A 453,079-nucleotide genomic window follows, 5' to 3' on the forward strand; every position below is an offset into this window, starting at 1 on the left:
CCCTCCGTCGTCCCCGCCTCCGGTGACCGCCGGCGGCACCCGGCGCCGGCGCACCTGGTGTTCTTCCACGGTCCGATGGACTGCGGGAAGTCCACGCTGGCCCTGCAGGTCGACCACAACCACACCCGGCAGGGCCGGCACGGGCTGCTGCTGACCCAGGGCGACCGGTCCGGCACCCCGCAGATCAGCTCCCGGGTGGGGCTGCGCCGGGAGGCGGTCGAGCTGGACGGCGACACCGACCTGCGGCTGCTGGTGCGTGACCGTTGGGCCGCCGGGCACCGCGTGGACTACCTGATCGTCGACGAGGCGCAGTTCCTCACCGGCGCCCAGGTGGAGCAGCTCGCCGAGCTGGTGGACACCTCGCACGTCGACGTCTACGCCTTCGGGCTCACCACCGACTTCCGCACCCGGCTCTTCCCCGGTACGCAGCGGCTGTTCGAGCTGGCCGACGACGTCCAGCGGGTCCAGGTCGAGGTGCTGTGCTGGTGCGGGCTGCCCGGCCTGCTCAACGCCCGGGTGGTGGACGGCGCGATGGTGCGGGAGGGCGCGACCGTGGTGGTCGCCGACACCGCGCCGGCGCCGCTGGCCGGTGCCGAGGCCGACCCCGGCGGGGCCGCCGTGCGCTACCAGGTGCTCTGCCGGGGCCACTACAGCCGCGGCCAGCTCGAGCCCACCCCGACCGGTCCCGGGCAGCTGTCGCTGCGCTGAGCTCCCTCGTCCGGGGTGGACGAGTGCTGGAACACCACCCCATGCGATGATCGACCACTGCCGACACGGAATCCTTTGCATTCTCCTGTCGTTCATCTCCCTAGACACCCGCACCGGACGCGTGAGCGTGCGGTGGTCCGGGCAGTCCTGTAACGACCTACATCAGCACGAGAGGACGGTGTGCCATGGGCGAGCGATCCCTGCGTGGAAGCCGACTGGGCAGCGTGAGCTACGAGACCGAGCGCAACACCGCGCCCATCGAGCGGCAGTACGCCGAGTACCGGTGCGCTCAGGGGCACCTCGTCACGGTGCCCTTCGCCGATGACGCCGAGCTCCCCGACACGTGGGAGTGCAAGTACGACGGTTCGGCCGCCAAGCTCGTCGGTGGCGCCGAGCCGGCCCCCAAGAAGGTCAAGCCCCCGCGCACGCACTGGGACATGCTCCTGGAGCGCCGCTCGGTCGACGACCTCGAGGAGGTCCTCGCCGAGCGCCTCGAGGTCCTCAAGGGGCGTCGGACCCGCGCCAGCTAGCAGAAGGACCCCGCTGCCCCCCACCACGAGCGAGCTCGCGGCGGGACCCTGCAGCGGGGCCGACAGAACGGCCCCGGTGGGACCTCCCACCGGGGCCGTTCTACGTCTGGGGGTGCTCCGTCAGGGAGCGACCTCGCCCTCGATGACCCGGGTGGCCGGGCCGGCGCGGAAGGGCTCGGCCGGGCCGGTGACCGTCTCGGTGCGCACCGAGCGCACGTGCACCGGGCCGCGCAGCCGGTCGGGCAGGTTGCGCAGCAGCACCCGGCCGAGGACGGCCCGGGGCAGGGCGCGGGTGAACGGCAGCAGGCACAGCAGCCCGAGCAGGTCCCCGACGAAGCCCGGCAGCACCATCAGCAGCCCACCGAGGGCGACCAGCCCGGCGTCCCCCAGCGCGCGGCCAGGTGCCCGGTGCTCCTGCGCGCGCAGCCGCAGCTCCCCCAGCGCCGCCCGCCCCTGCCGGGCCAGCAGCGCGGCGCCCAGGGCGCTGGTGGCCAGGGTGGCGAGCAGCGTCCAGCCCAGCCCGATCCACGAGGCGACCAGGACGTAGACGACGACCTCGGCCAGCGCGCCGAGACCGATCAGCGTCCGCAGCCGGGACGGCCGGCGTCGGACCGGGGTGTAGGTGGTGGCCATGCGTGTCCTCCTCCGCCCGCCGGGGAGCAGTGGACCTGCCTCCCGCACGGGATCGTCACCAGGTGCAACGAGCGGGACGGCGATCGTGCTCCCGCCGTCCGCTGCCGGCGTACCGGCGGGTCAGGCCACCGGCCGGCGACGCCGGAGGACCGTGGCGAGGACCGCACCCGAGGCCAGGGCGGTGAGCACCCACTCCGGGGTGGCACCAAGGCGCTCGGCGACCGTGCGCTGGTCGCGCTGGGCGATCGGCTCGACGAAGGTGTCGGCGGTGTAGAGCGCCGACTCGCGCACGACGGTGCCGTCCGGCGCCACGATCGCGCTGATCCCGCTGGTGGCCGCGACCACGACGGTGCGCCCGAACTCGACCGCGCGCAGTCGGCTCATCGCCAGTTGCTGGACGCTCTCGTCGGTGTACCCGAAGGTGGCGTTGTTGGTCTGCACGACGATCATCCCGGCGCCGGCGTCGACGACGTCGGACACCAGCCCGTCGTAGGCGACCTCGAAGCAGATGACGTCACCGACCCGAGCACCGCCGACGTCCAGCGTGCCGACCCCGGTGCCGTGGGCGAAGTCCCGGCGCACCAGGTCGACCTTCTCGCTGAAGAAGCGGAAGAAGGAGCGGTAGGGCACGTACTCGGCCAGCGGCACCGGGTGGCGCTTGACGTAGGTGTCACCCGGCCCGGTGACCGGGTCCCAGACGATGGCGGTGTTGGACACCTTCTCGCCCGGCCCCTCGACCACCGCGCCGACCAGGACCGGCACCCCGATGGCGCGGGCGGCGCCGCTGATGACCCCGGCGGCGTCGGCGTTGCGGTAGGGGTCGATGTCGGAGCTGTTCTCCGGCCAGATGACCAGGTCGGGCCGGGCCACCTCACCGCGGGCGACGGCCTCGGCCAGCGCGACGGTCCGGCCGGCGTGGTTGTCCAGCACGGCCCGGCGCTGGGCGTTGAAGTCCAGCCCCGCACGGGGCACGTTGCCCTGGACGACCGCCACGGTGCGGGTCGGGCCGCCCTCGGTGAGCGAGGAGCCGGCCAGCGGCAGCCCGGCGAGGGTGCCGACCAGCGGGACGGCGAGGACGCCGACCAGGGCCAGCACCGCCGCCCGTCGTCCCGGTCGGTGCCGGAGGACGGCGAGGACGGCAGCGGCCAGCAGGGTGCCGGTGAGGGCGACGGCGAGGCTGACCAGCGGGACGCCGCCGTACGCGGCGAGCGCGGTGAAGGGGCCCTCGGCCTGGCTGAAGCCCAGCCGCCCCCAGGGGAACCCGCCGAACGGCGCCCGGCCGCGCAGCGCCTCGTCGGCCACCCACAGCGCAGCGGCCCACAGCGGCCAGCCCGGCAGCCGGGACACCGCAGCCGCGGCTCCACCGAGCAGGGCGAAGTAGAGCGCCTCGAACACCGCCAGCGCCAGCCACGGGAAGACGCCGACGTAGATGCCGGTCCAGGACAGCAGCGGCAGCATGAACGCCAGGCCGAGGACCAGCCCCAGCCAGGCGCCGCCGCGCACCCGCTGCCCGCGGACGGCCAGGGCCAGCGCCGTCGGGCCCAGCACGGCCAGCAGGGACAGGTCGTGGCCGGGGAAGGCGAGGAACAGCGCCAGGCCACCGGCGGCGGCCAGGGCGGTGCGCCAGGGCCACCGCACCCGGGAGCGCCGCCGCTGCTCGGCCGGGACGCCGGGCGTGCCCGCGTCGACCGGGCCGGTCGAGACCGCTGACGCCACGCCCACCTCCTGCTCGTGTGGCCGGTCCGCGCTCGGACCGCCGCCGACCAGCATCCCACCCGCCGCGCCGTCCCCGGCCGACGTCCCGTCCCGGGTGCGGCGGCCGCCGGGCCTCAGGTGCCGGGCAGCAGCGGCTCGCCGGCCACCAGGAGCTGCCGGCAGGCCGGCCTGCCCCGCTCGGCCAGCACCGCGGACAGCGTCTGCCCCGTCGACCACAGGGCCAGGTCCGCGGGGGCGCCCACGGCCAGGGGGCCCTCCGGGTGCTCGGAGCGCGCGGCCGCCCACCCGCCGTGGGTGGCGGCGTCGAAGGCGTCGAAGGGCCGCATGCCCGAGCTGCGCGTGGTGTGGTCGACCGCGGCGTGCACCCCGCCCCAGGGGTCCAGCGGGGTCACCGGGGCGTCGCTGCCGAGCGCGACGGTCACGTCGGCGTCGACGAGGTCGGCCAGCGGGTTGACCCCGGCCACCCGGTCGGCGCCCAGCCGCTCGGCGTACATCCGGGACGGCCCGCCCCAGGTGGCGTCGAAGGCGGGCTGGACGCTGGCGACCATGCCGAAGCGGCGCATCCGGTCGATGGCGGCCTCACCGACCATCTCCACGTGCTCCAGCCGGTGCCGGCAGGCCCGGACGGCGTCGCGACCCAGCTCCTCGACCACGGCGGCCACGGCGTGCAGCACCTGGTCGACGGCGGCGTCGCCGATGCAGTGGAAGCCGGCCTGCAGCCCGGCCGCGGTGCACGCCCGGACGTGCTCGACCAGCGACCCCAGCTCGAAGCGCAGCGACCCGGAGGTGTCCGGGCGGTCGGTGTAGGGCTGGGACAGCGCCGCGGTGTGCGAGCCCAGCGCCCCGTCGCAGAACAGGTCGCCCCCGGCGCCGGTGAGCCCGAGCTCGCGGACGACGTCGAGCCCACCCCGCTCGGACAGCTCCCCCCAGTAGCCGACCACCCGCGGGCCCGGCGTCCCGGCGACCAGCTCGAGCAGCTCGGCGAGGTCGGTGGCGCTGGAGACCTCGGGGCCGGCCATCTCGTGCACCGTGCCGATGCCCAGGGCGGCCGCGGCGGCCAGGGTGGCGCGCTGGGCGGTGCGGCGCTGGTCGGCCGGCACCGAGCCGTAGGCGGCGTTGCGGGCCGCGGAGTGGGCGTCCAGCCGCAGCCGCCCGTCGGGGCTGTACCCGGGGAGGGCGGTGACGCCGGGGACCCGGTCCAGCAGGGCCGTGGAGACCGTGGCCGAGTGGACGTCGACCCGGGCCAGGTAGGCCGGCCGGTCCCCGACCACGGCGTCGAGGTCGGCGCGGGTCAGTCCGCGGCCCTCGGGCCAGTCGGTCTCGTCCCAGCCGGTGCCCAGCACGGTGCCGGTGGGTGCGGCCGCCGTCTGGGCGGCCAGCAGCGCGACGGCGTCCCGCAGGCTGGCCGCGGGGTGCAGGTCCAGGCCGGTCAGCGCCAGTCCGGTGGCCGTGGCGTGCACGTGGGCGTCGACGAACGCCGGGGTGAGCAGCGCGCCCGCGCCGTCGAGGAGCCGGTCGGCGGGCGGGGCGTCGGCGGCGGCACCCACCCAGCTGATCCGTCCCGCCTCGACGTGCACCGCCCGGCCGGGGCGGTCCCCGACGGTGACGTCGGTGACGAGCAGCCCGCTCACCGCGCCGTCCGCGCGTCGACCATCGCCTGCACGCCCGGCGTCCGCCGGTACAGGTCCAGGGCCAGGGCCGCGTGCCCCGGCGTGTAGCCGTTGCCAACCAGCATCGTCACGTCCGTCGCCATCCCCTCGGCTGCTCCGGCCGCCGCCTGACTGGCGGGAGCCGGGGAGAAGAAGACCACGGTGCCCCCGTCGGCCGTCGTGAGGACCGCGGCCTGCTCGGCGCCGGGGGCGTCGACGCAGACGACGGTGACGTCGACCGGCTCCCCGACGGCGGCGGCGACGGCCAGCGGGTCGGTGGTGTCGGCGACCACCACGGTGTCGGCGAGCCGGGCCGCGCGGAGCTCGGCGGCGTCGGCCTCGGTGGTCACCACGCCCACCAGCCGGCCGGCGCGGGCGTCCCGGGCGGCGGCCAGGCTCAGGCACCCGGCCCGGCCGGCAGCACCCAGGACGGCGACGGAGGGACGGTGCCCCGACCGGTGCACGACGCGCTCGGTGGCCGCCGGGGCGCCGCAGACCTCCAGCACCGCCAGGGCCGTCTCCTGGGGCAGGTCCTCGGGCAGGACGGCGGCGATCGAGCGGGCGAACAGCACCGCCGTCCCCGTCGTCGGCACGTGCCGGCTGACGCCGTCCCAGGAGGCCAGGCCGTCGGTGACCCGCAGCGGCACGCCTGTCAGCGGGACGAGCGTGGCCACCCGCTGCCCGGCCTGCAGGCCCAGCGGTGAGTCCAGGCCGGCCTCGTCCACGACGCCCACGACCATGCCGCGGGGGCCGAGGTCGAGCTTGCCGTCGCGTTCGATGCCGGCCAGGACGGCGGCCCGCACCGCGGCGCCGTCGGCACCGTGCTCGCGGGGGTCCCAGGTCGCGGCGTCGAGGTCGATGCGGTGCACGTCGACCCGCACCTCGTCCGGGGCGAGCCGGGGATCGGCGTCCAGCCGCCGGGCCGCTGCGGGGAGCACCCCGACCGGGTCGAGCGCCCGGTGCACGCCCAGGCTGCGGTGCAGCACGCTGTCGAGCACGTGGAGTCCCTCCGTCGTCCCGGGCCCGCGCCCGGGGTGCCCATCGTCCCCGAGCGCGCGTTTCCCCGCGGCCGGACGGCGGTAGCTCTCCCGGGTGGAGCTGCTGTGCACCGACCGGCTGCGACTGCGGGCCTGGACCACCGCGCCCGCCGACCTCGACCGGCTGGCCGACGTCTACGGCCGCGACGAGGTGACCCGCTGGCTCGGTGGTCCGCCCACCGTGCCGCCCGCGGAGCTGGTCGAGCGCTGGCGGCTCGTGCACGAGCTGAACCCGGTGCACGGCTGCTGGGCCCTCGACCGGCTCGACGGCGGGCCACCGGCGGGCACGGTGCTGCTCAAGCCGTTGCCCAACGGGGTCGGGGAGGTCGAGGTCGGCTGGCACCTGCACCCGGACAGCTGGGGCCACGGCTATGCCACCGAGGCCGCGCGGGCGGTCGTCGACCGGGCCTTCGACGAGGGGCTGCTGGAGGTCTACGCCGTGGTCCGGCCGGGCAACGAGCCCTCGCTGGCGGTGTGCCGGCGGCTGGGGATGCAGCCGCTGGGCCGCACCTCCCACTGGTACGGGACGGAGCTGGAGTCCTTCCGGCTCGAGGCGCCGACGGCCTGAGGAGGACGCCGTGGACTGGTTCTCCGACCCGGGCGCCTGGGCCGGCCGGCTGCTGTTCACCCGCGGCCTGGCGCTGGTCTACCTGCTGGCCTTCGTCGCCGCACTGCGGCAGGCTCCGGCGCTGATCGGCACCCACGGCCTGACGCCCGTGCCCCGGTTCCTGCGCGCCACGTCCTGGCGCACCGCGCCGAGCCTGTTCCGACTGCGGTTCTCCGACCGGCTGCTGAGCGCCGTCTGCTGGACCGGGATCGTCCTGTCGGCCGCGACGCTCGCCGGTTTCGCCGACCGGCTGCCCATCGCCGGGTGGATGGCGCTGTGGGCGGTGCTGTGGGCGCTCTACCTGTCGATCGTCAACGTCGGGCAGATCTGGTACGGCTTCGGCTGGGAGTCGCTGCTGCTCGAAGCCGGGTTCCTCGCCGTCTTCCTGGGGCCGGCGCACGTCGCGCCCCCCACGTTGGGCATCTGGCTGCTGCGCTGGCTGCTGTTCCGGCTCGAGTTCGGCGCCGGGCTGATCAAGATGCGCGGCGACCGGTGCTGGCGCGACCTGACCTGCCTGGCCTACCACCACGAGACCCAGCCGATGCCCAACCCGCTGAGCTGGTGGTTCCACCGGCTCAGCCCGCGGTTGCACAAGGTGGAGACGCTGGCGAACCACGGCACCCAGCTGGTGGTCGTGTGGGGCCTGCTGCTGCCCCAGCCGATCTGCGGGATCGCGGCCGCCGTCATGGTGGTCACCCAGGGCTACCTGTTGATCAGCGGCAACTTCGCCTGGCTCAACGCGCTCACCCTGGTCCTCGGCCTGTCGCTGCTCGACGGGCGGTGGCTGCCGTTCGACCGGCCCGCGGAGCTGTCGTCGCCCACCTGGTTCACCGTGGTCGGCATCGTCGTGGCCGCCGGGGTGGCGGTGTTGAGCATCGGCCCGGTGCGCAACCTGCTCTCGCCCCAGCAGCAGATGAACACCAGCTTCGACCCGTTCCGGCTGGTCAACAGCTACGGGGCGTTCGGGTCGGTCAGCAAGGTGCGCCGTGAGCTGGTCGTCGAGGCCACCGATTCCCTCGGACCGGACGCCGAGTGGCGGGAGTACGAGTTCCGCGGCAAGCCCGGCGACGTGCACCGCCGCCCGCCGCAGTGGGCGCCCTATCACCTGAGGCTGGACTGGCTGATGTGGTTCGTGGCGCTCTCACCGGCCTACGGCCGGACCTGGCTGGTGCCGTTCCTGGGCAGGCTGCTGGCCGCGGACCCGGCCACGCTGCGGCTGCTCCGGTCCGCGCCGTTCGGCAGCGACCGGCCGGCCGCCGTCCGGGTGCTGGTCTACCGCTACCGGTTCACCACCCGCGCCGAGCGGCGGGCGACCGGCGCGTTCTGGCACCGCACCCACGAACGGGAGCTGGTCGGCCCGCTCACCCCCGATGACGTCGGCCAGCGGGTGCGCTGAGCGCCCGTCAGCGGCGGGTCAGCCGGGTGCGGACCCGGGCCACCCGCCCCACCTTCGGGACGACGACCCGGTGGCCGGCGGCGTTCCGGTCGTCCAGCACCGCGGCCACCTCCGGGGTCGGGGCGGTGCCCCCCAGGTGCGCGGGCAGCCACCAGCGGTCGTCGGCGCCGGCGGGCTGGTCGGGGTAGGTGCGCTGTGCCTCCTCGACCAGGGTCTCGATCGCCGCCTTGGTGCGACGGAGCACGGCCTGCACCTTCTCCCCCGGCTCGGGCACGATCGGCTCGCCGATGATCACGGTGACCGGCACGTCCCGGCGGAACCGGACCTTCTGCCGCTTCGTGGCGATCCGCTGACCGCCCCAGACGGCTGCCGGCAGGATCGGCACGCCCGCGTCGACGGCCATCCGGGCTGCGCCGGCCTTGAGCTGCTTGACGACGAACGAGCTGCTGATGGTGGCCTCGGGGAAGACGCCGATGACGTGGCCGTCCTTCAGCGACGCCACGGCCGCCTCGAAGGCGGCGGTGCCGGCCGCGCGGTCGACCGGGATGTGCTGCATGGCGCGCATGAACGGGCCGGAGAACCAGTGGCCGAACACCGAGGCCTTGGCCATGAACCGGACCAGCCGGTGCTGGGGCAGCGCAGCCAGCCCGAGGAAGGTGAAGTCCAGGAAGCTGACGTGGTTGCTGCAGATGATCGCGCCCCCGCTGGTGGGCACGTGCTCCTGGCCGCGGACGTCGAACCGGAAGCGGAAGAGCCGGAAGACGATCAACGCGACCCGGATGACGAATCGGTACGGGCGGTCGCGCGGGTCCGGGTGCGCGCCGAACAGGTCGCGGCGGACGACGTCACCCCAGCTGGCCGTGTACATGACAGCGGACCCTAGCCAACGCCGCAGGTGGCCGTGCCGTGCGTCCTCCAGCTGACATTCGAGGCGGCGCCTGACCCGTCGCCTCGGTTGGTTGGAGCGGTCTTTGTCTTTCCTGTGCATTGACGATGTGGTTTGTTAGGGATAACGGTGCAAGTGTCCGGGGCGGCTGCGAAGAGGGGTTCGACGCAGTCGCCGACCAGGACATCGGCAGATCTGCTCACCATCCGACCCTCCCTCGGCCGACCGGTGAGCTGGGCACGAGGCGCTGCCGCCGCCCGGCTGGGCGACTCGACGGTGGCCGTGCGCAGGCGGTGTCCCCTGTGGTGGAGCAGCCGGCCTGGCCAGCCCACGCACGCCCCCGCCCTCGGCCGGCGTTCGGCCCCTGCCCTGCCGCCCACGCCCCGGGCGTCGTCCTGCGAGTCCGAGGGCCCGTCGACGCCTCAGAGCCCCCTGGCCTCAGAGCCCCTGACCTCAGAGCCCCTGACCTCAGAGCCCCTGACCTCAGAGCCCCTGACCTCAGAGCCCCTGACCTCAGAGCCCTTGGGGTCCAAGTCCCTGACAGCCGGTCCCCGCTCGTGGCGGCCGAACGATGGGAGGTGGCGGTTGCTGCGTCGGCGCCCGTAGGGCGCCGCTGTGCGACGCGACCACCGGTGTGATGGGTCCCTGTTGTTGTGCATAACGGCGCAGAAGGGCTTGTTCGTGGGCGTTCTCCCCGAGTCGACTCACTCATGCCGGCGGACCAGCCGGAACGGGTCGGGGTCCTCTCCTGCCTCATCGCGGCTGGTCCGCCTCTGTCGATGTGACGCTTCGCCGACGACTGCCCTGCGTTCGACCTCCCGGCAGCTGACTGACCGGCCCCGGGACCCTCACTCCCCCGCGCTCGTCTTGGGGTCCCGACCCGGCGGCGCCTTCCCCACTCGGCGGCGGACGACCCGGGAGCCGCTCCCCCGTCGTTGCTCGGTCTTCCCTACCGCGTTCGCGGCGGACAGTTGGGGATAACGGACAACCGAAGCGGCGAGGCGATCAGGTGCGCCGCGGATGTCGACCGGTCCGTGACCGCAGGAGCGGGTACGGCTGTCGTCGTCCCGTGTCGTACGGGCTCTGCGGCGGCTCGCTGATCGCGAGCGTGCCACCCCTCGGACCCGTGGAAGACCAGCGACCCCGGTGCGAGGTGCTCAGTGGTCGGTCCGCCACCCACTCCCCCGGCGAGCGGTCTGCGCCGGCGTGTATCGGGCCGGTAGTTGGGGATAACGGTATGATGGAGGCATGACCGAGGGCTTCCACCCTGCACTGCCGGACATGCCGTCGCCGCCGGCTGTCCGCGGCTGGAACCGGCTGCGTGCGCCGCTGGGCTACCAGGACCAGTGGCGGCGGCTGATGGAGGTCGCACTCGAGCTCGACCTCGGCCCCGACGACCTGGCGCACGCCGGTCTGGAGCCCCTGGCGGCGGCCCGTGACTGGAAACCGGCCACCGTGGCGCTCTACACGAAGGTGGCCCGCTACGGCGGTCTGCAGATGCCCCAGCCGCGCACCCCGGAGCCGGACCCGGTGACCCTGGACCTGCGCGAGCTGACCCGCGTCCGGGGTGAGGCGCCCGAGCACCTGCGCACCGTCGCCTGGTGCGCCATCGCACTCGGCTGGCCGGGCACGGTCGGGCAGTTCCGCTCGCTGCGCCGCGAGCAGGTGCAGGCGACCACCCGCCGGCTGCTGGTGTCCACCGACGACGGCGACTGGGCGGTGCCCGGTGCGCTCACCGCCTGGCACGCCTGGGAGGAGGTGCGCAACCGCTTCCCGGCGCTGGAGGCCAGTCCCTGGGTACTGCCGGCGCTGCGGCGCGGGCCGGGCCCCACGTCGCACGTGGGCGGGCAGTTGTCCACGCAGGCCCTCCAGGTCACCTTCACCAAGCACGCCGTCCGGACCGCGCTGCAGCTGCAGGCCTCGGCCGCCCCCTCGCAGACCGCGACGGCGGAGTCGCTGGCCACCCACTACGCGCGGCTGTCCTACGACTCCTACCGGCGGCTGGTGCTCAGCAGCGGCGTGGAGCCGGTGGCGCCCCGGGGGGCCGTGCGGGCCGAGCGCGCCGTGCGGCGGGCGGCCCGGGAAGCCCGGGAGTCCGACTGAGGCCTCAGCACAGCGACAGCTGCTCCGGCTCCTCGTGCACCACCGGCGTGACCGGTGCGCGATCGGGCAGGCTGCCGGCCGGGAAGGACGCCGCCGAGTCCCCCGGCAGGCCGAGCGTGCCGTCCGCGCCGATGCCGCGCGCCGCTCCCCCGCTCGCCCGGTCCAGGCCGTGGGCGGCGAGCAGCGGCGCGACCCGGGCGGCCAGCCACGAGCGGTACTCGGCGGGCACGTAGGCGCCCCGGCCGTAGAGCTGCTTGTAGCGACCGACCAGGCCGGGGTGCTCGCGGGCCAGCCAGCTGGTGAACCACTCGCGGGCGCCGGGGCGCAGGTGCAGCGGGACGACGGTCACCCCGGTGGCGCCGGCGGCGGCGATGGCCCCGATCGCGGCCGCCAGGTGCTCCCGTGAGTCGGTGAGCCCGGGCAGGACCGGGGCGAGGAAGACCCCGCACGGCAGCCCGGCGTCGGTGATAGCCCGCACGAGCTCCAGCCGGGCGCGGGGCGTGGGCACGCCGGGCTCCAGGGCGTGGTGCAGGTCGTCGTCCCAGATGGCCATCGACACCCCCATGCCGATGGGGACGTCGCGGGAGGCGGCGGCCAGCCGGGGCACGTCACGCCGGGCCAGCGTGCCCTTGGTGAGGACGGAGAACGGCGTGCCGGAGCGGGCCAGGGCATCGATGACGCCGGGCATCAGCTGGTACCGGCCCTCGGCGCGCTGGTAGGGGTCGGTGTTGGTGCCCAGCGCGACGTGCTCCCGCTTCCAGGACGGACGGGCCAGTTCCCGGCGCAGGACGTCGACGAGGTTGGTCTTGACCACGATCTGCTGGTCGAAGTCGGCGCCGCTGTCCAGCTCCAGCCACTCGTGCGTCCCCCGGGCAAAGCAGTTGTGGCTGACCACGCCGTTGGCGATGAAGTCTCCGGTGCCGGTGGTGATGTCGAACATCGGCATCTCCAGGCCCAGGTCCGCGATCGAGGTCACGCGGAGATCGGCGTCGCTCTTGATGGCAGTGCCCTGGACCTGACACTTCCGCCGGATCGCCGGGTCGACCAGATGGAGAAAGCGGAGGTGCTCGCGCAGCCCACCGCGCAGCCGGACGTCACACAGGCCGTTCGGCCGTCCGCGGTCCTCGAGGACGGTGCCGAACCCGAAGGTCGCGAAACACTGCCGGACGCGAGTGAGGATCTCGGGATCGGTGTTCGTGATGCGCAAGACGTGCCTGCTCCGGCTGCCCTCGGCATCGAAGACCCCCGCGAGGAAGCCGCGCTGCCAGGCGGCGCTCGGGCGCTCTGGCCACGCCACCAGGTCGACGATCGCGGCGACGGCAGCTGCCGACGACGTTCGGATGCCGCTCAGGGCGCGACGTCGCTCGGTCGCCGGGGAGAACTCGAACCAGTCGGTCTCGACGCCGGCTTGCGCCAGGTGGTCCTGCGATCGCCGCAGCCCTTCGACGTCCGTGAGCGCCAACCGGAACCGGTGTTGGTCCCCGTGGACCCGTCCGGCCCGCTGGTACCTGTAGACCTCCAGGTGGGCGTCACCCCGGACCATGCCCGACAGATAGCCCGTCCGGTAATCAGCACAGACGGGCGTCGTCGGAGCCGACTTCCCGAAGCCCAGCATCGTGTCGTTGGTGGTCAGGTGCGGCCGCTGGTCGGCGCCGGAGGTCGCACCTGTCACGTGTTTCCACCCGCGGCCGGTGAGGAAGCGGTGGTCACCGCTGGCGACGAGCGTCGTCCCGTCGGCCAGGGTGACCCGATGAGCCGGCTTGACCGTCGACCAGTGCGCCAGCACCTCGGTCTCGACGTAGAAGCGGTAGTTCCCTCGCTTCTCGGTGCCGATGATCCGGTCGCCCACCCGCAGATCGGCGATCCGCACCTGACGGCCGTCGGCCATGAGCACGTTCGTGTCGCCGCCCAGGCAGTAGACACACGCATGACTGCATCCCCGGTAGGGGTTGATCGTGTGACCGAACGGCATCGCCGAGTCCTTGGGGACGGCGTTGAGCGCGCTCTTGGCCCGCACCTCGTGGAACGTCAGGCCGGGGAACTCCGGCACCTGCACGCTGCGCAGCAACCCGCGGACGTCGGGCAGCCCGGGCAGCGTCGTGGGCTCGTCGAGGTCGAGCCGTTGGGCGTCCCAGCGCATGCACCCATCCGAACACATGTTCGAACCCCTGTCGAGCGCCAGCTCGACGGCCCCCTCGCGGGGGCCCGCCACGAGCCTGCGAGTGGTGCGGGGCGAGGGGGTCCTCTCAGACCGGCGGCCGGTTCTCGTAGGCGGTCGAGAGCACCACCGTCGTCCGGGTGCTGACGTTGGCCACGGCGCGGATCTCGTGCAGCAGCGCCTCGAGCGCGTCGGGGCCGGCCACCCGCACCTTGAGGATGTAGCTCTCCACCCCCGCGACCGCGTGGCAGGCCTCGACCGCCGGGAGGTGTGCGAGCAGGGCCGGGGCGTCGTCGGGGTGGCCCACGTCGATGGGCGTGATGGAGACGAACGCGGTCAGCGGCAGGCCCAGCGCCCGGGCGTCGACCTGGGCGGCGTAGCCGGTGATCAGCCCACGCTGCTCCAGCCGGCGCACCCGCTGGTGCACCGCGGAGACCGACAGCCCGACGAGCTCGGCCAGCTCGGTGTAGCTGGCCCGCCCGTCCCGGCTCAGCGCGGCCAGCAGCGCCCGGTCGACGTCGGGTGCCGCCGGCTGGCCGCCGGGCTCAGGCGCCGAGCTCGACGAGGCCACGGGGACGGTTGTTGAGGACGCGGACGCCGTCGTCGGTGCAGACCACGATGTCCTCGATCCGGGCGCCGTAGCGCCCTTCGAGGTAGATGCCGGGCTCGACGGAGAAGGCCATGCCCGGCTCCAGCGGCAGGTCGTTGCCGGCCACGACGTAGGGCGCCTCGTGGGTGTCCAGACCGATGCCGTGCCCGGTGCGGTGCACGAAGTGCTCGCCGTACCCGGCCTTGGTGATGACCTCGCGGGCCGCGGCGTCGACCTGGGCGCAGGTCACCCCCGGGCGGACGGCGGCGACCGCGGCCGCCTGGGCGCGCTCCAGGACGGCGAACCACTCCTTGAGCCCCCGGGCGGCCATCCCGCCGACGATGTAGGTGCGGGTGCAGTCGGAGCGGTAGCCGCTGGCGGTGCGCCCACCGATGTCGACCACCACCAGGTCGCCGGCCTCGATGACCCGGTCGGAGAGCTCGTGGTGCGGGCTGGCCCCGTTCGGTCCCGAGGCGATGATGGTGAAGTCCACGGCCACGTGGCCCTCGGCGAGGATCGCGGCGGCGACGTCGGCGCCCACCTCGGCCTCGGTGCGCCCGGGACGCAGCCACTCCTCCATCCGGGCGTGCACGCGGTCGATGGCCGCACCCGCGGCGGCCAGCTCGTCGACCTCGGCCGGGGTCTTGACCATCCGCAGCCGGTCGATGACCGGGCTCGCCAGCTCCAGCACCGAGCCGGGCAGCGCCTGCTGGACGCCCAGGGCGTGCTCGGCCCAGGTGCGCGAGCCCACGGCGACCCGGGTGGGGGCCGCACCCAGGCGGACGGTGACCGCGGCGGCCAGCACGGCGAAGGCGTCGTCCGTCTCGTCCCAGGCCAGCAGCTCCAGGCCCAGCGCGCCGGCGGGCGAGGCGCCCACCATCGGCGCCTCCAGCCGTGGCACCACCAGCAGGGGCTCGCCCCGGCGCGGCACGACCAGCGCGGTCAGCCGCTCCATGGCGTGGGCGTCGTAGCCGATGAGGTAGCGCAGGTCGGCGCCGGGGGTGACGATCAGGACGTCGATGCCGAGCTCGTCGGCCACGGCGCGGGCGGCGTGCACCCGGTCGACCGACACCAGGGGGGACGAGGGAGCGGGGGTGGCGGACACGTCGGCAGACTAGCCAGCCGATGTGACGACCACCGCCGCCCGTGTTCGTCCCGTTACCGTCCCCGCGTGACCACGATGCTGCTGGACGCGGCGAGCCTGTACTACCGCGCTTTTTACGGGGTGCCCACGACCGTCACCGGCCCGCACGGGCGCCCGGTGAACGCCGTCCGGGGCTTCCTGGACATGACCGCCCGGCTGGTCGTCGCCCACGCACCCGCCCGCCTGGTGGCCTGCTGGGACGACGACTGGCGGCCGGCGTTCCGGGTGGCGGCCCTGCCCACCTACAAGGCGCACCGGGTCGCCCCCGAGGGCGGGGAGGAGACCCCGGAGGAGCTCGCCCCCCAGGTGCCGGTGCTGGTCGACGTCCTGGCCGCGGCGGGGCTGGCCCGGGTCGGCGCGCCCGGGTACGAGGCCGACGACGTCATCGGCACGCTGGCCACCCGGGCCCGCGGCCCGGTCGACGTGGTGACCGGCGACCGGGACCTCTTCCAGCTGGTGGACGACGACCGCGGGGTGCGCATCCTGTACACCGCCCGCGGCATCAACGACCTGGACTTCGTCGACGAGGCCGCGGTGGCCGACCGCTACGGGATCCCCGGCCGCAGCTACGCCGACTTCGCCGTCCTGCGCGGTGACCCCAGCGACGGGCTGCCCGGGGTGTCCGGGGTGGGCGCGAAGACCGCGGCCGCGCTGATCAACGAGTTCGGCTCGCTGGCCGGCATCCGTGCCGCCGTCGCCCGCACCGTGGTGCCGAAGGCGCCGCTCACCGCCGCGGTGCTGAAGAAGCTGCAGGCGGCCGGGGACTACCTGGACGCCGCACCGGAGGTGGTCGCCGTCGTCACCGGCATCGACCTGCCCCCGGTGGACGGCGCCCTGCCGCGGCACCCCGCCGACCCCGACGCGCTCGCCGCGCTGGCCGCCGAGCACGGTCTGGAGTCCTCGGTGCGCCGGCTGGGCGCGGCGCTGGACTGGCCGCAGGACTGAGCGCGGCAGCAGGTCAGCGCGGCGCCCAGGTGTAGGCGCCCTCGTCGTCGGTGAGCGTGAGGGTCACGGTGACCCGCTCGTCCTCGGCGGTGCGGCCCTGGCACCGGTAGCTGCGGCCGACCTCGACGGTCATCTCCTCGTCGCAGCGCAGCTCCAGCGCCACGCCCTCCAGCTCCTCGAACTGCTCGGCGACGTCGCGCTGCACGGCATCGGGGTCCAGCCGGGTGCCGCCGAGGCCGGAGCCCTGGGCGACCCCGGCGACGACCAGGGCCACGAGGGCGAGGAGCCCGACCAGCAGCGCCAGCCGTCGCTGCGGGCGTCGGCCGGCGGGCTCGGGCGGCTGCCCCCAGCCGGCCGGCGGCTGGCCGGGGAACGGACCGTGGGCCTGCTGCCCGTACTGGCCGGGCTGCCCGTGCTGCGGCTGGCCGTACTGGCCGTACTGGCCGTACTGGCCGTACTGCGGCTGGCCGTACTGGGCGGGCGGGTACTGCTGCGGCTGCCCGTAGTGGGGCGGCTGGCCGTACGCGGGTGGGCCCTGCTGCTGCCCGTACCGAGGGGGCTGCCCGTACTGCGGCGGCGGGTACTGCGGGTGCTGCCCGTACTGCTGGGGCGGCAGGCCCTGCTGCTGCCCGTACGGCGAGGGCTGCCCGTACGGCTGCTGGCCGTACTGCGGTGAGGGCGGGCCCCAGCCCGGTGCCGCCGCCCGGTCGGTGGGACCGGCCGGCTCACCGTGGGCCTGCTGCCCGGGCTCGTCGGGTTCCCGGTCCCACGGCGTCCAGTCGGGCCGGTCCCGGTCCTGCGGCGGCTGGCTCATCGTCGCTCCTCGTCCTGGGCCCGGCCCCGCTGCGGGGCGCGCGCGGCGATCGTGCCCTACCCGGTGACCGAGGCCGACACGACCCCGCGCCGCACCCGGCCCACCGCCGACCGGGCGATGCCGGCCAGCGGCTCGTCGGCGATCTTGGCCAGCTGGTCGAGGAGGTCGATGAGCTGGCGGGCCCAGCGGACGAAGTCCCCACCGGACAGCTCGGTGCCGGCTGCCTCGGCGCCGGCGAGGACCCGGTCGAGGGTCTGCCCGTCGGCCCAGCGGTAGGCCGCCCACACGAAGCCGAGGTCCAGCTCGCGGGTGACCGGCACCCCGTGGTCCCGCTCGACGTCGGCGAGCCGCTCGTGCACCCGGCGCATCTCCGCCAGCGCCGCGGTGACCTTGCCGGCCGGCACCGACGGCTGGGCGACGGTGTCCCGGCGGGCCTCGAACACCAGCGCGGACACCACCCCGGCCAGCTCGGCGGGGGTGAGCCCGCGGAAGGCGCCGGCGCGCAGGCACTCGGCGGTGAGCAGGTCGGTCTCCGACCAGATCCGGCCCAGCCGCCGTCCGGCGTCGGTCACCAGCTCGGGGTGCTCGTCGGCGTCCGGGGAGGTGGCCGGGGGCTCGGGGGCGAGGTAGCCCAGCTCGGTGAGGACGTCGCAGGTGCGGTCGAACTGCGCGGTCAGCGAGCCGGTGCGCTCGGCGATCTGGCGGCGCAGCTGCTCGGCCTCGCGCAGCACCCGCAGCCAGCGGTCGGCGGCGCGCACCCGCTCCTCCCGGTCGGGCAGCCCGTGCACCGGGTGGGCGCGCAGCGCGTGCCGCAGGTCGGTCAGCACCGGGTCGTCGTCGGCGCCGGAGCGACCCCGGGTCCGGCGGGCGCCCAGGTCGTTCTCGGTGCGGGCGTTGCGCAGGGTGGAGGCCAGGTCGCGGCGGGCGTGCGGGCTGCGGTGGTTGAAGTTCTTGGGCACCCGCACCCGGGTCAGCGCGGTCACCGGGGTCGGGAAGTCGGTCGAGCCCAGCCGGCCGGCCCACTTGTCCTCGGTGAGCACCAGCGGGTGGGGGTCGGCCAGCTCGGTCAGGCCCGGGTCCAGCACGACGGCCAGGCCCTGCCGGCGTCCGCTGGGCACCCGGATGACGTCCCCGGCCCGCAGCGCCGCCAGGGACTCGGCGGCGTCGGCGCGGCGCTTGGCCTGGGAGTCCCGGGACAGCGCCTTCTCCCGCTGGGAGATCTCGCTGCGCAGCTTCGCGTAGCCGGCCACGTCGAACACGGCGTCGGTCAGGCCGCCGCGCACCTCGGCCTCCAGCTTGGCGGCGTCCTCCTCGTGCCGGGCCGCCGACCGGGCCAGTCCGACGACGGAGCGGTCGGCCTGGAACTGGGCGAAGGAGGAGGCGAGCAGCTCCCGGGCGTGCTCCCGGCCGAAGGCACCGACCAGGTTGACGGCCATGTTGTAGCTGGGCCGGAACGACGAGCGCAGCGGGTAGGTGCGGGTGCTGGCGAGCCCGGCGACGACGGCCGGGTCGACCCCGGGGCCCCAGACGACGACGGCGTGCCCCTCGACGTCGATGCCGCGGCGCCCGGCCCGGCCGGTGAGCTGGGTGTACTCCCCCGGCGTCACGTCGGCGTGGGCCTCGCCGTTCCACTTGACCAGCCGCTCGAGGACGACGGTGCGGGCGGGCATGTTGATGCCCAGGGCGAGGGTCTCGGTGGCGAACACCGCCTTGACCAGGCCGCGGACGAAGCACTCCTCGACGGTCTCCTTGAACGCGGGCACCAGGCCGGCGTGGTGGGCGGCGAACCCGGCGAGCAGCCCCTCGCGCCACTCCCAGAAGCCGAGCACGTGCAGGTCCTCGTCGGGCAGCGCCCCGGTGCGCCGGTCGATGATCTCGGCGATGGCGGCGCGCTCGCTCTCGTCGGTGAGCCGCAGCCCCGAGGCCAGGCACTGGTGCACCGCGGCGTCGCAGCCGTTGCGGCTGAACACGAAGGTGATCGCCGGCAGCAGCCCGGAGCGGTCCAGCCGCTCGATGACGTCGGGCCGGGAGGGCGGTGAGTAGCGCGGCTTGGACCCGAAGCCGTTGCGGCCGGTGCCCCCGCCCCCGTGCCAGGAGTCGAAGCGCCGCTCCTGCTCGTGGACGTAGCGCACCAGCTCCGGGTCGACCACGGCCCGGCCGCGCTCGCGGGTGGACAGCCCGCGCGGGGTCTGCTCCCACTCCCCGGCGTGCGCTGCCGGGCGCAGGGCGAACAGGTCGAACACCCGCCCGCCGACGAGCATGTGCTGCCACAGCGGGATCGGGCGCACCTCGCTGACCACCACGCGGGTGTCGCCGCGCACGGTGACCAGCCAGTCGGCGAACTCCTCGGCGTTGCTCACCGTCGCCGACAGCGACACCAGCCGGACGTGCTCGGGCAGGTGGATGATCACCTCCTCCCAGACCGCGCCGCGGAACCGGTCGGCGAGGTAGTGCACCTCGTCCATGACCACGTAGCCCAGGTCGGTCAGCGCCGGGGAGTCGACGTAGAGCATGTTGCGCAGCACCTCGGTGGTCATCACGACCACCGGCGCATCGCCGTTGATGGCGTTGTCACCGGTCAGCAGGCCCACCCGGTCGGCCCCGTAGCGCTCGCACAGGTCGCTGTACTTCTGGTTCGACAGCGCCTTGATCGGCGTCGTGTAGAAGGCCTTGCGGCCCTCCTGGAGGGCCTTGTGGACGGCGAACTCCCCGACCACGGTCTTCCCCGCACCCGTGGGGGCGCAGACGAGCACGCCGGAGCCCTCCTCCAGCGCCTCGCACGCCTCGACCTGGAAGGGGTCCAGGGAGAAGCCGAGCTCGGCGGTGAAGTCCGACAGGGTGGGGTGTGCGGAACGGCGGCGGGCAGCCGCGTACCGCTCGGCCGGGCTGGACATGCCCCCACGTTAGGCGCTCTCCGCTTTCGCCACCCGCTCACCTCGGAGCGTCGCCGGACGTCGTCCGGAGGCCGCCCACGGGGGTGTGCGACCGGCGGTCAGGGCTGGGGGTGACCCGGCTCGTCGGGGGGGCTGGGCCGGACGCTGCCCGGTGCCTCCAGCGGGCCCGGGGTGACCCGGTCGGGGGCGTCCAGCACGCTTGCAGTGACTGGGGCGGTCGCTTCCAGCCGACCGGCGTCCAGTGGGGTGGCCGCCGCGATCGCCGGGGACGCCTCGTCGTCGTCGAGCCCGGCCAGGCCCTCGGCGGCCGACCGCTTGGCCCGCCGCCTGTCCACGACGCGGGCGACCTGGATGGCCAGCTCGAACAGCAGGCACATCGGCGCGGCCATCAGCAGCATCGTGAACGGGTCCTGCGTGGGCGTGATGAACGCGGCGAAGACGATCGTGAGGAAGTACAGCCAGCGCCGGCTCTTGGCCAGCGCCCCGTAGGACAGGACGCCGATGAGGTTGAGCCCGACCGCGATGAGCGGCAGCTCGAAGCTCACGCCGAAGGCCAGCAGCAGCGAGATGACGAAGCCGATGTACTCCTGGGCGGTCAGCAGCGCGGTCACGCCGTCACCGGCCAGGCCGAGCAGCAGGTCCAGGCCCGCGGCCAGCGAGATGTAGGCCAGCGCCGCGCCGAGGGCGAACAGGCTGGAGGAGGCGATGACGAAGCCGACGCCGTAGCGCTTCTCGTTCTTCTTCAGCCCCGGGGTGAGGAAGGCCCACACCTGGTGCAGCCAGAACGGCGCGGACAGCACGATGCCGACGATGAAGGCGATCTTCAGGCGGATCAGGGCGCCACCGAGGACGTCGGTGATCACCAGGCTGCAGTCGCCGTCGCCCTCATTCGGCAGCCCGCGCAGCTCCGGGTCGAGCCCGCAGTAGGGCGCCCGGATGAACTCACCCAGGCCGTGGTCGTACCACCAGAACGCCACCGCGGTGCCGATGAACACGAACAGCAGCGCGATGCCGACGCGGTTGCGCAGCTCGCGGAGGTGGCCGATCAGGCTCATCGTCGCCGCGGCGTCCCTCTCGGGACGCCGCGGGCGGCGATCGCGGGTGCGCCCTGCCAGGGTCACGGGCGGCGGGTGGTGCTGCGGGTCAGCGGGCGCTGTCGGCGGAGGCCGCCGACGTGCGGGCGCGCTCCGCGGCGGCGCGGGCAGCAGCCGCACGGGCCTCGGCGGCAGCCGCCTCGGCCTCGAGGTCGACCGGGGCGGCGCCGGCCACGGACGAGGGGGCCACGATCTGCCCGGTCACCGGGGTGGTGCGGGCCTCGTCCTTGGCGCGGACGTCGTCGTCCTTCATGCCCTTCATCTCGCTCTTGAAGATGCGCATCGAACGCCCCATCGAACGGGAGGCGTCGGGCAGCTTCTTGTAGCCGAAGAGCAGCAGGACGGCCAGGATGATGAGGCCGATCTCCATCGGGCCGAGGTTCATCGGGTCCTCCGAGTCGTTGGGGCGAGCAGGGCCGACTCTACGCCCGGACCCTGTGGGGTCCATGGCTCGCCGGAGCTGTACGTGCGGCGTCCACCTGCGGTTCAGGACGGCGTCGCCGGGGGGTTCGGGTCCGACACGCCGGGCGGTTCAGTCCGCGGACCCCGGACGTCCGGCCCGCGCGGCGGCGGCCCGGGCCGCGGTGGCCTGTGCCTCGGCCAGCAGCGGGGCGGCGTCGCGCTCCAGGGCGCGCAGCTCGCGGCCCAGCCGCCCGGCCGCGCCCAGCACGTTGTAGGCCAGGGTGCCCAGCACCAGCAGCACGAGGACGGCGACGGCGATCCACACGATCAGCAGCACGGGCCGACCCTAGCCGCCGCCGGGCCCGGCGTCAGTCCGCGTACCGGGCCAGGGCGGCACGGGCCTCACCGGCGACCTGGGCGGCCAGCTCCGCCGGGGAGTCGACCAGCGCCGCCCCGCCGAGGGAGGAGACCAGCCGGCGGGCCCAGGACAGGTCCGACGTCCGGACCGCCACGGCCAGGCCACCGGCGGGGTCGTCGACCTCCTCGACGTCCTCGACCGGGTAGTAGTCGGCCACCCAGCGCGCGCTGCGGGCCAGCCGCAGGCGCACCAGCGGCGCCTCGGCCCCGGGCTGGTAGAGGCCGGAGTCCAGGTCGCGCTCGGTCGCCTCGTCCGGCGGTGCCCCCGCCTCGTCCAGCACGGTGACCTCGTCGATGCGGTCCAGCCGGAACAGCCGGGTGCCCTCGACGTTGCGGCACCACGCCTCCAGGTACCAGCGGCCGTCGACCAGCAGCAGCCGCATCGGGTCCACGGTGCGCTCGGTGCGCTCGTCCCGGCTGGGGACGTAGTAGTGCAGGTGCAGCGCCCGGCCGCGCTCGAGCCCGTCGCGGACCACGGCCAGGGACTGCTCGGCCGCGCCCACGCTGACCGCCACCGGCGCCTGCACCTCCCCCGGGTGCCCGGCGGCGGCCGAGACCTTGGCCAGGGCGCGGCTGACGGCCTCCCCCTCGGCGAGGCCGGGCATCTCCAGCAGGGTGCGCAGCGCGACGATCAGCGCCACGGCCTCGTCGGTGCTCAACCGCAGCGGCCGCACCATGCCCGCGGTGAAGGTGACCCGGACCCGGTCGCCCTCGAACGCCAGGTCGATGAGGTCACCGGGACCGTGCCCGGGCAGCCCGCACACCCACAGCAGGTCCAGGTCCCGGCGCAGTTGGGCCTCGGTGACGCCGAAGTCACCGGCCGCGTCGGCCAGCCGGACGCCGTCCGGGCGGGCCTGCAGGTACGGGACCAGGGTCAGCAGCCGGGTCATCCGCTCGGCGGTGCTCGGGGCGGTCATGCCGACTCCCCGAGGGCGGCCAGTCGGGTGAGCCGCTCGACGACGGCGGTGCGCACGCTCTGCGGGGCCTCGACGAGCACGTCGGCGCCGTAGGCGGCGAGGGTGTCGGCCAGGTGCTCGGGGTCGGTGGTGCGCAGCTGCAGCCGGTCGTCACCGTCCTCGGCCGCGCCCAGCGTCTCGGCGGTGCGGCGCAGCCCGATCGCCGTCCCGGGGCGGGCGCGCACGACCACCAGCTGCTCGGCGCGGGACTCCTGCCGCGCCACGACCGCGGCCAGGTCCAGGTCGGCCGGTGGGGAGAACGCACCGGCCGGGCCGCTGGCCCTCGGCGTCCCGGTGACCCGGGAGAGCCGGAAGACCCGGGGGGCCGCCCGGTCCAGGTCGTGACCGACCAGGTACCAGTGCCCGTGCCAGGCGACGACGCCCCAGGGCTGCACCCGGCGGCGGTGCGGGGCCGCCTCGTCGGGACGGCGGTAGTCGAAGGTGAGCACCCGGCGGTCGCGGGCGGCGGCGTAGCAGGGCTCGAAGGCGGGCTCGCCGGCGTCCAGCCGCGGCTGGATGGGCACCGTGCGCCCGGAGTCGACCTCGACGCCGGCGGCACGGAGCTTCACCAGCGCGCTCTGCGCGGCCCCGGCCAGCTGCGCCGACTGCCACAGCCGCAGCGCCAGGCCGACGGCCGCGGCCTCCTCACCGGTCAGGGTGATCTCGGGCAGCTCGTAGTCGGCGCGGGCGATCCGGTAGCCGTCCTCGGTGTCGAAGGCGCTGGTCCGGCCGGTCTCCAGCGGGACGCCGATCTCGCGCAGCTCGGCCTTGTCCCGTTCGAACATGCGCTTGAACGCCTCGTCGGCGCGCTCGGTGCCGTCGTCGGGCTCGTAGCCGGGGACGATGGTGCGGATCTTGGCCGCCGAGACGTACTGCCGGGTGCCGAGCAGGGCGATGACCAGGTTGACCAGTCGTTCCGCCCGCTTGGCTGCCACGCGCACAGGCTAGTGCCCCGCGCGTGTCGGGCTCCTCCTGAGGCGGGGTCCCAGCTCACCTACTCTGCTCCGGTGACCGACGCCCCCTCCCCCGCCCCAGGCTCGCGGATCCGCTGGCGCCGCGGCGAGGTGACCGAGCTCGGCCGGACGTGGCACGACGCCCGCGAGCTGACCGTGGCCGTGCCCGGTGACGGCGCGGTGCCGGCCCTGGCACACCCGTCGGTGGTCGGGGACCCCCAGGTCGGCGACACGGTACTGCTGAACACCACGGCGTGGGCGCAGCACCTGGGCACCGGCGGGTACGCCCTCGTCGTCGCCGTCCCCGACCGGCTGCCGCTGGACCCGGCCGGCCCCGGGCACCTGGTGAAGGGCCGGTACGGCCCCCTGCAGGTGACGGTGCCCGGCGTCGACGAGCAGGGCAGCGAGCACCACGCCACCATCGCCGAGGCCGAGGACCTCGACGGGATGCCGGTGGTGGTGGCCGACCTGCACTCCGCGCTGCCGGCGGTCGTGGCCGGGGCGCACGTCACCGACCCGGCACTGCGCATCGCCTACGTGATGACCGACGGCGGGGCGCTGCCGGCGTCCTTCAGCCGGACCCTCGACGCCCTGGCCGGGTCGCTGGTCGGGGTGGTGACCGTGGGGCAGGCCTTCGGCGGTGACCTGGAGGCGGTCACCGTGCACACCGGGCTGCTGGCGGCCCGGCACGTGCTGCGCGCCGACATCGCCGTCGTCACCCAGGGCCCGGGCAACCTGGGGACCGGGACGCCGTGGGGCTTCTCCGGGGTGGCGGCCGGCGACGCGTGCAACGCCGTCGCCGTGCTGGGCGGACGCACCATCGGTGCACTGCGGATCTCCGACGCCGACCCCCGGCCGCGACACCGCGGGGTCTCCCACCACTCGCTGACCGCCTTCGGCCGGGTGGCGCTGGCCGGGGTGACCCTGGTGGCGCCGCGCGGGCTGGGCTCGGAGCTGGGCAGCCAGATCGAGGAGGACCTGGCCGGGCAGCCCGAGCGCAACCCCGTCGAGTGGGTGGACAGCGCCGGGCTGGACGACGCGCTGGCCGCCTCCCCCGCGCAGCTGTCGACGATGGGCCGCGGGCTGGCCGAGGACCGCCCCTACTTCCTCTCCGCCGCCGCGGCCGGCCGCTACGCCGCGCAGCTCACCCTCTTCGGCCCGCCCCCGGCCTGAGCTCCGTCGTCCCGGGGTCTCGCCGTCCTGCGGCTCCGCCGTCCGATCGCTGTGCACGCGCTTCGTGCGCAGTGCCCGTGCTGCCGCGCGGGTGACGTGGACACAACGCGTGCAGCGCGGTCAGGCCCAGCGGCGGAAGCCGCCCTCGGCGTCGAGGGTCTGCCCGGTGACCGAGCGGGCGTCGGGGCCGGTCAGCCACGCCACGACGCCAGCCGCCTCGTCCGCGGTGTTCCACCGGCCACGCGGCATGGCCCGGGCGACCAGGTCGGCCTGGGCGGGGCCGGCCCACCCGGTGTCGGTCGGGCCGGGGTTGAGGCAGTTGCAGGTGATGCCGGCGTCGATGAGCGCCTCGGCCAGCGACAGGGTCATCTGCTGGACGGCGCCCTTGCTGATCGCGTAGGGCAGCTCGTCGGCCATCGGCCCGCGGTGCTGCCCGGAGGTGAACAGGACGACGGCGCCCGGTCCGGCCGCGGGCTCGTACTGGGCGGCGAGGGCCTGGGTGAGCAGCAGGCTGCCCCGGGCGTTCACGGCGAAGCACAGGTCGACCTCGGCGGCATCGACGTCGGCCAGCCCACCTCGGGCGCTGCGTGCGTGCGCGGCGACCAGGGTGGTGAGCGGGCCGACGGCATCCCGGGCGGCGGCGACCAACGCGGCCGGGGCAGCGGGGTCGGCCAGGTCGCAGCTGACGTGCGGCGGGTCGCCGAGGGCGGCGAGGACCGCGGCGAGGTCGTCACCGTCCCAGGGCTGCTCCGCGTCGTGCGGGGCCCAGGAGGAGACGACGACCCGGTCGCCGCGGTCGATCAGCCGCCGGGCGACGGCGAACCCGATGGAGGCCCGGCGGCTGACGCCGGTGACGAGGACGGTGCCCATGCCCGGAGTCTCCCGGGCGACGCCAGCGGTTTCCTCAGACCGGCGTCCAGTGCTCCCACTCGTCGTCCGAGCGCCGCCACCGGGTGGGCGCCCCCAGCTCGGGCAGGTCGGTCAGCCACCAGGTGACGTCGGGCTCGAAGCCGGCGAGCAGGGTGGAGGCCGGAGGGCCGGGGACGTCGACCGGGAGCGCCCGGCCGGCGGTGGACAGGTAGCCGTCGACGGTCAGGTGCACGCCGTCCCACTCTTCGGCCACCGCCGCCCAGTCCGGGATCAGCCACCTGCCGTCCCACCCCGTGAGCTGCCACCACGTGCCCCGGCGCAGCACGGTGACCTCCTGCGGGTGCAGCTGCACCAGGTCCGCCCAGTCGGCCGGACCGGTGACCTCGAACACCCGGGCAGCGTCGGGCACCTGGACCGGCCACGAGACCGCCGAGGACCACCCCAGGGTGTCCTCGACCAGCGGCAGCCGGGTCGGGACTGCCGGCGAGCCGGGCACCGCTCCCGTGGTGAGGCCGTACCAGTCGTGGGCAGGGGTCGACCACCACGCCTCGCCCCACTGGTCGCGCGGGTCGGCGGTCCGCTCCCCCGCCGCCCGCCGCTCGTCCTCGCGGACGGCGTCCCGCCAGCGCGCGAGCGCGGACCGTGCACCGGTGAACCGCGGTGCCGGGTGCTCGGGCTCCCAGCCGACGACGTGCTGGCCGGCGGCGTCGAGGGGACGGCTCCACCACCGGGACGCCGGGGACGCAACGACCAGCTCGGCCACCGGGCGCAGCAACGCCGCGGTCTCGTCATCGGCGAGGAGCTGGTCCTCGTCGTCCGCCGGCTGCCAGTACATCGCCCTCTCGACCGACCTGGCCAAGGCGGCGAGCAGCTCCGCCGGACCGACCCCGGAGAGGTCGGTCGCGGCGATCTCGGCGGCGAGCGACGACCGGAGGTCGCCGACCTCGAACCGGCCTACGGGGTACCCGGCCGACCCGTCCCGCCAGATGAGCTGCGGCCAGCCCCAGGACTCCCGCGACGCCTCCGCCAGCTCGAGGCACAGCCGACGGCCCCGGGGACCGGACAGGAGAGCGTCGGCGCGGCTGGTCACCACGGGAGTCTGACCCACCGGGCTACATGCTGGAGATCAGCTTCTCCACGCGCTCGTCGACGGACTTGAACGGGTCCTTGCACAGCACGGTGCGCTGGGCCTGGTCGTTGAGCTTGAGGTGCACCCAGTCGACGGTGAAGTCCCGCCGCTTCTCCTGCGCGCGCCGGATGAACTCACCGCGCAGCTTGGCCCGGGTGGTCTGCGGTGGCACGTTCTTGGCCTCGAAGATCGCCGGGTCGTGGGCGACCCGCTCGACCTGGCCGGCGTTCTGCAACAGGTAGTACAGGCCCCGGTCGCGGCGGATGTCGTGGTAGGCGAGGTCCAGCTGGGCGACCCGGGGGCTGGACAGTGGGAGGTCGCGCTTGGCCATGTAGCGGTGGATCAGCGAGTGCTTGATCGCCCAGTCGACCTCCCGGTCGATCAGCGACAGGTCGCCGGTGTCGACGGCCTTGAGGGTGCGGCCCCACAGCTCGAGCATCTGCCGGTGCACCGGGCCGTAGCCCTCGCGGTCGACGAACTCCGCCGCCCGGTCGTGGTACTCCTGCTGGATCTCCAGCGCCGACATCTCCCGGCCGTTGGCCAGGCGCACCCGGCGTCGTCCGGTGAGGTCGTGGCTCATCTCGCGGATGGCCCGGATCGGGTTCTCCAGCGCCATGTCCCGGATGGGGACGCCCTGCTCGATCATCCGCAGCACCAGGTCGGTGATGGTGACCTTGAGCAGGGTGGTCGTCTCGCTCATGTTCGAGTCGCCGACGATCACGTGCAGCCGGCGGTACTTCTCGGCGTCGGCGTGCGGCTCGTCGCGGGTGTTGATGATCGGCCGCGAGCGGGTGGTGGCGCTGGAGACGCCCTCCCAGATGTGCTCCGCGCGCTGGCTGACGCAGTAGACCGCCCCGCGCGGGGTCTGCAGCACCTTGCCCGCACCGACGACGATCTGCCGACTGACCAGGAACGGGATGAGGACGTCGGCCAGGCGGCTGAACTCGCCCTGCCGGCCCACCAGGTAGTTCTCGTGACAGCCGTAGCTGTTGCCGGCCGAGTCGGTGTTGTTCTTGAACAGGTAGATGTCGCCGAACACGCCCTCCTCGTTCAGGCGCTGCTCGGCGTCGATCATCAGGCCCTCGAGGATGCGCTCCCCGGCCTTGTCGTGGACGACCAGCTCGGTGACGTCGTCGCACTCGGCGGTGGCGTACTCGGGGTGGCTGCCGACGTCGAGGTAGAGCCGGGAGCCGTTGCGCAGGAAGACGTTGGAGCTGCGCCCCCAGGAGACGACCCGGCGGAAGAGGTAGCGGGCCACCTCGTCCGGCGAGAGCCGGCGCTGGCCCTGGAAGGTGCACGTGACGCCGTACTCGGTCTCGATGCCGAAGATCCGTCGCTCCACCCCACCCAGCCTAGGCGTCCGCGGCGCGCTCGGCTCCGGTGCCGGGCGCGCCGCGCCGCTCACTGCTGGGTGCCGTCGGGACCGTCCTGCTGCTCGGCGTCCGCGTGGCCCCCAGCGGTGTCGACCGCCGTCGGGTCGCCCAGACCGGGCGGGGTGCCCGGGGCGGGGGCGCTGGGGGCGTGGCCGGCGCCGGCCTCGGCCGGGGTGGCCTCGGAGGAGGGCACCGGCTGGTCGGTCAGCAGGGCGGTGAGGGCCGCGCCAACGACCCGGCGGAAGGTGCGCTTGGGACGGCGCCGGTCGAGGACGGCGACCTCGAGCTGCTCGGCGGGCAGCTGCTCGTGGCCACCGCCGTTGGCCGCGGTGACCGGGCTGACCGCTGACAGGGCCCGGACGCCGACCCGCAGCGCCTGGGCCAGGTCCATGCCGGGGGTGAAGTGCTGGCGCAGGTGGCCGGTCACGGTCTCGGCCTGCCCGCCCATGACCACGAACTCCGGCTCGTCGACGATCGAGCCGTCGAAGGTGAGCCGGTAGAGCTGGTCGGCCGCGGCGGTGTCGCCGACCTCGGCGACGCAGAGCTCGACCTCATAGGGCTTCATCTGCTCGGTGAAGACCGCGCCGAGGGTCTGGGCGTAGGCGTTGGCGATGACCCGGCCGGTGACGTCGCGCCGGTTGTAGGAGTAGCCGCGGACGTCGGCCAGCCGGATGCCGGCGACCCGCAGGCTCTCGAACTCCGAGTACCGGCCCACGGCGGCGAAGCCGATCCGGTCGTAGAGCTCGCTGACCTTGTGCAGCGTGGAACTAGGGTTCTCGGCGATGAACAGGACGCCGTCGGCGTAGGTGAGGACGGCGACGCTGCGGCCCCGGGAGATGCCCTTGCGGGCGTACTCGGAGCGGTCACGCATGACCTGCTCGGCGGAGGCGTAGTACGGCATGGTCATGGCTCAGCCCTCCTGGCTCTGGGCGGCGGACCGCTCGGCGATGACCGTGCCGGCGACCTCGGCGACCTCGTCGTCGGTCAGGCGCACCGCGCCCTCGGCGTCGACCCGGTAGACGATCGGGTAGAGCCGGCGCACCGGGTCGGGTCCGCCGGTGGCGGAGTCGTCGTCGGCGGCGTCGTAGAGGGACTCGACGACGGTGCGGGTGGCGGCGTCGGCGGACAGGCCCGGGCGCCAGGTCTTCTTCAGCGAGTTCTTGGCGAACAGCGAGCCAGAGCCGACCGAGGCGTAGCCGCGCTCCTCGTAGTTCCCGCCGGTGACGTCGTAACTGAAGATCCGACCCGGGCTGGTGCCCTCGGCGGCGTCGAGGTCGTATCCGGCGAACAGCGGGACGACGGCCAGGCCCTGCATGGCCGCGCCCAGGTTGCCCCGGATCATCGCGGCGAGGCGGTTGGCCTTGCCGTCGAGGGACATGGTCATCCCCTCGATCTTCTCGTAGTGCTCGAGCTCGACCTGGTAGAGCCGGACCATCTCGATCGCGATGCCCGCGGCCCCGGCGATGCCGATGACCGACCAGGAGTCGGCGGCGTAGACCTTCTCGATGTCCCGGCTGGAGATCAGGTTGCCCATGGTCGCCCGGCGGTCGCCGCCCATCAGCACGCCGCCGGCGTAGGTGGCCGCGACGATGGTGGTGGCGTGCGGGGACAGCTCCCCGACCGGCAGCGCGGGCAGCGTGCGACGGCCCGGGAGCAGGTCGGGGGCGCTGCTGCCCAGGAAGTCGGTGAACGAGGAGCCCACCCGGTCCAGGTACGCCGGCGTGAAGCCGCTCCGGCCCGTTGACGCGTCGGTCACCCATCCACCTCTCTCGCCGCCAGGGGTGCACGGCCTCGACTGCACGAGCACGGCCGGCGGGACACCGCCGGACCTCGGCTCGACCCTACCGGCGGGCCGGTCGGCCGGTCGGTCACCGCCGCTGACCCGGCACCGGCCCGGCGAGGTGGCCGGCCCGATGAGCCTCCACGTAGCGGGCCGCAGCCCGCAGCAGCGCCGGGTCGTCCTTGAACTGCCCTAGACCGCCGTTGCAGTTGAAGCAGAGCAGGTCACGGACCGCACCGGTGGCGTGGTCGTGGTCGACGTGGGCCGCCGGTGCCGCTCGACAGAGCGCACAGAGGCCACCCTGGTCAGCGAGCATCGCGTCGGCCTGGTCAGCGGTGATCCCGTAGCGACGTCTGAGGTGATAGGTCCGCTCGCCACCCACGGCTTCCTTCGACGTCCGCGTCCGGGCGTTGTGGCAGGGCTTGCAGTAGCTGTTGATCCCGCTGCTGCTGCCTGCGTTCCGACCAAAGGCAGAAATCTCCTGGACGACTCCGCAATCCGGACACCACTTGCTGCCCTCGGGAACCACCATGTCGCGAGGGAATCGCCTTCGCGGTCCACCCGTACGACTGTCTCTACTGGCCCGGTGGCGCCGGCGCGCGTGGTCCTTGCAGTAGAACGCATAGCCGTCGCGGCTGTTGCTGTTCCTCGTGAAGTCCGTCAACGGGCGCGCATGACCGCAGTCGCGACAGACCTTGCTCTCCATCAAGTCGTCGAGACTAAATGATCTTGTTCACTGACCCCCTTTCTGAACGTACGATTTCACGAACTCCTCGGCGTTCTCCTCCAGCACCCCGTCGATCTCGTCGAGAAGTGAGTCGACGTCGTCGGTCACCTCCTTCGTGCGCTCGGAGACCTCGGTGTCGACAGAGGCCTCCACCTCCTCGGTCTCCTCGCGCGAACGCGTCGACCGCTGCTGCCCGCCGGTGTCCCTCGTGGCCATCTCACCCTCCGGTGTCTGGTGTGGGTCCCTCTGCCGCGAACCTACTCGCGGGACGTGACAGTCCGCCGACGTTCTCGGGACCGGCACCCGACGACGCACCGGCGTCCACAGCCCGCGGGCCGGTGACGAGACCGGCGGGTCTCCTCGGCCAGGACAGGCCGGCTGCCCTGTCGGCGCTTGCCGGGCGTCACTCCTCCCCTTGCCGCCGCTTTTCTTTCCGATCCGGATCGGCGTAAAGTTGGGGATAACGGTCGATGTGCTGGACGTCGGGATCGTCCACCTGCGACGGTCTCCACACCGACGGCCGACGACGGGGACCGCAGATGACCGAGCACGACGTCCGGGCCTGGGTGGCGCAGACCTACGAGGGCCTCGCCGACCTGCTGCGCGACGACACCTGGGACGCCCCCTCGCTGTGCGCCGGCTGGCAGGTCCGGCATGTGGTGGCGCACGTGACCATGCCCGCCCGGCTCACCCCCGCACAGTTCGGCGCCGAGCTGGCCGCGGCCCACGGCGACTTCGGCGTCCTCTCCGACACCGTCGCCGCCCGGGACGCCGAGCTGCCCCGGGCCGAGCTGCTCGCCGCCCTGCGCTCTCCGCAGCTGCACGGCTGGCAGCCGCCGGGCGGTGGCGGAGCCGGAGCGCTGAACCACGCCGTCGTCCACTCCCTGGACGTGACCGTTGCCCTCGGCGCACCGCCGACCGCACCGGCCCCCGCGCTGACCGCCGTCCTGGACCAGCTGGCCGACGGCACCGTCTTCGGGCTCGACCTGACCGGCGTCCGGCTGCAGGCGACCGACGGCGACTGGGACGCCGGCGACGGCGACGTCGTCCGTGCCGACCGCGGCGGGCTCGTCGCCCTGCTGGCCGGCCGCACGCTGCCCGACGGCCGGGCCCTCCCCCGGGTCAGCGCGCGGTGATCGTGTCCACGAGCTCGGCGGCGGTCGACGTCGAGTCGAACAGCGCGCCCACGTGCTCCCGGGTGCCCCGCAGCGGCTCCATGGTCGGGATGCGCACCAGGTTCTCCCGGCCCACGTCGAACACCACCGAGTCCCAGGACGCCGCAGCGACCTGGGTCGGGTAGCGCCGCAGGCACTCACCGCGGAAGTAGGCCCGGGTGTCCGTCGGCGGGGTGGTCATCGCGGCGGTGACCTCCTCGTCGGTGAGCAGACGCTGCATCGACCCGCGCGCCACCAGCCGGTGGTAGAGCCCCTTCTCCGGACGCACGTCGGAGTACTGCAGGTCGACCAGCTTCAGCCGCGCATCGCCCCACGACAGCCCGTCCCGCTGCCGGTAGCCCTCGAGCAGCCGCAGCTTGGCCGGCCAGTCCAGCCGGTCGGCCAGCCGCATCGGGTCGATCGCGAGCTCGTCGAGCACCTCGCCCCACCGGGCCAGGACGTCGGCGGTCATCGGGTCGTCGTCACCGCGGGAGGCCACGAACGCCCGTGCCTGGGCCAGGTACTCCTGCTGCACCTCGAGCGCGGTGAGCCGGCGGCCGTCGCGCAGCCGCACCCGGTGGGTGAGCGTGGGGTCGTGGCTGATCGCCTGCAGCGCCCCGACCGGCTCCTCGATGGTGAGGTCCTGGGTCAGCGCGCGGTCCTCGATCATCGCCAGCACCAGCGCCGCCGTCCCGACCTTGAGGTAGGTGGACAGCTCGGAGAGGTTGGCGTCGCCGATGATCACGTGCAGCCGGCGGTACTCGTCGGGGTTGGCGTGCGGCTCGTCGCGGGTGTTGATGATCGGCCGCTTGAGCGTGGTCTCCAGGCCCACCTCGACCTCGAAGAAGTCCGCGCGCTGGGACAGCTGGAAGCCCTCGACCCGGCCCTCGACGCCGATGCCGACCCGGCCGGCCCCGGCGAACACCTGGCGGGTGACGAAGAACGGGATCAGCCCGCGGATGATGTCGAGGAACGGCGTCCGGCGGCTCATCAGGTAGTTCTCGTGCGCGCCGTAGGAGGCGCCCTTGCCGTCGGTGTTGTTCTTGTACAGCTGGATGGGTTGGGTGCCGGGCACCTGCGCCGCCCGGCGGGCCGCCTCGGCCATCACCAGCTCACCGGCCTTGTCCCACAGCACGATGTCGCGCGGGTTGGTGCACTCGGGCGTCGAGTACTCCGGGTGGGCGTGGTCGACGTAGAGCCGGGCGCCGTTGGTGAGGATGACGTTGGCCATCCCGGCGTCGTCCTCGGCGTCGTTGTGGTCCAGCGCCGTGGCCGGGGACAGGTCGAAGCCCCGGGCGTCGCGCAGCGGCGACTCCTCCTCGAAGTCCCACCGCGGCCGGCGCCGGCTCGGCGCCCCGGCCACCGCCCAGGCGTTCACCACCTGACTGGACAGGTTCGTCGGGTTCACCCCTGGCTGACCCGGCACGGAGATCCCGTACTCGAGCTCGGTGCCCATCACCCGTCGCACGCTCATGCGCCTCAGGTTAGGCGGGCCCGGTGACGGCCCGGTGGACGGACGACGGCCGGCGCCCTCCCGCACCGACGACTGTCCCCTGCACCGACGCCGGTACAGGAGGACGGACGGTGATCAGGTCACCTGATCACCGTCCGGGCCGGGACCGGGACGGCGGACGGCCCCTGCCGCGGGTGCAGCAGGGGCCGTCCGGGACGTCGTCCGGCGCCGTTACAGGTACTGGCCGGTGTTGGTCGCGGTGTCGATGGCGCGGCCGCTCTCGGCGCCCTTGCCGCTGATGAGCGTGCGGATGTAGACGATCCGCTCGCCCTTCTTGCCCGAGATCCGCGCCCAGTCGTCGGGGTTGGTCGTGTTGGGCAGGTCCTCGTTCTCCTTGAACTCGTCCACGCAGGCGGTCATCAGGTGCCCGACCCGCAGACCGCCGACGCCGGTCTCCAGGCGGTCCTTGATCGCCATCTTCTTCGCGCGGTCGACGATGTTCTGCAGCATGGCGCCGGAGTTGAAGTCCTTGAAGTACAGGACCTCCTTGTCACCGTTGGCGTAGGTCACCTCGAGGAAGCGGTTCTCCTCGGTCTCGGTGTACATCCGCTCGACGGTGCTCTGGATCATCCCGGCGATCGTCGCCTCGCGGCTGCCGCCGTGCTCGGCGAGGTCGTCGGCGTGGATCGGCAGCGTGGTGGTGAGGTACTTGGTGAAGATGTCGCGGGCGGCCTCGGCGTCCGGCCGCTCGATCTTGATCTTCACGTCGAGCCGGCCCGGGCGCAGGATCGCCGGGTCGATCATGTCCTCGCGGTTGGAGGCGCCGATGACGATGACGTTCTCCAGCCCCTCCACGCCGTCGATCTCGCTGAGCAGCTGCGGCACGATCGTGGACTCGACGTCGGAGGAGACGCCGGACCCGCGGGTGCGGAAGATCGAGTCCATCTCGTCGAAGAACACGATGACCGGGGTGCCCTCGCTGGCCTTCTCCCGGGCGCGCTGGAACACCAGGCGGATGTGCCGCTCGGTCTCCCCCACGTACTTGTTCAGCAGCTCGGGGCCCTTGATGTTGAGGAAGAAGGACTTCCCCTGGCTGCGGTCGGCGTCGCCGTTGAGCTCGGCGACCTTCTTGGCCAGCGAGTTGGCCACCGCCTTGGCGATGAGCGTCTTCCCGCAGCCGGGCGGGCCGTAGAGCAGGATCCCCTTCGGCGGGCGCAGCTCGTACTCGCGAAACAGGTCGGCGTGCAGGAACGGCAGCTCGACGGCGTCACGGATCTGCTCGATCTGCCGGGAGAGCCCGCCGATGTCGGAGTAGTCGATGTCGGGGACCTCCTCCAGCACGAGCTCCTCGACCTCGCTCTTGGGGATCCGCTCGAACACGTAGCCCGACCGGGGCTCCAGCAGCAGCGAGTCCCCGCTGCGCAGCGGCTGCCCCTCCAGGGAGTCGGCCAGCCAGACCACCCGCTCCTCATCGGTGTGCCCGACGACCAGCGCGCGGCGCGGCATGCCCGGCAGCGGCTCCAGCAGCTCCTTGAGCAGGACCACGTCGCCGGCCCGCTCGAACCCGCGGGCCTCCACGACGTTCATCGCCTCGTTGAGCACGACCTCCTGGCCGTGCTGCAGCTCGGCGACCGCGACCTCCGGGGAGACCGCGACCCGCATCTTGCGGCCGCCGGTGAACACGTCGACGGTGCCGTCGTCGAGGCGGTCGAGGAAGACGCCGTAGCCGTTGGGCGGCTGCGCCAGCCGCTCGACCTCCTCCTTCAGCGACACCAGCTGGTCGCGCGCCTCGCGCAGCGTGCCGGCCAGCTTGTCGTTGCGCTCGGAGAGGAAGGCCGCACGCGCCTCCGCCTCGGACAACCGGTTCTCCAGCGCGCGCACCTGGCGCGGGCTGTCGGACACCTTGCGTCGCAGCAGGCCGATCTCCTCCTCGAGGTAGGAGATCTGGCTGACCAGCGAGGCGACGTCACGCTCACGTCGCGCACGGAACTCGTCGGGACCCAGGGCCATCGCGCACCTCCACAACCATCGGGGGGAGAGCCAGGAGGCCAATCTATACACGCCGGGACCGACCGTGCCGCGCCTCGCAGGGCGGCTGGGCACGGTGGGTCCCGGCGTCACCGGGACGACACGTGCGGGCGTCCGCGCGCGGGTCAGACCAGCTTCTTGCGGCGCTGCCGCATCGGTGCCACGGCCCCCTCGGCGAGCCGGCGGGCGGTGACCAGGAAGGCGGTGTGGGCGACCATCCGGTGCTCCGGGCGCACCGAGAGGCCCTCGGCGTGCCAGGGGCGCAGCAGCGTCTCCCACGCGTAGGGCTCGGTCCACAGGCCCTGCGCGCGCAGCGCCTCCACGTACACCGACAGCTGGGTGGTGGTGGCGACGTAGCCGACCAGGACCCCGCCGGGCCGCAGCGCCGCGGCCACGGTGGGCAGCACCGCCCAGGGCTCGAGCATGTCCAGGACGACGCGGTCGACGACCTCGGTGGCCGGGTGCTGGTCCAGGTCGCCCAGCCGCAGCGACCAGTTGGCCGGGACCTCGCCGAAGAAGGCGCCGACGTTGCCGCGGGCGACGTCGGCGAAGTCCTCGCGCCGCTCGTAGCTGGTCAGCGTCCCGTGCTCACCGACCGCCCGCAGCAGGGAGCAGCTCAGCGCACCGGAGCCGGCACCGGCCTCCAGCACCCGCATGCCCGGGCCGATGTCGCCGAACCCGACGATCTGGGCGGCGTCCTTGGGGTAGATGACCTGCGCGCCGCGGGGCATGGACAGCACGAAGTCGGCCAGCAGCGGACGCAGCGCCAGGTAGCCGGTGTTGGCCGTCGAGTGCACGACCGACCCCTCGGGGGCGCCGATGAGGTCGTCGTGGGCGATGGCGCCGCGGTGGGTGTGGAACTCCTTGCCCGCCTCCAGGACGACGGTGTGGTGGCGGCCCTTGGGGTCGGTGAGCTGCACCCGGTCCCCGACGACGAAGGCGCCCTCCACCGCCTCGGCCGGCACGGCGGGTGCGGTGTCGCCCCCGACGACCACCGGCTCCAGCGGGACGTCGGCCAGCACCTCGCTCGCGGTGGGCGCCTGGTCGGGGGTGTCCTGCAGCTGCTCGGTCTCGTCGCTCACGTACCGGGAGGGTACGGACGGGGGAACGCCGCCCCGCCGGGGCGGATCCGCAGAACTGTCGGAGGGCCGACCTAACCTCGGAGCCATGACGGCCACGCTGGACACCTCCGAGTCCGTGGAGCCCCTCGCGACCGGGGCCACCGCGGCGAGCCTGGTGGCGCGCACCACGTCCGCCGACACCGCGCCCCGTCGGCCCTCGCTGTCCCCTTCCCGGGCCGCGGACTTCAAGTCCTGCCCGCTGCTGTACCGCTTCCGCACCATCGACCGGCTGCCGGAGAAGAAGTCCCGGGCGGCGGTGCGCGGCACGCTGGTGCACAGCGTCCTGGAGAAGCTCTACGACCTCCCGCCCGCCCAGCGCACCGTCGACGCCGCGCAGACCCTGGTCGAGCCCGCCTGGGCCGAGCTGCGCGAGGAGCCCGGGGTCGCCGAGATGTTCGAGCTCCCCGAGGGCGCCGAGCCACCGAAGGAGAAGGACAGTCTCCAGGCGTGGCTGGCCTCGGCCGGTGAGCTGGTGGAGACCTACTTCCGGCTCGAGGACCCGACGCAGATCCAGCCCGCGGGCCGCGAGGAGCTGGTCGAGGTCACCCTCCCCGACGGGCTGCTGCTGCGCGGGTTCGTCGACCGGCTGGACGTCGCCCCCACCGGGGCGCTGCGGGTGGTCGACTACAAGACCGGCGGGATGCCGCGCGAGGCGTTCGAGAGCAAGGCGCTGTTCCAGATGAAGTTCTACGCGCTGGTGCTGTGGCGCACCCGGGGCGTGGTCGCCGCCCAGCTCAAGCTGCTGTACCTCAAGGACGGCGACACGCTCACCTACTCCCCCGACGAGGCCGAGCTGCTGCGCTTCGAGCGCACGCTGCAGGCGATCTGGTCGGCGATCGAGCGCGCCGTGGCCACCGGGGACTTTCGGGCCAACAAGAGCAAGCTGTGCAGCTGGTGCGACCACCAGGCGCTGTGCCCGGCGTTCGGTGGCACCCCGCCGCCGTTCCCTGCCGAGGCCGCCGCGGCCGCCGGCTGGCGCACCACCCTGGCCGTCACCCCGGTCTGACCGCGGGACCGCCGCCGGACGTCACCAGCGCCGTCGACCGGGGCACCCGGTCGGCCGGTCGGTCCTGTGCCGGTCGATCAGCGGGATGCGTCGTCCGTGGTCAGGAAGCCGTCCAGGTCCTCGGCGGTGAGCCCCTCCAGCGACAGCCGGAGGGTCAGTCCCGGCTGTGGTTGCAGTCGCTGTACCAACGGGACACCGAGCACGGCCACCCCGGCGGCCAGCCCGGCCGCCGTCCCCACCTGAGAGTCCTCGATGACCAGGCTCGACTCCGGGTCGACACCCAGGTCGGCCATGGCCTTGCGGTAGGGCGCCGGGTCGGGCTTGAGCGCGCCGGCCTCCTCGCCGCACACGGTGACGTCGAAGGGGTCCTCGCCCAGCTCGGCGGTGATCCGGTCGAGCACCAGGGTGGCGACCCGACGGGGCGTGGTGGTGACCAGCGCGGTGCGCAGCCCGGCGGCACGGACGGTGTCGAGCAGTTCCCGGGCGCCGGGGCGCCAGGGCATGCCGCGGCTGGTCATCAGCGCCGCGGTCTCGTCCTCCACCCAGCGGGCGTCGGCCTCGAGGTCCTGTGCGGCCGGGTCCAGGCCCAGGTCGGCGTAGATGATCTCCATGGAGGAGAGCATCGACGTCCCCGCCGTCTGCTCCCGCGCTTCGGCGGACAGGGTGCCGCCCAGCTGGGCGGCGAGGGCGTACAGCGCCTCGCCCCACAGCTCCTCAGTCTCGACCAGCGTGCCGTCCATGTCGAACAAGACTGCATGCAGTCGCTGTAACGAGGTGGACGGACCAGCAGCGGGGCTCGACGACACGCTGGGCAGTCTAGGGACCGGCTTTCCCGCAGTACCCCGGTCGGCTCAGGCGGCGCGGGTGCCGGTCATGGTCGCGAACACGATGACGTTGTCCTCGTAGCTGCGGGCCGCGGAGTCGAACGCGCCCCCGCAGGTGATCAGCCGCAGCTGGGCGTCGGGGGTGTTGCCGTAGACCTCGATGGTCGGGAAGTCGTCCTTGGGGTGGACCTCCACCCGGTCGACGGCGAAGACCGCGACAGTCTCGTCGGCGCGGGTCACCTCAACCTCGTCGCCGGGCTGCACCGCGCCGAGTTCGAAGAAGATGCCCGGCCCGGCGGCGGCCGAGTCGACATGGCCGAGGAGCAGGGCCGGGCCGACGGCGCCAGGTGCCGGGCCGCGCTCGTACCAGCCGGCCTGGTCGTCCGGCCCCAGCGGCGGCACCTCGACGGTGCCGTCGTCGTTCAGGCCGAGCCGCATCAGGTCACTGGTCACCCCGATGGCCGGGACGGCCAAGGAGACCGGGGCGGCGACCGGCTCGGCCGGGGCCGTGCTCGTGGCGGCCGGCGGGGCCGCGGGCGCCGCCGAGGACGGCGCCGCGGGCGCCGCTGAGGACGGTGCCGCCGATGACGTGCCGAGGTCGCCGGCCGCAGCCGGCTGTGGTGCGCGCCGCTGTCCGGTGACCGCCACGACGACGGCGACGAGGGCCACGACGGCCAGCGCCACCGCCAGCAACGTCCAGGTGCGGGATCTCGGCCGACGGCCGGTGGGCTCGCTCATGACGGTCCTTCCAGGACGGGACAGGCGGTGCACAGGAGGCAGGTCGGGGCGCGACGCACGGGGACGGGCCGCCCGGGGTGGTCACCCCGGGCGGCCCGAGCCGGATCAGGCCTGGTCGGCCTGACGACGGCGGTAGGCGACGGCGCCAGCGGCGACGGCACCCGCAGCGGCCAGGGCACCGACGCCCATGGCCGCGGTGTTCTCGGTACCGGCGGTGCTGCCGGCACCGGTCTCGGCGCCACCGGCCGGCGCGGCACCCATCTGGGCGACCTCGAAGCCGCCACAGGCGGCGGGGGCGGTGGCCTCCATGGGCAGCGACGGGTCGAGGTCGCTCTTGACGTCACCGTCGTAGGCACCGGACCCGTCCTTGTCCACCCCGTGCAGGACCAACACGGCCGTGCCCGCCTCGAACGCCGCGTGGACGTCGTCGGTGACCTCGAAGGTGCGCTCGTAGCTGATCGAGCCGCTCTCGGCCGCCGGGAAGCGGTCGATGGCCAGGCCGCTCTCCGGGCTGGTGTCACCGCTGGTGGTCAGCGACGTGCCGATGGCGCCGTAGTACTTGGCCGCCTCGGTCACGCTGACGAAGCCGTCCTTGTCGGCGTCGTCGGCGAGGTCGTTGGTCGGGCAGGTGCCCAGGGCGTCGATGTGGAAGTGCTGGGCGTGGGGGGCGCCGGCGAGCAGCCCGGACGCCTCGATCATCACGGTCGCGGTGTTGCCGTCCAGCGTGACCATGCCGGTGCCGGTAACGCCGGAGGCGTTCACCGAGCCCAGGCTGGCCTGGTAGCTGTGCGCACCCTCGTGCGCCGAGGCGGCGGTCATGGTCAGCAGCGGGAACGCCGCGGCGATGGCCACGGCCGGGAGTGCATATGCCTTGCGCATGGTGTGCTCCTGTGTCTCGGAGTGCTGCCACGACCCGTCGGGCGGTGACAGCGGGCGGCAGTGGTCGCCGCTCGCCCTCGTCGTCGGCGGACGCGTCGGTGTGCCCGCCGTGGAACAGGCCCGGATCACCCGGACCGCCGGCAGGTCCCCCAGCGGGATCTCCCGCTGCCGCGCCGACTGCAGGGTCTTCGACACGAGGACACGGATCGGTTCGGTCCCCCGGTCGGGACCGGCTGAGGACCGGCTGTGCAGGTGTCCTGACCACCCGGTCCGCGGGTCCCGGCGAACCGGTGACCCCGTCGCCGACGAACACCGGGCATGACTGCCCCGCGAGCGCTGCCGCCCAGCCGTCGGTCCGCCACCGGCCCGCGCCGGTGGCAGGTGCTGGTGGTCGGTGCGCTGCTCGCCGTGTTCCTCGGTACGGGGACGTCACCGGCCCAGGCGCACGACGGTCTGGTCGGCACCGTCCCGCTGGACACCGAGGTCCTGACCACCTCCCCGGCGGCGGTGGAGCTCACCTTCACCGCGGAGCCGCTGCCGCTGGGCACCGAGGTGTTGGTGCTGGCCGCGGACGGCACTACGGTGTCCACCGGCGCGGCCGAGATCCGCGGCACCAGCGTCGTCCAGGCGGTGGGCGGGTCGCTGCCCTCGGGCGACTACACGGTCGAGTGGCGGAGCACCTCCTCCGACGGGCACCCCCTCACCGGCAGCTTCGGCTTCACCGTGGCGGCCGGCAGCAGCCCCGCCACACCCGCTCCGGCAGCCGCCGGTCCCGCGACCGGGACGACGGGTACGACGGGTACGACGGGTACGACGGGTACGACGGACACCGTCACCGCCTCGGCCGACCGGCCCGCGGACGGCGGCCTGCCCACGGGCTGGCTGGTCGCCGGGGTGCTGGCCCTCGGCGTCGTCGGCGCGCTGGTCGCCCTGCGCAGGCGGGCATGAGCAGCACCGCGCCGGCGCGCCCGGCGCAGCCGCCGGCCGTGACGCCGCCCCCGGTCGGCCGTCCCCGCGGGCGGACAGCGGCCTGGCTCACCGCCGCGGCAGCCCTGGTCCTGGTGCTGTTCGGCGGGCTGGCGGTCGGCGGGAGCGGTGCGGCGGCGGTGCCCGACGGGCTGAGCGACGCCGGTCCGCTGGTCGAGCTGGGCGCCCCCGTGGTCACGCTGGTCGGCCGGGTCGCCGCCGTGGCCACCCTCGGTGCCCTGCTGTGCGCCGCCGTCCTGCTGCCCGGCCACGCCGGCGTGCTCACCCCCGCGTCCCGGCGCGCGGTGCGCGGGGCCTCGGCCTGGGCGTCGGTCTGGGCAGCCGCGACCGTGCTGGGCGCGGTGCTGACCGTGAGCCGGCTGGTGGGCCGCCCGCCGACGGCGCTGCCCGCGTCCGCGGTGCGGGTCTTCCTGGCCGACACCGGGGCGGGGCAGGCCGTCCTGCTGGTGCTGGGGCTGACCGTGCTCGTCGCCGCCGCGGGGGCGCGCCGCTGCTCCGGGGTGCCCGGCGCCCGGGTGCTGCTGGCCGGCGCGCTGGCCGCGCTGGTGGTGCCGGCCGTGCTCACCGGGCACTCCTCCGCCGCCGAGGACCACCTGTTCGCGGTGACGACGCTGGCCGTGCACGTCGTGGCGGCCAGCGTGTGGGTCGGCGGCCTGGGCGCCCTGCTCGTGTACGGCCGCCGGGACGAAAGTCTGCCCGCTGCTGTAGGCCGGTTCAGCGCCCTCGCGCTGCTGTGCGTGGCAGCGACCGGGGTGACCGGGCTGGTGGCCGCGTCGGTGGTGCTGGGCGGCCCCGGGGCCGTGCTGGCCGCCGTGGGCACCGGCTACGGCTGGTTGCTGCTGGGCAAGACGCTGGGGCTGGTGGCCCTGACCGCGCTCGGCTGGCAGCACCGCCGGCGCACGGTGCCGCAGCTGCGGGCCGGCCGGGCCGGTGCGTTCCGCCGCTTCGCGGTCGTGGAGCTGTTCGTCATGCTGGCCACGGTGGCGCTCGCGGTCGCGCTGGCCGCCTCCCCTCCCCCGGCCGCCGCGGCCGACGGTCCCGCATCGACCGTCGCCACGCCGACCGCCGGGGCACCCGCGGCACCGCCCGCGGACCCGATGGCCGGCCACGACCACGGCCCGCTCACCGTCGGCGTGCTCGTCGACGACACCCGCTTCCACGTCGCCCACCCGGTCGCGCCGGGGTCGCGGGTGACCGTGTTCAACGGCAGCGACCAGGAGGAGACCCTCACCGCCGGCGACGGCTCGTTCGACCTCACCGTCCCGGCCGGCTCCCTGACGACCTTCCCGGCCCCCGACCAGCCCGGCCGGTACGCCTTCACCAGCCGCCACTCACCGGCCTACGCCGACGTCCTCACCGTCGAGTAGCCCCCAGTCCACGGTGCCCTCCGGCCCCCGTGCAGGGCCCCGCACCGCGCGGAGCGTGGTGCGGGGGGCACGGGGGTCCTTCACTCGTCCTCGGTGCGGTAGCCCAGGTTGGGCGAGAGCCACCGCTCGGCCTCGGCGACCGTCCAGCCCTTGCGCCGGGCGTAGTCCTCGACCTGGTCGCGGGCGATGCGGCCGAGCACGAAGTACTGCGACTGCGGGTGGGAGAAGTACAGCCCGCTGACCGCGGCACCGGGCCACATCGCCATGCTCTCGGTGAGCTCGATGCCGGTGGCGGTCTGGACGTCGAGCAGGTCCCAGATCGTCTGCTTCTCGGTGTGCTCCGGGCACGCGGGGTAGCCCGGCGCGGGGCGGATGCCGGCGTACTTCTCCGCGATCAGCCCGTCGGGGTCCAGCGCCTCGTCGGGGGCGTAGCCCCAGAACTCGGTGCGCACCCGCTCGTGCATCCGCTCGGCGAAGGCCTCGGCCAGCCGGTCGGCCAGCGACTCGAGCAGGATCGCGTTGTAGTCGTCGTGGTCGGCCTTGAACTGCGCCACCCGCTCCGCAGAGCCCAGTCCCGCGGTGACGGCGAACGCACCGACGTGGTCGGGCAGCCCGGTCTCCTTGGGGGCGATGAAGTCGGCCAGCGACTTGCGCGGGGAGCCGTCGCGTCCCTCGGTCTGCTGGCGCAGCTGGTGCAGCGTGGTGCGGACGGCGGTGCGCGTCTCGTCGGTGTAGACCTCGATGTCCTCACCGTTCACCTGGTTCGCCGGGAACAGCCCGAACACCCCGGCCGCGCGCAGCCAGCGCTCACCGACGACCCGGTCGAGCATCTCCTGGGCGTCGGCGTAAAGCCGGCGGGCGGCCTCGCCGGTGGTCGGGTTGTGCAGGATGTCGGGGAACCGGCCGCGCATCTCCCAGGCGTTGAAGAACGGCTGCCAGTCGATGTAGTCGCGCAGCTCGGCCAGCGGGTAGTCGTCGAAGGTCTTGACGAACTGGGTGGCGTGCCCCTGCGGGTGGTCGCAGACCGGGCCGGCGCACACGTCGCGGGTCTGCTGGAGCAGCATCCGCGGCCGCGGCGGGCGGTAGTCGGTCCAGTCCAGCGGGGTGGCGGCGGCGCGGGCCTCGGCCAGCGGCAGCAGCCGGCGGGTGTCGGTGCGGGCCACGTGCCGCTCGCGCAGCGTCGCGTACTCGGCGTCCGTGGCGGCCAGCAGGGCCGGGCGCTGCTCGTCGGACAGCAGCGCGGCCACGACCGGAACGGACCGGGAGGCGTCCTTGACCCAGATGACCGGGCCGGAGTACTTCTGCGCCACCTTGACCGCGGTGTGCGCCCGGGAGGTGGTGGCCCCACCGATCAGCAGCGGGATGGTGAAGCCCTGCCGCTCCATCTCGCTGGCGAGGTTGACCATCTCGTCCAGCGACGGGGTGATCAGCCCGGACAGGCCGATCACGTCGGCGCCCTCGGCCTTGGCGGTGTCCAGGATCTTCTGCGCCGGGACCATGACGCCCAGGTCGACGACGTCGTAGTTGTTGCACTGCAGGACGACGCCGACGATGTTCTTGCCGATGTCGTGGACGTCGCCCTTCACGGTGGCCATGACGACCTTGCCGTTGCTGCGCTCGACGTCCCCGGGCTGCTTCTCCGCCTCGATGTAGGGGATGAGGTGGGCCACGGCCTTCTTCATCACCCGGGCGCTCTTGACCACCTGCGGCAGGAACATCTTCCCGGCGCCGAACAGGTCACCGACCACGTTCATCCCGTCCATCAGCGGGCCCTCGATGACCTCGATCGGCCGGCCCCCGCGGGCGCTGATGTCCTGGCGCAGCTCCTCGGTGTCGTCTTCGACGTTGGCGTCGATGCCCTTGACCAGGGCGTGGGTGATCCGCTCCCCCACCGGCAGGGACCGCCACTCCTCGGTGGCGACCTCCTTGGCCGACCCGTCACCGGCGAAGTCCGCGGCGATCTCCAGCAGCCGCTCGGTGGAGTCCGGGCGCCGGTTGAGGACGACGTCCTCGATCCGCTCCCGCAGCAGCTCGGGGACCTCGTCGTAGACCTCGAGGGCTCCGGCGTTGACGATCCCCATGTCCATCCCGGCCCGGATGGCGTGGAACAGGAAGACGGCGTGGATGGCCTCGCGGACCTTGTTGTTGCCGCGGAAGGAGAAGGACACGTTGGAGACGCCGCCGGAGACCAGCGCGCCGGGCAGGTTGGCCTTGATCCAGCGGGTGGCCTCGATGAAGTCCAGCCCGTACCGGGCGTGCTCCTCGATGCCGGTGGCCACGGCGAAGACGTTGGGGTCGAAGATCACGTCCTCGGCGGGGAAGCCGACCTGCTGGGTGAGGATGTCGTAGGCCCGCCGGCAGATCTCCGTGCGGCGCTGCAGCGAGTCGGCCTGGCCGTCCTCGTCGAAGGCCATGACCACGACCGCGGCGCCGTACTTGCGGCACAGCCGGGCGTGGGCGACGAACTCCTCCTCGCCGTTCTTCAGCGAGATCGAGTTGACGATCGCCTTGCCCTGGACGCACTTGAGGCCGGCCTCGATGACCTCCCACTTGGAGGAGTCGATCATCGTGGGCACCCGGCAGATGTCGGGCTCGGTGGCGATGAGCTTGGTGAAGCGGTCCATCGCCGCGACGCCGTCGATCATCCCCTCGTCCATGTTGACGTCGATGACCTGCGCCCCGGCCTCGACCTGCTGGCGGGCCACGGCCAGGGCCGCCGGGTAGTCACCGGCCTTGATCAGGTTGCGGAAGCGCGCCGAGCCGGTGATGTTCGTGCGCTCGCCGACGTTGACGAACAGCGAGTCGCCGGTGACCGTCAGCGGCTCCAGGCCCGACAGCCGCAGCGCCGGGGCGACCTCGACCGGCGTCCGCGGTGCCGTGCCGGCCACCGTCGCCGCGATCGCCGCGATGTGCGCCGGGGTGGTTCCGCAGCAGCCACCGACGAGGTTGAGGAAGCCGGACTCGGCGAACTCCCCGACGATCGCGGCGGTCTCCTCCGGCGACTCGTCGTACTCACCGAAGGCGTTGGGCAGCCCGGCGTTGGGGTAGCAGGACACGAACGTGTCGGCGATCCGGGAGATCTCGGCGATGTAGGGCCGCATCTCCTTGGCACCCAGCGCGCAGTTCAGCCCCACCAGCAGCGGGTGGACGTGCCGCACCGAGTACCAGAACGCCTCGGTGACCTGCCCGGACAGCGTGCGGCCCGACGCGTCGGTGATCGTGCCGGAGATCATCACCGGCCAGCGGCGGCCGCGCTCCTCGAACAGCGTCTCCAGCGCGAAGATCGCGGCCTTGGCGTTGAGCGTGTCGAAGATCGTCTCGATCAGCAGGACGTCGGACCCACCGTCGACCAGGCCGTTGGCCTGCTCCAGGTAGGCCTCCACCAGCTCGTCGTAGGTGACGTTGCGCGCGCCGGGGTCGTTCACGTCGGGCGAGATGGACGCCGTCCGGCTGGTCGGGCCGATCGCGCCGACGACGTACCGCGGCTTGTCCGGGGTGCTCACCGCGTCGCAGGCGGCGCGGGCGAGGCGGGCCGAGGCCAGGTTGAGCTCGTAGGCCAGCTCCTCCATCCCGTAGTCGGCCAGCGAGATGCGGGTGGCGTTGAAGGTGTTGGTCTCCAGCAGGTCCGCGCCGGCGTCGAGGTACTCGCGGTGGATGCCGGCGATCACGTCGGGGGCGGTGATGCTGAGCAGGTCGTTGTTGCCCTGGACGTCGCTGGGCCAGTCGGCGAACCGCTCCCCGCGGTAGCCGGCCTCGTCGGGCCGGTCGCGCTGGATCGCCGTGCCCATGGCGCCGTCGAGGACCAGGATGCGCTCGCGCATGGCGGCGGTGAGCGCCTCGGTGGCGTCGGGGCGGAGCTCGGCGGGAGTGGGCGCGGAGAACTGGGGCACAGGTGCGTCCTCGGGTCGTCGATCGGGCACGGGATCACGGGCGTCCGGCGCCAGGGCCCTGGCAACGCCGACGGGCAGCAGCGCCTCGTCGTCCTCGAACAACGCCTCCCATCGTCCCACTCCCGTCCACCCCGGTGCCGGAGGCCGCTCCCGCCGTCCACGGGTCCCGCCGCGCCCGGACCCGCGCGCGAGATCGACGTAGGCTCGACCGGTGATCGATCCGAAGTCCGACGCAGACGACCTGCCCGAGCTGGACGACCCCGTGGTCGTGGTGGCGTTCGAGGGGTGGAACGACGCCGGGGACGCCGCCACGGGTGCCGTCGAGCACCTGGAGCTCAGCTGGGACGCCACCCCGCTCGCCGCGCTGGACCCCGAGGACTACTACGACTTCCAGGTCAACCGCCCCACCGTCTCCCTCATCGACGGCGTCACCCGCCGCCTGGAGTGGCCGACCACCCGCATCTCGGTGGCCAGGCCCCCGGGCAGCGACCGGCACGTCGTGCTCATCCGCGGCATCGAGCCCAACATGCGCTGGCGCAGCTTCTGCGACGAGCTGATCGAGCTGTGCCAGGAGCTGGGCGTCACCACCGTGGTCGCGCTCGGTGCGCTGCTGGCCGACACGCCGCACACCCGCCCGACGCCGGTCACCGGCTCGGCCTACGACGCGGAGTCCGCCCGCCAGTGGGGCGTGGAGACCTCCCGCTACGAGGGGCCGACCGGCATCCTCGGGGTCTTCGCCGACGCCTGCGTGCAGTCGGGCATCCCCTCGGTGAGCTTCTGGGCCGCGGTGCCGCACTACGTCTCCCAGCCGCCCTCGCCGCGGGCCACCATCGCGCTGCTGCAGCGGGTGGAGGAGGTCCTGGAGCTCACCGTGCCGCTGGGCACGCTGCCGCAGCAGGCCGACGAGTGGGTCACCACGGTCGACGAGATGGCCCAGGAGGACGAGGAGGTCGTGGAGTACGTGCGCTCGCTGGAGGAGCGCGCCACCGCCAGCGACCTGTCCCAGGCCAACGGCGACCAGATCGCCCGCGAGTTCGAGCGGTACCTCAAGCGCCGGGGCACGGGCGGCGCCAGCTAGTCCGCGCAGCTCCCCGCTCACCACCCCGGGCTGGTGGTGGTCGTCCGCTCCGGACGACCACCACCAGCCCGTCCTCGTCGCGGGGTGGCCCGTACCGGCGTCCACGGTGTCCGCCGCCGGCGAGGTCTGCGTTCTCGGGGCCTCCCGGGCCCTGAGACCACCAGGACGCAGATCTCGCGGCCGTGGGACGGCGGGTCCGCGGCCGGGCAGGGTGTTCAGCGCCCAGGAGCGACGGGCCACGAGGTCGGCACAGCGCGCAGGCGCTGCAGCTGCCGGCGTCGCTGGCGACCGCTCCCCCGGGACACCCCTCGGAGGCAGGCCACCCCTGGTGAGCCGGGGGCCGTCACCCCGGTCCGGCGACCGCGAGCACGGCGGCGACCACGGCCGGCAGCGGACGGCGGGTGTCGACGACCGCGGTGGCGTCCCGCCGCAGCAGGGGCTCGACCGCCATGGCGTCCCGCACGACGGCCGCCCGCCCGGCCGCGTCCTTGCCGAAGTCGTTCGTGGTCCGGGTGGCGACCCGGTCGAGCAGCACCTCCAGCGGGGCGGTGAGCAGCACGACGGCGTCGAAGCGCGGGTACCAGGCGCCCTGGCCGGCGACGGTGCCGGCCAGGAACAGGTGGCCGTCGGTGTGGGCGTCCAGCAGGCCGGTCAGCCGGCCCGCGTGCCAGTGCCGTTCGGGGCCCTCGGCGACCCAGCCGCCCACGTCGGTGTCGACGACGGCGTGACCCCGCCGGCCCAGCTCGGAAAGCACCGTGGACTTGCCCGCGCCGGACATCCCGGTGAGCAGGACGACGGCCACGCCGGGCCTAGGGGGTGACCAGCAGCGGGCGCATCCGCACCGAGGCGGTGTCGTCGAAGAGCCGGTCGTGGGTGGCCAGGGCGAACCGGTCGGTCATGCCGGTGACGTGGTCGACGACCTGGGTGAGCAGGTCGGCCTCGGTGTCGCGGTAGGTGGCCGGGATGAGCTCGGGGTGGGCCAGGTGGTGGTCGACGAGCCGGCGGATGACGTCGATCGCGATGTGCTTCTGCCCGGCCGCGGTGTCGGACTCGTACACCCGGGCGAACATGAAGGCCCGCAGCTCGGCCATCGCCTCCAGCGCCTCGGGGGCCATGACCACCGCGCCGGTGGCGTTGCCCGGCGACAGACTGCCCTCGACGACGGCGGTGATCATCGCCCCGACCATCGCGCTCCCCGGGGCGCCGAACACCCGGCGGGTGCTCGCCGGCAGGTCACCGACCGACAGCACCCCGGCGCGGACGGCGTCCAGTGCGTCGTGGGAGAGGTAGCCGATCCGGTCGGCGTAGCGCACGCACTCGGCCTCCCGGGTGGCCGGCGGCGGGGTGATCTTCCAGCTGTGGGCGCGGATCCCGTCCCGGACCTCCCAGGTGAGGTTGAGGTCCTCGAGCACCTCCACGATCCGCACGCCCTGCGCGGCGTGGTGCCAGCCGCCGGCGACGTAGGGCTCCAGCGCGGACTCCCCGATGTGCCCGAACGGCGAGTGACCCAGGTCGTGGCCCAGCGCGATGGCCTCGGCGAGGGTCTCGTTGAGCGACAGCGCCGCGGCCAGCGACCGGGCGACCTGGGTGACCTGCAGGGTGTGGGTCAGCCGGGTGACGAAGTGGTCGCCGTCGGGGTTGAGGAAGACCTGCGTCTTGTGCTTGAGCCGGCGGAATGCCTTGGCGTGCAGGATCCGGTCGCGGTCCCGCTCGTAGGCCGTCCGCAGCGCGTCCTCCGGCTCCGGCCGGGCCCGCCCGCGGGTGCGCACCGAGCGCGCCGCGGCGGGGGCGAGCAGCTCCTCGGCGGCCTCACGGGCGCGGCGGTCGGCGAGCCGGAACGGGGAGGCGGGCGCGCTCATGCCCGGCACGGTCTCATGCCGTGAGCGCGATGCCGAGCAACGCGTCGACCAGGTCACCCACCACGGTGGGCGACTGCTCGTCCCAGTCGTCGGGCACGTCGGTCGTGTCGGCACCGGCCAGGGTTGCCGCGGCCCAGGCGTCGACCGCGGCGAGGGCACCCGGGGTGTCCAGGTCCTCGGCGAGCCGCTCGCGCACGGTGATCAGCACCGGGCCGGCCGGGGCGCCCAGCGGTGAGGCCACCGCGCGCCGCCAGGTGGCCAGCCGCTCCTCGGCGGCGGTGAGCAGGTCGGCGGTCCAGGCACGGTCGGTGCGGTAGTGCCCGGACAGCAGCGCGAGCCGCACGGCCATCGGGTCGACGCCCTCGCCGCGCAGCCGGGACACGAACACCAGGTTGCCGCGGCTCTTGCTCATCTTCTCGCCGTCCAGGCCGATCATCGCCGCGTGCACGTAGGCCCGGGCGAAGGGCTTGGTGGCCGTCAGCGCCTCGGCGTGGACGGCGGAGTACTCGTGGTGCGGGAAGACCAGGTCGCTGCCACCGCCCTGCACGTCGAAGCCCATGCCGATGGTGTCCAGGGCGATGGCGGCGCACTCGATGTGCCAGCCGGGGCGCCCCGGCACCCCGCGGGGGCCGGGCCAGGACGGCTCGCCCTCCCGGGCGCCGCGCCACAGCAGCGGGTCGAGCTGGTTGCGCTTGCCCGGCCGGTCGGGGTCACCGCCCCGCTCGGCGGACAGCCGCAGCATGGTCGGCTCGTCGTAGCCGGACTCGTTGCCGAAGCCCGGCGCCTGGGAGACGTCGTGGTAGACGTCACCGGTGCCGTCGTCCAGGGAGTAGGCCAGGCCCGCGTCCCACAGCGCCTCGACCTTGCCCACGATCTGCGGGATGGCCTCCACGGCGCCGACGTAGTCGTCCGGGGGCAGCACGCGCAGCGCGGTCATGTCCTCGCGGAACAGCGCGGTCTCCCGCATGCCCAGCACGATCCAGTCCTCGCCGTCCCGGTCGGCGCGCTCGAACAGCGGGTCGTCGACGTCGGTGACGTTCTGCACGTAGTGCACCGCGTGCCGGGCGTCGCGCCAGATCCGGTTGACCAGGTCGAAGGCCAGGTAGGTGGCGGCGTGACCGAGGTGGGTGGCGTCATAGGGGGTGATCCCGCAGACGTACATCCGCGCGGTGCGGCCGGGGGTGACCTCGACGACCTCCTCGCGGGCGGTGTCGTACAGCCGCAGGGCCGGGCCGGAACCGGGCAGCATCGGGATCAGTGGGGCGGGCCAGGAGTGCACGCAGCGAGCCTAGAACCGCTCCCCGACACCTCCGCACGGCACCCGGTCGCACCCGCCCGGGTGCGGCGTGCTCAGGGCCAGCGGGTGGCGTACCGCTCGAACTGCTCACCGGTCTGCACGCCGACCACGCAGAACAGCAGGCCGGAGGGGTCCTTCATCTGCCAGAAGCCGCCCATGTCGGCCATCCGCAGCGCACCGAGGGCCTCCAGCCGCGCCACCTCGGCGTGCACGTCGTCGGTCTCGATGTCGACGTGCCAGCGCGGCGCGGTGCCCGGGCCGGTGCGCTGGACCTCCAGGTGGAAGCCGTCGGCGAAGGAGCCCAGCGAGGACCACACGTCGTCGCCGGGCTCGCGCTCGACCGGGTGGCCGGTGGCCGCGGACCAGAAGTGCTGGCCGCGGTCGTGCAGCTCCGGCGGGAGGTCGATGAGCAGGACGGCGAGACGGCTGCGGTGCGGCACCGCGTCAGCCAACCAGGGCACGCCCCGCCGGGGCAACGGCCTCAGGCCGGGGTGTACGTCTCCCCGCCGGAGGACAGCAGCAGCGCCACCGCGATCAGCACGACCGGCAGGAGGAGACCGAGGACGACGGCCGGGGGTCGGCGCACCGGCACACAGTGGCAGCCCGCGGGCCTGCCGACGACGTCCGGGCTGATCGCGGCGCAGCTAGAAGGGCGGCCAGGGCAGGGCGGGCCAGTCCCCGGACGGCTGCGGGTGCAGCTGGGTGCGGAGCAGGTCCTCGACCCGCTGCTGGGTGCGACGCACCTCGCGGCGGGTGAGGTGGGCGTGCAGCTGCTCCCCCAGCTCGCCGCGCAGCTGCCCGGCCAGCCGCTCGAGCACGGCCAGGTGCTCCAGCAGCAGCGGCTTGCCGGCCCAGCGCCACAGCAGGGTGCGCAGCTTGGGGTCGGGTGAGAAGCAGATGCCGTGGTCGACGCCGTACACGTGACCGTCGCGCATCGGGATGATGTGGCCGCCCTTGCGGTCGGCGTTGTTCACGACCGCGTCGAACACCGCCATGCGGCGCAGGCCCGGGTCGTCGGCGCGCACGAACTCGGCGAGGTCGACGGCCGGGTCGGCGTCCATCCACAGCTGCACCATCCCGGAGCCGTAGGGCCCCTCGCGCAGCACCGTGGGCGGGACGACGCCCCAGCCGGTCGCCTCCGACACCAGGTGCGCGCTGATCTCCCGGCCGGCCAGGGTGCCGTCGGGGAAGTCCCACAGCGGCCGCTCACCGGCCACCGGCTTGTAGACGCACGTGGCGCCCAGGGTGTCGGTGCGGATCGCGGCGATCAGGGTGACGTTGCTGGCGTCCAGCAGCCGGCCCTCGAGGTCCAGCTCGCCCTCGCGCAGCAGGGTGGCCACCTCGTCGGGCCCCTCGGGTGCGCGGCGGTCGCCGTGGTCGAAGGTGGTCAGGTCCAGCTCGACGACGTCGCCGTCGTCCTCGTGGTCGTCCTCGTCGTACTCGTCGACGTCCTGCTCGACGACGGGCTCGTCCTGGGCCACGGGGTCCTCCAGCCGTTCGTCGCGGGGGCCGGAGCCCGGGTGGGGCGCGCCCGTCACCGGGTGCCCTCGTAGCGGCCGCGGCTCAGCGGCGGTAGCCGTTCTGCCGCGGGCACACGTGCCCGGAGGGGTCCAGCGGCAGCGAGCACAGCGGGCACGAGGGGCGGCCGGCGGAGATGACCCGCCGGGCACGGGCGACGAAGGCGCGGGCGGCGGCGGGGGTGATGGTGACCCGCAGCGCGTCGGGGCCCTCGTCGCTGTCGGAGAGGATCACGTCCTCCTCGATCGGCTCCTCGCCGGCGGCGACGGCCTCGACGACGACGGCCGCGGCCTCGCCGTCCCAGGCCAGGCCCATCGCGGCGACGCGGAACTCCTCGTCGACGGGGGCGGTGAGCGGGGCGAGGTCGTCGACGTCGGCGTCGGGCGGGACGACGACGGAGGCGCGGGTGGCGACCTCGTCGAGCAGCTCGCTCATGCGGTCGGCCAGCACCTGGACCTGCGACTTCTCCAGCGCGACGCTGACGGTGCGACCGGCGGCGTCGGAGGCCTGCAGGTAGAAGGTGCGGTCACCGGGCTGACCCACCGTGCCGGCGACGAACCGGGAGGGACGGTCGAAGGTGAAGACCTGACGAGGCACGCCGATCAGGTTACGCGGCGCCGGAGCCCGCGCCGCCCCCGACGACCGCGTCGGAGCTGGCCGCGCGCCGTCCGCGCTTCTTCTTCGTCGGCGGGATCAGCGCGGCGACGTCGCCGCCGGTGTCGTTGACCCGGACGACGAAGGGGCGGGTGTCGGTGTAGGTGACCACCGAGATCGAGGCGGGGTCGACGACGATCCGCTGGAAGGAGTCCAGGTGCATGCCGAAGGCGTCGGCCAGCACCGCCTTGATCACGTCACCGTGGCTGCAGGCCACCCAGACGGCGTCGGGCCCCAGGGTGGCGTTCCACTCCCGGACGGCGGCCACGGCGCGGGCCTGGGTCTGTGCCAGGCCCTCCCCCTCGTCGCCGGGGAAGACCGCGGCGGAGGGGTGCTGCTGCACGACCTTCCACAGCGGCTCCTTGGCCAGCTCCTTGATCGGGCGGCCGGTCCAGTCGCCGTAGCGGGCCTCGCCCAGCCGGTCGTCGGTGCGCAGCTCCAGCTCCCGGCCGGCGGCGCGCTGCGCCTCGACCACGACCCCGGCGGTCTGCTGGCAGCGCTCCAGCGGGCTGCTCACGACGGCCGCCAGCGGCACCGCCGACAGCCGCTGGGCGACCGCGGCCACCTGCCCCTGGCCGGTCTCGTCGAGCTGGACGCCGGGGGTCCAGCCGGCGAGCACGCCGGCGGTGTTGGCCGTCGTCCGGCCGTGCCTGAGCAGGATGACGGTGGTCACGGGCCGAGGGTATGCGCGGCCCCGTCCCGAGGCTCACCCCGAGCCTGCGAGGGGGACGGGGTCCGTCGTCAGGCCCCGGAGTTGGGGTCCAGGACGCCGGTGCTGACCAGCACCAGGATCAGCAGGCCCAGCGCGACGCGGTAGACGACGAAGGGGGTGAAGCTGCCCTTGTTCAAGTAGCGCAGCAGCCAGGCGATGACGACGTAGCCCACGGCGAAGGAGATGACGGTGGCCAGCAGCGTCGGGCCCCACTCGATGCCGCCGTCCAGGGACTGCTGCACCTGGTACAGCCCCGACCCGAGGACGGCGGGGATGGCCAGCAGGAAGGAGTAGCGCGCCGCCGCGGCCCGGGAGTAGCCCAGGAACCGGCCGGCGGTGATGGTGCCGCCGGAGCGGGAGACGCCGGGGATCAGCGCGAGCGCCTGGGCGAACCCGTAGGCCAGGCCGTGCCGGGGCGTGAGGTCGCTGAGCTCGAGCCGGCCGCTGCTCATCCGGTCCGCGGCGTAGAGGATCAAGGAGAACAGCACCAGGGCGATCGCGACGATGCGCAGGTCGCGGAAGGTGGTCTCGATCTGGTCCTGCAGCAGCAGCCCCAGCACGATGATCGGGATGCTGCCGATGATGATCAGCCAGCCCATCCGGGCGTCGGCGTCGCGCGGCCGGTCACGGTGCACCAGCGAGCCCACCCAGGACCTGATGATCCGGGCGATGTCCTTGCGGAAGTAGATGAGCACCGCGAGCTCGGTGCCGATCTGGATGATCGCGGTGAACGCCGCACCCGGGTCGTCCCAGCCGAACAGGTCACCGACGATGCGCAGGTGGGCGCTGGAGCTGACCGGGATGAACTCGGTGAGCCCCTGCACCAGCCCCAGGAACGCAGCCTCGAACCAGCCCACGGGTCAGCCCCGCCGGGGAGGGTGGGCGGCGGACGGGACGGCGGCGTGAGGGCAGGGCACGGCAGGCACCCTAGGGGCCGGGCCTGGCAGACCCGTGCGCGACGCCCCGCACGGCCGCCTCGCGGGCGGTCGGCGTCGGTGGGCACCGGTAGGTTGACCGGTCGTGGAACAGCGGGCGCTCGGGCGCAGCGGGCTCGTGGTCTCCCGGCTGGCGCTGGGCACGATGACGTGGGGCCGCGACACCGACGAGGACGAGGCCGCGCAGCAGCTCACCGCCTTCGTCGACGCCGGCGGCACGCTGGTCGACACCGCCGACGTCCACGCCGACGGGGAGAGCGAGCGCACCCTCGGCCGGCTGCTGGCCGACGTCGTCCCGCGCACGGACGTGCTGGTGGCCACCAAGGCCGCCGGGCGCACCGGCCCGGGCCCGATGGGCCGCGGGGCCTCCCGCGGTCACCTGCTCGCGGCACTGGACGCCTCGCTGGAGCGCCTCGGCCTGGACCACGTCGACCTGTGGCAGCTGCACGCCTGGGACGAGGCCACCCCGCTGGAGGAGACGCTGGCCGCCTGCGACCTCGCGGTGTCCTCGGGCCGGGCCCGCTACATCGGGGTGAGCAACTTCTCCGGCTGGCAGACCGCGCAGGCCGCCACCTGGCAGCGCGCCTGGCCCGGCCGCACGCCGATCGTGAGCACCCAGGTCGAGTACTCGCTGCTGCAGCGCGGCATCGAGCGCGAGGTGGCCCCGGCCGCCGAGGCGCTCGGGCTGGGCATCCTGCCCTGGTCGCCGCTGGGGCGCGGGCTGCTGACCGGCAAGTACCGGCACGGCACGCCGGAGGACTCCCGCGCGGCGTCCCCGCAGTGGCTGGGCTTCCTGTCCCGGCTGCACTCCCCCTCCGCCGACCGGGTGGTCGAGGCGGTGGTCACCGCCGCCGAGGGGCTGGGCACCAGCCCGCTGGGCGTGGCGCTGGCCTGGCTGCGCGACCGGCCCGGCGTCGTCGCCCCGGTCGTGGGCGCGCGCACCGCCGCCCAGCTGCAGGAGACACTGGACGCCGACGGCGTGCGCCTGCCCCCGGCGATCGTCACCGCGCTGGACGACGTCTCGGCGCCGCACTTCTCCTATCCCGACCAGCGGCCGGATCCCTCATGAGCACCCCCTCCCCGACCGGTGACCCGGTCTTCGCCGCCTTCTGCGCCGCCGGCCTGTGGCCCGGCCTGGGCAAGCGGGCCGCGGCCGAGCTGCCCGCAGCCGGCATCACCAGCCCCGACGAGGTCTCCGCCGACCGGCTGCTCACGCTGCCCCGGGTGGGCAGGCAGCGGGCCGAGCGGCTGTTCAGCTCCTTCCTGGCCGCCGGCCCCACCTACGAGGTGGTGGAGCTGCTGGTCGGCGCCGGCCTCAACGCCCGGCTCGCGGTCAGCTCCGCCGACACCCTGGGCCCCGACGCCGCCCGCCGGCTGCGCGACGACCCGTGGGCGCTGCTGAGCCTCACCGGCGTCACCCTCGCCGACGCCGACCGGCTGGCGATCACCGTGCTGTCCGGTGCCGACCGGCAGGACTCCCGGCGCGGGCGGGCGATCGTCTCCCTGACGCTGCGCACCGCCACCCGCGACGGGCACACCGTGCTCCCGGCCGACCTGGTGGTGGCCGCCCTGCAGGCCGAGGGCGTCGCCGACCCGGCCGCGGCCGTGCTGGCCGCGGTGGAGTCCGGCGACGTGCTCGACCACGAGCCGCCCTTCGTCGACCCCGACGAGGACGACGACGAGTTCCCCGAGCCCGACCCGTCGCTGCGGATGCTCTCGCTGGCCCGGTACGGCATGGCCGAGGAGGCCGTGGCCGAGAACGTGCAGCGGCTGGCCGCGACCAGCCAGCGGATCGCCGACCCCGCCTCGGTGCGCTCGGTGGCGAAGGGGCTGGACCCGGCGCAGCAGGCCGCGGTCGCCCAGGTGCTGGGGGCGGGCATCTCGCTGCTGACCGGCGGCCCGGGCACCGGCAAGAGCCGCACGGTCGCCTCGCTGGTCAAGCTTCTGGAGGCCAAGGGCACCGAGGTGGCGCTGGCGGCCCCGACCGGCCGCGCGGCCAAGCGCCTGGAGGAGCTCACCGACCACCCGGCGGTCACGGTGCACCGGCTGCTGGGCGCACAGGGCATGACCGGTGGGTTCGCCCGCAACGAGGAGTGGCCGCTGGACGCCGACGTCGTGGTGGTCGACGAGGCCTCGATGCTCGACGTCGAGCTGACCGCGGCCCTGCTGGAGGCCTGCCCCGACGGCACGCACCTGCTGCTGGTCGGCGACCCCGCGCAGCTGCCCTCGATCGGGCCCGGGCACGTGCTCGGCGACCTGATCGACTCCGGCGCCGTGCCGGTCACCGAGCTGACCACGCTGCACCGGCAGGCCGCCGGTGGTGCGATCGCGCGGCTGGCCACCGGCGTGCGCGGCGGCGAGCTGGTGCACGTCGAGTCACCCGACCGCGAGGTGGTGATCGTGCCGGCCACCGGCAGCGCCGAGGCGGCCCGCCGGGTGGTCCAGCTGGTCACCGACTCCATCCCGCGCGCGCTGGGCATCGACCCGGCCACGGTGCAGGTGGTCACCCCGGTGCACCGCGGGCCGGCCGGCACGATCGAGCTGAACAAGGCGCTCAAGGCCGCACTGAACCCCGGCGACGGCACGGTGTTCGGCTTCGACGTCGGCGACCGGGTCGTGGCCACGGCCAACCACCTGGACCTGGAGCCCATCGGGTTCGCCAACGGCGAGGTGGGCGTGGTGACCGGCACCGGTGAGGGCTCGCTGAACGTCGACTTCAGCTCCGGCCCGGTCACGGTGAACGGCTCGGCGCTGTCGGACCTGCGGCACGGCTGGGCCATCACCGTCCACCGGGCGCAGGGCTCGGAGTGGCCCGGCGTGGTCGTCGTGCTGCCCCCGGAGGCCGGCGGGATGCTGTCCCGGCCGCTGGTCTACACCGCGCTGACCCGTGCGCAGAAGCACCTGTCGATCGTGCACGCCAGCGGTGCCGCGCTGGCCCGGGCGGTGCGCGAGGTCGACGTCCGGCCCCGGCGCACGCGGCTGGCCACGCTGCTGGCCGAGGTGGCGGAGTGAGTCACCCCATCGGGTGACCTGCGTTTGACCGGTTGATCTTGAGGGAACCGATGCGTCCATGGGCATCATCGGTTTCCTCGTCTTCGGTCTCGTCGTCGGCGCGCTCGCGCGGCTGATCAAGCCCGGCAAGCAGAACCTCAGCATCCTGGCCACCCTGGCGCTGGGTGTCGTCGGTTCGCTGATCGGTGGCTTCGTCGCCAAGTTCTTCGGCACGGGTGGCTACTTCGAGCTCAACATCCTCGGCGCCATCGTGGCGATCGTCGCCGCCGTCCTGCTGATCGGCGTCGCCGAGGGCATGAGCAACGGCCGCCGCTCGGTGCGCTGACGCACCCCTCTCCCCGCACCACCCCTGCCCGGGGCGCCGACCTGCTGGTCAGCGCCCCGGGCAGCTGCGTTCCGCGGCGCACAGCAGCCGCTGCACGGCCGCGCCCAGCTCCTCGGGGCCCGACACCGGCACCGGGAAGGGCACCCGCACGTCCCGGTGCCCGCCCGGCTGCTCCACCCGCAGCCGGAACCCGAACCGGTCCAGGCCCAGCGGCCGGACGACGCCGCCGGCCACCCACTCCCGCGGCACCCGGGAGGCCAGCAGGGCCAGCTGCTCGGGGTGGGACTCGTCCAGGTGCTGCAGCATGGTCGCCTCCACCTCCGCCAGCGGGTCGGGGGCGGCGGCCAGGTAGTCCTCGGGGTCGAGCTCGGTGACGGCACCGCACTCCCCCAGCACCACCTCGGCCAGGTCGAGGGACAGCAGCGTGGCTGTGGCGCCGACGTCGAGCAGCGCGCCCACCGGGGCGGCGTCGGCGAAGGCCAGCAGCGCCTCGCACCGGTCGGCCGGGTCGACCGGGGTCAGCCAGCCCGAGAGCCACACCTGCGCCCGGACGGCGTCGTGCAGCGGCACCGGCGCGTGGTCGGTGACCAGCAGCAGCGCGGCCAGGTCACCGTCGGCCGAGCCGCGGACCGCGGTGCACACCTCACCGTCGGTCGGGACGACCAGCAGCACCTGACCGGCGGCGGTGGTGGTGTGCGCGAGCACCCGGCTGCCGTCGATGCCGGCGGCGCAGATGGCCGCGGCCGGGCGGCTGGCGACGGTGCGGGCCCGCTCGGGAGCACTGGGCCGCAGGGCGGCGGGGCCGGCGGGGCGGATCGATCGTGTCATGCGGCACTCCCAGCTCAGGCCGACTCGTCATCGGGGTAAGGTGAGCCTAACCGAACCCGGAGGTCCTGTGAACAGCTCCCGCCCCAAGGTCCGCCGCAGCCGCGCGCTGGGCATCCCGCTCACCCCGAAGGACGTGCGCTACTTCGAGCGCCGCCCCTACCCCCCGGGTGAGCACGGCCGCAAGCGCCGCGTCGCCAGCGACTACTCCACCCGGCTGAAGGAGAAGCAGCGGCTGCGCGCGCAGTACGACATCAGCGAGACCCAGCTGCGCTCGGCCTTCGACCGCGCGAAGCGCAGCGGTGGCAAGACCGGTGAGGAGCTGATCACCCACCAGCTGGAGGCCCGGCTCGACGCCACCGTGCTGCGCGCCGGCTTCGCCCGCACCATCTACCAGGCGCGGCAGGTGGTCAGCCACCAGCACGTGCTGGTCAACGGGGTGCGCGTGGACCGGCCGAGCTACCAGGTGCAGCCCTACGACGTCGTCGAGATCGCCGAGAAGAGCAAGGCCAAGCCGCCCTTCCAGGTCGCGGCCTCCGGCGCGCACGCCGCGGCCCCGGCCTACCTGGAGGTGCAGCTGTCGCAGCTGCGCTGCACGGTGGCCCGCCGGCCCCGCCGCGACGAGGTGCCGGTGATCTGCGACGAGCAGCTGGTCGTGGAGTACTACTCCCGCTGACCCCTGGCCGGCCCGTGCGCCCGCAGGCGCACGGGCCGGTTCAGGACGCCGCGGCGCCGGTGGGCGTGAGCTGCCCGGTCCACCTGCAGCCGCGGCGCCGGTCCCAGCCCGGCGCGTCAGTCGCGGACGTCGTCCTCGTCCACGGGCACGGCGGCCTGCTGCTCCAGCACGTCGTACTCGTCGGCCTCCCCGACGGTGTCCTGCGTGCCGCCGGTGCTGCCGCGGACGGCGGCCAGCTGCTGCTCGATGCCGTCGGCCTCCGGGACGTCGTCGGCGATCGCGCTGACCTCGCCGGCGAGCTCGGGATCCACCGGCCCGGTCAGCCGGTGCTGCTCCTGGCGGTCGGCGTCGGTGGCCTCGGGCTCGGTCACGGTGGTCTCCTGGGTGCTCGGCGGGCCCGGCCCGCTGCCGGCGCCCTCGTCTGCACCCCTGCCCGGGTCGACCTCGCACGACACCCCCGACGGTGGCCGGGTGGTGAGCACCACGTGACCGGACGGCGTCCGGCGGGCACAATCGAGGTCGTGTCAGCGCCCGGCGAGTACGAGTACGCCCCCCTGCGTCTGCCCGCCGGCATCTCCCGGTCGGCCGCCGCGCAGCTGATGAGCATGCAGGCCGACACAGGCGGCTGGGAGCTCGCCCGCCTCCAGGCGTTCGCCGACGGCACGCGGAAGGTGATCATGCGGCGGCGGATGCGGCTGTCGTACCTGCCGCGCCCCATGATCTGACCCGCCCACACCCCGCGGACGGCCGTCCCGGGCCGGACGGCGGCGATAGGCTGCCGGTTCCCCGTCGGTGCCCTCCGGCCCCGGCGGTCGGCGGCGAGGGCGTGAGGGGCGATGTGGTCCGGCCGGTGAGCAGGCGGCACCTCCTGCCCCTCGGCGTCCTCGCCCTCTGCACCGCCGTCGACCTCGCCGCCGGCCCCGGCCAGGTGCTCATCGGCCTGCTCGCGATGGCCCCGCTGGTCGCGGCCGTGGTGCTGGGCCGCGGAGCCACGATCGGCTACGGCCTGGCGGCGTTCGCCCTGGCGGTCCTGCTGGGGTTCTACGACCGCCAGTACACCGACGCAGCCGTGCTGGGACAGTCGTTCCGGTTGCTGGGCATGGTGGTCAGCGGCGTGATCGCGGTGCTGGCGTGCACGCTGCGGTTGCGCCGGGAGGCCGTGATCGCCCGACTGAGCACCGAGGCAGCCACCTCCCGGGCCGCCGTGCAGCTCGCGGCGAGCCTGCAGCGCAGCCTGCTCACCGAGCCCCCGGTGGTGCCCGGCCTGGAGATGGCCGTGCGCTACCTGCCGGCCATGCAGCACGCCCAGGTGGGCGGTGACTGGTACGACGCGTTCCCGCTGGCCGACGGGACGACGATGCTGGTGATCGGTGACGTCGCCGGCCACGACGTCGCCGCGGCCGCCACGATGGCCCAGGCCCGCGGGGTGCTGCGCGGCATCGCCTCGACCATGACCGGCTCCCCCGCCGCGGTCCTGTCGGCGCTGGACCGCGCGCTGCTGCAGCTGCGGGTGGAGACCCTGATGACCGTCGCCGCCGCGACGGTGCGCCCCGGTGCGGACGGCGGGACGACCTTCACCTGGTCCAACGCCGGGCACCCACCGCCGGTGCTGGTGCGCGCCGACGGCAGTGTGTCGGTGCTGCGCACGCCCACCGACCTGCTGCTCGGGATCACCGGCACCGCTCGCCGGGCCGACCACAGCACCCACCTGTCCCCCGGGGACACGGTGCTGCTCTACACCGACGGGCTGGTGGAGCGCCGCGGCAGCACGCTGGACGAGGGCACCGACTGGCTGGTCGAGGCGCTCACACCGTTGGCCGGGCGCCCGCTGGAGGAGCTGTGCGACGTCCTGCTGGAGGGCATGGCCGGAGCGGTGCCCGACGACGTCGCCGTCCTGGCCGTGCGGGTGCGGGCCTGAGCCCGCACCCGTCGTCCCTCAGACCTGGCGCAGGAACCGGTCGAGCACCCGGATGCCGAAGTGCAGCGAGTCGACCGAGATGCGTTCGTCGATACCGTGGAACAGCGAGGCGAAGTCCAGCTCGGCGGGCAGCTTGAGCGGGGAGAAGCCGAAGCAGCGCATCCCCAGGGTCTCGAAGCTCTTGGCGTCGGTGCCGCCGCTCATGGTGAAGGGCACTGCGCGGGCACCGGGGTCCTCGGCCTTGAGCGCTGCGACCATCAGGTCGACGGTGGGGCCGTCGAAGGTGGTCTCCACGGCCTGGTCGTGCACCAGCCACTCGCGGGTGACGCCCTCGCCGATCAGCTCGTCGAGCTGCTTCTCGAACGCCTCCTCCTGCCCGTAGAGGAAGCGGCCGTCGATGGTGGCGCTGGCGGTGCCGGGGATGACGTTGGCCTTGTAGCCGGCGTCGAGCATCGTGGGGTTGGCGGTGTTGCGCAGCGCCGCGCCGATCATCCGGCTGATGCTGCCCAGCCGGGACAGCGCCTCCTCCGGGGAGTCGGGGTCGATCTCGATGCCGTAGGCGTCGCTGACCGCGTCGAGGAACTCCCGCATCGGCGGGGTGAGCACCGTGGGCAGCCGGGTCGAGCCGATCCGGGCCACGGCCTCGGCCAGCCGGGTGACGGCGTTGTCGTCGTGGACGAAGGAGCCGTGCCCTGGCCTGCCGCCGGCCGTGAGCTTCATCCAGGCCAGCCCCTTCTCCGCGGTCTGCACCAGGTACAGGCGCAGGTCGTCGCGGACGGTGATGCTGAAGCCGCCGACCTCGCTGATCGCCTCGGTGCAGCCCTCGAACAGGTCGGGGTGCTCATCGACGAGGAAGTGCGCGCCCTTGCGGCCACCGGCCTCCTCGTCGGCCACGTAGGCCAGCACGATGTCGCGGTCGGGCTTGACGCCGGTACGGGCCCAGTCGCGCACCAGCGCGAGGGTCATGGCGTCCATGTCCTTCATGTCCACCGCGCCGCGGCCCCAGATGTAGCCGTCGCGCTCCTCACCGCCGAAGGGGTGCACGCTCCACTCGCTCGCGTCGGCCGGGACGACGTCGAGGTGGCCGTGCACCAGCAGGGCCGGGCGGTCGCGGTTCGTCCCCTCGATCCGGGCGACCAGGCTGGCCCGGCCCGGCTCGGACTCGTGGATGACCGAGCTGATGCCGACCTCGTCGAGCTTGGCGGCGACCCACTCGGCGGCCTTGCGCTCGCCCGCGCTGGTGGCGGAGTCCCCGGTGTTGGTGGTGTCGATCCGGATCAGGTCCGACAGCAGTTCCGCGACCTCGGACTGGGCTCCGGCGAGTGGGGTGGGACTGGTCTCCGACATGCCGCCGATCCTGCCACCGGCCCCTGCGCGGAGCCCGGCGTGCCCTCGGTTATGCTCTTCCACGGCGCTCTTCGGTGCGCCTCACCTGTCCGGGTGGCGGAATGGCAGACGCGCTAGCTTGAGGTGCTAGTGCCCTTTATCGGGCGTGGGGGTTCAAGTCCCCCCTCGGACACAGCAGTACGACAGGGCGTCCACCACGTGGGCGTCCTGTCGTCGTCTCTGGGTCGGCTGCCGACCCCCCGCTGCTGCCGGACGTGCACCGCTCGGGGAACGGTCTGTCCTCTCCGCCGCACTCGCCCGTGGCCCCTCGGTCCGTCCATGTCCCAGTCGCCCGGCCTGCTCGACACAGCGGGTGCCCGGCACCGGGTCGGCTCGAGCAGTCCGCCGTCTCCTCGCAGACCCTCCTGTCCCCCTTCCCTGGGTACCCTCCGGCCGCGGTCGGTGCCCGCTGAGGCCGCTCGGCCTCGACGAGGTGGCAGGTCCGCTGTGCGACCCGGGGGCGGGGCCGGTGTACGACGAGAGGGGACCATCGTGCTGAGGACCGCGAGGGCCGGGGTGGCCGTGCTGCTGACGGCGTCCGGGGGGCTGCTGTTCGCCGCGTCGTGGCAGCGGTGGGCCGGCGCCTGCCCGTGGCGCGGGGACCGCGAGACGCCCGAGTGCACGACCCGGATGGACCACCTCTACGACTTCCTCCCACCCGCGGAGCCGTGGGTGCCCGCGGGGACGGCCGCACAGCTGGCGGGTGCGTCGTTGCTGGTCCTGGCTGCGGCCCTGCTCGCGCTGCCCTGGGCGCTGACCGGACGGGGACCAGGGCCCGGCACCGTCACGGCTCTCGTCGCCGTCGTCCTCGTCATGACCGACGTCGGGCTGGCGACCCTGCGTTCGGGGCTGGACGGCGCCGTCGTCAGCCCCCTCCTACCGGACGTCGTCTCCTGGTCCTGGGTCTTCGTGCTGCCGGTCCTGGTCGGGTGCCTCGGGGTGCTGTCCCGTGGCTGGGCGGCCGGCGCGGCGGCGGTGCTGCTGGTCCTGGCCTCACCACTCGTCGCCTACCTCAGCTACGCGATCGGTCCGTTCGACGCCCAGCCGTGGTGGGAGGCCATCTCGGGCCTGCTGACCTGCGGAGCCGGGGCGTGCGTGCTCGTGCTGGCGACCCGTCGGCCGGCCCGGGGTCGTGAGGCCGTCCTCGAGCCGGCAGTCCCCACCTGACCGGGTCCCGCGGCGAGGATCCGAGCGGGCAGGCCGACGGGATCCCCGGCCGCTAGGACGCCTCCTCGACCCAGCTCCGGGCGCGCTCGACGGCGGTCCGCGCGTCCTCGACCACCGGGTCGACGTTGATCGCGGTGGCGGCGGCCATCCCCTGCGCCGCCGAGGCCATGACCTGCGCCGTCACGTCGGCGAGGTTCCCGGCCACCCACACGCCGGGCGCCGCCAGGCCGGTCGGGTCGGTGGCCACGCGGGTGCCCCGGACGGCGCCGTGCACCACCTGGTCGACCGGCTCGATGCCCAGGCCGGCGAGCACCCCGGCGTTGGCGGTGAACCGCGGCGCCACCACCAGCGCCTCGCGGGCGACCACCTCCCCCGAGGCCAGCCGGACCCCGGCGAGCGTCCCGGCGGCGACGTCCAGGGAGGCGACCACCCCCTCGACCACCCGCACCCCGCGGGCGGCGAGCTGCTCGCGCTGCTCCGGCGGAGGCCCACCGCCGGTGTGCGGGAAGAGGACGACGTCCGCGCTCCACTGCCGCCAGAGCAGGGCCAGGACGGCGCTCTGCGGTCCGGACCCCAGCACGCCGATCGCCCGGTCCCGCACCTCCCAGCCGTGGCAGTAGGGGCAGTGCAGGACGCTCCTCCCCCACAGCTCGGCCACGCCGGGGACGTCGGGCAGCTCGTCGGTCAGCCCGGTCGCCACCAGCAGCCGGCGCGCCCGCACCGACCGCCCGTCGGCCAGGTCCACCCGCACCCCGTCGTCCTCCCGGGTCAGTGCGGCGACCCGGCCGCGCGCCACGGTGCCGCCGTACCCCGCGACCTCGCGGCGACCGGTCGCCAGCAGCTCCGCCGGCGGCGTCCCCTCGCGGCCGAGCACGTTGTGCACGTGCTCGGCCGGCGCGTTGCGCGGGTCGCCGACGTCCACCACCAGCACGCTGCGCCGCGCCCGCGCGAGAGCGAGCGCCCCGCTCAGGCCGGCGGCGCCCCCGCCGACCACCACCACGTCGTACCGCTGCTCCAGTGCCATGTCTCTCCTCGTCTCGTCCGTCATGGGGGTGTCGGCCCGTCCACCGGGGAGGGGCCGACCGGGGACCGCCGCCGGAGCGCCCGCGGACCGCGCCAGTGCCGCAGCACGGCGAGCAGTCGGACGACGCAGATGGCGGCGGCGGTGCCGGCGGCCAGCGCCGGGCTGTCGAGGTCGAGGGCCGCGGCGGTGGCGTACGCGAGGCACCCGACCAGCGCCGGCAGCGCGTAGAGCTCGGAGCCCACGCGGAACAGCGCCGGGGTCTCGCGGGCGAGGACGTCGCGCAGCACGCCGCCGCCCACGGCGGTCGTGACCCCGAGCAGGGCGGCCGCCACCGGCGCGAGGCCGTGGTCGAGCGCCTTCTGGGTCCCCGCGACGCCGAAGAACCCCAGGCCGGCCGCGTCGAAGACCAGCAGCGGCCTGCCGAGCAGCCCGAGCCAGGGGTGGGCGACCGACGTGACCGCGGCCGCCGCCAGGGCCACGACCAGGTACTGCCACGTGGTGAACGCCGGCGGCGGGGTGTCGCCGAGCACCAGGTCGCGGATGATCCCGCCGCCCAGTGCGGTCATGACCGCCAGCACGACGATCCCCACCACGTCGTGGTCGCGGTCGATCGCCACCAGTGCCCCGGCCACCGCGTAGGCGGCGATGCCGATCAGGTCCAGCACGTACACGTGGTCACCGACCTCCGGGCGACGGTGCGGGCGCCGTGCCGACCGCCCCGGCCCGCCCCGTCGGGCGGAGCGGGTGGGGCGGTCGCGCCGCGGCGGCTCAGCCGGCCGTCGCCCGGGCGGCCGCGACGATCAGGTCGGCGACCGCGCCGGGCTGGGACACGGCCACGGCGTGCGAGGCGTCGACCTCGACCACCGTCGACCGGGCGCGCTCGGCCATGAACCGCTGCGCCTCGGCCGGGACCGCGAGGTCCTGGCGGGTGACCAGGGTCCAGGACGGGATGGTCCGCCAGGCCGCCCCGGTCGCCTTCTCCTCCAGCGCCTCCTGGGTGATGGGGCGCTGGGTCGCGAGCATCAGCTCGGCGGTCTCCGCGGGGACGTCGGCGGCGAACACGGCGGCGAACCTGGCCGGCTGGATGTAGAGGTCGGTCACCGTGCCGCCCTTGCCGTCGGGGACGGGGACGGCGTCCAGCGAGGACCCCAGCTCGTTGCCGGGGAACCGGCCGGCCAGCTCACCGGTGCTCTCGCCCTCCTCCAGCAGGAAGCTGCCCACGTAGACCAGCGCTCGGACGCCGGGGTGGCCCTCGGCCGCGAGGCTCATCACCGAGCCGCCGTAGGAGTGGCCGGCCAGCACCACGGGGCCGTGCACCTGGTCCAGGACGCTGCGCAGTTGGTCGGCGTCCTCAGCCAGGCCCCGCAGCGGGTTGGCTGCGGCGATGACCGGGTGGCCCTGGGACTGCAGCCGCGCGATCACCCCGTTCCAGCTCGCGGACTCGGCGAAGGCGCCGTGCACGAGGACGACGGTGGGCAGGGCCTGGGCCGGCGCACCCGTGTCGGTGTGGATGGTCATGGTCGTTCCTCTCGATCCGCAGCGACCGGGACGACCGGTGTGGCCGTCGGCGCTGGTGGACCGACCGTAGGAAGAGGCGCTGCCTCCTCGCGTACGTCAGATGACGGTCCCGCCGACGGCTCAGGGAGCCGACCCGGCACCGATCGCGGCACCCAGGGCCACCCGGGAGGTGATCCCGAGCTTGGGGAAGATGCGGTGCAGGTGCGTGCCGACGGTCCGGTGCGAGAGGTACAGCCGGGCGCCGATCTCACGGTTGGTCAGGCCCTGCGCGGCGAGCCCCGCGATCAGCTGTTCCTGCGGGCTCAGCTGTTCCCGGGCCTCCGGGGTGCGCGGCCTGCTCTGCTCGCCGGAGGCGCGCAGCTCCTGGCGTGCCCGGTCGCCCCAGGCGACGGCCCCGAGGGCGTCGAAGGCGTCCCGGGCGGCCCGCAGCGGGGCGCGGGACTCCGCCGGCCGCCGGTTCCGCCGCAACCACGACCCCTGGGCCAGCTGCAGGCGGGCCCGGGCGAACGGCCAGGCCGCGAGGTCGGCGCCCAGCGCGTCCGCCAGGACCTCCTCGGCCTGCTCGTCCGGGGCCAGCAGCGCCCGGGCGTACCGCAGGCCGACGTGCAGCGCCGGTGAGCGCGTCCGCGCCGCGATCTCCTCGAGATCGGCCACGAGCGGCTCGACCTCCACCCGGTGCCCACTGTGGACGGCCGCCTCCACCAGGTCACCGACGGCGTAGCTGTGGACGACGGGGTGGTGGGCGGGTCCGGAGGGGTCGGCGAGCCGGGCCAGCTCCTCCCATGCCTCCTGGTGCAGCCCACGGTTGAGCGCGATGACGCCCCGGGCGAACTGCACCACCGCCAGGACGGCGTTCGAGTCGACCTGCAGCCCGAGCCGCGCCGCCTCGGCGAGCCGCTCCTCGACGTCGTCGGCCCCGTGGACGACGGTGACCACCGACGAGACCACCAGGGCCACGGCTCGCATCAGGGGTTGTTCGGAGTCGGCCGCGAGCCGGACGGCCTCCTCGGCAGCCGTGGCCGCCAGGTCGAAACGCCCGACGTGCAGCGCGCTCCAGGCCTGCACCGTCAGGGCCCTGCCCACGAGCCCGAGCCGGCCGTCGGCGCGCAGGCCCGGCAGCGCCGACGTCAGCAGCTCCACGGCGAGCGGCAGGTCGCCCACGACGCTGGCCGCGAAGCCCGCGGCCCGCGCCCGCGCCGGGTCGAGCGGACCGGAGGACAGGGCGTGCAGCCGCTCCAGGAGCACCGCGCCGCGGTCGAAGGGCGCCACGTAGCCCAGCACCTCCAGCGCGAGGACGTCCTGGTCGAGCGCCTGCTCGACGACCTCGAGGAGGCGGGCCCTCGCCGGTGCGCCGGGATCGGCCCACCAGCACCGCAGCGACGCGGCCTGGAGGAAACGCAACGCCTGGTCGGTCCGGCCGTCGGCGGCAGCCGCGGCGGCGACCTCGGTCAACCTGCGGGTGCCCGCGCGGACGTCGTGGATGCCCTCCTCGAAGTTCTCCCGGATCACCGTCAGGCGGGCCCGCTCCCGGACGGGGACGTCGAGGGTGGCGGTCTCGGCCAGGAGGCGGTCGACGACGTCGGGGCGCCCCCACTCGAAGGCGAGCTCCGCCGCCCGCAGGTAGCGCCGCATCCGCTGCTCGGGATCCGCGCTGAGCCGCGCGGCGCGTTCGACCGCCGCCTGCGCGGCCGCCACGCCCCCGCGGCGCTGGGCGCGGGCACCGGCCTCCTCCAGCTCCGTGGCCAGGGCGTCGTCCGGCGCACCGGCAGCAGCAGCCCGGTGCCAGACGCGCCGGTCCGGCTCGGGCAGCGTCCGCGCCCACGCGAGGTGAACGCGCTGCCGCTCGGCCACGGTGGCCTGCTGGCGGATCGCGTGCCGGACGAGCGGATGACGGAAGTGCAGCTCACTGCCGTCGGTGACGACCAGGCCGACCTCGACGGCCGGGACCAGCGCCTCGGCGGTCACCTCCTCCCCGCGGAGGGCGCCCGCCGCAGCCAGGGACTCCCCCAGGGCGCCCTCGTCCTCGAGCGCGGCGACCAGCAGCAGGTCCCGGGTCACGCCGGGCAGCCCCGGGAGCCGGTCGGCGAAGGCGTGCTCCAGCCGCGCGGTCAGCGTCAGGGGGGCGCAGTCGTCCCGCGCGTTCTGCAGCGGCAGCTCCACCAGCGCGAGCGGGTTGCCCGCGGCCACGGCCAGCAGGCGTCCCCGGTCGACCGTGTCGAGCTGCGGCGCCCGTCGCGCGAGCACCTCCGCCGCAGGACCGGCGTCCAGGCGCTGCAGGTGGTGCTCCTCCAGCGCCGGGCCGGAGAGGACAGGTGGGAAGCCGTCGCGCTGGGCCGCCACGACGACCACCGCCTCGGACTCCAGCCGCCGGGCCACGAAGCCCAGGACGGCGGCGCTGGGGTCGTCCAGCCAGTGCGCGTCGTCGACCACCAGCAGGAGCGGCTGGTCGGCGGCGCTGTCGCTGAGCAAGTTCAGGGCCGCCAGGCCGATGAGGAAGGGTTCCGGTGCCGCGGCCTCGCTCATGCCGAACGCCGCCTCCAGCGCGCCCCGCTGGGGGCCCGGCAGGGAGGGCAGGCGGTCCAGCAGCGACCGGACCAGCTGGTGGAGTGCGGCGAACGGGAGGGCCGCCTCGGACTCGACACCGGTGGTGCGCAGCACCCGCAGACCCTGCGCGGTGGCCGCCTCCCCGATGTGGCGCAGGAGGGCGGACTTGCCGATCCCGGCCTCGCCGCGGACCACGACGGCGGCGCCGCGGTGCCGCACGTCGCGCAGCAGCCGGTCGAGCGCCTCGACCTCCGCGTCCCGGCCCACCAGGCAGACCGGTGTCCCGTCCACAGCCACCCGCGCCACTCCCCGTCCTGCTGCTGCGCCGACCCGGTCCAGCGGTCGGTGGTCACCCGACCTCGGCAACCTAGTGCGCGCGGGGCACGCGGTGGGGATCAGGACGCGGCACCCGGGTGCGACGCGGCCGCCGTCGGCACGGTCACATGACGGACGCGGAGCCGGCCTCCCGTCGGGGAGCGTCGACGTCCTCACCCGTCCAGCACGACCCGGGAGGCGCCGTGGCCGACATCCGGACACCCGACCGGAGGCTCCGCGTCTTCGTCAGCTCGACCCTCGGCGAGCTGGCGGCCGAACGCCAGGCCGTCGCCCGCGCGGTCGCGGCGCTCCGGCTCACCTCGGTGATGTTCGAGACGGGCGCGCGCCCGGACCCGCCCGGCGAGGTGTACCGCGCCTACCTGGCGCAGAGCGACGTCTTCCTCGGCGTCTACTGGCAGTCCTACGGCCAGCTCGTCCCCGGCCTGGACGTCTCCGGGCTCGAGGAGGAGTTCGAGCTCTCCCGGGGCCTGCCCCGGCTGCTCTACCTCAAGACCCCGGCCCCCGACCGCGACCCGCGCCTGGCCGAGCTGGTCCGCCGGATCGGACAGGAGTCGGCCTACCGCTCGTTCCGGACCCCGGCCGAGCTGGGCAGGCTGGTCCGCGACGACCTGGCCCAGCTGCTGAGCGAGCGGTTCTCCGCCGCGACCGCGGGGACGGCCGGCGCGCTCCCGCGACGCCCCACCCCCGGGCGGGTCCTGTCGCCGGCACCGCTGCCGGTGAGCACGACGTCACTGGTCGGCCGGGAGCAGGCCGTCGACGACGTGGCGGACCTCCTCGCACGGCGGGGCCGGCGCTGGGTGACCCTCACCGGTCCCGGTGGGGTCGGCAAGACCCGGCTGTCGCTGGCCGCGGCCGAGCGGCTGCGCGACCGGTTCCCCGCCGGCACCGTCTTCGTCCCGCTCGCGGAGCTGACCGACCCCGACGCCGTCGTGCCGCGCATCGGCTGGGCGCTGGGCGCCGACCTCACCGGGGCGGCGTCGCCGGTGACCGCCCTGGCCGACCTCCTCGACCGGGACCGGTGGCTGCTCGTCCTGGACAACCTCGAGCGCCTGGTCGCGGCCGGGCCGCAGCTGGCCGAGCTGCTGACCCGCTGCCCGGGCGTGGCGGCCCTGGTGACCAGCCGGACGGTCCTGGGGCTGCAGGCCGAGCAGACCTACCCGGTCCCCCCGCTGACCGTCCCGGCGACGGCGGACGAGCCGGACCCGGCGGCCAGCCCCGCGGTCCGGCTGTTCCTGGAGCGTGCCCGGGCGGTCCGCCCGGACCTGGAGCTGACGGCCGAGGGCGTCGCCGCCGTCGCGGAGATCTGCCGCCGCCTGGAGGGCCTGCCGCTGGCCATCGAGCTCGCCGCTGCGCGCATGCAGCTGCTCGACCCCGGCGACGTGCTGGACCGGCTCACCCGGTCCCTGGACACGCTGGGCGCGGCCAAGGCCGACGTCCCCGACCGGCAGCGCACCGTCCGTGCCGCGGTGGAGTGGAGCATCGGCATGCTCGACGACGCCGAACGGTCGCTGCTGGAGGTGCTGGCGGTGTTCGCCGACGGCTGGACCGTCCCGGCCGCCGCCCGCGTGGCCGGCCTCGACGAGGACCGCACACTGGAGCTCACCGAGAGCCTGGCCCGGCACAGCCTGGTGCACGTCGTCTCCCGGCCCACGGGGCCCCGCCCCCGGTTGCTGCACCCGGTGCGCGTCCTCGTCGGCGAACGGCTGGCGGCACGGCCCGACGCCGACGAGGTCCGCCGCCGCCACGCCGAGCACTTCCGGGAACTCGCGGAGGCCTCCGACCACCCGCTGCGGGGCTTCCGGCAGCGCGAGTGCGCGGAGCAGCTCGTCCGGGAGAGCGACGACCTCCTGGCCGCGGTGGGCTGGCACCTCGCCCACGACCGGGCACCGCTCCCCCACCTGTTCCGCGTGCTGACCCCCTTCCGCGTCCTCTGGCCCTTCCTGGGCGCCGGGGACATGCTCATCGGGGAGGCGCGCTCCTGGGTCGCCCAGCTGCTGCCCGGCCAGGACACGCTGCCCGCCGCCTCCCGGATGGAGCTGCTCGGCACGGCGCTGGTCTCGGCCCTGGAGGTCAGCGACGCGGTGGCCGCCCGGGCGGCCGGCGACCGGCTGATGGCGCTGCTCGACGACGTCACGGACCCCTACCTGGACGCCGTCTCCCGGCTGCTCCTGGCCTGGGCCGCCGGGCTCGACCACGACCTGGACGGCGCGTGGTGGGGCACCCGGACCGCCCTGGACCGGCTGCGCGGTCTGGACGAGCCGATGTGGACGGGGCTGGCGCTGGTGACCGCGGCGTCGGTGACGGCCGCCCGGGGAGACGCCGGGGCCGCCGCGCGCCACGTCGCCGAGGCGCGCGACCTGGCGGGGCACTTCGACACCCCCTGGCTGGCGGCCGTCTCGCGGGTGGTCGGAGCCGGTCTCGCGACCGGCCGCCAGGAGCTCGCCGAGGCCCGCGTGCTCCTGGGCGAGGCGCTGGACCTCAGCGTGTCCGGACGGAACACGCACTGCCTCTGCCTCGTGCTGGCCGGCACCTCGGCGCTGGCCCTGGCCGCCGGCGACGCCGCGCGCGCCGGGCTGCTCGCCGGCGCGACCGAGGTCCTGCGACGCCGCGCGGGGCTGCGGGTGTACGCCTCGATGCGCCGGGACGAGGAGCTGGCGGCCGCTGTCCGGGCGGCTGCCGGCCCGTCGCGGGCCGAGGAGCTCCTCGCCTCGGGCGGCCGACTGGCCATGGCCGAGGTCCTCGACCTCGCCCGCACCACCCTGCGACCACCCGTCGACGCGCCCACGGGGGCGACCGACGTGCCCGCCGCCCCCGTGACCGGGGCCGTCGCCTCACGTCGTGCGAGCGGCCGGTGACGGGCTGACCGCACGCGCGGAGCGGCGTGAGAGCGCTCTTTCGGGCGAGGAAAAGCCGGTGACGAGACCGGGCGGTCTCGATAGCGTGCCGGTCGCACCCGTTACCGCCGGGTCCGCCGCCCGGCACGTCCCTGAGGGGCCCCCATGGGCAGGTCGTTCGCGTCCCGCGTCAGCCACCCCCGCCTCAAGTGGGTGGTGCTGGTCCTCTGGCTGGTGGTGGCCGCCGTCTCGGCGCCGCTGGCCGGTGCGCTCACCGACGAGCAGGAGAACGACGTCGCGGCCTGGCTGCCGTCGGAGGCTGAGTCGACCCGGGCGCTGCAGCTGCAGACCGAGCTGGGCTCCGACCCCGACCTGATCCCCGCGGTCGTCGTCTACGAGCGGGCCTCCGGGCTCACGCCTGAGGACACCGCGGCGGTCGAGTCCGACGTCGCGGCGTTCGGCCGGCTGGAGGCGCTGGACGGCACCGTGGTCGGGCCGCTGCCCGCCGAGGACGGCCAGGCCCTCCAGCTGGTGGTGCCGCTCAACGTGGGCGCCGACGGCTGGGAGCAGATCGCCCCGGTCGTGGACGGCATCCGTGCCGAGGCGTCGGAGGGACCGGACGGCCTGAGCGCCTACGTGACCGGGCCAGCCGGCAGCGCCGCCGACCAGACGGAGGCCTTCGCGGGCATCGACGGCACCCTGCTGTTCGCCGCCCTCGGCGTCGTCGTCCTGATCCTGCTGGTCACCTACCGCAGCCCGGTGCTGTGGGTCCTGCCGATCTTCTCCGCCGTCATCGCGCTGTTCGTGTCACAGGCGGTCATCACCCTGCTGGCCCGGCACGCCGACCTCACCGTCAACGCCCAGAGCGCCAGCATCCTCACCGTCCTGGTCGTCGGCGCCGGCACCGACTACGCGCTGCTGCTGGTCGCGCGCTACCGGGAGGAGCTGCGGCTGCACACCGACCGGCACGAGGCCATGACCGAGGCGGTGCACCGGGCCGGACCGGCCGTGCTGGCCAGCGGCGGCACCGTCGTGCTCGGCATGCTGTGCCTGGTCGTGGCGGACATGAACTCGACCGCGGGGCTGGGCCCGGTCGCCGCGATCGGCGTCGCCGTGACCCTGTGCGTGCTGATGACGCTGCTGCCCGCGCTGCTGGTCATCTGCGGGCGCTGGGTGTTCTGGCCGGTGCGCCCGACCTTCGGCAGCGCCGAGCCGAGCGCCACCGGACTGTGGGCCCGGGTGGGGGCGCGCATCGCCCCCCGGCCGCGCGCCACCTGGGTGGTCACCGCCGCGCTGCTGCTGGCAGCCTGCGCAGGGACGCTGCTGCTGCAGCCCAGCGGCCTCACCCAGGCGGAGAGCTTCCGGGGCACCCCCGAGTCGATCGAGGGCGACGCGGTGGCCGCCCGGCACTTCCCGGCCTCGGCGGGCAACCCGGTGTACGTGCTGACCACGGCCGGCTCCGCCGAGGAGGTCGCGGCGACCACCGGGGCGACCGAGGGCATCGCCGCCACCCGGCCGCCCCAGGTGGTCGGCGACCGCGCACTGGTCGAGGCCTCGCTGACCGACCGCTTCGACAGCGAGGCGGCCTACGCCACCGTCGAGCGGCTGCGCACCGCGCTGGACGACGCCGGCGACGGCGCGGCCCTGGTCGGCGGGAACACCGCCCTCAACCTCGACGTCCAGGACGCCTCCCAGCGGGACAACGTCGTCATCATCCCGTTGATCATGCTGGTCGTGCTGGTGGTCCTGGGCCTGCTGCTGCGGGCGCTGGTGGCGCCGGTGCTGCTGATCGCCACCGTGGTGCTGTCCTACGGCGCCGCACTCGGGCTCAGCGCCCTGGTCTTCGACTGGACGCTCGGGGTGACCGCGACCGACAGCTCGTTCCCGCTGTTCGTCTTCGTCTTCCTCGTCGCGCTGGGCATCGACTACAACATCTTCCTGATGACCCGGGTGCGGGAGGAGGCCGTCGACCACGGGACCCGCCGGGCCGCCCTCATCGGGCTCGCGGCCACCGGCGGGGTGATCACCTCGGCCGGCCTGGTGCTGGCCGCGACGTTCGCGGTGCTGGGCACGCTGCCGCTGACCTTCCTGACCCAGCTGGGCATCGCGGTGGCCCTGGGCGTGCTGCTCGACACGATCGTCGTCCGCTCGGTGCTGGTCACCGCGCTGACCCTGGACCTCGGCCGGCGCATGTGGTGGCCGAGCCGGCTGGCCCGTCGCCCGCAGGAGGACGACGCCCCGGTCCGGGAGGACACCCGCGTGCGTGCCTCCGCCCGCCGCTGACCCGCCCCCCGGGGGGCGGGCGCGGTCAGGGGCGGGCGCCGGTGACGGGCCGGCCGGCGAGGGCGGTGACCACCTCGACGGCGGCCGGCCAGTACCGCGCGTAGTGCTGCGGGTCGGCGTTGCGCTGGGTGCGGTGCGCGGCGATCGTCGGCGGCAGCCCCGGCCAGTCCTCGACGTCCTGCAGGGCGCGGAAGAAGTTGGTCGCGCTGGTCGTGGGGTCCATCCGGTCGGCGTAGGAGCCCCACGCTCCGTTGTCCCGCTGCTGGAACAGCCCGCGCGAGTCCGGTCCCACCGCGTCGCCGCGGTCCAGCACCCGCAGCGAGGACTCCCCCATCGCGGTCATCACGCCGATCGTCTGGGCGCAGGTGTCCAGCCCCTCCGCCGCCCCGGCGTTGACGATCGCGGCCGCGTTCCGCAGCTGCTCCCCGCCGTAGCCGGCGACCGGGCCGGGCGGGACGGCGGCCGGGTCGACCACCACCCCTGTCTCGGGCACGGCGCACTCGGCCGACCGCGTCGTCCCCCCACCGCTCCGGCCGACCACCACCACCAGCGCGACCACCAGGAGGCAGGCGAGGGCCGCGACGGGCAGCCACCGGTGCGGCGCGGACCACCACCCACCTGGACCCGGCAGGGCCGCCATCGTGCTCCGTCCGTCGCTTGCGCTGTCACCCTCCCGACGAACGGGACGCCGGCTCCGTGCCCGGCCGGTGGTCCCCCGCGCAGCCGGGCGCCGCGGGGTCACCGCGGACGCCGGTCGGCCACCGCCGTCCGGGCCGCCGCAGCGAGGACGTGCGGGCGCAGCAGCGCGGTGGGCCGGTCGAGCATGCCGTAGACCCGGACGTCGACGTCGGCCACCGCCGGGTCCCGGGTGGCGGCGGCCAGCACGCTGTCGAGGAAGCCGTACCGCAGCCGGGCCACGACACCGGGCCGTGCACCCCCGGCGAGGGGGAAGCGCGTGTCCTGGTTCGTCGACACCGTCCACGGCAGCACGTTGCGCCACGCGAGGCGTCGCTGGAACCGTGCGGCGAGGCCGTCGAGCCGCCCGTCGGGCAGCCGGCGCCGCTGGTCACGCAGGCACTCCGCCAGCGTCTCCGCGCCCAGGGCCGCGGTCGTGATGCCCTGCCCGTACACGGGGTTGAAGGCGCAGACCGCGTCGCCGAGGACCACGAACCGCTCCGGCCAGCGCCGCATGCGGTGGAACTCCCACCGCCGGTTCGTCGTCCCCCGGTGTGCGACGGCCGGGCCCAGCGGTTCGGCCGCGGCGATCGCCTCGGCGATGACCGGGTGGGGCAGCCGGCGGGCGAAGGCGGTGAACCCCGCGTCGTCGGTGGGCGGCTGGTCGCACCCGGTGCCCATCAGCGCCAGCATCCACCGGCCGCCCTCGACCGGGTAGAGGTAGCCGCCGATGCGGGTCGAGGGTGGCTGGGCCATCACCATCGCCGCCTGCCAGTCAGCGGTGCGTCCCTCGGGGACCCGGTAGGACCGGGTGGCGTAGCCGAGCTGGGGGTCGATCAGGGTCGACCGGGGGGTCCCGTAGCCGAGCTCGGTCAACCACGCCGCGGCCCGCGAGCCCCGCCCGGACGCGTCGACGACCAGGTCCGCGTCGACCTCGGTCTCGGTGCCGTCGCGGTCCCGGGTCACCACGCCGACGACCCCGCCGTCCCCGGCCCGCAACGCGGTCACCTGGGTACCGTCGACGAGCGTGACGCCGGGCAGGGCGCACAGCCGCCGGCGCACGGTGGCCTCGATCAGCGGCCGGCTCGCCGACAGCGCCTCGAAGCCGGCCGCGCGCCGGTCGATCGACCCGACGGGCGTCACCATCTGCACGTCGCCGGGGACCTGCAGCCGGACCGCCCCGGCCGCCAGCAGGTCCTCGTCCCAGCCGGGGAACAGCGCCCCGATGCTCTGCCGGCCACGCGCGAGGAGCACGTGCAGCTGACGCCCGTGCGGCACCCCCCGCCGGGCGTCCGCGCCGTCCGGGAGCTCGTCCCGCTCCACCACCGTGACCTGGGCGACGTGGTCGGCCAGCACCCGCGCGGCGAGCAGGCCCGCCATGCTCCCGCCGATCACGACGGCGTGGGCGGGAGGCTCCCCCGGGGCACCGGGCCGAGGGCGCGCAGCGCGGCCGCCGCGGGGTGGGACGGCAGGTGACCGCGCCACGGGAGCTCCCTCCGCCGGGGACGGTCGGGGCACCGCCCGGGCAGGACAACGGTCCCAGCAGCGGGGCCCGCTGGGAAGCCCGACCGGGCCGGTCGTGCGACGCGGCCGGGCTCAGTCGCGGGGTGCCGCGCCGGTCGGGCCCCCGGCGACGGGCCGGCACACCAGCACCGGGCAGGGCGCGGAGTGCTGCACCCGCGCGGCGGTGGTGCCCAGCAGGATGGTCGCGGTCAGCCCGCGGCCGCCCGAGGCCAGCGAGATGAGGCCGGCGCCGACCTCCTCGGCGGCCCGGATGATCTCCGCGGCGGGTGAGCCGCTGCGCACCTGCCGGTGCACGGTGGGGCCCCAGCCGTCGAACACCGCGGCCACGACGTCGACCGCGGCCGCGGCGTCGGCCTGGAAGCTGATGTCGGTCGGCTCGGCGTTGCGGCGCCCGGGGAGCTCGTTGGCGAAGGGGACCGCCGCGTACGGGCTCACGACGGCGACCACGGTGACCTCGGTGATCTCCCGGCCGTCGGCGATCTGCTGGAACTGCCCGGCGGCGGCCAGCGAGGCCGCTGACCCGTCGGTGGCGACGACGACGTGCACGCTCACGCCCTCCCATCGGTCTCGGTGGTGGCGGCGGCCGGTGGCCGGCGCCCCTTGCTCACGCGCTCGGCCAGGTACAGGACCACCCCGAGGGCGAGCAGCCCGGCCACCCACAGCAGCGACCCGGGGTCGTCGTAGACGGTGTAGACCAGCACGACCAGGTTGCCGACGATGCCCAGGTAGAGCAGCGGGGTGTTCGCCCGGTAGGTGTCCGGGGTTTCGTCGCTGCCCCGCAGCGTCAGGCAGGCGACGATGACCAGCGCGTAGATGAAGAGCAGGAACACCACGGTGATGGTGGCCAGCCGGTCCACGACGTCCAGCTCGGAGCCGGTCAGCTGGGTGACCGCACCGATCACCAGCAGCGAGCCGACGACGCAGACCCCGAACAGCAGCGCCACGTAGGGGCTGCGGCGGGTGGGGTGCACCTTCGCGAACACCCCGGGGACGACGTCCTCGCGGGCCATCCCGTAGAGGATCCGGGACTGGGCGACGACGGTGACGAGCGCGGTGTTGCTGATCGCGACCATGGCGATGAGGCCGAAGACGACCAGCATGACGTCCACCGGGATGGGCAGCAGGTCGGCGCGGATGACCTCCAGCAGCGTGTTGTCCGCCAGCGTCTCCATCGGCACGGCCAGCGCCGCGGCGATCGAGACCAGGACGTAGACCGCACCCGCGGTCACCATGCCGCCGATCAGGGCCCGCGGGAAGGCCCGGGACGGGTCGATGGTCTCCTCGGCCACGTTGGCCGCGTTCTCGAACCCGGTCATCGCGAAGAAGGCCAGCGAGACGCCGGAGACCACCGCGATCGCCTTGCTGCCCTCGCCGCTGAACTCCAGCAGCACCCCGGGGTCGGAGACCTCCTGGAACAGCGCGATCACCCCGATCACCATGATCAGCAGCAGGCCGCTGAGCTCGATGAACGTCAGGACGACGTTGAGCCCGACCGACTCGCTGATCCCGATCAGGTTGATCACCGTGATGACCGCGATGAAGGCCAGCGCGATCAGCAGGGTCGGCACGACGGCGTCCTCGCTCATCCCGACGACGCCGGCGAAGTAGCGGACGAAGCCCGAGGCCAGCGAGCCGACGGCGGCCATGTTGGCCGAGAGCATGCAGATGGTGATGAAGAAGGTGAGGACCGGCCGCCGGAACGCCTTGTTGACGTACAGCGAGGCGCCGGCGGCCTGCGGGTACTTGGTCACCAGCTCGGCGTAGGCCAGGCCGGTGACGGCGGCGACCGCGACCCCGGCCAGGAACGCCATCCAGAACGCCCCGCCCACGGCCGCGGCCACCAGGCCGATCAGGACGTAGATCCCCGACCCCAGGACGTCGCCGACCACGTAGAAGTACAGCTGCCGACCCGTGATCGAGCGCTTCAACTCGCTGCGCTCGGCGCTCCCCGCTGCGGCGGACGTCGTCATGCGGCTCGACGCTACGGCCAGGTGATGACGGACGGGTGTCGATCGTGCACGCGGGATGTGACCCGCGCGTCCGTCAGCGGGCCAGCAGCTCCCGGACGGTGGCGACGACGAGGTCGGGGTCCTGCTCGGCCATGAAGTGACCGGCCGACGCCGTCCGGTGCACCAGGTCCGGCGCCCACGCCCTCCACAGCGCGGCGGCGTCGAAGCCCAGGGCGCTCCCCCAGTCCTGCTGCAGCACCGAGACCGGCATGGTCAGCCGCACGCCGGCGTCCCGGTCGGCGCGGTCGTGGTCGACGTCGACGCCGGCGCTGGCCCGGTAGTCGGCCACGATCGAGGGCACCCGCGCGGCGCTGGCCCGCAGGTACTCCGCGCGCACGTCGTCGGGGAAGAGCCCGGCGCTGCCCCAGGCGTCGAGGAACGAGCCGAAGAACGCGTCGGCGGTGGCGGTGATCATCGCCTCGGGCAGGCCGGGCGGCTGCGCCATCAGGTACAGGTGCCAGGCGACCGCGGCCTGCACGCCGTGCAGGATGTCCCACGAGTCCAGGGTGGGCAGCACGTCCAGGGAGCCGAGGTGGGTGACGACGTCGGGGTGGTCCAGGCCCGCGCGGACGGCGACCAGCGCCCCGCGGTCGTGACCGACCAGGGCGAACCGGTCGTGACCGAGCTCGCGGGCCAGCGCGACGACGTCGGCGGCCATGGTGCGGGCGCTGTAGGTGTCCGGGCCGTCCTCGGCGGGGGCGTCGCTGGCGCCGTAGCCGCGCAGGTCGGGGCAGAGGACGGTGCGGTCGGCGGCCAGCGCCGGGGCGACGTGGCGCCACATGAGGTGCGTCTGCGGGAACCCGTGCAGCAGGACGAGGGCCGGCCCGCTGCCGAGCACCGCCGCGGAGAGGTCTACGCCGTCGGCGACGCGGACGCGGTGGGTGGTGGAACCGGGGATCTGCGGTGTCATGCCCCCACCGTGCGGCGCCCCGATGAGCGTTCGATGAGCACGCCGTGACCCTCACCGTGGGCGTGCTCGGCCCGGTCACCGCCTGGTCCGGCGGGGACCCGCTGCCCCTGGGCGGGCCGCGGCACCGGGAGCTGCTGGCCCGGCTGGTCGTGGCGCGCGGCCGCGTCGTCGACGTCGACCTGCTCGTCGACGCCCTCTGGGAGACACCCCCGGACGGCGCGGTGGCCGCGGTCCGCACCTTCGTGGCGGCGCTGCGCCGCGCGCTGGAACCGGACCGCCCGCCGCGCACCCCGCCGCGGGTGCTGGTGACCGAGGGCCGGGGGTACGCGCTGCGCGCGGCGACCGACGCCGAGGCGTTCACCGCCGCCGTCGAGCGGGCCGCCGGGCTGCCCCCCGCCGAGGCGCTGACCGAGCTGACCGGCGCCCTGGGCGCCTGGCGCGGCCCGGCCTACGCCGACGTCGGCGACCGGCCGTGGGCGCTGCCCGAGCGCACCCGGCTGACCGAGCTGCACAGCACCGCCGTCGAGCGCACCGGCGCCGCGCGGCTGGAGCTGGGCCGAGCCGCCGACGCCGTCCCGGACCTGGACGCCCACGTCACCGCGCACCCGTGGCGCGAGGAGGGCTGGCGGTTGCTGGCGCTGGCCCTCTACCGGTCCGGACGCCGGCCCGACGCGCTGGCCGTGCTGCGCCGGGCCCGCACCCGGCTGGTCGACGAGCTCGGCCTGGACCCCGGCGCACAGCTGGCCGCCCTGGAGCACGACGTGCTCACCCAGGCGCCCGCCCTGGAGCTCGGCCCCGACCCGTGGGCCCGGGCGACCGCGTCCTGGCAGCGCGCGGCCGGCCCGCGGGCCCGGCTGGAGGCCACCGTCGGCCTGCTGCGCAGCCTGTCCCGCACCGGCGCCGAGGGGCTGACCGCGGCCCGGGAGCAGCGGCTGGCAACCATCGCGGCCGCCGAGGAGCTCGGTGACCCGCTGCTCACGGCCCGGGTGGTCGGGGAGCTCGACGTGCCCGGCGTCTGGACCACCTCCGACGACCCGCAGCAGGCCGCCGCGGTGGTCGCGGCCGCCGAGCGGGCGCTGCCGGCCGCCGGCGCGGACGCCGTCCGGGTCCGGCTGCTGACCACCGTGGCCGTGGAGTCCCGCGGGCTGCCCGGCCCGCGCGGGGCCGCCGCCGCCCGGGAGGCCGAGGAGCTGGCCCGGGCGCTGGGCGACCCGGCGCTGCTGGCCGCCGCGCTGGGCGGCCGCACGCTGCAGGTGTTCGACCGTTGCGGCCGGGCGGCCGACCGGGACGCCCTGGGCGCGGAACTGGTGGAGCTGGCCGGGCGGCACGGCCTGACCGACTCCCTCGTGCTCGGCCACCTGGTGCGGATGCAGGCCCGCAGCGCGCTGGGCGACCTGGCCGGCGCCGGGGAGCACGCCGCGGCGCTCGACGGCCTGGCCGCCGCACACGACCGGCCGCTGGTCGGCGTCTTCACCGGCGGCTGGCGGGCGCTGCGCGCCGCCGTGGAGGGTGCCCCCGACGCCGAGGAGCGGTTCCGGGCGGCGGCCCGGCTGCGGGTGGGCTCGGGGATGCCGGGCGTGGAGGACGGGCTGCTGGCGCTCACGCTGGCCTGCCTGCGGGTCTCGCGCGGGGAGCCGGTGCCGCCCGCGGGGCCGGGTGGGCCGTACGCGCCCTGGCTGGAGCCGCACCACCGGCTGGCCGCCGGGGAGCCCGCGTCGGTGGCCGCGCTGCCGGACCCGCCGCCGGGCCTGCTCATGGAGGCGCTGTGGGTGCTGGCCGGCAGCGCGGCCCTGGCGGTGGGCGACCTCGCGGTGCTCGCCCGGGCGCAGGAGGCGCTGGCCGCCGCAGCCGGTGAGCTCGCCGGCGCGGGCAGCGGGATGCTCACCGCCGGCCCGGTCGACGACCACCTCGCCGCGTGGGCACAGGCCGCCGGGCGGTGAGGAGGAGCTCCGGCGTCCTGGTGCACTCCGCGGTCGCGGCCAGCCCGCCGTCGACACGGCCCTCGTGGCGGCGCTGCTCGAGGACCTCGGTGCACGCCGCGCGCGGGCGGGGTGGCGCATCCGCCCGCTGGGCCTGATGATCCCTGCACAGGTCCAGGGCTCGACGACGAGCGCACGGTTCTCGCCCGCGAGGTCTCGGTCCCCGCGCGAGCCACTCCGTGGAGGTCCTGATGGGTGCCATCCAGACGAACCTGATCGACCCGGTGTCGAACGTCCTCTGGTCCTACGTGCTGATCTACGTGCTCCTGGGGGTGGGTCTCTACCTCGGGGTGCGCACGCGCTTCGTCCAGGTCCGCATGTTCGGGCGCATGATCCGCCAGATCGCCTCCTCGCGGAACGACGCCGGAGCCGGGATCTCGTCCTTCCAGGCATTCTGCGTGGGCCTCGCGTCCCGCGTGGGGACCGGCAACATCGCCGGCGTCGCCATCGCGCTGACCCTCGGCGGCCCCGGGGCCATCTTCTGGATGTGGGTGGTCGCCCTCATCGGCATGGCGACCGCCCTGGTCGAGGCGACGCTGGCCCAGGTCTTCAAGGTCCCGGCCGGTGACGGCAGCTTCCGCGGCGGCCCGGCCTTCTACATCGAACGGGGTCTGGGGTCGCGCCGGGGCGGGATCGTCTTCGCCGTCCTGCTGATCTTCACGTTCGGCGTCGCGTTCAACATGGTCCAGGCCAACACCATCAGCGAGGTCCTGGCCAGCGGCCACGGGGTCGGCGAGGGGTGGTCCGCGGCCGGACTCATGGTCCTCACGGCGGTGGTCGTCTTCGGTGGGGTCCGCCGCATCGCCCGCGTCGCCGAGTTCATGCTGCCGGCGATGGCGCTGGCCTACGTGCTGCTCGCCGCGGTGATCATCGCCCTCAACGTGACCCAGGTCGGCGCCGTGCTCGGCACGATCGTCACCGCGGCGTTCGGGGTGGGCGAGGCGGCTGCCGGCATCACCGGTGGGCTCGCCGCGGCCCTGCTCAACGGCGCCAAGCGTGGGCTGTTCTCCAACGAGGCCGGCATGGGCAGCGCGCCCAACGCCGCCGCCACCGCGACCACCAGCCACCCGGTGAAGCAGGGGCTGGTGCAGTCCCTCGGGGTGTTCGTCGACACGATCATCGTGTGCTCCGCGACCGCGTTCATCATCCTGTTCGCCGGCCCGGACGTGTACCGGCCGGGTGAGACCACCGAGGGCGCCTCGCTGACCCAGGCAGCCGTGGCCCACGAGCTGGGCAGCGGCCTCACCTGGGTCATGAGCGTCCTGATCTTCGTCTTCGCCTTCTCCTCCGTGCTGGGCAACTACTCCTACGCGGAGGTCAACCTGACCTTCCTGCGTGCCCGCCCCGCCGCGCTGACGGTGTTCCGCGTGGTCGTGATCGGCGTCGTCGGGGCCGGTGCCCTGCTGGAGCTGGCGACGGTGTGGGCGCTGGCCGACGTCGCCATGGGCTTCATGGCGCTGGTCAACCTGGTCGCACTGGTGCTGCTGGGCCGCTGGGCGCTGGGTGCCCTGCGCGACTTCGAGCGGCAGACGAAGGCAGGTCAGGACCCGGTGTTCCGCACCACCGGCAACCCGGACCTGCCCCGCGACCTCCCCGACAGCGTCTGGACCGACGAGCACGCCGGCGCGAAGAACACCACCGCCTGAGCACTCGGCGGGGGGCGGTCCGGCCCGTCACCTGCCGCGCTCAGGTCCGCGGCGCGCGACCGGCCGGCTGGGTCGGCTCGGCCAGCAGCGGCTCGGGGTCCTGCAGCGGCACCCGGAGCGGGTCGCCGGCGGTCACCGTCCGCGCCTCGCCGTCCACGACGAGCGGGAGCGGGCCGTCCCCGCGCACCAGCGTGACCGTGCTGCCCTCGCGCGTGGTCTCGACGCGCAGCAGCGCGCCGCGCCAGGTGACCGACCAGGCGGTGCGGGACAGCGCGGCCGGCAGCAGCGGCGCGATCTCCAGGGTCTCGTGGTCCTCCCGCAGCCCGCCGAGGCCGGCGACGAAGGCCAGCCAGGCGCCGGCCACCGAGGCCAGGTGCAGGCCCTCGGCGGTGTCCCCCCGGACGTCGCGCAGGTCGACGAGCGCGCACTCGCGCAGGTAGCGGTGGGCCAGGTCGGGGTGCTGGGCCTGGGCGCACACCACCGCCTGCACGGCGGCCGACAGCGAGGAGTCCCGGACGGTGCGCGCCTCGTAGTACTCGAGGTCGCGCGCCACCTCCTCGGCGGTGAACTCGTCCCGGCACCACCACAGCGCCTGCACGAGGTCGGCCTGCTTGAGCACCTGCCGCCGGTAGAACCGGGCGTAGTGGTGGTGGGCCTGGATCGGGTAGTCGTCGCCCTCGTCCTCGAACGGCCAGTCGGCGTAGGCGGTGAAGTTGTCGTTCATCGGGTGCACGCGCAGGCCCTCGTCCCACGGGACGCACACCGCGTCGGCCGCGGCCTCCCAGGCAGCCGTCTCGGCCGCCTCCACCCCCAGGTCCCGCGCCTCGGGCTCCAGCCGCCGGCAGGCGTCCGCCGCGCGCCGGAGGTTCGCGCGCGCCATCAGGTTGGTGAAGACGTTGTCGTCGACGACGCCGGTGTACTCGTCCGGGCCGGTCACGCCGAACAGGTGCCAGTTCCCGGCCGCGTCGTAGTGGCCCAGCGAGGTCCACGCCCGCGCGGTCTCCACGAGCACCTCCAGGCCCCCGACCGACGCCGGGTCCGCGCCGGTGGCGTTCTCGTACAGCCAGTAGGCGCGGGCGATGTCGGCGTTGACGTGCAGGGCGGCCGTGCTCGCCGGCCAGTACGCGGAGACCTCGGGCCCGCTGATGGTCCGCCAGGCGAACACCGCACCGGCCACGCCGAGGGTCCCGGCGCGGTCCCGGGCCGAGGGCAGGGTCCCCGCCCGCCACCGCAGGAGCCGTGCCGCCGCGTCCGGGTACAGCAGCGTGAGGGCGGGGAGGACGAACCCCTCGACGTCCCAGAAGGTGTGGCCGCTGTAGCCCACGCCGGTCAGCCCCTTGGCGCCGACGGGGGCACCGGAGATGCAGACGGCCGAGCAGAACAGCTGGAAGACGTCGTAGCGGAGCGCCTGCTGCAGCTCGGGGTCGCCGTCGACCTCGACGTCCGCCGTGGCCCACAGCTCGTCGAGCACCCGGCGCTGGGCGGCGAGCAGGCCGTCCCAGCCCAGATCGGTCCCCGAGGCCACGGCCGCCGCGGCCTCCCCCGCGACGGAGTCGGGACCGGCGTCGGCAGACCAGCTGTAGCCGAGGGTCTTGACGACGACGAGGTCCTCCCCCGCACCCAGGTCGGCGGCCACCGAGGTGACGACGCGGTGCTCGTCGGCGTGCACGCTCACCCGCCCGCCGGAGACCTCGTGGTCCACGGCCGCGGCGACCGTGAGGCCCGAGCGGCGCGTCCGGGAGGCCAGGGTGCCCCCGGTCGCCGTCCGGGTGGACACCAGCGGCTCGAACGCCCGGTCCAGCGCCTCGGCGACGCGGGGGTCGTCGTTCTCCACCCCCGTCGGCGTGATCTCCCCACCGGCCAGCTCCGACCGCACGACGACGTGCGCCCGCCCGTCGACGGCGCGGACCTCGTACCGCACGGCGCAGACCGAGCGCTCCGCCAGGGAGACGAGGCGCCGCGAGGTGACCTCCATCGTCGTGCCCGACGGCGTGGTCCAGCGCACCCGGCGGTCCAGCGTCCCGGCGCGCAGGTCCAGCGTGCGCTCGTGGACCTCCGGGGCGACCTCGCGGACGTCGAGCGGGACCCCGTCGACCAGCAGGCGCAGCGGGGTCCCGTCGAGGACGGTGACCAGGGCCTGCCCCTCCTCGGGGTGCCCGAACCCGCCCTCGGGGTAGGACAGCGGGTGGGTCTCGTACACCCCGGACAGGTAGGTGCCCCGCATGCCGAAGGGCTCCACCTCGTCCAGCGTCCCGCGGACGCCGAGGTAGCCGTTGGACAGGCTGAAGACGGACTCGGTGACGGCGAGCGCCCCCAGGTCGACGTGCGGCTCACGGACCAGCCACGGGTCGGTGTCCAGGGTCGGGGTGCTCACGCCGGTCCTCCGCGGGCTCGGGTCGGGGGCGCGGCTGCGGCCTCCGCCCCTGTCCTACCCGTCGCCGCGCCGCGGCGCGATCGGGACGTCGGCCCGGGCGCCGGGTCGGGCCCCTGCCGACGGTGGCGTGCCGGGCGTCAGGCCGTCGCGTCGGTGAGCGTGGTGCGCGAGCGGTACTCCAGGTCCTGGCTGTCGGGGTGCCGTGCCATCCAGCCGGCCACGAAGGGGCACAGCGGCAGCACCTTCAGGTGCTGGGCCCGCACGTCGTCCAGGGCGTGGCGGACCAGCTGGGAGGCCACGCCGCGGCCCTCGTGCCCGGCCAGCACCTCGGTGTGGGTGAACACCACCAGCTCCGGGGTCCTGATGTACTCCGCAATCGCGGCCAGTGCGCCGTCGACGCGCCCCTCGTAGCGGTGCTGCTCGGCAGCGTCGGTCACCGTCACCTGCATGGTCGCTCCTCCTTGCCGGGCGCGTCCCGCCCCGGTCGTCGTCAGGTGGGCAGCATGCCGCACCCGACGGCCCGGCCGGGACCGCGACGGACCCGCGCCTCACGCCGGCCCGTGCTCCTCCAACCAGTCGAGCACCGCCAGCCGGGTCGCACCCGAGAGCCGGTGCCAGTCGGCCAGCGGCACCCGCGGCACCCCCGCGGCGCGGCAGGCGGCGGCCAGCGCCCCGGCCGGCGTCTCGGGGTCCCAGGCCGGGTCGAGCACGACCGCCGGGCGGCCGGCCACCGCGGCGAGCAGGTCGGCCACGGTGTAGCCGGGGCGGGCCCGCAGCAGCGGCTCGCCGCAACTGGGCGCGACCAGCGCCGCACCGGCCACCGGCACCTCGCGCGGCCCGGTGCCCAGGGCCAGCAGGTGCAGCGCCACCAGTGCGCCGGTGCCGTAGGCCGCGACCCACACCCGGTCGTGCCCGGTGTCGGCCGCCGCGACGGCGGCCACGGCGCCGGCGTCGGCGGTCATCCGGCCCAGCGGTGAGGACCCCCGCCCGGGCTGCTCCCCGTACCGCGCGCCGCTGCCCACCGGGTCGGCGCAGGCCACCGCCCAGCCCGCACCCGCCAGCTGCGCGGGCAGCGGCTCGGCCTGCTCGTAGCCCGCCTGCCAGCCGGTCGCCGCGCAGGGCGGGCCCAGCCACAGCACCAGCCCCCGCCCGTTCCCCCCGCCGGGTGGGCGCAGCACGGTGACCGGCACGCCGTCCGCCGTCCGCAGGCCCGGCTCGGCTGCGCGGGGCAGCGGCACGGCGGGGCGCCCGCTCCGGCCGAGGGCCAGGCGGACGGCGGCGCGCAGCTCCTCGCCGCGGACCGGCCGCGGACCGGGCCGCACCCGGTCGACCGGCCAGGGCACGGGCGCCGTCGCCCGGGGCGGGGACGGGACGCGACGGGGTGGACCGCCGAGCACCGACTGCGCCCAGTCCAGCTGGGCGGCCACCGCCGACTCCTCGGCCCGGTGCCCACCGGGCCGCAGCGCCAGCTCCAGCGCACCACCCCGGCCGAGCAGCGTGAACGCCTCCCGGGCCGCCTCGACCGCGGCGCGGGCGGCCGGGACGCGCTCGACCGGGTCGGCCACGGCCACCGACACGAACACCGGCCGGGGCGCGGCCAGCGCGAGCAGCTCGTGGCTGTCGGTGGGCAGCCGGTGCTCGCGTCCGGCGAACCAGCGCAGCCCCGGGTGGTACCAGCCCGGGTAGTACCGGGTGAGCAGCTCGACGCCCTCACCGAAGTGCCGGTCGGTGCACAGCCGGGCCGGGACGGCGCCGAGCACGCCGCTGGAGCTGGAGACCACGCCGGCGAACCGGTCGTCGGTGGCGGCGGCCAGCAGTGCGGTCTTGCCGTTGCGGCTGTGCCCGCCGACCAGCACCCGGCGGGCGTCCACGCCGGGCTGGTCGTGCAGCGCGTCCAGCACCCGGGACAGCGCCCACGCCCGCCAGGCCAGCCGGCCGGCGACCAGCGCGGGGAACGCCTGCTCCACGGCCTCGGTGTCGTCGTCGCCGTCCGCGGCCGACACCAGGCAGGCACCCCACCCGCGGGCCAGCGCGGCCTCGGCCCAGGACCCGTGGCTGGACTGCAGCAGGTACACCGGCACGTCCCGGCGCACCCCGGCCGCGGGCACCGGCAGCAGCAGCCGCGCCCGCACCGACCAGCCGTCGCCGACGACGAGCTCGCGCACCTCCACGCCCGCGGCGGTGGACGTCGCGGTGACCCGGACCGGCGTGCGGCGCGGGGCCGGCGGCGTCGTCCCCGTCAGCCACCGGCGCCAGCGGGCACGCAGCACCGCGCGCCGGGCCGGCCACGCCGCGGCACCGGCGGCCCCGGTGGGCAGGCCCTCGGTCGGCGACCACAGGCCGGTGCGCGCCGGCAGCCGGGCGAAGTCCGGTGCCAGGTCACCGCCGGCGGCCCGCCACGCCTCGAACGGCCCGCTGGGCGGCAGCGCCCCGGCGAGCTCGGCGGTGTACCGCAGCCTCCGGGCCACCGCGGAGCGCCCGTCGAGCCCGTCGGCGGGGCGGCCGGACAGCGTCTGCGTCATGCACCCGCACGCTAGGACCGCTCTGTGTCCGCTGGGGTGTCACCCGTGTTGCGTCCGTGCTGCACGGGACCGGGCGGGCAGGCACAGTGACCTGGTGCGCGTGCTGCTGGTGATGACCGACGTCGACTGGTACGAGGACGCCGGCTACGCCGACGCGTGGGTGCGGGCGCTGGAGGCCGAGGGCGCGGAGGTGGAGCGGCTGGCCCGCATCCCCGCCGACTGGCCGGTCAGCGGTCCTCCCCCGGGCCGCTACGACCTGGCGATCGCCCACGTGCTGGTCGAGGAGGTGGTGGCCTACGCGCCGACCTTCGCCCTGGCCACCCTGCTCGAGGCCGCCGGCGTCCCGCTGCTCAACCCCGTCGCGTCCCTGGTCGCCTCGGCCGACAAGCTCGTCACCCACGCCGTGTGGGCCGCCGCCGGCCTGCCGCAGCCGGCCGCGTGGGACCTGGCGCAGGTCCGGGACTGGCCGATGCCCGGCCGGCAGATGGTGCTCAAGCCCTCCCTCGGCGACGGGGCGCGCTACATCGAGCTGGTCGGCGACCTCGACGCCGCGCACCGGGTCGAGGAGGGCTGGCGGGCCGACGAGGCCGCCGGCGGCCACCGCCGCGGCACCTCGCTGCTGCAGGAGTGGATCGCCGAGCCGGCGTGCGCGCGGGTCTTCGCCACCCCGACCACGACCTCGCTGGTGTACGAGAAGTCCCGGGACGACGGCGCGCTGGTCACCCACGGCACCACCTACCCGCGCGTCCACGAGGCCTCCCCCGAGCTCGAGCAGCTGGCCCAGCGCATGGTCGCCGCCCTCGGTGGTGGCCTGATGGGCGTCGACGTGCTGATCGAGCCCGGTGGCCGCCTGGTCGCCCTGGAGGCCAACGCGCCCTTCGGCTTCGACGTCACCGACCCCGGGCAGGGCCGCTGGGTCGCCCGCGCCGCCCTGGCCGTGGCCGAGCGCGCCGCGGCGGTGGCCGCGTGAGCACCGCGAGCCTGGACGAGGCGCTGCTGCCCGACGGCGGCGACCGGCCGCACGCGGCCGCGGCGCTGCAGGCGGTGCGTGCCCACGGCCCGGCCGCGCTGGCCGCCGAGGTCGCCCGGGCCGCGGCCGACCTGGGCCTGGAGCACGGCCCGGCCGGCGAGGCGCACGCCTTCACCGTCGACCCGGTGCCGCGGGTGCTCGAGCGCCGCGAGTGGGCGGCGATCGCCGCCGGCGTCGACCAGCGGCTGCGGGCGCTGGAGGCCTTCGTCGCCGACGCGCACGGCCCACGCGAGTCCGTCCGCGCCGGCGTCGTCCCGGCCGCGGTGCTCGACACCAACCGCTACGTCCAGCCCGGTCTGCCCACCCCGCGGCGCTGGATCGGGATGGCGGGCCCGGACCTGGTCCGCGGCGCCGACGGGGAGTTCGTCGTCCTGGAGGACAACGTGCGGACGCCGTCACTGCTGGCCTACGCGCTGGCCGCCCGCGACCTGGTGGCGCCGCGGCTGGGCGTGCAGCCCGGCCCCGAGCCGGTGCGCGAGGCCGCCGCCGCGGCGATGCGCGCGATGCTCGCCGACGCCACCGACGTGCCCGACCCGGTGGTGGCCGTGCTCGGCGACGGGCCGCGCAGTGCGGTGTCCTGGGAGATCGACCGGTTCGGGGAGATGGTCGGGGCGCCGGTGGTGCTGCCCGGGCAGCTCACCGCCCGCGGCGACCACCTCGAGCTGCCCGACGGGCGCCGGGTCGACCTGCTGTGGCGGCGCACCAGCGAGGAGCGGCTGACCGACGACGACGGCCGGCCCAACGACCTCGGCGACCTGCTCCTGCCCGCCCTGCGCGCCGGCACCGTCACCGTGGTCAACGCCTTCGGCACCGGCGTCGCCGACGACAAGCGCACCTTCCCCTACGTCGAGGACCTGGTGCGCCACCTCCTCGGCGAGGAGCCGCTGCTGCGGTCCCAGCCGGCCTACGACCTCGGCGACCCGGACACCCTCCCCGGCGTGCTCGACCGGCTCCCCGAGCTGGTGCTCAAGCCCCGGTCGGGGTCCGGCGGCTGGGGCATCCTGATCGGCCCGCGCGCCACCGCCGAGCAGCTGGAGCAGGCCCGCGCCGCCGTCCTGGCCGCGCCCGGGGAGTGGATCGCGCAGGAGCCGGTCGCGCTGTCGACCCACCCCACCGTCGTCGGCGGGCAGCTCGCGCCGCGGCACGTGGACTACCGGCCCTACGCCTTCTGCACCGACGGCGGCACGGTCGTGCTGCCGGGTGGCCTGACCCGCTTCTCCCTGGCCGCCGGTGACCTGGTGGTCAACGCCTCGCAGGGCGGCGGCGCGAAGGACACCTGGGTCCCGGCCTGAGGACGACGCCGACGCCGCGGGAGGCGGAGGATGGGGCGTGCTCTCCATCGCCACCGCCCGCGCCCTGCACGAGGCGGGGCTGCCGTGGACCCCGGCCCGCGGTGACAGCTTCGTGGTCGCCGGCCGGGACATGGACGACGAGGTGTTCGTGCTGTCGGACATGACCGTCGAGGTGCACGAGTTCCCCGGCGGCCCGGTCATCGGCTTCAACGGCACCACCGAGTGGGCGCTGGACTCGGTGGAGAAGTCCGAGACGCTGTGGGTCCCCGCCGAGCACCAGCTGCGCGAGCTGCTCGGGGAGGCCTTCGCCGGGCTGGCCCCCACCGGTGACGGCTACCGGGTCACGCTGCGGGTCGCGGGCGTGACCACCGGCTTCAACGGCCCGGAGCCGGCCGAGGCCTACGCCGCAGCGCTGCTGCACCTGCTCCGCAGCTGACCGACCCGAACGGACAGGCGGTCCGCCGCGAGCAGCCTTACGGTGACCACGGCCATACCGCCACCACCACCACGGGGAGCTTCCGATCGCCGCGTCCGAGGGCCGAGCGCCCACTCCGTCCCGCACCTCCCCCACCGACGCGGGGCGTGACGACGGCGGTGGGCTGACCGGCTCCGTCGTCATCGTCGCCCTGGTGTCGGCCATCTCCGGGCTGCTCTACGGCTACGACACCGGCATCATCTCCGGCGCGCTGCTGCAGATCAGCGAGGAGTTCGAGATCGGCAGCGGCTGGGAGCAGGTCATCGCGGCCTCGATCCTGGCCGGTGCGGTGATCGGCGCCCTGGTCTGCAGCCGGCTCAGCCAACGGCTCGGCCGGAAGAGGACGCTGCTCATCGTCGCCGTCGTCTTCGTCGTCGGCTCGCTCGCGGCCTCGCTGTCCCCGAACCCGGAGCTGTTGTCGCTGTCGCGGATCGTGCTCGGCTTCGCCGTCGGTGGCGCCACCCAGACCGCCCCGACCTACGTGGCGGAGCTGGCGCCCAGCAGGTACCGCGGCCGGCTGGTGCTGTTCTTCCAGATCGCCATCGGTGTGGGCATCCTCCTCGCCACGATCATCGGCGCGACCGAGGCCGTCGACTGGCGGGTGTCCATCGGTGCGGCCGTCGTGCCCAGCGCCCTGATGGGCCTGCTGATGCTGCGCCTCCCCGACAGCCCGCGCTGGCTGGTCAAGGCCGGCCGCGAGGACGACGCCCGGCAGTCGCTGGAGCGGGTCCGCCCGGAGGGCCATGACGTGTCCGGCGAGCTGCACGACATCCAGGAGCTGGTCGAGGCGGAGTCCAGCGCGCGCACCAGCGGCTGGCGGGGCCTGCGCGAGGCCTGGGTGCGGCCGGCGCTGGTCGTCGGGTGCGGCCTGGCGGTGTTCACCCAGCTGTCCGGGATCGAGATGATCGTCTACTACTCCCCGACGATCCTGACCGACAACGGCTTCTCCGAGACCGCCGCGCTGCGGGTGTCGGTCGCCCTGGGCGCCACGTACCTGGTCACCCAGCTGATCGGCCTGGCGATCATCGACCGGGTCGGCCGGCGGCGGCTGACCCTGCTCACCCTGCCGGGAGCCGCCCTGGCGCTGATCGTGCTGGGCACTTTCTTCGTGACCGGCAACAGCGGTGAGGCGCAGGTGCCCTACATCATCGCCACGCTGATCGCGTTCATGGCGTTCACCGCCGGCGGCATCCAGCTCATGGGGTGGCTCACCGGCTCGGAGATCTACCCGCTGGCCACCCGCGAGGCCGGCGCCGCCGCCCAGTCGGCGTCCCTGTGGGGCACCAACCTGCTGATAACGCTGACCCTGCTGAGCATCATCGACACGATCGGGACCGGTCAGACCTTCTGGCTCTACGCCGCGTTCAACATCGCCGGCTTCGTCTTCCTCTACCGCAAGATGCCCGAGCTCACCGGCCGCAGCCTGGAGCAGATCGAGCAGAAGCTGTCCGACGGGCAGTTCACGCCGGCCGACTTCGCCAGGTCGCGCTAGCCCTGCGTACGGCAGCGCCCCCGCTCCGGGATCGTCCGGGACGGGGGCGCTGCCGTACGTCGGTGCCTGCTCAACGGCCGGGGACGACCGTGGTCACCCGGCCGGCAGGAACGACACGTGCGGGTGGTCCATGTGGTTCGCGGTCGGCGACCCCCGGTCGGCCATGGCCCGCCACGTGCCGGAGGAGGGCAGGTAGATGCGCTGCTGCCAGATCACGTAGTCGACCCGGAACCGGGCCGCGTTGTCGATGACGTACTGGGCGACGGCGTCGCCCTTCGCCGCGTCGCGGTGGACCATGAAGTCCGCGGCGAGCTCCTGGCTGGGGCTGTGGCCGGGCCGCGTCAGCACCGTGCCGACGCCGAACCGGCCGGCGACCTCGGCGACCACGGGGCGGACGTGCGGAGCCCAGCTGGCGTAGGACGTCGAGCTGGGCGTCGGTGCACCGGTCAGCAACGCCACCGGGGCTGCGACGACCCGGTCGGCCCCCCGGCTGGCCTGCCCGGACGCACTGGGCGCCGCCGGCGCGGCACCGCCGCCGATGGTGAGCACCTGGCCGATGCGCAGCCGGTTCGGGTCATCGCCGATGACGGCGCGGTTCTCGGCGTAGACGCTCTGCCACGACGTGCCGTGGGCGGCCGCGAGCTGGCCGAGGGTGTCCCCGGCCTGGACGGTGTGCTGCCCGGTGTGGGCGAGGGCCGGGGAGGCGACCCCGAGGGAGACCGCCCCTGCCGCCGTGATCGCGAGGGCGCACCGGGTCACGGTGCGGACGGGCAGCTTCCTGGTGGGACGGCGGTGCCGTCCCTGGTGGCGCAGTGCCATGAGTGGTGTGCCTCTCGCCGCCTGCGGGGTGAGCTGTCGGGTTCGGGCGAGGCTTGCCCGGCCGCTGCGGCGCGGCTTCACCCCAAGGCCTGCGGGCCTGGTGGTACGTGTGGGTCCCCCACGCCTGCCCGTCGTGTCGCGGGTCCGGGGGACGGCGGGCAGGTCAGGCGGTCCGTCACCGGGCCCACCGCACGGTGGGCGCCCCATGGTGTCCAGACCGCGAGCCCGGACGGCAAGTCGGGACCGACCGGTTCGACGCCCCTCCGGCGCGTCGTCCCCGGCGTGGGGGGACCGCCGCCCGGCGGTGGCCGGTGGTCCGCCCGCGGTCCCGCGTGCGTCGGCACGCGTCTGGCCAGCGCACCCGGCCTGCGGCGGCCCACGCGCAGCCGCCGGGCAGGGCGCCGACTCACCGCGTGGTCCGCCTGCACCTGCTGTAGCCCCTCGAACACGGAGGTGGCGGGGTGGGGACACCCGGCGTCGGGGACGGTGACGCGGCACCGCCCCCGACCGCGTCGAGGCCCGGCGCCGGGACGGCGCGGGCCGCGTCAGGCCACGTGCTCGGCCAGCACCCCGGTCCGGTGGCGCGCCCGGAGCAGGTAGTAGGCCAGGCCCACCCCGGCGATGGCGCCGATGAAGACGAAGGCGGCCCACTGCAGGTACCAGTGGTGCGGCTCGGTGGCGTTGTAGACCTCGCGCCGCGGCCAGGCCAGGTTCAGCGCCATGCCACCGCCCCACAGCACGGCCAGCACGTTGACCGGCAGGCCCCAGCGGCCCAGCGAGAAGTGCCGGGCACCGTCGTCGTCGGCCGGCAGCGGCCACCGGCCCCGCAGGCGGCTGACGAGCATCGGCACCGTGACCAGCAGGTAGGCCACGTAGATCATCACCACGGCGATGCTGGTGACGGCGGTGAACACCTGCGGCTGCCGGATGTTGACCACCAGGACGGCGATCGACAGCACGCCGATCAGGACGGCCGGCAGGACCGGCGTCTTGCGCCGGGGGTCGACCCGGGCCAGCCGCGCCGCGAAGGGCAGGTTGTTGTCCCGGGCCATCGCGAACATCATCCGGATCGTCGCGGTGTGCACCGCCAGGCAGCAGACCGTGATGGCCACGGCGATGGAGGCCAGGAAGACCTTGCCCAGGCCGCCCCCGGCCGCCGACAACAGCACGTACTGCAGCCCACCGGTGGACGACGACAGCTGCGGGTCGGCGAGGTCCTGCACCGACATGAGCCCGAACAGCAGGATCAGCCCGCCCAGCAGGAACGACGCCGTGATGGCCCGGATGATCGCCCGGGGCGCCGTGCGGCGCGCGTCGATCGTCTCCTCACCCATGGAGCTCGCGGTGTCGAAGCCGTACATGACGTAGCCCGACGCCAGCGCGGCGACCAGGAAGGCCCCCACGTAGCCCAGTGACTGCCCCTCGCCCCGGCCGCCGGTCTCCGTCAGGACCTCGACGGGCCCGCGGACGGCGGAGAAGGCCAGGATGACGATGATCAGCACGGCCGCGATGAGCTCGATGAACACCCCGACGCTGTTGATCCGGGCCATCAGCTTCACCCCGAAGGCGTTGACCAGTGTGGTGAAGAGGATGAGCCCGCTGCCCAGCACGATCGCGTTGACCGCGACGTCGTAGGTGCCGGTGCCGTCGCCCACCACCTGGAAGCCGGACCACAGCTGCGGCAGCGTGATCTGGTAGGCCAGCACGGTCGCCGACAGGGTCACGATGGACGCCGTCAGCATCATCCAGCCGGCCATCCAGGCCGTCGTCCGGCTGCCCAGCCGCTTGGTCCAGTTGTAGAGCGACCCGGCGATCGGGTAGCGCGCGGCCAGCTCGGCGAAGCACAGCGCGACCATCAGCTGGCCGAGGAACACGATCGGCCAGGACCAGACGTAGGCCGGGCCGCCGGCGCCGAAGCCGAAGTAGAAGAGCTGGAACGTGCCGGTCAGGATGGAGATGTAGCTGACCCCGGCCGCGAAGCTGGAGAACCGGCCGATCCGGCGGTCCAGCTGCTGGTTGTACCCGAAGTCGGTGAGGGAACGGTCGCCCTGCTGGGTGGGGGTGTCCACGCGGCTCTCCAGGTGCGGTCGACGGAGTCGGGTCACTGTGCCCTGTGCGCGGTCGAGCTGCCACCCGCCCGGCGCCGGCACCGTCGGCGCGCCACGCGGGGGACGTCGCCCGGCCGGGTGGCGGCGGACGTGGAAAGGTCATGGGGTGACGGCGCCCGCTGGGCTGCCGCCCTCCCACTCCCCGATCACAGAGGTGTTCTCCTTGGGCCGACGCCTGGCAGGCTGGGCGGTGCACGTCTACACCGCGAGCGGGTCCGTGCTCGCGCTGCTCATCGTCCTCGCCGCCATCGACGGCGAGGTGGTCACCGCCCTGTGGATCGGCCTGGTCGCCCTGGTCATCGACGGCACCGACGGGATGCTCGCCCGCGCCGCGCGGGTGAAGGAGACGATCACCTGGTTCGACGGTGCCCGCCTCGACGACATCGTCGACTACCTGACCTACGTCTTCGCCCCCGTCGTCCTGCTCTGGACGTCGGGGGCGCTGCCCGACGGCCTGCCGGGGTACGCGCTGGCGGCCCTGCCGTTGCTGGCGTCGTGCTACCAGTTCTGCCGGGCCGACGCCAAGACCGAGGACCACGCCTTCCTCGGCTTCCCCAGCTACTGGAACGTGGTCGCCTTCTACGTCGTCGTGCTCGACCTCGGCCGCGGCACCGTCGCCGCCGTCCTGGTGGTCTGCTCGGTGCTGGTGTTCGTCCCGGTGCACTACCTGTACCCGTCGCGGAGCAAGACGCTGCGGACCCTGAGCCTGGCCCTGACGGCGGTGTGGATCGGCACGTACGCCCTCCTGCTCGTCCAGTACCCGGACGTGGACGGGCTGGTGGTGGCCGTGTCGCTGGGCTACGTCGGCTACTACGTGGCGGTCAGCGGGTACCTCACCCTCCTCGCGCGGCGACGCCGCGGCGCGGCCGGGACGCCGGTCCCGGTGGACGCCGCGTCCTGACCCGCGGCCCGGGGCACCCCCGGTCGACCGGGGGTGCCCCGGGCCGCGCACAGGAGCAGGTGCCTCCGCCGCCGGTCCCGGGCCGGGTCCGCGCCCGTGCCGGCGGCGGGAGTCCCCAGGGCCTGACCGGCCCGGACACGGCGACCCCGCGCCGGTGCGGGAACCCGGACGCGAGGGCGGCACGTTGTCCCGGCGAGCCAGCCGGAGGTCGACGTGTCCCGCTCCCCCAGCGAGCCGCAGCACCGCACCACCTCCTGGCCCGGCCGCGCGCTCGTGTGGCCCCTGGCCATGGCCCTGCTGGCCCTGCAGGCGCTGGGGCGCGCCGGCCTGTGGCTGCTCGCCACCGTCGACGCGGCGACGTCGGCCGTGGCCCGCGGGGTCGGGCACGCCCTGCGGGCGGTGGTCCGGGCGCTGGGACCGCTGGGCCGGGGGCTGCTGCGGGTGCTGACCCCGCTGCTGCGCGGGCTGCGCCGGGCGTGGGGGTGGCTCAACCGGCGGGTGTTCGCGGTCATGGGGCGCGGGCTGGGCCGGGCCGGGCGCTGGCTGGTGCGGCGCACCCGGCCGCTGGTGCGGACGGTCCGACGGCGGGCCCGGCGGCTGGTGGTCCGGCTCGGGCCGGCGGTGCGTCGGCTCGAGGCGGCGACCGCGGTGGTCGAGCGGGCGGCCACGCGGCTGGGCCGGGCACTGGCCCGCGCGGTGGCCCCGCTGCGCCGCCTGGTGCGGACCGTCAGCGACTCGGTCGCCGCCCGGGTGCGTGCCCTCGGGGTGACCGGGGACCGACCGGCGCCGCCGGCTCCCGCCGTCCCGGAGCCGTCCGCTCCCCGGGCCGATGCCCGGCGGTGACCTCCCCGGCCCGGTGGACGCCGCGCCGCCGGCCGGTGGTGACCGCCGGGGTCACAGCCCCAGCCGCGCGGACGCCGGGGCGGCCCAGCGGCTGCTGGCGTCGTAGCCGCGCAGCGTGGTCACCGACGCCCACCGGCCGGTGCGGGCCAGTTCGCGCTCGCTGACCCCCGCCTTGTAGCCCTCGGTGGCGAAGGACCGGCGCAGGCTGTGCGGGCTCAGCCCCTCCAGCGGGACGCCGGCGTGCTCGGCCGCCCGCAGCAGCACCAGCCGCACCGAGGACCGCGCCATCCGGGTGCTGCCGATCCGCGGGGTCGCGCCCCGGCCGACGCTGCGGAACAGCGGCCCGCACTCCAGCCCGGCGGCGTCGACCCAGGCCTGCAGGGCGCGCACCGGGCAGGTCTGCACGCGCACCCCCGGCGCCAGGGCGAGCACCTCGCCGGCGCCCTCCTGGTCGGTCTTGGAGAACCGGACGGTGACGTCGAGGCCGCCGTGCCCGGCCGGGGCCAGGTCGGTCACGTCGAGCCCGCAGGCGTCCGAGGCCCGTAGGCCCAGCGCGAACGAGGTCAGGATGAGCGCCCGGTCGCGCAGGCCGGCCACCCCGTCGGGCAGGTCCTCGACCAGCGCCCGGATCGTCTGGGTGTCCAGCGCCCGGGCCTTCTTCGGTCGGCGCCCGGTGCGGGCCGCGGCCCGCCGGATGCCGCGCAGCACCTCCCGGGTGCCCGGGTGCTCCGAGGGGCTGGGGTGCCCGGCCTCCCGGTGGGCGTGCCCGATGCCCGACAGCCGCCGGGCGATGGTGCGCGGGCTGGCGCCGGCGTCGCCGAGCACAGCCAGGTAGGCCGCCACCGCCGCGTCGGCCGCGGGCAGCGGGGTGAAACCGCGCTGGGCGCACCAGTCCGCCCACGCGCGGAAGTCCGCCTCGTAGGCCCGCCGCGTCGAGTCGGCCTTGGCCGCGTCCAGGTACCGGCCCACGGACTCGACGTCCCCGGGCAGCACCAGTCCCCCGTCGGCGGGGTGCGCGTCCGACTCCCCTCCACCGGGCGCCTCCGGACTGCGGACGACCACCCCTCGGGCCGCCTTTCCCTCGGTCGGTGACCCGCTCGGGATGGACTCCATAACAGTTGATTATGGAGTGCTTCCGCCCGTCCAGCCACCATACTGTCCGTCTCCATCGGACGTTCGTTCGTTGGCCAGATCGATGACGGCAGACGAACGGTGGCAAGCTGCAGACATGACGGCCGCCGAGGCGATCTGCGCCTTTCCCGACTGCTCCCTCCCGGTGGCGCCACCGCCGGCGACCGGGGGCCGCTCGTCCTACTGCACGCGGCCGGACCACAACCGGACGACCGCCTTCACCGCCCGCCGCGCCGCGGCCGCCGCCCGGTCGACGGCGGCACCGGGCGAGCCGGCGAGCTCCGTACCAGCCGGCCGAGCGGTCGACACGCTCACCGAGGTCGCCGACCGGCTGCGCGACACGCTGGCGGGGATCGGCGAGCAGGTCGACCGTGCCCACGGCGTCCTGACACGGGCTGCGGACGCCGAGCTGCTGGAGGCCGAACGGGCAGCCGTGCGCTCGGACGCCCGCCGCGAGATCGCTGAGGCCGAGCAGCGTGCCTCGCTCGCCGACCGGGTCCGCGTCGTCGCCGAGCGGGCGACCCGGGACGCCCTCGAGGCCGCCGCCCGAGCCGACGCCGAGGCGGCCACCGCCCGAGCGGAGGCAGCCACCGCCCGCGACGACGCCGCCGCGACCCGCGCCGAGGCCACTGCGGCCCGCGAGGCCACCACCGCCGCCGAGACGGTGGCCGCACAGGCGGAGACCGAGGCCGAAGCCGCTCGGGCCGCCGCGGCGGAGGCCGTCGCCGGACGACGGGACGCCGAACGCGCCCGGGACGCAGCCCAGGCCGACGCCGACGCCGCCCGGGTGGAGACGGCCCGCGCGGCCGAGGCGCGGGACCGGGCGCTCGCCGACGCGGCAGCGGCGCAGGACCGGGCGACGGCGGCGGAGGCCGAGCGGGACCGCGCCCAGCAGGCCGAGCGCGCCGCCCGCGCCGAGGCCGGGACCGCCCGGGCCGAGGCCGACGCCGCCCGGGCGGAGGCCGCACAGGCAGCGGGCCGTGCGGAGCTCGCGGAGACGAGCGCTCGACTGCAGGTCACCGCTGCCGAGGGCCGCGTCGAGGCCGCGCAGTCCCGGGCCGACGCCGCGGTGGAACGGGCCGCCGCGGCGGTCGCGTCGGCGCAGGCGCAGGAGGTGCGCGCCGACCGCGCCGAGCGCAACGCCGAGGACAGCCGCCGGGACCGGTTGCGCGCGGAGGAGGCGCGCGACCGTGCGCTCGCCGACGCGGAGGCGGCCCGCGCCGCCCTGGCCGACGCGACCCGCCCACCGCGCGCAGACGCGTCGGACCCGACCCAGGACGAGGCGGAGCCCACCTCCCCACCCGGCCGCACTCCCGGCTGAACGGACCGCAGCGGAGGCGACGGCCCGGGAGCCGGGGGCCTTCCGCCGTCCGCACCGCCGCGTCATGCTCGGCGGGGACCGGGACGTGACCAGGCGGGAGACGGCGATGGACGGGACGACTGCGACCACGACCGGCACGGCGGCGGGGCTGGCCGAGGTGCAGGAGGAGCTGGCCCGCCTCGAGGACGCGGACATCCGGCGGGTGAACGCCGCCCACGGTGACGAGCACGGCGTGAACCTCGGGGCCCTGCGCGCGCTGGCCAAGCGGCTGCGGACCCAGCACGAGCTCGCCCGCGAGCTGTGGGTGACCGGGGACGCGGCGGCGCGGCTGCTGGCCGTGCTGGTCTGCCGGCCGAAGGCCTTCCCCCGCGACGAGCTGGACGCCATGCTGCGCGGAGCACGCACCCCCAAGGTGCAGGACTGGCTGGTCGGCTACGTCGTCGTGAAGAGCCCGCACGCCGAGGAGCTGCGTGTCTCCTGGCTCACCGACGCCGACCCCGTGGTCGCGAGCGCCGGCTGGGCGCTGACCACCGACCGCGTGGCGAAGCGACCCGACGGCCTGGACCTGCCCGGCCTGCTGGACGTGATCGAGGCCCGGATGCGCGAGGCCCCCGACCGGCTGCAGTGGGCGATGAACCACTGCCTGGCCCAGATCGGCATCGAGCACGCCGAGCACCGGGCCCGGGCCATCGCCATCGGTGAGCGCCTGCGCGTCCTCGAGGACCACCCGACCCCCAGGAACTGCACGTCCCCGTACGCGCCGGTGTGGATCGCCGAGATGGTGCGCCGCCGGCAGGGGTGACGCCGGGCGCGGTCAGCCCGGCCGCCGCTCCCCCACCTCGACCACCTCGTAGGTGTGTCCGGCGGCCCGCAGCCGCTCGACCAGGACGCCGCCCAGCGCCGTGGCCGGGGTGAGCGAGCCAGCGCGGTCGGGCAGCCGGTCGCCGTCCAGGGCGAGCGCAAGGGCGCTCTGCCCGAGCATCACGGCGGTGGCCGCGTACCCCGGATCGCCGCGGCCGGCGGCGGTGGCCCGGTAGCTGCGGCCCTCCTCGGTGCCGGCGTCCACGGTCATCCGGAACCACCCCTTCTCCCGCGTCGCCGCGCTCGGGCCGGTGCCCGGTGCCGGCAGCAGGCGGTCGAGCACCCCGCGCGCCGGCGGGAAGGACAGCGCGCCGAAGGCCCCGGCCAGCGCGGCGGTCGTGCCGAGCGCGACCGCAGCACCCGCCGGCCCGCGGCCGGTGCCCATCACCTCGCCGTAGCTCATCGCCCGGCCGTACCGCCAGTCCTGCAGCGCGTTGCTGCGCCGGACGATGCGGCTGTTGAACGACGCCATCACGAACGGTGCGGTCCACCGTCCGTCGGCGGTGCGGGCCGGCGGCGCGGCGTCCCGGGGCTGCGGGGTGTCCGGCTCGGCGGCCCGGTCGGGGCTGAGCGCGAACGGGTCGCCGACCACCCGGCGCAGCGAACGGTCCTGCCCCACGGCCTCGATCTGGGCGCGGGCGGAGTCGATGGTGCCGCCGCTGAAGCCGCCGCGGGCGGTCGCCACCAGCCGGACGTCGCGCAGCGGGCCGGCGCCGTCGGCGGCGGCCCGCTCGGCGAGCAGCAGGGTGCTCAGGTCGGAGGGGATCGAGTCGTACCCGCAGGCGTGCACGATCCGCGCCCCGGTGTCCTGTGCGACCGCGTCGACGCGGTCGATGGCCCGCCGGACGAACAGCACCTCCCCGGTGAGGTCGGCGTAGTGCGTGCCGGCCCGCGCGCAGGCCTCGACCAGCGGCAGGCCGTGGCGCAGGTAGGGGCCGACCGTGCTGACCAGCACCCGCGTCTGCCCGGCGAGCGCGGCCAGCGAGGCCGGGTCGCCGGAGTCGGCGGTCAGCACCGGCCAGTCCCGCGCGGCGCCGGGCAGCTCGCGGCGGACCGCCTCGCACCGTTCCCGGGACCGGCCGGCCAGCGCGATCCGCGTGCCCGGCGGCGCCTGCTCGGCGAGGTGGGCGGCCAGCAGCCGGCCCACGAAGCCGGACGCGCCGTAGAGGACCAGGTCGTACGGGCGGGCATCGGTCATCGGTCCATCCTGCCGCCGCGACCGCCGCACCGCGGCCCGAGCGGCGTCGTCCTTGCTGTTGCAGCAACGATGCTTGCAGTCTCACGGGTGACCGGGTCAGGGTTGCCACACCAGCGGAGACGGGAGCAGCCATGACGCACGGGTTCGACAAGGACTACTGGGAGCAGCACTGGCAGGACCGGCCCAGCGGCCCCGGGTCGATGGCCGGCGACCCGCCCCACCCGTACCTGGCCCGCGAGCTCACCGGCCTGGTGCCGGGCACCGCCCTGGACGCCGGCTGCGGCGCGGGCGCCGAGGCGCTGTGGCTGGCCGCGCAGGGGTGGCAGGTGACGGCCGCCGACATCTCGGCCCAGGCGCTGGCCCGGGCCGCCGAGCGCGCCGCCGCGAGCGGGGCCGGCGACCGGGTCCGGTGGGTCGAGGCCGACCTCGGTGCCTGGACGCCGGACACGGAGTTCGACCTGGTGACGACCCACTACGCCCACCCGGCCGGGCCGCAGCTGGACTTCTACGACCGCATCGCCTCCTGGGTGGCCCCCGGCGGGACCCTCCTCCTCGTCGGCCACCTGCACACCCACGGCCACAACGGACACGGGCACGGGGGCGGCCCGCCCGCCGAGGCGTCGGTCACCGCCGCCGCCGTCACCGCCCGGCTGGACGGCGCCGGGTGGACGGTGGAGACCGCCGAGGAGCTGCGGCGCACCCTCCCCGGCCCGCACGGTTCCACCCGCACCCTGGACGACGTCGTCGTCCGCGCCACCCGCCGCAGCTGACCAGGGCCGGGCTCAGAGCCGGGGGCGCAGCTCCTCGGTCCACACGTCCCAGCCCAGCCGGGCGATCAGCACGGTCACCACGACCAGGAAGACCACCCGGATGAACCGGCTCCCGCGCGTGGTCGCCGTCCGGGCACCCAGGTAGCCGCCGACCATGTTGGCCACGCCGAGCATCAGCCCCAGGCCCCAGAACACGGAGCCGTGCGGGACGAAGAACAGCAGCGCACCGAGGTTGGTCGCGACGTTGACGATCTTGGCCTTGGCACTGGCGGCGAGGAAGTCGTAGCCCAGCAGCGAGACCATCGCGAAGACCAGGAACGAGCCGGTGCCGGGGCCGAGCACCCCGTCGTAGAAGCCGATGACCAGGCCGACGCCGGCGGCCACCCCGTGGTGCCGGCGGCCGACGTGCCGCAACGCGGTGACCTCCCCCAGCGCGGGCCGCAGGAGCGTGAACGCCCCGATCCCGACCAGGGCGACCACGATGACCGGCTTGAAGACGGCGGTGGGCAGCAGCGCCGCGATCGAGGCGCCCCCGAAGCTGGCGGCCAGCGCGATCCCGGCCATCGGCAGGGCCGTGCGCAGGTCGGGGCGCACCCGCCGGTAGAAGGTCACCGCGCTGGTCGTCGTCCCGAGGACGGCGCCGAGCTTGTTGGTGGCCAGCGCCTGCACCGTGCTCAGGCCCGGCACCAGCAGCATCACCGGCAGCTGGATCAGCCCGCCCCCACCGACCACGGCGTCGACGAACCCGGCGGTCAGGCCGGCCAGGAGCACCAGGAGCAGGACCGGGAGGGTCAGCCCGTCGGGCAGCAGGTCGACCGCGAGGACGTCGGTCACCCGGGGAGGTTAACGGGCAGGTGCAGGCGCTCTCAGCGGTAGTTGACGTGCACGTGGTCGAAGTGGTTCTCGGTCACGCCGCCCCGGTCCTCCATCTGCTTCCACGACCCGCCGGGCGAGCTGAGCATCCGCTGCTCCCAGATGACGTAGGCGACGCCGAGCTCGGACCAGTGCTCGATGTGGTACCGGGTGATCGCGTCGCCCAGCGCGGCGTTGGTGAGCACCATGTAGTCCAGCGCCAGACCCGACGGGTGGCCGCCGGGGTCGGTGGCGCTGGCCCGGGTGCCCCCCAGGGTGATGCTGCCGGCACCGGGCACCGCGGACACGACCTGGTCGGCCGCGGCCTGCACCTGCGGCTTGACGGCGCCGGTGCGGTTGGTGATCCGCGCGACCGCGGCGACGGCGGCGCTGGAGGCCGCTGCGGCCGTCGTCCGGCGGGCCGGGGCGGGGGCGGCAGCCGGCGCCGCAGCCGCCGTCTCCTCCACCGCCTCCTCGGCCTCGGCCTTGGCGGCAGCCGCCTCCTCGGCGGCCTCCTCCGCGGCGGCCGCAGCCGCCTTCTCAGCCGCGGCGGCCGCCGCCTCGGCCTCGGCCTGCGCCTTGGCGGCGGCCTCGGCCTCGGCGGCGAGCCGGGCGGCGGTCTCGGCCTCGACTCGCCGGCGCTCGAGCTCGGCGGTGTCGGCGGCGGCCTGCGCCTGCTGGGCGGCGGTCTGGGCCGCCTCCCGGCTGCTGCGGCTGGCGGCCAGCTGCTCCAGCGGCGCCAGGTCGCGGGCCGGGTCCGCCGGCGCGGCCTGTCCGGCCAGGCCGAGCTGCTCGGCCACGCTGACCGGCGCGGTGTCCGGGGCGGCCGTCGCGGCGACCCCGCTGCCGGCGATGCCGGTGACGCCCAGGACGGCGACGAGCACCGCACCGACGACGGCGGTGCCGAGCAGGGCGCCGGCGGGGGCGCGGCGGGACGAGCGGGTGTCACGGGGGTGCATGGGTGGTGGTGCTCCGAGGGGTGCGAGCGCAACCGGGCCGACCCGGCGGGTGGCGGCTGCGGCGGGTGTGCGGGCTCCCCTGCGGGGACGTGCCGACCGGCCGGACCGGCTGACGATAACCACCGTTGCCGTTCTGTGACAATCCCCGGCGGCGAGTCGCGCCCGCGACCCGCCGCCGGCTCAGACCCGGGCGGCCAGGGCGTCGGTCAGCAGCGCGACGAGCGCCTCGTGCTGCACGTCGGCGGAGGACCCGACCTCCTCGTCGGAGCCGTCCAGCGCCCGGGCGGCCAGCCCGGCCTTGCTGTCGATCAGCTCGGCGATCCGTGCGTCGATGGTCTGCGCGGCGATGATCCGCCACGCGGTGACCGGCTCGGTCTGCCCGATCCGGTGCGCCCGGTCGATGGCCTGGGTCTGCTCGGCGTCGGTCCAGGACAGCTCGGCGAGCACCAGGTTGGAGGCGACCTGCAGGTTCAGCCCCACCCCGGCCGAGGTCAGCGAGCACACGGCGATGGCGACGTCGGGGTCGTTGACGAAGGCGTCGATGTTGCGCTGGCGGGCGCCCGGCGTCTGGTCCCCGCGGATGGAGGAGAACCGCACGCCCTGCTTGGTGAAGGTCTCCTCGGCGGTGTCCATGACGTCGATGTGCTTGGCGAAGAACACCACCTTGCCGGCGCTGCGGGCCAGCTGCGCGGCGTAGTCGGCGGCCAGGCCCGCCTTGGCCTCACCGATGCGCCGCATCATGGAGAACACGTTCTCCCCGGCCTTGGCCGAGGTCGCGTCCTTCTGCTCCCAGCGGGCCACCTGGCGCACCAGGGACTCGTCGATGCCCTCGACGTCGGTGGCCGACTCGCGCGCGGCCAGCGCGGACTCGTAGCGCTTGACCAGCCGGCGGGCCAGCTCGCGCTCGGCGGCGCGGATCGACCGGCCGGCGGCCCCATCGAGCTCGACGGGCAGGTCGGCGATCCGGCGGGCCGGGATGTCGGCCGCCACGTCGACCTTGCGCCGCCGGACGATGCCCTGCCCGATCACGCAGCGGCGGGCGGCCGGGTAGAAGCCGTGGTCGGCCGGGGTCAGCGCGGTCTCCTCCAGCGCGTCCATCAGCCCGTCCAGCGGCTTGCCGTCGTCGATCCAGCCGAGGAACTGCCAGATGGCCCGGAAGTCGTCGATGTCGTTGATCAGCGGCGTGCCGGTCAGCGCCATCAGCAGCGGCTTCGGGCTGCGGGTGCGGATCCGCTCGGAGAGCTCCAGCACGTGCTGCGAGCGCTGCGACGTGCGGTTCTTGATGAAGTGCGCCTCGTCGACGACCATGCCGCGGAAGCCGAAGTCGCCCAGCCAGCCCACGTGCCGGTCGAGCACCTCGTAGTTGACGACCACGATGTCGGCGAACCCGTCGAGTGTGTCGCCGTTGCCGTTGATGACGGTGGCCCGGCGGTGCGGGGTCCAGCGGCCGGCCTCGCGCGCCCAGTTGGTCTTGACCACGTTCGGCACGACGACCAGCAGCGGGTAGGCGCCGGCCGCCTCGGCGGCCAGCAGCGCCTGGGCGGTCTTGCCCAGACCGGGCTCGTCGGCGAGCAGGAAGGTGCGGTGCCCGGCGGCGGCCGCGGCGACCAGCTGCCCCTGGTGGGCCATCAGCTCCAGGCCCATCGGGGTGAACCGCGAGGTGGGGAAGGGCAGCGGCATGCACGCCGGGTCGCCGGCGCCGGCCCGCTCGAAAGAGCTCAGCAGCGGGCCGAGCAGCTCCCAGCCGGCCAGCCGGCGCGGCCGGGCCGGGGCCTGCGGGACGGCGGAGAAGTCCGGCGCGAGGAAGGGGTTGGCCAGCTGCCGGGAGATGACCGACTGCGGCACGACCCGCTCGGGGGCGGCGGTGGGCGTCGCGGCGGCGGCCGGCTCGGCCGGGGCCTCGGGCTCGTCGGCGACCTCGATGCCGGCGTCGCGCAGCATCTCGCGCTTGAGCCGGTGCGTGGACTCGGGGACGACGGCGTCCTCGGACAGCAGGGCGTAGAGCGCGGAGTCGCGCACCGCGGTGCGGGCCAGGATGGTGGCGATGCCGTCCAGCCGCTTGAGCTGCTCGGCGCGGCGGGCCTCGCCCAGGTCGGCGGCGGCCTTGACCCGGGCGTGCTCCTCGCGCACCAGCAGCGCCACGACCTGGAACTTCGCGCGCGCACCGGGGGTCACCGGGCCGCGCTGGGCGGCGGCCTCGACCTCGCGCACGGCGCGGGCGAGCACGGCCATGACGTCGGCGGGCTCGCGGCTGCGCCGCTTCTCGCGCGCCGGCCCCCGGCGGTTGCCGGTCTGACGCTGGCCTGTTCGAGCCACGGACTCCTCCTCTGTCGTGCCCGGCACGGCCCCCGGAACGGGGCGCCGCGCCCTCCGCCGGGGCCGGCCGGCACGTCGTCCGGGCACGACCGCGGTGGCCGCTCCGGGGAGCGACCGGCGACCGGACCCGTGACGGCCGGGACCCGGCGGTCCGCCGACGACGGCAGACCGGAGCCGCCGGTCGGTGACGGGGCAGCGACCACGCCGGGGTGTCCGTCATCAGGCGGCTGCCGCGTGGTCTGCGCTGGGCACGATGCTAGCGCGCACCACCCGGCGCGGGTCGGGCGACGCCGGGCGGGCCGACCCGCACGGGTGGTGGGCGGCGGGCTCAGGCCGGCCCGAGGTCGTCGATCATCGGCTGCAGCAGGGCCGCCATCGTGGCTGCGGCCCGGTCGGGGTCCCGGTCGGTGACGGCGGCGACGAGCTGGTCGTGCAGCTCGGCGAGGTCGTCGGTGGCGCCCTGCACGTCGTCGTCGAGCACCACCTCGAACACCGTGAGCAGCCCCTCGTAGACCTCGGTGAGCAGCGCGTTGCCGGTGGCCGCGACGACGGCCCGGTGCAGGGCGGTGTCGGCGCGGGCGCGGTCGGCCGGGCCGCCCTGCGCCCAGGCGTCCCGGCGGGCGGCCAGCAGCTCCTGCAGCCGGCGCGCGTCGTCGTCGGTGCGCCGGACGGCGGCGATCCGGGCCGCGGCGGCGTCCAGGGCCAGCCGCAGCTCCAGGCTGTCCCGCCGGGAGGTCGCCGCGACCCGCCGGCCCAGCGAGGCGCGGACGTCGGAGGTGGCGAGCACGAAGGTGCCGCGGCCCTGCTCCCGGCGGAGGAGGCCGGCCTCGACCAGGGAGCCGATCGCCTCGCGCACGGTGTTGCGGCCGGCGCCGCTCCACCCGACCAGCTCGGACTCGGTGGGGATCTGCCCGCCGACCGGCCACCGCCCGCTGCTCACCTCGTCGCGGAACAGCTGCGCGACCTGCGTCCCCAGTGCAGCGCGGCGCAGCGTCCGGTCCCCGGTCACCGGTCAGCCCCGCCCGGAGGTGCCGGCCGGCACGGCGGCCCGCGCGGCGGACTGCGGCCGGCACGCCCACCAGCCGGCGGTCAGGGTGACCAGCAGCGTGGCGGCCAGCACCAGGTACGTCGCCCGCCAGCTGCCGGTCGCCTGGTCCAGGGCGCCGAGGGCCAGCGGGCCGATGCAGCCGATCCCGTAGCCGATGCCCTGCACCAGCCCGGACAGCGCCGACGCCGCGGGGGCGTCGGCGGTGCGCAGGCCGATCAGGGTCAGGGTCAGCGGGAAGGTGCTCACGCCCAGGCCGAAGGCGGTGGCCCAGCCGAACGCGCCGCCCGCGGGGGCGGTGAGCATGCCCAGGTAGCCCACGGCCATCAGCGCAGCGCAGACCACGACCACCGGGTAGGGGTTGGCCAGCCGCCCGGCCAGCGGGGGGACGACGAAGGCCGCCAGCAGCCCGAGGCCGGCGAACCAGGACAGCAAGAACGCACTCGAGGTCTCCCCCACCCCGGCGTCGGTGTACATCGTGGGCAGCCAGGTGATCAGCGTGTAGACGTGCAGCGACGTCATGGCCATCAGCCCGATCAGCCCCAGCGCCAGCGGCGTGCGCCAGTGCACGCCGGGACCGGCCGGGCGGGCCGTACCCGGTCCGGCGGGCGCGCGGTCGCGGGCGGCCTGCACCCACAGGACCGCGGCGACGGCGGTGAACACCGCCCACACCCCCGACGCCGTCCGCCAGCCGGCGACGGTGGCCAGGGCCAGGGTGACCAGCGGGGCGACGAGCTGCCCGACCTGCAGCAGCACCATGTAGACGGTGCTGAGGGTGCGCACCCGGGTCGGGAAGTGGGTCTTGACGATCGGGATGAGCACGACGTTGGAGGCCCCGACGCCGGCGAACAGCAGCACCGAGGCGCCCAGCAGGGCCGCCGGCGACCAGGCCAGCGCGCGCAGGACGATCCCGGCGGTGGTGGCGATCAGCGCGAGGGCGGCGGTGCGCTCCAGGCCCAGGCGGCGCACCAGGGCCGGCGCGGTGAAGGCGGACACCGCGAAGCAGGCGGTGACGATGGTGCCGATCGCCCCGGCCACCAGCTGACCGAAGCGCAGCGCGTCCCCCGCCGTGCCGAGCAGGACGCTGAACCCGGTCACCGCGGTGCGCAGGTTCAGCGCGGTGAGGACGACGGCGGCGAGCACCCCGCGCTGCTCGCGGACGTCGGTGGTGGCGGTGGTCACCGCAGCAGTGGACCACACGGAGATGGGATCATGGGATGAATCCGCTCGCCCCGCCGCGCAGGGCCGACGGGCCGGGTCCCGCGCGGGGCAGCCGTGCCGCGGCAGGGACGGCCGGCCGGGACACCGGCGCGACCGTCCTGCCGCGTCGCTCAGGCGTCGAAGTCGGTGCTGGTGGTCAGGTCCGCCCAGGCGTCGGCCTCGGCCAGCTGCGCCCGCAGGACCTCGCGGTAGCTCGTGAGGGCGTCGGTGCCCAGCAGCAGCATCGCCGGGGGCTCCGGGGACCCGACCGCGGTGAGGATGGCCGTGGCCGCCCTGGCCGGGTCGCCGGGCTGGGTGCCGTGGGCGGTGTCGACCTCCTTGCGGCGCCTGCCGGCGGTCTCGGCGTAGTCGGCGATCGGCGTCCTCGCCTGGGTCAGCGAGCGGCCGGCGAAGTCGGTGCGGAACCCGCCGGGCTCCACCGCGGTCACCGCGATGCCCAGCGGCGCCAGCTCGCCACGCAGCGACCCCGTCATGCCCTCCAGCGCGAGCTTGGCCGCCGCGTAGTACCCGGACCCGACCGGCGTGACCTGCGCGCCGATCGAGGAGATGTTCACGATCGCGCCGGAGCGGCGGGCCCGCATGCCCGGCAGCACCGCCTTGACCATCGCCACCGCACCGAAGAAGTTGGTGTCGAACAGCGCCCGGACGTCGGCGTCGTCGCCCTCCTCCACCGCGGCGCGGTACCCGTAGCCGGCGTTGTTGACCAGGACGTCGATGCCGCCGAACCGCTCCTCCGCGCGCCGGACGACGTCGGTGACCTGCTCGGGGACGGTGACGTCGAGCGCCGCGGTGAGCGCGTGCTCGCCCGCCAGGTCGGCGACCGCGGCCTGGTCGCGCGCGGTGACGACGGCGTCGTGGCCGGCGGCCAGCACCGCCTCGGCGAGCGCGCGGCCGAGGCCGGTGGAGCAGCCGGTGATGAGCCAGGTGGACATGGGCTTCCTCTCGCAGGGGTGCACGGGCTCTCGATGGCGCCGACCTCCCGGCCGGCACCGCACGCTCTCCCCTGCCCGCCCCGGCGCCGGCGAACCTCCGCGGAGCTGAGGGAGACCGGCCGGACGACCCCACCCGTGTGAGCGAACCCACCGACCGATCTGGTCGGTCAACCGACCGAAGTGGTCGGTAGGCGGCTACGGTCGTACCCGTGACCCGAGCGTTCCGGCAGCAGGCCGACGACCAGATCCTCGACCGGGCTGCGGCGCTGTTCGCCCAGCACGGGTTCGCGCACACCTCGGTGCAGGCCGTCGCCGACGCCGTCGGGCTGTCCAAGGCCGGGCTGCTGCACCACTTCCCCAGCAAGGACGCCCTGCACGCCGCCGTGCTGGCCCAGTCCACCGCGCTCGGGCAGCAGGTCGTCGACCTGGTGGAGCACCTGCCGCTCGGGCCCGAGCGTGACCGCCGAGCCGTGGAGGCGCTGACCGACGTCGCGCTGGCCCACCCCGGCCTGATCGCCCTGATGCTCGACCCGGTCACCCGGGGTGGGGACGACGGCTCCGACGAGGGCCCGACCGGCGCCGGCGAGGCCGCGCTGCGCGCCTTCGGCGTCGACCCCGCGACCGCCGACACCGAACGGGTGGTCCGGGTCGTCGGGGCGCTGGCCGCCATGGCCGTCCTGTCCCTCGCCGCCGCCCGGCACTCCCAGACCACCCAGTGGCGGCCCTTCGTGGTCGCCGCCTGCACCGACGCGCTCGGCCACCGCCGCCCGAGCACCGACACGTCCAGCCCCGACCAGGTGGAGGCCTGACCCATGGCTCTGTTGTTGTCCCGACTCGGTGCGCTCTCGCACCGGCACCGGCTGGCCGTCGTGCTGGTCTGGCTCGTGGTCCTCGTCGGCGGCGGGGTGGGTGCGGCCACGCTGGCCGGCACCACCTCGAACACCTTCTCCATCCCCGGCCAGGAGTCGACGACCGCGCTGTCGCTGATCGAGCGCGACTTCGGCGCCGGCGGCACCGGGGCCACCGCCCGGGTGGTCGTGCAGTCCCCCGACGGCTCCCCGCTGACCGCGGGCCCGAACGCCGCGGCCCTGACCGACCTGGTCGCCGACCTCGCCCAGCTGCCCGGCGTGGTGTCCGCGAGCAACCCGCTGGACCCGGCCGCGCCCGCGGTCAACGCCGACCAGACCGTCGCCTACAGCACCGTCGCCTACACCGAGCCCGTCGGCGGGGTCACCGTCGAGGAGCAGGACGCCCTCGTGGCCGCCGTGGACTCCGCGCGCGCCACCCGCCTCACCGTCGAGATCGGCGGCGAGGCGCTCACCGAGGCCGTGGGCGTCGGCGGTGCCGGCGAGGCCGTCGGCGTCGTGGTCGCCCTGGTCATCCTGGCCATCACCTACGGCACGCTGGTGACCGCCGGGATGAACCTGCTGACCGCGGTCATCGGGGTCGGCGTCGGCATCATGGGCATCACCATCGCCACCGGCTTCCTGGACCTGAACTCGACCACCTCGGCGCTGGCCGGCATGCTCGGCCTGGCCGTCGGCATCGACTACGCGCTGTTCATCATCAGCCGCTACCGGCAGGAGCTGCGCCGCGGCGCCGACGTCGGCACCGCGGTCGCCACCGCCGTGGGCACCGCCGGCTCGGCCGTGGTCACCGCCGGGCTCACCGTGGTCATCGCGCTCGTCGGGCTGGCCGTGGTGGGGATCCCGTTCCTCACCCAGATGGGCATCGCCGCGGCCGGCACGATCGTCGTCGCCGTCCTCGTCGCGCTCACCCTGGTGCCCGCGGTCCTGGCCTTCCTGGGCCGCCGCGCCCTGCCGAGGAAGCTGCGCCACGCCCCGGCGGAGACCGGCGACGCCCCGGCCCGCGGCCGCGGCTTCCTCGCCGGCTGGGTCACCGCCGTCACCCGGCACCGGGTGGTCGCCCTGCTGACCGCGGTGGTCGCCCTCGGCCTGGTCGCCGTCCCGTTCTTCTCGATGCGGACGACGCTGGTGCAGGCCCTGCCCGAGGACAGCACCCAGGGCCGCGCCGAGCAGTTGCTGGCCGAGGGCTTCGGCGAGGGCTTCAACGGCCCGCTGACCGTGCTCTTCCAGGGCGCCGGCGCGGCCGAGGCCGCCGCGGGCGCCAGCGGGGCGATCGCCGGCCTGACCGACGTGGTCGTGGTGACCCCGCCGGTGCCGAACGCCGACGGCACCGCGGCGCTGCTCACCGTGGTCCCGGAGTCCGGGCCCTCGACCGAGGCCACCGAGACGCTGGTCGCCGACCTGCGCGCCCAGCTCGCCGGGGTCGAGGGCGTGGACGCCTACGTCACCGGGTCCACCGCGGTCAGCGTCGACGTCTCGGAGTCCCTGGACGCCGCCCTGCCGGTCTACCTGGTGCTCGTCGTCGGCCTGGCGCTGGTCCTGCTGGTGCTGGTGTTCCGCTCGCTGCTGGTGCCGCTGATCGGCGTGCTGGGCTTCCTGCTCACCATCGGCGCCTCGCTCGGCGCGACCACCGCGGTCTTCCAGTGGGGCTGGCTGGCCGACGCGATCGGCGTGCCGAGCACCGGGCCGCTGCTGAGCCTGGCCCCGATCCTGGTCATCGGGATCCTGTTCGGGCTGGCGATGGACTACCAGATCTTCCTGGTGTCCCGGATGCACGAGGCGCACAGCCACGGCACCCCGGCGCTGGAGGCCGTGCGCACCGGCTTCCGCCAGGCGGCCCCGGTCGTGGTCGCCGCCGCGCTGATCATGTTCTCGGTGTTCGCCGGGTTCTTCACCGGCGACGAGGCCACGATCAAGACCATCGCCTTCGCGCTGGCCACCGGGATCCTGGTCGACGCCTTCGTCGTCCGGATGGTCGTCGTGCCCGCCGCGCTGGCGCTGCTGGGCGAGCGGGCGTGGTGGCTGCCGCGCTGGCTGCGCTGGCTCCCCCGGCTCGACGTCGAGGGCTCCGCGCTGGAGCACCGCACCGCCGCGACCGCCGAGCCGGTGGGCGCCGGCGCCCGCTGAGGGGCGTACCGCGGCCGGGGTGTCACATCCCCGGCCGCGGCGGTGCTCTGTGGGCATGGACCTCGTCGGGCAGGGGCGACCGGGCGTCGTGGTGGACCTCGCGGTCCGCGCGCGGCGCCCGGCGCGAGAAGGTGGTGCGGTGACGGACGCGGCGGTGCGGGGTGACCTGGCCGAGGTGTTCCGCCGCGACTACCAGCGGGTCGTCGGCGTCGCCGCCCGCGTCCTCGGCTCGCGCGACGAGGCCGAGGACGTCGCCCAGGAGGTCTTCCTCGCCTTCAACCGGACGTCGGTGCCCGCCGGCGAGGCCACCGGCTGGCTCGCGGTGGCCGCCGCCCACACCGCGCTGAACACCATCCGCTCGGGCCGCCGCCGCACCTCCCGGGAGGTGGCGGTGGCCGCGACCGCCGACACCGTCGCCCCCGACGTGGCCGAGGCGGTGCTCACCGCCGAGGACCGCGCCCGGGTGCGCGCCGGTCTCGCCCGGCTGCCGCAGAAGCAGGCCGTGGCCCTGGTGCTGCGGCACAGCGGCCTGTCCTACGCCGAGGTGGCCGCGGCCCTCGACATGTCCCCCGGCAGCGTCGGCACCACCGTCCGCCGCGCCGAGTCCGCCCTGCGCAAGGAGATGGTCCGTCATGCGTCATCCGACTGAGGGCGTGCTGCGCCGGCTCGTCGACGAGCCCGCCGGCGTCTCCGACGCCGACCGCAGCCACGTCGCCGACTGCGCCACCTGCCTGGCCGGCCTGGCCACCGCCCGCGAGGACGCCGCCACCGTGCACGCCGCGCTGGACACCGGGGGCCCGGACGCCGAGCTGCCGGCCGCCTGGCAACGGCTGACCACCGGCCTGGCCGCCGACGCCCCGCGCCCGGCCCGGGCCCGCACCCGGCGCTCCCGGGAGCTCTTCCGCCGCCCGGTCGTGGCCACCGTCGCCGTCGGCGTCGTGCTGGCCGGTGCGGGCACCGCGGCCGCCAACGACTGGCTGCCGGTGTTCCGCACCGAGGCCGTCCAGCCGGTCGCCTTCGACACCGCCGACCTCGTCGCGCTGCCGGACCTCACCGGTTACGGCGACCTGGTGGTCAGCGGTGAGCCCGACGTGCACGCCGTGACCGACGCCGCCACCGCTGCGGCCGAGAGCGGCCTGTCCGTCCCGGAGGTGGCCGAGCTGCCCGACGGGATCACCGGCTCCCCCACCTACCAGGTGGGTGACCAGGTGACCGCCACGTTCACGTACTCCGCCGACCGGGCCGCCGCGTCGGCCGCGGCCGCCGGCGAGCCGCTGCCGCCGACCCCGGCCGGGCTGGACGGCAGCGCCGTCCAGCTGGTCGCCGGTCCCGGCGTGGCCCAGGTCTTCGAGTCCCGCACCGGCGTGCCCGGCCTGGTGGTCGGCCGCGCCGTCGCCCCGACCGCGTCCTCCTCCGGCGTCCCGTTCGACACGCTGCGGGACCACCTGCTCTCGCTGCCCGGCCTGCCCGACGACGTGGCGGCGCAGCTGGCCACCTTCACCGCCGACGGCGGCACCCTGCCCCTGCCGGTGCCCGCCGACCGGGTGACCACCTCGGCCACCGACGTGGACGGCGTGCCGGCCACGGTGCTGGAGACCCGCGACGGGCTGCTGTCGGCCGTGGTGTGGGTGTCCGAGGGCACGGTGACCGTCGTGGCCGGGTCGCTGGACCCCGACGAGGTGCTCGAGGTCGCCCGGGAGCTGCGGTGACGGCAGCAGGACCGGCCGGCGCCACCGCGCTGCTGGCCGACCTGCCGCCCGGGCCGGCCGTCTGGTGCTCGGGGCTGCGCAAGCGGTACGGCAGGCAGCAGGCGGTCAGCGACGTGTCGCTGGAGGTCGGCCGCGGCGAGGTGGTCGGGCTGCTCGGCCCCAACGGCGCGGGCAAGACCTCGGTGATCAAGATGCTGCTCGGCCTGGTGCGGCCCGACGCCGGTGAGGTGCTGCTGCTGGGGCAGGACGCCCGCCGCCCGTCGTCCCGGGCCCGGGTGGGGTACCTGCCCGAGCTGTTCCGCTACCAGCCCTGGCTGACCCCGGCCGAGGTGCTGGCGCTGCACGTGCGGCTGTCCGGCGTGGCCGTCGGCACGGCGCGGCAGCGCGAGTGCCTGGCGCTGGTGGGGCTGGCCGACCGGGCCGGCGACCGGCTGGGCGGGTTCTCCAAGGGCATGCAGCAGCGCCTGGGGCTGGCCGTCGCCCTGGTCGCCGAGCCCGAGCTGGTGGTGCTCGACGAGCCGACCAGCGCGCTGGACCCCCTCGGCCGGGTCGACGTCCGCGACATCGTGCTGGCGCTGCGCGAGCGCGGCGTCGCGGTGCTGCTCAACTCGCACCTGATCGGCGAGGTCGAGCGGGTCTGCGACCGGGTCGTCATCCTCGACCGCGGCCGGGTCGCCGCCGCCGGGACGCTGGCCGAGCTGCTCGGCCAGCGGGAGGTCAAGCTGCACCTGACCGACCTGCCCGCCGGGGCGGCCGAGCGGCTGGCCGCAGCCGGCCCGGTCGAGCGCGAGGGCGAGTGGTTCACCGTCGCGCTGCCTGCCGAGGACACCGGGACGGCGGTGCCCGACCTGGTCGGGGACCTGGTCGCCCTCGGGGTGCGGGTGCACGCGGTCGAGCCGGTGCGGATCAGCCTCGAGGAGCGCCTGCTCGGCATCCTCCGCGAGGGCGCCCGGTGAGCGCGGCGGGCACCGTCGTCACCGTCGCGGCGCTCACCCTGCGCGAGGCGACCCGGCGGCGGGTGCTGCTGGCGCTGGCCGTGCTCACCGTGCTGCTGCTGGCGCTGAGCGCCTGGGGCTTCTCCCGGCTGGCCGCCGAGGGGCTCACCAGCGGCGAGGCCCGGCTGACCGCCTCGGTGGTGCTGAACCTGGTGATGTTCGGCTTCAGCCTCATCGCCGCGCTGGGCACCGCGTTCCTGGCCGGCCCGACGCTGGCCGGGGAGACCGAGTCCGGAATCGCGCTGGCCGTGCTGGCCCGGCCGGTGCAGCGCTGGGCGTTCCTGCTGGGGAAGCTCACCGGGCTGGTCGCCTTCGGCGCCGGCTTCGTCGTGGTCGCCGGCCTCGCCGAACTGCTCGTCGTGCAGGCCACCGTCGGCTACTGGCCCCCCGACCCGGCTGTCGCGCTCGGCCTGCTCGCCGCGCAGACCGTCGTCCTGCTCACCCTCACCGTGCTGCTGTCCACGGCGATCTCCCCGATGGCCTCGGGCGTGGTCGCCGTCGGGCTGTTCTGCACGACCTGGGTGGCCGGGGTGGTCGGCGGCATCGGCGCCGGCCTGGGCAACGACTCCGTGGAGCGGGTCGGCACCGTGTCCCGGGTGCTGCTGCCCACCGACGGGCTGTGGCGCGGGGCGATGCACGCCTTCCAGGACCCCTCGGCGCTGGTGCAGTTCGGTGGCGGCGCGGAGGCCGGGGCCTTCCCCTTCCTGAGCCAGACCGCGCTCAGCCCGGCCTACCTGGGCTGGGCCGCGGTCTGGGTGCTCATGGTGGGCGGGCTGGCCGCGCTGGCGTTCAGCCGCCGCGACCTCTGAGCGAGCCCCCGCGTGCCCGGCCGGGCACGCGGGGGCAGGAGCTCAGTCGTCGAACTCGAACACCGTGGTGGAGTCGTACACCTCGCCCGGGCGCAGCTCCGTGGACGGGAACTCCGGCTGGTTCGGGGAGTCCGGGAAGTGCTGGGTCTCCAGCGCCAGCCCGTCGCCCTGCCGGTAGGCGCCCCCGCCGGTGCCCACGAGCGTCCCGTCGAGGAAGTTGCCGGAGTAGAACTGCAGGCCCGGCTCGGTGGTGGAGACGGTCATCGTGCGGCCGCTGTCCGGGTCGTGCAGCACCGCCGCCTTCTCCAGCCCGTCCTCGGCGTCCGAGCCCTCCCGGTCCCCGTCGTCCTCCCGGTCGAGGGCCCAGTTGTGGTCGTAGCCCTGGCCGTACAGCAGCTGCTGGTCGGCCTGCCGGATCCGCTCACCGATCGCCACCGGCGTGCGGAAGTCGAACGGGGTGCCCTCGACCGGGGCGACCTCACCGGTGGGGATGAGCGTCTCGTCGACCGGGGTGTAGCCGCTGGCGGCGATCTGCAGCTCGTGGTCGTAGATCGTCCCCGAGCCCTCCCCGGCCAGGTTGAAGTACGAGTGCTGGGTCAGGTTGACCACCGTCGGGGCGTCGGTGGTCGCGCGGTAGTGCACGGTGAGCGCGCCCTCGGCGTCCAGCCGGTAGGTCACGGTGGTGGTGAGCGTGCCCGGGAAGCCCTGGTCGCCGGCCGGGCTGACCAGGTCCAGCTGCAGGGCCGCCTCGCCCTCGCCGCCGACCGGCTTCGCCGCCCACACCCGGTCGTCGAACCCCTCGGGTCCGCCGTGCAGCGTGTTGGGGCCGTCGTTGAGCGGCAGCTGGTAGCTCGCGCCGTCCAGCTCGAACGCGCCGGCGGCGATCCGGTTGCCGTACCGGCCGATGATCGAGCCGAAGTAGGGGTCGGTGTCGGCGGCGTAGCCGGCCACGTCGGGGAAGCCGAGGACGACGTTCTCCGCCTGCCCCCAGCGGTCGGGCACCTCGAGGGTCTGGATGATGCCGCCGTAGGTCAGCACGCGCATCGTCACGCCGCCGTTGGTGAGCGTCCAGCGCTCGACGGGGGTGCCGTCGGGGGCGGTGCCGAAGGGCTCGACGGTGGCGGTCGCAGGACCCCCGGGGTGACCGGGGTGGCCCGGGTCGGTGCCGCCACCGGTGGCGCCGGCCGGGGAGACCAGGGTGCCGGCGAGCAGGCCGACGCCGGCCAGGGCCACGGCGGGCCCGGCGAGGAAGGGCCAGCGCCGCCTCCGGACCGGGGTCCCGGTGGGCTCTACCGGGGGGACGTGCGAGGTGGGGTGCTCGGGCATGGGGACTCCGTCGTCCTCGTACATGGGTCCACCGGCGTTCTCGCGCGGCGGCCGGGCACGACGGTCCCCGTACCAGGAGCTGTGCAGGGGGTCGTGCCCACGTGCAGTCCTCGAACGCCCCGACCGTAGGGAGACCGGCGGAACACTGTCAACCGGTGACGACGGCCCCGGAGCGGCCACGCTCGTACCCTGGGAGGGGTGACCGTCGCACCGCACGAGACCGTCGTCCTCGGCGACTCCTTCGCCCGCGCGCTGCCGGAGATGGCCGTCCCCTGGCAGGCCGCGGAGACCCCCGACCCGACGTTGCTGGTGCTCAACGAGCCGCTGGCCGCCGAGCTCGGCCTCGACCCCGCGCAACTGCGCGGCCCGGACGGCGTCGCGCTGCTGACCGGCACCGCCGTGCCCGCCGGGGCCACCCCGGTCGCGATGGCCTACGCCGGGCACCAGTTCGGCGGGTTCAACCCGCGGCTGGGCGACGGCCGGGCGCTGCTGCTCGGTGAGCTCACCGACCCGGCCGGGCGGGTGCGCGACCTGCACCTGAAGGGCTCCGGGCGCACCCCGTTCGCCCGCGGCGGCGACGGGCTGGCCGCGGTCGGCCCGATGCTGCGCGAGTACGTGGTGAGCGAGGCGATGGCCGCCCTGGGCATCCCCACCACCCGCTCGCTGGCGGTGGTGGCCACCGGGCGCACGGTGCAGCGCGAGACCCCGCTGCCCGGCGCCGTGCTGGCCCGGGTGGCGGGCAGCCACCTGCGGGTGGGCAGCTTCCAGTACGCGGCGGCGGGCGGCGACGTCGACCTGCTGCGCCGGCTGGCCGACGTGGCCATCGCCCGGCACCACCCGGCCGCCGCGGACGCCGAGCAGCCGTACCTGGCGCTGTACGAGTCCGTCGTCTCGGCGCAGGCGCAGCTGGTGGCGCAGTGGATGCTCGTCGGCTTCGTGCACGGGGTGCTCAACACCGACAACGTGACGATCTCCGGGGAGACCATCGACTACGGGCCGTGCGCCTTCCTCGACGCCTACGACCCGGCGACGGTCTACAGCTCGATCGACACCGGTGGCCGGTACGCCTACGGCAACCAGCCGGTGGTCACCGAGTGGAACCTGGCCCGGCTGGCCGAGGCGCTGCTGCCGCTGCTGGCCGAGGACCAGGAGGCCGCGGTCGCGCTCGCGGTGCCGGCGCTGGAGCGGTTCCGCCCGCAGTACGTCGCGGCCCTCACCGCCGGCTGGGCGGCCAAGCTCGGCCTGCCCGACGGGCTGGACGACGACGTGACCATCGCCCTGGTCCAGCAGCTGCTGACCCTGCTGCACGCCGACCACGTCGACCTCACCTCGTTCTGCCGCGCCCTGGCCGGTGCGGCCCGCGGGGACGTCGCGCCGGCCCGGGACCTGTTCCTCGACCTGGCCGGGTTCGACGCGTGGCTGGCCACCTGGCGCGCGGCGGGCCCGGACGCCGACGCGATGGACCGGGTGAACCCCGTGTACGTCCCGCGCAACCACCTGGTCGAGGAGGCGCTGACCGCCGCGACCGCCGGCGACCTCGCCCCGCTGCACGACCTGCTGGCCGCGGTGACCGACCCGTTCACCGCCCGCCCCGGGCGGGAGCGGTACGCGGCCCCCGCGCCGGTCGACTTCGGTGCCTACCGGACGTTCTGCGGCACCTGAGCCCGCGTGACCGGCGCCGGCCCGGGGTACCGGCACGCCCATGAGCGGGAAGAGCGCGGACGACTACGCGGCCGACTACACCGAGCCCGAACTGCGCGCCCGGCTCAAGGAGGAGCTCAAGGCCGGTGACAAGGGCGGCCGGCCGGGCCAGTGGAGCGCGCGCAAGAGCCAGCTGCTGGCCACCGAGTACGAGGCCCAGGGCGGCGGCTACGTGCACGACGGCGAGCGCACCGAGGCCCAGCAGCACCTGTCGGAGTGGACGGCGCAGGACTGGCACACCGCCGACGGCGACACCGCCGAGCGCGGCGAGCACGAGACCGCCCGCTACCTGCCCGACGCGGCCTGGGCGCTGCTCAGCCCTGAGGAGCAGCAGGCCACCGACGCCGCCAAGCGGCACGGCGAGGGCCAGCACGTGCCCAACACCGACGCGGCGAAGGAGGCCCGCAAGGCCGCCGAGCTGGTCGACGCACCGGCTCCGGAGGCGCGGGAGAAGGTGCGGGAGATGCACGGGGACTCCCAGCTCGACCGCGCCGAGAAGGCCGAGAGGCTGGGGCGGCACCGGAAGACGGTGCTCGCCGAGATCGACCACCAGCGCGCGGCCGACCAGACCGACACGTCGGGCGGCTGACCGCCCGCCCCGCCCGGCGCCTCAGCGCTGTGCGGTGGGGGCGCTCAGCACACCGACCAGCGCCGAGCCGACCGAGGTGGTGCCGCTGACCCAGATCGGGCGGGCGTGGCCGGGCCAGCGCCCGCGGGCCAGCACCATGCTCGAGGCGTGCAGCAGGTCGATGCCGGCACCGGCCAGGACGACGGTCCGGGTCGGGTGCACCAGGGTGACCACGTGCTGGACCACCAGCCGGGCGCCGAGCAGCCGGACGATCCAGGAGTCCGGCGCCGGCCCACCGCCGCAGACCAGCCGGGTGACCTCACCGGGCCGCAGCAGCATCGCCGCCCCCCACAGCGCCCCGGGGACGGCGACCAGCCGGGTGACCCGGTGGCCGGTGCTGGTGCGGCGTGCCCTCATGCGCTGTCCCTGCTCTCGGGTGGGCCGCGCTCCCAGCCGCGCCCCGCCGGAGCAGGGTCGGCGGACGGCGGCTCCCTCCCGCTACCCGCACGACCCCCGCCGACACCCGCGGCGGCCAGGACCGGTCAGCCCTCGTCCTCGTCCTGCTCGTCCTCGTCCTCGTTGCCGCCCTGGCCGTCGTCCTCGTCGCCGTCTTGGCTGTCGTCCTGCCCGTCGTCGCCCTGCTGGGTCGAGGCCGGTGCGTCGTCGGCAGGCTGCTCGCCGTCGCCCCCGCATGCGGTCAGGAGGGTGGACGCGGCCAGGGCGACGCCCACCAGGGCGGCGCGCCAGCGGGCGGGTCGGGTGGAGAGGGACACGGGTGCTCCTGCTGTACGGCGGGTGGTCGGACTCAAGGCCCATGCCCGGTCGCGGCGGCCCGCACGCACGCAGCTCAGGGGTGGGCGGCGTGGCTGCCGTGGAACTCGACGTGCGCACGGCCGGAGCCGGCGTCCTCTGGTGCCCGCTGCGCCTGCCGCGCGTCGTCCCGGCGGTCGTGCCGCCAGTCCAGGACGCCGATCGCGAGCGCGGCCAGCGCTCCCAGCACGGCCACGCCCAGGGCGGCTGCGGCGGCCCACGAGTAGCGCTGGTCGGTGTGGGCGAGCACCAGGTAGAACAGGCCCGGCAGTGCCGCGGTGCCGATGGCGCCACCGAACCGCTGGAGGGTCTGCAGCGCACCGCCCGCCGAGCCGGCCATCTCCACCGGGACGTCGCGCAGGGTGAGGGTCACGTTGGGCGAGATGACGAACCCGCCGCCGACACCGGCCAGCAGCAGGGTCGGGACGATCGCCCAGCCGATCGACCCCGGCGGCACGGTGGCCACGACGACGGCCGTCGCGGTCAGCCCGACCGAGACGCCGGCCAGGCCCAGCACCGTCAGCGCCCGGCCGTACCGCTCGACCAGCCGGCCGGCGACCACCGCGGCCGACGCCGAGCCCACCGCGAACGGCGTCACGGCGAGCCCGGACTGCAGCGGCGTCCAGCCCAGCCCGGTCTGGAAGTACAGCGCGAAGGTCAGCCAGATGCCGCTGAAGCCGATGAAGTAGACGGTGCCCAGCGCCAGGCCGGGTGCGTAACCGCGGGTGCGGGTGACCAGCCGCGGGTCGAAGACCGGGTCCTTGCCGGCCCGCACCACCCGCTGCTCCCACCGGAGGAAGGCCACCAGCAGCACGACGCCCAGCGGGAAGCACCACCAGAACCGGACGAGGCCGCCGGACTCGGCCTGCACCAGCGGGAACAGCAGCGCCAGCGCGCCGGTGCCCAGCAGCAGCACACCGGGGACGTCGATCCGCCCGTGCCCGCTGCTCTCCCGCGCGGGGATGAGGCGGAGGGCGAGCACGAAGGCCACCACGCCGATCGGCACGTTGACGTAGAAGATCCACCGCCAGCCGTCCGGACCGGAGGCCAGCGCCAGCAGCGTGCCGCCGACCACCGGCCCGACGGCGGTGGAGATGCCGACCGTCGCGCCGAAGAAGCCGAACGCACGCCCACGCTCGGGCCCGCGGAACAGCTGCTGGATCAGCGCCGAGTTCTGCGGGGCCAGGACGCCGGCTGCGACGCCCTGGAGGAGCCGGGCAGCGATCAGCCACCCGACGGACGGCGCCGCACCGGCGGCAGCGCTGCAGACGACGAAGGCGACCAGGCCGATGAGGAACAGCCGGCGGCGGCCGAAGGCGTCCCCGAGCCGGCCGGCCGGGACCAGGGCGATGCCGAAGGCCAGCGCGTAGCCCGACACCACCCACTGCACCGTCGCCGGCGACGCGCCCAGGCTCTGCTGCAGGGAGGGCAGCGCGACCGACACGATGCTGACGTCGAGCAGGGACATGAAGCCGACGACGAGGGTCACCCACAGCGCCTGCCAGCGCTTGGGGTCCGCGCCCGCGGGCGCGTCCTGCTGGTCGTGCGTAGTGCTGGTCACCGGTGTCCCTCTCGGGTCGTGCCCGGGAGGGCCGTTCGTGGTCGGGAGCTCGCCGGCCCCTGCGTGCTGCAGGGGCCGGCGAGGGGTCACACCGCTGCGGCGGCGGGACGGTCGAACGCCGCCCGGAAGTGCGCGGCGGCGTCCTGCTGGGCCTGCTCGGCCTCCGCCAGCACGGCCGAGGCGCCGAAGAACTCGTGCATCACGCCCGGGAAGTAGCGGTGGGTGGTCTCCACGCCGGCCGCCTCCAGGTCGGTGGCGAACTGCTGGCCCTGGCTGCGCAGCACGTCGCGCTCGTCGGTGATGACGAGCGTGGGCGGCATGACCGCGCGCTGCTCGGCCGTCCAGTCCAGCAGCGCGATGCGCGGGTCGGTGGCCGCATCCGGCTTGCCCATGAAGGCGTGCATCGCCATCCAGGACAGCAGCGGACGGTTCAGCGGGCGCCCGTCGGCGGCGTCCTCCATCGACTCCCCGAACTGCTCACCGGTGGTCAGCGGGTAGACGAGCACCTGCGCGCGCGGCATCGGCTCGTCGGCCTGCGCCAGCTGCAGGCTGGTCGCGGCGGCCATGTTGCCGCCGACGGACTCACCACCGATCGCCATCCGCGCCGGGTCCCCGCCCATCTCGGCGGCGTTGAGCACCAGCCAGCGCCAGGCGGTGACCACGTCGTCGTGCGAGGCCGGGAACACGGCCTCGGGGGCGCGCCGGTAGTCGGGCGAGACGATGATCGCGCCGGTCTTGTTCGACAGCGCCCGGCACGAGGCGTCGTAGGTGTCGATGTCGAACAGCACCCACCCGCCGCCGTGGATCCACATGATGACCGGCAGCCGGCCGACTGCCGGGTTGGCCGGGGTGTAGACGCGCAGCGTCTGGGTGCCGCCCGCGCCGTCGGGGATCGACAGGTCCTGCACGGAGCCGACGGGCTCGGGGCCCTCCAGGCCGCGGTCGGCCATGACCTTCTTGACCGCGTCGTCCGGGCCGGGCTGCTTGCGGGCCTCCTTGGGCGTCAGCGTCTCGAAGGGCAGCGGGCGCAGCGAGGCGTGCGCGTCGACGATCGCCTGCGCCTCGGCGTTGAGCAGCCCACTGGCGTCGGTGGCCGCCTCGGCGTCGGCGCCGGAGAGGCGGTCCCGGATCAGGTCGACCGGCGCAGCCAGGGCGCCGGCGATCTTCTCCTTGATGCCGCCGTTGGGGGCGGCCGGGTGCGGGTTCGTGGGGCCGCGGCGCTTGGCGGTGAGGAAGTCCTCGCCGAGGGAGGCCATCCGCTCGGCACCGACCTTGGACCGGAACTCGGGGAGCTCCTGGCCCTCCTCGTCGGCCACGTGGTGCCGGACGACGGCCATCAGCTCGGTGAGCGCGCCCTCGAACGCCGGCTCGCCGGGCTGGGTGTCGCCCAGGGTGACGAGCAGGTCCTTGATCTGCTGGTGCTCACCGGTCGCGTCGTGGTTCTCCTCCTCCATCCCGATCTCCTTCCAGATCGGGTAGAGGACGGTCTCCTCGGCGAAGGCGTGCATCGACAGTTCGGTGGTGATCTGGTCGACCAGCACGCGGCGGTTGCCGCGCCCGGCCTCCAGGTGCTGGAACTGCCGCTCGACGACGGCGTGGTCGTCGGCGATCAGGTGGTCGATGTCGCCGGGCAGGGTGGGGTAGCTCAGGGCCACGGGGCGCTCCTCGGGTGCTCAGGCGTCCGGCGCGCGCGGGGGCGCGACGCCGGTCGGACTCCCTCGCGCCCTACCCGGTGGCGCACGACCACACACCGGACGGGGCTCACTCCAGCCCGGCCAGCACCTTGTCCAGCGTCACCGGCAGGCCGCGCACCCGGACGCCGGTGGCATGCCGGACGGCGTTGACCACCGACGCCGCCGTCCCGGTGATGCCGATCTCGCCGATGCCCTTGGCGCCCATGGCGTTGACGTGCGGGTCGTGCTCGTCGAGCCAGTGCGCCTCGATCTGCTGCACGTCGGCGTTGACGGTGATGTGGTACTCGGCCAGGTCGTGGTTGGCGACCTGGCCGACGCGGGTGTCGAAGACGCTGTTCTCGTGCAGCGCCATCGACAGGCCCATGGTCATGCCGCCGATGAGCTGTGAGCGGGCGGTGCGCGGGTTGATGATCCGGCCCGCGGCGAAGACGCCGATCAGCCGCGGCACCCGGATCTCCCCGGTGTCGGCGTTCACCCGCACCTCGGTGAACTGGGCGCCGAAGGCGTAGGCGGCGTGCGCGTCGTCCATCGTGGCCTGGTCGACGTCGCCGGAGGCCTCGTCGCCGTCACGGGGGTCGGTGCCGTACTTCCCGCGGAACTCCCGGGCGGCCTGCACGATCGCCGATCCCCAGGTGTTGGTGCCCGACGAGCCGCCGGCCACCGAGGCGATCGGGTACCGGGTGTCGCCGATCGCGACGTCGACGTCGGCGACGTCCACCCCGAGGGCGTCGGCGGCGATCTGCGGCAGCACGGTCCACGCGCCGGTGCCCAGGTCGGCGGCGCCGATCTCCACGACGTACCGCCCACCCCTGTACCGGATGGCCGCGGTCGACGTGGCCTGCCGCATGGTCGGGTAGACCGAGGAGGCGACCCCGTGGCCGACCAGCCAGTCGCCCTCGCGGCGGCGACCGGGCCCTCGGGTGTCCCAGCCGAAGCGCTCGGCGCCCTCACGCAGGCACTCGACCAGGTGCCGGCTCGACCACGGCTTCTTGGTGTCCGGGTCGACCTCCGGCTCGTTGAGGATGCGCAGCCGGACCGGGTCCATGCCCAGGGCCTCGGCCAGCTCGTCCATCGCCACCTCGGGGCCGAACATGCCCGGGCACTCCCCCGGGGCCCGCATCCACGACGGGATCGGCACGTCCAGCGGCGCGAGCCGGTGGGTGGAGCGGCGGTTGGGCGAGGCGTACATCATCCGGGCCGGGACCCCGGTCTGCTCCGCGAACTCCTTGACCTTCGACGTCTGCTCGACGACGTCGATCGCGATCGCCGACAGCCGGCCGCGGGAGTCCGCGCCCAGCTGCATCCGCTGGATCGTGGGCGTGCGGTAGCCGGTGAGGAAGAACATCTGCTGCCGGGTCAGGGCCAGCTTCACCGGCCGGCCGGGCAGCGCCCGGGCGGCCATGGTGGCCAGCATGACGTTGGCGTGCGGGTTGCCCTTGGAGCCGAAGCCGCCGCCGACGTAGGGGCAGACCACCCGCACCTGCTCCTCCTCCAGGCCGAACACCTGGCTGACCGCGGCCCGGTCGGGGTGCACGCCCTGGGTGGAGTCCCACAGGGTCAGCGGCACCTCGGCACCCGGGTCCCACAGCGCCGTGGTGGCGTGCGGCTCGATCGGGTTGTTGTGCAGCATCTGCGTCTCGTAGGTGTGGTCGATGCGCACCTCGGCCGCGGCCAGCGCAGCATCGACGTCGCCCTCGGCGGTGTCGGTCGGGTGCCCGGCGTTCACCTGCTCGGGTGCGTACAGGCCCGGGTGGTCGGTGCGCAGCACGCTGTCGTGCTGCTGCTCGGCGTAGGTCACCGTGATCCCGTCGGCCACCTCCCGGGCCAGCTCGGAGGTCTCGGCGACGACCACCCCGATCAACTGCCCGCGGAAGGCCACCTCGGTCGACTGCAGGACGGCGTACTCGACGTCCTCGGTCGAGGCCAGCCGCTCGGCGTTGAACGGGGTGAGCACCGCCAGCACGCCGTCGAGGGCCTCGGCCGCGGCGGTGTCCATCGCCGTCACCCGGCCCAGCGCGATCGTCGCCTGCACCGGGTGGCAGAACACCGGGTGCTCGACGTCGGTCTCGTAGGCGTAGGTGGCCGTGCCGCGCACCTTGTCCACGCCGTCGCGGCGGACGAGTGACTGCCCCATCGCGCGGGGTTCGAGGAGCTCGGTCATGCGGAGGCCTCCGGGGTGAGCTCGCGCAGGGTGGCGACCACCGTGCGGTTGACCAGCGGGATCTTGAAGCCGTTGCCGCCGCCTTCGCCGGGCTGCGGCTGGGCGGCGGCCAGCTCGGCGTCCATCGCGGTGCGGACGGCGTGCCCGGTGAGCTCGGCCCCGCGCAGCAGCTCCTCGGCGCGGGTGGCCCGCCACGGCTTGTGCGCGACGCCGCCGAGGGCGATCCGCACGTCGGTGCCGCTGACGACCGCCGCCACCGAGACCAGCGCGAAGGCGTAGGAGGCCCGGTCGCGGACCTTGCGGTAGGCCGACCGGGTGCCCGCCAGCAGGGGTGGGAGGTCGATCGCGGTGATCAGCTCGCCGTGGTCGAGGGTCGTGTCCTTGGACGGGTCGTCGCCGGGCAGCCGGTGCAGCTCGGTGAACGGGATCGTCCGCTCGCCCGTCGGACCGAGCACCTGCACCTGCGCGTCGAGGGCCGCCAGCGCCACCGCCATGTCCGAGGGGTGGGTGGCGATGCAGGTCTCCGCCGCCGTGGGGTCCGGCAGCGCGGCCGTCGTGCCGAGGACGGCGTGGTAGCGGGTGTAGCCGCCGACGGCGCTGCAGCCACTGCCCGGCTCGCGCTTGTTGCACGGCGTGGTGACGTCGCCGAAGTACACGCAGCGGGTGCGCTGCAGCGGGTTGCCGCCGGTGGTGGCGGTGTTGCGCAGCTGCCCGGTCGCGCCGGCCAGCAGCGCCTGGGCGAGCACCGGGTAGCGCTCCAGCACGCGGCGGTCGGCGGCGACCTCGCTGTTGGTCGACGCCGCGCCCAGCCGCAGGCCGCCGTCGGGGAGGTCCGTGACCTCGCGGGAGGTGAGCGTGCGGACGTCGACGACCAGGTCGGGCCGGGCCACGCCCAGCTTGAGGTGGTCGACGAGGTTGGTGCCGCCGGCCAGGAAGACCGCGGTGGGCTCGGCGGCGACGTCCCGCACGGCCTCGGCGACGTCGGCCGGGCGGGCGTAGGCGAACGGCTTCACCGCGCGCCCCCGGCCTGCTGCACCGCGGGGACGATGTTCACGTAGGCGGCGCACCGGCAGAGGTTGCCGCTCATCCGCTCGGCGACCTCGTCGTGGCTCAGCTCGACCTCACCGGTGAGGTCGGCGGTGGCGTGGCTGGGCCAGCCGCGGGACACCTCGTCGATCACCCCGACCGCCGAGCAGATCTGCCCCGGCGTGCAGTAGCCGCACTGGAAGGCGTCGTTGTCCAGGAAGGCCTGCTGCACCGGGTGCAGCTCGCCGGCCGGGGCCAGCCCGTCGGCGGTGGTGATCTCCGCGCCGTCGTGGGCGACGGCCAGGGCCAGGCAGGGCAGCTGCCGCTGGCCGTCCAGCAGCACCGTGCATGCGCCGCACTGGCCGTGGTCGCAGCCCTTCTTCGGGCTCGTGACCCCCAGCCGCTCGCGCATCAGGTCCAGCAGCGTGGTGCGGGTGTCGACGGGCAGCTGATGCCGCGTCCCGTCGACGGTCAGGGTCACCTCGGCGTCCATGGACCGCGCGGTGCCCGCGCGGAGGGTCAGCCCAAACGCAGGCGTGCCCGTCGGCGAGCCGGGTAGCCCCGCGGCATGGCAGCGCAGCGGCTGGTGGCCGACCTCGTCGTGGAACGACTGCGCGCCTGGGGCGTGCCCCGGGTGTTCGGGTACTCCGGGGACGGCGTCAACGCCCTGCTCGGTGCGCTGCGCCGGGCCGGTGACCCGCAGTTCGTGCAGGCCCGGCACGAGGAGGCCGCCGCCTTCATGGCCGTCGCCCACGCCAAGTACACCGGCGGGGTCGGGGTGGTGCTGTCCACCCAGGGCCCCGGTGCGGTGCACCTGCTCAACGGGCTGTACGACGCCAAGCTCGACTCGGTGCCGGTGGTGGCGATCATGGGCCAGCAGGAGCGGTCGGTGCTGGGGTCCGCCTACCAGCAGGAGATCGACCTGTTGTCCCTGGTGAAGGACGTCGCCGCACAGTTCGCCCAGACCGTCACCTCGCCCGAGCAGCTGCCGATGGTGCTCGACCGGGCGGTGCGCACCGCGCTGGCGACCCGCTCGCCCTGCGTCGTCGTCCTCCCGCACGACGTCCAGCAGCTGCCGGCGCCGGAGCCCGAGCAGTCGCACGGCGTGGTGGTCACCGCCCCGGTGTGGCGGCCGGCCCGCGTGCTCCCGACGGACGACGACCTGCGCGCCGCGGCGGAGGTGCTGAACGCCGGCCGCAAGGTCGCGATCATGGTCGGGCAGGGCGCGCGCGCAGCGCAGGAAGAGGTCGTCGCGGTCGCCGAACGGCTCGGGGCCGGGATCACCACGAGCCTGCTGGGCAAGCCGTACGTCGACGACGACCTGCCGAACGCCGCAGGGGTGATGGGCCACCTGGGCACCACCGCCAGCGGTCACCTGCTCGGCGGCTGCGACACCCTGCTGCTGGTCGGTACGAACGACCCGTGGACAGAGTTCTACCCGGCGCCCGACCAGGCCCGCGCCGTCCAGGTCGACCTCGACGGCCGCAACCTCGGCAACCGGTACCCCATCGAGGTGGGGCTCCACGGTGACGCCGCCGGCACGCTGCGCGCCCTGCTCCCGCTGCTGACCGAGCGCGCCGACACGAGCTGGCGGGACGAGGTCACCGGCGCCGTCCGCGACTGGCACGAGCTGTCCGCCGAGCGGGCCGCGACCCCGGCGTCGCCGGTCAACCCCGAGCGGGTGGTAGCCGAGCTGTCGCCCCGGCTGCCGGCCGATGCGCAGGTCGCCGTGGACGTCGGCTCGTCGGTCTACTGGTACGCCCGGCAGCTGCGGCTGCCCCGCGGTGTACCGGCCCACCTGTCGTCCACGCTGGCGTCGATGGGCTGCTCGGTGCCCTACGGGATCGCCGCGAAGCTCGCCGCCCCGGAGCGGCCGGTGGTGGTGCTCAGCGGTGACGGCGCGATGCAGATGCTGGGCAACGCCGAGCTGGTCACGGTCGCGCACCGCTGGCGGCAGTGGGCCGACCCGCGCTTCGTCGTCTGCGTGCTGCACAACCGCGACCTGGCCGAGGTGACGTGGGAGCAGCGGGAGATGGAGGGCGACCCGCGCTTCGACGACAGCCAGACGCTGCCCGACTTCCCCTATGCCGCCTACGCCGACCTGCTGGGCCTCACCGGCATCCGGGTCACCGATGCCGAGGAGCTCGGCGCCGCCTGGGACCGCGCCCTGTCCGCCGACCGGCCCGTCGTCCTGGAGGTGCTCACCGACCCCGACGTCCCGCTGCTGCCGCCCTTCCCCGCCGGGGAGTCGAAGCTGGACTCCTTCCGGGCCGGCATCGACCAGGAGGGCGCGGCGGGCGCCGGCGCACGCGAGCTGCTGGGCACCTACGCGGAGCAGGAGGCCCGCCGGCAGCCCTGAGCCCCCTACGGTGCCGGCATGACCGAGCTGCCTCCCTGGGAACCACCGTTCGCCGGCACCGACGTCGAGCACGTGCTCGGCATGCTCGGCCGGTTGCGCACCACCTTCCGCTGGAAGACCGCCGACCTGGACGCCGCCGGGCTGCAGACCCGCATCGGCGCCTCCGCGCTCACCCTCGGCGGCCTGCTCAAGCACCTGGCGAGCACCGAGGACAACGTCTTCACCCGGCGGCTGAGCGGGGCGCCGATCGGCGAGCCGTGGGAGTCGGTGTGGGCCGGCGGCGAGGACTGGGCGTTCACCTCCGCCGCCGGCGACTCCCCCGAGCAGCTCTACGCGTACTGGGACGACGCCGTCGCCCGTTCCCGCGCCCGGCTGGACGCCGCCCTCGCCGGCGGCGGGCTCGACCAGCCCGTCGACCTGACCGGCCCGGACGGCGACCACGCCAGCCTGCGCCGGCTGCTGTGCGACCTGATCGAGGAGTACGGCCGGCACACCGGGCACGCCGACCTGCTCCGCGAGGCCGTCGACGGCCTGGTCGGTGAGGACCCGCCGTCCGGCTGGCGTCCGCGGGTCGGCCGGCTGTCGGTGGGCTGAGGATCACCCACCCGCCAGCTCGACCACCGCGGCCACCAGTTCGGGACCGTCGAGCAGCACGGCGTCGTTGTGGCCGGCGCCGGCCACCTCGACCAGCCGGTGCAGCCGGGCGGCGGCCTCGGCGACCTGCCGGCTCTGCGCCGGGGGCACGATCGTGTCGGCGCTGCCGAGGACGACCGTGGTCGGCGCCTGCACCCGGCCGATCAGCTCGACCACCGGGTAGCGGTCGCGCAGCAACGCGCGGACCGGCAGGAACGGGTAGTGCTCCCTGCCGACCGCGGCCAGGTCGGTGAACGGCGAGCGCAGCACCAGCCCGGCCGGTGGGTGCTCCACGGCCAGCGCGGTGACCACCGCGCTGCCCAGGCTCTCCCCGTAGTACAGCAGCCGTTCCTCGGCCACCCCGCCCTGCTCGAGCAGCCAGCTGCGCGCCGCGCGCACGTCCCGGGCCAGCCCCTCCTCGCTCGGGCTGCCCGGGTTCCCGCCGTAGCCGCGGTAGTCGAACAGCAGCACGCCGAGGCCGGCCGCCGACAGCGCCCGGGCCAGCGGCGCCCGCACACCCCGGTGACCGCCGTTGCCGGCCGCGACGAGCACGGTGGAGGCCCCGGCCGTGGCCGCCGGCACGAACCAGGCACCGAGGGTCAGCCCGTCGGACGTGGTCAGCCGGACGTCGCGGGCACCGGGGACGCCGTCGGCCGCGGCCGGCACGGGCCCACCGCCCGGCAGGTACACCAGCCGCCGCTGGAACGCCCAGAGCAGACCCACCAGCACAGCCAACAGGACGACGACCACGACCGCCGTCCGGAGCACACGCTGCACGCCCCCATGGTCGGCGGCGCCCGTCCCCCGAGCACCCGGGGGCGATCGCGCGGGAGCGGTACGTGCGACTGGCGTGCGCCGACGGCGGCGAGGTGCTGCGCGGCCTGCCCGACGGCGGTCAGGACGTCGTCCTCCTCGGCTCCGACCGCTCCCGCCACCTCGACTGGTGGCCGCGACGTCGGGTCAGGCCCGGGCGACCAGCCGCAGCACGGCCTCGGCCACGACGTCGGGCCGATCGGCCGGTACGAGGTGGCTGGCGTCGTCCACCCAGGTCAGCCGGGCGCCGGGCAGGTCGTCGGCCAGCCGCTGCCCGTAGCGGGGCTTCATCTGGTGGTCCTGCCGGCCCCACACGACCTCCACGGGCAGCTGGAGCCGTGGCAGGAACGGGGCGACCGTCTGGGTGTAGACGGAGTCCAGCGAGCGCAGGTGCCGGGCCAGCTGTCGAGGACCGCCCGGCCGCAGCCACGGGCCGACGACGTCCTCGACGAACGTGCCGGCGCGCTCCTGGTGGGCGAACAGCGTGCGCAGCGCAGGTCGCAGCAGCGCGCCCAGCGCCGGCGGCGGGAGCTGGGCGACCAGCGGCCAGGCCGCCTTCATCGCCCGGACCAGCGGTACCGGCCACCCGTCGTAGCAGACCCCGTCGACCACTCCCAGGCCGGCGACGCGGCCGCCGTTGGTGACGGCCATGATCTGGGCGACCCCCCCGCCGAGGTCGTGGCCCACCACCACCGCCCGGTCCAGCCCGAGGGCGTCCATCAGCCCCACCAGCAGTGCGGCCTGCGAGGCCAGGTCGACCGGGTGGCCGGCGGGAGCGGGTGAGTCGCCGTAGCCGAGCATGTCGACGGCGAACACCCGGGCGTGCCCGGCCACCGCCGGGACGACGTCCCGCCAGAGCCGGTGGTTGGTCGGGATGCCGTGCACGAGCAGCACCGCCGGGCCGCTGTCACCGGCCTCCCACACGTTGAGTCGGCAGCCGCCGACGTCGACGTGGACCAGCCGAGTGGACCCGATCGGGAGCGTCATGCCCCCTGGGGTGCCCCGTTCTCCGGCGCCGACGCGCGAACCGGCCGGACCGGACACGACGGGTCGACGACGTGGCACTGACCCCGGCCCACCCGGGGTAGTGGCCGGGCACCGGTGGACGGGGGCGGCTCCCGGCCTCCCCCCGCCGGCCCAAGAACGGAGCCCCTCATGACCGTGGCAGCCGACATGCTCAGCACGTACCCGAAGGACCTCGGCGGCGTCGACCGCGACGCGCTGATCGCCTGCATCGACGCCTGCCTGGAGTGCGCGCAGGCCTGCACCGCGTGCGCCGACGCGTGCCTGGGCGAGGACATGGTGGCCGAACTGACCACCTGCATCCGCACGAACCTCGACTGCGCCGACGTGTGCGCGACCACCGGACGCGTGCTCTCCCGGCACACCGGCCATGACGCGAACCTCACCCGTGCGGTGCTCGAGGCCTGTGCCGCGGCGTGCAAGGCGTGTGGTGACGAGTGCGAGAGCCACGCCGGGATGCACGAACACTGCCGGGTCTGCGCGGAGGCCTGCCGCCGCTGCGAGCAGGCCTGCCGCACCCTGCTCGCCTCCCTCGGCTGAGCAGCCCGCGGGGGTGGCCGCGGGGCCTCAGCGCTCCGCGGCCGGGACCCCGGCGATGCCCTCAAGCGCCGACCAGTCCCAGATCTGGCTGCGCGGGATCATGCTCAGCGTCCCGTCGCTCTCCAGCACCACCGCGGCGACCTGCGACATGTCCCCCGACCCGCTGGCCCGCGCCGCCTGCCGCACCTCGTCCAGCGCCACCCGCTGGCTGGTCAGCGCCGCCTCCACCGGGCTGCCGTCGCACCACAGCAGCGTGGGCCGGGAGGTGACCAGCGACCGCGCCCGCGGGACGCGCACCGTCGTCCAGGCCACCAGCGCCTGCAGGCCGGCGAGCAGCACGAGCGCCACGACGCCCTCGACCCAGGACACGTCCGAGCTCAGCAGGATCGTCGCGAGCGTCGAGCCCAGCGCGACGGTCACGACCAGGTCGAAGGCGTTGAGCTTGGCCAGCGTCCGCTTCCCGGACAACCGGAGGACGACGACCAGGCTCACGTAGGCCGCCGCCCCCACCGCCGCCACGCGCCCCACGTCGGACCACGAGTCCCACCACATGCCGTCCTCCTCGCCTCGGTGGTCCCAGCCTCGCGCACTGAGGACGGCGACGCTGCCCGCGCTCATGACGAGGCCGTGACGATCGGTCCGGGAGCTGGCCGGGGACCTGCCGGGGCTGTCAGGCTCGGTGACGACGGCGAGCACAGCCTGCCGGTGACGGGCCTCCCTGCGCCCGGCACCCCCGACGGCCCGACCGACACCCGGAGGACGACATGACCGCCCACCGCTCCCCTTGCACCGACCCCGCCCGGCGCAAGGCCGGTCCAGCGCTGACCGAGGTGGTCGACGGGCGCGCCGGCCGGGTCCGGGCCAGTGGTCACCTCACGCCGCAGGGCGCCGACCTGCTCCGGGGGACCGTGGAGGGCCTGCGCCGGCAGGGCCACTCGACGGTCGTCCTCGACCTGGCCGACGTGCAGGCCGCCGACGACGTCGGTCTGCACGTCCTCTCCACCCTGCGCACCACGATGGCCGCCGACGGCGACCTGCTGCTGGTCCGCAACGCCCCGGTGGAGCTGCTCTCCCTCGCCTGATCCGACGGCGGGTCAGGACGGCCCGGGCGGCCACTCCCCGGCCAGCGCCTGGTCCACCGCCAGCCGCCACGACCGGGCCTCGTCCTCGGACACGCCGGTGGTGCGCACCGCGGTCGCGGCGACAGTGGCCACGTGACCGCGGAACAGCTCGTCGATCCCCCGGCCACGGGCACGCCATGCCACCTCGCGGAGCAACCCGGCCAGCCGCCGCAGGACCGCCGGCTGCCCCTCGGCGAACTGCAGCGGCTCCTCGACCGCGAGCTGCACCAGCGCAGGGAGCTCCCACGGCGGCAGCACCACCCGGACCGCGCCCTCGTCGTCGGTGAGGCGCTGCACCCCGACCCGCCGCTGCGCGAGCTCGCCGAGCAGGGCGGAGGCGTGCGACAGCGCGTGCACCGCGGTCGTCGGGTCGTTGACCCCCGGGGACAGCGCCCGGACGGCGATGTCGGTGATCTTGCGCAGGCTGTAGGCGACGTCGCCGCTGGCCGTGCGCTCGAAGCGCAACCGCACCGCGGTGTCCAGCTGCTCCGCCAGGGTCTCGACGTCGACAGGGCCGGGCGCCCCGAGCCGCCAGACGTGGCCCAGCGGCGTCCCGGCCACCACGGCGTCCCCGACCCGCGCCCGGAGCCGCACCACCGCACCGGCCCGCCGGGCGGCCTCGACCGCGGCCCGCTCGTCCACCCCCACCAGGAACCCGCTGGACCGGGCGATGAGCACCTGGACCGGACCGGCCGTCGACGGCTCCGGGAACGGGTGCTCCTGCTCCCGGTCCAGGGTGCGCGTCGCCTCGTCGTGGACGTCGCGCAGCATCGTCTCCACCCGCAGCGCCCGGGCCAGGTGCCCGAGGAAGAACACCAGGGCCAGCACGCTGCCCAGGGTCAGCAGGTAGGCGAACGTGATGGACAGCCGGGGCACGAAGGCGCTGTCGTCCTCGGTCGCGCTCTCGGTCCGGACGGTGCGCAGCACGGTGAGGGCGTAGACGAACGTGAGCACCAGCTGGGCCAGCGTCAGCTGCACCACCCGGTCGGTGACGAAGGTCTGCAGCAACCGCGGTGAGTACTGGCTGCTGCTGAGCTGCAGCGCGATGACGGTGAGCGAGAACGTCAGCCCGGTCACCGAGATCAACGAGCCGGCGATCGCCGCGAGCAGGTCGCGGGCGGCGGCCGCACCGCCGCCGAAGACGAAGGTCAGCGGGTCGCCGCCGGCCTCGGCCAGCCACCCGTCCACCGCCGGCAGCAGCACGCCCAGACCGACGGCCACCAGCACGCCCAGGAACGGGACCGGCCACAGCGCCCCGCGGAGCAGCTCGGCCAGCGCGTGGGCGGGCCCGGTCCGGTTCCTGCCGCGGGTGGTCACACCGGAGTCTCCCCCGGCGCGGTCACATGTTCGTGCCGACCAGGATCAGGAACCCGAAGACGATGACGATCATCAGCACGAAGGTGGCGATGATCAGCACCCGTGCCCGGTTCTTCGGGATGCGGCCCGGTCCGTCGTTCTCGTCGTGGCTGCTGTTGGCCATGGTGGTCCTCCGGTGGTGCGGGGTGGTCGGTGCGAGGTGGTCGGTACGGGGTCGGTCAGCGGCGGAGCCAGCGCAGCGCGCCGGCGGCCGAGGTGGACAGGACGGCGAGCGAGAGCCCGGCGCTGCGGCGGGCCACGTCACCGCCGCTCCGGGCCGTCAGCACCGCGGCGGCGTCCAGCGCGGTGAGCAGCAGCGTCACCTCGGTGGTGCGCCGGGCCTGCGGCGCCGGCGTGACCAGCAGCGCGGCGCCCATCGCGATGTTGCGGGCCGCGATCAGCCGCACCAGCAGCGGCAGGGCGACGTCGGTGCGCGTCGCCTCCTCGTCCAGACCGAGCAACCTGGGGAGCGCGCGCGGCACGAACAGCGCCGCCGTCCCCAGCCAGATCGACACGGTCCCGACTGTCTTGCGGGTGATGTCCCATTCCTCGGCCATGCGTGATCACTGCCCGGCCGCGGGAGCGGCCAACCGGTCACGTCCGGCGACGAGCACCACGACCAGGGCGAGGAAGGGCAGCGTGACGGCGGTGGCCACCACGTCGCTGAACGTGGCCACTGCGAACGCCCCGACGGCCGGGGAGTCCAGCGGGCCGAGCACCCGGTCGAACCCGAGCGCGGCGACCGACGCCGGGATGGTCAGCAGCGCGGACACCGCGCCGCCGAGCACCACCCCGGCCAGCACGGTGCCCGGCGCCCGCCGGACCGCGCGCAGGGCCAGTCCGGTGCCACGGCCCAGGGCGCCGGACCGCACCGGCCGGTCCCCCGCCGGCAGGCCGGCCAGCGCGCCGGTCACCCACAGCTGGGCCAGCAGCCCGGTGCCGAAGCCGACGGCGTCGACGGCCAGCGCCGATCCCAGCCGCGGGTCGTCCCAGACCAGCACCTGGCGTGCCACGTCGGGAACCAGGTTGACCAGCGTGGCGGTCAGCGAGACCAGGTAGGCCACCTGCCAGTGCCGGCGGAGCAGAGACAGCGCCTCGGCGACCGTGCTCACGACTTGCGGGCGACCAGGCCGGTCCAGCAGCCCAGGAACCGGTTCTCCTGCCCCACGACGGTCAGCCCCGCGGCCCGGCACGCCGAGCCGATCGTGGCCGGCGTGGGCCGGTCACCGTCAGCGGGGTGGAAGGCGACGGCCCGCAGCGGCCGGCTGTCGACGAAGCGGGCGGTCATCTCGCAGGAGTAGAACCGCCCACCCGGGCGCAGCACCCGGGCGGCCTCGGCGACGACCTCGCGCCAGGCGACCGCGTGGTGCAGCACGTGGTAGGCGAAGACCGCGTCGTAGGTGCCGTCGGCGGCGGTGAGCGCGGTGGCGTCACCGGCCTGCACGTCGACCCGCTCGCCGAGGTCGCGCACCGCCTCCCGGGTGGCCCGCACGCTCGGGCCGTAGAGCTCGACCCCGTCGGCGTGCGCGGCGCCGAAGAACTCGACCGCCAGCCGCAGGCCGGTGCCGCGGCGTCCGGTGCCGACCTCGAGCACGCGGCCACCGGACACGTCCCCGCCCAGCCGGCGCAGGACCGGCGCCTCCCCCTCGCGCTGGACGCGGGCGCGCAGCCGGGAGTCCACCCACACGCGGGTGCCGTCGACGTAGGTGGGCGGGACGCCGGAGCCCGGCGCAGGTCGGTTGTCCACGAGACACCGGTGCCCCGCCGGGGCCGGGCGGAACCGTCGGACCTCGTCGGGCAGGCTGGCGCCGATGACCGAAGCCGCGGGAGGTGCCCGCTTCGACGACCTGACGACCGGTACGGCGCTGCGCTGCCCGCCGCCGCGCCGGGTCGTCGCCGCGTACCGCCCCGAGGACGTCGTACCGGTGCTGGCCGAGGTCGAGCGGGCCACCGCGGCCGGTGAGTGGGCGTTCGGGTTCCTCGCCTACGAGGCCGCCGGCGGACTGGACCCCGGCCTGGTCACCGCCGAGCCGGACGGCAGCCCGCTGGTGTGGTTCGGGATCGGCGGACCGCCCGAGCCCACTGCCCCGCTGACCCCCTCCGGGCGCACCCCGGGGCCGGGGTGGACGCCGGACTGGACCGACGCCGAGCACGCCGCCGCGGTCGACGTCGTCCGGGCGCACATCGCCGCCGGCGAGACCTACCAGTGCAACCTCACCGACCGGCTGCGGACGACCGGGGTGACCGACCCCGAGGCGCTGTACGCCGACCTGGCGCTCGCCCAGCGCGGCGCGCACAACGCCCTCCTCGACCTGGGCCCGACGGTGGTCGCCAGCGCCAGCCCGGAGCTGTTCTTCGAGTGGACCGGCGACGTCGTCCGCACCCGGCCGATGAAGGGCACCGCCCCGCGCGGGGCCACCACCGCCGAGGACGCCGACCGGGCCGCCGCGCTGCGGGCCTCGGCCAAGGAGCAGGCCGAGAACCTCATGATCGTCGACCTGCTGCGCAACGACCTGGGCCGGATCGCCCACCCCGGCAGCGTCGAGGTGCCCGAGCTGTTCAGCCTCGAGCGCTACCCGACCGTGTGGCAGCTGACCTCGGAGGTCACCGCGCGGCTGCGCGAGGACGTCGGGCTGGTCGACCTGCTGCGGGCGCTGTTCCCCTGCGGCTCGGTGACCGGAGCTCCCAAGGCGCGCACCATGCGGCTGATCCGCGACCTGGAACCCACGCCGCGCGGGGTCTACTGCGGCGCGATCGGGCTGGTCGCCCCGCCGGGATCGGCGTTCCGGGCGCGGTTCAGCGTGGCGATCCGCACCGCGGTGGTCGACCGGGCGACGGGTCGGGGCGTCTACGGCGCCGGCGGTGGCATCACCTGGGACTCGCGCCCGGACGCCGAACGCGCCGAGCTGCTCACCAAGGCCGCCGTGCTGCGCGCCGGGTCGGACGACCACGAGCTGCTGGAGACGCTGTACTGGTCACCGGCGGAGGGGCCGCGCGACCTGGACCGGCACCTGGCCCGGCTGACCGACTCCGCGGCCTACTTCGGCTTCGCCCTCGACCCCGGGGCCGTGCGGGCTGCGGTGGCGGCTGCCGTCGCCGGGCACGGGACCCCGACCCGCGTGCGGGTGACCGTCGACCGGTCCGGGGAGGTGCGGACGACGGTGGCCGACGCACCGGCAGCCCCTGACGGCCCGGTGCGGCTGGCGGTCGACACCGTGCCGGTATCCCCCGGCGAGGTGTGGCTGCACCACAAGACGACCCGCCGGGAGGTCTACGAGCAGGCGGCGGCGCGGCACCCGGACGCCGACGACGTGGTGCTGGTCAACGACCGCGGCGAGGTCACCGAGACGACGATCGCCTCCCTCGCCGTCCGGCTGGCCGGACGCTGGTGGACCCCATCGACGTCCTCGGGCTGCCTGCCCGGCGTCGCGCGCGGCCGACTGCTCGAGGAGGGCGTGCTCACCGAGCGCGTCCTCACCGTCGCCGACCTGCACGCCGCCGAGGCCATCGCCCTCGTCAGCTCCCTCCGCGGCTGGCGATCCGCCGTCCTCGCCTGAACCGGCCCCCTCGCAGGGTCCCGCCGCGTGCGGAGCGCGTGGTGGGGTGCGAGGGTCAGGCCCCGTCCGGAGGCTCGCCGCGAGCTCGCTCGTGGTGAGGAGGACGGGGTCCTTCCTCAGTCGAGGTAGTCGCGCAGGACCTGCGAGCGGCTGGGGTGCCGGAGCTTGGACATCGTCTTGGACTCGATCTGCCGGATGCGCTCACGCGTCACGCCGTAGACCTGGCCGATCTCGTCCAGCGTGCGCGGCTGGCCGTCGGTGAGGCCGAAGCGCAGCCGGACGACGCCGGCCTCCCGCTCGCTGAGGGTCTCCAGCACGCTCTTGAGCTGGTCCTGCAGGAAGGCGAAGCTGACCGCGTCGACGGCCACGACGGCCTCGGAGTCCTCGATGAAGTCACCGAGCTGGCTGTCGCCCTCGTCGCCGATGGTCTGGTCCAGGCTGATCGGCTCCCGGGCGTAGCGCTGGATCTCCAGCACCTTCTCCGGGGTCAGGTCCATCTCCTTGGCCAGCTCCTCCGGCGTGGGCTCGCGGCCCAGCTCCTGGAGCATCTCGCGCTGGATGCGGCCGAGCTTGTTGATGACCTCGACCATGTGCACCGGGATGCGGATGGTGCGGGCCTGGTCGGCCATGGCGCGGGTGATGGCCTGCCGGATCCACCACGTCGCGTAGGTCGAGAACTTGAAGCCCTTGGTGTAGTCGAACTTCTCGACCGACCGGATCAGGCCCAGGTTGCCCTCCTGGATCAGGTCCAGGAACGACATGCCGCGGCCGGTGTAGCGCTTGGCCAGCGAGACCACGAGGCGGAGGTTGGCCTCCAGCAGGTGGTTCTTGGCGCGCTCGCCGTCCCGCAGGATCCAGGTGAGGTCGCGGCGCAGCTGCACCGGCATCTTCTCGCCGTTCTCGGCGGCGGACTCGAGCTTCGAGCCGGCGTAGAGGCCGGCCTCGATCCGCTTGGCGAGGTCGACCTCCTCCTCGGCCGTGAGCAGCTTCACGCGGCCGATGAGCTTGAGGTAGGCGCGGACGGAGTCGGTGGAGGCGGTGAGCTCGGCCTCCTTGCGGGCCTGGCGCAGCGCGACCGCGTCGGCGGCGTCGTCCCACTCGTGGTCGACCTCGTCGGCGGTGGCGGTGCCCTCGGCGGCCGGGGTGGCGTCCTCGGCGACGGGTGCGGTGGTGTTCGGCTCGGGGAGCTCGTCACCGGTGCTGGTGGGGACCTCGAGGTCGGTGGCGCTCATGCGGGGCGGGTCTCTCCTCCGATGCCGGGCGGCGTCGCCGCACCGTGAGGTGCTGGCGGAGAGGCCGGGAGTGGACGTGCACGGCGGGTGCCGGCACGGGGAGCGGCAGCGGGGTCTGCAGCTGCCGCGGTCGACCTGCAACGTTAACCCTGCTCGCCGCAAGATCAAGCTGGCCGGTGGTTGACCTTCCCCCGAAGGTGTGCCCACGCCCGCGGGCCGGCGTCGGCGGAGGTCACGGCCCGGGCTCGTCGGGGACCGAGGGCGGCAGCCGCCGGGGGCCCGCCTCGGCCGGTCGCGGCCGGTCCTGGCGGTGCAGCCGGACGGCCACCAGCGCGACGTCGTCGTCCGGCCGGCCGTCGACCAGCCGCTCGACGACCAGGTCGCACATCTCCTGCAGCGGCCGGGAGCCGACCTCGGCGAGCACCGCCTGCAGCCGTGCGATGCCCTCGTCGAGGTCGGAGTCGCGGCGCTCGACGAGCCCGTCGGTGAACAGCAGCACGGTGGCCCCGCGGTCGAGGGTGACCACCGTCTCGGTGCGCGCGGTGTGGGGATCGACACCCAGCAGCAGGTCGGCGTGTCCCCACTGGCCGAGGACGGTGACCGTGCCGTCGGGGTCGATGGTCACCGGCGGCAGGTGGCCGGCGCTGGACCAGCGCATCCGGGTGACCGCGCGCTCGCGCTGGTCCGCGTCCTGCTCGAACCGGGCGATCCCCGCGGTGGCCAGGGTGTCCAGCTGGAGCAGCTCCATCGAGGCGTCCAGGCGGCGGAGCACGTCGGCGGGGCCGGCCTCGTCGTGGGAGGTGGCGATCCCGCGCAGCAGGCTGCGCAGCTGCCCCATGGACGCCGCCGCGGCGATGTCGTGCCCGGCCACGTCGCCGATGACCAGCACGGTGGCGCCGTCGGGCTGGAGGAACGCGTCGTACCAGTCGCCGCCGATGGCCGCGGCCTCGGTCGCCGGCAGGTAGCGCACCACGATCTCGGCGTGGTCGGGCTCGGGCGGCGCGGTGAGGAAGCTGCGCTGCAGCTGCTCGGCCAGCGCGACCTGCTGGCCGTAGAGCCGGGCGTTGTCCAGCGCGAGGCCGGCCCGGGAGGCCACCTCGCCGGCCGTGGCCAGGTCCTCGGCGGTGATGCTGCCGCGCTCGGGTGCGTTGAACAGGGTGAGCAGGCCGACGGTGCGCCCGCGACCGCGCAGCGGCAGCACGACGATCGACTCCGGGTCCAGTCGGCCGATCAGCTCGTGCGCCTCACCGGGCAGGAGCACCTCCTGGACGGCGGCGGCGGCGCCGTGCTCGATGACGACCGCCCGGCCGCTGGCCAGGGCGCGGTGGACGAACGCGGAGTCGCGGAGGGAGGCCAGCCGGAGCCGGGCGTAGTCCCCGACCACCGGCCGCCAGGTCTCGTCCCGGTGCCACCAGCCGACGTCCCGGAGCGCGCGCCGGCCGTCCTGGTCGACGAGGGTGACGATGCACCAGTCGGCCAGCGTGGGCACCACCAGCTGGGCCAGCAGCCCGACCGCCTGCTCGGTCTCCATGGTGCCGGTCAGCTGCTCGGTGACCTCAGCCAGCAGCTCCAGGCGGGCGGCGGCGCGCTCGGCCTGCTGCTGCTCCCGGTGCCGGGCGGTCACGTCGAGGAAGTAGACCGACAGCCCCTCGCTGCTGGGCCAGGCGCGGAGCTCGTACCAGCCGTCCAGCGGCGGCGGGTAGTACGCCGGGAACATCACCGTCTCGCCGGTCTCGACCGCGCGCCGGTAGCTCTCCTCGAACGCCGAGCCGACGGCGGCCGGGAACTCGTCCCAGATGACCCGTCCGAGCAGCTCGTCGCGGCCGCGCAGCAGCAGCTGCTCGGCGGCGGCGTTGACGTGGGTGAAGCGCCACTCCCGGTCCAGGGAGTAGAAGCCGGCCGGCATCGCCTCCAGGACCCGGGTCACCCGCAGCTCGGCGTCCCGCTGGTCGGTCACGTCGTAGGCGACGCCGACCAGGCGCACCGCCTGCCCGTCGGGGCCGGGCAGCGTGCGGCCCCGGGCGGACACCCAGCGGGTGTCGCCGCCGGGCAGCAGGACCCGGTAGAGCGCGGCAAAGTCACCACCGCTGTCGATCGCCGTCCGCAGCGCCGCGGTGACCCGGTCGAGGTCGTCGGGGTGCAGCCGGTCGTTGAAGCCGACGATGGTGTGGTCGAAGGTCTCGACCGAGTACCCGAACAGCTCGACCAGCCGGTCGTCCCAGTCCAGCCGGCCGGTGACCAGGTCCCAGTCGAAGGTGCCGATGCCGGCGGCGTCCATGGCCAGCTCGGCGCGCAGCTGGTCGGCGTCGCGGTCGTGTGCCGAGCGGGGTGTCGCGAGGTCGTCCACGTCCGCCTCTCCCACCGGGTCGCCCGGCAGCGTCGAGCAGCCGTGCACCTCGGTTCGGGGTCGGCAGCCGGGCCATCCTCCCTGCCCGGAGGGCCGGGCACAACGGCGCCCGGCCGCGAGGACGGCTACGTGACCTGGACCACTGACCGGCTCAGAGTCCGTGGGCGGCCGCCACCAGCGGCAGCGCCGAGGCCGGTAACCCCCGGCCGTCGGGCCGTGGCCAGTGCACGCTGACCTCGTCCACCCCGGCCTCGGCCAGCCGGCCGAGGGTGTCGGCGTAGCGCTCGGCGCTCTCGAACGGCCAGTACGTCTCCAGACCGAACAGCACCGTGCGGCGCACCTCGCCGGGTGCGCGGCCCTCCTCGGCCAGCGCCTCGGTCAGCCGGGCGGACTGGTCGGCCACCGCGGTGAACCACTCCTCGGGCTCGACGGCGGCACCGAAGGGGCCGTAGGTCACCCACGCCTGGCCGTGCCGGGCGGCCAGCCGCAGCGCCTTCGGCCCGGTCGCGGCGACGGTGAACGGCAGTCGCGGCTGCTGCACGCAGCCGGGCAGCTGGTGGGCGTCGACGGCGTCGTAGAAGTCCCCGTGCGCGGTGACCACGGGCTCGCGCAGCAGCTGGTCGAGCAGGCCCAGCCACTCGCCGAACCGGTCGGCCCGCTCGCGGCGGCTGCGCGGGGCCTCGCCGAGGACCAGGGCGTCCGGGCCCTCGGTGCCCACGCCGACGCCGAGCTCCAGGCGGCCGCCGCTGAGCTGGTCGAGGGTCATCAGCTCCTTGGCGAAGGGCACCGGGTGGCGGAAGTTCGGCGAGGCGACCTGGGTGCCCAGCCGGACCCGGTCGGTGACCACCGCGGCGGCGGCCAGCAGCGGGACGGCGCCGTACCAGGGACCGTCGGCCAGCAGCGGCCAGGTGAGGTGGTCGTAGGTCCACACGGCGCGGACGCCGGCCCGCTCGGCCTCCTGCACCTCGGCGAGGAAGGTCGACACGGGGTGGCGGTCGGGCAGCACCAGCGCCGACAGGTCCAGGGTCATCGGCCGGCCTGCGCAGCGGCGCGGTCGCGGGCGGGGCTGGTGAGGCGGGCGCGGGCGGGGCGGCGGGCGTCGGGGCGGTCCACGGCCACAGTCTCGCCCACCCCGCCGCGGCCCTCGCCCCGGTGCCGGGTGGGTTCTGCGGCGCGGGCCCGGGTAGGCCAGGCGGATGCCCGAGATGGACCCCAAGGACCCCAGCACCCTGTACGCCGCCGGCCCGGTCGCGACCGAGCCCCCTGCCGACGACGTCCCCGAGGACGAGGCGCCCGCGGCGTCCCCGCTGGTCGACAAGGGCGGGACCGGCCCGGGCCCCGACGACCTCGACCGGCTGCTGTGACCGGACTCCAGGAGTAGGACGCCCGCCTGCCGGGAACCCATGGACCACCCGGTGAGCAGAACCGGGTGCTGGACCGTCACCGCCCCTGGAGCGCACGCATGGCCACTGCACACGACCACCTCCCCGGCCGGCGCGAGACACCGACCGCCGACCGGTCCCCCGCCGTGCGCGACCGGCAGGGCGAGGACGCGCCTCCCGGGATGCGCCAGCGGATCGCCGACGGCGGCTGGCAGCTCTACGCGCTGGAGGTGCTGGTCCTGCTCGTCGTCTTCGGGTGGCTGGCCATCACCAACATGGCCGCCGGGGGCCACGGCCCGTTCTGAGCCCGGCCGACCGGGCCGTCGGCGCCACGACGGCCCGGTCGCCGCGGGCTGGGAGCATGACCGGATGCTGCTCGCCGAGGTCGTCGCCGCGTCGGCCGCCGTCGCCGCCACCCGCTCCCGGACGGCGAAGGCCGGCCTGATCGGTGAGCTGCTGCGCCGCGCGGAGCCCGGCGAGGTCGGCGCGGTCACCGCCTGGCTGGCCGGCGAGCCGCAGCAAGGGCGGCTCGGCGTCGGCTGGCGGAGCCTGACGGCGACCGCGCACCCCCCGGCTCCGACGCCCGGGCTGACCGCGGCCGCGGTGGACGCCGCGCTGACCGAGCTGGCCGGCACGTCCGGGTCGGGGTCGGCGGCCCGGCGGGAGGCGACGGTCGGGGCGCTGATGTCGGCGGCCACGGCCGACGAGCAGCGCTTCCTCGTGCGGCTGCTCACCGGAGAGCTGCGCCAGGGTGCGCTGGAGGGCGTGGTGCTCGACGCGGTCGCGGCGGCCGCGGAGGTGCCAGCGGCGGCGGTGCGCCGGGCGTTCATGCTGTCGGGCCGGCTGCCGGAGACCGCGGTGACCGCGCTCGAGGGCGGGGTGGCGGCGCTGGAGGCGGTGCGCCTGGAGGTCGGCCGGCCTGTGCGGCCGATGCTGGCGAGCCCCGGGTCGTCGCTGGACGCCGCACTCGCAGACCTGGGCGGTGAGGTGACCATCGAGTTCAAGCTCGACGGTGCGCGCATCCAGGTGCACAAGGACGGCGACGTCGTCCGGGTGTGGACGCGCACGCTGCGCGAGGTGACCGACGGCGTGCCGGAGCTGGCCGAGCGGGTGCGGGCGCTGCCGTGCGCGACCGCGGTGCTCGACGGGGAGACCCTCGCCCTGGACGACGACGGCCGCCCGCGGGCGTTCCAGGACACGATGAGCCGTTTCGGCAGCGACGCCGCGGACGCCGGGGTGCTGCTGAGCCCGTTCTTCTTCGACCTGCTGCACCTCGACGGCCGCGACCTGCTCGACGAGCCGCTGGAGACGCGGCTGGACGCGCTGGCCGGGTTGCTGGCGGGCGAGGAGCAGGCGCCGTTGCGGATGCCCGGCGTGCGGTCGCCGAGCGCCGAGCAGGCCGCGCAGGTGCTGGACGACGCGCTGTCCGGCGGCCACGAGGGCGTGGTGGTCAAGGCGCTGGACGCGCCGTACGCCGCGGGCCGGCGCGGGAAGGCGTGGCAGAAGGTCAAGCCGGTGCACACCCTCGACCTGGTCGTGCTCGGCGCGGAGTGGGGGTACGGGCGGCGGTCGGGGAAGCTGTCGAACATCCACCTGGGCGCGCGGGACCCCGAGGGCGGCGAGCCGGTGATGGTCGGCAAGACGTTCAAGGGGATGACCGACGAGCTGCTGGAGTGGCAGACGGCGACGTTCCCCGGACTGACGCGGGAGAGCCACGAGTGGGGCGTGCTGCTGCGGCCGGAACTGGTCGTGGAGATCGCCCTGGACGGCGCCCAGCGCAGCAGCCGCTACCCGGGCGGGGTGGCGCTGCGGTTCGCCCGGGTGCTGCGGTACCGGCCGGACAAGGACGCCGCGGACGTCGACGACATCGAGGCCGTGCGGGCGCTGCTCGCCGGCGGCTGACCGCGACGCAACCGTGGTCGGCCAACCCTTGACTGACCCGCTGCCGGCCTTCTCGACGCCTGGGACGGCAGAGCACGAAGCGACCGGTGGCCAGCTGCCCCGCTCTGATGCGCTGCCGGCCTCTGGCCTTCCCGACGCCGCGAGTCGGCATGTCGACTCGTCTCCTCGACGACACGTCGCCTTGAGTCCTCGTCGCCACGGAGACAGACCGACTGGTCGCCACCCCGCATGCCGACATGTCGCCATGGCGACTCCAGCGCGTGATTCCGCCACTGGTCGACGTGTCGACCTGTGTGCCCGTGTCTCAGAAGGGTGGCGGGTCGTCGTCCGGTGGGGCGCTGCTGGTGACCCGCCGTGGGTCGGTCAGCCACTGCTGTCCGGTGAGCAGGCGCAGGCCCGGTGGGTGGGTGGTGCGGGTGACCCCGCTGGGCGTGGTCACGGACAGCGTGCCGTCGGCGGTCATGGTGAACCGCCAGCCGGGGGCGTGGGTCTTGAGCCGGTGGTGCCGTCGGCACAGGCAGCACAGGTTGCTGCAGTCGGTGACCCCGCCGTCGGCGTGGGCGTGCGCGTGGTCCAGGTCGGTGCGCGCGGCGGGGCGGCGGCAGCCGGGATGGCGGCACGTGCGGTCACGGGCGTGGACGAAGCGGCGTTGAGCCGGGGTGGGTGTGTAGCGGTCGGCCCGCGGTGGGCGATCGAGCACCGGGCAACCGCACGCGCCCGGCGGTGACTCGTCCCGCACCCGCGGACCGGACCCGCCCGTTGGCGGCTGGTCGAAGGCGGCACGACCGTCGCCCCGCTGACGTCGCTGCCCGACGCCGCGCGGGCCGGGTGGGTGCTGCGGGCAGCCGCGGCGGACCAGGCGCTGCAGCTCGGGCCGGCTGACCGTGGCGCGCAGTCCGCCGGTGACCGGGTCGACGAGGGAGATGTCCAGGTTGCCGCCGGCCGGGGCCTGCAGGCCTCCCGGGCACAGCGCGTCCAGCTGTCCGAGCAGGTCCTGCAACTGCTTGTGGGTGATCGGTGAGCCGTCCACCGAGGCGGCGTCCTCGTCGCTCGGCGCCCACGTCGGCGCTGTCGGGGTCTCGCCCTCAACGATCGATGCACCTGGCGACGTGGCCTGCTCAGCTCCGCCGGCGCAACGCCCACCCAGGGCCGGCAGCGGCGCGATGACCTGCAGGTGCGCCGTCACCGACGGCCGGCTGGTGTCCCACGGCCGCAGGATCAGGTCCGACAGCACGAGTGCCCGTAGCTGCCCGATCGACCGCTCGTCGCCGTCGTCCTTGGCCATGCGGGCGTAGGTGTCCACCGTCTCCCGGCAGGCTGCAGCCACCGGGGTGGGCAGGTCGGCGATCACCTCCGACATGCCGTCACCAACCGGCCGCGTCCGCACATCAGCCGCCCGTTCAGCCCTCTTGCGTCGCCGGTCGGCCGCTGCGGAGTCCAGCGCGATCAGCGCCGCGGCCGTGCGCTCCCGCAACCGGACCGGGGTCTCCCCCGCCCGCGCCCACCCGAGTGCCTGCGCCTCCACCTCGGCCACGACAGCCGGCTCCACCGGGCCAACAGCGGCCTGAGACTGGCCGCCCAGGGCCCGCACGATCGCGTTCGCCCGCGGCTCGTCGACCAATCCATCGGCCAACTCGGCCCAGGTCGCGGGCAGCTCGTGCACCAGGGCCAGCGAACGCTCCACCAAGCCCGCCGCCAACGAGATGCCCCGCAGCATCGCCAGCTCGTCGACCAGGAACTCACTCACCCCGACCGGCACCCGGGCAGGCGACCAGCCCTCCACCCCGTGGCCGGGCTCGTCCTCGGTCAGGTCGGTCTGCGCCGGCCGCCGGGCCGCCAGCTGGGCGATCAGCACCGCGTCGTAGGCGGCCAACTGCGCGCGGCCGTCAGCGACCGCGCCCATCTCCCGCACCAGCTCGCTCTCGGAGAACGACGCCGGTGTCAGCAGCTCCGCGAGCCGCGACCGACGCCGCGTCACCCCCACCGGAGGAGGCGGCAGAGCAGGCAGGAGCTCGGCACGGTCGACGACCGTCACACCCACCCCGTAGCCGCTGAGCACACCTTGAATTTAGGCCAGGGGTACGACAGTTCTGAGGGTTCCGCGGACACCTGACCAGCCACTTCATCCATCGTCTGGCGTCGTCGGCGCACCGCCGTCCCGCGGAGCCGACCCAGGCGCGAGGCCCTGCGCGGAGGTCAGGACGAGGTGGCGCCCAGGCTCCGCCAGCCGCTCACACCGCACCGCCCGTCCCGCACGACCGGCCGAGACACACGACAGGCACGGGCACACACCCGCCTCCCTGCTCCGCCGGCCGACCACACCGTCGTCCCGCACGACCGGCCGAGGCGCACGACCCGTCGGGCACACACCCCCCTGCTCCGCCGGCCGACCACACCGACGCCACCGCCCCCGACGACCGGCCGGGCCGCCCGCACCGCCGTCACCGCCCCGGACGACCGGACGAGGCGCACGACCCGCGCGAGCGTCGGAGGAGGCGGCAGGATGCGGTCATGCCCCGGCTCCGCTGGCCGTCAGCACCGCTCCCGCGCGACGAGCTGGGCGTCGTCGTCCACGGGCCCGTCGTCCTGGCCCGCTCCCCGGGGATCACCGCGGCGCTGCGGTACGTCCTCGCCCACCCCGACGGGCTTCACCTGCCGGTGGTGCTGCGGGCGGAGGGCGTGCAGGCCGAAGCCGCCGGCCGCGAGCTGCACCGCCACCGCGTCACCGCGCCGGCGCAGGGTCCGGCGGTGGCCGCCGACCCGTGGACCGGCCTGCTGGTGACGGTGGACGCGGACGGCGAGCAGCGGACGGCCGACCCCGGCAGGTCGCACAGCTCGGCCCGGTCCGACCCGCGGTCGGACTCGTTCGAGTCCGAGGCCGGCTACTGGATCGGCCGGCTGCCCACCGACGGCCGGCTCCGGCTCACCGTCTCCGGGCCGCAGGCCGGCCTGGCCGAGGCGACCACCGTCCTCGAGCTCGACGACCTGCACGACCTCGCCGACCGCGTCGTCCGGCTGCCCTGACCGTTCAGCGGCCGTGCACCGCACGCGTCGTCCGGCTGCGCTGACCGCTCAGCGGCCGAGCACCGACCGCGTCGTCCGGCTGCCCCAGTCGTTCAGCGGCCGAGCACCGACCGCAGCGCGTCCCGCAGCCACGCGTGGGCCTGCTCCGCCGACGCCGGGGCGCCCGCGTGCCGGGCGGCGACGTGGCAGTCGGGCCGCACGAGCAGCACCCCCGCGTCGCCGATCTCGCGCAGCTCGGCCCACGTGCCGTACGGGTCGTCGTAGGGCAGCCCCGGCCCGATCGGCACCTCGGTGAGCGTCAGCCCCAGCTCCTCCCCCGCCGCCCGGGCCGCGGCCAGCCAGTCCTCGCCGCCCACGCCGGTCACCACGCTGAACGCGCCGTGCCCGACCAGGTCCAGCGTCGACACCCGGTGCCCGGCGCGGGTCACCCAGGTGTGCGGCAGCTTCGCCCCGGGCCAGGTGGTCGGCTGGGCGTACAGCTCCGGGTCCCGGCGGTAGGCCGGCATCGGCGTCCCGTCGGGGACCACGGCACCCGAGACGTAGCGCTGGTTGTGCTCGACGCCGTGCGCGTCGAACTCGTGGGCCTTGTAGGCGATCGCCTCGCGCAGCGCGGCCCGCACCTTCTCCCCCTCGGGCCCGGGCGCCTTGCGCAGCGCGAGCTGGCGGTCCAGTGCGGCGACGTCCGTGGTGTCGGTGAGGTCGAGCGCGGTGAGGATCCGTCCGGTGTCGGCGATGCTCTGGTTGGCCCGCTCGACCACCTGCCGGGCGATCGGTGCCCGCTCGGCGTCGTAGCTGTCCAGCAGCGCGGGACCGGCCGTCCCGGCGACGACCGCGGCGATCTTCCAGGCCAGGTTGTAGGCGTCCTGGATCGAGGTGTTCGACCCCAGCCCGTTCGTCGGCGGGTGCCGGTGCACCGCGTCGCCGACGCAGAACACCCGGCCGCGGGCGATCGTCGTGGCGAAGTGGTGGTTGACCGTCCACGGGGACGCCGACTTCACCGTCATCTCGAAGTCCTCGGTGCCCACCAGCGCCACGGCCAGCTCGCGCACCGCGGCGTCGGTGAACTCCGGCGGGCCGGCGGCGACCTCGTAGCCCCACATGAGCATCCACTCGGTCCAGGGCCTGATCATCCGCAGCACGCCCAGCCCGACGCCCTCCTTCTCCGCGCCCGGCTGGAGCATCCAGTAGAGGACCGAGGGCCGGTGCGCCACCAGGTGCGTGAGGTCGGCCTCGAACACGATGCTCATCGCACCGGCCACCGCGCCCGGCCCCTCGAAGGGCAGCTCCAGGTCGGCGGCCACCCGGCTGCGTGCGCCGTCCGCGCCGATCAGGTACCGCGACCGGACGGCGTACTCGACCCCGGTCAGCCGGTCGCGCAGCGTGGTGGTGACGCCGTCGTCGTCCTGGACGTGCCGCAGGTACTCGGTGTCGAAGCGCACCTTCGCGCCGCGGTCCTGCGCGGCCTTCACCAGCACCGGCTCGGTGATCGTCTGCGGCGCGTCGAGCATCGTGCAGGGGCTGGCCAGCTCGTAGTCGGCGTGCCGCACGGTGTCGGTGCCCCAGGAGGGGATCCGGCCCAGCTCCTCACCGACCAGGCTGGTGCAGAACGTCGTGTTGCCCATCAGCTCCCACGGCGTGGCCAGCGCCAGCAGCGTCTCCTCCACGCCCGCGTCGCGCAGCGTCTCCATCGTGCGCTGGTTGGTGATGTGCGCCCGTGGGGTGTCCGACAGCCGGCCGTACCGGGTGACCACCAGGACGCCGGTCCCGTACGTGGCCAGGAACAGTGCGGACGCCGCCCCGGCCGGCCCCGAGCCGACGACGAGGACGTCGACCTCCACGGTGGGCTGTGGCTGGGCACCTGCTGCGGACATCTGCTCCCCGATCACGTGGCGGTGTCGGGGCGAGGCTCGCGGCCACCCGCTCCTGTGTCAAGGGACACAGTCGGCCGGTGGTCAGGCGAAGAGCACGGGCTCCGCGCGCCGGTCCTGCTTGGACGCGTACATCGCCTGGTCCGCCCGCCGGGTCAGCTCCACGGCGTCCATGCCCGGCTCGGAGCAGGCGACGCCGAGGCTGGCGCTGAGCTCCGCGGCGCCGTCGGTGAGCTGGACCGGGCCCACCAGGGCGTCGCGCACCCGGGTGGCCAGGGCCAGCGCGGCCGCCTGCGAGCCGACGTCCCGGCTCACCACGAGGAACTCGTCCCCGCCCAGCCGGCCGAGGACGTCGTCGTGCCGCAGCGCGCTGCGGATCCGGTCGGCGGCCGCGATCAGCAGCTCGTCGCCGGCGCGGTGGCCGAGCAGGTCGTTGACGGTCTTCAGGTGGTCCAGGTCGAGGAAGACCGCGGCGGCCGGGCGGCCCTGCTCCTCGCGCAGGGTCCGGGCCAGCACCACCATGGTCGAGGCCCGGTTGTGGGCCCCGGTGAGGTCGTCGAAGGTCGCCTGCGCGGTCAGCTCCTCGCGCATCCGCACGCTCTCGGTCACGTCGTTCACGCAGATCAGCACCCCGGGCGCACCCTCCCGGTCGCTGAGCCCGGTGAACGTGACCGAGCAGACCCGGGTCGCGCCCGTGCCGGCGTGCCGCACGGTCAGCTCCATCTCCGTGCCGGCGGCTTCGTCGTCCGCGGTCGCCAGCACGCTGCCCAGGACGGCGGCCACCGCGTCCCGGTCGGCGGGCTGGAGGGCGGCGGCCAGCTCGGCGTGGCCGGTGACCGCCGACAGCCCGAGGATCGCGCCCAGGCGGGCGTTGGCGTAGACCACCCCCAGGTCGGTGTCCAGCTGCAGGATGCCGACCGGCAGCGCCTCGGCGACCCGGTGCAGCAGCTGGGCCTGCCGGCGGGCCTGCTCCTGGGCGGCCATCTCGTCGGAGATGTCGGTCATCTGGGTGGTCACGACCACCTCGGCCGGGTCGTCGGCGGGCTGGTAGACGTTCTCCAGTTCCAGCCACAGCCAGGAGCCGTCGGGCCGGCGGTGCCGCAGCCGCACCCGCTCGCTGTCCCGGCGGGAGAGCAGCTCCAACCAGGCGGACACCGCGCGCTGCTGGTCGTCGGGGTGGACCAGGTCCAGCGACCGGGTGCCGACGAGCTCCTCCGGCGTCCACCCCAGCATCCGGGTCGTCCGCTCGTCGATCGCGGTGAAGTTGGCGAAGGCGTCCTTGCGGACGGTCGCCGTGCGCGGGCGGCGGCCGGCGGACAGCGCGACGTCCGGGGGCACGGTGGCGGCCAGCGGGCCGCCGGCGGACAGGTCGAAGCCGGTCAGCAGCACGCCGTGCAGCTGGCGGGCGTCCAGGAGGACGTGCGGCCGGACGACGTCGGGGTCCCTGCGCAGCCGCGACGCCCCCGTGGCGTACCCCGTGGCGAGCGCCCGCTCGAAGTCCGCGATCGCGGCCGGGGCGTCCGCGGGCACGATCAGGTCCAGCATGGTGCGCATGTCCGGCGGGGCCAGCAGCATGCGCTCGGCGGGCAGCCGCAGGGCCAGCGGCACCGGGACGAGCGTCCCGTCGGCGGTCATGGCGCCGATGAGCAGGTGCTGCTGCGCCACCATCGCGGCGAGCGTGTGCGCGCAGCTCCAGTCGGACGCAGCCTGATCGGTCATGCCCCTCCATCGGCGGGTCGGGTGGTGGACTGCAGGGTGACACGGACGACCCCACTCCCCAGGGTGGGGCCCCACCCCGGGGACGGACGCCGGTCAGGCGCCGGCGACCCGGGGTGCGACCTCGGTGCCCAGCAGCTCGATGCCGCGGAGCAGGTCGGCGTGCGCCAGCCGCGGGTTGGTCATCTGCAGCGAGATGCGGTCGACGCCGCCGAGCTGGCCGGAGATGCGCACCAGCTTCTCAGCCACCGACTCCGGGTCGCCCATGAAGAAGGCGCCGTTCGGCCCGCTGGTGGCGTCGAACTGGGCCCGCGACGGGGCGGCGAACCCGCGCTCGCGGGAGACCTTGGTGAACATCTCGTGCCAGCCCGGGTAGATGGTGTCCGCGGCGGCCTGGCTGCTGTCGGCGACGTAGCCGAACACGTGCAGGCCCACCTGCAGTGCCTCGGGCGCGTGCCCGGCCTGCGCGCCGGCCCGGCGGTAGAGGTCGATCAGCGGGGCGAACTGGCGGGGCTCGCCGCCGATGATCGCGACCATGAGCGGCAGGCCGAGCAGGCCCGCGCGGGCGAAGGACTCCGGGCTGCCGCCGACGCCGACCCAGATCGGCAGCGGGTCCTGCAGCGGCCGCGGGTAGACGCCCTGGCCGGTCAGCGTCGGGCGGTGCCGGCCCGACCAGGTGACCCGCTCGGAGTCGCGCAGCTTCAGCAGCAGGTCCAGCTTCTCGGTGAACAGGGTGTCGTAGTCGCCCAGGGAGAGCCCGAACAGCGGGAACGCCTCGGTGAACGAGCCGCGCCCGACGACCAGGTCGATGCGGCCCTTGCTGATCAGGTCCAACGTGGCGAACTCCTGGAACACCCGCACCGGGTCCGCGGCGCTGAGCACGGTGACCGCGCTGCCCAGCCGGATCCGGGACGTGCGGGCCGCGGCGGCGGCGAGGAGCACCGCGGGCGCGGAGTCGTAGTACTCGGGCCGGTGGTGCTCACCGATGCCGAAGGAGTACAGGCCCACCTGGTCGGCGAGGGCGATCTCCTCCAGCAGGTGCTCGATCCGCTCCTCGGGCCCGATGAGCCGCTCGGTGGTCGGATCGGTCACGGCCGAGACGAAGCTGTCGACGCCGATGTGCACGGGGTGCCTCCCAGGTGACGGACGCCGACGGAAGGTCGTTCGACGTTCAACCACCAGTGAACCAGGTCGACAGGCCCTCTGCGGCGTGCAGCCCCGTGGGCGGGGACACTCGGGGCGTGACCGAACTGGCAGTGCACTGGGCAGGCATCAACTGGGCGGGCAACTACCGCTACGGCGCGACGGAGCTGCACCGGCCGGGTTCCCTGGCCCAGCTGCAGGAGCTCGTGGCCCGTACCCCGCACGTGCACGTGCTGGGCTCGCGACACTCCTTCAACGGCGTCTCCGACTCCCCCGAGCTCATCTCGCTCGAGGACATGACCGACCCGGGCACGGTCGTCGTCTCCCCCGACCGGCGCACCGTGACCCTGGACGCCGGCATGCGCTACGGCGAGCTGACCGAGGTGCTGCACCGGGAGGGCCTGGCCCTGCACAACCTGGCCTCGCTGCCGCACATCTCGGTGGCCGGCGCGGTCGCCACCGCCACGCACGGCTCCGGGGTGGGCAACCGCAACCTGGCCGCCGCCGTGGCCGGGGTCGAGATCGTCACCTCCGACGGCGAGCTGGTGCGTGCCGCCCGCGGGGACGCCGACTTCGCCGGCATGGTCGTCGGCATGGGCGCCCTGGGCGTGCTGACCCGGGTCACCCTCGACGTCGAGCCGGAGTTCTCCGTCGCGCAGCGGGTGTTCGACCACCTGCCCTGGGACGCGTTGTTCGAGAACTTCGAGGAGATCGTCTCCGCCGGGTACAGCGTCAGCCTCTTCACCCTCTTCGGCGGCGACGTCGACATGGTCTGGGTGAAGTCGCGCACCGACGGCCCGGCCGCCCCCGAGGAGATGTTCGGCGCCCGCGCCGCGGACGGCGAGCGGCACCCCATCCCCGGCATCGACCCGACGCCGGCCACCCCTCAGCTGGACGACGCCGGCCTGTGGTCCGACCGCCTGCCGCACTTCCGGATGGGCTTCACCCCCAGCAACGGCGACGAGATCCAGACCGAGTACCTGCTCCCCCGCAGCCAGGCCGTCGCCGGGCTGCAGGCGCTGTTGCGGCTCGGGACGGCGATCCGGCCGCTGCTGCAGACGTGCGAGATCCGGACCATCGCCGCCGACGACCTCTGGATGAGCACCGCCCACGGCGTGGACTCGGTGGCCTTCCACTTCACCTGGGTGCAGGACCAGCCCGCCGTCGAGCACCTGCTGGTCGACCTCGAGGCCGCGCTGCTGCCGCTGGGTGCCCGCCCGCACTGGGGCAAGGTCTTCCTCGCCGACGCCGCGACCCTGGCCCCGCGCTACCCCCACCACGGCGACTTCGTGTCCCTGGTCGAGCGGATGGACCCCCGCGGCGCCTTCCGCAACACCTGGCTGGAGCGCAACGTCCTGGGCTGAGCGCCGGGAGGGGACGGCGGTAACACGGTCATGACGCCGCCGTCCCCCCACCGAGACGTGCCGCGGGCACGCTGCCGGCATGAGCGTCACGGACCTGACCCCGCCCGCCGTCTTCTCCGGGATCGTCGGCGCCGAGCGGGTGATCCCCGGCGGGCCGGCCGCCAGCGCCTGGCTGCGCGACTTCTCCTGGTACTCCCCCGTGCTGGAGAACGCCCTCGCCGACACCACCGTCGACGCGGTGCTGCGCCCGGAGACCGTCGACCAGCTCCGGGAGTGCGTCGCGGCCGCGGCCGGGCTGCGGATCCCGGTCACCCTGCGCGGGGCCGGCACCGGCAACTACGGGCAGTCGCTGCCGCTGCAGTCCGGCGTCGTCATCGACGTCCGGGACGTCGCCGGTGTGCTGGCCGTCACCGAGGGGCGGATCGCCGTCCTGCCCGGCACGGTGATGAAGGACGCCGAGGCCGCCGCGCGGGCCACCGGCCAGGAGCTCGCGGTCATGCCCAGCACCTACCGGATCTCCACCGCCTCGGGGTTCGTCTCCGGCGGCTCGGGCGGCATCGGCGGCGCCGCGCACGGCGACCTGTGGGACGACAACGTGCTGGCCGTCGAGCTGCTCACCGTCGAGGAGACCCCGCGCACGGTCCGGCTCGAGGGCGACGACGTCCGCCCGGTGCTGCACACCTACGGCACCATCGGCGTCCTCACCCGGATCGAGTTCCGGCTGGTGCCCGCGCACGACTACACCCCGGTGGTCGTCGCCTTCCCCGACCTGCCCGCCCTGGCCGGCTTCGCCCACGACCTGGTGTCCGGTGACCTGCACGTGCGGCTGTGCTCGGTGCACGAGGCGGCCGGCGCGGCGATGCTCACCCCGATCACCGCCCTCTACGAGCCCGGGGAGGACGTCGCCCTGCTGTGGGCCGACACGGCCCAGCTGCCCGAGCTCGAGGCGGCGGCCACCGCCGCCGGCGGACGCATGATCGAGTGGACGGTCAAGCCGCACATCAGCCAGTTCCCGTTCAGCCACTCGATCCTGTGGTCGCGGAAGGCGGCACCGTCGTCGTCCTGGCTGCAGTGCGAGTACGCCAGCGACCGGGCGGAGTTCCTCGGCCAGGTCGCCGCGCTGCGGGATGCCTACCCCGGGGTGTTCCTGCAGCACATCGAGGTCATCACCTCGGCCGGCCGCACCCGGCCGATGGGCATCACGCCGCTGGTCGGGCTGCCCGACCACGAGCAGGCGCTGGAGGAGCTCATCACCTTCTGCCGGGCGCTGGGCATGACGGTGCTCAACCCGCACAGCTACGTCGTCGAGGAGGGCGGCTTCGTCGGCGACACCGCGCAGGTGGTGGCGCTGAAGACCACCAGCGACCCCTACGGCTTGCTCAACCCGGGCAAGCTGGGCGACAGCTTCTTCACCTCCCGCGGCCTCACCCCGCCCAGCGCCCGGGCCGCGTCCCGCTGAGCCGATCCACCGTCGTCCTGGTCCGTCCTCCGGCCGCGGCGCAGGCGGGTCAACCCGGCTGAGACAGGGTCGAGCCGCGTGCGCACGCGGCTCGACCCCCGCTGGTCCGGGTCGACCCGCGGGGGCTGACGTCGAGCCGTGCCGTGGCGCGGCTCGACGTCCGGTGGCGCGGGTCGACTCGCGCGAGCGTCAGGCTGTGGGCGGGCGCGGGTCGAACCTCGCCACCTCGGCCAGCGCCTCGCCGAGGTAGGTGACCATGCCGGCGGCGCGCTGCTCGCCGTACTCGGCGGTCGCGCCGCTGGCGTCGCCGATCACGCCGGCGGGGCCGAAGTCGTCCGAGGACCAGCCGAAGCTCACCGAGCCGCCGAACCGCACGTGCCGGTAGGCGTCCAGGTGCTCGGGCACCCAGCGGGCGGCCTGGCTCATGTCGACCAGCTCCGGGCGCAGGTGCAGCATCAGCGACGTCTCGTCCATCCCGCCGTGCACGCCCATGCCCAGCTCGCCCGCGGGGCTCTGGCCGCCCTGGTCGGCCGGGGGCCGCGGGTGCACGGTGAAGGTGCGCAGCCCGGTCTCCAGCCGGATGTCGCGGGCGGCGACCTGCAGCAGCGCGGAGTTGCCGCCGTGGCCGTTGAGGAACACCAGCCGCCGGGCCGGGGTGCGGGCGAGGCTGCGGCCCAGGTCGTGCAGCACCGCGGTCAGCGTCGCCGCCGACAGCCAGAAGGTGCCCGCCGACCAGGCGTGCTCGTTGGACTTCGTGTACGCCAGCGGCGGGAGCAGCCACAGGTCCAGCTCCTCGCCGAACTGCGCGACGGCACGCTCGGCGATCGAGGCCGCGGTGATCAGGTCGGTGGCCACCGGCAGGTGCGGGCCGTGCTGCTCGATCGCGCCGACCGGCAGCACCACCACGCTGTCCGGGCCGAGGGCCTCGACCAGGGCCGGTGCGGACAGGTCGGTGAGGAGTCGCGTGGTCACGGTGCCGGACGCTAGGCAGCCGGCGTTGCGGCCAGGTGACGACGGCGTGCCGTGGCGACACCTGGGTGGAACACGGCCCTGCCAGGGTCGTGGGGTGCTGATCGTGCGCGGGGCCCGGGTGGTGGTGACCGGCGAGACCGAGCTGACCGGCGCCGACGTCGTCTGCTCCGACGACGGGCTCGTGACAGCCGCCGCGGAGCCCGGCGCGGAGGTGCTGGACGCGACCGGCTGCGTGGTCACCCCGGGCCTGGTCAACGCCCATCACCACCTGCTGCAGACCGCGTTCCGCACCCTGCCGGGCACCCGCGGCGTGCCGATGGCGCAGTGGCTGCCGACGATGGCCACCGCGTACGCCGCGGTCGGCGTGGACGACGAGCTGGCGCACGCTGCGGCGTCGGCAGGGCTGGCCGAGGCGCTGCTGTGCGGGGTGACCACGGTCGCCGACCACCACCTCACCTGGCCCGCCGACCTGCCGGACGACGGCGTCGGGATCGCCACCGCCGCCGCCACCGCGGCCCGCGAGCTGGGTGCCCGGCTGGTGTTCGTCCGCGGGTCCGCGCGCGACGACCCGCAGGACGCCGCCGCCTCCGCCGAGGCGGTCGCGACCGCGCTGGTGCCGCCCGGCGGGGTGACCGAGGACGGCGCGCTGCAGGTCGCGGTCGGCCCGGCCGGGGTGCACAGCGACGCCCCGGAGACGTTCACGCTGCTGGCCGAGGTGGCCGCCCGGCACGGGCTGCGCCGGCGCACCCAGGCCAACGAGCAGGTCGACGTGGTGGTCGCGGCCGAGCGATACGGACGCCGTCCGCTGGAGCTGCTCGACGAGTGGGGCTGGCTGGCCCCCGACGTCACCCTCGCCCACTTGTGCGCGGTCACCGCCGCCGAGGTCGCCCGGCTGGCCACCACGGGCGTCACCGCGACCCACGCCCCGGGCTGCGACCTGCCGATGGGGTGGGGCGTGGCGCCGATGGCCGCGCTGGCCGACGCCGGCGTCCCGGTCGGGCTGGGCACCAGCGGGGGCGGATCGAACGACGCCGGGCACCTGCTGGCCGACGCGCGGCTGGCCCTGCAGGTCGCCCCGCTCGCCGGGCGGCCGGTCAGCGCCCGCGAGGTGCTGGGCTGGGCCACCCGTGGCTCGGCCGACGGGCTGGGCCGCGCCGACCTCGGCCGGCTGACCGTCGGGGCGCGGGCCGACCTGGTCTGCTGGGACGTCACCGGCGTCGCCGACACCGGCGTGGCCGACCCGGTCGCCGGGCTGCTCTGGGCCTCACCGGGCCGGCGCCCCCGGCACGTGGTCGTCGGCGGGCGGGTGGTGGTCCGCGACGGCGTCCTGCAGACCCGGCCCGAGGCCGACGTCGTCGCCGGGCTCACCGGTCTGCTGGGGCGGCGGCGGTGAGCGGCCCGCTGACCGGGGCGGTGCTGGACCACGTCGGCACCGAGGAGGCCGACGTCGACGCCCGGGTCGCCTTCCTCGTCGACACCCTCGGCTTCCGGGTGCTGCGCTGGGGCACCCACGTGGTCACCGGCCGGCGCATCGTGATGCTCGCCGACCCCGCCGGCACGAAGCTCGAGCTCATGGAGGTCGCCGAGCGCACCGGGGAGCTGGACCACGTCGGCTACCGGGTGGCCGACGTCGACGCCGCGCACGCCGCGCTGCTGGCGGCAGGCTGCACCGAGGTGCGGGCACCGTTCGAGATCGCCGCCGCGCACGCCCGCTCGTCACTGGTCCGGGAGGCGGCCGGGCACCAGCTGCAGCTCATCCGCTACGCGCCCGGCTCGCCGGACATGCCGGGAACCTGAGCGCAACGGAGCGGCAACGTCGTCCCGGCACCGTCGGGCCGTGACCCGCCTCCTCGTGCAGAACGCCGTCCTGCTGACCTGCGACCCCGCCCGGCCCGACCCGTTCCGCGGCTGGTTCACCGTGGACGACGACGGCCGGCTCGCCGCGGTCGAGCCCGGCGACCCGCCGGCCGGGACGACGGCCGGCGAGGTGCTCGACGTCGACGGCGCGCTGGTCGGGCCGGGGTTCGTCTCCGCGCACAGCCACCTGTTCACCTCCGGCTTCCGCGGCATCGCGAAGGACGAGTCGCTGTACGGCTGGCTGGAGGTGATGCTCGGCTACACCGCCGCCGCCGACGCCGAGGACGTCTACTGGATGACCCGGCACGGGGCGCAGGACTTCCTCCGCAACGGCGTCACCACCGCCTACGACTTCACCGACACCGGCCTGACGTTCGAGAAGGAGTCCGCCGGCGTCTCCCGCTACGCGGCGACGCTGCCCGAGACCGCGTACCAGCACGCGCAGCTGCGGGCCAAGGTCGACGCCGGCCTGCGGCACGTGCACAGCGTGATGCTCGCCCAGGGCGACGTCCCGGCCCGCGAGACGTTGGCCCAGCTGGACGAGGTGGTCGCCGCCGCTGCCGGTGCCGACCCGGCGCTGCACCTCGGGCTGGCGCTCAGCGGCACCGTGCAGTGGGCCGACAGCCGGGACGCCGCCGCCCTGGAGGTGACCGCGATGCGCCGGCACGGGCTGCTCAACCAGCCGCACTTCCTGGAGACCCCGCACGAGGTGGAGCTGCAGCGGTCGAAGTTCGACTGGTACGCCGACGCCGGTGCGCTCGGCCCGGACCTGGTGTTCGGCCACTTCATCCAGACCACCGACGAGATCATCGCCCGCGCCGCCGCGGCCGGCTGCGGGATGAGCTGGCAGCCGATGAGCAACGGCCGGCTGGCCTCGGGCGTGGCCGCCGTCCCGCAGATGCGCGAGCTGGGCATGCGGGTCGGGATGGGCCTGGACGACCAGTCCTGCACCGACGTCAGCGACCCGTTCAGCAACATGCGCACCGGCCTGGCGCTGCAGCGGGCCACCCACCGCGACCCCCGGGCGCTGCCGGTGCGCGACGTGCTGGAGCTGCACACCCGCGGCTCGGCCGAGGTGCTCGGCATCGACGACCGGGTCGGCAGCCTGCGGGTCGGGCGGTACGCGGACTTCCTGGTGGTCGACCCGCGCGACCCGGACACCGGGCCGGTCTGGGACGCGGTCGGCACCTACGTGCTGGCCTGCTCGCTGCGCAACCTGCAGCAGGTGCGGGTCGGCGGCCGGCTCGTGGCGGCGGGCTCCCGCCTGACCGACCCCTCGGCCGGCGAGGTGTCCGGCCAGCTGCACGAGCGGATGGCCCGCATCCGCCGCGACGTCGACGGCGCCTGACCGGCGCGGGCGGTGACGGCACTGCGCCGGCGACCCCTGTGGGTCGCCGGCGCAGGGTCGGTCAGGCCCCCGTGCAGGGCCCCGCCACGAGCGTGCACGTGGTGGGGGGCACGGGGGTCCTTCCTCAGCCCAGGGCGATGGACGGGTCGAGGAACTCGTTGGTGGCGATGTCCTCGGGCGTCAGGCCCGCCTTGGGCGCGGTGCCCTGCTCGGTGAAGATCGGCGTCGTCTGCTCGATGAGCGTCTGCAGCCGGGCGGTGTCGAAGGAGCCGTGCGTGCCGTCGGTGCCGTTGCCGACGATCTCCAGCTCGGACATGGTCTGCGCCGAGTACTCGGCGACGGCCTCGGAGTACTGCCAGCCGGTGTCGTACTCGGTGACCAGCTCGACGATCAGCGCGTTGGTGTCACCGGGGTCGGCCACGTAGTCCAGGTCCGCCTGCTGCATGACCGGGATCAGCGCCTCGAGGCAGCCCGAGAGCTCCTCGACCTTGTCACCGCGCACCGACAGCGAGGAGGCGTAGACCTGGAACCCGGCGTCGTGGATGAGCTGGTACTCCACCGGCTTGCCCCAGGCGTCGACCTCGTTCTCGTAGATGAACGGCTCGGCGCTGGCGTAGCCCTGCTGGGCGTCCGCACCGCCGGAGGCGACGAACGCCGCCGGGGTGCCGTCGTAGCCGCCGTCGAGCTGGCTCTCCTTGAGCACCCCGGAGCCGACCAGGTAGTCCATGTAGGCCGAGCCCTCGAAGTACCGGACGATCGTGTCGGTCTTGCCGAGGTCGGCGATCGTCGTGACGTCGGGGTGGGTCGCCGGGTCCCACATGATCATCTGCGGCGACTTGTCGAGCTGGGCCAGCACGCCGACGGTGGGCTGGGTGTCCGAGAGCTGGATGGCCTCGTCGGTGTCGACGTAGCCCAGGGTGATCGCGTCGTCGGTGTACATCTGCGCGGTGACCGCCTGGAAGCCGATGGCCGGCCCGCCCGAGCGGATCTCCACCTGGACGCCGGTGCTCGCACCCTCGCCGTCGACCAGGTTGCCGCGCACCGACTTCGACCCGGCGTCGATCGTCGGGTCGGGGCCGAGCAGCTGGTAGATGCCGCCGTGCTCGGCCTCGGGGTTCCAGTCGGTCTGGATGACCACGGTCGCGGGACAGCCGGCCGCGGCGAGGTCGGTGCCACCGGCCTCGGCGCTGGGGGCAGCGGCCGCGGCCGGGGCCTCCTCGCCGCCGCAGGCGGCCAGGCTGAGGACGGACATGCTCACGGCCGCGAGGCCGATCGTGGTGCGGATCCTGCGCACTCGGTCTCCTTGGGTGGGGCGGTGGGTGGAACGGGGGCGTGCGGCACCGACCGGGCTGCCTCGGGCAGCCGGCTGGTGCGGTTCGGGGGTGTGGTGGCGCGGGGTCCGGCGCGGGGCGCCGGGAGGTCCTCCCGCTACGAGGCGTCGACGCTCTGGTCGTACCAGCGGCCGACGGCGAGCCTGCCCAGCCAGCCGAAGAGGGCGAAGACGGCGAACCCGAGGGCAGCGGCGACGAGGATGGTGGCGAACAGCTCCGCGCCCTGGATGCGGTTGCGGAAGTTGTCCAGCACGATCCCGAGCCCGGCCTGGCCCTGCTTGAAGAAGACGTCGCCGACGATCGCGCCGACCACCGACAGCCCGGCGGAGATGCGGAACCCGGCGAAGATGGCCGGCATCGCCGCGGGCAGCTGCAGCTTCAGCAGCCGCGTCGTCCGGCTGGCGCCGTGCAGGTCGAACAGCTCGTGCATCCCGCGGTCGACCGACTGCAGCCCGAACAGCGTGTTCGACACGATCGGGAACAGCGAGATGAGCACGCAGACGATGACCCGGGCCGGGAAGCCGTAGCCGAACCAGAAGGCGATCAGCGGCACCAGCGCCAGGATCGGGATGCACTGCAGCGCCACCGCGTAGGGGAACAGCGAGCGCTCGGCCACCTTGGCCTGGCTCATCAGCACGGCCCACGCCATGCCGATGACGATCGCGATGGCCAGCCCGGTGAAGGTGACCTTCACCGTCTGCGCCAGGGCCTCGCCGATGCGCTCCATGGTGGGCCCGTCGCCGAAGGCGGCGAGGACGTCCTGCGGCGGCGGCATGAGGAAGCGCTTGCTCGGCTCGAGCACCAGGTAGGTGATGGCGTACCAGAGGCCGATGAGCGCGGCGAAGACCGCCAGCGGCGCGGCCCACCGGGTGACCCCGGCGCCGCGGCGGCGGACCAGCGGCGCGGTGCCACCGGTGCCCAGTGCCGGGACGGCGGCGGGCGCCTCGGGCACGGTGGTGGTCACGGTGGTGGTCACGGCGGTCTCCTCGGGGGAACGGGTGCGGGCCGGGGCGCTCACGAGTGACCTGCCCGCAGCGCGTGGGAGACCTGCCCGGACAGCGCGGCGAACTCCGGGGTGAACCTCAGCTCCGGCGTCCGGTCGGCACCGAAGGGCACCTCGAAGGTGTCCACGACGTGGCCGGGCCGCCCGCTCATCACCAGCACCTTCGTGGACAGGTAGACGGCCTCGCTCACCGAGTGGGTGATGAACAGCGCGCCGAAGCCCTTGGCCTGGAAGAGCCGGATGAGCTCGTCGTTGAGGCGCTCGCGGGTGATCTCGTCGAGCGCCCCGAAGGGCTCGTCGAAGAGGAAGAGGTCGGGGTCCAGGGTGAGCGAGCGGGCCAGCGAGGCGCGCATCCGCATGCCGCCGGACAGCGCCCGCGGCAGCTTCTTCTCGTGCCCCTTCAGGCCGACCAGCTCCAGGGCGTCGCGGGCGGCCTGGTCGGTGGCGGTCTTGCTCATCCCGTGCAGCTCGGCGAGCAGCTGCACGTTCTTGAGCACCGAGCGCCAGGGCAGCAGCGTGGCGTCCTGGAAGACGTAGCCGATCCGTGCGGCGTCCATCTCGGCGGTGCCGGAGGTGGCCGGCGAGAGCCCGGAGGCGATCCGCAGCAGGGTGCTCTTGCCGCAGCCCGACGGGCCGACCACGGTGACGAACTCCCCGCGGTGGACGTCGAGGTCGACGCCCTCGAGGGCGACGGTGCCGTCGGGGAAGGCCTTGGCGACGTCCCGGAAGTGCAGGACGCGGGCGCCGGTGCCGGCCGCGGGGACGCTGGGCGCTGGTGCGCTCACGGGCAGCTCCGAGGGTGGGATCGGTTGCGGACGAGTGCCACCCTGGGTGTCCGTTGTTTCCGTTGCGTGTGCCGTCGGTGAACGCCGCGCACCGGGCATCACGAGTTCGTCACGCCCCCGCCACGACCGTCCGCGTGACCGAGCTGCGGGCGACGACGCGCCCCCGGGAGACGACGACGCGGGCGGTGGCGGCCCCCGCGACGGCGGCGTCCAGGCTCTCCGCCTCCAGCGCCAGGAACTCCGCGACCGAGCCCACGGTGAGCGCGGGCACCGGCAGCCCCATGCACCCCCGCGCGCCAGCGCTGACCGCGTGCCAGGCCTCCCGGGTCGACAGGTGCCCGGCGCTGACCAGCAGCGAGGCGGCCTCGCAGGCGTCGGCCCGGCCCATCGGGTTGAACGGGTCGCGCAGGTTGTCCCCGCCGCCGGCGACGGTGGCCCCGGCGTCGAGCAGGGTGCGCACCGCGGTCAGCCCGCGCGGCGGGGCGACGCCTGCGTCCCGGCCCTGCAGGAAGAGGTTGGTCTGCGGCAGCGCGACCACCCCGACACCGGCCCGGGCGACCTCGGCCGCGGTCGAGCGGGCCACCTCCAGCGGGTGCACGCCCAGGCTGACGCAGTGCCCGGCGGTCACGCCGTGGTCGAACCCGGTGGCGGTGACCCGGCGGGCCAGGTCGCGCAGCCCGGTCGCGGTGGGGTCCAGCGTCTCGTCGGTGTGCAGGTCCAGCGGCAGGCCGGCCCGGACGGCGGCGTCGAAGGAGGTGTCCAGCCCGGCCGTCCGGTCGCCCCACAGGTGCGGCACCCCGCCCACGACGTCGGCGCCGGCGTCGATCGCCTCGGCGAGCAGCCGCGGGGTGGCCGCGGCCTCCAGCTCCGTCCACGGTGCCGAGAGCAGCGCCACGACCTGGACGTCGACCAGCCCGGCGAGCGCGTCGCGCACCTGCACCAGCGCGCGCAGGTGCCGGGTGCCGGCGTGCGCGCCGACGTCGGCGTGGGTGCGGATCGCCGTCGTGCCGTTGGCCAGGTACTCGTGAGCGGCGCGGGTGGCCCGCTCGACCAGGTCCTCGTGGGTGAAGTCGGCGGCGATCGCCCGGATCGCGGTGATCGCCCCGGCCAGGTCGCCGGTCGGGTTGGGCACCCGGTGGCTGGTGAGCGCCTTGTCCAGGTGCGCGTGCGGCTCGGCCGGGGCCGGCAGCAGCCAGTGCCCGGCGAGGTCGACCACCTCCTCCCCCGGCTGCGGCACCAGCGACGGGGCCACCTCGGTGACCCGGCCGGCGGCGGTGCGGACGTCGGCCCGGGCGCCGTCGAGGTCGGTCGCCCCCTGCAGCAGCAGGCTCACAGGTCGAGCACCAGGCGCGGCCCGGCGGCGCGGGACACGCACACCATCATCACCACGTCCTCGGCCTGCTCGGCGGGGGTGAGCACCGAGTCGCGGTGCTCGACCGCGCCCTCCAGCACCGGGGTCTCGCAGGTGCCGCAGGTGCCGACCCGGCAGGAGGAGAGCACGACGACGCCCTCGGCGGCCACCGCGTCCAGCACCGACTGCCCCGGCTCGACCGTCACCGTCGTCCCGGACAGCGCCAGCTCCACCTCGAACGGGTCGGGCCACACGGGCTCACCGAACTCCCGCGCCTCGAACCGCTCGGCGTGCAGCGCCGCGGGCGGCCAGTCGGCGAGGGTCTCCTCGACGGCGTCGATGAGCCGGGTCGGGCCGCAGACGTAGACCGCGGTGTCGGTGCGCGGCTGCGCCAGCAGCGCCCGGACGTCGAGCCGGGCGCCCTCGTCGGCGGCGTGCACGGTGACCCGGTCCGGGTGGGCGGCGGTCAGCTCGGCGACGAAGGCCATGGTGGCGCGCGAGCGGCCGGCGTAGTCCAGCGTCCAGTCCGCGCCCGCGGCCTCGGCGGTGGCGACCATCGCCTGCAGCGCGGTGATGCCGATGCCGCCGGCGACGAAGCGGTACCGGGTGCCCGGGGTGACCTCGAAGGCGAAGTGGTTGCGCGGGCCGCGCACCCGCAGCCGCTGGCCCGCCACCACCTCCTCGTGCAGCCGCACCGAGCCGCCGCGGCCGGCGTCCTCGCGGAGGACGGCGATCCGCCAGCGGGAGCGGTCGTGCAGGTCCCCGCACAGCGAGTACTGCCGCTCGACGCCGGGGGCCAGCAGCACGTCGACGTGCGAGCCGGGGGTCCAGGCGGGCAGGTCGCGGCCGTTGTGGGAGACCAGGTCCAGGGCGAGGACGCCGTCGGCCAGCGGGGTCCGGGCGGCGACGACGAGGTCGCGTTCGACGTCGGAGAAGAAGCTCACCCGGCCGATCCTGTACTCCCGATCGGCGCTGCGAACGAGTGACGCGGAGAGGTCACACGGACGTAACCGGCCGCGGTTACCAACGCACCGTGACCCTCTCCGTCTCCCCGCCGAGTGCCGCCGCCGTCGCCGACCTGGCCGCCGAGCTCGCCGTCCTGCTGGGCGACCGCAACGTCTCCACCGAGCTCCGGGCCCGCGAACGAGCCTCGGTCGACGGGGCGTGGATGAGCCCGATCATCAGCGAGCAACTGCCGCTGGGGCTGGCCGACCTGGTCGCGTACCCGACCACTGCCGAGCAGATCGGCGAGGCCGTCGCGGCCGCCGTCCGGCGCGGGGTGCCGGTCACCCCGCGCGGCAAGGGCACCGGCAACTACGGCCAGGCCATCCCGATGTCTGGCGGGCTGGTGCTGGACACGTCCCGCGCGCGGGCGGTGGTCGAGGTCGGCGACGGGTGGGTCACCGCCGAGGCCGGGGCGCCGATGGTCGCCCTGGAGCGCGCCGCCGGGGCGACGGGTCAGCAGCTGTGGATGTACCCCTCGACCGCGCAGTCCTCGATCGGCGGCTTCCTGTCCGGCGGGTCCGGGGGCACCGGCACGATCGCGCACGGCAGCAACGACGCCGGCTTCGTCCTCGCCCTGGACGTCGTGCACGCCACCGGGTCACCGGACCTGGTGCACGTCGAGGGCGAGGAGGCGATGCGGTTCGTGCACAACTACGGCACCGCCGGGGTCATCGCCCGGGCGACCGTGCGGCTGGAGCCGCTGCAGGACTGGCGCGGGGTCTGGGCCAGCTTCCCCGACTTCGGCGGCCCGCTGTCGGTGCTCCGTGAGATCGGCCGGCTGCAGCCGCTCCCCCGGCTGGTCTCCGCCGACACCCCCGAGGTCACCGCCACGCTGCCCGAGGACCCGGCGCTGCCCGACGGCCGGGCCAGCCTGCGGGTGATCGCCGACGCGGCCACCGTCGACGCCGTCCGGGCGCTGGTCGAGGGCGCCGGCGGCCGGGTCGAGGACGTCCGGGAGGGCGCGCAGGTGCCGCTCGCGCTGAGCGTGCTCAGCTACAACCACCCCATCGAGTGGCTGCAGAAGAGCGCGCCGGGCGTGTACTTCCACGTCGAGGTCGGCGGGGACGCACTCGTCGAGCGGATCGAGGAGGTGCACGCGGTCTACGAGGGCGGGCTGCTGCACATCGAGGCCGGCCACACCGTGCCGATCGGGATGCTCGCCGGGGTCTACCGCAGCCCCGAGCAGGTCTACGCCGGCATCGAGGCGCTCAACGCCCTCGGCGTCAGCGTGCACGACCCGCACCAGTGGAACGTCGACTTCCAGCTGGGCCGCACCCTGGAGACCGCGCGGGTCACCGACCCGCAGGGGCTGCTCAACCCCGGCAAGCTCAACGCCGACTACGCCGGTCCCACCAAGGGCGCCATCCGGTGACCGCCCCCGGTTGGGCCGTGCACGACGACGGCGGCCCGCCCGCGGACCCGTTCGCGCTGGCCCGCGCCTGGCTGCCCGAGGACGCCGACCCCGACCGGCCGCGGGTGACGCTGTCGACGGTGGGCACCGACGGCTACCCCGACGCCCGCACCGTGCTGCTGTCGGCGTTCGACGACACCGGGTTCGCCTTCCACACCTCGGCGGCCAGCCGCAAGGTCGCCGAGCTCACCGCCGTGCCGCGGGCGACGCTGACGGTGCTGTGGCCGGACTGGACCCGCCAGCTGGTGGTCCGCGGCGACGTCGTCGCCGACTCCCCCGAGCGGTCGGCAGCGGCCTGGGGCGCCCGCTCGGAGCACCTGCGCCGGCTCGCCTGGGCCAACACCGACGAGCTGGCCGACCTCGACCTGGCCCGGCGGCTGGAGGCGTGGGCCGCGCAGCAGGTGCCGGGGCAGGCCGACTCGTGGGTCGGCTACCGGGTGCAGCCGCACGAGATGACCTTCTGGGCGGCGCACCCCGAGGCCCCCAGCCGCCGGGTGCAGTACACCCGCACCCCCGACGGCTGGACCGGGCGGTACCGCGCCGGCTGATCCGCCGTCCTCCGGGGCCGTGTTCGCGAACACGGCCCGGGAGGACGGGCGGGTCAGACGCCGGTGCCGAGGTCGGCGGGGTCGGCGTTGGCGCCGCAGACCACCACCCCGACTCGCTCCCCCGCCGCCGGCACGTAGGCACCGGACAGCAGCGCCGCCAGCGCGGTCGCGCCACCGGGCTCGGCGGCGACGTGCAGGTCCTGCCAGAGCAGGTGCCGGGCGGCCCGGACGGCGTCGGTGTCGACCAGCACCGCCTGCACCCCGGTGGCCCGCGCCGTGGCGAACCCGTGACCGCCGATCCGCCGGGCGCCGAGGGCGTCCGAGGCCAGCCCGCCGACCTCGACGTCCACCGGGCGACCGGCGGCGAGCGCCGCGGACATCGTCGCCGTCCCGTGGGTCTCGACGGAGACGACCCGGACGGCGCCCGCGTAGTGGGCGGCGATCCCGCCGATCAGCCCGCCGCCGCCGGTGGCCACCAGCACGGTGTCCAGCTCCGGTGCCTGCTCGGCCAGCTCGCGGGCCACGGTGCCCTGCCCGGCGACGACGTCCCGGTCGTCGTAGGCGTGCACGTACAGCGCACCGGGCTCCGCCGCCCGGGCGCTGCTGGCCGCGGCGGCCTCGGCGTAGGAGGAGCCGGCCAGCACGACCGCCGCACCCCGCTGGCGGATGCCGGCGATCTTCACCGGCGGGGCCGTCGTCGGCACGTAGACCTCGGCCGGGACGCCGAGCTCGCGGGCGGCGTGGGCGACCGCCAGGCCGTGGTTGCCGCCCGAGGCGGTGACCACCAGCCCGGGCAGCTCGGGGGCGGCGAGCAGCCGGTTGAGCGCGCCGCGGGCCTTGAAGGACCCGGTGTGCTGCAGCTGCTCCAGCTTGAGCACCACGGGGAACCGTCCGCCGTCCAGCGGGACCTCCCAGGCGACCGTGGGGGTGCGCCGCACCCGCCCACCGAGCCGGCGCCCCGCCGCCTCGACCTCTGCCCGGGTCACCGGTGCGGGCAGGGTCGGGTCCTCGGCTGTCACGCCGGGGAGGCTAGTTCCCCGGCGAGGCCGGGTGCGTGGACGGCGGCCGATGTGGGCACCGCGCCCACCATGGACGACGCCAAGAACCCCGCTGACGGACCCTACGAGGACGACCCCGAGCTCGGCGGCTCGCCGTACAGCCTCCGTGACCCCGACGCCATGGACGACCCCGAGGCCGACGCCGAGGCCGACCTGGCGGCCGACATGGAGGACGGTCACGCCACCTGAGTCCCGCACCACCGGGAGACCACCGGGAAGATCCTGACCTCCCGCGGTGCTGACCGGGCCGGACGGGCGACCTGACCGGCGCCCGTCCCGGCACGGTCGTGCCAAAGACCGCGGAGGGACCGAGATGGGCTGGCTGCTCGACGCACACGTGCACGTCCTGGGTGCCGACATCCTGTGGCGGGAGATCATCGGCAACGGGATCGGGCTGGCCAGCGCGGTGCTGGGGATGAACCGGCGGACGGCGGCCTGGCCGGTCGGCATGATCGCCAACGCGCTGCTGTTCACCGTCTTCCTCGGCGGGGTGTTCGCCACCCCGCAGGACACCGACCTCTACGGGCAGGCCGGCCGCCAGGTGCTGTTCTTCACCGTGAGCGCCTACGGCTGGTGGCGCTGGCACGCCAACGGCGCCGCCGGCTCCGGCGCACCCGCGGTCGAGCCGCGCTGGGCCACCGGCCGGGAGCGGCTGACCCTGCTCGCCGCCACCGCTGTCGGGCTCGCGGTGGCCTGGTGGGCGCTGACCCGGCTGGGCAGCTTCGGCCCGCTCGCCGACGCGTGGATCTTCGTCGGCAGCATGCTCGCCACCTACGGCATGGCCCGCGGCTACGTGGAGTTCTGGCTGGTGTGGGTGGCCGTCGACGTCGTCGGCGTCCCGCTGCTGCTGCGCGCCGGCTACTACCCCTCGGCGCTGCTCTACGTCGTCTACGGCGTCTTCTGCGTGGTGGGCTTCCGGGCCTGGCTGCGCCTGCGGCGCGCCCCGCAGCCGGCCACCGACCCGCAGCTGGAGGCGATCGGCTGACCGCCGGGCCGGGCAGGTGGTCCCTGCCCGGCCCGGTGCTCAGTTGCCGCTGGCGAAGGCGGAGTCGAAGGACGCCGCCGGCGGGTCGAAGGCCAGCCGGCGCACGAACTCCAGCGCCTCCGGGGCACCCACGAGCCGGTCCATCCCGGCGTCCTCCCACTCCACGGAGATGGGCCCGGCGTAGCCGATCGTGTTCAGCATCCGGAAGCAGGCCTCCCACGGGACGTCGCCGTGCCCGGTGGAGACGAAGTCCCAGCCGCGGCGCGGGTCGGCCCAGGGCAGGTGCGACCCCATCCGGCCGTTGCGGCCGTTGCCGACCTGCTTCTTCGCGTCCTTGCAGTCGACGTGGTAGATCCGGTCCTTGAAGTCCCAGAGGAACCCGACCGGGTCCAGGTCCTGCCAGACGAAGTGGGACGGGTCCCAGTTCAGCCCGAACGCCTCCCGGTGCCCGATCGCCTCCAGGGTGCGGACCGTCGTCCAGTAGTCGTAGGCGATCTCGCTCGGGTGCACCTCGTGGGCGAACTTCACGCCCACCTCGTCGAAGACGTCGAGCACCGGGTTCCACCGGTCGGCGAAGTCGGCGTAGCCGGCCTCGACCATCGAGTCCGGGACCGGCGGGAACATCGCCACCGTCTTCCAGATGCTCGACCCGGTGAACCCGACGACGACGTCGACGCCCAGTGCCCGGGCGGCGCGCGCGGTCGCCTTCATCTCCTCCGCGGCCCGCTGCCGGACGCCCTCGGGGTCACCGTCCCCCCAGACCCGCGGGTGCACCATGCCGCGGTGCCGCTCGTCGATCGGGTCGTCGCAGACGGCCTGGCCGTTGAGGTGGTTGGAGATGGCGAACACCTGCAGGCCGTGCTGCTCGAGCAGGTCGAGCCGGCCCTTGGCGTAGGCGTCGTCCTCCGCGGCCCGGACGACGTCGAGGTGGTCGCCCCAGCAGGCGATCTCCAGGCCGTCGTAGCCCCAGCCCGACGCCAGCCGGCACACCTCCTCGAACGGCAGGTCGGCCCACTGGCCGGTGAACAGGGTGACGGGGCGGGGCATCAGTTCTCCCTCGTGATCGGTGTCCAGGTGGAGCGGTCGGCGGCGCTGCGCTCGACGGCGTCCAGCACGCGCTGCACCGCCAGCCCGTCGGCGAAGGAGGGCGTCGGCTGCTCACCGGCCGCCAGCGCGGTCACCAGGTCCACGACCTGGTGGGTGAAGCCGTGCTCGTAGCCCAGCCCGTGCCCGGCCGGCCACCAGGCGCCGATGTAGGGGTGCTCGGGCTCGGTGACCACGATCCGCCGGAAGCCCGCGGTCTCCGCCGACTCGCTGCCGTCGTAGAAGTGCAGGACGTTCATGTCCTCGAAGTCGAAGGCCAGGCTGCCGGCCGACCCGTTGACCTCGATGCGGATGGCGTTCTTGCGGCCCAGGGCGAACCGGGTCGCCTCGAACGTGGCCAGCGCGCCGCCGGAGAACCGGCCGAGGAAGACCGCGGCGTCGTCGACGGTGACCTCGCCCATCCCCTCCCCGCCGACCCCGCCGAGGGCCCCGGTGCTGGCCGGCAGCGGGCGCTTGCGGACGAAGGTCTCCAGCACCGCGCTGACGCCGGTGAGCGTCTCGCCGGTCATGAACTGGGTGAGGTCGACGATGTGCGCGCCGATGTCGCCCAGCGCGCCGGAGCCCGCCTTGTCCTTCTCCAGCCGCCACGACATCGGGGCGGCCGGGTCGGCGATCCAGTCCTGCAGGTACTGCGCGCGGACGTGCCGCACCTGCCCGATCCGGCCCTCGGCGACCAGCCGGGCGGCCAGCGCGACCGCCGGCACCCGCCGGTAGGTGAAGCCGACCATCGCCCGCACCCCGGAGGCAGCGGCCTCGGCGGCGGCGGCGGTCATCGCCTCGGCCTCGGCCACGGAGTTGGCCAGCGGCTTCTCGCACAGCACGTGCTTGCCGGCCCGCAGTGCGGCGATGGCGATCTCGGCGTGGCTGTCGCCGGGGGTGCAGATGTCGACCAGGTCGACGTCGTCCCGCTCGACGAGCCGACGCCAGTCGGTCTCGGTGTCCGTCCAGCCCAGCCGGTCGGCCGCCGCGGCGACGCCGGCGGCGTCCCGGCCGCCGAGCACGGTGAGCTCGGGTCGGAGGGGGAGGTCGAAGAAGCGGGGCGCGGTGCGCCACGCCTGGGAGTGCGCCACGCCCATGAAGGCGTAGCCGATCATGCCGACGCGCAGCGGCGGCCGGGAAGCTGAGGTCATCTCGAGGAGCTCCAGGGGAGAGTGGCCGGGTACCGCGGATGCCCCCGCGGTACCCGGCCGGCCGGTCAGGACTCGAACGCGCTGTCGAGGTACTGGTCGACGTTGTCCTTGGTGACGACCGGGGCGTTGAGCACGATCTGGCGCGGGATCTCCACCTGCACCAGGTCCGACAGGCGCTTGCCCTGCGCGATCAGCCGGGCCAGCCGGACGCCGTCGGCGGCCTGGGTGGAGGGGTAGATGACCGTGGCCTTCAGCACCGAGTCGTCGGCCTGGATGCTGCGCATGGCGTTGGCCGAGCCGGCGCCGCCCACCATGAAGAACTCGCTGCGGCCGGCGTTGTTGATCGCGGCCAGGACGCCGACGCCCTGGTCGTCGTCGTGGTTCCAGATGGCGTCGATCTGCGGGGCGGCCTGCAGCAGGTTCGCCGCGACCTCCTCGCCGGACTCCACGGTGAACTCCGCGGCGACCCGGTTGTCGACGTCCAGCCCGCAGTCGGCGAGGGCGTCGGCGAAGCCCTTGCTGCGGTCCTGGGTCAGGGGCAGGGAGTCGATGCCGGCGATCTCGGCGACGATGGCGTCGGGCTTGTCGGCGAGCTGCGAGCAGACGTAGGTGCCGGCCGAGACGCCCATGCCGTAGTTGTCGCCGAGCACGGTGGCGCGGGCGGCGAACGGGCTGGAGAACTCACGGTCGACGTTGATCACCGGGATGCCGGCCTCCATCGCCTTCAGCGCCACCGGGGTCATCGCCGCGCCGTCGAAGGGCAGCAGCACGATCGCGTCGACGCCGTCGTTGATGAACGTCTCGACCTGGCTGATCTGGGCGCCGACGTCGTTGGTGCCCTCGGCGACCACCAGCTCGACGTCCTCGTAGCGCTCGTCCTCGGCGCGGGCGGCCTCGGTGATGCCGGCCATCCAGCCGTGGTCGGCCGCCGGGGCGGAGAACCCGATCCGGACGGTCTCACCGGGGTCGTCGTTGGCGGTGGCGGCCTGGCCGCCGCCGCTGGCGGCGGCCGCGACGGGCTCGGGGGTGTTGCCGGTGCACCCGCTGACCAGGGCCGTGGCCCCGACCGCACAGACGGCGGTGGTCATCGAACGGCGGAACCGGCGCTGCTTCGTTGCAGACATGGTCTCTCCTCGGGAGTTCACCCTGGCGCCGAACGGCCAGGTGGTCGGTGGGTGGTGGGTGGGTCAGGCGGTGGGGCCGGCGGCCGCACCGGGGGTGGGCGCACCGGAGGGGCTGCCCGGGATCGAGGTGCCGGTCGAGGCCGGCGTGCCGCCACCGCGCAACCCGCGCTGGCGGGAGGTGCCGGCGGCGACCCGCTGCTGCAGCAGGACGGCGACGACGATGATCACGCCCTTGGCCACCGCCTGCGCAGAGCTGGACAGGTCGTTGAGGGTGAAGACGTTGCTCAGCGTGGTGAAGATCAGCACGCCGATCACCGTGCCGACGATCGTGCCGCGGCCACCGATGAGCAGCGTGCCGCCGATGACGACCGCCGCGATGGCGTCCAGCTCCAGCAGCGTGCCGTGGGTGGAGCTGCCGGTCGTCGTCCGGGCCATGAGCATGACCGCGGCGATGCCGCAGGTGACGCCGGAGAGGACGTAGAGCATCACGGTGTGCCGCTGCACGCGGATGCCGGCCAGCCGGGCGGCCTCGGCGTTGCCGCCGACGGCGAAGGTGCGCCGGCCGAACGTCGTGCGGTTGAGCAGCACCCAGCCGGCGACCGCGACGAGGGCGAACAGGATCACCAGCGTCGGGACGCCGAGCACGTCGCCGCCGAAGAAGGAGATGAAGCTGGTGTCCTGGACGATCTGGGTGCGCCGGTTGGCGATGATCTCGGCCAGACCGCGGGCGGCGGCCAGCATGGCCAGGGTGGCGATGAAGGCGACGAGCTTGCCGTAGGCGATGACCACGCCGTTGACCAGCCCGCACACCGCCCCGACCAGCAGCGCGGTGCCCACCATGAGGACCCAGTGCACGTCCTCGGCCAGCGCCTGGGTGGCCAGGGTCGTGGCCCACACCGAGCTCAGCGCCACGATCGCGCCGACCGACAGGTCGATGCCGCCGCCGATGATCACGAAGGTCATGCCCACGCTGACCACGCCGGTGACCGCGGCCGCCCGCAGGATGGTCACCACGTTGTCGACGTCGGCGAAGCGGTCGCCGGCGCTGACCACGCCGGCGACGCAGAGCAGGACGAACCCGACGACCAGGCCGAGGTTGCGGCCCAGCGGGCCGGCGAGCAGGCCCGGCCCGCCACCGCGGTCGGGGCGGACGGTGGCCGCCCCTCCGGTCGCGCCGCCGGGGGCCTTGGTGGTGGTGGTCTGGCTCATGCCGCGTCTCCTCCTCGTGCGACGCCCGCCATGGGTGCCGCTCCCTGCGTGACAGCTCCCTGCATGACCAGGTCGAGCACCCGGTGCTCGTCGAGTGCCTCGGCCGGGCTGCTGGCGACGATCGCGCCGTCGGCCACGACCAGGACGTGGTCGGCCAGGCCCAGGACCTCGGGGATCTCACTGGAGACCACGACCACGGCCACCCCGCGGTCGGCCAGGGCGCGGATCAGCGCGTAGATCTCCGAGCGGGCGCCGACGTCGACCCCGCGGGTCGGCTCGTCCAACAGCAGCACCTTGCAGTCGCGCAGCAACCAGCGGGCCAGCACCACCTTCTGCTGGTTGCCGCCGGACAGCGTGCGCACCTCCCGGGCCACGTCGACCGGGCGCAGGTCCAGCGCCTCGGCCTGGTCCCGGGCCGCCTGCTTCTCCGCGCCCCCGGACAGGAAGCCGCCGCGGGCGAACCGGCCGAGGGAGGAGATGGTGATGTTGCGGTAGATCGGCTCGCCGAGCAGCAGGCCCTGGCTCTTGCGCTCCTCGGGGGCCAGCCCGACCCCGGCGCCGACCGCACCGGCCACGTCACCGGCGCGCAGCCGGCGGCCGGCCACCCGCACCGTGCCGGCGGTGGCCCGACGCGCCCCGTAGACGGTCTCCAGGATCTCCGACCGGCCCGAGCCGACGAGCCCGGCCAGGCCGAGCACCTCCCCGGGCCGGACGGTGAACGACACCCCGGAGAAGCTGCCGGCCAGGGCCAGGCCCTCGACCTCCAGCAGCGGGGCGACGCCTCCGTCGGGCAGCTCCCGGCGCGGCGGGAAGACGTACTCGATGGTGCGACCGGTCATCAGCGTGATGACGTCGCGGGTGGAGGTGCTGGCCACCGGCAGCCCGGTGGCCACGGTCCGGCCGTCCTTGAGGACGGTGATCCGGTCACCGACCTCGCGGATCTCCTCCAGCCGGTGGGAGATGTAGACGACGGCGACGCCGGAGGCGGTGAGGTCGCGGATGACCTGGAAGAGGTGGTCGACCTCCTCGCTGTCCAGCACGGCCGAGGGCTCGTCCATGACGATCAGCCGGGCGTCCTGGGACAGCGCCCGGGCCATGCTGACCATCTGCTGCTGCGCGGCCGACAGCGAGCCGACCTCGGCGGTGGCCCGGATCTCCGGGTGCCCCAGGCGGGCGAGCAGTGCCGCGGCGGCGCGGTTGGCCTCGGCCGGGCGGGTGAGCCCCAGCCGGGACCGCTCGCGGCCGAGGAACACGTTGTCGGCGACGGTGAGGCCGGCGACCAGGTCCAGCTCCTGGTAGATCGTCGCGATGCCCAGGGACATGGCCGCCTGCGGGTCGCCCAGGGAGACCGGGGCGCCGTCCCAGGTGATCTGGCCCTCGTCGGGCTGGTGGGCTCCGGCGAGCACCTTGATCAGCGTCGACTTGCCCGCACCGTTCTGGCCGAGCAGGCAGTGCACCTCGCCGGGCCGGACGTCGAGGTCGACACCGTCGAGCGCACGGACGCCGGGGAACTGCTTCACGATGCCCTGCATCGTCAGCAGGGGCGTCTCCACCGGGGGTGGGGCGGACTGCACGGGACCAGCTCCTGACTTTTGCTCAGCGTTGAACAGAAGTGCGTCAGGCCGGACCATATGTCCCAGCTCACAGCCGGGTCAAGGAGGTCCTGCGGCGTTGCTCAATCGTGATCCGGGCGCGGGACGACGCCGCTTCCTTCGGAGCGGTGCGGGTCGAGCGGAGGTGGAGCTCAGCGACCGGCGGCGGCCGGTCCGTGGGCGCGGGCTGCGGGGGTGACGGCGTCCTCGTCGAGGTAGCCCTCGATCGCCATCAGCGCGGCGCCCAGCCGGCCGGAGAGGGCCGGGGCGTCGCTGACGGTGATCTCCAGGGCGCGGGCCGCCAGCGGCAGCGACCGGCCGTAGACCGCCTCGCGGATGCCGGCCAGCAGCGGCGCACCGGCCTGGGCGACACCGCCGGTCATCACGATCCGGTGCGGGTTGAAGAAGTTGACCAGGGCGGCCAGCACGGTGCCGATGATGCGGCCCGCGTCGCGCACCAGCTCCAGCGTCGGGCCGTCGCCGTGCCGGGCCAGCTCCAGCAGCTCGCGGGTCGAGGTCACCGGCAGGCCGGCGGCGACGGCGGCGCGCAGCAGCGCCCCTCCCCCGGCGATGGCCTCCAGGCAGTTCTCGTTGCCACAGCGGCAGACGACCGGCTGGCCGTGCGGCGGCGGGACGGAGATGTGCCCGATGTCCCCGGCGCTGCCCTGGGCGCCCCGGTAGACGCGGCCGTCGACGATGATGCCGCAGCCGATGCCGGTGCCGACCTTGACCACCAGCACGTCCTCGTCGGACCCGGCGATGCCCATCTCGCCCAGGGCCATGACGTTGACGTCGTTGTCGGCGTAGACCGGGCAGTCGTAGCGGGCGAAGGCGCTCGGGATCGGGAAGTCGTGCCAGCCGGGCATGATCGGCGGGTGCACCGGGCGGCCGGTGGAGAACTCCACCGGGCCGGGCACCCCGATGCCCACCGCGCACACGTCCTCAGGCGTGAGCCCGGCCTCGGTGAGCACCTGCTGGGCCAGCCGGTCGACCTCGGCCAGCACCGCGGCGGGCCCCTCGGCGATGTCGATCGGGTGGCCGACGGTGGCCAGCACCTGCGCCGACAGGTCGGTGACCGCGACGTCGACGCTGGTGACCCCCAGGTCGACGGCGAGCACGCAGCCGGCGCGGCCGTTGAACTCCAGCAGCGTGGGCGGTCGGCCGCCGGTGCTGCCGCCGCGCCCGCCCTCGGCGAGCAGGTTCGCCGCGATCAGCTGGTCGACCCGGGCGGTGACGGTGTTGCGCGAGGCGCCGGTGAGCGCGACCAGCTCGGCCCGGCTGCGCGCGCGGCCGGTGCGCACGTGACGCAGCAGCGCGCTCGCGGAAGCAGAGGGGTGCGCCACGCCGCCATGGTCGCACGCATCGGCGGCGCGGCGCCGCCGTCGCACGCGCTCCCCGGAGCCGGCGGAGGCGCCCGGGACGTCGTCCGGTCGGTCGCCGCGGACCATGGCCGACGGTGGGGCGACCCGGGTCGGGCAGGCTGCTGGGCATGACCTCCCCCGAGTCGCTGGACGTCGCGATCGACCCGGCGAGCACCACCCCGCCGTACGAGCAGATCCGGGCTCAGGTGGCGGCCCTGGTGCACCGCGGGACGCTGGCCCACGGGGACCGGCTGCCGAGCGTGCGGGCACTGGCCACCGAGCTCGGGGTGGCCGCCGGCACCGTCGCCCGCGCCTACACCGAGCTGGAGACCGACGGGCTGGTGGCGGGCCGCGGCCGGCTCGGCACCCTCGTCACCGGTGTCCCCGGCGACGCCGCGACGCTGCAGCTGCAGGCAGCGGCCAACCGGCTCGTCACCGCTGCCCGCGCCGACGGCCTCGACGACGCGGCGGTGCGGGCCGCCGTCGAGGCCGCTCTCGGCGGCGCCCCGCCGGCCTGACCCTCGGGATCCGACGGGCGTCGGGTCCCCGGCTCCTACGGCGCGTCGCCTCCGGTCCTGCGGTCAGAGCCAGCCGTGCCGGCGGGCGGTCTCGACGGCCGCGTGCCGGTTGGGCGCCCCCAGCTTGGTCGCCGCCGCGGACAGGTAGTTGCGCACGGTGCCCGGCGACAGGTGGGCCCGGGCGGCGATCTCCTCGACCGGGGCCCCGCCGGCGGCCAGCTCCAGGACGTCGGCCTCCCGCGGGGTGAGCGGGCTGTCCCCGGCGCTGATCGCCTCCGCGGCGAGCTCGGGGTCGACGTAGCGTCCGCCGCGGTGCACGGTGCGCACCACGTCGGCGAGCACCGCCGCGTTGACCGTCTTGGGCAGGAAGCCGCGGACCCCGGCCTCCAGTGCCCGCTTCAGGTGCCCGGGACGGCCGTGCCCGGTGACGATCACCAGGCCGCATCGCGGCAGCAGGGTGGTCAGCTCCCGGGCCACGCTGATCCCGTCCCGGTCCGGCATCTGCAGGTCCAGGACCGCGACGTCCGGCTCGTGCGCGCAGGCCATGGCCAGCGCCTCGGCACCCGAGGACGCCTGGGCGACCACCTCGAGGTCGTCCTCCAGCCCCAGCAGGGCGGCGAACGCCGAGCGGACCAGGTTCTCGTCGTCGGCCAGCAGCAGGCGGATCACGCGGTCCCCCCGGTCGGCAGCGTGGCGGTGACGGTGAAGCGGTCGCCGTCCCGCACGGTCTCCAAGGTCCCGCCGGCGCCGGTCAGGCGTTCCCGCAGCCCGGTCAGGCCGCTGCCCCGGCCGGTCGGGCCGGCGACACCGTCGTTGCGCACGGTCAACCGCGCCTCCCCTCCTGCGGTGGACAGCTCGATGGTGCAGTCGCCGGCCTCGCTGTGCCGCAGCACGTTGGTGACGGCCTCGCGGACCACCCAGCCCAGCGCCGCCTGCACCGCCTCGGGCAGCGCGCCCGCGTCGTCCTCGCCCTGCACGGTGCACCGGATCCCCGCCGCCCGCAGCACCGAGCGCGCCCCGGCCAGCTCGCTGGTCAGGTCGGTGCTGCGGTAGCCGCGCACGACCTCGCGCATCTCCCGGAGCGAGTCCTCGGCGATCCGGTGGACGTCGGCCACCTCCTCGGCCGCGCCCGGCCGCGAGCGCCGCACCAGCTCCCCGGCGAGCTGGCTCTTCACCGCGATCGCGGAGAGGTTGCGGCCCATCACGTCGTGCAGGTCGCGGGCGAACCGCAACCGCTCCTCGGCCACCGCGAGCTGCAGCTGCACGCCGCGGGTGCGCTCCATCTCCAGGACCACGTCGAGCACCCAGACCGAGAACCGGAACGCCAGGACGACGGCGTAGACGGTCACGCCGACGAGGACGGCGTTCACCGCCGCCGCCGGGGCCGGGGCCCCGTCGGCCGCGAGGGCGACCCCACCCAGTGCGCCGACGAGCAGCGCCGGCGCGAGCAGCTGCCGGCTCGTCCAGGTCGTCGAGGCCGCGGTGAGCACCATCCCCAGCGGCAGCCCGACGGACCACGCCACCGGCGGGGCGACCTCGCCGGTCCCGCTGAACGTCCAGACGCCGGCCGCACCGGTCAGCCCGCCGGCACCGAGGGCGAGGACCGGGACCGTCCAGGCGATCCGCCGGCCGGTGCGGTGCGCGGCCAGGCCCCGGGCGGCCAGCACGACGGCGGCGGCGGCGGTGACCACCGAGCCGAGGAGGAACAGCCGGACCGCCGGCGCCGGCGCGACGTCCACGGCCGAGCCGACGATCGCCAGGGCGAGCAGCGGCAGCCCCGCACCGAGGTAGGCGTAGAAGGACCACCGCGTGTAGAGGTCGATCCGCTGCGGCGCGCTGCGGCTGCTCCACCAGCGCGAGACGGTCGGCACGGCGGTCATGCTGCCGTACCGACCCGCACCCCGCGGCGGCGTCCGCACCGCCGGCGCGCTCACCGACGCGGCGCCCACCGGAACCCCCGTGCGGCGACCAGGCCCACCACCAGCCAGCCGGCCAGCACGGCGAGCGGGAGCCCGGCTGCCGACCAGGCCCCGCCGGCGTCGACGACGTCGCCGTCCCACGTGCGGCCGGCCAGGCCCAGCTGGAGCAGCTCGATCACCGGGGTGACCGGCAGCAGCCGGGCGACCGTGGCCAGCGTGTCGGGGAAGCCGCTGATCGGGTACAGCAGACCCGACAGCGATGTGCTCGCGAGCATCAGCGGCAGCGTGGTGATCTGCGCGCTCTCCGGCGTCCGGGTGAACAGGGTGCTGGCGACCGCGAGCACGGACACCACGGCCATCCCGCCGAGCAGCGCGACCAGGGGCAGGACAGGGTCGACCGGTGCGCTCCACTCCCCCAGCGCGGTCACGCCGACCGCGACCAGGGCGACCTGCCCCAGGGTGACCAGCAGGCTCGGGGCTGCCGTGCCCAGCAGCACCTCGGGTCCGGTCAGCTCGCCGGTGCGCATCCGCTGCAGCACCAGGTCCTCGCGCCGGGAGACGAAGGTCGCGACGAGGTTGTAGTAGGTCAGGAAGACCAGCGTCACGCCCACGGCGCTGGTCAGCAGCTGCGGGCCCAGCGGCAGGTCACCGCCCAGGTCCAGCGCCGGCACGGCGCCCACCAGCAGGAGGGGCAGCACCACCGAGTTGACGACGGCGGTGCGGTTGCGCAGGAAGAGCCGGAGCTCGCCGCGGGCCAGGGCGCCGACGCGGCGGACGCGGCTCGGTCCCGCGGTGGTGCTCGGAGGGGTCAGGGTGCTGGTCATCGGGTGTCCTCTCGGGGGTCGGTCGGGTCAGGCGGCGGGGGCGGTCACGGCGCGGGTGCTGTCGGCGCGGGCGCTCCCGGCGGGGGTGCTCTCGGTGCCGGCAGCCACGGCCAGGAACGCCTGCTCCAGCGAGGCGGCCCGGGCCTCCAGCTCGCGCAGCACGACGCGGTGCTCGGCGGCCCAGGCCAGCAGCTCGGCCAGCACGGGCTGGAGCGCGCGGGTGTGCCACTCGGTGCGCCGCCCCCTGTCGACCACCTGGGCGGCGGCCGGCAGCGGCGGCTGGGGCGCGTCGTCGTCCAGGGTGAAGCGGATGGTGGCCGGCTGCGTCTCGGCGATCTCGGCCTGGGTGCCGGCCAGCACGATCTGTCCGGCGCGCAGCACCGCCACCCGGTCGGCGAGCTCCTCGGCCTCCTCCAGGTGGTGGGTGGTGAGCACCACGGCCGCGCCGTCGGCGACGAGGTCGTGCACCAGCCGCCAGACCTGCCGCCGGCTCTCCGGGTCCAGGCCGGTGGTCGGCTCGTCGAGCACGACCACCGTCGGCCGGCCGAGCAGGGCCAGCGCCAGGTCCAGCCGCCGCCGCTCACCGCCGGAGAGGCTGCGCACCCGGACGTCGGCCCGGCCGGTCAGCTGCACCTGCTCCAGCGCCTCCTCCACCGGCCGGGGGTCGCTGAGCGTCCCGGCCCAGGTCCGCAGCGTCTCGGTGACCGTGAGGTCGCCGGGCAGGCCGCTGGACTGCAGGAGCACCCCCAGGTGCGGGCGGACCCGGGACCGCTCGCGCACCGGGTCGGCGCCGAGCACCCGCACGGTCCCCCCGCCGGCCGGGGCGAGCCCCTCGAGGACCTCCAGGGCCGAGGTCTTGCCGGCGCCGTTGACCCCGAGCAGGGCGAACACCTCCCCGGGCCGCACCTCGAAGGAGATGCCGCGGACCGCTTCGAAGTCGCCGTAGCTGCGGCGCAGGTCGTGCACCTCGACGGCGGGGGCGGGCGCCGTCGGGGCGGCTGGGGACGGACGGGGGGCGGTGGGGTGCACGGTCGACCTCCTCGGTGCGCCGCCGGACGGTCCGCCGTGCGCACCTCCGACGGTGCCGCGGCCGGCGGGCCGGCACAGGTGCGCCCGCTCACCTGTTCCGCCGCCGGGTGCACGGGTCGGCGATGACATCCGTCATGCCGAGGCCGGCCCGCCGGCCGGCCGCGCCTCAGCCGAGCGGGCGCTCCGCGGCGGCCGGGCGCGGGCTGACGACCAGGCACAGCGCACCGATCGCGGCCGGCAGCCAGAGGCTGACCAGCCGGTAGACGACCACGGACGGCACCGCCTGGCTGGCCGGCATGCCGGCGGCCACGAGCGCCGAGGCCAGCGTCGCCTCGACCACGCCGATGCCGCCGGGGGTCAGCCGCACCGAGGTGGCCAGTGCGCCCGCCGCCCAGGCCAGCAGCAGCCCCTGCCACGGCACCGGCGCGCCGACGGCGACCACGGCCAGGGCCAGGCTGCCGGCGTCGAGGACCCAGTTGCCCAGGGAGAACAGCCCGGCGCCCACGCTGCGGGCGGCGCTGAGCCGGTAGGAGCCCAGCGAGGCCAGCAGGTCCACGATCCGGGAGGCCACGTTCGTCCCGCGCAGCGCCGGCACCCAGCGGCCCAGCACCCGGGCGCCCCGGCCCAGCACGCGGCCGACCAGCTCGCGGGTCGGCTCGTGCCGGACGGCGAGGACGGCGGCCAGGACCGGTACGGCGCCGGCCGCGGTGGCCGCGAACGCACCCAGCGCGCCGATCGTCGAGCCGGTGACCGCCAGGCCCACCGCGATGACCAGGGCCAGCGTCACCGTCGAGGAGATGCCGGTCATCGCCAGCGCCCACCCGACCAGCGCGGTGCTGTTGCCCAGGTCGTGCCAGCGGCGGTACGTGTAGGCGGCGCTGGCCGCGGCACCCGCGACCGGCAGCCCGAGGGAGATGGCGTTGCCGGCGTAGTTGGTGCCGCTCACCGCCCGCAGGTCGCCGTTGCCGCCGCCGGCGCGCAGCAGCAGCCGCTGCAGGTGGGCCACGCACTGGAACGACACGAGCTGGACGACGGCGGCAGCCAGCACCCACTGCCACTGGACCCCGCCGAGCTCGGACACCCAGCCGGCGACCCGCTCGTGGTTCACCAGCCCGGCGATGACCAGCGCGGCCAGCACCGCGACGGTGAGGACCGGCCGCAGCCACCGTCGCCGGCCACGGGACCGCCCGGCGGGCTCGACCGCGCCGGTGGTCGTCGCCGGCACGGGTGCATCCACCGGCCCATCCTCCCCGACGCCGACACCGCCGACGGTCGCGCGGACGGGTGAACAGTTGTCGAACCCGTCACCCACGGTCAGGCCGCAGCTCCCCGTAGAGCCGGGCCAGGTCGGGCAGCTGGTGGTGGGCGTTGAGTCCGCTGGGGTTGGGCGCCACCCAGGTGTCGACCCCGCCGATCCGCTCCGGCTGCAGCCCGAGCACCGCCCTGGGCCGCTCGAACGCCCAGCGCCAGGCCGTCACCCCGAGGACGGCCAGCACCCGCGGCCGGTGCTGCGCGACCAGCGCGGCCAGCACCTCACCGCCGGCGCGGAGCTCCTCGCGGGACAGCTCGGCCGCGGTGCGGGTGGGCCGGGCGACCAGGTTGGTCACGCCCAGGCCGTACCGCAGCAGCTCGGCGTCCTCGTCGGGGGCGAGCCGGCGCGGGGTGAGCCCGGCCAGGTGCAGCGCCGGCCAGAAGCGGTTGCCCGGCCGGGCGAAGTGGTGGCCGGTCTCCGCCGAGCGCAGCGAGGGGTTGATCCCGCAGAACAGCACGTCGAGGCCGGGGCCGACCACGTCGGGCACGGGCTGGGCACCGGTCACGGCCACCAGTGTGCTGCGCAGCCCGGGCGGCCCCGGTAGACACGTGCCATGACGGACACCCGGATCCCGGCCCCCGCGGACGCGCACTTCCTCGACCAGCTCCGCGCGGCCACCGACCGGGCCGCCGCGACCGCCGAGCCGCTGTCCTCGGCCCACGCCGGGGCGCCCGAGGAGCTGCTGGCCCGCGCCGAGGCCGCGATCGAGGCCGCCCGCGGCGAGCTGCTGGAGCTCAGCCACGACCTGCACGCGCACCCCGAGGAGGGCTACGCCGAGCACCGCTCGGTGCGTGCGGTCGCCGACCTGCTGGCCCGGCACGGCATCGAGGCGCAGGTCGGCGTGCACGGCCTGGACACCGCGCTGCGGGCCACGGTCGGCTCCGGCGAGGGCCCGACGGTCGCGGTCCTCGCCGAGTACGACGCGCTGCCGGGCATCGGGCACGGTTGCGGGCACAACATCATCTGCTCCTCCGCGGTGGGTGCCTTCCTCGGCCTGGCCGCGGCGCTGGCCACCGGGGAGGTCGCCGGGACGGCGGTGCTGCTGGGCACCCCGGCCGAGGAGGGCGGCGGCGGCAAGGAGCTGATGGCCCGCGACGGCGCCTTCGACGGCGTCGACGCGGTGGTGATGCTGCACCCGTTCTCCTACGACTCGGCCGTGCAGCCGTTCCTGGGCCGCCGCCAGCTGCGGGCCACCTACACCGGCATCGCCGCGCACGCCTCGGCCCAGCCGTTCATGGGCCGCAACGCCCTGGACGCCGTGGTCGCCGGCTACAACGGCATCGCCATGCTGCGCCAGCACATCCCCGACACCGACCGGGTGCACGGGGTGATCACCGACGGCGGGGCCCGTCCCAACGTCGTCCCGGAGACCGCCGAGGCGCTGTACTACGTGCGCTCGGCGACCCCGGAGACGCTGGCCGACATCTGCCGCCGGGTGGAGGCGATCGCGGTGGCCGCCGCGGCGATGACCGGCTGCGGGTACGAGCTGCAGTGGGACCAGCTGCCGGCCTACCTGCCGATCCGGGCCAACCTCGAGCTCGCCGCCCGGTGGACCGCACACCAGGCCCGCCGCGGGCGCCGCGCGCTGCCCCCGGGCGTCACCCCGGCGTCGCTGGCCGGGTCCACCGACCTGGGCAACGTGAGCGTGCGGGTGCCCTCGATCCACCCGATGATCGCCATCGCCGGGCCGGAGACGTCGATGCACACCACCGACTTCGCCGCCGCTGCGGCCTCCCCCGCCGGGGACGCCGCGGTGCTGGACGGCGCGGTGGGCCTGGCGCTCACCGCGCTGGACGCCCTCGCCGACCCGGCCGTGCTGGCCGCGGTCCGCGAGGAGTTCGAGGCGGCCGGCGGCGTGCTGGACGTGGCGGCCTTCCTGGGCTGAGTGCCCGCACCCCTGGCGTGCGCCGGACGGTGACCGCGTCGTCACCGCCCGGCGCGCGACGCCCGGCCCGTCGACGTCGCCGGACCGACACACCCGTGAGCACGCCGGTCCCGGTCGTACCGTCCGGCCACAGCCCCGCTCGTCATCGGGAGATAGCCATGCCGGTCTTCATGGTCGAACGGCAGTACGCCGACGCCCTGGACGTCGACGCCGCAGGGATCGCCGACATCACCCGGGTCAACGACGAGGAGGACGTCCGCTGGCTCTACTCGTTCCTCTCGGCGGACCACCGCAAGACGTTCTGCCTCTACGAGGCCGACTCGGCGGAGTCGATCCGGCGGGCCGCCGCGCGCGCCGGGCTGCCGGCCGACGCGATCGTCGAGGTGGTGGGCCGGGTCCAGCCGGACGGCGAGGTCCAGCCGGTGTGACGTCCCGGGCGGTCGGCGGCGGGGTCACGGCCGGGGACCGTCCGACAGCAGACCGTGTTCGGCTGCGTACCGGGCGGCCTGCGTCCGGTTGGCCGACCCGGTCTTGACCATGATGTGCCGCACGTGGTTGGCGGCGGTCGACTCGCTGATGACCAGCCGCCGGGCGACCTGGCGGTTGCTCAGCCCCTCGGCGAGCAGCCGCAGCACCTCCACCTCGCGTGCCGTGAGCCCGTCGGGCGGGGCGGACCTCGCCGGCTCGGGGTCCCCGACCAGGCGGAGGACCCGCCGCATGCCCAGCGGCCCGGCCAGGTCGTGCACCTGCCGGACCAGGTCCGCCGTCCGGGCCGGTGGCGCGCCGGACCGGCGCAGGTGCTGCGTCCGGGCGGCCAGGGTCTGCGCCACGTGGACCGGTGCCCGCATCCGGGCGTCCATCGCCAGCGCCGAGTCGAACCAGTCCACGGCGCCCCGTCGGCGGAGCAGGGAGTCCACGCTCCCCAGCAGACGGTCCGCGCTGCCGAACAGGGCGACGAACGACCCGGCGCCGAGGTTCAGTCCGGCGTACTCGAGCAGCCAGGGCCGGAGCCGGAGCGCGGTCGTCTCGTCCTCCAGCCACACCGCGGCCTCCACCATGAAGGCGAGCGTCGCCGGCCAGACGGCCGAGGCCCGCTGCCGACCGGGGCCCTCCTCGAGGAGCCAGCCGAGCACCCGCCGGGCCGGTCCCCGGCGTCCGAGCTCGGTGTACAGCGCCAGCAGGCCCGGGGCCCAGCGGTCCCCGGGGGTCTCCTCGCCGGTGATCAGCCCGGCGAGGCCGTCCAGCCGGCCGGTCTCGCGGCGCACCATGTAGGTCTGGACGGCGTAGAGGCCCTCGGCGTTCTCTGCGGCGCCCATCGCGGTCCCCAGCGCCAGCTGCGACCGGGCGGCGGTCTCGGCGGAGGCGAAGTCCCCGGCCAGGAACGAGCGCGCGTAGTCGAAGCCCCGGGCCTGGTACTCCCAGAACGGCTGACCGGTCGCCCGGGCAGCACGGAGCACGTCGGCCTGGGCGTCGTCGAGCTCGCCCCGCTCCCCGTGCAGGTACCCGATGACCCCACGGTGGTAGCCCGCCGCGGACAGCTGCCCGAGGTCGCCGGTGCGTTCGGCGATCGCGGTGAGCTCCCGCGCCCGGGCGAGCCGCAGGTCGACGGTGTCCGGGGCGGCCCCGACGTGCAGGCCCGCCTGCAGGGTCCGCCCGAGCAGGTCCTCGCGCCCCGTCCTGCGCGCGTGGCCGATGGCGCGTTCGCTGAGTTCGACCGCCTCGCTCACGGCCCCGGTGAAGGCCCGGGCCCGGCCGAGGCAGGACAGGCCTCGCACGTACACCGCGTCCGCCGGGTCGCACCCGACATCGGCCAGGGCGGCGGTGAGGAGCGCAGCCGCGCGGTGGCCCGGCCCGCCGAGGTGCCAGGACGAGGTCTCGTAGCCGATCGCGGCACGCAGCCGCTCCCGCGGGCCCGCGCTGTCCAGGACGCGCTCGTCGAGGGCGAGGGCGCGCTGGAAGTCCCCCGCGAGGAAGCGGCTGCGGGCAGCGGCCAGCAGCAGCTCGTCGCAGTCCCGGCCGACGACGGTCAGTTCGGCGGCCCGCTCGAGGAGGTCGGCGGCCTCCTGGTGCGCCAGCGCCCGGTCGGCGATCCTGGCCGACTCGACGAGGTACCGGACCGCGAGGGGACCGTGGCCCAGCACCCGGGCGCCGGCGTGGTGCTGGGCGAGCCGCTGGACCCGCTGCGGAGCGCCGGGCTGTCGCTCCAGCGCCTCGGCGGCTCGGGCGTGGCAGCGGGCCAGCCGGGACGGCGGCACGAGGTCCAGCACGGCCTGCCGAGCCAGGGCGTGCGGGAACCGGTAGTGGGTCCCGTCGGCGCCCTGGGGCGTGAGCAGGCCCGCCGCGACCGCGCCGTCCAGGGCCGCCAGCAGCACGTCCTCGCCTGCCGGGGAGCCCACGTCCACCAGCAGGTCGGGATCGACCTCCTCCCCGAGGACGGCGGCCAGCTCCAGCAGCGCCCGCGCCGTGCCCGCCAGGACCTGCAGCCGCGCGTCGTAGGTGTCGCGGACCGACTCCGGTGAGCGGGACAGCCCAGGGAGCCCGTCGCGGGACGCCGGCCGTCCACCGCGGGCCGCCAGGTCGCGCCACACCTCCTGGAGCAGGAAGGGGTTCCCGCCGGTGTACCGGTGCAGCGCCGGAGCCGCTGTCCGGGCCTCGCGTGCCTGCGCGCCGCACTCCTCCACGAGGAACTGCTCGACGTCCGCAGGTCCCAGCGGGACCAGGTCCAGGCGCCGCACCCCGGGCAGCCGGTAGAGGCCGGCCAGCGCGGAGACGAGCACCGGTGTCCGGTCGGGCGCCGTGGTGCGGTGGGTCGCCAGGACCAGCAGCGGGACGTCGGCGGTGTGCTGCACCAGGTGGGTCAGCAGCTGGAGACCGTCGGCGCCGGCCCAGTGCAGGTCCTCGAGCACCAGGACGAGCGGTCGCTGGGCAGCCGCGAGCCGGACCACGGCGTCGACCGACCCGTACACCGCCGGCCGGTACGCCCGCCGGTCCACCGTCTCGTCGCCGCCGGCCAGGGCACCACCGAGCTGCGCCAGCCGGTCGAGCAGGTCCGCGGCGGGCGGGCCGTCGTCGCCGGGCACCAGCGCGCCCGCGGCCAGCGCGGCGGCGAGGACCTGCAGCGGCCCACCGAAGGGCTGGTGGGGCGTCCCGAGGTCGGCCAGGCACTCGCCGGTCAGGACGGCCGCCCCCGCTCCGGCCAGCCGACGGGCCGTGTCGGTCACCAGCCGGGTCTTCCCGGCCCCGGCCTCACCACCGACCAGCACCACCTGGCGGCTGCCGGCCGCTGCCTCGCGCCACGCCGCGAGCAGCTGCTGGGTCTCGAGCTGCCGGCCGATCAGCGGCGCGGGCCGGGACGCCGTCCAGTGCGCGGGCAGAGCCGGGCCGGACCAGCTGGGGGTCACCCCGACGAGCGTAAGCAGACCCCCACCGTGCGTCCATGGGCAGGAGTGCCTCCTCCTCCTGGGACGAGAGGGGCACTTCCGGTCATGACCGGCGGACCAGCCGCCGTCCAGGCTCGTCCCCATCGGGTTCCCCCGTACCGAGGGCGCCGAGACCGAAGAGGAGACGTCATGGTCACCGCCGCGCACGCACCGGCTGCCGTCTGGGCCGCCGCCCATCGCCTGGTCCTCGTGGCCCTCCTGTTCGCCGTCGTCCTCACGGCCGCCGTCGCGCTGACGTGGAGCATCGCGGACCGGGAGACCGTCAGCACCGTCGACGTGCCCAGGCTGTCGATCGTCGACGACCGCTGCGCCGAGGTCGGCCCGGAGCTGCCCTGCTGACCGCCGGGACGGCGCGGGTGGCCGGCCGTCGACCCCGGAGCTCAGCGGCTACTTCATGGTGGCGAGCTGGACCAGGTTGCCGCAGGTGTCGTCGAGCACCGCGGTGACCACCGGGCCGAAGTCCGTCGCGTCCTGGGTGAACTGCACGCCCAACGCCGTGAGCCGGTCGACCTCGGCGTACACGTCGTCGACGGCGAACTGGGTGAACGGGATGCCGTCGGCGACCAGGGCGTCCCTGAACCGTCGCGCCGCCGGGTGGCCGGCCGGCTCCAGCAACAGCTCGACACCGTCAGGGGCGGCCGGGGAGACCACCGTGAGCCAGCGGTGCTCCCCGGTGGGCACGTCGGTCTTCAGGACGAAGCCGAGCGTGTCGGTGTAGAAGGCGAGCGCCTGCGCCTGGTCGTCGACGTACACGCTGGTGATGTTGATCCGGATCACGGGTCAGGGTCCTCTCGGTGGATGGGCCACCGCTCGACGATCGAGCGCAGCGGGCTCGTGTCGACGTGGTGGAACTTGTACCGGCCCTGCCGGCGGGTGTGCACCAGCCCGGCCTGCTCGAGCACCGCGAGGTGCTGCGAGACGGCCTGCCGCGACGAGGCCAGTCCGTGCTTCATGGTCAGCCGGCCGCAGATCTCGAACAGCGTCTGACCGTCCCGGTCGATCAGCTCGTCCAGGATCGTGCGTCGCGTCGCGTCGCCCAGTGCCCTGAACAGGTCGGGGTCGGCGTCCACGGCCCCAGGTATAGGCAAGTGCGCACTTGCCTGTCAAGGGGTCGTCGCACCGGTCCTCGGACGGGGCGACACCCGACCGTTCCGGGGCTGCCCGCACACAGCGGGAAAGGCGGGTCAGCCCTGTGGACCGCTGCCGGTCATCCGGCTACCTCACGCTCGGCTCCGCCCATTCCGCGTGGTCGCGGGCATCGACCAGCATCAGTCGGCAGTCGGTGCACAGTCCCGAGGACCGGTCCCACGTCCGCCGGTTGCACATGCGGCACGGACAGGAGCCGTCGTCCGTCACAGGGTCGGTACCAGCGGCCGGCTTCGGAGACACCCGAACATGTGGCACGGCCACTGATCTGCGCTGATCACGAAGAGTCATGAACCGAACGTAGGAAATCCGGAGTCCGCGTCGCGAGCGTCGGATGACGGTGCCGCCACTGCCCACCTCGTCGGCGAGGGACCGGGAATGGCGAGAGATCGGTGTTCGTACGGATGGCTCCGGCTCCCGATCGCCATAACTTCGATGCGTGGAGTTCCCGTCCACACCAATCGAAGAGATGAGATCCCATGTCCAGGCCCCGCCATTCCACGACCATGCACGGATTCGACTTCGAGCAGGCCGAGGAGGCCTACGACTACATCGTCGTGGGAGCCGGGACGGCAGGCAGCGTCATCGCGGCGCGGCTGACCGAGGACGGCCGCACCCGGGTGCTCCTGCTCGAGGCCGGCTCGGCCACCGCCCTGCCCGAGATGGCGACGCCGGGGATCTGGCCCCTGCTGCTCGGCACCACCGCGGACTGGGGTGACTCGACGGTCGAGCAGACCTTCCTCGGGGCGCCCCTGTACGCGCCGCGGGGCAAAGCGCTCGGCGGGTCCTCGAGCATCAACGGCCTCAACTTCCTCCGCGGGCACCGGTCCAGCTACGACGCCTGGGTGGCGCAGGGCGCCACCGGCTGGGGCTTCGACGACCTGCTCCCGGACTTCCGGCGCAGCGAGACCACGGTGGGACGCGACGAGACGCTGCGGGGCACCGACGGCCCGCTGCTCATCGGCGTGACCCCCGAGCCGAGCCCGGTCGTCATGGCGGCCCTGGACGCAGCCACCGAGGTCGGCTACCGCACCGCCGAGGACATCTCCTCCGGCGCAGAGACCGGCTTCGGGCTGTCCGACGCCAACGTGCACGACGGCCGGCGGATGAGCGCAGCCGATGCGTACCTGCGCCCGGTCGCGGGCCGCGCCAACCTCACGATCGTCACCGACGTCACGGTGCGGCGACTGACCATCAACGACGGCATGTGCACCGGGGTCGAGTACGGCACACCCACGTCGTCGACGGCCGCCACCGCGCTCCGGGAGGTCGTCCTGACCGCCGGCGCGATCGGTTCGGCGCAGCTGCTCATGCTGTCCGGTGTCGGACCCGCCGAGCACCTGACCGAGCTGGGGATCGAGGTGGAGCTCGACCTGCCTGGCGTCGGGGCGAACCTGCACGACCACCCGCTGGCGACCATCGTCTTCGAGCACGCCTCCCCGGTGCCGGGGAACCCGGAGAACATCTACGGCCAGGGCGTCGGGCTCGTGCACACCCGCGCGGGGCTCGACGGACCGGACCTGCAGATCCTCCTGATCAGCCAGCCCTACCGCTCGCCGAGCCTGCCGGGCCCGGGCCCCGACGGCGGGTACGCCATCGCCTTCTCCGCGATGCTCCCGCACAGCCGCGGCACGGTCCGCCTGGCCAGCCGCAACCACCTGGTCGCCCCGCTGATCGACCCGAACTACCTCGGCGAGGTCGGCGACCAGCAGGTGATGCTGGCCGGCCTGCGGATCGCCCGCGAGATCGGTGCCGCCGACGCCCTCACGCCCTGGCGGGGGGCCGAAGCCCAGCCCGGCCGACCGCTGGACAGCGAGGACGCCGAGCTCGACTACCTCCGCGAGAGCCTTGTCGTCTACTTCCACTACGCCGGCACCTGCCGCATGGGGTCCGACGACCTCGCCGTCGTCGACCCGGAGCTGCGCGTCCGGGGCATCTCGCGCCTGCGCGTCGCCGACGCCTCCGTCATGCCCTCGCCGGTCTCGGGGAACACCAACGCCACGGTGTTCGCCATCGCCGAGCGGGCGGCACGGCTGATCACGGCCTAGTCGTGCAGACCACTGTGCAAGACGTCGACTGCCTCGTCATCGGCGCCGGACCGGCCGGCCTCGCCGCGGCCCACGAGCTCATGCGCGTGGGCCGGCGGGTGCTGGTGCTCGAGCAGGGCGCTGGTGTCGCGATGAGCTGGCGGGCGCACCGGGTCGGCCTGCGGCTGCACACGGTGCGCCGGCTCTCCGCGCTCCCCGGGATGCCCATCCCCCGCAGCTACGGCCGCTACGTCACCAGCGCGGACCTCGTGCGCTACCTCGAGCACTACGCGGCCAGCTCCGACATCGACATCCGCTTCGGGACCACGGTCACGCACATCGAGCCAGCCGGCGGCATCGCCGGCCGGCCCTGGGTGGTCAGCACGGCCGCCGGCACGACGTACGAGGCCACCACCGTCGTCATGGCGACCGGCTACAACCGGCGCCCGTTCATCCCCGACCTCCCGGGGCTGGACGGCTACGACCGTCCGTACGTGCACGCGGCGGACTACCGCGGAGGCGACCAGTACGCGGGCCTCGACGTGCTCGTGGTCGGTGCGGGCAACGCAGCCGCCGAGGCGGCGACCGACCTGGTCGCCGCCGGGGCCGGCCGGGTCAGCCTGGCGGTGCGGACGACGCCGCACATCGTGCGGCGCCGCGTCTGGGGCATCTCCATGCAGGCCATCGCCATCCTGATGAGCCCGCTCCCGGTGAGCGTGGCCGACCGGCTGGCGTCGGTGCTGTCCCGGCTGACCATCCCGGACCTGTCCGCGAGGAAGGTGGCCCGACCGCAGCCTGACCTCTACACGCGGGTGCGGCGGGACCGGTCGGTGCCCGTCCACGACACGGGCATCGTGCGGCTCATCGAGTCGGGCGCCGTCGTCACGCTGCCCGCGGTGACCGGGTTCGGGGCCGACACGGTGCACCTCGCCGACGGGTCCACGACGCGTCCCGACGTGGTCGTGTTCGCGACCGGCTACCGGCGCGGCCTGGAGACCCTGCTGGACGGGCTCGGCCTCCTCGACGAGCAGGGCACTCCGACGAGCTCGGGCACCGAGGCCGCGCCCGGCCTGTACTTCGTGGGCTTCACGGTGTCGGCCACCGGTGCACTGCGGGAACTCGCCGGCGATGCCCAGCGCGTCGCCGATCACGAGCGCCGGCGTCCCCACCGGGATCTCGCCCTGGCCGGTCAGTGACGGCTGATCAGCTTGGCGCGGCTCGTCGCCCCGGTCTTCCTCAGCACCGCGGCGACGTGTGACTCCACCGTCCGCACACTGATGAAGAGCGCTGCGGCGATCTCCCGGTTGCTCTGACCCTCGTGCAGGCACGCCAGCACCCTCGACTCGGCCGCGGTCAGTTCGGTCGCCGAGCGCGTTCTGCGGCTCGGGGACCGGGCGGCGTCGACCTCCTCCTGCACGGACACGACCCCGGCCTCGTCCGCGGCCTCACCGGCGGCCTGGAGGTCTGACCGGGCGAGCGCGACCTTGCGCAGCCGGTGCAGCACACGAGCGCGCTGGACGAGCGCCCGTGCGCGATCGGCTGGTCGCTGCGCCGCGGTGGAGAGCTCGACAGCGGTGGTGGCCTGGGCCAGCGAGCCGCGGAGGTCCCCCTCGGCGGCCAGCTGGAGGGAGGTGAGCCGGTGGAGGTCGAGCTGCGAGATCGGCCGGTCCCGTCCGACGAGGAAGGAGCGCACCCGGTCCAGTCGTCGGGCGGCCTCGTCGTTCTCGCCGGCTCGCAGCAGCGCCTCGGCGAGCGGTAGGTCCACCCGGAGACGGCTGCCCAGCTCGACGAGCTCGAGGGAGTCGGCGACCTCGGCTGCCGCACGCAGGTGCCCGACCGCGTGCTGCCACCGGCCCTGCGCGAGAGCCGAGGCCCCCACGAGCGCGGAGGAGGTCAGCTCATCGGGGTCTTCCCCGGCCTGGTGCCGCCACTCGTCCACCCTCCGGGCGAGGACCTCGTGCCGGCCCTCGGCGATGAGCAGGAGGCCGGCGGTGAGCTGCACGGCGGGGGGCAACACCGGGGAGGTGGGGTCGTGGCCGGCCAGCTCCAGGAAGGCCCGTGCCGCGGGCACGTCACCACCGACGACCTCCACGAGGGCGGCGTGGGCGAGGAAGGTCCGTTCCACGCCCTCCTTGCCCTCGCGCTGCGCCCAGTCGACGAGGCCGACCAGTGCCCGCCGGGACGCGTCGACGTCGTCCACCTGGTGCGCGAGGTGCGCGGTGGTCGCGAGTCCGGTGTCGTCCAGGCTCACCACGATCTGGATCCCCTGGAGCCGGTCCATCTCGGCGACGACGGCGAGGTCGAGGCCGGAGCCCGTCTCCAGGCGGGTGCGAGCGCGTGCCCGCAGGGCGCGGTGGACGGCGTTGGGCGCGTCCACCGCGGCGAGCCCGGTCAGGGCGGCAGCGGCCGACCGAGCACGTTCGGACACCGACATGGTGGCGAAGGCGACGGTGTTCGCGCTCAGGACGGCTCGTCGTGCGGGGTCGGCGGCGGCTGCCGGAGCGTGCGTGGTGAGCCACGCCCGGGCGGCGGCCGGCTCGATGGAGCTCGTCGACAACGCCAGGTGGGCGTCGTACTGGCGTGCGTCGAGACGGTCCGCGGACACGCGGGCCAGCACGGAGGTGCACGCCTCGTCGTCCCCGGCCGAGAAAAGCTGCTGCGCCTGGTTGAGCAGCCGCTCCTGCCGGTGCGGTGCTCCCGGGGCGGTGCGCTCGACGGCCTGCGCGTCGAAGTGGGCGGAGCGCAGGCGTGCCCCGCGCTGGCGCACGACCACGGCGGCCAGCGTGAGCGCCTCGGCGATCGACTCGTCGGGCCCGGGCGGCGCGGACTGCTGCAGGTGCTGCGCTCGGAGGACCGGGTCGCCGACGGCCCGGGCGATGAAGGCGTGCAGTTCCCGGCGGCGGGCGGGAGCCAGCCGGGCTGCGGCGGCAGAGGCGTGCAGGGGGTGGCGGGTGCGCACGTCCTCCGTGGTCACGACCAGGAACCCGGCTTCCTCGGCCTGGTCGATCGCAGCGTGCGGGACGGCGCCGAAGCGCAGCACCTCCCCCAGCAGGGAGAGGTCCGGCCGACCGAGCAGGGCGACGATCGACACGACGTCGGCAGCTGATGGGGCCAGCCCCCGCAACCGCTCGGCCACGGCGACCGCGAGCGGCGGCGGGGCGGCATGGGTGCCCACGGAGAGCGCCCCGAGGTCGTCGAGGACTGCCCGGCCGATGAGCTCGCGGGCCCACATCGGGTTGCCGCCGGTGTGCTCGTGCAGCGCCACGACCTGGGCCCTGGTCAAGGTGGAGGGCCACAGCGGACGGGTCAGCCGCTCGAGCTCCTCCACCGTCAGCCCTTCGAGGACGTGCACGTCCGAGGGCTCGAAGGTGAAGTCCGGGGCGTCGTGCGAACGGGTGCCGTACTCACGACTCGTCGCGACCAGACCCACCCGGGGCGAGGCGACCCGCCGGAGGGCCCGCTCGATGCCCGCTGACGACTCCGGGTCCGACCACTGCAGGTCGTCGATCACCAGGACCACCGGCGCCCGGGCCGCCAGCGCACCGAGGACGGCCTCCAGCGCGATGGCGGTGCCGAGCGGTGGGACGTCCTCGGCGGCCTGGTGCCGCCCCGTGGCGGTGTGCAGGATCGTGCGGTCCTCGGCGGAGAGCTCCGTGAGCGCGTCCCAGTCCAGCTCGCTCAACAGGTCCCGCAGCACGCTGTGCGCGGTGTGCCGCTCGGCGAACGACGGGCTCGCCCACAGGACCGTCGTCCCGGCGGCCCGGAACCAGGCCCTGGCCGCGTCCAGGGCCGTGGACTTGCCGATGCCGGGTTCACCGGTCAGCAGGATGCGCCGGCTGTCCCGCTCCAGGACGTGCCGGACGAGTCCGCTCGTCCGGAGCGGGGGGACGTCCGCGAGCCGGTTCCGCAGCTGGCTCGTCATGGGGTGCCTCCGGTGACGTCGTACGCGGCATCACTGCTCGCGCTGGTCGTGGGGTCGGGGATCGGCGCACGAGCGGCTCGGGCACGCCGACGAGGCCGGCTGGTCGGCCGGCCCCGTCTCAGCGCGTCGACGCTCAGTTCTTCGCGGCGGCCTCCGCGATGACCTGGGCCACGACCTCGGGCTCCGCGGTCATCGACAGGTGTCCGGTCGCCACCTGGGTGAGGACGGACCCGGCGCGCTGGGCCATCCACAGCTGCGTCTCGAAGGCGATGCTGTGGTCGTCGCTGCCCGCGACGTACCACGAGGGGAGCGTCTGCCAGGCCTGGTCCGCGCGGGCCGGCTCGGTCAGCGCCGCGTAGGCGATCGGTCGCTGCTTGGCGAAGAAGGTCGCCGCCAGCTCGGCGGGCAGCCCGTTGACGAACCCGGCCGCGAAGGCGTCGGGCTTCAGGTACAGGTCGACGTTGTGGTCCCCGGGGAACGGCGCCATGTCGAACAGCGCCCCGGCGTCCACCGGGCCGGCGTGGCCGGCCAGGTCGAGGATCGTCTCCCCCTCGGCGGGCACGAAGGCGTTGAGGTAGACGAGCGCTCCCACCTCGGGATGGGACAGCGCGGCGCCGCCGATGACCGCCCCGCCGTACGAGTGACCGACGAGCACGACCGGGCCGGTCGTCCGTGCCTTCAGGAAGGCGACGAGCTGGTCGGTGTCATCGCCCAGTGCGCGGAGCGGGTTGGCGAAGTGGGTGACGGTGTAGCCGTCTGCGGCCAACAGCCTGTCGACGGCGTCGAAGGGGCTCGCGTCGCTCCAGGCGCCGTGGACGATGACGATGGTCGGCTTCTGGGTGGTGGTCGTGGGCGTGGTCATGGGTGCGTCCATCTCTGGTCGGTGCAGCGTGGAGTGGGGTGCTCGTCCGCCGGGTCCGCCGCTGACGGCAGCGGCGGCCACGGCGGGTGGTCGATGGCGAGCCGGACCGTGTCCGGCGTCCTCAGCCCCGGGTGGCGGCGACGATCAGCTGCGTGACCTCACCGGAGTGACCGACCATCGGCAGGTGCGAGCTGCGGATCTCCACCGTGGTGGAGCCGGCGCGGGCGGCCATCGCCCGCTCGGCCGTGGGGGGTATCGCACGGTCCTGGCCGGCGACCAGGTACCAGGACGGGATGGTCGCCCACGCGGGCACACCGGAGGGCTCACCGAAGGCGGCCAGGGACACCGGACGCTGTCCGGCCGCCAGCACCGCGACAGTGGGGGCCGACACGTCCGCCGCCATGACCGTGCGGAAGTGGGCCGGGTCGACGTAGGCGTCGGTGCCGCCCGGGAAGTCACGGGTCACCAGGTTGGCCAGGAGCAGGGACTCCTCCGGGTGCCCGCCCAGGTCGTTCAACGCACCGACGACCTCGCCCTCGGCCGGGGCGTAGCCGGCCACGTAGACCAGGCCCCGGACGTCCGGGTTCCCGGTGGCCGCGTTGGTGATGACCGCTCCGCCGTAGGAGTGTCCGACCAGCACGACCGGTCCGCTCAGGGTGGCGAGGAAGGACCGGAGGTACTCGGAGTCAGCGGTCAGGCCGCGCAGCGGGACCGCCGGCGCGTAGACGGTGAGGCCGCGGTTCTGCAGCTTCTTCGTGACCTCCTCCCAGCTGGAGGCGTCCGCGAACGCGCCGTGCACCAGGACGATGGTGGGGCGGTCTGTTCCCTGGCCCGGGGTGGCACCGGCGCTGGCACCGGGGAGCACCGCGGCGGCGAGCGCCAGCAGTGCGACCAGCAGGAACGTGCGAAGCCGCCGCAGCGGGCTGTTCGGTCGGGGGGGCATGTCGTCTCCAGGTAGGGGTCGGGCTGAGCACTGCCGGATGACAGGTGCTGGCTGTGTGTCCTGCGCCGCCGGGGGCAGGGGCGGACGGGGACCGCGTGCGCCGGCTCAGGGGTGAGCGGCCTGCTGTGCGGCCCGCGGGGTCAGGGCAGCCGCGCGGACGACGGAGGCGACGGCGGCCGGCTGCGACAGCGCTACCGCGTGCGAGGCGTCGAGCTCGAGGACCGTGGCGCCGGCGCGTGCCGCCATGAACCGCTGCGCCTCGGGCTGGATCGCCCGGTCGGCCGTCGGCAGCACGAACCAGGTCGGCAGCGTGCGCCAGGCGACGACCGGGGACGACTCCTCGAAGGCCGCCGCGGCAACAGGGCGTTGCGAGGCGGCCATCACCGTGGTCAGGCCCGTGGGCAGGTCGGCGGCGAACACCTCGGCGAAGCGGTCGGGCCGGAGGTCGAGCTCCACGCCCGGCCGACCGTCACCGGTGGTGAACGGGGCGGGCCGCAGCGCGGGACCGAGCAGGCTGTCGGGGAAGCGGTCCGTCACGTCGGAGACGCGCTCCCCCTCCGCGAGGACGAAGGCGGCCACGTACACGAGGCCGACGACGTTGGGGGCCAGCACCGCGGCCCGGTCGACGACCATGCCGCCGTAGGAGTGCCCCACCAGGAGCACCGGGCCGTCGATCGCCGCAGCGATGCCGGCGACGTGCGCTGCTTCCGCCGCGGTACCCCGGAGCGGGTTGGCCAGCGCCTGCACGTCCACGCCGTCGGCCTGCAGCGCGGCGACGACCCCTGACCAGCTGGAGCCGTCGGTGAAGGCGCCGTGCACCAGCAGAACGGTCGGCGTACTGCCGTTCTGGAACGATCCCCGTGGAGCCATGTGCTGACCGTAGGAAGCGCGCAGGTGGCGTCGCGAGCGTCAGATGACGGTGCACTCACCCGTTGGTGGCCGAGGCCCCGGGCCGCCGCGGGGGCTCAGTCGCGGTGGAGGGCGGCACGGAGCGCGCCCCGTGAGGTGATCCCCAGCTTCGGGAAGATCCGGTGCAGGTGCGAGCTCACCGTCCGGTGCGACAGGTTGAGCTGCCCGCCTATCTCGCGGTTGCTCAGTCCTGCGGCTGCCAGCCCGGCGATCTGCAGCTCGTGGGGGGTCAGCAGCTGGTGTCCACCGAAGGTCGTGCGCCGGTTCCGTTCCCCGGAGGCCCGGAGCTCCTGGCGCGCCCGGTCGGCCCACGGCGTGACGCCGAGGGCGTCGAACGTCGCCGCGGCCGCGCGCAGCGGACTCCGGGAGTCCGCAGCGCGCCGGTGCCGGCGGAGCCACGCCCCGTGGGCCAGCTGCACCCGCGCCTGCACGTAGGGCCACCGGGTCAGGTCACCGTCCAGGGCCTCGACGAAGAGCCGTTCGGCGTCCTCGTCGGAGGCGAGCAGCGCACGCGCGTGCCCGAGGCCGAGGTGCAGCACGGGGGACGGCGTCTGCTCAGCCAGTCGCTCCATCTCGGTCACGACCGCCCGCGCCTCGACCTGGTGACCACTGTGGACGGCGGCCTCGGCCAGGTCGCCGAGGGCGAACGTGCGCAGCACCTGGTGGTACGCCGGGTCGTCGGCGTCGTGGACCCGCCGCAGGTGCTCCCAGGCCGCGGCATGGTCCCCGTCGACCAGCGCAGCCGCTCCTCGTGCGTTCTGGACGAACGCGAGCATGAGGTGTGCCCGCACTGGTATCGCCACTCGTTCCGCTGCCAGCGCCCAGCTCTCGGCGTCCCCGCCCTGCAGTGCCGAGACGAGCGCCTGGCTGGCGCACGCCGTCGCGTAGGCGAGTGGCTGGGCGGTCTCACGTGCGAGACGGATCGCCTCCTCTGCCACCGGTGCAGCCAGCGAGAGGTCGGCCCGCTGCGCGGCGACCATCGACTGCACGGTCAGCGCTCTGGCCAGGAGTCCGAGGCGGCCCTGGACGCGGAGGTCCGCCAGCGAGGCGCCGAGGAGGTCGGCGGCGAGGTCGAGGGCCCCGATCGACGATGCTGCGTTGCCGAGCGTCCGCGCGTCCATCGCGCTCGGCACGCCGGTCCCCGCCAGGGCCGTCAAGCGGCCGTGCACGAGCGCTCCTCTGGTCAGGGGCGCGGCCAGGGCGAGCACGCCGAGCAGACCGGGGTCGTCCGCGTCCACGCCCAGGCCCTCGGCGACGCTGACGACGCGGTCCCGGACGTCCGACGTGGGGCTGCCCCAGAAGCACCGGAGTGCCGCGCTCTCCAGCAGCTTGAGCGCGAGGACGGTGTCCCCGTCCGCCGCCACCCGGGCGGCGGAGTCCGCCACCTCCCCGATCCCCCCGGTGGCGCTGCGGAGACCGTCGTCGAGACCGTCCCGGACCCACGTCATCGCCGTGCGTTGCCGTGCCGTCGCGCCCGTGGCGGCTTCGTGGAGCAGCCGGTCGACCGCGTCGTGGCGCCCCATCTGGACGGCGAGCTCAGCAGCGCGCACGAAGCGTCGGCTGCGCTGGACGGCCTCCGGACTCAGGCCCGCCGCGCGCTCCCACGCGGTCACCGCGGTCTCCACCGCACCCCGTCGCTGGGCGTCGACCGCCACCTGCTCCAGCTCTGCCGCGACGTCGTCGTCGGGCCCCGCACAGGCGGCGGCACGGTGCCAGACCCGCCGGGCGGGATCCTCGGCCAGGGCGTCCGCGATCGCGGCGTGCACCGCCTGACGCTGGGCCAGGCTCGACCGCTGCCGGATGGCCGTGCGCATCAGCGGGTGCTTGAACGACACCGCCTGCAGATCGCCCTCCAGCAGGCCTGCCGTCATCGCCGGCGTCAGGTCCTCCAGGGTGACCGGTCCACCCGTGAGGGCCGTGGTGGCGGCCAGCGCGCTGGCCAGCTCCTCCTCGTCGTTGAGGGCCGCCACGAGCAGCAGGGTCCGGGTGACGCTGGGGAGTGCCGCGACCCGCGCGGCGAAGGCGTGTTCCAGGCGCGTGGTGAGCGGCAGCCAGACCGGCGCCCTGGCGACGGCGTCGTCCTCCACCGTGTGCGGCAGCTCGACGAGGGCGAGCGGGTTCCCGGCGGCCTCGTCCAGCAACCGGCGTCTGGTCTCCGGCGTCGCCTGCGGGGCATGGCGGTCCAGCATCGAGACCGATGCCGCGTCGTCGAGTCGGTGGAGCGGCAGTGCCGCAGCGCCCACGTCGTCGAGGACGCTGGCGAAACCGTCCCGCAGCGCGGTCACCATCACGACGGGCTCGGCGTCCAGCCGGCGTCCGATGAAGGCGAGGATCTCCGCACTCGGGGCGTCGATCCACTGCGCGTCGTCGACGAGCACCAGGACCGGGACCTCCCGCGCGGACTCGCTGACCAGGTCCAGCGCCGCCAGCCCGATGAAGAAGGGATCGGGAGACGTGCCGGCCGTCATCCCGAACGCGATCAGCAGGGCGTCCTTCCGGGGCGTGGGCAACCGGTCGACCAGCCCGAGCACCGGCTGCAGCAACCGCTGGAGACCGGCGAACGGCAGGTGCGCCTCGGACTCGACGCCCGTCATGCCGAGCACGCGCATGCCCCGCGCGGAGGCGACGCCCCGTGCGTGGCGCAGCAGCGCCGACTTCCCGATCCCCGGCTCGCCCGTGACGACGACGGCCGCACCGCGTGCACCGACGTCGTCGAGCAGTTCGCCGAGTCGCCGGGACTCCACCTCGCGGCCGATCAGGGGGAGGTCGGGTGGACTCCCGGGCATCGCGACCTGCACCGTCCGTCCCGCCCGACGACGGGCCCTCTGCACGCTCGACACGCCGCGTGAGCAGGACCGGGACGTCACCGGTGCTCCTCCGGACACTACGGGGGCGAGCGGCCGCGTGGGCGTCGTCCGGACCGCGGCAGGCTGAACAGTGCCGCGGATCTCCTGCTGCCAGGAAGTCGGTCGACGCGCTGCGGCCCGGCCCCTACCGTCCGCTGTCGTGGACCGCTCCGAGATCTTCGACCTCGCCCACCGGCGTCATCCGATCGCGGCGCCGGTGGCCCCCGAGCGGCTGCGTGACCTGCTCAGCTGGCTGAGCCCACCCGCCGGTGGTCGCGCCGTCGACCTCGGCTGCGGCGAGGGAGAGTGGCTGCAGGAGCTGCTGCTCGCCCAGCCCGGGCTCACCGGCGTCGGCATCGACCACCTGCTGCCGGCCGTCAACGCTCACCGCACGTCCCAGCGGGGGCTGGCCGACCGCGTGCAGTGGATCGAGGCCGATGCCGCGACCTGGAGCGACGGGCTCTTCGACGTCGTGCTGTGCGTCGGCGCCAGCCACGCCTTCGGCGGACTCGGGGACATGCTGACCGCCGTCCGGCGGCACCTGCGCCCCGGTGGCCAGGCGCTGATCGGCGACACCATCTGGGAGGACACCCCGTCCGCGGCCGCGCTGGCCGCGCTCGAGGCGTCCCCCGACGACTTCCCCGACCTCGCCGGCCTGGTCCGGGCCAGCCGGGAGCACGGCTTCGAACCCTCCTACGGCCACACCAGCACTCTGGCCGAGTGGGACGACTACGAGTTCAGCTGGACCGGCTCGCTCGTCGACTGGGCCCTGCGGGAGGCGTCGTCGACCGCGGACCGCGACCAGGCGCTGACCGTGGCACGCGAACACCGCGACGCCTGGCTGGGCGGGTGGCGCCGCCAGCTCGGGTTCGCCACCCTCGTCCTGCACGACCTCTCCGCCACCTCGGCCGAGTAGGCGTCCTCGGAGCGGACCCGGGGGAGGTCGTGGACCCCGCCGAACCGGGGGTCGCGCGCCGGTTTAGTCGGCGGTGACCCGGCCGGGCACCCGTAGCCCGTACTGGGCGATCTTCCGGTAGAGCGTGGCCCGGGACAGGCCCAGCTCGGCGGCCGCCTGGACGGCGGTGGCGCCCGGCCGGGTCAGGCAGCGCAGCACCTCGTCGCGCTCCAGCTGCTCCAGCCGGGTCAGCGACCGCGAGCCGCTGCTGAGCACGTCCGGGCGCAGGTGGTGGACGTCGACCAGGTCGGTGCGGGCGGCGGCCTCGCGGACGACGGCGCGCAGCTCCCGCACGTTCGCCGGCCACGAGTGGGCGGCGAGCGCCCGCAGCGCCCGCGGGGTGAACCCGACGTCGCGGTGCCGGTGCTCGCGGGCGAAGGAGCGGGCCAGCGGCTCGACGTCCTCCCCGCGGTGCCGCAGCGGGGGGACCTCGACCACGGCGCCGACCAGGCCGGCGAGCGAGGCGGGCACGGCGTCGATCGACGGGGCGGTGAGCACCATCGGCGAGCGCGGGCCCGACGCGGCCGTGCCCAGCACCGCCGCCAGCTCGTCGGCGGCCCAGGCGGGCAGGGCATCGGCGCCGGAGACCACCACGCAGGTGTCGGGGGCGGTGAGCTCGGGCGCCCACAGCGCCAGCCACCCCTCGACGTCGGCGGCCTGGGGCGGGCGGGCGACCAGCACCCGCTCGCGCCGCCGGCCGCCGTGCCGGGCGAGGGTGGCGACCGCGGACTTCCCCGCGCCGGGCTCCCCCACCACGGCCAGCAGCCGCCCGGCGGCCACCGCCTCGCGGGCCGCGGCCACGGCGTCCCGCCAGGCGCGGGAGGGGCACGGGTCCGGACCGGCGGCGGCGAGCCGGTCGGCGAAGACGTGGAACACCTCCCCGCGCGGTGCCGGCCGTTCGGGGTGCCCGCCGGCACGGACGTGCATGAGCGCGCTGGTGTTGCCGGCCGCGGACTGGGCCAGGGCGAGCAGCAGGTCGGAGGAGGCGTCGGACCAGGTGGTCAGGTTGATGCTGCCGACCAGGTCGCCCGAGCGCGGGTCGAGCACCGGCACGGCCGCGCAGGTGTAGCGGCGCAGCGGGGCGACGAAGTGCTCGTCGGCGCGCACCAGCGCCGGCACCCGGTCGGCCAGCGCCAGGCCCAGGCCGTTGGTGCCGGCGGTGCGCTCGCCGAAGTAGAAGCCGGGCGCCAGGTGCACCCGGTCCAGCGAGCGGTTGATGTCGGCGTCGTCGGACCAGCGGGCGAGCACCAGCCCCTCGGCGTCGGTGATCATCAGCCCCAGCGGCTCGTTCGCCAGCGTGCCGTGCAGCCGGCCGAGCACCTCCGCGCCGCACTCGTAGAACAGCGAGTCGGTGCTCAGCCCGTCGGCGAAGACCGGCTCGACCTCCTCCGGGGAGACGCCGTAACGCTGGCTGCGCGCCCAGGAGGCGCGCACACGGGGCCGGGCGTCGGTGCGCACGGGCTCACCCGACACGGGGCGGACCAGCGGCAGATCGGTCATGGGCGGAGCACCTCCTGACGCGCCGTTGCGTCGCGGCGGGCCGGGCCCGCCGTCGATGTCCATCATCGCCGCGTCCCGGTCGCGGTCGTCGGTCGGCGGTGTCTCAAAGTGAGACACCGCGGCCCCTGGCAGACCGTGCCCGCCGCCCTAACGTCCGGTGTGACCCAGCTCGCACCTGACGAGCTCCGCACGTGTCGAGGAGGACCCGTGTACAGCAAGGACGGCGAGGACTACTTCATCGTGGACGCCCACATCGCCCTGTGGGACGCGCGGCCGGAGAACCAGCTCAACGTGCACGGCAAGCAGTTCATCGACTGCTTCTACGACTACCACCGCAACCTCAGCCCCGAGTCCGAGGTCTGGCCCTACGAGGAGTACCTCTACCAGGGCGGCGAGCGGCTGATGCGCGACGTCTTCGGCAACGGCATCGTCGACCACGCCATCTTCCAGCCCGCCCGGCTGGGCGAGTTCTACGCCCGGGGCTTCGGTCAGACCGAGGAGGCGTTCGCGCTCACCCAGGCCAACCCGGACAAGCTCACCTACAACCACTATTTCGATCCCCGGGACGGCGAGCGGGGGCTGGACCAGCTGCGCGCGGACGCCGAGCGGTTCGACCTCAAGGGCGTGAAGCTCTACACCGCCGACTGGCACGGCGACTCCCGCGGCTGGAAGTTGAACGACCCGATGGCCTACCGGTACTTCGAGCTGTGCCGCGAGCTCGGCATCACCAACATCCACGTGCACAAGGGCCCGACGATCCGGCCGCTGGACCGCGACGCCTTCGACGTCGCCGACGTCGACCACGTGGCCACCGACTTCACCGACCTGCAGTTCATCGTCGAGCACTGCGGGCTGCCCCGGCTCGAGGACTTCTGCTGGATCGCCACCCAGGAGCCCAACGTGCACGCCGGGCTCGCCGTGGCCATCCCGTTCATCCACACCCGGCCGCGCTACTTCGCCCAGATCATGGGCGAGCTCGTCTACTGGCTCGGCGAGGACCGCATCCTCTTCTCCAGCGACTACGCGCTGTGGACGCCGACCTGGCTGGTCGAGCGGTTCGTGGACTTCCAGATCCCCGAGGACATGACCGAGTACGGCCCGCTGACCACGGCGGTGAAGAAGAAGGTGCTCGGCCTCAACGCCGCGAAGCTCTACGGCATCCCGGTGCCGCCGGAGCTGCAGCTGCCCGACGCCGCCGAGACCGCGACCGGGCCGCGCCAGCCCGAGAGCGCCGACCTGGCGATGGCCTGATGACCGCGACCCTGACGCTGACCGAGGCCGACGTCCGGGCCGCGCTGTCGACCGTCGTCGACCCCGAGCTGGACGAGCCGATCACCGACGTCGGCTTCGTCCGCTCGGTCACGGTGTCCGGCGACGCGGTCGAGGTGCACCTGCGGCTGCCGACGTCGTTCTGCGCGCCGAACTTCGCCTGGCTGATGGTCTCCGACGCCCAGGACGCCCTCCGCGCGCTGCCCGCCGCCGGCCGGGTCGTGGTGGAGCTCGACGACCACCACGACTCCGACCTGATCAACGCCGGGCTGGCCGCCGACGCCGGCTACCGCGGCACCTTCGGCCACGAGGCGGAGGACTCCCTCGACGAGCTGCGGGCGACGTTCCAGCGCAAGGCGCACACCGCCGCGATGGAGCGGGCGCTCACCGCGTGGCTGCGGGCCGACCCGGCCCGCCCGGAGACCGCGGTCGGCGACCTGTGCCTCGGCGACCTGCCCGTGGGCCCCACGACGGACGCGCTGCTGAGCCGGCGGGCCGCCCTCGGTCTGCCGGTCGACCCGGGCTCGCCGGTGCTGCTGGCCCCGGACGGCTCCCGCCCACCGGCGGACGCGGTGACCGCGACGCTGCGCCGTGCCCGCTCGGTGCGCATCTCTGTCGACGGCAACGCGCACTTCTGCCGCGGCCTGCTCACCACCCGCTACCCCGGCGCGGAGGCCGACCAGACCGCACGCCCCTCGATCGACTCCCGCCCGCTCCTTCCCCTGGAGGTCCTGTCATGAGAGCCGTCCGCGTCACCGGGTACCACCAGCCCCTGCGGATGGACGACGTCCCGAAGCCCGAGCCCACCGGCCCGCACGACGTCGTCGTGAAGATCGGCGGGGCCGGGGTCTGCCGCACCGACCTGCACGTGCTCGAGGGGCAGTGGGCGGAGAAGTCGCAGGTCGCGCTGCCGTACACGATCGGCCACGAGAACGCCGGCTGGGTCGACGCGATCGGCTCGGCGGTGACCAACGTGGCGGTCGGGGACAAGGTGATCCTGCACCCGCTGGTCACCTGCGGGCTGTGCCGCGCCTGCCGGGCCGGGGACGACGTGCACTGCGAGGCCTCGCAGTTCCCCGGCATCGACACCCACGGCGGGTACGCCGAGTACCTGCTCACCTCCGCGCGGAGCTGCGTCAGGATCGACGACTCGCTGGAGCCGGCGGACGTCGCCGCGCTCGCCGACGCGGGGCTCACGGCCTACCACGCAGCGGCCAAGGCAGCCCGGCGGTTGCGCGCCGGTGACCGGTGCGTGGTGATCGGCGCCGGCGGGCTCGGGCACATCGGCATCCAGGTCATGCACGCCATCTCCCCCGCCGAGCTGATCGTCCTCGACCGCAACCCCGACGCGGTGAAGCTGGCCCTGGAGATCGGCGCCGACCACGCGGTCGTCGCCGACGGCAGCCAGGCCGAGCAGGTGCGGGAGCTGACCGGCGGGCACGGCGCGGAGGTGGTCATCGACTTCGTGGGCGAGGGCGGGTCGACGAAGGAGGGGCTGGCGATGACGCGGCGGGCCGGGGACTACCTGGTGGTCGGCTACGGCGAGAACGTCGACGTGCCGACCATCGACCTGATCTCGGCGGAGATCAACATCATCGGCAACCTGGTCGGCAGCTACAACGACCTGGTCGAGCTGATGGCCCTGGCCGCGCAGCAGAAGGTGCGGCTGCACACCGCGCGGTACGCCCTGGACGACTTCCAGTCCGCGATCGACGACCTGGGCGCCGGCCGGGTGCGCGGCCGGGCGATCCTCGTCCCGTGACCTGACCGGGGCCCCGTCCGACCGGCGGGGCCCCGGGTGCAGGGCCGGACCGGCGTGACGGGCACGCCGATCCGTTGCAGGATGCTCCTCACCGCGCCCGCCCGGCCGACGTCGAGGAGCTGCTGCCATGAGCACACCGGCTGCACCGACCACCCGCACCGACCGCCTGCTCGGGGGCATCGAACGGGCCGGCAACAAGATCCCCGAGCCGTTCGTCCTCTTCGTCGGGCTGTTCACGATCCTGGCGGTGGTCTCCACCGGGCTGGCGCTGGGCGGGGTGCAGGCCCAGGTCGAGAGTGCGGACTCCCCGACCGTCGTCCGCGGGTTCTTCAGCGTCGAGGGGATCCGCTGGTTCACCACCACGCTGGTCGACAACTTCGTCGGCTTCCCGCCGCTGGGCACCGTGGTGGTGATCCTGCTGGCCGTCGGCATCGCCCAGCGCAGCGGGCTGCTCTCGTCGGTGATCAAGCGGAGCTTCTCCGGGTGGCCGTCCTGGGCGCTGCCCTACGCGGTCGCGCTCGTGGGCACCGTCGGCAGCGTCATGGCCGACTCGGTGATGATCGTGCTGCCGCCGCTGGCCGCCATGGTGTTCGCCACCGCCGGCCGGCACCCGGTGGCCGGGCTGCTCGGTGCCTTCGCCGCCGCCGGGGCCGGCTACTCGACGTCCCTGCTGGTCACCAGCCTGGACGCCCTCTTCGCCGGGATCACCTCCGCGGTCACCGGGTCGCTGCCCGACCCCGGCACCCCGGTCACCCCGGTGTCGAACTGGTTCTTCAACATCGTCAGCTCGCTGGTGCTCACCGTGGTCTGCGGCCTGCTGATCACCAAGGTGCTCGAGCCCCGGCTGGAGCGGCTGCGGGTGCCGCGGAAGCAGGTCGAGAGCGAGGACGGCGACTCGCTCGGAGCGGTCGAGGACGTCGCCGACCTGACCCTCGACGACCGGGCCCGCCGCGGGATGCGGCTGGCCGGGCTGGCCTTCCTGGTGACGGCCGTGGCGATCGTGCTGCTGACCGTGCTGCCCGGCGCCCCGCTGCGCAACGAGACCGGCGGCTACCTGCCGGAGTCCCCGCTGCTGGACTCGGTGGTCTTCATCGTCTCCGCGCTGCTCGCCGTCCCCGGGATCGCCTACGGCTACGCCACCGGGGCGTTCCGGAAGGCCGCCGACGTGCCGGTGGCGATGGCCGAGGCGGTCAAGGACATGGCCTCGTTCATCGTGCTGGCCTTCGTCCTGGGCCAGTTCATCGCGCTGTTCAACTGGTCCGGCGTCGGCACCGTGCTGGCCGTCACCGGGGCCGACGCGCTGGCCTCGCTGGGCTTCACCGGGTTCGGCGCCGTCCTGGCGTTCGTGCTGCTGTGCTCACTGCTGAACCTGTTCATCGTCTCGGGGTCGTCGATGTGGACGATCATGGGCGCGGTCTTCGTCCCGCTGTTCGCGCTGCTGGGCTACGAGCCCGGCTTCACCCAGGCGGCGTTCCGGATCGGTGACTCGGCCACCCAGATCCTCACCCCGCTGAACCCCTACCTGGTGATCATCCTGGCGATGCTGCGGCGGTACGAGCCGCAGGCCGGCTTCGGGACGCTGATCTCCCGCTTCCTGCCCTTCACGGTCTTCTTCTGGCTCGCCTGGGCGGCCGTGCTGGCGGTCTTCTTCTTCCTCGACCTGCCCTTCGGCCCGGGGCAGTACGCCCGGCTGCCCTGACGCCGTCGCCCGGAGTCGGTGACCGGCGTGTGTGCGCGCGACGTGCGTCGGGAAGAGTGGCCCGGGCACCACCGACGCGAGGAGAGCACCAGATGGCACGGGTAGCAGTGACCGGCAGCAGCGGCAAGCTCGGCCGGGCGGTGGTCACCCACCTGCTCGACTCCGGCTGGGACGTCCTCGCCCTGGACCGGGTGCCGAGCGCGCGCACCGACGTCGAGTCCGCGGTCGTCGACCTCACCGACGCCGGCCAGGCGTTCGAGGCACTCGCCGGCTTCGACGAGCACGCCCCGGTGGACGCGCTGGTGCACCTGGCCGCCGTCCCCGCACCCGGCCTGATGCCGAACTCGGCGATCTTCGCCAACAACGCCACCAGCTCGTACAACGTCTACGCCGCCGCGCTGCGGGCCGGGATCCGCAACGTCGTCTGGGCCTCCAGCGAGACGGTGCTGGGCCTGCCCTTCGACGAGGACCCGCCCTACGTCCCGGTCGACGAGGAGTACACCCCGCGGCCGACGACCACCTACTCGCTGGTCAAGACGCTGGAAGAGGAGATGGCCCGGCAGCTGTGCCGGTGGCACCCCGACCTGTCGATGACCGGGCTGCGCTTCAGCAACGTCATGTACCCCGAGGACTACGCGGCCTTCCCCGGCTACGACGAGTCGACCGCGGCCCGCCGCTGGAACCTGTGGGGCTACATCGACGCCCGGGACGGCGCGCAGGCCGTGCGCCGCGGGCTGGAGCACACCGCGCCCGGCGCCGACGTCTTCATCGTCGCCAACGCCGACACCGTGAGCGCCCGCCCGAACGCCGAGCTGCTGGCCGCGGAGTTCCCGGGTGTCGAGGTGCGCCGTGAGCTGGGCGAGCACGAGTCCCTGCTGTCGATCGAGAAGGCCCGGCGCGTGCTGGGCTTCGAGCCCGAGCACTCCTGGCGGGACGAGCGCGCGTGATCACCCGCTTCCTGCTGCTCGGTGCCACCGGCGACATGGCCGGTCGGCACCTGCTGCCCGCGCTGGCCGAGTCCGCCGCGGCCGGCACCCTGCCCGACGGCCTGCAGGTCGTCGGTGCCGCCCCCCAGGACTGGGACGACGACGCCTTCCGGCAGCACGTGGCCACCCGCCTCACCGAGCACGCCGCCGACGTCCCGGCCGAGGTCCGCGACGCGCTGGTCGCCGGGCTGCGCTACCGGCAGGTCGACTTCACGGCCCCGGCCACGGTGGCCGCCGCGGTGGCCGCCTTCGACGGCGCGGGCCCGGTGGCCGCCTACCTGGCGCTGCCCCCGACCGCCTTCCCGCCCGCGCTCACCGCCCTGGGCGAGGCGGGGCTGCCCGCCGGCAGCCGGATCGCGGTGGAGAAGCCCTTCGGCGCCGACCTGGCCAGCGCCGCCGAGCTGGACGCCCTGCTGACGAAGGTCACCGGCGGCGTGGAGGAGGCGGCCTACCGGGTCGACCACTTCCTCGGCATGCCCGGCGTGCAGGCCCTGCTGGCGCTGCACGCCCCGGGCAGCCCGCTGGTGCCCGGCTGGGGCAGCGAGACGGTCTCCTCGGTCGAGGTGCTGTGGCAGGAGAGCCTGGGGCTGGCCGGCCGGTCGGGCTTCTACGACCGCAACGGCGCCATCCGCGACGTGCTGCAGAACCACCTGCTGCAGTCGTTGACGCTGCTGGTCATGGAGCAGCCGGCCAGCGACTCCGAGGCCGACCTGCACGCGGCCAAGCTCGCGGCGCTGCGGGCGGTGCGCGTGGTCGGCCCCGCCACCACCCGCCGGGCCCGGTACTCGGCCGGCACGCTGGCCGACGGCACGCAGGTGCCCGACTACGCCGCCGACCCCGAGGTCGACCCGGCCCGCGGCACCGAGACGTTCGTCGAGCTGGAGCTGGTCGTCGACACCCCACGCTGGGCCGGCACCCGCTTCCTGGTGCGCACGGGCAAGGCGCTGGCCCGCGACCACAAGGGCGTCGTCCTCACCTTCCGCGGCACCGCCCCGCAGGTCGACCCGGCGCTGGCCGAGCGGCCCGCCGACGACCGGCTGTGGGTCACCCTCGACGGCGCGGTGGACGCCGGCGCCGACGTGTCGGTGCACGCCCCCGGTGAGCGGACCGCCTACCGCCAGGTGCTCGCCGACGTGCTGTCCGGCGGCTCCCGCACCTCGGTCAGCAGCGCGGAGACCGAACAGGCCTGGCGGGTCGTCGACCCGGTGCTCACCGCCTGGGCAGCCGGCGAGGTGCCGCTGCAGGAGTACCCCGCCGGCTCGGAGGGTCCGGCATGAACCTGGAGAAGGTGGTCTTCGGCTTCTTCGTCGTGCTCGCCGCGACGCTGAACTTCGGCTTCTTCATCGGTGACATCAGCCGGCCCGAGCTGCACAACCAGTACGAGCTCTACGCCGCGGTGGTGGTGAACCTGATCGCCACCGTGCTCAAGTTCGGCGACCGCACCCAGATCGGCGCCGTCCACCTGGCCACCAGCCTGGTCGCCGACCTGCAGCTGATCGGTGCGGCGTCCATGTGGGTCTACGCCGAGCACATCTCCTCCGCCGGGCTGACCGCGGGCTGGACGGCGAGCATCGTGTCGCTGGCCGGCGGCGCGCTCGTGGCCAACATGGTCTCGGTGGTCCTGCTGGTCGTGGAGACCACGTCGTCACACCGCGGCTGAGGCGCCCGTGACCACCCGCCTGCGCGCGCTCTGGCACGACCTGGTCCCCCGCGACGAGCGGCGGGGCCGCCGGGCCGCGCTGCGGCTGTCGGCGTCCTCGACCGCGCGGTCGGCGGAGGCGATCTTCCTGGTGCTGCGCCGGATGCGCACCCCGCTGATCGCGCTCATCGTCGTCTTCGCCGTCAGCACGCTGGGGCTGACGCTGATCCCCGGCCAGGACGCCGACGGCAACCCGGCCCGGATGTCGTTCTTCGACGCCTTCTACGTCATCAGCTACACCGCGACCACGATCGGCTTCGGGGAGATCCCCAACCCCTTCACCTACGGCCAGCGCCTGTGGGTGACCTTCTCGATCTACCTGAGCGTGATCGGCTGGGCGTACGCGATCGGCTCCCTGCTGGCGCTGCTGCGTGACCGGGCGTTCCGCGCGGCACTGGCCCGGCAGCACTTCACCCGCAAGGTGGCCCGGCTGCGGGAGCCGTTCGTGCTCATCGCCGGCTACGGCCGCACCGGGGAGCTGCTGGGCCGCTCGATCGACCGGCTGGGCCGCCGGTTCGTCGTGGTCGACCTCGCGTCCGAGCGGATCGAGGACCTGGAGCTGGACTCCTACACCGCCGACGTCCCGGGGCTCACCGGTGATGCCCGCGACCCCGGCAACCTGGCCGTCGCGGGTCTGGACCACCCCTCGTGCGCGGCCGTGGTGGCCCTCACCGACGACGAGGAGGCCAACCTGGCCGTGGTGATGGCCGCGGCCCTGCTGCGCCCGGACCTGCCGGTGATCGCCCGGGTCACCTCCCCGGTCATCGCCGAGCGGATGCGGGCCTTCGGCGACCCCAGCACGGTCAACCCGCTGGACCGCTTCGGGGACCACCTGCGCCTGGCGCTGCGGGCGCCGGCGGCCTACCAGCTGCTGACCTGGCTGGAGGCCGGGCCCGGGGCCGACCTGCCCGACCGCGGCTCCCCGCCGCGCAACGGTCACTGGGTGGTGGTCGGCTACGGGCGGCTGGGCCGGGAGCTGACCCGGGACCTGCGCGCCGAGGGCCTGGCGGTGACGGTGATCGACCCCGGAGCCGACGACCCGGACGCCGCCGCCGACAGCGACCTGGTGGTCGGGGACGGCTCGGACCCCGCGGTGCTCGGTGACGTCGACCTCGAGCACGCCGTCGGGTTCCTGGCCAGCACCGACAACGACACGACCAACCTGTCGCTGGTGGCCGCGGCCCGGCGGATCAACCCCGAGCTGTTCGTCGGCGCGCGGCAGAACTCCGCGGCCAACGCGCCGCTGTTCACCGCCATGGAGCTCGACGCGCTGCTCGTGCCGGCGGAGGTGATCGCCCACGAGGTGTACGCGCAGCTGTCCACGCCGCTGCTGTGGCGCTTCCTGCGGCACCTGCCGTCGGAGGACGACGGCTGGGCCGCGGAGGTGCTGGGCCGGCTGGTCGGGCTGTGCGGCACCCGGCTGCAGACGTTGTGGAAGGTGCGGCTGACCCCGCAGGAGGCGCCGGCGGTGCAGGGCTGGCTGGCGACCGGCGGGGCGCGGCTGGGCGACCTGCTGCGCAACCCGGAGGACCGGGACGTCGCACTGCACGCCGTCCCGCTGCTGGTGCTGCGCGGGGACGAGGCGACCGCGGCCCCGGGCGAGGACTTCGTGCTGGCCCCGGGCGATGAACTGCTGCTGGCCGGCTGGTCGGCCGCCGAGCGGGCACTGACCACCATGCTGGAGGTCGAGGCCGTGCACGAGTACGTGCTCACCGGGCGGCGGGTGCCGGCCAGCTGGATCTGGCGGAAGCTCACCCCGGCCGACCGGGGCTGAGCCGGGTCAGGCGCGGTCGGCCCGGCGCTGCTCGATCATCCGGCCCACCAGTACCCGGCGGCGGGCGCGCACGGCCACACCGGGCCGGCGGAGCGACCGCGGGTACCGGCCGGCCTCGGCGGACAGCTGCTGCGCGGCGAGCAGCGTCGCCGACGGCCGGGCGGGGACCGCGGGCTGGGTGACGACCACCAGCCGGTCGCCCCCGCCCCCGTCGGTGACGGGTTCGGGCACGACCGGCGAGGGGGGTCCGAGGACGTCCGGGAGGGCGACCTCGGCGCCGCCGTGGGGCAGCACCACCGGGACGGTCAGCACGAGGGCCGACCGGGGCGGGTCACGACTCGGGCACCGGGCTCTCGGCCGGGGCGGCGTCGGAGTCGGGCCGCTCGGCGCCGACGGGACGGGCCACGAGGACCGACTTCCGCGGCATGAGGCGGGGGTCGGGCCGGCGGGGGCTGTCGGGGGCCTGGGACGTTCCTTCGGTGCTCACGAGCGACCTCCCTGCATCTGGACTCCCGGCCGGGGCCGGGTCGCCGGCTGGCGGCCCGCGGACGACGAGCCGGCCCCGGCGGGAGCCGAGGAGGTGCCGGTGTGCCGTCGTGCGGAGGTGGACCCCATCGGGACCGCCGATCTCCCCTCCGTGACGGAGGGGCCTGAACGCCGGACGACGTCGAGCTGAACGCTACCCGCCCGCCGCCACGGCCCCGACCGCCTCGCCGGGAGGACGGGCCGATCAGCCGCGCAGCGCGCGCACCAGCCGCCGGGTGCCGAGGACGGCCGCACCGGCCCCGGCCACCCACGGTCCGGCCACCAGCAGCGGGTCCAGCAGCTGGTGCCGGGCGTCGCTGCGGCCCCTGCGGGAGGAGACGCCGCCGTGCGTGACCTCGGTGCGCACCCCGGTCTCGGTGACCGGGTTGTCCGGGTGCGCCGAGGCGAGGGAGCGCAGGTGCGCGCCCCACGCGTCGACCCGGTCGCCGGCGATGAGCAGCAGCCAGTGCCCGTTGCGGCCCTCGCTGTAGCGCTCGTAGGCGAACCGGCGGATCGCGCCGGACAGCCCGTGCAGCGGCTGGGCAGTGCCGAACACCGGGGTGACGAACGCGTGCTCGACCGAGCGCTCACGCCCCTGCGCGCCGGGCTGGCGTTCGGGGAAGTCCCAGCGGGCGCCGGTCTGCGCCGGGTACTGCTGCTTGGGGTAGGAGGGCCGGTCGGCGGGGTCGAGGTCGACACCCCAGCCGGGGATGCGTGCCCGCAGCTCCTCCCGGCTCGGCGGTGGCGTGCGCTTGTCGCGGACGTAGGCGCTGGGGATCTCGGGGTCGGTCATGGCTGTCTCCCTCAGGACGCGCTGGGCACGATCAGCGGCTTGATGCAGCCGTCGAGCTTGGCGGAGAACACGTGGTAGGCCTCGGAGATCTCCTCGAGCGGGAAGCGGTGGGTGACCATCTCCCGCGGGGTGAGGTGGCCGTTGCGGACGTGCTCGAACATCCGCGGCCACTGCCGCTTCACCGGCGTCTGGTTCATCCGCAGCGTGAGGCCCTTGTTCAGCGCGTCACCGAACTTCACCGCGTTCGGGATCGGCCCGTAGGCACCCACCACCCCGACGTTGCCGCCCTTGCGCACGGCGTCGATCGCCCAGTTCAGCGCGATCGGCGAGCCGCCCTGCAGCTTGAGCTTGGTGCCGGTGACGTGCTGCAGGAAGCTGCCGTCGGCCTCCGCGCCCACCGCCTCGATCACCACGTCGGCGCCGATGAAGTCGGTCTGCTTCTTCAGCTCCACCACGATGTCGTCGTGCTCGTCGTAGTTCAGCGTCTCGGCGTGGGCCATCGTCGCGGCCTTCTCCAGCCGATCGGTCAGGTGGTCGACGACGATCACCCGCCCGGCGCCCATCAGCCACGAGGACTGCGCGGCGATCAGCCCGACCGGGCCCGCGCCCAGGACGACGACCGTGTCGCCCTCGGCGATCTCACCGAGCTGGGCGCCGAAGTAGCCGGTCGCGGCGGCGTCGGTGAGCAGGACGGCGTCCTCGTCGTGCATCCAGTCCGGGATCTTCACCGGGCCGACGTCGGCGAAGGGCACCCGCACGTACTCGGCCTGGCCGCCGTCGTAACCGCCGGTGGTGTGCGAGTAGCCGTAGATGCCGCCCACCGCGGTGGCGTTGGGGTTCACGTTGTGGCAGTTGGAGAACAGGCCGCGGGCGCAGAAGAAGCACGACCCGCAGTAGATGTTGAACGGCACCATCACCCGGTCACCGACCGCCAGGTTCTCCACCGACGGTCCGACCTCCTCGACCACGCCGATGAACTCGTGGCCGAAGGTGTGCCCGATCCGGGTGTCCGGCATCAGGCCGTGGTAGAGGTGCAGGTCGGAGCCGCAGATCGCCGCCAGCGTCACGCGCACGACCGCGTCGTTGGGGTGCTCGATCCGAGGCCGGTCCTTCTCCTCGACCCGCAGCTTGTACGGGCCGCGGTACGTCATCGCGCGCATGGTGCCTCCTGGGGAACGGCCGTCCGCCCGGCAGTGCCCCGTCCTCGCCCGGTGCACACACCCGCCGCGTTCACGGGGTGCTCACAGCGCGGTCACGGGGTGGCCGGGTGGCGTCTGCCTCGCCGCGACACGGTCAGCGACGTCCGCACCACCGTCCGTCCCAGGAGTGCCTCCGTGCGCCGTCCGTCCCGCCGTACCGCTCTCACCCTCACCACCGCCGGGGTGCTGACCGCCGTCGCGGTCCCCGCCCTCGCCGTCGGCCTGAGCGCTGTCCCGCAGGGCAACGGCACCCAGCAGGCCGAGCTCGTCGGCCGCTCGGTCCTGCCCTCGGCCACCTTCGGCGAGGAGGTCCCCTCCGGCGCGCTGGCCAGCCCCGCCAACGGTGTCACCACGCCCTTCGCCGCCCAGCCCGTCCAAGGCTTCTCCGGCCTGCTGGCGGACGGCGACGACTGGCTGGTGCTGGAGGACAACGGCTACGGCACCAAGGCCAACAGCGCCGACTTCCTGCTGCGCGCCGTCCGCCTGCACATCGACACGACCACGCAGGTGACGACCGTGCTCGAGGGCGGCTTCAGCCTCTCCGACCCCGACCGCAGGCTGCCCTTCACCCCCGTCCGGGCCGACCGCCGGCTCACCGGTGCCGACCTGGACCCGGAGTCCTTCCAGCGGATGCCCGACGGCACCTTCTGGATCGGCGAGGAGTTCGGCCCGAGCCTGGTGCACGTCGACGCGACCGGGAAGGTGCTCGCCGCCCCCGCGCAGCCCGAGGGCGTCCGCTCCCCCGACGCGTGGGACCTGAACGGCGCGACCCCGACGCTGGGCAGCAGCAAGGGCTTCGAGGGCATGGCCCTCTCCCCCGACGGCCGCACGCTCTTCCCGATGCTGGAGGGCGCGGTGACCGGGGACGACCCGGCCACCCGCCGCATCTACTCCTTCGACACCCGCCGCGGGCAGTACACCGGCCTGAAGGCGAAGGTCCGGTTCGAGGTGGCCGGGAACGCGCTCGGCGACATGGTGGCCCTGGACCGGGACCGCTTCCTGATCCTGGAGCGGGACAACGCCCAGGGCCCGGCCGCGCAGCTCAAGGCCGTGTACCTGATCGACACCCGTGACCGCGACCGCGACGGGTACGCCGACAAGCGACTGCTGGTGAACCTGATGGCGATGCCCGACCCGCAGGGCGTGGCCGGCACCAAGGGCGCCTTCGCCACCTTCCCGTTCGTCACGATCGAGCAGATCGCCGTCCTCGACGACCACCACGTGATCGTCGGCAACGACAACAACTACCCGGGCTCGAACGGCCGCACGGCCGGCGTCCCCGACGACAACGAGCACGTCGTGGTGCAGGTGGACGAGGACCTGGACGTCGACCGCAGGCTCACCGCGCGCCGCCCGCGCTGACCCCGCGCCGTCCGGCCCCGCACCCCGGGCCGGACGGCCCTCCGCACGGCCGACGGTGCAGGTGCCCGCTCAGGGCACCTGCACCGTCGTCGTCACCCGGACGACCGAGGGGTCCGGCGGCACCGACCCGAAGCCGAAGGTCACCGGCGGCTGCACCGGCGCGACGGCGCCCAGCGGCTCGCCCTGCCAGCTGGCGGTGACCGACGCCAGCGCGTGCAGGTCCTGCACGCCGTACCACTCGGTGCGCCCGTTGCCGGCCGAGCCCTTGGTGCGCAGGCCGGTGAGCAGCCGGGCCGGGGCGTCGATCAGCCCCACCCACGCCGGGCGCCGGGCCAGCGGTGCCGGCACCAGCCGCAGCAGCCAGCCCAGCGCGGGGCGGCGTCCGACCGTGGCGCGGAGCTGCAGCGGCCCGGCGGTGAGCGTCCAGGTGCGCGGGTCGGACCGGTCGACCGCCACCTCGACCAGCCGCACCTCGTCGAAGGAGTAGGTGGCGCCGACGAACCCGGCGACCTCCTGGCTGGGTGCCAGCAGCACCCGGTGCCCGTCGGGGCGCTGCACCATCACGTCGGAGAACGACCCCAGCGGCGAGCGCGGCCAGTGGCCGAGCACCACCCGGGTGCCCGACGTCGTCCCGGTGCCGAGGATCCAGCCGTCGAAGTGCAGCCGTGTGGTCACCGGGTCCCGGTGTCCCGGACGGCGCCCGCCCAACCGCGCGGGCACCGTCCGGCCCGCCTCAGACGGGAGCCGGCTGCGGGAACAGGCGGCCCAGCACGTCGGAGAGGGTGACGACCCCCAGGACGGCGCCGTCGGAGGTGACCAGCGCCAGGTGGTTGCGGGTCTCCCGCATCGCCTTGAGCGCCGCGTGCACCGTCGTCCCGGCGTCGAGGGTGAAGACCGGGCGGGCGAACGGTGCCGCGGCCCCCTCGTCGGGCTCGGTGAGGGTGTCCCGCACGTGCACCACCCCGGTGACCTGCTCACCGTCGACGGCGCCGAGCAGGATGCGCAGGTGCCCGGAGCGGCGGGTGGCCTCGCGCACCTCGCCGACCGTCGCCGCCGTCCGGACGCCGGTGGGCGGCGAGCCGGTGCCCAGCAGCTCGCGGACGGTCAGCCGCTCGAGCTCCAGCGCCCCGGAGATCTGCTCGGAGAACCCGGCGTCCAGGGCGCCGACGTTCGCCGAGTGCTCGACCAGGTGCCGCAGCGCGGCGGGGCTGTGCCCGACCGCGACCTCGTCGACCGGCGTGACGCCCACCCGGCGCAGCAGCGCGTTGGCGGTGACGTTGAGCAGCCGCAGCACCGGCCGGAAGACGGCCATGAAGGCCCGCATCGGGGCGGCCAGCAGCGTGGCCGACCGCTCCGGGTGGGCGATGGCCCACGACTTGGGCGCCATCTCCCCGACGACCAGGTGGACGAAGGTGACGATGAGGAGCGCGAGGACGAACCCGGCCACGTCGGCGGCGACCAGCGGGAGCCCCCAGGTCTCGAACACGGGCGTGAGCCAGTGGTGCACGGCCGGCTTGCTGATCGCGCCCAGGGCCAGCGTGGCCGCGGTGATGCCCAGCTGGGAGCCGGCCAGCAGGACGGTCAGCTCGGCGGAGTTGCGCAGCGCGGCCCGGGCGGAGCGGCTGGTGGGCGCGGCCTCCTCCAGCCGGTGGCGCTTGGCGGCCAGGGCGGCGAACTCCACCGCCACGAAGAAGGCGCTCAGCGCCACGATGACGACGGTGAGCGCGACGACCACGTACGGGTTCCCGGTCATGCGGTGTTCACCTCGGCGGTCTCGACGGCGCCCGCGGCGCCGTGGTCGGGGAGCTCGAGCCGGACCCGGGAGGGCACGTGCCGTTCGACGGCCAGCACCTCCACCCGGAGCACCCGCACGACCGGGACGTCGGCGGTCACCAGGTCGCCGGGGTCCAGCGGCAGCGGCACGTCCAGCACGGTGCCGGCCTCGGGGAGACCGCCGTACGCGGCGATGACCAGCCCGGCGATCGTCTCGTAGGGGCCGCGCGGCAGGTCCACGACCAGGGCGCGCTCGACCTCGTCGACGTGCACGTCCCCGGCCATCTCCCAGACGCCGTCGCCCTCGACCGGCACGTAGCCGGGGTCGGTGGCCTCGTCGTGCTCGTCGGTGATCTCCCCGACCAGCTCCTCGGCGAGGTCCTCCAGCGTCAGGACACCGGCGAAACCGCCGTACTCGTCGACCGCGCAGGCCAGCTGGTCACCGGCGTCGGTGAGCTGGCGCAGGGCCTCGGGCAGCGAGGCCAGGGTGGAGACCACCAGGCACGGCCGGGCGATCGCGGTCACCGGCGCGGTGTCGGGCAGGGTGGTGGCCAGCACGTCGGCCAGGTGCACGACGCCGACGACGTCGCCGGAGGCGGTGTCCAGCACCGGGTAGCGGGAGTGCCCGGTGGCCATGAGCTCCCGCAGCTCCCCCAGGGTGTCGGTGTCGGCGACCGTGCCCACCCGGGGCCGCGGGATCATCGCGTGCTCGACGTCGCGGTTCGGGAAGTCCAGGATCCGGTCCAGCATCATCGACAGCTCCGCCGGCAGGTCACCGGCCTCCCGGGCGTCCTCGACGATGTGCTCGAGGTCGCGGGCGGTGGCGGCGTGCTCGACGTCGTGCACCGGCTCGATCCGCAGCGCCTTGAGCAGCAGGTTCGACGCCTGGTCGAACACCCAGATCAGCCAGCCGAACAGCTTCAGGTAGAGCACCGTGGAGGCGGCCAGCCAGCGGGCGACCGGCTCGGGGCGGGCGATGGCCAGGTTCTTGGGGAACAGCTCGCCGAAGAGCATCTGCACGAGCGTGGAGAACAGCAGCGCCAGCACCGTGCCGACGGCGATGCCGACCCCGGTCGGGACGCCGACCCCGCCGAGCATCGCGCCGAGGGACTCCCCGATCAGCGGCTCGGCCACGTAGCCGACCAGCAGCCCGGTGACGGTGATGCCCAGCTGGGCGCCCGACAGCATGAACGAGGTGCGGCGGGTGACGTCCAGCGCGCGCTCGGCGGCCGCGTCACCGGCGCCGGCGTGCGCGGCCAGGGTGGACCGGTCGACCGCCATGTAGGCGAACTCCTGGGCCACGAAGTACCCGGTGACGACGGTGATGGCCAGGACGACGACCACCCCGAGGAGCAGGGACAGCACCTCGGTCATCGGCCACACACCTCCTCGTCCCGCCGGTGGGGTGTGGCCTCGGGTCTGTGCTCGGGGCTGCTCATGTCTCTCTCTGCTCGGGTGTGCGCCGCGTGACGCCGGGCCGGGACGGCCTGCCCGTCGAGTCTGCCCCGGTCCCGGGCCCGGACCCCCGTGCGACCGCTTTGCGATCTCGTGACGATCGCGGGCGCCGACCCCGCCCACGTGCAGCCGTGGCATCGTCGGGACGGTGTCCGCCCGTCTGCTGCTGGTCGAGGACGACGACGGCATCCGCACCGCGCTGCGCTGGGCCCTGGAGGACGAGGGCTACGAGGTCACCGAGGCGGCCAGCGGCGAGGAGGCGCTGGTGCAGGTGGCGGCGGCCGCGCCGGAGCTGATGGTCCTGGACCTGATGCTCGGGGCGATGGACGGCTTCACCGTGATCCGCGAGGTGCGCCGGGCCCACGACCTGCCGATCGTCGTGGTCAGCGCCCGGGCAGACACCCAGGACGTCGTGGCGGCGCTGGAGGCCGGCGCCGACGACTACGTGACCAAGCCGTTCCAGGTCCGGGAGCTCACCGCCCGGCTGCGCGCGCTCCGCCGGCGCCTCGCGGCGTCCGGGCCGCAGCCGGTGGTCGACGTGGTGCTCGACCCGGACCCCGCCGCACCGCTCGTGCTGCGCCGCGCGGCCGGGTCGGTGCACCGCGGTACCGAGCAGCTGCCGCTCACCGTGACGGAGTTCCGGCTGCTGTCGGAGCTGGCCGCCGTGCCCGGCCGGGTGCTGAGCCGGCCCGAGCTGCTGGAGCGGGTCTGGGAGCACGGGTTCTTCGGCGACGAGCGCCTGGTGGACGTGCACGTCCGCCGGCTGCGCACGAAGGTCGAGCTCGACCCGGGGTCACCGCGCCTGGTCGTCACGGTGCGGGGGCTGGGGTACCGGCTGGACCTGGGATGAGGGCAGGACCGGTGTCGCGGGCGGGGCTGGTGCCCCGGCGGCTGCGGGCACGCATCGTCACCGGCTTCGCCGCCGGGGCCCTGCTGGTCTCCGCCGTCCTCGTCGCCACGACCTTCGCCCTGGCCCGCAGCTACCTGGTCGACCAGCGGGAGCAGTCGCTGGTGCGTGAGGCCTACGCCGACGCCAACCTGCTCCGCAGCCGGCTGTCCGGCGCCGGGGCCGACGTCTCCGCCCAGCTCGGCGACCTGGTCCCCTCGGTCGCCGGGGACGTCGTCGTCCGCCGCGGGGACGCCTGGTACTCCTCCGGCCTGGACGCCGACGCCCGGGACGTGCCGCCCGCGCTGGCGCAGCTGGTCGCCGACGGCTCGGCCGGCAGCGTGCGGGTGGCCGGCCCGTCGGGACCGCGGCTGGTGGTCGGCCTGCCCATCGCAGAGGCCGGCGTCGACTTCTTCGAGGTCTCCGAGCTCAGCGAGCTCGAGCAGGTGCTGCGCACCCTGACCACGGTGCTCGCCGCCGGGGCCGCGGCCGCCACCACCGCGGGCGCGCTGTTCGGCTGGTGGGCCAGCCGGCGCGTCGTGCAGCCGCTGGACGAGGTGGGCGCGGTGGCCACCCGCATCTCCGGCGGGGAGCTGACCAGCCGGCTGCCGGCCACCACCGACCCGGACCTGGTGGGCATCGTGGGCAGCTTCAACAGCATGGTCGACACCCTGGCCGAGCGGCTGGAGCGCGACGCCCGCTTCGTCGGCGACGTCAGCCACGAGCTGCGCAGCCCGCTGACGAGCCTGGTCACCAGCGTGGAGGTGATGGCCACCCGCCGCGGGGACATGCCGGCACGCAGCCAGCAGGCGCTCGCGCTCGTGGAGGGCGAGCTGGACCGCTTCCGGCACATGCTCGACGACCTGCTCGAGCTGGCCCGGCCCGACCAGCCCCCCGGTGCCGCGGCCGGCAGCCGGTTCTCCCTGGGCGCGCTGGTGCGCGAGGTGCTGCTCCGCGCCGGCCGGCCGGCCGGGCTGCTGCACACCGGCCCGGACGCGCAGACCGTGGTCGTCGGCGACAAGCTGCGGCTGGAGCGCGCGGTGACCAACCTGCTGCAGAACGCCGACCGGCACGCCGGGGGCCCGACCCGGGTCGACGTCTCCCGCACCGGCGGCACGGTCGTCGTGACCGTCGAGGACGCCGGACCCGGCGTGCCGGCGGCCGACCGGGTGCGGGTGTTCGAGCGGTTCGCCCGCGGCCCGGCGGCCACCCGCGGCTCGCTGCCCGGCGCGGGCCTGGGGCTGGCCATCACCGCCGACATCGCCGCGCAGCACGGCGGCACCGCCTGGTGCTCCGACGGCCCGGCAGGTGCCCGGTTCAGCATCTCGGTCCCGTGCGCGGACCCGTGACGGCCCGGCCGGCGACCGCGGGTCTGCTCGCCGTCCTGTGCGCCGTCCTGCTCGCCGTGACCGGCTGCGGGGTGCCCACCGGCGGGCCGCCCACGGCGGTCCCCGACGCCGAGGTCCCGTTCGGGCTGCTGTCGCCGAGCCCACAGCAGCCGGCGCCGGTGTCGGCCGCCCCGGGCCGGGGCGAGCCCCGGGTCCACCTGCTGGAGGGCGCCGACCGCGTCGTGGCCCGGGTCCGGCCGCTGTCCGCCGGCCCGGTGGACCAGCAGCTGCAGCTGCTGCTCGACGACCTGGCCGCCGGCCCCGCCGACGAGGAGCTCGACGAGGGGCTGGGCACCGCCCTGGCACCCGACATCGACCTGGACCTGTCCTCCCTCACGGACGGGACGGCGACCGTGGACGTCGGCGGCGCGGCCGAGGTGCCCATCGGCCGGGAGACCCGGCTGGCCGTGGCCCAGATCGTGCTGACCGCGACCAGCCTGGACGGCGTGACCGCGGTGCGGCTGCTGGTCGACGGGGCCCCGGTGGCGGCCCCGCTGCCCTCGGGTCGGCTGACCGACGAGCCGCTGACCGCCGGGGACTACCTGGGCACGGTGGCCGGCCCGACCTCGTGAGCCGGGGCGGTCAGCGGATCGCCGTGCGCTTCACGTAGCCGTAGGCGGCGGTGGCCAGGAACAGGACGGCGCCGACGACGACCAGCCAGAACAGGCCCTTGACGACGGCACCGATGACGATGACGGCGACCCAGACGACGAGCAGGAACGCGATGAGACCGAGCACGGGGACTCCTTCAGGTGGGGGGGTGTCACGAGTTCCTGCCCCGGCCGTCAGCCCCGAGGACCGGAGCACCCCGGTCCGGGAGAACTGCACGTCCCCAGCATCGGTGCGGTCGAACGGCCCGTGCCACCGCACAGGCCCCTGCCGGGCCGATCGTCGCGAGATCGCAAAGTCCGGGGGCCGTGACCGGTGGCGCGGGACACACCTGCGTGGCCGCACCCGACCCGCTCGGGCGAGGATCGGTCCGGCGCACCGCAGCGCCTCCCCCCACCCGAGGAGCACCATGCCCGACGAGACCGCGCAGGGCCTCGACGTCCCGGCGCTGCTGACCCAGCTGACGCCGGAGGAGAAGGCGGAGCTGCTCGACGGCTCGGACTTCTGGCACACCACGCCGGTCCCCCGCCTCGGCGTCCCCGCGCTGCTGCTGGCCGACGGGCCGCACGGGCTGCGCCGGCAGGCGGAGGGCGGTGACCACCTCGGGCTCACCGGCAGCGTGCCGGCCACCTGCTTCCCCCCGGCCGCGGGCCTGGCCTCCAGCTGGGACGTCGACCTGCTCGCCCGGGTCGGCGAGGCGCTGGGGCGGGAGTGCCGCGACCAGGGCGTGTCGGTGCTGCTGGGCCCCGGGGTCAACATGAAGCGGTCGCCGCTGTGCGGGCGGAACTTCGAGTACTTCTCGGAGGACCCGCTGCTGGCCGGGGAGCTCGCCGCCGCCCTGGTCGCCGGCGTACAGGGGCAGGGCGTGGGCACCTCGCTGAAGCACTTCGCGGCCAACAACCAGGAGACCGACCGGATGACGGTCTCCGCCGACGTCGACGAGCGCACGCTGCGCGAGGTCTACCTGCCCGCGTTCGAGACGGTGGTGACCCGCGCCCAGCCGTGGACGGTGATGTGCAGCTACAACCGCATCAACGGCGTCTACGCCTCCGAGGACCCGTGGCTGCTCACCGACGTGCTGCGCGGCGACTGGGGGTACACCGGGCTGGTCGTCTCCGACTGGGGCGCGGTCGACCGGCGCGACGTCGGGCTGGCCGCGGGCCTGGACCTGGAGATGCCGTCGTCCTCCGGTGGCGGCACGGCCACCGTGCTCGAGGGCCTGCGCGCAGGCCGCATCACCGAGGACGACGTCGACCGCGGCGCCGCCCGGGTGCTCACCCTGGTCGACCGGGCGCTGCGCGGGCAGGCCGTCGCCGTCGCCCCGGTGGACGCCGACGCGCACCACGCGCTGGCCCGGGAGGCGGCCGCTGCCAGCGCGGTGCTGCTGACCAACGACGGCGTCCTGCCGCTGGCCGCCGACGGCGGGCCGGTGGCGGTGGTCGGCGAGTTCGCCCGGACGCCGCGCTTCCAGGGCGCCGGCTCCTCGCAGGTGGAGCCGACCCGGCTGGACACCGCCCTGGACGCGCTGCGCGAGGGGCTGGCCGGGCGGCGCGAGGTGCTCTTCGCCCCCGGCTACGAGGTCGAGGGCGACGACGGCGACCCGGAGCTGGTCGCCGAGGCCGTGCGTGCCGCCGGTGTCGCCGAGGTCGTCGTCCTGTTCCTGGGGCTGCCGCCGTCGTGGGAGTCCGAGGGCTACGACCGCGACACCATCGACCTGCCCGCCGCCCAGGTCGCGCTGCTGCACGCCGTCGCCGACGCCAACCCGCGGGTGGTCGTGGTGCTGAGCAACGGGTCGGTCGTGGACGTCAGCCCCTGGCAGGACCAGGCCGCCGCCGTGCTGGAGGGCTGGCTGCTCGGCCAGGCCGGCGGCGCGGCCACCGCCGACCTGCTGCTCGGCGTCGTGAGCCCCTCGGGCCGGCTGGCCGAGACGGTCCCGGCCCGGTTCGCCGACAACCCGACCGTCGGGGCGTTCCCCGGGGAGCACGGGCACGTCCGCTACGGCGAGGGCCTGCTCATCGGCTACCGCTGGTACGACGCGCACCAGCTGCCGGTGGCGCACCCCTTCGGGCACGGGCTGAGCTACACGACCTTCGACTGGTCCGACCTGGAGGTGGCGGTGCGGCCCGGCGACGAGCTGCACGTCGACGTCCGGCTCACCGTCACCAACACCGGCGACCGGGCCGCCACCGAGACGGTGCAGCTCTACGTCACCGACCCCGAGGCGAGCGTGTACCGGCCCGAGCAGGAGCTGCGGGCCTTCGCCCGGGTGCACCTGCAGCCCGGCGAGAGCGCACCGGTGGAGCTGACCCTGGACCGCCGCGCGTTCGCGTACTGGCACGTCGGGCTGGGCCGCTGGGTCGTCGAGGGCGGCACCTCCGGCCTGCGGCTGGGCGCCTCCTCCCGCGACCTGCGGCTGGCCGCCGACGTCGAGCTGCCCGGCGACGACCTCACCCCGCCGCTGGCCGCCGACTCCACCGCCGAGGCATGGCTCGCCCACCCCGACGCCGGACCGTGGCTGCGCGAGCAGCTCGCCGAGGCGGAGTTCGGCCGGCTGCTGGCCGACCCGCGCAACGGGCAGATGCTGCGCGCGGTCCCGCTGCTGCGGCTGTCCCGGATGCCCGGTTTCCCGCTGCGCGAGCAGGAGGTCACCGCGGCGGTCGCCCGCTTCACCGCCGGCTGACACCGGCCGGGGGCGTCAGCCGGCGTCGGTCGCGGCCTGGACGACGGTCACGTCCAGGCGCCGCAGCCGCACCATGACCTCGTCGTCCGGGGGCGCGTCGGTCACGACCCCGGCGACGGCGGACAGCGGCAGGACGGTGAAGGGCGACGCGGCGCCGATCTTCTCGACGCTGGCGAGGACGTAGGTGTCGGCCGCCCGGCGGGCCAGCGCCCGCTTCATGGCCGCCTCGTCCGCGTCACCGGTGGTCAGCCCGCTCTCGGGGTGCACCCCGGTGACGCCGAGGAGGAACAGGTCGGCGTTGACCGCCCCCGCCGCCTCCACCGCGGCGGCGCCACTGGTCACCGCGGAGTGCTTGAACAGCCGGCCGCCGAGCACGTAGACCTCGACGCCGGGGTGCTCCACCAGGGCGGCGGCGACGGTGGGGCTGTGCGTGACGACGGTGGCGACCAGGTCGGGAGGCAGTGCCCGCGCGACGGCCAGCGCCGTCGTCCCGCCGTCGAGGATCACGGTGCTGCCCGGTTCGACCAGCTGCACGGCGGCGGCGGCGACCCGCGCCTTGCTGTCCACGGCCACGCCGGCCCGCGTCGCGTAGTCGGCCACGGCCGGCGACGCGGGCACCGCCCCGCCGTACACGCGCTGGCACAGGCCGGCGGCGGCCAGTTCCCGCAGGTCACGCCGCACGCTGTCCTCGCTCAGCCCCAGCTCGGCGGCGAGGTCCTTGGCGATGACCCGCCCGTCCCGGTGCAGGCGGGCGAGCAGGAGGTCGCGCCGTTCGGGGACGAGCATGGTCCACCCTTTCTGCCGGGTACTTCCGATTACTGCACGTTTCATCGTAGTCTGTCGACATGACGACCCTGACCCCGTCGCTCCTCATCCTGATCGCCGGGCCCTACCGGTCCGGCACGGGGGACGACCCCGCGCTCACGTCCGCCAACCTCGCCCGGCTGGAGGAGGCCGCCTGGCCGCTGTTCCGGGCCGGGCACGTGCCGATGATCGGTGAGTGGGTTGCCCTGCCCGTGCTGCGCAGCGCCGGCGCGGGCATCGGCGACCCGCTGGCCGAGCAGGTCCTCTACCCGACCGCGGAGCGTCTGCTCGCCCGCTGCGACGCCGTGCTGCGGCTGCCCGGCGCCTCCGTCGGCGCCGACCAGGACGTGGCGATCGCCCGGGACCGCGGGCTGCCGGTGTACTGGCGCGTCGAGGACGTCCCCGGGGTCGGCACCCCGGCCGCAGCGTGACCGCCGTGCCGGCGCCCGCCGTCCGCCCCGTGCCCGGGGTGGACGTCCCGGACGCCCGCGGCCGCACCGGTCTGGACCGGGTCGGTGCGGACCTGGACCGGAACCCGGACGTGCGGGTGCTGGACGTCGAGCTGCTGGCTGCCGCGTGGCACGTGCTGCGCCGCACCACCCTGGAGGTGCGCGGCCGCGACGGCACGTGGCAGCGCCAGCAGCGGGAGACCTACGACCGGGGCAACGGCGCCACCGTGCTGCTCTACGACGCCGACCGGCGCACGGTGCTGCTCGCCCGGCAGTTCCGCTGGCCCGTGTACGTCAACGGCCATCCCGACGGGATGCTGCTGGAGACCGCGGCCGGGCTGCTGGACGACGACGACGCGGCCACCGCCGTCCGCCGCGAGGCGGCCGAGGAGCTCGGCGTGGTCATCGGCGCGATGGAGCCGGTGTTCGAGGTCTACATGAGCCCGGGCTCGGTCACCGAGCGCCTGCACTTCTTCGCCGCGCCGTACTCACCGCTCAGCCGGGCCGGGTCCGGCGGCGGCCTGGCCGACGAGGGCGAGGACATCGAGGTGTGCGAGCTGACCGTCGACGAGGCGCTCGCCCAGGTCGCCGACGGCCGGATCTGCGACGCGAAGACCGTGATGCTGCTGCAGTGGTCGGTGCTCTCCGGCCCCTTCGCACCCCCGCGGTCGTGAACGAGCCGGCCGTCCCGCGAGGATGGCGTTGCTGGCCGGTCAGCTGCCGGCGCCCCGCCAGCGGAGCACGTCCAGCGCCGCCGCCACGGCGACCGCGTCCTCGGCCAGCGGGCGCGGCAGCAGCTCCTCGGCGCGCGCCAGCCGCCGCAGCACGGTGTTGCGGTGGGTGAAGAGCCGGGCCGCCGTCCGGGCGACGTTGCCCAGCTCGGCCACGAAGGCCAGCACCGTGTCCCGGACGGCCGCGTCGGCGTGCAGGAGGTCGCCGAGGGTGGCGGTGAGGTACTCCTCGACCCGGGTGGGGTCGGCGGTGAGCAGCGCGACCAGCTGGACGTCGGCGAAGCGGGCGACCTGCTGCGGGGAGGTGAGCCGGGCGAGCATCTGCTGGGTGGTGGCGGCGTCGAGGTGGCTGCGCCGGAAGCCGTCCACGTCGGTGCCCGGCCGGCCGATCGCCACCCGGACGTCGGGGGCGCCGGCCAGGCCGGCGGCCACCGCGGCCACCTCCGGCGCCCGGTCGACCGGCAGCCACACCCACAGCGCGGCGGCGCCGGCGACGACGGTCAGCCGCCGCCCCGCACCGGCCGCCCGCATGGTGGCCTCGGCCGCGGCCTCCAGCTGGTCCGAGCCGGTGTCCCCCGACCCGCTCCACACGACGGCGGCGGTGTGCGGGCCGGTGAGCCCGTAGCCCAGCTGCACCTCGGCGCGGGCGCGGGGCAGCGGGGCGCCCTCCAGCAGCAGGGACACCGTGGCCCGCCGCTCGGCGTGCGCGCCGCGGGTGAGCTCGCTGCGCTCGGCCGCCATCTGCTGGGCCACCGCGGCCACGGTGTCGTCGATGAACGTGGTGATCGAACGGGCCGAGACGTCGAGCAGGTCGCGCAGCTCCCCGGTGTCGGAGGTGAGCGTGAAGCAGATCCCCATCCAGTGCCGCCAGGCCACGGCCTGCGCGGTGCGGTAGGCGTCCAGGCCGATGTGGTCCAGCCCCCGCCGGACGAGGTCGCGCGCCCCCTCGAGCACCTCGGGCCCGACGTAGACCGGCACCCGCTCCCCCGGGCGCTGCACGTTGGCGGTGGCCCAGTGCAGCAGGTTGGCCAGGTTGGCCCGGCGGGTGCCCGCGGCCAGCACCGGGTCCTCGGCGACCGGGCGCATGCCGGCCCCGCTCAGCGCCGCGGTGTGCAGGTCGGCCACCCAGTCCGCCCGGGGGTCCAGCGCGATCTCCGCACCACGCCGGAACAGCTCGCGCACGGTCGGTGCGGGCAGCGGCCAGTCCGGCGTCATGTGGTGCATCGTGCACCACGACGGGACGACGACGGTGCGCGAGGCGGTGGCGCGACGTGGCCCGGGTCACGCATCGTCGGTACCGACGTCCCCCGACCTGGAGCGACCATGACCACGACCCCGGTGGAGCACCTCGACGTGCTGATCATCGGCGCCGGCCTGTCCGGCATCGGCGCCGCGTACCACCTGCGCCGGGACCACCCGCAGCGCAGCATCGCGCTGCTGGAGGCCCGCGGCGCCACCGGCGGCACCTGGGACCTGTTCCGCTACCCCGGCATCCGCTCGGACTCCGACCTGCACACCTTCGGCTACTCGTTCAAGCCCTGGCGCGACGAGCAGTCGATCGCGGGTGCGGACCGGATCCTGGCCTACCTGCGGGAGACGGCCGCGGAGAACGGCATCGACCGACTGGTCCGGTTCCACTCGAAGGTCGTCAGCGCCTCGTGGTCCTCGGCGCAGGCGCGCTGGACCGTCGAGGTCGAGCGCACCGACACCGGCGAGCGGACGACGCTCACCTGCGGGTGGCTGTTCTGCGCCGGCGGCTACTACCGCTACGACGAGGGCTTCACCCCCGTCTTCCCCGGCCGCGAGCGGTTCACCGGCACGGTGGTGCACCCGCAGCACTGGCCCGAGGACCTCGACACCGCGGGCCAGCGGGTGCTGGTCATCGGCAGCGGGGCCACCGCGGTCACCCTGGTGCCGGCACTGACCAGGACGGGCGCGCAGGTGACGATGCTGCAGCGCACGCCCAGCTACGTGCTCCCCGTCCCGGCCGAGGACGCGCTGGCCAACCGGCTGCGCCGGCTGCTCGGCGAGGAGCGCGCGCACCCGCTGATCCGGCGCAAGAACATCGCCAAGAGCCAGTTCATCTGGCGGTTCTGCCAGCGGCACCCCGAGCGGGCCCGGGCGCTGATCCGCTGGGTCAACACCAAGCAGCTGCCCGAGGGCTATCCGGTCGACGAGCACTTCAACCCGCCGTACGGGCCGTGGGACCAGCGGCTGTGCGCCGTCCCGAACGGCGACCTGTTCCGCTCCATCCGGGAGGGGACGGCGGAGGTGGTCACCGACCGGATCGCCACGTTCACCGAGACCGGGGTGCTGCTGGAGTCCGGCCGCGAGCTCACCGCCGACGTCATCGTGACCGCCACCGGGCTGAACGTGCAGGCCTTCGGCGGCATCGCACTCACCGTCGACGGGGCCGAGGTGCGGCTGCCGGAGACGGTCGCGTTCAAGGGGATGATGCTGTCCGGCGTCCCGAACTTCGCCTACGCGATCGGGTACACCAACAGCTCCTGGACGCTGAAGATCGGGCTGCTGTGCGAGCACTTCACCCGGCTGCTCAGCCACATGGACGCGCACGGGTACGACAGCGCCCGGCCCGTCCCGCGCGACCCGGACATGCCCACCCGGCCCTTCCTGGACTTCGGCGCGGGCTACCTGAAGCGGTCGATGGACTCCCTCCCACGGCAGGGTGACCACATGCCGTGGCTCACCTCGACCGACTACCGCTCCGACGTCAAGCTGCTGCGGGCCGACAGCGTCGCCGACCCCGAGCTGCAGTTCTCCGCCCGGGTCCCGGTGCCGGCATGAGCACCACCGACCTGGGCGCCACCACCGCCGACCGGTTCGTCGACCTGCCCGCAGGCCCGCGGATCTGCTACCGGGTCGAGGGCCCGGACGACGGCGTCCCGCTGCTGCTGATCGCCGGCCTCGGCATCGACCTCACGTCGTGGCCGCAGCGGATGGTCGACGGCTTCACCGCCCGCGGGTTCCGCGTCGTCCGGTTCGACAACCGCGACATCGGCCGCTCCAGCCAGATCGACGCGCCCCGCCCCGGGCGGCTGCGCCAGCTGCTGGCCCGGCCCCGCGCCGACGCCTACGACCTGGCCGACATGGCCGCCGACGCGTACGCACTGCTGGAGCACCTGGGCGTCGAGCGGGTGCACCTGGTGGGCATGTCGATGGGCGGCATGATCGCCCAGACGCTCGCCGCCCGGCACCCCGACCGGGTCGCCAGCCTGACGTCGATCTTCTCCACCACCGGTGACCGCTCCGTCGGCCAGCCGGCCCGCTCCACGCTGCTGCGACTGGCGAAGGGCCCCTCGCCCACGGTCGAGGACTCCGTCGCACGGCACCTGGGCATGCTGGCGCACATCGGCTCCCCGACCCTGCTGCCCGACGAGGACCTCGAGCGCGCCTGGGCGACCGGGTTCTGGGAGCGCGGCGGCGGCGTCCGGGCCCGGGCCGGGGTGCCCCGCCAGATCGGGGCGATCCAGGCCTCCGGCGATCGGACCGCCGAGGTCGCCTCGATCACCGCGCCGACGCTGGTCGTGCACGGCTCCACCGACCGCATGGTGCACCCCACCGGTGGCCGGGCCACCGCGACCGCCGTCCCCGGTGCCCGGTTCGTCGAGATCACCGGCATGGGCCACCACCTGGCCCCGGGCGTCGTCGACCGGCTGGTCGACCTCACCACCGCCCTCGCCCGGGGCACCGGCGCCCCGCTGACCACCCCAGGAGACCCCCGATGAGCAGGACCCCCAGGAACAGCGTCCGCGGCAAGGTCGCCGTCGTCACCGGTGCCGGGTCCGGCATCGGGCGCGAGCTGGCCCTGCAGCTGGCCCGCCGCGGGGCCCGGCTGGCGCTGTCCGACATCGGCGCGGCCGGGCTCGCGGCGACCGCCGACCGGGCCCGGGCACTGGGCGCGGAGGTGCACACCGCCGTCCTCGACGTCACCGACCGGGCCGCGGTGCTGGCCTACGCGGACACGGTGGCCGGGCACTTCGGCGTCGTCCACCAGGTCTACAACAACGCCGGGGTCGCCGGCGGCACGACCGTGCTGGACAGCGATTGGGCCGACTACGACCGCATCTGGGGCGTGAACCTCTTCGGCGTGCTGCACGGCACCAAGGCGTTCCTCCCGCACCTGGTCGCCTCCGGCGACGGGCACGTGGTCAACGTGTCCAGCCTGAACGGGTTCATGGCGCAGGCCTCGATCAACGCCTACAGCGCGAGCAAGTTCGCCGTCCGCGGGTTCACCGAGGCGCTGCGCCAGGAGATGCTGCTGGCCGGGCACCCGGTGCAGGTGACCGTCGTCCACCCCGGCGGGGTGCGCACCAACATCGCCACCGCCGCGCTCGAGGTCTCCCGGGCGCGGGGCGACGAGGTCACCGCCGAGGACGAGGCCCGCACCCGCTTCTACAACGAGAAGCTGCTGCGGATGCCGGCCGAGCAGGCCGCCCGGATCGTGGTGGACGGCGTGGAGGCCGGGCGTCCGCGGGTGCTGGTCGGCAACGACGCGAAGGCCGTGGACCTGTTGGTGCGGCTGTTCCCGGCGTCCTACCCTCGGATCGCCGCCCGGCTGCAGCAGCACCGGCAGCGCCCCTGAGCTCAGGCGCACCGCAGGCGATGCTGGCCGCAGAACACAGGACCCCTGCTCGGTTCAGCCGGGCAGGGGGTACTGCGCGCTCTACCGGATTGAGCTACGGCCCCGAGCAGTGGAGCCGACGGGACTTGGACCCGCAACCTCGCAAGGCAGCCGCAGGCACGCCTGCCTCTGCAGCCAGCCTGCCCGAGTGGGCGACTGAACGCCACCAGCTGTTCGATGCGGGGAGGCGTTCAAGGCGTCTGCCGGGCCAGGTCGTGACATGTCCACCGCCCTGACCGAAACCGCCCGTTAACCGACGGCCCGATACCCATCCCTTTTCGGTCCGTCAAAGGCCGCGGTATCGGTGCGTCCCGCGGTCCGCATTACCCGTGGACTCGTGGACTCGTGGTACGACGCCAGCTGGCCTTCAGTCCACCTCGAACTGGACGATGACGATCTCGTCGTCGGGCTGTAGATCGGGGTAGTAGTCACGAAGCAGGGGCAGCACGTGGGCGCTGGAGAGGAAGCCGTCGGCGCGGGCTTCCTGTTCGGTCACCGCCGTGACCTTCTTCGCCACGGTGGAGGTGATCCGGCCAGGTAGCTGCACCTCCTCGTCTAACTCGAAGACGAGCAGGGCTGGACCGACGTGCACCGGATCGTGGAAGCGCATCGTGATGCGCTTGCTGCCGTCGCGGACTGCGTCTAGGTGGCCGGCCCGGAACCGCAGTCGTTGCACCGGCCCCGCCGGCACTCGGTAGGCATGCGGCAGCAGGTCCACGGCTCGCACTACGACGGGGCCGTGCTCGGTGGGGACGATCACCCGCAGGTCCGGGTGCTGGTCGGCGAACACCTGGCGGTCGCGCCCGCAGGGCGACAGCACCCCGCGGCCGGCATCGCCCACGGCCACGATGGTCCGCGGCTCCCGCGCGCCTGCCGCGCGGGCAGCACCCAGCACGACCAGCTCAGCGCACGGGCCGCCGGTGAAGTGAAAGAGGTTCACGCCCACGTGGATGACGCCGCGCTCGTCGCGGAGGGCGGCGCCGACGGTGTGCATCTGGCCATCGCCGTTTCGGTCGATGACCTGGGTGGCTGCGGCGATCAGCTCCTCGTCGGCGACGCTGACCTCGTCGGGCTCACGGCTCACCCGCGGAGTCTAGGAGCACAGCCGTGCCACGGGGCAGCGCTCGCCTGACCCTGACAGCCGGCCTCAGCTGGTGACAGCGTCGGCGACGTGCGCGGCGACCTGAGCAGGCGTCAGCCTCGTGGGGTCGATGACCTCGGCCTCCGCGTGCAGCCAGCGACTGGCCGCCTCGGCATAGGCGTCGCGGTACTGGAGCCGGAACCAGCACGGGCCGGTACTAGATCGCTCTCGATGCGCGAGCGGGGGACGTCATAGTCGTCGATGTCGCGGTACGAGAACCATCCTTCGGGCAAGGTCCTGTCATGGACGGCGATCACTCGGCAGAGGTCCTCCGTTACAACTCCAGCAACCAGTCGACTGTGGTTGTCGAGCGCGTGCGGACGCCAGGCGGAAGTCGGGTGCGCAAGGAGCTACGCCGGCCGGGCCCGGTGACCAAGGGCGCTGCGGTGCATTGGGCGACGTCAGCCGACCCGGCGCACTGGAACTACTGGCACCGCGAGGCCGAGGTCTACCAAGACGACAGGCTCCGAGCATCTCTGACCGGGACAGGCCTCGAGCTCGCCGGCGCCAAGGTCGTCGACCATGAGAGCGGCACGACTCTATGGCTGGAGGACGTCACCGGGACCGCCGGGCCGAACTTCAACCTGACCGACCACGTCGCCGCTGCCACCGCCCTCGGCCGCTGGCAGGGCCGCCCGCCGCTGACCCGGCCGTGGTCCTCCCAGCGATTCTTGCGCCAGTACTCCACCAGCCGCCCAGGAGACGTGTCTGTAGTCCAGGACGATGACGCCTGGGCGCAACCGCTGATCCGCGCGACCTGGCCTGCCGGGCTGCGAGAGGGCTGGGGCCGGCTGCTCACCCACCGCGATGCTCTGCTCGACCTCATGGAACAGCTACCGCGCGTCTCATCCCACCTCGACGCGTGGGTGAGCAACGCCGTGCGCCGCGGCGACGGCACGGTCGTCCTACTCGACTGGGCCTTCGCCGGCGACGGCGCGGTCGGAGAGGACCTCGGCAACTGGCTACCGGACGCTGTCTTCGACCTGTTCTGGCCCGCCGAGCAGCTCCCGGAACTCGAGGCGGCCTGCTACCCGGCCTACCTGGCTGGACTGCGCGAGAGCGGCTGGACGGGTACCGACTCCGACGCTCGACTCGGCGTCGTCGCCTCGTGCGTGAAGTACGCCTGGCTCCTGCCGCTGTTGCTCTCCCAGGCCGGAGACACCGGTCATCAGGCGTACCACGAAGATGCCGACCCGGAACGGCTCTACCGCCAGCGTGGGATGGCATTGGCGCACCTAGTCGGATGGGCCGACGAAGCACTGGACGCCGTGAGCTGACCAGTAACACCCGTTAACGGACGGCCCGATACCCGACCGTTAATGGGCCGACGACAGTGTGTCGTGACGCAAGATCCATGCGCACCGCCCGAGTCAAGGGGTGGACGGTCCGGTCGCCGTCGTCTCCTCGAGAGCGCTAGCCACTGTTTCGATACTGGCGACGCTTTCGCGTAATGCGCCTCAAAGCGCCGGCGATGGCCCACGCGATGCTTGTGGCAGCGACTAGCAAGGCCCAGAGGAGGATCAGGTCCCCGAGAGGCGCCGGCGCCGCAAAGGCCACGACCGTGATGCCAGCCGTGACCATGAGTGCGATGAAGCCGGCCAGCAGCGCGCCAGCAGTCGAGGCTTCCTCCCGCCCGGGGCGCGTCACCACGAGGGAATCAACCGTTCGACACTCAGATGCACTGGTCCTCCCACCAAAGCGTTCCCCATCGAGGCCCAGTATCGGCGTCCACATCCGAGAGTTGACCCGATGATCAGCCAGAGGACCGCCTGGAAAAGCCCCGTTAACGGGCGGCCCGAAACCCAACCGTTTTCGGGCCGACAAGCCTCGCGATACGGGTGGGTGCTCAAGAGCGCGATCACGCCTCGTCGGGCTAGCCAAATAGGCTGCGATCAGCAGCGCCCGATGCATCGGATCAGGGCTTTCCGCCGATGCGGCGCTGGAGTCCCTTGGTTGTACCAGGGTTCACTCCTTGAGAGCGCTTTGCAGCCACACCTGCCACGGAGTCGGCGCAGAGGCCATCCTGTGTCGGTGAACGAGCGAACCGCCTGGATAGTTGTCACCGCAGCCCTGGGCCTCTGTTGGGCCGTTGCTGTCGCACTACTCGTTGTCGTGCTCACGGACTGGTCCACCGTCACGCAGGCCCTCGTCGGCGGCGCCGCGTCAGGCTTCGGCGTGGCTGTGATCCTGGCGCTCCGAATGAAGCGGTTGCCCAGCCCGCCTACGCGCTGACCAAAACGGCCCGTTAACGGACGGCCCACTACCCGACCGTTAACGGGCCGACGAGCCTCAGCGGTGCGCTCACGCGGATCCCAGTTGCCGAGACTAGGACTGGCGTACCCGATCTTTCACCGCGCCTGGCAACGTTGGTTGCTTCAATTGCCTCGCTCAGCGCCATCGTTGCGCTTGGCGGCGGCCAGCTCTTCGAGCGCGGCTGCGATGCGCTCGACCTTGCCGAGCAAGCTAATGACCACGGCGATAACTCCGATGAGCAGTGCCAGGTTGACGAACCCCGTGACGTCGGTCATCCAGCCAGGCTAGCGATAACAGGACGCCGCGACTGGCACGCAAGCGGGAATCGGGCGCGTTGCTCCGCGTGACCAGAAAGGGGTTCCGAAACAGCGGCCCACAACCACCCGTTTCTGGGCCTCTCCGTGCACCCCTTGACCCGTCGGGTGTTTCCGCAGGTCGACCGACGGGTCAACCGGCCCACAACCCGTGCCCGCAATCAACGGCCCGAATCCCACGCCCCCTGACGTTTGTGGGCCGCTCCCGCTAACCTGCGCGCGTGAACATGGTCGGCTACGCGCGGGTATCCACCCTCGAGGAGGACCCCGCCCTGCAGCACGACGCGCTCACCGCCGCCGGCGCGGTGCGGGTGTTCACCGACTACGCCTCCGGCGCCACCGCCGCCCGCCCGCAGCTCATCGCCTGCCTGGACTTCCTCCGCCCCGGAGACACCCTCGCGGTCTGGCGGATCGACCGGCTCGGCCGATCCGTCGCCGACCTCACCACCATCGTCAACGACCTCGGCGCCCGCGGCATCCAGTTCCAGTCGCTGACCGAGGCCATCGACACCACCACCGTCGGCGGGGAGCTGGTCTTCCACATCTTCGCCGCCGTCGCCCAGATGGAACGACGCCTCATCAGCGAACGCACCCGCGCCGGCCTGGCCGCCGCCCGGGCCCGCGGCCGCGCCGGCGGGCGCCCCACCGTGATGACCCCGGAGCGGCTCACCGCCGCTCACGCCATGCGTGCCCAGGGCATGACCCTGATCCAGATCGCGGCCACGCTCGGCGTTGGCCGCAGCTCGCTGGTGCGTGCCCTGGCGCAGACGCCGGATCCTTCTGCAGACCTGGGTAGTGCTGACGTGGCTGCTCAGCGGACCGTCATACAGCTACCGGAGCAGGAGGTGCCCTCATCACCGGCGGGTGCCGCACCCGCCCTGGAGGTCCAGCTGCTGGGACGGGAGGCTCGCCGCCGCGGTGAGGAGTTGGAAGCGCTCGGCTGGCCGGCTGGCTATTCACCTGCCTGCCCGTCGTGCTCGCAACCGACCACCGGTATCGAAGAGCAGTACGCCCGCGCACCTGGGCAGCGTGAGCCGGTCGTCGTCGCCCTCGCTCAGCCCTGTGGCTGCCTCATCGACGAGCATGTGGCGGCCCTGCTCGACGGCGCTCCGTTGCTGCAGACCGGCTGAGCCTCGAAAGGCGCAGCGTTCGAGGTCACCTGACTCAGAGCTGAGCCAAGAGGCGCTGCCGTCGTCGGCGAAGTTGGACCATCAGCCCCAGCAGTGGCGCGAGCAGGAGAAGCGCGATGACGGCCATCGCCCACAGAACCGGGTCGTCATCGTTGCGGAGGTGGGCAGCCAACGCCGTGGCCACCGCTGTGACCAGGCACAGGATGCTTGAGAGGACTCCGAGCTTCGTGGCCGTCCGGCCCGCACGCTGCACCCTGCCGCGCCAAATGTCCTGGTCAGCACCAGACGGCAGGACCCCGGTGCGCATAGCTTGAGCGGTCTCGTCCTCGGCCGACTTAGGTCGCGTGTCCAGGGGGTCACGATCGGCCAGTACCTGCACGCCGCCTGATACGACGGCCACCGTGCCCACCACGACCGACCACAACCAGAACCGACCCCAGTCCCACGGGTCACCGGCGATCAGAGCAGTCACTGCCGTATAGAGCGTGGCCACCAAAAAGACATATGAACCGTTGGCGACCACCAGCCGGGTACGCCGGCGCGTGCGCTCAGTCTCCGCCACGACATGATCATCGCCGCGTCCTCAACGCGTGGGCAAGCTGGCAAGCGCCACCGTCACCCTGCGGCGCTGCCAGTCCGGTGCTGTGACGGTCGACAAGAGCGACAACCGGCGAAGGTCTGCTGCATCCCTCGCCGCAGTCAGCATCATCTTCTTCGTCCTCGGGATCAGGACGACCTGATCCGCAGACCTCCTGTGGCTAGGCGCTCTGGTGTGCACCCTGGGAGTCCTCTTACTCGCCTACGCCGTATGGCTGCGGCAAACACCGTCAGGCCCTGATGACTCGGTTCCGTCGACGACCGACCGACCGTGAGATAAAGGACGTTATCTAACGGTCATCTCTAGTCGCTAAGGCACCGCACATCAGCGACGTCAGTCGTCTCACCTCGGCTAACCTCCGTTCGACAATCCAGCCGAGGACTCCGCGCGATCAACAGAACTAGACAGCCCCGGTCGGTACCGATCGACAACGGCAAACCCAATATGCTCCATAAGTACAGCGATATGACGGTAGGGCGGTTTAAGCTGGCGGGCGTGAACCTTCGTGGACTACCTCCGCACCTTCGGCGCGGAGCGCTCGCTGCCGCAATCGCAGCCCCGATGATTGCACTGAGTTCCTTATTCTTATTCACAGCGAACGGCCTACTGGACAGCTCGGCAAGGGATATCGGATTAGGCTTTCTAGAGAGCGGCTCCACCCTCATAGGCATAGCTAGCGCAATCTCCCGCACAGGGGAAGTCCTGAACTATGTTGGAATTGCGGCCTTGCTTGTGTCTATCATCTTACTGGTGGCCGACCGGCGAAAGTCCGGCCCGAGCGCAGCCGACCGGGCACGCGCCGCGCTAGATCAAGCGCTTGAAGCGCTTGCATCGCTTGATGCCGAAGTAGCCGACCGGGATAGCCAGTTGGCCAGCGCTCGGAGCGGCCTAAGCAATCTCCGCCAGCAGATCGACTCATCCATCGCCGGGATCGGTGGCTCGACTGGTCGCAAGAGCGTCGATCGGAATACCGTCTATTTTATACTCGGGATAGTCGCGACGATCGTGGTCGCCACCCTTCAGTCCCTGCTTACGTGAGTCGCGCGCTGACGCCTAAACGGACTGACAGTGCTCCCGAGCCGGCGCCACAGGCCCCCGGGCGGCGTCGTTCGCCCCGAACAGCGCACCGCTGATAGAGGAGGTTACTTGCGGGTCGACATTGAGCGCCGCCGTCGGAGCGAAAAAGCTGCTTTAACGACGAGAGCGATACCGACGCCCGTCGCCATGCCCAGAAAGCCCGAGGCAGCGTCCCGGCCCTTCATCGACCAGGCCAGGGTTGCACCCACCAGGGCAACGACGAGCATGCTCGTCACGAAGATCCACCTCGACCGGGGCCAGCCCGGCCCTCGCTGAGCATCCACCCTGTCAGGGTGACAGCAAGACCGTCATGACGCCTGGCAGCGTTCCACTGAGACCATCCGACCACTGACACCATGGTCTGACGGCCTATACAACATAAAGGAGGTTATGTTGTGTCCGTTTCGCGCCCGCTCGAGTGCCAGCGGGATGTCCGTCTTCGACATGAGCGGCGGCCGCGACGTCTATCCGCCGTCACGGACAGAGATCTCGCGTGCACCACCACAACGACGACGGGCGAACGGCCAAACGACGACGGGCGAACGGCCAAACGACGACGGGCGAACGGCCACCGAAGCGGAGGATCAGGCCTCCCGGCGGGCGCGCACGGCCCCGGCCAGCTCGGCCAGCAGCCGCTCGGTCGTCGGGAGGTCGACGCAGGCGTCGGTGACGCTCTTGCCGTACTCCAGCGACCCGGGGTGCGCGCGGTCCAGGTCCTGCCGGCCCTCGACGAGGTTGCTCTCGATCATCACCCCGCGCAGTGCCCGCTCCCCGCCGGCGATCTGGCCGGCCAGGTCGGCGACGACGGCGGCCTGGCGGCGGTGGTCCTTCTGGCTGTTGCCGTGCGAGGCGTCGACCACGACGACCTCGGGCAGGCCGCGGGCGCCCAGCGCCTGCTTCGTGGCCGCGACGTGGGCGGCGGAGTGGTTGGGGCCGTCCTTGTCCCCGCGCAGGATCACGTGGGCGGTGTCGTTGCCGGTGGTCGACAGCTGCGCGGTCACCCCGTGGCCGTCGACGCCGAGGAACTCGTGCGGGGCCCGCGCGGTCAGCACGGCGGAGATGGCCGCACCGATGCTGCCCTCGGGTGAGTTCTTGAAGCCGATGACCGAGGAGAAGCCCGAGGCGCGCTCGCGGGCGGTCTGGTCGGTGACGTTGCGGGCGCCGACGCCGTTGTAGGTGACCAGCCCGTTGACGTACTGCGGGGTCAGCGCGTTCAGCGGCTCGGCCGCGACCGGCACGCCCAGCGCCGTGATCGCGCGCATGAGCATCCGCGTGGCGACCAGGCCGACGCTGATCCGGCTGGAGCCGTCGAGGAACGGGTCGTAGGCGAAGCCCTTCCAGTCGACCTCGGTGCGCGGCTTCTCGGTGTAGGTGCGCATCAGGACCTCGAGGTCGGCCCCGTGCCGCTCCCGCATCGCCGCGATGAACCCGGCGTACTCGACGGCGGCGGCCGGGTCGTGGATGGAGCACGGCCCGGCGATCACGGTCAGCCGGTCGTCGGCACCGCGGACGATGTCGCCCACCGCCCGGCGGGCGGCGCGGGTGGTGGCCGTCGAGGCGGCCGGCAGCGGGACGACGGTGGCGACCGCGGCCGGGGTGACCACGACGCTCAGGCCGGTGATCCGGGCGTTGACCAGGTCGGCGTCGTCGACCTCGGCCACCCCGCCGGTGCCCAGCGCCGCCACGACGCCGGGCAGCAGCTCGGCCAGTGTCGCGTCGATCTGCTGGTTCACCCGGGTCTGCAGGTCCAGGAGGTGGTCGGCGATCCGGGTGGCCTCGGTGAGGATCTGGTCAGCGGGGGTCGGCGCCTGGTCCATGGGGCGAGTCTCCCGGTTCGCCCCGCGGGCCCGCGACCGGGTCCGCGGGGCGCACCCCGGTCACCCGCCCGCGGCGGTGCGGGCCAGGTGCAGCCAGGTGTCGACGACGGTGTCCGGGTTCAGCGACATCGACCCGATCCCCCGGGCCACGAGCCACTCGGCCAGGTCGGGGTGGTCGCTGGGCCCCTGGCCGCAGATGCCCACGTACTTCCCCCGCGCCAGGCAGGCGCTGATCGCCATCTCCAGGACGGCGAGGACCGCGGGGTCCCGCTCGTCGAAGCTGCCGGCGACCAGGCTGGAGTCGCGGTCCAGGCCGAGCACCAGCTGGGTCATGTCGTTGGAGCCGATGGAGAACCCGTCGACGTGGTCGAGGAAGGCGTCGGCCAGCAGCGCGTTGGAGGGCAGCTCGCACATCATCACGACCTTCAGGCCGTTCTCCCCGCGCCGCAGCCCGTGCTCGCCCAGCAGCCGGACCACGCCCTCGATCTCGGCGACGGTGCGCACGAACGGGATCATGATCTGGACGTTGGTCAGCCCCATCTCGTCGCGCACGTACCGCAGCGCCTCGCACTCCATCGCGAAGCACTCGGCGAAGTCGGCCGACAGGTACCGGGAGGCCCCCCGGTAGCCCAGCATCGGGTTCTCCTCGTGCGGCTCGTAGTGCTCCCCGCCGAGCAGGTTGGCGTACTCGTTGGACTTGAAGTCGCTCATCCGCACGATGACCGGCTCGGGCGCGAACGCCGCGGCGATCATCGACACCCCCTCGGCGACCCGGGACACGAAGAAGTCCCGGGCCGAGGGGTAGGCCACGATCCGCTCCTCGACCTGGCGCTTGAGCGGCGCGTCGAGGGTGTCCAGCTCCAGCAGGGCGCGGGGGTGGATGCCGATCTGCCGGTTGATGACGAACTCCAGCCGGGCCAGCCCCACCCCGGCGTTCGGCAGCCGGGAGAACGCGAAGGCCTGCTCCGGCGTCCCCACGTTCATCATGATCTTGGTGGGGATCTCCGGCATCGCCTCCAGCGAGGTCTCGCTGACCTCGAAGTCCACCGCGCCGGCGTAGACCAGGCCGGTGTCGCCCTCGGCGCAGGAGACGGTGACCGGGTCGCCGTCGCGCAGCGAGCGGGTCGCCGTCCCGGTGCCGACGACGGCGGGGATGCCCAGCTCGCGGGCGATGATCGCCGCGTGGCAGGTGCGCCCGCCGCGGTTCGTGACGATCGCCGAGGCCCGCTTCATGATCGGCTCCCAGTCGGGGTCGGTCATGTCCGCGACCAGCACGTCGCCGGGGGTGAAGGAGTCCATCTGGTCGATGTCGCTGAGCACCCGCACCGCGCCCGCGCCGATCTTCTGCCCGATCGCCCGCCCCTCGACCAGCACCTCCCCGCTGCCGGTGAGCCGGTACCGCTCGGTGACGTTCCCGGCCCGCGACTGCACCGTCTCCGGGCGCGCCTGCAGCACGAACAGCTCGCCGGTGAGCCCGTCCTTGCCCCACTCGATGTCCATCGGCCGGCCGTAGTGCTCCTCGATCCGCACCGCCTGGCGGGCCAGCTCGGTGACCTCGGCGTCGGTGAGCGACAGCAGCCGGCGCTGCGCGGGGTCGACGTCGACGAACTCCGTCGTCCGGCCGACCTCGGCGTGGTCGGTGTAGACCATCTTGGTGGCCTTCTCCCCCACCCCGCGCTTGAGCACCGCCGGCCGGCCCGCGGCCAGCGCGGGCTTGTAGATGTAGAACTCGTCGGGGTTCACCGCGCCCTGCACGACGCCCTCCCCCAGCCCGTAGGCCGAGGTCACGAACACGGCGTCGCGGAAGCCGGACTCGGTGTCCATGGTGAACAGCACGCCGGAGGCGCCGAGGTCCGAGCGCACCATCCGCTGGACGCCGGCCGACAGCGACACCGCCTCGTGGTCGAAGCCGTGGTGCACCCGGTAGGCGATGGCCCGGTCGTTGTAGAGCGAGGCGTAGACCTCCCGCACCGCCTGGAGCACCGCGTCGATGCCGCGCACGTTGAGGAAGGTCTCCTGCTGCCCGGCGAAGGAGGCGTCCGGGAGGTCCTCGGCGGTGGCGCTGGACCGGACGGCGAAGGAGACCGCGGCGTCGTCCCCGGCCAGCCGCGCGTAAGCGGCCCGGACGTCGGCCTCCAGCGCCGGCGGGAACGGCTGGTCGACCACGAGCTGCCGGATCTCGGCACCGGCGGCCGACAGCGCCCGGACGTCGTCGGTGTCCAGGGTGCGCAGCCGGTCGGCGATCCGGGCGGCCAGGCCGGTGTCGCCGAGGAAGCGCTGGTAGGCCGAGGCGGTGGTGGCGAAGCCGTCGGGGACGCGCACCCCGGCGTCGGCCAGCTGGGAGATCATCTCCCCGAGCGAGGAGTTCTTGCCGCCCACCACCTCCAGGTCGGCCAGCCCCAGCTCGGCGAACCACCGGACGTTGTCCTCGGGGGCAGTGCCCTCGGCTGCGGTCGCGGGTGCGGTGTCGGTGCTCATCGTCGGTCTCCTCATCGGGCGGGGCGGGAGGGCGTGGGCGCACCCGGGCGGCGGCGCCGCCGGGCCAGGGTCTGGACGACCATCGCGGCGATCTCCTCGACGGAGGCCGCCGAGGTGTCGATGGTGGGCAGGTCGTGGGTGTCGTACATCGCCGTGGCCCGGCGCAGCTCGGCGCGGCACTGCTCCTCCGAGGAGTAGCGGGAGTCGGGTCGGCGCTCCTGGCGCACCCGGCTGAGCCGGGACACCGTGGTGGTGAGCCCGAAGCACCGGTCGGCCAGCTCACGGACCGGGCGGGGCAGGTCGGTGGTGACCAGGTCCTCCTCGACCAGCGGGTAGTTGGCGACGAACAGGCCGTGCTGCAGCGCGAGGTACATCGCCGTCGGGGTCTTGCCGCACCGCGACGGGGCGAGCAGGACGACGTCGGCGCGGTCCAGGCCGCGGGGGCTCAGCCCGTCGTCGTGCTCGATCGCGAACTCGATGGCCGCCATCCGGTCGTTGTAGCGCCGGACGTCGCCCACCCCGTGCAGCCGGCGGGCCTCCCGCAGCCCGGGGGCGCCGAGCTGGGCCTCGACCCGGGCCATGTGCAGGCCGAAGAAGTCGATGACCGGGGCGCGCGTGCGCAGCAGCTCGGCCCGCACCTCCTCGACGGCGGCGGTGAGGAAGACCAGCGGCGGCACCGGGCCGTCCATCGCCTCGTCGACCTGGGCGACCACCTCGCGGGCCTGCTCGACCGTGGCGATGAAGGGCACGAGCGTCCGGTCGAAGTGCAGGTCGGGGAACTGGATGAGCAGCGCGTTGCCCATCGTCTCGGCGCTGATCCCGGTGCTGTCGGACAGGAAGAACACCGGGACGACGTCGGCCGGGCCCACCGCCGGCGGGCCGGTCACCGGGCAGCCCGGGGAGGTCGTCGGGCGGGTCGGGTCAGGGGCACCCTGCACCTCTGTCTACGCGTCGGAACACGGACCGGTCGCCGGCTGCCGCCCGACCCGCCGCACGGCCGGTCCGGCAGACGCCAGCCTCAGCCTAGTAGGACGTGCTAGACGTCATGCCCTACGCGCTCGCGACCGCGGCCCGCGCGCGGGCTCGGTACACCGCCGGTCGCAGGTCCTCCCGCCAGGAGGCCGCAGACCCGGTCGCGTGTCGTCACACCGACCCCACCCGGCACCGGACTTCCAGCGTGTCACCTGCACGTTCACTCCGGTCACACCCAGCGCACGGACAACTTGTGCCGAAGCGGACCAGTCCGTCTCGTCCACGTCCACAGAGACGGGGCCCACGATCGACGTTTACTCTCAGTTCCAGCACAGCAGCGCAGGGTCGTCAGTCCACTGGCCCCGCGTCCCGCGACCCGCCATCGAGAGGCACGACGATGACCCTGGCCCAGCGCTCCCCCGCTACCGCCCTCCCCCGTCAGGCCACCTACGGCCGCGTCCCGGCCCCGCGCCCCGCCGTCCCCGGCGCCCGCGTCCAGCCCGGCTTCGCCCCCGTCGGCCAGCGCCCCGCGCCGATGCAGCCCGTGCGCCCGATGACCGAGCGCCCCGCCCCGCGCCCGGCGGTGCAGTTCATGACCGTGGCCGAGGTCGCGGCGATCATGCGCGTGTCGAAGATGACCGTCTACCGCCTCGTGCACAACGGCGAGATGGCCGCCGTCCGCGTCGGCCGCTCCTTCCGGGTCCCCGCGCCGGCCGTGCGCGAGTACCTCGACGGCGCCCGCACCGACGCCGCCTGACCCAGCCCGACCTGCCGTCCCGCTCGGGACGGCGTGCCGATCGGCTCCCGGGACCCGGGGCCGTGGTGCAGGGTGCCCGGGTGACCGCGCACCCGACCGGACCCACCGCTGCGATCGCTGCGACCCTCCGGCGCTACGCCGGGGCGGCCGGCACGTCACCGCTGGACCGCCGCACCGCGCTCGCCCTCGGCGGGTCGCCCGCGGCGCTGCACGCCCTCGCCGCGCTGCCTGCGCGCCGGCGCTCCCCGGCGCTGGTCCTGGCGGCGCTGCACGACCTGGCCCTCGCCGGCCGCGCGCCGGCACTGGCCGCCGCGCATGCCGTGGCCGACGGTGCCGCCACCGCGGACGCGGCGGTCGCCACACTGCTGGACCTGACCGGCGCGGTCGCCGCCACCGTCGCGCACCGCAGTCCGGCCACCATGGCCCTCGCGCGCTGCGCGGTCCTCGCCCCGGCCGTCGCCGAGGCCGCCTCCCGGGTCGGTGCACCGCCCGTCGGGTTGGTCGGCCTGGGCAGCCCCACCGGCCTGGACCTGCACCTGGACCGGATGGGCCTCCGCTACGAGCCCGGGCCGTCGCTGGGCGACCCCGCCTCCCCCGTCCAGCTGTCCACGCCGGTCGTCGGCCCGGGACGGGTCCCGGCGCGGGAGCTGCCCGAGGTCGTCGCCCGGATCGGCGTCGACCGCGCCCCGCTGGACCCCACCGACCCCGACGACGTCCGCTGGCTGCGCGCCTGTGTGGCGCCGGACCGCCCGCACGGGGCCGCACCGCTCGCGTCCGCGCTCACCGTCGCGGCGGCCGCTCCCCCGCTGCTGCTCCGCGGGGACCCGCTCGCACTGCTGCCCGAGGCCCTCGCCCGGGTGCCCGCCGGCGCGCTGCCCGTCGTCCTCACCGCGTGGGCGCTCTCCCGGCTCACCCCCGCCCGTCGCCTCGAGCTGCAGCGGCGACTGGCGGAGGCCGCGGCCGGACGGACGATCGCGTGGGTCTCCGTCGAGGGGGTCGGGGTCGCACCCGGCGTCCCGACGCTCGGCGACCGCCCGGCGTCAGGACACAGCACCCTCGGCCTGACGGTGTCGACCGGGACCGGGCTGCACGCCACGGCGCTGGGCCGCTGCTGGTCGCGGGGCCGCCTGCTGTCCTGGCTGGCCGACGCGTAGCCGCGGGTGCCGGTCAGCCGCCCGGCGGGGGGAACGGCACCCGGACGACCAGCCCGCCCGCCGGCGGAGCGGACAGCTGCAGGTCGGCGCCGTGCACGGCGGCCACCCGGGCCACGAGAGCCAGCCCGAGCCCGCTGCCGGTCGGGGCGGACGAGCCGGCCGACGTGCGCCCGACGCCCCGGACGAAGGGCTCGGTGAGCGTGGCCAGCAGGCGCGGTGGCACCACCGGTCCGCTGTTGACCACCCGCAGCTCGGCGCGGCCGTCGACGGTCGTGCCGGTGGTGACCTGCACGTGCCCGCCCGGGCCGGTGTTGTGCCGCACCGCGTTGAGCACCAGGTTGGACACCAGCTGCCGCACCAGGGGCTCGACGCCGTCGAGGTCGCCCTCCCCCAGCTCGGCGTCCACCACCAGCCCGGCCTGGTCGGCCAGCGGGGTCAGGTCCGCGACCACCCCGGCGGTGAGCTCGGCGAGGTCCACCGGCACCAGCGGCGGGGTGCGGCCCTGGTCGAGCGCGGCCAGGGCCAGCAACGCCTCCACCGTCTCGGTGCCCCGGCGGTTGGTCTCGTCGAGCCGGCGCAGCAGCTGGCCGACGTCCACCCCGGCCGGGTCGGCGAGGGCGACGTCGAGCATCGCCCGCTCGACCGCGTAGGGGGTGCGCAGCTCGTGGGAGGCGTTGGCGGCGTACCGGCGCTGCTCGTCGAAGGCCGCCTGCATCCGGTCGAGCATCGTGTCGAAGGTGTCGGCGAGCTCGCGGAACTCGTCGCGGGTGCCCTGCAGCCGCACCCGGTACTCCAGGGAGCCGGCCGCCACCTGCTGGGCGACCGCGTGCACCCGGTGCAGCGGGCGGAGCATCCGCCCGGCCAGCAGCCAGCCGCCCACCAGGCCGAGCACCCCCAGCACCGCGAGCACGGCCACCAGCTTGGGCAGCAGGGCGTCCAGGAGGTCGCCGCGGTCGGGCACCGGCACGCCGCCCTCGCCGCGCAGGTTGCCCTCGGGCACGAAGTGCAGCACGTAGGCCAGCAGCGCGACGGTGCCGACGCCGGCGACGGCCAGGAAGCCGGCGTAGCTGAGCGCCAGCCGCAGCCGGGCGCTCACGCCGGGCCGGACGCCGGCTCGCCCACCCGGTAGCCGGCGCCGGGCACGGTGTGGATCAGCCACGGGTCGCCCAGCCGTTTGCGCAGCGAGGAGATGGTGATCCGGACGGCGTTGGTGAACGGGTCGGCGTTCTCGTCCCACGCCCGCTCCAGCAGCTGCTCGGCGCTGACCACCCCACCGCGGGCGGCCATCAGCACCTCCAGCACCGCGAACTGCTTGCGGGTCAGCCCCACGTACCGGCCGGCGCGGTGCACCTCCCGGCGGAACGGGTCCAGCGTCAGCCCGGCGAACTCGACCACCGGCGGCGTCCCGTCGACCGGGCGGCGGCCCAGCGCGCGCAGCCGCACCACCAGCTCCCGCATCGCGAAGGGCTTGGTGAGGTAGTCGTCGGCGCCGAGCTCGAAGCCGGCGACCTTCTCCTCGAGCCGGTCGGCCGCGGTGAGCATGAGGATCCGGCACGGCATGCCCGCCGCGACCACCTGCCGGGCCACCTCGTCCCCGGAGGTGCCGGGCAGGTCGCGGTCGAGCACGAGGACGTCGTAGGAGGTGACGGCCAGGTGCTCCAGCGCACTGTCGCCGTCGTGGACCACGTCGGAGGCGATGGCCTCCAGCCGCAGCCCGTCCCGGACGGCGTCGGCCAGGTAGGGCTCGTCCTCGGCGATCAGCACCCGCATGGGGCGAGGGTAGGGAGCCGGGGATGTCGTGGGCGTATGGACGCGCACCCCACGCCGCTCCCGGGCCTCGCGGGCCAGCTGCCGCGCCGCGACGACGCTGGCCGGCTCGTGGGTGGCCGTCATCCGGCGCTGGGGTCGGCGACCGGCGCCGGGCACTCTCCGCCGCGCTCGACGGTGAGCTCGTAGTGCCACAGCTCGTTGCCGTAGGTCTGGCAGAGGCCGAACTGCGCCCCGTGCCGGGACAGCCAGTACATCGCGTCGGTCGGGCCGATGTCGACGGCGTCCCCGGTGACGTGGGCGGACTCGTCGGCCGGCAGCACGTGCACCCGGGCCGCCGCAGGGCTGCCGTGCTCGCGCACCGCGGCGTCGAACAGCGACTGCTGGTAGGCCGCACTGCGCCAGCCCGTGGTCACGTGGAAGCGCACCCCGTCGTCCGTCGCGGCCCGGTACGCGTCCTGGACGGCGGTGCGCAGCGCGGCGTCCAGCCGGGTGAGGGCCGGGACGTCGTCGAAGGGCGACAGCACCTCGCCGTCGGGCAGCCAGCCGTCCTCGGCGGTCAGCTCCCGGCGCTCCGGCGTGCCGGCCGACGGCGTGCCGGCCGACGGCGCCGTGGCGAGCGGCGCCCCCTCGGCGCCGGCGGGGACGACGTCCGCGCACCCGGCCAGGGCCGCCAGCAGGAGCGGGACGGCGACCAGCCCGGCCCGGCGACCCCGCCGCGCGCGGCGGAGCGCGGACCGGCACCCGGCGGCCAGCGCGACGCCGACCACCGTGCCGGCGGTGTTCGCGGCCACGTCGGCGAGGTCGGGCACCCGGCCCGGCAGCGTGGTCTGCACCAGCTCGACCAGCACCGACAGACCGGCGCCCAGCGCGACGGGGAGGACCGGGCTGCGGCGGCGGACCAGCACGGCGGCCAGGGCGCCCACCGGCACGAACAGCAGCACGTTGGCCGCCGCCTCGACCTGCGCGCGCTGCACCGCGCCCGGCCACGGCGCGGTGAGCGCCTCGGCCAGGGCGGTCACCGTGCGCCGGGCCTCGGCGACCGCACCGGGTGGGCCGAGGGTGACGCAGGCGACCGCGAGCAGGACGGCGACGGCGGCCGGCAGGAGCGCACCCGGCCGTCGGCGGACCGGCGGGAGCGTGGTGGAGGTGGGTGACACGGGACGGGTCGGGGCGGGACTGGTCGGCACGGGGGCTCCTCACCACCGGGCGGGCCGGTGGGACGTCGATGACCGGGGGACGTCGCCCAGTCCAGTCGCGCGCCCGTTGCCACGGCGTCTGCGGATCCGCATACGCCCACGACACGTCCACCCGGGCCCTACCTGACCGGCCCGACCCGACCCGGTCAGGCCGCGGGCACCGCCTCGCGGCGGCTGCGCAGGGCGAGGACGGTCGTCGGGACCAGCGTGAGCGCGGCGACGCAGGTGCCCACCACGGCCGGGCCGACCGTGCCGAGGCCGGACTCCAGCGCCCGGCCGGCGGCCAGCGAGCCGACCGCTGTCCCGAGGTTGTAGGCCGACACCGACAGCGCGACGCCCAGCGTGGCCGCCACCCCGGAGGAGCGGACCGCCAGCGCGGACAGCACCGGGTTGGCGCTGAGCCCGAGCAGGCCCAGCAGGACCAGCAGCACCACCGTCGGCACGGCGGAGGTGGACAGCAGGCAGGTCGCCAGCAGGACGACGGTGGTGGCCGCCGCGACGCCGATCGTGGTCGCGTGCGGGTGGTCGTCGCCGAGCCGGCCGCCGACGACCGTGCCGACCAGCGACCCGACACCGAAGCCGACGAGCACCAGCGGCACCCAGCTCGCCGCCACGCCCGCCCGGTCGGTGAGCAGCGGGGACACGTAGGAGTAGACCGACAGCACGCCGCCGGTGGTGGTCGCGCACGCCGCCAGCACCAGCCACAGCCGGCCCGACCGCAGCGCCCCCAGCTCCGACCGCAGGGTCACCGGCTGCTTGTCGGCGTCCTCGGGCGGGACGCTGCGGGCGATGAGCGGGACGGCGGCCAGGGCGAGGACCGCGAGCGCCCAGAACGGCCCGCGCCAGCCCGACAGCTGACCGGCGAACGCACCCAGCGGCACACCGGCGACGTTGGCGAGCATGCCGCCGGCGCCGACCAGGCCCAGCGCCCGGGCGCCGGCTCCCGGGCCGGCCGCCCGGGTGGCGACCACCGAGGCGACCGACCAGAAGGCGCCGGTGGCCCAGGCGGTGACGAACCGGGCGGCCAGCAGCACCGGGAAGCTGTCGCCCACGGCGACCACCACGTGCCCGGCCGCGAACACCCCCAGGGCCAGCACCAGCGTCACCCGCGCCGGCATCCGCCGGGTGAGCAGCGTCATCGCCGGCGAGCCGACGATCATGCCGGCCGCGAACACCGTGATCAGCAGCCCGGCCTGCGCCACGCTCACCTGCAGGTCACCGGCGATCTCCGGCAGCAGGCCGGCGACCACGAACTCGGTGGTGAGCATCAGGAACGTGCCGACGGCCAGCACGTACACGACGACCGGCATGCGCCCGGGCCGGGCCGCCGTCGCCGTGCCGGTGATCGGAGCGGCCGTCACCGCAGGCTGGCCACGTCGATGACGAAGCGGTAGCGGACGTCGGAGGCCAGCACCCGCGCGTAGGCCTCGTTGACCTGGTCGGCCTCGATGACCTCGACCTCGGCGCCGATGCCGTGCGCGGCGCAGAAGTCGAGCATCTCCTGGGTCTCGGCGAGGCCGCCGATCATCGACCCGGCGAAGGTGCGGCGGCCGCCGATCAGCGACATGACGTTCACGCCCAGCGGCTCGGCGGGCGCGCCGACGTTGACCAGCGCGCCGCCCACGGCCAGCAGCGACAGGTGGGCGTCGACGTCGATCGGCGCGCTGACGGTGTTGACGATCAGGTCGAAGCGGCCGGCCAGGGTGGCGAAGGTGTCCGGGTCGCTGGTGGCGGAGTAGGCGTCGGCGCCCAGCCGCAGCCCGTCCTCCTGCTTCTTCAGCGACTGGGACAGCACGGTCACCTCGGCACCCATGGCGTGCGCCAGCTTCACCGCCATGTGCCCGAGCCCGCCCAGGCCGACGACGGCGACCCGCGTGCCGGGGCCCGCACCCCAGTGGCGCAGCGGGGAGAAGGTGGTGATGCCGGCGCACAGCAGCGGCGCGGCTGCCGCGGAGTCGATGCCCGCGGGCACCCGCAGGGCGAAGTCGGCGTCCACCACGACGTGGGTGGAGTAGCCGCCCTGGGTGGTGGTGCCGTCGCGGTCGGTGGCGGCGTAGGTGCCGACCATGCCCTTCAGGCAGTACTGCTCGTCGCCGGCCAGGCAGTTGGTGCACTCCCGGCAGCTGTTCACCATGCAGCCGACGCCGACCCGGTCGCCGACCCGGTGGGTGGTGACGTCGGTGCCGACCTCGGTCACCAGTCCGACGATCTCGTGGCCGGGCACCACCGGGAAGGGCTGCGGGCCCCAGTCGCCGTTGACGGTGTGGATGTCGGAGTGGCAGATGCCGGCGTGCGTGATCTCGATCAGCACGTCACGCGGGCCGACGTCCCGGCGCTCGACGGTGGTGGGGGCCAGGGGCCGGCCGGCGGCAGGTGCTGCGTAGGCGTTGACGCGCATGGGGGTCTCCAGGTGCTCAGTGGGTGGGGGCGTACTCGGCGTCGGTCACCGGGGTCAGCCAGTGCACGACGGCGTGGTCGTCGTCGCCCTCGTTGATGGCCAGGTGGACCATGAGCCGGTCCGGGGCGGCGCCGTGCCAGTGCTCCTCGTCGGCCTCGAACAGCACGCGGTCGCCGGGGCGGATCACCTCGACCGGCCCACCGCGGCGCTGGCAGAGGCCGACGCCCTCGGTGACGAAGACGGTCTGGCCCAGCGGGTGGCGGTGCCAGTGGGTGCGTGCCCCGGGCATGAAGTGCACGAGGGCGGCGGTGACCCGCGAGGGCGCGGGGGCGGCGGCGACCGCGTCGATGAACACGTCGCCGGTGAACCAGTCGGCCGGTCCCCGCACGGTGGCGGTGGAGCTGCGGGTGATCTGCACGGTGGTCCTCCGGCGTCGGTGGTCGGTCGGTCTCCACAGAACGCCTCCGGACGCGCCCGTGGGAGGGCGGGTCTGTGGGGGGTAGGAACTCGACCCCCCACCGTGGCCCTGCTGCGCGCCGAGGCCGGCCGCCGTCCGCACGACACGGCGCTGCGCGAGCTCGTGGGTGGGCTGTCCACGGTCAGCGGGGAGTTCCGCACCCGCTGGGCCGCGACCCGAGCGGCCACCGGCGCCGGGCAGCCCACCCCGGCGGACCGGCTCTCCCGACCGGCTCTCCCGACCGGCCCGCCGGGTCAGCCCGCGGACGGCGCCAGGGCGTCGTCCAGCGGGATCCCGGCCACCGGGACCGCAGCCGGGGTGCCCGGGTGGGCCGGGCGGCCGAAGAACCAGCCCTGGCCGAGGTCGACCTGCAGCCCGCGCAGCGTCGCGGCCTCGGCCGGCGTCTCCACGCCCTCGGCGACCACCGCGGCGCCGCACCCGTGGCCGAACTCGACCAGCGAGGCGACCAGCTTGGCCAGCACCGGGTCGGCGTCGACGCCGGAGACGACGCTGCGGTCCATCTTGATCACGTCGGGGGTGGTGAGGACGATGTGCCGCAGCGAGGAGTACCCGGCGCCGACGTCGTCGATGGCCAGCCGCATGCCGTCGGCGCGCAGCGGGGCGAGGACGGCGGCGAGCTCGGCGTAGTCGGCCACCTGGTCGTGCTCGGAGAGCTCCAGCAGCACCCGCTCCAGCGGCAGCTCACGCAGGAGCGCGGTGAACTCCGGCAGCAGCAGCGTCGCCGGGGAGATGTTCATCGCGACGTACCCCTCGACCACGGCCAGGTGGTCGGCCGCCCGGCGCAGCGCGAGCAGCTCCAGCTGGTGCCCCAGTCCGATGCTGTGCGCCTCCTCGAACACGACGTCGGGCGCCTTGCCCCACTCCGCCGGGAAGCGGCTCAGCGCCTCGGACCCCACCTGGTGCCCGGTGCCGAGGTCGACGATGGGCTGCAGGACCACGACCGGCCCACCGTCGGCGACGACCAGCTCGAGCCGGCCGAGCAGCTCGCGGCGGCGCGCCTCCTCCCGCACGCCCGGCTCGATGACGACGGCCGCGGCCGAGGCGAGCACGGTCATCAGCGACCGGTCCCGCTGGGTCAGGCCCTTGTCGGTGGTCAACCCGGCGGCGCAGAAGGTGCCGTAGAGCTCGCCGTCGCTGAGCACGACCGGCACCGAGACGTAGCTGCGGATCCGCGGCAGCCGGGCCGCCGGCAGCCTCATCGCCTCCGGGTGCTGGCGCACGTCGGACATGACCGCGGGCAGCTTCCCGTCCAGGACGGCCTGGCAGAAGCTGGTCTCCTGCCGCTGCTGGTTGCCCTCCTGGAACAGGAAGGGCACCGAGGACTCCACGACCTCCAGGTGCTGGGTGGTGCCGTCCAGCCGGCTGAGGAAGGCCACCGACAGCTGCAGCGACTCCTTCGCCGTGCGCAGCAGCTCCGCGACCTGCTGCTCGGCGTCCGAACGCCTCGTCCTCACATCACCCTCCCGGTGGCCGTCCCCAGGGACATCGGCCACCGGGCCGTCCGACCGGAGGACCCGAACGGGTGGTCTTCAGCCCTCGCGCGGGACCCCGCGGTCGGGGGCGCTCATGTCGCCGGTGGCCGGGATGCCGCCGGTGAGCGCGTAGCGGAGGTGGACGGTGCCCCGGGGCGAGGCCACCGGCGGGCCGAGCAGCTCCAGCCCCGCCGGGACGACGCCGCGGTCGAACACCTTCTTGCCCACCCCCAGCAGGACCGGGTGCACCCAGAGGTCGAGCCGGTCGACGAGCCGCTCGCGCAGCATCGTCTGCAGCAGGTCCAGGCTGCCGACCACCGCGACGTGCTCGTGCCGGTCGCGGACGCCCCGCACCGCCTCCGCGAGGTCCGGGCCGAGCTGGCTGGACCCCGCCCAGGACAGGTCGGGCCGGCCGCGGGAGGCCACGTACTTGGGCACCCCGTTGAACAGCTGCGCGATCTCGCCGTCCTCGCCGCCGTGCTGGTGCGGCCAGTACGCGGCGAAGACGTCGTAGGTGCGCCGGCCGAGCAGCAGCGCGTCCACCCCCTGGTAGGCCGCGCCCACCTGCCCGCCGGAGACCTCGTCGAGCAGCGGCGCCTGCCAGCCGCCGAACGGGAAGCCCTCCGGGTCCTCGTCCGGCCCGCCGGGTGCCTGCCCCACCAGGTCGAGAGTCGCGAACAGCTTGGCCTGCACCAGTCCCATGGCGTGCTCCTGTCGGTCGGTCGTAGTCGTCAGAGAGGAGGACCGGCCGCGACCGGCGGACTCATCGCCCGCGCGGCCACCTGGTTCGCGCCGTCGCCCGCCAGTGCTGCGTCCTCGTGGCACCCGGGCCCGGGTGCCACGAGAGCGCGCATCTCGGTGGCGGCGGGACAACGGCTCACCAGGCGAGCACCCCGGCCTCGTCCTGCAACGTGCCGGACGGGCCGTCGGGGCCCTGGGTCGCCAGCCGGACGACGACCCGCGCGCTGTCCGCGACCGGCCGGCCGATGCCGAACGCGGCGGTCATGTCGGTCGCGGTGGCGCCCGGCTCGACGGCGGTGAACCGGATGCCGGGGTGGGCCTTGGCGTACTGCACGGTGAGCATCGTGGCCGCCGCCTTGGACGCGGCGTAGAGCGCCAGCGGGAACTGGGACTCCGGCCGCTCCGGGTTCGTCACCGCCCAGAAGGACCCCATGCTGCTGGACACGGTGACGACCGCGGGGTCGGCGGACCGGCGCAGCAGCGGCAGCGCCGCCTCCGTGACCCGGACGATCCCGATGGCGTTGACGTCGAAGGACCGCACCGCCGCGGCGGCGTCGAGCCCGGTCTCCAGCACGCCGGCGTTGTGCACCAGCAGGTCCAGGCGCCCCTCGGCCGCGTCGACCTCGGCCAGCGCGCGGGCCACCGAGGCGTCGTCGGTGACGTCCAGCTGGACGAACCGTGCACCGAGCTCGGCGGCCGCCTTCGCACCGCGCTCGGCGTCCCGGGCGCCGACGTACACGGTGTGCCCGAGCTCCAGGAGCTGGCGGGCGGTCTCGTACCCGATGCCCTTGTTGGCGCCGGTGATCAGTGTGACGGTCATGTCTCCCCCTCGATGTGGCCGACCCGATCGGGCCGCGCTCCCCATGCTCGGGCGCCCAGGAGAGGAGACCCAGAGCCCTGCTCAGCCTGGGGGGTGACAGGACCCCCGCTGCGTCCCCTCCGGCGTCCTACGCTCGGCACGTGAGCGAGTCGACCAACCCCCTGGGCACCTTCCTGCGGGCCCGGCGCGAGCTGGTGACCCCGGAGCAGGCCGGCATCCCCCAGCTGGGCGTGCGCCGCGTACCGGGGCTGCGCCGGGAGGAGGTCGCGATGCTCGCCGGCATCAGCGCCGACTACTACCTGCGCCTGGAGCGCGGCCGCGACCGGCACCCCTCGGTGCAGGTGCTGGAGTCCATCGCCCGCGTGCTCCGGCTGGACGACGACCACTTCGCCCACCTGCTGACCCTGGTCGCCGAGGTCCCCCGGCACCGCCGTCCCCGCCCCCGTCGGCAGGCTCCGCCGCCCGGCATCCTCAAACTGCTGGAGTCCCTGCCCCAGCCCGCCGTCATCGAGGACCGCTACTTCGACGTCCTGGCGGTCAACCGGACGGCCACCGCGCTCTCCCCCGCCCTCGCCGTCGGCCGGAACCAGCTGCTCGACCTGTTCCTGGACCCGACGGTGCAGGGCATGCACCTGGACTGGGAGCAGGTCACCGAGTGCTTCGTGGCCAACCTGCGGCAGGCCGTGGGCACCGACGTCGACGACCCGCGGTTCATCGAGCTCACCGGCGAGCTGTGCCTGGCCAGCCCGCGGTTCCGCCAGCTGTGGGCCCGGCACGAGGTGCGCGGCCAGCGCGGGACGCCGATCCTGTTCGACCACCCTCGGGTCGGGCAGCTGACGCTCAACCGCGAGCGGCTGAGCATCGACGGGGCCGAGGGCCTGCACCTGGTCGTCTACCACCCCGACGCCGGCTCCGGCGACGCCGGGAAGCTGGCCCAGCTGGCGGCCGCCGCGGTCCCCACCTCCGGGACGACGGCGCCGCGGCCGGTCTAGAGCGGGTCGAGCAGGCGCTGCAGGAACTGGCGGGTGCGGGCCTCGCGCGGCTCGACGAGCACCTCCGAGGGCGGGCCCTGCTCCACGACCACCCCGCCGTCGAGGAACAGCACCTGGTCGGCGACCTGCCGGGCGAAGCGCATCTCGTGGGTGACCACGACCATCGTCCAGCCCTCGGCGGCCAGGGACTGCATGACCTGCAGCACCTCGCCGACGAGCTCGGGGTCCAGCGCGCTGGTGGGCTCGTCGAAGAGCACCACCTCCGGCCGGGTGGCCAGCGCGCGGGCGATGCCGACGCGCTGCTGCTGCCCACCGGACAGCTGCACCGGGAAGGAGTCGGCCTTGTCGGCCAGCCCGACCCGCTCGAGCAGCGCCCGGGCCTCCTCCTGCGCCTCGGCCTTCGGCCGCCCCTGGGCGAACACCGGCCCGGAGGTCACGTTGTCCAGCACGCTCAGGTGCGGGAAGAGGTTGTGCGCCTGGAAGACCATCCCGCTCTGGCCGCGCAGGCGGGCGACGGCGCGGGCGTCGGGCCGGGTCGACCAGTCCAGCTCGACGTCGCCGACCCGCACCGTGCCGGTCTCGGGGGTCTCCAGCCCGTTGAGGCTGCGCAGCACCGTCGTCTTGCCCGAGCCCGAGGGCCCGATCAGGCAGGTGACCGACCCGGCCGGCACCGCCACGTCGATGCCGCGCAGCACGCGGTTGTCCCCGAAGGACTTGACCAGGCCGCGGGCCTCCAGCAGCGGGGCGCTCATACGGCCACGTGCCGGGACAGCTTGGTCTCCAGCCGGGTCTGACCGAAGGACAGCACGAGGCACACCACCCAGTAGTAGACGGCGGCGACGCCGTACAGCGTGAAGAACGCGAAGCTCGGGGCCGCGATCTCCTGCGCCCGGCGCAGCAGCTCGGTCACCAGGATCGTCGAGACCAGCGAGGTGTCCTTGACCAGTGAGATGAGCGTGTTGCTGAGCGGCGGCACGGCGATGCGGGCGGCCTGCGGCAGCACCACCCGCCGCAGCGTCGTGACCCGGCCCATCCCGACGGTCATCGCCGCCTCCCACTGCCCGCGCGGGACGGCGAGGATCGCGCCGCGGACCGCCTCGGAGGCGTAGGCCCCGACGTTGAGCGACAGCGCGATGATCGCGCTGGGCCACGGGTCCAGCGTCAGCCCGAGCGCGGGCAGCCCGAAGAAGACGATGAACAGCTGCAACAGCAGCGGGGTGCCGCGGATGACCGAGACGTAGAACCGCGCCGGCGCGGAGACCAGCCAGTTGCCCGACAGCCGCATCAGCGCGACCAGCAGGGCGAGGGCGAGCCCCAGGGCGAAGGTCACCGCGGTGAGCGGCAGCGTGCCGCGCACCAGACCCTCGAACAGGGGCCCGAGGCTGCTGCGGACGAGGTCCCAGTCGATCGCGTTCACTCCGCGCTGACGTCCTCGCCGAAGTACTTCTCCGAGATCTGGGCCAGCGTGCCGTCGGTGCGCAGCTCCTCGAGGGCGCCGTCCACCTCGGTCTGCAGCTCGGTGCTGTCCTGGGCGAAGGCGAACGCCGACTCGCTCTGGTCGTCGATCTCGACAGCGACCTTCACGTCCTGGTCACCGGTGGTCTTCTGGTACTCCAGGAAGGCCAGGCTGTCGTTGATCGTGACGTCGACGCGGGACTGCTTGAGCAGCGTGATGGCCTGGGTGAAGCCCTCGACCGCCTCGATCTGCGCACCGGCACCGGTGGCCACCTCGGCGAAGTTGCTGGTGGTCGACTGCGCGCTGCGCTTGCCCGCGACGTCGGCCAGCGTGGTGACGCTGGTGTCGTCGGCCCGGGTGATGACCACGCCGTTGGAGTAGGTGTACGGCGTGGAGAACAGGTACTTGGCCTGCCGCTCGGGGTTGACGCCGATCTGGTTGGCGATGAAGTCGATCCGGCCCGCCTCGAGGCCGGCGAAGATCGCGTCGAACTGCGTCTCGCTGAACTCGACCTCGCGGCCGAGCTTCTCGCCCACGGCCCGGGCGACCTCGACGTCGTAGCCGGTGAGCTCGTTGCCGTTGGCCGGGTCGTGGAAGGAGAAGGGCGCGTAGGTGCCCTCGGTGGCCACGCGCAGCGCCTCGCCCGAGCCGCCGCCGCTGGCACCGGCGCCGGCGGCGTCGTCCGAGCCCCCACCGCAGGAGGTCAGCAGCAGGGCGGTGGCGAGGGTGGCGGTCAGGGTCAGGCGGGTGCGCACGGGGGTCTCCGGGTTCATGGGGTCAGGGCGTTCGTCGTCGGGCAGGGGCTGTCGTCCTGCCGTCAGGGGGAACCGCTGCCGCGCCGGAGCACATTCCGCCGCGTGGCCGGTCCCACAACCTGATCGATCTGGTGCAGTATGCCGCCGCCCCCGCTGGGGAGCTCGCCGGCCGGTCCGGCGTCGGGCGGGGCACCATCGTGGTCGGGGGGCGACACCGCGCCGGGACCGCGCCGTGCGCGGGCCCGGCGACCGGCGGTGTGCCCGGACGGCGAGGGAGGGGTGCGTGACCGATCGGGCCTGCGTGAAACGGCGCTACCGCGACGAGGCGACGGCGGAGCTGGCGTTGACGCGCATCCGGGAGGCCGGCGACGCGCGGGAGAAGACGCCGCAGCGCACGTACCGGTGCCCCCGGTGCCGGGGCTGGCACCTCACGTCCTGGCCGGAGTGACCCCGGCTGTCCCTGACGGGTGGGGCACCGATCGCCGGCACCCGGCTGTGCCGCGCTCCCGCGCCCGGGCCGGGATCACCGGCGACCGCAGGGCGGACACGGTGCGTGTCGTGGACCGTGCTCACGCACCGCTCCTGTCCCGGGCGGCGACCCAGCGGTCGAGCGCCTGCACCGTGAGCACGTGCGGGAAGGTGAGCGCCACCAGCACCCCGAGCGCCGCGCTCACCGCGACGGCCGACCCGTCTCCCCCGCCCAGGACGACGACGGCGACCGCGGTGACCGCCGTCGGCAGGGCCGCATGGGCGCCGAACTGACGGACCGCAGCTCCGCGCCCGGAGCCTGGCGACACCGCGTCAAGCAGTGCGACCAACCGGCCGGTGTGCCGGAGGGCGTGCCAGCCGGCGAACCAGACCCCGAAGGCGACCAGCGGGGTGACCACGGCGAACAGCGCGGCCACCCCGGCCAGCTCGGCGGCGTCCCGTCGTCGGCCGTCGGCCAGCTGGGCCCGCAGGGCCAGCCCGAGGACGACGGCGACGGCGGCACCGAGGACCACCCGGACGGCGGGCGGCAGGGGCTCACGCCAGCCCGGGGCCAGCCGGCCGAGCACGTCGGCGGAAGGGCCCGGCCAGAGCACCAGCGGGAGCGCGACCACCGCGAGACCGTGCGCCGCGGTCACCAGCCACTCCTGGGCCGGGCCGGGCACGCGCCGTCCGGCGTGCTCGGCGGACACCACCGCCTCGGCCCGGCCGAAGTGCACGGCCGAGGCGAGGAGGAACACCGCGACCGTGGCCGTCGGCGCGAGGAGCAGTGCCCCGGCGGCGACGGCGGCGACCGCGACGTAGCCGGCCAGCACCCGGCCGAGCGCCGACGGTCGGGGGCGCCGGCCACTGGTCCAGAAAGGCACCATGTGGTCGACCGCGCCGTGCGGGACGCCCAGCAGGATGCCGGCGAGGGCGACGGTGGGCGCGACCCGGTCCACCAGCCCGGGCACCAGCAGCCCGCCGGCGAGCGCCGCCCCGGCGAGGACCGGGCCGACCGCCATCAGCAGCCGGTGCCGGTCCCGGGGTGGTGCGCCGGCTGGGACCACGGGCCGACGCACCACCGGGGGGCCGCCCATCAGCTGGTCCGGCTGGCCTTCGGGGCGTGCCCGTTGACGACCGGGGTGCTGCCGGCCACCGCGGTACGGGCCGGGAGCCCGTCGGCGCCGGCGGCCACGGGCTCCACCGCGTGGTCGTCGTCGTAGGCCGGGTCGGCCAGCCGGCTGCGCACCCGGGCCACCTTGTAGATGGCCAGGCCGTAGGCGGCCTTGGCGAGGATGTCGGCGAGGGAGTAGCCGACCTGCTTGAGCACGAAGCCGCCCTCACCGCCGAAGAAGTCCCCACCCAGCACCGGGAACAGGTAGGCGATCGGGTAGACCCCCCACAGGCCGACCAGCGCCAGCCGCAGCATCTTGATGGTGTGCACGACCTCCGGGGGCTGGCGGTCCAGCGACCGGGACAGCTCCACGAAGAGCACGTACAGCAGGTAGAGGAACGGGATCGTCGACAGGGTGCCCCACAGCAGCCGCGGCCCGAGCTCGTTGGACAGCTCGCCGGGGTAGCCGAGGGCGATCATCAGGGCCGAGGCCGGGATGAGCTTGACCAGCAGCTTCTTCGACGCCGCCCGGCCCAGGGCCATCACCGCGACCGTCTCCAGCAGCAGCAGCGGGACGGTCAGCAGCCAGTCGACGTAGCGATAGCCCTCGTTGAACTCGATGTTCGACAAGGTGTGCGGCGCGTCGATGGTGGCGCCCGCCGGGTAGCTCTCCTGGAAGTTGTTGAAGATCCGGAAGTAGTGGTAGGCCGCGATGCCGCAGACGGTCGCGGAGACGACGACCGCGGTCCGGTACTCCCGGACCACCTGCCGCTGGGACACCACCAGGTACAGCGAGGTGAACAGCAGACAGGCGATGGCCAGGGAGAAGAGGTTGTAGACCGTGGCGAAGTTGGTCGCGGAGAGGGACGGGATGTTGACGGCAGCTGCCTGGACCATCGGAGGGCCCTTCGGGGAGGACGGCGCCCCGTCGAGCGGCGGGCCGCGACCGTTTCCGGATGGCGCCGGTCTACGCCGCCCCGCCAGGATGAGTCCAGTTGCACAGGTTTCAGCGGGGAGCCGCGGCGAGCAGGTCGACTGCGTCGGCCAGGCTGGCCGACACCGCCACCCGGTCGTCGAGCACGCTGTCGGCCCACCCGGGGCCACCGGCGACCAGTGCGCGGGCGGTGCGGGACGTCGGCAGCGCGTCGACCGGGAACCGCGGCGGCGCGTCGTCGGGTGCCACCGGGCGCCGCTGGCTCCAGATGAAGACCCCGGACGCACCCGTGCGGCGCACCGCCGACACCAGCGCCGACACCGGGAGCTGGCCGAGCACCTGCGCGGGCACGCGCCGCTCGGCCAGCGCGGCGGCGAGCACGTGCAGGGGCAGCACGTGCCAGTCCCCCGGCGGGGAGGTCAGCAGCACGCCCCGGCCCGGTTCGGGCTTGGACTGGCAGGCCCGGTGCGCCCGCAGGGTCTCCGTCACCGCCTCGCTGAGCAGGTGCTCCACGTCGATGCCCGCGCCGGTCTGCTCCCAGCGCACTCCCGCCGCGACCAGGACCGGCCGCAGCACGGTGTCCCAGGTGGCGATCGTGCCGCGGGCGACCAGCAGGTCACCGAGGATCGCGTGCACGGCGCCGGCGTCCAGCCGGGCCGCAGCCCGGGCCAGCCCGCGGGCCTCCGGCGGAGCGCCGGGCATGGCCAGCACAGTCCCGCCCGCCCCGGCGCGCGGCGGTCGCGCGGCGGTGCCGCCGGGCTCGGACCCCGCCGCCGTGTCCTCGGCCCCGGCCAGGACCCGGCGGGCGGCCTCGGCCGGTGACGCCCCCGCGGCGACGAGGCGCTGCATGCACACCAGCCGGGCCAGGTCCTCGGCGTCGTAGCGCCGGTGGCCGCCGTCGGTGCGCCCGCTGGGCACCAGCCCGTAGCGGCGACCCCAGCTGCGCAGCGTCTCGGGGGCGACCCCGAGACGAGCCGCGGCGGCACCGACGCCCAGCTGTGCCGACGGGTCGTCCGGTCGACCGTCGGTCACGACCCCATGATGGGCCTCCGCACGCCGGCCGTGCGCCGTTCCTGCCCGACCGGCTGCTCGGCAGGTCCGGACGCCACCCGACCGACCGGCTCAGACGCCGGCCGGTGCCCGCTCCGGCTGCGGGGCGGTCGGTCCCTGGGCCAGCGCGCTGGGCCACCAGATGCGGTCGCCGAGCAGGTGCACGGCGGCCGGCACGAGCAGCGAGCGGACGACGAAGGTGTCGATCAGCACGCCGACGCCGACCAGGAAGCCGAGCTGGACGAGCAGGACCAGCGGCAGCACGGTGAGCGCGCCGAACGTGGCGGCCAGGACCAGCCCGGCGCTGGTGATCACCCCGCCGGTCACGGTCAGCGCCCGGGTGATGCCCGCGCGGGTGCCGTGCCGCACCGACTCCTCGCGGGCCCGGGTCATCAGGAAGATGTTGTAGTCGATCCCCAGCGCCACCAGGAAGACGAAGCCGATCAGCAGGACCTGCGGGTCGCTGCCCGGGAAGTCGAAGAGGTGCTCGAAGGCCAGCGCGCCCAGGCCGACGGTCGCGGCGGTGCTCAGCGCGACCGTGGCGACCAGCAGCAGCGGCACCACGACGGCCCGCAGCAGCAGCGCCAGGACGACGGTGATCACCAGCAGCACCAGGGGCACGATCACCACCAGGTCGCGAGCCGCGGTCTCCTGGGTGTCCAGGTCCTGCGCCGTCGTCCCGCCGACGAGGGTGCCGGGGTCGACCGCGCGCAGCGACGTCCGCAGCTCGGCGACGGCGGCCTGCGCGGCGGCGCTGTCGGGGGCGTCGGCGAGGGTGGCGTCCAGCCGTACCAGCCCACCGGACTCGACGGGCTCCCCGCCGCCGGCCCCGGGCGGCCCGGCCTGCCCGGTGAAGGGGACGACGTCGACCACGCCGGCGACGGCACCCGCGGCCGCGGCGACGTCCGGCCAGCCGTCGACCGGGGTGAGGATGCTGGCCGGGGTGGCGGAGCCGGCGTCGTAGTGGCGGGCGAGGGCCTCCTGGCCGGCCGCGGACGGTGAGCCACCGCGGACCGCCTCCGACAGCGGGATGCCGCTGTCGTCGAAGGTGGGCAGGAACGCGGCGAGGGCGAACAGCCCGACCAGGGTCCAGGCCAGCACGCGGGCCGGGCGGCGGCCGACCGAGGTGGCGACCCGCTCCCAGCCGCGGCCGTGCTGCTGCTGCTCGCCGAACCGCGGCCGGAACGGCCAGAACGCCGCGCGCCCGAACAGCACGAGCACCGCCGGCAGAAAGGTCAGCGCGGCCAGCATCGCGAAGGCGATGCTCACCGCGGAGATCGGGCCGAGCCCGCGGTTGGAGCCCAGGTCGGAGAACAGCAGGCACAGGACACCGAGGATCACCGTGCCCCCGCTGGCGACGATCGGCTCCCACGACTGGCGCAGCGCCACCCGCATCGCGACGAACCGGGACTCCTCCAGCCGCAGCTCCTCCCGGTACCGGGCCACCAGCAGCAGCCCGTAGTCGGTGGCCGCACCGACGACGAGGATCGAGGCGATGCCCTGGCTCTGCCCGTTGACGGTGATCCACCCCCGGTCGGCGAGCAGGTAGGCGACCGCGAGGGAGACCACCAGCGCCATGCCCGCGGTGCCGATGACCAGCAGCGGCAGCAACGGGCTCCGGTAGACCACCAGCAGGATCAGCAGGACGACGCCGAACGCGGCCAGCAGCAGCAGCCCGTCGATGCCGGCGAAGCCCGCGGCGAAGTCGGAGAAGGCCGCTCCCGGGCCGGTGACGTACGCCGTGGTGCCCTCGACGCCGGGCACGGCGCGCAGCTCGGCCACCACCTCGACCAGCGCGTCACCCAGGTCGGGGCGCAACGGCAGCACTGCCTGCACCGCGAGCCCGTCGGCGGACGGGATCGGCGGGGACGCCTCACCGTCCAGGGCACCGGCCTCCTCGGCGACCGCGACCGCGTCCCCGAGGCGCCGGCCCACCTCGGCGAGCGCCCCCTCGTCGAGCGGGCCGTCCGCGCTCTCCCAGAGCAGGACGACCGGGAGGGTGCGCTCGGTGCGGAAACCGGCCTGCAGCTCGGTGACGCGGGTGGACTCCGCGCTGTCGGGCAGGAAGACGGCCGAGTCGTTCTCCGACACCTCGGCCAGCTTGCCGCTGAACGAGCCCAGCGGGCCGGCGAGGCCCAGCCACAGCAGGGCGACGACCGCGGGGAGCAGCCAGCGGAGTACAGATGTGCGACGGGGCATCATGGTCCTCGGGGAAGAAGTCTCGATCGTCGAGAGACCTCACGGTACGACGGACGACGACGGACGGCGAACGGAGGTGCCCGGTGGCGGGTGACGGAGGCGACGAGCGGGCCCACGAGCGGGCCGTGGCCCAACGGGAGATCGCGCTGCTGCTCCGGCGGCTGAACGTCGAGCTGGACGCGGTCGGTGCCCGGTTCGCCACCGCACACGGGCTGAACCGGACCGACGTCCGCGCGCTGGTCGCGGTCATGGACGCCGCGCGCAGCGGGGAGCCGATCACCGCCGGCCGGCTGGGCGAGGCCGTGGAGCTCGCCTCGGCCTCCACCACCGCGCTGCTGGACCGGCTGGAGCGGGTGGGCCACCTGCGCCGCGTGCGCGACCCCCAGGACGGCCGCCGGGTCGTGCTGGAGATGTCGGAGTCGGCGATGGCCGCCGGCGCCGAGCACTTCGGCGGGCTGCAGCGGGCCCTGGGCGCGGCGATGGCGGGCTACACCGAGCAGGAGCTGGCGCTCGTGGCGCGCGTCCTCACCGACGTCACCGACGCCGCCGGCCGCTACGCGCGCAGCTACGGCGACGCGGACGCACAGCGCGGCTGACGGCCGGCCTCAGCCCTGCCCGGCCGCCACGAGCCGGGCGCCGGTCCGGTCCCCGGTGAGGGCACGCAGGGCCTCCCCCAGCGCGGCGACGTCGGCCAGCGGGGTGGCCGAGCTGCAGCTCACCCGCACCGCGCCGGGCAGCCGGTCGGTGCGGCCTCCCCGGGCGTCGTCGTGGAACTGCTGCACCTCACCGGGACCCAGCCCGAACAGCCGGCTGAGGTAGGGGTGGGCGCAGAAGCAGCCGTTGCGGACGCCGATGCCGTGCTCCCGCGCCAACCGCTGCGCGACCTCCCCGTGGGTCATGCCGTCGAGGACGAAGCTGACCACCGGGAGCCGGTCGCCGGTGGTGGGCCCGAGCCGGTGCAGCCCGGGGACGGTGGCGAGCTCGGCGTCCAGCGCGTCGACGAGCGAGTCCTCGTGCCGCCGGTTGCGCGGTCCGGCGGCCATCAGCTCCTCCGCCGCGGCGGCCAGGGCGACCGCGCCGAGGACGTTGGGCGTGCCGGCGTCGTCCCGGTCGGGGGTGTCGGCCCAGACGACCTCGGTGTCCGAGACCGCCTTCACCGCCCCTCCCCCGACGAGGAAGGGCTCACCGCCGGCGAGCAGCCGCCGGTCGACGACCATGCCGCTGGCGCCGAAGGGGGCGAACATCTTGTGCCCGGACCACACGAGCACGTCGATCCCGAGCGCGGCCATGTCGACCGGGCGGTGCGGCACCAGCTGTGCGCCGTCGACGACCACCAGTACCCCGCGGGCCCGGGCCGCCGCGGCGAGGCCGGCCAGGTCGGGCATCCAGCCGGTGACGTTGGACGCCCCGGACACCGCCAGCACGCGGGGCGCGGGCCGCTCGTCGAGCGCGGCGACCACGGCGTCGACGGTGAAGGTCCCGGACCGGTCGACGTCGACGACCCGCACCTGCGCGTGCCGCCGCCAGGGCAGCAGGTTGGCGTGGTGCTCGACCGCGGTGGTGACGACGACGTCGTCCCGGGTCAGGCCCAGCCGGAAGGCGATCTGGTTGAGGCCCTCGGTGGTGTTCTGCGGGAACAGGCCCACGTGCGTCGCCGGGTCGGCGCCGACGAAGCGGACGATCGTCTCCCGGGCCTGCTCGTACCGGGCGCTGCTGACCTGCGACTTCGCCCCGGCCCCGCGGTGCACGCTGGAGTACCAGGGCAGGAACTCCTGCACGGCCCGGACGACGCCCGCCGAGGCCGAGGTGGTCGCCGCGGCGTCCAGGTCGACGTAGCGACGCAGCTCCCCGCCGACGGGGACGTGCAGGTCAGCACCAACGGGTGCGACCTGCAGGGAGAGGTCCCCCGTTCCGAACAAGGACGTCACGGCCACCGAGCTCCTCATCGTTCCCGGCCACCACCCCGGCGGCCGCACGGGAGCTTCTCACCGCCCGCCCCCCGGAGACGCTGCCTACGCTGACGGCGTGTTCTTCTTCTTCGGCTTCGGCACCAAGCAGCGCGACCTCGGTCCCGGGTCGGTCCGCACCTGCCCGAACTGCGGCAACACCTCGACGTGGGCGCGGGTGGAGGAGTCCAAGCGGCTCACGGTGTTCTTCGTCCCGGTCGCCCGGTGGGGGCGCACCCAGCTCGAGGTCTGCACGATCTGCGGAGTCGCCACGCAGGTGTGAGCCATGCCGGAGTGCACGGTGCCGTCCCGGGGGGTCACGCCGGGCGGGTTCCCGCGGTCCGGCGGCCGCCGCTGCCGGGCCGGCTGACGAGCAGGCCGGGCACCAGCGCCAGGGCCACCAGGCCGCCGGCCAGCCCGAGTGCGGCGAAGCTGGTGGCGGCCACGACCAGGCCGCTGCCCAGCCCGCCGACGGCACCGGCCAGCGCCACCCCGACGTCGACGTTGCCCTGCGTTCGGGCCCGGCGCTCCAGCGGCACCGCGTCGGTCAGCAGCGCGGTGCCGGCCAGCAGACCGAGGTTCCAGCCCAGGCCGAGCAGGACCAGCGCGACCGCCAGCAGCGCCACCGAGTCCGCCGGCGCGGCGGCGGCCAGCAGGCCCGCGGCCAGCAGGGTGACCCCGGCGGCGGCGATCACCGGCCGCCGGCCGTGGCGGTCGACGAGCCGGCCGGTGAGCGGTGAGGGCAGGAACATCGCCGCGATGTGCAGCGAGATGACCAGCCCGGCGGCGCCCAGGCCGTGGCCGTGCTCGCGCATGTGCACCGGCGTCATGGTCATCAGCGCCACCATGACCAGCTGCGTGAGGACCATGGCCGTGGCGCCGAGCCGCAGCAGCACCGTGTCCGTGGCCCCCGGCGCGGTGCCGCCGGCGCTCCGGGCGGCGTCCTCGGCGACCGTCCGCGCCGTGAGCAGCGGGTCCGGCCGCAGCCAGGTGCTGACGACGACGGCGGCCAGCGCGTAGGCCACGGTGGCCAGCAGGAAGGGACCGGCCAGCTCCGGGATGCCCAGCGCCGCGGCCAGCGAGCCCATCGGCGCCACCAGGTTGGGAGCGGCGACCGCCCCCACGGTGGTCGCCACCAGCACGGTGCTCACCGCCCGCCCCCGGCGCTCGGGGACGGCCAGGTCGCCGCCGGCGTAGCGCGCCTGCAGGTTGGTGGCCGAGCCCGAGCCGTACAGCAGCAGGGCGACCAGCAGCAGCGGGGCGCTGTCGAGCACGGCGGCCAGCACCACCCCGGCGCCCCCGACCGCGCCGACGGTGTACCCGGCGGCCAGCCCCGGCCGGCGCCCCGACCGCTGCGACAGCCGCCCGACACCGACCGCGGCGGCCGCGGACCCGAGCGTGAGCAGCGCCGCGGGCAGCCCGGCCAGACCGGTGGACCCGAGCACGTCCTCGGCCAGCAGCGCGCCGACGGTGACGCCGGCGGCCAGCCCGGCGCCGGCGAGGACCTGGGAGGCCAGCAGCACCCGCAGCGTGCGCCGCTGCAGACCCTCGACGTCGAGGGACACCCGTGAGCCGGTGGTCATGCGGTCCTCCTCGGCGCCGAGCACCCCGGCGGACCGACCCGGGACCGCGCTCGGACGGGGTGCTCGTGCAGCAGGAGTGTGGCCCGGTCGGGATCCGTGCGGCGTGCGGCCCACGCCGCCTCGCCGTCCGTCGACCGGGCCGGCGGACGTCAGGCGCCGTGCGGGTCGAGGTGGTTGATGGTCGCGACGACGTGGTCGTAGTCGCCGCGCGCCTCGCCGTACCGGAGGAACCTGACGTTCTCCACCTGGATCTCCGTGGCGTCGGGCCGGGTGCGGATCAGCTCGGTGACCTCGTCGACGAAGTCGGCCAGCGGCATGGCGAACTCGCTGTCCTCCTGGCCGGGCAGCAGCGCGGTGCGCACCGACGGCGGCTCCAGCTCCACCACCGACACGGTCGTCCCGGCCAGCTGGAGCCGCAGGGACTCGCTGAGCATGTGGACGGCGGCCTTGGTCGCGTTGTAGCTGGGCGTGACCCGCAGCGGGGCGAACGCCAGCCCGGAGGAGACCGTCATGATCGTCGCGTCGGGCCGGGTGAGGAGGTGCTCGACGAAGGCGGCGATGAGCCGGATCGGGCCGAGCAGGTTGGTGGTGACCGTCTCCTCGGCCGAGGCCAGGAAGCCCTCGGGGGTGGTCCAGTCCTCCACCCGCATGATCCCGGCCATCGTGATGAGCACGTCCAACTCCGGGTGCTCGGCGAGGACCTGGGCGGCGGCGCGCTGGATGCTGGCCGGGTCGGTGGTGTCGATCTCGACGGCGTGCAGCCCGGGGTGCTCGGCGGTGAGCTGGTCCAGCAGCGCGGTGCGCCGCCCGCCGATGACGACGGTGTTGCCCTCCTGCTGCAGTCGCAGCGCCAGGGCCAGGCCGATGCCGCTGGTGGCGCCGGGGACGAAGACGGTGTTGCCGGTGATGTCCATGTCCCGAGCCTCGGCCGGCCCGGGGGCCCGTGGCAGAGCGCGGTGATCGGGGGACCGCGGGTCCCTGGTTGCGCGGGCGGCCTGTGCCCACACTGGTCCGGTGAACAGGGACGACCTCGCCGACTTCCTCGTCCGGCGCCGCACCGGCCTCCGGCCCGCGGACGTCGGTCTCCCCGCGGGGCAGCGCCGGCGCACCGCGGGGCTGCGGCGGGAGGAGGTCGCGCAGCTGGCCGCGATGTCCACCGACTACTACACGCGGCTGGAGCAGCGGCGCGGGCCGCAGCCGAGCACGCAGATGCTCGCCTCGCTCGCCCGGGCGTTGCGGCTGACCGCGGACGAGTGCGCCTACCTGTACCGGCTCGCCGGGCACGACGCCCCCGACCGGGTGGGCGGCGGCGACCACGTCGCACCGGCGCTGCTGCGCGTCCTGGACCGGCTGACCGACACCCCGGCCCTCATCCTGTCCGCGCTGGGCGAGACGCTGGTGCAGAACGACCCGGCCCGCGCCCTCTTCGGCGACGTCAGCCACCTGTCCGGGTGGGAGCGCAGCGGCATCTACCGCTGGTTCACCCACCCGGAGCAGGAGCGGGCGCACTACCCCGCCGGCGACCACGACCGGCAGAGCCGTGCGCAGGTGGCCTCGCTGCGTGCCGCGTACGGGTCGATGGGCCCGGCGTCGCGGGCCGGCGAGCTGGCCCGGGTGCTGACCCGCACCAGCCCGGAGTTCGCGGAGCTGTGGGCCGCCCACGAGGTGGGTCACCGGTTCTCCGACCACAAGGTCCTGCTGCACCCCGCGATCGGCCCGATCGAGGTCGACTGCCAGGCGCTGTTCACCGAGGACGAGTCGCAGGTGCTGCTCGTGCTCACCGCTCCCCCGGGCACCGACGCCGCCAGCCGGCTCGCCCTGCTCGCCGTCCTGGGCACCCAGGCCTTCGCCCCGGAGCCCTGACCGGGCGGAACACCGGCAGGCGTCCGGGAGTTCACCCGTCGTGCTGGACACAGAAGGAGGCACACGTGACCACTGAGACCGCGATCCTCGCCGGCGGCTGCTTCTGGGGCGCCCAGGAGCTGCTGCGCAAGCGCCCGGGGGTGCTCACCACCCGGGTCGGCTACTCCGGCGGCGACACCCCGAACGCGACCTACCGCAACCACGGCGACCACGCCGAGGCGGTCGAGATCGTCTTCGACCCGCAGGTGATCTCCTACCGCGAGGTCCTGGAGTTCTTCTTCCAGATCCACGACCCGTCGACCCGCGACCGCCAGGGCAACGACATCGGTCGCAGCTACCGCTCGGCGATCTACTTCACCAGCGAGGAGCAGCAGCGGGTCGCCCTCGACACCATCGCCGACGTCGACGCCTCGGGCATCTGGCCCGGCCCGGTCGTGACCGAGGTCGAGCCGGCCGGCGCGTTCTGGGAGGCCGAGGAGGAGCACCAGGACTACCTGCAGAAGATCCCCTTCGGCTACACGTGCCACTACGTGCGGCCGGACTGGGTGCTCCCGCGTCGCGAGGCGCAGACCGCCTGACGGACCGCGGCCCCGACCGGGCCGTGACAGCAACACGAGGGGGACGTCCCAGCCGGGGCGTCCCCCTTCGTCGTCCCGTGACCCGTGGGACACCTGCGGCCCATGGGGCGTGGCGCCGCCGCCGTCGCCCGCGCCGTGCGCACGATGGGGCGTGCCCACCCGCCCGGACGCCGTCGCCGCACTGCCGCTCGCCCCGGGCGTCTACCGCTTCCGGGACGACGGCGGTCGGGTGCTGTACGTCGGTCGGGCCGAGCAGCTGCGCCGCCGGGTCAGCTCCTACTGGGGCGACCTGCGCGACCGGCGCCACCTCCGGAAGATGATGACCCGGGTCGCCGGGATCGAGGCACTGGTCTGCGACTCCGCACACGAGGCGGCCTGGGCCGAGCGCAACCTGCTCGAGCGGTCGAAGCCGCCGTGGAACCGCATCATCGGGGGCCTGGAGGTGCCGGTCAGCATCCACCTGGACGTCTCGCCGACGGCACCGCGGCTGGGCCTCGCCACGGCACAGCTCCCCGGGCCGGGAGTCCGCTGCTTCGGCCCCTACCTGGGCGCCGGGAAGGCGAAGCTGGCGCTGTCGGGGCTGGAGCGGCTGTACCCGATCGGGCACGCCGGCCCGTCCCGCAGCTCCGGCGCACAGGAGCTGGCCCGGCTGCGTGGCGGACAGGACGTGCCGGTCGCGCAGCTCGCCCGAGCCGTGGGGTCCGTGCTGGACCGCGAGCCGACGGCGGTCGCCGCCGCACTGGCGGCCCTGACCGCCCGGCGCGACGCGGCGGCCGCGGCGCAGGCCTACGAGGCCGCCGCCCGGCTCCAGCAGGAGATCGAGGCGCTGCAGTGGGTGGTCGCGCCGCAGCGGGTCACCGCGGCCGGCGAGCAGGGCCGCCACGACGTCACCGCCTGGGGAGGCGACGTCCTGGTCCGGTTGCGGATCTCCAACGGGCGGCTGCGCTCCTGGGAGCAGGAGACGTGCGACCGCCCGGAGCCGGGAGCGCGGGCGCCCGAGGACTGGGTGCCCTTCCTGCGCCGCAACGCAGAGCTGGCCGCCTGGCTGGCGGCCCTGCCCGTCACCTGATCCGGTCCACCGCGGGTCACCGTGCGGGCCCCGCGCCGGGACGTCGACGTGCTCACGCCACCCCGCAGGTGCGGACGGCGAGCAGCGCCAGGCTGCGGGCGGACAGCAGCACGTCTTCGACCGGCACCCGCTCACCCACACCGTGCGCGAGCCGCAGGTCACCCGGACCGTGGTGCAGCGCCGGGATGCCCGCTGCCGCGTAGAACCGGAGGTCCGTGCCGGCGGTGAGCGCCCGCTCGGCCGGCTGGGCGCCGCCGGCGTCGACGACGGCCTGCCGGACCGCCGGGAGCAGCGACGAGCCGGCCGGCAGCTGGCTGCTGGCGTAGACACCACCGGTCCACGCGACCTGCGCCGGGTGGTCGGCCAGCCACGGGTGGGCCGCGCACGCCGCGGCCACGCAGTCCTCGAAGACCGCCCGGGCGACCTCCACCGGCTCGCCCAGTCGCACGCCGAACCGCCCCTCGGCCACCAGCCGGTCGGGCACGGTGCTCGCCCAGTCGCCGGCCTGCAGCCGGCCGATCGAGATCCCGTAGGGGAACGGGTGGTCGTCGAACCAGGACCGGTCGGCGGGCTGTCGGCCGGACTCCAGTGCCCGGAGCGCTGCGTGCACGTGCTCGAACAGCTCGACGGCGCTGACCCCGAGGTGCCGGTTGGCGGCGTGCGCGGCCAGACCGGTGAGGGTGAGCCGGAAGGTCAGCGCGCCGGCGTGCGCGGTCATCACGGCCCCCGCGGTCGGCTCGGGGATGACGCAGGCGTCGCCGCGGTGGCCCCGCCGCAGGGTGGCCCACGCACCCAGCCCGCCGTCCTCCTCGCCCATGACGCTGTGCACCGCCAGCGGCCGGGCCAGCCGCACCCCCGCCGTCCGCAGGGCCCGCACCGCGACCAGCGCGGCGACCAGGCCGCCCTTCATGTCGCAGGTGCCGCGGCCGTGCACGGCACCGCCGTCGACCCGGGGGGTGAACGGGTCGCCGGGCCACAGCGCCGGGTTCCCGGCCGGGACGACGTCGCTGTGTCCGCAGAGCACCAGCGCCGGCTGTCCGCCGTCCCCGCCGGGCAGCGTGCCCACGACGCCCCACGCCTCGCTGCGGTCGACCTCCTGGCCGGGCGCGTCCGGCGCGGTGGCGGCCTCGGTGAGGTCGATGGCCCAGCGGTCGACGTCGGTGCCGAGCTCGTCCAGCCAGCCGGCCACCAGGTGCTGCGCCTCCGACTCGGCGGCCGTACCACCGAGCGACGGGACGGCGACCAGCTCGACCAGCCGGTCGACGGCCCACCGCGCGTCGACGGCGTCGAGCACCGCGGCCTCGTGGGTGGAGAGGTCGGTGCGCCGGAGGTCGGTGGCGGGGCACGCCGAGGTGGCGCTCGTGGTCCGGCCCGCCCAGCCGCTGGCATCGGCCCCCGACTCGGGCTCGGGACGGGCCGACTGCGGTGTGCCGTGAGAGGTGGAGGTCATGACCGCACCGTGGGGCGAGGACGGTCATCGGCGCAACTGCGTGGAGCACCCGGGCCTTGAGGCACAATGCCGTTGTGTCGAACTCCGATCTGGATGCCCTCGATTGCGCGATCGTCGACGCACTGCAGCAGCGAGGTGACATCCCGAACGTCGAACTGGCCCGCGCCGTGGGCCTGTCGCCGGCCGCGACGTTGCGACGGGTGGCGCGGCTGCGCGCCGACGGGGTGGTCGTCGGGGTGCATGCACGGGTCGACCCCGAGCGGGTGGGAGCTGGCCTGCAGGCGTTCGTGCTGGTGGTGCTCGACGAGCACGACGAGGACAGCGCGGAGCGGTTCGCCCGGGCCGTGGCGCAGATGCCGCAGGTGCTGCGTGCCGACGCGGTCAGCGGCGCCGACGACGTGCTCCTGCACGTGGCTGCAGCCGGGACCGCCGATTTGCAGGACGTCCTGCGGGCCCTCCCCCGCATCGGCGCCCGCCGGGCCACGACCATGCTGCGGTTGGGCCCGGTGAAGGAGCAGAGCCCCACCCCGCTCACGCCCTCGCCCACCCTCGGCGCGACGCGGCGCTGATGCCCGCTCGTGGTCGAGCGACGTGCGGGGCGCCCTCGATCTCCACGTGCTCCGCGGTCGGCAACGCCGTCGCGGATCGAGCACCCGTGACACCGGAGCGCCGCGACCCACACCCGCACAGGCGGCTCCGGGAGGAGCACGCGCCCAGCGCGGTGGTCGACCGGCTCCCGGTGCGGACGGACCGCTCAGTTCTCGGCGCCGGAGGGGTCTGTACGTCGGACACCGACCCAGGAGAGGCGACCCCGTGCGCAGACTGACCTACGCGATGAACGTGAGCCTGGACGGCCACACCGCCGCGCCCGGCGACGACCTCGGCTGGAGCACGCCGAGCGACGAGCTGTTCCAGTACTGGTCCGACCGGGTGGCCGCGACCGGCACGGCCCTGTACGGCCGCCGGCTGTGGGAGGGGATGGACGCCCACTGGCCGACCGCCGACCAGCAGCCCGGCGTCACACCCGCCCACGCCGAGTACGCCCGCCGCTGGCAGGCCATGCCCAAGGTCGTCTTCTCGTCCACGGAGCGACCGGTCGACGGGGACACCCGGCTGGTCACCGGTGACGCGATCGCCGAGATCACCCGGCTCAAGAGCGAGGACGGCGGCCCGATGGACGTCGCCGGCGCCACCCTGGCCGCGGCGGTGGTGCGGGCCGGGCTGGTCGACGAGTACGTGCTCGCCACCCACCCCGTCCTGGTCGGCGGCGGCACACCGTTCTTCCCGGCCCTGGACCACTGGGTCGACCTGACCCTGGTGGAGACCCGCACCTTCCCCGACGGCGTGCTGCTGACGAGGTATGAGACCAGGCGGTGACCCGCAGGTCACCACCTGCGGCCTCAGAGGTCGATGGTCCGGCCGAACGTGCGGGTGACCGGCGGACCGGCGAGGACCGCGCCGAGCGCCGCCGCGCCGTCCGGCGTCTGGCGCCAGGCGACGTAGGCGTCGTGGTGGCCGGCGGTGGCCCACCTCTCGGCGACGATCACCCGGGTCGGGTCGGCGTCGTCGACGAGGACCTCGAGCCCCTCGTTGCCGTCGAACGCCGCGGTCTGCGCGAGCGTCTCGCGGATGGCGGCCTCCGCCTCGGCGCCGACGGCGTCGGGGCGGAGCTGGACCTCGAGGAAGACGGTGATCGACATGGCCTCAGGGTCGCAGCACGGCCCGGCCGGACGCACCGCGACCCCGCCGGGCAGGTGCCCGGCGGGGTCGCGGTCGTGCAGGTGGGGAGGTCAGGCGGCGTTCTGCAGCTGACGGCGCACCTTCGCGCCACCCGTCGTCATCTTGTAGAGCTTGGCGACCTGGGCCGGGGCGTTGGACCGGTTGGTCTGGGCCAGCCAGCCGTTGGGCAGCGACAGCCGGATGACCTTGTGCCACGCCGAGCCGACCTGACGCGGCAGCGACGCGGAGTGGTACCGCAGGCCGTAGCGACGGAACAGGTCCTCGATCTTCGGGGCGATCTCGGCGTACCGGTTGCTCGGCAGGTCCGGGAACAGGTGGTGCTCGACCTGGTGGGACAGGTTGCCGGTCATGATGTGCATGGCCTTGCTGCCGGAGATGTTGGCCGAGCCGAGCATCTGGCGCAGGTACCACTCACCGCGGGTCTCCCCGTCGATCGACTTCTTCTCGAAGGTCTCGACACCCTCCGGGAAGTGCCCGCACATGATCACCGAGTGCGACCACAGGTTGCGCACCACGTTGGCGGTGAAGTTCGCGGCCAGGGTCGGCAGGAACGACGGGCCGGACAGCAGCGGGTGCACCAGGTAGTCCTTGGTGGCCTGCTTGCGGATCTTCTTCAGCACCTGCTTGCCGCGGGCCCGGAAGCCGGGGTCGGCGCGCCGCTCCGCGGTGGCCAGGTTCTTGCCCAGCTCCAGGTCGTAGGCGGCGATGCCGTACTCGAAGAAGATCGCGTTGACGAAGTTCCACACCGGCTGCAGCAGGTACAGCGGCACCCACTTCTGGTCCTCGTCGACGCGCATGATGCCGTAGCCGAGGTCGTTGTCCTTGCCGATCACGTTCGTGTACGTGTGGTGCAGCTCGTTGTGCGAGTGCTTCCACTGCTCGGCGGGGCTGGCCATGTCCCACTCCCAGGTCGTGGAGTGGATCTTCGGGTCGCGCATCCAGTCCCACTGCCCGTGCAGGATGTTGTGCCCGATCTCCATGTTCTCCAGGATCTTGGCGACCGAGAGCCCGGCGGTGCCCAGCAGCCAGGCCGGCGGGAACTTGGAGAACAGCAGGACGGCGCGGCTGCCCAGCTCGAGCTTGCGCTGCACGTCGATGACCTTGCGGATGTAGGCCGCGTCGGACTCGCCACGGCTGTCCACGACGCTCTGCCGGATGGCGTCGAGCTCGAAGCCGATGGCCTCGATGTCCTCGGGGCTCAGGTGGGCGATCGGGTTGTCGGACTTCTTCTGCAGGACGGTCATGTGCAGCTCCTCAGCTCAGGGGTGCGGGTGCGGGGTCGCGGAGTGGATCTGTCGCGGTCACCGCGACGGATCGACTCCGCTGGAGGTCAGTGGTCGATCTCGCAGGCGCCGGCGGGGGCGCTGATGCAGGTCTGGACGAGGACGCCGTCGCCGGGGGCGGCGGTGGTCACCTCGCCGGTGCGCAGGTCACGGACGGCGCCCTCACGCAAGGGCAGCACGCAGCCGTAGCAGATGCCCATCCGGCAGCCGCTGGGCATGAGCAGCCCGGCGTTCTCCGCGGCGTCCAGGATCGGGGTGGCGCCGTCGACCTCGAGGGTCGTGCCGGAGGCGGTGAAGTCCACCGTGCCGCCGGCGTCGCCGGTGACGAGCACCCGCGGGCGGAACCGCTCGGTGTAGAGCTGGTCGGCGATGCCGGCGTCGGCCCAGTACTGCTCCAGCGTCTCCAGCATGCCGACCGGCCCGCACGCCCACGTCGAGCGCTCGGCCAGGTCGGGGACCATGCCGGCGAGCACGGCGGCATCGAGCAGGCCGTCGGTCGCGGTGTGCCGCTCGACGAGCCGGATCGCACCGGTGCGGGCCAGCTCGCGCAGCTCGGTGCCAAAGATGACGTCCTCGGCCGTCGGCGCGGAGTGCACCAGGACGACGTCCTCGTGCTCGTGCACGTGGTTGCGCAGGATGCCCATCACCGGGGTGATCCCGGAGCCGGCGGTGACGAACAGCGCCTTGGCCGGGCGCTGCTCGGGGAGCACGAAGTCACCGGTGGCCTGGTCCAGCTGCACGATCGTGCCCGGCTGCACTCGGTGCACCAGGTGGTTGCTCACCTTGCCGTCGGGGATCGCCTTGACCGTGATGGTGAAGCGGCCGTCGGCCCGGCCGAGCACCGAGGTGAGCGAGTACGCGCGCCACAGCCGCACGCCGTCGACGTCGATGCCGATGCGCACGTACTGGCCGGGGGTGTGCGGCAGCCAGTCGCGGCCGGGCCGGATGACGATCGTGGCAGCGTCGCGGGTCTCGTGCCGGACCTCCTCGATCCGCCCACGCAGCGCGGCACCGGAGCGCAGCGGGTCGACCAGGTCGAGGTAGTCGACCGGCAGCAGCGGCGTGGTGACCAGCTCGGCGGCCTTGAGCACCCGGTCGCGCAGCGCCCGGAGCGCGGGGCGGCCCGGACGGGGGACGGTGGCGGTCATGACATGAGTGTTCCCCGCGAGCGGGATGAACACTCGCCCGCTGGGCGTGAATCGACCGGTAGGTTCTGTTCCCTGCGAACAAAGGAGGTGGGGACGACGACCGAGCCAGTGACCTTCCCGGCCCCGGTGGTCGCCGCGATGCGGGCCGAGCTGCCCGCCGTCGCCGCGCAGACCGTGGCCAGCATCGTGGTCGAGGTGCCCAGCTACACCGACGCCTTCGCCGGGGAGATGGGCCGGGCGATCAGCCGGGCCGTCCAGCTCGCCCTCGGGGGCTTCCTGGAGCTGGCCACCACCACCGGCGGCGCCGACCCCAGCCGCCCGATCGGCCCGGCCCTGGAGGGGGCCTACGCGCTGGGCCGGGGCGAGGCGCGCGGCGGCCGGCCGATGGACGCGCTGCTGGCCGCCTACCGGGTCGGCGCCCGGGTGGCCTGGCGGCACATGAGCGACACGGCCGTGGCCGCCGGGATGACCGCGGGGTCGCTGGCCCGCTTCGCCGAGCTCGTCTTCGCCTACATCGACCAGCTGTCGGCCTCCAGCGTCGCCGGGCACACCGACGAGCTGGACAGCACCGGCCGCGTTCGGCGGCACCACCTGGAGCGGCTCGGTGCGCTGCTGCTCACCGGGCGGCCGCCGCACGACCTGGTCCCGGCGGCCGAGCGGGCCGGCTGGCCGCCGCCCAGGACGCTCACCGCCGTCCTGCTGCCCGAGGGGCGGGCCCGCGGCGTGCTCGCCCTGCTCGACGACCGCACCCTGCAGGTGTCCGACGACCAGCCGGGCCTGGACCCCGCCGCCGAGCTCACCGTGCTGCTGGTGCCCGACGCCGGGTGCGGGGCGCGGACCGGCCTGCTGCGCACCCTCGAGGGCACCTCGGCGGTCGTCGGGCCGGCCCGGGAGTGGACGGCGGTGTCGGCGTCCTACGCCCGGGCCCTGCGTGCGCTGCGGCTGGGCCTGACCGCCGACGGGACGGCGGCGCTGGACACCGAGAGCCGGCTCACCGACCTGGTGCTGCGGGCCGACGACTCCGCGCTGGGCGACCTGCGGGCCGCCGTCCTGGCCCCGCTGGACGGGCTGAGCCCCGCCGTCCGGGAGAAGCTCACCGTCACGCTGCGGTCCTGGCTGCTGCACCACGGCCGGCGCGAGCAGGTGGCCGCCGCGCTGTTCGTGCACCCGCAGACGGTGCGGTACCGGCTCGGTCAGCTGCGCGAGCTCTACGGCGACCGGCTCGAGGACCCGCAGACCGTGCTGGAGCTGACGGTCGCCCTGGGCGCCCAGCTGCCGGCCCCGACCGAGGAGGACGCGTCGTGAAGGTGGCCGTGGCCGGTGGCACCGGCCTGCTGGGGCGGCTGGTGGTCGCCGAGCTGGAACGCCGGGGCGACGTCCCGGTGGTGCTGGCCCGGTCCCGGGGCGTCGACCTCACCACCGGCATCGGCCTGGTGCGGGCGCTGCGAGGCGTGACCACGGTCGTCGACGTCAGCAACGTGACCACGACCAGCCGCCGGCGGGCGGTGGCCTTCTTCACCGCCGCCACCCAGCAGCTGCTCGCCGCCGCCGACCGGGCCGGGGTGCGGCACGTGGTCACCCTCTCGATCGTCGGTGCGGACACGATCGACTTCGGCTACTACCTGGGCAAGCGCCGGCAGGAGGAGCTGCTCGCGGCCGGCCCGGCGCCCTGGACGCTGCTGCGGGCCACCCAGTTCCACGAGTTCGCCGGTCAGCTGGTCGACCGCTCCCCCGGGCCCGTGGTCGTCGTCCCGCGGATGCGCAGCCGCCCGGTGGCCGCCCGCGAGGTGGCCGCGCACCTGGTCGAGCTGGCCCACGGCGCGCCCCGCGGGGTCGTCGAGCCCATCGCCGGCCCCGAGGAGCTGGACATGGCCGACCTGGTGCGGCGCCGGCTCCGTGCGACCGGACGCCGCCGGTTGGTGCTGTCGCTGCGGCTGCCCGGGCCGGCCGGGCGCGCCTTCGCCGACGGTGGGCTGGTGCCCGCCCCGCCGTTCGTCACGGGCAGCGAGACCGCCGAGGAGCACCTGGCCCGACTGGCGGCCGCCGCCGGTCAGCCCGGGGGCGCCGGGACCAGGAGCACCTGACCGGCCTCGACCCGGTTGCTGCTCAGCCCGGGGCCCGCTGGGAGACGGGGCGACCGCAGGGGCGGGTGGGGCGCCGGCCGCGTGCCATCCTTGATCACCGACGCCGTCCTGGAGTACGAAGACGTCGAGCACCCGACGACGTCGTCCCGCCCAGCCCAGGAGAGGTCACGGACACCGAACCCCGCACCGGATCCCCGTCCCGCTGTCCCGTCCCCACCGGCCACACCCGGGTCACCGGACGACGGGCCGCGCGAGCGGTCCGGGCGCGGGCCCGGGCCTGGGGCGGGCGGCTGCTGGCGCGGCGGATCGCGAAGAAGGGCATCGACCTCGCGAGCCTGACCTTCATCCCGGAGCCGACGAAGGTGCCGCTGCAGCGCACCGGCCTGGACCCGGTCCCGCGGCTGGCCGAGCTGCGCGCGACCGACCCGGTGCACCGGCTGGACCTGCCGTTCGACTTCTCCGTGTACCTGGTCACCGACACCGAGCACGTGCGCGCGGTGCTGGCCAACCGGGACGACTCCTTCAGCAACGACATCCGGCACCTGCTGCCCGGCACCGGGGGCACCACCTCCGGCGCCGACATCGGTGGCCTGGGCTTCACCGACGCCCCGCTGCACACCCGGCTCCGGAAGATCGTCACGCCCGAGTTCACGATGCGGCGGCTGGCCCGGCTCGAGCCGATGATCGAGGCGTTCGTGGAGGCCCAGCTCGACGAGCTGGCCACCGCCGGCGCCGACGGGACCCCGGTGGACCTGGCGAAGGTCCTGTCCTTCCCGGTGCCGTTCCAGACCATCTGCGCACTGCTGGGGCTGGAGCTGTCCGACCGGGACGCCTTCGCCCGCCTGGGCGTGCAGCGCTTCGACATCACCTCCGGCGCCGCCGCGGCCTTCGGTGCGGTCTCCGCCCAGCGCGAGTTCCTCTTCGACGCCGTCGCCCGGCAGCGCGTCGAGCCCGGTCCCGGGCTGATCGGGCAGATCATCCGCGACGAGGGCGACCGGATCTCCGACGCCGACCTGGCCGGCCTGGCCGACGGCGTCTTCACCGGCGGGTACGAGACCACCGCCGGGATGATCTCCCTCAGCACCCTGGTGCTGCTGCGCGACCCCGCCCACGCCGAGCTGGTGCGCACCGGCAGCCGCAAGGACGTCGACCGGGTGGTGGAGGAGCTGCTCCGGTACCTCTCCGTCGTGCAGATGGCCTTCCCGCGCTTCGCCCGCCGCGACATGGACCTGCTGGGCACCCCGCTCAAGGCCGGCGACGTGGTGCTGGCCTCGCTGAGCGCCTCCAACCGGGACCCGCTGACCGCCGGGGACTCCCCGGAGGTCTTCGACCCGGCGCGGGTGCCCACCAGCGGGCACCTGGCGTTCGGGCACGGCGCGCACCGCTGCATCGGCGCCGAGCTCGCCCGGATGGAGCTGCGGATCCTGCTGCCGGCACTGCTGCGCCGGTTCCCGGACCTGGCGGTCGCCGTCCCGCAGTCGGAGCTGAAGTTCCGCGAGCTGTCCTTCGTCTACGGCCTCGACCACCTGCCCGTCACCGTCTGACCGCCCCGGCCGGGGCGGACGTCAGCGCGGCGGCGGGCCGGGGTGCTGCAGGTCCGGCGGGAGCGGCTGACCCGGGTCGTAGACCAGCGGGGCGTCACCGTCGGCGAGCGCGGCGCGGGCGTCGGACAGGCCGAACCGGCTGCGGACCCGGTCGAGGAAGTGCGGCTGGTCCAGCCGCACCAGCTCCGACCGCTGGGCGGCGCCGTAGACGGTGACCCAGTCACCGGGGTCGAGCACGCCGCGCAGCTGGCCGTCCACGCTCACCGCCACCTGCCCGGAGCGCCCCAGCACCCGGACGCCGATCCGGTGCCTGGCCGACAGCACCAGGCTCCGGTCGAACACCATGTGCGGTGCCACCGGCGTGAACACCAGCGCCTCCAGGTCCGGGGACAGCACCGGCCCGCCCGCGGCGAAGCTGTAGGCCGTCGACCCGGTGGCGGTGGAGACCACCAGCGCGTCGGCGGAGTAGGAGGCGAACAGCCGACTGTCGACGTAGAGGGCGAGGCTGGCCTGCCGGTCCCGGGCGAGCTTCTCGAACACCACGTCGTTGAGCGCCAGCACCTCCAGCGGGACGCCCCAGCCGACCTCCTCCGCGCTCCCCGGCCGCACCGCCGGGGAGGGCAGCGCCGGGCCACGGCCGTAGCGCAGCAGCGCGTCCATGCCGCCGGGGATCTCCAGCGGCCGGGAGGCACGCATGGTCAGCATCATCCGGGCGTCCAGGACGACCTCGCCGTCGGCGACCGCCTGCAGCGCCTCCTCGAGCCGGTCGACCTCGACGTCGGTCAGGAACCCGACCCGGCCGACGTCCACGCCCAGCACCAGGGCACCGGCCGCGGCCGCGACCCGGGCACCACGCAGGAACGTGCCGTCCCCGCCGACGGTGACCACCAGGTCGGGGTTGCCGGCCAGCGCGGCCTCCTCGTGGGCGGGACGCCGGGCGTCGGACTCGCTCCACACGTCGATGTCGGTGCAGGGCAGGTCGCGGGCCCCGGCCCAGTCCCGCACCCGCTGCGCCGCCGCGACGGCCACCGGCTTGCCCTCGTGCACCACCAGGCCGATCCGACGCAGCGGACGCCGGTCACCTGCAGGGGTCCGCACGCCGTCCTCGGGGGCTGTCACCTGGGCATCCTCCCCTCCCGCCGTCCGGACACGCACCCCCGGGAGGACGACTCCCCCGATGTGATGCCCGCCGCGGGTGAACGGCTCACGGCATACCGGTGACCGCCTCGGGTAGAACCGAACGGAACAGGGGGCCGCACGTGGCCGAGAGCACGTGGAAGAGTCGGACCTCCTCGACGACTGGACCCGCCCATGAGTGGCAACGCCACGCACCGTTTCCGCAACACCAGCATCCTGACCGTGCAGACGGCCGACGCCTCCCAGGTGGTCACCTCCGACGCGCTCGACGAGCAGCTGGCCGAGACCTACGCACGGGTGGGTCTGCGCCCGGGGATGCTCGAACGGCTGGCCGGCATCCGCGAGCGGCGCTGGTGGGCCGACGGCGTCACCTTCGTCGACGGCGCGGCCATGGCCGGCGCCAAGGCGATCAGCGAGAGCGGCGTCGACCCGGCCTCCATCGGGCTGATGGTCAACACCTCGGTGAGCCGCAAGCACCTGGAGCCCTCCACCGCGGTCGCGGTGCACTCGGCCCTCGGCCTGCCCCGCTCGGCGCAGAACTTCGACGTGACCAACGCCTGCCTGGGCTTCGTCAACGGCATGGAGCTGGCCGCGGCGATGATCGACTCGGGCATGATCGACCACGCGCTGATCGTCAACGGCGAGGACTCCCGGAAGGTGCAGGAGCGCACCATCGAGCGGCTGCAGGGCCCCGGTGTCACCTCCCGCGACGTCATCGCCCAGTTCGCCACGCTGACGCTGGGCTCCGGCGCGGCCGCGATGGTGCTGGGCCGCAGCGACCAGCACCCCGAGGGCCACCGGCTGGTCGGCTCGGTCAGCCGGGCCGGCACCGAGCACCACGAGCTGTGCATCGGCGACAACGACGAGATGCGCACCGACCTCAAGGGCCTGCTGGACGCCGGCATCGCGCTGTCGCTGGACATGTGGGACGAGGCCGCCGCCGAGTTCGACTGGAAGAGCGGCATGGACCGCTACGTCATCCACCAGGTCTCCAAGGTGCACACCGCGACGATGGTCGCGAAGTTCGGCATCGACGAGACCAAGGTGCCGCTGACCTTCCCCACCCGCGGGAACCTCGGCCCGGCCGCGGTGCCCTTCACGCTGGCCGGCCAGCAGGACTCCCTGGTCGACGGTGACCGGGTGCTGCTGATGGGCATCGGCTCGGGCCTGAACGCCTCCTGCCTCGAGATCGCCTGGTGACCGCACCCTCCCCCGCGCCCGACCTGGCACGCCTGCCCGGCGTCGACCCCGCGTGGTCCCGGCGCGTCACGGTGGCCGACTCCACGGGCACCAAGCACGAGTGGCACCTGCTCGACAACGGGGTGACCGACCCGGTCGGCACGCTGCTGTGCGTCCACGGCAACCCCACCTGGTCCTACCTGTGGCGCCGGCTGGTCGCCGCGGCCCCGCCCGGCTGGCGGGTCATCGCCCCCGACCAGCTCGGCATGGGCTTCTCCGAGCGGCTCACCGAGCTGCGCCCGCTGGCCCAGCGCGTCGCCGACCTCGGCGACCTGACCGCCGCCCTGGGCGTCACCGGTCCGGTCATCACCGTGGGCCACGACTGGGGCGGGGTCATCTCGCTCGGGTGGGCGCTGCAGCACCGCGAGCAGCTGCGCGGCGTCGTCCTCGGCAACACCGCCGTGGCCATGCCGCCGGGCGACCTGGGCCCGGCGCTGATCCGGCTGGCGCACGCCCCCGGGGTGCGCCCTGCCGCCACCGTCGGCACCCCGCTGTTCGTGCGCGCCACCACCGCGCTGTCCCGCCCCGCCCTGCCGGCCGCCGTGCGCGACGCCTTCGCCGCGCCGTACGCCACCGCCGAGCGCCGCCGATCCGTCGGGGACTTCGTCGCCGACATCCCCTTCGCCCCCGGGCACCCCTCCCGCGCCACCCAGGAGGCGATCGCCGAGGGCATCCGCGACCTGGACGTGCCGGCGCTGCTGCTGTGGGGCCCGCGCGACCCGGTGTTCGGCGAGCGCTACCTGGCCGACCTCCGCGGGCGGCTGCCGCACGCGCAGCTGCACCGCTACGAGGGCGCCTCGCACCTGGTGACCGAGGACGCCCCGCAGTACGCCAAGGCGATCGCCCAGTGGGTCGCCGACCTGACCGAGGGCCGCCCCGCCGCGCCGTCGCGCCCGGCCGCCGAGGCCACCGACCGGCACCCCTGGTCGGCGCTGACCGACCGCGCCACCGACGACTCCCCCGCCGTGGTCGAGGTCGCCGGCGGCACCGGGGACGGCGCCTGGACCACCGGCGGCATGGTGACCTGGGCCGGGCTGTCCCGCCGGGTCGAGGACCTCGCCGCCGGCCTGGTCGCGGCCGGTGTCGGCCCGGGCACCCGGGTGGGCATGCTGGTCGAGCCCTCGGCCGACCTGACCGCCGCCGTCTACGCCGTCTGGCGCGCCGGTGCGGTGATCGTGGTGGCCGACAAGGGCCTGGGGCTGCGCGGCATGCGCCGGGCGCTGCGCGGCGCCGGCGTCGGCGCGGTCATCGGCAGCGCGCAGGGCCTCGCTGCTGCCCGGGTGATGGGCCTGCCCGGGCTCCGGATCGCAGCCGGGGGCGTCTCCCCCGCCGCGGCCCGCGCCCTGGGTGCCACGACCACCCTGGCCGAGCTCGAGCAGCGCGGCACCACCGCAGCCTCGCCCGCCGTCGCCGCACCGGACGCCGACTGCGCGGTCCTGTTCACCTCCGGGGCCACCGGCCCGGCCAAGGGCGTGGTCTACACCCAGCGCCAGGCCGTCGCCCAGCTCGACCTGGTCCGGTCCACCTACGGCCTCACCCCGGCCGACCGGCTGGTCGCCGCCTTCGCGCCGTTCGCCATCCTCGGCCCGGCGCTGGGCATCGGCTCCGTGGTGCCCGACATCGACGTCACCGCACCCGGTTCGCTCACCGCCGCCAAGCTCGCCGACGCCACCGCCGCGGCCGGCGGCACCGTGGTGTTCGCCTCCCCGGCCGCGCTGCGCCGGGTGGTCGCCACCGCCGGCGAGCTGACCGACGCCCAGCGCAGCGCGCTGGGCGGGGTCCGGCTGCTGATGTCCGCAGGCGCCCCCGTGCCGTTGTCGCTGCTGCAGCAGCTGCGCGCGGTGCTGCCGGCCGCCGAGGCGCACACGCCCTACGGGATGACCGAGGCGCTGCCGGTCACCGACGTCTCGGCCGCCGAGATCGAGGCCGCCGACGCCGGGGACGGCGTCTGCGTCGGCCTCCCGCTGGCCGGGGTGGAGGTGCGGGTCAGTGCGCTGACGCCCACCGGCCGGTCCGAGGGCGACCTCACCGAGGTCCCGGGGGTCACCGGCGAGGTCTGCGTGCGGGCCGCGCACGTCAAGGACCGCTACGACGCCCTCTGGGCCACCGAGCGGATCTCCTCGCGCAACCCGGGCTGGCACCGCACCGGCGACGTCGGGCACCTCGACGCCGAGGGCCGGCTCTGGATCGAGGGGCGGCTGCCGCACGTGGTCACCACCGCCGGCGGCGTCGTCACCCCGGTCGGGATCGAGCAGCGCGTCGAGGCGCTGCCGGGCGTCTCGGCGGCCGCGGTCGTCGGGGTCGGACCGGCCGGTGCGCAGGTCGTCGCGGTGGTCGTCGTCCCGGCCGGGACACGTCCCTCCCGGCTCCCCGGCGCCGCCGCCCGGCTGGCCCCGGCCGACTCCGACCTGGCCGCGGCCGTGCGCGCCGCGGCCGGCACCGAGGTCGCGGCGGTGCTGACCACCGGCCGACTGCCGGTCGACATCCGGCACGAGTCCAAGGTCGACCGCACCGCGGTCGCCCGCGCGGCCGGTGCGCTGCTGGCCGGCACGGGCGGGTCCCGGCGCCGGTCGTGAGGGTGCTCGTCACCGGCGCCAGCGGCATGCTGGGCCGGGCCACGGCGGAGCGGCTGCTGGCGCGCGGGGACGAGGTCACCGTGCTCCAGCGCCACCCGGCGGAGCTGGACTGCCCCCAGGTGCTCGGGGACGTCGCCGACCCCGGCGTCGTCGCCCGGGCGGTGGCCGGTCAGGACGCCGTCGTGCACCTGGCCGCGAAGGTCGACGTGACCGGGCCGTGGGCGGAGTACGAGCGGGCCAACGTCACCGGCACCCGCACCGTGCTGGCCGCCTGCGCCGCCGCGGGCGTGCAGCGGCTGGTGCACGTCTCCTCCCCCTCGGTGGCGCACGGCGGGTCGGCGCTGGTCGGGGTGGGCGCGGAGCCCGCCGACCCGGCGGGCGCCCGTGGGCACTACGCGCGGTCCAAGGCCCTCGCCGAGCGCGAGGCGCTGGCCGCCGACTCCCCCGCCCTGGCCGTCCTGGCGGTGCGCCCGCACCTGGTCTGGGGGCCCGGTGACACCCAGCTCGTCGGCCGCATCGTCGAGCGGGCCCGCTCCGGGCGGCTGCCGCTGATCGGGTCGGGGGCGGCGCTGATCGACACCACCTACGTCGACAACGCCGCCGCGGCCCTGGTGGCCGCGGTCGACGCGTGCGGGCCGGTGCACGGTGAGGCGCTGGTCGTCTCCAACGGCGAACCGCGCCCGGTCGCCGAGGTCCTCGCCGGGCTGTGCCGGGCCGCCGGCGTCCCCGAGCCACGGGCCCGGGTGCCGTTCGGCGTGGCCTGGGCCGCCGGCGCGGTGGTCGAGGGCGTCTGGGCGCTCACCGGTGCACGGCGGACCCCGCCGCTGACCCGGTTCCTGGCCGAGCAGCTGGCCACCGCGCACTGGTTCGACCAGCGCCGCACCCGCGAGGCGCTGGGCTGGACGCCCGAGGTGTCGCTGGACGAGGGCTTCGCCCGGCTGGCCGCCGCGTACCGCTGAACCCCGCCGGGCCCGGCGGACGAACACCCGGCAGTCGAGGACCGCGGTATCGGGAGGAGGTCGGGGTGGAGACGTCGTTCGAGGAGTTCGTCGCCGCCCGGCGTCCGGAGCTGCTGCGCACCGCCCTGCTGCTCACCGGCGACCGGGCCGGCGCGGAGGAGCTGGTGCAGCGCGCGCTGGCCCGCACCCGCCGGCGTTGGGCGCGCACCCGCGACCCGCTGGCGACCGCCCGTGCGGCCCTGGTCACCGGCAGCGGCCGGCGCACGGTCGGCGGCGAGCAGGTGATCGAGTCGATGCCCGAGCCCTCCGCCGCCGGTCCCGAACCGCTGGCCCGGGCACTGCGCGACCTGCCGCCGCGCACCCGGGCGGCGACCGTGCTGACCGCCCTGGACGGGCTCACCCCGGCGCAGCTCGCCCCGCTGCTGGGTCGTGCGGCCGACACCGCGGCCCAGGAGGCCGCCCGCGGCGCCGCCGCGCTGCGGCCCGCCCTGGCCCCCGACCTGTACGCCCGCCCCCGGCCCGGCGACGACGACCCGGACCGGCGGCTGCACGACGAGCTCGCCCGGCTGGCCGGCACCCCCGGCACCTGGCGGCTGGACGCCGGCGCGGCCGTCGCCGACGTGCGGCACCGGCAGCACCGCGCCCGGTGGCAGGTCGCGGCGGCCGCGGCGCTGACCGTGGTGTGCGTGGGCGGCGCCGGCCTCCAGCTCACCCGTCCCGCCGAGCCGACCCCGGCACCGGCCGCCCCGGCGTCCACGTCGTCCGCCGGCCCGGCACCGGCCGCGCCGCTGGGCGGCAACCCGGCGATCCCGGTGCTGCTGGGCCCGGCCCGTGGCTCCCTCGCCGGGGACGCCGCGTTCCTCGACGCCGTCCGGCAGGTGGGCTGGGGCGGTCAGGAGCCGCCGCCGGTCGCCGACCGGGAGGTCGTGTTCGCCGGGGACACCCCGCACGGCCGCGCGGTGCTGGTGGTCGGCGAGACCGCCGGCGACTTCCGCGGCACCTGGCTGGTCGGGCCGGTGGGCGCGCCGGCAGCGGAGCTGACGCCCCGGTACTCCCGCACCCTGGGCCGCAGCCGGCCGGCCACCCTCGTGCTCGGCGGTCCCGGCGACGCGACGCTGGTCGTGGTCGCCGGCCGCGGGGACACCGTGGCGGTCTCCGACCGGCTGATGGTCGGGCCGCGGGGCACCGTGGGCCGCGACTACCTGCCGGTGGCGGCCGTCGACGGTGCCGCGGTCGTGCCGGCCCGGACGACGCAGGCCGGGTCCGGGCTCAGCGTGCGGGTGACCCGCGACGGCCAGGTCGTGCACCGCAGCGGGGTGGATGTGCCGGGGACGCGGGCGGGGCAGCTGCCGACGCTGGAGCCGCTGCGGCCCACCGCGGAGCCGCCGGACCAGGTGGTGGTGGGCACCGCGTTCGCGCAGCTCGCCGGCCCGCTGGGCGTCGAGCCCGCGGAGCTGGAGCCGGAGCTGCTGTGGTCCGGGCCGCTGCCGCTGAGCCGGCGCAGCGGCAGCGTGGCCGTCGTCGTGGCGCACAGCCCGGGCGGCGCGCTCGTCGTGGGCACGGTGGCCGGCCGTCCGGGGACGGTGTTCTCCTGCGGCGCCTCGACCCCGCCGGGCTCGACCGAGGTCGCGACGCTCACGGTGGTGCGCACCTGCGACGTCGCGATGCCGGGCCTGAGCTCCGAGGAGGACGGCCGCTGGCTGGTGGTGTCCGCGCCGGCTGACGCCGCCTCCGCCGAGCTCCTGGACGAGCGGGACCGGGTGCTGGCCCCGCTGGCGCTCACCGGCGGCGGGGCGGTCGTGCCGATGCCGGCCGGGGTGGTCGGCGTGCGCACCCTGGACGCCGCCGGGCGCGAGCTGCGGGAGACCGCCGTCGCGCCGGTGCCCACCGAGCCCTTCGGCGACTACGGCTCCGGCGTCCCCGGCTGAGCCGACCCGGCGAGCAGCTGCTCGCGGACCTGCCGGCGGAGCACCTTGCCGATCTGCGAGCGTGGCAGGTCCTCGACGACGACGAGCCGGCGCGGCACCTTGTAGGCCGCCAGCGACGCCCGGGTCGCCTCCCGCACCGCGTCCAGGTCCAGCGGCCGGGAGACCACGACCGCGGCGACGACCTCCTCGCTGCCCGACGCCCCGGGCAGCCCCACGACCGCCGCGTCGGTGACCCCATCGACGGCCTTCAGCGCGTCCTCCACCTCGGAGGGGTGCACGTTGAAGCCGCCGGTGATCACCAGCTCCTTGATCCGGTCGACGACGGTGACGAAGCCGTCGGCGTCGGCCACCACGACGTCGCCGGTGCGCAGCCACCCGCCCTCCAGCAGCACCGCGGCGGTCTCCTCGGGCCGCTCCCAGTAGCCGGAGAACACCTGCGGCCCGCGCACCAGCAGCTCGCCGCGCTCGCCGGGTGCCCGGTCGACCGTGGGGTCGTCGGGGTCGACCACCCGCATCTGCGTCGAGGGGTAGGGCAGCCCGACGGTGCCCGGCCGGCGGGTGGGGCCCATCGGGTTGCCCAGCGCGATCGGTGAGGCCTCGGTCATCCCGTAGCCCTCCACCACCAGCCCGCCGGTGAGCTCCTCCCAGCGGGCCGCGGTCGCCACCGGCAGCGGCATCGCCCCGGAGATGGCGAACCGGACGGTGGACAGGTCGACACCGCGCTCAGCGGCGGCGGTGGCCAGCCGCTCGTAGACCGGCGGCACCCCGGGGAGGAACGTCGGCGGTCGGCGCTTCGCGGCGGTGAGCACCTGGTCGACGTCGAAGCGCGGGAAGAGGACCAGTGCCGCGCCGATCCGCAGGGCGGTGACCAGGCACAGCATCAGCCCGTAGGCGTGGAAGAACGGCAGGACGCCGTAGAACACCTCCGCCCCCGGCCGCAGGCCCGGCACCCAGGCCAGGGACTGGGTGACGTTGGCGACCAGGTTGCGGTGGGTGAGGACGGCGGCCTTGGGGCTGCCGGTGGTGCCGCCGGTGTACTGCAGCAGCGCCACGTCGGTGTGCACCGGTCCCGGGTGCGCGGCCGGCAGCGGGGTGGCCCCGGCGACCGCGGCGTCCCAGGGCGTCGCCCCCGGCGCCGGGGCGGTCATCGCCGCCCGGGTGGCCCGGGCCCGCGCCAGCGGCAGCCGCAGCGCCAGCCGCTTGGTCAGCGGCAGCGCCCGGCTGAGGTCGACGGCGAGCACGGTGCGCAGCGCCGGGGCGCCCAGGCCCTGCACAACCGGGGCGACGACGTCCCAGACGACGGCGACCGTGGCGCCGTGGTCGCGGAACTGCGCGCCGAGCTCCTCGGCGGTGTACAGCGGGTTGTGCTCCACGACGACCGCCCCCAGCCGCAGCGCGGCGTGGAAGGCGACGACGTGCTGCGGGCAGTTGGGCAGCACCAGAGCCACCCGGTCACCCGGCCGCACGCCCAGCTCCTGCAGCAGCCCGGCGGCGCGGGCCACGGCCGTGCCGAGCTCGGCGTAGCTCGTGGTGGCGCCGAGGAAGTCCAACGCCGGCCGGTCCGGGAACCGCGCGACGGCGGCGGCCAGCAGGTCGGGCACGGCGTCCGCCGGCACCGCGACCTCGGCCGGCACGCCGGGGGCGTAGCTGCGGGTCCAGTGCGGCGCGGGCGTGCCCGTCACCGGCCGGTCCCGCGGCGGGGTCGTCCAGCGGCGTCCATCTGCTCCCTCGTCCTGGCTGTGCGGCCGACGCCGGCCCGCCGGCCGTCCGGGTGTCGGACGGCCGGCGGGCGGTGGGTCAGAGCGGGTCGACCGAGTCGGCCTGCACGCCGCGGTCGCCCTGGCTGGCGGTGTACTCGACCCGCTGGCCCTCGTCGAGGCTGCGGTAGCCGCCCCGGTCGGCGATCGCGGAGAAGTGCACGAACACGTCGTCGCCGCCGTCGTCGGGCTCGATGAAGCCGAAGCCCTTGTCGGCGTTGAAGAAGCGCACGGTGCCCTGGCCACCGGTGCCGCCGCCGCCACCGGCGCGCGGTGCGCGCGGTGCCCGGTCGTCGCGGCGGGGCCGCTCGTCCCGGCGCGGGCGCTCGTCCCGACGGTCGTTGCGGGCCGGGGGCCGGCCGCCGCCGTCGACGGGCGCGACGTGGTCGGCCTGCATGCCGCGCTGGCCGGGGCTGGCGGAGTACTCGACCCGCTGGCCCTCGTCCAGGCTGCGGTAGCCGCCGTCGTCGGCGATCGCGGAGAAGTGCACGAACACGTCGTCGCCGCCCTCGTCGGGCTCGATGAACCCGAAGCCCTTCTCGGCGTTGAAGAACCGCACCGTGCCCTGCGAGCCGCCGCCACCGCGCGGTGCGCGGGGAGCCCGGTCGTCACGCCGGTCGTTGCGGGCCCTGTCGTCACGTGCCGGGGCCCGGCCGCCGCCCAGCGCCTCGACCGAGTCCGCCTGCAGGCCCTTCTGGCCCGGGCTGGCGGTGTAGGAGACCCGCTGGCCCTCCTCCAGGCTGCGGTAGCCACCGTGGTCGACGATCGCGGAGAAGTGCACGAACACGTCGTCGCCGCCCTCGTCGGGCTCGATGAACCCGAAGCCCTTCTCGGCGTTGAAGAACCGCACCGTGCCCTCGGACCCACCGCCACCGCTGCCGCCGCCACGGGGGGCGCGCACCTCGCGGTAGTCGTCACGGTGACCGCGCTCGGCCCGGGCCGGCGCGCGACCGGCGCCGCCGCCCAGCGGGCGGATGGTGTCCGCCTGCAGACCGCGGTCGCCCGGGCTGGCCTCGAACTCGACCCGCTGCCCCTCGTCCAGACTGCGGAAGCCGCCGTCGTCGGCGATCGCGGAGAAGTGCGCGAACACGTCCTGCCCGCCGTCGTCGGGCTCGATGAAACCGAACCCCTTCTCCGCGTTGAACCACTTGACCGTGCCCTGGGGCATCCTGCGACTCCTGCACATCTCGACTCAGCTGGTACCTACCGGTACCAATGTCCCCCAGTGTGCCGCCCCGCGGCCAGCCGCCGGTGGGTGAGGTCAGCCGCGGCGGTCGGCGAGGCCCCTTCGATCCTGCAAGAAGGGGTAGCGGTCCCGGGTGGCGGCCACCTCGGCGGCGTCGACGTCGGCGAGCACGATCGTCTCCACCCCCGAGGCGGTGGCCAGCAGCTCGCCGGTGGGGCTCACGACCCGGCTGTCGCCGGCGTGGTGGGTGCCGTCGGCGGCGTCCCCGACCCGGTTGCAGCCGACCACGTAGGCCTGGTTCTCGATCGCCCGGGCCGACAGCAGCGTCGTCCAGTGCTCCCTCCGGGCGCGCGGCCAGTTCGCCGGCACGAGGAAGACGTCGGTCGTCGGGCCGGCCGCCCAGAAGACGTCGGCGAAGCGCAGGTCGTAGCAGATGAACGGGGTGATCCGCAGGCCGCCGACCTCGACGGTCACCGGCCCGGTGCCGGACCGGAAGCGGGTGCGCTCGGCGGCGAAGGGGTGCAGCTTGCGGTAGCGGTGGGTGCTGCCGTCGGGGCCGGCGAGCACGAAGGTGTTGTGCGGCAGCTCCTCGCCGTCCCCGATCTCCGGGCAGGTGCCGGCCACCCACACGCCGTGCTCGGCGGCCTGCGCGGCGAGGAACTGCGCGGACGGTCCGCCCTCGGGCTCGCCGATGCCCGGCGTCATGGAGAACCCGGTGGAGAAGGTCTCGGTGAGCAGCACCAGATCCGCACCGGCGCCCACCGCCCTGGCGACCTGCGGGGCGAGCCGGGCGAAGTTCGCGTCCCGGTCCTCCCAGACGATGTCGTGCTGGACAGCGGCGATCCTCACTGCATCTCCCCCAGTCGCCGGGCGGCTTCCCCGAGCACCTCGTCGCGCTTGCAGAAGGCGAAGCGCACCAGGTGCCGGCCCAGGTGCGCGTCCGCCGCACCGTAGAAGACCACGGACGGGACGGCGACCACCCCGGCGCGGGCGGGCAGCGCGCGGCAGAACGCCACGCCGTCCCCGTCGGGCTGCCGCGGCCGGACGTCGACGGTGGCGAAGTACGTCGCCTGCGGGCTGACCACCGGCAGGCCCGCGGCGGCCAGCCCGGCGGTGAGCAGGTCGCGGCGGCGCTGCAGGTCGGCGGCGACGCCGGCGAAGAAGGCGTCGGGCAGCCGCAGCCCGGCGGCGACCGCCGGCTGGAACGGCCCGCCGTTGACGAAGGTCAGGTACTGCTTGGCGGTGCGCACCGCGGCCACCAGCGGCGCCGGCCCGCAGACCCAGCCGATCTTCCAGCCGGTGGTGGAGAAGGTCTTCCCGCCGCTGCTGACCACGAGCGTGCGGTCGGCCATCCCGGGCAGCGTCGCGATCGAGGTGTGCGCGGCGCCGTCGAACACCAGGTGCTCGTAGACCTCGTCGGTGAGCACCAGCAGGTCCGCGGCGCTGGCGACCTCGGCCAGCACCGCCAGCTCGGCGGCGGTGAACACCTTGCCGGTGGGGTTGTGCGGGGTGTTGAGCAGCAACATCCGGGTGCGCGGGGTGACCGCGGCGCGCAGCTCCGCCTCCTCGAAGGTCCACGCCCCGGTGCCCACCTCGCCGACCGCGACCGCCGGCGGGTGCAGCGGCACCGGGCGCAGCACACCGCCGGCCATGGCGACCGCGGCGGCGTAGCTGTCGTACATCGGCTCGAACAGCACGACCTCGTCGCCGGGCTCGAGCAGCGCCAGCAGTGCCGCGGTGAGCGCCTCGGTGGCGCCGGCGGTGACCAGCACCTCGCCGTCCGGGTCGTACGCCAGCCCGCGGAAGCGCAGCTGGTGCGCAGCGATCGCCGTCCGCAGCTCGGGCAGGCCGGGGCCGGGCGGGTACTGGTCGTGGGCGGTGCCGATGGCGGCCCGGGCGACGTCGAGCACCGCGGCCGGGCCGGGTGAGTCGGGGAACCCCTGGCCCAGGTTGATCGAGCCGGTGGCCACCGCGAGCGCGCTCATCTCGGCGAAGACCGTCGTCCCGAAGCCCTGCAGCCGGGAGGACAGGTACGGCGTGGGGGTCACCCGGTCATCCTGCCGTCCCGGGGGACCTGTGTCGTGGTGGTCAGCCCTCGGCGAGGGTGGCCGCCACCAGGGCGTTGGCGTGCCCGTGCCCCAGCCCGTGTTCTGTCTTGAGCCAGGTCACCAGCTCCATGTGCTTCGTCAGCGGCGAGGCGCGGATCAGGTCCTGCCACTCGGCGACGGGCCGCCCGTACCTCGCCTCGATCGCCGGGAAGTAGCTGGCCGGGCCCTTGGGTGCATCGGACATGGGCCGGGATGCTGCCAGCTCCCGGCGGCTCGTGGACAGGTCAGTGCAGCGCGGCGTCGGCCGGTCCGGTGGCCCAGTGCCGGAAGCGGACGACGAGCCCGGCGCGGGTGGGCGCGCAGCAGTACGGGCCGGCCTGCAGCGGCGTCCCGGCCGGGAAGGGGGCGACCCGCACGAGCTGGAACGGCTCGTCGTCGACCCGGGCGCGGACCGTCACCGCGTCCCCGGAGCGGCTGGCGCGCACGGTGACCCGGCGGCCGGCCCAGGAGGGCACCGGCGCGACCGACCAGTCCGAGCGGCCCAGGGTCACCACCGCACCCACGCTGGGCGCACCGTCGGCGAACTCCACGCCGGCCTTGACCCAGGTCTCGGCATCGGCCCGCAACACCAGACCGGCCTGGTCGAACTGCTGGTCGTAGTCGAGGTCGAAGGTCACCTCGACCGCGCCGGGGTCGGCCAGCGGGGCCAGCAGCGCGTGCGCGGAGTCGTGCACGAACCCGTAGCTGGTGTGCCGCCAGGCGTCGCTGCCCTCGACGGCGGTGACGAGCAGGTCGCCGCCGTCCTCGCGTACCTCGGCCGGGGCCGCCGTCCACGTCCCGGCGCCCCACGGCTGGACGGCGTCGTCGCTGGTGCCCGCACGGTCGCTCATGCCCGCACGCTAGAGGACGCCGGCGTGCCCCTAGCGTGAGGTCATGACCTCCCCGTACATCGCCCGTCCGGAGCTGCTCGACGCCGACCCGCTGGCCGCGACCGGCCGCCCTGTGGGCTGGGGCGTCGTGTCCACCGGCTCCATCGCCGCCGTGGTCACCGCCGACATCGCCCTGCTGCCCGACGCGACGCTGGCCGCGGTGAGCTCCCGGCACGCCGACAAGGCCGCCGCCTTCGCCGAGCGGTTCGGCTTCGCCGCCTCCTACGGCGACGACGACACCCGCTCCGGCCTGGACGCGCTGCTCGCCGACCCAGCCGTCGAGGTCGTCTACGTCGCCACGCCGCACGCCCAGCACGCCGCCGTGGTGCGCGCGGCGCTGACCGCCGGCAAGTCGGTGCTGGTGGAGAAGCCCATCACCATCAACGCCCGCGAGGCCACCGAGCTGGCCGAGCTGGCGCAGCTGCGCGGCGTCTTCCTGATGGAGGCGGTCTGGACCCGGTTCCAGCCGGCCTACCAGCGGGCGCTGCAGATCGCCGCCTCTGGCGAGCTGGGCCAGGTGCACTGGGTCAACGCCGAGGTGTCCTTCCCCGCCCCGGCCGACCCGGGCGCGCGCATCTGGGCCCGCGCCGACGGCGGCGGTGCCCTGCTCGACCTCGCCGTCTACCCGCTGCTGTGGGCCTGGGGCACGATCGGCCTGCCGGACGCGGTGACCGCCGTCGGCACGCTGAACTCCGAGGGCGTCGACGCGCAGAACGCCCTGTCGCTGACCTACGACTCCGGCGCGCAGGCGCAGCTGACCACCTCCCTGCTGGCCCGCTCCCCGCACACCGCGCTGGTCTGTGGCACCGAGGGCTGGCTGCGCGCCGAGGGCGCGGACTCGGTCTACCGGCCCGAGCGGCTCGAGGTGCAGGTCGGCGACGCCCCGGTGCGGGTGGAGGAGTTCGAGCGGATCGGGTCCGGCTACGTGCACGAGCTGCGCGAGGTCACCCGCTGCCTCCAGCAGGGGCTGACCGAGAGCCCGGTCATGCCGGTCGAGGACTCGCTGGCCCTGATGCGCTTCCTCGACGGCGTCCGCGCCCAGCTCGGCGTCGTCTACCCGAACGACTGACGTCGATGGAGTCCCAGCGCTGCGGAAACCGTGGCGCTGGGACTCCATCGACCCCCGGGACGATGGAGCCGGGACCGACTGTGCGGTCAGCGGGGTCCGGCGGCCGGGAGAGGCCCGGTGAGCGCACTGTCGGCGTCCGGGTCGCGACCCGCCCCGGCGGCGCTACCGTGTGCCAGTGATCACCGTCTGCGGCGAGCTCGTGATCGACCTGATCCCCGCCGGGGAGACCCGGCCAGGGCAGGCCCCGCAGTACACCGCCTTCCCCGGCGGCAACGCGCTCAACGTGGCCGTCGCCGCGGCGCGGCTGGGCGCGGTCAGCCACCTGATGGCCCGGGTCGGTCCCGGCCCGTTCGGCGCGCTGCTGCGCGGGCACGCCGCGGCCAACGGGGTCGGCACCGACGCGATGCTGGACGCAGCCGAGCCGGTGAGCCTGGCCGTGGTGGAGCTGGCCGCGGACGGCTCGGCCGGCTACTCGTTCCACACCGTCGGCGCCGCCGACTGGCAGTGGACCGCCGAGGAGCTGGCGCGGGCCTGGCCGGCCGACACCCGGATCGTGCACGTCGGGTCGATCTCCAGCTGGACGCCGCCGGGCTCGGCCGCCATCGCCGACCTGGTCGCCCGGGTCCGCGCCGACGGGACGGCGCTGGTGAGCTTCGACCCCAACGTCCGCCCCGGGCTGATCGCCGACGCCGACGCCGTACGGGCCCAGGTCGAGCTGCTGCGGCGCACCGCCGACGTGGTCAAGGTCAGCGCCGAGGACCTGCAGTGGCTCGACCCCGGCGCCGACCTGGACGCCACCGCCCTCGCCTGGGCCGCCGAAGGGCCCTCACTGGTGGTCGTGACCGACGGCGGGGAGCCGCTGCGCGCGGCCCGGCCCGACGGCACCCTGCTGCGCCGCCGCCCGCCGGTGGTGGACGTGGTCGACACCGTGGGCGCCGGGGACAGCCTGGCCGCCGGGCTCTTCGCCGGCCTGGCCCGCACCGGGGTGCTCACCTCCGCCGCGCTGCGCGAGCTCCCCGAGGCCGACCTCGCCGCGCTGCTGGACGACGCCGCGCTGGTGGCCGCGCTCGCCTGCACCAAGGCCGGGGCCAACCCGCCCACGCTGGCCGAGCTGGAGGCCGCCCGCGCCCGCTGAAGGACGCCCTTGCCCCCCGCCCCACGCTCCGCGCGAGCCGGGACCCTGCACGGGGGCCAGACCGCTCCCCGGTCCGCGACCCGCCGTCCGGGAGACTGCTGCGGTGAGCGCCGAGACCATGTTGCTGCTGGTGCTGGGTGCGGTGGCGGTGATCGTCGCCGTCCGGGCGATCGCCGACCGGACCGGGCTGCCGGCCGCCGCCCTGCTGACCCTCGTCGGGATCGCGTACGCGCTGCTGCCCGGCCCGAACGTGGCGCTGGACCCGCACCTGGTGCTCACCCTCGTGCTGCCGCCGCTGCTCTACAGCGCGGCGCTGGACTCCTCGCTGACCGCGATCCGCCGGAACCTGCGCACGGTGGTCAGCCTGTCGGTGCTGCTGGTGCTGGTGACCGCGCTGGTCATCGGCGCCGGGTTCGCGCTGTTCGTCACCGGGGCGACGCTGGCCGCCGGCATTGCACTGGGCGCCGCGGTCGCCCCGCCGGACCCGGTCGCCGCGCTGTCGGTGGGCCGCAAGGTGGGCCTCCCGCCGCGGCTGATCACCCTCATCCAGGGCGAGGGTCTGCTCAACGACGCCACCGCGCTGACCATCCTCACCGTCGCGGTCACCGCCGCCCAGGGCGACGGCTTCTCCACCCCGGCGGCGGTCGGTGAGTTCACCATCGCCGCGGCCGGTGGCGTCGCCGCCGGGCTGGTGGTGGCCTACGGCGTCCGGCCGCTGCGCCGACTGCGCCGCGACCCGCTGACCTCCAACGCGATCTCGCTGGCCACCCCGTTCGTGGCCTACCTGCTGGGCGAGGCGGTGCACGTCTCCGGAGTGCTGGCCGTCGTCGTCGCCGGGCTGGTCATCGGGCACAACGCGCCGTACTGGACGTCGGGGGCGAGCCGGCTGCAGACCGACGCGGTGTGGCGGCTGGTCGACTTCCTGCTCGAGGGCATCGTGTTCCTGCTCATCGGCCAGCAGCTGCCCGAGGTCATCCGCGGGCTGGGCCAGTACGACACTTCCACCGTGGTGATCGCCGCGTCGATCACCGTCGGGTCCGTGCTGCTGATCCGGCCGCTGTGGCTGCTGCTGACGGAGTCGCTGCCCGCCTCGATGCACATCCGCCTGGGCGGGGACACCGAGAGCAGCGCCAAGTTCGCCGGGCGGCTGTCGGGCCGGGAGATCGTCGTCCTGAGCTGGGCGGGCACCCGCGGCGTCATCAGCCTGGCCGCGATCTTCACCCTGCCGCTGGTCACCGACTCCGGGGCGCCGTTCCCCGACCGGGACCTGCTGCTGTTCTGCGCGTTCCTGGCGGTGCTGGTGACCCTGGTCGGCCAGGGCATCACCTTCGCCCCGCTCGTGCGGGCGCTGGGCTGCCGCGCCGACCAGGCCGACGAGGCCCGGCTGCGCAACGAGGCCCGGATCGCGGCGGTGGAGGCGGGGCTCGCCCGGCTGGACACGCTGCAGTCGGAGGAGCACGACGCGGTCGACGACCGGGCGATCGAGGCGATGCGCGGCCAGCTCACCACCCGGCTGGACCGCTACCGCAAGCGGCTGGACCTGCTGAACTCCGCCGAGGGCGGGGAGATCCCGCTGTCCCCGGGCTACGAGGCCGCGCTGCGGCTGCGGCGCGCCGTCATCGCCGCCGAGCGCGAGGAGCTGCTGCGCTGGCGGGACGGCGCCCGGCTGCCCGACGAGGGCCTGCGCATCCTGGAGCGCGAGCTGGACCACGAGGAGGGCCTGCTGCCCAAGCGGTGAGGTGTCGACACCGGGTGCCGGTCACGACAGGCTGTCGGGACCAGGACACCGGCGAGAGGGGCACGGCGATGGCAGCGCGCTACGAGTACGTGGTCGACGAGGTCCGCGAGGGCATGATCGGCGGCAAGATGTCCGGCGACAAGCTGGCGAAGGTGCTCAACCAGCGGGCCCGCGACGGCTGGCAGCTCAAGGCGATCACCTCCGTCGAGGTCAAGGGCCGCGTGGGGCCGGGCGGCGTCGACGGCATCCTGGTGACCTTCGAGCGGCCCGTCGGCTGAGCGGACCGCCGGCCCTCAGACGGGCAGGCCGGCGAGCCCGGCGGCCAGCCCGAGGACGGCGCAGACGCCCAGCGTGCGCAGCACCGACCAGCGCAGCCGGAACAGCAGCACCGCCGCGACGCACGCGATCGCCAGGGCCACCCAGCGCGGCGTGCCGAGGTCGGGCAGCTCGAGGCTCAGCCCCCACCGGTCGACCGCGACCACGCCGGTGAACAGCGTGTGTACCGCGAAGTACAGCCCCAGGTTGGCGATCACCCCGACCACGGCGGCGGTGATGCCGGTCAGCGCCGCCGACAGCGACCGGTTGCCGCGCAGCCGCTCCATGTAGGGCGCGCCCAGCAGCACGAACAGGAAGCTGGGCACGAAGGTCACCCACGTGACCAGCAGCGAGGCGAGCACCGCCGCCGCCCACGGGTCGAGGCTGCCGGGGTCGCGGTAGGCGCCCAGGAAAGCCACGAACTGCACCACCATGATCAGCGGCCCGGGCGTGGTCTCGGCCAGCGCGAGGCCGCGCACCATCTCCCCCGGCGCGAGCCAGCCGTAGACGCCGACCGCCTGCTGGGCGACGTAGGCCAGCACCGCGTAGGCCCCGCCGAAGGTGACCACCGCGGCGCCGGAGAAGAACAGCCCCTGCTCGGTGAAGACGCTGGCCGCGCCGGTCAGCAGCGCCACCGCGGCGAGCGGCACGCCCCAGGCGACCAGGCCCACGACCAGCACCCGCAGCGTGCGGCGGGCCGAGGGGGCCTCGGTGTGCAGTTCGTCGTCGGAGATCAGCGGCGCCGGCCCGTCGTCGACGTCCTTCGCCTTCTCCGGCACGGCCGCGGGGCGCCACCGGTGCAGCGCCCAGCCGGCGACCCCGGCCAGCGCGACCACCACCGGGAACGGGACGCCGAACAGCGCGAGCGCGACGAAGGCGGCGACCGCGATGCCCAGCAGCACCCGGCTGGTCAGCGCCCGCTTCCCGACCCGGGTCACCGCCTGCACCACGATCGCGACCACCGCCGGCGCGAGCCCGGCGAAGACGGCGGTGACCGCGGTGGTCTCGCCCCAGGCCACGTAGACCGCCGACAGCACCAGCAGCGCGACCACGCCGGGCAGCACGAACAGCCCGCCGGCGACCAGCCCGCCGCGGGTGCCGTGCATCAGCCAGCCGACGTAGGTGGCCAGCTGCTGCGCCTCGGGCCCGGGCAGCAGCATCGAGTAGTTCATCGCGTGCAGGAAGCGGCGCTGCCCGATCCAGCGCTTCTCCTCCACCAGCGTCCGCTGCATGACCGCGATCTGCCCGGCCGGCCCGCCGAAGGTCTGCAGCGAGATGAGGAACCAGGCGCGCACCGCGGTGCCGAAGGGCACCACGGGCGTGGTCCCGGCGGACGGGTCGGGGGCTGGGCGCACCAGACCAGGATGGCTGCCGCAGGTGAACGGTCGGGGATCCGGCTCCTAGGCTGACGGGATGATCCTCATCGTCGTGAAGTGGCCGGTCCGTCCCGAGTTCGACGAGCAGTGGCCGGAACTGGTGCGGGAGTTCACCGACGCCGTGCGGGCCGAACCGGGCAACGTGTTCTTCGAGTGGTCGCGCAGCGTCGACGAGGCGCACACCTGGGTGCTGGTCGAGGGCTTCCGGGACGCCGAGGCCGGCGGCGTGCACACCGCGTCCGAGCACTTCCAGAAGGCGATCGCCGAGATGCCGGACTGGGTGTCGGCGACGCCGTCGATCATGTACGTCGACTCCCCCGACCTGGCCGGCTGGGGCCCGATGGGCGAGGTCCAGCCCCGCGGCTGACCCAGGCGGCGGGGCCGGCGGCACCGTCAGGCGGCCGGCTTCTGCTCCCCTGCCTCGACCGCGACCGGCAGCCGGTTCTCCGGCGGTGGGAGCGGGCAGGTGGCGAAGGCGGTGTAGGCGCACGGCAGGTTGGTGGCCCGGTTGAAGTCGACGGTCACGGTCCCGTCCGCAGCGGGCCCGGTCACCTTCAGCTGGCGGTTGGCCGCGTACGTGGTGACCCCGGACGTCGCGTCGGTGAACAGCACCAGGAGGCGGTCCGGGGACCCGTCGTCGAACGCGGTGAGCGCCAGCGGCTGCCCGTCGACGGTGAACTCGATCCGGCCCCGCGCCTCGTGCACGAGCTCGAGCCCCTCCACGACCGAGCCCACGGTGGTCGGCCGGGGCCGGTCGAAGGGCACGAACCGGCCGGTCAACCGCCACCGCGGGTCCGGCGCGTAGGCCGGCGTCCCGGCGTAGGCCGCCCGCACGGGGGCGGCCGGGTCGCGCGGCCGGACGACGTCCGACCCGCCGCGCCGGGCGACCTCGACGACGATGTCGCCGGTCAGGGCCTCGACGCCCTCGCCTTCCGGGACCACCCCGAACTCGTGGACGCCGCTGAGCACGACCCCGTCCACGGTGAGCTGCTCGCCCGCGGCGAGCCGGACGACGGGGCCGGCCGGCCCGCTCCACCACTCCCCGGGGATGCCGGTGATCCGCTGCGGCTCCCCCGTCAGCCAGTACATGCCGGTGATGGAGAGGAAGCCGTGCTCATCCGCGCGGACGGCTTCGTGACCGGCGTGCCAGCTGCGCCACTCCTCGGCGAAGGCGGCATCGGCGGACGGGGGGACCTCGGTGTGGCTCATCGCTGCTCCTGGACGTGGTGGACGGCCCGGGCGTCGTCCAGCGGCTGCCAACGCACGGGGACCCGGCCGTAGTCCGGGACGGCACGAGGCCCCCGCTCACCGGTGTGAGCGAGGGCCTCGGCCTGTCGGGGTGCCGTCCGGGGCGCGGTCAGCGCCCCGGACGAGCGGTCACTTCCGGACGTCGATGGTGACCGTGTTCGTGCTGGTCACCTCCGCCCCGAAGGCGTCGGTCATCGTCAGCGTGCAGTCGAAGGTCGCCGTCCCGACCTGCGTGGGCGTGCCGCGCAGCTGGAAGTTGGCGTTCTGCCCGGCCGGGTAGTCGCGGTTGGTGACCTGCTGGGCGGACCCGGGGGCCAGCTCGAGCGTCATCGCCGGACCGGACGTCTGGGTGCAGCTGTAGGCGAACGTGCTGCCCACGAGCTTCCCCGTGCCCTTGTTGCCGAACTGCACGACCACCTGCACGTTCTGCTTGACGTTCGCCCGGACGACCGACCCGTTGTTGATCTGGGAGTACAGGGCCGTCGTCGTGGGCGGCGGGGTGACGACCACGTCGAAGGTCACCGGGTTGGCCTTGTTGCCGGCCTCGTCGGTGGCGGTGCAGGTGACCTTCGTCGTGCCGATCGGGAACAGCGAGCCCGACGGCGGGGTGCAGACCGGGGTGATCGCCCCGTCGCGGGTGTCGCCGGCCTCGGGCAGCGTGTAGGTCACCCTGGCACCGTCGACGCCGGTGGAGGTGGCCCGCACGGTGTCGTGCCCGGCGATGCGGGGCGCGAGCTGGTCACTCGGGCGCGGGGCGAGCTTCGTCGGGTCGACGATGCCCCAGTAGGCGGGCTTGGCCTCCAGCTGGTCACCGAAGGGCAGCGGCGCCTCCCACGGGCGGGCCGCAGGCCACGTCCGCAGCCAGCTGCGGGCGTTGCTGATCCCCCAGAAGGTGACCGACTCGACCGACTCCTCGTGCGTCCGCAGCATGGCGAACAGGTCGCGGTAGTAGTACCCGTTCTCCAGCTCGGCCTCGGTCTGGTCGGCCATCCCCGGACGGTGCTGGGGCACGGTCCCGGCACTGACGTCGGCGCCGTTGTTCTCCGCCGAGGTGCTCACGTCGAGCTCGGTGATCGCCTGCAGCAGCGTCGGGTCGAGCGCCTCGACGGCGTCCATGGACGCGTCCAGCCACTCGATCGGCCGACTGAAGTCGACGTGCGCCTGGTGGCCCACGCCGTCGATCGGCACCCCGCGCTGCTTCAGCGCGGCGATCAGCTCGAGGTAGTCGACCCGCTTGGTCGGCATCTCGGTGTTGTAGTCGTTGATGAAGAGCTTCGCGTCCGGGAAGTACTCGTTCGCGAACCCGAACGCGTCGTCGACGAACGTCTCGCCGAGCACCTGGAACCAGCGGCTGTTGCGCATGTCGTGCACGTTGGCGTTGTCGGCGTCGTCGATGACCTCGTTGACGACGTCCCACGCCCAGATCGGGCTGTCGCCGTCCGGGTACCGGGCGTTGACGTGGTCGGCGATGGCCTTGATGTGGGCCTCCATCCGGGACCGCAGCAGCGCCTGGTCGGCGGCGCTGTTGGTCAGGTCCCGGCTGCCGTCCTTGAAGAACCAGTCCGGGGTCTGCGAGTGCCAGGCCAGCACGTGGCCGTAGACCTGCACGTCGTTGGCGTCGGCGAAGTCCAGCAGCGCGTCCAGGTCACCGAAGGTGAAGACCCCCTCGGTCGGCTGGATCTCGGCCGGCTTGCCGTCGTTCTCCGGGGTGAAGGTGTTGAAGTGCTTGGTCAGCAGCTTCGCCGGGCGCCCGACGGTCTCACGGGAGTCGATCGCGGTGCTCACGTGCTCGAAGCCCTGGGCGCCGAGCACGTCCTTCAGCGCCGGGACGTCCTGGATGGGCTCCTCGACGACGGGCGTCATCCGGAGGTCGTCGATGGCGAAGGAGGCGTTCGCGGTGCCCTCGACGTACAGCTGCGCCTTGTCGATCGGCGCACCGAGGACGTAGGTGCCCTTCAGCTCGGTCCAGGCGTCGGCCGTGACGACGGCGGCGGCGCCACCGACACCCTCGTAGTTGGTGACCGTGCCCTTGTCGCGCTGCACGGAGAGCTGCAGGGACGCCGGCGCCTGGCCGGGGGCCAGCTTGGCCCACACCGAGACGGCCACGGCCTGGCCGATGGCGACGTTCTTCGTGACGTCGATCGCCGGGCCCTGCCAGTTCTGCAGCCGGTTGGTGACCGTCAGGCCGGCGGTGCCGTTGCGGCCGGCGCCCGGCGTGACGGCGACCTGGGCGGCACCGCGGGCGGCCCAGCCCTGCAGGCCGGACTCGAAGTCGGTGGACAGCGGCGCGGCGGTGCCCGGTGCGACGGGTGCGGCGGCCTCGCCGACGATGCGCACGTCGTCGACGTAGAACTGCTGGGTCACGTCGGGGCTCTCCAGGTACAGCTCGAGCCCGCTGTTGGCGGTGCCGAACGTGTACTGGCCGCCGACCTTGGTCCAGGTGCTGTCGGAGACGGGGATCTGGTAGCCGCCGACGGTGTCATAGGTCGTCGTCCCGCCGGTGGTCGTGCGGACCGAGCTGACGGTGATCTGGTCGGTGGTGGCGGCCGGGTCGGACCCGGTGCCGGCCTTGAGCCGGACCCAGGCCTCGACCTCGTAGGTGCCGGCGGGCATGAACGCGGCGGCGTTCAGCGCGGGGCCGTGCCAGGCGGCGGTGCGGCCGGTGGCGAGCAGGCTCTGCGCGCCGGTGCGCGCCTGCTCGGTGGTGACGGCGACCTTGGCGTCACCGCGGCCGACCCAGCTCGCGGTGCCGGACTCGAAGCCGGTCTCGTAGACGGTGGCGGGGGCGGCGGAGGCGGCGGGCGCGGCCAGCAGGCCCACCCCTCCGGCCATGGCGAGGCAGAGGGCCCCTGCGCTCAGACGACGATGTCCCATGTGTGGCGTTCTCCTCGGGCGGCGGTGCTCGGGTGGGAAGTCACGGAAAGTGTCGGAAGTCTCTCGGCACTGCGAAGAAGTGAAACACCACGGAAACCGGGGGTCAATGATCCCGACACCGTTCGTTCGCCCGGCCGTGGACTGGTTCCCACGCCGACCCGTGACCGGCCGTGACCGACTTGTGATCGAAAGCTTCCGGAAACGATCGCGGGCGGCGCGTCGCTGGCGCGTCCGTCACCCTGAGTCCGCGCTGAGCGCTGCGGGTGAACTGCGTCACACCGTCGGCGCCTGCCCACGCCGGGAGGCCGCGACCCGCTCCGGCCGGTGTGTCATCGTCGGCGGCATGGTGAACGTCCTGTCCGTCCAGTCGCACGTGGCCTACGGCCACGCCGGCAACGCCTCGGCGGTGTTCCCGCTGCAGCGGCTGGGCATCGAGGTCTGGCCCGTGCACACCGTGCAGTTCTCCAACCACACCGGCTACGGCGCCTGGACCGGCCGGGTGTTCGACGGTCAGGCCGTCGAGGAGGTCGTGCAGGGCATCGAGGACCGCGGCGTGCTCGGCGGCTGCGACGCCGTCCTGTCCGGGTACCTGGGCTCGGCCGACATCGGCCACGCGGTGCTCGGGGCCGTGGCGAAGGTGCGGGCCGCCAACCCGGACGCCGTCTGGTGCTGCGACCCGGTGATCGGCGACGTCGGGCGCGGCGTGTTCGTCCGGCCCGGCATCCCCGAGTTCATGCGCGAGGTCGCCGTCCCGGCCGCCGACATCGTCACCCCCAACCACTTCGAGCTGGACCTGCTCGCGGAGCGGGAGACGCACACGCTGGCCGAGGTGACCGAGGCCGCGGCCGCCGTGCAGGCGATGGGGCCGCGCGTGGTGCTCACCACCTCCCTGGTCACCGAGGACACCCCCGACGACGCCGTCGACCTGCTGGCGTCGGAGGGCGGGCGGCACTTCCGGGTGCGGACGCCGCGGTTGGACCTGGCGGTCAACGGCGCAGGCGACGCGATCGCCGCGCTGTTCCTGGCCCACTGGCTGGCCACCCGGTCCGCCGAGCAGGCGCTGGGCGCGGCCGCGGCCTCGGTGTTCGGGCTGCTGCGGATGACGGCCGAGGCCGGCTCCCGCGAGATCCTGCTGGTCGCCGCCCAGGACGAGTACGTCTCCCCCACCCGCACCTTCGACGTGACCGAGGTCCGACCATGACCGACTTCCCCACCCTGTCCGAGCTGGCCGCGCAGGAGACCGAGCTCCAGCTCCCCGGCTTCACCAACGACGACGCCTGGGCCCTCGGCTCGGCACTGGTCGCCCGCGCGCAGGCCGAGCAGCTGCCGGTGGCCATCGAGATCTCCCGGCACTCCCACCAGCTCTTCCACGCCGCCCTGCCCGGCGCGACCCCGGACAACGACACCTGGATCGCCCGCAAGGCCGCCACGGTGCACCGGTTCGGGCACAGCTCCCTCTACGTCGGGCAGCGCTCACGGGAGGCCGGGACGACGTTCGAGGCGGAGTTCGGCCTGGACCCCCAGCAGTACATCGCGCACGGCGGCGGCTTCCCGCTGCTCGTGCGTGACGTCGGCCCGGTCGGCGTCGTGGTGGTCTCCGGGCTCCCGCAGGTCGAGGACCACGCGATGGTCGTGGCCGCGCTCCGCGCCCACCTGACCGCCCGGGGCTGACCGCACCGACGGCGTAGCGTCGGGTCACGGTCACCCGCGCGAGCCCCTGACGACCGTCGGGCGCCGCGCCCTCCCCCGCCGAGCCGTCGGCGGAGTCAGGCCGCTGCCATGACCGCCTCCCCGTTCGCCACCGACGCACCTGCCGCCGCCGAGACCGCGCCGGTGCTGCACGCCGGCGTCCCCGAGGCACCCGGGTGCCCGGCGTGCGCGCACCCGATGAGCGCCCACGACCGCATCGGCGCCCGGTTCTGCCTGGCCACCACCGCCGGCGGGACCGACCGCGGCTGCGTCTGCAGCGCGGCCTGACCTCGGAACCCGGACGACGAGCCACGAGGCCGGCGCGCGTCGTCGCCCACGCAGCCGCGCGGGTGGGCGCAGTACCGGCACGACCGGACGGGCCCCCTACAGTCGGGCGGTGACCGCGCCGCGCCCCGCCGACCCGGCGGACCTGGCCACCCTGCGGGCGGACCTGGCCGCCGACTGCAGCCGCTGCGTCGGGCTGTGCTGCGTGGCCCCGGCGTTCGCCGCCTCGGCCGACTTCGCCCTCGACAAGCCGGCCGGCCGCCCCTGCCCGAACCTGCAGGCCGACTCCCGCTGCGGCGTCCACGCCCGGCTGCGCGACATCGGCTTTCCCGGCTGCACCGTCTTCGACTGCCTCGGCGCCGGCCAGCGGGTCACCCAGCACACGATGGGCGGCCGCGACTGGCGGGAGGGCCCGGAGGTCGCGGCGACGATGTTCGCCGTCTTCCCGGTCATGCGGCAGCTGACCGAGCTGCTGTGGCACCTCACCGAGGCCGGCACGCTGCTCACCGACGGGCCGCTGGCCACCGCGGTGGAGGCGGCGCGCGTCCGCACCGAGGCCCACACCCTCGCCCCCGCACCCGACCTGCTCGCCCTGGACGCCGGCGGCTGGCGCCGCGAGGTCGGCGAGCTGCTCGGGCAGGTCAGCGACGCCGTGCGGGCCGAGGTGCCCGGCCGCGCCCGGGACCGCCGCGGCGCGGACCTGATGGGTGCGGCGCTGCGGGGCGCGGACCTGCACGGGGCGAGCCTGCGCGGCGCGTACCTGATCGGGGCCGACCTGCGCGGCGCGGACCTCCGCCGCACCGACCTGCTCGGGGCCGACCTGCGGGCCGCGGACCTGCGCGGGGCCGACCTGACCGGCGCGCTCTTCGTGGTCCAGCCCCAGCTCACCGCCGCCATCGGCGACGCGGGCACCCGCCTGCCCACGGGGCTGGCCCGACCCGGGCACTGGTCCACCGGCACGACGGACGTCGACCGCTCGCGCACCCGTCGTCCTCCCCGGCGGCGCTGAGCCACCTCGAGGGGCGGCCGCGCGCGGGCCGACCTAGCGTGTGCCGGTGCAGCTGTTCCGGACGAAGTCGATCGAGACCATCTCCGCCGATGCCGGGGACGGGGACGGGGACGCCGGGCCGGACGCCGGCGGGGGTGTCGGCCGGCTGCGCAAGACCCTCAGCGCCCGGCACCTGGTCGGGTTCGGCATCGGCGTGGTCATCGGCACCGGCATCTTCACCCTGACCGGCGTCCAGGCCCGGGACACCGCCGGCCCGGCCGTCGTGCTGTCCTTCGCCCTCGCCGGCGTGGTCGCCCTGCTCGCCGCGCTCTGCTACTCCGAGCTGGCCAGCAGCGTGCCGACCGCCGGCAGTGCCTACACCTACGCCTACGCCACCGCCGGTGAGCTGCTGGCCTGGGTCATCGGCTGGGACCTGTTCCTCGAGTTCGCGCTCGGCGCCGCCGTCGTGGCCCGCGGCTGGTCGGCGTACCTGGGCAACCTGCTGGACCTGCCGCCCTCGCTGTTCGGCGAGGGGGCCGCGGTGGACGTCGGCGCCCTCGCCGTCGTGCTCGCGCTCACGGCGGTGGCGGTGCTGGGGGTCCAGGAGTCGGCCCGGGTCACCACCGTGCTCGTCGTGGTCAAGGTCGCGGTCTGCGTGTTCGTCATCGTGGCCGGCGTCTGGTTCGTCCAGGGCGCGAACCTGACACCGTTCGTGCCGGCGGGCCGACCTTCCGAGGGCGGGCAGGGGCTGGAGCAGCCACTGCTCCAGTGGCTGGCCGGGCTGGAGCCGGCGACCTTCGGCGTCGGCGGGGTGCTGACCGCCGCGGCGGTCGTCTTCTTCGCCTACACCGGCTTCGAGGCGGTGGCGAACCTGTCGGAGGAGACGAAGAAGCCCTCCCGGGACGTCCCGCTGGGCCTGCTCGGCACGTTGGGCCTGGCGACCGCGCTCTACATCGGCGTCGCCTTCGTCGTGGTGGGGATGGTCACCTACACCGACATCGACGCCGGCGCCCCGATCGCCGACGCCTTCGACCAGGTGGGCCTGGGCTGGGCCTCGGCGCTGATCTCGATCGCCGCGGTCGCCGGGCTCACCTCGGTCATCCTGGTCGACCTGATCACGGTCAGCCGGATCGGCTTCGCCATGGGCCGCGACGGCCTCCTGCCCCCGGTCGTGGCGAAGCTGAGCCCGCGCACCGGCACCCCGGTGCGGATGACGCTGCTGTTCGCCGGGCTGGTGCTGGTGATGGTCCTGCTCTTCCCCCTGGCCGAACTGGCCAACCTGGTCAGCATCGGCACGCTGTTCGCGTTCGTCCTGGTGTCCGCCGCCGTCCCGGTGCTGCGCCGGACCCGACCCGACCTGCCCCGGCCGTTCCGGGTGCCCTTCTCCCCCGTCCTCCCGGTGCTGTCGGTGCTGGCCTGCCTGTACCTCATGGCCAACCTGAGCCTGGAGACCTGGCTGCGGTTCCTGGCCTGGCTGGCGCTCGGCCTGGTCGTGTACGTCGCCTACGGGTACCGGCACTCCCGGCTGGGACTGGCCGAGCGGTCCGGGCGACCGAGGGGCTGACGCACGTGCGCGACCAGGGACGACGGCTGCGGGCGGCGGTGGTGCTCACCTTCCCGCTGGCCTTCGCGCTGCACGACCTGGAGGAGGTGCTCGCCGCCGGCGCCTGGGGGCGGCGGGCACCGGCCCTCGTCCGGCAGCGGTTCCCCGGCGTCCCGGACCGGGTCGCCGACGCGACGGCGGTGACGACCGGGCAGATGGCGGTCGCCGTCGGCCTGGTCGGCGCGGGGGTGGCGGTGGTGACCCGGTCGGGCTGGCGGCACCGGGACGGCGACCTCGGTCTGCTGCCGGCCGCGCTGGCCGCCTTCGCCGCGCACGGGGTGACCCACCTGCTCGGCTCGGCTGCCCTGCGCGCCTACACCCCCGGGGTGCTCACGGTCCCGCTGGTCGTCGCCCCGTGGTCGGCGTGGGCCGGCTGGACGCTGCGCCGCAGCGGGACCCGGGTGCCGGCCCCCGGGGAGCTGCTCGGTGCGGCGGCGGCCACGGCGGCGCTGGTCGTGGGCGGACAGGCCGTGGGTGCGGCGGTGGTCCGCCACCGGGCCGACCGTCCGGAGCGCTGAGCACCGCCGTCCCGGGCAGCGGCGCCCGGGCGGCTCAGCTGTCGGCAGCCGCCGGCTCGGCCTCGCTGGCGACGCGGTGGCAGGCGGCGCAGGTGCCGAAGATCTCCAGGGTGTGCTTCACGTCGACGAAGCCGTGCTCGCCGGCGACCCGGTCGGCCCAGCGCTCGACCGTGGGCCCCTCGACCTCGACGGTGCGCCCACAGCTGCGGCAGACCAGGTGGTGGTGGTGGGTGGTGCTGCACCGGCGGTAGATGGCCTCGCCGTTGTCGGTGCGGATCGAGTCCAGCTCGCCGTCGTCGACGAGGGCCTGCACGGCCCGGTAGACGGTGGACAGCCCGATGCTGTCGCCGGCGGCGCGCATCCGGGCGTGCACCTCCTGGGCGCTGTGGAAGCCGTCGAGCTGGTCGAAGACGGCGACCACGGCCGAGCGCTGGCGGGTGTTGCGGATCATCGCGGCATCGTCTCATCCGCGGTGGCACACGTCTCACCGGCCGGCGCGGCGGCGCCGTGCGACACGTGGGCCAGGGCGTCGCGGACGATGTGGGCCACGTGCGGGTCGACGAGCTCGTAGTGCACCTCGCGGTGCCGCCGCTCTCCGACCACCAGGCTCGCGCCGCGCAGCACGCGCAGGTGCTGGGACACCAGCGGCTGGGGTGCGCCGAGGGCGTCGACCAGCTGGTGCACGCACCGGCTGCCGTGCTGGTCGAGCAGGGCGATGATCGCCAGCCGCATCGGGGCGGCCAGCGCGGTCAGGAGCGCACTGGCGGCCTGGACGGTCTCCGGGTCGGCGGCCGGTGCGGCGACCCGCTCCCTGCTCGGCGCTGCGGTCATGGCATCACGGTAACGCCATGTGAGAACTGTTGTCGACTGTGGACTGCTCGGCGGGCTCGTCGTCGTCCCGGCTCCCCCACCCGCGGCGCATCCGCCGGCGCGAGCTGACCCGGCACACCAGGTAGATCAGGAAGCTGATCGTGGTGACGAAGGGGCTGATCGGCACGCTGGTGCCCAGCGCCACCAGGATGCCGCCGACGGCGGAGGTGACGGCGAAGACCACGCTCAGCACCGGCGCCAGCAGCGGGGAGGCGGTCACCCGGAAGGCCGCCGCCGCGGGGGTCACCAGCAGCGAGAGGACCAGCAGCGCCCCCACCACCTGCACGGCGAGGGAGACGGCCAGCGCCAGCAGCACGGTGAACACGATCGACAGCAGCCCGGCCGGCAGCCCGCGGGCCACCGCCACCTCGGGGTCGGCGCTGAGGAAGGTCAGCGGGCGCCAGATCACGGCCAGGCCGACCACCACGACGATCGACAGGCTGATCAGCCACCCCAGCTGCTGGCCGGCCACGGAGACGACCTGACCGGTGAGCAGCCCGAACTTGTTGGCCGCCCGGCCCTCGTACAGCGACAGGAAGAGCACCCCCAGCCCCAGGCCGAAGGGCATGAGGACGCCGATGACGGAGTTGCGGTCCCGGGCCCGGATGCCCAGCGCCCCGATCAGGGCACCGGCGAGCAGCGAGCCGAGCACCGAGCCCAGCGCCACGTTGACGCCCAGCAGCAGCGCGGCCGCCGCACCGGCGAAGGACAGCTCGGCGATGCCGTGCACCGCGAACTGCATGTCCCGCATCTGCACGAAGACCCCGACCAGCCCGCCGATCACGCCCAGCAGGGCCGCGGCGATGAGCGAGTTGTGCACCAGGCCGAGCAGCCGGCCGTAGTCCTCGAAGGTGAAGAAGTCGCTCATCGGTGCTCCACCGTGACGTCGGGGTGGTGGGAGTGGTCGTGCCCGCGGCCGGCCTCGACGGGGTGGTCGGGCGTGCCGACGACGACGATCCGGCCGCGCACGGTGAACACGTCGACCGGCGTCCGGTACAGGTCGGTGAGCGACTCGGAGGTGAGCACCTCGGCCGGGGTGCCCAGCCGGTGCCGTCCGCCGGCGACGTAGAGGACCCGGTCGACCATGTCGAGCACCGGGTTGATCTCGTGGGTCACGAAGACGACCGCCGTGTCGTGCTCGCGGCGACGCCGGTCGATCATCGAGCTGACCGCCCGCTGGTGCCGCAGGTCCAGCGACAGCAGCGGCTCGTCGCACAGCAGCAGCGACGGGTCGCCCACCAGCGCCTGGGCGATCCGCACGCGCTGCTGCTCACCGCCGGAGAGCAGCCCGATCGGGGCGTCGGCGTAGGCGGTCGCCCCCACCGCCGACAGCGCCTCGTCGACGCGGGCACGGTCGGCGCGGCTGCGGGGCCGGAGCCAGTACCGGTCGCCGTCGATGCCCAGGGCGACCAGGTCGCGGGCGCGCAGCGGCGTGGCGGCGTTGAGGGTCTTCTGCTGCGGCACGTAGCCGATGGCCCGGTTGCCCCGGCCCGGCGACCGGCCGGCCACCGACATCGTGCCGGCGGACAGCGGCTGCTCCCCGAGGACGGCCCGCAGGAACGTCGACTTGCCGGCGCCGTTCGGGCCGAGGACGGCGAGGAACTCCCCCGGCACCAGGTCCAGGTCCAGGCCGCTCCACAGCGTGCGGGCACCGAACGACACCGCCGCTCCCCGGGTGGAGAGCGGCGGTGCGGTGCCGGCGTCCGGACGTGCGCCGGCGGTGGTGCTCATCGGGAGGTCAGGCCGACAGCGCGGCGGCGACGGCGTCGATGTTGCTCTGCATCCAGGAAACGTAGTCCTCGCCCTCGGGCAGGGTCTCGGTGACCGGGACGACCGCCACGCCGGCGGACTCGGCGGCGGTGAGCACCTGCTCGGTCTCCGGGCCGGTGGTCTGCTCGTTGTAGACCAGAGCCCTGACCTGACCGCCGGTGAAGAGGTCGAGGGTCTCCTGGAGCACGGCCGGGGCGACGTCGCCACCCTCCTCGATCGCCTCGGAGAACTCCTCGGGCGTGCGGTTCTCCGCACCCAGGGCGTCCAGCAGGTAGCCGGGCACCGGCTCGGTGATCGCGACACCGGCGCCGGAGGTGCTCGGCTGCTGCTCGGCCTCGCTGTCGATCAGGCCCTGGACGGCCTGGCTGAACTCGGCGCCGTTGGCCTCGTAGTCGGCGGCGTTGTCCGGGTCGATCTCGCTGAGCGAGGAGACGATCTCGTCCGACAGCTTCAGGACGGTCTCGAAGTCGTACCAGACGTGCTCGTTGAGCTCCTCGCCCGCGGCCTCGGCCTCGGCCTCGCGGCCGGAGAGCTCGACCACGTCGATCACCGTCGCCTGCGAGTCGCTGGAGGACAGCAGCGTGTCCATGAAGTCGTCGTAGCCACCGCCGTTGGCGATCACCAGGCTGGCGTCGGAGACGGCCAGCTGGGTGCGGGTGTCAGCCTCGTAGGAGTGCGGGTCCGCCGACGGGTCCTCGATGACCGAGGTGACCTCGACGCCGTCCCCGGCGATCGCGGAGACGATGTCGCCGTAGACGTTGGTCGAGGCGACGACGGAGATGCCCCCACCCGACGACGCGGGGGCCGACGAGCCGGAGGTGCCGGCAGCGGCTGCGTCGTCCGACCCGCCGCACGCGGTCAGGAGCAGCAGCGACGAGGCGGCGACTGCCGAGACCGACGGGGGGATGCGCATGTGTCTCTCACTTCCAGGAACGACAACGGTTACCGCTAGCGTAAGCCGGTGCCCGCCGTCCCGGCCGCACCGGGTCGCGCGGACGTCCCCGCCCCCGTGGGCCCGGTCACTCGTAGGTCTCCGCCGGCGCCTCGACGACCTGCACCGTCACCGCGTCCACGGCCGGCTCCGGGTACCCGACGGCCGGGTCGGTCAGCGGCGGGACGGCGACCCCGACGACCTCCACCCACGTGTCGGGCGCGACGTCGGCCGCGCCGTCGGGCACCGCCACCCGCACGGCCGTGGCGTCGGCGGCGCAGCAGTTGACGACGAACCGGGTGACGTACCAGCCGCCGGCGGCCCGGGGTGACACGAACCCGACCAGCCGCACCCGGCGGCCCTCGAGCCCGGCGGACTGCGAGGCGACCAGGTAGTCGAACAGCCGCACGGTGCGGTGGTCCTCGCCCGGGTCGTCGGGCCCGAGGGCGGTGACCCCGCCCGGCGGGACGGCGACCGGGGCGACCTGCCGGCTCGCCGTGTAGGAGCCCAGCGCCGGTGGCGCGACGACCAGGACGACGGCGACCGGCGCCACCAGCAGCCAGCCCACCGCCGGCCCGGGGTGTCCGTCCCCACGTGACCGGCCGCGCAGCAGCCCGGCGACCGCGAGCACCACTGCCACCACCCCGGCGGCGAGCAGGAACGGCCGGAAGCCGGCCCGCACGTAGTCCAGGTACCGGTCGCTGCCGGCCACGACCAGCACGACCACACCGAGCAGCAGCAGGAGCACGTGCTGGGTCGGGCGGTCCGGGCCGCGGGTCACAGCAGCACCCCGCCGACGGCGGACGCGACGGCCACCGCCACGAGGAAGGTGAGCGGCGCGAACCGCACCGCGAAGCGGCGGCCGAAGGTGCCGGCCTGCAGCGCGATCAGCTTGACGTCGACCGCCGGCCCGACGACGAGGAAGACCAGCCGGGCGGTGAGGGAGAAGGACGTCAGGCCGGCCGCGACGAAGGCGTCGGCCTCCGAGCAGACCGCCAGGACGACGGCCAGCAGCGCGAGCACCAGCACGGCCAGCACCGGGGAGCCGGCGACCTCCTCCAGCCACCGCCGGGGCACCAGGACCCCGAGCGTGGCCGCGGTCGCGCCCCCGACGACGAGGAACCCGCCGGCGTGCACCAGGTCGTGCCGCATGGCCTCGCCGAAGGCGCCCGCCCGGGTCGCCGCCGGGTCCTGGTGCGCCGGCGCGGGCAGCCGGAGCCAGTCCGAGCGGCCCAGCAGCGTCCACAGCCAGCCCATCAGCACCGCCACCAGCAGGGAGGCGACGAAGCGGGCGGCGACCATCGCCGGCTGCCCGGGGAAGGCCACGGCGGTGGCGACCAGGACGACGGGGTTGACCGCCGGCGCGGCCAGCAGGAAGGCCAGCGCGGCGGCCGGGGCGACACCGCGCCGCACCAGGCTGCCGGCCACCGGCACCGACGCGCACTCGCAGCCCGGCAGGACGACGCCGGCCAGCCCTGCCACCGGCACCGCCACCGCGGGGCGCCGGGGCAGCACCCGGGCGAAGAAGGACGGCGGCATCAGGGTGCTGATCGCTGCCGACAGGGCCACCCCCAGCACGAGGAACGGGAACGCCTGGAGGCAGACGGCGATGAACACGGTGCTCCACGCGAGCACGACCGGCGCGTCGAGGAACCCGGGGGCCAGGAAGTGCAACGCCACGGCCAGCGCGACCACCCCGGCCAGCACGTCGGTGCTGCGGACGCCACCGCGTGGGCGGGTGACCTCCGGCTCGAGCAGCTGCCCGGCGATGTGGCCCTCCCCCGGATCGGTGATCACGGTTCCCGTTACCGTGGTGTCGACGCACGATCCCACGCGCCACACCCCAGCAGAAGCGAGGAGCTCGTCCATGGCCGAGTCGAAGACCAACCGCACCGCCACCGCCGGCCGACTGCTGCGCAAGGCCGCCGGGACGGTGGCCACCGGTGTCGTCGGCGTCGCCGTCGTCCGGGCCGCCGAGCGCGGCGAGGGCGGCAGCCTGCCCCGCCGGATCGCCGTCACCGCGACCCGGCTGGGCATCCTGGGCACTCGCCGCGCCGAGACCGCCGTGGAGCGCGCCCGGCTGGCCGCCGGCGACGTCCGGGCGCAGGCCTACGCCGACCTGGGCGAGCAGGCTCCCCCGCCGGCCGACCGGTCCACCGGCGGCCACGACCACAGCCACTGATGACCACCGCGACCAGCACGCCGCCCACGGTCGTCGCCGACGCCGGCGGCCGGGTGCGGATCGCCGTCCCCGCGCTGACCGGCTCGCCGGCGCGCGCGGTGCAGGTCGAGGACGCCCTGGACGGCGTCCCGGGCGTGCTGGCCGCGCAGGCCTTCCCGGGCACCGGGCAGGTCGTGGTGTGGCTGACCCCGGACGCCGACCGGGCCGACGTGCTCGCCGTCGTGGCGGGCGCCGGTGACCTGTCCGCCGACGCGGTGGTCGCCCGCCGGCCCCGGTCGGCCGACGTCGCCAACACCGAGCTGCTGCGGATCGGGATCGGTGGGGCCGCGCTGGCCCTGCTCGGCATCCGGCGCTACGGCTTCGGCCGTCCGCCGGTGCTGTCGGGCCGCAGCCGGCTGGTGGCCAGCGCGCTGACGCTGTTCACCGGCTACCCCTTCGTCAAGGGCGCCTTCGGTGCGCTCGCCGGCAAGCGCACCGCAGGCACTGACGCACTGGTCACCGCCGCGACCTTCGCCTCCCTGCTCCTGCGGGAGAACGTCGTCGCCCTCACCGTGTTGTGGCTGCTCAACATCGGCGAGTGGCTGCAGACGCTGACGCTGCGCCGCACCCGCCGGGCGATCTCGGCCCTGCTGGCCGGCACCGAGACGACCGCCTGGGTGCTCGTGCCCGGCGAGGGTGGTCAGCCCGACGTCGAGCGCCAGGTCGACCTGGCCCAGCTGCGGGTCGGTGACCTCGTGGTCGTGCACGACCAGGCGACCATCGCCGTCGACGGCGTGGTCGTCGACGGCACCGGCGTCGTCGACCAGGCGGCGATCACCGGGGAGCCGCTGCCGGCGTCGGTGGCCGCCGGCGACGAGGTGCACGCCGGTTCGGTGAACCTGCGCGGCCGGCTGGTGGTGCGCGCCTCGGCCACCGGCTCGGACACCGCGATCGGCCGGATCATCGCCCGGGTCGAGCAGGCTCAGGACGACCGGGCGCCGATCCAGACCGTCGGGGAGAACTTCTCCGCCCGCTTCGTGCCGGCCTCCTTCGCCCTGGCCACGCTGACCTGGCTGGTCACCCGGGACGTCCGCCGCGCGATGACGATGCTGCTGGTGGCCTGCCCGTGCGCGGTCGGGCTGTCCACGCCGACCGCGGTGAGCGCGGCCATCGGCAACGGCGCCTCCCGTGGCGTGCTGATCAAGGGCGGCGCGCACCTGGAGGCGGCCGGGCGGATCGACGCCGTGGTGTTCGACAAGACCGGCACGCTCACCCTCGGCCGGCCCGTGGTCACCAACATCGTCTCCTTCTCGCAACGCTGGACGCCGGAGGAGGTGCTCGGCTACGCGGCGAGCTCGGAGGTGCACTCCCGGCACCCGCTGGCCCAGGCGGTGATCCGCTCGACCGAGGAGCGGCACGTCTTCATCCCGCCGCACGAGGAGTGCGAGGTGCTGCTGGGTCTGGGCATGCGGACCCAGGCCGACGGCCGGGTGCTGCTGCTGGGCAGCGAGGCGCTGATGGCCGGCGAGGGCGTCGAGGTCGGCCCCGAGGCGGCGAACTGGCTGACCACGCTGCGGGCGGCCACCGAGACGCCGCTGCTGCTGGCCGTCGACGGTGAGCTCGTCGGGCTGGTCAGCCTGCGCGACGAGATCCGCCCGGAGTCCCGCGAGGTGCTCGACGCGCTGCGGGCCACCGGCGTGCAGCGCATCGTGATGCTGACCGGTGACCACGCGGTCACCGCCGCGGCGGTGGCCGCCGAGCTCGGCATCACCGAGTGGCAGGCCGAGGTGCTGCCCGAGCACAAGCAGGACGCCGTCACCGCCCTGCAGGCGCAGGGGCACACCGTGGCGATGGTCGGCGACGGCACGAACGACGCCCCCGCCCTGGCCGCCGCCGACATCGGCATCGCGATGGGGGTCTCCGGCACCGACGTGGCCGTGGAGACCGCGGACGTGGCACTGGTCGGTGACGACCTGCGGCACCTGCTGGACCTGCGTGAGCTGGGTGGCCGGACGCTGCAGATCGTCCGGCAGAACTACGGCATGTCGATCGCGGTCAACGGCATCGGGCTGCTGGTGGCCGGTGGCGGGGCGCTGTCGCCGGTGCTGGCGGCGGTGCTGCACAACGCCTCCTCGGTGGCGGTGGCCGGCAACTCCGCCCGGCTCGTGCGCTACCGCGGGGTGCGCCGGGACGACCACGCGATCGAGCCCGACGGCCTGATCCCGACGCCCACCGGCCCGGACACGGTCGCCGCCGGGCAGTCCTGACCTGAGGGTGGTCCGGCCCGTGGCACGCGCCGCGGGCCGGACCACCCTCAGCTGGTCCGCTCCTGCAGGTGGACGGCGACCTGCTCACCTGCGGCGGACTTGCCGATGGCCGTGCACAGCGCGGCCCGCAGCGGCAACCAGTGCGGGCCGCTGCCCGAGGGCATCAGCGTGGCCTGGAAGGGGTGCCCGTCCAGGGTCCCGGACACCTTGACCGCGCGACGGGTGCCGAGCAGCTCCGCGGAACCGTCGAGCTCCAGGTAGGTGGGGAAGGCGCCGTCCTTGCGGATCGGGGCGGTGTTGGTGGCGTCCAGCGGTCGTGCGGGCGTCGTCAACGGTCTCTCCTGCGGGTCCGGCGGACGGGCGGTCCCGGTGAGGACCCTGCGGCCGCCGGGAACTCATCGGTCCCCCGGCACCGCGGCCCGGGTCAGCCGGCGGGGACCTCGGCGGCGGACGCGGGGTGGCCGGCGTGCGACAGCGCCTGGCGCAGCAGGGCGCCGACGTGCGGGTCGGCCAGCTGGTAGTAGACGAACGTGCCCTCGCGCCGGTTGGTGACCAGGCCGGCCAGCCGCAGCTTGGACAGGTGCTGGCTGACCGCGGTCGGTGAGGTGCCGGCCAGGTCGGCGAGGCAGGCCACCGACGTCTCGCCCTGCATCAGGGCCCACAGCACGTTGATCCGGGTGGGGTCGGCCAGCATGCGCAGCGCCTCGGCGGCGTGCCGCACGGTGTCACCGGCCGGCATCTCGAAACCGTCGATGCCGGAGTGGACCATGCCGCCAGCGTAGGACACCCGTCGAGTTGCACACCTGCGCATCTGCGCAGGTACGTTCACCCGGTGACCGCCCTCGACACCCGTCCGGCCGCTGCGGAGACCCCCGCGCGGCGCTCGCTGCCCGGCTGGACCGCCGTGCCGGAGGTGCGCTGGGCGGCCGCCGCCCTCGCGTTCTTCCTCGCCGGCGGGCTGGTCCAGCTGCTGGGCGGCCCGACGCCGCTGGCCTGGGCGCTGTACCTGGGCTGCTACGCCGCCGGCGGGTGGGAGCCGGCCTGGGCCGGCCTCACCGCGCTGCGCGCCCGCACGCTGGACGTCGACGTGCTGATGGTGCTGGCCGCGCTCGGCGCGCTGGCGCTCGGGCAGGTGTTCGACGGCGCCCTGCTGATCGTCATCTTCGCCACCTCCGGCGCCCTGGAGACCGTCGCCACCCGACGCACCGCCGCGGCGGTCTCCGGGCTCACCGACCTGGCCCCCGAGCGGGCCACGGTGCTGCGCGGGGACACCGAGCAGCGCGTGCCGGTGGCCGAGCTGGCCGTGGGCGACCTGGTGCTCGTGCGGCCCGGCGAGCAGGTGCCGGCCGACGGCGAGGTGGTCGAGGGCCGCTCCGACGTCGGCCAGGCCTCCATCACCGGCGAGCCGCTGCCGGTGGACAAGGCGCCCGGCGACCCGGTCTGGGCCGGCACGGCCAACGGCACGGGCGTGCTCACCGTCCGGGTCGACCGCCCGGCGCAGGACACCGTGCTCGCCCGGATCGCCGCGCTGGTCGCCGACGCGACCGCGACCAAGGCCCGCACCCAGCTGTTCATCGAGAAGATCGAGCAGCGGTACTCGGTGGGGGTCGTCATCGCGACGATCGCGGTCTTCGTCGTGCCGCTGCTGGCCGGGGCGACCACGGAGAGCGCGCTGCTGCGGGCGATGACGTTCATGATCGTCGCCTCGCCGTGCGCGGTGGTGCTGTCCACCATGCCGCCGATGCTGTCGGCGATCGCCACGGCCGGCCGCAACGGCGTGCTGGTCCGCTCCGCGGTCGTGCTCGAGCAGCTGGGCGGGGTCACGGCCGTCGCGCTGGACAAGACCGGCACGCTCACCGACGGCCGCCCCGCCGTGGTCGCCGTCCGGCCGCTGCCCGGGGTGGACGGCGACGAGCTGCTCGCGCTGGCCGCGGCGGCGGAGGTCCCCAGCGAGCACCCGGTGGGCCGCGCGATCGTGGCCGCCGCCCGGGCGCCGCTGGCCCCGGCCGAGGACTTCCGGGCGGCGGTCGGGTCCGGGGTGACCGCCACCGTCGCCGGCCGCACGGTGACCGTCGCCGCCCCCGGCCCCCAGGACGGCGCGGTCGCCGACCTCGTCGAGGCCGAGCAGGCCGCCGGGCGCACGGCCGTGGTCGTCACCGTCGACGGCCGACCGGCCGGGGTGCTCGCACTGGCCGACCGGGTGCGCCCCGAGGCCGCCGCCGCGGTCGCGTCCCTGCGCGGGCTCACCACCACCGAGCCGCTGCTGCTCACCGGCGACAACCCCGGCGCGGCCCGGGCGCTGGCCACCGAGGCGGGGATGCGGGAGGTGCGGGCGGGCCTGCTGCCGCAGGACAAGGTCGACGCGGTGCGGGAGCTGCAGCGGGCCGGCCACCGGGTCGCTGTCGTGGGCGACGGGGTGAACGACGCCCCGGCGCTGGCCACCGCCGACGTCGGGGTGGCCATGGGCGGCATCGGCTCGGACCTGGCGCTGCGCAGCGCCGACGTGGTCGTCGTCCGCGACGACCTGGCCGCGCTGCCGGCCGTGGTCGCGCTGGCCCGGCGGGCGCACCGACTGGTGGTGCAGAACCTGGTGATCGCCGGGACGGTGATCACCGCGCTGGTGCTCTGGGACCTGCTGGGCACCCTGCCGCTGCCGCTGGGGGTGGCCGGTCACGAGGGGTCGACCATCGTCGTCGCCCTCAACGGCCTGCGGCTGCTGCGCCGGTCGGCCTGGCCGGCGCCCACCGGTCGGGCCTGACCCTCTGCCGTTTTGACAATGATTGTCGTTTCACCGACGATGTCGCCATGCACCCGTCCCGCCCCTCCCGGACCCGCACCGGCGTCCCCACCCTCCTCGCCCTGACCTGCGCCGGGACCGTCCTCCTCGCCGGGTGCTCGGCCGCCGACGGCGCCGAGCCGGCCGCGGCGGGCGGGGACGGCCTCGCCGTGGTGACGTCCTTCTACCCCCTGGAGTGGCTCACCGGGCAGGTGGCCGGCGACCTCGCCACCGTCTCCTCGCTCACCCCGCCCGGCGCCGAACCGCACGACCACGAGCTCACCCCGGCCGACGTCGCCGCGGTCTCCGAGGCCGACCTCGTCGTGTACCTCGACGCACTGCAGCCCGCGGTCGACGCCGCGGTGGAGCAGCAGGGCGGTGACCGCGTGTTCGACGCCGCCGACTCCGCCGACCTCGACCTGGTCTTCGCAGCCGGCGAGGACCACGAGCACGCCGAGGACGAGGAGCACGTCGAGGACGAACACGCCGAGGAGGGCGCGGTCACCGACCCGCACTTCTGGCACGACCCGATGCGGATGGCCGCCGTCGGCGACGCCCTGGCGCAGCGGCTGGGCCGCGCCGACGAGGCGCACGCCGCCACCTACACCGCCAACGCCGCCGCGCTCCGCACGCAGCTGGAGGCGCTGGACGCCGAGTTCCGCACCGGCCTGGCCAGCTGCGCCAGCCGCGACCTGGTCACCAGCCACAGCGCCTTCGGCTACCTGGCCGAGGCCTTCGACCTGCACCAGGTCGGCATCAGCGGACTGGCGCCGGACGAGGAGCCCGCGCCGAGTGCGCTCACCGACGCCACCGCCTTCGTCCGCGAGCACGACGTGTCCACGATCTACTTCGAGACGCTGGTCAGCCCCGCCGTCGCCGAGACCGTCGCCCGGGAGACCGGCGCGCGGACCCGGCAGCTCGACCCGATCGAGGGCCTGACCGACGCCTCGGCCGGCGCGGACTACCTGGCGCTCATGCGCGCCAACCTGGCGAGCCTGCAGGAGGGGCAGCAGTGCTCCTGACCTCCCGGCCCGCCCGCGCCGCCGCTCCCCCGGTCAGCCGGCCCGGGAGCGTGCTCGAGCTGACCGGCGCCGCCTTCGGGTACGGCCGCCGACCGGTGCTCCACGGGGTCGACCTGGTCGTGCACCCCGGCGAGGTGCTCGCGGTGCGCGGCCCCAACGGCGCCGGCAAGTCGACGCTGGTGCGCGGCCTGCTCGGCCTGGCCGAGGTGCTGGCCGGGGAGGTGTGCCTGTTCGGCGAGCCCCGCGGCCGGTTCCGCGACTGGCACCGGGTGGGCTACGTGCCGCAGCGCACCCCGGTGGTCGGCAGCGTCCCGGTGACCGTGCGCGAGCTGGTCTCCACCGGCCGGCTGAGCCGGGTCGGGCCGTGGCGGCGCTTCGGCGAGGCCGACCGGTGCGCCGTCGACTGCGCCCTGGAGGGCGCCGGGCTGGCCGGGTTCGACCGGCGCCCGGTCGCCGAGCTGTCGGGCGGTCAGCAGCGCCGCGCCCTGGTCGCCCGGGCGCTGGCCGGCGACCCGGAGCTGCTCGTGCTCGACGAGCCGACGGCCGGCGTGGACGCCGACAACCAGCGGGTGCTCGCCGCGACCCTGGCCGGGCTGGCGGCGACCGGCACCGCGGTCGTGGTCGTCGTCCACGAGACCGGCCCGCTGACCCCGGTCCTCACCCGCACGGTCACCGTCGGCGGCACCCCGGACGACGACGGGTGCTGAGCTACGGGTTCATGCAGCTGGCGCTGGTTGCTGCCGTGCTGGTCGGGCTGACCGCGCCCACCGTCGGCGTGCACCTCGTGCAGCGCCGCCTGTCGCTGATCGGTGACGGGCTCGGGCACGTGGCGCTGCTGGGCGTGGCCGTCGGCCTGGCGACCAGGACCGCCCCGGTGCTCACCGCGCTGCTGGCCACGGTGGGCGGCGCCGTGGTGCTCGAGCTGCTGCGCAGCCGCCGCTCGGCCGGCACCGACGTCGCCCTGGCGGTCATGTCCTACGGCGGCATCGCCGGCGGGGTCGTGGTCGTCAGCCGGGCCCCGGCGGGCACCCCGGCCAACCTGGACAGCTACCTGTTCGGGGCGCTGACCACCACCACGCGCGGGGACCTGGTCGTGTTCGCCGGCATGGCCGTCGTCGTGCTCGCGGTCACGATCGGGCTGAGCCGGCACCTGTTCGCCGTCGCGCTCGACGAGGAGCACGCCGCGGCCAGCGGGCTGCCGGTGCTGCGGCTGAACCTGCTGCTGGCCGTGGTCACCGCGGGCACGGTGACGCTGTCGATGCGGGTGCTGGGCCTGCTGCTGATCAGCGGCCTGATGGTGCTGCCCGCCGGCTGTGCCCAGCTCGTGGCGTGGAGCTCCCGCTCCAGCCTGGCCGTCGCCGTGCTCGTCGGGGTCGGCGCCTCGGTCGGCGGGACGGTGCTCTCCTTCCACGCCGACACCCCCTCCGGCGCGACGATCGTGCTGGTGACGGTCGGCGTCTTCGTGCTGCTGGCCGCCGGGCGGGCCACGTCCCGCGGGCCGTCCCGGTGGCGCAGGCCCGACGCGGCCGTGGTGCCGGGACCGGCCGGTGCGGAGCCGGTGCGGGCAGGGCTCGGCGTCCCGCGCTGACCGGTGCGACCGCGCCGGTCAGCGGCCGGTGCGCACCAGGCCGGCCGCGACCCCCAGCAGCACCAGCCCGGCCGCCGGCACGCCGACCAGCCAGGGCGCGCGCTCCAGGTAGCCCACCCCGTCGGCGAGGCTGCGGCCCCACTCCGGGGACTCCGGTCCGGCACCGAGCCCGAGGAAGGACAACCCGGCCAGCGCGAGCGCGCTGTGCGGCACCCGGAGCAGCGCGTGCCGGGTCACCGGCGGCAGCACGGCCGGCAGCACGTGCGCGCGCACCAGCCGCCGGCCCGAGGCTCCGTAGGTGCGGGCGGCCAGGTGGAACCCCGAGGCCCGCACCTCCGCGGCCAGGGCGCGGGTGTGCACGGCCAGCGGGATCCAGGCCACCGCGCTCACCGCCAGCACCGCCGCGGACAGGCTCGGGCCGACGACGGCGGTCACCGCGATGGCGACCAGCACCGCCGGCAGCGCGTTGAGCACGTCGGCCAGCCCGGCGCGGCCCCGGCCCAGCAGCCCCACGGCCACGCCGACCACCAGCGCGACGGCGCTGACGCCCAGCGCCAGCCCCACCGACAGCAGCGCCCCGGCGCCGAACCGGGCGAGCACGTCCCGGCCCAGGGCGTCGGCGCCCAGCGGGTGCGCCCGGCCCGGCGCGGCCAGCCGCCCGCCCAGCTCCTGCGCGGCCGGGTCGCGCAGGAGGCCCACCAGGACGACGGCCAGCAGCAGCCCGGCCAGCCCCGCGGCCCAGCGGCCGGTGCGCCGTCCCGGCGGCGGCAGCTCCGGGCTCAGCCCACCCGCCGACGCGGCCGGGCCCAGCAGCCACCGGGAGGCCAGCACGCCGGCACCCCCGACGGCGAGACCGAGGACCACCAGGAGCGCCACCCCGGCCTGCACCACCGGGAGGTCCTGGGCCAGCGCCGCGTCCAGCGCCGTGCCGCCCAGCCCGGGGAGGTCGAAGACGGCCTCGACGACGGCGCCGGCCCCCAGCGTGCCGACCAGCAGCAGGAGCACCTGCGGCACGACCGCGGTCAGTGCCCGCCGGCCCAGCGCGGTCATCACCGTCCGCCGCGGCACCCCGGCGGCCCGCCAGGTGCGCACCCACGCCTCCCCGGCTGCGTCGGCCACCGCCCCGCCCAGCACCCGGGCGAGCAGCCCGCCCGCGGGCAGGGCCAGCGCGAGCACCGGCAGCACCAGGTGCTCGGGGCCGGTGAACCCCGAGGTGGGCAGCAGCCCCCAGCCGACCGCGACGACGGCGACCCCGACGACGGCGACCACGAACTCCGGCAGCGCGGCGAGCGCCGCGGCGACCACCCCGGCGGCCCCGGCTCCCGGCCGGCCCCCGGTGGCGGCGCGGGCGAGCGCGGGCAGGCAGAGGGCGACGGCCAGCAGCAGCGCCACCACCGCGGCTGTGGTGGCCAGCGTGAGCGACACCCCGAGCGCGGGCGGGACGACCTCGGCCACCGGCTGCCCGCTCACCCACGAGGTGCCCAGGTCGCCCCGGACCACGCGGCCCAGCCAGCCGAGGGTGCCCTGCACCGGGTCGGCCGGCAGGTCCAGCCGCTCGCGCACCGCGGCCAGCGTTGCCGGGTCGACGTCCCGCTCGGCCTCGCGCGCCCGCAGGACGGTGCGCGCCGGATCGGCGCCGGACAGCCAGGGCAGCGCCCCGACCAGCAGCGCGGTGCCGGCGACCGCGGCGACGGCGGTGACCAACGGCCGCACGGCCGGCCCCAGCGCGGCAGCTCCGGTCCTCAGCGCCGCCGCCGGGCGGGTCACCCGCCGACCGCGGTCTCGGCGGTGACCAGCCGGCGCTCGAACGGGTCGGTGGCCAGGCCGGTCACCGACGGCGCGTGCCCGGTCCGGCTGCGCTCGTGCAGCACCGGCACGAACGCGGCGGTGCCCAGCACGGTGGCCTCGACGGCCGCGGCCCGCTCCCGGCGCTGGGCCGGGTCGGTCAGCGCGCCGGCGGCGGCGACCGCGTCGTCGACGGCGGGGTCGCAGAGCCGGGCCAGGTTGTAGGTGCCGGCGCAGGTGAGGTCGGTGGCCAGGTAGCCGACCGGGTCGCCGGTGTCGCCCAGGTACAGCCGGCTGCCGAGCACGGCGTCGTAGCTGCCGTCGAGCAGGCCGGGCTCCAGCGCGGCGTACTCCGCGACCACCACCTCGACGGTGAACCCGGCCGCGCGCAGCTGCCCGGCCAGCACCGCGGCGGCCTCGGGCAGCTCCGGACGGTCGGAGTAGGTGGCCAGCCGGACGACCGCCCCCGCCGGGTCGGCCGGGGCCGGCAGCCGCGGCGCGGGCCGGGCCGCCCCGGCCAGGGTGGCGTCGTCGAAGAAGCCCGCGGCCCGGCTCGCCTCGCCCTCGTAGACGCCGTCGACGACCGGCCCGGGGTCGACCGCCCGGGCCGCCGCGGCGCGCACACCGGGGTCGGCGAACGGGCCGTCCGCGGTGTCCAGGAACAGCCCGACCAGCCGCGGCAGCGGGGTGGACAGCACCTCGAGGCCGGTCAGCGAGGGCAGCTGGGCGATGGGCAGGTTGACCGCCACGTCGAGCTCGCCGGCGCGCAGGCCCGCGGTGCGCGCCCCGGGGTCGGCGGTGAACCGGACGTCGACGCCGTCCAGTGCCGGCAGCCCGCCCCAGTACCGGTCGTTGGCCTGCAGGGTGGCCGCGCTGTCCCCCTGCAGCCCGGTGATCGTGAAGGGCCCGGTCGCGGTGCCCACCGGGTCGGGCGCGGCCGGGTCGGCGTAGGCCGCCGGGGACAGCACCACCAGGCCCGGCGAGGCCAGCCGCTGCACCAGCAGCGGGTCGGCCGCAGCGGTCCGCACCTCCACGGTGTCGGCGTCCACGGCCCGGGCGGTGAGCCCCACGCCGCTGATCGCCCGCGGGGCGGGGCTGGCCGCGGCGGCCGCCTCCAGCACGCCCACCACCGCGGCGGCGTCCAGCGGGGCGCCGTCCTGGAACACGACGCCCGGCCGCAGCTCGAGCAGGGCGGTGCGGTCGTCGGGACGGCTCCAGGACCCCGCCAGCTGCGGCACCGGGGCACCGGCGTCGTCCAGGCCCACGAGGGTCTCGGTCACCCCCATCCGGGAGGTGAGCACCGCGTCGTCGGAGAACGGCGACAGGGCGGCCGCGGGCGGGAAGGCCAGCGCCAGCCGCAGCCGCGCGCCGCCGTCCTCCGCTGCCTCGGGCGAGGCGGTGAAGCAGCCGGCGAGCAGCGCGGGCAGCACGAGCACCGCGCCGAGGACGCGGGCAGGAGGGCGGGTCATCGTTCCTCTTCTCGGAGCGGGACGGGGTCTGCGCTGCCGCGGGTCACCGGCGGACCGGGTCCTCGGCGGGCACGGCCGGCGCGGCCGGCGCCGGGGCGGGGCGGCGGTCGATCCGGCGGGTGAGCACCCACAGGCCGACCGCCGACAGCGCCGGCAGCAGCGCCAACACCAGCCAGGGCAGCGCGGCGTCCGGTCGTGGCTCGGTGGCGCGGTCCAGCAGCACGCCGACGCCGGTGCTGCCGACCAGCACCGCCAGCCCGCCGGCGGAGGCCAGGAAGCCGAAGTGCGCGCCCAGCCGGCGCTCCCCGGCCAGCCGCGGCACCAGGTCCTGAGCGAGCGGGACGGCGACCATCTGGCCGGTGTAGAGCAGCAGCACCATGCCGACCGCCGGCGCCAGCGCCCACGGTCCGGGCAGCGGCGGCAGCGGCGCGCAGACGGCCACCAGCGCGAACGAGGCGGCCATCAGCGCGAAACCGAACGGCAGCGCCCGGCGCGGACCGGCCCGCCGGGCCAGCGTGGTGACCCGCAGCTGGAACAGCAGCACCGAGACGGCGGCCAGCACGAACAGCCAGCCCAGCGCCCCCTGTCCCCCGGTGGCCCGGGTGAGTTCGACAGGCAGGGCGAGGTAGAGCTGGTTGTAGCTGAGCAGGTAGGTGCAGTAGCAGGCGGTGAAGGCCAGGAAGGTGCGGTTGCGCAGCACGTGCCCCCAGCCGGCCAGCACGCTCTCGCCCGGGCCGTCGCCGTCCTCGGTGCGCAGGTCGCGCGGGAGCCAGCGCAGGTGGGCCAGCAGGACGGCGCCGAAGACGGCGGCCGACACCCAGCAGGTCACCGCGAAGGGCACCCCGAGCAGCACCGCGCCCAGCACCGGCCCGGTGACCGAGCCCAGCTTGCTGGCGATCGCGTCGAGCCCGAAGACCTCCGCCCGGGTCACCACCCCGGCCGCCTCCAGCTGCCGCCCCTGCGCGGCCAGCGCGGACTCCACGGCCGGGGAGAACAGCGCCGCGGCGAAGCCCACGAGCACGGTGCCGGCGAGCACGCCGGGCAGCGAGGTGGTCAGCGCCAGGACGGCGAACCCGGCGATCCGCACGGTCACGCCCACCAGCACCACCGGCCGGACGCCGAACCGGTCGGCCAGCCCGCCGCCGAGGAAGAACAGCCCCTGCTGGCTGAACGTGCGCACGCCGAGCACGAGCCCGACGACGCCGCCGGCCAGCGCGAGGTCCTCGGTCAGGTGCACGGCCAGGAAGGGCACCACGAGGTAGAAGCCGATGTTGAACGCCAGCTGGGAGGCCAGCAGCAGCCGCGGCACCGGCGGCAGCCGCCGGAACAGCACGGCCGGCTGCCAGCCCCGGACCCCGCTCACGACGCCACCAGCCGGGGTGCGGCCTCGACCAGCGCCCGCGCCGGTGCGCTCCGCGGCGCACCGAGCACCTGCCCGACCGGCCCGGACTCCACCACCCGGCCCGCGGCCAGCACCAGCACGTCGGTGCACAGCGCCGCGACCACGCCCAGGTCGTGCGAGACGACCAGCAGCGCTACCCCCTGGGCCTCCCCGACCTCCTGCAGCAGCTGCACGACCTGCAGCCGGACGGCGGCGTCCAGCGCGCTCACCGGCTCGTCGGCGACCAGCACCTCGGGCCGGGGGGCCAGGGCCCGGGCCAGCGCGATCCGCTGCCGCTGCCCACCGGAGAACTCGTGCGGCAACCGGCCCGCGGCGTCGGCGTCCAGCCCGACGGCGGCCAGCAGCTCGGCGACCCGGGCCGCGTGGTCGCCGGGGACGCGCAGGCAGTGCAGCGGCTCGGCGATCGCGCGGCCGACCCGCATCCGCGGGTCCAGCGACCGGCCGGGGTCCTGCGGCACCAGCTGGACGGCCCGGCGGAACTCCCGCAGCGACCGGGGCCGGCCGGGCACGACCGGGCGCCCGCGGTGGGTGACCCGGCCGGCGTCCGGGCGCTCCAGCCCGAGCAGCAGACGGGTCAGCGTGGACTTGCCCGCGCCGGACTCCCCCACGACCGCGAGCCGCCGGCCCGCGCGCAGCTCCAGGCCGACGCCGTCCAGGGCCGGGGACGCGGTGCGCGGGTACCGGCGGGTGAGCCCGTGCGCGGCCAGCAGCACCTCGCTCACCGGGCACCTCCCGGCAGCGGAGGGCTCAGTGCGACGGTGGCCTCGACCAGCGCGCGGACCACCGGCTGCGGGTCGGCGAGCACCTGCGGCAGCGGCCCGTCGGCGAGCAGCCGCCCCGCACCGAGCACCAGCAGCCGGTCGCAGGTGGTGGCCGCGGCGGCCAGGTCGTGGGTGACGAGCAGCAGCGCCGTGCCGCGGTCCCGGGTGGCCGCGCCCAGGGTGCCGAGCACGCCGGCCTGGACGGTGCCGTCGAGGGCGGACGTCGGCTCGTCGGCCAGCAGCAGCGCCGGGTCGCAGGCCAGCGCCATCGCCAGCGCGGCCCGCTGCCGCTGCCCGCCGGAGAGCTGGACGGGGAACCGGCGGGCCGTGCCGGCCGGCAGCCGCAGCTCGGTCAGCAGCGTCTCGACCCTGGCCGCCGCCGCACGCCGGCCGAGCCCGGCCCGGCGCAGCGGCGCCGCCACCTGCCGGCCCACCCGCACCTGCGGGTTGAGCGAGGTGCCCGGGTCCTGCGGCACCAGCGCGGACACCCGGCCGCGCAGCCCTGCGAGCACCCGCTCGGAGGCACCGACCAGCTCGGTGCCGCCCACCCGCACGCTGCCGGTCACGACGGCGCCGGGCGGCAGCAGCCCGAGCAGGGCCAGCCCGGTCAGGGTCTTCCCGGCCCCGGAGGCACCCACCAGCGCCACCCGCTCCCCGGCCGCCAGCGTGAAGCCGACCCCGCTCACCAGGGCCCGCCCGCCGACGGAGACGGTCAGGTCGCGGACCTCGACCAGGGGTGCGGGGCCCACCGGTGGTGCCGGGTCCGCCAGGGTTGCCGGGCTCACCAGGCGTCGGCGGTGAGCACGGTCAGCACGTCCATGTCGCGCCGTCCGGTGAAGCCGTCCCGGCCGTGCAGCAGCCGGTGGTTGTCCACGACGAGCACCTCGCCGGCGTCCAGCCGGAAGCGGGGGGTCACCTCGGTGACGGTGGCCAGCACGTCGGCCCACAGGTCCAGGCACGCGTCGTGCCCGGCCGCGCCGGGGTCGCGGGGCGCGGGCACCGCGGTCTCGCTGTGCCGGACGACCCGGCGGCCGGAGCGGGTGTGCTCGACGAGCCGGCGCACCAGCGGGGTGCGCGGCACCTCGCGCGGCGGGTCGACCCAGCCGCCGAAGTAGTCGACCTCGACGCCGGTGAGGAAGGCGTGCAGCTCCGGCAGGCCGTCGGCCAGCGCGTCGAGGAGCGCGTAGCCGTCGACGAGGAAGGAGTCCCCGCCCACGGCTGCGGGGTGCACGCAGCGCTGCAGCAGCCCGTCCTCGTGCAGCGAGCGCAGGTCGACCCGGGTGCCGTGGTCGTCGACGACGACGTACGCGCCGTCGCTGTGCAGGGCGAGCAGCTCACCGGCGGTCTGCCGCAGCGGGCGGACGGTGAACAGCTGGCGGAGCCGGTCGCCCCAGACCTGGGCGGCGACGACCGGGAGCGCCTCGGGACCGGGTCCGGGCTCGGCGAGGACCACCGCGCCGTCCCGCGCCAGCAGCGCACCGGCCTCGGCCGCCGACGCCCGCTCGGGCACCACGCCGGTGCCACGGACGAGGTCGGTCAGCTCGGCGCGGACGGCGCCGATGCGCCGGCCGGACGGGGAGCGGTGGGCCACGGGTACCTCCGGGATCAGGTGCCGCGCCGGTCGGCGCGGCGGCGGGGCGGACCCGCGCCGCAGGGCACGCTATTGCAACTGGTTTGCAGCAGAGCGACCGGGTGGTGGCCGGCCGGTGACGGTCCGGGCGGGTCGGGCACCCCCGACCCGGCCGCGGCGGCCGATCGACGGTCGCCTACGGTCATGACAATGATTACCGCTACACCGGACGGTGCGGAGGCCCTGTCCCTCGTCGGGCTCTCCGTGCGACTGGGCGGCGTCCCGGTCCTGCGCGACGTGCACCTCACCGTCGGCGCCACCGAGCGGGTCGCGCTGATCGGTGCCTCGGGGTCGGGGAAGTCGCTCACCGCCGGCGCGGTGCTCGGCGTCCTGCCGGCCGGCGCGGAGCTCTCCGGGCGGGTGCTGGTGGGCGGGGTGGACGTGACCGGCGTGCACCCGGTGCGCCGTCCTGCGGCCGGCCGGGTGGCCACGGTCGGCCAGGATCCCGCCGCGGCGCTCAACCCGCTCGTCCCCGTGGGCGCCCAGCTCGCCCTGCCGCTGCGGCACCGCGGGCTGCGGGGCCGGGAGCTGGACCGGGAGCGCGCCGGGCTGCTCGCCTCGGTCGGCCTCACCGACGCCCGGGTGCTGCACAGCGCCCCCGGCGAGCTGTCCGGCGGTCAGCGGCAGCGGGTGTGCATCGCGATGGCGCTGGCCTCGCGGGCCGGGCTGCTGGTCGCCGACGAGCCCACGACCGCTCTCGACCTGGTCACCCAGGCGCAGGTCGTCACCGTCCTGCGGGAGGGCACCCGGGGCAGCGGGCTGCTGTTCATCACCCACGACCTGTCGGTGGCCGCCGCGCTCTGCGACCGCGCGGTGGTGCTGCACCACGGCGCCGTCGTCGAGGACGCCCCGGTCGCCCGGCTGCTGTCCGCACCGCAGCACGAGCAGACCGCCGCACTGGTCGCCGCCGCCCGCGCCGGCACGCTCCCGGTCGGGGCGCCCGCGTGAGCGCGCCGGTGACGCTGGTCGCGACCGGCCTGGAGCGCCGGTACCCGCTCCCCCGGCACCGGCCGTGGCAGCAGCGGGAGGCCGTCCCGGCGCTGCGCGGGGTCGACCTGCACGTCGCCCCCGGCGAGCGGGTGGGCCTGGTCGGCACCTCGGGGTCGGGCAAGTCCACGCTGCTGCGCTGCCTGCTCGGGCTCGAGTCCCCCGACGCCGGCACCGTGACCGTCGCCGGCCGACCGGTCCGGCCGGGCACCACCGCCTCGCTGCGCTGGTACCGCCGGCTGGTCCAGTACGTCCCGCAGGACCCGGCGGGGTCGCTGGACCCGCGGGCCACCGTCCGCGAGCTGGTCACCGTCCCGCTGCGCGCCCTGCAGGTGCCCGGCGACCACGAGGCGGCGGTGTCCACCGCGCTGGCGCGGGTCGGTCTCGACCCGGAACTGGCCGGCCGCCGTCCCGGCGAGCTGTCCGGCGGGCAGGCCCAGCGGGTCGCCCTGGCCCGCGCCCTGGCCCCAGGGCCGGCGCTGCTGCTGGCCGACGAGCCGGTCAGCGGGCTGGACCTGCCGGTGCGCGACCAGGTGGTCGCCGTGCTCACCGAGCTGTCCACCACCCAGGGCCTGGGCCTGCTGCTGGTCTCCCACGACCTGGCCGTCGTGGCCCGGCTCTGCGACCGCACCGTCGTCCTCGGCGACGGGCTGGTCGTGGAGGACCGGCCCACGACCGAGCTGCTCACCCGGCCCCGGCACCCGCTGACGCGGGAGCTGGTCGCCGCCGTCCCCACGCTCCCCGCCTGACCGACCGCACGTCCCCCACGGAGAACAGGACCATGTCCCCCACCCGCACCACCCGCGCCCTCGTGGCCGGCACCGCCGTCGTCCTGCTCACCTCCGGCTGCTTCGGCGGCTCGACGAACAGCACCGCCACCGGCAGCACCGCTGCCGGGGACGGCAGCCGGGTCTCGCTGGCCATGCTGCAGCCGCCCCGCTCCGGGCTGAACCCGCTGACCGACGACGCCTTCAAGCTCTCCCGCTGGAGCACCGCCGAGACCCTGGTCGTGCTGGACGCCGACGGCATCGCCCAGCCGGCGCTGGCCACCGCGTGGACCCAGACCGACGACCTCACCTGGCGCTTCACCGTCCGCGAGGGCGTGCAGTTCCACGACGGGACCGCGCTGACCGCCGAGCAGGCCGCGGCCGCGCTGACGGCCGCGACCCAGGCGTCGCCGAAGCCGCGCATCCTGGACGGGGTCGAGCTGACCGCGGTCGCCGAGGGCACCGACGTCGTCGTCACCACCGCGGTGCCCGACCCGCTGGTGCCGCAGCGGCTGTCCAGCCCGCAGCTGGCGGTGCTCGCCGCGGCCGCCTACGGCGCCGACGGCCGGGTCGACCCGGTCGGCCACGGCACCGGCCCGTTCGAGCTGGTCGCCGTCGACGGCACCTCCGGCGCCACCCTGGACCGCTTCGACGGGTACTGGGGCGACCGCGCGGCCGCCGCCGGCATCGACGTGGCCTTCGTGCCCGACGGCACCGCGCGGGCTGCGGCGCTGCGCACCGGCACCGCCGACGTCGTCGAGGCGGTGCCGGTCTCCCAGGCCGGGCTGATCGAGCCGGAGCTGGTGCACGAGGTCCCCATGCCGCGCACCAACACCCTGTACCTGAACACGGGGTCCGGCCCGTTCGCCGACCCGGCGGTGCGGGCCGCCGCCGCGGCCGCGGTGCAGCGGGCGACCATCGTGGAGACCGTCTACGAGGGCCGCGCCGACATCGCCGAGGGTCTGCTGGGCCCCGCGCTCCCCTGGGCCGCCGGTCTGCGCGACGCCGCGCCGGCACCGGCGGCGTCCCCGGTGCCGGCCGGCACGACGATCACGCTGGGCACCTTCACCGACCGGGCCGAGCTGCCCGAGGTCGCCGTCCTGCTCGAGCAGCAGCTCGAGGCGGCCGGCTTCACCGTCGAGCAGGACGTGCGGGAGTACGCCTTCATCGAGGCCGACGCCCTGGCCGGTGCCTTCGACGCCTTCATCCTGTCCCGCGCCACGGTGCTGGACTCCGGTGACCCGGTGGCCTACCTGTTCAGCGACTTCGCCTGCGAGGGGTCGTTCAACATCGCCCAGCTCTGCGACCCGGCCGTGGACGCCGCGCTGGAGAAGGCCGCCGCGGCGACGCCCGGACCGGAGCGCCAGCAGGCGGTCATCGCCGCGGAGCGCGCTGTCCTGGACTCCGGCGCCGCGGTGCCGATGCTGCACGAGCGCGTCATCCAGGGTGAGGCGGCCGGGGTCTCCGGCGCCGTCCGCGACCCGCGGGAGCGGGCGCTGATCACCACCGGCACCACCGTCGACGAGGGCTGACCCGGTGCGGCGTCGAGGACGGGTGACCGCGCTGTCCCGGCTGGCCACCGTCCTCGGCGTCGTGGCGCTGATCGGGGTGCTGCCGTGGCTGTCCGGGCGCAGCCCCGAGCTGTCGGTGCTGCGGGCGCGCTCGGCCGAGCAGGAGGCCACCCCGGAGGCGCTCGCGGCCGTCCGCGCCGAGCTGGGCCTGGACGCCGGCCCGCTCGGGCTGCTCGGGCACTGGGTGTCCGGGCTGTTCCGGGGCGACCTGGGCACCTCGTGGATCTCCGGCGGACCGGTCGGCCCCGGGCTGGTCGAGGCGCTCGGGGTGTCGGTGACCCTGATGACGTGCGCCCTGGTCGTCGCGCTGGTCACCGCGACGCTGCTGTGTCTGCCGGTGCTGCGCCGGGTGGGCCGCGGCCGGCCCGGGCGCACCGGCGGGGTGGCCGGTGCGGCGCTGACCGCGCTGCCGGAGTTCCTGCTGGCCTCGGTGCTGCTGCTGGTCGGCGCGGTCTGGCTGGGCTGGTTCGCCCCCTACGGGTGGACCGGCCCGGCCTCGGCGGTGCTGCCGGCGCTGGCGATGGGCCTGCCGGCGGGCGGGCTGATCGGCCGGCTGGTCGCCGACGGGCTCGCCGTCACCGCCACCGAGCGGTGGGTGACCACCTGGCAGGTGGCGGGCGCCTCCACCGGGCAGGTCGCCCGCGCCCTGGTCCGCCGCACGCTGCCGGCGCTGACCACCCAGGTGGCGCTGGTGCTCGTCGGCCTGACCGGTGGCGCCGTCGCCGTCGAGCAGGTGTTCGCGATCCCGGGTCTGGGCCGGGCGGTGCTGGGTGCGGCGGAGTCGCAGGACCTGCCCACCCTGCAGGCCGGGATGCTGCTCCTGCTGGGGGTGTCCGCGGTCTTCGGCGGGCTCGCGGCGCTGACCCGGGCGCTGCTGCTGGGCCGGGCGCTGCGCACCGGCAGCGTGCCGGTGCCCGCCCCGGTGTCCACCACCCGCCGGCGCGACTGGCTGCTGCCGGGTGCCATGGCGGCGCTGCTGCTGGCCGTCGTGGCCGCCGGGCTCGGCCGCGACCCGCTCACCTCCGCGCACCCCCGGCTGGCCACCCCCAGCCTCGCGCTGCCCTTCGGCGCCGACGCCAGCGGACGCGACCTGCTGGCCCGGGTGGCGCACGGCGCGGTGCAGACGGTCGGGACGGCGGCGCTCGTCGTGGTGGCGACCCTGGTCGTCGGCGTCCTCGTCGGGCTGCTGTCGCGCGCGTCGGTCGGGCCGGTGGAGGTCGCCAACGCCGCACCCCCGGTGATCGTCGGCGTGCTGGTGGCCGCGGCGCTGGGCACCTCGCAGGCCGGTGCCGCGCTGGCCGTGGCGCTGGTGTCCTGGGCGCCCATCGCGGCGTACGTGGCCGCCGCGTCGGAGGAGGTCCGTCGCCAGCGCCACGTCACCGTACTGCCGGTGCTCGGCTTGGGTCCGGCCGCGGTCACCTGGCGGTACGTCGTCCCGGCCGTGCTGCCCGCCGCCGCCCGCAACGCGGTGCTGCGGCTGCCGGGCATCGCCCTGGCCCTGGCGGCGCTGGGCTTCCTGGGCCTGGGGCCGACCCCGCCGCAGCCGGAGTGGGGTCTGCTGCTGGCCGAGGGCATGCCCTACGTCGAGCGGGCGCCGTGGGCGGTGCTGGCCCCGACCGGCGCGCTGGTGTTGACCGCAGTGCTGGCGGTGTCACTGTCCGGCTTGAGCTGGCGCCGCGCTCCACGGCCGGCACCGGTCACCGAGCACCCGCTCCCCGTCGGCTGAGCCCGACGGCCGCCCCCGAGGGCGGAAGTGGCCACTTTCGCCCTCGGGGACCGCACCGGGGTGGCGGCAGCCGCGCGGACGTCGTCCCGCAGCCGCTCAGCGCTTGGCGGCCCGGGCGTCGCGGCGGCGCTCGGCACGGTTGCGCCGGTCGGGCTGACCGGGGACCGCCGGGGTGGCCGGCGTGGTCGCGGGGGCGGCACTGCAGCCGCGCGGGGAACAGCAGTCGGACACGGGTCTCTCCTCGGGTACGGGGCTCCGGGGTGGGCGGGCCCACCCCGGAGCGGGCTCAGCGGCCCTTCGACGGGTACGGGAGCAGGGCCATCTCGCGGGCGTTCTTGATCGCGGTGGTCACCTGCCGGTGCTGCTGCGGGGTCAGCCCGGTCACGCGGCGGGCGCGGATCTTGCCGCGGTCGGAGAGGAACGTGCGCAGCTGCGTCACGTCCTTCCAGTCGACCGGACCCTCGAGCTTGCGCTTCCTGCGGGGGCGCGGCGGGCGCGGTGCGGGGGTCACCAGCTGGACTTCCGGATGCCCGGCAGCTCACCGGCATGGGCCATCTCCCGGAAGCGCACCCGGGACAGCCCGAACTTGCGCAGGTGCCCGCGGGGCCGGCCGTCGGAGACGTCCCGGTTGCGCAGCCTGGTCGGACTGGAGTCGCGCGGCAGCCGCTGCAGCGCGGTCTGCGCCGCGGCACGGTCCTCGGGGCTCGCGGCGGTGCGGACGGTCTCCTTGAGCTGCGCCCGCCGCTCGGCGTGCCGGGCGACGACCTCCCGGCGCTGCAGGTCCTTGGCGATCATGGACTTCTTCGCCATCTCAGCGCTCCTCGCGGAAGTCGACGTGGGCGCGGATGCGCGGGTCGTACTTCGTGAGCACGAGCCGGTCGGGGTCGTTGCGGCGGTTCTTCCGGGTGACGTACGTGTAGCCGGTGCCGGCGGTCGACGTGAGCTCGATGACCGGGCGGATGTCCGTGCCGCGGGCCATCAGGCGTTCCCCCGCCCGGCGCCGAGCCGGCGGCGCGCGTCGGGGTCGGTGGCGCGGATGCGGGCGACGACGGCCTCGATGCCCTGGACGTCGACGGTCTTGATGCCCTTGGCCGAGACGGTGAGTCGGATCCACCGGTTCTCGCTGGCCAGGAAGAAGCGCTTGGACTGCAGGTTGGGGTCGAACCGGCGGTTGGTGCGCCGGTGGGAGTGGCTGACGGCCTTGCCGAAGCCCGGCTTGCGGCCGGTGACCTCGCAGTAGGTGGCCATGGGTGCGCCTCCAGGGGTCGGGAGCGGGGAGCACGCCGAACAGTAGATGACGATGATTGTCAGTTGCAGTTAGGGTGTCGGCATGACCTCCCGCCGCACCCCCCTGGTGCTCGTCGCCGGCCTGGACCGGGACCTCACCGCGCAGGCCGCCACCCCGCTGCTCGACCAGCCTGGCACCGTCGTCGTCCACCACGACGTCCGCGGCCTGGGCGAGGGCGTCGTGGTGCGCACGACCCGCGAGCAGCAGGCCGCCGGCGTCGTCACCTCCACCGCCGCGATCGAGCTCGCCCACGGCTGCCTGTCCTGCACGCTCCGGCTGGACCTGCTCCCGCTGCTGCGCACCCTGGCCCGCCGGGACGACGTCAGCCGGATCGTGCTCCAGCTGGACCCCGTCCTGGAGCCCGAGCACCTGTGCTGGGCCTTCGAGGAGGTCGGCCTGGACGACGACGCCGAGGAGCCGGAGACCGCCGGTGACTGGGTGGAGGTGGCCGGCGTGCTCGCCGTCCTCGACGCGGCCAGCTGGCTCGACGCCGCGACCGGCGAGTAGACGATGGCCGACCACGGCCTGGCCGCGACCGCCGGTGACGAGCGGACGCTGGCCCAGGTCGCCGTGGGCCAGCTCACCGCCGCCGACGCGGTCCTGCTCGCCGGGGAGCCCGACGACACCTGGGCCGCCGTCCGGCTGACCGCCGTCCTCGACCGGCTGGCGCCCGGCGCACCGCGGGCCCGGCTGGACGCCACGCACCCCGACGAGCTGCTCACCGCCCTGCCGGCCACCGCCAGGCGTGGCCGGATGCCCACCCCGCACGACGCGCTGCTGGCCGGTCAGCCGCCGCTGGACGCCGTGGCCGACGTCCAGCTGGTGCGCTTCTCCGCGACCAGGCCGTTCTCCCCCGAACGGTTGCACGAGGCTGTCGACGTCCTGCTCAGCGGCGTGGTCACCAGCCGCGGCCGGTTGTGGCTGGCCAGCCAGCCCGACCGGGCCATCTGGCTGGAGTCCGCCGGTGGTGGCCTGCGGATCGGGGACGCGGGCCCGTGGCTGGCCACCCTGGGCGACGACGCGGAGCTGTGGAGCCAGGTCGACCCCGAGCGCGCCGCCGCCGCCGCGTTGCGCTGGGACCCGGTGCACGGCGACCGGGACGTCGAGCTGGTCGTGCTCACCCACCGCCAGCCGGCCGGGCTGATCACCGCCGCGCTCACCGACGCCCTGCTCACCGACGACGAGCTGGCCGCCGGCGAGGACGCCTGGCGCGCGCTGCCCGACCCGTTCGGCGCCTGGCACGAGGACCCCTGCGAGGCGAGCAGCCCCGCGGACGAGTTCGACCTGCACACCAGCACCACCGACCGAGAGGACCGATCCCGATGAGAGCCGGCATCCACCCCGAGTACCGCACCGTGGTGTTCCGCGACACCTCCAGCGGTGCCACCTACCGCACCCGCTCCACCATCCGCACCGAGCAGACCATCGAGCTGGACGGCGAGACGCTGCCGGTGGTCAACGTGGAGATCAGCGCGGCGTCGCACCCGTTCTGGACCGGCAACCAGCGCGTGCTGGACACCGCCGGCCGGGTCGAGCGCTTCAACCAGCGCTACGGCGCCCGGACGCGGGGCTGACGACATGGCAGTCCCGAAGCGGAAGACGTCGCGGTCCAACACCCGCTCCCGCCGTTCGCAGTGGAAGGCGACGCCGACGCCACTGGTGCCGGTGACCGTCGACGGCGTCGTGCGGATGGTGCCGCAGAAGCTGCGCAAGGCAGCCGAGCGGGGCCTGCTGCCGTGACCGCGGCCGGCGCCGACCCGGGCGGGCCGCTGGTGGCGCTGTGCACCGGCCACCGCTGCGCCGCACTGCACCGGCTGGCCGGCACCGATGCCCTCGGCGACCTGGCGGCCGCGGTGCGGGGCACCCGCGGGGCGGTGCTGGTGACCACCGACTGCGTCGACGCCTGCGATCGGGGCTCGGTGGCCGGCCTGGCCCGGCGCACCCCGGTCACCGGCGAGGCCGGCCCGGCCGTGTGGCTGGCGGAGGTGCAGACGCCGGAGCGCACCCGTGCCCTCGTGGACTGGGTGACCGCCGGCGGCCCGCTGCCGGACTGCCTGCGCACGGCACTCACCGCCCTCGCCGCACCCCATCGCTGACCCTGGGGAGGGGCGAAAGTGGCCACTTTCGCCCCTCCCCAGGGACGCCGCGGACCGGAGGGCCGGACGGCGGCCCTCCGGTGGGTCACTCGCCGGCCTGGCCGGCGGTGCTGCCGTTGTCCTGCTCGCTGCTGGGGGCGCCCACCCACACGGTCTTGGCGTTCATGAACTCCCGCATGCCCAGCTCGGTCAGCTCACGGCCGTAGCCGCTCTGCTTGACCCCGCCGAAGGGCAGGTCGGGGTAGCTGGAGGTCATGCCGTTGATGAACGCCATGCCGGACTCGATGTCCCGGACGAACTGCGCGCGCTCGCCCTCGTCCTCGCTCCACAGATTGCTGCCCAGGCCGTAGGGGTGGCTGTTGGCGATCTCGATCGCCTCGTCCAGGCTGTCGACGGTCCACAGCGCGGCGACCGGGCCGAAGACCTCCTCGGCATAGAGCTTCATCTCCGGGGTGATGCCGGTGAGCAGGGTCGGCTCGTAGAACCAGCCCGGCCCGTCGACCTTCTTGCCGCCGACGACGACGGTCGCGCCCTTGCTGACCGCGTCCTGCACGTAGTCGTCCACGTCGTCCACGCCGGACTCGGTGGCCAGCGGGCCGATCTCGGTGGCGGGGTCCATCGGGTCGCCGACGGTCAGCGCGCCGATCTTCTCCGCGAACAGCCGGGTGAACTCCTCGGCCACGTCGCGGTGCACGAAGAACCGCTTGGCCGCGATGCAGCTCTGCCCGTTGTTCTGGTTGCGGGCGGTGGTGGCCACCTCGGCGGCGGTGTCCAGGTGCGCCGACGGCATCACGATGAACGGGTCGGAGCCACCCAGCTCCAGCACGGTGGGCTTGAGCGCGTCCCCGGCGATCGCGGCCACCGACTGCCCGGCCGGCGCGCTGCCGGTGAGGGTCGCAGCGACCACGCGGTCGTCGCGCAGCACCCGCTCGATGGTCTTCGAGCCGATGAGCAGGGTCTGGAAGACGTCGGCGGGGAAGCCCGCCTTGCGGAACAGCTCCTCCATGTAGAGCGCGGTCTGCGGCACGTTGCTGGCGTGCTTGAGCAGCCCGACGTTGCCGGCCATCAGCGCCGGGGCGGCGAAGCGCATCGCCTGCCAGAGCGGGAAGTTCCACGGCATGATCGCCAGCACCACACCGAGGGGTTGGTAGCTGACGTAGGCCTGCTGGGCGTTCACCGCGCCGGCGTCCAGCTGCTGCGGCTCGAGCATGGCCGGGCCGTGGTCGGCGTAGTACCGCAGCGCCTTGGCGCACTTGGCCACCTCGGCCTTCGCGCTGGCGAGCGTCTTGCCCATCTCGGTGGTCATGAGCGCCGCGACGGAGTCGGTGTCGGCGTCCAGCACGTCGGCGGCGGCGCGCAGCCAGCCGACCCGGTCCTCGACGCTGGTGCGCCGGTAGCTCGCGAAGGCGGCCGACGCGCGGGCGATCCTGTCCTCGAGGACGTCGTCGGTCAGCGGCTCGAAGGTCTTCAGCGTCTCGCCGGTGGCGGGGTTGATCGTGGCGATGGCCATGGGCTCCTCCTGGTGGTGGACACGGCCGGCGTCCGGTGTCCTCCGGGCGGCCGTGTCCCCTGCACCTGCCCGCGGCAGGGGACACGAAACAGCAGTGCCCGACACGCCGACCCGCGCGCCGACCGGCCAGCCGCACGCCCCCGACCGTTCACCCGGGGACCGCACCCCGGTCGTCCGGCCCCGCAACAGTCCCGCGCATGGCCCTCGATGCCCCCCTGTCCCGCCGCACGCTCCTGAAGGGCGGGGCCGTCACGGCCGCCGCCCTCACCTTCGGCGGTCTGTCCGCCGAGGCCGCCCGCGCCGCCGTCGCCGAGACCGCCCACTCCGGCGTCTTCGGCTTCGGTGTCGCCAGTGGCGACCCGACCGCCACCGAGCTGCTGCTCTGGACCCGGGTCACGCCCGTGCCCGGCGCCCTGCCCGGGAGCGGACAGGGGCCCCGGACCCGGGTCCGGTGGGAGGTCGCCCGGGACGAGGCGTTCCGTCGGGTCGTCCGACGCGGCACCGTCACGACCGACGCGTCCTGCGACCACACGGTCAAGGTGGTCGTGGACGACCTCGAGCCCTACACCCGCTACTGGTACCGCTTCACCGCCAAGGGCGCGACCTCCCCGGTCGGCCGCACCCAGACCGCACCCGACGAGGCCGGTCAGCTGCACGCCCTGCGCATGGCGTTCGTGTCCTGCAGCAACTGGACCGGCGGCTTCTTCACCGCCTACCGCGGCATCGCCGCCCGCGACGACCTGGACTTCGTCCTGCACCTGGGCGACTACCTCTACGAGTACGGCAACGACCCGCGCATCGCCGGGGTGGCCGGCTCCGGCGACCGCTACGGCCCGAACGCGCTGATCGGCGTCCGCGACCACGAGCCGGCCACCGAGATCGTGTCGCTGGCCGACTACCGCCTCCGCCACGCCCTCTACAAGACCGACCCCGACCTGCAGGCCACCCACCAGCGGCACCCGTGGATCGTGGTCTTCGACGACCACGAGATCACCAACGACGCGTACGACACCGGCGCGGAGAACCACGAGCGGGACGACGACCCCGACACCGCCTACACCGAGCCGGGCAAGCCCGCGGGCATCCGCCCGGAGGGTGACTTCCTGGCCCGCCGGGAGCGGGCGTTCCGCGCCTACCTGGAGTGGATGCCGATCCGCGAGCCCGCCCAGTGGCAGCCCCGGCCCAGCACGGGCCGGCAGTTCTTCCGCCGCTTCACCTTCGGCGACCTGGCCGAGCTCTCGGTCGTCGAGACCCGGCAGAACCGCGCCGAGCAGGTCCCGGCCACCGTCGGCGGCGCGCTCAACCCGGCGCTGACCGACCCGCGCCGGCACCTGCCGGAGCCCCAGCAGATGAGCTGGCTGACCCGGGGCATCACGGCGCAGAGGACGGCGTGGCACCTGGTGGGCAACCAGACGGTGTTCGCCCGCGTGTACGCCGTCCCGCGCGCCGGGGTGCTCGGCGGGCAGGTGTTCAACACCGACCAGTGGGACGGCTACCAGGCCGACCAGCGCACCCTGCTCGACGCGATGGCGGCCTCCGGGCACACCGACCCGGTCGTGCTCACCGGCGACATCCACTCCTCCTGGGCCAACGACCTGCCCACCGACTGGGCGCGGTACCCGGTCGACGGCAACTCGGCCGGCGTGGAGTTCGTCTGCCCCTCGATCACCAGCAACGGGTTCAAGGAGTCCCTCGGCAACTCCGCGGCCGCCGCCACCGCGACGACCGCGGCGTTCCAGGCCGCCAACCCCTGGGTCCGCTACCTCGAGGGCATCGGCCACGGCTTCACCGTCCTGGACGTGACGCCGGAGCGGGTGCAGGCCGACTTCTGGTTCATCCGCAGCAATGGCGACAAGGGCCTGGCCGTCGACCCGCGGCTGGACCCGCAGGCCACCGTCGGCTACGAGACCTCCTGGGTCTCGGTGAAGGGCAGCCGCAAGGTCAGCGGCCCGGTCGCCCAGCTCGGCGCCCGCAGCGACCAGCCCCGCACCGCCCGGTGACCCCCGGTCCCGCTCGCCCGCGCCCCGGGCGAGCGGGACCCCCGGCGGCCACCTAGCGTCGGCCGGAGACCTCCGGCGCCGTCCCGGGTGGCCGACGACGAGGAGGACCGATGCCCGGCTCCAGCCGCATCCAGCACCCCGACTTCGCCCGCAAGGTGGTGCCGGCCGAGGAGGCCGCTGCCGTGATCGCCCCCGGGGACACGGTCGGGATGAGCGGGTTCACCGGCGCCGGGCACCCCAAGGCGCTGCCGCAGGCGCTGGCCCGCCGGATCAGCGAGGTGCACGCCGCCGGGCACCCCTTCCAGGTCGACCTGTGGACCGGGGCGTCCACCGCGCCGGAGCTGGACGGGGCGCTGGCCGCCGTCGACGGCATCGCCCGGCGGCTGCCGTACCAGTCCGACCCGGTCACCCGCGAGAAGATCAACACCGGCGGCATCGACTACCTCGACGTGCACCTCTCGCACGTGGCGCAGCTGGCCTGGGAGGGCTTCCTCGGCCCGCTGGACGTCGCCGTCGTCGAGGTCAGCGCGATCACCGCCGAGGGCGGGCTGGTCCCGTCGTCCTCGGTCGGGAACAACAAGACCTGGCTGGACCTGGCCGACCGGGTGGTGCTGGAGGTGAACTCGTGGCAGCCGGAGGGCCTGGACGGCATGCACGACGTCTACTACGGGACGGCGCTGCCGCCGCACCGCCGGCCCGTGCAGCTGACCCACCCCAGCGACCGGATCGGGGTGCCGCACCTGCGGGTCGACCCGGCGAAGGTGGTGGCCGTGGTGGAGACCCACGCCCCCGACCGGAACACCCCGTTCAGCCCGCCCGACGACACCGCCCGCGCCATCGCCGGGCACCTCATCGAGTACCTGGAGCACCAGGTCTCGCGCGGCCGGCTGCCCGCCGAGCTGCTGCCGCTGCAGTCCGGCGTCGGCAACGTGGCCAACGCCGTCCTGTCCGGGCTGCAGGAGTCGCGCTTCGAGGACCTGACCGCCTACACCGAGGTGGTGCAGGACGGCATGCTCGACCTGCTGCGGTCGGGCACCCTCACCTTCGCCTCGGCGACGGCGTTCTCCCTCAGCCCCACGGCGATCGCCGAGTTCACCGCCCACGTCGGGGAGTTCCGCGACCGGATCGTGCTGCGCCCGCAGGAGATCAGCAACCACCCCGAGCTGGTGCGGCGGCTGGGCGTCATCGCCATGAACGGGATGATCGAGGCCGACGTCTACGGCAACGTCAACTCCACGCACCTGATGGGCAGCCGGATGCAGAACGGCATCGGCGGCTCCGGCGACTTCGCCCGCAACGCCTTCCTGTCGGCCTTCGTCAGCCCGTCGACGGCCAAGGGCGGGGCCATCTCGGCGATCGTGCCGATGGTGTCCCACGTCGACCACACCGAGCACGACGTCGCGGTGATCGTCACCGAGCAGGGGCTGGCCGACCTGCGCGGCCTGTCCCCGCGCAAACGCGCCCAGCAGGTCATCGCGCGCTGCGCCCACCCGGACTACCGGGCGATGCTCACCGACTACACCGAGCGTGCGCTGCACGGGGCGCACGGCCGGCACACCCCGCACCTGCTGGACGAGGCGCTGAGCTGGCACTCCCGCTTCCTGCGGACCGGCAGCATGCGCACCGACTGAGCCGCCGGTCAGCCGGGGAAGACCTCCTGCTGGGAGAACAGCAGGTCGCCGTCCTCGGCGTCCGGCTCCGCACCGGGGGCGACCTGCTGGCCGACCACCAGCACCGAGCGGGCGGCCGAGCGCAGCCCCGGCACCTCACCGAGGGAGTCCCAGCCGGCGGTGCGGGCTAGCGCGGCGAGCGCCTGGCCCAGCTCGGACTCCCCCGCGGCCACCAGCACGGAGGCCTCGTCGGTGACCCGCAGGTCGTGCCGCTGCAGCACCGACACGTCGGTGGTGCCCGAGGTGTCCGGCACCACCGCGGCCACGGGGACGTCGGGCAGGACGTCGGCGTCCTCCGCCTCGTCCTCGGCGTAGGTGTGCAGGACGCCGAACGGGAAGTCGTTGCCGGTCAGGTCGAACTGGGCGTCGGCGTAGGCCAGCACCGCCGGCAGCAGCCGGTCGTTGGCGGCGAGCACCTCGGGCACGCCGTCCTCGCCGGTCACCGCCGACACCGTGGCGGCGTGCGCGGTCACCGCCGCGGCCAGGTCGGCCGCGGCGGCGCGCAGCCGCTCGGCGTCGGCGGGGGTCCACTGGGTGAAGTCGTCAGCCACGCCGCGACCGTACGACGTGCCCCGCGGCGTCAGTCCTGCGGCATGGTGATCACCGGCTTGACGACCTCGCCGCTGTACGAGGCCTCCATCGCCTCGCCGATCCGGTCCAGCGGGAACCGCTCCACCAGTCGGTCGATCGGGAACCGGCCGGTGGCGTAGAGGGCCATCAGCGCCCCGATCAGCGGCCCGCTGCGGCCACTGCCGCCCAGGGTGCCCACGATCGACTTGCCCCACAGCGTGCTCATGTGGTCGGCGGTGAACTCCGCGCCGGCCGGCGCACCGCCGATCAGGATGGCCTTGCCGCGCATCCCGACCGAGTCGATGGCCTGGCGGACCACCGGCAGGATGCCGGTGCACTCCAGCGCGAAGTCGGCCGGTCCGCCGCAGATGTCGGCGACCGCCTGCACCGGGTCGGTGTCGCCGGCGTTCACCACCTCGGTGGCGCCCAGCTCCCGGGCCAGCTGCAGCCGGGACTCGTGCCGGTCGACGGCGATGATGGTGGTGGCCGCGGAGTTGCGGGCGGCCATGACCGCGGCCAGCCCCACGGTGCCGGCCCCGTAGACCACCAGCGAGGCGCCGGGCAGCGGGCGCGCGGTGTTGAGGACCGCACCGGCGCCGGTGGCCAGGCCACAGGCCAGCGGGCCCATCAGGTCGACCGGCAGCCCCTCGGGGACCGGCACCAGCGAGGTCGCCGTGACCAGCGAGTGGGTGGCGAAGGAGGACTGCCCGAAGAACGCCCCGGCCAGCGGGTCGCCACCCGTCGTGCGCACGCCGGAGGTGCCGATCGGCCGGGAGCCGCTGAAGGCCAGCCGCCCCAGGTCCAGGCAGTACCGCGGCTCGCCGTCCAGGCAGTTGCGGCAGCGCCCGCACCAGGGCCAGCCCATGACGACGGCCTGCCCCTCGCGGACCTCCGTGACCCCGTCGCCGACGGCGACGACCGTCCCGGCACCCTCGTGGCCGAGCACGCCGGGCAGCGGGAACGGCATGTTGCCCTCCCGGGCCAGCCCGTCGGTGTGGCAGAACCCGGTGGCGGTGACCTGCACCAGCACCTCGCCCGGGGCGGGGTCGTCGACCTCGACGTCCCGGAGGACGAACGGTGCGTCCGGCTGCTCGACGACGGCGGCGGTTGCTCTCATCTGCGCTCCCCACGCCGGGCCGGCCGACGACGGCCGCGCCGGCGCCCCCGCGGACCGTCACGCCGCGGGCGACAGTGCCCGCGGCGTGCCCGCAGTGTGCCCGCGACCGCAGTGCACAGCACGGGCGCGACATGTGTCGCGGCTCAGCGCAGCGGCGGGATGACCTTCCGGTCGGCCAGCCGGCCGAAGAGCTCGACGAACCGGTCCTCGGTGTCCAGGCAGTCGGCGAACCCGGCCTGGCGCAGCTTGATCGTGGAGCTGACGTTGTCGAAGCCGGAGGTGAAGATGAACTCACCGAACTCCCAGCCGACCAGGTCCTGGAACGGGGTGGGCACCAGGTCGTGCCGGGTGGCCAGCCGCTCCCACACGTCGCGGCGCCCGGCCATCGCCTCGGGCAGCGGCACCGGCTGGGGCTCGGCGTGCTCCATGCCGAACGCCCGGGCGAACGCCGGGAACAGGTGCCGCCAGCGCACCTGGTCGCCGTTGGTCACGTTGTAGACCTCGCCGTCGGCGGCGGGCGTCGCACCGGCCCACACGGTCGCCCGGGCCAGCAGCTCGGCGTCGGTCACCTGGTAGAGCGCGTCGTAGGCGGCCAGGCTGCCGGGGAAGCGCAGCGGCTGGCCCAGCTCGCGGCTGATCGCGGCGTAGACGGCGAGGACCATGAGCAGGTTCATCGGGTTGCCGACCGCGTAGCCGATGACCCCCTCTGGCCGCAGCACCGTGAGCCGGAACCCGCGCTCGGCGGCGACCTCGCGGAGCAGGTCCTCCTGGTCGTAGTAGAAGTTCGGCTGGACGATCCGCGGGTCGCTCTCCTTGGCCGGGGTGTTGAAGAAGCCCATGTGCGCGCCGTAGGCCTTGCCGCCCTGGTACAGGGTCACGTGCTCCAGCGGCGCCCCGGCCGCGGCCAGCCCGTCGAGGGTGTGCCGCAGCATCCCGACGTTGACCTCCGACAGCTCCGCCGCGGTGGGCCGCTCGGCGTAGGCGCCGAACACCAGGTGCGTGGTGTCCCGCGCCCCGGCCAGACCCTCCCGCGTGGCGTCGGCGTCCCGGAGGTCGACCGCCAGGTGCTCCCAACCGGCCTCCCGCGGCGCCCGCCGGCTGACCCCGCGCACCCGCCGTCCGGCGGTGACGTACTCGGTGGCCGCGGCGGAGCCGATGACCCCGCCCGCGCCGGTGACCAGCACGCTGCCCTGCTCGCTCATCCCGCTGTGCTCCCTCGTGTCGACTGCTCCCCCGACCAGTGCCCGGGAGCGCGGGGTCGAACCGGAAGGCGACGTCGAACCGGAGGGGTCGTGCCAGGCTGGCGGCGTGGGCATCGAACGCACGGTCCGGCTCTCCTTCTCCGCCGACGCCCGCGCCGCGGGGACGCACACCAACCTCTCCGCCGTCCGCAGCGACGGCCCGGTGCTCTGGGTCGCCGGTGACGAGACGGCCACGGTCGAGCGGCTGGTCGCCGACGACGCCGGCGACTACGCCGGGCAGACCACCTTCCGGCTCGCCGACCTTGTCGACCTGCCCGGCGAGGACGACGACGAGGAGGCCGACGTCGAGGGCCTGGCCCGGCACGGGGACTTCCTGTGGGCGGTCGGCTCGCACAGCCTGCGGCGCAAGCGGATCAAGGACGCCCACGAGGGCGACAAGGCGCTCCGCCGGCTCGCGAAGGTCTCCGGCCAGGCCAACCGCCAGGTGCTGGTGCGCCTCCCGGTGGCCACCGTCGACGGACTGCCCACGCCGGTGCGGGAGCTGACCGTCGACGGCGTGGCGCACCGGGCGGCGGTGTTCGGTGCGCACGGCGACGACCTGCGCGACCTGCTCGCCGACGACGAGCACCTGGCGCCGTTCCTGCCGATCCCCGGCAAGGACAACGGCCTGGACGTCGAGGGCATCGCGGTGGCCGGCGACCGGGTGTTCCTCGGGCTGCGCGGTCCGGTGCTGCGCGGCTGGGCCGTCGTGCTCGAGCTGCGCCCGGAGGTCCACCCCGACCACCCCGGCCGGCTCCGGCTGCAGCCGTTCCCCGACGGCCGCGGGTACCGGAAGCACGTGCTGCGGATGGCCGGGCTGGGCGTGCGCGACCTGTGCCCGCACGGGGACGACCTGCTGGTGCTGGCCGGCCCGACCATGGACCTCGACGGCCCGGTGCGGGTGTACCGCTGGCACGACGCGCTCACCGTGGAGGTCCCGCAGGTCGTGCGCGGCGAGGCGCTCACCCGTGAGCTGGAGCTGCCGTTCGGCGACGGCGACGACCACGCCGAGGGCATCGGCCTGGTCGGCGAGGACCGGCTCCTGGTCGTCTACGACAGCCCGGCACCGGCCCGGCTGCACGAGCACGGGGTGGACGCCGACGTCGTCCGGCTGCCCGCGCGCTGAGCCCGGCTCAGCCGCCCAGCGCCGCGAGCGTGGCCCGCACCTCCGCAGCGGTGACCGGCTCGACCGGCAGCTGGGACAGCAGCGCCGGCACCTCCTCCGGGAGCAGCCCCTCGGCCAGCAGCACGTCGAGCAGCCGGTCGGCCTGGGCGAGCGGCACCGGCAGGGTGAGCCCGGAGCCCCGCACGGCGGCCTCGGCCAGGAACAGCGCGCCGGCAAGCTCGTCGGCCGCCGCACCGGTGGGCGCCGGCACCGGGGCCGCGGCCCGGGTGACCGCCTCGGCCGCGCGCACCAGCGACAGCGGCAGCCCCTCGGCCTCCACCTCCACCAGCGGCACCGCACCGATCGCGGCCAGCACGAGGTGCTCGGCGTCGATCCGCAGCGGCGCCTCCCACTCCCCCACCCGCACGACCTCGACCAGGTCCGCACCGTCCTCGCCCAGCTCGTCCAGCAGCTCGGCCCACTCGGCGGTCCGGGTGGCGCGGGACCGTTCGGCGGCCTGCACGCAGGTGTCGAGCACGAACGGCTCGACCAGCTCCCGGTCGAACCGCTCGGCGTGCAGGACGCCGTCGGCGCCGAGGGCGTTGAGCGCGTCCTGGAAGCTGCCGGGGCGGGCGTCGCCGAGCTCGAGCCGGCCGTCCTCCTCACCGCCGAGCGGCTGGCCGTTGGCCGCCCGGGCACCCAGGGTCGAGCCGCTGGGCACCACCCGGCCGCGCACCCGCTGGAAGTGCGGGTGGTCCGAGAGCCCCACCGCCCAGGCGCACGCCTCGGCGATCAGGGCCGGGGTGCGTTCGCGGAGCACCTCCCGGCACAGCAGCGCCATGGGGTCCGGGCCGAAGTCGCTGTCGATCACCCCTCCACCATGCCCCGCCGGGGCGGCGTCCCACCAGCAGGACCCGGCTGTGCCCCGGCTGAGGGGCGGATGTGCGCGCGCGGGCCTAGCGTGAGCCGGGACAGCCGGACCCGCAGCGAGCCCTGGAGCAGTCCATGCGCGTCGACCAGCACCGTCGTCCCCGCCCCCTGCGCCGTCCGCTGGCGGTCGCCGCCGCCGCGGCAGCCGCGGCGCTGCTGCTGCCGGCCAGCGCGGTCTCCGCGACGCCGCCGCACCGCCCTCCGGTCGCCGTCCCCGACCTCGTCGCCTCCCCCTCGGTGCCCGTCCGCGGCCTGGACCTCGACGCGCTGACCATCCCGGAGCTGCAGCAGCGGATGGACGCCGGGCAGCTCAGCGCCGTCGACCTGACCCGGGCCTACCTGGCCCGCATCGACACGCTCAACCCCGACCTGGGCGCGGTGCTCAGCGTCAACCCGCACGCCCTGGACGACGCCGCGGCCAGCGACGCGGCACGGCAGCGGCAGCAGACGCGGGGCCCGCTCGAGGGCATCCCGGTGCTGCTCAAGGACAACGTGGACACCGAGGCGATGCCCACCACCGCCGGCTCGCGGGCGCTGCTGGGCAGCGAGCCCGACGACGCGACGATCACCCGGCGGCTCCGGGAGGCCGGGGCGGTCGTGCTCGGCAAGGCCAACCTGTCCGAGTGGGCGAATTTCCGCGGTGCCGCCTCCACCAGCGGCTGGAGCGGCGTGGGCGAACAGACGGCCAACCCCTACGTGCTCGACCGCAACCCGTGCGGCTCTTCCTCCGGCTCGGCGGCCGGGGTGGCGGCCTCGCTGGCCCAGGTCGCGATCGGCACCGAGACCGACGGCTCGATCGTCTGCCCCGCCGGCGCCAACGGCGTCGTCGGGCTCAAGCCCACGCTGGGCCTGGTCAGCCGCACCGGCATCGTGCCGATCTCCGCCGAGCAGGACACCGCAGGGCCCATGGCCCGGCACGCCGTGGACGCCGCGCTCGTGCTGGAGGTGCTGGCCGGCACCGACGACGCCGACGCCGCCACCGCCGAGATCCCCGCCGACCTGGGCACCGACTTCGCCGACCTGGACCTCGACGCGCTGCAGGGCGCCCGGATCGGCGTCTGGACGCTCACCCCGGAGCAGTCCGCGGCCGTCGACGACCAGACCGAGGCCGTCTTCGCCGCCGCCGTGAAGGCGGTGGAGGCCGCGGGCGCGACCGCGGTGCCGGTGCAGCTGGCGTACCAGGACGAGATCGGCGCCGGTGAGACCCCGGCCCTGCTCGCGGAGTTCAAGCGCGACCTGAACGCCTACCTCGCCGCCACCCCCGGCGACCACCCCGCCGACCTGGCCGGGCTGATCGAGTTCAACGCCCAGGACCCGGTGGAGCTGGCCTACTTCGGCCAGGAGCTCCTCGAGCAGGCCCAGGCGGCCACCGTGCCCGCCGACGACCCGGCGGTGCGCGAGACCCGCGACCGGATCCGGCAGCTGGCCCGCGCCTCCATCGACGAGGTGCTCGCCCAGGGCGCCGGCCCCGAGGACGACCTGGCCGCGATCGTCGGGCTGACCAACACCCCGGCCTGGCAGACCCGCTACGAGTACCTGGACGGGCAGGCCGACGCCTTCGTCTACAGCACCTCCGGCCCGGCCGCGGTGGCCGGCTACCCGAACGTGTCGGTGCCCGCCGGGTTCTCCGGCCCGCGGGAGACGCTGCCGGTCGGCGTCTCGTTCTTCGGCGGCCGCTGGACCGACGCGGCCCTGCTCGACATCGCCGCGGACTTCGAGGAGCAGGCGGCGGCCCGCGAGGCACCGGGCTTCCTCCCCACGGTGGGCGCCGACCCGCAGCCGGACAACCCCGAGCCGGGCACCTGAGCAGGACCGCTGCCCCACCAGGCGTCTTCGCCGGGTGGGGCAGCGGCGTCAGACCAGCGTCCCCCGGACCACGGCCTGCACGGTGGCCCTGGCCCCCTGGTCGGTGAGCGAGACCAGCGCCCGCCGGTAGGGGCCGGTGAAGCGCTCGTCGTCCACCAGGTCGCCGAACAACTCACGCAGGCGGAGGAAGGCCAGCGGGTCGCCGTCCTGCGAGCGTGCCGCGGCCCGGAGCGCGTCGGCGCGCGGATCGGTCATCTCCAGCTCCCGTCCGGAGTCGTCGGTGCCGGCGGCCCAGCGCGCCCAGGCCGCGACGACGACCGCGGCGTGGGTGACGTCACGGCCGGCGGCCAGGGCGTCCCGGACGACCGGCAGCAGGAACCGGGGGATGCGCTCGGAGCTGTCGACGCACAACCGCGCCAGCGTGTCCCGCACGTAGGGGTTGGAGAACCGGCCGAGCAGGTCGGCGCGGTACTGCGCGAGGTCGATGCCCGGCACCGGCGGCAGGGAGGGCGTGGCCTCGTCCGTCATGTACCCGACCAGGAAGGCCCGCAGGAACGGGTCCTGACAGGCGTCGTGCATGAACGTGTACCCGGCCAGGAGCCCCAGGTAGCCCAGGCACTGGTGGCTGGCGTTGAGCAGCCGCAGCTTCATCAGCTCGTAGGGCTCGACGTCGGCGACGACCTGCACACCAGCATCCTCCAACGGCGGGCGGCCGAGGCTGAAGTCGTCCTGTAGCACCCACTGCGTGTACGTCTCGGCGATCACCGGCCAGCCGTCCTCGACGGCGAACCGGCGGCTGACCTCCTCGCGCTGGACATCGGTGGTGCCCGGGGTGATCCGGTCGACCATCGAGTTCGGGAACCGGACGGTGGCCTGCACCCAGTCGCCCAGCTCCGGGTCGCGCAGCCGCGCGAAGGCGGTGAAGCTGTCGGCGGCGACGTCGCCGTTACCGGGCATGTTGTCGCAGGACACGACGGTGAACGGCGGGACGCCGCGCTGCCGGCGGCGGGCCAGCGCCTCGACCACCAGCCCGAACACCGTGCGCGGGACGGCGCCGGGGCCGGCGTCGGCGACCACACCGGGCTCGGTGGTGTCGAAGGCGCCGATCCCGGTGGTGTTGTAGCCGCCCTCGGTGACGGTCAGGGAGACGATCCGCACCTGGGGGTCGGCCATCTTCTCCAGCACGGCCTCCGGGTCGTCCGGCGCCAGCAGGTACTCGACCATCGAGCCGATCACCCGGGCCTCCAGGAAGCCGTCCGGATGGGCGAGCACCAGCGTGTAGAGGCCGTCCTGGGCGGTGAGGACGTCGCGCATCCGTGCGTCCGAGGGCAGCACGCCGACGCCGCAGATGCCCCACTCGAGCGCCTGCCCCTGGTTCATCAGCCGGTCCAGGTACATCGCCTGGTGCGAGCGGTGGAACCCGCCGACGCCCAGGTGCACGATGCCGGTGCGCACCGCGCTGCGGTCGTAGCCGGGGGTGGAGACCTCCGGCCCGAGGTCGTGCAGGGTCGTCGCGTCCAGCTGCATCCCGACCCCGTCCCCGCGGCCACCGGGGCGCAAACCCGTACCCGTCAGGCCAGGAGGGCCTGGCGGAGCTCGGCGGCGTCGGTGCGCACCTGGGACAACACCGGTGCGACGTCGCGCTCGCGCAGCTGGCCCGCTCGATCGGCAGCTCCTCGTGGCCGGGGTCAACGACCCGGGCGGCGACCTCGAAGGCCGAGCGCAGCAGCGCCACGCCCAGCTTCGCCAGCGGGCCCAGGCACAGTGCGTCCTGCGGGCGCTCGGCGAGGTGACCGCCGACGAGCTGGCCCTGGACCCCGACACCACCCGCTGACCGCGCGGGTGCACCGGCGTCCGGCGACCGGCCGTCAGCTCCGGCTCAGGCCGACCAGGCGGGGTCCGTGCGCACCCGGTGCAGGACGTCCCCGCTGCTGCCGACCCCGGAGGTCCGGCTGCCCTGGTGGGCCCGGCGCAGCGCGTCCCGGGAGCTGACCAGCCCACCGACGGGGTCGGGCACGATGCCGCGGATGCGGTCGTCCCGGGAGTCCATGCTGTTGGGCAGGCTCATCACCAGGTCGGCGGTGAGCTCGCGCGGCAGCGGGGTCAGCCACGACGCGATCGTGGCGACCAGCCGGGGCGGCACGGGCGGGAAGGGCAGCCACAGGCGGCGGAGCCCGGCCTCGGCGGCGTAGGCCCGGATCAGCTCCGCGTAGGTGGGCCGCTCGCCGTTGGACACGTCGTAGGCACCGGCGGGCAGGCGGTCGCGGTCGGCCGCGGCGACCAGGTAGTGCAGGACGTCGGTCACGGCGATGGGCGACACCGGGTGCTGCATCCAGGTCGGCAGCGGGACCACCGGCACCCGGTCGGCGATGTGGCGCACCAGCTCGTAGGACGTGGACCCGCCGCCCAGGACGATCGCCGCGCGCAGCCACACGAGCTCGACGCCGGCCTCCCCGAGGGCGTCCCCGACGTCGGCGCGGCTCTCCAGGTGCGCGGAGAGCTGCTCCTCCTGGGGCACGAAGCCGCCCAGGTAGACGATCCGGGACACCCCGGCCTCCCGGGCGGCCGCAGCGAACGCCCGCGCGCTGTCGAGGTCCTGGGTGGCGAAGTCGCCCTCGCCGATGGAGTGCACGAGGAAGTAGGCGACCTCCACGGCGCCGGCCGCGGCGAACGCCCGGCGGCAGGAGTCGGCGTCGGAGACGTCCAGCGACACCTCGGTCACCGTGTCGGGCCAGTCGAAGTCGGCCAGCTTGGCCACCTCGCGCGCGGTCGCGACCACCTGGTGACCGGCGCGCTCGAGCTGCACGACCAGCCGGGACCCGATGTAGCCGGAGGAACCTGTCACCAGACAACGAGTCACCGGTGAGGGGTGCCTCCGCGCTGTCCCGCACAAACCGGAGGAGACCGGTCACTCACCCCGGCGGACGACGAGGCCCGCCGCACGGTGGGCGCGGCGCCGACGGTCAGGCCAGCAGCGCCTGCCGCAGCTCCGCGGCGTCGGTGCGCACCTGGGACAGCACCGGTGCGACGTCGCGCTCGCGCAGCTGGCCACAGCTGACCCGCTCGATCGGCAGCTCCTCGTGGCCGGCGTCCACGATCCGGGCGGCGACCTCGAAGGCCGAGCGCAGCAGCGCCCCGGAGAACGAGCCCAGGTCCCCGACCTGCTCCAGCGGCACGAGCATCCCGGCCGGGAAGCCCCACTGCTCCAGCGCGACCGAGGTCAGCCGCAGCGCCGAGATGCCGTAGCGCTGCACCTCCGCCGCCCGCCGTGCGTCGAAGGACCGGGCGCCGGCCGTCAGCTCGGCGTGGCCGACGGGGTCGTGGTGGTGCAGCAGCGCGACGCCCAGCTGGGCCAGCAGGCCCAGGCACAGCGCGTCCTGCGGACGCTCGGCGAACCGGGGCGCCAGGGTCGAGGCGGCCAGCGCCAGGCTGGTCGAGGTCTCCCAGAAGTCCTCGGGCAGCCGCGACTCGTCGTCGAGGTCGGTCAGCGCCACGGTGGCCATGGTGCGCACCGTGGCGAAGCCGATGACGGTGACGGCGAACTGCAGCGACGTCACCCGGCCGCGCATGCCGTAGAAGGCGGAGTTGGCCAGCTTCATCACCCGGCCGGCGAGGGCGACGTCGCCGGCCAGGATGCGGGCGAGCCCCTCGGCGCTGGCGTCGTCGCCGCTGGCGGTGGCGACGACCTGGGCGGCGACCGGGCGCTGGGCGGCCATCGTGTCGATGCTGGCCAGCACGCCCTCGAGGTCGCACAGCGGCGCGAGGGCCAGGGCGGGTGCAGAGATGGCGAGGGAGGTCACGAGGGCTCCAGGTCGGTGGGGCGCGGTCGGTGGGGCCCGGTCGGGCGTGCGGGAGGAGCGGCACAGCTGGCGCCCGGCAGGTGGCGCCCAGACGGGTGAGCTCCTCGGCCTGCTCGACGCTCTCGGCGACCGTGCAGAGCCCCACCTCGGGGCGGTCCGGCGGCAGGTGGCGTCCGCGCTGCCACGTGGTGCCTCCCCTCGCTGGTCGGGACGCAGCCGTGCGTCCTGAACATGACCTCGGCTCGTGGCCGGGTGCTCTCCAGCACCCCGGGCCGAACTCCCCCCAAGGTGGCGGTCCCCCGCTGCACCGGTCCCGGTGCGCGGGTCCGGCGTCCCGGTCGCCCCGCCGCGGGAGGACCGGGACGCCGGGTCAGCAGCCCCCGCCGCCGCCGCCGTCCCCACCGCCGCACCCGCCGCCGTCCCCGCCCCAACCGCCACCACCCCAGCCGCCACCACCCCAGCCGGCAGCGGTGCCGTCTCCCCCGCCCCAGCCGGCGATGCTGCCCGGTGACCCCGTCGACCACACGGCGCCGGAGCGCCGCGGGCGCCCTCCGGTGGACGGGGCGGGGTGGGCACCGAAGACCCGCCGGCGGAGGTCCTGGTCGGCCATGGCGACCACGCCGTCGAGGGCGACGAGGCGCTCCTGGCCGGCCCCGCCCTCCTGCCGCGCCTCGACCAGCACCCGGCGGCCCTCCCGGGTGGGCACCAGGGCCGGCCCCGACAGCCGGGCCCACCGCCCCGGTCGCAGCAGGCCCTCGGCCTGCAGCCGGTCGGCGACGGCGAGGACCCGCGGGTCGTCCTGGACCCAGGCGCGCAGGGTGTGCGCCGAGCGCTGCGGGCGGGGGTCGACCAGGCCGAACACGGCCGCCTCCACCGGGTGCACCGGGGCGGTGCCCACCGCGCGGAGCATGCCCCCGCCGTCGGCGCGCAGCCGACCGCGGACGAGGAGGGTGACCACCGCGGTGTCGGCCACCCGGGCGGAGCCGCCGGCCAGCTGGGCGAGGTCGTAGGTGTCGGTGCGGGTGCGGGTTCCGGTCATCGCTGTCCGTCCTGGGGTCGGTGCGGGTGGGGGGCGGCCGCTGCCGGAAAGGTCCCACCGCCGCCTCCTCCGACGGAAGGCCACTTGCAAGATTGCACGCACACGGTCAGGCTGCGACTCATGTCGGTCCACGAGACGCCCTCGGTGCGCGAGCGCCGGCTGGCCGCCGAGCTCCGGGTGCTGCGCACCGCGGCCCAGCTGCACGGCAAGGACGTCGCCGCCGCGCTGGGCTGGTCGCCGTCCAAGGTGTCCCGGATCGAGACCGGGCGCAGCGGCGTCTCCGGCGCGGACCTCGAGCGCCTCGTGCAGCTGTACGGGGTGCCCGAGCAGCAGGCCGGCCTGCTGCGCCGACTGGCCCCCTCGGCCCGCCCGCGCGGCTGGTGGGACGCCTACGCCGAGACCCTGTCGCCGGGCTACGCCAACCTCATCCGGATGGAGTCCGGGTCGCGGGCGCTGCGCTGCTACGGCGCACTGGTCCCGCACGCGCTGCTCCAGACCCCGGACTTCGCCCGCGAGGTCATCCTCTCGACCTGGGCGCGCCCCTCCCCGACCGAGGTCGAGCGCCGCGTGCAGGTGTGCCGGCGTCGGCAGGACGTGCTCGACGGCGACCGCCCCGGGGGCGCGCTGCAGCTGTCCGCCGTGCTGGACGAGTCGGTGCTGCGCCGCTGCGTCGTGCCCGGCGACCCGGCCCGCGACACCGCCGTCCGGCGCGGGCAGCTGCAGCGGCTGGCCGAGGTCGCCGCCCGGCCGGGCGTCCGGGTGCAGGTGCTGCCGTTCTCCGCCGGGCTGCCCCCGGTGACCGCCGGGTCGTTCTCGGTCCTGGACTCACTGGCCACCGCCACCGCCGACGTCGTCTACCTGGAGAACAAGACGCGGATCTTCTTCCTCGACGCCGAGGCCGAGGTGCACCGCTACACCCAGGCGTTCGACCTGATCAGCGAGATGGCACTGGACCCGGCACAGTCGCTGGCGCTGATCCGGCGCGAGCTGGCGGCCCTGCCCGGCTGAGCCGGGAATGCCCGGCGGTGTGGCAGGGTTCCACCGGCCAGTAGTTGCACTCTCAACCACCAGCACGAGGAGCACGCCATGCAGTTCGGGGTCTTCACCGTCGGCGACGTCACGCCCGACCCGACCACCGGCCGGGCACCCACCGAGGCCGAGCGGATCAAGGCGATGATCGCCATCGCGCTCAAGGCCGAGGAGGTCGGGCTCGACGTGTTCGCCATGGGCGAGCACCACAACCCGCCCTTCGTGCCCTCCTCCCCCACCACCGCGCTGGGCTACATCGCCGCCCGCACCTCGACGCTGCAGCTGTCGACGGCGGTCACGCTGATCACCACCAACGACCCGGTGAAGATCGCCGAGGACTACGCGATGCTGCAGCACGTCTCCGACGGCCGCGTCGACCTGACCATGGGCCGGGGCAACACCGGCCCGGTCTACCCGTGGTTCGGCAAGGACATCCGGGACGGCATCCCGCTCGCCGTGGAGAACTACCAGCTGCTGCGTCGGCTGTGGCGCGAGGACGTCGTCGACTGGTCGGGCCAGTTCCGCACCCCGCTGCAGGGCTTCACCTCCACCCCGCGCCCGCTCGACGGCGTCCCGCCGTTCGTCTGGCACGGCTCCATCCGCAGCCCGCAGATCGCCGAGCAGGCCGCCTTCTACGGCGACGGCTTCTTCCACAACCACATCTTCTGGCCCAAGGAGCACACCCAGCGGATGGTCGAGTACTACCGCCGCCGGTACGCCCACTACGGCCACGGCGACCCCGACCAGGCGATCGTCGGCCTGGGCGGTCAGGTGTTCATCCGGAAGAACAGCCAGGACGCCGTCCGGGAGTTCCGCCCCTACTTCGACAACGCACCCGTCTACGGCCACGGCCCGTCGCTGGAGGACTTCTCCTCCCAGACGCCGCTGACCGTCGGCTCCCCCGAGCAGGTCATCGAGCGGACGCTGGGCTTCCGCGACTACGTCGGTGACTACCAGCGCCAGCTGTTCCTCATCGACCACGCCGGGCTGCCGCTGAAGACGGTGCTCGAGCAGCTGGACCTCCTCGGCGAGGAGGTCGTGCCGGTGCTGCGGCGGGAGTTCGCCGCGCTCAAGCCCGCGCACGTGCCCGAGGCGCCGACCCACGCCAGCCTGGTCGCCGCGGCCGCCGGCGTGCCCGCGGTGACAGGGGCGCAGGCATGACCACCCGCACCCTGGCCGTGCTCAGCGCCGGCCTGAGCGTCCCGTCGTCCACCCGGTTGCTGGCCGACCGGCTGACCACCGCGACCGTGGCCGCCCTGCAGGCCCGCGGCGAGGACGCGACGGTCGAGGTCGTGGAGCTGCGCGCGCACGCCCACGACCTCGCCGACGCCCTGGTCACCGGCTTCCCCAACGCCGCGCTGCGGACGGCGATCGACACGGTGGTCGGCGCCGACGGGCTGATCGCGGTCACGCCGGTGTTCTCCGCCAGCTACAGCGGGTTGTTCAAGACGTTCTTCGACGTCCTGGAGGTCGGCGCGCTGACCGGCAAGCCGGCACTGCTCGGGGCGACCGCCGGCTCGCCGCGGCACTCGCTGGTGCTGGAGCACGCGGTCCGCCCGCTGTTCTCCTACCTGCGCGCGCTCAGCGTGCCGACCGCGGTGTTCGCCGCCAGCGACGACTGGGCCGGCGGCGGGGTCGACCAGTCCCTGTCCGAGCGGATCGACCGGGCCGCCGGCGAGCTGGCCGGGCTGGTCGCCGGACAGCCGGTGACCAGCCGGCCCGCCGACCCGTTCGCCGACCCGACGACGTCCTTCGAGGACCTGCTCAGGGGGCAGTGACCCCCGCGGGGGCGGTGGCCGTGCCCGCGGCTGCCGCCTCCAGCTCGGCGACGACGATCCGGCGCATGCCGAGCATCGCCTGCATCGCGCGCTGTGCGCGCTCGGGGTCGGGGTCTCCCAGGAGCTCGGGCAGCCGCACCGGGACGACCTGCCACCACAGACCGAACCGGTCCTTGAGCCAGCCGCACTGGGACTCCTCGCCGCCGTCGCTCAGCGCGTACCAGTAGTGGTCCACCTCGGCCTGGTCGGCGCAGGAGATCGAGAAGCTGACCGCCCAGCTGAAGCCGGCGTGCTCGGGGCCGCCGTTGAGACCCTGGTAGCCCTGGCCGTCGAGCGTCCACTCGACCACGAGGGCCGAGCCGTCGGGGTTGCGGTTCACCGAGGTGACCGCGGAGTTCGGGAAGACCGACGTGTAGAAGGTGGCTGCCTGCTCGGCCTGGCCGTCGAACCACAGGCAGGGTGTCTGGACGGGCATGGTGGGTCCTCTCCTCGGGGTGTGCAGAGGAGACCACCTGCGGCCGCCGAAGTCATCGGCGTCCGCGCCCGTCGTCAGCCGACCTTGATCGCCGAGACGTCGAACTCGATCTGCACGCGGTCGCTGACCAGCACGCCGCCGGTCTCGAGCACCGCGTTCCAGGTCAGCTGCCAGTCGCTGCGCTTGATCGCCAGCGCACCCTCGAAGCCCACCCGGGTGTTGCCGAAGGGGTCCTGCGCCGAGCCGGTGAGGGTGAAGTCGATCGACACCGGACGGGTGACGTCCTTGATCGTGAGGTCGCCGGTGACCCGGTAGACCTCGTCGTCGACCTGCTCTACGTCGGTGGAGGCGAAGCGCATCTCCGGGTAGCGCTCGACGTCGAGGAAGTCCGGGGAGCGCAGGTGCGCGTCGCGGTCGGGGGTGCCGGTGTCGATGCTGGCGGTGGCGATGCGCAGGTCGACGCTGCTGGCCACCGGGTGCGTCGTGTCCAGGTGGGCGGTGCCGGAGAACTCGGTGAACGCGCCGCGCACGGTGGTCACCATCGCGTGCCGGGCGCGGACGCCGATCCGGGTGTGTGCGACGTCGACCGTGTAGTCACCGGTGACGTCGGAGAGGGCGCTGGTGGCGGCGTCGAAGTCCGTCACCGCACCCTCGTCTGCACGGTGCTTGCCCACGTTGCGCGCTCCTGGTGTCGGAAGGGTCGAACGTGTCGATCGTGCACGACGGACCCCGCCTCAGGAAGAGGGGGTCTCCTCCCGGGCTGCGCTCAGTACCAGCCGGTGGCCTTCGAGTGCGACCAGGCGCCGCACGGCGAGCCGTAGCGGGCGTCGATGTAGATCAGCCCGGCGTCGATCTGGCGGTAGCCGTCGGAGGTCTTGGCGATCCCGGTGCTCTTCCAGGTCGAGTCCAGGAACTGCGGGATGCCGTAGGCGGTGCTGCGCGGGTTCTGCGCGTTCGGGTTCCAGCCGCTCTCCTTGCCCCACAGGCTCTCGAGGCAGGTGAACTCGCGGCTGTCGCCACCGAGCTTCCCCAGTGCGTAGTCCTGGAAGGAGCCCGACCCGCCCGACGACGCGGCGACCGGGGCCTCGGCGGCGGCCTTGGGGGCAGCCGCCTTCGGTGCCGGCGCGGCAGCCGGCGTGCTCTTCTTGGTGGCCTTCGCAGCGGCAGCCGCTGCCTCGGCAGCCTTGGCCTCGGCGGCCTTCGCGGCGGCGGCCTCGGCCTCCGCGGCGGCCTTCGCCTCGGCGGCCAGCCGGGCCTCCTCCGCCAGGCGGGCCTCTTCGGCGAGCCGGGCCTCCTCCGCCAGCCGGGCCTCCTCGGCGGCCTTGGCCGCGAGCACGGCCTGGTCCGCGGCGGCCTGCGCCTGGGCGGCGGCGGCCTGCTCGGCCTCGCGCTGGCTGCGGTTGCCGGCGAGCGCACCGAGGCGCTCGCCCACCTGGCCCGGCGTCACGGTCAGCTCGGCCTGCTGGGAGCTGAGCCCGAGCTGCGCGGCGATGCTGACCGGCTCGGTGGTCGCGTCGGCGAGGGCGTCCTCCTGGCCGAGGGTGAGGACGTTGACCATGATCGCCCCGGCGGCGGCGACGGCCACGAAGAGCGCGGGACGGCGGAGCCCCCCGGGGGTCAGCCGGCGGCCGGTGCGCGGCGTGGCGACCGGCCCGGCGAGGACCGCGGTGGCGGGGGCGTCCGTGGCGGGGACGTCGAGGACGTCGGTGGCCGGGGACTGGTCGTGCGAGGCGCGCGCCGAGGTGCGACGGGACATCGAGGGGGTGGACTCCGTTGGTCTTCCGCGGCCGCCTACCGGGTTAGCTGACGGATTCGGGCGGGAAGGCGCCCTACGCGCGCCGGGCGGTGGCCCGGAGCGAGATTCACCCCAGTGCTGCGGTGGGTCCCCGGATCGCTGTGGGCAGCGACTCGGCGGCATCCGGTACGGGCTCCCCGGGTGGGGACCTGACGTCCGACCGGACTCGGCCACGGTAGAGGCCGTGACCCGGTCGTGACAATCCCCGCCCGCCGATTTGTGAGCATCTGCCACGTTTGGCCTGCTCGCGGACGAGCCAGGGGCGCGCGTGTGACCGACGGCTCAGGGCAGTCGCCACACCGTCGTCCGCCGCACCTGCCCCCCGTCGGCGTCCGGCACGTCGTACTCGGCCTGCGCGACGAGGCCCTCCTTGGGCACGTAGGCCCGGCCGGGGTCACCGAGGAACACGGTGGCCCCGCGCAGCCACGCGGTGCCCAGGAAGGGCAGCACCCGGGCGGTCATGTCCCGGTCGTAGCAGACGTCCCCGGCCAGGACGACGTCCACGTCCGGCGGGTCCTCGCCCAGCACGTCACCGACGACCTGGACGCCGGCGACCCCGTTGAGCTCGCTGTTCAGCGCGATCGCGGTGTGCGAGTAGGGGTCGACGTCGCTGGCCACGACCTCGCTCGCCCCGGCCAGCAGCGCCGCCACGGCGACCAGGCCGCTGCCGGCGCCCAGGTCGAGCACCCGCCGGCCGGCGACCAGCTCGGGGTGGTCGAGCACGTGCCGGGCCAGCGCCTGCCCGCCGGGCCAGGCGGCGGCCCAGAACGGCGGGTCCTGCCCGGCGCCGCCGCCCTCGGTCTCCATCGCCTCCCACAGCGCGACGACGTCGTCGGCGACGTGCAGCTGCACCTCGGGCACCAGCGTGGGCCGGGCCGGCGTGGTGTGTGCCCGCAGGAACTCCGGGGAGACCGCGCGCGGCTCGGCCACCGGGCTCAGCCCTCGCCGCCGTCGCGGACCACGGTCACCGCGCACGGGGCGTGCCGGGTGACCTGGTCGCTGACCGAGCCCAGCAGCAGCCCGGCGAAGCCGCCGCGCCCGCGTGCGCCCACGACCAGCAGGTCCGCACCCTCCGCCGCCTCGACCAGGGCCTGCGCCGGGGCGGTGTGCACCACGTGGCAGGTGACGCCCGCGGCCCGCTCGGCGCCGAGCACGGCGGCGACGTCGGCCTCCAGGTCGGCCTGCACGGCGGCCTCGAAGTCGGTGAGGGGCGGCACGTAGCCGGACTCCCAGCTGGCCGGCTGCGGCGCGGTGGCGATCCGCCAGGCGCGCACGACGTGCAGCGGCCAGGAGGCCCGCTCGGCCAGCGTGGCCGCCCACACCAGGGCGTCGCGGGCGTGGTCGGAGCCGTCGTGGCCGACGACGATGCCGCCGTCGACGACCGCCCGGGTGCTGACGTCGCCGGTGTCGGCGCCGGCCTGCTGGACGACCGCCTCGTCCAGCTCGGCCTCGGGTGATGCATCGAACCGGTCGTTGCCTGCCTGGTCGCTCACGACGTCCTCCTGTGCCGGTGCACCTGCCCGGCCGCGGCCGGGCGCCAGGGTCGCCTGGCCTGCACAGCCTGTCGTACCGCACCGGCGCCGGTCCCCGCAGGTGGTCGGTCACGCCCGCAGCAGCCCGGCGAGCAGGTCCCGGTACGCCGCGTGGGCCAGCCGGAGCCCGGGCAGGTCGGCCGCGGTGCACCAGCGCAGCTCGTCGTGCTCGTCGGGTGCGGTGTCGGCCGGTTCGCCGTCCCAGCGGTCGACCCGCAGGACCGTCAGCCGCAGGTCGGCCTCCTCCAGGACGCCCGCGACGGCGCACCGGACGGCGGTGACGCCGAGCTCCTCGGTGAGCTCGCGCACCAGCGCCTGCCGGGGGGTCTCGCCGGGCTCGCGGTGGCCGCCGGGCAGGTCCCAGACGTCGGGGTACCAGCGGCGTGCCGGGCTGCGGTGGGCCAGCAGCACGGCGCCGTCCCGCACCAGCGCACCGGCGACGACGTCGTGCCGGGGTGCGGGGTCGGGTGCGGTCACCGTCGCCAGTGTGGGCGGCCGCGTCGAAGATCACCTCGGATCGCGCACCGGGCCGCGGTGCTCTTGACTGGACCACGACCGGCGGCAGCCCCTGCCGCCCGCATCGAAGAGGAGGACGAGGTCCATGGAGCACTTCACCATCGCCACCGTCGCCGAGCAGAGCGCCGACTTCCGGCGGGTCCTCTGGACCGGCGAGCACACCCAACTCGTGATCATGACCATCCCGGTCGGCGGCGAGATCGGCGAGGAGATCCACGACGTGGACCAGATCCTCACGTTCGTCAGCGGGACCGGCCAGGCGCAGGTCGGCGGGCAGAAGAAGAACGTGGCGCAGGGCGACCTCGTCGTCGTCCCGGCGGGCAAGAAGCACAACTTCCTCAACACCGGCGTGAACCCGCTGGTGCTCTACACGGTCTACGGCCCGGCCGAGCACGCCGACAAGGCCGTGCACAAGACCAAGGAGGAGGCCGACGCCCTCGAGGAGGCCGGCAAGGACGAGCCGCCGACCGAGGGCTGACCGCGCGGGGGGCGCCGGGAGCGGACAGGGCAGGCTGGTCGGGTGACGACGCAGCCCGGCATCTTCGCTCTCGGCACCCCCGAGCACTGCTATCTCGAGCTCGACCTGGACCCCGACCGGACCGGTGAGGACCTCGTGCGCGCCGTCGCCGGGCTCACCGGTCCGTTGTCGTCGGTGGGCGGGGTGAACGTCGTGGTGGGCTTCCGCCCGGAGCTGTGGGCCGGGGTCTCCCCCGCCGACGCCCCGGCCGACGCGGCGAGCTGGACCGAGGACCTGGTCGGTGCCGGTGGCTACCGGATGCCGGCCACCCAGCACGACGCGTGGGTCTGGGTCGCCGGCGGCAACCGGACGGCGGTGTTCGACAACGCCCGCGAGGTGCTCGCGGCACTGTCCGGGGTGGCCGCGGTCGGCCGTGAGGTCACCGGCTGGCTGTACCGGCACGACCGCGACCTGACCGGGTTCGTCGACGGGACCGAGAACCCCTCGCTGCTGACCGCCGCCGAGGTGGCCGCGGTGCCGGCGGGCGAGCCGGGTGCCGGGGCCAGCATCGTGCTGTTCCAGACGTGGCGGCACGACACCGGGTCGTGGGAGTCGCTGGGCGAGTACGGCCAGGAACGGATGATGGGCCGCACCAAGCCCGACAGCGTCGAGCTCCCCGACGACGAGCAGCTGCCCAGCGCGCACGTCGTCCGCACCACCGTCGAGGTGGACGGCGAGGAGAAGCAGATCTTCCGCCGCAACGTCGCCTACGGCGGGGTCACCGACCACGGGACGGCGTTCGTCGGGTTCGCCCGCGACCAGTGGCGGATGACGGAGATGCTGCGCCGCATGGCCGGGGCGGTCGACGGCGTCCGGGACGGGATCACCGGCTTCCTCACCCCGCTGACCGGGGCGTACTACACGTGCCCGTCGCTCGAGGCGCTGGCGCGGTTCGTCCCTGCGGACGAGGACTGACCGGTGGACGCGCCCGGCCCGGGCGCAGGGCCGGAGGGCGGTGCCCAGCCGGACATCGACCCGAAAGGTGGCGGGCCGGACGCGCACGACCCCGGCGCCGAGCCGGAGGGCACCGAGCCGGAGGGCGGGGACCCGGCCTGCTGGCTGGACCAGGTGTGCCCCGCGTGCGGCCGGCTCAGCGAGCGGACGGCGGCCGGCCGGTGCGCGTCGTGCGGGCAGGCCTGGGACGTCGACTGACTGCTCGACGTCCGGCGGCGGCCGAGGTACAGCCATCGGCCGGCCGGGGCCACGATCGACATCGGGACCGCGACCGTCAGGTGGCGGTCGGGGCTGGCTGGTCCGCGCGTGGTAGGCGGGCCCCACAGGTCCGCGTCACCGCAGCCGTCAGGCGGCGGAGCTGGTGCGTTGGGAGCCGTACCAGCCGATGAGCAGCTGGCTGCGGACCGCGGCGGGCAGTCCACCCCAGCGCAGCAGCGCGGCCCGGGCGGGCAGCGTGCTGGAGGCGGCGAGCTGACCGAGTTCACGGACCCGCTCGGGGCGGGGCGTGAACGGGCTGCGGTCGTGCAGCCCGCTGGCCAGGTGCGTGTCGAAGGCAGCCAGGATGTCGGCCTGGTGGGCCGCGTCGAACCACTGAGGGCTCCGCAGCGAGCTCTCCACGGCGTGGGAACGGATCACGAGGGACTCATCGGCAGATGCCGGTCCCGGCGTGACGTTCCCGCGTGACCACCTGCGGGGACGCGCGCGGCCACCGACCGTCCCCTGCGCTGCTGGGCCGTCCTCGGCGGGCGTGGCGGGAGCTGGTCCCGTGGGACTGGTCAGAACGGTGGCGGGTCGTCTGGACCGGCTCCCCGGTCCGGTGACCAGGAACCGCCGGTGAGCAGGAGCTCGGCCGCGGCCCCGCCCCCGACTCGACCCCGCACCCCGGTCAGCCGCAGGCCCGGTGGGTGGGTGGTGCGGGTGACCCCGCTGGGCGTGGTCACGGACAGGGTGCCGTCGGCGGTCATGGTGAACCGCCAGCCGGGGGCGTGGGTCTTGAGCCGGTGGTGCCGTCGGCACAGGCAGCACAGGTTGCTGCAGTCGGTGACCCCGCCGTCGGCGTGGGCGTGCACGTGGTCCAGGTCCGTCCGCGCCGCAGGACGACGGCAGCCGGGATGGCGGCACGTGCGGTCACGGGCCTGAACGAAGCGGCGTTGAGCCGGGGTGGATGTGTAGCGGTCGACCCGCGGTGGGCGTTCGAGCACAGGGCAGTCGCAGGCACCTGGCGGTGGGTGGTCCGACGCCCGGCGGAGGGGCCGGCCCGGTGCGGACGGGCCAGAGCCTGCGCACCCGTCGCGCCCTCGGCTCCGGGACGGGACGCGGGGCGGGCCCGGCAGGTGCTCCTGGCAGCCGCGACGGACCAGTCGTTGCAGCTCGCGACGGCTGACCGTCGCCCTCAGCGCCCCGGTGTCCGGGTCGACGAGCGCGATGTCCAGCGACCCGTCGACCGGTGCCTGCAGCCCTCCCGGGCAGAGCCCGTCCAGTTGCTCGAGCAGCTCTCGCAGCTGCTGGTGGGTGATCGGGGAGCCGTCCACCGAGGCGGCGTCCTCGTCGCTCGGCATCCAGGCCGACGGCGTCCGCCTCTCGTCTCCGCGCATCGGCGCCCGTGCCGGCGCAGCCTCGCTGGCATCGCGCCCGCCCAGAGCTGGCAGTGGCGCGATGACCTGCAGGTGTGCCGTCACCGACGGCCGGCTGGTGTCCCACGGCCGCAGGATCAGGTCCGAGAGCACGAGTGCGCGCAGCTGCCCGATCGGCCGCTCGTCGCCGTCGTCCTTGGCCATGCGGGCGTAGGTGTCCACGGTCTCCCGGCAGGCCGCAGCGACCGGGGTGGGCAGGTCGGCGATCAGCTCGGACATGCCGTCCCCGACCGGCCGCGTCCGCACATCAGCCGCCCGCTCGGCCTTCTTGCGTCGCCGGTCAGCGGCCGCGGCGTCCAGCGCGATCAGGGCAGCCGCCGTGCGCTCCCGTAAGCGCACCGGGGTCTCCCCCGCCACCGCCCACTCCAGTGCCTGCATCTCCACCTCGGCCACGACCGCTGCATCGACCGGGCCACCAGCGGCCTGCGACTGCCCCGCCAGCGCACGCACGATCGCGTTCGCCCGCGGCTCGTCCACCAGACCGTCAGCCAGCGCACCCCAGGTGGCCGGCAGCTCGTGCACCAAGGCCAGTGACCGCTCCACCAGCCCTGTTGCCGCAGCGAGCGAGATGCCCCGCATGAGCGCCAGCTCGTCGACCACGAACTCACTCACCCCAGGCACCCGAGCTGGTGACCAGCCCTCGACTGCGTGGCCGGGCTCGTCCTCGGTCAGGTCGGTCTGCGCCGGACGACGAGCAGCCAGCTGGGCGATCAGCACCGCGTCATAGGCCGCCAACTGACCCCGCCCGTCAGCGACCGCGCCCATCTCCCGCGCCAACTCGGTCTCCGAGAAGGACGCCGGCGCCAGCAGCTCCGCCAACCGTGACCGCCGCCGCGTCACCCCCACCGGAGGAGGCGGCAGAGCAGGCAGGGACTCGGCGCGGTCGACGACCGTCACACCCACCCCGTAGCCGCTGAACACACCCTGAACCTAGGCGAGGGGTACGACAGTTCTGGGGCATCGAGGAGCGCGCGGAGGACTCCCGAAACGGTCGTCCGGCCAGGCGGTGTGTCCTGATCCCGGGGCTCCGAACGGATCACTGAGCTGCCGCATGACACCGTCCGCGTCGGCCCGCGCCACGTCCAGCCGATCGACCCGGTGGACGACCAGCGCGACGTCCGGACATCTTCCGCCCGCCTCCCGGACGCGACCCGGGCCACGCGCACCCGGCCCGGGGCTCCGAACGGAAGCGGCGCTGCCGCCTGACCGTCTGCGCCAGCCCGCGCCACGGCCAATCGACCGACCCTGCCGTTCACCAGCGCGACGTCCGGACGTGGTCAGCCCGCCTCCCGGACGCGACCCGGGCCACCCGTACCCGAGCCAGGCGCAGCCCCAAAGCTGCGGCCCCTTGCGGCGGTTCGCGAGGAGCCCCGGGGCGAGGACCGGCCCACGCGCGCCAGTCGGTGGGCGCCCGACCGACCTACAGCCCGCCGGCCACCCGCAGCACCGCCCCGGTGCAGTAGCTCGCCTCGGGGCCCAGCAGCCAGGCGATCGCCGGCGCGATCTCGTCGGGCTCCCCCGCCCGCCCCATCGGCACCCGCGCGACCACCCGGTCCAGCCGGCCGGCGTCGCCGGCCCCGGCGTGGATGCCGGTGCGCACCAGTCCGGGCGCGACCGCGTTGACCCGCACGCCGTCGTCCGCGAGCTCCTTGGCCAGCCCCAAGGTCAGCGCGTCGACGCCGGCCTTGGCGGCGGCGTAGTGCACGTACTCGTGCGGCGACCCGAGCGTGGCCGCGCCCGAGGACACCGTGACGATCGCGCCACCGACCCCGCCCCGCCGCCGGGACATCACCTGGGCCGCACGCCGGGCGCACAGCACGACGCCGAGCAGGTTGACGTCGAGCACCTGCCGCACCACCTCGACCGGGGTGTCGGCGAGGTCGCCCAGGTGCGCGGTCAGCCCGGCGTTGGCCACCAGACCGGTGACCGGGCCCAGCTCGGCCGCCGCGTCGAACAGCGCGTCGACCTCGGCAGGGTCGGCGACGTCGGCCCGGACGGCGACCGCCCGCGCGCCCAGCGCCTGCGCCGCCGCCACCACGGCCCCGGCCTCGCTGCGGCTGCTGCGGTAGCCGACGACCACGTCGTGCCCCAGGCCGGCGAGGTGGACGGCGGTGGCGGCACCGATCCCCTGGCTGCCACCGGTGACGAGCGTGAGCGGACGCGCAGCGGAGGACACGCCCCGCAGTCTGCCGGGATCGTCGGACCCGCCGGGCAGACTCAGCGCGTGGACCACCCCTCCGACGCCGTCGTCCGGCGGCTGCACCCCCTGCTGGTCGAGGTGCGCGACGCCCTCCTGCGCGGCCTCGCCGTCAGCCGGGCCATCCACGCCGAGCACGGCTGGCTGGCCTCCGCCGACCGGCACCTGGACCACCAGCTGGTCCGCCGCGAGGCGATGGAGCGGCTGCGTCCCTACGCCGAGCACGCCGACGACCCCTTCGGCACCCAGCTGGAGCTGCTCGAGCCGAGCAACGACAACCTGGGCCTGCCGATGAGCGGGCTGATCCTGCGCACGCCCACCGAGGTGCTGCGGGTGTGGCACTCCGAGGACGGCGAGCTGCCGGCCGCCGACACGCAGGGCCTGCGCGAGTACTACGCCCAGCAGCCCACCGCCCAGCTGCACCTGCAGCTGCCCCTGGACGCCGTCCCCGGCGACCCGTCCCGCCGCGACAACCTCGCCCTGCTGTGGTCGGACTCGCGACGCCCGGGCCGCGACCCGGAGCTGGTGCGCTTCGACCTGGTCCGCCCGCGCGGGCACATCGGCCGCCGCGTCGACGTCGACTGGCACCTGGGCCTGCTCGACCGGCTCGGGCGCAGCGCCGCCTGAGCCGTCGCGACACGCGCCGCACACCCCCGGGGAGACGCGCGCGGTGTCGCCCGACACAATGGCCGCGTGCACAGAGGCAGAAGCGTGGACCCCGGTATCGCTCGTTCCTGGCTGCTGGTCAACGGCGCCCGCACCGAGCTCTTCGACGACGCGCACGCGTCGCGGGCCGACCAGATCGTGCTCGACATCGAGGACGCGGTGGACCCGGCGCGCAAGCCCGCCGCCCGCGCCGAGGTCGCCGAGTACCTGGCCAGCGGCGACAAGCGCGCGTGGGTGCGGATCAACGACCGGTCGACCGAGTTCTGGTCCGGGGACGTCGACGCGCTCAAGGGCCTGCCCGGCCTGGCCGGCGTGATGCTCGCCAAGACCGAGGCCGCCGAGCACGTCACCGAGACCTACGACCGGCTCGGCGGCGGCACCCCGGTGCTGGCCCTGGTCGAGTCCGCCCTCGGCATCGAGGAGGCGGTGAACATCGCCCGCGCCCGCGGCGCCTTCCGGCTCGCCTTCGGCAGCGGTGACTACCGCCGCGACACCGGCACCAGCGCCGACGACCTGGCGATGGCCTACCCCCGCTCCCGCCTGGTCGTCGCCAGCCGGGTCGGTGGCCTGCCCGGGCCGATCGACGGCCCCACGGTCGGCACCAGCCACCCGATCCTGCGCGAGCAGTCGGCGCTGACGGTCTCCCTGGGCCTCACCGGCAAGCTGTGCCTCCAGCTCGACCAGCTGCCGGTCATCAACGAGGTCATCAGCCCGGCGCCCTCCGACGTCGCCTGGGCCCGGGACTTCCTGGCCGACTTCGACGCCCGCGGCCAGGTCATCCGCGACGGCAGCGACCTGCCCCGCCTCGGCCGCGCCCGCAAGATCGAGAAGCTCGCCACGGCGTTCGGCGTCCAGCCCTCCTGACGAAGGTCGAAGGACCTCGTCCTCCTCACCACTCGCAAGCTCACGGCGAGCCTCGGGACGAGGCCTGACCCACCGCTCGCACGCTCGCGGCAGGCTCCGCAGAGAAGCCGTACGACGGCCCGTTCCCCTGGTGGGAGCGGGCCGTCGTCGGTGTCAGGGGTCGAGTCGGCCGATCACGGCGGTGCCGTCGAGGTCGTCGTCGGTGACCACCCGCGCGGTGAGACCGGCGGCGGCGACCAGGTCCTGCGTCCCCGGCGCCTGCCGGCGGCTGGTCTCGATCAGCAGCGACCCGCCGGGCGCCAGCCAGCGCCGGGCCCCCGCGGCGACCCGGCGGTGGACGTCGAGCCCGTCGGCGCCGCCGTCCAGCGCCGTCCGCGCCTCGTGGTCGCGGGCCTCGGGGGGCATCAGCGCGATCGCGCCGGTCGGCACGTAGGGCGCGTTGACCACCAGCACGTCGACGCGGCCGGCGAGCGCGGCGGGCAGCGGCGCGAACAGGTCGCCCTCGTGCACCGCGCCCCGCCCGGCCAGGTTGCGCCGGGCGCAGCGGACCGCGGCCGGGTCGACGTCCGCGGCGTGCAGCTCGACGCGCCCCAGCGCGGTGGCGATCGCCGCCCCGACCGCGCCGACGCCGCAGCACAGGTCCAGGACGACGGCGCCGGGCCGGGCCAGCTGCACCGCCGAGCGCACCAGCAGCTCGGTGCGCCGCCGCGGCACGAAGACGCCGGGCTCGACGGCGAACCGCTGACCGCAGAACTCCGCCCACCCGAGCACCTGCTCCAGCGGCTCCCCGGCGACCCGCCGCGCGACCCACCCGTCGAGCACGGCGGCGCTCGGTGCGGCGGCCAGCAGCAGCCCGGCCTCGTCCTCGGCGAACACGCACCCGGCGGCGCGCAGCCGGGCGACGACGACCGGATCGGGTGGACTCATCGCCGCCGAGTGTGCCGCCTTCCTCGCGGAACCGTTCCGGACCCCTACAGTGCGGCGACGACAGCGGGAGGACGGGGATGGACCGGCGGACCGACGACTTCACGGCCTTCGTCGCCGACTGCGAGCAGCAGCTGCGCGGCACCGCACTGCTGCTGACCGGCGACCCGGGGCAGGCCGACGACCTGGTGGTGGCCGCACTCGCCCGCACCCACCGTCGCTGGCGCCGCCTCGACTCCCCCGCCGAGGCGCTGGAGGACACCCGCGCGGCCCTCGTCGCGGCGGTGCTCGGCCGCACCCGGCTGCCGGCGTCCGGCGGCTCGATCGGCACCCTGTCCGGCCCGGACGACGGCCTGCACGACGGGCTGTACGACGGTCCGGACGGCGACCTGCACGGCGGTGACCAGCTCGATCCCGGCGACCGGCGCTGGCTGACGGCACTGGCCGACCTCGAGCCGACGGCCCGGGTGGTCGTCGTCCTCCGGCTGGTCGAGGGCCAGGACGAGGAGTCGGTGGCCACGCTGCTGGGCCGCTCGCCGCAGGAGGTGGCCGACGCCCTCGACGCCGCCGTCGAGACGCTGGGCGGCCTGCTCGACGCCGAGCCCGAACCGGCTCAGGCCGCCGCACCGGCTGCGGCACCGGCACCGGCACCGGCCGGCGCCTGGACGGCCGCACCGCAGCCGACCGGTGACCTGGACGCCGTCTTCCGCCGTCCGGGCGTCCCGGCACCTCCGGGACCGGTGCCAGCCCCGGCACCGGTCACCGCCCCGGCCGGGGCCGCGCCGGCGGACGACGGCGGCGACCCGTGGGCCATCTACCGGCGGCCGTCGTGACCGGCCCCGAGGCCCCCGAGGTCGCGGCGCGGCTGCGGCAGCTCGCGGCCCGGGTGCCCACCGCTCCGGTCGACGGGACGGCGGACACCGCCGGCCGGGTCCTCGAGGTGGGCCGGCACCGGCAGCAGCGCGTGGTGCGCTGGGTCGCCGCCGGCGTGGCCGTCGTCGTCCTGGGCGCCGCGGCGACCCTCGCCCGGCCGGACGTCACCCCGGTGGCGGCGGCCGCACCGACCGCCACCCGGACGGCCCCCACGCCGCCGGAGGTCTACGAGCAGCCGCCGCGCGGGTCGCTCGCCGACGACGAGGCGTTCCTCGCGCAGGCGGCGGTGCTGCCCTGGTCGACGCCGCTGGACCCCGCCACGGGCGGGGCCCCGGAGATCGAGCTGGACACCCGCCGGGTCGTCTACGCCGCCGACGTCCCGGGCGGGCACCGCTGGGCGCTGGTGATGGCGCGCTGGCGCCACCAGTGGGCGGTCACCTGGTTCTCCGGACCACGCGGCGCCGCGCCCACCGAGCTGACCGAGGCCCACCCCGCGGTCCCGTGGTCCGGCCGCGGGCCGCTGGCGCTGATGGACGCCTCGGCCCCCCGCGGCCCGCTCCTGGTGCTCGCCGAGCCGGGCGCCGCCGCCGAGTACTCCCCCAGCCTCGACCGCGCCCCCGACGGCCGCCTGGTCCGCGACTTCGACCCGCTCCCGGTGGTGGACGGCGCCCTGCTCGGCATGGTGACGACGCCGGTCACCTGGGACGCCGGCGAGGCGTACGTGCTGCGCGACACGGCGCGGAACCAGGTGCTGGAGGTGCTCTACACCGGGTCCCCGGAGTGGATGACCTGGTACGGGTCCCTCGACGGCCCACCCGACGAGGCGGTGCTGGCGGCCTGCCTGACCGGGCTCGGGTTCGACGTCGACGACGGCCCGGGCGAGCAGGACCTGAGCTACGGCATGACCCTGACCGAGGGGGAGAGCAGCGCCGAGAGCGCGGCGCGGGAGAAGTCGGCGGCCGACTGCCACGTCCAGGCCAGCCGCCCGTGACCGACGTCGGGCAGGACGTGGGCGCCCGGCTGACCCGGCTGGCCCGGCAGGCCCACCCCCCGGACGGCGGCAGCACCGTCGACCGCGTCCTGGACGTGGCGCGCTCCCGCCGGCTGCGCACCCAGCGCGGGGTCGCGGCCGCCGTCGCCGTGCTGGTGCTGGGCACCACCGCGACGCTCGCCCGGCCGGACGCGGCCCCCACCGTCCAGGCGGCCCCGGCCGACGCCTCGGCCACGCCGTCCGCCACCCGGCCGGCCGCCCCGTCCTCCCGGCCGCCCGCGCCACCGCCGGAGGTCTACGAGCAGCCGCCGCGCGGGTCGCTGGCCGGCGACCCGGAGTTCCTGGCCGGGGTCGCCGCGCTGCCCTGGTCACCGGCGATGGACCTCGAGAACGGCGTCGCGGCGGAGGTCGAGCCGGACACCCGCCGGGTGCTGTACGCCGCCGACGTCCCCGGCGGTCACCGGTGGGCCGTGGTCATGGCGCGGTCGCACCAGTCGTGGGCGGTGAACTGGTTCACCGGGCCGGCCGGCGCCGACCCGGCGGGCATGACCGAGGCGTCCTACCCCAGCAGCTGGTCCCCCACCGAGCCGCTGGCGCTCATGGACGCCTCCACCGAGGCTGTGCCGCTCGTGGTGTTCGGCGACCCCGGCATCGGCTACGAGTACTCGCCCAGCCTCGACCGGGCGCCCGACGGCAGCCTCGTCCGCGAGTTCCAGCCGCTCCCGGTGGTCGACGGCGTGCCCCTGGGGGTCGTGCCCAGGCCGGTCGTCTGGGGCGCCGGCGCACTCCGCCGGTCCACCGGGGAGGACCGCTCCACGGACGACGACCGGACCCCCGGGGACGGCTGGTCCCCGGGCGGGGACTTCCGCTACGTCGGGGCCGCGCCGTGGGAGAGCTGGTACGGGGAGGCCGCCGGTCCACCGGACATGGCGGTGCTGGTGCCCTGCCTGACCGCGCTCGGCTACGACGTGACCGTCGGTCCGGGCGAGAGCGAGTACGGCTGGAGCGACCCGACGACGGTCGAGCGCAGCAGCACCGAGCAGGCGGTGCGGGAGAAGGCGACCGCGGACTGCCAGAACGCAGCCAGCGGTGGGTGAGCGGCGCCCGCTGCGTCGGGAGCCCGGGTGACCGACGCCGAGCAGGACGTGCGCGCCCGGCTCACCCGGCTGGCCCGCCAGGCCCGCTCCCCGGAGGACGCCGGCACCCTCGACCGCGTCCTGGACGTGGCCCGCTCCCGCCGGCTGCGCGCCCTGTGCTGGCTCGCGGCCGCCGTCGCTGTCCTGGTGCTGGGCACCACGGCGACGCTCGCCCGGCCGGACCCGGTCCCCGCCGTCCAGGCCGCCCCCGCCACCCGGACCGGTCCCCCGCCACCGGCGGTGTACGACCAGCCCCCGCGTGGGTCGCTCGCCGGTGACCCCGCGCTCGTGGCCGAGCTGGCGGCGCTGCCCTGGTCGGCGCCGCCCAGCGGCAGTGGGTACTCCCGCCCCTTCGACCCCGCCACCCGCCGGGTCGTCTACGCCGCCGACGTCCCGGGTGGGCACCGCTGGGCCGTGGTGATGGCCGGCAACGGGTCCCAGTGGGTGCTGAACTGGTTCGCCGGGCCGAGCGGGGCCGCACCGGCGGACCTGACCGAGGCCTTCGGGCCGGTGCAGGTCTCGGCCGCCGACCCGGTGGCGCTGATGGACGTCTCCGCGGACACCGGGCCGCTCGTGGTGCTCACCGACCCCGGGGTGACCGCCGAGTACTCCGCCACCCTCGACCGGGCCCCCGACGGCAGCCTGGTCCGCGACGTGGTGACCCTGCCCGAGGTCGACGGCGTGCCCCTGGGCCTCGTGCGCGGACCGGTCGCCTACGGCCCCGGCACGTCCCCGGAGCTGCACGTGCGCCGGGACGGGGCGCGCACCTCGGTGGACCTCCTCCTGACGACCGGCACCCCGCCGTGGGCCAGGACCCAGTTCCCCACGAGTCCCCCCGACCGGGCCGCGGTCGCCGAGTGCCTCGTCGCGAACGGCTTCACCGTCGAGGCGGCACCGCCGAGCGCGGGGGTGTACTACGAGGACCCGCGGACCGGCGACCTCTCCAGCGCCGAGCAGGCCGACCGCGACCGGACGAGCGAGGACTGCTTCCTCGGCGCCGTCCCGGAGTGAGGCCGCCGCGCCCCCGGGGACCGGGCATCCTGGGAGCCGGAGAGGGGGCCGGATGACCGACGTCGAGCAGGACCTGCAGGACCGGCTGACCCGGCTCGCCCGGCACGCGCCCTCCCGCGGTGACACCGCCGCGCACGTCCTGGCCCTGCGCAGCCGGCGCCGCCGGGGCCGTGCCGCGCAGGTCGCCGGTGCGGCCACGGTCGCCCTCGCCGTCGTCCTGGCCGTCGTGCCCGGGCGCCCGGCGCACCCGCCGCCGCCCGTCGTCACCACCGAGGTGGTGACCGGGTACACCGGCCCCTCGCTCTACGACGTCCCCACCCGCGGGTCGCTGGCCGGGGACGCGGCGTTCGTCGCCGGGGTGCAGGCCATCGAGTGGGCCAGCCCGCCGAACGCGGCGCTGGGCGTGCTGTCGCCGCCGGCCGACACCCGCCGGGTGCTCTTCGCCGGCGACGTCCCCGGCGGGCACCGCTGGGCGCTGGTCATGGGCCGGGTCGGCGACGAGCTGCGGACCGCCTGGTTCGCCGGCCGCACCGGCTCCCCGCCCGGGCGGCTGACGTTGTGGCTGGGCACCGGGGAGGCCAGGCCCGACGTGCCGATCGCCCTGCAGGACGCCGGTGCCGCGACCGGGCCGCTGGTGGTGGTCGGGATGCCCGGCGACCGGGTCGAGTACTCCCCCGGCCAGGACCGCGACGCCGCGGGCCGGCTGGTCCGGTCCTACGCCGAGCTGCCCGTGGTGGACGGGGTGTCGCTCGGGGAGGTGAGCACCCCGCTGGTCGAGTCCGCCGCCATCGCGATCGCCTACCGGGACGGCCGGGTGGTGGCCGCCGGGGCGCCGCGGACGCTCCACATGCCACTGCGCGGGGTGCCGCTGCACCCGGACCCGGACGCCGCCTACTGGCTGCGGCTGCGGGACTGCCTGACGCCGCAGGGCTTCCGGGTGACCGTGGCGCCCTCGGGCCGGGACCTCAGCTGGACCGGCGGCCCGGTCACCGGACCCGACGGGAGCGAGCTCAGCAGCGCGGAGCGTGCCCAGAACGCCGCGGTCTTCGACCGCTGCGCCGAGGACGTCCGGCAGGGCTGACCCCGCCGGGCCCGCCGCTGGGCTCAGGGCTGCTGGTGGACCGCGTCCGGGCGGGCTCCTCGGCCGGGACGGGACGGTCGGCCGACGCCCGCCGGGCGTCACCCCTCCCCTCACTGCGGTCTTCCCTTCAGCCCGACTCGGCGCCAAGTTGGGGATAACGGTCGACGTCACGCAGGCCGGACAGCAGCACGTCCAAGGCCCGGTCACGACCTACGACGAGGTCGGTCGCGGGTACCCGGGCGCCCAGCCCGAGGAGGGCACGGCCCGACCCGCACGGGAGCGGGCGCGGGCGGCGGCGGGGTCGGCAGCCGGCGCGGTGGTGGTCACGGAACCCTCCGGGGCGAGTCGCGGTGGACGGTGCGCAGCTGGGACTCCGAGTCGTGCAGGTAGGCGTCGAGCTGCTCGGCCGCCCGCGCGGTCTCCCCGGCGGCCAGCAGGTCCAGCAGGGCGCGGTTGCGCTGGACGTAGGGCTCGTGCAGCGGCCGCGGGTCCGCCACGGTCTGGAACAGCAGCCGCAGCTCGGCGAACAGCCGCGCCGCCGTCTCGTCCAGCCGGCGGCTGCGGCCCAGCGCCACCAGGGCGAGGTGGAAGCGCATGTTCGCCGTCCCGACGGCCGGCCAGTCACCGCGCCGGGCGGCGTCCTCGGCGGCGGCGACCGCGTCGTGCAGCGGCCGCAGCCGCACGGCGTCGGCGCCCTCCAGGCGCGCGACGACGCCGCACTCGATGGCCCGCCGCGCCCGGTACAGGTCGACCAGGTCGTCCTCGTCGAGCTCGGGGACGAAGACGCCGCGGTGCAGCCGGTGCACCAGCAGGCCCTCGTGGGTGAGCAGCCGGAACGCCTCACGCAGGGTGTTCCGGGAGACGTGCAGCACCTCGACCAGCTGCTCCTCGCTCAGCCGGGTGCCCGGTGGCAGGTCGCCCTCGATGACCCGGGCGCGCAGCAGCTCGGCGACCCGCTCGGCGGTGCTGGACCGGTCGAAGCTGCGCACCTCGTGGGCGACGGTGCGCAACCAGCCGGAGTCCGCGGCGTCGGTCATGCGGCCATCCTGCCCGGTCGGCGTGTGTCGTCGCAGTTAATTGTCCGGCCATCCCCTTGTCGGATTGTTCAACAACTCCCTAGGTTCACCCGGCAAGGGGCACAGCCCCGACGGACGCCGCCCGCGCGGCACCGACCGACCCGACCGGGGAGCACCCATGGCACACGAGGCGCACGGCACGGACAGCGCGGCACCGACCGGCGGGCGACTGGCGACCAGCACCCGGTCGACCCTGCTGGGCGCGATGTTCCTGATGGCCACCTCGGCGATCGGGCCGGGCTTCATCACCCAGACCACCACGTTCACCGTGCGGCTGGGCGCGGCGTTCGCCTTCGCGATCGTCATCTCGATCCTGGTCGACATCGCGCTGCAGCTCAACGTCTGGCGGGTGATCGGCGTCAGCGGCCGCCGCGCCCAGGAGCTGGGCAACCTGGTCCTCCCGGGCATGGGCTGGGTGATGGCCGGCTTCCTGCTGATCGGCGGGCTGGTGTTCAACATCGGCAACGTCGCCGGCTCCGGGCTGGGCCTGGACGCGATGCTCGGCCTGGACCCCAAGCTCGGCGGCGCGCTGTCGGCGCTGATCGCCATCGGCATCTTCCTGAGCAAGAAGGCCGGGCTGGCCGTCGACCGGATCGTCGTCGTCCTGGGCATCGCGATGATCGCGCTGACCACCTACATCGCGATCACCTCCGGGCCCCCCGTCGGGCAGGCGCTGAGGAACGTCGTCCTGCCCGAGCAGGTCGACGTGCTGGCGATCACCACGCTCGTCGGCGGCACGATCGGCGGCTACATCGTCTACGCCGGCGCGCACCGGCTGCTGGACTCCGGCGTCTCCGGCGCCGCCCACGTCCGGGACATCACCCGCGGCTCGGTCACCGGCATCCTGCTCACCGCCGTCATGCGGGTCGTGCTCTTCCTGGCCATCCTCGGCGTCGTCAGCGGCGGCGCCGCGCTCGACCCGGCCAACCAGGCCGCCTCGGCGTTCCAGCAGGCCGCCGGTGAGATCGGGCTGCGCGTGTTCGGCATCGTGCTGTGGGCCGCGGCGATCACCAGCGTCATCGGGGCCAGCTACACCTCGGTGTCCTTCGTGACCTCCCGGACGCAGACCTCCGACCGCACCCGCACGCTGCTCGTCGTCGGCTTCATCGCGGTCACCACCGCGGCCTACCTGCTCATCGGCACCGCGCCGACCACGCTGCTGGTGTTCGCCGGGGCGTTCAACGGGCTGCTGCTGCCCATCGGCATCGCCGTCCTGCTCTGGGTGGCGACCCGGCGGGCCGACCTGCTCAACGGCTACCGCTACCCGCGCTGGCTGCTGGTCGTCGGCTGGGTCGCCTGGCTGCTGACGCTGGTGCTGGCCGTCCGGTCGGTCCAGCCGGTCATCGACCTGTTCCGCTGACCGGCCGAGCGGGCAAGGAGAGCGTCATGGACCTCAACAGCGACCTCGGCGAGGGCTTCGGCCAGTGGACCCTCGGCGACGACGACGCGCTGCTCGGCGTGGTCACCAGCGCCAACGTCGCCTGCGGCTTCCACGCCAGTGACGCGTCGATCATGCGGCGGGTGTGCGACAAGGCCGTGGAGTCCGGCGTCGCGATCGGCGCGCAGGTGGGCTACCGCGACCTGCCCGGCTTCGGCCGCCGGTTCATCGACATGGAGCCCGAGGCGCTCACCGCCGACGTGGTCTACCAGGTCGGCGCGCTGCAGGCCTTCGCCCGGATCGCCGGCGACCGGGTGCGCTACGTCAAGCCGCACGGCGCCCTCTACAACGCGATCGTCCACCACGAGGAGCAGGCCGCCGCCGTGGTGGCCGCGGTCGTCGCGCTCGACCCGACGCTGCCGGTGCTCGGGCTCCCGGGCTCGGCCTGGCTGAGGCTGGCCGCCGAGGCCGGGCTGACCGTGGTGCACGAGGCGTTCGCCGACCGCGCCTACACACCCGAGGGCACCCTGGTGTCCCGCCGGCTGCCCGGCGCGGTGTTGCACGACCCGGCGGAGATCGCCGCGCGCTGCGTGGCCATGGCCGCCGGCGAGCCGGTCCGGGACGTCGAGGGCGGCGAGCTGGTGCTCACGCCCGGGTCGATCTGCGTGCACGGCGACACCCCGGGCGCGGTGGGGATCGCCCGGCAGGTGCGGGCGGCGCTGACCGCGGCCGGGGTCGCCCTGACCCCGTTCGCGCCCGCCTGATGCGCCTGCTGCCCAGCGGCAGCGCCGCGCTGCTGGTCGAGGTCGACGGGCTGGACGACGTGCTGGCGCTGTACGCCGCGCTGACCGACGCCCCACCCGAGGGCGTCGTCGACATCGTGCCCGCCGGCCGCACGGTGCTGCTGGTGACCGACCCGGCGCGCACCACCCTCGACGCGGTGGCCGCCGCGGTGCGGACGACGACCCCGCGCCCCGGCGACCGGCGGTCCGGGGACGCCGTCGAGCTGCCGGTGCACTACGACGGCGCCGACCTCGCCGACGCCGCCGGGCTGCTGGGGCTCACGCCCGAGGAGCTGGTCCAGCGGCACACCGGGGCACCGTGGACCGTGGCCTTCTGCGGCTTCGCGCCCGGGTTCGGCTACCTCGTCCAGCCCGGCACGCAGTGGGACGTGCCGCGCCGGGCGACCCCGCGGACCAAGGTGCCGCCGGGCTCGGTGGCGCTGGCCGGGGAGTTCAGCGGCGTCTACCCGCGGGAGTCCCCCGGAGGTTGGCAGCTCATCGGCCGCACCGACGTCGCCGTCTTCGACCTGGCCCGCGACCCGGCGGCGCTGCTGCGGCCGGGCACCCGGGTGCGCTTCGTCGAGGTGGGCGCATGAGCCTGACCGTGCTGGCCCCGGGCCCGCTGACCACCGTGCAGGACGAGGGGCGACCCGGCCAGGCGGCGCTGGGCATCGGCCGTTCCGGCGTCGCCGACCGCGCCTCGGCCCGGCTGGCCAACCGGCTGGTGGGCAACCCACCGGACGCCGCGGTGCTGGAGGTGACCCTCGGCGGGCTGGCCGTCCGCGCCGAGGCCGACCTGCTCGTGGTCACCACCGGCGCCCGCTGCCCCGGCTCCCCGCACGACGCCCCGACCCTGCTGCGCGCCGGTACGGAGCTGCGGCTGGGCGCCCCCGCCGCGGGGCTGCGCACCTACCTCGCGGTGCGCGGCGGGATCGCCGTCCCGCCGGTGCTGGGCTCGCGCGCCACCGACGTCCTGGCCGGGCTGGGTCCGGCCGTCGTCGCCGCCGGGGACGTGCTGCCGGTCGGTGCGCCGGCCGCGCCGCTGCCCGGGGTCGACCTCGCCGCGGTACCCGACCCGGCCGCCGGCGACCTGACCGTCACGGTGCTGCCCGGCCCGCGCGCGGACTGGTTCGGCGAGGCCGGTTGGGCCGCGCTGACCGGGCAGCGGTGGACGGTCACCAGCGAGAGCAACCGGGTCGGCCTGCGGCTGGACGGCGTCCCGCTGGAGCGGCTGCGCGCCGGCGAGCTGCCCAGCGAGGGCATGGTCCGCGGCGCGCTGCAGGTGCCGCCGTCGGGCACGCCGGTGCTCTTCCTCGCCGACCACCCGGTCACCGGCGGCTACCCGGTGATCGGCTACGTGACCGACGCCGACGTCGACCGGTGCGCCCAGCTGCGCCCCGGCCAGGGCCTGCGGCTGCGCGCCGGCTGACCGACGTCGGGCACCGACGGCGGCCACGCCCTCGTGCCGGCCCACCGGCACGAGGGGGCTGGACGCCGGCAGGGCGGCCCGGTAGACCACTGCCGTGACCCACCCCGGCCCAGTCACCGTCCGCCCCGCCGACTGGCCGCCCGGGGCGACCTCGTCCGTCACCGACCTCGACGGCCCGGTGCACTGGCTCGACCTCGGCGGCCCGGCCGGTGCCCCGGTGCTCGTCGCCGTCCACGGCCTGGGCGGCTCGGCGCTGAACTGGGGGCTGCTGGGCCCCCGGCTGGCCGCGACGCACCGGGTGCTCGCCGTCGACCTCGTCGGGCACGGGGGCAGCGGGCTGCCGGACCCGGGCCGAGGACTGGCTGCCGACCGCCGGGTGCTGCACCGCTTCCTGACCGAGGTGGCCGGGGCCCCGGTGGTGCTGCTCGGTCACTCGATGGGCGGGGTGCTCGCGCTCCAGCACACCGCCGAGCACCCGGGCACCGTCGACCGGCTGGTGCTGCTGTCGCCGCCGGTACCCGGCGGGCGGGGCCGGCTGGACCGCGCCCTGCTCGCGCGGCGGGCGCTGCTGCGGCTGCCCGGCGTCGCCGGGGCGGTGCGGCGCCGGCTGGCCGCGCTCACCCCCGAGGAGGTCGTCGACCAGCAGCTGCGCCGGGCCACCCCGCACGCCGACCGCGTGCCGGCCGACGCCGTCGCCGCCTCGGTGGCCGAGACCCGGCTGCGGGCCGGCCGGTCGGACGCCGCCGGCGCCCAGGCCCAGCAGTGGGCCGGGATCGTCGACACCATGGCGCTGCTGGGCCACGCCGGCGCCTGGCGGCGGACGCTGGCCGGCATCGACGTCCCGGTCCTGTGGCTGCAGGGCGCGGACGACCCGCTGTCCCGCGCCGACCGGGCCGCCGCGCTCGCGGCCACCCGCCCGGATTGGCCCTTCCTCGTCCGCGCGGGAGCCGGTCACCTGCTCTCGCTGGAGGACCCGGAGTGGACCGCGGCACGGATCACCGACTGGCTGGCGGCCCCGCAGCCGGGCTGAGGCACGGAGCGCGAGGAGCGGGTCCGCGGGCGGTGCGCCAGGATCGACGCCGTGTTCGACGAGGAGGTCCTGGAGCTCGGCCGGGTGTCCGGCGCGCACGGTGAGGTCGTGCTGCGGCGGCGGGGCGGGGTGACCGAGCTGATCGTGGACGGCGTCTTCGCCATGGACGACGTCGACACCACCACCGAGCGCGCACTGGCCACCGAGACGCTGGCGCGGTGCACCGGCGAGGGCCTGCGGGTGCTGGTCGGCGGGCTGGGCCTGGGCTGGACCGCGGCGACCGCGCTGGCCGATCCGCGGGTGGCCGACGTCGAGGTCGCCGAGCTGCAGCCCGCGCTGGCCGGCTGGGCCGCCGACGGTCTGCTGCCGGGGCTGCCCGGCGGGCTGCCGGACCGGCTGCGGGTGTGCACCGCCGACGTCGCCGACGTCGTGGCCGGGTCGCCGGGCACCTGGGACGCGGTGCTGCTCGACGTCGACAACGGCCCGGCGTTCCTGGTGCACCAGGCGAACGCCGGGCTGTACGAGCCGGCCGGCCTGGCCACGACGCTGGCCGCGCTGCGGCCCGGCGGGGTGCTGGCGGTCTGGTCCAGCGACCCGATGCCGGAGCTGGCCGACCGGCTGGCCGCGCTCCCCGGCACCACCGACGTGGAGCACCAGCTGCTCCCGGTGGAGCGGGACGGCCGGCGGTTCGACTACGCGATCGTCACCGCCCGCGCGGCCGGTCAGCCCTCGCGGGGCGGGTCGTAGGCCGAGCCGCCCCGGAAGCGGGCGCGGGCGGCGGTCACCAGCGGGGCGAGGACGACGCCGTCGCGGGCGAGCCGGGCACGCAGCTGACGGCGGTGGGTGAGCACCCCGACCAGGCCGATGGCCCAGAAGACGTACTGCACCGCGAACGCGGCCCGGAAGGCGTCCAGCGAGTAGTCGGTGGAGCTGCCCGGGGTCAGCACGTCGAGCACGGAGCCGATGGCCAGCACGGTGAGCAGCGAGGCGACGAACCCGCCGACGTTGACCACGCCGCTGGCGCTGCCGGAGCGCTCGACCGGGTTCTCGGTGCGGGCGAAGTCGAAGCCGATCATCGACCCCGGCCCGTTGGTGCCCAGCACCAGCACCAGGACGACGAGCAGCCACAGCGGCGCGCGGCCGGGCCACAGCAGCACGACGGTCCAGGTGACCGCGGTGATCCCGAGGATGCCGAACACCAGGTCGGAGCGGCGCAGCGGCCACCGGGCGACGAGCCGGCCCAGCAGCGGGCCGAAGCCCATCCCCACGACGACCAGCAGGCTCAGCAGGGTGGCCGCGACGCCGGCGGACAGGCCCTGGCCGGTGGTCAGGAACGGGTAGCCCCAGAGCAGGGCGAACACGGTGCCGGAGAACTGGGTGACCAGGTGGGTGAACAGGCCGATCCGGGTGCCCGGCTCCTGCCAGGTGTCGACCAGGTTCCGGCGCACCTGCGCCAGGCCGAGCGGCGGGGCGAGCACGGTGCCGGGCGGGGCGTCGCGCAGCGCCACGAACACCAGCACCGCGGCCAGCACGCCCGTCCCGGCGGCCCCCAGGAAGGTGGGCTCCCAGCCGGCGGAGTGCAGCAGCCGCACCAGCGGGTAGGCGGCGACGATCTGCCCGAGCTGGCCGAGGATGCCCGTCAGCTGGGTGATCACCGGCACGACGCGGCCGGGGAACCACATCGGCACCAGGCGCAGCACGCTGATGAAGGTCATCGCGTCCCCGGCGCCGACCAGCACCCGGGCCACCACGGCGGTGGGCACGTCGTCGGCGAGGGCGAGCACGACCTGCCCCACCGACATCGTCAGCGCCCCGGTCAGGATCAGCCGCCGCGATCCGAACCGGTCGAGGGCGACCCCGACCGGCACCTGCAGCCCGGCGTAGACGGCCAGCTGCAGCACCAGGAACAGCGAGATCGCCGACGCCCCCGCGGAGAACCGCTCCTGCGCCTCGACCCCGGCCACCCCGAGCGAGGCCCGGTGGAAGATCGCGACCGCGTAGGCGACCAGGGCGATGCCCCAGATCACGTAGGCCCGACGGGGGGTGCGGGCCGACGTCACGCTGGGGGTGGACACGTACACAGACGACACCAGGGCCGGCCCGGGGCTTCCACCCGGGCCCGGTGAGATCCCTCACCGGACGCCGGGAGGCTCACTCGAAGACGACGGTCCGGCTCCCGTGGACGACGACGCGGTTCTCGGTGTGCCAGCGGACGGCGTGCGCCAGCGCCCGGGTCTCGGCCTCCCGGCCGCGGGCGGCGAGCTGCTCGGGGGTCAGCGCGTGGTCGACCCGGAGCATCTCCTGCTCGATGATCGGGCCCTCGTCGAGGTCGGCGGTGACGTAGTGCGCGGTCGCGCCGATGAACTTCACCCCGCGGGCGTGAGCCTGGTGGTACGGCCGGGCGCCCTTGAAGCTGGGCAGCATCGAGTGGTGGATGTTGATCGCCCGGCCCTCGAGCTGGCGGCACAGGTCGTCGGAGAGGATCTGCATGTAGCGGGCCAGCACCACCAGCTCGACCCGCTCGGCGCGGACGATCTCCAGCAGCGCGGCCTCGGCCGCGGGCTTGGTGTCGCGGGTGACCGGCACGTGGTGGAAGGGCACGCCGTAGAACCCCGCGGTGCCGGCCAGGGTCTCGTGGTTGGACACGACGGCGACCACGTCGAGGTTGAGCTCGCCGATGGAGTTGCGGAACAGCAGGTCGTTGAGGCAGTGCGCGTACTGGCTGACCATGATCAGCACCCGCGGCCGGGCCGCGCCGTCGGTCATCCGCCAGTTCATCCCGAAGGTGGCGGCGATCGGCTCGAACGCCCGGCGCAGGCCGTCGAGGTCCAGCGGCGCACCGTCGGTGTGCGCGAACTCCACGCGCATGAAGAACATGCCGCTGACCGGGCTGTCGAACTGGTGGCTCTCCACGATGGTGCAGCGCTCGGTCACGAGCAGGCCGGACACCGCGTGGACGATGCCCGGGGCGTCCTGGCAGCTCAGTACCAGGACGCCGTGCTGGGCGTCGGCGGGCCGCGTCATCGCGCCTCCTCCGGATCGGTGCCGGGGGCCGGTCGACCGGCCTCGGCGGGGTGTCCCACCGCCCCCGTGGTCGACGACCCGACCACGGCGAGGGAGACGGTGCCGTGAACCTACGCAGCCCGGTGACGGGCCGAACACGGCAGATGACGACTCCGCGGCGGTGGGGAGTGCCAGCGCGGCCGCGACAATCGACGTAGCCGGGCACGGGCAGCGCAGGAGCTGACCGCGACCTGTTGCCCCCCGCCCCGGCGGGCGGGCAGGCTGTGACCGGCGCCACGGTCACCGGAGACCGTGGCCGCCGCCTGCACCAGGAGGACCGATGACCCGGATGCACGCCCGGTCGACCACGATCCACGGCGCTCCGCGGTCGGTGCCCACGGCCACCGACTTCGTCCGCGACCAGGTCGTGCCCGAGGTCGCCGCGATGGCGGGGTGCACGGGGCTGTCCCTGCTGACCGACAGCGCCTCGGGCACCTGCATCGTGACGACGTCCTGGCTCGACGAGGCCGCGATGCACGCGAGCCGGGAGGGCGTCGCGGCCTCCGCGGCACGCACCGCCGAGGTCCTCGGCGGCCGGCCGGAGCTGCAGGAGTGGGAGGTCGCCGCGATGCACCGGGTCCCGGAGGCCGGGCACGGGGCCCGGTCGCGCGTCACCTGGCTGCGGACCGGGCCCGGCGCCGTCGACCGGGCCGTCGACGCCGTCCGCCTGTCGCTGATGCCCAAGCTCGACGACCTGCCCGGGTTCTGCAGCGTCAGCGTCCTGGTGCGGCGGTCGGAGGGGCTCGCGGTCGCGGCGGTCAGCTACGCCAGCCCCGCGGACCTCGAGCAGGCGCGGGAGGGCGCCCGGGAGTTCCGGGAGTCCTTCGCCCCCGCCCTGGGCATCGAGGTCCTCGACGCCGCCGAGTTCGACGTCGCGATCGCGCACCTCCGGGTCCCGGAGACGACGTGAGCGCCCCTGCTGCGGCGCGTCCGGCACCGGTCCAGGAGCGACCGTGACGCCGACCGACCTGCGCGGCGAGGTCGCACCCGGCACCGTCGTGGTGGTCACCGGGGGCGCGCGCGGCATCGGCGCGGAACTGGCCCGGCACCTGGCCACACAGGGCGCGGCCGTGGTGACGGCCGACGTCGTCGCGGCCGGCGGGGAGACCGGGGACCTGGACATCACGCACGTGCAGGCGGACGTGAGCGACGAGGCGTCCTGGCGGGACCTCGTGGCGGTGACCCTGGACCGGCACGGCCGGATCGACGCACTGGTCAACAACGCCGCGATCTACCAGGGGCTGGGGGGCAAGCGGGCCTTCACCGACATCTCCGTCGACGAGTGGGACCGGGTCATGGCGGTCAACACCCGCGGGGTGTGGCTGGGCATGCGGGCGGTCCACCCGGTCATGAGGGCCCAGGGCCGGGGCCGGGTGGTGAACATCGCCTCCTCGACGGTGCACATGGGGGTGCCGTACTTCGCCCACTACACGGCGTCCAAGGGCGCGGTGATCGCGCTGACCCGCAGCGTGGCCCGGGAGGTGGGCGCGGACGGGATCACGGTGAACGCCGTCGCGCCCGGGCTGGTCGAGACCGAGGCCACCCGGTCCCTCAACGACCCCGACTACCTGGCCGCCTCGGCCGGCCGCCGGGCCGTCCCACGCGCGATGGAGCCCGGGGACCTGGCGCCGGTGGTGTCCTTCCTGTGCTCGGAGGGCAGCGGCTTCCTCACCGGGCAGACGCTGGTCGTGGACGGCGGGGTCACCTTCAGCTGACCGCCGCCGTCGGCGCCGGGTCCGGCGTGAGGGCACTGCGCAGGAAGGCCGCGACCGCCGCCCGGCTCGCCGGGGTCTCGAACGCCGGGTCCTCGTGGTTGGCCCCGGCCAGCAGCCACAGCGACGAGTCCACGCCCGCGGCGCGCAGCGCGCGGTGCAGGGCGCGGCTGTGGTCGGCCGGGACCATGCCGTCCCGGTCCCCGTGCACGAGGAGGAAGGGCGGCGCCCCGGCGTGCACGTGGGTGACCGGGCTGGCCGCCCGCGCCTCGGCCGGCACCTCCCGGAGGGACTGCGCGCCCAGCAGGAGCGCCTCCGGCGACGGGTCGGCCCGCGGCCCGGTCATGAACGGTGGCGGCGGTCCCGCCGGCACGTCGGTGTCCCGCAGCGTGAGGTCGGTGACCGGGAACCAGCACACGGCGGCCTGCACCGAGCTGTCCCCCAGGTCGGCGTCGCGGTCGTCGGGGCACAGCGCCAGCAGGGCGGCCAGGTGCCCACCCGCCGAGGCCCCCCACACGCCGACCCGCTCGGCGTCCACGCCCAGGTCCGCGGCGTTGCGGCGCAGCCACCGGACCGCTGCCCGCACGTCGTCGAGCTGCGCCGGGAACGTCGCCACACCGCTGAGCCGGTACTGCACGGCCGCGACCGCCACCCCGCTCGCGGCCACCGGCAGCAGCCGCTCCGCGGCGCGGGCCGTGCGCGACCCGCGCGCCCAGCCACCGCCGTGCAGCCACAGGCACAGCGGCGCGTCCGCGGCCGCCGGCAGGTACAGGTCCAGCTGCAGCTCCCCGCCCTGCGGGGAGCTGTACACCAGGTCCGACCGCACCGTCACCCCTGCGGCACCGCCGGGTGCCGCCGGCGCCCCGGTCACCGCCGCACCGCAGCCGTGAGCCCGTGGACCGCCGGGACCACCTCGTCGCGGAACAGCCGCACCGAGCGCAGCGAGGTCTCCACGTCCAGCGACCCCCAGGCGAAGGAGCCCGCCACGTGGTTCACCTCACCCACGGCCACGGCCTCGGCCACCTGCCGGGCGACCGTCTCCGGCGAGCCGACGTAGAGCCTGCCCTCGGCGACGAGCTGGTCGACGTCGACCGGCCGGGTGTGCCGCTCGTCGCCGTGCAGCCGCCACAGGTGGGTGAAGTTGCGGTGGTGGTCGGCGAAGGCCGGCCGCAGCAGGGCCATCGCCTCCTCGTCGGTCGGCGCGACGAGGACGTGCCGCATCAGCCCGAACCGCGGGGTCACGCCCGGGAGGCCGTAGCGCACCTCGCCCCGCGCGCTCGCCTCCCGGAACCGGTCGAAGAAGACCCGGCTCTGCTCCCGGACGGTCTCCAGCGGCGGGGAGACGAAGCCGAAGCCGAAGACGACGTTGTAGCCCTCCGCCCCCAGTCGCGGGATCGAGGCGGCGTTGGACGTCGGGTACCACAGCGGCGGGTGCGGCCGCTGGCGCACCGGCACGTGCAGCGGGACGGCCTCCCCCGCTCCACCCGGACGCTGGAACACCCCGGTCTCCAGCGCCGCCAGGACCGCCGGCACCAGCTCCTCGAACCGGGCGGCGGCCTGCTGTGGCGTCAGCCCGTACATCGCGGCCTCGTGCGGTGAGGATCCCTTGCCGACCCCGATCTCCAGCCGCCCACCGCTGAGCTGGTCGAGCATCCCGATCTCCTGCACGAGCCGCAGCGGGTCGTACAGCGGCACGATGAACGTCGTCGGCGCGAGCCGGATCCGTTCGGTGGCCTGGGCGGCCGCGGCCATGAACAACGCCGGGGAGGGCGCCAGCCCCAGCGGGGTGCCGTGGTGCTCCGCCAGGTGGTAGACGTCGAAGCCGCCACGGTCGGCCTCGGCCAGCAGCCGCAGCCGGTCCGCGTAGACGGCGCCCGGCGTCCTCCCCGGCACCGCGTCGATCCAGTCGAAGACGCCGAAGCTGACGTCGGGGGCGTGCGGGTCCAGCGACATGGTGTGCGTCCTCGCGTCGTCGGGAGGTGCCGGTCAGGGGTGGAGCAGGTCACCGTGGGTGGAGGCGGGCGTCCCGGTCACCGTCCGGCGCGCTCCAGCGCCGCGGCCAGCCGCGGGTAGACCCGCCGCACGTTGCCCTCGAAGACCGCCGCCCGCGCGTCGTCGTCCAGCGACGAGGCCTCGACGTAGCGGCGGGTGTCGTCGTAGTACTCGCCGGTGCGTGGGTCCCGGCCGCGCACCGCGCCGACCATCTCCGACCCGAACAGCACGTTCGGGGTGTCCACCACCTCCAGCAGCAGGTCGATGCCGGGCTGGTGGTAGACGCAGGTGTCGAAGAAGACGTTGCCCATCACGTTGGTCTCCACCGGCGGCTGCCCGAGCATGTCGGCCAGCCCGCGGTAGCGGCCCCAGTGGTAGGGCACCGCTCCCCCACCGTGCGGGACCACCAGCCGCAGGTCGGGCAGGTCGGTGAACAGCGAGCCCTGCAGCAGCTGCATGAACGCGGTCGTGTCGGCGTTGATGTAGTACGCCCCGGTCGCGTGGAACGCCGGGTTCGCCGACGCCGAGACGTGCACCATCGCCGGGACGTCGAGGTCGGTCATCGCCTCGTAGAAGGGGTACCAGCTGCGGTCGGTCAGCGGCGGGGAGGTCCAGAACCCGCCGCTGGGGTCGGGGTTGAGGTTGCAGCCGACGAAGCCCAGCTCCTGCACGCACCGGCGCAGCTCGGCGATCGAGTCCTCGATCGGCGCACCGGGCGACTGCGGCAGCTGGCCGACGCCGACGAACCGGTCCGGGTACAGGGCGGTGACCCGGGCGACGAGGTCGTTGCAGCGGCGGGTCCACTCCTGGCTGACCGCGGAGTCGCCGACGTGGTGGGCCATCGCCGAGGCGCGCGGGGAGAACAGCGTGACGTCGATGCCACGCTCATCCATCAGCCGCAGCTGGCTGCCCTCGATCGTCTCCCGGATCTCGTCGTCGCTGATCCGCGGGTAGGCCGGCGTGCTGTCGCCGGCCTCCCAGGCGGCGACCTGGGCCTGACGCCAGGCGGTGTGCGCGGCCGGTGCGGTCGTGTAGTGGCCGTGGCAGTCGATGATCACGGGGTCGCCTCCCGGGCGTCGGTGGTGTCGCGGAGCTCGGCGAGCAGGTCGTGGGCGGCGGCGGCGATCCGCGGCTCGACACCGAGGTCGCGCAGCTGGTCGGTGGCCGCGGCCATCTCGTCGGCCCGGCGGCGGGCGTGCCGGTGCGTGCCGTCGACCAGCCGGTCGATCGCGTGCGCGTCGAAGCCGGCGAGCTCGGCGCTGATGTCGCCGCGCAGCCAGTCGGCGCAGCCGGCCCGCTCGGCACCGGCCAGTGCCTCGACGACCGCCGCGGCCAGCCCCTTGTAGAAGACGCTGCGCAGCAGCTTGCGGGAGATGGCCTCACCCACCGGCCCCGGCTGGACGGTGACCTGCGCGCCCAGCGCGGACAGCTCCGCCGCGTACCGCTCCGCCGCCGGGCCGGACACCAGCATCGGCGTGCGCAGCCCCTTCCCCGGCACCGGCGCCATCAACGCGACGTCGACGACCTGGACCGACTCCCCCGCCGCCTGCGCCAGGGCCACCTTGAGCGCGGGCGCGGCGGTGTTGAGGTCGGCCCAGACCGTGCCCGGCCGCAGCGCGGGCAGCGCGGCGGTCAGCGCGGGCAGCGCGTCGTGCGAGCTGTTGACGCTGAGCACCAGGTCGGCGTCGGTGACCGCGGCCGCCTCGCCGTCCCGGGGCGCCACGCCGGCCACGGTGGTCCCCTTCGGGTCGTACCCGCGCACGTCGGCGCCGGCGGCGACCAGGTCCCGGGCGATCTCGGACCCGGCCTCGCCCAGGCCGAGCACCGCGATCCGGGTGCTCACGCCTGCTGCTCCCCCACCGGTGGCGTGCCGTGGGTGTGGAAGGTGGAGATGGTCTGCAGTCCCCACGCCTGGCCCCTGGCGCGCTCGGCCGCCGACCAGTCGACCGGCTGCCAGTCCGGCGCGAACACCAGCCGGGCGCCGGGGTTGTCCAGCTCGATCCGGTTGCCGGCCGGGTCCCAGACGTAGAGGAAGAAGCTCTGCTGGATGGTGTGCTTGTGCGGCCCGGTCTCGATGTGGATGCCGTGCTCGATCGCCAGGTCGGCGGCCCGGATGACGTCGTCCCGGCTGTCGACGGCGAAGGCCAGGTGGTGCAGCCGGCCGGCGGTGCCGGTGTTGTCCCGGGTCCACACGGCGTCGTAGCCCTTGTTGGTGAACGTCGTCCAGCTGCCGGCGACCCCGTCGTCGAGCACGATCTGCTCGGTGACCATCCCGCCGAGGACGTCGACGGCGAAGTCCCGGTTGGCGACCGGGTCGACCCCGAGGTAGTTGATGTGGTCGATCCGGCGGACGCTGACGCCGCGACCCGGGTAGGCCTGCGCCTGGTTCTTCAGCGCCGGCACCAGGTCGCCCTCCGGCCGGTACCACTCGGTCTCGTAGTAGACGCCCATCTCGTGGCCGTCGGGGTCGGTGAACACGTAGACGGGGCCGTAGCCGGGGTCGCCGTCGGACCAGCCGCGGCCCAGCCCGGTCGCCTCGATCGCGGCGACCCGGCGCTGCAGCGCCTCGGGGCTGCTCGCCCGGAAGTTGGTCCGCCCCACCCCCGGCTGGGCGGCGGCGGTCAGCTTGATCGTGGTGTTCTCGTAGTCGTCCCAGGCGCGCAGGAAGACCGAGTCCCCGCTCCTGCCGTGCTCGGTCATCCCGAGGTACCGGACGTAGAAGTCCAGGCACTCCTCCGGCTTGTCGGTGAGCAGCTCGACGTGGGCGAGGTGGGCGATGTCGTGCAGCGGGGGCACAGCACTCTCCTTCGAGCACGTGGTCGTGCGGGGGTGGGTCCTGCGTCAGCGGGGGTAAGCGGTGCCGTCGAAGAGCTTGCGGGCGGTGCGCACGACGCCGGAGCGGACCACCCGGGGCGGGGTGGCGGCGGTGTCGACGACGACGTCGACGAGCAGGTGGCCGGTGGGGTGCTCGACGTCGACCTGCGAGGTGCCGGCCGGCCAGTCGGCGGTGAGCTCGTGCCCGACCGCGCCGGGCAGCAGCATCCCGGTGACGACGCTGACCGCGCCGAGGACGCCGATCGAGCTGTGCGGCTGCACCGGGATGAACGACCGCGTGCTCACCTGGCCACCGTCGCGGGCCGCGGCGAGCAGCACCGTCTTGGGCACCGAGGACGACGACACGTCGCCCATCCCCATCAGCGCGGCGGCCTCGCGGCGGAAGGCGTCGACGCGGGCCAGCAGCGCGGCGTCGGCGGCGAGCTCCTCGTGCGGCTCGTACCCGGTGAGGCCGAACGCCTCGGCGTGGGCCAGGACGACGGGCATCCCGTTGTCGACGCAGGTGACCTCGACGCCGGCGACGGTGTCCCGCACCGACCCGGTCGGCAGCAGCGCCCCGGTGGCCGAGCCCTCGGTGTCGGTGAAGGCCAGCACCACCGGCGCCGCCGTCCCGGGGACGCCGGCGATCGCCACGTCGCCGCGGTACTCGACCCGGCCGCCGGGGGTCGGGAAGGTGGCCACGGCGACGCTGTCGGAGTTGACCATCCGGATGCGCACTCTGGTCTCGCCGTCCCCGGCCGGCACCAGCCCGCGCTCGACGGCGAAGGGCCCGACCCCGGCCAGGACGTTGCCGCAGTTCTGCCGGTCGCTGACCGTGGCCTCGTCCACGCCCAGCTGCAGGAACAGGTAGTCGACGTCGACGTCGGGGCGCTCGGACGGCGAGACCACCGCGACCTTGCTGGTGAGCGTCGTGGCACCGCCCAGGCCGTCGATCTGCCGCGGGTCCGGCGTGCCCATCAGGCGCAGCAGGAGGTCGTCGCGCTCCGCGGGGTCGGTGGGCAGGTCGCGCGCCTCGACGAAGAGCCCGCGCGAGGTGCCGCCACGCAGCATCGTGCAGCGGACGCCGGTCTCGTCGTAGGTCACCGCTCGGCCACCCACTCCGCGTGCGGCACGTACTCGACGCCGAGGTCGGTCAGCTTCTCGCGCAGGCCGTAGCGGTCCAGGCCCAGCTCGCCCTGCTGGAAGGCGGCGCGGGTGGCGGCCTCCTTGTCCAGCCGGGCCTGCCCGGCGGACAGCGCCCGTGGGACGTCGGCGCGCGGCACCACCAGGACGCCGTCGTCGTCGGCCAGGACCACGTCGCCGGGGCAGACCTGCTGGCCGCCGAGGACGACGGGGACGTTGACCGCGCCGGCCGTGGCCTTGACCGAGCCCTGCGCGCTGACCGCGGTCGACCAGGCCGGGAAGCCCATCTCGCGGAGCTCGGCGACGTCGCGGACACCGCTGCCCAGCACCACGCCGCGGACCCCGCGCTGGGCCAGCGCGGTGGCGAACAGCTCCCCGAACAGCCCGTCGGTGGACGGGGAGCTCGTGGCGACCACCAGCACGTCGCCGGGCCGGCACTGCTCGACCGCGACGTGGATCATCAGGTTGTCACCGGGCCAGCACAGCGCCGTCACGGCGGTGCCGCCGATCCGGGCGCCGGGCCAGGCCGGCCGGAACGCCGGGCCGAGGTAGCCGACGCGGCCCAGCGCCTCGTGCACGGTGGCGACGCCGAAGCCGCCCAGGGTCTGCGCGTCCGCCGGGTCGGCGCGGGGCGGATCGGTGACGACGACGTTCCTCATGCGGGGCCTCCGGGGGCGGTGGGCGGCTGCGACAGCGCCGCGATGACACTGCGGAAGTGGGCGACCGCGGCGGCGTCGGCCCGGTCGGGGTCGCGGTCGGTGATCGCGGCCACCAGCGCGGTGAGCTCGGCGAGGCTGACCTGCGGGCGGCCGGGCCGGAGCGAGAGCCGGAACTGGTGGCGGACCAGCTGGGCCTGCAGCTTCCCGACCAGGTCCGCGGCCACCGCGTGCCGGGCGACCTCGGCGATCAGCCCGTGCAGCTGCTGGATGAGCTCGCCGTACTTGAGCACGTCACCGGCGGCGACGGCGCCGGTCATGGTCTCCAGGTGCGCGGCCAGCCGGTCGGCCTCGGCGTCGGTGACCCGCTCGGCGGCCTTGCGGGCGAGCAGCGCCTCCAGCGGCAGGCGGCACTCGGTGATCTCCACGGCCTCGGCCGTGGACACCACCCGCACCCGCGCTCCCTTGTTGGCGACCCGCTCGACCAGGCGCTCGGCGACGAGCGCGTCGAGGGCCAGCCGGACGCTGCCGCGGCTGACCCCGAACTGCTGGACCAGGTCGGCCTCCACGAGCCGGAGGCCGGGCGGCAGGTCCCCGCGGGAGATCGCCTCCCGCAGGCCCTGGACCGCGTGCTCGTGCGCTGCGCCCACCGTCGCCTCCTCGGTCCGGAGGACGACGCTAGTGCGCGCCCGGGCGGATCGTCAACAATCGCGTCCGACGATCTCCGGCCCTCTCCGCGCGGTCAGTCGACGGTCAGCCGGACGGGGAGGCTCTCCCAGGCGCGCAGGGTGTTGTTGTGGTGCCGCCGGGTCGGCCCGGCGAGCTCGATCGTCCGCACCCGACGGGCCAGCGCGGTCAGCACCGCCTCGGCCTCCAGCCGGGCGACGTGCTGGCCGACGCACTGGTGCAGGCCCATGCCGAAGCCCACGTGGCCGGAGGGGTCGCGGCCCAGGTCGTAGCGGTCCGGGTCCGCCCAGCGCCGCGGGTCGCGGTTGGCCGCCGCGAGGAACATCAGCACCTTGCGGCCCTCCGGGACGACGGCGTCGCCGATCCGCACGTCGGTGGTCGTGGTGCGGAAGAAGGTCTGCACCGGTGACTCCCAGCGGATCGCCTCGTCGAAGGCCACCCGGGCCAACGAGGGGTCGGCGACCAGGCGGGCCCACTGGTCGGGGTGCGTGGCGAAGGCGTAGAGGATCGCCGAGATCGCGTGCACCGTGGTGTCGACCCCGGCGGTCAGCAGCGACCGGACCACCAGCGGTGCCTGCTGTGGGGTGATCTCGCCGCGGTCGGCGGCCGCCCAGATCGCGGCACCGAACCCGTCGTCGGTGAGCGCCTCCCGGGCGCACTGCTCCCCCACCCAGCCCGACAGCTGGGCCACCCGGTGCTCGCCCTTCTGCACCAGGTCGTTGGGCGGGCCGAAGGCGTTGAACGCGTGGTCGCCGTAGGGCAGCAGGTTCTCCCGCCCGTCGTGGCCGATGCCGACGGCGTCGGGGAAGACCCGCAGCGGGAAGGCCTCGGACAGGGCCGGCACGGCGTCGAACTCGGTGCCCGCGGCGAGCACCTGGTCGACGAGCTGCTCGGCGTCGGCGGTCCACCGCTCCCGCAGCGTGCGCAGCGCCCGCTGACCGAGCACGCTCGTCAAGACCCGGCGGGGCGCGTCGTGCCGGGGCGGGTCGGCCTCCAGCAGCAGGCTCGGCGGTCGCCAGGGCTCCTCGGTGCGGAAGTTCGACAACCCCACCCCGGCGGCGGACTGGAACCGCTGCCAGTCCACGAGCGCGGCATGGACCTGCTCGTACCGGCCGACCGCGTGCACGTCGTAGCGGCTGAGGTACACCACCGGCCCGGCCTCGCGCAGGGCGTGGTGGAAGGGCAGCGGGTCCTCGAGGTGCTCGTGCCCGAAGGGGTCGGTGTCGTCGACCGGCACGTCGGTGGCGAGGTCGGGGGTCAGCGTCATGGTCGGCTCCGGGTCAGAGGTCGAGGACGAGGCGGTCGCTGCAGGAGCGGGAGACGCAGGGGTACATGCAGTCGCCGGCGGCCCGCTCGTCGTCGTCCAGCAGCGAGTCGCGGTGGTCGGGCCGGCCGGCGAGGACGGTCGTCTCGCAGGTGCCGCAGGTGCCCTGCCGGCAGGAGGACAGCACCTCCACCCCGGCTGCGGACAGCGCCTCGAGCACCGACGTGTCCGGGGTGACGGTCACGGTGCGGCCGGAGCGGTGCAGCTCCACGTCGAACGCCGTCGTGCGCACCGGGGCAGCCTGCTCGGCCGCGACGAACCGCTCGGTGCGCAGCGCGCGGGCCGGCCACCCGGCGCACGCCCGCTCCATCGCCGTGAGCAGCGGACCGGGTCCGCAGGCGTAGACCGGGGTGCCCGGCCGCGGGTCACCGAGGAAGCCGGCCAGGTCCAGCAGCCCGTGCTCGTCCTGCGGTCGCACCTGCACCCGGTCGCCGTGGACCGACAGCTCGTCGAGGAAGGCCATCGAGCCACGGGTCCGGCCGCCGTAGAGCAGCCGCCAGTCCGCACCCAGCAGGTCGGCCTGCGCGAGCATCGGCAGGATCGGCGTGATGCCGATGCCACCGGCCACGAACAGGTAGGACTCCGCCGGCACCAGCGGGAAGTCGTTGCGCGGGCCACCGAGCCCGAGGACGTGCCCGGGCGCCAGCTGCTCGTGCACGTACCTCGACCCGCCCCGGCTGGCCGGCTCCAGCAGCACGCCCACCCGGTAGGTGTGCGCGTCCCAGCGGTCCCCGCACAGCGAGTACTGGCGGGTCAGCCCGCTCTCCAGGGTCAGGTCGACGTGCGCGCCCGGCGCCCAGTCCGGCAGCCGCCCGCCGTCGGGGGCCGCGAGCGTCAGCGTCACCACACCCTCGGCCACCTGGACCTTGTCCTGCACCTGCACCACCGAGCGGTCCGTACCGCTGCGCCCGCGGGCGCCCACCTGCTCTACACCGAGCACGCCGACCTCCTCGTCGTCGTAGCCAGCGTGTCGGGCGGGGTGCGGCGGGCACCAGCACCTTCTCAATGGGTGAGAGACCTGTGTCACACTGCCGCCATGGCGCGGACCCCGACGGGTGAGTCGGTGCTGGCCCGCGCGGTGCGGGTGCTGGACGCCTTCACCGCCGACGAGCCCAGCCTGACCGTCGGCGAGGTCGCCCGGCGCAGTGGCCTGCACGTCGCGACGGCGTCCCGGCTGGTCACCGAGCTCGCCGCCCACGGGCTGCTGGAGCGCACGGCCGACCGGAGGGTGCGGGTCGGCGTCCGGCTCTGGGAGCTGGGTGCGCGGGCCTCGCCGACGCTGGACCTGCGGGAGGCGGCGATGCCCTTCCTGGAGGACGTGCACGCGGTCGTCGGCCACCACGTGCAGCTCGGGGTGCTCGACGGTGCCGACGTGCTGTTCCTGGAACGGCTCACCGCCCGGGACGCCGTCGTCAACTTCTCCCGGATCGCCGGCCGGCTCCCGCTGCCCACCTCGTCCTCCGGCGTGGTGCTGCTCGCCCACGCCCCGCACGAGCTGCAGGAGCAGGTCCTCGCCGCACCGCTGCGCCCGGTCACGCCGGCCGGGTTCGGCTCCCCCGCCCGGCTGCGTGCCGCCCTGGCCGAGGTGCGCCGCAGTTCCGCCGCCGTGCTCGACGGCCACCAGCACCCCGCCGCGACCGGTGTCGCCGTCCCGGTGCGCGACAGCGAGGGCCGGGTGGTCGCCTCGCTGTCGGTGATCGTGCCCAACGACGGGCGGGGCACCGCCCTGGTCCCCCTGCTGCTGGCGACCGCGCTCGGCATCACCCGGGTGCTCGGGCGGCCGGCCGGGTCCCTCCCCACGCCGCCCCGGCGCGGCGACTGACGCGCCGCGCCCACCCGGGGCGGGCACGGCGGAGGGCGGCCCGTCCGCCGGACGGGCCGCCCTCGGGTCAGGCCGAGGTCACTCGAAGGCCTCGACCGTGCCGTAGCCCTTGCCGTTGAACTTCTGCACGACCACCGACGACACCGCGGGCTGACCGGGCTGGGTGGCGTCCACCGACGTGCCCGGCAGCATGAGCGGCGCCTCGAAGCCGGAGACCCCGCGCAGCGCCGTCATGAAGGCGTCCCGGGTCGGCTCGGTCATCTCGCCGAACGCCTGCTCCAGCGTCGCGCCGACCATCCAGCTCCACTGGCAGTGCGGGAACGCCGGCGGGTCCTGGTAGTTGCCGTACTGCTTCAGCGCCGCCAGGTACTCCACGACGTCCGGGTCCGCGGCGGCCGGGCCGGCCGGCGCCTTGGAGAACGCCACGGAGTACACGCCGGGGAACGCCGCGCCGCCGCCGGGCTCGAGGACCCCACCGGGGCTCGAGGTGTTCGAGGGCAGGAACCAGCTCGGCTTCCAGTTCAGCTGCTGCGCCTTCTGCAGCGACGAGACCGCGAGCGGGACCAGCGACATCGCGTTGAACATGACGTCGGCACCGGTGGCGGCCAGCTGGGTCAGCTGCGCGTCGACCGACGTGTCGGTCGCCTCGTAGGTGAGCTCCTCGACGATCTCGATGTTGCTTGCGCCCTCGACGGCGGACTTGAAGCCCTCGACGTAGCCCGCGCCGTAGTCGTCGTTCTGCGACAGGATCGCGACCTTGTGGTCCTTGCCCGAGCTCGCCAGGAGCTCGCCGAAGGCCTGGCCCTCGTTCTGGTAGACCGGCACGAAGCCGAGCTGCCAGGGGCTCTCCTCGGGATCGCTGAACAGCGGGTCGCCGGTCATGATCAGCGCCTGGGGCACCTCGTCGGCGATCGCCGCGTCGCGCCAGGCGCGGTTCGTCGGCGTGCCCAGCCCCGCGGTCATGGCGAAGACGTCGTCCTTGAGCTGGTCGTAGTTGGCCTTGGCCTGCTGCGGGTCGTAGGCGTCGTCCAGCGCCTCGATCTCGACCGTGCGCTTCTTCCCGTCACCGAACTGGACGCCGCCCTCGGCGTTCTTGGCACCGAACCAGGCGGTGACGCCGGCGACCGTGCAGGTGCCCGGTCCGGCCGTGGCGCCACTGAGCGGTGTGGTGATGCCGAGCCGGACCGTCGTGTCGGTGATGCCGGGACTGGCCGCCCCCTCCGCACGACTGCCGCCCCCACCGCCCCCGCCGTCTCCCTCACGGCCACACCCCGAGACGGTCAGCGCGAGCGCCGACGCCAGGGCGATGCCGACGGCCCGCCGCGATCGAGAGTGCATGTTCATGCGTGTCCTCGCTTCTCTGTTCCTGTTTCCTCCGTCGCGGTGGCCGACCCTGCGGTCGACAACGGAGTGGTCGGTGACGCGCCGGGGCCGGGCTCGGCGCGCAGGCGCCGTCGGCCACGGCCCAGCCTGCGCACGAGCGACGCGAGGCCGCCGGGGAGGACGAAGAGCACGGCCAGCAGGACGACGCCCTGGAGCAGGGCCGTGAGGCTGGAGTCGACCTGGTTCGTCAGCTCGGGGACGAGCACGTACCAGGCGCCCCCGAGGAGGGAGCCGACGATGCTGCCCGCGCCGCCGATCACCATCGCGGCGAGCAGCTCGATGGAGTGCCCGAAGCTCATCGTCTCCGGCGACGTGTACTGGATGACGAACATGTAGAGGAACCCGCTCACCCCGCCGATCAGCGAGGCGATCGTGAACGCCAGCACCTTGTACCGGTACGGCGAGATGCCCATGGACGCCGCCACGGCCTCGTTGCCCTTGACGATCGCGAACGCCCGGCCGAACTTGCCGCGGACGAGGCTGCGGGTCAGCAGGAAGACGATGCCGCCGATGACCAGCACGACGTAGAGCTGCCACTGGTCGTCGTAGAGGCCGGTCGCCTCGGGCGCATCGGCGAAGCGCGCGGACAGGCCCTGCGAGCCTCCGGTGTAGTCGCTCAGCCGCTTGGCCAGCGGCACGCCGACGATGGGCAGCGCGATGGTGACCATCGCGATGGCCAGCCCGCCGAGGCGTGCCGCCGCCAGTGCCACGAGCAGACCCGCGGCGGCGGCGCCCAGGCAGGCGAGCAGGAAGACCAGCACGATGTTCCAGTCCTGCTGGACCCCGTAGCCGGTGATGTAGGCACCGAGGCCGAGGAAGAAGATCTGCCCGAGGGAGACCTGCCCGGTGTAGCCCATCACCACGTTGAGCCCCAGCACGGCGACGGCGAAGACGCCGATCCGGGCCAGCGTCTCGTTGGTGGACTCCGGGAGCACGAGGGGCAGCACGGCGAGCAGGACCACGAGCAGCAGCGGGGCTGCCAGCCGCACCCACGGGCGCTGCCGGAGCGAGGGAGCGGGGACGTCCACGGCGCGGGCCATCAGACGCGCACCACGGTCTTGCGGCCGAACAGGCCCTGGGGCCGGACGAGCAGCACCACGAAGATCAGGATGAACGGCACAGCCACCTTCAGGTCGTAGCCGATGAACGGGACGTACACGGCGGCGAGGTTCTCCAGCACACCGATGAGCCACGCCGCGACGACGACGCCGACGGGGCTGGTGAGCCCGCCGAGGATGACGGCGGCCAGCGCGTAGACCAGGGCGTTGTCGAGCATCCCGGGGGTGAGCGTGAGCTGCGGGGCGACGAGGGCGCCGGCGACGGCGCCGAGGGCTGCGGCCAGGCCCCAGCCGACCATGAGGAGACGGCCGACGGGGAGCCCGGAGAACGCTGCGGACTCCGGGTTGTTCGCGACCGCACGCAGGGCCAGGCCGAGCTTGGTGCCGAGGAAGAGCCCCTGCAGCGCGGCCATGACCACGATGATCACGGCCGTCGTCCCGAGGGAGCGCTGGCTGACCGAGACGCCCAGGAAGGACACCGTGTCCAGGGAGAACAGCGACGGGAACTGCTGGTTGTTGTAGGTCCACAGCCACCCGGCGACACCGGTGATCAGCGTCAGCAGGCCGATCGTGACGACCACGGCGGTGTCGGGGTCACCGCGCTCGAAGCGCCGCATGAGGTACCGCTCGACGAGGGCACCGAAGGCGATCGAGAAGACGATCGACACCAGGAGGGCGACGATCAACGGCACGCCCCGGGTCGTCAGCCACCAGGCGATGTAGACCGACAGCACGGCCATCCCGCCCTGCGCGAAGTTGATCAGGCCGGTCGCCGAGTGGACGAGCACGATCGCCAGGGCGATCGCGGCGTAGACGGAGCCGGCCGACAGACCGTCCACGACCAGTTGGACGAAGGTGCCCATGTCACCCTCCCAGGTAGGCGCGACGGATCTCGTCCATGCCCTTGAGCTCGGCGGACGTGCCGGTGAGCACGCTCCGCCCGGTCTCCAGGACGGTGGCGCTGTCGACGAGGGTGAAGGCGAGGTTGGCGTTCTGCTCGACCACGACCATGGCGATGCCCAGGGTCAGGCGCAGGTGTCGGATCGCGTCGTAGACGTTCTTCGCGGTGCTCGGCGCGAGGCCGAGCGAGGCCTCGTCGAGCAGCAGCAGGCGCGGCTTGGACATGATCGCCCGGGCCACCGCGAGCATCTGCTGCTCGCCACCGGACAGCGCCGAGGCGTTCGACGTGATGCGGTCGGCCAGGTTCGGGAACAGCTCGAGGCAGAAGTCGATGTCCTCGGCGATGCCCTTGCGGTCCCGGCGGAGGTAGGCGCCGACCCGCAGGTTGTCCCGGACGGTGAGGTCGCCCAGCGTGCCGCGCCCCTCCGGGACGTGTGCGATGCCGAGGGCGGCGACCTGGTCCGGCCGCAGTCCGCGGATGTCCCTGCCGTCGAAGACGATGCGGCCACCGGTGCGCACGGTGCCGCTGATCGCGCGCAGCGTGGTGGTCTTGCCGGCGCCGTTCGCGCCGAGGATGCCGACCGCGCCGTTGTCGGGCACGCTCAGCGACACGCCGTCCAGCACCTGCACGGGGCCGTAGGAGGCGGTGAGGTCCTCGAGCTCAAGCAGCGTCATCCGCGGCGTCCTTCCCGATGTAGGCCTCGATGACCCGGGGGTCGGACTGGGCCTCGGCGGCCGATCCCTCCATGAGCGTGCGGCCGTGGTCGAGCACGACGACGCGGTCGGTGAGGGCGGCGATGAGGCCCATGTGGTGCTCGACGATGACCACGGTGACGTCGTCCTCCGCGCGCAGCCGCCGGACCGTGGCGATCAGCGTCTCCACCTCGGCGTGCGGGAGGCCGGCGGCCGGCTCGTCGAGGAGCAGCAGCTTGGGCTTCATGAGCAGGGCCCGGCACAGCTCGACGCCCTTGTGGAGGCCGTGCGACAGCTCGTCGGCCGGCAGGTGCGCCGCCCACGCCAGGCCGTTGCGCTCCAGCAGGTCCAGCGCCTCGGTGCGCATCGCCTTCTCCGCGCGGCGGGTGCCCGGCGTCCGCAGCGACCACCCCAGGGGGCCGCCCGGGAGCCGGGAGTGCCCACCGAGCAGCACGTTCTCCAGGACCGTCTCGTGCAGCTGCAGAGCGGGGTGCTGGAAGGTCCGGGCCAGGCCGTGACCGGCGAGCGTGGCCGGGCGCGCGCCCTGCACCTCGGCGTCGTCGATGCGCACCGTGCCCGCGGTCGGCTTGTAGTGCCCGCTGATGCAGTTGAACAGGGAGGTCTTGCCCGCACCGTTGGGCCCGACCAGCCCGAAGATCTGGCCCGGCTCGACGACGAACCCCACGTCCTGCAGGACCTTGATGCCCCCGAACTGCAGGCTCACGTCCCGGAGGGTCAGCTCAGCCGCCACGGACTGCTCCACCCGTCCGGGCCGCGCTGGTCCCGTGGGCGGTGTCCCGCCGGTCCGCACGGACCGAGGACGCCGCCCATGACCGCGCGAGACGGACGTCTGCGCCCCGCAGCCGCGATCTCGCGGCACCACCGACACGTGACACGTCGGCCCCCTCTCTGCATAGGTGGTCCTGGTCCTCAGCCGTCGCGAGCACCCGGTGCACCGGTGACGGTCGCTGCTGGGACGGAGCCCGAGGCGTTGCCTCCCCCGTCGAGCTGCCCGCCCCGGTGCGCAGTCCGCCCCGCCGGGGAGCAGGCTACGAGAGGTTATCTGTGGCCGTGGTCACGTCAACGTCACGATCTGCTCCAGTGCCAGAGTCGGGACGATTGACTCACCTCACACTGCCACCAGGGCGGTGACGGCGCGTCACCCCAAAGGGGGAACCCGGGCCCGGATCGACCGCGCCGGCAGGAGGCGATGGCGACGGCGAGGACGGCTGCCGGCCTCCAGTCCGTCCGCAGGACGCCGCCGCCCGCTGCCGGACGCGACATCTGACGTACGCGGCGACCGCCGATGCGGCCGGACGTCACCCGCCATCCGAATGTGTCCGGCGCCACTCGCCGGCCCTAGCGTTCACGCGGGACCGCCTGACCGGCAGGCGCCCCGCTCACCGGCGCCGACGGCGGCCCGGTCGCACGGCACGACACAGCCGGCCAGCAGGCCGCCTCCCTGAGGCGGTGTCCAGGACAGACCACACGAGGACGGGTGCACATGACCGCGAACAACCTGCAGGAGCTCCTCGACCAGACCGGCGACACCGTCGGGATGCTGCGCAACTCCCAGATCGGCACCTACATCTACCCGGTGGTCCCCTCGGAGTTCAGCAACTGGCGGCGGGAGCAGAAGGCCTGGCGCGAGACGGCCGTGCTCTTCGACCAGTCCCACCACATGTACAACACCTGGATCACCGGCCCGGACGCGCTGAAGCTGATCTCGGACACCGGGATCAACAGCGTCGCCAACTTCCCGGTCAACATGGCCAAGCAGTTCGTCCCGGTCTCGCCCGAGGGCGGGGTCATCGGTGACGGCATCCTCTTCCACCTCGACGAGGACTCCTACGTCTTCGTCGGCCGGGCCCCGGTCGCCAACTGGCTGGAGTTCCAGGCGTCGACGGGCTACGACGTCGAGGTCCGCAACGACCCGCGCTCGTCGTCCCGGCCCTACGGCAAGGCCGTGACCCGCGACGTGTGGCGGTTCCAGATCCAGGGCCCCAACGCCTGGCCGCTGATCGAGAAGCTGCACGGCGGGGACCTGGAGCAGCTGAAGTTCTTCCGCATGTCGGAGATGAACATCGGCGACGAGAAGGTCCGGACCCTGCGGCACGGCATGGCCGGCGCCCCGGGCCTGGAGATCTGGGGCCCGTACGAGTCCTACGAGAAGGTCCGCGACACCATCCTCGAGGCGGGTGCGGAGTTCGGGCTGGAGGCCTGCGGTTCGCGCGCCTACTCCTCCAACACCCTGGAGTCGGGCTGGATCCCCTCCCCGCTGCCGGCGATCTACACCGCCGAGGAGCTGCGCCCCTACCGCGAGTGGCTCCCGGCCACCGGCTACGAGGCGACCAACGCGCTGGCCGGCAGCTTCGTCTCGGACAAGATCGAGGACTACTACCTCAACCCCTGGGAGCTCGGCTACGGCTCCTTCGTGAAGTTCGACCACGACTTCATCGGCCGGGACGCCCTGGAGGCCATCGACCCGGCCGCCCAGCGGCGCAAGGTGACCCTCGCCTGGGACGACGAGGACCTGACGAAGGTGCTGGGCGGGATCGTGGCCCCCGCTCCGGGGTACCAGGTGTTCGACCTGCCCAACGCCAACTACGGCTCGTCGAACTTCGACTCGGTCGTCGACGCCGACGGCACGGTGGTGGGCGCGTCGCTGTTCACCGGCTACAGCGCCAACGAGCGCAAGGGCCTGTCCCTGGCCACGGTCGACCCGGACGTGCCGATCGGCGCCGAGGTCCGGGTCGTCTGGGGCGAGCCGGACGGCGGCAGCGGGAAGTCCAACGTCGAGCCGCACGAGCAGTTCTCCGTGCGCGCCGTCGTGAGCCCGGCCCCGTACGCGGAGACCGCGCGGACCGAGTACCAGGGCGGCTGGCGGTCGGCGTCCGCCTCCTGACCCGTAGCCGGGTCCGTGGCCGGGCGGCGACCCCTCGCCGCCCGGCCACGGCCGAGCCGCCCGGCCACGGCCGAGCCGCCCGGCCACGGCCGAGCCGCCCGGCCACGGCCGGCGCTCGGCCCCCGGCGGTCTCGAACGCGCCATCCGCACGACGGCCGGCTCCCCCGGCCGTGCTCCACCGGGCAGGCCCTCCTGTCCTCCCGACGACGAGAGGCCCAGCCCGAGATGCCCGCCGAGAGCCTGGCCGCCGCCCTCGTCCGCGCCGGGGGGCCCGTCGCGCTACTGCGCGACCTCGCGTCCCCGCCGAGCACGTTCCCGGTGCAACCGGAGTTCACCAACTGGCGCAGCGAGCAGCGGTCGTGGCTGGAGAGCTGCGCCCTGCTGGACCAGTCGCACCACATGACCGACCTGTTCCTCTCCGGTCCCGGGGCGCTCCCGCTGCTCAGCCACGTCGCGGTCAACTCCTTCGCCCACTTCGGCGTGGGCCGGGCCAAGCAGCTGGTGGCCGTCTCCCCCGACGGCCACCTGATCGGCGACGCCATCCTCTTCCACCTCGAGGAGGAGCTGTTCGACCTGGTCGGGCACCCGATGGTCATCGACTGGGTCACCTTCCACCTCGAGCGGGGCGACTTCGCCGCCACCGTCGAGCGCGACGACAACTCCGCGGTCCGCGCGTCCGGCCCGCCCCGGCTCTACCGCTACGAGCTGCAGGGGCCCACCGCCGCCGCGCTGATGGAGGAGGTGACCGGCGGACCGTTGCCGGAGGTCGCGTTCTTCCGGATGGCCGAGTTCACCATCGCCGGCCGCCGCGTCCGCGCCCTGCGGCACGGCATGGCCGGGCAGCCGGGCTACGAGCTCTTCGGCCCCTGGGAGGACGGCGAGGCCGTGCTCGGCGCGCTGCTCGGCGCCGACGCCCGGCACGGTCTCGTGCGGGTCGGTGCGAAGGCCTACTCGACGGCCAACCTGGAGTCCGGCTGGGCGCCCGCGCCGATGACCGCCCTGTTCGGGGACGACCCGCTGCTGCAGGAGTACCGCGAGTGGTTGCCGGCCAGCAAGGCGGGCTCCATCGGCGGCAGCCACCACCCCGCCGACATCAGCGACCACTACCTGACCCCCTACGACATCGGGTACGGCAAGCACGTCGCGTTCGACCACGACTTCATCGGCCGAGCCGCCCTGGAGCGGATGGCCCAGGCACCGCCGCGGACGAAGGTGACCCTGGTCTGGGACGCCGACGACGTCGCGGACGCGGTCGGCTCGTCCTTCCGGCCCGGCCCGGGCGCGAAGTACCTGGACCTGCCGAAGGCCCGCTACGCGACCCACCACGAGGACGTGGTCCTCGTCGGCGGCCGGCAGGTCGGCATCTCCCTCGACTGCGGCTACCTCGCCAACGAGCGCGCCCTGGTCTCCCTCGCCACCGTCGAGAACGAGTTCGCCGTGCCCGGCACCGAGGTGACGGTGGTCTGGGGCGAGGACCCGGTCTCCGCCAAGCCGGCGGTCGAGGAGCACCGGCAGGTGCACATCCGCGCCACCGTCGCACCGGTGCCGTTCGTCGACTTCGCCCGGGAGGGGTACCGGTCGAGGTGACGCCGTCCAGCACGGGCGAGGTGAGGCGCAGCGCGCCGGTCGACGGCTTCTCCCTCGCCTACGACCGCACCGGTGCCGGACCGCCGGTCGTGCTGCTGCACGGCTGGCCGGGCGACCGGGCCGACCACCGGCTGGTCGTGCCGCTGCTGGCCGACGTCGCCGACGTCGTCGTCCCGGACCTGCGGGGCTTCGGGGACTCCGACCGGCACCCCGTGGCACCCGCGGACGGCTACTCGGCGGCCGCCCAGGTGCGGAGCGTGCTGGGGCTGCTGGACGAGCTCGGTCTCGACCGGGTCGTCCTGGCCGGGTACGACATCGGCAGCCGCATCGCCCAGACCGTCGCCCGCCAGGCCCCGGAGCGCGTGCACGCTCTGGTGGTGACCCCGCCCGTGCCCGGAGCCGGACAGCGCCTGCTCGCCCCGGACGTGCTGGCCGAGTTCTGGTATCAGGACCTGCACCGGCTCGACCTCGCCGCCCGGCTCCTCGACGGCCAGCGGGACGCCCTCCGCAGCTACCTCGCCCACTTCTGGACGCACTGGTCGGGACCCTCGTACGTGCCGGCCGACGACGCGCTCGACCGGCTCGCCGACTCCTACGCCCGGCCCGGGGCGTTCACCGCCTCGATCGGCTGGTACCGCGCGGGACCGCCGCTGCTGTCCCGGGGGCTGGCCGAGCAGGCCCCACCGCCGGCCGAGCGGCTGACCGTCCCGACCTCCGTGCTGTGGCCGGCCGAGGACCCGCTGTTCCCGTCCGCCTGGGCCGACCGCCTGGGCGAGTTCTTCACCGACGTCACCGTGACGCCGCTGCCCGGGACCGGGCACTTCGTGCCGCTGGAGGCCCCCGACGCCCTGGCCGCCGCCGTGCGGTCGGCGCTCCCGGCGGCCTGACGGACCCCCGGCGGGCTCGCCGGCCGCAGGGTCCGTCGGGAGCGGTCAGCCGGTCGGCGTCCGGTTGTCGAACAGCGCGATGCCCGCTGCGGTGTTCGAGGCCGGCACGAAGTAGTCCGAGTGGACCCTCGTCACCTGCTCGTCCATCGCCCCGCGCATGACCAGCCACATGATCAGCTCGATGCCCTCGGAGCCGGCCTGACGGATCAGCTCCTCCCGGGAGAGCGCGGCCAGCCGGGCCGGGTCCTTCTCCACCGCCTCCATCCACATGGCGTCGAAGTCGGGGTTGATGAACCCCGCGCGGGTGCCGGCCAGCTGGTGCGACATGCCGCCGGTCCCGAGGACGCCGACCGTGAGGTCGCCGGGGAAGCTCCTGATCGCCCGGCCGAGGGCCTGGCCCAGCGCGTAGCAGCGCGCTGCCGTGGGCTGCGGGTACTGGATGACGTTGACCAGCAGCGGGATGACCGGGCAGGGCCAGGCGTCCCCCGGGTCCGGCGTCCAGACCGACATCGGCACGGTGAACCCGTGGTCCACGGCGAGCTCCTGGAAGACGGTGAGGTCGAACCCCTCGTCCACCAGGCTCTCCACCAGGTGGAAGGAGAACTCCGGGTGGCCGAGCACGTCGGGCACCGGACGGCGGCCGAAGCCCTCGTCGGCGACCTCGTACCGCTCGGCCGTGCCGAGGCCGAAGGTCGGGACGAAGTCCAGGTCGATGCCGTTGGCGTGGTCGTTGTAGACCAGGACGGCGACGTCGGGCCGGTGCTCGGCCAGCCACGCCCGCGCCGGGGCGTAACCGTCGAACAGCGCCTTCCACGCCGGGTCGTCGGTCTTCCCGCGGTCCATCGCCGCGCCGATCGAGGGCACGTGCGAGGTCGCCAGACCCCAGATGACCTCAGCCATCGCGGCGGCCCCCTGCGCGCATCGCGGCCAGGAAGTCGTCCTCGCCCATCCCGGTGAACACCCCGCCCAGGTACTGCATCGAGCGGCCGTCCATCATCGCCAGCTTGTACACGTAGAAGATGCTCCCTCCGAGGTCGATCATGGCCTGCCAGTCCCGGGCGAGCACGGCCTTCTCCTGCTCGGCCGTCAGCCCGAACTCGCGGCAGTAGGCGGCCTCATCGGCGAGGAACCGCTCGCGGGCCGCGGCGTCCCGCAGGCTCATGAAGAGCTTGTTCATCCGGAACCCGCGGCGGCTGGTGTCCCCGTCGAAGACCGGCGTGCCCGGCAGGTCGAGGCGGCCGGCCCCGGTCGGTGTGCTCATGCCTGCTCCTGCGGGTGGGTGGCCAGCGCCTCGACGTGGACGTCGAGCCACGGGGCCATCGGCAGCGACATCAGCGCGTCGTGCAGCGCGGCCGGGTCGGCGGCCTCGTAGAGGCCGATGGTCGCGTTGCGGCCGGGCACCCGCCACAACCGCTTGAGCACCCCGTCGGCGCGCAGCTCCATCGCCCGGGCGCGTTCTCCCGCCCGCAGCTCCGCGCGCTGCTGCGCCGGGGTGTCGGGCGGCAGCCGGTTCTCCGACCGGACCAGGAACTCCACGTCAGGTCTCCTCTCGTGCCGACGGGGCCGGCAGGGCGCCGGCGATGTCGGCCAGCACGCGGGCGAGCTCCGCGGGCGCGGTGACCATCGCCTCGTGACCGGTGGCGAGCTCGTGCACCGGCCAGCCCAGCGCCCGGGCCCGGTCGGCCTGGCCGGCGAAGACGCGCATCCAGTCGACGCACTCCACGAACGCGGCGGGCACGCCCTCGACCGCGCCGGTCAGGCGCAGCGGGTCGGTGTAGGTCCGCCACGGGTGCGGGGTGAGCTTCGGGAGCAGCCAGTCGACGTCGGCGGGGTCGGTCACGCCGAGCACCGACAGCTTGCGCACCGCCACGAGCCAGCCGAACCCCTGCTCGGCCGCGGACTGCGCCCAGTGGTGCTCGACGGTCCCGGGCAGCAGGTCGCGGGCGGACTCGCCGTCGGAGCCCACGAAGGCGTCCAGGTACACCCGCTGGGCGATCACGGCGGGGCGGCGGTCGGCGACCGCGGTCACCACCTGCCCGGCGTAGCTGTGCCCGACCAGGACGACGTCGGTCAGCCCCAGCACGTCGACCAGCCGGACGACGTCCTCGACGTGGGTCTCCAGCCCGACCAGCGGGGACAGCAGGTGCGCGCGCTCGGAGAGCCCGGTGAGCGTCGGCGCGTGCACGACGTGGCCGGCCGCGCGCAGCAGCGGGGCCACCCGGTCCCAGCACCACCCGCCGTGCCACGCCCCGTGCACCAGGACGAACGTGCTCATCGTCGTCACCTCCTCGCGGTCACGGGCCTCCGGCCGGACGCCCGTGCACCCTGGCCGCCCACGCTAGGGACGGCGGCGCGCGACGGGATCGGCCCGATGTCATGGCCGGTCCACCGTCGCGACAGGGCGGGCCTACGTCATCCGTCGTGGTGCCGCCCCCGCGGTGCGCCGGTCAGAGGTCCAGCACCAGCCGGGGGCCCGCGGCGCGGGAGACGCAGATCATCATCGTCTCCCCCACCGTGCGCTCCTCCGCCGTCAGCACGCCGTCCCGGTGGTCGGGCGTGCCCTCCAGGACCCTGGTCTCGCACACCCCGCACCGTCCGTCGGCGCAGGCGGCCGGCACCTCCAGCCCGGCTGCCCGCACCGCCTCGAGCACCGAGGAGGCCGGCGGGACGGCGAGGGAGATGCCGGCGACCGCGCAGACGACGTGCAGCGGGGCGAGGTCCGGGGCGCTCCCGGCAGTGGCGGTCATGCGCGCCTCCTCCGTCGGGCGGCCGGCTCCGCGACGAGGTCCTGGGCTGCCCGACCGAGGGGAACGCTAGGCGGCGGGGCCGGCCGGTGGATCGCCCGCTTGACGGTGACCGGCGACGGCTGGTGTCGCGCTGCGCGCGCGACATCTGACGCAGGGTCTCCTCACCGCGGCTGGACCAGCCCCTCCTTGACGGCCAGCAGCGCCGCCTGCGTGCGCGAGGTGAGCCCGACCTTGGCGAGCAGGTGGCTGACGTGCGTGCGGGCCGTCCGCTCGCTGATGACCAGGTGCTCGGCGATGTCCTTGTTGGACCGGCCCTCCGCCACCAGGATGAGCACCTCCTTCTCCCGGGCGGTCAGCACGCCCAGGCCGGTCCGCGGCGCCCGGATCTCCTGGGTCAGCCGCCGGGTGACCGCCGCGTCGAGGAAGACCTCGTCCCGGACCGCCGCCCGCAGCGCCGCGTCGACCTCGGCCGGCCCGGCGTCCTTGAGCAGGTACCCCGACGCCCCGCTCGCCAGCGCCGCGTGCACCCGCTCGGTCTCCCCGAAGCTGGTCAGGATCACCACCTTCAGCTGCGGGTACCGCCGGAGCACCTCCGCGGTCGCGGTCACCCCGTCCATGCCGGGCATCTGCAGGTCCATCAGGACGACGTCGGGCAGCTCCCCGTGCGCCGACGCCCGGGCCAGGCGGTCCAGCGCCTCCTGCCCGTCCGCGGCCTCGTCGGCCACCTCGACGTCGGCGAGGGCCTCGAGGTAGGCGATCACGCCGCGGCGCACGACCGAGTGGTCGTCGACCACCAGGACCCGGATCGGGTGCGGGACGGTCACGGCGCGACCTCCGGGTCCGCCGGCGTCACCAGGAGGGTGGTCGGGAACGGCAGGCTCAGCAGCACGCTCGTCCCCCCGTCCGCCGGTTGCCGCACCCGGACGGCGCCGCCCCACCGGGCCGCGCGCTCCCGCATCACGGTCATCCCGAAGCCGCTGGACGCGCAGTTCCCGGCCCAGGCCGGGCCGGCCGGACCGTCCGGGGTGCCCAACCCGCGGCCGTCGTCGGTCACCTCGGCGACGAGCCGGCGGCGACGGCCGTGCGGCGCCACCGCGAGCCGCACCTGGACGGCGGAGGCGTCGGCGTGCTTGACGGTGTTGTGCAGCGCCTCGGCGATGACGCGGTAGACGTCCTCCAGCAGCGCGGGGTCCAGCCCGGCCAGCTCACCGGCGGCGTCGTCGAGCTCCAGGGTGACCGGCAGGCCGGTGCGGGCCGCGGTGGTGTCGACCAGGGACCGGACCGCCGGGGCGAGCCCACCGGCCGTGGCCGCCGCCGGCCGCAGCTCCACCACCATGCCGCGCAGGTCGGCCAGCACGTCCTGGGCGGCGCTGCTCAGGTCGTCGGCCACCTGCGCCACCTCCGCAGGCGTCGGCGGCAGCCCGCGCGCGACGAGGACCTCCAGCGAGCGCGCCTGCATCATCATCGAGAACACCTGCTGGACCACCGAGTCGTGCAGGTCACGGGCCAGCTTCTGGCGCTCCTCGCGGCGGGCGACGTCGCGCTCCCACTCCAGCAGCGCGGCGTGGTCGACGGCCATCGCGGCCTGCTCGGCCATCGCCAGCAGGAACTCCAGCTCGGTGTCCCCGACGACCCGGCCGGGGGCGAAGAAGGCGTTGAGGATGCCGACCGGCTCGCCGCGGGCGAGCAGGGGGACGCTGACGAACCAGTCCCAGCGGGGATGGCGCATCAGCTGCTGCAGCGGCGCCCACGCCGGGTCGGCCATGACGGCGTCGTACCGGTCCGCGGCGATGACCGGCTGCCGGGACTCCAGCGCCTCGAGCATCATCAGCCGGGCGCCCAGCGCGCGGCACTCCATGAGCTTGTCGAAGAAGTCGGTGGAGCGCCGGAAGCCGGCGGCCCCCACCACGTGCAGCCGGTCCCCCGTCGCGTTGACCGTGAGCACCTGGACGGCGGCGATCGCGTCCGAGCGCGCCACCTCCTGAGCCAGCACCTCCAGGGTGCCGACCAGGGAGCGTTTGGACGCGACGCTGGAGGCGGCCGCGGCGATCGCGGCCAGCCGCCGCTCGCGCAGCCGGCTCAGGGTGACGTCGCGGAAGGAGACGACCCACCGCTGCTGGCCGGGGACGCGGGACAGGACGTAGCTGAACTCGCGCCGCTGGCCGGTCACCGGCTCCCAGGCGACGGTCAGCTCGCCGGACCGCCCGCTGCCCGCCGCGTCCTGCGGGGACGCGAAGGGCGAGGGCGCACCCGCCACCCGGTCCGGGTCCAGGTCGCACAGCACCACCGCGGCGGTGTTGGCCTCGACGAAGCGGGCGTCGGCGTCGATGACCGCCAGCCCGTCCGGGGCGTGCCGCACCACGTCCTCGGCCGCGACGACCGGACCGGTCCCCGTGCCGACGGTCAGCTGCCCTGCTGTCTCCATGCGCCCCACCTCTCCACGCGGCTCCGTTGTCGCGAGACCCAGCAGTGGCCCAGGCCACCCCGCGACGATCCTGACACCCTCGCACCCCGGTGCCCAGTGGCCGGGGTCCCGGTGCACGCCCTCCCCCCGACGGACCGGGCGCCGGCCCGGTGGGCGACCCGGGGCACGGCCCGGGAGACCGCGACCATTGACGTACGTCCGGCGACCGAACCGGTGCCGCAGGTGCCGTCATGTCACCGTCCCGCCCTGGACGTGGCCCAGGTCACCATGGTCGTCGGGGTGGACGACGTCCCGGCAGCGCCGCCGGCGACGTCGTCCCCACCGCGACCACCCCCACCGGGCAGAGGGAGACACCACGTGAAGCGTGTGCTGACCGTCCGCGACGGAGCCACGCGGGAGGCGCTGAGGCGGGCGGTCACCGACGTCGGCTTCGAGGTGATCCCGTTCAAGAAGACCGAGCAGGCCGTGCTCGACCACGTGCCCCGGGACGTCGCCCTGACCGTGACCGCGTCGCCGGCCAAGGGGCAGGACGCCACCGTCGACCTGGCCGTGGCGCTGGCAGGCCACGGCTACGCGGTGTCCCCGCACCTGTCGGCCCGCCAGGTCCGCGACCGCGCCCACCTGGCCGACGTCCTGGCCCGCTGCCGGGAGGCCGGCATCACCGGCGTCTTCGTCGTCGGCGGGGACCCCAGCGAGGAGGACACCGGCTTCGCCGACGCCCACGCGCTGCTGGTCGCCATGCACGAGATCGGCCACTCCTTCACCGACATCGGCATCGGCGGGCACCCCGAGGGGCACCCCAACGCCCCGGACGAGCTGCTCTTCGGGGCGCTGCTGGCCAAGGCGCCGCTGGCCACGCACATCACCACCCAGATCGTGTTCGACCCGAAGGTGATCCTGACCTGGGCGCGCGAGCTGGTCGCCCGTGGGATCGACCTGCCGGTGCACGTGGGCGTGCCCGGCGCGGTGCACCGGCAGAAGCTGATGCGCGTCTCCGGCGGGCTGGGCATCGGGGAGTCGGCGAAGTTCCTCAAGAAGCAGCAGAACCTGCTGTGGCGGTTCTTCATCCCCGGCGGCTACAGCCCCGACAAGATCATCCGTGGGCTGGCCCCGCACATCGGCAAGCCGGACAACCACCTCCACGGCTTCCACGTCTTCACCTTCAACGACCTGGAGCCGACCGAGGCCTGGCGGCAGCAGATGCTGCGGGACCTTGCCTGACCCCCGCGGCGGCGGACACGCCGCCGGCCCCGACCGGTGGAGGGAGACCCGGTGACCGCACGGCTGATCGACGGCACCGCCGTGGCGCGCGGGGTGCGGGCCGACGTCGGACGCCGGGTGGCCGAACTCGTGGCCGCCGGCGGGACCGCCCCCGGGCTGGCCACCGTGCTCATCGGCGACGACCCCGCCTCGGAGGTCTACGTCCGCAACAAGCGCCGGCTGTGCACCGAGGCCGGGATGGCCGACCTGCACCGGCACCTGCCCGGCGACGTCGACCAGGCCACCGTCGCCGCGCTGCTGGACGAGCTGGCCGCCGACCCAGCGGTGTCGGGCATCCTGCTGCAGCTGCCGGTGCCCGCCCACCTGGACGCCGAAGCGCTGCTGGGCCGCATCCCGGCGGAGAAGGACGTCGACGGGCTGACCACGGCCAACGCCGGGCTGCTCGCCCAGGGCCGGCCCGGGCTGCGGCCGTGCACCCCGGCGGGCGTGATGGCGCTGCTGGCCGAGCAGGAGGTCGCGCTGTCCGGCGCGGAGGCGGTGGTGGTCGGCCGCTCGGTGCTGGTCGGCCGGCCGATGGCGCAGCTGCTGCTGGCCGCGGACGCCACGGTGACCATCGCTCACTCCCGCACCCGCGACCTGGCCGCGGTCTGCCGGCGCGCCGACGTGCTGGTGGTCGCCGCCGGCATCCCGGGGCTGGTCGGGGCCGACGCGGTCAAGCCCGGCGCGACCGTCGTCGACGTCGGCATCCACCGGACCGAGCAGGGCCTGCGCGGGGACGTCGAGTTCGCCGCGGTGGCGGAGGTGGCCGGGGCGGTCACGCCGGTGCCCGGCGGGGTCGGCCCGATGACGATCGCGATGCTGCTGGCCAACACCCTCACCGCCGCCACGGTCCAGCAGGGCCGCCCGAGCCGATGACCGGCCCGTGGGCGCGCTTCGACGACCTGGTCACGGGGGTGTCGCTGCGCTGCCCACCGCCGTCCCGGGTGCTCACCGCGGTGGACCCGGCCGAGGTCGCCGGCGTCCTGCAGGAGGTGCACGAGGCGACCGAGGCCGGCAGCTGGGCCTTCGGCCACGTCGGCTACGAAGCCGCGTCCGGGCTGGACCCGCAGCTGCCCGGCGCCCCGTCGGCACCCGGCGGGCTGCCGCTGGTGTGGTTCGGGCTGTGCGGCGAGCCGGTCGCGGTCGCGCCGCCCGCCCTGCCGGAGGACGCCGGACCGCGACCCGCGCCGTGGCGCCCGGACTGGACCGACGCCGAGCACGCCCGCGCGGTGGGCGTCGTCCGGGCGCACATCGCTGCCGGCGAGACCTACCAGTGCAACCTCACCGACCGGCTGCGCTCCACCGTCCCCGGCGACGTCGAGCAGCTGTACACCCGGCTCGCCCTCGCCCAGCGTGGTGCGTACAACGCCTTCCTCGACCTCGGCCGGCACGTCGTGGCCAGCGCCAGCCCGGAACTGTTCTTCGAGTGGACCGGTGACGTGGTGCGGACCCGGCCGATGAAGGGCACCGCGCCCCGTGGCCGGACGCCCGCCGAGGACGGCGAGCGCAGCCGCGCGCTGCTGGCCAGCGACAAGGAGCGGGCCGAGAACCTCATGATCGTCGACCTGCTGCGCAACGACCTGGGCCGGGTGGCCGAGGTCGGCAGCGTCGTGGTCGACGAGCTGTTCACCCTGGAGCGCTACCCCACCGTCTGGCAGCTGACCTCGCAGGTGAGCGCCCGCACCCGGCCGGGCACCGGGCTGCTGGAGCTGTTCGGCGCGCTCTTCCCGTGCGGGTCGGTCACCGGCGCGCCCAAGCGCCGCACCATGCAGCTGATCGACGAGCTGGAGCCCACGCCGCGGGGCGTCTACTGCGGCGCCGTGGGCCTGGTCGCACCCCCGACCGCACCGGTCCGCGCCCGGTTCTCCGTGGCCATCCGGACCGCCGTGGTCGACCGCAGCACCGGCGCGGCCGTGTACGGGGCCGGCGGCGGGATCACCTGGGGGTCGCAAGCCGCGGCGGAGCGGGCCGAGCTGCTGGCCAAGGCCGCCGTGCTGACCCACGACGGAGCCGGGCAGCGCGAGCCGGTCCCGGTGGGCGGCCGGTGACCGCGCACCGCGGCGCCGAGCTCGCCCGGCCCGGCCGCTGCGTGGTGATCGGGGTCCTCAACGTCACGCCTGACTCCTTCTCCGACGGTGGCCGGCACGACACCGTCGACGCCGCCGTCGCGCACGGGCTGGGCATGGTCGCCGCCGGGGCCGACTACGTCGACGTGGGCGGGGAGTCGACCCGCCCCGGCGCCGACCGGGTGGCCGCCGAGGAGGAGCTGCACCGGGTGCTGCCCGTGGTGACCGAGCTGGCCCGCGCCGGGGTCTCCGTCAGCGTCGACACCACCCGGTCGCAGGTGGCCGCCGCCGCCCTGGCCGCCGGCGCGGTGCTGGTCAACGACGTCAGCGGCGGCCTGGCCGACCCGGCGATGGCCGCCGTCGTCGCCGACGCCGGCGTCCCCTGGGTGCTCATGCACCGCCGGGGCGACAGCCGCGACATGTACGCGCAGGCGAGCTACCGCGACGTGGTCGCCGAGGTGCGCCGCGAGCTGTGCCGGCGGGTCGACGCCGCACTCGCCGCGGGGGTGGACGCCGACCGCGTCGTCGTCGACCCCGGCCTGGGGTTCGCCAAGCTGCCCGAGCACGACCTCGCGCTGCTGGCCGGCCTGGACGCGGTCACCGGCCTGGGCCTGCCGGTGCTGGTCGGCGCCTCCCGCAAGCGCTTCCTCGGCGCGGTGCTCAGCGCCGCGGACGGGCGCACCCGCACCCCGCTGGAGCGCGACAGCGCCACGCTGGCCACCACCGTGCTGGCCGCCTCGGCCGGCGCCTGGGGCGTGCGCGTGCACGACGTCGCCGGCAGCGCCGACGCCGTCCGGGTCCTGGCCGCCGTCGCCGCGGCGGCCCCGGAGCCGGCCTCCCCCACAGACCTGGCGCACGCGCGCCGACCCGGGGGCCTCGTGACCCCGGTGCACACGGACGACACAGAGAGGTGGCGATCGGCATGACGGACACGCTGAGCACGACGGCCCCGGTGACCACGGGGCTCTACATCGGAGGGCAGGCGCGGTCCACGGCCGACGTGCTCGAGGTCGTCGACCCGGCCCGCCCGGGCGTCGTCGTCGGCACCGCGGCCGCGGCGACCGCACAGGACGTCGACGACGCCGTCGCCGCGGCCGCGGCGGCCTTCCCCGCCTGGTCCGCACTGCCCGCCACCGAGCGCGCGGCGCAGATGGCGGCGGCGATCGCCGGCCTCGCCGACGAGCGCGACGAGGACGCCCGGGTGCTGTCGCTGGAGAACGGCAAGATCGTCCACGAGGCGTGGGTCGACGCGCTGGTGTTCGAGATCCGCTGGCAGCTCGCGCTCTCCCTCGCCGACGAGGTCGAGCAGGCCACCGTGCTCGCCCCGGCGCCGGGCATCCCGGTCGAGACGACCGTGACCCACCAGCCGCTCGGCGTGGTGACGCTCATCGTGCCGTTCAACTGGCCGATCGCGATCCTCGGCGCGGCCCTCCCGCACGCGCTCCTGGCGGGCAACACCGCCATCGTCAAGCCGCCGCCGTCCACCCCGCTGGCCACCACCCGGCTGGTGCAGCGGGTCGCCGAGAAGCTGCCCCCGGGCGTGCTCAACGTCGTCACCGGCCGGGACAGCGAGATGGCCGGGCTGATCGACAACCCGCAGGTGGCCAAGATCTGCTTCACCGGCAGCGTCAACGGCGGCAAGAAGATGATGGAGATGGCCTCCCGCAACCTCACCCGGGTCACCCTGGAGCTGGGCGGCAACGACGCGGCGATCGTCCGCGCGGACGCCGTCCTCGACGACGAGCACCTCGACCGGCTGTACGCCGGGATCTTCGACACCACCGGCCAGATCTGCATGGCCGCCAAGCGGCTGTACGTGCACCGCTCGCGGATGGAGGAGCTGGTGGCCGGGCTGTCCGCGCGGCTGGAGCGGGTCGTCCTGGGGCACGGCCTGGCCGAGGGGACGACGATGGGGCCGCTGCACCAGCCCGCGCAGAAGGCGTTCGTCGCCGAGATCGTCGAGGAGGCCCGGGCCTCCGGGGCGACGGTGCTGGAGTTCGGCGAGCTGCCTGCCGGCGAGTTCGCCGAGGGCAACTTCCTGCGCCCGGCCATCGTGGTCGACCCCGACCCGTCGCTGCGGGTCGTCACCCTGGAGCAGTTCGGCCCGGTGATCCCGGTGCTCCCCTACGACGACGACGACGAGGCGGTCCGGCTGGCCAACGACACCTGGGGCGGGCTGTGCGGCTCGGTGTGGTCGGCCGACACCGCCGCGGCCGCCCGGCTCGGCGGGCAGCTGCAGTGCGGGTACGTCTGGGTCAACGACCACGGCGCCACCCGGCTGGACCTGCGCGCGCCCTTCGGCGGCATGAAGCAGTCGGGCATGGGTCGGGAGCAGGGCATCCAGGGGGTCCGTGCCTTCCAGGACACCCGGTCGATCGCGCACCTGACCCCGGCCGAGGGCTGAGTCCCAGGGCTCGGGGGTGCGGGGGCTCCCGCACCCCCGGGCCTCAGCCGGCGAGGACCGCCCAGCCGTGCGGCGCGAGCCGGACGGCGTCGCCCTGCACCGTGCCGGCGCCGGCCAGCACCTCGCCGGCGCCGGGGGCGGGCAGCGTGGCGGGGGCGTCGGCCAGGTTGAGCGCGACCACCAGCCGCTCGCCGTCCCCGGCCACCGCTCCGCCCGTCACCGCGTAGCTCAGCTGCCGGTTGTCCCGGTGGAGCATCGTGGTGCGGGCGGTGTGCAGCCAGCGGTGCCGGCGGCGCAGCCCGATCAGCTCCTGGTGCAGCCGGAACGTGGGCTCCCCGAACGGGGCGAGCCCGGCCGGGGTCTCCGGGAAGGGCGGCCGCACCGCGTCGTCCCCGCCTGCCCGGTCCTCCTTGACGCCGGTGAAGGCCTGCTCGTCCCCGGCGTAGACCGACGGCGTCCCGCCCACGGTGAACAGCACGGCGAGGGCGTGCGGCAGGTGCCGCGGGTCGGTGAGCCGGCTGGCGATCCGGGTGACGTCGTGGTTGCCGACGAAGGTCAGCGGCACGAACGTGTCGAGGAAGCCGTCGTGCCGGCCCAGGGCGTGCGCCAGCTCGTGCAGGTTGCCGTCGTTGAGCGAGCTCCAGACCGCCTTCCACAGCTCGTACTGGGTGACCGCGTCCATCCCCGACTCGGTGACGATCCGGGCGTAGTCACCGTGGATGACCTCACCGATGACGTAGGCCTCGGGGTGGGCCGCCCGCACCCGCGGGAGCACGGTCGCCCAGAACGCGGGCGGCACGGCGTAGGCGGCGTCCAGGCGCCAGCCGTCGGCGCCGCGGTCGAGCCAGTGGGTCATCACCTCGGCGACCCAGTCGGCGACCACGGGTGCGGAGTGGTCGAGGGCGACGAGCTGGTCGTGGCCCTCGAAGGTGTCGTACCCGGGCACCACGCCGGGCTGCCAGTCCGCCGGCCAGCGCAGCCGGAACCAGGCCGCCGAGGGGGCGTCGGGCCCGCGCTCCACCACGGCCTGGAACGCGGGGTGCTGCCGGCCGACGTGGTTGAAGACGCCGTCGAGCAGCACCCGCAGGCCGCGGTCGTGCGCCTCCTCGACGAGGGCGTCGAAGTCCTCGTCGTCGCCCAGCCGCGGGTCGATCCGGCCGTGGTCGACGGTGTCGTAGCCGTGCGTGCTGGAGGCGAACACCGGGCCCAGCGCCAGGCCGTTGGCGCCCAGCTCGACGGCGTAGTCCAGCCAGTCGCCGATCCGGTGCAGCCGGGAGGTGACCTCCTCGGTGGCCTCCTTCTCCGCGCCCACGAAGCCCAGCGGGTAGACGTGCCACCACACCGCGTCCTGCACCCAGTCCGGCACGCGCGTCTCCTCCACTGATCAGGGCTCACTGGCGCTACTGACGCTACCTCACTAGCGTGCGTCCCGTGGCCCGCACCGATCGTTCACCGCGCCGGCGGCTGGACCCCGCGCAGCGCCGGGACGCCATCCTCGACGCCGCCCGTGAGGCGTTCGCCACCGCGCCCTACGCCGCGGTCGGCGTCGCCGGCATCGCCGCCGCGGCCGGGGCGTCCGAGGCGCTCGTGCACCGCTACTTCACCGGCAAGAGCGGCCTGTACCTGGCCGTGGTGGCCGAGGGCATCGACGAGCTGCTCACCCGTCAGGTCGCCGCGGACACCGCCCTCGGCGCGCGGGCGGCGGTGCGACTGCGGCTGGCCACCTCCATCGAGGTCTATCTGGAGGTGATCAGCAACAGCCCGGTCGGCTGGGCCGCGCCGCTGCAGGACACCCGCTCCGACGTGCCCGCCGCGGCGGACCTGCGCGCCCGGGCCCGCGAGCGGTACGTCGACCTGCTGCGCGGCATCCTGGGCCTGGCGGCCGACCAGCCCCGCGACCCCGCCCCGTCCGACCACGCGCTGCACGGCCACCTGGGCTTCCTCGACGCCGCCTGCCTGTCCTGGGTGGCGGCCGGCTGCCCGCCGGAGCAGCGCACGGCGCTCGTCGCGATGGCGGTGGCCGCACTGGCCGGGGCGCTGGACGCCGTGGGCACCCCGCACGCGCTCACCTGACCGCAGCGGCGTGAGCCGACGCACGCCCCCGACCACCGCGTCCGGGGTTAGCGTCGTCGGCGTGACACCGGTCGATGCGCAGCGCAACCTCTCCCCCGGGCCGCCGGCCGCGCTGGTCCCGGTGCTGGTCTTCCTGGCGGTGCTCGTGGCGGTCATCAGCAGCCTGGGCGCCCCCCTGGTGCCGGCCATCGCCGCGGCCAACGACGTCTCAGTGGCCGACGCCCAGTGGTCCCTGACGATCGCGCTGCTGGTCGGCGCGGTGGCCACCCCGGTGATCGGCCGGCTCGGCGACGGACGGCACCGGCGCACCGTGGTGCTCGTCGTCCTGGCCGTGGTGCTGGCCGGCAGCGTGCTCGCCGCGCTGCCGCTCGGGCTGGGTTGGCTGATCGCCGGGCGCGGGCTGCAGGGCGTCGGGATGGGGCTCACCCCGCTGGCCATCGCCACCGCCCGGACGGCGCTGAGCGGGGAGCGCGCCCGGACCACCGTCGCCGCGCTGTCGGTCACCGTCGCGGCCGGCGTGGGCCTGGGCTACCCGCTGACCGGGGCGATCGCCGAGCTCGGCGGGATCCACGCCGCCTTCTGGTTCGGCGCCGCGGCGAGCGCGGTCGCGCTGGTGGCGGCGGCGGTGGTCTACCCGCCGTCGGGCGACGTCCCGCCGCGCCGGCTGGACCTGCTCGGTGCCGCACTGCTCGGCACGGGGCTGGCCACCGCACTGCTGGCGCTGGCCGAGGGGGAGAGCTGGGGCTGGACGTCGCCGGCGGTGCTCGGCCTGGCCGCGGTGGCCCTGGTCGCGCTCGCCTGCTGGGTGGTCTGGCAGCTGCGCGCGCCCGCCCCGCTGGTCGACCTGCGCCTGGCCCGCGGCCGCGACGCCGCCACCGCGCACGGCACGGCGCTGCTGGCCGGCCTGTCCAACTACCTGCTGCTGGCCTCGGTGCCCCGGCTGGCCCAGGAGCCGGAGTCCGCCGGGGGCTTCGGCACCTCGATCGTGGTGGCCGGGCTGGTCCTGCTGCCGTTCTCCCTGGCCAGCTTCGCCGCCAGCCGGGTCGCGGCGAGGCTGGACCGGTCGCACGGACCACGTGTGGTGCTGCCCCTGGCCGCGCTGGTGCTCGGCACCGGACAGCTGCTGTTCGCCCTGCTGCGCGACGAGCTCTGGCAGCTGTTCCTGGCGAGCACCGTCGTGGGCCTGGGGGTCGGCACCATGTTCGCCGCACTCCCCGGGCTGATCGTGCGCGCCGTGCCCACGAGCGAGACCGGCAGCGCGATGAGCCTCAACCAGGTGCTGCGCTACGTCGGCTTCTCCCTCGGCAGCGCGCTCAGTGCCACCGTGCTGGAGGCCGCCACCCCGGCCGGGTCCGCGTTCCCGGCCGGCAGCGGCTACACCACCATCGGCCTGATCGGCGTCGGCGCGTGCGTCGCGGTCGGTCTGCTCACCGCGGTGCTGCCCACCCGCACCCCGCGGCGGCCGCGGGAGGGGGCGGCGGTCGAGGCGGCGGACGCTGGGGTCGCCCCGCACGGCCCGGCCCGCTGACCCCGGCTCAGGCCGGGTGGCCCTCCAGGAGGGCGGTCATCGCGGGCAGGTCGAAGAAGGCGGCCGTCGCGCGGGCGCTGGGCTGACCGGCATCGGGGTCCGCGCCCGCGGTCAGCAGCGCGCGGACGGAGTCGGCGGACTGCTTGAACACCGCGGCCGCCAGCGGCGTCTGACCGCGGTCGTTGTACCGGCCGTGGTCCGCGCCGCGCTCCAGCAGCGCGGTGACCGTCGCCGCATGGCCGTGGTAGGCGGCCAGGATCAGCAGGGTGTCGCCCTTCTCGTTGGTCAGGTTCGCCGGCACCCCGGCGTCGAGGTAGGCGGCGAGCTCCTCGGTCTCCCCGGCCCGGGCCAGCCCGAACACCCGGACGGCGAGGTCCAGCACGCCCTGCTCGATGGGCTCCGACTGCCCCGCCTGCTCGATGGGCTCCGACTGCCCTGCGGGTCCCTGTCCCTGCTGTTCGCTCACGCCGACCAGCCTAGGTGCGCCCGCACGGCCCGCCCTCCCCCGTGCGGAGGAGGGCGGGCGGTGGGTCAGCGGACGGCGACCCGGTCGGTGAGCGCGAGCACGTGCCGCCAGGCGTCGTCGCAGGCCTCGGCCCACTCGCCGAACGCGCGGTCGAAGAACGAGTGCGGGGCCCCGTCGTAGACGACGTCGTCGACCTCGGCGCCGGCGGCGCGCATGGTGGCCGCGAGCTCCAGCTGGTCGGCGACCGGGGTGGCGGTGTCGGCGCCGGCGATCAGCATCACGACCGGTCGGCGGGCCGCGCTCGCGGCCTCCCCGACCAGGCTCGGCCGGCCGTAGAACCCGGCGCTGCCGGCCAGGTCCAGGTCGGCGCCGGACTGCCGCCAGGCGTGGCTGCCGCCGAAGCAGAAGCCCACCGTGACCACCGGCAGGTCCGGGCGGGTGCGGCCGCGGAGGTACTCGATGCCGGCGGCGGTGTCGGCGTCGATGCCCTCGGGCGTGGTCTGCGGGATGTGGGACTGCCAGTCGAAGTCGTCCTCGCGGGTGCCGGTCTCGGCGAGGCCGGCGGTGCGACCGAAGTAGTCCAGCGCCACCGCGGGGACGCCGGCCTGGGCGAACCGCTCGGCCAGCGCGACGTAGTAGGGGTGCAGCCCGCGGATGTCGGGCAGGATCACGACCCCGGCGGTCGCCGGGGCAGCCGGGGCGGCGTAGGCGGCGGACAGCTGGTTGCCGTCGGCGGCGGTCAGCTCGAGGGTGCCGCGCTCGGCGACGTCCCCGGAGCGGGGCGGTGCGGGCGGGCGGCTGTCGTGGTCGTGGCACATGGCCCTGTGTCTACCTGCGGACCCGGCCGTCCGCGCGCCCGGCCCCGGCCGGGCCCCGGGTCAGGCCTCGGTGGTGTCGGCGACGACGTCGGGGTCGCCGCCGAAGACGCCGGCGGCCACCTCGCGGCGGGCCTCGGTCAGCCAGAGGTACTGCCGGTGGGCCTGGTCGATCAGCGACTCGACGAGCACCGGGTCGATGCGGGGGTCGACGGTCGCGGCGATCCGCAGGGTCTCGAAGCCGCTGCGCTTGCCACGCACCGCCGACGCCAGGAACTCGAACTCCACCAGCCCGGACAGCGGGGACCGGGTCAGCACGTGGCCGTTGAGCTTGAGCCGGCTGGCCTTCTCCGCGATCCACACCGCGACCTGCTTGTACTGGCGCACCGGCAGGCCCAGGGCCGCCGCGATCGTCTCCAGGTCGGTCTTCTCCTGGCGCAGCTCGTCCAGCAGCTGCCGCAGACCGGCCTCGTGCTGGTTGCCCCGGTTGACCCCGATCATCCGGGTGACCAGCTCGATCCCGCCGGCCGCGGAGGCGATGTGGTCGTTGAGGTACACGGCCAGCAGCTCGGGGTGGGCGACGGCGCCGGTGGGTGCGGGGGTCTGGGACATCGGGTGCTCCTCGCGCGTGGTGCCGGGGTCGGCCGGGTCATCATCCCCCGCACCCCCGCAGAGGGCACCGGGAGATCATCTGCGCTGGTTGCGCCGGCTCCAGCTGGTCCAGCTGTAGTCCCGGGCCAGGGGGTCCACCAGGTCGGCGTCCCGCCGGCTCTCCCGCACCTCGAACCAGAGGTCGGAGTGGTGGGCCGCCCGCGAGCCCCGGCGCTGCACCGCCCGGTCCATCCGCCAGGCCCCGAACAGGACCAGCAGGACCACCACCCCGACGACTGCCCAGACGATGCCCATGCCGCATGGTGCCGGAACGGGACCGTCCCGGCACACGGCGTGTTGATCTCATCTGTGAGATATCGTGAGCGGCGATGACGATCACCGAGGAAGCCACCGGTCAGTCCCTGCGCCAGATCGGCACGCTGGTCCGCGATGCCCGGCGCCACCACGGCCTGACGCAGTCCCAGCTCGCCGAGCGGCTGGGCACCAGCCAGAGCGCGATCGCCCGGATCGAGCAGGGCAACCAGAACCTCACCCTGGAGCTGCTGGGCCGGCTGTCGGCGGCCCTGGACAGCGAACTGATCACCGTCGGCCGTTCCGGCCCGACGCACCTGCGGGTCAGCGGCGGACTGCAGCTGTCGGGCAGCGTGACGGTGAAGTCGTCGAAGAACGCCGCCGTCGCCCTGCTGTGCGCCTCCCTGCTCAACCGCGGCCGCACCACGCTGCGCAACGTGTCCCGGATCGTGGAGGTCGACCGCATCCTCGACGTCCTCACCTCGATCGGGGTCTCCGCCACCTGGGACGCCGCCGGCCGCGACCTCACCCTCGTCGTCCCCGAGCAGCTGGACCTGACCGCGATCGACGCCGACGCCGCCCGTCGGACCCGCAGCATCATCATGTTCCTGGGCCCGCTGCTGCACCGCGCCGAGCAGTTCGAGCTGCCCTACGCCGGCGGTTGCGACCTGGGCACCCGCACCATCGAGCCGCACATGATCGCGCTGCGGCACTTCGGCCTGCAGATCGAGGCGCACGCCGGTGAGTACCACGCCACCGTGCAGCGGCCGGAGTCCCGCGACCGCTCGATCGTGCTGACCGAGCGCGGGGACACCGTCACCGAGAACGCGCTGCTGGCCGCCGCCCGCCACGACGGGACCACCACCATCCGCAACGCCAGCCCGAACTACATGGTCCAGGACCTGTGCCTGTACCTGGAGAAGCTCGGCGTGGGCATCTCCGGCTTCGGGACGACGACGCTGGTGGTCACCGGCTCGCCGGTGCTCGACGCCGACGTCGATTACACGATCTCCGAGGACCCGGTCGAGGCGATGAGCCTGCTGACCGCCGGCATCGTCACCGGCTCGGAGCTGACCGTGCGCCGCGCGCCGATCGAGTTCCTGGAGATCGAGCTGGCCACGCTCACCGAGATGGGCCTGCAGTACGACCTGTCGCCGGAGTACGCCGCCGACAACGGCCGCACCCGACTGGTCGACGTCACCATCCACCCCTCGCAGCTGCGGGCGCCGATCGACAAGATCCACCCGATGCCGTTCCCGGGGCTCAACATCGACAACCTGCCGTTCTTCGCCGTCATCGCGGCCACCGCGACCGGCGAGACCGTCATCCACGACTGGGTCTACGACAACCGGGCCATCCACCTGTCCGACCTGACCCGCCTCGGCGCCGACGTCCGGCTGCTGGACCCGCACCGCGTGCTGGTCAACGGGCCCACCCGCTGGTCGGGGGCGGAGATCGTCTGCCCGCCGGCGCTGCGGCCCGCGGTGGTCATCCTGCTGGCGATGCTGGCCGCCAAGGGCGACTCGGTGCTGCGCAACGTCGACATCATCGCCCGCGGCTACGAGCAGCTCTACGAGCGCCTCGTCGAGATGGGCGCCCAGATCGAGGTCTTCACCGACTGACCCCTCCCCCTCTGGAGGGCGAAAGTGGCCACTTTCGCCCTCCAGGGAGACGGGACGGGCGGGGTCGCGTCCGCTCCTCAGTGGCCCAGCGCGGCCCGGACCCGGACGACGACGCCGTCGAGGTCCCGCAAGTCGGCGGCGCTGAGCCGGACCACCCGCCAGCCGGCCGCCTCCAGGCGGGCGAACCGCTCGTCGTCCCGGGCGATCTGGTCCCGCTCGAAGTGGTGGGCACCCTCGTACTCGACGAGCACCCGCTGCTCGGGGAAGGCGAGGTCCACCCGGCCGAGGAAGGCCCCCGACGACCAGACCTCGAACTGGGGCACCGGCGCCAGCCCGGCGAGCACCAGCGCCACCCGGACCCGCGACTCCGGCGGCGACTCAGCCCGTGGGTCCACCAGCCCGACCGCGCGGCGGACCCGCACCACGCCCCATCGGCCGGTGCCGTCCTCGACCTGAGCGGCCAGGGCGGACAGCGAGACCGAGCCGGAGCGGACCATCGCGTCCAGGGCGGCCACCGAGGTCCCGAGCGACTCCAGACCGGCGACGTCCCAGGCGGTGCGCAACGCCGAGGTGACCGGCACCCCGTCCCGCTGCTCGACGTCCCCGTCCGCCAGGTCCCCTCGTCGCACCCGGACCTCGCGGGGTCCCTTCCACAGCACGGACGGCGGCCGGATCACCGTCACCGGGTCGGTGGGGCCGGCGAAGGGCGCCCCGTGCCACGCGGCGGCGGAGTGACCGCCGATCGCCGCCCCCGGTGGCAGGACCAGGGCCACGCCGGTGCACCGCAGCCGGTGGTCGAACTCCAGGCCGGGATCGGCGTAGACACCCTGGACGAGCCGACGGTAGCTCCGCTCCCGCAGCTGCTTCGGGGTGAGCAGCCCCTCGGCGACCGCGTGGCTGCCGACGAAGACGCCCGTGAGGCGGGAACGCATCCGCCGAGCGTGCCGACTCCACCGCCGACGCCGCGCCCGTCGTCCACAGCCCAGGGCGAAAGTGGCCACTTTCGCCCTGGGGAGGGGGCGGTCAGGAGTGGAGGAGGACGCTGACGCCGACGCAGGCGAGGGCCCAGAGGCCGCTGGCGAGGGTGCCGATGATGAAGCGCTCGGCGGCGACCGGGGCCTTGAGCTCGTTGAACCGGCCCAGGCCCTTGACCGCGACCAGGACCGGCAGGCCCTCCTTGTACTGGGCCAGCACGACCGCGGCCACGGCCGTGCGCTCGAGGACGCCGATCCAGGTGCCACCGCGCAGCACCTCCGGGTCCGAGGCCCGCCGCCGGTCCGGACCGCGGTCGGGGTCGGCGGCGCGCAGCACCGCGGTGGTGACCGGCCCGCCCCCGAGGGCGGCCGCGGTGACCGCCAGCACCACGCCGAGGGTCTCGACCTCGTCGCTGAGCCGACCGGTGCGCCACGCCAGCGCGGCTGCCACGGCCAGCACCGACACCAGGAACAGCGCCCCGGCCGGGCTGCGGCGGCGGTCGCTGCGCGGGGTCAGCGCGGCACCGGCGACGGTGACCACGGCGAGCAGGACGAGCACGGCGATGCTCACCGGCCGCTCACCCCGCTGCCCGGGCGAGCAACCGGGTGGCCACCGGTCGCAGGTCGCGCTCGATCTCCCAGCTGCCGGCGGCCAGCCGCTGGCCGACCGCCTGCCGGGTGACCCCGAGCGCGGCCGCGGCCTCGACCTGGGTCCGGCCGGCCTCGACGTGCTCGACGGCCTCCCAGGCCTGGACGCTGCGCCGCTCGAGGAGGGCGGCCAGCGCGGTCAGCACCGCCTGGGCGTCACCGGCGGGCTCACCGACCACCCCCCGGACGGCGATCCGCACCGGACGCTTCTTGGCCGCCTCCACCGCGGCCCGGGCGGCGAGGAAGGCCGGACCGGCGCCGGCCCGGGTGCTGCTGGGCAGCGGCGTCTGCACCGGGCCGGCACCGATGCCGATGCTCCAGTCACCGTCACGGACCAGCCGCCGGACGGCCTCGACCACCGCCGCGGCGTCGTCCAGCACGCCCTGGAACTCGTCGCCCGCGGTGCGCTCGAACCGCAGCACGGTGGGCACGCCGGAGAGCACGGTGAGCGCGCCGGGCACCCGGTCGGGGGCGCGGCGGCTCCCCCGCTGGTCGATCGTCAGCACGAAGGGCACCGAGCAAGTCCAGCAGCTTGCAAAACGGAATGCAAGGACCTGGCCTTGGCGGGTCGTGGTCAGGCGCCGGCGAGCTCGGGCGGGAAGCCGCCGGTGGCGACCGGCCCCCAGCGCTCGATGGTCACCCGCAGCAGCGACTTGCCCTGACGGACCATCGCCGCCCGGTACTCGTCCCAGTCGGGGTGCTCACCGCTGATGGCGCGGAAGTAGTCGACCAGGGGCTCGACGGAGTCGGGCAGGTCGAGCACCTCGGCCGAACCGTCGACCTGCACCCAGGGGCCGTCGAAGTCGTCGGACAGCACGCACAGCGACACCCGCGCGTCGCGCCGGGCGTTGACCACCTTGGCCCGCTGCGGGTAGGTGGAGATCACCACCCGGCCCTCCGCGTCGACACCACAGGTCACCGGGGACAGCTGGGGGGTGCCGTCGCCGCGGCGGGTCATCAGCAGGGCCTTGTGCCGGGGGCGGAGGAAGGCGAGCAGTTCGTCGCGCTCGACGCGGTCGGCGGTGGCGGTCTTGGGCATGCGGGCAACCTACGACGGAGGTGCGACAGGCCGCTGCTCCGGTGTGACGTCGTCCGATCGAGAAGTGCTCCGGCCCGGGATGTGCTGGGATCAGCACATGCCCGACGACCGTTCCGCCGAGCCCACCGACCCGACCAGCACGTCGGGCAGCGGAGCGACGACCACCAGCCCCACGAACGACGACCCGAACTCGGTCGGCACCAAGGCCCCCGCACCGGGACCCGACCGCACCCGCCGCCTGCAGGCCGCCACCCGCAGCGTGGCCATCGGCTCCGCCCAGCTGATCCTGATCGTCATCGCCCTGGTCATCCTGGGCCGGGTCTTCAGCATCATGTGGGTCGTCCTGCTCCCGGTCGTGCTCGGGCTGCTCTTCACCACCGTGCTCTGGCCGCTCACCCGGTTCCTGCGCAGCCACTCCTGGCCGCCGGCGCTCGCCGCCGCCACCGTGCTGCTGGGCTTCCTCGCCGTCATCGGCGGCATCTTCGCGGTGATCGTCCCGCAGGTGGTGAGCCAGGTCGAGGAGGTCGCCAACCAGTTCAGCGGCGGCCTGCAGGAGGTGCAGGGCTACCTCGCCGGCCCGCCGTTCAACCTCGACGACGACCAGGTCGGCAACGCCGTCCAGGCCCTGATCGACCGGGTGCAGAGCAACGCCACCCAGATCGCCTCCTACGCGGCCTCCACCGCCGCCACGGTGGGCAACATCTTCCTCAACCTGGTCCTCGCCCTGCTGCTCACCTTCTTCTTCCTCAAGGACGGCCCCAAGTGGGTGCCGTGGCTGGCCGCGCAGACCGGCCCGCGCGCCGCCCCGCACGTGGCCGCCCTGTCGGTGAAGACCTGGTCGACCCTGTCGGAGTTCATCAAGCAGCAGGCGCTGGTCGGCTTCGTCGACGCGTTCTTCATCGGCCTGGGCCTGCTGGTCCTCGGCGTCCCGCTGGTGCTGCCGCTGACCGTGCTGACCTTCTTCGGCGCCTTCATCCCGATCATCGGCGCCTTCGCCGCTGGGGCGTTCGCGGTGCTCATCGCCCTGGTCAGCGTCGGGCTCACCAAGGCGCTGATCGTGCTGGGCATCGTCGTGCTGGTCCAGCAGCTGGAGGGCAACGTGCTCCAGCCGATCCTGCAGGGCCGCGGCCTGAACCTGCACGCCGCGGTGGTCATCCTCGCGGTCACCGCCGGCAGCAGCATGTTCGGCATCATCGGTGCCTTCCTGTCGGTGCCGGTGGCCGCCCTGATCGCCGTCTTCTACCGCTACGGCCGCGACCAGCTCGACGGCCTGTCCCCCGAGGTGGCCGCCGACGGCACCAGCCAGCAGCTGGCCGGTGACTCCTCCGGCGCCCAGCTGGTGCGCCGGAAGGCGGAGAAGGCGGAGACCGCACCGCTGGTCAACCCCGACTCCGACGGCGCCGAGGACGCCGGCACCACCACCGACGGGCAGCGGATCGGGCTCATCGGGAATGCCGCGCGCCGGCTGCGCCTTCACCGCTGACAGACCTCCAGCCGTCCCGGAGGCAGTCGACCCAGGAGGAGAACCCGTGCCGCAGCGACCGGAGGACCTCGTCGAGGTCCTCCCCCCGGCCGAGCCGTTCCTCATCCGTGAGGCGGCGGTCAGCTCACCCGAGCAGCGTCGCGGGCTCGTGCTCGTGCACGACCTGGCCGGCGAGTTCGACGCCGCCCACGCCGGCGCGCTCGCCGGCGCGCACCTGCTCGACGCCCTGCCCAACGAGGTGATCGCCCGCTTCGACGCCGACGCCCTGGTCGACTACCGCGGCCACCGGCCGCGGATCGTCTTCTCCGGCGACCGCTACGAGTCGATCGTCTCCCCCGAGATCGCGCTGTACGCCCTCGAGGACGACGCCGGGATGCCGTTCCTGCTGCTGCACGGCGCCGAGCCGGACTTCGCCTGGGAGCGCTTCGTCGCCGCGGTCATCGGCCTGGTCGACCGGCTCGGGGTCACCTCGGTGGTCGCGCTGCACGCCTTCCCGATGCCGGTGCCGCACACCCGCCCGGTCACGGTCACCGCACACGCCACCCGCCGCCAGCTGATCGAGTCCTACCCGGTCTACTGGGGCGAGATGCGGGTGCCCGGCAGCGTCGGGGCCCTGCTGGAGATGCGCCTGGGCGAGGCCGGCGTGGACGCCCTGGGCATCGGCGCGCACGTCCCGCACTACCTGGCCCAGGCCACCTACCCCGCGGCCTCGCTCACCCTGCTGGAGCACCTGGCGGAGCTGACCGGGCTGCACGTGCCGACCGAGACGCTGCGCGAGGCCGCGGAGGCCAACCGCACCGAGGTCGACGAGCAGATCGCCCGGTCCAGCGAGAACACCGCGGTGGTGGCCCAGCTCGAGCAGCAGTTCGACGACTTCACCGCCTCCCGTGAGGACACCGGCCTGCTCGGCTTCGGCGGGCAGATGCCCAGCGGCGAGGAGCTGGGCGCGCAGATCGAGCAGTTCCTCGCCGAGCAGGACGACCGCCCCACCGAGTGACGGCCGCCGGTGCACGGACCACCGTGCACCGGCCTCAGAGCGGCCCGAGCGGGTCCCCGACGTCCATCCGGGCCACCCGGTCCCCGGCCAGCGTGTGGGTGTGCAGGACGGTCGCCCCGCCCAGCAGGTCGCCGTCGGCGTCCCGGACGACCACCTCCACGAGCACCTCGACCCGCCCGTCGGGCAGCACGCGCGTCCGCCGGGGCGCCATCGTCACGTCCAGCACCGCCCACTGGTCCTGCCAGTGCCGCCGTACCGCGTCCCGCCCGCGCAGGCGCCCGCCACCCATCGGCTCGGGCCAGTCGACGTCCGGGGCCAGCAGCGCGGCCAGCCGGTCGGCGTCCCGGGCGTCGACCGCCTCGTACACCTGCGCGACGACGTCCACGCCGGCACCGTAGCGACCCCGGACAGCACTGCGGGCCACGACCGGATCGGTCGTGGCCCGCAGGTGGTGCGTCAGTGCAGATGGATCACTTGGCCAGGACGACGCGCTCGTTGGGCACGGTGTGCGTCATGGTCAGGCCGGTGACGTCGCGCGGGCCGTTCTTGCCCAGGTTCGCCGCGCGCTGCAGCTCGTCCTCCGACAGCGTCTGGGTCTGGAGGGGCTCCAGGCCACGGACGTCGTCGGCGCTGATGCCCAGGCCCTCGCCGACGCGGGCACCCAGCTCGTCGTCGCACATGAGGAAGTGCCACACCATCCGCTGCTGCACCTCGGGGACGGCCTGGCCGATGAGCGTGACGAAGTTGGCGACCAGGTCGTCCTTCTCCCACTGCTCCATCAGCTGGTAGCGCTGGCCGGCCTGCGTGTAGTCGTTGGTGCGCTCGATGCGCTTGCGGGTGAGCCGGCCGGTGATGACCGGGCCCTGCTCGTCGTGCGTGGGGTACTGGTCCTCACGCAGCCCACCGGTGATGGAGGGCTCGTAGTTGACGTGCGGGTTCTGGCCCGGGCCGAGGTCGACGCCGAAGGACATCTGCCCGCCGCGCTGGTTGGTCTGCACGACCGCGTTCTTGGCCGAGTTCACCGGCAGCTGCAGGTAGTTCGGGCCCACCCGGTAGCGCTGCGCATCCGAGTAGGAGAACGTGCGGCCGACCAGCATCTTGTCGTCGGAGAAGTCCATCCCGTCGACGAGGACGCCGGTGCCGAACGCGCTCTGCTCGTTCTCGTTGTGGTGGTCGTCGACGTTGCGGTTCAGCGTCATCGTGCCGACCAGCTTGGGCTCGAACTCGTTCTCCGGCCACACCTTGGTGTCGTCCAGGGGGTCGAAGTCCAGCTCGGGGTGGTCGTGGTCGTCCATCAGCTGGACGTAGAGGTCCCACTGCGGGAAGTCGCCGCGCTCGATGGCCTCGAAGAGGTCCTTGGAGGCGTGGCCGAGGTCGCCGCCCTGGATGACCGCGGCGTCGGCGTCGGTCAGGCTCTTGACGCCCTGCTTGGGCTGCCAGTGGTACTTGACCAGCTTGGTCTCACCCTGCGCGTTGACCCACTTGTAGGTGTTCACGCCGAAGCCCTGCATGTGCCGGTAGTCGGCCGGGATGCCGCGCGGGGAGAACAGGTTGACCAGCATGTGCATCGACTCCGGCGTCTGCGACATGAAGTCGAAGATGCGGGCCGGCTCCTGGCGGAAGCTGATCGGGTCGGGCTTCAGGGAGTGGATGACGTCGGGGAACTTGATCGCGTCGCGGATGAAGAACACCGCGAGGTTGTTGCCGACGATGTCCCAGTTGCCGTCCTCGGTGTAGAACTTCACCGCGAAGCCGCGCGGGTCGCGCGCCGCCTCGGAGGAGTCCCGGCCGCCGATGACGGTGGAGAAGCGGATCGCCAGCGGCGTCTTCTTGCCCGGGGCGTTGAACAGCTTCGCGCGGGTGTAGCGCTCGATGGGCTCGTCGCCCCACTGGCCGGTGGCCTCGAACTCGCCGTAGGCGACGAAGCCACGGGCGTGGACGACGCGCTCGGGGATGCGCTCGCGGTCGAAGTGGCTGATCTTCTCGAGGAACTGGTAGTTCTCCAGGGTCGCCGGGCCACGCGAGCCCACCGTCCGCGAGTTCTGGTTGTCGTAGACCGGGTGGCCCTGACGGTTGGTCAGGATCGGCCGGCTCGCCTCACTGGCGGCCGGGCCCTGCGATGCGACGTCGGTCATGCTCCCACTCCCTCTCCGATTGCTGTGTTCGATCCGTACCCGTGCTGACTGCGCCGTACCTGACAGTCGGCGCAGAGTCCCCAGAAGACGACCTCTGCCTCGTCGACGGCGAAGCCCGCCGCGTCCGAGGGGGTCAGGCAGGGCGCCTGGCCCACCACGCAGTCGACGTCGGCGACCGTCCCGCACCCGCGGCAGACCAGGTGGTGGTGGTTGTCGCCGACCCGCAACTCGTAGAGCGCGGGCCCACCGGCCGGCTCGATCCGCCGGGCCAGGCCGGCCCCGGTCAGCGCCTTGAGCACCCCGTAGACCGCCTGCGGCGAGATCGAGGGGTGCACGGCGCGGGCCGCGGTGGCGATGGTGTCGGCGTCGACGTGCGGGTGCTCGGCGAGCACGCCCAGCACCGACAGCCGGGGCCGCGTCACGCGCAGCCCCGCCGTCCTCAGCTGGTCGTCCCAGGCCGTCTCCATGTGCCCACCCAACCGTCTTCTTTTGACTGAGTCAAATCAACGGCGGGTGAACGTCGTCCACCTAGGCGAAGACGATGGTGCGGTCGCCCTCGACGATGACCCGGTCCTCCACGTGCCAGGTCACGGCCTGGGCGAGCACCTGGCGCTCGACGTAGCGGCCGATGCGGCGCATGTCCTCCACCGTGGCGCGGTGGTCGACCCGGGCGACCTCCTGCTCGATGATCGGCCCGGCGTCGAGCTCGGCGGTCACGTAGTGCGCGGTCGCCCCGATCAGCTTGACGCCCCGGTCGTGGGCGGCCCGGTAGGGGTTCGCACCGACGAAGGCCGGCAGGAAGCTGTGGTGGATGTTGATCAGCCGCTCCGGGAACCGGCTGCAGAAGTCGGCGGAGACGATCTGCATGTAGCGGGCCAGCACCACCAGGTCGACGTCCCCGACCAGCTCCAGCGCGCGGGCCTCGGCGGCGTCCTTGGTGTCGGGGGTGACCGGCACGTGGTGGAAGGGCACCCCGGCGGCGCGGGCGACCGGCTCGAGGTCGGGGTGGTTGGAGACCACGGCGGCCACCTCGGCGCGCAGGTCGCCCGAGCCCACCCGGTAGAGCAGCTCCTGCAGCACGTGGTCGGCCTTGGACACGAACACCGCCACCCGCGGCTTCCGGGCCGCCTCGGTGAGCCGCCAGGTGAACTGCCACTCCCCCGCCAGCCCGGCCAGCGCGGCCTCCAGCTGCACCCGCCGGCTGGCCAGGTCGGCCAGCACGAACTCCAGCCGCAGCGTGAACACCCCGCCGACCGGGTCGGAGGAGTGCTGCTGGGACTCGGTGATGTTCGCGCCGGCGTCGGCCATCAGCCGGGACAGGACGGCGACGATGCCCGGCCGGTCGGGGCAGCGGACGACGAGCCGTCCGACGTCGGCGAGGCGGGCATCCGAGGGCGCTGACATGCGCGAGATCGTGGCAGAACCGGCTCGCCGGGCTCGCACGGCCCCGACCCGTCCGCCGACATCTGCGCTCTCGTGGCCTCTCGGATCCAGAGGCCACGAGGACGCAGCTGTCAGCGCGCGGGCAGCGACGCGCGGCGGCGGGCGGTGACGTCGAACAGGTCGCCGTGGGCCTCGACGCGGGCCAGCACGTCGTCGGTGCGGAAGCGGACCGACTCCGGGTCGTCGCCCTCGCGCAGCGCGTCCACCTCGGCCCAGCGCAGCGGCGTGGACACCGTCGCCAGCGGCCGGGCGCGCAGCGAGTACGGCGCGACCGTCGTCTTCGAGGTGTTGTTCTGGCTCCAGTCCAGCAGCACCTTGCCCGGCCGCAGCGCCTTCTCCATCCGCCACACCACGTGCTCGGGGGTCTCCGCGCTCAGCTCCTGGGCCAGCGCCTTCGCGTAGCGGCTGGGGTGGTCGGCGTCCCGGCAGCGGATCGGCGCGTAGACCTGCAGCCCCTTGGAGCCCGAGGTCTTCACCACCGGGTCCAGGCCGTCGTCGACCAGCCGTTCGCGCAGCCGGTGCGCCAGTTGCGCGCACTCGACGACGCTCGTGCCCGGGCCCGGGTCGAGGTCGAGCACCAGCAGGTCGGGCAGCTCGGGCTGTCCACGGGCGCCCACCTGCCACTGCGGCACGTGCACCTCCAGGGCGGCCAGGTTCGCCGACCAGACCAGGTCCGGGACGGCGGTCAGCAGCACCATCTCCAGCGTCTCCCGCCCCTTGGTCGAGCCGGGCGAGGGCACGGTCACCGTGTGCACCCACGGCGGGGAGTGCCGGGCGTTGTTCTTCTCGAAGAACGCCTGCCCCTCGACCCCGTTCGGCCACCGGGTGAAGGTGACCGGCCGGTGCGCCACGTGCGCCAGCAGCACCGGCGCGATCCGCACGTAGTAGTCGATGACCTGGGCCTTGGTGAACCCGACCTCGGGGAAGAGCACCTTGTCCAGGTTGGACACCTCGAGTTCGCGGCCGTCGATGTGCACCCGCTGTCTCACGGCTCGGCCACCCCGTTCCTCACGGCTCCGCCACGACGTCGTCCGGGTCGAGGTCGTCGCGCAGCCCGCGCCAGGCGGGGTGCCGCAGCCGGCCCTCCCGCGTCCACTCGCCGAACGCGACCTCGCCGACCAGCGTCGGCTCCACCCAGTGCGCGTCGCGGGTGACCTCGCGCGGCAGCGCGTCGGCGAACGGGGACGTCGACCGCGCGGTCAGCAGCGGCTCGAGGTCGGCCAGCGCCCTCGCGGTGAACCCGGTGCCCACGTGCCCGGCGAACACCAGCCGGCCGGTGTCGTCGTGCACGCCCAGCAGCAGCGAGCCGATGCCGCCGGCCCGCCGCCCCGCACCCGGACGCCAGCCGCCGACGACGACCGACTGGGTGCGCAGGTTCTTCACCTTCCGCCAGTCCGGGCCCCGCCCGCCGGGGCGGTAGACGGAGTCCAGCCGCTTGGCGAGCACGCCCTCCAGCCCGTTCTCCCGGCTGGCCGCCTGCACCTGGTCGCCGTTGCCCACGAACCAGGGGGTGGTCGTCCAGCGGCCCCCGGCCAGGCCCAGGGCGTCCAGCCGCGCGCGGCGCTCGGTCCAGGGCAGGTCGAGCAGGCTCTCGCCGTCCAGGGCGAGCAGGTCAAACACCAGGTAGCTGACCGGTGCCGCGGCGGCCATCCGGGCGACCTCGGGCCCGGTGCGGTGCATCCGGCCCTGCAGCAGCCCGAAGTCCGGCCGGCCGGCGGCGTCCAGCGCGACGACCTCGCCGTCGAGCACCGCGTCACGGCCGCTGAGCACAGCGGGCAGCGCGTGCAGCTCGGGGTAGGTGGCGGTCACGTCGTTGCCGCTGCGGGCGCGCAGCCGCAACCGGCCCGACCGCACGTGGGCCAGCGCCCGGACGCCGTCCCACTTGAACTCGTAGCCCCAGCGCGGGTCGTCGGCCGGCGGCAGCTCACCGATCGCGGCGAGCATCGGCGGCAGATCCTCGGGCACACCGTCGGCGACCGGGGCCGCCGTCACCGGGTCGGGGTCGAGCTGGCGCAGGTTCCAGCTGCCGTCGGGCAGCCGGAACAGCAGGTACCGGCCGGTCAGCCGGGAGCCGGCGAAGGCGACGGTGACGTGGTCGTCGGTCCACTTCTCGGTGGCGTAGCGGCCCGCGTCCCAGATCGTCGACACCCCGCCGCCGTACTCACCGGCGGCGATGGTCCCAGAGAAGGAGGCGTACTCCAGCGGGTGGTCCTCGGTGGGGACGGCGAGCCGGTTGACCCCCGGCTCGAGCGGAGGGCCCTTGGGCACCGCCCAGCTGCGCAACACCCCGTCGCGCTCCAGCCGCAGGTCCCAGTGCACGCGCTCGCCCGTGCGGCCGCGCGGCGTGTGGTGCTCGTGGACGACGAACGTGTCGTCGTCGCCCTGCGGCAGCGGCTGCCCGGCCGGCGGGACCGGCTCGGCGGTGCGGGTCGGGTCACGCCTGGCCCGGTAGGTGGCCAGCGGGTCGGCGGCCACCGGGTCAGGCCGTCTTGCGGGCCCGGGACGCGCGCTTGGCCGGCTTCGCGGGCTCCTCGGCCTCGGCGGCGGGGGCCTTCTTCGCGGGAGCCCGCTTCGCCGGGGCCTTGGCCGGTGCGGCCTTCTTCGCGGCGGCCTTCTTGGCCGGTGCCTTCGCGGGCGGGGCGTCGTCGGCGTCGTCGTCCGGGGCCGCCTTCGGCGCGGAGCCGCCGGCGCGCTCGACGCTGCGGCGCAGCGCGCTCATCAGGTCCACGACCGCGCCACCACCGGTGTCGGCGGCCTCGGGGGCGGCCTGCACCTCACCGCCGGACTGCTTGGCCTCCAGCAGGGCCTGCATGGCCTCGCGGTAGTCGTCGGTGAACGCGGAGGGGTCGAAGTCACCGGCCATCGTGGAGATCAGCGACTCGGCCATCGCCAGCTCCTGGGGCTTGACGGCGACCTCCTCGTCGAGGAAGGCGAACCCGGGACGGCGGATCTCGTCGGGCCAGCGCATCGTGTGCAGCACCAGCACGCCCTCGCGCACCCGCAGCGCGGCCAGCGACTCGCGCTGCCGGATCGCGATCTTGGTGATCGCCACCTGGCCGGCGTTCTCCAGCGCGGTGCGCAGCAGCACGTAGGGCCGCGTCGCGACGCCGTCGGGCTCCAGGTAGTAGGTCTTCTCGAAGTGGATCGGGTCGATCTGCTCCTGGTCGACGAACTGGAGCACCTCGATCTCCCGGGTGGTGACCAGCGGGAGCTCGTCGAAGTCCTCGTCGGTCAGGACCACCAGCTGGCCGTCGGGCAGCTCGTAGCCCTTGCCGATGTCGTTGTACTCGACCGTCTCGCCGTCGACGGAGCAGATGCGCTGGTACTTGACCCGGCCGCCGTCGGTCTTGTGCACCTGGTGGAAGCGGATGTCGTGGTCCTCGGTGGCCGAGTACAGCTTCACCGCGATGGAGACCAGGCCGAACGAGACCGCGCCACGCCAGATCGACCGCATGCCCCGACCTCCCCACCCGGGGCCCCACGGCACCCGACGAGCCCTGAGCGTAGGTGCGCGGGTGCCTGCACGGCAGGCCGAACCGGTCACGCTGCGCGAGGGACCACCCAGAGGGGTGACGGTCTGGCCGCGCCGCTGCCTGCCCGGCTCGGTCCGAACCGGGCACGCAGCGTCACCGACCGGTCAGTCGTCGTCCCCGCCGGACATCGCCTGCTGCTGCAGGGAGTCGTAGGCGAACTGGCCGACGTCGGCCAGCGCCACCATCGTCATGGTCAGCGCGGCCAGCCGCGTGGCCCCCGGCACCGTCGCGTAGCCGAACACCAGCGCCGTCGCCGTCCACTGGGCCAGGCAGAACGGACAGGTGACGAGCTCGCCGATCGCGTGCTTCACGCCGCCGTGCACCCGGATCTCCTCGGCGATCTCCGCCTCCCCGGACTGGCCCTGGAAGGTGGTGAACGGTGCCCGGAGCGGGCTGGCCACCGGGTCCTTGGCGATCGTGCGGGCGATGCGGAACGTCGCGACGGTCAGCAGGACCGCGTCCCCCAGCGGGATCCGGGTGGGCAGCTCCCGACCCGACGCGCGCACCGCGGCCGCGCCGGCCGCGGTCAGGGTCAGGTAGGTGCTCATCGCCCCGAGCAGGCCACCGAGCGGGCGGTCCTCGTCCGGGGAGTACTCGTGCTTCTGCTCCTTCGCCCACCGCCGCAGCGGAGACGTCAGCCGCTGGACCTCGTCCGTGATCGCCATGGGACGCAGCTACCCGCGCCGCCACCCGGCCATGCCAGGCGGGACGGGCATCACGCATGGCGGCGGGACGGGCGGGTAGGGCGCTGACCACGACGCCGGTCACCCGACCGGCTCCCCCGTCCCCCTCCGGGACGGACGAGCGTGCCCAGCACGCAGGACGGAGGCACCGCCATGACCACGCCCGACCCCACCGAGGTCGACCAGGCCGCGATCGACCAGGCCGCACGTGACGGCGCCCTGAACGACGCCGAGTTCCCCGACGACGAGCGCGGCGTCACCGGCGCCCGCGACGGCGTCACCGGAGACGTCGGCCCCGAGGGCCAGACCGCCCGCGACATCTCCTACGAGGACGACGGCGTCCCCGAGATCGCCGACGACGACATCCAGACCGCTGCTGCGGCCGAGGACCCGCAGTTCGAGCCGGTCCCCGGCGAGCGCGCCAACGCCACCGTCGACTTCGGGACGACGGCCCGTGAGCAGGCCGAGGGCGAGTCGCTCTCCGCCCGGCTCGAGCGCGAGGTGCCCGACGACGCCGACGCGGTCCGCCCGGCCGAGGACCCCGACCGCGCCTTCGCCCAGCTCGACCAGGACGAGGACACCGACGCCCTCAGCGACTCCGGCACCAACCGCACCGGCGACGACGTCGAGGCCTTCGCCGACGCGCCGGCCGGTGGCGAGGGTCCCGAGGCGAGCGCGGTGCACGTCGTCGAGGAGAGCTGACCCGACCGCGACGTCCAGGCCCCGGCGGCGTCCGGGGCCTGGAGTGGTGCGGCGATCATGCCGCGACTAGGTTGGGCGCCACGGTTGAGCAGCCAGCCGCTGCCTGCCCGCAAGTCGCCGGGCAGGTCTGCCCGGAACCTCGGTGCGCCGAGGCCACACCCCGACCGGACCGTGTGCAGGGCTACATTGGTCCGGCGAAGGCGTGCCCGCGGGGCACCGCCGCTGAGAGGAGCTGCAGTCCGTGACCTCATCCGACTCACCCGCCGAGGGCTCGCGCGACGTGTCGGCCCCGGCTGACTCGAACGAAGCGCCCTTCGACGACGTGATCACGCTGTCGACGTCCACCGACGACGACGGCACGGTCACCGTGACCGTCGTCGGCGAGGTCGACACGTTCACCGCCCCGGTCCTCCGGGCGTCGCTGGACACCCAGCTCGAGCAGCAGCCCACCGCGCTCGTGATCGACCTGTGCGGCGTCCAGTTCCTCGGCTCGGCCGGCCTGGCCGTGCTCGTGGAGACCCAGAAGTCGGCGCGCTCCCGCGACGTCGGCCTGCGGCTGGTGGCCAACACCCGCGCCGTGACCCGTCCCCTCGAGGTCACCGGCCTGATCGACCTGTTCACCATCGCCGAGAAGGCCTGACGCCCACCGGCACAGCACTCCCGGGGCCCCGGCCCCACAGACGACGAAGGCGCCCCGCAGCCGCGGGGCGCCTTCGTCGTCTCCGGCCCTGCTGCAGGTCCCCATCGCGAGGTCGCGCGTGGAGGCAGCAGGGTCCTCAGGGTGTCAGCATCGAGCAGACCGCTGCCTCGATGGTCCGCTGGGCCGTGCGGTCGTCCGGGGCCTGCGCGGCCTCGGCGAGCGCGTCCGCCACGGTCTCCCCGTGCTCCCAGCGGTCGACCACCCGTGGGTCGACGTAGCTGTTCTTGGCCACCGTCGGGGTGTTGCCCAGCTGCTCGCTGACCCGCACGTACGCCTGCTTGACCACCTTGTTGCGGGCGGTCTTGCTGCTGGGCTTGGGCTGCTCGGCCAGCGTGGCGGCCATCAGCACGGTGGCGCTCCAGGTGCGGAAGTCCTTGGCGGTGATCTCCGCGCCGCTGATCTCCTTGAGGTAGGCGTTGATCTCGTCGCTCGTGACGTCGTGCCAGCTGCCGTCCTCGAGGGGGTAGCCCAGCAGCTCCTGGCCCTGGTCGGCCGGGCGCTCCAGCAGCGCCCGGACGACGGTGGCCGTGGGCCGGTCCAGCAGCTCGACCTCGCGCTCGATGCCGTGCTTGGCCCGGTAGTGGAAGAACACCCGCTCGCCGCGCACCGAGACGTGCTCCCGACGCAGCGTGGCCAGGCCGTAGGTGTGGTTGTCCTCGGCGTACTGTTCGCTGCCGATCCGGAACGCCCCGAGGTCCAGCAGCCGGACGGCGCAGGCCAGCACCCGGTCGCGGTTGAGCCCGCGGGTGCGCAGCGCGGAGACCACCTCGTCGCGGACGTCGGGCAGCTGGTGGGAGATCTCCAGCACCCGCTCGTGCTTGGCGGCGTCCCGCTTGACCCGCCACTCGTCGTGGTAGCGGTACTGCCGCCGGCCGGCGGCATCGGTGCCCACGGCCTGGATGTGCCCGTTGGGCCAGGGGCAGATCCAGACGTCCTTCCAGGCCGGTGGGACGGCCAGCGCCTTGAGCCGGTCCAGCCGCTCGTCGCGGATCAGGACGCCGTCGGTGTCGTAGTAGGCGAAGCTCTTCCCGGCCCGCCGACGTGTGTAGCCCGGGACGTGCACGTCACTGCGGCGGAGTCTCACCCCGGTCAGGTGGGCACGACCGGGTCGCCTCAAACCCGCAGCCGGCAGGAGTCACCCGCTCGCCCACCCGTGCGGACGTCACTCGTTTCGCGCCCGTCCAGGTGGGCATGACAGTCTGTCGGTGCAGCTGCCGTCGGCACGGCCGGGCCCGCCCCGGACGTCACCCGCGGAGCTGCCGGCCCCCGCGCGCGCTCCGCTGGAGCGAGGGCGGGTGCGCGAGCACAGACCGCCACGTCCCCGTCCCGGGGCGCGGGGACGACGAAGGAGCGAACGACGCATGGTCGACACGACGGCTGCCGCCACCGGCGAGCGGCGCCCCGAGCGGCTGGAGCTGCGGGTCCCGACCTCGCCCACCCAGCTGCCCGCGGTGCGCGCGATGGCCGGTGACCTCGCGATGCGGATGGACTTCGACCTGGACGCGGTCGAGGACCTCCGCCTGGCCGTCGACGAGGCCTGCGCGACGCTGTCCTCGGTCGCCCTGGGCGACTCCCCGCTGACGGTGGTCTTCGAGGCCTTCCGCGAGGGCCTGCGGATCGACGCCTGGGTGCCCACCGAGCCCGGTGTCGACGTGCCCCGTGACGGCTTCGGCTGGGCGGTGCTGCACACCCTGGTCGACACCGTCGAGGCCGGCCCCAACACCCAGGCCACCGTGGTCGCCGGTGACGGCTCCAGCGCGCCGGTCGCCTGCATCGCCCTGGTGAAGAAGCTGCGCCAGTACGCGTCGGTCGCACTGTGACCCGGTCGGCTGCCACGGACGTTCCGGCCGCCGACGACGCCGTCCTCGACCAGCGTGGGCCCGTCCGGCCCCGCACCCCCGCCACCGCTGAGGCCGGGGTCCCGACCCCACCGGCTCCTGCGGGCGCTGCCACGGAGACGACCCAGATGACCACCGAGTCCACCGACACCGCGCCCGACCTCCCCGCGCTGACCGACACCGATCCGGACCTGCCGGCCGTCACCGACACCTCCCCGGAGATCCCGGCGGTCACCGCGGACGCACCCCCCGTCCCGCTGTCGGAGAACCGCAGCCGCGCCGAGCGCACCGCACCGCTGTTCGTCGAGCTGGCCGCGCTGGAGAAGGGCGACCCCCGGCGGGAGCGGCTGCGGGAGATCCTGGTCGAGGAGCACCTGCCCCTCGTCCGGCACTTCGCCCGGCGGTTCAGCAACCGCGGCGAGCCCTTCGACGACCTGCTGCAGGTCGGCACCCTGGGCCTGATCGCCGCGATCGACCGGTTCGACCCCACCCGCGGTGTGGAGTTCCTGTCCTTCGCCGTCCCCACGATCACCGGAGAGATCAAGCGGCACTTCCGCGACCAGGGCTGGTCGGTGCGCGTGCCGCGCCGGCTGCAGGAGCTGCACCTGTCGCTGAACGCCGCGGTGAGCGAGCTGTCCCAGAAGAACGGGCACGCCCCGACCCCGTCGGAGCTGGCCGAGCACCTGGGCATCCCGCGCGCGGAGGTCCTGGAGGGGCTGGCGGTGGCCAACGCCTACCGCAGCAGCTCCCTCGACGAGCGCCTCTCCGGTGAGGAGGACTCCCCCACCCTGGCCGCGACGCTGGGCGAGGAGGACGCCGCGCTCGAGGGCGTGGAGTACCGGGAGTCGCTGCAGCCGCTGCTGGCCACCATCCCGGCCCGCGAGCGCCGCATCCTCATCCTGCGGTTCTTCGGCAACATGACCCAGTCGCAGATCGCCGCCGACATCGGCATCTCCCAGATGCACGTGTCCCGGCTGCTCAGCCAGACCCTGGCCAAGCTCCGCGAGGGCCTGCTCAAGGACTGATGAAGGACCCCCTCGCCCCCCACCGCGAGCAAGCTCGCGCCGGGACCCTGCGAGGGGGCCGGGACGCCAGTGGCCCAGGACCGAGTCGGTCCTGGGCCACTGGCGTCCACGCCTCGTCGCGGCGAGGACCTCCTACTGCGGGGCGGGGGCGTCTCCGCTGCCGAGCTGCGCGGGAGAGGCCTCCCCACTGCCGAGCTGCGGGGTGGTGCGGACCTCCTCGGTGGCCTGCGCGAGCGACGGCCGCGGGGCCGACGCGGTCGGCAGGCTGGGCTCCACGCCGATGCTGGACAGCGAGATCTTGGCCTCGGGCTGCTCGGCGGCCGGCGGGAGGTTCGAGTCGAACCACGTGCTGGTGTCCAGCGACTGCGCGGGTGCCGCAGCCGCAGCCGGTGCAGCCGCGGGGGCCGCCGTGGCACCGTTGCCGTCGGGTGCGCGGTCGACGTCCAGCCAGGAGCGCTGCTCGCCGTCGGAGCCGCCGAGGCGGCCCAGGCCCTCCAGCGCCTTGCTGAACTCGCTGGGGACGATCCACATCTTGTTCGCGTCGCCCTGGGCGATCTTGGGCAGCGTCTGCAGGTACTGGTAGGCCAGCAGCCCGGAGTCGGGCTTGCCGTCGTGGATGGCCTGGAAGACCGTCTCGATCGACTTGGCCTGACCCTGGGCCTGCAGGAACAACGCGGCCCGCTCACCCTCGGCGCGCAGGATCCGGCTCTGCCGCTCGGCCTCCGCGTCGAGGATCGCCGCCTGCTTCTTGCCCTCGGCCGACAGGATCGCCGCGGCCTTCTGGCCCTCGGCGGTCGTGATCGCCGACTGCCGCTGCCCCTCGGCGGTGAGGATGACGGCGCGCTTGTCGCGGTCGGCGCGCATCTGCTTCTCCATCGAGTCCTGGATGGAGGGCGGCGGGTCGATCGCCTTGATCTCGACCCGGGCCACCCGCAGGCCCCACGGCCCGGTGGTGCCGTCGAGCACGCTGCGCAGCTGGGAGTTGATGCCGTCCCGGCCGGTCAGCGCGCCCTCGAGGTTCAGCCCACCGACGACGTTGCGCAGCGTCGTCGTCGTCAGCTGCTCCATGCCGGTGATGTAGTTCGCGATACCGTAGACGGCCAGCCGCGGGTCGGTCACCTGGAAGTAGACGACGGTGTCGATGCCCACCTGCAGGTTGTCGGCGGTGATCACCGGCTGCGGCGGGAAGGAGATGACCTGCTCGCGGAGGTCGATGGTCGCGCGGACGCGGTCGACGAAGGGCACGAGCAGGGCGAGGCCGGGCGAGAGGGTGCGGCTGTAGCGGCCGAGCCGTTCGACGACCTTCGCCTGGGCCTGCGGGACGATCGTCACGCTCTTGGCCAGGACGACGACCGCCAGCAGCACGACGACGATCAGTGCGATGAGTGCGGGTTCCACGGTGCTCCGTTCCTCGGAGGTGGGGCGTCCCCCCGATGGTGCACCGTCCCCGCGGGGACGATCACCTCCGACGGGGCAGCGTCACCCGATCGCAACGGGTCAGGTGTGGCTCACGTAGGCGATCGGGCCCTCGATCTGCACGATCCGCACCTCGGTGCCCACCTCGTAGACCTCGCCGTCGAGCTGCGTGCGGGCCGACCACTCGTCGTGACCCATCCGCACCTGGCCGGCGTCGCCGTCGACGCGCGCGCTGACCACGGCGGTGCGCCCGACGATGGCCTGGACGCCGTCGATCTGCTCCGGCGTGCGGTCGACCAGGTGCCGCTTGGCGACCGGTCGCACGACGGCCAGCAGCCCCACCGAGACGATCACGAAGGCGGCCAGCTGCACCGGCACGCTGTCGGTCAGCAGCGCCGCACTCATCCCGCCCAGGGCGCCACCGGCGAACATGAGCAGGACCAGGTCCAGGCTGGCCATCTCGCCGGCGGCGAACAGCCCCGCGGCGATCAACCAGAGCAACCAGGCAGCCACGCTCCGCAGTCTCGCACGCCCAGCTGTGTCCGACCGGTCCGCGCGACCGTCGGCGACCTCACTGCCCGGGCATCCACATCGGGCCGCCGGGGGTCGTAGCCTCGACAACCGTGCACGACATCGCCGCCGGCCGCTTCGCCGTCTGGGCCACCGCCTGGCTCACCGGACGCACCTCCTACGACGAGGCACTCGACGCCCTCGTCGGCGACACCGCGCACCGGGTGGTCGGCCTGCCGGACACCACGGAGGCCGTGCCGCTGGGGTGGGCGCTGAGCGCGCTGCGCGGGCTGGGTGAGCAGCGGCTGCGGCTGGTCCTGCCCGTGCCCGGCGACACCCGCGGCGTCCCGGCGCTGCCCGCACTGGTCGCGCTGGCGCTGGAGTCCGGCCAGGCCGTGGTCGGCACCCGGATCGCGCTGGTGCCCGAGGAGATCGGCAGCGAGGTGGTCTCCTGGACGGCGGTGTCGCTGGACGGCGCCCCGCCCGCGGCCCCGCCGGTGGAGGGCACCCTGCGCGCGGTGTCCGGCGCCCTGGACCTCGCGGTCGGCGACTCCGCGCGCACGCTGGCCGCGCTGGACCTGGCGCGGTGGAACCCCGAGGTGCCCGCGCTGCTGGCCGGGCTGGCCCGCCGGGTGCACGCGCCGGGCCTGCCCGACGACCACGACCAGCTCGCGGCCTCGGTGCTCGGCCGGGCGCAGCGGCTGTCGCAGGTGCTGGACCTGGCGATGGCCGACGCCCCCGGGGCCGCGGTCACCCACGCCCAGGCCGCCCGCCGCGACGAGGCGCTGCGCCCCCTGGCCTCCGCCGTCCGCGAGGCCACCGTCGCCGCCTACAACTGGGTCCCGCGCGGCTGACCCCGCCCCTCGTGCGGTCTTCCCCCCGCTCCTGCGCCGGTGCAGCAGCGTGAGACCGGGGGGAAGACCGCAAGGGCACGGCCCGGGACGGCGGGACGGCCGCCGCAGCGCCGGCGGCGGGGCGCCGCCCGTCGGGCGGGCGGCGCCCCGGCGATCAGGTGGCCGCGGCCGCCGGGCGGGCCGCGGGGCGCTGGACGAAGCAGCAGAACGCCGGGCAGTTGGTGCCCAGCCGCGGCTCGCCGCCGGCGCGGCGCTCCTCCAGCAGCTCCCGCAGCGAGCTGACGAACGCCGGGTGGGTGCCCGCCGTCGCGGCCCGCGCGAAGGCCAGCCCGAGCTCGCCGGCGGTCTCCAGCGCCTCGTTGTCCAGGTCCCAGATGACCTCGAGGTGGTCGCTGATGAACCCGACCGGGAAGACCACGACGGCCTGCTCGCCGTTCTCGGCCAGCGCCCGCAGGTGGTCGTTGACGTCGGGCTCCAGCCACGGCACCGACGGCGGGCCGCTGCGGCTCTGCCACACCAGGTCGAAGGACCGGCCCGGCGCAGCGGCGTCGACGACGGCCTGCGCGGCGGCGGTCAGCTCGGCCTCGTAGGCACCACCCTGCGGCCCGGCGACGGCGGCCATCGCGTTCGGGATGCTGTGCGCGGTGGCGACCAGCCGGGCGCCGTCCCGCAGCTCGGCCGGCAGCGAGGCGATCGCGGCGGCCAGCGCGTCGGCGTTGGCCTGCACGAAGCCCGGTGCGTCGAAGTAGTGCGGCAGCTTCTCCGCCGTCGGCCCGGCCGGGGCGGTCGGGTCGGACTCCAGCGCGACCCGGGCCCGGGCGACGTCCTCGTGGTACTGCCGGCACCCGGAGAACGAGGCGTAGGCCGAGGTCGCGAGCACGTAGGCGTGCTCGATGCCGTCGTCGGCCATCTGCCGCCAGGCGTCCTCGACGTAGGGCGCCCAGTTGCGGTTGCCCCAGTAGACCGGCATGTCGACGCCGACCGAGCGCAGTTCGGCCTCCAGGGCGCTGATCAGCGCCTTGTTCTGCTCGTTGATCGGGCTCACGCCGCCGAAGTGGTGGTAGTGCTCGGCCACCTCCTCCAGCCGCTCGGGCGGGATGCCACGGCCGCGGGTGACGTTGAGCAGGAAGGGCATGACGTCGTCGTGGCCCTCGGGCCCGCCGAAGCCGAGCACCAGCAGCGCCTCACGCCGTCCGGCCGGGGCCGGGGCGGACGACGGCTCGACGCCGCCGTTGTTGCGGACGGCGAGCGAGGGGTCGGCGTTCGGCTCCTGGCCGGCCGGGGTGATGGAGACACCCTCGGGCAGAGGGTGCCGGGGGCGGGCGAGATCAGGCGCGGTCACGAGACCGTCATACCCCCACGGCGTGGAAGCCGCCGTCGACGTGCACGATCTCGCCGGTGGTCGCCGGGAACCAGTCGCTCAGCAGCGCGGCGACGGCCTTGCCGGCGGGCTCGGTGTCGGTGACCGACCAGCCCAGCGGCGCGCGGCCCTCCCAGGCCTCCTCGAACTGGTTGCTGCCCGGGATCGACTTCATGGCCATGGTGCGCAGCGGGCCGGCGGCGACGAGGTTGACCCGCACGCCCTCCGGGCCGAGCTCACGGGCCAGGTAGCGGGAGGTGGACTCGAGTGCGGCCTTGGCCGCCCCCATCCAGCCGTAGACCGGCCAGGCCACCGTGGCGTCGAAGGTCAGCCCGACCACGGCGGCGGTGTCGCCGAAGAGCGGGCGGCAGGCCTGGGTGAGGCTGGCCAGCGACCAGGTGGACACCTGGAAGGCCGTCGCCGCGTGCTCCCAGGCGACCTCGGTGAAGCCCTCGCCCATGGCCTCCTGCGGCGCGAAGCCGATGGAGTGCACGACGCCGTCCAGGCGGGCGTCGGCGCCCAGGTGCTCGCGCAGCCGGTCGGCCAGCGTGGCCAGGTGCTCGGTGTTCGTCACGTCGAGCTCCACGACCGCGGCCTCCTGCGGCAGCCGCTTGGCGATCCGCTGGCACAGCGACAGCGCCCGGCCGAAGTTCGACAGGACGACGGTGGCGCCCTGCTCCTGGGCGATCTTCGCCGCCGAGAACGCGATCGAGGCCTCGGTCAGCACGCCTGCGACCAGGATGGTCTTGCCTTCGAGAATGCCCATGTCAGTGCCCCATCCCCAGTCCTCCGTCGACCGGGACGACGGCCCCGGTGATGTAACCCGCCTGCTCGCCCGCCAGGAAGCGGACGACGCCGGCGATCTCGTCTGCCCCGGCGAGCCGCCCCAGCGGCACCTGCCCGAGGATCTCCTGCTGCCGCGCCTCCGACAGCTCGGCGGTCATGTCGGTCGACACGAACCCCGGCGCCACCACGTTGGCGGTGATGTTGCGGCTGCCCAGCTCGCGGGCGATCGACCGCGCCAGCCCGACCAGGCCGGACTTGCTGGCCGCGTAGTTGACCTGCCCCGCCGAGCCCAGCAGCCCGACCACCGAGCTGATGAAGACCATCCGTCCCGCGCGGGCGCGCACCATCTTCGGCGCCGCACGCTTGGCGACCCGGTAGGCGGCGGTCAGGTTGGCGTCGATGACGTCGGTGAAGGCGTCCTCGCCCATCCGCAGCAGCAGCCCGTCGCGGGTGATCCCGGCGTTGCTGACCAGCACCTCGACCGGGCCCTGGTGCTCCTCGACCTCGGTGAACGCGCGGTCGACGGCTGCGCTGTCGGTGACGTCGCACTCCACGCCGAACAGCCCGTCCGGGGCGCCGCTGCCGCGGTGGGTCACCGCCACGGAGTCACCCGCCTCCGCGAACGAGCGGGCGATGGCCAGCCCGATCCCCCGGTTCCCACCGGTCACCAGCACCGACCTGCCCACTCAGCCCACCTCGCCACTCGCCGGGTACAACCGCCCATGAACCTAGTCGGTGGTCCGGCGGCGCACCCCCGCGCGGTCGGCGTCCGGCCGCCGCACACTGGTGCCGTGCCCCCTCCCCCCGCCCCGGCGCGCGGACTGGTCCGGCTGCTGAACACCGCCGACGGACGCGCGCTGTGCCTGGCCGGCGCCGTGGACGCCGGCGCCGTGGCGGACTTCCGGTCCCGCTACGGCGCCGAGCCGGCGCGGATCGAGGTGCTCGACGCACGCTCGGTCACCTCGCTCAGCGGCGCCGCCCTGGAGCTCGTGCGCGACCACCTGGACGTCGCCGCGTTGGGCGGGCGCAGCGTGCAGGTGCACCGCTCCCCCGCGGTCGACCGGCTGTTCCCGACCGACTGACCCGGCCCTCGGTCGGCCCCGGACGGCGGGACCCACGCGGCACGGACCACCGCGACGGCGACCCCGTCCACCGTCGACCGTGCACTGGTGGGCGTCCCGGCTCGACGAGACGACCACCAGCGCACACCCGACGCGCCCGGGACAGCTCGCCGTCGGCCGACAGCGGCCAGCCCCCCTCAGGTGTCACCCGTGGGTGTCACCGCATGCGGGCACGGCCCTGACCGCCGCCCTCCAGCGGTCCCCTGCGGTGCTCCTGCGCTGTCCGTGACTGCTGCACTCACCCGTCCGGTGACGTTGGGTAACCCGCTGGTGTGACGATGAGTGACGGCATCCGGGCAGTTCTCTACGGTCGGTGACGATCGCTCGAGGACGCGGCCGGTGCTGTCCCCCTCCCGCGCGGTCGTCCATGACCGTGTGCGGCTGGTGCCGCAGGGAGAAGAGGTGTGCTCGATGCGAGCAGGTGGAGCACGGCGGGGTGCAGTCGGACTGGGGGCCGCGCTGACGTTCGGGGCGCTGCTGACCGGCTGCCAGCTGCCCGACGTCGGCATGAGCCCGGGGCTCTCGGCCGCAGCGGCGGAGACCTCGGCGGCGACGACCTCGGCCGCCCCGGCGACCACGGCCGGGCCCGCAATCACGCCGGTCGCCGAGGAGGCCCCGGTCACCCCGGTGCGCAGCGCCGGCGACCTGGACACCGGGTCGGTGACCCACACGGTGGCCGCCGGCGACCGGGACGTCGTCATCGACTGGTGGACCGACCAGGAGGCCGTCTCCTGGACCGCCGCCGACGCCAAGACGATCCAGCTGGCCGCGCACGTCGAGGGCGGCACGGCACGGCAGGCCGTGAAGGTCACCCGCTTCGCCGCCACCGCCGACGACGGCACGACCCGCACCACGGTCACCGAGGACCGCGGCGAGTTCGTCCTCACCCCGCCCTTCGACTACACCAGCGCGCTCAACGTGGCCCCGTCGGCCGCCACCGCCACCCAGCTCACCGTGTACGTGCAGTTCGACCTGCTCGTCGAGACCGCCATCGGCTCGGGCGAGTACTTCCGACAGACCGTCCAGGACAGCATCGAGCTGCCCCTCCTGCAGGAGACCTCATGACCGAGCTCGTCGTCCCGGGCATGCGCCGGGCCACCGACCGCATCCAGCTGCTGGCCCGGGGCACGGTGGTGCCGCCGGACATCTCCTCCCTCGTCCCCGACGAGTGGGCCGACCAGCGGTCGGGCAGCGAGCGGCGCACCGCCACGATCAGCTGCATCATCCCGGCCTACAACGAGGAGGGGACGATCGCCGCCGTCCTCACCTCGCTGCTGTCCCAGACCCGGCTGCCCGACGTGATCCACGTGATCATCAACAACACCGACGACGACACCCCCGAGATCGCCCGCAGCTTCGAGGGCGCGCACGAGCGGGTCGTCAAGGGCGAGCTGTTCCGCACCGTGGTGCACGTGCACGACATCGGGGAGAACGCGGACAAGAAGGTCGGCGCCCTCAACATCGGCTACCACCTCAGCCGCGGGTACGACTACATCCTCGGCGTGGACGGCGACACCACCCTGGACCGCCGCTGCGTGGAGTGGCTGGAGAAGGAGATGGTCACCGACCCCCGCATCGGTGGGCTGTCGGCCGTCTACAGCTTCGACAAGTCCAAGGTCCACGGGGCGATGGCGCGCTTCCTGCTGGCCGGCCAGCGGGCCCAGTTCGCCGGGTTCAACATGGACAACCTCGTCCGCGGCCGCAACATGGCCGTCCTCGGCGGGCAGTGCAGCCTCTTCAGCGTCCGGGCCCTGGAGACGGTCATGTACCGCCACCACCAGTCCTCCCCCTGGGTGCGCGACTCCGAGGTCGAGGACTCCAAGCTCTCGCTGCAGATCAAGGACGCCGGGTTCAACACCAAGATCAGCGCCCGGGCCCGGGCCTACGTGGGCCCGATGACCGACCTGCGCTCGCTGCACGGCCAGCAGGTCAAGTGGAACTTCGGTGGCATCGACCTGCTGTGGCCGGGCCAGCGCGGGGACAACAAGGGCCAGCCGCTGCACCCGAACCTGCGGCTGCGCTGGTACGAGAACATCTCGATGGTCTTCAACATCAGCACCCGGATGGCCTTCGCCCTGCTGCTGGCCGCCGCGCTGTCGATCGACGCGTTCGTGTTCAACCCGGTGTGGCTGATCCCGCCGGCGGTGGCGACCCTGCTGAACCTGCGGATCGCGGCGTCGATGCACGACAAGAGCGCGACGGACATCCTCTACGCCGTGCTCATCGCCCCGGCCGAGCTCTACATGTGGGTCCGGATGGGCCACTTCGTCACCGCCTGGGTGCAGTTCCTGGCCCGGGTGGAGAAGGACAACTGGGCCGCCCAGGCGGCTGCCGAGCGCGGGCGCGGCTCGGCCTACGTGATGCCGGCGCTGTGCGCGGTCGCCACGTTCACGGTGCTGATCTTCGCCTGGAGCCAGCAGAGCGTGGGCGTGCAGTCGGCGATCCTGTCGATCGGCTGGCCGGTGCTCTACCTGGTCACCGTGCTGCAGACGCTGTTCATGATCAAGAAGCTGGTGCGCCGCCAGCGCGGCTTCACCGTCTGACCCGAACCGGCTGTCAGGTCCTCGGGGACCTGACAGCCGGTGCGGCGTCGTCCCGGTGGGGCCGGACGTCGCAGTAGCCTCCGCTGGCGCAGCGGCGGGACCGGCCCGTCCCCGCGTCCGGCCGGGACGGCGAGAGGGGTTGCTGGTGCACGGCAGGTCGCGGGGCTTCCTGGTGGTGCTGACCCTCCTGGGGCTCGCCTCGGTCGGCGTGGAGCTGACCCGGTCGGCCCCGGCACTCGCGCAGGCACCGGGCACCTGGGCGGTCACCACCGCCGTCGTCGCCCTGTTGCTGTTCTCCCCGGTGACCGTCGGCCGCCGTGACCGGGCCACCCACATGACCTTCGGCGAGACGGCCGCCGTCCTCGCCTACGCCGTCCTGGCCCCGGCGGCAGCGGCCCTCTCCCTCGGCGCCGCCGCGCTGGTGCTGGTGCTGTCGCTGCGCACCAGCGCGGTCAACCGGCTGTTCAACGCCACCTCGACGCTGACCGCCGCGGCGGCCGGCGCGCTGACCGTGGCCGCGCTCTCCGGGCACGCCCCCCGGCTGGGAGCCGCCGCCGCTGCCGCCGTGGTCTTCGGCACCGTGAGCCACCTGCAGGTCGTCACCGTGCTGAGCCTGACCCGGGGACGGCTGATCGCGGGGTTCACCAGCGGGCTGCGCCAGCTCGCCGTGGTCGAGACCGCCGGGGTGGTGCTCGGGCTGCTCCTGGCGCCCCTGCTGGTCCGCGACCCGGCGGGCGCCTGGCGGCTGCTGCCGCTGCTGGCGGTCCTGGCGGTGCTCAGCCGGCGGTACACCCGGCTGGCCACCGAGCGGGACCTGCTCGACGCGCTGGCCGAGGCCACCGCCGAACTGCACGCCACCCTGCACCCGGACCGGGTGCTCGACGCCCTGCACGCGCACGCCACCCGCCTGCTGCCCCGCAGCGAGGTCGCGCTGCAGCCGGGGCCGCCGCAGCCCCACCAGGTGGGGGACGTGGTGGCCGACGACACCCTGTGGCTGGTGGCCCGCACCGGGGTGGCGCAGGTCGGCGTCCCGGCCGAGCAGCGGGTGCTGCACGGGCTCACGGCCGCGGCGCGCCGGGCCCTGGACAACGCCCGCCTGCACCGTCAGGTCGAGGAGCAGGCACTCACCGACGCCCTGACCGGCGTGCCGAACCGGGCGGCGCTGGTGCGGCACCTGACGCGGGAACTGGCCCGGGCCCACCGCCACGGCAGCTCCATCGGGCTGCTCTTCCTCGACCTCGACGGGTTCAAGCGGGTCAACGACGTGCACGGGCACGAGGCGGGCGACGCCCTGCTCTGCGACGTCGCCGCCCAGCTGCGCGGTGCGGTGCGGACCGAGGACCTCGTGGCCCGGCTGGCCGGCGACGAGTTCTGCGTCGTGCTGGACGGCATGGCCGACCGGGCGCAGGCGAGTGGGGTGGCCGAGGACCTGCGGAGCCGGCTGGAACGCGGCCTGGGTGCACGCGGGGTCGGCGTCAGCCTCGGCCTGGCGCTCGGCCCCGGGGACGGCGACGACCCGGCCGCGCTGCTGCGTGCGGCGGACGAGGCGATGTACGCCGACAAGACCGCCCGCGCCCGCACCGGCGCCTCGTCCGCCCGCCCGGCCGCCGTCGACGACTGACCCGTCCTCCCCCGGCCGGGAGCGGCCCGGGTGCGGTCAGAGGAGCCGGTTGGTCCACAGCAGCGAGGCGACGATGCCGAGGAAGGCGAAGAGCAGGCCGCCGCGGACGAACCACGGGCTGATGTCCTGGGCCTCGGTCGTGTAGCCGATCTGGCTGCCGAGGTCCTCGTACACCTGCTCCAGCTCCGCGGCGCTCGCCGCCTCGCTGTAGCTGCCGCCGGTCTCGTCGGCGATGTCCTCCAGCGTCGAGCGGTCGACCGGCACCGGGAAGCGCTCGCCGTTGAGGTCCAGGACGCCGTAGTCGGTGCCGAAGGCGATCGTGGACACCGGCACCTGGGCCGCCACAGCCGCCTCGACGGCCTGGGTCGTCTCCCGGCCCACCGTGTTGTAGCCGTCGGACAGCAGCACCACCCGGGCCGGCGGCACCTCCTCGCCGCCGGTCTGCAGCGTCGACTGGAAGTTCGTCACCGCGCTCAGCGAGGTGAACACCGCCTCCCCGATGGCGGTCGCCTCGGCCAGCTGCAGGTTGCGCAGCGCGGTGCGCACCTGCTCGCGGTCGGTCGTCGGGGTGACCAGCGTGGTCGCCGTCCCGGCGAAGGACACCAGCCCGAGGTTGATCCGGGCGGGCAGGACGTCGACGAACTGCTCGGCCGCCACCTGCATGGCCTGGAAGCGGTCGGGCTCGATGTCGGTGGCCCGCATGGACAGCGAGACGTCGACGGTCATGATCACCGTCGCCCGTTCCCGCGGCACCCGGACCTCGGTGCTGGGCACCGCCAGGGAGGTCACCAGCACCGCCAGGCCCGCGGCCACCAGACCGAAGGCCACGTGCCGGCGCCACCCGGCCCGCTTGGGCACCAGCGAGCCGAGCAGTGCGACGTTGGTGAAGCGCGCGGCGTACTTCGCGCGACGCAGCTGCAGGACCACGTACAGCGCGACCAGCGCTCCGACGGCGAGCAGCGCCACCAGCCACCACGGGGACTGGAAGGTCATCGGGAGGCTCCTCCGTTGCCGGCACGCCGGCGGTGGGCGACGTAGGCGACGACGTCGGCCATCCAGTCGCGGTCGGTCTGCAGCCGCAGGTGCCCTGCACCCGTCCGGCGCAGGGCGGCGGCGATCTCCGCCCGCTGGGCGGCGGCGCCCTCGGCGAAGCGGCGGCGCACGTCGGCGTTGCCGGTGGGCACCTCGAGGGTCTGCCCGCTCTCCGGGTCCACGACGGTGAGCAGGCCGACGTCGGCCAGCTCCAGCTCGCGCGGGTCGACGACCTCGATGGCCAGCAGCTCGTGGCGGGCCGACAGCCCCCGCAGCGGGCGCTCCCAGTCCAGGTCGCCGAGGAAGTCCGAGATCACCACGACCAGCCCGCGGCGGCGCGGTGGACGGCGCAGCGAGTCGATCGCGGTGGCCAGGTCACCGCGGCGTCCGCTCCCGGCCCGCGGGGTGTCCACCACGGCGCGCAGCAGCCGGTCGACCGCCAGCCGGCCCGGCACCGCCGGGTACCGGTCGACCCGCTCGCCGGTGGTCACCACGGCGCCGAGCCGGTTGCCGCCCCGCACGGTCAGGTGGCCGACCGCGGCCAGGCCGGCGATGGCCAGGTCGCGCTTCTCCGAGTCCGCGGTGCCGAAGTCCAGGCTGGCGGACAGGTCCAGCACCACCCAGGTCTCCAGCTCGCGGTCGGCCACGGTCTCCCGGACGTGCGGCGACTGGGTGCGCGCGGTCACCGCCCAGTCCATCCGGCGGACGTCGTCGCCGGGGTGGTACGTGCGGGCGTCGCCGGCCTCGCTGCCCGAGCCCGGGACCAGGCCGAGGTGGTCGCCCTGCAGCAACCCGTCCAGCCGGCGCCGGATGGTCAGCTCCAGCCGGCGCAGCAGCACCGCCGAGGACGTCCCCGGCCCGAAGTGCGGCGGGGCGCCGCCGGTGCCGGCCGGCGCCCCCGCCGGGCTCGGCCCGGTCATCCCGGCTGCGGGCCCGAGCCGCCGTCGGGCCGGCCGCCCTGCTGCTGCGGGCCCTGCTGGAACGGCCCCTGCTGGTAGGGCGCCTGCCGGAACTGGTCCGAGGGGAACTGGCCCTGCGGGTGGCCGCCCTGCTGCGGCCTCCCCTGGCCGTTGGCGGAGGCGTGCGCGCCGGCGGGCACGCGCTGCGCGGCGCCGTCCGGCGGGCCGTACTGACCACCCGGCCCGGGCACCATCGGGCCACCGGGGGCCGCGGGTCCGAACCCGTCGGCACGCTGCCGTGGGGTGACCTGCGGCAGCGGGACGCTCTGCAGCACCCGCTTGACGACGTGGTCGGCGGGCACGCCGTCGGCCAGCGCGTCGTAGGAGAGCACCAGGCGGTGCCGCAGCACGTCGGCGGTCACGTCCAGCACGTCCTGGGGCAGCACGTAGTCGCGGCCGCGGATCAGCGCGAGCGCCCGGCTGGCGGCGATCAGGCCCAGCGAGGCGCGCGGGCTGGCCCCGTAGGAGACCCAGTTGGCCACGTCGGGCATGCCGTGCTCCGCGGGCGCCCGGGTCGCCACCACCAGCCGGACGACGTAGTCGACCAGCGCGTGGTGGACGAAGACCTGCGAGGCGGTGCGCTGCAGCCGCCGGACGTCGTCCGGGCCGAGGACCGTCTGCGGCGTCGGCGGGGTCTGCCCCATCCGGTAGATGATCTCCCGCTCCTCCTCCGGGCTCGGGTAGTCCACGAGCACCTTGAGCAGGAACCGGTCGCGCTGAGCCTCGGGCAGCGGGTAGACGCCCTCGTTCTCGATCGGGTTCTGGGTGGCCAGCACCAGGAACGGGTCGGGCAGCTTGTGCGTGACCCCGCCGATCGACACCTGTCGCTCGGCCATGACCTCCAGCAGCGCCGACTGCACCTTCGCCGGCGCGCGGTTGATCTCGTCGGCGAGCACGAAGTTGGCGAACACCGGGCCCAGCTCGGTGTCGAAGGCGTCCTGGCCGGCCTTGTAGATGCGGGTGCCGATGATGTCGGCCGGCACCAGGTCCGGGGTGAACTGCAGGCGGGAGAAGTGCCCCCCGACGACGGTGGCCAGGGTCTCCACCGCCAGGGTCTTGGCGACGCCGGGCACGCCCTCCAGGAGCACGTGGCCGCGGGCCAGCAGGCCCACCAGCATCCGTTCCACCAGCCGGTCCTGACCGACGATGACCCGCTTGATCTCGAACAGCGCACGCTCGAGCTGAGCGGCGTCCACCGACGGTGGGGTGGGCTGGTCGGGGACGGACTGGCTTCCGGCAGCGGTCACCGGCCCAGTCTCCACCACCTGGCTGTGCCGGCCACCGACGCGGCGACGGAAAGGGGTCGGGCGGCGTCGCCGGAACCGCCCGACGCACCGCCGGGGCTGCTAACCTCGGAGGTGCGTCGGGCAGCTCCCCCCGTGGCTGCCCGACGCCCTTCCCCCGCACCCCCGGCCCCCGCAGGACGCGGGCCGGGGACGCTCAGCCGGTCGGTCGGACCGCCCCGAAGTAGTCGCTGCCGAACCACATGGTGCTCACCTTCACCACGTCGTTGCTCTGTGGCGCCTGGACCACCTGGTTGCCGCCGATGTAGAGCGCCACGTGGTAGATCGACGTGTAGTCGTTGCCGGTGCCCCAGAACACCAGGTCGCCGGGCTGCAGGTCGGCCCGGGCGACGGTGCGGTCCCGGAAGCGCCAGTACTGGTCGCGGCTGGTGCCGCCGATGGCCACCCCGGCCTGCGCGTAGGCGTACTGGGTCAGGCCGGAGCAGTCGAACCCCCAGATCCTGGTGTCCGGGGCGATCCCGAAGCTCGGCCCGTTGCTGCCGCCACCGCCCCAGGAGTAGGGCAGGCCCAGCTGGGTGCGGGCCGCGGCGATGGCCCGCTGCACGGTCGAGCCGGACGGCGCGTCCGCACTG

General features: G+C 74.9%; 431 protein-coding genes, 1 tRNA gene, 2 pseudogenes and 2 riboswitches (2 of these 436 running past the window's edge). Of the genes and pseudogenes, 181 read left to right on the top strand and 253 right to left on the bottom strand.

The genetic code is table 11. The annotated features are described in order from the left end of the window. Positions 1-708: the 3' portion of a thymidine kinase gene (locus tag O2W14_RS08750; protein ID WP_269175694.1), read on the top strand. 36 nt of this gene lie to the left of the window's left edge; only the last 708 of its 744 coding nucleotides appear in the window; its start codon lies beyond the left edge, outside the window; the stop codon is at positions 706-708. A 185-nt stretch (positions 709-893) separates the two neighbouring features. Further along, complete coding sequence (locus tag O2W14_RS08755; protein WP_269175695.1) at positions 894-1,238, top strand: RNA polymerase-binding protein RbpA; 345 nt, start codon at positions 894-896, stop codon at positions 1,236-1,238. A gap of 120 nt (positions 1,239-1,358) precedes the next feature. On the opposite strand, the gene O2W14_RS08760 is transcribed toward O2W14_RS08755, so the two are convergent. From O2W14_RS08760 to O2W14_RS08775, 4 genes are all read right to left on the bottom strand, one after another. Continuing rightward, complete coding sequence (locus O2W14_RS08760) at positions 1,359-1,871, bottom strand: FxsA family protein (protein WP_269175696.1); 513 nt, start codon at positions 1,869-1,871, stop codon at positions 1,359-1,361. Between the two features lie 120 nt (positions 1,872-1,991). Next, positions 1,992-3,587: an apolipoprotein N-acyltransferase gene (gene lnt / locus O2W14_RS08765; protein ID WP_269175697.1), complete on the bottom strand. Its 1,596-nt coding sequence runs from the start codon at positions 3,585-3,587 to the stop codon at positions 1,992-1,994. A gap of 113 nt (positions 3,588-3,700) precedes the next feature. Continuing rightward, positions 3,701-5,218, bottom strand: coding sequence for an amidohydrolase (locus O2W14_RS08770; RefSeq protein ID WP_269175698.1), 1,518 nt, complete (start codon positions 5,216-5,218; stop codon positions 3,701-3,703). Then, the gene (locus O2W14_RS08775; RefSeq protein WP_269175699.1) at positions 5,215-6,234 is read right to left on the bottom strand and encodes an L-erythro-3,5-diaminohexanoate dehydrogenase; all 1,020 of its coding nucleotides are present in this window, start codon (positions 6,232-6,234) and stop codon (positions 5,215-5,217) included. The genes O2W14_RS08770 and O2W14_RS08775 overlap by 4 nt, the downstream gene beginning before the upstream one ends. 94 nt (positions 6,235-6,328) lie before the next feature. Here O2W14_RS08775 and O2W14_RS08780 point away from each other — a divergent pair, with 94 nt between their 5' ends. After that, positions 6,329-6,841, top strand: coding sequence for a GNAT family N-acetyltransferase (locus O2W14_RS08780; protein ID WP_269175700.1), 513 nt, complete (start codon positions 6,329-6,331; stop codon positions 6,839-6,841). A gap of 10 nt (positions 6,842-6,851) precedes the next feature. Next, positions 6,852-8,276, top strand: coding sequence for a lipase maturation factor family protein (locus tag O2W14_RS08785; RefSeq protein ID WP_269175701.1), 1,425 nt, complete (start codon positions 6,852-6,854; stop codon positions 8,274-8,276). A gap of 7 nt (positions 8,277-8,283) precedes the next feature. Here O2W14_RS08785 and O2W14_RS08790 read toward each other — a convergent pair whose 3' ends face one another. After that, entirely contained in the window at positions 8,284-9,144 is an 861-nt protein-coding gene (locus tag O2W14_RS08790; RefSeq protein ID WP_269175702.1) for a lysophospholipid acyltransferase family protein, read from the bottom strand. 1,266 nt (positions 9,145-10,410) lie between these two features. Between O2W14_RS08790 and O2W14_RS08795 the strand changes: the two genes are divergently transcribed. Next, positions 10,411-11,265: a hypothetical protein gene (locus tag O2W14_RS08795; RefSeq protein WP_269175703.1), complete on the top strand. Its 855-nt coding sequence runs from the start codon at positions 10,411-10,413 to the stop codon at positions 11,263-11,265. A 4-nt stretch (positions 11,266-11,269) separates the two neighbouring features. Here O2W14_RS08795 and O2W14_RS08800 read toward each other — a convergent pair whose 3' ends face one another. The 3 genes from O2W14_RS08800 to O2W14_RS08810 form a co-directional block, all read right to left on the bottom strand. Continuing rightward, the gene (locus tag O2W14_RS08800; RefSeq protein ID WP_269175704.1) at positions 11,270-13,405 is read right to left on the bottom strand and encodes an intein-containing Rv2578c family radical SAM protein; all 2,136 of its coding nucleotides are present in this window, start codon (positions 13,403-13,405) and stop codon (positions 11,270-11,272) included. Positions 13,406-13,511: 106 nt separating this feature from the next. Continuing rightward, on the bottom strand, positions 13,512-13,994 hold the full coding sequence (locus tag O2W14_RS08805; protein WP_269175705.1) for an Lrp/AsnC family transcriptional regulator: 483 nt from the start codon (positions 13,992-13,994) through the stop codon (positions 13,512-13,514). Next, the gene (locus O2W14_RS08810; RefSeq protein ID WP_269175706.1) at positions 13,969-15,117 is read right to left on the bottom strand and encodes a M24 family metallopeptidase; all 1,149 of its coding nucleotides are present in this window, start codon (positions 15,115-15,117) and stop codon (positions 13,969-13,971) included. The genes O2W14_RS08805 and O2W14_RS08810 overlap by 26 nt, the downstream gene beginning before the upstream one ends. A gap of 75 nt (positions 15,118-15,192) precedes the next feature. On the opposite strand from O2W14_RS08810, the gene O2W14_RS08815 reads away from it, so the two are divergent. After that, positions 15,193-16,101 (top strand): 5'-3' exonuclease, encoded by a 909-nt coding sequence (locus O2W14_RS08815; protein WP_269176169.1) that lies wholly within the window; start codon positions 15,193-15,195, stop codon positions 16,099-16,101. A 13-nt stretch (positions 16,102-16,114) separates the two neighbouring features. Here the strand turns inward: O2W14_RS08815 and O2W14_RS08820 are convergent, their stop codons facing one another. The 7 genes from O2W14_RS08820 to O2W14_RS08850 form a co-directional block, all read right to left on the bottom strand. Then, a complete protein-coding gene (locus tag O2W14_RS08820; RefSeq protein WP_269175707.1) occupies positions 16,115-16,915 on the bottom strand; it encodes a DUF4333 domain-containing protein in 801 nt (266 codons plus the stop codon). A gap of 56 nt (positions 16,916-16,971) precedes the next feature. Continuing rightward, positions 16,972-19,809, bottom strand: a complete 2,838-nt coding sequence (locus O2W14_RS08825) for a DEAD/DEAH box helicase (RefSeq protein ID WP_269175708.1) — start codon at positions 19,807-19,809, stop codon at positions 16,972-16,974. A 98-nt stretch (positions 19,810-19,907) separates the two neighbouring features. Next, positions 19,908-20,930, bottom strand: a complete 1,023-nt coding sequence (gene tatC, locus O2W14_RS08830) for a twin-arginine translocase subunit TatC (protein ID WP_269175709.1) — start codon at positions 20,928-20,930, stop codon at positions 19,908-19,910. A 22-nt stretch (positions 20,931-20,952) separates the two neighbouring features. Then, entirely contained in the window at positions 20,953-21,288 is a 336-nt protein-coding gene (tatA, locus tag O2W14_RS08835) for a Sec-independent protein translocase subunit TatA (RefSeq protein WP_269175710.1), read from the bottom strand. 147 nt (positions 21,289-21,435) lie between these two features. Next, positions 21,436-21,642 carry a hypothetical protein gene (locus O2W14_RS08840; RefSeq protein WP_269175711.1) on the bottom strand — a complete coding sequence of 69 codons (207 nt, stop codon included), beginning with the start codon at positions 21,640-21,642 and terminating at the stop codon, positions 21,436-21,438. Positions 21,643-21,673: 31 nt separating this feature from the next. After that, entirely contained in the window at positions 21,674-22,639 is a 966-nt protein-coding gene (locus O2W14_RS08845; RefSeq protein ID WP_269175712.1) for a helix-turn-helix transcriptional regulator, read from the bottom strand. Further along, positions 22,636-23,613, bottom strand: coding sequence for a helix-turn-helix transcriptional regulator (locus O2W14_RS08850; RefSeq protein ID WP_269175713.1), 978 nt, complete (start codon positions 23,611-23,613; stop codon positions 22,636-22,638). Before O2W14_RS08850 ends, O2W14_RS08845 begins: the two co-directional genes overlap by 4 nt. Positions 23,614-23,685: 72 nt before the next feature. On the opposite strand from O2W14_RS08850, the gene O2W14_RS08855 reads away from it, so the two are divergent. Beyond that, complete coding sequence (locus O2W14_RS08855) at positions 23,686-24,804, top strand: DUF3866 family protein (RefSeq protein WP_269175714.1); 1,119 nt, start codon at positions 23,686-23,688, stop codon at positions 24,802-24,804. Positions 24,805-24,924: 120 nt separating this feature from the next. Here O2W14_RS08855 and O2W14_RS08860 read toward each other — a convergent pair whose 3' ends face one another. The 7 genes from O2W14_RS08860 to O2W14_RS08890 form a co-directional block, all read right to left on the bottom strand. Beyond that, the gene (locus O2W14_RS08860) at positions 24,925-25,674 is read right to left on the bottom strand and encodes an SDR family oxidoreductase (protein ID WP_269175715.1); all 750 of its coding nucleotides are present in this window, start codon (positions 25,672-25,674) and stop codon (positions 24,925-24,927) included. Between the two features lie 34 nt (positions 25,675-25,708). Continuing rightward, positions 25,709-26,782, bottom strand: coding sequence for a hypothetical protein (locus tag O2W14_RS08865; RefSeq protein ID WP_269175716.1), 1,074 nt, complete (start codon positions 26,780-26,782; stop codon positions 25,709-25,711). Positions 26,783-26,786: 4 nt separating this feature from the next. Beyond that, complete coding sequence (pafA, locus tag O2W14_RS08870) at positions 26,787-28,145, bottom strand: Pup--protein ligase (protein WP_269175717.1); 1,359 nt, start codon at positions 28,143-28,145, stop codon at positions 26,787-26,789. A 59-nt stretch (positions 28,146-28,204) separates the two neighbouring features. Further along, on the bottom strand, positions 28,205-29,083 hold the full coding sequence (prcA, locus tag O2W14_RS08875; RefSeq protein WP_269175718.1) for a proteasome subunit alpha: 879 nt from the start codon (positions 29,081-29,083) through the stop codon (positions 28,205-28,207). Positions 29,084-29,086: 3 nt separating this feature from the next. After that, positions 29,087-29,932, bottom strand: coding sequence for a proteasome subunit beta (gene prcB, locus O2W14_RS08880; RefSeq protein ID WP_269175719.1), 846 nt, complete (start codon positions 29,930-29,932; stop codon positions 29,087-29,089). 112 nt (positions 29,933-30,044) lie between these two features. Continuing rightward, entirely contained in the window at positions 30,045-30,488 is a 444-nt protein-coding gene (locus tag O2W14_RS08885) for an endonuclease VII domain-containing protein (protein WP_269175720.1), read from the bottom strand. Between the two features lie 201 nt (positions 30,489-30,689). Further along, on the bottom strand, positions 30,690-30,899 hold the full coding sequence (locus O2W14_RS08890) for a ubiquitin-like protein Pup (RefSeq protein WP_269175721.1): 210 nt from the start codon (positions 30,897-30,899) through the stop codon (positions 30,690-30,692). A 323-nt stretch (positions 30,900-31,222) separates the two neighbouring features. On the opposite strand from O2W14_RS08890, the gene O2W14_RS08895 reads away from it, so the two are divergent. Then, a complete protein-coding gene (locus O2W14_RS08895) occupies positions 31,223-31,819 on the top strand; it encodes a maleylpyruvate isomerase family mycothiol-dependent enzyme (RefSeq protein ID WP_269175722.1) in 597 nt (198 codons plus the stop codon). Here the strand turns inward: O2W14_RS08895 and dop are convergent. The 3 genes from dop to O2W14_RS08910 all read right to left on the bottom strand — a co-directional run bounded on the left by dop (position 31,806) and on the right by O2W14_RS08910 (position 36,400). Further along, the gene (dop, locus tag O2W14_RS08900; protein ID WP_269175723.1) at positions 31,806-33,311 is read right to left on the bottom strand and encodes a depupylase/deamidase Dop; all 1,506 of its coding nucleotides are present in this window, start codon (positions 33,309-33,311) and stop codon (positions 31,806-31,808) included. The two genes, O2W14_RS08895 and dop, sit on opposite strands and share 14 nt — an antisense overlap. 210 nt (positions 33,312-33,521) lie before the next feature. Beyond that, positions 33,522-35,300 carry a proteasome ATPase gene (gene arc / locus O2W14_RS08905; protein ID WP_269175724.1) on the bottom strand — a complete coding sequence of 593 codons (1,779 nt, stop codon included), beginning with the start codon at positions 35,298-35,300 and terminating at the stop codon, positions 33,522-33,524. Positions 35,301-35,443: 143 nt separating this feature from the next. Continuing rightward, entirely contained in the window at positions 35,444-36,400 is a 957-nt protein-coding gene (locus O2W14_RS08910) for a tRNA (adenine-N1)-methyltransferase (protein ID WP_269175725.1), read from the bottom strand. Between the two features lie 85 nt (positions 36,401-36,485). Between O2W14_RS08910 and O2W14_RS08915 the strand changes: the two genes are divergently transcribed. After that, the gene (locus O2W14_RS08915; RefSeq protein ID WP_269175726.1) at positions 36,486-37,445 is read left to right on the top strand and encodes a RecB family exonuclease; all 960 of its coding nucleotides are present in this window, start codon (positions 36,486-36,488) and stop codon (positions 37,443-37,445) included. Positions 37,446-37,522: 77 nt separating this feature from the next. Here the strand turns inward: O2W14_RS08915 and O2W14_RS08920 are convergent, their stop codons facing one another. From O2W14_RS08920 to O2W14_RS08930, 3 genes are all read right to left on the bottom strand, one after another. Beyond that, positions 37,523-38,251, bottom strand: a complete 729-nt coding sequence (locus O2W14_RS08920) for an HAD family hydrolase (RefSeq protein ID WP_269175727.1) — start codon at positions 38,249-38,251, stop codon at positions 37,523-37,525. A gap of 45 nt (positions 38,252-38,296) precedes the next feature. Further along, positions 38,297-39,007, bottom strand: a complete 711-nt coding sequence (locus tag O2W14_RS08925) for a class F sortase (RefSeq protein WP_269175728.1) — start codon at positions 39,005-39,007, stop codon at positions 38,297-38,299. A 105-nt stretch (positions 39,008-39,112) separates the two neighbouring features. Then, the gene (locus O2W14_RS08930) at positions 39,113-39,886 is read right to left on the bottom strand and encodes a hypothetical protein (protein WP_269175729.1); all 774 of its coding nucleotides are present in this window, start codon (positions 39,884-39,886) and stop codon (positions 39,113-39,115) included. Positions 39,887-40,204: 318 nt separating this feature from the next. On the opposite strand from O2W14_RS08930, the gene O2W14_RS08935 reads away from it, so the two are divergent. Both O2W14_RS08935 and O2W14_RS08940 read left to right on the top strand, forming a co-directional pair. Further along, positions 40,205-40,834 (top strand): copper resistance CopC family protein, encoded by a 630-nt coding sequence (locus tag O2W14_RS08935; protein WP_269175730.1) that lies wholly within the window; start codon positions 40,205-40,207, stop codon positions 40,832-40,834. Beyond that, positions 40,831-42,240 (top strand): copper resistance D family protein, encoded by a 1,410-nt coding sequence (locus tag O2W14_RS08940; protein ID WP_269175731.1) that lies wholly within the window; start codon positions 40,831-40,833, stop codon positions 42,238-42,240. Before O2W14_RS08935 ends, O2W14_RS08940 begins: the two co-directional genes overlap by 4 nt. An 80-nt stretch (positions 42,241-42,320) precedes the next feature. Here the strand turns inward: O2W14_RS08940 and metH are convergent, their stop codons facing one another. Next, positions 42,321-46,130, bottom strand: a complete 3,810-nt coding sequence (gene metH / locus O2W14_RS08945) for a methionine synthase (protein ID WP_269175732.1) — start codon at positions 46,128-46,130, stop codon at positions 42,321-42,323. 211 nt (positions 46,131-46,341) lie between these two features. Here metH and O2W14_RS08950 point away from each other — a divergent pair, with 211 nt between their 5' ends. Continuing rightward, on the top strand, positions 46,342-47,208 hold the full coding sequence (locus O2W14_RS08950; RefSeq protein ID WP_269175733.1) for a PAC2 family protein: 867 nt from the start codon (positions 46,342-46,344) through the stop codon (positions 47,206-47,208). A gap of 343 nt (positions 47,209-47,551) precedes the next feature. Here O2W14_RS08950 and O2W14_RS08955 read toward each other — a convergent pair whose 3' ends face one another. The 8 genes from O2W14_RS08955 to O2W14_RS08990 all read right to left on the bottom strand — a co-directional run bounded on the left by O2W14_RS08955 (position 47,552) and on the right by O2W14_RS08990 (position 54,105). Continuing rightward, entirely contained in the window at positions 47,552-48,010 is a 459-nt protein-coding gene (locus O2W14_RS08955; RefSeq protein ID WP_269175734.1) for an AAA family ATPase, read from the bottom strand. A gap of 7 nt (positions 48,011-48,017) precedes the next feature. Continuing rightward, entirely contained in the window at positions 48,018-49,067 is a 1,050-nt protein-coding gene (locus tag O2W14_RS08960; protein ID WP_269175735.1) for an HD domain-containing protein, read from the bottom strand. 13 nt (positions 49,068-49,080) lie between these two features. After that, positions 49,081-50,346 (bottom strand): cysteine--1-D-myo-inosityl 2-amino-2-deoxy-alpha-D-glucopyranoside ligase, encoded by a 1,266-nt coding sequence (gene mshC / locus O2W14_RS08965; protein ID WP_269175736.1) that lies wholly within the window; start codon positions 50,344-50,346, stop codon positions 49,081-49,083. 71 nt (positions 50,347-50,417) lie between these two features. Beyond that, complete coding sequence (locus O2W14_RS08970; RefSeq protein ID WP_269175737.1) at positions 50,418-50,804, bottom strand: VOC family protein; 387 nt, start codon at positions 50,802-50,804, stop codon at positions 50,418-50,420. A 204-nt stretch (positions 50,805-51,008) separates the two neighbouring features. Then, on the bottom strand, positions 51,009-51,845 hold the full coding sequence (locus tag O2W14_RS08975; protein ID WP_269175738.1) for an SCO1664 family protein: 837 nt from the start codon (positions 51,843-51,845) through the stop codon (positions 51,009-51,011). 82 nt (positions 51,846-51,927) lie between these two features. After that, a complete protein-coding gene (locus tag O2W14_RS08980) occupies positions 51,928-52,479 on the bottom strand; it encodes a DUF3090 family protein (RefSeq protein ID WP_269175739.1) in 552 nt (183 codons plus the stop codon). A gap of 10 nt (positions 52,480-52,489) precedes the next feature. Next, the gene (locus tag O2W14_RS08985; RefSeq protein WP_269175740.1) at positions 52,490-53,209 is read right to left on the bottom strand and encodes a histidine phosphatase family protein; all 720 of its coding nucleotides are present in this window, start codon (positions 53,207-53,209) and stop codon (positions 52,490-52,492) included. Positions 53,210-53,277: 68 nt separating this feature from the next. Beyond that, positions 53,278-54,105 (bottom strand): undecaprenyl-diphosphate phosphatase, encoded by an 828-nt coding sequence (locus O2W14_RS08990; RefSeq protein WP_269175741.1) that lies wholly within the window; start codon positions 54,103-54,105, stop codon positions 53,278-53,280. A 163-nt stretch (positions 54,106-54,268) separates the two neighbouring features. Here O2W14_RS08990 and O2W14_RS08995 point away from each other — a divergent pair, with 163 nt between their 5' ends. From O2W14_RS08995 to O2W14_RS09005, 3 genes are read left to right on the top strand one after another with little or no spacing between them, the layout of a single operon-like run. Beyond that, positions 54,269-55,252: an aldo/keto reductase gene (locus O2W14_RS08995; protein WP_269175742.1), complete on the top strand. Its 984-nt coding sequence runs from the start codon at positions 54,269-54,271 to the stop codon at positions 55,250-55,252. Then, on the top strand, positions 55,249-57,195 hold the full coding sequence (locus O2W14_RS09000; protein WP_269175743.1) for an AAA family ATPase: 1,947 nt from the start codon (positions 55,249-55,251) through the stop codon (positions 57,193-57,195). The genes O2W14_RS08995 and O2W14_RS09000 overlap by 4 nt, the downstream gene beginning before the upstream one ends. Positions 57,196-57,253: 58 nt before the next feature. After that, positions 57,254-57,520, top strand: coding sequence for a GlsB/YeaQ/YmgE family stress response membrane protein (locus tag O2W14_RS09005; protein ID WP_269175744.1), 267 nt, complete (start codon positions 57,254-57,256; stop codon positions 57,518-57,520). 48 nt (positions 57,521-57,568) lie between these two features. Here the strand turns inward: O2W14_RS09005 and O2W14_RS09010 are convergent, their stop codons facing one another. Beyond that, a complete protein-coding gene (locus O2W14_RS09010; protein ID WP_269175745.1) occupies positions 57,569-58,348 on the bottom strand; it encodes a DUF2470 domain-containing protein in 780 nt (259 codons plus the stop codon). A gap of 67 nt (positions 58,349-58,415) precedes the next feature. Here O2W14_RS09010 and rpsD point away from each other — a divergent pair, with 67 nt between their 5' ends. Then, the gene (gene rpsD, locus O2W14_RS09015) at positions 58,416-59,021 is read left to right on the top strand and encodes a 30S ribosomal protein S4 (protein ID WP_269175746.1); all 606 of its coding nucleotides are present in this window, start codon (positions 58,416-58,418) and stop codon (positions 59,019-59,021) included. 116 nt (positions 59,022-59,137) lie between these two features. Here the strand turns inward: rpsD and O2W14_RS09020 are convergent, their stop codons facing one another. Then, entirely contained in the window at positions 59,138-59,392 is a 255-nt protein-coding gene (locus tag O2W14_RS09020; protein WP_269175747.1) for a hypothetical protein, read from the bottom strand. A 150-nt stretch (positions 59,393-59,542) separates the two neighbouring features. Here O2W14_RS09020 and O2W14_RS09025 point away from each other — a divergent pair, with 150 nt between their 5' ends. After that, positions 59,543-59,746, top strand: coding sequence for a DUF5703 family protein (locus tag O2W14_RS09025; RefSeq protein WP_269175748.1), 204 nt, complete (start codon positions 59,543-59,545; stop codon positions 59,744-59,746). A gap of 125 nt (positions 59,747-59,871) precedes the next feature. Beyond that, positions 59,872-60,939 (top strand): PP2C family protein-serine/threonine phosphatase, encoded by a 1,068-nt coding sequence (locus O2W14_RS09030; RefSeq protein ID WP_269175749.1) that lies wholly within the window; start codon positions 59,872-59,874, stop codon positions 60,937-60,939. A gap of 18 nt (positions 60,940-60,957) precedes the next feature. Here O2W14_RS09030 and O2W14_RS09035 read toward each other — a convergent pair whose 3' ends face one another. Next, positions 60,958-62,286, bottom strand: a complete 1,329-nt coding sequence (locus tag O2W14_RS09035; RefSeq protein WP_269175750.1) for a M20/M25/M40 family metallo-hydrolase — start codon at positions 62,284-62,286, stop codon at positions 60,958-60,960. Positions 62,287-62,373: 87 nt separating this feature from the next. On the opposite strand from O2W14_RS09035, the gene O2W14_RS09040 reads away from it, so the two are divergent. Further along, a tRNA-Leu gene (locus tag O2W14_RS09040) sits at positions 62,374-62,458 on the top strand. A gap of 383 nt (positions 62,459-62,841) precedes the next feature. After that, positions 62,842-63,492 (top strand): hypothetical protein, encoded by a 651-nt coding sequence (locus O2W14_RS09045; RefSeq protein WP_269175751.1) that lies wholly within the window; start codon positions 62,842-62,844, stop codon positions 63,490-63,492. A gap of 52 nt (positions 63,493-63,544) precedes the next feature. Here O2W14_RS09045 and O2W14_RS09050 read toward each other — a convergent pair whose 3' ends face one another. The 4 genes from O2W14_RS09050 to O2W14_RS09065 form a co-directional block, all read right to left on the bottom strand. Next, positions 63,545-64,516 (bottom strand): NAD(P)/FAD-dependent oxidoreductase, encoded by a 972-nt coding sequence (locus tag O2W14_RS09050; RefSeq protein ID WP_269175752.1) that lies wholly within the window; start codon positions 64,514-64,516, stop codon positions 63,545-63,547. A 20-nt stretch (positions 64,517-64,536) separates the two neighbouring features. After that, on the bottom strand, positions 64,537-65,187 hold the full coding sequence (locus tag O2W14_RS09055; RefSeq protein ID WP_269175753.1) for a trimeric intracellular cation channel family protein: 651 nt from the start codon (positions 65,185-65,187) through the stop codon (positions 64,537-64,539). 97 nt (positions 65,188-65,284) lie between these two features. Then, positions 65,285-66,034 carry an alpha/beta fold hydrolase gene (locus O2W14_RS09060; RefSeq protein ID WP_269175754.1) on the bottom strand — a complete coding sequence of 250 codons (750 nt, stop codon included), beginning with the start codon at positions 66,032-66,034 and terminating at the stop codon, positions 65,285-65,287. A 120-nt stretch (positions 66,035-66,154) separates the two neighbouring features. Further along, on the bottom strand, positions 66,155-68,869 hold the full coding sequence (locus O2W14_RS09065) for an ATP-binding protein (RefSeq protein ID WP_269175755.1): 2,715 nt from the start codon (positions 68,867-68,869) through the stop codon (positions 66,155-66,157). A 227-nt stretch (positions 68,870-69,096) separates the two neighbouring features. Here O2W14_RS09065 and O2W14_RS09070 point away from each other — a divergent pair, with 227 nt between their 5' ends. Together O2W14_RS09070 and O2W14_RS09075 are read left to right on the top strand one after the other, a co-directional pair. After that, on the top strand, positions 69,097-71,769 hold the full coding sequence (locus O2W14_RS09070; RefSeq protein WP_269175756.1) for a DUF4062 domain-containing protein: 2,673 nt from the start codon (positions 69,097-69,099) through the stop codon (positions 71,767-71,769). A gap of 144 nt (positions 71,770-71,913) precedes the next feature. Then, positions 71,914-74,031, top strand: a complete 2,118-nt coding sequence (locus O2W14_RS09075) for an MMPL family transporter (RefSeq protein ID WP_269175757.1) — start codon at positions 71,914-71,916, stop codon at positions 74,029-74,031. Positions 74,032-74,056: 25 nt separating this feature from the next. Here the strand turns inward: O2W14_RS09075 and O2W14_RS09080 are convergent, their stop codons facing one another. The 5 genes from O2W14_RS09080 to O2W14_RS09100 form a co-directional block, all read right to left on the bottom strand. Continuing rightward, positions 74,057-74,524 carry a hypothetical protein gene (locus tag O2W14_RS09080; RefSeq protein ID WP_269175758.1) on the bottom strand — a complete coding sequence of 156 codons (468 nt, stop codon included), beginning with the start codon at positions 74,522-74,524 and terminating at the stop codon, positions 74,057-74,059. A 245-nt stretch (positions 74,525-74,769) separates the two neighbouring features. Further along, positions 74,770-76,224: an NAD(P)/FAD-dependent oxidoreductase gene (locus O2W14_RS09085; RefSeq protein WP_331253584.1), complete on the bottom strand. Its 1,455-nt coding sequence runs from the start codon at positions 76,222-76,224 to the stop codon at positions 74,770-74,772. A gap of 78 nt (positions 76,225-76,302) precedes the next feature. Then, a complete protein-coding gene (locus O2W14_RS09090) occupies positions 76,303-76,782 on the bottom strand; it encodes a universal stress protein (RefSeq protein WP_269175760.1) in 480 nt (159 codons plus the stop codon). Beyond that, complete coding sequence (locus O2W14_RS09095) at positions 76,779-78,200, bottom strand: APC family permease (protein WP_269175761.1); 1,422 nt, start codon at positions 78,198-78,200, stop codon at positions 76,779-76,781. Before O2W14_RS09095 ends, O2W14_RS09090 begins: the two co-directional genes overlap by 4 nt. A 73-nt stretch (positions 78,201-78,273) precedes the next feature. Further along, entirely contained in the window at positions 78,274-79,149 is an 876-nt protein-coding gene (locus tag O2W14_RS09100) for an alpha/beta fold hydrolase (protein ID WP_269175762.1), read from the bottom strand. Positions 79,150-79,193: 44 nt separating this feature from the next. Between O2W14_RS09100 and O2W14_RS09105 the strand changes: the two genes are divergently transcribed. Next, positions 79,194-81,089 (top strand): AfsR/SARP family transcriptional regulator, encoded by a 1,896-nt coding sequence (locus O2W14_RS09105; protein ID WP_269175763.1) that lies wholly within the window; start codon positions 79,194-79,196, stop codon positions 81,087-81,089. A gap of 230 nt (positions 81,090-81,319) precedes the next feature. Then, positions 81,320-82,774: an alanine/glycine:cation symporter family protein gene (locus O2W14_RS09110; protein ID WP_269175764.1), complete on the top strand. Its 1,455-nt coding sequence runs from the start codon at positions 81,320-81,322 to the stop codon at positions 82,772-82,774. A gap of 40 nt (positions 82,775-82,814) precedes the next feature. On the opposite strand, the gene O2W14_RS09115 is transcribed toward O2W14_RS09110, so the two are convergent. The 3 genes from O2W14_RS09115 to O2W14_RS09125 form a co-directional block, all read right to left on the bottom strand. Next, positions 82,815-85,148, bottom strand: coding sequence for a glycoside hydrolase family 65 protein (locus tag O2W14_RS09115; RefSeq protein ID WP_269175765.1), 2,334 nt, complete (start codon positions 85,146-85,148; stop codon positions 82,815-82,817). 137 nt (positions 85,149-85,285) lie between these two features. Continuing rightward, positions 85,286-85,597: a GNAT family N-acetyltransferase gene (locus O2W14_RS09120; RefSeq protein ID WP_269175766.1), complete on the bottom strand. Its 312-nt coding sequence runs from the start codon at positions 85,595-85,597 to the stop codon at positions 85,286-85,288. A 99-nt stretch (positions 85,598-85,696) separates the two neighbouring features. Next, entirely contained in the window at positions 85,697-87,670 is a 1,974-nt protein-coding gene (locus O2W14_RS09125; RefSeq protein ID WP_269175767.1) for a glucuronyl esterase domain-containing protein, read from the bottom strand. Positions 87,671-87,764: 94 nt separating this feature from the next. Here O2W14_RS09125 and O2W14_RS09130 point away from each other — a divergent pair, with 94 nt between their 5' ends. The 4 genes from O2W14_RS09130 to O2W14_RS09145 all read left to right on the top strand — a co-directional run bounded on the left by O2W14_RS09130 (position 87,765) and on the right by O2W14_RS09145 (position 91,959). Then, a complete protein-coding gene (locus O2W14_RS09130; RefSeq protein ID WP_269175768.1) occupies positions 87,765-88,640 on the top strand; it encodes an ATP-grasp domain-containing protein in 876 nt (291 codons plus the stop codon). Continuing rightward, the gene (locus O2W14_RS09135; protein WP_269175769.1) at positions 88,637-89,992 is read left to right on the top strand and encodes a circularly permuted type 2 ATP-grasp protein; all 1,356 of its coding nucleotides are present in this window, start codon (positions 88,637-88,639) and stop codon (positions 89,990-89,992) included. The genes O2W14_RS09130 and O2W14_RS09135 overlap by 4 nt, the downstream gene beginning before the upstream one ends. Before the next feature lie 37 nt (positions 89,993-90,029). Further along, entirely contained in the window at positions 90,030-90,428 is a 399-nt protein-coding gene (locus O2W14_RS09140) for a hypothetical protein (protein WP_269175770.1), read from the top strand. 163 nt (positions 90,429-90,591) lie between these two features. Continuing rightward, complete coding sequence (locus tag O2W14_RS09145) at positions 90,592-91,959, top strand: sugar porter family MFS transporter (protein WP_269176170.1); 1,368 nt, start codon at positions 90,592-90,594, stop codon at positions 91,957-91,959. Positions 91,960-92,052: 93 nt separating this feature from the next. On the opposite strand, the gene O2W14_RS09150 is transcribed toward O2W14_RS09145, so the two are convergent. Further along, positions 92,053-92,778, bottom strand: a complete 726-nt coding sequence (locus O2W14_RS09150) for a LysM peptidoglycan-binding domain-containing protein (RefSeq protein WP_269175771.1) — start codon at positions 92,776-92,778, stop codon at positions 92,053-92,055. 23 nt (positions 92,779-92,801) lie between these two features. Continuing rightward, a riboswitch (cyclic di-AMP (ydaO/yuaA leader) is annotated at positions 92,802-92,900 on the bottom strand. Between the two features lie 423 nt (positions 92,901-93,323). After that, on the bottom strand, positions 93,324-94,847 hold the full coding sequence (locus O2W14_RS09155) for an APC family permease (protein ID WP_269175772.1): 1,524 nt from the start codon (positions 94,845-94,847) through the stop codon (positions 93,324-93,326). Between the two features lie 193 nt (positions 94,848-95,040). Here O2W14_RS09155 and O2W14_RS09160 point away from each other — a divergent pair, with 193 nt between their 5' ends. Continuing rightward, on the top strand, positions 95,041-95,787 hold the full coding sequence (locus O2W14_RS09160; RefSeq protein ID WP_442928835.1) for a CDP-alcohol phosphatidyltransferase family protein: 747 nt from the start codon (positions 95,041-95,043) through the stop codon (positions 95,785-95,787). Positions 95,788-96,000: 213 nt separating this feature from the next. After that, the gene (locus tag O2W14_RS09165) at positions 96,001-96,630 is read left to right on the top strand and encodes a hypothetical protein (RefSeq protein ID WP_269175774.1); all 630 of its coding nucleotides are present in this window, start codon (positions 96,001-96,003) and stop codon (positions 96,628-96,630) included. Positions 96,631-96,681: 51 nt separating this feature from the next. Here the strand turns inward: O2W14_RS09165 and O2W14_RS09170 are convergent, their stop codons facing one another. Continuing rightward, on the bottom strand, positions 96,682-97,692 hold the full coding sequence (locus O2W14_RS09170; protein WP_269175775.1) for a site-specific integrase: 1,011 nt from the start codon (positions 97,690-97,692) through the stop codon (positions 96,682-96,684). Between the two features lie 166 nt (positions 97,693-97,858). On the opposite strand from O2W14_RS09170, the gene O2W14_RS09175 reads away from it, so the two are divergent. Beyond that, positions 97,859-99,082, top strand: a complete 1,224-nt coding sequence (locus tag O2W14_RS09175; RefSeq protein WP_269175776.1) for a hypothetical protein — start codon at positions 97,859-97,861, stop codon at positions 99,080-99,082. An 85-nt stretch (positions 99,083-99,167) separates the two neighbouring features. After that, entirely contained in the window at positions 99,168-99,884 is a 717-nt protein-coding gene (locus O2W14_RS09180; RefSeq protein ID WP_269175777.1) for a DNA alkylation repair protein, read from the top strand. 12 nt (positions 99,885-99,896) lie between these two features. Here O2W14_RS09180 and O2W14_RS09185 read toward each other — a convergent pair whose 3' ends face one another. Further along, positions 99,897-101,141 (bottom strand): saccharopine dehydrogenase family protein, encoded by a 1,245-nt coding sequence (locus O2W14_RS09185; protein ID WP_269175778.1) that lies wholly within the window; start codon positions 101,139-101,141, stop codon positions 99,897-99,899. Positions 101,142-101,272: 131 nt separating this feature from the next. Between O2W14_RS09185 and O2W14_RS09190 the strand changes: the two genes are divergently transcribed. Next, positions 101,273-101,911, top strand: coding sequence for a class I SAM-dependent methyltransferase (locus O2W14_RS09190; RefSeq protein ID WP_269175779.1), 639 nt, complete (start codon positions 101,273-101,275; stop codon positions 101,909-101,911). 12 nt (positions 101,912-101,923) lie between these two features. Here O2W14_RS09190 and O2W14_RS09195 read toward each other — a convergent pair whose 3' ends face one another. From O2W14_RS09195 to O2W14_RS09220, 6 genes are all read right to left on the bottom strand, one after another. Next, on the bottom strand, positions 101,924-102,745 hold the full coding sequence (locus O2W14_RS09195) for a TSUP family transporter (RefSeq protein WP_269175780.1): 822 nt from the start codon (positions 102,743-102,745) through the stop codon (positions 101,924-101,926). Positions 102,746-102,777: 32 nt separating this feature from the next. Then, positions 102,778-103,722: a hypothetical protein gene (locus tag O2W14_RS09200; RefSeq protein WP_269175781.1), complete on the bottom strand. Its 945-nt coding sequence runs from the start codon at positions 103,720-103,722 to the stop codon at positions 102,778-102,780. 180 nt (positions 103,723-103,902) lie between these two features. Beyond that, positions 103,903-106,038, bottom strand: a complete 2,136-nt coding sequence (locus tag O2W14_RS09205; protein WP_269175782.1) for a DEAD/DEAH box helicase — start codon at positions 106,036-106,038, stop codon at positions 103,903-103,905. Between the two features lie 328 nt (positions 106,039-106,366). After that, complete coding sequence (locus O2W14_RS09210; protein ID WP_269175783.1) at positions 106,367-107,047, bottom strand: FadR/GntR family transcriptional regulator; 681 nt, start codon at positions 107,045-107,047, stop codon at positions 106,367-106,369. Positions 107,048-107,050: 3 nt separating this feature from the next. Then, a complete protein-coding gene (locus O2W14_RS09215) occupies positions 107,051-108,265 on the bottom strand; it encodes an MFS transporter (protein WP_269175784.1) in 1,215 nt (404 codons plus the stop codon). Between the two features lie 149 nt (positions 108,266-108,414). Beyond that, entirely contained in the window at positions 108,415-109,236 is an 822-nt protein-coding gene (locus O2W14_RS09220; RefSeq protein WP_269175785.1) for an oxidoreductase, read from the bottom strand. Between the two features lie 209 nt (positions 109,237-109,445). On the opposite strand from O2W14_RS09220, the gene O2W14_RS09225 reads away from it, so the two are divergent. The 6 genes from O2W14_RS09225 to O2W14_RS09250 all read left to right on the top strand — a co-directional run bounded on the left by O2W14_RS09225 (position 109,446) and on the right by O2W14_RS09250 (position 115,742). Further along, positions 109,446-110,045: a TetR/AcrR family transcriptional regulator gene (locus O2W14_RS09225; protein WP_269175786.1), complete on the top strand. Its 600-nt coding sequence runs from the start codon at positions 109,446-109,448 to the stop codon at positions 110,043-110,045. Positions 110,046-110,048: 3 nt separating this feature from the next. Continuing rightward, the gene (locus O2W14_RS09230; RefSeq protein ID WP_269175787.1) at positions 110,049-112,229 is read left to right on the top strand and encodes an MMPL family transporter; all 2,181 of its coding nucleotides are present in this window, start codon (positions 110,049-110,051) and stop codon (positions 112,227-112,229) included. 139 nt (positions 112,230-112,368) lie between these two features. After that, positions 112,369-112,878, top strand: coding sequence for a sigma-70 family RNA polymerase sigma factor (locus tag O2W14_RS09235; protein ID WP_269175788.1), 510 nt, complete (start codon positions 112,369-112,371; stop codon positions 112,876-112,878). Next, positions 112,862-113,938, top strand: coding sequence for a hypothetical protein (locus O2W14_RS09240; protein WP_269175789.1), 1,077 nt, complete (start codon positions 112,862-112,864; stop codon positions 113,936-113,938). The genes O2W14_RS09235 and O2W14_RS09240 overlap by 17 nt, the downstream gene beginning before the upstream one ends. Further along, positions 113,935-114,894: an ABC transporter ATP-binding protein gene (locus tag O2W14_RS09245; RefSeq protein WP_269175790.1), complete on the top strand. Its 960-nt coding sequence runs from the start codon at positions 113,935-113,937 to the stop codon at positions 114,892-114,894. Before O2W14_RS09240 ends, O2W14_RS09245 begins: the two co-directional genes overlap by 4 nt. Next, positions 114,891-115,742, top strand: a complete 852-nt coding sequence (locus tag O2W14_RS09250) for an ABC transporter permease (protein WP_269175791.1) — start codon at positions 114,891-114,893, stop codon at positions 115,740-115,742. Before O2W14_RS09245 ends, O2W14_RS09250 begins: the two co-directional genes overlap by 4 nt. Before the next feature lie 42 nt (positions 115,743-115,784). Here O2W14_RS09250 and O2W14_RS09255 read toward each other — a convergent pair whose 3' ends face one another. Further along, positions 115,785-117,068 (bottom strand): aldose epimerase family protein, encoded by a 1,284-nt coding sequence (locus O2W14_RS09255; RefSeq protein WP_269175792.1) that lies wholly within the window; start codon positions 117,066-117,068, stop codon positions 115,785-115,787. 198 nt (positions 117,069-117,266) lie between these two features. On the opposite strand from O2W14_RS09255, the gene O2W14_RS09260 reads away from it, so the two are divergent. Together O2W14_RS09260 and O2W14_RS09265 are read left to right on the top strand one after the other, a co-directional pair. After that, positions 117,267-118,730 carry a protein adenylyltransferase SelO gene (locus tag O2W14_RS09260; protein WP_269175793.1) on the top strand — a complete coding sequence of 488 codons (1,464 nt, stop codon included), beginning with the start codon at positions 117,267-117,269 and terminating at the stop codon, positions 118,728-118,730. Between the two features lie 40 nt (positions 118,731-118,770). Further along, positions 118,771-119,358, top strand: coding sequence for a hypothetical protein (locus O2W14_RS09265; RefSeq protein WP_269175794.1), 588 nt, complete (start codon positions 118,771-118,773; stop codon positions 119,356-119,358). A 21-nt stretch (positions 119,359-119,379) separates the two neighbouring features. Here O2W14_RS09265 and O2W14_RS09270 read toward each other — a convergent pair whose 3' ends face one another. From O2W14_RS09270 to O2W14_RS09300, 7 genes are all read right to left on the bottom strand, one after another. Then, positions 119,380-119,754, bottom strand: coding sequence for a hypothetical protein (locus tag O2W14_RS09270; protein WP_269175795.1), 375 nt, complete (start codon positions 119,752-119,754; stop codon positions 119,380-119,382). 125 nt (positions 119,755-119,879) lie between these two features. After that, positions 119,880-120,110: a hypothetical protein gene (locus tag O2W14_RS09275; protein WP_269175796.1), complete on the bottom strand. Its 231-nt coding sequence runs from the start codon at positions 120,108-120,110 to the stop codon at positions 119,880-119,882. 74 nt (positions 120,111-120,184) lie between these two features. After that, a complete protein-coding gene (locus O2W14_RS09280; RefSeq protein WP_269175797.1) occupies positions 120,185-121,708 on the bottom strand; it encodes an MFS transporter in 1,524 nt (507 codons plus the stop codon). 86 nt (positions 121,709-121,794) lie between these two features. Then, positions 121,795-123,363: an alpha/beta hydrolase fold domain-containing protein gene (locus O2W14_RS09285; protein WP_269175798.1), complete on the bottom strand. Its 1,569-nt coding sequence runs from the start codon at positions 123,361-123,363 to the stop codon at positions 121,795-121,797. A 106-nt stretch (positions 123,364-123,469) separates the two neighbouring features. Further along, positions 123,470-125,563, bottom strand: coding sequence for a xanthine dehydrogenase family protein molybdopterin-binding subunit (locus tag O2W14_RS09290; RefSeq protein ID WP_269175799.1), 2,094 nt, complete (start codon positions 125,561-125,563; stop codon positions 123,470-123,472). Then, positions 125,560-126,576, bottom strand: a complete 1,017-nt coding sequence (locus O2W14_RS09295) for an FAD binding domain-containing protein (protein ID WP_269175800.1) — start codon at positions 126,574-126,576, stop codon at positions 125,560-125,562. Before O2W14_RS09295 ends, O2W14_RS09290 begins: the two co-directional genes overlap by 4 nt. Next, positions 126,573-127,082, bottom strand: coding sequence for a 2Fe-2S iron-sulfur cluster-binding protein (locus O2W14_RS09300; protein WP_269175801.1), 510 nt, complete (start codon positions 127,080-127,082; stop codon positions 126,573-126,575). The genes O2W14_RS09295 and O2W14_RS09300 overlap by 4 nt, the downstream gene beginning before the upstream one ends. Positions 127,083-127,157: 75 nt before the next feature. On the opposite strand from O2W14_RS09300, the gene O2W14_RS09305 reads away from it, so the two are divergent. Beyond that, the gene (locus O2W14_RS09305) at positions 127,158-128,948 is read left to right on the top strand and encodes a thiamine pyrophosphate-requiring protein (RefSeq protein ID WP_269175802.1); all 1,791 of its coding nucleotides are present in this window, start codon (positions 127,158-127,160) and stop codon (positions 128,946-128,948) included. An 18-nt stretch (positions 128,949-128,966) separates the two neighbouring features. Further along, a complete protein-coding gene (locus tag O2W14_RS09310; protein WP_269175803.1) occupies positions 128,967-129,542 on the top strand; it encodes a mycothiol transferase in 576 nt (191 codons plus the stop codon). Positions 129,543-129,545: 3 nt separating this feature from the next. On the opposite strand, the gene O2W14_RS09315 is transcribed toward O2W14_RS09310, so the two are convergent. Together O2W14_RS09315 and O2W14_RS09320 are read right to left on the bottom strand one after the other, a co-directional pair. Then, positions 129,546-130,358: an alpha/beta hydrolase gene (locus tag O2W14_RS09315; protein ID WP_269175804.1), complete on the bottom strand. Its 813-nt coding sequence runs from the start codon at positions 130,356-130,358 to the stop codon at positions 129,546-129,548. Positions 130,359-130,541: 183 nt separating this feature from the next. Continuing rightward, positions 130,542-131,381, bottom strand: a complete 840-nt coding sequence (locus tag O2W14_RS09320; RefSeq protein WP_269175805.1) for an alpha/beta fold hydrolase — start codon at positions 131,379-131,381, stop codon at positions 130,542-130,544. 168 nt (positions 131,382-131,549) lie between these two features. Between O2W14_RS09320 and O2W14_RS09325 the strand changes: the two genes are divergently transcribed. Then, positions 131,550-131,957: a four-helix bundle copper-binding protein gene (locus O2W14_RS09325; protein WP_269175806.1), complete on the top strand. Its 408-nt coding sequence runs from the start codon at positions 131,550-131,552 to the stop codon at positions 131,955-131,957. A 27-nt stretch (positions 131,958-131,984) separates the two neighbouring features. On the opposite strand, the gene O2W14_RS09330 is transcribed toward O2W14_RS09325, so the two are convergent. Next, positions 131,985-132,575, bottom strand: coding sequence for a DUF421 domain-containing protein (locus O2W14_RS09330; protein WP_269175807.1), 591 nt, complete (start codon positions 132,573-132,575; stop codon positions 131,985-131,987). A gap of 146 nt (positions 132,576-132,721) precedes the next feature. On the opposite strand from O2W14_RS09330, the gene O2W14_RS09335 reads away from it, so the two are divergent. Continuing rightward, on the top strand, positions 132,722-133,039 hold the full coding sequence (locus O2W14_RS09335; protein ID WP_269175808.1) for an STAS domain-containing protein: 318 nt from the start codon (positions 132,722-132,724) through the stop codon (positions 133,037-133,039). Between the two features lie 12 nt (positions 133,040-133,051). On the opposite strand, the gene O2W14_RS09340 is transcribed toward O2W14_RS09335, so the two are convergent. From O2W14_RS09340 to O2W14_RS09360, 5 genes are read right to left on the bottom strand one after another with little or no spacing between them, the layout of a single operon-like run. Beyond that, positions 133,052-134,395 carry a DUF2254 domain-containing protein gene (locus O2W14_RS09340; RefSeq protein ID WP_269175809.1) on the bottom strand — a complete coding sequence of 448 codons (1,344 nt, stop codon included), beginning with the start codon at positions 134,393-134,395 and terminating at the stop codon, positions 133,052-133,054. A 22-nt stretch (positions 134,396-134,417) separates the two neighbouring features. Next, positions 134,418-134,558 carry a hypothetical protein gene (locus O2W14_RS09345; protein ID WP_269175810.1) on the bottom strand — a complete coding sequence of 47 codons (141 nt, stop codon included), beginning with the start codon at positions 134,556-134,558 and terminating at the stop codon, positions 134,418-134,420. A gap of 55 nt (positions 134,559-134,613) precedes the next feature. Next, a complete protein-coding gene (locus O2W14_RS09350; RefSeq protein WP_269175811.1) occupies positions 134,614-134,991 on the bottom strand; it encodes a DUF4267 domain-containing protein in 378 nt (125 codons plus the stop codon). A 6-nt stretch (positions 134,992-134,997) separates the two neighbouring features. Further along, positions 134,998-135,546, bottom strand: a complete 549-nt coding sequence (locus O2W14_RS09355) for a hypothetical protein (RefSeq protein WP_269175812.1) — start codon at positions 135,544-135,546, stop codon at positions 134,998-135,000. Beyond that, the gene (locus O2W14_RS09360; protein ID WP_269175813.1) at positions 135,543-136,181 is read right to left on the bottom strand and encodes a class I SAM-dependent methyltransferase; all 639 of its coding nucleotides are present in this window, start codon (positions 136,179-136,181) and stop codon (positions 135,543-135,545) included. Before O2W14_RS09360 ends, O2W14_RS09355 begins: the two co-directional genes overlap by 4 nt. Before the next feature lie 64 nt (positions 136,182-136,245). On the opposite strand from O2W14_RS09360, the gene pabB (O2W14_RS09365) reads away from it, so the two are divergent. Beyond that, positions 136,246-137,991 (top strand): aminodeoxychorismate synthase component I, encoded by a 1,746-nt coding sequence (pabB, locus tag O2W14_RS09365; protein WP_269175814.1) that lies wholly within the window; start codon positions 136,246-136,248, stop codon positions 137,989-137,991. A 116-nt stretch (positions 137,992-138,107) separates the two neighbouring features. Here the strand turns inward: pabB (O2W14_RS09365) and O2W14_RS09370 are convergent, their stop codons facing one another. From O2W14_RS09370 to O2W14_RS09380, 3 genes are all read right to left on the bottom strand, one after another. Beyond that, positions 138,108-139,223, bottom strand: a complete 1,116-nt coding sequence (locus tag O2W14_RS09370; protein WP_269175815.1) for an RNA polymerase sigma factor — start codon at positions 139,221-139,223, stop codon at positions 138,108-138,110. 232 nt (positions 139,224-139,455) lie between these two features. Next, positions 139,456-141,570 carry a SpoIIE family protein phosphatase gene (locus tag O2W14_RS09375; protein ID WP_269175816.1) on the bottom strand — a complete coding sequence of 705 codons (2,115 nt, stop codon included), beginning with the start codon at positions 141,568-141,570 and terminating at the stop codon, positions 139,456-139,458. A 151-nt stretch (positions 141,571-141,721) separates the two neighbouring features. Continuing rightward, positions 141,722-142,600: an LLM class flavin-dependent oxidoreductase gene (locus O2W14_RS09380; protein WP_269175817.1), complete on the bottom strand. Its 879-nt coding sequence runs from the start codon at positions 142,598-142,600 to the stop codon at positions 141,722-141,724. Positions 142,601-142,766: 166 nt separating this feature from the next. On the opposite strand from O2W14_RS09380, the gene O2W14_RS09385 reads away from it, so the two are divergent. The 3 genes from O2W14_RS09385 to O2W14_RS09395 all read left to right on the top strand — a co-directional run bounded on the left by O2W14_RS09385 (position 142,767) and on the right by O2W14_RS09395 (position 144,854). Next, positions 142,767-142,934: a hypothetical protein gene (locus O2W14_RS09385; RefSeq protein ID WP_269175818.1), complete on the top strand. Its 168-nt coding sequence runs from the start codon at positions 142,767-142,769 to the stop codon at positions 142,932-142,934. A 98-nt stretch (positions 142,935-143,032) separates the two neighbouring features. Next, a complete protein-coding gene (locus O2W14_RS09390) occupies positions 143,033-143,257 on the top strand; it encodes a hypothetical protein (protein WP_269175819.1) in 225 nt (74 codons plus the stop codon). Between the two features lie 64 nt (positions 143,258-143,321). Then, positions 143,322-144,854: an ATP-dependent DNA ligase gene (locus O2W14_RS09395; RefSeq protein WP_269175820.1), complete on the top strand. Its 1,533-nt coding sequence runs from the start codon at positions 143,322-143,324 to the stop codon at positions 144,852-144,854. 304 nt (positions 144,855-145,158) lie between these two features. Here the strand turns inward: O2W14_RS09395 and O2W14_RS09400 are convergent, their stop codons facing one another. Further along, positions 145,159-146,832 carry an HNH endonuclease signature motif containing protein gene (locus O2W14_RS09400; RefSeq protein WP_269175821.1) on the bottom strand — a complete coding sequence of 558 codons (1,674 nt, stop codon included), beginning with the start codon at positions 146,830-146,832 and terminating at the stop codon, positions 145,159-145,161. Between the two features lie 533 nt (positions 146,833-147,365). Between O2W14_RS09400 and O2W14_RS09405 the strand changes: the two genes are divergently transcribed. Beyond that, positions 147,366-147,878, top strand: coding sequence for a hypothetical protein (locus tag O2W14_RS09405; RefSeq protein ID WP_269175822.1), 513 nt, complete (start codon positions 147,366-147,368; stop codon positions 147,876-147,878). Positions 147,879-147,970: 92 nt separating this feature from the next. On the opposite strand, the gene O2W14_RS09410 is transcribed toward O2W14_RS09405, so the two are convergent. From O2W14_RS09410 to O2W14_RS09420, 3 genes are all read right to left on the bottom strand, one after another. Next, positions 147,971-149,749, bottom strand: a complete 1,779-nt coding sequence (locus tag O2W14_RS09410; protein ID WP_269175823.1) for an FAD-dependent oxidoreductase — start codon at positions 149,747-149,749, stop codon at positions 147,971-147,973. Positions 149,750-149,830: 81 nt separating this feature from the next. Further along, complete coding sequence (locus tag O2W14_RS09415; protein WP_269175824.1) at positions 149,831-151,465, bottom strand: GGDEF domain-containing protein; 1,635 nt, start codon at positions 151,463-151,465, stop codon at positions 149,831-149,833. A 93-nt stretch (positions 151,466-151,558) separates the two neighbouring features. Beyond that, complete coding sequence (locus O2W14_RS09420) at positions 151,559-152,641, bottom strand: Atu2307/SP_0267 family LLM class monooxygenase (protein WP_331253585.1); 1,083 nt, start codon at positions 152,639-152,641, stop codon at positions 151,559-151,561. Between the two features lie 62 nt (positions 152,642-152,703). Here O2W14_RS09420 and O2W14_RS09425 point away from each other — a divergent pair, with 62 nt between their 5' ends. Further along, the gene (locus O2W14_RS09425) at positions 152,704-153,969 is read left to right on the top strand and encodes a D-arabinono-1,4-lactone oxidase (protein ID WP_269175826.1); all 1,266 of its coding nucleotides are present in this window, start codon (positions 152,704-152,706) and stop codon (positions 153,967-153,969) included. A gap of 79 nt (positions 153,970-154,048) precedes the next feature. Further along, entirely contained in the window at positions 154,049-155,428 is a 1,380-nt protein-coding gene (locus O2W14_RS09430) for an FAD-binding oxidoreductase (RefSeq protein ID WP_269175827.1), read from the top strand. A gap of 189 nt (positions 155,429-155,617) precedes the next feature. Here the strand turns inward: O2W14_RS09430 and O2W14_RS09435 are convergent, their stop codons facing one another. Further along, a complete protein-coding gene (locus tag O2W14_RS09435; RefSeq protein ID WP_269175828.1) occupies positions 155,618-156,400 on the bottom strand; it encodes a creatininase family protein in 783 nt (260 codons plus the stop codon). Positions 156,401-156,494: 94 nt separating this feature from the next. On the opposite strand from O2W14_RS09435, the gene O2W14_RS09440 reads away from it, so the two are divergent. The 3 genes from O2W14_RS09440 to O2W14_RS09450 are packed head-to-tail and all read left to right on the top strand — an operon-like array spanning position 156,495 to position 159,605. After that, positions 156,495-157,793, top strand: coding sequence for an amidohydrolase family protein (locus O2W14_RS09440; RefSeq protein WP_269175829.1), 1,299 nt, complete (start codon positions 156,495-156,497; stop codon positions 157,791-157,793). After that, on the top strand, positions 157,790-158,197 hold the full coding sequence (locus tag O2W14_RS09445) for a VOC family protein (protein WP_269175830.1): 408 nt from the start codon (positions 157,790-157,792) through the stop codon (positions 158,195-158,197). Before O2W14_RS09440 ends, O2W14_RS09445 begins: the two co-directional genes overlap by 4 nt. A 40-nt stretch (positions 158,198-158,237) precedes the next feature. Next, on the top strand, positions 158,238-159,605 hold the full coding sequence (locus tag O2W14_RS09450; RefSeq protein WP_269175831.1) for an amidohydrolase family protein: 1,368 nt from the start codon (positions 158,238-158,240) through the stop codon (positions 159,603-159,605). Between the two features lie 124 nt (positions 159,606-159,729). Here O2W14_RS09450 and O2W14_RS09455 read toward each other — a convergent pair whose 3' ends face one another. The 5 genes from O2W14_RS09455 to O2W14_RS09475 all read right to left on the bottom strand — a co-directional run bounded on the left by O2W14_RS09455 (position 159,730) and on the right by O2W14_RS09475 (position 165,019). Continuing rightward, a complete protein-coding gene (locus O2W14_RS09455; protein ID WP_269175832.1) occupies positions 159,730-160,899 on the bottom strand; it encodes an ABC transporter substrate-binding protein in 1,170 nt (389 codons plus the stop codon). A gap of 134 nt (positions 160,900-161,033) precedes the next feature. Continuing rightward, positions 161,034-161,912: an ABC transporter permease gene (locus O2W14_RS09460; RefSeq protein ID WP_269175833.1), complete on the bottom strand. Its 879-nt coding sequence runs from the start codon at positions 161,910-161,912 to the stop codon at positions 161,034-161,036. Positions 161,913-161,950: 38 nt separating this feature from the next. Beyond that, the gene (locus O2W14_RS09465; RefSeq protein ID WP_269175834.1) at positions 161,951-162,724 is read right to left on the bottom strand and encodes an ABC transporter ATP-binding protein; all 774 of its coding nucleotides are present in this window, start codon (positions 162,722-162,724) and stop codon (positions 161,951-161,953) included. A 109-nt stretch (positions 162,725-162,833) separates the two neighbouring features. Continuing rightward, the gene (locus O2W14_RS09470; RefSeq protein ID WP_269175835.1) at positions 162,834-164,057 is read right to left on the bottom strand and encodes an amidohydrolase family protein; all 1,224 of its coding nucleotides are present in this window, start codon (positions 164,055-164,057) and stop codon (positions 162,834-162,836) included. Beyond that, positions 164,054-165,019, bottom strand: a complete 966-nt coding sequence (locus tag O2W14_RS09475) for a PDR/VanB family oxidoreductase (RefSeq protein ID WP_269175836.1) — start codon at positions 165,017-165,019, stop codon at positions 164,054-164,056. The genes O2W14_RS09470 and O2W14_RS09475 overlap by 4 nt, the downstream gene beginning before the upstream one ends. An 89-nt stretch (positions 165,020-165,108) precedes the next feature. On the opposite strand from O2W14_RS09475, the gene O2W14_RS09480 reads away from it, so the two are divergent. Together O2W14_RS09480 and O2W14_RS09485 are read left to right on the top strand one after the other, a co-directional pair. Then, positions 165,109-166,452, top strand: coding sequence for an FAD-binding oxidoreductase (locus tag O2W14_RS09480; protein WP_269175837.1), 1,344 nt, complete (start codon positions 165,109-165,111; stop codon positions 166,450-166,452). Beyond that, on the top strand, positions 166,449-167,039 hold the full coding sequence (locus O2W14_RS09485) for a pyridoxine/pyridoxamine 5'-phosphate oxidase (protein ID WP_269175838.1): 591 nt from the start codon (positions 166,449-166,451) through the stop codon (positions 167,037-167,039). Before O2W14_RS09480 ends, O2W14_RS09485 begins: the two co-directional genes overlap by 4 nt. 53 nt (positions 167,040-167,092) lie before the next feature. Here O2W14_RS09485 and O2W14_RS09490 read toward each other — a convergent pair whose 3' ends face one another. Next, positions 167,093-168,058, bottom strand: coding sequence for a serine/threonine dehydratase (locus O2W14_RS09490; protein WP_269175839.1), 966 nt, complete (start codon positions 168,056-168,058; stop codon positions 167,093-167,095). Between the two features lie 69 nt (positions 168,059-168,127). Here O2W14_RS09490 and O2W14_RS09495 point away from each other — a divergent pair, with 69 nt between their 5' ends. Continuing rightward, the gene (locus O2W14_RS09495; protein WP_269175840.1) at positions 168,128-168,286 is read left to right on the top strand and encodes a hypothetical protein; all 159 of its coding nucleotides are present in this window, start codon (positions 168,128-168,130) and stop codon (positions 168,284-168,286) included. Between the two features lie 124 nt (positions 168,287-168,410). After that, a complete protein-coding gene (gene pnuC, locus O2W14_RS09500) occupies positions 168,411-169,082 on the top strand; it encodes a nicotinamide riboside transporter PnuC (RefSeq protein ID WP_269175841.1) in 672 nt (223 codons plus the stop codon). A gap of 39 nt (positions 169,083-169,121) precedes the next feature. Here pnuC and O2W14_RS09505 read toward each other — a convergent pair whose 3' ends face one another. The 6 genes from O2W14_RS09505 to O2W14_RS09530 all read right to left on the bottom strand — a co-directional run bounded on the left by O2W14_RS09505 (position 169,122) and on the right by O2W14_RS09530 (position 176,584). Continuing rightward, positions 169,122-170,129: a sugar phosphate isomerase/epimerase family protein gene (locus O2W14_RS09505; RefSeq protein ID WP_269175842.1), complete on the bottom strand. Its 1,008-nt coding sequence runs from the start codon at positions 170,127-170,129 to the stop codon at positions 169,122-169,124. Beyond that, a complete protein-coding gene (locus O2W14_RS09510) occupies positions 170,129-171,316 on the bottom strand; it encodes a Gfo/Idh/MocA family protein (RefSeq protein ID WP_269175843.1) in 1,188 nt (395 codons plus the stop codon). The genes O2W14_RS09505 and O2W14_RS09510 overlap by 1 nt, the downstream gene beginning before the upstream one ends. A gap of 65 nt (positions 171,317-171,381) precedes the next feature. Beyond that, the gene (locus O2W14_RS09515) at positions 171,382-172,440 is read right to left on the bottom strand and encodes a substrate-binding domain-containing protein (RefSeq protein ID WP_269175844.1); all 1,059 of its coding nucleotides are present in this window, start codon (positions 172,438-172,440) and stop codon (positions 171,382-171,384) included. Positions 172,441-172,503: 63 nt separating this feature from the next. Then, the gene (locus tag O2W14_RS09520) at positions 172,504-173,649 is read right to left on the bottom strand and encodes an ABC transporter permease (RefSeq protein WP_269175845.1); all 1,146 of its coding nucleotides are present in this window, start codon (positions 173,647-173,649) and stop codon (positions 172,504-172,506) included. Next, a complete protein-coding gene (locus O2W14_RS09525) occupies positions 173,646-175,223 on the bottom strand; it encodes a sugar ABC transporter ATP-binding protein (RefSeq protein ID WP_269175846.1) in 1,578 nt (525 codons plus the stop codon). Before O2W14_RS09525 ends, O2W14_RS09520 begins: the two co-directional genes overlap by 4 nt. 170 nt (positions 175,224-175,393) lie before the next feature. Further along, on the bottom strand, positions 175,394-176,584 hold the full coding sequence (locus O2W14_RS09530; protein ID WP_269175847.1) for an ROK family protein: 1,191 nt from the start codon (positions 176,582-176,584) through the stop codon (positions 175,394-175,396). Positions 176,585-176,730: 146 nt separating this feature from the next. Here O2W14_RS09530 and O2W14_RS09535 point away from each other — a divergent pair, with 146 nt between their 5' ends. Continuing rightward, positions 176,731-177,120, top strand: a complete 390-nt coding sequence (locus O2W14_RS09535; protein ID WP_269175848.1) for a GntR family transcriptional regulator — start codon at positions 176,731-176,733, stop codon at positions 177,118-177,120. Between the two features lie 63 nt (positions 177,121-177,183). Here O2W14_RS09535 and O2W14_RS09540 read toward each other — a convergent pair whose 3' ends face one another. The 6 genes from O2W14_RS09540 to mug form a co-directional block, all read right to left on the bottom strand. Continuing rightward, positions 177,184-177,789 carry a response regulator transcription factor gene (locus tag O2W14_RS09540; RefSeq protein ID WP_269175849.1) on the bottom strand — a complete coding sequence of 202 codons (606 nt, stop codon included), beginning with the start codon at positions 177,787-177,789 and terminating at the stop codon, positions 177,184-177,186. Beyond that, the gene (locus O2W14_RS09545; protein WP_269175850.1) at positions 177,786-178,991 is read right to left on the bottom strand and encodes a sensor histidine kinase; all 1,206 of its coding nucleotides are present in this window, start codon (positions 178,989-178,991) and stop codon (positions 177,786-177,788) included. Before O2W14_RS09545 ends, O2W14_RS09540 begins: the two co-directional genes overlap by 4 nt. Before the next feature lie 59 nt (positions 178,992-179,050). Continuing rightward, complete coding sequence (locus tag O2W14_RS09550; RefSeq protein WP_269175851.1) at positions 179,051-179,863, bottom strand: ABC transporter permease; 813 nt, start codon at positions 179,861-179,863, stop codon at positions 179,051-179,053. Positions 179,864-179,890: 27 nt separating this feature from the next. Beyond that, entirely contained in the window at positions 179,891-180,892 is a 1,002-nt protein-coding gene (locus O2W14_RS09555; protein ID WP_269175852.1) for an ABC transporter ATP-binding protein, read from the bottom strand. Positions 180,893-181,058: 166 nt separating this feature from the next. Beyond that, a complete protein-coding gene (locus O2W14_RS09560) occupies positions 181,059-182,129 on the bottom strand; it encodes a lysylphosphatidylglycerol synthase transmembrane domain-containing protein (protein ID WP_269175853.1) in 1,071 nt (356 codons plus the stop codon). A 67-nt stretch (positions 182,130-182,196) separates the two neighbouring features. Further along, positions 182,197-182,709, bottom strand: a complete 513-nt coding sequence (gene mug / locus O2W14_RS09565; protein WP_269175854.1) for a G/U mismatch-specific DNA glycosylase — start codon at positions 182,707-182,709, stop codon at positions 182,197-182,199. A gap of 48 nt (positions 182,710-182,757) precedes the next feature. Between mug and O2W14_RS09570 the strand changes: the two genes are divergently transcribed. Both O2W14_RS09570 and O2W14_RS09575 read left to right on the top strand, forming a co-directional pair. After that, complete coding sequence (locus tag O2W14_RS09570; RefSeq protein ID WP_269175855.1) at positions 182,758-184,089, top strand: amidohydrolase; 1,332 nt, start codon at positions 182,758-182,760, stop codon at positions 184,087-184,089. 158 nt (positions 184,090-184,247) lie between these two features. Then, positions 184,248-184,517: a DUF4242 domain-containing protein gene (locus O2W14_RS09575; RefSeq protein WP_269175856.1), complete on the top strand. Its 270-nt coding sequence runs from the start codon at positions 184,248-184,250 to the stop codon at positions 184,515-184,517. A 24-nt stretch (positions 184,518-184,541) separates the two neighbouring features. Here O2W14_RS09575 and O2W14_RS09580 read toward each other — a convergent pair whose 3' ends face one another. After that, positions 184,542-187,490 (bottom strand): ATP-binding protein, encoded by a 2,949-nt coding sequence (locus O2W14_RS09580; protein ID WP_269175857.1) that lies wholly within the window; start codon positions 187,488-187,490, stop codon positions 184,542-184,544. A 168-nt stretch (positions 187,491-187,658) separates the two neighbouring features. Here O2W14_RS09580 and O2W14_RS09585 point away from each other — a divergent pair, with 168 nt between their 5' ends. Further along, the gene (locus O2W14_RS09585) at positions 187,659-187,868 is read left to right on the top strand and encodes a hypothetical protein (RefSeq protein ID WP_269175858.1); all 210 of its coding nucleotides are present in this window, start codon (positions 187,659-187,661) and stop codon (positions 187,866-187,868) included. A gap of 48 nt (positions 187,869-187,916) precedes the next feature. Here the strand turns inward: O2W14_RS09585 and O2W14_RS09590 are convergent, their stop codons facing one another. Both O2W14_RS09590 and O2W14_RS09595 read right to left on the bottom strand, forming a co-directional pair. Beyond that, positions 187,917-188,306, bottom strand: a complete 390-nt coding sequence (locus O2W14_RS09590) for a VOC family protein (RefSeq protein WP_269175859.1) — start codon at positions 188,304-188,306, stop codon at positions 187,917-187,919. Further along, positions 188,303-188,599, bottom strand: coding sequence for an ArsR/SmtB family transcription factor (locus tag O2W14_RS09595; RefSeq protein WP_269175860.1), 297 nt, complete (start codon positions 188,597-188,599; stop codon positions 188,303-188,305). Before O2W14_RS09595 ends, O2W14_RS09590 begins: the two co-directional genes overlap by 4 nt. Positions 188,600-189,154: 555 nt before the next feature. Here O2W14_RS09595 and O2W14_RS09600 point away from each other — a divergent pair. After that, entirely contained in the window at positions 189,155-190,723 is a 1,569-nt protein-coding gene (locus tag O2W14_RS09600) for a GMC family oxidoreductase (RefSeq protein ID WP_269175861.1), read from the top strand. 2 nt (positions 190,724-190,725) lie between these two features. Beyond that, positions 190,726-191,898, top strand: a complete 1,173-nt coding sequence (locus O2W14_RS09605; RefSeq protein ID WP_269175862.1) for a flavin-containing monooxygenase — start codon at positions 190,726-190,728, stop codon at positions 191,896-191,898. Here O2W14_RS09605 and O2W14_RS09610 read toward each other — a convergent pair. The 5 genes from O2W14_RS09610 to O2W14_RS09630 all read right to left on the bottom strand — a co-directional run bounded on the left by O2W14_RS09610 (position 191,892) and on the right by O2W14_RS09630 (position 200,124). After that, complete coding sequence (locus O2W14_RS09610) at positions 191,892-194,624, bottom strand: AAA family ATPase (RefSeq protein ID WP_269175863.1); 2,733 nt, start codon at positions 194,622-194,624, stop codon at positions 191,892-191,894. The genes O2W14_RS09605 and O2W14_RS09610 overlap by 7 nt on opposite strands. A 133-nt stretch (positions 194,625-194,757) precedes the next feature. Beyond that, a complete protein-coding gene (locus O2W14_RS09615) occupies positions 194,758-195,486 on the bottom strand; it encodes an alpha/beta fold hydrolase (RefSeq protein WP_269175864.1) in 729 nt (242 codons plus the stop codon). 121 nt (positions 195,487-195,607) lie between these two features. Continuing rightward, the gene (locus tag O2W14_RS09620) at positions 195,608-196,429 is read right to left on the bottom strand and encodes an alpha/beta fold hydrolase (RefSeq protein WP_269175865.1); all 822 of its coding nucleotides are present in this window, start codon (positions 196,427-196,429) and stop codon (positions 195,608-195,610) included. Between the two features lie 105 nt (positions 196,430-196,534). Next, the gene (locus tag O2W14_RS09625) at positions 196,535-197,299 is read right to left on the bottom strand and encodes an alpha/beta fold hydrolase (protein ID WP_269175866.1); all 765 of its coding nucleotides are present in this window, start codon (positions 197,297-197,299) and stop codon (positions 196,535-196,537) included. Positions 197,300-197,394: 95 nt separating this feature from the next. Next, complete coding sequence (locus tag O2W14_RS09630; protein ID WP_269175867.1) at positions 197,395-200,124, bottom strand: ATP-binding protein; 2,730 nt, start codon at positions 200,122-200,124, stop codon at positions 197,395-197,397. A 220-nt stretch (positions 200,125-200,344) separates the two neighbouring features. On the opposite strand from O2W14_RS09630, the gene O2W14_RS09635 reads away from it, so the two are divergent. Further along, positions 200,345-201,100 (top strand): SAM-dependent methyltransferase, encoded by a 756-nt coding sequence (locus O2W14_RS09635; protein WP_269175868.1) that lies wholly within the window; start codon positions 200,345-200,347, stop codon positions 201,098-201,100. 63 nt (positions 201,101-201,163) lie between these two features. Here O2W14_RS09635 and O2W14_RS09640 read toward each other — a convergent pair whose 3' ends face one another. Continuing rightward, the gene (locus tag O2W14_RS09640; protein WP_269175869.1) at positions 201,164-202,639 is read right to left on the bottom strand and encodes a helix-turn-helix domain-containing protein; all 1,476 of its coding nucleotides are present in this window, start codon (positions 202,637-202,639) and stop codon (positions 201,164-201,166) included. 207 nt (positions 202,640-202,846) lie between these two features. On the opposite strand from O2W14_RS09640, the gene O2W14_RS09645 reads away from it, so the two are divergent. The 8 genes from O2W14_RS09645 to O2W14_RS09680 all read left to right on the top strand — a co-directional run bounded on the left by O2W14_RS09645 (position 202,847) and on the right by O2W14_RS09680 (position 211,828). Then, positions 202,847-203,890: an amidohydrolase family protein gene (locus tag O2W14_RS09645; RefSeq protein ID WP_269175870.1), complete on the top strand. Its 1,044-nt coding sequence runs from the start codon at positions 202,847-202,849 to the stop codon at positions 203,888-203,890. Beyond that, complete coding sequence (locus O2W14_RS09650; RefSeq protein ID WP_269175871.1) at positions 203,890-204,648, top strand: iron-sulfur cluster assembly protein; 759 nt, start codon at positions 203,890-203,892, stop codon at positions 204,646-204,648. The genes O2W14_RS09645 and O2W14_RS09650 overlap by 1 nt, the downstream gene beginning before the upstream one ends. Further along, positions 204,645-205,670: an NAD(P)-dependent alcohol dehydrogenase gene (locus O2W14_RS09655; protein WP_269175872.1), complete on the top strand. Its 1,026-nt coding sequence runs from the start codon at positions 204,645-204,647 to the stop codon at positions 205,668-205,670. Before O2W14_RS09650 ends, O2W14_RS09655 begins: the two co-directional genes overlap by 4 nt. A gap of 127 nt (positions 205,671-205,797) precedes the next feature. After that, a complete protein-coding gene (locus tag O2W14_RS09660; RefSeq protein WP_269175873.1) occupies positions 205,798-207,369 on the top strand; it encodes an AbgT family transporter in 1,572 nt (523 codons plus the stop codon). Positions 207,370-207,461: 92 nt separating this feature from the next. Then, positions 207,462-208,316: an NAD-dependent epimerase/dehydratase family protein gene (locus O2W14_RS09665; RefSeq protein ID WP_269175874.1), complete on the top strand. Its 855-nt coding sequence runs from the start codon at positions 207,462-207,464 to the stop codon at positions 208,314-208,316. Continuing rightward, positions 208,313-209,632, top strand: coding sequence for a glucose-6-phosphate dehydrogenase (locus O2W14_RS09670; RefSeq protein WP_269175875.1), 1,320 nt, complete (start codon positions 208,313-208,315; stop codon positions 209,630-209,632). Before O2W14_RS09665 ends, O2W14_RS09670 begins: the two co-directional genes overlap by 4 nt. Continuing rightward, entirely contained in the window at positions 209,629-210,015 is a 387-nt protein-coding gene (locus O2W14_RS09675) for a DUF6394 family protein (protein ID WP_269175876.1), read from the top strand. The genes O2W14_RS09670 and O2W14_RS09675 overlap by 4 nt, the downstream gene beginning before the upstream one ends. Positions 210,016-210,022: 7 nt before the next feature. Then, on the top strand, positions 210,023-211,828 hold the full coding sequence (locus O2W14_RS09680; RefSeq protein WP_269175877.1) for a potassium channel family protein: 1,806 nt from the start codon (positions 210,023-210,025) through the stop codon (positions 211,826-211,828). A 6-nt stretch (positions 211,829-211,834) separates the two neighbouring features. Here the strand turns inward: O2W14_RS09680 and O2W14_RS09685 are convergent, their stop codons facing one another. From O2W14_RS09685 to O2W14_RS09700, 4 genes are all read right to left on the bottom strand, one after another. Continuing rightward, positions 211,835-212,140, bottom strand: a complete 306-nt coding sequence (locus O2W14_RS09685; RefSeq protein ID WP_269175878.1) for a hypothetical protein — start codon at positions 212,138-212,140, stop codon at positions 211,835-211,837. Positions 212,141-212,159: 19 nt separating this feature from the next. Further along, positions 212,160-212,315 carry a hypothetical protein gene (locus tag O2W14_RS09690; protein WP_269175879.1) on the bottom strand — a complete coding sequence of 52 codons (156 nt, stop codon included), beginning with the start codon at positions 212,313-212,315 and terminating at the stop codon, positions 212,160-212,162. A 243-nt stretch (positions 212,316-212,558) separates the two neighbouring features. Beyond that, complete coding sequence (locus O2W14_RS09695) at positions 212,559-213,146, bottom strand: hypothetical protein (protein ID WP_269175880.1); 588 nt, start codon at positions 213,144-213,146, stop codon at positions 212,559-212,561. 11 nt (positions 213,147-213,157) lie between these two features. Further along, positions 213,158-214,306 (bottom strand): zinc-dependent alcohol dehydrogenase, encoded by a 1,149-nt coding sequence (locus tag O2W14_RS09700; protein ID WP_269175881.1) that lies wholly within the window; start codon positions 214,304-214,306, stop codon positions 213,158-213,160. Positions 214,307-214,480: 174 nt separating this feature from the next. On the opposite strand from O2W14_RS09700, the gene O2W14_RS09705 reads away from it, so the two are divergent. Further along, positions 214,481-215,707, top strand: a complete 1,227-nt coding sequence (locus O2W14_RS09705; protein WP_269175882.1) for an esterase-like activity of phytase family protein — start codon at positions 214,481-214,483, stop codon at positions 215,705-215,707. Between the two features lie 69 nt (positions 215,708-215,776). Here the strand turns inward: O2W14_RS09705 and O2W14_RS09710 are convergent, their stop codons facing one another. From O2W14_RS09710 to O2W14_RS09720, 3 genes are read right to left on the bottom strand one after another with little or no spacing between them, the layout of a single operon-like run. Beyond that, on the bottom strand, positions 215,777-216,382 hold the full coding sequence (locus O2W14_RS09710) for a hypothetical protein (protein WP_269175883.1): 606 nt from the start codon (positions 216,380-216,382) through the stop codon (positions 215,777-215,779). Between the two features lie 58 nt (positions 216,383-216,440). Beyond that, the gene (locus O2W14_RS09715; protein WP_269175884.1) at positions 216,441-217,460 is read right to left on the bottom strand and encodes a hemolysin family protein; all 1,020 of its coding nucleotides are present in this window, start codon (positions 217,458-217,460) and stop codon (positions 216,441-216,443) included. Further along, positions 217,457-218,854, bottom strand: a complete 1,398-nt coding sequence (locus tag O2W14_RS09720) for a hemolysin family protein (protein ID WP_269175885.1) — start codon at positions 218,852-218,854, stop codon at positions 217,457-217,459. Before O2W14_RS09720 ends, O2W14_RS09715 begins: the two co-directional genes overlap by 4 nt. Positions 218,855-219,083: 229 nt before the next feature. Here O2W14_RS09720 and O2W14_RS09725 point away from each other — a divergent pair, with 229 nt between their 5' ends. From O2W14_RS09725 to O2W14_RS09735, 3 genes are read left to right on the top strand one after another with little or no spacing between them, the layout of a single operon-like run. Next, a complete protein-coding gene (locus tag O2W14_RS09725) occupies positions 219,084-219,785 on the top strand; it encodes a response regulator transcription factor (protein ID WP_269175886.1) in 702 nt (233 codons plus the stop codon). Then, the gene (locus tag O2W14_RS09730; protein WP_269175887.1) at positions 219,782-221,170 is read left to right on the top strand and encodes a sensor histidine kinase; all 1,389 of its coding nucleotides are present in this window, start codon (positions 219,782-219,784) and stop codon (positions 221,168-221,170) included. The genes O2W14_RS09725 and O2W14_RS09730 overlap by 4 nt, the downstream gene beginning before the upstream one ends. Then, on the top strand, positions 221,155-221,781 hold the full coding sequence (locus O2W14_RS09735) for a GerMN domain-containing protein (protein ID WP_269175888.1): 627 nt from the start codon (positions 221,155-221,157) through the stop codon (positions 221,779-221,781). The genes O2W14_RS09730 and O2W14_RS09735 overlap by 16 nt, the downstream gene beginning before the upstream one ends. Before the next feature lie 10 nt (positions 221,782-221,791). Here the strand turns inward: O2W14_RS09735 and O2W14_RS09740 are convergent, their stop codons facing one another. Further along, entirely contained in the window at positions 221,792-221,947 is a 156-nt protein-coding gene (locus O2W14_RS09740) for a hypothetical protein (RefSeq protein ID WP_269175889.1), read from the bottom strand. A 280-nt stretch (positions 221,948-222,227) separates the two neighbouring features. On the opposite strand from O2W14_RS09740, the gene O2W14_RS09745 reads away from it, so the two are divergent. Continuing rightward, positions 222,228-224,498, top strand: a complete 2,271-nt coding sequence (locus O2W14_RS09745; protein WP_269175890.1) for a beta-glucosidase — start codon at positions 222,228-222,230, stop codon at positions 224,496-224,498. A gap of 15 nt (positions 224,499-224,513) precedes the next feature. On the opposite strand, the gene O2W14_RS09750 is transcribed toward O2W14_RS09745, so the two are convergent. Then, positions 224,514-225,284 carry a DeoR/GlpR family DNA-binding transcription regulator gene (locus O2W14_RS09750; protein WP_269175891.1) on the bottom strand — a complete coding sequence of 257 codons (771 nt, stop codon included), beginning with the start codon at positions 225,282-225,284 and terminating at the stop codon, positions 224,514-224,516. Positions 225,285-225,343: 59 nt separating this feature from the next. On the opposite strand from O2W14_RS09750, the gene O2W14_RS09755 reads away from it, so the two are divergent. Continuing rightward, the gene (locus O2W14_RS09755) at positions 225,344-225,733 is read left to right on the top strand and encodes a DUF4406 domain-containing protein (RefSeq protein ID WP_269175892.1); all 390 of its coding nucleotides are present in this window, start codon (positions 225,344-225,346) and stop codon (positions 225,731-225,733) included. Positions 225,734-225,738: 5 nt separating this feature from the next. Next, positions 225,739-226,425 (top strand): NUDIX domain-containing protein, encoded by a 687-nt coding sequence (locus tag O2W14_RS09760; RefSeq protein ID WP_269175893.1) that lies wholly within the window; start codon positions 225,739-225,741, stop codon positions 226,423-226,425. A 39-nt stretch (positions 226,426-226,464) separates the two neighbouring features. Here O2W14_RS09760 and O2W14_RS09765 read toward each other — a convergent pair whose 3' ends face one another. Beyond that, the gene (locus tag O2W14_RS09765; RefSeq protein WP_269175894.1) at positions 226,465-227,697 is read right to left on the bottom strand and encodes a PucR family transcriptional regulator; all 1,233 of its coding nucleotides are present in this window, start codon (positions 227,695-227,697) and stop codon (positions 226,465-226,467) included. A 108-nt stretch (positions 227,698-227,805) separates the two neighbouring features. Here O2W14_RS09765 and O2W14_RS09770 point away from each other — a divergent pair, with 108 nt between their 5' ends. From O2W14_RS09770 to O2W14_RS09780, 3 genes are read left to right on the top strand one after another with little or no spacing between them, the layout of a single operon-like run. Further along, positions 227,806-229,287, top strand: coding sequence for a flavin-containing monooxygenase (locus O2W14_RS09770; protein ID WP_269175895.1), 1,482 nt, complete (start codon positions 227,806-227,808; stop codon positions 229,285-229,287). Further along, positions 229,284-230,228, top strand: coding sequence for an alpha/beta fold hydrolase (locus O2W14_RS09775; RefSeq protein WP_269175896.1), 945 nt, complete (start codon positions 229,284-229,286; stop codon positions 230,226-230,228). The genes O2W14_RS09770 and O2W14_RS09775 overlap by 4 nt, the downstream gene beginning before the upstream one ends. Continuing rightward, a complete protein-coding gene (locus tag O2W14_RS09780; RefSeq protein WP_269175897.1) occupies positions 230,225-231,085 on the top strand; it encodes an SDR family NAD(P)-dependent oxidoreductase in 861 nt (286 codons plus the stop codon). The genes O2W14_RS09775 and O2W14_RS09780 overlap by 4 nt, the downstream gene beginning before the upstream one ends. Positions 231,086-231,491: 406 nt before the next feature. Here O2W14_RS09780 and O2W14_RS09785 read toward each other — a convergent pair whose 3' ends face one another. Further along, complete coding sequence (locus O2W14_RS09785; protein ID WP_269175898.1) at positions 231,492-232,208, bottom strand: ASCH domain-containing protein; 717 nt, start codon at positions 232,206-232,208, stop codon at positions 231,492-231,494. Between the two features lie 299 nt (positions 232,209-232,507). Between O2W14_RS09785 and O2W14_RS09790 the strand changes: the two genes are divergently transcribed. Next, positions 232,508-233,542 carry a hypothetical protein gene (locus O2W14_RS09790; RefSeq protein ID WP_269175899.1) on the top strand — a complete coding sequence of 345 codons (1,035 nt, stop codon included), beginning with the start codon at positions 232,508-232,510 and terminating at the stop codon, positions 233,540-233,542. A 1,098-nt stretch (positions 233,543-234,640) separates the two neighbouring features. Here O2W14_RS09790 and O2W14_RS09795 read toward each other — a convergent pair. Beyond that, positions 234,641-234,793 carry a hypothetical protein gene (locus O2W14_RS09795; protein WP_269175900.1) on the bottom strand — a complete coding sequence of 51 codons (153 nt, stop codon included), beginning with the start codon at positions 234,791-234,793 and terminating at the stop codon, positions 234,641-234,643. Positions 234,794-235,059: 266 nt separating this feature from the next. On the opposite strand from O2W14_RS09795, the gene O2W14_RS09800 reads away from it, so the two are divergent. Continuing rightward, positions 235,060-235,962: a recombinase family protein gene (locus O2W14_RS09800; RefSeq protein WP_269176171.1), complete on the top strand. Its 903-nt coding sequence runs from the start codon at positions 235,060-235,062 to the stop codon at positions 235,960-235,962. A 34-nt stretch (positions 235,963-235,996) separates the two neighbouring features. On the opposite strand, the gene O2W14_RS09805 is transcribed toward O2W14_RS09800, so the two are convergent. Continuing rightward, positions 235,997-236,524 carry a hypothetical protein gene (locus tag O2W14_RS09805; RefSeq protein WP_269175901.1) on the bottom strand — a complete coding sequence of 176 codons (528 nt, stop codon included), beginning with the start codon at positions 236,522-236,524 and terminating at the stop codon, positions 235,997-235,999. A 28-nt stretch (positions 236,525-236,552) separates the two neighbouring features. On the opposite strand from O2W14_RS09805, the gene O2W14_RS09810 reads away from it, so the two are divergent. Together O2W14_RS09810 and O2W14_RS09815 are read left to right on the top strand one after the other, a co-directional pair. Then, positions 236,553-236,702, top strand: a complete 150-nt coding sequence (locus O2W14_RS09810) for a hypothetical protein (RefSeq protein WP_269175902.1) — start codon at positions 236,553-236,555, stop codon at positions 236,700-236,702. A gap of 608 nt (positions 236,703-237,310) precedes the next feature. After that, positions 237,311-237,598, top strand: a complete 288-nt coding sequence (locus O2W14_RS09815; protein WP_269175903.1) for a hypothetical protein — start codon at positions 237,311-237,313, stop codon at positions 237,596-237,598. A 623-nt stretch (positions 237,599-238,221) separates the two neighbouring features. On the opposite strand, the gene O2W14_RS09820 is transcribed toward O2W14_RS09815, so the two are convergent. Genes O2W14_RS09820 through O2W14_RS09830 form a run of 3 tightly spaced genes read right to left on the bottom strand, consistent with a single transcriptional unit; the run spans position 238,222 to position 242,819 of the window. Further along, a complete protein-coding gene (locus O2W14_RS09820) occupies positions 238,222-239,454 on the bottom strand; it encodes a 3-deoxy-7-phosphoheptulonate synthase (RefSeq protein WP_269175904.1) in 1,233 nt (410 codons plus the stop codon). A 60-nt stretch (positions 239,455-239,514) separates the two neighbouring features. Further along, entirely contained in the window at positions 239,515-241,932 is a 2,418-nt protein-coding gene (ppsA, locus tag O2W14_RS09825; RefSeq protein ID WP_269175905.1) for a phosphoenolpyruvate synthase, read from the bottom strand. Positions 241,933-241,943: 11 nt separating this feature from the next. Continuing rightward, positions 241,944-242,819 carry a pyruvate, water dikinase regulatory protein gene (locus O2W14_RS09830; RefSeq protein ID WP_269175906.1) on the bottom strand — a complete coding sequence of 292 codons (876 nt, stop codon included), beginning with the start codon at positions 242,817-242,819 and terminating at the stop codon, positions 241,944-241,946. A gap of 482 nt (positions 242,820-243,301) precedes the next feature. Between O2W14_RS09830 and O2W14_RS09835 the strand changes: the two genes are divergently transcribed. Both O2W14_RS09835 and O2W14_RS09840 read left to right on the top strand, forming a co-directional pair. Further along, positions 243,302-243,661: a helix-turn-helix domain-containing protein gene (locus O2W14_RS09835; RefSeq protein ID WP_269175907.1), complete on the top strand. Its 360-nt coding sequence runs from the start codon at positions 243,302-243,304 to the stop codon at positions 243,659-243,661. Between the two features lie 80 nt (positions 243,662-243,741). Next, positions 243,742-244,815, top strand: coding sequence for a DUF2332 domain-containing protein (locus O2W14_RS09840; RefSeq protein WP_269175908.1), 1,074 nt, complete (start codon positions 243,742-243,744; stop codon positions 244,813-244,815). A gap of 13 nt (positions 244,816-244,828) precedes the next feature. Here O2W14_RS09840 and O2W14_RS09845 read toward each other — a convergent pair whose 3' ends face one another. From O2W14_RS09845 to O2W14_RS09870, 6 genes are all read right to left on the bottom strand, one after another. Beyond that, complete coding sequence (locus O2W14_RS09845; RefSeq protein ID WP_269175909.1) at positions 244,829-245,911, bottom strand: sensor histidine kinase; 1,083 nt, start codon at positions 245,909-245,911, stop codon at positions 244,829-244,831. Then, positions 245,908-246,585, bottom strand: a complete 678-nt coding sequence (locus tag O2W14_RS09850; protein ID WP_269175910.1) for a response regulator transcription factor — start codon at positions 246,583-246,585, stop codon at positions 245,908-245,910. The genes O2W14_RS09845 and O2W14_RS09850 overlap by 4 nt, the downstream gene beginning before the upstream one ends. A 119-nt stretch (positions 246,586-246,704) precedes the next feature. Beyond that, entirely contained in the window at positions 246,705-247,772 is a 1,068-nt protein-coding gene (locus tag O2W14_RS09855) for a VanZ family protein (RefSeq protein WP_269175911.1), read from the bottom strand. Positions 247,773-247,927: 155 nt separating this feature from the next. Then, entirely contained in the window at positions 247,928-249,142 is a 1,215-nt protein-coding gene (locus O2W14_RS09860) for an MFS transporter (protein ID WP_269175912.1), read from the bottom strand. After that, the gene (locus tag O2W14_RS09865) at positions 249,139-250,179 is read right to left on the bottom strand and encodes an NAD(P)-dependent alcohol dehydrogenase (RefSeq protein WP_269175913.1); all 1,041 of its coding nucleotides are present in this window, start codon (positions 250,177-250,179) and stop codon (positions 249,139-249,141) included. The genes O2W14_RS09860 and O2W14_RS09865 overlap by 4 nt, the downstream gene beginning before the upstream one ends. A gap of 16 nt (positions 250,180-250,195) precedes the next feature. Next, positions 250,196-250,597: a (R)-mandelonitrile lyase gene (locus O2W14_RS09870; RefSeq protein WP_269175914.1), complete on the bottom strand. Its 402-nt coding sequence runs from the start codon at positions 250,595-250,597 to the stop codon at positions 250,196-250,198. A gap of 102 nt (positions 250,598-250,699) precedes the next feature. On the opposite strand from O2W14_RS09870, the pseudogene O2W14_RS09875 reads away from it, so the two are divergent. Continuing rightward, positions 250,700-250,816, top strand: a pseudogene (locus O2W14_RS09875) (MmyB family transcriptional regulator); the annotation flags it as partial. 74 nt (positions 250,817-250,890) lie between these two features. Here O2W14_RS09875 and O2W14_RS09880 read toward each other — a convergent pair. From O2W14_RS09880 to O2W14_RS09890, 3 genes are all read right to left on the bottom strand, one after another. Next, the gene (locus O2W14_RS09880; RefSeq protein WP_269175915.1) at positions 250,891-252,111 is read right to left on the bottom strand and encodes a sensor domain-containing phosphodiesterase; all 1,221 of its coding nucleotides are present in this window, start codon (positions 252,109-252,111) and stop codon (positions 250,891-250,893) included. Positions 252,112-252,186: 75 nt separating this feature from the next. Next, positions 252,187-252,831: a dihydrofolate reductase family protein gene (locus O2W14_RS09885; protein WP_269175916.1), complete on the bottom strand. Its 645-nt coding sequence runs from the start codon at positions 252,829-252,831 to the stop codon at positions 252,187-252,189. A gap of 175 nt (positions 252,832-253,006) precedes the next feature. Then, entirely contained in the window at positions 253,007-253,690 is a 684-nt protein-coding gene (locus O2W14_RS09890; protein WP_269175917.1) for an SDR family NAD(P)-dependent oxidoreductase, read from the bottom strand. A 140-nt stretch (positions 253,691-253,830) separates the two neighbouring features. Between O2W14_RS09890 and O2W14_RS09895 the strand changes: the two genes are divergently transcribed. Then, complete coding sequence (locus tag O2W14_RS09895) at positions 253,831-254,682, top strand: helix-turn-helix domain-containing protein (protein ID WP_269175918.1); 852 nt, start codon at positions 253,831-253,833, stop codon at positions 254,680-254,682. On the opposite strand, the gene O2W14_RS09900 is transcribed toward O2W14_RS09895, so the two are convergent. From O2W14_RS09900 to O2W14_RS09930, 7 genes are all read right to left on the bottom strand, one after another. Next, complete coding sequence (locus O2W14_RS09900) at positions 254,679-255,434, bottom strand: amino acid ABC transporter ATP-binding protein (protein WP_269175919.1); 756 nt, start codon at positions 255,432-255,434, stop codon at positions 254,679-254,681. The genes O2W14_RS09895 and O2W14_RS09900 overlap by 4 nt on opposite strands. Then, positions 255,431-256,099: an amino acid ABC transporter permease gene (locus tag O2W14_RS09905; RefSeq protein ID WP_269175920.1), complete on the bottom strand. Its 669-nt coding sequence runs from the start codon at positions 256,097-256,099 to the stop codon at positions 255,431-255,433. The genes O2W14_RS09900 and O2W14_RS09905 overlap by 4 nt, the downstream gene beginning before the upstream one ends. Then, entirely contained in the window at positions 256,096-256,911 is an 816-nt protein-coding gene (locus O2W14_RS09910; RefSeq protein WP_269175921.1) for an amino acid ABC transporter substrate-binding protein, read from the bottom strand. Before O2W14_RS09910 ends, O2W14_RS09905 begins: the two co-directional genes overlap by 4 nt. Positions 256,912-257,462: 551 nt before the next feature. Then, on the bottom strand, positions 257,463-258,383 hold the full coding sequence (locus O2W14_RS09915) for a Brp/Blh family beta-carotene 15,15'-dioxygenase (protein ID WP_269175922.1): 921 nt from the start codon (positions 258,381-258,383) through the stop codon (positions 257,463-257,465). A 74-nt stretch (positions 258,384-258,457) separates the two neighbouring features. Next, a complete protein-coding gene (locus O2W14_RS09920; protein WP_269175923.1) occupies positions 258,458-259,372 on the bottom strand; it encodes a bacteriorhodopsin-like in 915 nt (304 codons plus the stop codon). Positions 259,373-259,481: 109 nt separating this feature from the next. Then, positions 259,482-260,441 carry a MerR family transcriptional regulator gene (locus O2W14_RS09925; protein ID WP_269175924.1) on the bottom strand — a complete coding sequence of 320 codons (960 nt, stop codon included), beginning with the start codon at positions 260,439-260,441 and terminating at the stop codon, positions 259,482-259,484. Positions 260,442-260,531: 90 nt separating this feature from the next. Next, complete coding sequence (locus tag O2W14_RS09930) at positions 260,532-262,658, bottom strand: MMPL family transporter (RefSeq protein WP_269175925.1); 2,127 nt, start codon at positions 262,656-262,658, stop codon at positions 260,532-260,534. 83 nt (positions 262,659-262,741) lie between these two features. Here O2W14_RS09930 and O2W14_RS09935 point away from each other — a divergent pair, with 83 nt between their 5' ends. Next, entirely contained in the window at positions 262,742-263,254 is a 513-nt protein-coding gene (locus O2W14_RS09935) for a MarR family winged helix-turn-helix transcriptional regulator (protein ID WP_269175926.1), read from the top strand. Positions 263,255-263,263: 9 nt separating this feature from the next. Here O2W14_RS09935 and O2W14_RS09940 read toward each other — a convergent pair whose 3' ends face one another. After that, the gene (locus O2W14_RS09940) at positions 263,264-264,586 is read right to left on the bottom strand and encodes an aminotransferase class V-fold PLP-dependent enzyme (protein ID WP_269175927.1); all 1,323 of its coding nucleotides are present in this window, start codon (positions 264,584-264,586) and stop codon (positions 263,264-263,266) included. A gap of 97 nt (positions 264,587-264,683) precedes the next feature. Here O2W14_RS09940 and O2W14_RS09945 point away from each other — a divergent pair, with 97 nt between their 5' ends. Next, the gene (locus tag O2W14_RS09945; protein ID WP_269175928.1) at positions 264,684-264,887 is read left to right on the top strand and encodes a zinc-ribbon domain-containing protein; all 204 of its coding nucleotides are present in this window, start codon (positions 264,684-264,686) and stop codon (positions 264,885-264,887) included. 34 nt (positions 264,888-264,921) lie between these two features. Here O2W14_RS09945 and O2W14_RS09950 read toward each other — a convergent pair whose 3' ends face one another. Together O2W14_RS09950 and O2W14_RS09955 are read right to left on the bottom strand one after the other, a co-directional pair. Continuing rightward, the gene (locus O2W14_RS09950; protein ID WP_269175929.1) at positions 264,922-266,187 is read right to left on the bottom strand and encodes an MFS transporter; all 1,266 of its coding nucleotides are present in this window, start codon (positions 266,185-266,187) and stop codon (positions 264,922-264,924) included. A gap of 149 nt (positions 266,188-266,336) precedes the next feature. Next, positions 266,337-267,101, bottom strand: coding sequence for an SDR family oxidoreductase (locus O2W14_RS09955; protein WP_269175930.1), 765 nt, complete (start codon positions 267,099-267,101; stop codon positions 266,337-266,339). A 100-nt stretch (positions 267,102-267,201) separates the two neighbouring features. Between O2W14_RS09955 and O2W14_RS09960 the strand changes: the two genes are divergently transcribed. The 3 genes from O2W14_RS09960 (at position 267,202) to O2W14_RS09970 (ending at position 269,697) form a co-directional block, all read left to right on the top strand. Continuing rightward, the gene (locus O2W14_RS09960; RefSeq protein ID WP_269175931.1) at positions 267,202-268,050 is read left to right on the top strand and encodes a helix-turn-helix transcriptional regulator; all 849 of its coding nucleotides are present in this window, start codon (positions 267,202-267,204) and stop codon (positions 268,048-268,050) included. Positions 268,051-268,115: 65 nt separating this feature from the next. Continuing rightward, entirely contained in the window at positions 268,116-268,628 is a 513-nt protein-coding gene (gene msrA / locus O2W14_RS09965) for a peptide-methionine (S)-S-oxide reductase MsrA (RefSeq protein WP_269175932.1), read from the top strand. Positions 268,629-268,779: 151 nt separating this feature from the next. Beyond that, entirely contained in the window at positions 268,780-269,697 is a 918-nt protein-coding gene (locus O2W14_RS09970) for a hypothetical protein (RefSeq protein WP_269175933.1), read from the top strand. A 52-nt stretch (positions 269,698-269,749) separates the two neighbouring features. On the opposite strand, the gene O2W14_RS09975 is transcribed toward O2W14_RS09970, so the two are convergent. Then, entirely contained in the window at positions 269,750-271,147 is a 1,398-nt protein-coding gene (locus tag O2W14_RS09975; RefSeq protein WP_269175934.1) for an ArgE/DapE family deacylase, read from the bottom strand. 74 nt (positions 271,148-271,221) lie between these two features. Here O2W14_RS09975 and O2W14_RS09980 point away from each other — a divergent pair, with 74 nt between their 5' ends. Together O2W14_RS09980 and O2W14_RS09985 are read left to right on the top strand one after the other, a co-directional pair. Next, positions 271,222-271,716, top strand: coding sequence for an Lrp/AsnC family transcriptional regulator (locus O2W14_RS09980; RefSeq protein ID WP_269175935.1), 495 nt, complete (start codon positions 271,222-271,224; stop codon positions 271,714-271,716). Positions 271,717-271,960: 244 nt separating this feature from the next. Further along, the gene (locus tag O2W14_RS09985; RefSeq protein WP_269175936.1) at positions 271,961-272,524 is read left to right on the top strand and encodes a dihydrofolate reductase family protein; all 564 of its coding nucleotides are present in this window, start codon (positions 271,961-271,963) and stop codon (positions 272,522-272,524) included. A gap of 23 nt (positions 272,525-272,547) precedes the next feature. On the opposite strand, the gene O2W14_RS09990 is transcribed toward O2W14_RS09985, so the two are convergent. From O2W14_RS09990 to O2W14_RS10000, 3 genes are all read right to left on the bottom strand, one after another. Next, positions 272,548-272,847 carry a putative quinol monooxygenase gene (locus tag O2W14_RS09990; RefSeq protein WP_269175937.1) on the bottom strand — a complete coding sequence of 100 codons (300 nt, stop codon included), beginning with the start codon at positions 272,845-272,847 and terminating at the stop codon, positions 272,548-272,550. A gap of 90 nt (positions 272,848-272,937) precedes the next feature. Beyond that, positions 272,938-274,131 (bottom strand): fatty acid desaturase family protein, encoded by a 1,194-nt coding sequence (locus O2W14_RS09995; RefSeq protein WP_269175938.1) that lies wholly within the window; start codon positions 274,129-274,131, stop codon positions 272,938-272,940. Positions 274,132-274,217: 86 nt separating this feature from the next. Further along, entirely contained in the window at positions 274,218-275,318 is a 1,101-nt protein-coding gene (locus tag O2W14_RS10000) for a ferredoxin reductase (RefSeq protein ID WP_269175939.1), read from the bottom strand. A 108-nt stretch (positions 275,319-275,426) separates the two neighbouring features. Here O2W14_RS10000 and O2W14_RS10005 point away from each other — a divergent pair, with 108 nt between their 5' ends. The 3 genes from O2W14_RS10005 to O2W14_RS10015 all read left to right on the top strand — a co-directional run bounded on the left by O2W14_RS10005 (position 275,427) and on the right by O2W14_RS10015 (position 278,946). After that, positions 275,427-276,623 carry a PucR family transcriptional regulator gene (locus O2W14_RS10005; protein WP_269175940.1) on the top strand — a complete coding sequence of 399 codons (1,197 nt, stop codon included), beginning with the start codon at positions 275,427-275,429 and terminating at the stop codon, positions 276,621-276,623. Further along, a complete protein-coding gene (locus O2W14_RS10010) occupies positions 276,620-277,402 on the top strand; it encodes an SDR family oxidoreductase (protein ID WP_269175941.1) in 783 nt (260 codons plus the stop codon). The genes O2W14_RS10005 and O2W14_RS10010 overlap by 4 nt, the downstream gene beginning before the upstream one ends. A gap of 362 nt (positions 277,403-277,764) precedes the next feature. Further along, positions 277,765-278,946, top strand: coding sequence for a cytochrome P450 (locus O2W14_RS10015; protein WP_269175942.1), 1,182 nt, complete (start codon positions 277,765-277,767; stop codon positions 278,944-278,946). 21 nt (positions 278,947-278,967) lie between these two features. Here the strand turns inward: O2W14_RS10015 and O2W14_RS10020 are convergent, their stop codons facing one another. Then, on the bottom strand, positions 278,968-280,065 hold the full coding sequence (locus O2W14_RS10020) for an NAD(+)/NADH kinase (RefSeq protein WP_269175943.1): 1,098 nt from the start codon (positions 280,063-280,065) through the stop codon (positions 278,968-278,970). Positions 280,066-280,257: 192 nt separating this feature from the next. Between O2W14_RS10020 and O2W14_RS10025 the strand changes: the two genes are divergently transcribed. From O2W14_RS10025 to O2W14_RS10040, 4 genes are all read left to right on the top strand, one after another. After that, positions 280,258-281,283, top strand: coding sequence for a 3-oxoacyl-ACP synthase III (locus O2W14_RS10025; RefSeq protein WP_269175944.1), 1,026 nt, complete (start codon positions 280,258-280,260; stop codon positions 281,281-281,283). Then, entirely contained in the window at positions 281,280-283,898 is a 2,619-nt protein-coding gene (locus O2W14_RS10030; protein ID WP_269175945.1) for an alpha/beta fold hydrolase, read from the top strand. Before O2W14_RS10025 ends, O2W14_RS10030 begins: the two co-directional genes overlap by 4 nt. Next, a complete protein-coding gene (locus O2W14_RS10035) occupies positions 283,895-284,857 on the top strand; it encodes an NAD-dependent epimerase/dehydratase family protein (protein WP_269175946.1) in 963 nt (320 codons plus the stop codon). Before O2W14_RS10030 ends, O2W14_RS10035 begins: the two co-directional genes overlap by 4 nt. A gap of 65 nt (positions 284,858-284,922) precedes the next feature. Then, positions 284,923-286,785, top strand: coding sequence for a hypothetical protein (locus tag O2W14_RS10040; protein WP_269175947.1), 1,863 nt, complete (start codon positions 284,923-284,925; stop codon positions 286,783-286,785). On the opposite strand, the gene O2W14_RS10045 is transcribed toward O2W14_RS10040, so the two are convergent. The 6 genes from O2W14_RS10045 to O2W14_RS10085 all read right to left on the bottom strand — a co-directional run bounded on the left by O2W14_RS10045 (position 286,761) and on the right by O2W14_RS10085 (position 292,666). Then, positions 286,761-288,467, bottom strand: a complete 1,707-nt coding sequence (locus tag O2W14_RS10045) for a long-chain-fatty-acid--CoA ligase (protein WP_269175948.1) — start codon at positions 288,465-288,467, stop codon at positions 286,761-286,763. The genes O2W14_RS10040 and O2W14_RS10045 overlap by 25 nt on opposite strands. Positions 288,468-288,582: 115 nt before the next feature. Next, positions 288,583-289,710, bottom strand: a complete 1,128-nt coding sequence (locus O2W14_RS20000; protein ID WP_442928833.1) for a cold-shock protein — start codon at positions 289,708-289,710, stop codon at positions 288,583-288,585. 93 nt (positions 289,711-289,803) lie between these two features. Further along, positions 289,804-290,577, bottom strand: a complete 774-nt coding sequence (locus O2W14_RS10070; RefSeq protein WP_269175949.1) for a nitrilase-related carbon-nitrogen hydrolase — start codon at positions 290,575-290,577, stop codon at positions 289,804-289,806. Then, positions 290,574-291,776, bottom strand: coding sequence for a pyridoxal phosphate-dependent aminotransferase (locus tag O2W14_RS10075; protein ID WP_269175950.1), 1,203 nt, complete (start codon positions 291,774-291,776; stop codon positions 290,574-290,576). Before O2W14_RS10075 ends, O2W14_RS10070 begins: the two co-directional genes overlap by 4 nt. 40 nt (positions 291,777-291,816) lie before the next feature. Then, positions 291,817-292,020, bottom strand: coding sequence for a DUF4287 domain-containing protein (locus tag O2W14_RS10080; protein ID WP_269175951.1), 204 nt, complete (start codon positions 292,018-292,020; stop codon positions 291,817-291,819). A 40-nt stretch (positions 292,021-292,060) separates the two neighbouring features. Beyond that, on the bottom strand, positions 292,061-292,666 hold the full coding sequence (locus O2W14_RS10085) for a DUF1349 domain-containing protein (protein WP_269175952.1): 606 nt from the start codon (positions 292,664-292,666) through the stop codon (positions 292,061-292,063). 43 nt (positions 292,667-292,709) lie between these two features. Between O2W14_RS10085 and O2W14_RS10090 the strand changes: the two genes are divergently transcribed. The 4 genes from O2W14_RS10090 to O2W14_RS10105 all read left to right on the top strand — a co-directional run bounded on the left by O2W14_RS10090 (position 292,710) and on the right by O2W14_RS10105 (position 296,925). After that, positions 292,710-293,774 carry a Gfo/Idh/MocA family protein gene (locus tag O2W14_RS10090; RefSeq protein ID WP_269175953.1) on the top strand — a complete coding sequence of 355 codons (1,065 nt, stop codon included), beginning with the start codon at positions 292,710-292,712 and terminating at the stop codon, positions 293,772-293,774. A gap of 175 nt (positions 293,775-293,949) precedes the next feature. Then, a complete protein-coding gene (locus O2W14_RS10095) occupies positions 293,950-294,909 on the top strand; it encodes a PfkB family carbohydrate kinase (RefSeq protein ID WP_269175954.1) in 960 nt (319 codons plus the stop codon). Positions 294,910-295,012: 103 nt separating this feature from the next. After that, positions 295,013-296,647, top strand: coding sequence for a Na+/H+ antiporter (locus O2W14_RS10100; RefSeq protein WP_269175955.1), 1,635 nt, complete (start codon positions 295,013-295,015; stop codon positions 296,645-296,647). Positions 296,648-296,715: 68 nt separating this feature from the next. After that, on the top strand, positions 296,716-296,925 hold the full coding sequence (locus O2W14_RS10105) for a DUF4177 domain-containing protein (protein ID WP_269175956.1): 210 nt from the start codon (positions 296,716-296,718) through the stop codon (positions 296,923-296,925). 15 nt (positions 296,926-296,940) lie between these two features. On the opposite strand, the gene chrA is transcribed toward O2W14_RS10105, so the two are convergent. After that, the gene (gene chrA, locus O2W14_RS10110; RefSeq protein WP_269175957.1) at positions 296,941-298,317 is read right to left on the bottom strand and encodes a chromate efflux transporter; all 1,377 of its coding nucleotides are present in this window, start codon (positions 298,315-298,317) and stop codon (positions 296,941-296,943) included. Positions 298,318-298,375: 58 nt separating this feature from the next. Here chrA and O2W14_RS10115 point away from each other — a divergent pair, with 58 nt between their 5' ends. Further along, complete coding sequence (locus O2W14_RS10115) at positions 298,376-298,705, top strand: putative quinol monooxygenase (RefSeq protein ID WP_269175958.1); 330 nt, start codon at positions 298,376-298,378, stop codon at positions 298,703-298,705. A gap of 26 nt (positions 298,706-298,731) precedes the next feature. Here O2W14_RS10115 and O2W14_RS10120 read toward each other — a convergent pair whose 3' ends face one another. Both O2W14_RS10120 and O2W14_RS10125 read right to left on the bottom strand, forming a co-directional pair. Then, complete coding sequence (locus O2W14_RS10120) at positions 298,732-299,547, bottom strand: DUF1684 domain-containing protein (protein WP_269175959.1); 816 nt, start codon at positions 299,545-299,547, stop codon at positions 298,732-298,734. Positions 299,548-299,715: 168 nt separating this feature from the next. Continuing rightward, positions 299,716-302,418: an endo-1,4-beta-xylanase gene (locus tag O2W14_RS10125; RefSeq protein ID WP_269175960.1), complete on the bottom strand. Its 2,703-nt coding sequence runs from the start codon at positions 302,416-302,418 to the stop codon at positions 299,716-299,718. Between the two features lie 385 nt (positions 302,419-302,803). On the opposite strand from O2W14_RS10125, the gene pdxY reads away from it, so the two are divergent. The 6 genes from pdxY to O2W14_RS10155 all read left to right on the top strand — a co-directional run bounded on the left by pdxY (position 302,804) and on the right by O2W14_RS10155 (position 307,543). Further along, positions 302,804-303,661, top strand: a complete 858-nt coding sequence (gene pdxY / locus O2W14_RS10130) for a pyridoxal kinase PdxY (protein WP_269175961.1) — start codon at positions 302,804-302,806, stop codon at positions 303,659-303,661. Then, positions 303,658-304,131 (top strand): heme-degrading domain-containing protein, encoded by a 474-nt coding sequence (locus O2W14_RS10135; RefSeq protein WP_269175962.1) that lies wholly within the window; start codon positions 303,658-303,660, stop codon positions 304,129-304,131. The genes pdxY and O2W14_RS10135 overlap by 4 nt, the downstream gene beginning before the upstream one ends. Before the next feature lie 108 nt (positions 304,132-304,239). Further along, positions 304,240-304,437 carry an RGCVC family protein gene (locus O2W14_RS10140; protein ID WP_269175963.1) on the top strand — a complete coding sequence of 66 codons (198 nt, stop codon included), beginning with the start codon at positions 304,240-304,242 and terminating at the stop codon, positions 304,435-304,437. 109 nt (positions 304,438-304,546) lie between these two features. Then, a complete protein-coding gene (locus tag O2W14_RS10145) occupies positions 304,547-305,443 on the top strand; it encodes a pentapeptide repeat-containing protein (RefSeq protein WP_269175964.1) in 897 nt (298 codons plus the stop codon). Positions 305,444-305,489: 46 nt separating this feature from the next. Next, a complete protein-coding gene (locus O2W14_RS10150) occupies positions 305,490-306,986 on the top strand; it encodes an APC family permease (RefSeq protein WP_269175965.1) in 1,497 nt (498 codons plus the stop codon). A 5-nt stretch (positions 306,987-306,991) separates the two neighbouring features. Further along, entirely contained in the window at positions 306,992-307,543 is a 552-nt protein-coding gene (locus O2W14_RS10155) for an HXXEE domain-containing protein (RefSeq protein ID WP_269175966.1), read from the top strand. Positions 307,544-307,577: 34 nt separating this feature from the next. On the opposite strand, the gene O2W14_RS10160 is transcribed toward O2W14_RS10155, so the two are convergent. From O2W14_RS10160 to O2W14_RS10190, 7 genes are all read right to left on the bottom strand, one after another. Further along, a complete protein-coding gene (locus tag O2W14_RS10160) occupies positions 307,578-307,994 on the bottom strand; it encodes a Fur family transcriptional regulator (protein ID WP_269175967.1) in 417 nt (138 codons plus the stop codon). After that, on the bottom strand, positions 307,991-308,374 hold the full coding sequence (locus O2W14_RS10165) for an ArsR/SmtB family transcription factor (RefSeq protein ID WP_269175968.1): 384 nt from the start codon (positions 308,372-308,374) through the stop codon (positions 307,991-307,993). The genes O2W14_RS10160 and O2W14_RS10165 overlap by 4 nt, the downstream gene beginning before the upstream one ends. A gap of 4 nt (positions 308,375-308,378) precedes the next feature. Continuing rightward, entirely contained in the window at positions 308,379-309,281 is a 903-nt protein-coding gene (locus O2W14_RS10170; protein ID WP_269175969.1) for a metal ABC transporter permease, read from the bottom strand. Then, positions 309,278-310,144, bottom strand: a complete 867-nt coding sequence (locus O2W14_RS10175) for a metal ABC transporter ATP-binding protein (protein ID WP_269175970.1) — start codon at positions 310,142-310,144, stop codon at positions 309,278-309,280. Before O2W14_RS10175 ends, O2W14_RS10170 begins: the two co-directional genes overlap by 4 nt. 7 nt (positions 310,145-310,151) lie before the next feature. Then, positions 310,152-311,096: a metal ABC transporter solute-binding protein, Zn/Mn family gene (locus tag O2W14_RS10180; protein WP_269175971.1), complete on the bottom strand. Its 945-nt coding sequence runs from the start codon at positions 311,094-311,096 to the stop codon at positions 310,152-310,154. A gap of 106 nt (positions 311,097-311,202) precedes the next feature. Next, a complete protein-coding gene (locus tag O2W14_RS10185; RefSeq protein ID WP_269175972.1) occupies positions 311,203-311,895 on the bottom strand; it encodes a TIGR03943 family putative permease subunit in 693 nt (230 codons plus the stop codon). Beyond that, complete coding sequence (locus O2W14_RS10190) at positions 311,892-312,911, bottom strand: permease (RefSeq protein WP_269175973.1); 1,020 nt, start codon at positions 312,909-312,911, stop codon at positions 311,892-311,894. Before O2W14_RS10190 ends, O2W14_RS10185 begins: the two co-directional genes overlap by 4 nt. 70 nt (positions 312,912-312,981) lie before the next feature. On the opposite strand from O2W14_RS10190, the gene O2W14_RS10195 reads away from it, so the two are divergent. Both O2W14_RS10195 and O2W14_RS10200 read left to right on the top strand, forming a co-directional pair. Beyond that, positions 312,982-313,296 (top strand): DUF1490 family protein, encoded by a 315-nt coding sequence (locus tag O2W14_RS10195; RefSeq protein WP_269175974.1) that lies wholly within the window; start codon positions 312,982-312,984, stop codon positions 313,294-313,296. Continuing rightward, entirely contained in the window at positions 313,296-315,542 is a 2,247-nt protein-coding gene (locus tag O2W14_RS10200) for a heavy metal translocating P-type ATPase (protein WP_269175975.1), read from the top strand. Before O2W14_RS10195 ends, O2W14_RS10200 begins: the two co-directional genes overlap by 1 nt. Positions 315,543-315,589: 47 nt before the next feature. Here O2W14_RS10200 and O2W14_RS10205 read toward each other — a convergent pair whose 3' ends face one another. Both O2W14_RS10205 and O2W14_RS10210 read right to left on the bottom strand, forming a co-directional pair. After that, positions 315,590-315,874 carry a DUF1905 domain-containing protein gene (locus O2W14_RS10205; protein WP_269175976.1) on the bottom strand — a complete coding sequence of 95 codons (285 nt, stop codon included), beginning with the start codon at positions 315,872-315,874 and terminating at the stop codon, positions 315,590-315,592. A gap of 92 nt (positions 315,875-315,966) precedes the next feature. Further along, on the bottom strand, positions 315,967-316,311 hold the full coding sequence (locus O2W14_RS10210; protein WP_269175977.1) for an ArsR/SmtB family transcription factor: 345 nt from the start codon (positions 316,309-316,311) through the stop codon (positions 315,967-315,969). Between the two features lie 63 nt (positions 316,312-316,374). On the opposite strand from O2W14_RS10210, the gene O2W14_RS10215 reads away from it, so the two are divergent. Genes O2W14_RS10215 through O2W14_RS10230 form a run of 4 tightly spaced genes read left to right on the top strand, consistent with a single transcriptional unit; the run spans position 316,375 to position 320,928 of the window. Next, a complete protein-coding gene (locus O2W14_RS10215; protein WP_269175978.1) occupies positions 316,375-318,300 on the top strand; it encodes a heavy metal translocating P-type ATPase in 1,926 nt (641 codons plus the stop codon). A 47-nt stretch (positions 318,301-318,347) separates the two neighbouring features. Continuing rightward, positions 318,348-319,340, top strand: a complete 993-nt coding sequence (locus tag O2W14_RS10220) for a metal ABC transporter substrate-binding protein (RefSeq protein ID WP_269175979.1) — start codon at positions 318,348-318,350, stop codon at positions 319,338-319,340. Then, positions 319,331-320,047 (top strand): metal ABC transporter ATP-binding protein, encoded by a 717-nt coding sequence (locus O2W14_RS10225; protein ID WP_269175980.1) that lies wholly within the window; start codon positions 319,331-319,333, stop codon positions 320,045-320,047. The genes O2W14_RS10220 and O2W14_RS10225 overlap by 10 nt, the downstream gene beginning before the upstream one ends. Then, positions 320,041-320,928, top strand: coding sequence for a metal ABC transporter permease (locus O2W14_RS10230; protein WP_269175981.1), 888 nt, complete (start codon positions 320,041-320,043; stop codon positions 320,926-320,928). Before O2W14_RS10225 ends, O2W14_RS10230 begins: the two co-directional genes overlap by 7 nt. An 18-nt stretch (positions 320,929-320,946) precedes the next feature. Here O2W14_RS10230 and O2W14_RS10235 read toward each other — a convergent pair whose 3' ends face one another. The 6 genes from O2W14_RS10235 to O2W14_RS10260 are packed head-to-tail and all read right to left on the bottom strand — an operon-like array spanning position 320,947 to position 327,936. Then, complete coding sequence (locus O2W14_RS10235; RefSeq protein WP_269175982.1) at positions 320,947-322,695, bottom strand: ABC transporter permease subunit; 1,749 nt, start codon at positions 322,693-322,695, stop codon at positions 320,947-320,949. Continuing rightward, positions 322,692-324,182, bottom strand: a complete 1,491-nt coding sequence (locus O2W14_RS10240; protein WP_269175983.1) for an ABC transporter substrate-binding protein — start codon at positions 324,180-324,182, stop codon at positions 322,692-322,694. Before O2W14_RS10240 ends, O2W14_RS10235 begins: the two co-directional genes overlap by 4 nt. A gap of 43 nt (positions 324,183-324,225) precedes the next feature. Continuing rightward, entirely contained in the window at positions 324,226-325,545 is a 1,320-nt protein-coding gene (locus O2W14_RS10245; protein ID WP_269175984.1) for an MFS transporter, read from the bottom strand. Then, positions 325,542-326,306: an ABC transporter ATP-binding protein gene (locus O2W14_RS10250; RefSeq protein WP_269175985.1), complete on the bottom strand. Its 765-nt coding sequence runs from the start codon at positions 326,304-326,306 to the stop codon at positions 325,542-325,544. The genes O2W14_RS10245 and O2W14_RS10250 overlap by 4 nt, the downstream gene beginning before the upstream one ends. Then, a complete protein-coding gene (locus O2W14_RS10255; RefSeq protein WP_269175986.1) occupies positions 326,303-327,094 on the bottom strand; it encodes an ATP-binding cassette domain-containing protein in 792 nt (263 codons plus the stop codon). The genes O2W14_RS10250 and O2W14_RS10255 overlap by 4 nt, the downstream gene beginning before the upstream one ends. 32 nt (positions 327,095-327,126) lie before the next feature. Beyond that, positions 327,127-327,936: a TauD/TfdA family dioxygenase gene (locus tag O2W14_RS10260; protein WP_269175987.1), complete on the bottom strand. Its 810-nt coding sequence runs from the start codon at positions 327,934-327,936 to the stop codon at positions 327,127-327,129. Between the two features lie 189 nt (positions 327,937-328,125). On the opposite strand from O2W14_RS10260, the gene O2W14_RS10265 reads away from it, so the two are divergent. Genes O2W14_RS10265 through O2W14_RS10280 form a run of 4 tightly spaced genes read left to right on the top strand, consistent with a single transcriptional unit; the run spans position 328,126 to position 333,026 of the window. Beyond that, entirely contained in the window at positions 328,126-328,923 is a 798-nt protein-coding gene (locus O2W14_RS10265; RefSeq protein WP_269175988.1) for an ATP-binding cassette domain-containing protein, read from the top strand. Beyond that, the gene (locus O2W14_RS10270) at positions 328,920-329,711 is read left to right on the top strand and encodes an ABC transporter ATP-binding protein (RefSeq protein WP_269175989.1); all 792 of its coding nucleotides are present in this window, start codon (positions 328,920-328,922) and stop codon (positions 329,709-329,711) included. The genes O2W14_RS10265 and O2W14_RS10270 overlap by 4 nt, the downstream gene beginning before the upstream one ends. A gap of 32 nt (positions 329,712-329,743) precedes the next feature. After that, positions 329,744-331,261, top strand: a complete 1,518-nt coding sequence (locus O2W14_RS10275; RefSeq protein WP_269175990.1) for an ABC transporter substrate-binding protein — start codon at positions 329,744-329,746, stop codon at positions 331,259-331,261. Positions 331,262-331,283: 22 nt separating this feature from the next. Beyond that, a complete protein-coding gene (locus tag O2W14_RS10280) occupies positions 331,284-333,026 on the top strand; it encodes an ABC transporter permease subunit (RefSeq protein ID WP_269175991.1) in 1,743 nt (580 codons plus the stop codon). A gap of 96 nt (positions 333,027-333,122) precedes the next feature. On the opposite strand, the gene O2W14_RS10285 is transcribed toward O2W14_RS10280, so the two are convergent. From O2W14_RS10285 to rpmB, 5 genes are read right to left on the bottom strand one after another with little or no spacing between them, the layout of a single operon-like run. Then, positions 333,123-333,257 carry a hypothetical protein gene (locus O2W14_RS10285; protein ID WP_269175992.1) on the bottom strand — a complete coding sequence of 45 codons (135 nt, stop codon included), beginning with the start codon at positions 333,255-333,257 and terminating at the stop codon, positions 333,123-333,125. 55 nt (positions 333,258-333,312) lie between these two features. After that, positions 333,313-333,537 carry a 30S ribosomal protein S18 gene (gene rpsR / locus O2W14_RS10290; RefSeq protein WP_269175993.1) on the bottom strand — a complete coding sequence of 75 codons (225 nt, stop codon included), beginning with the start codon at positions 333,535-333,537 and terminating at the stop codon, positions 333,313-333,315. Continuing rightward, positions 333,534-333,836 carry a 30S ribosomal protein S14 gene (gene rpsN / locus O2W14_RS10295; protein WP_269175994.1) on the bottom strand — a complete coding sequence of 101 codons (303 nt, stop codon included), beginning with the start codon at positions 333,834-333,836 and terminating at the stop codon, positions 333,534-333,536. Before rpsN ends, rpsR begins: the two co-directional genes overlap by 4 nt. Before the next feature lies 1 nt (position 333,837). Next, positions 333,838-334,005 carry a 50S ribosomal protein L33 gene (gene rpmG / locus O2W14_RS10300; RefSeq protein WP_269175995.1) on the bottom strand — a complete coding sequence of 56 codons (168 nt, stop codon included), beginning with the start codon at positions 334,003-334,005 and terminating at the stop codon, positions 333,838-333,840. Then, on the bottom strand, positions 334,005-334,274 hold the full coding sequence (gene rpmB, locus O2W14_RS10305; RefSeq protein WP_269175996.1) for a 50S ribosomal protein L28: 270 nt from the start codon (positions 334,272-334,274) through the stop codon (positions 334,005-334,007). The genes rpmG and rpmB overlap by 1 nt, the downstream gene beginning before the upstream one ends. Before the next feature lie 82 nt (positions 334,275-334,356). On the opposite strand from rpmB, the gene O2W14_RS10310 reads away from it, so the two are divergent. Genes O2W14_RS10310 through O2W14_RS10330 form a run of 5 tightly spaced genes read left to right on the top strand, consistent with a single transcriptional unit; the run spans position 334,357 to position 336,410 of the window. After that, a complete protein-coding gene (locus O2W14_RS10310; protein ID WP_269175997.1) occupies positions 334,357-334,821 on the top strand; it encodes a GTP-binding protein in 465 nt (154 codons plus the stop codon). Between the two features lie 3 nt (positions 334,822-334,824). Then, positions 334,825-335,640, top strand: coding sequence for a GTP-binding protein (locus O2W14_RS10315; RefSeq protein ID WP_269175998.1), 816 nt, complete (start codon positions 334,825-334,827; stop codon positions 335,638-335,640). Next, entirely contained in the window at positions 335,637-335,888 is a 252-nt protein-coding gene (locus O2W14_RS10320) for a type B 50S ribosomal protein L31 (RefSeq protein ID WP_269175999.1), read from the top strand. Before O2W14_RS10315 ends, O2W14_RS10320 begins: the two co-directional genes overlap by 4 nt. A 4-nt stretch (positions 335,889-335,892) precedes the next feature. Further along, entirely contained in the window at positions 335,893-336,054 is a 162-nt protein-coding gene (gene rpmF / locus O2W14_RS10325; protein ID WP_269176000.1) for a 50S ribosomal protein L32, read from the top strand. Further along, on the top strand, positions 336,051-336,410 hold the full coding sequence (locus tag O2W14_RS10330; RefSeq protein ID WP_269176001.1) for a hypothetical protein: 360 nt from the start codon (positions 336,051-336,053) through the stop codon (positions 336,408-336,410). The genes rpmF and O2W14_RS10330 overlap by 4 nt, the downstream gene beginning before the upstream one ends. An 85-nt stretch (positions 336,411-336,495) precedes the next feature. On the opposite strand, the gene O2W14_RS10335 is transcribed toward O2W14_RS10330, so the two are convergent. Further along, positions 336,496-337,920 (bottom strand): NADP-dependent succinic semialdehyde dehydrogenase, encoded by a 1,425-nt coding sequence (locus O2W14_RS10335; RefSeq protein ID WP_269176002.1) that lies wholly within the window; start codon positions 337,918-337,920, stop codon positions 336,496-336,498. A 197-nt stretch (positions 337,921-338,117) separates the two neighbouring features. Here O2W14_RS10335 and O2W14_RS10340 point away from each other — a divergent pair, with 197 nt between their 5' ends. Continuing rightward, the gene (locus O2W14_RS10340; protein WP_269176003.1) at positions 338,118-339,920 is read left to right on the top strand and encodes an alkaline phosphatase D family protein; all 1,803 of its coding nucleotides are present in this window, start codon (positions 338,118-338,120) and stop codon (positions 339,918-339,920) included. A 110-nt stretch (positions 339,921-340,030) separates the two neighbouring features. Next, positions 340,031-341,551, top strand: coding sequence for an acetyl-CoA hydrolase/transferase family protein (locus tag O2W14_RS10345; RefSeq protein ID WP_269176004.1), 1,521 nt, complete (start codon positions 340,031-340,033; stop codon positions 341,549-341,551). A gap of 8 nt (positions 341,552-341,559) precedes the next feature. Here the strand turns inward: O2W14_RS10345 and O2W14_RS10350 are convergent, their stop codons facing one another. From O2W14_RS10350 to O2W14_RS10360, 3 genes are all read right to left on the bottom strand, one after another. Beyond that, the gene (locus O2W14_RS10350; protein ID WP_269176005.1) at positions 341,560-342,141 is read right to left on the bottom strand and encodes a hypothetical protein; all 582 of its coding nucleotides are present in this window, start codon (positions 342,139-342,141) and stop codon (positions 341,560-341,562) included. Positions 342,142-342,170: 29 nt separating this feature from the next. Next, positions 342,171-343,277, bottom strand: coding sequence for an NAD(P)-dependent alcohol dehydrogenase (locus O2W14_RS10355; protein WP_269176006.1), 1,107 nt, complete (start codon positions 343,275-343,277; stop codon positions 342,171-342,173). Between the two features lie 143 nt (positions 343,278-343,420). Then, positions 343,421-344,479, bottom strand: coding sequence for an SDR family oxidoreductase (locus O2W14_RS10360; RefSeq protein WP_269176007.1), 1,059 nt, complete (start codon positions 344,477-344,479; stop codon positions 343,421-343,423). Between the two features lie 106 nt (positions 344,480-344,585). On the opposite strand from O2W14_RS10360, the gene O2W14_RS10365 reads away from it, so the two are divergent. Further along, positions 344,586-345,644 carry a DUF3616 domain-containing protein gene (locus O2W14_RS10365; RefSeq protein ID WP_269176008.1) on the top strand — a complete coding sequence of 353 codons (1,059 nt, stop codon included), beginning with the start codon at positions 344,586-344,588 and terminating at the stop codon, positions 345,642-345,644. A 7-nt stretch (positions 345,645-345,651) separates the two neighbouring features. On the opposite strand, the gene O2W14_RS10370 is transcribed toward O2W14_RS10365, so the two are convergent. Next, entirely contained in the window at positions 345,652-346,494 is an 843-nt protein-coding gene (locus O2W14_RS10370) for a hypothetical protein (RefSeq protein ID WP_269176009.1), read from the bottom strand. 134 nt (positions 346,495-346,628) lie between these two features. Here O2W14_RS10370 and O2W14_RS10375 point away from each other — a divergent pair, with 134 nt between their 5' ends. Further along, positions 346,629-348,359 carry an amidase gene (locus O2W14_RS10375; RefSeq protein WP_269176010.1) on the top strand — a complete coding sequence of 577 codons (1,731 nt, stop codon included), beginning with the start codon at positions 346,629-346,631 and terminating at the stop codon, positions 348,357-348,359. 48 nt (positions 348,360-348,407) lie between these two features. On the opposite strand, the gene O2W14_RS10380 is transcribed toward O2W14_RS10375, so the two are convergent. After that, a complete protein-coding gene (locus tag O2W14_RS10380; protein WP_269176011.1) occupies positions 348,408-349,886 on the bottom strand; it encodes a mannitol dehydrogenase family protein in 1,479 nt (492 codons plus the stop codon). A gap of 151 nt (positions 349,887-350,037) precedes the next feature. Here O2W14_RS10380 and O2W14_RS10385 point away from each other — a divergent pair, with 151 nt between their 5' ends. Next, entirely contained in the window at positions 350,038-350,193 is a 156-nt protein-coding gene (locus O2W14_RS10385; RefSeq protein ID WP_269176012.1) for a hypothetical protein, read from the top strand. Between the two features lie 45 nt (positions 350,194-350,238). On the opposite strand, the gene O2W14_RS10390 is transcribed toward O2W14_RS10385, so the two are convergent. The 3 genes from O2W14_RS10390 to O2W14_RS10400 form a co-directional block, all read right to left on the bottom strand. Further along, positions 350,239-351,204 carry an NAD(P)H-binding protein gene (locus tag O2W14_RS10390; protein WP_269176013.1) on the bottom strand — a complete coding sequence of 322 codons (966 nt, stop codon included), beginning with the start codon at positions 351,202-351,204 and terminating at the stop codon, positions 350,239-350,241. A gap of 118 nt (positions 351,205-351,322) precedes the next feature. Next, positions 351,323-352,159 carry an HDOD domain-containing protein gene (locus O2W14_RS10395; protein WP_269176014.1) on the bottom strand — a complete coding sequence of 279 codons (837 nt, stop codon included), beginning with the start codon at positions 352,157-352,159 and terminating at the stop codon, positions 351,323-351,325. 370 nt (positions 352,160-352,529) lie between these two features. Then, complete coding sequence (locus O2W14_RS10400; protein ID WP_331253586.1) at positions 352,530-353,402, bottom strand: TIGR04222 domain-containing membrane protein; 873 nt, start codon at positions 353,400-353,402, stop codon at positions 352,530-352,532. Here O2W14_RS10400 and O2W14_RS10405 point away from each other — a divergent pair. The 3 genes from O2W14_RS10405 to O2W14_RS10415 all read left to right on the top strand — a co-directional run bounded on the left by O2W14_RS10405 (position 353,319) and on the right by O2W14_RS10415 (position 356,005). Beyond that, positions 353,319-354,206 (top strand): helix-turn-helix domain-containing protein, encoded by an 888-nt coding sequence (locus O2W14_RS10405; protein ID WP_269176016.1) that lies wholly within the window; start codon positions 353,319-353,321, stop codon positions 354,204-354,206. The two genes, O2W14_RS10400 and O2W14_RS10405, sit on opposite strands and share 84 nt — an antisense overlap. A 78-nt stretch (positions 354,207-354,284) precedes the next feature. Next, a complete protein-coding gene (locus O2W14_RS10410) occupies positions 354,285-355,388 on the top strand; it encodes an LLM class flavin-dependent oxidoreductase (protein ID WP_269176017.1) in 1,104 nt (367 codons plus the stop codon). Then, positions 355,385-356,005: an FMN reductase gene (locus tag O2W14_RS10415; protein ID WP_269176018.1), complete on the top strand. Its 621-nt coding sequence runs from the start codon at positions 355,385-355,387 to the stop codon at positions 356,003-356,005. The genes O2W14_RS10410 and O2W14_RS10415 overlap by 4 nt, the downstream gene beginning before the upstream one ends. Here the strand turns inward: O2W14_RS10415 and O2W14_RS10420 are convergent. The 6 genes from O2W14_RS10420 to O2W14_RS10445 form a co-directional block, all read right to left on the bottom strand. Beyond that, positions 355,992-356,480, bottom strand: coding sequence for a VOC family protein (locus O2W14_RS10420; protein ID WP_269176019.1), 489 nt, complete (start codon positions 356,478-356,480; stop codon positions 355,992-355,994). The genes O2W14_RS10415 and O2W14_RS10420 overlap by 14 nt on opposite strands. Before the next feature lie 74 nt (positions 356,481-356,554). After that, positions 356,555-357,124, bottom strand: coding sequence for a YceI family protein (locus O2W14_RS10425; RefSeq protein ID WP_269176020.1), 570 nt, complete (start codon positions 357,122-357,124; stop codon positions 356,555-356,557). A gap of 122 nt (positions 357,125-357,246) precedes the next feature. Then, a complete protein-coding gene (locus O2W14_RS10430) occupies positions 357,247-358,236 on the bottom strand; it encodes a transglycosylase SLT domain-containing protein (protein WP_269176021.1) in 990 nt (329 codons plus the stop codon). 17 nt (positions 358,237-358,253) lie between these two features. Continuing rightward, positions 358,254-358,404, bottom strand: a riboswitch (cyclic di-AMP (ydaO/yuaA leader). 153 nt (positions 358,405-358,557) lie between these two features. Beyond that, complete coding sequence (locus O2W14_RS10435) at positions 358,558-359,205, bottom strand: class I SAM-dependent methyltransferase (protein ID WP_269176022.1); 648 nt, start codon at positions 359,203-359,205, stop codon at positions 358,558-358,560. A gap of 5 nt (positions 359,206-359,210) precedes the next feature. Beyond that, positions 359,211-359,768, bottom strand: a complete 558-nt coding sequence (locus tag O2W14_RS10440) for a universal stress protein (protein ID WP_269176023.1) — start codon at positions 359,766-359,768, stop codon at positions 359,211-359,213. 108 nt (positions 359,769-359,876) lie between these two features. Beyond that, positions 359,877-360,284, bottom strand: a complete 408-nt coding sequence (locus O2W14_RS10445; RefSeq protein ID WP_269176024.1) for an NUDIX domain-containing protein — start codon at positions 360,282-360,284, stop codon at positions 359,877-359,879. 124 nt (positions 360,285-360,408) lie between these two features. Here O2W14_RS10445 and O2W14_RS10450 point away from each other — a divergent pair, with 124 nt between their 5' ends. Genes O2W14_RS10450 through O2W14_RS10460 form a run of 3 tightly spaced genes read left to right on the top strand, consistent with a single transcriptional unit; the run spans position 360,409 to position 361,992 of the window. Further along, complete coding sequence (locus O2W14_RS10450) at positions 360,409-360,801, top strand: cupin domain-containing protein (protein WP_269176025.1); 393 nt, start codon at positions 360,409-360,411, stop codon at positions 360,799-360,801. A gap of 42 nt (positions 360,802-360,843) precedes the next feature. Further along, complete coding sequence (locus tag O2W14_RS10455; protein ID WP_269176026.1) at positions 360,844-361,755, top strand: Dyp-type peroxidase; 912 nt, start codon at positions 360,844-360,846, stop codon at positions 361,753-361,755. 3 nt (positions 361,756-361,758) lie between these two features. Beyond that, on the top strand, positions 361,759-361,992 hold the full coding sequence (locus O2W14_RS10460; RefSeq protein ID WP_269176027.1) for a hypothetical protein: 234 nt from the start codon (positions 361,759-361,761) through the stop codon (positions 361,990-361,992). 147 nt (positions 361,993-362,139) lie between these two features. Here O2W14_RS10460 and O2W14_RS10465 read toward each other — a convergent pair whose 3' ends face one another. From O2W14_RS10465 to O2W14_RS10475, 3 genes are all read right to left on the bottom strand, one after another. Beyond that, a complete protein-coding gene (locus tag O2W14_RS10465) occupies positions 362,140-362,430 on the bottom strand; it encodes a hypothetical protein (RefSeq protein ID WP_269176028.1) in 291 nt (96 codons plus the stop codon). A 140-nt stretch (positions 362,431-362,570) separates the two neighbouring features. Then, a complete protein-coding gene (locus tag O2W14_RS10470; RefSeq protein ID WP_269176029.1) occupies positions 362,571-364,247 on the bottom strand; it encodes an HNH endonuclease signature motif containing protein in 1,677 nt (558 codons plus the stop codon). Positions 364,248-364,848: 601 nt separating this feature from the next. Beyond that, positions 364,849-365,604, bottom strand: coding sequence for an SDR family oxidoreductase (locus tag O2W14_RS10475; RefSeq protein ID WP_269176030.1), 756 nt, complete (start codon positions 365,602-365,604; stop codon positions 364,849-364,851). A 48-nt stretch (positions 365,605-365,652) separates the two neighbouring features. On the opposite strand from O2W14_RS10475, the gene O2W14_RS10480 reads away from it, so the two are divergent. Together O2W14_RS10480 and O2W14_RS10485 are read left to right on the top strand one after the other, a co-directional pair. Next, the gene (locus O2W14_RS10480; RefSeq protein WP_269176031.1) at positions 365,653-366,252 is read left to right on the top strand and encodes a hypothetical protein; all 600 of its coding nucleotides are present in this window, start codon (positions 365,653-365,655) and stop codon (positions 366,250-366,252) included. An 84-nt stretch (positions 366,253-366,336) separates the two neighbouring features. Next, a complete protein-coding gene (locus O2W14_RS10485) occupies positions 366,337-367,155 on the top strand; it encodes an HpcH/HpaI aldolase/citrate lyase family protein (RefSeq protein ID WP_269176032.1) in 819 nt (272 codons plus the stop codon). A gap of 153 nt (positions 367,156-367,308) precedes the next feature. Here O2W14_RS10485 and O2W14_RS10490 read toward each other — a convergent pair whose 3' ends face one another. Continuing rightward, positions 367,309-368,082 carry a putative protein N(5)-glutamine methyltransferase gene (locus O2W14_RS10490; RefSeq protein WP_269176033.1) on the bottom strand — a complete coding sequence of 258 codons (774 nt, stop codon included), beginning with the start codon at positions 368,080-368,082 and terminating at the stop codon, positions 367,309-367,311. A gap of 77 nt (positions 368,083-368,159) precedes the next feature. Here O2W14_RS10490 and O2W14_RS10495 point away from each other — a divergent pair, with 77 nt between their 5' ends. The 5 genes from O2W14_RS10495 to O2W14_RS10515 are packed head-to-tail and all read left to right on the top strand — an operon-like array spanning position 368,160 to position 373,171. Continuing rightward, positions 368,160-368,912, top strand: coding sequence for a hypothetical protein (locus O2W14_RS10495; RefSeq protein ID WP_269176034.1), 753 nt, complete (start codon positions 368,160-368,162; stop codon positions 368,910-368,912). Next, on the top strand, positions 368,909-369,943 hold the full coding sequence (locus O2W14_RS10500; protein WP_269176035.1) for a hypothetical protein: 1,035 nt from the start codon (positions 368,909-368,911) through the stop codon (positions 369,941-369,943). Before O2W14_RS10495 ends, O2W14_RS10500 begins: the two co-directional genes overlap by 4 nt. Next, complete coding sequence (locus O2W14_RS10505) at positions 369,940-371,040, top strand: hypothetical protein (RefSeq protein WP_269176036.1); 1,101 nt, start codon at positions 369,940-369,942, stop codon at positions 371,038-371,040. Before O2W14_RS10500 ends, O2W14_RS10505 begins: the two co-directional genes overlap by 4 nt. 27 nt (positions 371,041-371,067) lie before the next feature. Then, the gene (locus O2W14_RS10510; RefSeq protein WP_269176037.1) at positions 371,068-372,090 is read left to right on the top strand and encodes a hypothetical protein; all 1,023 of its coding nucleotides are present in this window, start codon (positions 371,068-371,070) and stop codon (positions 372,088-372,090) included. A gap of 52 nt (positions 372,091-372,142) precedes the next feature. Further along, positions 372,143-373,171: a hypothetical protein gene (locus O2W14_RS10515; RefSeq protein ID WP_269176038.1), complete on the top strand. Its 1,029-nt coding sequence runs from the start codon at positions 372,143-372,145 to the stop codon at positions 373,169-373,171. Positions 373,172-373,494: 323 nt separating this feature from the next. On the opposite strand, the gene O2W14_RS10520 is transcribed toward O2W14_RS10515, so the two are convergent. Further along, entirely contained in the window at positions 373,495-374,208 is a 714-nt protein-coding gene (locus tag O2W14_RS10520) for a GntR family transcriptional regulator (protein ID WP_269176039.1), read from the bottom strand. Between the two features lie 157 nt (positions 374,209-374,365). On the opposite strand from O2W14_RS10520, the gene O2W14_RS10525 reads away from it, so the two are divergent. The 6 genes from O2W14_RS10525 to O2W14_RS10550 all read left to right on the top strand — a co-directional run bounded on the left by O2W14_RS10525 (position 374,366) and on the right by O2W14_RS10550 (position 379,613). After that, the gene (locus O2W14_RS10525; RefSeq protein WP_269176040.1) at positions 374,366-375,607 is read left to right on the top strand and encodes an NRAMP family divalent metal transporter; all 1,242 of its coding nucleotides are present in this window, start codon (positions 374,366-374,368) and stop codon (positions 375,605-375,607) included. A 26-nt stretch (positions 375,608-375,633) separates the two neighbouring features. Continuing rightward, on the top strand, positions 375,634-376,389 hold the full coding sequence (locus O2W14_RS10530) for a LamB/YcsF family protein (RefSeq protein WP_269176041.1): 756 nt from the start codon (positions 375,634-375,636) through the stop codon (positions 376,387-376,389). Next, entirely contained in the window at positions 376,389-377,003 is a 615-nt protein-coding gene (locus O2W14_RS10535) for a 5-oxoprolinase subunit B family protein (protein ID WP_269176042.1), read from the top strand. Before O2W14_RS10530 ends, O2W14_RS10535 begins: the two co-directional genes overlap by 1 nt. Then, positions 377,000-377,836, top strand: coding sequence for a biotin-dependent carboxyltransferase family protein (locus tag O2W14_RS10540; protein WP_269176043.1), 837 nt, complete (start codon positions 377,000-377,002; stop codon positions 377,834-377,836). Before O2W14_RS10535 ends, O2W14_RS10540 begins: the two co-directional genes overlap by 4 nt. A gap of 94 nt (positions 377,837-377,930) precedes the next feature. Continuing rightward, on the top strand, positions 377,931-378,866 hold the full coding sequence (locus tag O2W14_RS10545) for an alpha/beta fold hydrolase (protein WP_269176044.1): 936 nt from the start codon (positions 377,931-377,933) through the stop codon (positions 378,864-378,866). 51 nt (positions 378,867-378,917) lie between these two features. Then, entirely contained in the window at positions 378,918-379,613 is a 696-nt protein-coding gene (locus tag O2W14_RS10550) for a hypothetical protein (RefSeq protein ID WP_269176045.1), read from the top strand. On the opposite strand, the gene O2W14_RS10555 is transcribed toward O2W14_RS10550, so the two are convergent. Then, positions 379,589-380,941 (bottom strand): MFS transporter, encoded by a 1,353-nt coding sequence (locus tag O2W14_RS10555; RefSeq protein ID WP_269176046.1) that lies wholly within the window; start codon positions 380,939-380,941, stop codon positions 379,589-379,591. The genes O2W14_RS10550 and O2W14_RS10555 overlap by 25 nt on opposite strands. A 76-nt stretch (positions 380,942-381,017) precedes the next feature. Beyond that, complete coding sequence (gene purU / locus O2W14_RS10560) at positions 381,018-381,890, bottom strand: formyltetrahydrofolate deformylase (RefSeq protein WP_269176047.1); 873 nt, start codon at positions 381,888-381,890, stop codon at positions 381,018-381,020. A gap of 319 nt (positions 381,891-382,209) precedes the next feature. Here purU (O2W14_RS10560) and O2W14_RS10565 point away from each other — a divergent pair, with 319 nt between their 5' ends. Continuing rightward, positions 382,210-382,839 carry a hypothetical protein gene (locus tag O2W14_RS10565; protein WP_269176048.1) on the top strand — a complete coding sequence of 210 codons (630 nt, stop codon included), beginning with the start codon at positions 382,210-382,212 and terminating at the stop codon, positions 382,837-382,839. Between the two features lie 43 nt (positions 382,840-382,882). Beyond that, complete coding sequence (locus tag O2W14_RS10570; protein WP_269176049.1) at positions 382,883-383,644, top strand: SDR family NAD(P)-dependent oxidoreductase; 762 nt, start codon at positions 382,883-382,885, stop codon at positions 383,642-383,644. Here O2W14_RS10570 and O2W14_RS10575 read toward each other — a convergent pair. From O2W14_RS10575 to O2W14_RS10620, 10 genes and pseudogenes are all read right to left on the bottom strand, one after another. After that, positions 383,637-384,452, bottom strand: coding sequence for an alpha/beta hydrolase (locus O2W14_RS10575; RefSeq protein ID WP_269176050.1), 816 nt, complete (start codon positions 384,450-384,452; stop codon positions 383,637-383,639). The genes O2W14_RS10570 and O2W14_RS10575 overlap by 8 nt on opposite strands. Positions 384,453-384,508: 56 nt before the next feature. Continuing rightward, positions 384,509-385,594: an LLM class flavin-dependent oxidoreductase gene (locus O2W14_RS10580; RefSeq protein WP_269176051.1), complete on the bottom strand. Its 1,086-nt coding sequence runs from the start codon at positions 385,592-385,594 to the stop codon at positions 384,509-384,511. 77 nt (positions 385,595-385,671) lie between these two features. Next, positions 385,672-386,691, bottom strand: a complete 1,020-nt coding sequence (locus O2W14_RS10585; RefSeq protein WP_269176052.1) for an amidohydrolase family protein — start codon at positions 386,689-386,691, stop codon at positions 385,672-385,674. After that, positions 386,688-387,476 (bottom strand): NAD(P)-dependent oxidoreductase, encoded by a 789-nt coding sequence (locus O2W14_RS10590; RefSeq protein ID WP_269176053.1) that lies wholly within the window; start codon positions 387,474-387,476, stop codon positions 386,688-386,690. The genes O2W14_RS10585 and O2W14_RS10590 overlap by 4 nt, the downstream gene beginning before the upstream one ends. Next, positions 387,473-388,429, bottom strand: a complete 957-nt coding sequence (locus O2W14_RS10595; RefSeq protein WP_269176054.1) for a VOC family protein — start codon at positions 388,427-388,429, stop codon at positions 387,473-387,475. The genes O2W14_RS10590 and O2W14_RS10595 overlap by 4 nt, the downstream gene beginning before the upstream one ends. 45 nt (positions 388,430-388,474) lie before the next feature. Further along, positions 388,475-389,551 (bottom strand): 4-oxalomesaconate tautomerase, encoded by a 1,077-nt coding sequence (locus O2W14_RS10600; protein WP_269176055.1) that lies wholly within the window; start codon positions 389,549-389,551, stop codon positions 388,475-388,477. Beyond that, a complete protein-coding gene (locus O2W14_RS10605; protein ID WP_269176056.1) occupies positions 389,548-390,249 on the bottom strand; it encodes a 4-carboxy-4-hydroxy-2-oxoadipate aldolase/oxaloacetate decarboxylase in 702 nt (233 codons plus the stop codon). The genes O2W14_RS10600 and O2W14_RS10605 overlap by 4 nt, the downstream gene beginning before the upstream one ends. Next, positions 390,246-390,896: a GntR family transcriptional regulator gene (locus tag O2W14_RS10610; RefSeq protein ID WP_269176057.1), complete on the bottom strand. Its 651-nt coding sequence runs from the start codon at positions 390,894-390,896 to the stop codon at positions 390,246-390,248. The genes O2W14_RS10605 and O2W14_RS10610 overlap by 4 nt, the downstream gene beginning before the upstream one ends. Positions 390,897-390,988: 92 nt before the next feature. Then, entirely contained in the window at positions 390,989-392,200 is a 1,212-nt protein-coding gene (locus tag O2W14_RS10615; protein ID WP_269176058.1) for a cytochrome P450, read from the bottom strand. Between the two features lie 13 nt (positions 392,201-392,213). Beyond that, a pseudogene (locus O2W14_RS10620) lies at positions 392,214-393,137 on the bottom strand (PDR/VanB family oxidoreductase); the annotation flags it as partial. Between the two features lie 156 nt (positions 393,138-393,293). On the opposite strand from O2W14_RS10620, the gene O2W14_RS10625 reads away from it, so the two are divergent. Next, positions 393,294-394,079 (top strand): IclR family transcriptional regulator, encoded by a 786-nt coding sequence (locus O2W14_RS10625; protein WP_269176060.1) that lies wholly within the window; start codon positions 393,294-393,296, stop codon positions 394,077-394,079. A gap of 78 nt (positions 394,080-394,157) precedes the next feature. On the opposite strand, the gene O2W14_RS10630 is transcribed toward O2W14_RS10625, so the two are convergent. The 5 genes from O2W14_RS10630 to O2W14_RS10650 are packed head-to-tail and all read right to left on the bottom strand — an operon-like array spanning position 394,158 to position 398,837. Beyond that, positions 394,158-395,423 carry an ABC transporter substrate-binding protein gene (locus O2W14_RS10630; RefSeq protein ID WP_269176061.1) on the bottom strand — a complete coding sequence of 422 codons (1,266 nt, stop codon included), beginning with the start codon at positions 395,421-395,423 and terminating at the stop codon, positions 394,158-394,160. Further along, positions 395,420-396,502: a branched-chain amino acid ABC transporter permease gene (locus tag O2W14_RS10635; protein ID WP_269176062.1), complete on the bottom strand. Its 1,083-nt coding sequence runs from the start codon at positions 396,500-396,502 to the stop codon at positions 395,420-395,422. Before O2W14_RS10635 ends, O2W14_RS10630 begins: the two co-directional genes overlap by 4 nt. Beyond that, a complete protein-coding gene (locus O2W14_RS10640) occupies positions 396,502-397,383 on the bottom strand; it encodes a branched-chain amino acid ABC transporter permease (RefSeq protein ID WP_269176063.1) in 882 nt (293 codons plus the stop codon). The genes O2W14_RS10635 and O2W14_RS10640 overlap by 1 nt, the downstream gene beginning before the upstream one ends. Position 397,384: 1 nt before the next feature. Beyond that, complete coding sequence (locus O2W14_RS10645) at positions 397,385-398,095, bottom strand: ABC transporter ATP-binding protein (protein WP_269176064.1); 711 nt, start codon at positions 398,093-398,095, stop codon at positions 397,385-397,387. Further along, positions 398,082-398,837, bottom strand: coding sequence for an ABC transporter ATP-binding protein (locus tag O2W14_RS10650; RefSeq protein ID WP_269176065.1), 756 nt, complete (start codon positions 398,835-398,837; stop codon positions 398,082-398,084). Before O2W14_RS10650 ends, O2W14_RS10645 begins: the two co-directional genes overlap by 14 nt. 780 nt (positions 398,838-399,617) lie before the next feature. Here O2W14_RS10650 and ligM point away from each other — a divergent pair. The 3 genes from ligM (at position 399,618) to O2W14_RS10665 (ending at position 403,492) form a co-directional block, all read left to right on the top strand. Further along, positions 399,618-401,018 carry a vanillate/3-O-methylgallate O-demethylase gene (gene ligM / locus O2W14_RS10655; RefSeq protein ID WP_269176066.1) on the top strand — a complete coding sequence of 467 codons (1,401 nt, stop codon included), beginning with the start codon at positions 399,618-399,620 and terminating at the stop codon, positions 401,016-401,018. 225 nt (positions 401,019-401,243) lie between these two features. Then, positions 401,244-402,605, top strand: a complete 1,362-nt coding sequence (locus O2W14_RS10660; protein ID WP_269176067.1) for an aminomethyl transferase family protein — start codon at positions 401,244-401,246, stop codon at positions 402,603-402,605. 20 nt (positions 402,606-402,625) lie between these two features. Beyond that, positions 402,626-403,492, top strand: a complete 867-nt coding sequence (locus O2W14_RS10665; protein ID WP_269176068.1) for an alpha/beta fold hydrolase — start codon at positions 402,626-402,628, stop codon at positions 403,490-403,492. A 45-nt stretch (positions 403,493-403,537) separates the two neighbouring features. Here O2W14_RS10665 and O2W14_RS10670 read toward each other — a convergent pair whose 3' ends face one another. The 7 genes from O2W14_RS10670 to O2W14_RS10700 form a co-directional block, all read right to left on the bottom strand. Next, the gene (locus tag O2W14_RS10670; protein ID WP_269176069.1) at positions 403,538-404,392 is read right to left on the bottom strand and encodes a class III extradiol dioxygenase family protein; all 855 of its coding nucleotides are present in this window, start codon (positions 404,390-404,392) and stop codon (positions 403,538-403,540) included. Then, positions 404,385-404,753 (bottom strand): protocatechuate 4,5-dioxygenase subunit alpha, encoded by a 369-nt coding sequence (gene ligA / locus O2W14_RS10675; RefSeq protein WP_269176070.1) that lies wholly within the window; start codon positions 404,751-404,753, stop codon positions 404,385-404,387. The genes O2W14_RS10670 and ligA overlap by 8 nt, the downstream gene beginning before the upstream one ends. After that, positions 404,750-405,028: a muconolactone Delta-isomerase family protein gene (locus tag O2W14_RS10680; protein WP_269176071.1), complete on the bottom strand. Its 279-nt coding sequence runs from the start codon at positions 405,026-405,028 to the stop codon at positions 404,750-404,752. The genes ligA and O2W14_RS10680 overlap by 4 nt, the downstream gene beginning before the upstream one ends. A 1-nt stretch (position 405,029) precedes the next feature. Then, positions 405,030-405,767, bottom strand: coding sequence for an alpha/beta fold hydrolase (locus O2W14_RS10685; RefSeq protein ID WP_269176072.1), 738 nt, complete (start codon positions 405,765-405,767; stop codon positions 405,030-405,032). Positions 405,768-405,939: 172 nt separating this feature from the next. Beyond that, a complete protein-coding gene (locus O2W14_RS10690) occupies positions 405,940-406,239 on the bottom strand; it encodes a 2Fe-2S iron-sulfur cluster-binding protein (RefSeq protein ID WP_269176073.1) in 300 nt (99 codons plus the stop codon). A gap of 161 nt (positions 406,240-406,400) precedes the next feature. Beyond that, a complete protein-coding gene (locus O2W14_RS10695; RefSeq protein ID WP_269176074.1) occupies positions 406,401-407,063 on the bottom strand; it encodes a response regulator in 663 nt (220 codons plus the stop codon). Beyond that, positions 407,060-408,664, bottom strand: coding sequence for a sensor histidine kinase (locus O2W14_RS10700; protein ID WP_269176075.1), 1,605 nt, complete (start codon positions 408,662-408,664; stop codon positions 407,060-407,062). The genes O2W14_RS10695 and O2W14_RS10700 overlap by 4 nt, the downstream gene beginning before the upstream one ends. Positions 408,665-409,021: 357 nt before the next feature. Here O2W14_RS10700 and O2W14_RS10705 point away from each other — a divergent pair, with 357 nt between their 5' ends. The 5 genes from O2W14_RS10705 to O2W14_RS10725 are packed head-to-tail and all read left to right on the top strand — an operon-like array spanning position 409,022 to position 414,394. After that, positions 409,022-409,885 carry a methylenetetrahydrofolate reductase gene (locus tag O2W14_RS10705; RefSeq protein ID WP_269176076.1) on the top strand — a complete coding sequence of 288 codons (864 nt, stop codon included), beginning with the start codon at positions 409,022-409,024 and terminating at the stop codon, positions 409,883-409,885. A gap of 51 nt (positions 409,886-409,936) precedes the next feature. Then, complete coding sequence (folD, locus tag O2W14_RS10710) at positions 409,937-410,800, top strand: bifunctional methylenetetrahydrofolate dehydrogenase/methenyltetrahydrofolate cyclohydrolase FolD (RefSeq protein ID WP_269176077.1); 864 nt, start codon at positions 409,937-409,939, stop codon at positions 410,798-410,800. After that, complete coding sequence (gene pabB / locus O2W14_RS10715; protein WP_269176078.1) at positions 410,797-411,972, top strand: aminodeoxychorismate synthase component I; 1,176 nt, start codon at positions 410,797-410,799, stop codon at positions 411,970-411,972. Before folD ends, pabB (O2W14_RS10715) begins: the two co-directional genes overlap by 4 nt. Then, positions 411,969-412,916, top strand: coding sequence for a dihydropteroate synthase (gene folP, locus O2W14_RS10720; protein WP_269176079.1), 948 nt, complete (start codon positions 411,969-411,971; stop codon positions 412,914-412,916). The genes pabB (O2W14_RS10715) and folP overlap by 4 nt, the downstream gene beginning before the upstream one ends. Beyond that, positions 412,913-414,394, top strand: coding sequence for an aldehyde dehydrogenase family protein (locus O2W14_RS10725; RefSeq protein ID WP_269176080.1), 1,482 nt, complete (start codon positions 412,913-412,915; stop codon positions 414,392-414,394). The genes folP and O2W14_RS10725 overlap by 4 nt, the downstream gene beginning before the upstream one ends. 43 nt (positions 414,395-414,437) lie before the next feature. Here O2W14_RS10725 and O2W14_RS10730 read toward each other — a convergent pair whose 3' ends face one another. Next, the gene (locus tag O2W14_RS10730) at positions 414,438-415,760 is read right to left on the bottom strand and encodes an alpha-amylase family glycosyl hydrolase (RefSeq protein WP_269176081.1); all 1,323 of its coding nucleotides are present in this window, start codon (positions 415,758-415,760) and stop codon (positions 414,438-414,440) included. Between the two features lie 65 nt (positions 415,761-415,825). On the opposite strand from O2W14_RS10730, the gene O2W14_RS10735 reads away from it, so the two are divergent. Continuing rightward, complete coding sequence (locus O2W14_RS10735) at positions 415,826-416,467, top strand: TetR/AcrR family transcriptional regulator (protein WP_269176082.1); 642 nt, start codon at positions 415,826-415,828, stop codon at positions 416,465-416,467. Between the two features lie 61 nt (positions 416,468-416,528). Then, positions 416,529-417,995 (top strand): MFS transporter, encoded by a 1,467-nt coding sequence (locus O2W14_RS10740; RefSeq protein ID WP_269176083.1) that lies wholly within the window; start codon positions 416,529-416,531, stop codon positions 417,993-417,995. 7 nt (positions 417,996-418,002) lie between these two features. Here O2W14_RS10740 and O2W14_RS10745 read toward each other — a convergent pair whose 3' ends face one another. From O2W14_RS10745 to O2W14_RS10760, 4 genes are all read right to left on the bottom strand, one after another. Next, on the bottom strand, positions 418,003-418,461 hold the full coding sequence (locus O2W14_RS10745) for an ankyrin repeat domain-containing protein (protein WP_269176084.1): 459 nt from the start codon (positions 418,459-418,461) through the stop codon (positions 418,003-418,005). A 65-nt stretch (positions 418,462-418,526) separates the two neighbouring features. After that, the gene (locus tag O2W14_RS10750; RefSeq protein ID WP_269176085.1) at positions 418,527-419,279 is read right to left on the bottom strand and encodes a dienelactone hydrolase family protein; all 753 of its coding nucleotides are present in this window, start codon (positions 419,277-419,279) and stop codon (positions 418,527-418,529) included. Positions 419,280-419,339: 60 nt separating this feature from the next. Then, positions 419,340-419,888 (bottom strand): hypothetical protein, encoded by a 549-nt coding sequence (locus O2W14_RS10755; RefSeq protein ID WP_269176086.1) that lies wholly within the window; start codon positions 419,886-419,888, stop codon positions 419,340-419,342. Between the two features lie 75 nt (positions 419,889-419,963). Beyond that, positions 419,964-420,182 (bottom strand): hypothetical protein, encoded by a 219-nt coding sequence (locus O2W14_RS10760; protein WP_269176087.1) that lies wholly within the window; start codon positions 420,180-420,182, stop codon positions 419,964-419,966. Positions 420,183-420,256: 74 nt separating this feature from the next. Here O2W14_RS10760 and O2W14_RS10765 point away from each other — a divergent pair, with 74 nt between their 5' ends. Beyond that, on the top strand, positions 420,257-421,801 hold the full coding sequence (locus O2W14_RS10765) for a helix-turn-helix domain-containing protein (protein ID WP_269176088.1): 1,545 nt from the start codon (positions 420,257-420,259) through the stop codon (positions 421,799-421,801). Positions 421,802-421,878: 77 nt separating this feature from the next. On the opposite strand, the gene O2W14_RS10770 is transcribed toward O2W14_RS10765, so the two are convergent. From O2W14_RS10770 to O2W14_RS10785, 4 genes are all read right to left on the bottom strand, one after another. Further along, a complete protein-coding gene (locus O2W14_RS10770; protein WP_269176089.1) occupies positions 421,879-422,733 on the bottom strand; it encodes a DUF559 domain-containing protein in 855 nt (284 codons plus the stop codon). A 91-nt stretch (positions 422,734-422,824) separates the two neighbouring features. Further along, positions 422,825-423,346 carry a hypothetical protein gene (locus tag O2W14_RS10775; RefSeq protein ID WP_269176090.1) on the bottom strand — a complete coding sequence of 174 codons (522 nt, stop codon included), beginning with the start codon at positions 423,344-423,346 and terminating at the stop codon, positions 422,825-422,827. A gap of 7 nt (positions 423,347-423,353) precedes the next feature. Next, positions 423,354-423,938: a hypothetical protein gene (locus O2W14_RS10780; RefSeq protein ID WP_269176091.1), complete on the bottom strand. Its 585-nt coding sequence runs from the start codon at positions 423,936-423,938 to the stop codon at positions 423,354-423,356. Positions 423,939-423,997: 59 nt separating this feature from the next. Then, a complete protein-coding gene (locus tag O2W14_RS10785; RefSeq protein WP_269176092.1) occupies positions 423,998-424,462 on the bottom strand; it encodes a PPOX class F420-dependent oxidoreductase in 465 nt (154 codons plus the stop codon). 97 nt (positions 424,463-424,559) lie between these two features. Here O2W14_RS10785 and O2W14_RS10790 point away from each other — a divergent pair, with 97 nt between their 5' ends. Both O2W14_RS10790 and O2W14_RS10795 read left to right on the top strand, forming a co-directional pair. Next, the gene (locus O2W14_RS10790) at positions 424,560-425,945 is read left to right on the top strand and encodes an AI-2E family transporter (protein WP_269176093.1); all 1,386 of its coding nucleotides are present in this window, start codon (positions 424,560-424,562) and stop codon (positions 425,943-425,945) included. Positions 425,946-425,991: 46 nt separating this feature from the next. Further along, a complete protein-coding gene (locus O2W14_RS10795) occupies positions 425,992-426,942 on the top strand; it encodes a proteasome assembly chaperone family protein (RefSeq protein WP_269176094.1) in 951 nt (316 codons plus the stop codon). Positions 426,943-426,976: 34 nt separating this feature from the next. On the opposite strand, the gene O2W14_RS10800 is transcribed toward O2W14_RS10795, so the two are convergent. The 8 genes from O2W14_RS10800 to O2W14_RS10835 form a co-directional block, all read right to left on the bottom strand. Continuing rightward, a complete protein-coding gene (locus O2W14_RS10800) occupies positions 426,977-427,327 on the bottom strand; it encodes a nuclear transport factor 2 family protein (RefSeq protein ID WP_269176095.1) in 351 nt (116 codons plus the stop codon). 85 nt (positions 427,328-427,412) lie between these two features. Next, positions 427,413-429,077, bottom strand: a complete 1,665-nt coding sequence (locus tag O2W14_RS10805; RefSeq protein ID WP_269176096.1) for a catalase — start codon at positions 429,075-429,077, stop codon at positions 427,413-427,415. Next, positions 429,074-429,544, bottom strand: a complete 471-nt coding sequence (locus O2W14_RS10810; protein WP_269176097.1) for a Fur family transcriptional regulator — start codon at positions 429,542-429,544, stop codon at positions 429,074-429,076. The genes O2W14_RS10805 and O2W14_RS10810 overlap by 4 nt, the downstream gene beginning before the upstream one ends. Before the next feature lie 61 nt (positions 429,545-429,605). Beyond that, positions 429,606-430,481 carry a formyltetrahydrofolate deformylase gene (purU, locus tag O2W14_RS10815; protein ID WP_269176098.1) on the bottom strand — a complete coding sequence of 292 codons (876 nt, stop codon included), beginning with the start codon at positions 430,479-430,481 and terminating at the stop codon, positions 429,606-429,608. 110 nt (positions 430,482-430,591) lie between these two features. Beyond that, the gene (gene ligD, locus O2W14_RS10820) at positions 430,592-431,509 is read right to left on the bottom strand and encodes a non-homologous end-joining DNA ligase (RefSeq protein WP_269176099.1); all 918 of its coding nucleotides are present in this window, start codon (positions 431,507-431,509) and stop codon (positions 430,592-430,594) included. A gap of 19 nt (positions 431,510-431,528) precedes the next feature. Continuing rightward, positions 431,529-432,995, bottom strand: a complete 1,467-nt coding sequence (ligD, locus tag O2W14_RS10825; RefSeq protein ID WP_269176100.1) for a non-homologous end-joining DNA ligase — start codon at positions 432,993-432,995, stop codon at positions 431,529-431,531. A 4-nt stretch (positions 432,996-432,999) separates the two neighbouring features. Further along, on the bottom strand, positions 433,000-433,974 hold the full coding sequence (gene ku / locus O2W14_RS10830; protein ID WP_269176101.1) for a non-homologous end joining protein Ku: 975 nt from the start codon (positions 433,972-433,974) through the stop codon (positions 433,000-433,002). 183 nt (positions 433,975-434,157) lie between these two features. After that, on the bottom strand, positions 434,158-434,718 hold the full coding sequence (locus O2W14_RS10835) for a DUF1360 domain-containing protein (protein ID WP_269176102.1): 561 nt from the start codon (positions 434,716-434,718) through the stop codon (positions 434,158-434,160). 171 nt (positions 434,719-434,889) lie between these two features. Here O2W14_RS10835 and O2W14_RS10840 point away from each other — a divergent pair, with 171 nt between their 5' ends. After that, positions 434,890-435,438 carry a hypothetical protein gene (locus O2W14_RS10840; protein WP_269176103.1) on the top strand — a complete coding sequence of 183 codons (549 nt, stop codon included), beginning with the start codon at positions 434,890-434,892 and terminating at the stop codon, positions 435,436-435,438. A 241-nt stretch (positions 435,439-435,679) separates the two neighbouring features. Beyond that, complete coding sequence (locus O2W14_RS10845; protein ID WP_014740101.1) at positions 435,680-436,078, top strand: STAS domain-containing protein; 399 nt, start codon at positions 435,680-435,682, stop codon at positions 436,076-436,078. Between the two features lie 136 nt (positions 436,079-436,214). Here O2W14_RS10845 and O2W14_RS10850 read toward each other — a convergent pair whose 3' ends face one another. Then, complete coding sequence (locus tag O2W14_RS10850) at positions 436,215-437,222, bottom strand: DNA topoisomerase IB (protein WP_269176104.1); 1,008 nt, start codon at positions 437,220-437,222, stop codon at positions 436,215-436,217. Positions 437,223-437,499: 277 nt separating this feature from the next. On the opposite strand from O2W14_RS10850, the gene O2W14_RS10855 reads away from it, so the two are divergent. Further along, positions 437,500-437,958 (top strand): ATP-binding protein, encoded by a 459-nt coding sequence (locus tag O2W14_RS10855; protein WP_269176105.1) that lies wholly within the window; start codon positions 437,500-437,502, stop codon positions 437,956-437,958. 146 nt (positions 437,959-438,104) lie between these two features. Continuing rightward, positions 438,105-439,001, top strand: a complete 897-nt coding sequence (locus tag O2W14_RS10860; RefSeq protein WP_269176106.1) for an RNA polymerase sigma factor SigF — start codon at positions 438,105-438,107, stop codon at positions 438,999-439,001. A 132-nt stretch (positions 439,002-439,133) separates the two neighbouring features. Here the strand turns inward: O2W14_RS10860 and O2W14_RS10865 are convergent, their stop codons facing one another. Continuing rightward, positions 439,134-440,399, bottom strand: coding sequence for an SPFH domain-containing protein (locus O2W14_RS10865; RefSeq protein WP_269176107.1), 1,266 nt, complete (start codon positions 440,397-440,399; stop codon positions 439,134-439,136). A 99-nt stretch (positions 440,400-440,498) separates the two neighbouring features. Next, on the bottom strand, positions 440,499-440,930 hold the full coding sequence (locus tag O2W14_RS10870) for an NfeD family protein (RefSeq protein WP_269176108.1): 432 nt from the start codon (positions 440,928-440,930) through the stop codon (positions 440,499-440,501). 110 nt (positions 440,931-441,040) lie between these two features. Between O2W14_RS10870 and O2W14_RS10875 the strand changes: the two genes are divergently transcribed. Then, positions 441,041-441,781, top strand: a complete 741-nt coding sequence (locus O2W14_RS10875; protein ID WP_269176109.1) for a hypothetical protein — start codon at positions 441,041-441,043, stop codon at positions 441,779-441,781. Between the two features lie 154 nt (positions 441,782-441,935). Here the strand turns inward: O2W14_RS10875 and O2W14_RS10880 are convergent, their stop codons facing one another. From O2W14_RS10880 to fabG, 3 genes are read right to left on the bottom strand one after another with little or no spacing between them, the layout of a single operon-like run. Beyond that, the gene (locus O2W14_RS10880; protein ID WP_269176110.1) at positions 441,936-443,123 is read right to left on the bottom strand and encodes a ferrochelatase; all 1,188 of its coding nucleotides are present in this window, start codon (positions 443,121-443,123) and stop codon (positions 441,936-441,938) included. A 7-nt stretch (positions 443,124-443,130) separates the two neighbouring features. Continuing rightward, on the bottom strand, positions 443,131-443,907 hold the full coding sequence (fabI, locus tag O2W14_RS10885; protein ID WP_269176111.1) for an enoyl-ACP reductase FabI: 777 nt from the start codon (positions 443,905-443,907) through the stop codon (positions 443,131-443,133). A gap of 1 nt (position 443,908) precedes the next feature. After that, complete coding sequence (fabG, locus tag O2W14_RS10890; protein ID WP_269176112.1) at positions 443,909-444,613, bottom strand: 3-oxoacyl-ACP reductase FabG; 705 nt, start codon at positions 444,611-444,613, stop codon at positions 443,909-443,911. 105 nt (positions 444,614-444,718) lie between these two features. On the opposite strand from fabG, the gene O2W14_RS10895 reads away from it, so the two are divergent. The 4 genes from O2W14_RS10895 (at position 444,719) to O2W14_RS10910 (ending at position 449,212) form a co-directional block, all read left to right on the top strand. Continuing rightward, the gene (locus O2W14_RS10895; RefSeq protein ID WP_269176113.1) at positions 444,719-445,009 is read left to right on the top strand and encodes a hypothetical protein; all 291 of its coding nucleotides are present in this window, start codon (positions 444,719-444,721) and stop codon (positions 445,007-445,009) included. Between the two features lie 450 nt (positions 445,010-445,459). Beyond that, positions 445,460-446,113 (top strand): hypothetical protein, encoded by a 654-nt coding sequence (locus O2W14_RS10900; protein ID WP_269176114.1) that lies wholly within the window; start codon positions 445,460-445,462, stop codon positions 446,111-446,113. Continuing rightward, a complete protein-coding gene (locus tag O2W14_RS10905; protein WP_269176115.1) occupies positions 446,110-447,591 on the top strand; it encodes a glycosyltransferase family 2 protein in 1,482 nt (493 codons plus the stop codon). The genes O2W14_RS10900 and O2W14_RS10905 overlap by 4 nt, the downstream gene beginning before the upstream one ends. 145 nt (positions 447,592-447,736) lie before the next feature. After that, entirely contained in the window at positions 447,737-449,212 is a 1,476-nt protein-coding gene (locus tag O2W14_RS10910) for a GGDEF domain-containing protein (RefSeq protein ID WP_269176116.1), read from the top strand. A gap of 36 nt (positions 449,213-449,248) precedes the next feature. On the opposite strand, the gene O2W14_RS10915 is transcribed toward O2W14_RS10910, so the two are convergent. The 4 genes from O2W14_RS10915 to O2W14_RS10930 all read right to left on the bottom strand — a co-directional run. Further along, entirely contained in the window at positions 449,249-450,205 is a 957-nt protein-coding gene (locus O2W14_RS10915; RefSeq protein ID WP_269176117.1) for a VWA domain-containing protein, read from the bottom strand. Next, positions 450,202-451,164 carry a DUF58 domain-containing protein gene (locus O2W14_RS10920; protein ID WP_269176118.1) on the bottom strand — a complete coding sequence of 321 codons (963 nt, stop codon included), beginning with the start codon at positions 451,162-451,164 and terminating at the stop codon, positions 450,202-450,204. The genes O2W14_RS10915 and O2W14_RS10920 overlap by 4 nt, the downstream gene beginning before the upstream one ends. Next, complete coding sequence (locus O2W14_RS10925; protein WP_269176119.1) at positions 451,161-452,450, bottom strand: AAA family ATPase; 1,290 nt, start codon at positions 452,448-452,450, stop codon at positions 451,161-451,163. The genes O2W14_RS10920 and O2W14_RS10925 overlap by 4 nt, the downstream gene beginning before the upstream one ends. Positions 452,451-452,643: 193 nt before the next feature. After that, positions 452,644-453,079, bottom strand: the final stretch of a protein-coding gene (locus tag O2W14_RS10930) for a C40 family peptidase (RefSeq protein WP_269176120.1). The gene runs 932 nt beyond the window's last position; the window shows 436 of its 1,368 coding nt (coding positions 933-1,368); the start codon falls outside the window, past its right edge; it ends in the stop codon at positions 452,644-452,646.

Source organism: Modestobacter sp. VKM Ac-2986, assembly GCF_026967795.1.
GTDB lineage: Bacteria > Actinomycetota > Actinomycetes > Mycobacteriales > Geodermatophilaceae > Modestobacter.

Coding starts and splice junctions, on each gene's coding strand:
- O2W14_RS10125 (WP_269175960.1), bottom strand. CDS start 302,418: ATGGCCGGAGGGGTGGGCCTGCTGGCCGCGCCCGCCGCCTCCGCCGCC.
- O2W14_RS08885 (WP_269175720.1), bottom strand. CDS start 30,488: ATGGTGGTTCCCGAGGGCAGCAAGTGGTGTCCGGATTGCGGAGTCGTC.
- O2W14_RS10340 (WP_269176003.1), top strand. CDS start 338,118: ATGGCCCTCGATGCCCCCCTGTCCCGCCGCACGCTCCTGAAGGGCGGG.
- O2W14_RS09240 (WP_269175789.1), top strand. CDS start 112,862: ATGCGTCATCCGACTGAGGGCGTGCTGCGCCGGCTCGTCGACGAGCCC.
- O2W14_RS09515 (WP_269175844.1), bottom strand. CDS start 172,440: ATGTCTGCAACGAAGCAGCGCCGGTTCCGCCGTTCGATGACCACCGCC.
- O2W14_RS08935 (WP_269175730.1), top strand. CDS start 40,205: ATGACTGCCCCGCGAGCGCTGCCGCCCAGCCGTCGGTCCGCCACCGGC.
- O2W14_RS09820 (WP_269175904.1), bottom strand. CDS start 239,454: ATGGACCAGGCGCCGACCCCCGCTGACCAGATCCTCACCGAGGCCACC.
- O2W14_RS09265 (WP_269175794.1), top strand. CDS start 118,771: ATGAGCGGGAAGAGCGCGGACGACTACGCGGCCGACTACACCGAGCCC.
- O2W14_RS09200 (WP_269175781.1), bottom strand. CDS start 103,722: ATGCACCCCCGTGACACCCGCTCGTCCCGCCGCGCCCCCGCCGGCGCC.
- O2W14_RS10195 (WP_269175974.1), top strand. CDS start 312,982: ATGGCCGAGTCGAAGACCAACCGCACCGCCACCGCCGGCCGACTGCTG.
- O2W14_RS09630 (WP_269175867.1), bottom strand. CDS start 200,124: ATGCCCGGGAGTCCACCCGACCTCCCCCTGATCGGCCGCGAGGTGGAG.
- O2W14_RS10180 (WP_269175971.1), bottom strand. CDS start 311,096: ATGCGCATCCCCCCGTCGGTCTCGGCAGTCGCCGCCTCGTCGCTGCTG.
- O2W14_RS10140 (WP_269175963.1), top strand. CDS start 304,240: ATGACCGCCTCCCCGTTCGCCACCGACGCACCTGCCGCCGCCGAGACC.
- O2W14_RS10210 (WP_269175977.1), bottom strand. CDS start 316,311: ATGGTCCACTCCGGCATCGACGGTTTCGAGATGCCGGCCGGTGACACC.
- O2W14_RS08800 (WP_269175704.1), bottom strand. CDS start 13,405: ATGCGCTGGGACGCCCAACGGCTCGACCTCGACGAGCCCACGACGCTG.
- O2W14_RS09190 (WP_269175779.1), top strand. CDS start 101,273: ATGACGCACGGGTTCGACAAGGACTACTGGGAGCAGCACTGGCAGGAC.
- O2W14_RS10335 (WP_269176002.1), bottom strand. CDS start 337,920: ATGGCCATCGCCACGATCAACCCCGCCACCGGCGAGACGCTGAAGACC.
- O2W14_RS08795 (WP_269175703.1), top strand. CDS start 10,411: ATGACCGAGGGCTTCCACCCTGCACTGCCGGACATGCCGTCGCCGCCG.
- O2W14_RS09955 (WP_269175930.1), bottom strand. CDS start 267,101: ATGGACATCACCGGCAACACCGTCTTCGTCCCCGGCGCCACCAGCGGC.
- pabB (WP_269176078.1), top strand. CDS start 410,797: ATGACCGGCCCGTGGGCGCGCTTCGACGACCTGGTCACGGGGGTGTCG.
- O2W14_RS09005 (WP_269175744.1), top strand. CDS start 57,254: ATGGGCATCATCGGTTTCCTCGTCTTCGGTCTCGTCGTCGGCGCGCTC.
- O2W14_RS09320 (WP_269175805.1), bottom strand. CDS start 131,381: ATGACGCTCCCGATCGGGTCCACTCGGCTGGTCCACGTCGACGTCGGC.
- O2W14_RS09745 (WP_269175890.1), top strand. CDS start 222,228: ATGCCCGACGAGACCGCGCAGGGCCTCGACGTCCCGGCGCTGCTGACC.
- O2W14_RS09000 (WP_269175743.1), top strand. CDS start 55,249: ATGAGCACCCCCTCCCCGACCGGTGACCCGGTCTTCGCCGCCTTCTGC.
- O2W14_RS10450 (WP_269176025.1), top strand. CDS start 360,409: ATGGAGCACTTCACCATCGCCACCGTCGCCGAGCAGAGCGCCGACTTC.
- O2W14_RS09660 (WP_269175873.1), top strand. CDS start 205,798: ATGAGCACACCGGCTGCACCGACCACCCGCACCGACCGCCTGCTCGGG.
- O2W14_RS10220 (WP_269175979.1), top strand. CDS start 318,348: ATGCACCCGTCCCGCCCCTCCCGGACCCGCACCGGCGTCCCCACCCTC.
- O2W14_RS10160 (WP_269175967.1), bottom strand. CDS start 307,994: ATGATCCGCAACACCCGCCAGCGCTCGGCCGTGGTCGCCGTCTTCGAC.
- O2W14_RS10380 (WP_269176011.1), bottom strand. CDS start 349,886: ATGCAGCTGGACGCGACGACCCTGCACGACCTCGGGCCGGAGGTCTCC.
- O2W14_RS09415 (WP_269175824.1), bottom strand. CDS start 151,465: ATGACCGATCAGGCTGCGTCCGACTGGAGCTGCGCGCACACGCTCGCC.
- O2W14_RS10085 (WP_269175952.1), bottom strand. CDS start 292,666: ATGAGCGACCGTGCGGGCACCAGCGACGACGCCGTCCAGCCGTGGGGC.
- O2W14_RS09100 (WP_269175762.1), bottom strand. CDS start 79,149: ATGACACCGCAGATCCCCGGTTCCACCACCCACCGCGTCCGCGTCGCC.
- O2W14_RS08860 (WP_269175715.1), bottom strand. CDS start 25,674: ATGGGCACCGTCCTCGTCACCGGCGTCAGCCGCCGGGCCTCCATCGGG.
- O2W14_RS10495 (WP_269176034.1), top strand. CDS start 368,160: ATGGACCGGCGGACCGACGACTTCACGGCCTTCGTCGCCGACTGCGAG.
- O2W14_RS10905 (WP_269176115.1), top strand. CDS start 446,110: ATGACCGAGCTCGTCGTCCCGGGCATGCGCCGGGCCACCGACCGCATC.
- O2W14_RS08815 (WP_269176169.1), top strand. CDS start 15,193: ATGCTGCTGGACGCGGCGAGCCTGTACTACCGCGCTTTTTACGGGGTG.
- O2W14_RS09950 (WP_269175929.1), bottom strand. CDS start 266,187: ATGACCACCGGCTCACGGGTGTCCCTCGACGTCGAGGGTCTGCAGCGG.
- O2W14_RS10690 (WP_269176073.1), bottom strand. CDS start 406,239: ATGACCGCCACTGCCGGGAGCGCCCCGGACCTCGCCCCGCTGCACGTC.
- O2W14_RS09010 (WP_269175745.1), bottom strand. CDS start 58,348: ATGACACGATCGATCCGCCCCGCCGGCCCCGCCGCCCTGCGGCCCAGT.
- O2W14_RS09720 (WP_269175885.1), bottom strand. CDS start 218,854: ATGACCGAGGTGCTGTCCCTGCTCCTCGGGGTGGTCGTCGTCCTGGCC.
- O2W14_RS09755 (WP_269175892.1), top strand. CDS start 225,344: ATGACGACCCTGACCCCGTCGCTCCTCATCCTGATCGCCGGGCCCTAC.
- O2W14_RS10375 (WP_269176010.1), top strand. CDS start 346,629: ATGCGCGTCGACCAGCACCGTCGTCCCCGCCCCCTGCGCCGTCCGCTG.
- O2W14_RS09290 (WP_269175799.1), bottom strand. CDS start 125,563: ATGACCGAGCTCCTCGAACCCCGCGCGATGGGGCAGTCACTCGTCCGC.
- O2W14_RS09075 (WP_269175757.1), top strand. CDS start 71,914: ATGGGCAGGTCGTTCGCGTCCCGCGTCAGCCACCCCCGCCTCAAGTGG.
- O2W14_RS09675 (WP_269175876.1), top strand. CDS start 209,629: ATGAACCTGGAGAAGGTGGTCTTCGGCTTCTTCGTCGTGCTCGCCGCG.
- prcA (WP_269175718.1), bottom strand. CDS start 29,083: ATGACCATGCCGTACTACGCCTCCGCCGAGCAGGTCATGCGTGACCGC.
- O2W14_RS10640 (WP_269176063.1), bottom strand. CDS start 397,383: ATGGGCACCTTCGTCCAACTGGTCGTGGACGGTCTGTCGGCCGGCTCC.
- O2W14_RS09890 (WP_269175917.1), bottom strand. CDS start 253,690: ATGACCGTCACACTGATCACCGGCGCCAACAAGGGCATCGGGTACGAG.
- O2W14_RS10630 (WP_269176061.1), bottom strand. CDS start 395,423: ATGAACATGCACTCTCGATCGCGGCGGGCCGTCGGCATCGCCCTGGCG.
- O2W14_RS09395 (WP_269175820.1), top strand. CDS start 143,322: ATGCTGCTCGCCGAGGTCGTCGCCGCGTCGGCCGCCGTCGCCGCCACC.
- O2W14_RS09120 (WP_269175766.1), bottom strand. CDS start 85,597: ATGCAGGTGACGGTGACCGACGCTGCCGAGCAGCACCGCTACGAGGGG.
- O2W14_RS09900 (WP_269175919.1), bottom strand. CDS start 255,434: ATGAGCGCCCCGCTGCTGGAGGCCCGCGGCCTGGTCAAGTCCTTCGGG.
- O2W14_RS09510 (WP_269175843.1), bottom strand. CDS start 171,316: ATGACCTCAGCTTCCCGGCCGCCGCTGCGCGTCGGCATGATCGGCTAC.
- pabB (WP_269175814.1), top strand. CDS start 136,246: ATGACCGAAGCCGCGGGAGGTGCCCGCTTCGACGACCTGACGACCGGT.
- O2W14_RS10785 (WP_269176092.1), bottom strand. CDS start 424,462: ATGCCCAAGACCGCCACCGCCGACCGCGTCGAGCGCGACGAACTGCTC.
- O2W14_RS08890 (WP_269175721.1), bottom strand. CDS start 30,899: ATGGCCACGAGGGACACCGGCGGGCAGCAGCGGTCGACGCGTTCGCGC.
- pnuC (WP_269175841.1), top strand. CDS start 168,411: ATGGGCTGGCTGCTCGACGCACACGTGCACGTCCTGGGTGCCGACATC.
- O2W14_RS09535 (WP_269175848.1), top strand. CDS start 176,731: ATGACCTCCCCCGAGTCGCTGGACGTCGCGATCGACCCGGCGAGCACC.
- O2W14_RS10080 (WP_269175951.1), bottom strand. CDS start 292,020: ATGTCCGATGCACCCAAGGGCCCGGCCAGCTACTTCCCGGCGATCGAG.
- O2W14_RS09345 (WP_269175810.1), bottom strand. CDS start 134,558: ATGGCCAACAGCAGCCACGACGAGAACGACGGACCGGGCCGCATCCCG.
- O2W14_RS10115 (WP_269175958.1), top strand. CDS start 298,376: ATGATCCTCATCGTCGTGAAGTGGCCGGTCCGTCCCGAGTTCGACGAG.
- O2W14_RS09380 (WP_269175817.1), bottom strand. CDS start 142,600: ATGACCCTGGACCTGTCGGCGCTGGTGCTGCCCGACCGCCACCCCGTG.
- O2W14_RS10165 (WP_269175968.1), bottom strand. CDS start 308,374: ATGACCGCAGCGCCGAGCAGGGAGCGGGTCGCCGCACCGGCCGCCGAC.
- arc (WP_269175724.1), bottom strand. CDS start 35,300: ATGGCCCTGGGTCCCGACGAGTTCCGTGCGCGACGTGAGCGTGACGTC.
- O2W14_RS10105 (WP_269175956.1), top strand. CDS start 296,716: ATGGCAGCGCGCTACGAGTACGTGGTCGACGAGGTCCGCGAGGGCATG.
- O2W14_RS09405 (WP_269175822.1), top strand. CDS start 147,366: ATGCCCCGGCTCCGCTGGCCGTCAGCACCGCTCCCGCGCGACGAGCTG.
- O2W14_RS09255 (WP_269175792.1), bottom strand. CDS start 117,068: ATGCCCGAGCACCCCACCTCGCACGTCCCCCCGGTAGAGCCCACCGGG.
- O2W14_RS09750 (WP_269175891.1), bottom strand. CDS start 225,284: ATGCTCGTCCCCGAACGGCGCGACCTCCTGCTCGCCCGCCTGCACCGG.
- O2W14_RS10635 (WP_269176062.1), bottom strand. CDS start 396,502: ATGGCCCGCGCCGTGGACGTCCCCGCTCCCTCGCTCCGGCAGCGCCCG.
- O2W14_RS10580 (WP_269176051.1), bottom strand. CDS start 385,594: ATGTCGCTGGACCCGCACGCCCCCGACGTCAGCTTCGGCGTCTTCGAC.
- ligA (WP_269176070.1), bottom strand. CDS start 404,753: ATGAGCACACCGACCGGGGCCGGCCGCCTCGACCTGCCGGGCACGCCG.
- O2W14_RS10685 (WP_269176072.1), bottom strand. CDS start 405,767: ATGAGCACGTTCGTCCTGGTGCACGGGGCGTGGCACGGCGGGTGGTGC.
- O2W14_RS09390 (WP_269175819.1), top strand. CDS start 143,033: ATGGCCACTGCACACGACCACCTCCCCGGCCGGCGCGAGACACCGACC.
- O2W14_RS10525 (WP_269176040.1), top strand. CDS start 374,366: ATGGCACACGAGGCGCACGGCACGGACAGCGCGGCACCGACCGGCGGG.
- rpmG (WP_269175995.1), bottom strand. CDS start 334,005: ATGGCCCGCGGCACGGACATCCGCCCGGTCATCGAGCTCACGTCGACC.
- fabI (WP_269176111.1), bottom strand. CDS start 443,907: ATGGGCATTCTCGAAGGCAAGACCATCCTGGTCGCAGGCGTGCTGACC.
- O2W14_RS09495 (WP_269175840.1), top strand. CDS start 168,128: ATGGACGACGCCAAGAACCCCGCTGACGGACCCTACGAGGACGACCCC.
- O2W14_RS10915 (WP_269176117.1), bottom strand. CDS start 450,205: ATGACCTTCCAGTCCCCGTGGTGGCTGGTGGCGCTGCTCGCCGTCGGA.
- O2W14_RS09350 (WP_269175811.1), bottom strand. CDS start 134,991: ATGGCCGAGGAATGGGACATCACCCGCAAGACAGTCGGGACCGTGTCG.
- O2W14_RS09335 (WP_269175808.1), top strand. CDS start 132,722: ATGACCGCCCACCGCTCCCCTTGCACCGACCCCGCCCGGCGCAAGGCC.
- O2W14_RS09610 (WP_269175863.1), bottom strand. CDS start 194,624: ATGACGAGCCAGCTGCGGAACCGGCTCGCGGACGTCCCCCCGCTCCGG.
- O2W14_RS09550 (WP_269175851.1), bottom strand. CDS start 179,863: ATGACCAGCACCCTGACCCCTCCGAGCACCACCGCGGGACCGAGCCGC.
- O2W14_RS09625 (WP_269175866.1), bottom strand. CDS start 197,299: ATGGCTCCACGGGGATCGTTCCAGAACGGCAGTACGCCGACCGTTCTG.
- O2W14_RS09300 (WP_269175801.1), bottom strand. CDS start 127,082: ATGGACGCCGAGGTGACCCTGACCGTCGACGGGACGCGGCATCAGCTG.
- O2W14_RS08925 (WP_269175728.1), bottom strand. CDS start 39,007: ATGAGCGAGCCCACCGGCCGTCGGCCGAGATCCCGCACCTGGACGTTG.
- O2W14_RS09305 (WP_269175802.1), top strand. CDS start 127,158: ATGGCAGCGCAGCGGCTGGTGGCCGACCTCGTCGTGGAACGACTGCGC.
- O2W14_RS10840 (WP_269176103.1), top strand. CDS start 434,890: ATGACCACGCCCGACCCCACCGAGGTCGACCAGGCCGCGATCGACCAG.
- O2W14_RS10565 (WP_269176048.1), top strand. CDS start 382,210: ATGACCCGGATGCACGCCCGGTCGACCACGATCCACGGCGCTCCGCGG.
- purU (WP_269176098.1), bottom strand. CDS start 430,481: ATGTCAGCGCCCTCGGATGCCCGCCTCGCCGACGTCGGACGGCTCGTC.
- O2W14_RS10415 (WP_269176018.1), top strand. CDS start 355,385: ATGACCACCCGCACCCTGGCCGTGCTCAGCGCCGGCCTGAGCGTCCCG.
- O2W14_RS09910 (WP_269175921.1), bottom strand. CDS start 256,911: ATGAACCCGGAGACCCCCGTGCGCACCCGCCTGACCCTGACCGCCACC.
- O2W14_RS10755 (WP_269176086.1), bottom strand. CDS start 419,888: ATGTCCCAGACCCCCGCACCCACCGGCGCCGTCGCCCACCCCGAGCTG.
- O2W14_RS09600 (WP_269175861.1), top strand. CDS start 189,155: ATGTCCAGGCCCCGCCATTCCACGACCATGCACGGATTCGACTTCGAG.
- O2W14_RS09575 (WP_269175856.1), top strand. CDS start 184,248: ATGCCGGTCTTCATGGTCGAACGGCAGTACGCCGACGCCCTGGACGTC.
- O2W14_RS10410 (WP_269176017.1), top strand. CDS start 354,285: ATGCAGTTCGGGGTCTTCACCGTCGGCGACGTCACGCCCGACCCGACC.
- O2W14_RS08895 (WP_269175722.1), top strand. CDS start 31,223: ATGACCGAGCACGACGTCCGGGCCTGGGTGGCGCAGACCTACGAGGGC.
- O2W14_RS10920 (WP_269176118.1), bottom strand. CDS start 451,164: ATGACCGGGCCGAGCCCGGCGGGGGCGCCGGCCGGCACCGGCGGCGCC.
- ppsA (WP_269175905.1), bottom strand. CDS start 241,932: ATGAGCACCGACACCGCACCCGCGACCGCAGCCGAGGGCACTGCCCCC.
- O2W14_RS10430 (WP_269176021.1), bottom strand. CDS start 358,236: ATGTCCCGTCGCACCTCGGCGCGCGCCTCGCACGACCAGTCCCCGGCC.
- O2W14_RS09915 (WP_269175922.1), bottom strand. CDS start 258,383: ATGGCGGTCGGCCCGGTCCTCGCCGGGGCGGCGCTCGCCGGCGGGCTG.
- O2W14_RS09835 (WP_269175907.1), top strand. CDS start 243,302: ATGACCCTGGCCCAGCGCTCCCCCGCTACCGCCCTCCCCCGTCAGGCC.
- O2W14_RS09715 (WP_269175884.1), bottom strand. CDS start 217,460: ATGACCGGGAACCCGTACGTGGTCGTCGCGCTCACCGTCGTCATCGTG.
- O2W14_RS08845 (WP_269175712.1), bottom strand. CDS start 22,639: ATGACCGCCCCGAGCACCGCCGAGCGGATGACCCGGCTGCTGACCCTG.
- O2W14_RS10420 (WP_269176019.1), bottom strand. CDS start 356,480: ATGCCCGTCCAGACACCCTGCCTGTGGTTCGACGGCCAGGCCGAGCAG.
- O2W14_RS09230 (WP_269175787.1), top strand. CDS start 110,049: ATGGCTCTGTTGTTGTCCCGACTCGGTGCGCTCTCGCACCGGCACCGG.
- O2W14_RS08755 (WP_269175695.1), top strand. CDS start 894: ATGGGCGAGCGATCCCTGCGTGGAAGCCGACTGGGCAGCGTGAGCTAC.
- O2W14_RS10760 (WP_269176087.1), bottom strand. CDS start 420,182: ATGGGCATCGTCTGGGCAGTCGTCGGGGTGGTGGTCCTGCTGGTCCTG.
- O2W14_RS10025 (WP_269175944.1), top strand. CDS start 280,258: ATGAGTGGCAACGCCACGCACCGTTTCCGCAACACCAGCATCCTGACC.
- O2W14_RS09150 (WP_269175771.1), bottom strand. CDS start 92,778: ATGGCACTGCGCCACCAGGGACGGCACCGCCGTCCCACCAGGAAGCTG.
- O2W14_RS09110 (WP_269175764.1), top strand. CDS start 81,320: ATGGGTGCCATCCAGACGAACCTGATCGACCCGGTGTCGAACGTCCTC.
- O2W14_RS10625 (WP_269176060.1), top strand. CDS start 393,294: ATGGCGCGGACCCCGACGGGTGAGTCGGTGCTGGCCCGCGCGGTGCGG.
- O2W14_RS08960 (WP_269175735.1), bottom strand. CDS start 49,067: ATGAGCGCGCCCGCCTCCCCGTTCCGGCTCGCCGACCGCCGCGCCCGT.
- O2W14_RS10315 (WP_269175998.1), top strand. CDS start 334,825: ATGGCCGACCACGGCCTGGCCGCGACCGCCGGTGACGAGCGGACGCTG.
- O2W14_RS09325 (WP_269175806.1), top strand. CDS start 131,550: ATGACCGTGGCAGCCGACATGCTCAGCACGTACCCGAAGGACCTCGGC.
- O2W14_RS10310 (WP_269175997.1), top strand. CDS start 334,357: ATGACCTCCCGCCGCACCCCCCTGGTGCTCGTCGCCGGCCTGGACCGG.
- O2W14_RS10265 (WP_269175988.1), top strand. CDS start 328,126: ATGATTACCGCTACACCGGACGGTGCGGAGGCCCTGTCCCTCGTCGGG.
- O2W14_RS09385 (WP_269175818.1), top strand. CDS start 142,767: ATGCCCGAGATGGACCCCAAGGACCCCAGCACCCTGTACGCCGCCGGC.
- O2W14_RS10770 (WP_269176089.1), bottom strand. CDS start 422,733: ATGCGTTCCCGCCTCACGGGCGTCTTCGTCGGCAGCCACGCGGTCGCC.
- O2W14_RS09640 (WP_269175869.1), bottom strand. CDS start 202,639: ATGACCGATCTGCCGCTGGTCCGCCCCGTGTCGGGTGAGCCCGTGCGC.
- O2W14_RS09430 (WP_269175827.1), top strand. CDS start 154,049: ATGAGCGTCACGGACCTGACCCCGCCCGCCGTCTTCTCCGGGATCGTC.
- O2W14_RS09850 (WP_269175910.1), bottom strand. CDS start 246,585: ATGCGGGTGCTGATCGCCGAGGACGAGCCCTACCTGGCCGACGCCGTC.
- O2W14_RS10240 (WP_269175983.1), bottom strand. CDS start 324,182: ATGACCCGCCCTCCTGCCCGCGTCCTCGGCGCGGTGCTCGTGCTGCCC.
- O2W14_RS09570 (WP_269175855.1), top strand. CDS start 182,758: ATGACGGACACCCGGATCCCGGCCCCCGCGGACGCGCACTTCCTCGAC.
- O2W14_RS10790 (WP_269176093.1), top strand. CDS start 424,560: ATGCCCGACGACCGTTCCGCCGAGCCCACCGACCCGACCAGCACGTCG.
- O2W14_RS09615 (WP_269175864.1), bottom strand. CDS start 195,486: ATGACCACGCCCACGACCACCACCCAGAAGCCGACCATCGTCATCGTC.
- O2W14_RS09695 (WP_269175880.1), bottom strand. CDS start 213,146: ATGACCGACCCCGAGATCCCCAGCGCCTACGTCCGCGACAAGCGCACG.
- O2W14_RS09885 (WP_269175916.1), bottom strand. CDS start 252,831: ATGGGACTGGTGCAGGCCAAGCTGTTCGCGACTCTCGACCTGGTGGGG.
- O2W14_RS10175 (WP_269175970.1), bottom strand. CDS start 310,144: ATGAGCACCACCGCCGGCGCACGTCCGGACGCCGGCACCGCACCGCCG.
- O2W14_RS10515 (WP_269176038.1), top strand. CDS start 372,143: ATGACCGACGTCGAGCAGGACCTGCAGGACCGGCTGACCCGGCTCGCC.
- O2W14_RS10200 (WP_269175975.1), top strand. CDS start 313,296: ATGACCACCGCGACCAGCACGCCGCCCACGGTCGTCGCCGACGCCGGC.
- O2W14_RS10320 (WP_269175999.1), top strand. CDS start 335,637: ATGAGAGCCGGCATCCACCCCGAGTACCGCACCGTGGTGTTCCGCGAC.
- O2W14_RS08820 (WP_269175707.1), bottom strand. CDS start 16,915: ATGAGCCAGCCGCCGCAGGACCGGGACCGGCCCGACTGGACGCCGTGG.
- O2W14_RS10405 (WP_269176016.1), top strand. CDS start 353,319: ATGTCGGTCCACGAGACGCCCTCGGTGCGCGAGCGCCGGCTGGCCGCC.
- O2W14_RS09175 (WP_269175776.1), top strand. CDS start 97,859: ATGACGGCCGCCGAGGCGATCTGCGCCTTTCCCGACTGCTCCCTCCCG.
- O2W14_RS10750 (WP_269176085.1), bottom strand. CDS start 419,279: ATGTGCCACGACCACGACAGCCGCCCGCCCGCACCGCCCCGCTCCGGG.
- O2W14_RS10605 (WP_269176056.1), bottom strand. CDS start 390,249: ATGAGGAACGTCGTCGTCACCGATCCGCCCCGCGCCGACCCGGCGGAC.
- O2W14_RS09775 (WP_269175896.1), top strand. CDS start 229,284: ATGAGCACCACCGACCTGGGCGCCACCACCGCCGACCGGTTCGTCGAC.
- rpmF (WP_269176000.1), top strand. CDS start 335,893: ATGGCAGTCCCGAAGCGGAAGACGTCGCGGTCCAACACCCGCTCCCGC.
- O2W14_RS09665 (WP_269175874.1), top strand. CDS start 207,462: ATGGCACGGGTAGCAGTGACCGGCAGCAGCGGCAAGCTCGGCCGGGCG.
- O2W14_RS09930 (WP_269175925.1), bottom strand. CDS start 262,658: ATGCCCCGTCGCACATCTGTACTCCGCTGGCTGCTCCCCGCGGTCGTC.
- O2W14_RS10615 (WP_269176058.1), bottom strand. CDS start 392,200: ATGACGCTGACCCCCGACCTCGCCACCGACGTGCCGGTCGACGACACC.
- O2W14_RS10360 (WP_269176007.1), bottom strand. CDS start 344,479: ATGAGCGAGCAGGGCAGCGTGCTGGTCACCGGCGCGGGCGGGGTCATC.
- O2W14_RS10645 (WP_269176064.1), bottom strand. CDS start 398,095: ATGACGCTGCTTGAGCTCGAGGACCTCACCGCCTCCTACGGCCCCGTG.
- O2W14_RS20000 (WP_442928833.1), bottom strand. CDS start 289,710: ATGCCCCAGGGCACGGTCAAGTGGTTCAACGCGGAGAAGGGGTTCGGT.
- O2W14_RS10530 (WP_269176041.1), top strand. CDS start 375,634: ATGGACCTCAACAGCGACCTCGGCGAGGGCTTCGGCCAGTGGACCCTC.
- O2W14_RS09795 (WP_269175900.1), bottom strand. CDS start 234,793: ATGACCGACGTCACGGGGTTCGTCAACCTGGCACTGCTCATCGGAGTT.
- O2W14_RS09765 (WP_269175894.1), bottom strand. CDS start 227,697: ATGACGCCGGACTGGCCGCTGCCCGCACCGACCGTGCGCGAGCTGTTC.
- O2W14_RS10090 (WP_269175953.1), top strand. CDS start 292,710: ATGACCTCCCCGTACATCGCCCGTCCGGAGCTGCTCGACGCCGACCCG.
- O2W14_RS09995 (WP_269175938.1), bottom strand. CDS start 274,131: ATGACCGTCCTGCAGAAGAAGTCCGACAACCCGATCGCCCACCTGAGC.
- O2W14_RS09800 (WP_269176171.1), top strand. CDS start 235,060: ATGGTCGGCTACGCGCGGGTATCCACCCTCGAGGAGGACCCCGCCCTG.
- O2W14_RS10345 (WP_269176004.1), top strand. CDS start 340,031: ATGCCCGGCTCCAGCCGCATCCAGCACCCCGACTTCGCCCGCAAGGTG.
- ku (WP_269176101.1), bottom strand. CDS start 433,974: ATGCGGTCGATCTGGCGTGGCGCGGTCTCGTTCGGCCTGGTCTCCATC.
- O2W14_RS08940 (WP_269175731.1), top strand. CDS start 40,831: ATGAGCAGCACCGCGCCGGCGCGCCCGGCGCAGCCGCCGGCCGTGACG.
- rpsN (WP_269175994.1), bottom strand. CDS start 333,836: ATGGCGAAGAAGTCCATGATCGCCAAGGACCTGCAGCGCCGGGAGGTC.
- O2W14_RS09990 (WP_269175937.1), bottom strand. CDS start 272,847: ATGTCGATCACCGTCTTCCTCGAGGTCCAGCTCCGCCCCGACGCCGTC.
- O2W14_RS10520 (WP_269176039.1), bottom strand. CDS start 374,208: ATGACCGACGCCGCGGACTCCGGCTGGTTGCGCACCGTCGCCCACGAG.
- O2W14_RS09035 (WP_269175750.1), bottom strand. CDS start 62,286: ATGTCGGAGACCAGTCCCACCCCACTCGCCGGAGCCCAGTCCGAGGTC.
- O2W14_RS10860 (WP_269176106.1), top strand. CDS start 438,105: ATGACCACCGAGTCCACCGACACCGCGCCCGACCTCCCCGCGCTGACC.
- O2W14_RS08825 (WP_269175708.1), bottom strand. CDS start 19,809: ATGTCCAGCCCGGCCGAGCGGTACGCGGCTGCCCGCCGCCGTTCCGCA.
- O2W14_RS10000 (WP_269175939.1), bottom strand. CDS start 275,318: ATGACCGCCACCGTCCCCCGTCCGGGCCGCCCCGCGCTCCGGGCGCTG.
- dop (WP_269175723.1), bottom strand. CDS start 33,311: ATGAGCGTGCGACGGGTGATGGGCACCGAGCTCGAGTACGGGATCTCC.
- O2W14_RS09790 (WP_269175899.1), top strand. CDS start 232,508: ATGGACGGCGATCACTCGGCAGAGGTCCTCCGTTACAACTCCAGCAAC.
- O2W14_RS10490 (WP_269176033.1), bottom strand. CDS start 368,082: ATGAGTCCACCCGATCCGGTCGTCGTCGCCCGGCTGCGCGCCGCCGGG.
- O2W14_RS09865 (WP_269175913.1), bottom strand. CDS start 250,179: ATGCGCGTCAACGCCTACGCAGCACCTGCCGCCGGCCGGCCCCTGGCC.
- O2W14_RS09185 (WP_269175778.1), bottom strand. CDS start 101,141: ATGACCGATGCCCGCCCGTACGACCTGGTCCTCTACGGCGCGTCCGGC.
- O2W14_RS09620 (WP_269175865.1), bottom strand. CDS start 196,429: ATGCCCCCCCGACCGAACAGCCCGCTGCGGCGGCTTCGCACGTTCCTG.
- O2W14_RS09700 (WP_269175881.1), bottom strand. CDS start 214,306: ATGCGCGCGATGACGTACCGCGGCCCGTACAAGCTGCGGGTCGAGGAG.
- O2W14_RS10725 (WP_269176080.1), top strand. CDS start 412,913: ATGACGGACACGCTGAGCACGACGGCCCCGGTGACCACGGGGCTCTAC.
- O2W14_RS09270 (WP_269175795.1), bottom strand. CDS start 119,754: ATGAGGGCACGCCGCACCAGCACCGGCCACCGGGTCACCCGGCTGGTC.
- O2W14_RS10275 (WP_269175990.1), top strand. CDS start 329,744: ATGTCCCCCACCCGCACCACCCGCGCCCTCGTGGCCGGCACCGCCGTC.
- ligM (WP_269176066.1), top strand. CDS start 399,618: ATGACCGCGAACAACCTGCAGGAGCTCCTCGACCAGACCGGCGACACC.
- O2W14_RS10700 (WP_269176075.1), bottom strand. CDS start 408,664: ATGGAGACAGCAGGGCAGCTGACCGTCGGCACGGGGACCGGTCCGGTC.
- purU (WP_269176047.1), bottom strand. CDS start 381,890: ATGACGCGGCCCGCCGACGCCCAGCACGGCGTCCTGGTACTGAGCTGC.
- pdxY (WP_269175961.1), top strand. CDS start 302,804: ATGGTGAACGTCCTGTCCGTCCAGTCGCACGTGGCCTACGGCCACGCC.
- O2W14_RS10855 (WP_269176105.1), top strand. CDS start 437,500: ATGGTCGACACGACGGCTGCCGCCACCGGCGAGCGGCGCCCCGAGCGG.
- O2W14_RS08760 (WP_269175696.1), bottom strand. CDS start 1,871: ATGGCCACCACCTACACCCCGGTCCGACGCCGGCCGTCCCGGCTGCGG.
- O2W14_RS10835 (WP_269176102.1), bottom strand. CDS start 434,718: ATGGCGATCACGGACGAGGTCCAGCGGCTGACGTCTCCGCTGCGGCGG.
- O2W14_RS10540 (WP_269176043.1), top strand. CDS start 377,000: ATGAGCCTGACCGTGCTGGCCCCGGGCCCGCTGACCACCGTGCAGGAC.
- O2W14_RS10660 (WP_269176067.1), top strand. CDS start 401,244: ATGCCCGCCGAGAGCCTGGCCGCCGCCCTCGTCCGCGCCGGGGGGCCC.
- O2W14_RS10810 (WP_269176097.1), bottom strand. CDS start 429,544: ATGGAGACGGCCTGGGACGACCAGCTGAGGACGGCGGGGCTGCGCGTG.
- O2W14_RS10135 (WP_269175962.1), top strand. CDS start 303,658: ATGACCGACTTCCCCACCCTGTCCGAGCTGGCCGCGCAGGAGACCGAG.
- O2W14_RS09125 (WP_269175767.1), bottom strand. CDS start 87,670: ATGACGCAGACGCTGTCCGGCCGCCCCGCCGACGGGCTCGACGGGCGC.
- O2W14_RS09370 (WP_269175815.1), bottom strand. CDS start 139,223: ATGAGCGCCACCGACCTCGAGGTCCCCACCAGCACCGGTGACGAGCTC.
- O2W14_RS09310 (WP_269175803.1), top strand. CDS start 128,967: ATGACCGAGCTGCCTCCCTGGGAACCACCGTTCGCCGGCACCGACGTC.
- O2W14_RS09975 (WP_269175934.1), bottom strand. CDS start 271,147: ATGACCTCCACCTCTCACGGCACACCGCAGTCGGCCCGTCCCGAGCCC.
- O2W14_RS10355 (WP_269176006.1), bottom strand. CDS start 343,277: ATGAGAGCAACCGCCGCCGTCGTCGAGCAGCCGGACGCACCGTTCGTC.
- O2W14_RS10535 (WP_269176042.1), top strand. CDS start 376,389: ATGCGCCTGCTGCCCAGCGGCAGCGCCGCGCTGCTGGTCGAGGTCGAC.
- O2W14_RS08915 (WP_269175726.1), top strand. CDS start 36,486: ATGACGGCCACGCTGGACACCTCCGAGTCCGTGGAGCCCCTCGCGACC.
- O2W14_RS09220 (WP_269175785.1), bottom strand. CDS start 109,236: ATGTCCACCTGGCTCATCACCGGCTGCTCCACCGGCCTCGGCCGCGCG.
- O2W14_RS08930 (WP_269175729.1), bottom strand. CDS start 39,886: ATGCGCAAGGCATATGCACTCCCGGCCGTGGCCATCGCCGCGGCGTTC.
- O2W14_RS09060 (WP_269175754.1), bottom strand. CDS start 66,034: ATGACCATCCACACCGACACGGGTGCGCCGGCCCAGGCCCTGCCCACC.
- O2W14_RS09050 (WP_269175752.1), bottom strand. CDS start 64,516: ATGGCACTGGAGCAGCGGTACGACGTGGTGGTGGTCGGCGGGGGCGCC.
- O2W14_RS09505 (WP_269175842.1), bottom strand. CDS start 170,129: ATGCCCCGCCCCGTCACCCTGTTCACCGGCCAGTGGGCCGACCTGCCG.
- O2W14_RS09730 (WP_269175887.1), top strand. CDS start 219,782: ATGAGGGCAGGACCGGTGTCGCGGGCGGGGCTGGTGCCCCGGCGGCTG.
- O2W14_RS10170 (WP_269175969.1), bottom strand. CDS start 309,281: ATGAGCGACTTCTTCACCTTCGAGGACTACGGCCGGCTGCTCGGCCTG.
- O2W14_RS09410 (WP_269175823.1), bottom strand. CDS start 149,749: ATGTCCGCAGCAGGTGCCCAGCCACAGCCCACCGTGGAGGTCGACGTC.
- rpmB (WP_269175996.1), bottom strand. CDS start 334,274: ATGGCCACCTACTGCGAGGTCACCGGCCGCAAGCCGGGCTTCGGCAAG.
- O2W14_RS10805 (WP_269176096.1), bottom strand. CDS start 429,077: ATGACCGACGTCGCATCGCAGGGCCCGGCCGCCAGTGAGGCGAGCCGG.
- O2W14_RS10670 (WP_269176069.1), bottom strand. CDS start 404,392: ATGGCTGAGGTCATCTGGGGTCTGGCGACCTCGCACGTGCCCTCGATC.
- O2W14_RS10900 (WP_269176114.1), top strand. CDS start 445,460: ATGCGAGCAGGTGGAGCACGGCGGGGTGCAGTCGGACTGGGGGCCGCG.
- O2W14_RS09520 (WP_269175845.1), bottom strand. CDS start 173,649: ATGAGCCAGACCACCACCACCAAGGCCCCCGGCGGCGCGACCGGAGGG.
- O2W14_RS09330 (WP_269175807.1), bottom strand. CDS start 132,575: ATGAGCGCGGGCAGCGTCGCCGTCCTCAGTGCGCGAGGCTGGGACCAC.
- tatA (WP_269175710.1), bottom strand. CDS start 21,288: ATGAACCTCGGCCCGATGGAGATCGGCCTCATCATCCTGGCCGTCCTG.
- O2W14_RS09780 (WP_269175897.1), top strand. CDS start 230,225: ATGAGCAGGACCCCCAGGAACAGCGTCCGCGGCAAGGTCGCCGTCGTC.
- O2W14_RS09095 (WP_269175761.1), bottom strand. CDS start 78,200: ATGACGACGTCCGCCGCAGCGGGGAGCGCCGAGCGCAGCGAGTTGAAG.
- O2W14_RS10765 (WP_269176088.1), top strand. CDS start 420,257: ATGACGATCACCGAGGAAGCCACCGGTCAGTCCCTGCGCCAGATCGGC.
- O2W14_RS09650 (WP_269175871.1), top strand. CDS start 203,890: ATGACCGCGACCCTGACGCTGACCGAGGCCGACGTCCGGGCCGCGCTG.
- O2W14_RS09920 (WP_269175923.1), bottom strand. CDS start 259,372: ATGGTCCAGGCAGCTGCCGTCAACATCCCGTCCCTCTCCGCGACCAAC.
- O2W14_RS10120 (WP_269175959.1), bottom strand. CDS start 299,547: ATGAGCCACACCGAGGTCCCCCCGTCCGCCGATGCCGCCTTCGCCGAG.
- O2W14_RS09770 (WP_269175895.1), top strand. CDS start 227,806: ATGACCACGACCCCGGTGGAGCACCTCGACGTGCTGATCATCGGCGCC.
- O2W14_RS09655 (WP_269175872.1), top strand. CDS start 204,645: ATGAGAGCCGTCCGCGTCACCGGGTACCACCAGCCCCTGCGGATGGAC.
- O2W14_RS08790 (WP_269175702.1), bottom strand. CDS start 9,144: ATGTACACGGCCAGCTGGGGTGACGTCGTCCGCCGCGACCTGTTCGGC.
- O2W14_RS09585 (WP_269175858.1), top strand. CDS start 187,659: ATGGTCACCGCCGCGCACGCACCGGCTGCCGTCTGGGCCGCCGCCCAT.